The following is a 461,373-nucleotide window of genomic DNA, read 5'->3' on the forward strand; positions in this document are numbered from 1 at the left end:
TCGATGTTGCGCGCGCCGGTTTCCACCTCCGTGCAGCGTGCTGCGATCGAAGCGACCACTTCGTCGGAGTAACCGAGTTCCAGTTTCTGGTTCTCCACCAGCCGTTTGCCGATCTTTTTCAGTTTCAGGCGCACGATCTTCTCAAGCGGGTCACCGATCAACGGATAGAATGGCACGATCTGCATGCGTGCCAAAAGGGCCGGCTTGAAATGCGCGCTCAGGATCGGCCGGCAGCCGGCAATCATTTCGTCGGTGCCGGGTTTCTCCGGCAGGCTGCCCATCTCCGTGATGACATCCGTCGCCAGGTTGCTGGTCAGAACAACGATGGTGTTCTTGAAATCGATCTGGCGGCCTTCACCATCCGACAGGACGCCCTTGTCGAAGACCTGGTAGAACAGGTTCATCACTTCCAGATCGGCTTTCTCGACCTCATCCAGAAGCACCACTGAATAGGGCCGCTGGCGCACGGCTTCCGTCAGGACGCCGCCCTCGCCATAACCGACATAACCCGGAGGCGATCCCACCAGCTTGGAGACCGTGTGCTTCTCCTGGAATTCCGACATGTTGATCGAGATCAGGAACCGTTCACCGCCGAAGAGCTGGTCCGCGATTGCGGTTGCCAGCTCGGTTTTGCCGACGCCGCTCGGGCCGACAAACAGGAAAACACCCATCGGCGCATCCGGGTTCTGGACACCAGCCTTGGCGGTCCGGAGCGCCTGGTCGACTGCATCAATGGCATGATCCTGGCCGATTACCCGGCCTTTCAGGTTGTTGCCCAGGGCAAGAATGCTTTCCGCGTCGTCCTGCACCATCCGGCCGAGCGGCACGCCGGTCCAGTCGGAAATCACCTGGCCGATGGCCTCTTCGGTAACCTCGAAGGAAATCAGCGGATCGCCCGCCTGCACGGCTTTGAGATCGGCCGCGATCTTGGCGTAGTCCTCCGGTGAGATCTCTGCGATATCGGCATCGGCTGCGCTACCCTCGGAGGCATCTTCTGCTGCTGCGGCATCGCCCTCATTCGCGTCAGGGGTAGCCTCGTCCGTTTCCGGCGCCCGGTCGTCCGCCAGACTGAGTCCGAGGTCGTGCCGGATCTTCAGAAGCTGGTCCACCAGCTCCTTTTCACGGTTCCAGCGGTCGGTCAGCTCTGCAATGGCCGCTTCCTCGGAGGCGACTTCCGCCTCGATTTCCGAAACTTCCAGTTCGCTGGAAGCAAAGTCGGCCTTGTGGTCCCGCTTGAGCGACTCAAGCGCCCGCTGCAGCTCGCCGAGGCGTTTTTCTTTCAGCTCGATGACAAACGGCTTGGAGGAAAGGGAAAGTTTCACACGGGCACAGGCCGTGTCGAGCACATCGACCGCCTTGTCCGGCAGCTGGCGGCCGGAAATGTACCGGGCCGACAGCTTGGCGGCCGCGACCACGGCGTTGTCGCGAATGTAAACACCGTGGTTCTTCTCATAGGCGCCGCGCAGGCCGCGCATGATGGTGATCGCCTGGTCAGGGCTCGGCTCGTCCAGCTTGATGAGCTGGAAGCGTCGCTCCAGGGCCGGATCCTTTTCGATGTATTTCTTGTATTCGCTCCATGTGGTGGCCGCGATTGTGCGCAGCTCGCCGCGGGCAAGCGCCGGCTTCAGGAGGTTGGCGGCATCCGCACCGCCGGCAGATCCACCTGCACCGATGAGCATATGAGCTTCGTCGATGAACAGGATGATTGGCTTGGCCGATCCCTTGACCTCGTCGATGATGCCCTTGAGGCGGTTTTCGAACTCGCCTTTGACGCCGGCGCCGGCCTGCAGCATGCCGAGATCGAGACCGATCAACTCGACATTTTTCAGAAGGTCCGGCACATCGTTTTCGGCGATCTTGCGCGCGAGGCCTTCCACGACCGCGGTTTTGCCGACACCCGGCTCGCCGACACAGATCGGGTTGTTCTTCCGGCGGCGGCCCAATACGTCGATCATCTGCTGGATTTCACGGTCCCGGCAGAACACCTGATCGATTTTGCCGTCGCGGGCGAGTTGGGTGAAGTTGGTACAGAACCGGGCGAGCGCACTGTCCGGATCCATGCCGGGTGCCACCGAACGGCCTTCAGCCGGCGTTTCGCCTGCGGCAGTGGGCCGGGACGCGACGCCCGCGGTGGTTTCTTCCGACTGGCTGACGATGTCCTTGAAGTTCTTCTTGAGCTCTGTGAAGGACATGGCGTCGAGCTGGCTGAGCCAGCGCTCGTCGCCGAAACGGTTGGGCTTGGCAAAGACCGTTGCCAGGAGGCTGCCGGAGCGGACCTGATCGAGATCCAGTTCAACGGAACTGACCAGCCAGGCATCGGAAATCCACTCGATCAGGAGCGGCGAGAAGGCCGGCCGCCCCTGGTTGCCGCGTTTCAGGCTCTCTAGGGTTGAATCGATTGCTTTTTTGAGCGAGGCAGGATCGATCTCGAAATGGCGGCAGGCGCTCTGCAGGTCATGCTGGCTGTCTTCGGCGAAAACATGCAGCAGGTGCTCGATTGTGACCTCGAAATGTCCCCGGGTGACTGCCAGACCGGCTGCGCCTTCAAGAGACCGCCGGGAATACGTGTTCAACCGTCCGATCAGACGACGGAGATCGAGATCAATCAAGAGGCCACCCCACTGCTTGACTTATGTTTGTCCGGCATGATCTGGCGTGGCCAGATGCATGACGGGAATGCTTTGTCTTCAGGTCTCTCGTTTGCCTGAAAATCCTTGATAAAAATGAAACGAACCGCCCCGGTTGCCCGGAACGGTTCTGATTTCAACAGGTTATCGTGATCAGGTGACCGGCTTGCGGTAGTCGTCGGATGCATTGGTGCCGGCGACTTCATGGGTCCAGACAGCCTTGCGGAAAGTGAAGGACCACTTGTCGGTGTCGCCGCGGGAAGCGTTGGCTTCGTCATTGACGTCCGGCAGGATTGTCTTGCCTTCGACCAGTACGGCATCGGTGAACTCGATGGTGAAGTAATGTTCCTGGACGCCGGTGGTCGACGTGCGCCAGAACTGGACTTCGATTTCCAGAGCTTCACCGGTGGCCAGAGCCTGCCACAGGAGCGGGGTGGCCTTGTCGACCGGCTTCATGAAGGTGGTCGGCATGTGGCGGCGGGTGGCAATGATGGAACCGGACTGCGGGTCGCGCGGCACGACGGCGTTTTGCTCGAAGTGATAGACGAGAGACTCACCTTCGTGGCCTTCCTGCCACAGGTTGCCGATGCTGTCGGCGGTGGTTGCGTCGGACGTGATATCGCCCTGGGTTGCGCCCTTGATGGTGATGTAAGCGATGTTGGACATGAGAACCTCACTATAAAATAATCTGGTTTCCGACCCACCGGCGCGGACCGCGACGGGTTGTCCCTCTAGTGGCAAACAGCGTGCCAATTAACGTTTTCCATTGAAATATCAAGGAAATCAGAATTTTGCTTGGTTAAGGCCGACGTCCATGAAATGTGACACTGTGCAAAAAACTTCACACTTCAGCGGCGAGTGCGCAAAAGACTGCCGAGCGATTTTGTGATCTGCATCACAAATACACCCCTCTGGCAGGCAAGCGCGGGCAAAACTGGTCCGAATCGAAGGAAAATTCCTCGAAATCCGGGTCGTTAACGCGCTGCTGTGAAGAATCTGGAGAATTGACCCGGTCGGTCGGGCCACCCAATTTCACGATACTTGAACGACCTGCAGCTAAATTTGCCGAAGCGTCACATTTTTCCGGCAACTTCGCTAAACTGCCTTGAGCAGTCCGGTCAGGCCAGCCCAGGAGGAATTCTCAATGAGTGCTGATACATCGCAAGGCCACATGACGATCAAGTTGCCCGGAGACCCGGGTGAGGAGATTTATGTTGAGAGCATGACCGGCCAGGAGGCTCTCGGTCAGACCTACCGGTTTGACATTTCGCTTCTTTCCAAAAAGACGATCGACCTCGAAAACCTGCTCGGCAAATCCGCCAAGCTCACTCTGGAGCGCGCCGGTGAGAAACTGGAGATCGCAGGTGTCATCGGCGGCGCGCGGACTGGTGATCCGACGCCGAACCGTGAATTCAGCTACTCGGTGATCCTGGAGCCGGAACTGGCGATGCTGAGGCACAGCGCACAGAACCAGGTCTACGGCACCGACAAGGACGTGACGGTGGTCGACATCATCCAGGGCGAATTGTCCGATGCCAACAAGTCGAGCTCCAATACGTCGTCAGACCGGGTGGCACGTCAGATCGATTCCAACCTGCTGGTCTCCGCCTCGGACTATCCCAAGCTGGACTTTGTCTATCAATACTGCGAGTCAGATCTGAATTTCATCTGCCGCATGTGCGAGCGTTTCGGCATCTACTTCGCCTTCGACCATTCCAGTGACCGGGAAAAAGTCATCTTCGGCGATCGGAAAGAGCATTTCACGAAGCTGAGTGGCAGCCAGATCACCGACGAGTTGCCGTATCGCAGCAAGAACCAGGTGCTTGGCTCCGACAGTTTCGGCGTCTGGTCCTTCAACGCGCAGTATGAGACCCAGAGTGGTACGGTTGCTTTGCGCGAGTACAACGAGATCACGCCCAAGGTGGATTTGTCCGTTTCCGAAAACGCTTCTTTCACTGGCCAGGGTGTCACCACGCTCTATGGCGAAAACTATCCGACGGTCTCCGACGGGCAATTCATTGCCAAGCGCCGGGTCGACCAGGTGGAGGGCCAGCGGCTGCAATTCGTCGGCGAGAGCAACGTTCCCAATCTCCGGCCAGGTCTGTTCTTCCGTCTGAAGGATCACCCGATCTCCGATCTCGATGGGCTTTACACAATCATCGCCGTGGAACATGCCTGCACCGTGTCGACACCGATCGGATTCAGTTCCTCCAACAAGGAACCGGTGCCCTACACCAACAGGTTTGTCTGTGTGCCCTTCGACAAGGGATATCGTCCTCCGGTGATGACACCGAAACCGGTCATTTCCGGCTACATGGTCGCCTTTATCGACGGCGAATCGGACGGCAGCCGCGCCGAACTCGACGACTACGGTCGGTACAAGGTCAGGATCGTCGATGAAGAAAGTGGTCTGCTCAACGGGAAAGCCAGTCACGAGGTCCGCAAGATGGAACCTTATGGCGGCGGTGACGGATACGGTTCCCATTCCACCTTGCTGAAGGGCACTGAAGTGCTGCTTGGCTTCCTGCAGGGCGATCCGGATCGTCCGGTGGTCCTGGGCGCGGTGTCCAACGGGGAACAGATGAACCCGGTGACGTCGACCAACCAGAATGTCGCCCATCGCACGAAAACCGCATCGGGGATCGTGTTCCAGATCAGCGACGGATCGGTGTAAACGAAAAGACAGCATCAAGGGCTGGCGGGTCTGGCAGATCCGCCAGCCCAACGGGGCAAGAAACCGCCGGCTGAGCCGCGGTTCGTGGAATGAAGAGGGCAGGAATGGCAACCTGGAAACCGGCACAGCGGGAACCCGATGCGCTGCGCAGCTGCGTCTATGACTATCTCAGGACGCGGTCGCCGCAGGTCTATGCGGAGGGCAATAACACGGCGACGCGTCTCGGGCGTTCCCAGGAGACCATGTGCAATGGCGAGCCATTGACAATCGACCTGACGGTGACGCCGGTCGGACTGGCCACCATCAATTCGCGCAGCGCGCTTGTGTTCGGTGTTTCCGGACACGCGGCTGACCGAAAGACCGGATACGAAGTGGACGGCAAGGTGGTGATCGACAGGGCCACGCTGGCGTTCCTGTCGATCGAAGCGGACCTAACCGTACTCAACAGGGGGTAAGCGGTATGAGCGGGCAGGACGACAACAAGGGTGGAATTGCAAGTTTCTCCATTGGCCTTGGCAACAGCGGCCCCCAGGCGGTACCAATTTCGCCCGCTCCTCCCTTCCGTGTGCTGATTGCCGGAGATTTCGGTCTGAAGGCGACCCGCTCTGTGCTCAACATTACCGGTCTGGACATTGCGGAAATCCTGGAACCCAACGCACCGGCTTTCTCCGTCACCGTGGACAATCTGCTCGGCTCCCATCCGGCGCAGCTGGAAGAAGAAATCCGGTTTGCCAGCCTGAAGGACTTGCGCCCCGCGAAAATCCTGAGCGGCTTCCGCTTTACCCGGGACCTGGAAGCGGCGGCGGGCGATCCGGACCGGCTTGCCGCAAGCGGACAGCTTTACGACAAGGCCGCGGAGGCCCTGCGTACTGGCGGCAGCACAACCGCTGACATGGAGCCCTCATCGCCTCTGCCGAGCTATGACGACGGCCCGGCTGAGCAAAAGCCGACCGGGCCTGGAACCGATGGTCTGGACTCCCTGTTTTCCATGATCGACATGTCCGGCGGCAAGGATGAGCCGAAAGACAGCAGCAGTCTTGCCAAGGCCGCCGTCGACGCCTTCATCCAGGACACGTTGCGTGAAGAAGGCGCTGTTCAGCGGGCCTCCTCCACCGCCGCCGAGACCACGCCGGCCGTGGGTCTTCAGCTTGGCCAGTCAGCCCTGTTTTTTGCCGACGCAAAACTGAGCACCGTCCTGCAGAACTGGCACAGTCTGAAACTGCTTCTGAGCGAGCTTGAAACCGATCTGCCGCTGGAACTGCACCTGTTGCAGGTCGATCATGACCTGGATGCGGACGGGCTGAACAGCCTCCTGGACGGCCCGTCCGGTGCCCTTCAGGCCGAGCTGTATGACATTGTGCTCTTTGCCGATCTGACCGGTATCGCTGGCAGGGAGGCCGCGAAGGTCAAGGTTCTGACCAATGCCTGCGCCGACAGCGACACGGTCGGCCTGCTCAACCTGACGCCGGATTTTGCCGGAATGCCAGGCGAAGAGCTCGGCGGCCTGGATGCCGCGCACCAGTTCCTGGACACGCCCGGCTATGAAGGCTTTGAAGGCCTGCGGGAGAGCGAACAGGCGTCTCATCTGGCACTGTTCTGGAATGAGGCCCGGCTCAGCGCGCCGGGCGATGGCTATCCTGCTCTTCATGCTGCCGGTGCCTGGGTTGCCCTGGCCATGGTCCTGACGCAGCTCCAGAGCGAGGCCTTCCCGAAGCTTCCGGTCGGCACGCCGGTTGATTTTGACGCTCTAGAGGTCGCCGAAGGCCAGTCAAAAGGGCGCGTGGTGGCGACGGCAGCCCGGTTCATCACCGGGCATGGTCTTGCCCCGTCGCTCGCCCAATGCGGCATCAATGTCCTGGAAGGTGTTGCCAACCGCACCGACCTGGTGTTCCGCCGGGGCGTAACCGTGAAGCCCGGCAAGGAGGGCCGCGGCTCCCTTGATCAGGCACTGCTCGTGTCCCGCCTGTTCTCCCTGTTCCAGGAAGCGCTGGGCGGCGCTGTTACGGGCGGTCAGAGCGCGGAAGACAGGGAGGCCGCCGTGACACGAAAGCTGAACGAGCTGAGCGCGGCGCTGTCCGGCCAGGTTGCCTTCGAAATCCGGCGCGTAACGGCGGAGGATCAGGACCTGATTGGCGTGACGGCCGTGATCCGCTCCGGCTGGGCAACCGGACAGCAGCATTCGTTCTATTTACCGGCCTCCGACGGCTGATCGCCTGAAGTCCGGGTTTCCGGTTTTTGCTCAGGCGGCGCGGCGTCGTTCACAAGGTCTTCGCCCGCCTCGTTCTGTGAAACCTCTGCTTGAGCCGGTTCGGGTGTCTCCTGCGGTGGCTCTGTATTTGAAACCTGCGGGCGGGCCTCTTCCGGCGCGTTCAGATAGTCGCTGATCAGGTGCCGGGCGAAGGACAGCGGGTCAGGCGTGCAGAACGTCTCGGCAAAGCGCCGGACCGATGCCGTACGCCCGACGTCATCCAGAGTGAGACCGGCCTTGAGCGCTTGCCAGCGCAGGAAGGACAGCCCGTCCGGACGGCCCGGCTTATGGTCATCCCTTTGCGCTTCAAGGGCATTCATCTTGCCGAATGGACGTGAACCGCAGGAGGCGAGGTAGGCGATCATGGCCAGCGAAAAGACATCGTCGCCTTCGCAGGGTTCTGCACCCGTGAGACGTTGCGGCGAAGCGTAAGCCGGGGTCACCGCGCCAAACCGCGCAAGAATGACAACCGTGTCCTCCTCCCGGGTCTTGATCGGTCGTGCAATCGGGAAGGCGATGTTGAAGTCGATCAGCTTGGCAATGCCGTTGTTCTGGATAAACACGTTGCCGGGCTTCAGGTCGGCATGAATGATACCGCTTGCATGGGCATGACAGAGCGCCGCGGCAAGGTCCGTGATCAGGCGGTAGAGCTGGGCTGCAGGCAGGCGGCGGTCCGGAGCCTTGCGCAGCAGCTGTGCCAGGGTCTGCCCTTCCAGAAGCTCCATCACCATGAAATGGACGTCACCCTGACGGTCCATGTCATAGACACGAACGATATTGGGATGGACCAGGTCGCGCAGGCGTCTTGCTTCGCGGTGCATCAAGGCAATCACGTCCGCGTCGACATTCGGCGCGGCGCGAATGGTCTTGATGGCGACGTTCGGGTCGGCGAGGCCCGCCTTGGCGGCCACGAGGTCACGCGCCTTGTAAACGGTCGACAGGCCGCCCTTGCCGATTTCCTTCAAGAGCAGAAATCGGTCCTTGAGCACCGTCCCCGCCTTGAGTTCAACAGAGCCGTTTGCCTCTCGCCCGCCGTCAGACGGTTGCTCGCTCTGGATATCAGCCGCCTTGTCCATGTGCCTCAGCCCAGACCGTGATTACGGTGATGTCGTCGGAAGAGCCACCGGCAACGGCCCGGGCGATCAACCGGTCCGCCAGGCCGAAAGTGCCTTCGGCCGCCATGTTGGCGAGCGCGGTTTCATCCATGCCTTTCATGAGACCGTCAGTGCACAGGATGAAGACATCGCCCGGGATCAGTTCCAGTGTTCTGCGCCCGAAACCGACGGTCTCGTCGATGCCGACCGCTGCTGTCAGCCGGCCGGCTTCGTCCGCGTGATCTTCGGAAATCAGGAACAGATGATGCTGGCGCAGCAGATAAAGCCGGGAGTCACCGGCCCAGACGCAGCTGGCGTAAGGACCGCTGATGACAAGGCTGAGGCTGGTCGTGCCGGAGATGTCGTTTTCCGGAGCGGCCAGATATCCGGCAAACAGCTCGCGGTTCACGCCGGCAACGGCGGCTTCCAGCTCGACAAGCTGGCTGTCATGGCTGACCGCGGGCTGGTTGACGAGTTGAGCAACCGCCTGAACCGTTGCCTTGCTGGCCTGGTCTCCGTCCCTGTGTCCGCCCATGCCGTCCGCGACCGTGAACAGGCCACAGGCAGGATCGGCAAAAAAGCTGTCCTGGTTCACCGGGTGGTTCGGCCCCTGCCGGGTGACAGCCTCGCAGCGCAACAGCGGTATGGCGGTGGCAGCGGTGAACGTGTCCAAGCATGTCTCCCTGGAAGGGCGTTGGGGTCATGTGCGCACAAGCGGGCGCGCTCAGGGCCTCAATATCAGGTTCGGGTCGATCTGGCTGCCCTGCCAGCCGAAACGGCCCCATTCTCCGGAAAAGAATCCACCAGTTTCCAGCCCCTTTGGCAAGCCTCTCCAGAGGCACAATTCGGGCGGACGCGTCGAACCGCCATCCTGCCACCAATAGGACAAGGGTATCTCCGGTGCCGGGGTTTGCGCCGCAGGGCAGCTGAGCGGGTCATCGGGAATGATCGCTTCACCGTCGGTGCGGGCAAAACTGATCCTGAGGGCCTTGTCCCCTGGGCCAAGTTCCATTGCCGGCCGGGCGCTTGCACCCTTTGCCAGGCGCGTCAGCGTGTGGCTCTGCGCAGTGACGGCGCTTATGAAGTCTTCGCGGGACAGATGGCCTTCGATGAAGGCCATGGTCTGGATTTCGATCGTGTCCAGCGTGATTTCGACCGCAGCCCGAAAAACAAGGTGATCGACGGCACCTTCCAGCGGGATCAGGACCGCGAGCGGAAAGCAGCGGCCGACGGCATCGGCCGAGGCAGACAGAAGTCCGCACCATCCGGTCGGCCCAAGCAGGCCGGGGGAGATGGCAAATCGCCAGGCAGGAGCCTCGAAATAAAGCTGCTGCCAGGACTGCGGCAAGACGGTCCGCACATTGTGCAACCAGTCGGACATCAGTCCGGCCCAGGCATCCGTCATGCCGGCTGCGAGACCGTCATAGACGAAGTCGCGCTCGTGCGGTCTTTTTCCGAAATATCCGCAAGGCTCCATTATGTTTCCTAGAGCGATGGCGGACAGCGGAAGGCCGTGTAAAGACCCAGGTTGAACGGATTGGTGATGCTGCCGGCGTTCAGGGCGTAGCGGGCTTTCACCTTGTCTTTGGAAATGCCGAAGTCGAACTGGTCCCGTCCGCGCACTGCCGATAATCCGGATTTGGTCAGAAGCCGGAAAATGGCCCAGGTCCCGCTTGTTTTTTCGGTGCTGGTCGAGTTGTCCAGCAGCGTGATCGAAAGTTCCGCGCTGCTGCCATCGGCCTGGCTGGGCCAGGTGAAGTCTTTTCCGCGCACCGGACCGTGCCGGTAGACGGTGGTGTCGGCGTCGATCTTCAGCGTCGATTTGAGCGCGCCCGGGTCAAGCAGGCTCGGCCGGATGGTGAACTTGGCCGTCGGGCTCGACGCGCCCTTGGGGAAGAAGGCATCACGGATCGTCTGCGCCGTTGCCAGTTGGGCAAGACCTTCCTGCGACAGGCCGAGATTGGTGCCCTGATTGTCGATTTCAACCAGCTGCCGGCCGCGCTTGTTGACGAAGGCCGAAATATAATCCGTGAAGAAGGCGTCGACGACCCCGGCTGGGCCGAGCAGGTCGGTAAAGTCCTGCAGGGAGATGTCGTCTTCGGACTCCTGGAAGAACGGATAGCGCTGCGCCATGATGCTGGTGCAGGCCGGCACCACTTCGTTCTGCCAGGTCCGGTTGATATAGACATAGGCGGACTTGTTCAGCAGGTCGCGTGTATTCGTGACTGTCGACAGAACCAGCGAGCGCACCGGTTCCGGCTTGGTGGCCGCTTCCGCCTGCAGGGCCGAGAAACTGTCGCTCTGCGGATCCTGCGCACGTTTCTTCACGTAGTCGAAGGCGGCCTTGTTGGGATCGGGCGCGGAATTGATCCCGGCAACATTGCCGTAAAGATCGCCGAACAGCTGCAGCACCCGGTCGATCGAATTCTGGCTGTTGGGATCGACAAGACTGTTGAGCGGCTTGAAGGCGTCCCCGATGGCGACACCCGGCCACGGGCTGTCGCCGAAGGCGGCCTGGACGGCAGCCTTCGCAGAGGCTTGCTGGGCGGAAGCGACCAGTCCGCCGACCGGTCCGGCGGCTTGAGCGCCAGAGGCACCGGCAGCATTGGCGGCCGCTCCGGCTGCGGCATTGGCCGCGCCCGCGGCAGCCTGGCTCTGTTCGTCGCCGGGCAGTGGCAGCTGTGTGTTCTCGCTGACGATGTTGAGAATGTTGGTCAGCGGCGAATCCGGTGCCGACAGCTGTTCCAGCACGGTTTGCGCCCGGCCAAGCGAGCCGATTTCAACCACCTTGATATGCGCAGTGCCTTCCTTCCAGATCTTGATGTAGTCATCGGTGTATTGCTTGACGACCTTGTTGGCGATCTGGTTGTAGGTGGTCCGGTTGACCGAACTGCCCATCACCCAGTCGCTGCCCATGGAATCGCGAACATATTCCGGCAGACGGGCCAGGAAGAAATTGTAGAAGCCGTTCTTGGTGTAGAGCCCCGGAATGATCGACCGGCCGCCCGACGTGGCCGTGTCGACATAAAGCGTCGTCGAGCCGAGCGTTCGCACCAGGTTGATCGGCGGCAACCGGTAGCGCTGCGCCGCGTCGCGGACCATGCGCGTGTAGATGTCTGTCGATTGCGGTGCCTTTTGAACACTGTTCCTGGCCCCTTGTACAATCGACTGTTCCGTTGGCGACAGCGTGCCCTTGATGGGCAACAGCTTCATCAGGTTGTTCATGTGGCCCTGCATCTGCCGGCTTTCGCTCGGATCCGTGATGAAGGCCATGTTGGACATTTCCGTCAGGGTGCTGCGCACCTTGCTGGCGTCGTAATTGTCTCCTGTGGCCAGCATTAACATCGGTCCCAGCTGCTCTCTGACGAGGCTGCTGTCACTGCCGGATGCAGATTGAACCAGTTGAAGTTGTGCCGTCAGCTGGGCTCTGATCGACGGCAGAAGATATTCGGTCAGGAGATTGTCGTAGGTCCGGTTCGCCGGCGGGTAGAGAACGGATTGTGCATCGAGCCCGAACAGGAATGGCGAAGACAGCCAGTTGCTTTCCTGGGTGATGTCGTCGCGCATCTTCTCCGCGGCATCGAGTGTCGGCAGCAGGCTGACCAGCGAACGGTTGCGGTCGGCTTCGGTCTTGAGCAAGCGGACCTGGTCCGCATTGGTGGTCGTCTGCTCCGCCATGTCGACTGCATGGTCGTAGCCGGCCACCCAATAAAGCATCATCACACAGACAAAGGCGATCAGCGCGGCAAGGGCCCCGCCATAGACGGCCGCCAGACGGCGTTCGAGGCGGCGGTTCTTGCCGACGAGATTCTGTTCAGGAAAAACGATATCCGTCAGCAGCTTCTTGATGAAATAGGCCTTCGACTGGCCACTGAGTGCCGGTTGCTGGCTGGCGGCAAGCGAAAAGCTGCGTCCCATCGCGCCGAGCAGTCGGTCGAAAGGTGTGCCTTCCTGCGTGCCGGAGGTGAAATAGACCCCGCGCAACAGCGGCTGGGCTTCATAGCGCGTCGGGCGGAACACGTCGGTCAGGAAGTCGCGCAGCACATTGCCGAGGCTGCCGAATTCATGCGGAAAGCCGAAAATGCGGCAGCGGCGGCCATTGTTGCGTTCTTCGGCGAGCTTCTCCGGCAGGTGGCGCTCAAGCCGGGCAACCAGATCGACAAACCCTGTCTCGAAAGTCGGACCGACGGTGACCTGCTGGGAATCATACGGGAAGGTCACGCCCCAGACCTGCTGCCTTTCGGCTTCGCGCAGCATGTCGAAATACTCGTCGAAGCCGGCAATCAGGTCACATTTGGTGAACATCAGATAGACCGGCAGGCGCAGGCCGAAGGCGCGGTGTAATTCGCGCAGCCTCTGGCGCAAGATCTCTGCCTGCTGCTTGCGCTCCGCCTCACTGGCAAGCGCGACTTCCTCAATACTGACCGCCAGAAGAACGCCGTTGATCGGCCGCCGCTGACGGTGTTTCAGGAGGAGCTCGAGGAAACCGCTCCAGGCGGCGGAATCGATGCCCTGATTGACATCCTGTGTGGTGTAGCGGCCGGCCGTGTCGATCATCACGGCTTCGTTGGAAATCCACCAGTCGCAATTGCGCGTGCCGCCCACGCCCTGAATGGCTTCATGTCCGCCTTCGGCCAGCGGAAAGTCGAGGCCGGAATTGCGCAGGATGGTGGTTTTGCCGGTGCCCGGCGGCCCGATGATGATGTACCAGGGCAGTTCGAACAGGTAGTTCTTGGATCCGGCACCCTCGACCGGGTTGTCGCGCAGTGTTTTCAGCGCGTCCTCGAACCGCTCCCGGATCAGCTCGACTTCATCCGCGGACATGTCGCCGCCCATGGAGACCAGCTCGTCATTGGCCAGCATGGAGTTGATCAGCTTGGCATTGGCGCGCCGGGTCAGCAGATGCCGCAGGAAGGTGAAAACAAAAAACAACACGATCGGCGTGGCCGCGACGAGCACACGCACTGTCAGGCCTTCAAACGGAGTGACGCCGTTGATCGTGAGCATAGGGCCCAGGAAAATGACCAGGGCGCCGATGGCGATGAAGAGCAGCAGGATGATGATCGGTGCCGGTCTTAACAGAGACGCGAAATAGGTTCGAAACATCCCGCCTCCTAGGACCTGTTGAGAGATTCAATGGCGATCAACGCCGGCTCAAGTTCGCCGCTCAGCCAGAAATCGAGCCCGGCGCGGACAACAAAGGCCAGCAGGAACAACACCAGCATCCAAAGCCAGAACGGCGGCAATGTCCGGACATTCTTGCCCTTCTCCGCCCCCTTGGCATTCCTGGACAGGGGTTCGTCGGCCTGCAGGCGGCTGCTTCGGCGGATCAGGCGCGACAACTCGTTACGCAGGTCTTCAAGCTGGTTGCGGCCACCTTCCAGCACCCGGTAGCGCCCCTCGAAGCCCAACATCAGGCAGGTATGCACCAGGATCAGCAGCGGCAGTTTGTTGATGGCGTCACCACGGATGCGGTCGAGGATGCTGAAGACCTTCTCGCCGCCCCAGGTTTCGTTGTGAAACTGGTTCAAAAGCGAATTCGAGCTCCATTCGCTGCGGCTGCCCCAGGGCGTCATCAGCACGGTCTCGTCGATGGTTGAACAGAGGATGTAACGCGCGGCGATGATGTCGCCGGCCTGGACGCCGTTGCGCTGCGCCAGTTGCTCGAAACGGTCGATTTCATCGACGACTTCCTGTCGCAGGGCATGCACGTCGGCCTGTTCGATGGAGTTGCGCAGCTGAGAGATGATCAGAAGCAGCGGTGTGGCTGCCCGGACAATGACCCGCTCTGGATCGGCTTCCAGCTTCCGGACTATACCGGAAGCAGACTGAAGATTGGCGCCGTTCTGCGGTTTTGGTGTTGCTGCCGACACAGCCGGTCCGCTCGCCGGCGAAACGAAGGCGACCGTCGGTTCGTCTTCCTCATGGCCAGCCGTACCCTGTGCCTCGGCCATGGAGGTCCGGGCTCTGGGGCTCAATCTTTGAGCGACGGTCGGCTGGTCAAGGTCATCATCCGTCATGATTCGGATTATTGTCCTTTGTGAACGGCCCACAATTCAAGGCCGAGACCCGGATAATCCCCGCTTAGGTGCAATGCAAAGGCGGCCGAACTCTGCATTTGCGGCCAGAGTTCATTCTCAACATCGAGTTCAAAATAAACGGCATTTTGAACATAGGGGATTTGCCGGGGTGCGACCGACAGCGGCTTGATAGCGACACCCGGCAGCTGCAGGTTGACGAGTTCGCGGATTTTCTCGACCGGGCCGACCTTGATCTGGATCGGCATTTGCGTGCGAAGCACTTCCAGGCTGACATTGGCATGGGCGATCAGGACGAAGCTGCGACCTTCGGAATAGACCATCTTGTTGGTGGTCTCGCCGAGCCAGACGCCGTAGTCGCGCTTCGACAGCGGAATACTGATGGCGTTCTGTTCAACCACGAAGCTCAAGAGGCCTTCCAGAATGGTGACCAGTTTCTGGAAGGTCAGCCGCAGGTCCAGGTGATCGTAAGCCGGCAGCTCCGGTGGCCGGCGGTTGTCGGCGCCGAAGGCGGCAAAAGCGCCAATGAGGCCGATGAAATCCCGGTAAACCTGTTCAGGTGCGTGGCGCCCGGAGGCTGCGATATGGCCAAACAGCACTTCATAGTGATTGGTGACGCTGAGCGCCATCAGGTCGACAATCCCTGACCGGGTGCTTTCTCCTTGTCCGGACGTGTTGGAGGCCAGCATCTCTCCACGTTTGCGCAGGAGGCTGCGCACCTGGTCGACCTGCGAAATCAGATGCGCATTGGCGCCGGCCGTCAGCAGCGGTGGAATGAACGTGTCCGACAGCTTGATCTCGCCCTGGGTCGACACGGTGTCGATTTCCGCAATCGGCAGATGGGCGGTTTCATCCAGGCTCTCGCCTTCCAGGAGCAGACGGCCGGTCAGGGCACCGACGCCAATACTGGCTTCCGGCTTGTCGGCTTCGTTGGTGTTACGCACGTTCGTGGCGCGCCTTGAGTAGCGGCGCAGGTCGCTCTCGCTGTCGCCAAGTTCGATCTGGCCGGCGGAACGGAGAGGCAGGGCAAGAAAGACTTTCTTGCCCTGGTCGTCGACAGTGATCTGACGGGCCTTGGCGACCAGGCCGTTCCTGGCGGTCGAAAACACCGTGCCGTCCGGCAGAACTGCCTCGATGGCCGTCACCTGGAACTGACCGACAGCGAGCGCATCGGTGTCGATCTCGACGCTGCGCAGTCCCCAGGAATAGGGCTCCAGATCCTGGACACGCTGCTCCAGCGTAGCTTCGACCCAGCGGTCATGCTGTTGCAAATGCTGTGGCCGGAGAAACATTCCCTCAAGCCAGAGTGGTTTCAGGCTCTCATTCAAGGCCAATCTCCGCTGAAAACTGACGAATCATCATTCGGCATCCACTGCAATCTGCCAATTGCATCGCAATTGGTAGCACAATTTTCGATCTTGCAAGCCGTGGTGACGTTATTGCCGTTAGAATACACCGAGCCGCCGGTTGCGAAGCTTCTGTATTCGTACGGCAAGACTTGTCAGATAAATGACAAACTCGTTCTTCTTTTCTTGCTGCAGTTCGATCGTGTCACGCCACTGAGCGGACTCAATGTCCCTGAAACTTGCAATGACACCGATATGGGTTGCCTCGGAAGAGACATCCCGGTTGTAGTCTTGGCTTTTGCCGGGGGTCATTTCGTATTCCTGGACGCCGATCAGGTCCCCGCCCAGAACCTTCTTGTCATTGTCGGCAAGGTCGAAATACTCGGCATTCTGAAAGGCGGTCACTTCCTTCAGCTGGTAGACGCGCACGACGACAGGTGAAGGCTCGCCGTTTTCGTTCGGGTTGGTGTATTCGTCTGCCTGCAGCTGAACCTTGATCGGGGTCGGCGGAGGCGTTCTTGAGCAGGCCGCGAGGCTTGCCAGCAGGCCCAGGCCCGAAACTTCAAGAAAATGCCGCCGGGATATTCTCATTTTTTTCTGTTCTCCCAGAATGATTTGGACTGCTGGCGCGCCTGTTCTTCCTCGACCTGGACAAAAGCTTCCGCAATGGTCTGTCGGACCACCGCGTCGAAGTCTGCCCGCAGCTTGTCGTGACGTTCCTTGGCCGCTTCAAACTTGCCGCGTTTGGAGCCAAGGCCGCGCAAGCGAAGGCCACCGTCGTCTTCTTCCCCCGCCAGGGTTTCCGGCGACAGGCTCTCGAACAGGAGCCGCATGGCGCGCTGCGTTGCGGCCACCGTCAGCATGGTGTGGCTCTGCAGGTCCTTGAATGCCTCCCGGGCTGCCTCGGGTGGCGCCAGGAAGCCGCCTTTGCGGGCAAACAGCATCTCGTCGATGGCCAGCTCACCAACGTTAAAATGCTTGAAGGGGTTGTTTTCTTCCGGCTGGATGCGGGTTTCGTACATCCGGAACTCGGTTTTAAGCGTCTTCCTTGCCTTCAACAGAGCGATCAGACCGTTGGCGAGCTCACGCACCATTTCTCCTGAAGCCTTGGCAATCTCCGCCTGTTCCTCCGGAGGCACGTCGGCATCGGAAAATCCCAGGCCCGACAGCAGCGCTTCAAAGACTTCCGGACTGATCTGTGTATCTGCGGCACCCGGCGTGGCTGCGGCTGCAGGTGAGGCTGTTCCAGCGGGAGTGCCTGTTGCCGGGGTGTTGGACACCTGCGTTGCGGACGGTTGCGGCGTGGAAGTTGAGGAGCTCACGTGAGGCGAGGACACCGGCGTTGCGGCCGGCATGTTCGGAAGCACGACAGGCGGTGTGACCGGTGCGACAGGAGAGGCGGGTTTCAGGGCAGGCGGAACAGTCCCCGCCCTTTTGCCAGCAAGTGACGAATCGGCGCGGGATTTTGCCTTTTGTGCCAGCTCTGCCTCGCGCTGCGCCCGGCGCTTTTTCAAGGCGTCAAGCGGGTTGAGCGCAGCTCCTGAAGACGGCGTTGGTGTTGCAGGTGCCGCTCCGGCTGGCGTCACCACCGCACCGGATGTCGGCAGAGGAGGCTGAACGGGACTCGACGCAGGTGCCGCCGTGACGGGCGAGGCTGCGTTCTGAGTGGTGCCGGTTGCCGGTTTGCTGCCGGAAACCGGAGCGCCAAGGCCAAAATCGATGTTGTCGGGAATGGTCGAGGCGGGCGTTTGCCCTTGAGCGGCCGGCGGACTGGCACCTGCCGATGGTGTTGGCATCAGCCCCGACAGGTCCGGCAGGCCGGTTGATGGTTGTACGGACGGTGCCGGTTGGCTTTCCGTCGGCGCTGTTCCCAGACCGGCCAGGAAGTCTTCCGGGATAAGATTGCCGGAACTGGTTGGTTGGGAGGGAGGTGGCGAAACGGCTGCGCCTGCGGACGCTGCCGTGGTGGAAGGCGTGGCGGCCGGTGTTTGAGGGGCAGCCTGAACAGGCGTCGAGACGGCCGGGTTCGTCTCAACCGGCGGGACGGCAGCCTCTTGCACGGGCGAAGGCATCACCGTGGTTGTGTCCACCGGCATCTGCGGTTGCGACACAGCAGGATGGGAGGCGGCCGGCCCCCCCTGGAACCTGGTTGTCTCGTGTGCCGATACCGCACCTGCCGGCGCGGAAAAGGCAACGGGTTCCGGAATGACGTTTTGCGGTGTCTGAACCGTTGCCACCGGTGTCAGCGTTTCCGGCGCGCCACCGAGGTGATCGAGCGGGTCCAGCGATGTGTTCTGCGGCAGGCTTGCCCCGGAGGTATCAATCCTCAACGGTGTCGCCATTCCCGTCGAACGGTTTGAAGCGGTCCCTTGCGTCCCGGAAAAGGGGTTTGTGCTGGTGGCCGGACTGCTTTCGGCGCTCTCTACCCGGATCTGGTAGGGGCCCGCCAGCAGTGTCATGCCGGCGGACAGGCTGACCGCCTTGCCACGGCCGATCGCTGCGGACTGCCCCTCCAGAAAGGTGCCGTTGGTGCTTTCGTCGACCAGGATAAATGTATCGTTCTGGTAGACGATGCGGGCATGAACGGACGACAGATGCCGGTCCTGGTCCGGCAGAACCCAGTCGCATTTGCGCGACCGGCCGAACGCACCGCCCCCTGGTCCGAACTGGTGCCGGGACCCGATCGCCTCACAAACTAGGATTAACGAAGCCGTCATGCCGAAACTGATGTCTTGCCTGAGGACGCCGCCGCTTCAACAACAGAAGCACCGGCAAGGCCGCCCAAATCCACCGGTGTTACAAATACCTGATTTTCATCAGGGACGGTACCGCTTGGCTGCGCCGGCGCCAAGTGGACATTGTTTTCAAGTTTGCCGTTTTCACCATCTGAAAGCCAAAGATTGTTTCCCAATCTTGCTGAACCCAACTGACCGGCCTCAATCGTCTCCTGCTGGTAGCTGAATTCCAGGTCCCAGTCGATCGGATCGCGCACAATCATGGCCAGCAGGTCGACCAGCACACCGTGATTCGCACCGCCAGGCAGGAAATTCTGCAAAATGTCGTAAGGCGCCGGGCCGATCCGCAGGCGAAACTTGCCAAGATCGTCTTCAACCTGCTCACCCAGCACCATGTCGCCGCCCAGCAGTGTGTTCTCGATGCCGAGTTCCATCCGGGACTCAGGCGGGATGTCGACGGTGCGCGAGACAAATTCGATGATCTCGAAAGGCAGGTCGAAATAGCTGGACAGCATGGCGGCTATGGCGTCCGGCGAATTCGAATAATGCGACATCAGCCCGACATGGGGCAGGATGGCCGTGCGCGGCACCTTGCCGAGCTCCGTCCGGTCATCGACCGGGAAGCCGCACAAGGCCAGGAAACACTGGGACGTGGCATCCAGTCCGTGTTCCTCGAAACGCACGAAATGCCGGGACTTCTGCCACATGCTGTAGAGCAGGGTGATGAACCGGTGGTTGAACAGGTCAAGAAGGTCTTCCAGCGACGATGGCGTCTCGTCGCGCTCGATGATGCGTTCCGTCACATAGGGTGGCAGCGGCGACGCCGGTCCGTAAAGGCCGAAGAAATTGACCCTTACGTCATAGCGTCCCGTCGCTTCGTCATAATCTATGCTGGAAACGTCGCTCGGACCGAAGCTGAGCGACCGGGTGGCGCGAAAACGCAGCACTTCCTGCTCAGGGTCGTGACCCGGCCCCATCTTGCGGACCTCGGGATGCAGCAGGCTGATCAGGTAAAGCGCCTGAAAAAACTGCGTGCGCGACAGCTTGTCGACAAGCGCTGCGTCCGGGGAAGGCTGATCCGGGGTCGGGTGGGCTTCGTCGCTCATACCAGATGCGCATCCCCTGAGGACGGCTTCCACCGGTGAATGACATTGGCATCCGTTCCGATCACGGTCAGCTGGTGCAGGCTGTTGATGCTGGCATAGGACTTCAGGAACCGGTCAAGCACCGTACCAAAAAGGTAGATCTCGGCTTCGCCGCCAAGGGCGGTCTCGGAAAGCGACAACACGATCTCGTAGGCTCTCGTCGGTCGCCCATGCCGGAAGATATCGACGGCGCGCCGCTCGAATTTCTGGAAGTTCTGCAGCAGCAGCTCCCGCTGCAGTGAAGCCTGCTTGTCGACATAGGCTCTGAAATCATAGGCACCGACGACGGTTTTCAGGGCCTCCACATCGATCAGCGAAGCATAGTTGCGCGACAGGTTGGCGATCAGGGTCCACAGCACCTGATTGTCGAGCGGAGGCGGAACTTCGGACAGGATCGGCGTGATGTTGCGGAATTCCAGCTTGGCCGGCGTGGAGGAGGTCGGTTGATTGACCGTACCAAGCCCGAACCGGGAGGCATGCTCGCCGTTGGAACACAGAAGCTGCAGCGAAACGGTTTCCGTTGGCGGCAGGCCGGTTTCATTCAGCCGGGTGACGAAGGAAACATAGTGATCGACCCCGTTTCCAAGCACCGACGGGCGAATTCCGGTCCGGTAATACAGCTTGTCCTCTTCTTGCGACGCACTGTCGTGGGAAAAGGTTTCAAAGGCCTGATAATTGATCTTCCGGTTCGATCCCTGCACCCAGCCAGTGACGCCGGTGACATGATGCACGCTGAACATCGAGCGGTTGCCGGAGGCGCGCACCGGATATTCCGTCCGGTCATGGGCAACGTGAAGCGCCTGTCCTTCGGTTTCGAACAGGTTGATGACCGGAACTGTATTGAGGGCAATGGCATCCCTTGTGATGCGGTCCTGGTTGACGAATTTCTGCCGGAAATTGAAGACCAGCTCAAATTCGTCAACGGGCTGGTCCGCAAAAGCCTCCAGCCCATGCAGACGCACATACATGAACTTGTCCGGGCAGGCGAAATACTCCTGCATGATGCGGAAGCCGTCGAAGGACCCGTCCGGATAGGGCAACGTGGCCTGATCGCGGGCAAAGCCGATCGGTTCGACGCGGATGGCAGAGCGAATGGGTTGGCCCTTTGCCGGTATGAAATCCACCGACGCAAGCCGGTCGCACAGCTGCAGGTAAAGCTGCCGGGCCATGTTGACGTCGTTGCTTGCCCCCAGAAACAGCTGCAGGGGGGCTTCCGCCAAGGCTTTCAGATTGTTTCCGGCTACTTTCCGGAACCCGAGGGTCAGCTTGGAACTGTCGCGCCGGTTTTCCAGGTCCGAAGACGCCAGTTCGATCGGCAAAACAGTCAAGTCGCACCGGGTCTGAAACTTGACGGCCGTGCCATCAAGCGGACTTGTCTGGACGAAGGTTCCGCGCGGTACGACGGTCGACAGCTCCGAGGATTCGGCAACCGGCTTGAACGTGACATGCGTGATCGGCGGCACGGGTCTCAGATAATGCGGCCAGACAAGTTTCAGGAGATTGAGCGCGACTTCCGGCATTTCCGCGTCAAGGCGCTGCCGCAGGCGCCCGACCAGAAACGCAAAGCCTTCCATCAACCGCTCGACATCCGGGTCAAGCGGATCTTCGGACAGGAATTTCGACAGGCGCGGGTTGGCCTTGGCAAATACCCGGCCCATTTCCTTCAGATAATTCAGTTCGTCGCGATAATAGGAATTGATCGCCATGCCCGCTATGTGCCCTTGGTGCCGTCAGTGCGGATCACGCACTGACCCTGATCTGTCCACTGTTGTCGAGAATGGAATCGAAACGGATCCGTTTGCGGCTGCCACCCAGGTCGAGCTCCGCTTCCACGTTGAAGATGAAGTCAAGCGGCCGTTCGGTGTCCTCGACGGCACGCACGATCGGATTGCGCAGTCTCGGTTCGTAATCCCGGATCTGGCGCTCGATGTTGCGGCAGATTTCGGTCGCCGTGTCCTGATGAGAGCGGGAGATCGAGTTGAAGTCGGTCAGTCCGAAATCCGGGCAGGTCTCGCAGCAGCCTGCGGTGCTGTTGAGCAGAATGCGCAGGTCTTCCAGCACGCTTTCCAGGACCGCGGCCTCGAATTCGTCGACATTCCGGTAGTGCGTGCCGGTGACGTCGTTCTCAAGTCGCTGGAACAGGCTTACAGCCATCCGGCAAGGCTCCCCATCTGAGCAGAACAAGTGCCGGTTCCGAGAAAATTCCCGGCCGGCACCTGTCAGAGTTTCGTTTCCGTGATCCGGTCAGGATCAGGACTTGTCCAGCTTGCCCTTCAGGGACAGCGTGAAGTCCGCGCCCATATATTTGAAGTGCGGCTGCACGGCCATGGAAACGCTGTACCAGCCCGGTTCGCCCTCAACATCCGAAACGTTGATTTCGGCCTTGCGGAGCGGCCGGCGCGAGCGCACGTCGGCGGACGGGTTGTCCTGGTCGGAGACATACTGCCGGATCCACTTGTTGAGCTCGGATTCCAGCTCGCCGCGGTCCTTCCAGCTGCCGATGTTCTCGCGCTGCAGCACCTTGATGTAATGCGCCAGGCGGTTGATGATCATCATGTAAGGCAGCTGGGTGCCCAGCTTGTAGTTCAGTTCCGCATCCTTGCCTTCCGGCGAGTTGCCGAAGAATTTCGGCTTCTGCACCGAGTTGGCAGAGAAGAACGCAGCATTGTCACTGCCCTTGCGCATGGTCAGCGAGATGAAGCCCTGCTCGGCCAGCTCGTATTCCTTGCGGTCGGACACCAGGACTTCCGTCGGGATCTTGGACTGCAGCTGGCCCATGGATTCGAACGTGTGCACCGGCAGGTCCTCGACGGCACCGCCGGATTGCGGGCCAATGATGTTCGGGCACCAGCGGTACTTGGCGAAACTGTCGGTCAGCTTGGTTGCCAGAGCGAAGGAGGCATTGCCCCACAGGTAGTTGTCGCTCTTGCCCTCGGCTTCCTCTTCATAGTTGAACGCCTTGACCGGAGCGGTTTCCGGACCGTAGGGCGTGCGCAGCATGAAGCGGGGCATGGCCAGGGCGAAATAGCGGCTGTCTTCCGATTCGCGGAAGGAATTCCACTTGGCGTATTTCGGACCCTCGAAGATGGATTCCATGTCCTTCAGGTTCGGAATCTCTTCGAAACTGTCCACACCGAACATGGACGGTGCCGCAGCCGCGATGAACGGCGCATGGGACATGGAGCCAACGCTGGCGCAATACTGAGCCAGCTTGATATCCGGTGCATTCGGACCGAAATCGTAGTTGGTGACAACAGCACCGACCGGCTGGCCGCCGAACTGGCCATATTCAGCGGTGTAGATGTGCTTGTAGAGACCGGATTTGACGACTTCCGGGCTGTCTTCGAAATCTTCCAGAAGCTCGTCTTTCGAGACGCTCATCATCTCGACTTTGATGTTCTGGCGGAAATCGGTCCGGTCGATCACGAACTTCAGGCTGCGCCACGCTGATTCCAGTTTCTTGAAATCGTCGTGATGCAGGATCTGGTCAACCTGCTTGGACAGTTTCTGATCGATTTCGGCGATCATCATGTCGACGGCAGCACCGTTGACCTGACCATCGGCCGACGGCTTGAGCAGCTCGGAAATGAAAGCGGCCACGCCTTTGCGGGCAACGTCATAGCCTTCGTCGGCGGGCGTGAGCTTGGTCTCCTGAAGGATCTGATCCAGAAGGGACGCGTCGAGCTCTTCGGTCTGGGCCGCGCCTTGCTGTGCGTCTGTGTCTGTCATGTTTCAATCTCGTCAGCTAGAAAATCGGAATAGGCGGCAAGGGTCCTGTGGACCGTCACTCGGACTTGTCTTCGCCGCCGGTCGCGTTTGTCAGCTCGGCCAGAAGCTTGTCCCGCGCCGCTTCGTCGCCCAGAACGCCCTGAATGGCTTTCCGGAACGCCGGAACGTTGCCCAGCGGGCCCTTGAGAGCGACCAGCGCCTCGCGGAGTTCCAGCAGCTTGTTGAGTTCCGGCGTCTGACGAACGATCGATTCCGGTGTGAAATCGCTCAGGTTCTGGAAATTCAGCGACACCGACAGGTTGCTCGCTTCTTCGCCTTCCTCGGGCTCGACCAGCTTGTTTTCCGTTGCCAGATCCAGCTTGAGATCATGGCTTTTCATGACCTCGTTGAAATTGTCCTTGTTGATGTTGATGAGCGTGCGGTCTTCGACCGGCGTGTCATCTGGGCGCAAGGTGTAGTCGCCGAGCATGACCATTTTCAGCGGCAGCTCGACTTCCTCTTTGGCATCACCTGTTGCCGGCTTGTATTTGATGTTCACCCGTTCCTTGGGTGCGACCGTAGCTTCTTTTGACATAATGTCCCCCGTGGTCAGACCGGCTAAAAAGCGCTGGGTAGAAACCTGTTTGCGCTCATGGCCTCGAGATCAGTTGATTCCCGTTCAGTTCCTACTTTGACTCTGTGTCAGTTCTGTTTAGATGGCTGAGAATTTTGGTGCATCAACTTAAGGATACGTTAAGACTACTTTCGACCCGTTAGCTCTGCTGCAGCACCGACGTCCAGCAGCGAAAGCGTCTCCATCACGCTGGCCCTTACCTGCAAAGCGTCAGCGTCCGGCAGGAACTGTTTCGCATTTTTATGCCCAAGGCTCTGCCACGAGAGCCGCGCAAGCGCGACCGCAAGCTCCGGGTCCCAGTGTGCCAGATCGCGTTCCGCTGCGATAGTCCGCAGCGAACTGAGCAGTGCAAAAAGCGGCTGAATCAATTCAAATTGCAAGCAAAATTCGCCGATTTTCAACTGGGTTTGAAACCAGTCGCGGCCCGACCCGCGTGCCGAAAGAAAGCTTTTCAACGAGGCAAGGCCCGCCATGGTCTTGCCGGCCAGAGCCAGCTGCACGGCCTCGGAAAAGGCCCGGTCCAGTTCCGAACTGCCTCCGCCGCCGCCTCCCGAGCCGCCTGCGCTGACCTCCGCGCTGATCCAGTCTTTCGTCTCGACACTGGCAAACGGGGTGCCGTCACTGAAAGACAGGTCAGAAACATTCGGAAACCGTTTTGTGAAAGAGGACAACTCGCCGATCACGAGCCGTCTGGCCGCGTCATAGCTCTCTCCGGCCGCCTCCATGGCCGATGCAAGGTGAAATTGCGCATCCAGCCAGAAGGGCGAAGCCACAAAGGCTGATTCGGCAGACTTGATCAGGCCTTCATTGTTGCCCGCCCCCTTGAGCGCGGCCAGTTCCGTGACCTTTGCCTTCTGGGGGGGAGGCAGCGCGGTCTTGCCGTCATTGCTCGGCGGGAGCTCCTGGACCCGACCCCAAAGGGCAAACCGGGCGGCATAGTAACCCCGTGCATCTGCCGGGGCTTGCTGTCGGATGGCCGTGGCCGCCTTGGAAGCTGCATTCAGGACCGCCTGCATGGCCGCTGTCGTGTTGGTCGTATCGACCGCGATTTCCGCTACGGGTGCCGCAGGAGCGGCCGCAGGCTTGGGCGCGGGGGCGGCGGCTTGCGGCGCAGGGGCCGGTGTGGGCGGCTCGGCAGGGGCGGCCGGTGATGCTTCGGTCGTGGCGGTCTCGGCGGCCGGCGTTTCTGCCTCGGCAGGGGCAGCAGCTGCAGCCTCCGCAGCTTTCCTGGCTTCTTCCAGGGCGGCCTTGGCATCCCTGGCATAGGGGCGCAGCGCCCTGACCAGCGGGCCCAGGGCCACCTGCGACTTTGTCATCTTCTGTTCAAGAGCATTGTCCAGTTCCAGAAGCGCGTCGTGGGCAATGTAGATTTCGCCGTTGTAACTGCCTTCGGGATTTTTTGCCTCGACCATCGGGGCGAGTTTTTCCGCAAGCCAGTCATAGGCTCCTGCGCGGCCGCGTTCGCGGCGCAAGGGCGGAACCATGGTCTCCCAGTGGGTTTCGGTCAGGTCCCGCAAGATCACCAGCCCGGTCGCCAGTCCAGCGTAGCCTTCCTCGACAAACAGCCCGAATGCAAGGCGTGTCGCCAGCACAAGATCTTTGGAAGTTGTCTGCAGAACCTTGACCGTCTCGTCGTTGAGCTGCTTCCAGTTGACCGCGTTCGGGCCGCCTGTTTCCAGTTTGCGGAACTCGGCTTCCAGTTCCTCAAACTCAGGGGAATCGCGAAACTCTTCCTGAGCGTCGGGGTTTTCCAGCGCGGCCTTGCCGACCTCTGCTCTGGGGTCGTCGAGCGTTGCCAATGGGTCTTCGTCGGCCATCAGGGCACTCCGGATCGAGGGGACGGGTGTGACGGTATCCGATCACTGTGAACCGATATCTAAACTGATTCGCAATCCCGTAGCGTTTCAGGTGTGACAGCTTTATAAAATGTACAGGATTCAGAACGATTTTAGTCATCTACAAGCCGATTCGCGTAATTCATACTGAGCACGGTGTATTTCCGCCATCAACGCACCTGTGCCTATCCGGGACCTTGCCATGACCGCAGAAGCTGCAGACATCACGATCGACCACGAAACCGACGGCACCTTTACGATCGTGCGGCCGGTGGGAAAACTCGACACGATCAGCGCAAAGTCCTTTGAAGCCTACCTGAAGGACCTGGTCGACCAGAAGGCCGGCACGCTTCTGGTCGATATGGAAAAAGTCGACTACGTCACGAGTTTCGGACTGAGGTCCCTTCTCATCATCGCCAAGCTGCTGGCCCCCTCCGGGGACAAGCTGGTTCTGTTTCAGGTGAACCCGTCCGTGCTGGATGTGCTGAAAATCTCCGGTTTCCTGAAAATCCTGACCGTTCAGGACACGCTTGATGCGGCAATGGAATTCGCAGGACAAGCGGGCTGAGCGGTCTTTTGCCTTGTCCGCTGACACTCGACCCATGAGGCATCTGAACGTGGCCCATGCCGAAACAGCAACGGTTCGGAACGACCTGGCGGATCTGCCAGCGGTCTATGCGGCGCTGGAAGCGTTCGCTGCTGCGACCGACTTGCCGGACCCTGTGCGCCGGACGCTCTTGCTGATTGTCGAGGAGCTTTTCAGCAACACTGTCTCCTATGGATATCCGGATGGCGATGAGGACGAGATTGGAGTTTCCGTCAGGCTTGGTCCGGACCATGTCGAGCTGATGTTGATAGACAAGGCTGTTCCCTTCGACAGTGAGGTGGCGGGGGACCCGGATATCGAAGCGAGCGTGGAGGACAGGGATATCGGGGGTCTGGGCCTGTTCCTGGTGCACCAACTGGCCAAGAAGGTCAGTCATGAGCGTGAGGGCGATACCAACCGCACGGTCATCCTCATCGCCCTCGACCATGACGGCGAGGCGGAATGAGCCTGACCCATCCTCACGTTCGGCTGGCCCCTAGAACGTGAATTCCATCATTGAAAAGTCGTCGGGCAGCGGTGCGTCTTTCTGAAACCCCGAAAGCCAGTCATAGATCGCCTGCGGTATGGGGGCCTCACAGGAGCGGGCCTTGTCGGCGAGCTGCGCCCAGGTCAGTGTTGCGCCGGTTTCGTCTTCAATCTCATAAGTTCCGTCACTGATGACGAGGAGTTTGTCACCGGGTTGCATCTGATACGTGCCGCCGTCGAAGGGCATGTCCTCCATGGCGCCAATCACCATGCCGTCGGGCGTTCCAAGGCTGGTCACCTCGAGTTGGTCTCCCGCGGGGCGCAGGTGAATGGCCGCGGGGTGCCCACCGGAAGCATAAGACAGAATGTCTGACGAGCGTTCGAAAACGCCGTACCAGATCGTGAAGAACATGTTGTTCTGCCGTTCCATGGGAAAGGCATTGTTGAGTTTGGCCAGCACATCCGAAGGATTGCGGAAATCCGCTCCGGCCAGGGCATTGGCGCGCAGCACGTTGATGATGGCAACCGACAACAGCGCGGCACCGACCCCGTGGCCACACACATCGATCAGGTAGATCACGAAATGATCGTCATCCAGGTCGTGGTAGCCGAAGGAATCGCCGCCCAGTTCGGTCGACGGCACCAGCAGCCAGTCGGCCTGCGGGGCGGCCGGACGCTTGTGGGGTAGTATGGAATGCACATAATTGCCGGCGTCGCGCAGTTCTGACTCAAGCCGCTCCTGCGTCCGCTGCAGCAGGATGTTGTACTCCGCCAGCTGGTCTTCCACAGCTTCGCCGTGTTCGATCGTGGCCTCATAGAGAAGCTTGAGGTCCTCGTGTTCGGCACGCAGGTCTTCAAGTTCCTTGCGCACATTGGCAAGGTCCTCGTCGGCGTTTTGCGCGGCTGCTGCCGCGCCGAATGTGTTGTTATTGGTCATGGTGTGCTCATGATGCCCTTACGGGCGCGCGGAGGAAACCCAAGATTAAGAATGGGTGTGCAACTTAATGCAACGCAAAACAATGCGGCAATCGCTGTTGATATAATCTTGTTAATGAGCGACACCGTATTGTTAAATACATGAAATATCGATGACACGAGTGATATCGGCCGCAATCTCCGTATTCTTTGTATTACTGTGGGACACCGCAACCAAGGTGCGATGGATTACGCCAACGGGGGAATAGAAATGCAGGCAGCTGCTGAAGGTTTGTCACCCAATTCCGATTTGCCTCAGATGATTCACCTGGACCTGGATATCAAGGACTTCTGCTCCGACTGGACGCATTGCGATCTCATGTCCGGGTACGTCGCCCGCATGGTAAGTCATAACCGGCTGGATTCGCTGCTGTTTTCCAACCTGTACTCCTCGGCTCTGAACGAGCTTCTGGAGGCCGTCTATCGCACGCATGGCGATGACGGCAAGCTGGAATGTGCGGTTCAGCGCCAGGGCCGTCTTGACCGGATCGTGCTGACATTTCCAGCGGATGATGCCACCTTCGGCATTTACCGTGATGCGATTGACAAGGCGGGTGGCGAAAACGCGGAAGCCCTCTATCTGGAAGCTTTGTTTGCCGATGGAGAGCCGGAGGCGAGCCTGGGCCTTCTGGAGCTGTGCGTGGATTATGGGGCACGGTTGGCCGTCGAGAGATGCGAAGACGGACGGATGCGTCTGGTTGCTGATCTTGCGCTTGAGGAAGAAAAAGAATGATAGCGGACAACATGACCCAGGCGTTTCAGTGGACCTACAACGAGAACGATCAGGAGTTCTCGTTGCATGGCAGCCTGAGGCCGCAGCGCGCCGATGAGCTGCACAACTGTATCGCGGCACTTGAACAATCTGTCGCCAGCGTCAGTGGCCTTTTCTATGTCAACGTGCGTCGTCTCGTGCGCATGAACAACGTCGCTTTCCATGCAATCGGCTGCAAGATTCTCGACCTCGTGCGGGCCCGGCCTGATCTGAAGGTCCATGTGACGACGTCAAGCGTCGTCGGCTGGGCGACCCGGAAATTCGCTGTTCTGGAGACGATGTCGGACAAGGTCACGGTCAGTGAATATGACAGTGAATTCTACCCCGGGCAGACGTTCCTGGAAGAAGGCGGTTTCATTCCGATCCTCAGGACACAGACAAAACTGACCTGGCGCCATGAGCGCACCATCCTGGCACGGCACGGCCTGGAGCCGGGCATGCAGGTTGCGGATATCTGCTGCGGTATCGGTGACTTCGCGGTGCTGATGCAAAAGGAATACAAGCCCGACCGCATCGTTGCCCTTGATCACAGCCGTTCCAGCCTGGATTACGCGCGCAAGGTGGCGGCCGATTTCGGTGTGCGCGGCATCGACTATGTGTTCGGCGACGCGTCTGACATGCTCCTGGAAAGCGATCAGTTCGATTTTGTCACCTGCCGCCATTCCCTGCAGGTTTTTGACCGGCCGGAGCTGATCCTGAAGGAGTTGATGCGGATCTGTAAGCCGGGCGGCCGGATCTACATTACCAACGAGAAAAACTCGCATTGCCTGGGTGAGCCGAGGTCCGAGTCGATCCAGAAGACCTACACGGAAGTGGCCCGGCTCTGGGCCCATTTCAACATGGACATCGAACTGGGCCCGAAAAGCCGCCGATATCTCATCGAGGCCGGCTTGGAAGACATCCAGATGGAATCCTTCATGGTGACCAATCTGGACGGGAATCCCCAGGATTTCGCAGACATCGTCCAATCCTGGGAAGATGTCTATGCAGGAAAAATGGCGGTGGATCGCGGCGACAGCGAAGACCAGATCCGTGAGTTCCGCCAGGGCTTTCAGGACCACATTTTCGCAGCGCTGCATCCCAAGGGATATGCGGGCTGGCCGATTTGGGTCGCCTCGGGACGGAAACCGAAATGAGTGTAACGCACGTCAACTCAGAACCGCCTCAGGAGCAGGCACCCGAACGGATCGGCCGGTTCTCCAGGCACAGTTTCCGGGCCAAGTTCATTGCGGTCGTCAGTGCGGCCGTGCTGTTCGACCTGATGCTGGCCGGCGGTGTTGCCATCTGGAACGTGCAGCGCCTGTCCAAGGATGCCACCCAGAAGGTGGAAACCGGTCTGACGGATGCGACGGAAGAATATCTGCGCACCTATATCGAAACCACCGGCCTGCGGACCGAGTTGTTGCTGGACCAGGTGTTCTCGGAAGTGGAGGCGCTCGGCTCCTCCATGCAGACCCTGATCGACAATCCCAACACCGGTAACCGGGTCGGTCTTGTGGTGGAAGAAGACCCCAAGCTCGGCGACAAGCTGGTTTACAATCCCGAGGCCGGCTGGTCGCAGAACTCTCCCGGAGAGTCAGTCGTCAGCGTCTGGGGCTATCTTCTGGATGACGAAGGCAATCCGCTGCCGGAGGTGGCTGACCAGATCGCGGACAGTTCCGCTTTCAATCTGATCGCGCCCGGCATGATGAAGACGGGCTCGCCCAAGCTGCAGCTTTATTATGTCGGTCCGAAAGACCGGCCGATCATGCGCACGACCCCCTATACGGAGCAGGCGCAGACGTTCGACAAGCTTTACCCGGGTCACAACGAAGACAATTTCTGGGATTTCTTTTTCCCGGGCGTCTATGAAGGCTGGCAGAGCTGGCTGGCTGATCCCGCCAATCGGCCGGTGCCTCGGGACATTGTCGGCACCGCGCCCTATATCGACGCGATTACCGGCGCCAAGATCGTCAGCTTCTTCTATCCGCTCTGGAACGAAGAACGGACCGACGTTGCCGGCATGACAGCCGTCGACATCACGCTCGATCAGCTGTCCAGCCTCGTTGAAAACGTCAAGATCGCCGAGACGGGTTTCGGGTTCCTGACCTCTTCAAACGGCAACGTGCTGGCGGTGAGCGAGGCAGGTGCACAAGCGCTCGGCCTTGTGTCCGTTGGCGGCGAAGGCCAGGGCGTGACGGGGATCAACAGGTATCTTGCCCAAAGCCGGTTTCCCGCAGTTGCCAACATGCAGCTGCCGCATGACACCGGAACGGTTGTCGACACGATCGAGCTCGGGCCGGAACAACACGGCGGCGACGGTGCGGTCAACGAAGGCTATATAGTCGTCCTGAAAGAGCTGGCGCCGATCAATCTCTGGGACGGTGAGACGATTGTCGCGGAAAACCTGACGCTTGGCTTCATGGTCGCGACCGACGAGATCTATGCCCCGCTCGAAGAGGTTCGCCAGGAGCTTTCCGAGGCGACGGAACGGATTGTCTACTGGCAGATCGCGGCCCTGCTCATCAGTCTCGTGATCGTGACCTTGGCGGTCTATGCCGTGTCGGGACGGATCACCAAGGGCCTGTCCGAACTTGCAAGTGCTGCACGGGCGCTTCAGCGCAAGGACTATTCGGTCCGGGTTGCCATCCCGACCCGCGACGAGGTCGCAGCCGTGGGGCTGGCCTTCAACAACATGGCCGAGGAAATCAGCTACCACACGGAAAACCTGGAAAACCTCGTCGAGGAGCGGACCTCCAAACTGGAGACGGCAAACCGGGAAATCGTCGCGCTCAACAAGCGTCTGAAGTCGGAGAACCTTCGTCTGGGCGCCGAACTGGACGTCGCCAAGCGCATCCAGGAAATGGTGCTGCCGCGGCGGAGCGAACTGGAGGGTATTCCGCAGGTCGAGATCGCGGCCTTCATGGAGCCGGCGGACGAGGTTGGCGGCGACTATTACGACGTACTGTTCGACGGCGATCGCATCAAGGTGGGGATCGGCGACGTGACCGGCCACGGCCTGGAGAGCGGCGTCCTGATGCTGATGGTGCAGTCGGTCGCCCGCGCATTGCAGGAAAAAGGCGACCGCGACCCGATCGCCTTCCTCGATGTCCTGAACCGTGCGGTCTACAAGAACATCACCCGAACCAAGTCGGACAAGCACCTGACGCTTGCCTTCGTGGATTACGAGGACGGCAATGTCACCTTGTCCGGTCAGCACGAGGAAGTTCTGATCATCCGGGCCAATGGCGACACCGAACGGATCGACACGATGGATCTGGGCTTCCCGGTCGGGCTGGAGGCCGATATTTCTCCGTTTGTCGCGACGATGGATCTCGCTTTTGGTCCGGACGATGTGCTCATCCTGCACACCGACGGCATCACGGAAGCGGAAAACAACAAGGGCGAGATGTATGGTCTCGACCGATTGAGCCAGAGCGCGCACGATAATCGTGAGAAGTCGGCCAAGGGTATTGCCGAGGCGGTCATAAATGATGTGAAGTCCCATATCGGGGACTACAAAGTATTTGACGATATCACGCTCGTTGTCTTGAAGCATAGGTAGGGCATGGTCGAGGATTTTGGAGAGACGGCCGCCGCCAATGGTGGCAATGCAATGCGGTTTGGCCTCACGTTAATGGCAGAACCGCTGGAGCTGAGCTGGCATCATTGCGGCGTCACGTCCGATTTCATTGGAGAATATTTCAGCCGCTCCTGCGGCCGGAATATTGACGCAGTCGATGCGCGCCACAGTATCAGCTACATGATCAATGAAATTCTGGAAAATGCCATCAAGTTCCGCTACGGCGGCGACATTGAGATCAACAGTAGTCTCGATGCCGACATGTTTGAAATCCAGATCATGAACCGCGTTGATCCGGAAACGGCCAAACGGTTTCAGGCGCACTTGAAAGAATTGCTGGACCGCGAGCCGGGAGAGTTGCTGCTGGAACGCATTGAGGAAAACGCACTTAACCCGGATTCTTCAGGTTCCGGACTAGGCCTGCTCACACTTATGAGTGACTACGGTGCCAAATTGGGCTGGTCTTTCGCGTCCGAGCGTGTAAGTGAAGGCGTTGAGTTAACGACCTATGCTTCTTTGCGACTGTCCTGATCGCTGACATATTCCGAAGGAAGAGACCAAAATGGAAATCAGCACGAACGATTACCGCGTTTGGACTGAAGGATCCAACATCCACTACGAAGGAACCATGCGGCTGTCCGGGACGGATGCATATGCACCGATCCTGGAAATCATGCACGGGGTTCTGGAAGCCAAGCCGGAAGTCATCACGCTGGATCTGACCGGTCTTGAATTTCTCAACAGCTCAGGGATCAACCTGCTCGCGAAATTCACCATCGAAATCAGAAAGCAGCCGGACATCGGCGTCAGGGTTCTGGGGTCCAAGTCCATTCCCTGGCAGTCGAAATCGCTCCGCAACCTGCAGCGCCTGCATCCGGCGCTGGAACTGACCATTTCCTGACGCCTGGGAGGGCTGGCTACGCGCGGCATTTGTGACAGGTGGGACGGGCCCGTGACAGGTGGCCTTGCCTCTTTTTGCCGAACCTTCGGACGGCGCTGCTCGCCGTTTGTGCTAGCCCTCATTGCAGCTTCCTGTCAGTCATCCAGTCAGAATCCGAAACTGAACAGCCAGTATATCGGCCAGAGTTCCGCGGCTTTTTTTGAAGCCTACGGTCCTCCGGAGCAGGTGATCGGTCTCGAACAGAAGATGAAAAAGGATTCGACCGGCAAGATCGTCAAGCAGACCGATCCCAAGCGCCTCGTCTATTACTGGTCCTCGACCAACACCAAGACCTATTCCAAGATCGTCAGGCCAAAAACCGACACCTGTAATCTGGCCATTCTGACAAGCGCGGAAGGCAAGATCCTGCGGATTGAAGTCCAGGATGAAAATGGCGACATCGCCACCATCAAGGCGAACTGCGAAGCCCTCATCAAATAGTCCCGGGCCACTGGCACTCTGACTTCCCGTCCAGCCTGGCTGTCCAACCTGGCTGCCCACCCCGGTTGCCTGACCTGGCGGATGCACACCGGCTGATTGGCATTGGTGATGACTGCATGTCAGGCTGCGCGTGCCTTGCCTTTTCTGGTCGCCTTACAACGGAATGGAAGGCCAGAAGGAAAGGCTGAGCAGAGCAAACAGAATAACGGCAACAAGAAGCGCGAAACCGGGCAGGCGAAAGGCCCAGGCCGCGCGATTGTCGGTCACTGGTGCACCCGTTTGCTCGGTCAGTGCTGATCCGGGGGAGCGGTTTTCACGGGATTCCGCCGCGCTGGTCTCACAGCGAACCATGACCAGCGTGGTATTGTCATGTTCACCGCCTTCTGTGATCTTGCCGGTTTCATCGACGGCCTTGAGGAGCGCGTCGAGCGCTTCCGGTTGGCTGGCGCCCCGAAAAGACGAAACCAGGCGCCGCAGCAGCTCTCCGTCGATCGTGTCCACGCCGTCGCTGGCGAAGATGTAAAGATCGCCAGGCCGCACATCGCGCGTGGCAATCTGGCAGACCTCGATACCGCTCCCGATGACGGCCGAGGTGATGCTGGAGCGCCCGTATTGCCGCAAGGCGTCCGGCCAGGTTTTCCGGCCGAGACCGGCAAGTTCGTCCTGCTCGCTGCCAAAACGGTGTTTTTCGTTCATGTAGTGGATTTCATCGTCCCTGAACCGGAACAGATGAGAGTCGCCGACAGACAGAAAGGTCAGGGAGTGTCCGTCGAAACAGCCGGCGACAAGGGTGCCGCCCATGGAGCGGCCATATCCCTTGTCCTTCTTGAGGCGGCCGAGATCCTTGTCCGTTCTGGTGATCGCTGCGTGAAGGCTCTCGGCTGAAACGGAACGGGTGTCCTTCAGATGGTTCCGAAAACTGGTCACGATGAGTTGGCTGGCAACGTCGCCGTGTCCCCCTGACCCGATCCCGTCGGACAGCACCACCAGCAACGGCGTGCCTGTCTCGCGCGGAGCCCCCTCGTTGTCGTTCAGGACCGCACCGGTGTCCGGTGTCGATATCAGCCAGGAATCCTCCTGGTATTCCCGTCCTCCCTGCGACTGCCGCCCGCAGACCTCAAAGCGCATCACGGATAGTCCTGCCGGTCGAATGCCGTACCTTGAGAGCCCGGCATAAACGTGGTTGGGTTGATTGGACCCTTTGCCTTGGTGGCCTGACGGTCCTGGTCCTGAAATGCCATTGGTCAGATCGTATTGGCGACGCCCGGATCGGTCAAAGGACGGGTTTGGTGTTCGCTAGGCTCGCACGGTCCTGACTTCCACATAAGGGCCGTCGGAGCTGCTAACAGGGCCTGTTTTACGATCCAAAGACTTGGTTGTACATCTTTAATTCTGTCTATCTAGGGGAGGGCACAAGCATAGACTGATGCTTGAAGCCGGGTCAAACCTCTCGTGACGGAGATTGCCGCGTTGAACCAGAGGTGAATAAATCTGCAAAATGAATGTGTTATACGAGTTCTGCATTCAGAAAGTGCCGTACTTTCTCTATCTTGCCGTCCTACCTAATTCCAAAAAAAGGTGAAATTTCTCAGTTATCCTAAAGCATATCCAAAGTTATCGCCGAATATCAAATCCCGTCCGAATTTGTGCAAGGTTGTGATCAAGTATCCAGACAAGCCGTTGAATTATATGTGTTTTAATAAGAAGTTTTGGCAGAATTCCGAATGTTTCTAGAATTCAGTGCGATCGAAGAACATGGCTTAAGACAGCGCCAACAAGTAGAAGATAAACATACAATTCAAAAGTCATCTATGTAGCCTGTTTTTGTGAGCGGCGGTGAAAAAGAGGGTTTTAGAGGTGTCCGCGAGCTAATGTGCTGGCGATGATCTGCCCTCGTGTCCAGGTTTTGGAACGACTGAAATGGGGCCGTGAGCAGACCGGCAAGTCATAGCTTGCCGCCCGATTGCCGAAGGAAACCGCTACCTGTAGACAAAATGATAAGCTGACGACTTCACACAATACCGGGAAGACAGTCAGTGACTGATTTTGACCCCAAGATGAAACGCCCATTGCTGCCTGATTGCCCCGCACTTTGCGGTACTCTCCTGGTGGCTAGTTCTGCCTCTTGGCGCCGCTAATGTAACCTTTTCGCGGATAATACTCGCCGGATCGCTCATACATGCGGCATTCGTTTTTCGAGGACACATGGGTGAAGGTGAAACAGTATTCATCCGCTTCGCAAACGGCGATACATTGCTTGTAACTGCCCGCTGGTCTCGCAACGTAACCGGTGTCGGCGAAGGACCGGTTCCGGAAGATTTCCACCTCTACCACCCGATTGGAACGACTCGGCTGATCCTCTTGTTCTAACACCCCGCTCACGCTGCGCGCATTGAGCAGTAAATCGCCGGCCTGATCTTTTAGAAAACAAAGCCTGTTCCATTCGTCAAACGTATAAGCCGTGCAGGAAGAGGCCTCGGAACAGGCTTGCTCGCATTCATCATAGGTGGCCAGGTCGATTTGCCGGAAAGGGGAAGATGTAAGATCGAAATTCTCGTAACGGTGGAACGTCTTGAAGGGTTCACTCTGCGCAAAACGGCGTTCGGCGCCGGCCGGCTCCCGCACCTGTTCTCCTGTCCGTTCGCCCTGCCGATCCGTCAGGGACGCGGCAACAACGGCAATCGGGGTGACAAGCAGCACCGCGAGTGTTGTCGTGCCTGCCTTCAGAGCCGCGCTTCTTCCGAATGTCATCTCCTGCCTCGCTTTCCACTTTCCGGTTCCGGCCGGTTGGTGCCGACGGGCACGTGCAACGTGACCTAATCCTCGACGATGACCAGACGGAAGCCGATATTGCTGATACGTTCGCCACGTTCCAGGCATTGGGCGAAGCGCCGGTTGTTGCCGCTGCCAACCACGCCCGTGACCACCAAGCTGTTGCCGCGGCAGATTTCACGCGTCCATTCCCGGGCCTCGTCGCCGATACCATTGACGATTTCATGAATCCGCGGCTCTGATTTCATTGCGAAGGCAGCCGCTGCCAGCGTCTGCTTCACCGTTGGCAGCTGATAGTTCTTGCCCGTTTTCTCGCGATACCAGGCCGCATAGGCCTCTGCGTCGTCGTAACTGACATAGCTGACTTCATCGCCATCCGACGGCAGCGACGTCTTGAAACTGCTCATGACAAGGTCCCGGTCTTCGGTGGACCAGCCGGTTTCGTCCACGAAAGTGTTGAACTCGGCAACGGTGACCTGGCGCATCGAGATACAATAGGGATTTGAGACCGTCGCGGTCAGAGGCGTCGGCATAGATTCAAGCGCATAGTCGACAGCATGCTTGGCAATGCGCCCGACAATCGAATTTGCCCGGATCTTGTAGGTTTCAGCCGGAACCAACCGGGTGCCGGTATCCGCGTCCGGCCCCGGACAGGCCAGCACGCGCCCTTCCTTGATGGCTGTTTCTATTTCCCGCAACGCCAGGTCCGCACGGCTCTGGGCGTCGAGGGCCTCGATCCAGCGCCGTTGCTCCGAATAGCCACTTGCCGTGGTCAGCTGTTGTTCGATGGCCTCGAATTTCGAGCTGGCCTTGCCTCCGGCGCGTTCCAGAGCCTGGTAGCGGCTCAAGAGACCCGCCAGGTTGTCCGTATAGCGCTTGCTTTGCGCGTGAACTTCGTTGAATCGGCTGACGAACCGGTCCTCGAGCGTCTTGAATTCCCTCCGGCGGGTCAGCGATCCATCCTTGATCGGGTCGTTGGATTGGGTGAGGGCCTGCTCGACTTCGGCAATCAGGGTGTCGTTGTCCGGCATGAGCGCGCGCGCTGGTTCAAGATTGTTGGTCAGCAACGCCCGGATGCGACCGACTTCGGCCGCATTGTCCTGCTGTTCGGAAACGGACGCCAGAAACGCAGCCGCGCTGCGCCTGAAGTTCTTTTGCGCCGGCAGGAAGCGCCCTTCCTCGCGGGCCGCGGTCGCAAGGTCAAGCGCAAGCAACGCCTCCTGATAGGATTTGGTGTCGACCGCGCTTGCCTCTTCCGCTCGCAGCCGGGCATCCGCGCTGGCTTCAGCCGCGGCGTTCATGTCGGTCCGCACAGCGGCAATCGCCTCGATCCAGATACCCACGGCTGCCACACCGTCGCGTGCCTGTGCGGCCGCGACCTTGAAATCCCGTATCTGTTCAGCCTTCTCGGCCGCTCGGGCCAGCGACTTCACGGTTTCATAGGAGTCGAGTTCAAGGACCCATTCGCCGAACTCTCTGGTCGTGTCGGAGATGTCTTCCACCATTTTCCGGTTCAGACTATTGAAATCCGCTGCGTTTCGTTTGGCCTCCTCGATCGCTGCGGCAAGGTCTCTTTGCACGGACTGGACCTGATCGACGATCACGTCATAGCGGAAGGCGTCCAGGGCGCGGCCTCCTTCCGCGCGAGAGGCCATGGCACGCTGCAAGGCGCCGTCCGCTTCCGGAAGGTAGCCGCGCGCATCGGCGATGGCCGTGTCCAGCCTGGCAAGATTTTGTTCCGCGTCGCCGCGAACGGTTTCGATGGCCTTGTCAAGTTCGCCAAAAGCGTCGATCACCGTTGTCGTAGCGGCGATCTGCGCCCCCACCGTCATGGCGGCGGCTCCGTCGCGAAGAGCCGCAATGTCCTGCCGGATCTGCTCCGCGTTGCGGCGCACCGGGGTGTCCTCGCCAAATGCAAGGGCGATGGGCAACAGCTTGTCCCTGGACTGCGCAAGCTGCGTCCCGAGCCGCTCAAGCGTTTCCAAATTTTTCGGCAACTGGGATTGCAGGGCCGCAATGTCCTCGCGCACGCCCTCAAGACCTTCCAGAGCGAGATCGTACTTGTTCTGCCCGGACAATTTTTCGATCGCCCCCAATGTGTTCCTTAAGTCCGACGCGCGACTATCCGAAATACCGTTCGCATCCCGCAATGATTTGATATTCTTGCTGAAATCAGAAAGCAGTGTCGCCGTGCGGGACTTCAGTTCCTGGACCCCATCCATGATCTTCCCGGTTTCGCCGAGGGCTCGCTGAAAATCGGCGGCAGCCTCTGCCCAGCGCAGGTTTTCCAGGTTGGCGCGCGCGCGGCTGTCGTGTTCGGCCACAACGGCCAGCTGCGCGCGCAAGCGATGACCTTCCGAAAGCGCCTCCGCCGCGGTCAGGCCGGGGGCCTTTCGCGCGGCAGCCAGCTCCTCCTGCAGTTTCAGGGCGTCAGTCTGCAGCTGCCTCAAGGTCTTCAGGATAGCGCGCAGATCCGCTTCGGCGCCGGCACCAAGCGTTTCGGCATCGGCAAATCTCCGTTCGGCGAGGGCCTTCTCGGCGGAGGCAAGTTTGAGCATCGCCGTCGTTACCGGCGCATTCTCGTCAGGCCGCGCCAGAGGGCCGACATTCTTTGCGACTTCCGCAGCGCGTGTCAGGACGTCCTTGGCCGTATCGCGCAACATCAGACGCTGCGAATTATAGATGCTCAGACCATTGATCAGGTCAGTAAGCGTCTGCTGGGCCGCGTCCAGCTTGTACCCGGCGGTCTGCTCCAGCGCGTCCTCAAACCGGGCGCTAAAGTCGGCGGCCTCAGGCGCTGCCTCCACCGAAAGGGCCAGGCCCGTGTCAAGCTCAGCCCGAGCCGTTTCCGAAAGCTCCACAACAGTACCGCGGAGCGCAGCCATGCCTTCCAGAACGCCTTCCAGCTGTTCCTGGGACATTGCAAGCTGTGACAGGCCATCGGTCCACTTGCGTTGGGAGATCAGATCCTCCGCGGCGTCAATCACGCCGGTCGCACTTCGAAATTTCACGTAGAGACTGTTGTCGCCGGCCAATTGATCGATACCGGCCTGAAGCAGTTCATCCCTGCGGCTGTGGGACGCGGTCAGAGCCGCGAGGGTTTCGTCCCTGCGCATTTGCTGATCCGATACCAGCGCATCGATATCCTCCGCCAGCGGCTCCAGCGCCATGGAAGCGCGCACAAACTGGCCGTTTCCGCGCAACTCGTCCGTAAGCTGCTTGCGCGCCTCGAGTTCGATGAGCTGCGGAGCGGCGTCCGTAAGCAGCTCCCGCAGCCGGCTCAAGCCATCAGAAACGGTTTCAGCGCCCTCGGATACCGTTTTCTGCAAGGCGGCATAATCGGCAAGCGCTTCTTCGGTCTGCGCGCCCGCCTGTTCATAGATTGCATGGACGGCGTCATAGTCCTCCCGCGACGGCGGATAGCTGTCTTGGGCCTTGTTGAACGTTTCGATGCCCTGAAAGAACCGCTCCGCCAGCGGGCTCGTGTTTTGCAGCTTCAGAAAATCCGCCAGGTTCTGGTCGATGACCGCGCGCACAGCGGCGCGCTGCGCGTCCATTACCTGCATCTGTTCGGTGCTCGGGCCGCGAAAGACAAACATCAGCAGGAGCGAGGAGGCCGCCACCGAAGCTACGGCCCCTGCATAGAAGGCCCATCTGGGAACTCTGTCTTTCTTGGTGGAGACAAGTTCACCGTCGCGGCCGCCTCCCCCAAAGGCTCCGGTGGAGCGCCGGAAATTTCCAAGCCTTTGTTCTTCCTCATAGTTCTTGGTGGCTTCCTCGAGTTTATCCAGTGCGTCGGAGGCATTTTCGAACCGTTGGTCGCGGTCGAACATGAGCGCGGTTCGGCACCAGTCCTGGTATTGCGTGGCCAGGTCCGGCTTGACGTCCTGCGGCAGATCGATCTGCCCCTTGCTGTCGTGAATGGTCTGCCAGGCATCAATGCGGTTTTCCGGAGACGCTTCCAGGGCCGACTGGAAACTGTGTTGATAGGCAACGCGCCCGACAAACATCCGGTAGGCGATAAAGCCTACGACATAGATGTCGTCCTCCGGCAGCCAGAACGGTTCTCCCTCGGGGGCGTTGGGAGCGTTGAATTCCGGATTGAAACCCAGCCGGACAGGGTTGTCAGGTGTGTGGATCCGGTAAAGACCGCCGAGCTTCACATATCTTCCGTTGTTGGATTTGATCACCCGGATCTGATCGATGTCCATGCAGCCGTAGACGAGACCGGCATTGTGAACCGATTTCAGGGCCTTGAGCAGACTGGCGACAATCTCGACGACACCTGCCTGATCCAGATCTTCCTGCTCGATCAGGTCGCCAAGCGACTCGCCTTCAAGCGACTCCACCAGATAAAACGGAGCACCTTCAAGCTCGGGCTCCACGATCTCCAGCTTCTGGTGGATATATTCGTCCTTTGCCTGACGCGCCGCCGTCTGATTGGCCTGGATGGTTTGCAGGAGACCCGACTGCCGGGTCAATTTTGGAAGAGACTGATAAACGACATGACGATGGCCACCCGTGTCCTCGACCAGGTGAACAAAGAAATTGGGGGTCTGGTAGGGCGCCTTGACCTTGTTCCTGAACCGCTGTTCCAGGCCCATCGTCAGATGCGGCACCGCACCGCCGGTTGTACCGGTTTCGTTGACGGAGCCGTTCCCGTTGTTGTCGTCATTGGTCATCGTTCAATTCCTCGGTCAGGGCTAACCGCCCAATTCGGCCAGCCGCGACGACGCCAGCAGGTTGGCCGGGCATCGGAGATCCGGAACAAGCTCCCGGACCTGCTGGTAGGCGTCGCGCGCCATGGGTTTGTCGTTCAGTTCGGTTTCCGCCCGCATGCCTTCGTCCAGTTTCCGCCGGACCGTTGCCTGGAAGGCGGAAATGTCCTTCGGACTGCCGTCTTGCCCCGTGGCCTGAAGCTCTCTGGAAAGCAGGCTGTAGGGGCTGCGCAGATCGAGTTCCCTTTGCCCCGGGGTCCCGGCGCGGCGTTCGGCAGCGGCCGCAAGACAGGCCGGCAATTCGCTGACTGCCGCCTCGATGGATCCGGTCGAAATCTTGCCGAAATCAACTGTCTTTGTGTCCGGATCCTTCAAGGCGAGAGCTAGGAGCAAAAGCAAGCTGACGGTGGCCGACCCGAAGGCCATGGGGAGAAGGTAGATCGGACGTTCGGTGGTCGGCTTTTCCTGGTTCCGGGCCTCGTCGGTGACTTTTTTTCTTGCCTTCTCTCGCGCGGCTACCTCCACCGGATCGGTGAATTCTATTTCCAGATTGGCAATGCCAAGCTTGTCGCCCGACGATAAAATCCTGTCCCGGCCGGTAAGCAATTCACCGTCGATGGAAACGGGATTCAGCCCCTCGACTTGGACGACCCATCGTCCGTCGACACGCCGAATGAGCGCGTGCCGGTCAGCGACGTCAGGAGCATTGATCCGAAGGTCCGCCTCGCTGGACGAGCCGATGACAAAGAATTCGCCCTTAATCCGGGCCGCGATGGTCTTGCCGGACGGCGTGACGCAGGAAACAGAAGGTTTTTGGGATTGAAACATGCCGCATCTCACCCCGGCAATCCGGTGAACATCTTGCCGAGACTTCCCGACAGGATGATCAGGAAGGTTCCCGCGAACATGATGACCATCGGGAACATGGACCGCGCCTTCAGCGCCTCCGCCGCTTTTTCCGCCTTCTCGTAGCGCTTTTCCCTGAGATCCCGGGAGATGTCACGCAGCATCGCCGTGCTGCGCGCGCCCATGTTCTCCGACCGCAGGATCGATTGCAGCGTCGAACGGCCGATCTCGGACGGACACGTGTCGATGAAATCCCGAATAGCGCCGTGCAGTCCCTCCTTGTGGGCATTCGTGCCTCGGACCACCACTGAAATCGCATCGCTGAGCGCCATTTTCGGCGAGGCGGCGACATAAAGTTCGAGCGCGGAGGGGAGCGTGTCACCGGCCTCCTTCATCATTACCAGAAAGTCGAGAAAATACGGAAACTGGTTGTCGAGGTCCCGGGTCCGTTTGACATAGGCGGTCCGGATCGACGTGATGGCCCAGAGCAGCGGCAGCACAAGGCTCATGAGGAGAAGCAGCTGCTTGGTGCCCGTACCAATGTCGGAGATGCTCATCATCGCGCCGAACACAATCACAGAGACCAGCGACAGCAGAATGCCGAGCGACAGGAACTCGGCGGCGCCGACGCCTCCATAGGGCCTGCCGGCGAGCACCATGTGCCGTTCTAGGCGCGCCATGGATTCCGGTAGCAGTCTCCGCAGCAGCGGAGCCAGGGAGTTGACAATCGGGCGGCTCAGCGGGAAACGGTCGACCGGATTTTCAGATTTCAAGTCGCCGGTCATGGCCTTTCGGAAATCGACCGACAGGACGGTCCAGGCCAGAAGGCCCCCGGTCAGGCCCGCGCACAGGACAAATACTGTCTCCATCACACTTCCACCTTTGTCATTTCGCGGAGAATGAAGACCCCCAATCCGTAGACGCAGATTCCTACGAAGAAGAGCAAAATCCCGAGGGCGGATTCAAAAATCTCATCAATGATTTCCGGTTTCGCGAACGAAATGATGACAATGATCGCGAAGAGCCCGAAGTTCATGATCCAAAAGGAATTCCGTGCAGCCGCGATGGCCGTTTCGAGCTTCTTCTCAAGGCGAAAAATCTCCTTGAAGGACACGGACATCTTTTGCATCGGCTCAATCAGGTCGCCGCCGCGCCGCGAGAACACATGGATGACGGACAGAATGAGCGAGTAATTGCTGCTCCTGTAGCGCTTGCGCGCATTTTCAATCGCAAGATCGACGCCGCCACGGCCCTTGTTCGCCTCTTCCGCGAGTTTCGCGATTTCCGTCCGAAGAGGCTCGTTGAGGCTCGGGGCAACGGTCTCGATCGACACCAGCAGGGGGACGTCGCCGCGAACGGAAGACACCAGCTGGTCCGTGAACGGCGGCAATTGCTCTTCGAACAGTTTCAGCTTGCGCTTGTGCAGGATGGCTTTCAGCCAGCCCGGCAGTGTCACAAAGGCAACGAGGACCAGGATGAACAGCATCACCGCGAAAGGTGGCCGCCACAACAGGAAGACGAGTGGCACCACAATCTGGACGGCAAGATAGGCCCATAGAGCCAGAACGGCGGAAATGCCCAGCCACTCGCCGATCAAACCGAACCGTTTCGAGCGGGAGATGAGCACCACGACGTCTTCGGAATCTTCGGCACCGGTCGCCAGCGCGTAGGCGCCCGCGACAATTGTCAGGCCGCAGCCAAGCACAAAGACCCACAAGCTGATATCGTTCATCGTCCGGACTCCAGGGCAAAGATGTCTTCAAGGTCCAGATCCTGCCCAATGCTTCCGGATTCCGAATAGGACCTGACCGCATCGTCTATTTCTTCGACAAATGAAGGCAGGTATCCAGAAAACCGGAACTTTGGAACATCCCCGTTCAAAAAGCCGTCGAACAAAAAAATGGGCTCGACGATGATCTCTCCCGTAACCGGGTGAATATCCACGACTTCGGCAATCTCGGTGACGATTTTCTTGCTGCGCTCGGGATCGCTCGGCAAACGGACCTTCTCCAGCTGGACGATGATATCGACCGCGCTGACGATCTGGTTCCGGATCGCGCGAATGGGCAGGTTCGGCTCGCCCTGAAGAACCATGACTTCCAGGCGCATCAGCATTTCGGCGGTCCCGTTGGCATGCGCGGTGGTCATCGACCCGGAATGGCCGGTGTTGAGCGCCTGAAGCATATCGACGGCCTCGCCGCCGCGGCATTCACCGACGATGATCCGGTCCGGGCGCATGCGAAGCGCGTTCTTGACCAGCTTGCGGATGTCCACTTCCCCTTCTCCCTCCGCATTTGCAGGCCGGGATTCCAGGGACACGACATGCTGGTTGGCCAGCGACAATTCCGCCGTGTCTTCAATGGTAACGACGCGCTGACCGTTCGGGACATAGGCCGACAGCGCATTCAGAAGAGTGGTCTTGCCGCTACCCGTCCCTCCGGAAACAATGATGTTTTTCCGGCTCAGGACGCTGCTGCCAAGAAACCGCGCCATGCCCGGGCTAAGACTTTTTTTGATTTCACTCAACACCTCAAGGTTCATGACCTGCTGCTTGCGGTGACGGCGGATCGTGACGCAGGGCCCGTTTCTGGACAGGGGGTCGATAATCGCGTTGACGCGCGAACCGTCCTGCAACTTGAAATCGACCATCGCATTGGTGCGGTCGATTTCCCGGCCGTCCCTGTTCACCAGGCGTTTCAGGATCACCATCAGCTTTTCCGGCGTGGAGAAGCTGTAGGGATAGCGTTCAAGCTTGTCGAAGCGTTCGATATAGATCCGGTCGTAGCGGACCACCATGACCTCGGAGACGATATCGAGTTCCATCAGTTCGGTCACCGGACCGAAGTGGAAGATCGAGTTCCAGATGTTCGAGGCCATGAACCATTGCGCGATGGCGCGCCTGTCGCCGACCGGCATCGACAGGAACTCCCGCTCCATGGCCATGGCGAAACCGTCGTCCAACTTGAGCGTGTCCTCTTCCGCCGATGCTTCGGTCAGCGTCAGGTTGAGCTGGCGCTTGAGATCCGCAGTCCGGGATTTCAACTGACCGGGCCGTGGCGGGCCTTCGTCATATCTGGAAACCGCTGCCATTTCGATCGAGGAGCCCGCTATGGCGCGCAGCAGCGAGAAACGCAAAGCCGACGCGACAGCCGCTTTCTGGACTTCTTCGGGAGCATTTGCCAGCACCTGTTCGGTCTTGCGGGTCACGGCCTTCAGGAGACGCAACCTGGTTTCCACGGTCTCCTCGCCGTTTTCGTGGCTTGCCGGTTCGAGCGCAAGCTCCTGAAAGACTTCGTCATGGATCCGGTCCTGGATCTGGATACAGGCGTCGATCGCCGCCTGCCCAGACAGGTTCTCCAGGCTTCCGATAGATCTGAACTGAATGCGGGCGCCGGGCACCTGGACGTGCTGACCGTCCTTGATTTCTATGCGTTCGTCGTCTTGCCCCCCGCCGATCGGGAGACTGCCCAGAAAGGTTTCCGTCGTGCCAATCGGTTCGATAAACCAGCTATCCGATTGCTCATCCGCGTCCAGGTAGAACTGGATTGCCGAGATATCCCGTCCGTATAGCGGAATCTCGCCCCGCTCCAGATCGAGTTCGCTGAAACGCGATCCAACGGCATAGCGTTTGCGCTCCAGCTGAAACGACTCTGCAGCCCGGTCCGAAGTGTATTGGATCAAGAGTGAGCAGCCGTGCCCCATGCTACTGCTCCACCGGCTTGTCGTTGAAGACCTCCCAGTCGACAATTGTCGTGTTGAGGTCCACCAGCGCGGTGTCATCGTCCCGGCGCAGCACCATCGTGAGCGGCGCCGTCATCTGCTGCTGGGCAAAGGTCACCAGGTTGGCTTGTTTCGGCGTCAGTTCGAAGGTCACGGAACCGTAGCCCCTTGAGGAAATCCGCTGGTATTCCGGGAAGTCCCTCGCGGAGCCGACGGCCAGGACCTTGATATTCTCAAGAAGCACGCGGGTCTGCATGGCAAGGCGCGGATCGAGCACATCGCGCGGGTCTTCCGACGGCACGACGAATGTTCCCAGCAGATCGACCCGGCTGCCCGGGCGAACAAAATAGCCCACCGTGCTCTCGACATTGACCGCAAGCGTCAGGGCGCGCTTGCCCGGTGCGAGCTGATCGGTCAAATCCGTGCCGTTTTCGGGTGAAAAGGACTGGTAGAACAGAAGCGAACCCGGTTGAACGTCGTCAATGGCCCGCAATCCGACGATCGATTTGCGATAGGTGACCGGTATGGCGAAAGCGGACAGGTCCGAGGCGAATTTCTTCGGGAGTTCGGCCACCTCGATCATGTCGTCCTCGAGCACGGTTTCACCGGCAATCAGGGCAACGTTGTTCTTCAGTTTCAAAAAGCGCGCCGAGGTCAGGTCGGCCTTGTATTGACTTGTCCAAAACCAGGCGGACAGTGACGTCAGCACTGCCAGGAAAATCACAGCTCCCCATCTCAGGACGCTCATAGGTCACCTACTTTGCTTGCAGCTCTTAAAATTTCCAAAATCTCCAGGGTCATCCCGGTATCCGGGGATGCCACCAGGCGCGTGCGCCGGGTGACCCCGGCATCTTCGGCCAGGGTGACCGCCCATTGCTGTCCGGGCAGTTCGTCCTGCGAGCGGAAAGCACTTCCGGCGGCGCTCAAAGCCCGGCTTCGGTCTGCCCGCACCCGTTCAAAGGTGTCCGGACTGATGCGAACGATGACCTGCCTGTTTTCCGCCTGCCCGGGCTCCTGGTAGCGATAGAGTTCCGCCTGCCCCGCCAGCAGCTGCAAACCGCCGCTTTCCGCCGGCAAGTCCGGCCTCTCCAGCGGGACGGACAGGTCGAACCGGCTCAGTGTGACGCTGGTCTTGCCAAGATCTCCATCCGTCAGGGTGTAAACGACCGCGGTCGCCGTCATCGGCCGTTGTGCCAGATCGGTGAACGTCTCGAAGGCGGTGTCTTCGAACCCGCGCGGAACCATGGAGACGCCGACAACGCTCCAGTCCGGACCGTCCAGCCGGAACGGCTTTGCAAGGTCGTCCAGCAGAAGATCGGCGGCGCCGTCGAAGGCTTCCAGCCGTGCCGCCTGCCAGGTTGCCAGCTTCCCGCTCAGGCCCTTCTCGATGAGTGCCGCGACCTGAGGCCGCCGGCCGCTTTCGGTCCATCGGGTCTCGGCCACCTCGTAACCGCCAAACGCAAGATCCCTGGCATGATCGTCCGGCAAGGCCGCAGCGAGTTCCTGTACCCAGGCGCTTTGCGAAAAGCCCCCCGCAACACCCGCCGTTTCCTTCTCGACGATCTGACCGTTCAACAGGGACAGGCCGTGGCCGGCCGTTACCGCAAGAATGAAAAACGCGCCAAGCGCCAGGACAAATCTGATCGGCTTCATCGGTTCGCCCCCGGAAACAGTCCAGGGAAAAGTCTGATCAGGCTTCCATGACCGCTGGACAGGCGGTCTTTCAGGACGCGGTCATAGCCTCCTGCCAGGGCGGGATCCTCGTTGGTGTAGGTCACCGGTTCCATCACGGCGAACCGGTCGGGGATGCGGTACCGCCCCCACTCCAGTTCCGGATGAAACCGGAACAGCGCGGTTTGGCGGCTTTCAATCAGGCCCGGGGCCGTGGCGCGGCGCACATCCCGCGTAATGTTCTGTCTGCCGGCGCGGTCCAATTCGGACCAGAACGCATCGGCGCCGGACCAGCTGCGCCGGCGGCAGGCAGGAAAGGCGACGTCCGTCTTGCCGGAAACAGCCGCCTGCGGCGTTCCGGACGGGAGGCAATAGTCATGCTGCGCCTTCATGAAGGTCGCTGTCCTGTTGGACACCACCAGGTTCAGCTTTGCGCTTTGCAGGATGCCCAGGTCCCACATGAGCACCCAGAAGAGTAAAAACAGCGGTGCCGCCAGGATCAGTTCTGCTGACGCGACAAAGCCGCGATCGTCTGAGTGAAGCCTGTTAATGCGCATTGACCTGGCTCCATTGCCGGGAACCGCGTGCACGCAGGATGATTTCCGAGACAATCCGGAACTGTCCCGCGCCCGTGCTGTTGCGCAGGGCATCCGCCACCTGGCCCGGCTGATCCATGAATTTCGCCGGCACGAGACGCGCCTTCCACCTTGATGTGAACAGGTCGTAGGACACGGGATTGTAGACCATCGCCTGCGCATAGGCGTGGTAGGGGTGGCTGCGCTCGCCAAATTCCTCCGGGTTGAAGCGCGGGCCGCGTTCCTTGGCGGCCAAGATCAGAAAGGCCAGCTTGTCGGTGTCCTGAGCCATCGGCCCGAGAACGGGTGCCAGCACGGTCGCCTCGGGACGGCCCTTGAGCCAATAGGGCTTCGGAAACTTGAAAACGGCTCCGAGCACGCTTGAGGTCACACCGCCCATTCCACCGCAGACCGCTGTCCAGTTGCGGTTCATCCGGCGGGTAAAATCATTGTCCCGCGCCTTTTGCCGCTGGCGGTACTTGGTGCTGCCAAACCGGATCAGGGGATCCCAGAACCGCAGGGTTGCCTCGCCGAAGAAGGGCAACATCCACGACAGGCCGGTTTCGGCTTCCACGTGATCGCGCAAATGCGGTTTTCCGCTGCTGCCGCCGGCCGTGTAAGGCCCTTTTCCGCGCGGATATCCGTGTACGGTGTAATCCTGCCGGTGATCACCATCCGCGCCTTTTTCAGCGCCACGACAAATTTCCATATGTGCGGCAACGGATTGAACCGCGCCGCGTTCTACAGGCAGATCGCCGCCTTCATCCACGCCGCCGCGGCAATCGCTACCGCCACCGCGCCGGCAGGGTGGATAAGTGAAAACGCTGTCGATCCGGTTTTCTTTCATGAGCAGCTTCATGATCTCCCCGGACCGGCGCGGGAAGGACTGCACAAGATGGTCGTTCATCCGGTTGAGGCCGTCGATCATGCGCTGCGACGTCGAAAAGCCTTTCTCCGGCCGATACCGCAAATACACCTGCAAGGCTTTGATCTGCGTGGTCAGAACCTGCATGGAGATCGCCGCGTGAAGAGCCCAGCAATAGGGATTGATGCCGCACTTGCTGGCCGCTGACCGGACAATCTTTACCTGGGCCGTCGCCGCACGCAGCTGAATGTCTGCCAGGGTTTCCATAAGGGTGAAGGTGACGGCACTCACGGTCAGCATCTGGACCAGCGCCATGTTGTTCATCGACATAACGTTCAGGTCGCGGGCTGCCTGTTCCGCGTGGGCAAGCGCCAGCGCATCCGCCGCATTCTGGGTCCGGATCTTGTCGTAGGCGACTTCGCCCGTGTTCAGGGTCGTCGCCATGCCCCAGGCGAAAAACAAGAGAATAAAACCGTAGAGCGGCGCCAGCGCCGCAGTGCGATCCTGATGCAATGAACGGATGCCGGGGAATGCAGAGGTCACAACAGCGTCACCTCCGCTTCCGATTCACGATAAAAATAACCGTCCGGCCGACGTGTTCCGATCGCCGGACCAAGGCCGTACAGGACATAGTGGCGGAAAGTTACCCGCGCCCTTATCGGCGGGACGCTGCCCCGTCGCGCACCAATCAGCAGGTATTTGGGGTCGAACCCCACATCCAGCCGGACATTGTCGCTGTCGAACGCATAGCGGGCCTGGTCCAGCAAGGCCGGAAGCTGCGCACTGACGCCAGTCGGTCCGGAAATCGCCGAAAGCACCTGTTCGGGAATCCTGCAAGCGCCCTGACAAGGGATGCCCCAGGCCGGTGACGCGCTTATCAGCGAATAACGGGCGGCCGTCTCCGCTCGGTTCCAGTCGTTCGTGCAACCGAGGCGCCCGAGCCGTTCAAGGAGAAAGACCTGGCCGTTTTCCGGGAGCGGCGGGCAGGCATGGGCACGAGCGCTGCGGGCAGCCGTGTAGGCCGCGTAGTGGACAAGCACGGTCTCCCGCATCATCCACATGGTCTGCAGCAGCACCATGACCAGCACCATGAACGGCGCCATGACCAGAACCAGATCAGCCGCCAGTGCCACCCCTTCCGTCTCGCGATGCAGACGGGCCAGCGGCCGGGTCCCGGCCCGGCGACGCCGCATGACAAGCAGGCCGCCAAAGGCAACGATCAGGGCCAAGACGGGTACGCTCAAGGTCGCCAATTGTGGCAGGAAGGTCGGTGAACGCAGCAGAGCCTCGACAAAGGCGTTTCCGGTCGACGGCAGAACGGCGGTCATCGCAGCCCTCCTAAACGCCCGGCAGGTGCCAGCGGACCGGCAGGCAGGTCCAAATCAGGCCAAGTGCAACGGCGATGCCAAATCTGACGCCGCCTTTTGCCCGTTCCGGGACAACTTCAGTGCCTGCAGCTTCGGACAAGTCCACCGGGTTCAGTCCAAGCGCCTGCCGTGGCCCAAAGGGCAGCAACAAAAGCGACAGCCTGGCCTTTTGCAGCACGGCCTTGAACCGGCCCTGAACCACAACATCGATCACCGCCATGACAGCCCCTACCAGGAGCGCATGGGCCATGACGGGAAGAATGCCCGGAAACCCGATCAGCGCGCCGACGGCGGCCATGATTTTCACATCACCACCACCACCGCCGCCATAGAGGAAGGCAAGCAGAAACGGTATCGCCGCAATCAGCCCCGCCGCCAGATGGCCCAAGAAAACAGGCGCACCCTGCCAGGCGGCCAGGCCCAGCCCAATCAGAATGGCCGGATAGGTCAGCAGGTTGGGAATGCGACCTGTCAGCAAGTCCGTGATCGCGGCAGCGATAGCCACCGCCAGACAGACGACCAGTGCCGCATCAACCTGTAGGCCCAAACCCTGCACAAACATCTTCCACTTCATCCCACCTGGCAGGAGACAATTTCACTACGCGCCCTGCCGAAACGCATTCCCGAAGAACCGGTCAACCGTGGGGCCGACCCTGCTAAGGCTGACTTCCCAATCACTTCCCTGGCATTTTCCAGGCGGGTCAATCGCCCGGCCGGAGCCGGTCCACGGCACTGCTGAGGATCCCGAGAATGTCCTCGGAAAACTGGGTCAGTGCGATAATCAGCGGAATCCCCACAAATGCCATCAGCATGATCAAGGTCGGAACCTCCATGCCACGCTGGTCACGCAAAAATCGGCGGACGCACTTCATCAATGCCTGCCCCCTCACGACGAGCTCCTTCTCACTGGACGCCGGAGTTCAACCAGACCTGACTAGCCTCGCTTGTATTCAATTTTTCCGCTCGCATCATCGGCATCACCGACACCGCCGCTGAGCGCTTCCAGGATATCGCTTCCAAACACGCCGGCGGCAATGATCACCGGTATGAGAACAAATGCGGCGAGCATCATCAGCTCTGCGGTCGATAGGCCAGCCTGATCCCGGTGAATACTCATCAAAAGAGTCTTGAAAGAACGCATTATACGCAACCCCCACAAGAAGAAATGTGACAGCTTCGCCACAATTCAAGCAAATACGAAAATTACCGAGAGGGACATTATATATCCTTCGCCACATTTTCAATTAAAATTATGGCAAGCAAGAAAGAATCTGATTCAGCTTGCGACATTGCAAAAGCACGTGTAGAGTTTTACGCGAGTTGGGGCTTATTTTCTTTATTGCATTTTAATGACATTTTGGCTCGCAACTTTCATGGGCGGATAACCAGGAACAAAGTCTAAAATATTGACATGTTTACATGCATCGTTAATAATTTGCGCGCGTTTTTAGACAAGACAATTTCAATGTCTTGTAAAACCTATTTACATGAATCTAAACGTGCATTCCTGAGGTCATGCAGTCACGCCGCTTTACGGCCATGTCTTCGAACAGTTTTTTTGGTCGGTATTTTTGGTGCAGGCGTCGGCGGTTGCTCGGCTGAAGAGCAGCAATATTCATCGTCCAGCGTCGACATCAATGAACGCTATGTTGAAACCTTCGTCGCGCTCGATCAGCCAATAGACTTAAATCATTGTTTTTACAAAACGAACGAGAGTGAATTCCTTAAAGTAGAGCGCTTTGATGCGTTCCAGAACCTCAAAGGTAATAGAAAGCAACAGATCGGTTTTGCTATTTTCGGCGCCAACACGTCTTCGCGTAGATTGGACGCCAACCAGCAACCTGGCTCCGAATTCGAGGCCATGTCGTTCACAAAAAGTCAAAACGCGAAAGTTTTCCATTTTTCCTGGAGGTATTACCCTGCTGTCGTCCTGCTAGACGGTCAGGACAACACCGAGCCGCAATATTGGGCGCTGGCTGCGGGTCAACCCAATTCGACATCGGAGCAATCCAGGATCGAAATCCGGCCACGCTGTGACGAAATAGACCTTGCGGCATCAATTGCAGAAAATGAAACCAAAACGCTTTCGGGAACCGTTCCGAAACAGGCGTTTCTTCCATCATTTGAATTGGCTCTGAAGGGCTCTTCCAATCTTCGCTACGTGAACGAAGACATTAACACTCCCGGCAGCGATAAAACCGTCTCGGCTTATTTCATTGCCCGTGCCCTCTGGTCCGCACGCAACGAAAAAATCAGAGCGAAGATCGAAGCTGCCCTTTCCGCAGGTGTCGACAGCTGGTGGTCGCAGATTGGCATAGCGCTGGATGTCGAGAACGCGGACGGTAGTCCAAGCAATACCTCAGGTTTACTCCCGACACGTAACACGCCAACGCGTTTCCGGTTCATAGCGCCCTGGATTTGTGACCCGATCAAGTCCGCCCTCCAGACAAAACAAGATCCCTGCACAGCCAGAAGCGGTTCAATTGCAAACCTTCCAACTCGTGACTTGAGTGAAATTGGTATTGAAATCAATCCTTTTGCATCGTTTCGCAATGACAAGAGTTTCCGGCTTCACCAGAAGACACTCACCGGTTTTTTCAGCCCACCTCTGGTTATCCCATTCAAGTTTCCGGACGATGCGGTTTCCGAACCGTTCACCCAATTTGATTTTGCCGCGGTCGACGATGACTGGCACGCGAGGGTCCTTTATCTGCCGCCTCACGCTGTGTTCCCCCGCACAAAACCAACGGACAAGGGGCGCGAAGCGGAGGCGCTGGATCCAGATCGTCAAAAACAAGTCGAGTTGGACCAGATTAGGGAAGACCAGATAGACGCCTATGGGCCAACTTACTCCGAGCAAGACCGTGTCGGAATGACACGGCTCCAATTTGAACAACTCCAACGAGGGCTGGAAGAACGGGCGGAAGAACGGGCGAAAGAGCAGTTTATTGCAGACCGGCAGCAAGGCACCGAAACAACCGGGTCTACGCAGGAGGGCGGCGGTTGGGACCTCAACAGGGACCAGCAGCCCAGCAATGCCGTCGCGCAAGCCACTGACCGCGCCAACGGAACGCCGGAAACCGGCGAACAACAACTTGCAATGGCGCGCCAGCCTCCGCCAGAGGAGGTTGAGGCCGGCGGCACGCCGGTGGATCAAAACACGGCTCCCCCGGAAGGGGCAGCGGCGGATGCGGCACCGCCCGCACCTGTCGTCCAATATCCGTCGTTCAACCTGATTGAAACAGCCGGGTTCTCGCCGGATGGTGTGCAGACCGCCGTTTTTTCATCCATGGAAGACTGCGAAACCTCTGTTCTCGGCGAGGGTGCAACCGCCACGCCGGTTTCCTACCAGTTTCAAAAGAAAAATCCGGCAACGCTTCCGGAAACCGCGGTCACGCAACTGATGCGGGACGGCTATCCGATCTCGCCCTGCACGAGGGCACGATTAGAGCTTGCAAGTGCCGATCAGAAACAGCTGCTGTATTCCTACAGGGTGTTCGAACAGGCCGGCGAGCAGCAACTGCTGGTTATCTCGCCGTCCCGCGGATTTCAGGACCGCAAGGTGGGCAACCGGATCAAGCGCGCCTTGCGGGAGTGGATCACGCAGGCGGCCACACAATCGCCGTTGCCGAAACTCGAAGTCGCCTATCTGGATGGCAACCGCAATCTTTCTCACATTCTGGAAAACAGCACCTGGCGCAGTCTTGCCGCTCTCGGCGAGGAACGGCGTGTCCGGGAAGTGAACAAAATCGTCAACCGGTTTCAGTTCGAGGTCAGCTCGATGCGGCCGACGGCCGACGTCAACAAACTCTATCGTGAACTCAATGAACACGAGGAACTGCAGCAGTTCATTTATCTCGTCGACAGCAGCCGGGAGCGGTTTTACGTCGAAGACACAGGCGGCATTTTCGCCTTGCTGAAAAACAAGAAGCTTCAGATCAATGTCGTTTCGTTGGGCAAGTGCCGGCAATGGGACGAGTGGTTTGGCGGCAACCTATTTCAATGCCGTGAGATCAGGGAAGACGGCGACAACGCCAAGGCGCAGTTGGTTGAATCAATCAGCGCGCCGAGCAAGCAAATGTCGAACCAATAAAGCTGGATGGTGCAGGGATGAAATTTTCCGCGATCATAGGGGCTATTTTCGCAAGTGTTCTTTTATCCGGTCAGGCTGCGTCCGCCGGAAAAGTTACCGTGACCGGCGACTGCCGGGACTTCAGCTTCATCGAGAAGTTCGGCGGCCAGACGAAGGTTGAATATCTGGAGGATGGTCATGCCGTGCGCATCTTGCGGCACAATGCACCCGTCTATCGGAACCAGAGCGGGCAGGAGGTGGTTTTCGAAGCGGCGTTCTCCGATTTTGCCAATGTTGTCGAAGTTGAAACCCTGGATGAGCTTCCGGAAGAACGGGTCTCGGTCAGCTTCATTTTCGGCAACGATCAGAACGCCTACTGGATGGACCGGACCGATCTTCACTGCCAGCGCTATCCGCTGATCGACGAAACCACCAGGTTGGAACGCAAGGCCCTTATCCGGACCAAGACCACTGAGCGGCAGGACGGCGTCGTGCAGGCGATCACGGCGTTTCGCACACCTGAACTGAAAGAAACCCCGGGCACCAGCGAGCGCAAGCTGTCCCGCTTCCGGACCTATCTGATCTACGGCGAAGCACCCAACGCCTTCTTGTTGGGCGAGCATTTCAACCTGTCCAATTCCGAGAAGAAGCTGGTCGGCTGGGTCGACAAGAAGAACGTGCTGAACTGGAACTGGGCCATCGGCCTCAGGCCGAACGAGAATCTGAAAAACGGCGACGGGTCCGTCGGCAGCATCTGCGGGTATGACAGTCTCCAACCCGGCGCCGAGTGCATTCCCATCCTTGGCGGCAATTCCTGGTTCAAGAGCAACCTTCGCCTGCCGGTGCTTGAGGTGACGGACACCCATTACAAGGTCGCCGGTGCAGCCTCCGGCATCGCCGGTGAAGTGGGCGAGGACGGCAAGCTGCGGATTTCTCGACAGGCCCTTTCGAGCCTCTCAATCAATCCGAGTGAGACGGAGGGCATTGACGAGGAAAAGATCCGGTCCTTCAACCAGATCGATGTCTTTTTCCTGATCGACGGCACCAAGAGCATGGGGCCGTTCATCGACGGCATCCGCGGGACCGCATCCCGCCCCGGCGTCATCCGAACAATCGTTCGCGAAATCGAGGAGCGTCGGAGCGGCTCAAGCATTCGTGTTGGTTTCCGGGTGTTCCGCGATTCCAAGAAGGGTGGTGCGGCTGGGATCGACGAATCCTACAAGCTCGGCAATACCGAATGCGACAGCGACAACAAGGAAGTCAGGCGGCGGGAACGCGAAAGGTTCGAGCGTCGTCTGGAGAGCATTCAGACCACCGTGGATGACAAGGATGACTTCGACGAAAACCTGCTCGGCGGCCTGAAGACAGCGGCCAGAGACATTATCGGTTGTCCTAATCGCCAGAAACTGATCTTTGTCATCAGCGATGCCGGTTACGATCCCGAGGTGCAGGCAAAGCGCGGGCATGAACCGCTCTATCCGGACGAAGTCCTCTCCAAGCTCCTGGGACTCGACAAAGTCACCCTTTATTTCCTTCGGACCCCCAAGCGTCCGAGGCGGGAGTTCAAGAGCGACCGGTCCTTTGAAAAATATCATGAATCCTGGGAAGAATACCGGCTGTATGGCGAATACCTTATCAGCGAGGTTCTAGCCAGGGATCACGACAGCAATTCACCCAGGCCGCGCATGTCGGACTATTTCTTCGACATCGGCGGTGGCTCGTCCTCCATTGAAAACATGCTCGACAAAATCATCGGCAGCATCAAGTCCGTCGCGCGGCCCGAGATCGTCAACGACATCCTGATCGATCTGCGCGGCGGGGCCGCTCTTGAGAACATCATCAAGCGGTTGCAGCGCGAGAATGAGGATGTACCGGTCCTCTATTGGAACATGCTGCGCCGAACGGCCTGCCAGGACAGCGAGGAAACCTGCCGGCAGCGGATCTATGACGGCGTCTTCGACATGTATGTGCCGAAAACGGAGAAGCCGGTTCTGGAAGCCTGGATGAACTACAACCGCCTCGACGAATGGGTTGAACTGCTCGACCATCTCGAAGACGTCGCAGATGTGTCAGGTCGGAAAAAGGAACGGGAAGCGATGTCGATGGCGCTTCGGAATTCAATGGCGACGGTCCTCAAAATGCCGCCGCCGGAAATGCTGGACGAAACCATCGACAAATACCTGCAGAGGGGGGGCTTCCTGCCCGGACCGATCAAGACACCGTTCCTGGGCTACACATTCAATCAGATCTCCCGTCCCGACCAGATGCCGGCCTGCGAGCTCGACCGCCTGCGGCAGTGGATCACCACCAGCCAGCGGATGCTCGAGAACGTGCTCCGGAGCAACGAACTGAGCTACTACGAGCCGGGCAAGGCGAGAGAATGCGTCGGCATGACTGAAAACGGGAAACGGATCAAATACATAGCCGGCAAAATGACTTCCCGTCCGCCCAACGAGAACGACACCCGGAACTATACGCTCGGGAAAGACCATCTCGGCGAGACAATCTACTGGGTTCCACACGAGTATCTTCCATGAGAAGGCAATCATGACCACGCGCTGCCAATTGCTGAAGCTGCACAACCTGTCGATCGGATGGGGACAGAAAGTCATTGCCGAGGGTCTGAATCTTGAAATCGACCTTCTCAAGTTCAACCGCCGTGTGCCTATTATCGGGCGAACGGGCATCGGCAAGACCACGCTGCTTTATTCGATCTCCATGCAATCTGCACCCATGAGCGGCTCCATCGCCTGGCACCTGTCGGCACTGGACATGCCGATCCATATCACCCCGGAGATCTCTGGCCGCAATGCGACCGAGCTGAGATCGCGGATATTCAGTTTCGCGTTTCAAGATTCCATGCTGGTGCCCTATCTGACAGTTCTCGAGAACATCGCCCTGCCGCTGAAGCTCAAGGGGGTGCGGGGACCCGCCGTCAACGAGCTTGCCCTCTCGGTGCTCTCAAAAGTGCTGATCGGCAGCGAAGCCATTCATGTCCTGAAAAATCAGTTTCCGGAAACACTTTCGGGAGGGCAAAGACAGCGTATTGCCCTGGCCCAGGCATTGGCAACCGACCCGGCAGTGCTGTTCTCAGACGAACCGACTGGCAGCCTGGACCCCGATACCCGCAAGGAGATCACAACAGTGATCAACCGCTGGCTGGAGGAAAACCAGGACCGGGTCTATGTCTGGATCACCCATCACAGGGATTCCGTCGAATTCGAATACGCGCCCTATCTCCTGTTTCTCGACAAGCACGGTGACGGGTTCACGCGGCTGCACACGCGCGCAAGCAGCGATATGTTCAATGCGCGCCGCGAGGTCTCCTATCAGGCTGCAAATGACAGGGTACGCGCATGAGTGCCCTGACTTCCGGATTGCAGCTTGCCCTCAAGGAATTCTCCCGCGGCACCGGCCTGTTCGGCTTGTCTCGGCTCACCGGCACACCTGTCACCACCTCAGGCCGTGAACTGCTGGCAATCACCCTTTTGTTCGCGGTCATCATCACGCTGGCCGCGTTCGCCATCACCGCCGGCCAGTCCGTTTCCAGAAACATCACCCAGATTATGCTTGGTCACATCTCCGGTGCGGGTACGCCGATATGGGTGTTCGGCAACGTCAACCGGCAGGGACTGGATCAGGAAGTCCTGGCAGCGTTCCAGAATGGCGATGCCCTGTTCAGTCAGACGGCTGACAGCGCGCCGGCTGACGCAATGGCAGCGCAGCCGATGCTGTCCCAGCTGCAGTTCCATCCGGTGTCTGAAATTGAACACAATGACGCTCACGTCCGGTTGCCCGCCCTCGATGCCTGGAACTCCGCCCCGACACCGGGTGCTGACGAAGTCTCCTTCAGGGGATGGGCACTTGACCCCCAGAACCCGATCTGGCGCGCGAACGCCCCCGAAACCGGCGTCTCCAAAACTATCGTTCTGAACCGGTCGCTGTTTGAAAAGCACTTCGATTTTGAAAAATACCGCGCGGCATTGGTGGAAACGCTCGACCGACCGACCCTGGCGACTGTTCCTGAAAGCCTTGCCAACGTCACGGACCTGAAAACGCTCTTCCTTGAAGTGCCATTCGAGACCAGTCGGAATCGTCTTTTGCCCTTCGAGGTTATCTGGGCAGACAGTCTGCCGGCCCTGCAAAAGATCTCCATGCTGATCCCGTACGAGGCCGTCGTCAGGTCAAGAGCCGTGCGCGAGAACCCGAACCTGAAGTTGCTGACAGCAACGGATATCGACGACTATGGTGATCCCGGATCGATCCTGCACAGCATTGAGTTCCGGGGAATCGACGACAGCGCGTATCTCGACCAGAACGGCCAGTTGAAAGGTCTCGAAACGCTTGTCGGCTGTCTGGGCGGCAGCGCGCACAGCACGTCAACGGATGCGAACGTGACCATAACGCTGGACGCCATCCTGAGCTGGGAAAGCGCAAAAACCTGTTTGTCCGAAGCCGGTCTGTCGAACTATCCCGAGATGCTTCCCAATTTCAATTTCTATCCGGATTGGTCTGTCGAGGGCCGTTTCGTGACAGCCGCCTGCCGGGACATCCGTCCAAGCGAAGTCTCCAAACACCCCGCGGCAGCCTGCCGCGACGACGCCGCGAAGCTGACCTTCACACCCGTGCCCTATTTCCGCACGGGCCTGGTGTTCATCCCCTCGCATATGGACACCATTGCCAGCGTCGAAACCATCCTGAGTTTCGGCGATTCAAGAGGCACGGTTTTTCTCATCCCCGAAACCTATCGCGACGCGCTCCAGCGGATGGATTTCGCCAAAAAGGTACTGCAGTATCTCGGCACGGCGACGCTGGTTCTCGGTGCGATAACCCTGTCTGTCGTCTTGTTTCTGCAAATCCATCCAATCTTCAGCAGCAGGAGAAAGACCTATGGGTTGCTGCTGGCGCGGGGGATGCCGTGGTGGTCAATCTATCTCGGCGCTTTTTTGCAGATCGCGCTCGCCGTGATTGTCGCCATGCTGCTCGCGTTCGGCCTGTTGCTGCTGCTTGTCTCGGGACTGGAAAGCTTCTTTGAAACTTCGGAAGCCGCGCAGACCGCCACAGAACGGTTTGGACTGATCGACCCGAGGCTGATACCGATCGACACAAGCCAGGGAGGCTCCTGGCACCGCGTCTGGGACATCATAAACAGCGTGGTGATGTCTGGTGTGGTGACCGCCCTTCTCGGCATCGTCTTCACCGCTGCGACGCTTCTGCAAATCTCCCTGACCCGATCGACGCTTCCGGTCGATCTGATCCTTGGGCGTTCCAAGTCGTCTGCGTCCGTCCAAAAAGACATGGCCCCGGCAGCGGCATGAACGGTCCAGCGACATATGTGCTCTTTGCCGCGCTCATCGCTGTGCCGGCCATTGGCTACATACCTGAGCTGATTGAGGCGCTGTTCGCGCTGTTCAGGATGTCTTCTTCAATGACGGGAACACCCTGGCCATGACCGACGACAGTGTCATCGGCCTGGAAGACCGGCGCCAACAGATCTTCGAGGGAACGCTCAAACGGCTGCTCGACCCCGTTCGCGAGGCCCTTAACGATCCGAAGATCTCGGAAATCATGATCAACGGCCATCGGGAGATTTATGTCGAGCGCCGCGTGCGCGAAGAATTGCCGTCCGGCGAGTTCCGCGACCGTGCGAAGGTTGAAAAGATAGAAGCCGTCTTCGAAAGTGCGCAGCATCTGGAAGCTGCTGCACGCGCGATCGCTCAATATTCCGGCCGTCTCATGACACCGGACGAACCGAGTCTCGAAGCCAGGCTTCATGACAAGTCCCGTGTGCATATTGTCCAGCCACCGGCGGCCCGCAACGGGCTCAGCATTGCCATCCGCCGGTTCTCAAAGGCGCATCATTCCGTTGGAAACCTTTTGCAGAACGGTACTCTGACCCCGGAACTTGCCGATTTTCTGCAGGTTTGCCTCGCGTTGAAGAAGAATATCGTCGTTTCCGGCGGGACCAGTACCGGCAAGACAACCATCTTGAATGCACTGTCGGAATTCATGGATGAAACAGACCGGGTCATCGTCATCGAGGATGTCAACGAACTGGAAATTCAACCGCCGCACACGCTCTATTTCGAAGCGCAAAAGCCGGACCGTTTCGGCAAGGGAGGCATTACCATTCGCGAGTTGTTCAAGGCTTCGCTGCGCATGCGTCCGGACCGGATCATGGTGGGCGAATGCCGAAGCGGCGAGGCCCTGGACATGATCCAGGCCATGACTTCAGGTCACAGCGGCAGCATGACGACCTTGCACGCGGACAGCCCGCTCGACGCGCTGAACCGCCTCGAGACCATGGCGTTGATGAGCGAAGTGGACCTGCCCCAGCGCGCCCTGCGTGGTCAGATCTCCTCTGCGGTGGACATTGTCTTGCAGGTTCAACGTATAGGCGGGCGGCGCGGTGTCGTCTCCGCTGCCGAAGTACAGAGTGTCGGCGAGGACGGCCATTTTGTCTTCAAAGAGATTTTCGGAAAGACAGCCTCGGCCTACGATCCGGCCGATACCGGACCGCTTTGCCAGCCGACCGGAAATCAGGTCAGCTTCGCGCGCGACGCTGCCGCTCTGGCAAAATCTAGAGGTTTGACCAATGTTCCAGGGATTGCATCAACCTCCAGCTAACAGCGTCCGGGCTTTTCTCGACTGCTGGCTTCTTGCCTTAAGCGTGCTGCTTGGCCTGCAGACGAGCGCCTTTGCGCAACAGGCCGATACGGAAGTGTCGCTGCTGCAGTATGCTGAACGCATCCAGATCACGGATGAGGACGAGCTGCACGCCCGGGAAACGCTGTCACTGATCAGGCACCGGAAAGCTGTTCTGGCCGATGCCTCTGTGGAACATACCTACGCCCCGGTCTCCCTACTGGTAAAATCAACGGATTTCGGTACGATCGGGGCCGTCTATCAGGCCGACGATCCGGCTCTGGCGGTGGCCTCGGTTGCCGCGAACGGACAGATTAACTGGCGCCGCCCGCTGCCGGAACCTCCGGCCGTAGCGATGGTCAATGACGCCATCGGCCAGCGCGGGCGCAGGCCGCTTTCAACAGCATCCGAAGACCTGGCACGGATCAGCATTCCGTACCTGGATCTGGAGACACCGGTTCGCGTTTCGGTCACCCCTTTCCGCCGAGGCGGCGAAAATCTCGCCTTGCTAACCTACGAAACCGCCAGCACCGAGGTCAGCCTCGGCGCGGTCGGCCTCCGGCTGACAAGCCGTGGATATGCGGTTCTGTCGCAGGATTACACCAGGCTGTATGCCGCGGTCAGCGAGCATCGCGGCACGATCCGGTCAGAAGGCACGCCAAAGCGGTTCCACCTGTTTCGCTCCTATATACGCCTCAACAAGTCCCTCAAACCGGACCTGCCACTGTCCGAACTGCCGTCGAGCGCGACGCTGCCTGCCCAGCTTGTCGGTCCGAACCTGCAAGGCGCTTTTAGTGACAACCTGGCCGTTACCCGCCGGCCCAACCCGGATGTGGGCATCCTTGCCCTTGTCACTGCAACAGTGGACGCGCGCCTCGGCGTGGAGGTCGAACATTCCGGGAATCCCATTCCGCTGCTGGCAATTGCCGGTACAGTTTCCGTCATCAACACCGCCGACTCGCTGATTTCCGCGACGGTGCGCAATGTTGGCCGACTGACTGGCAATGAGAATCTGGCAAAATTCGAGGGTATCGGAAATTCTGTCTTCCGCGCGACCGGAGAAGGTGTCGGCAAGCTGATCGGCGTTGAGAACCCGGAAGCCTGGGGCGAAGGCATGGTCATTCTCTGGCAGGGAACGACTCTCACGGCAGACGTGGTAGCGATCGTCGCAAATCCTGCAAACGCGAGCAAGGCCGGCGGTTTCCTGAAAAGCGCCTTCAAAGTCGGCAGCAATCTCATCAAGACCACAGACAAATGCCTGTCGTCCTTCGAGAAGCTCAGCAACGGCGAATACAGCAAGGGGGCGATCGCCAGCGCCAATTGCGCTTTGGGAAGCATCGAAGCGCTGTCGACCACGGGTCTGGTTTCGGAAAAGATACTCGGCGGCACCCTGGATGTGACCGTCTTCGGCAAAACCTACGACGCGACCCACAAGCAGATTGCCACAACCCTCCTTCGGGTGGTCAACCTGTGGGTCAAGACCGACGACCTGCTCGAAGAAGATCCGGAAAGCACAGACCAGAAAGACGGAGCGGCTTCGGGGTCCGGCGATCAAGAGCAACCACTGTCCCCGACGCCTCAACCGGGGACGGGTGAAAGCGCTCACGAGCAAGAAACTCCGCCACAAGGGGAAACGGTTTCCGGCGGTGGACAAGCGACGGAACAGTCAAACGCAGCGTCCGGATCGCCGCAGACACCGGCAAATGACAACGGGCAATCGGAAACCGGCACGGCGGTACAGCCGAACTCGGACACGGAAAGCAACAGTGAGACCGCTGACGAAACCGAAACAAAAACAGAAAAACAGAGTATGCCGGTCATCAAGTACAAGAGGCAGTGAGCCTCTCGGCCAGCTGCACTGGACGCTTGCTGCCCGCAAACCTTGCCACCGTGTCATTAATGCTGGCATCACAGCTCAGCAGACGCAGCCACTGAAGCTTCACTTCCCGGAATGGACGGCGCCCGCTCATGCTGGCCTCCATGCCGGGAGGCTGGCCGGGCGCGTACCTGTGACACGCCATCTCTTGAAAAGCACTGTACGCGAACTTTATGAGCGCAACTTGCAAACGGCCGGAAAACACTCGCGAAAATTTGCAGCGCCTGAACGTCTCTTTTTGAGGGCGTTTCGTAACTAGCTGAAATTATTGAAGTTTTTGGCGCACCCGAGAGGATTCGAACCTCTGGCCTCTGCCTTCGGAGGGCAGCGCTCTATCCAGCTGAGCTACGGGTGCTTTTGGCCGGCGCAGGAAGCCCGCGCGGCGGATAGAGGGGTCTGATACTAGATCCGGCCGGTCTCGGCAATGGCTTTCTGAAAATTTGGACAAGATATGGCAGCGAACAGCAAATCGGCCGCGGCAGGCCGTGCGGCGCTGGCCAGGCGGTGATCGTCGAAGCAGGTGAGGCTGTTTCAGTGTCGCGGTGCGTCCGCCTGAAAAGTTGCGAAGCCGTGTGATTTGCGCCGGTCCGGCGTTGTCTGCCACCACATGGCCGGGACGTCCTGCAAGGTACTCAGGAGAGCCAACGACGTGGATGCGGGTGCATGAGGCATTGCGGGAAACCGACAGGCGGCGTGGCCGGTGGCACGAGGCCACAGGACACACCAGACAAAATTGCAGTCGAAAGTGATAGGCCCCCGCACCTGCTGCGTAGAGAGGAGCAACACCGCCTTGAAGACAGTGACCGATGACCGCAAAAACGACATGCCGCAATCTTGTTCTGGTCCTTGGGGACCAGTTAACGCCCGGGCTTTCCAGTCTTGTCAGGTCGGACCCTGAACGTGACCGGGTTCTGATGGTCGAGGTGATGGACGAGGCCAGCTATGTGCGCCACCACAAGAAGAAGATCGCCTTCCTGTTCTCCGCCATGCGTCACTTCGCCGAAGACCTGCGCGAAGCAGGCTGGACGGTTGACTATGTGACCCTTGATGCAGCTGGCAATTCGGGCAGCTTCCGGGGCGAGGTTGCGCGCGCAGTGGAGCATCTGCGTCCCGCTCGGGTCGTCGTCACAGAGCCCGGTGAATGGCGGGTTCTGGACGACATGAAAGACTGGGCGCGCGTGCTGGCGGTGCCGGTCGATATTCTCACCGAGACGCGCTTCCTGTGCGACCCTGCAACCTTCCGCGCCTGGGCCTCGGGCCGCAAGCAGCTGCGCATGGAATATTTCTACCGCGAGATGCGCCGCAAGACAGGCCTGCTCATGGAGGGGGACACGCCGGCAGGCGGCAAGTGGAACTTTGACGCAGACAATCGCAAGCCGGCCAAACCGGATCTCTTCATGCCCAGCCCGAAACGGTTTGCGCCCGACCGGATCACGCAAGAGGTACTGGACCTGGTCGGCAGGTCCTTCCCCGACAATATCGGCACGCTTGAGCCGTTCTGGTTTGCCGTTACCCGGTCAGAGGCACAGGACGCTTGCGACCATTTTCTGGAAGCCGCCCTCGCAGGTTTCGGCACCTATCAGGACGCAATGCTGCGCGGCGAGAAATTTCTCTTTCATTCGGTTCTGTCGGCCTATCTCAATGCCGGCCTGCTCGACCCGCTGGATTTGTGCCGGAAGGTGGAAACCGCCTACAGCGAGGGGCGTGCGCCATTGAATGCAGCGGAAGGGTTCATCCGGCAGATCCTGGGCTGGCGCGAATATGTGCGGGGAATTTATTGGCTGAAGATGCCGGGCTATGTCACGGAGAACGCGCTTGGGGCAGCCGCACCGTTACCGGCATTCTACTGGACCGGCGAGACCGACATGTTATGCCTTTCCGAGGCGGTCGGCCAGACCATCGACGAGGCCTATGCCCATCACATTCAGCGCCTGATGATCACGGGCAACTTTGCGCTGCTGGCGGGAGTTGATCCGGCCGAAGTGCACGAATGGTACCTGGCGGTCTATGCCGATGCCTATGAATGGGTCGAGTTGCCCAACACGCTTGGAATGAGCCAGTTTGCGGATGGCGGCCTTCTGGGGTCCAAGCCTTATATGTCGAGCGGCAACTATATCAACAAGATGTCCGACTACTGCGGCGCATGCAGCTACGACGTCCGACAACGGACCGGGGACAAGGCCTGCCCCTTCAATGCGCTCTATTGGGATTTTCTGGACCGCAACGCAGACGTGCTTTCTTCAAACCCGCGACTGGCGCAGCCTTATTCCAGCTGGAGGCGAATGGACACGGAGAAACAGGGTGCGATGCGGCACCACGCAGCGGAAATCCGGCGCAAGCTTGCCGCAAACGAAAGGGTCTAGGCCTTCCGTTTTCGTTATGCGGGCACCAGGCCTCATGTGCCGGTCAGGCCTGAGCCGCTTTGCCTCAGCATTTTCAGGGACTTAAAAAAAACGCGCAGCCGGTAAGACTGCGCGAATAAAGTTACTGTGCACGTGGCCCCATCGACCACGGCGGCAACTCTAGCGACATCTTTCGCGATTGTCATTACCGTAAAATATTTTATTTTTTGATTCACCTTTATGCGACTGATCGTTATTCATACTGAGTCATTCGTGAAACAATGTAACATATCGATTCATTGTCTAGATTCAGCATTTTAGAATTGTCATACAATCCTTGATCGTTGCGCGCAGGTCTGGAATGCACGTATGCATTCCGCAGCGTTATTGGCAATTATGCTTATTTATTGTCCGCTGATCCGGGCTTGTGCCAGAGACTTCGACACGTGTAACGCCCTTATTGACGAAGCCAAGCTCCCTGGCGGCTGCCAGCGTGACGTCGATCACGCGTCCCTTGGCAAACGGTCCACGATCATTGATCCGCACCTTAACAGACTTGCCATTCGACAGATTCGTGACCTCGACGATCGTGCCAAAAGGCAGCGTGCGATGGGCAGCTGTCAGGCCGTTCGGATCGGCCTTCTCACCGCTGGCCGTCTTTCCGCCCAACTTGTACCAGGAGGCCTTGCCGCATTGTTTGAAGCCGTCGGCCTGCGCCGGTTCCGAAAGTGGCAATGCCAGCACCGGAAACAGCACCAAAAGAGATGCACGTAAAAGAGGAGTTCTAAAGAAAGTGCGCGTCATGAGGGATTTTCCGATGTTCTTGCCACATTTTCGACAGAATTTAGCGTCGCCGCCGCGCAGGGGGCGATAGCATTCCGTTGCGGCACCTTTGCGTCGAGGGCGTGATGAAATTGTGGCGCCTTTTCAGCAGGTCATCGGCATTAATATAAAATAAGAATAAAATTTTAAATAGTTTTGAATGCAGATCATAAACATTTCATTTACTATAAAAATTCTAAGAGTTGTGAGTATTTTTTCTGTTTCAGTTTTGAGAACTGAACTGTGCTAGTAATTTTCACACAGGGGCGGCGCAGTGTGTGTTTGAGTTTGCGCCATTGGAACGGCAATACTGAAAGGGCGGTCTGGTGCAAGTCAGCCAACGGTTTATTGATGACCGGCTGGAGCAATCCGGTCGTGCAGAAAACAATACGCTCACGGGATTTCACACTTCCCTGCTGGAAGTGCTACCGCATGCTGCTGCTTACGTCGCACAGGATGGCAGCATCCTCGTGCATAACAAACACATGAAAACCAGCTGCGCTGCAAAGGGCGTGTTTCCTGTGCCGGGAGGCCTGCAGGACCTGTTGACCGAAGGCAGCTGGAAACGCTGCGAGGCGGTGCTGTCGGCCGCGTTCAGCGGCGTGCCGGCCCAGGCCAGCGGAACGATCCTGCTGCGCTCCGGCACACCCTTTTGTCACCACATGATCTGCACGTCCTTCGTTTCCCTCTCGGGCGAGCGTCAGGCTGTTCTGGTCCAGTTCGACATGGAAGACAGCGCACAAGATGCGCTTGCCAAAATTCCCTCGCCCGTGCCAGCGGCCAGGAAGCCGGCCCGTTCGGAAGGCGAGGCTGGGTTTCTGGAACATTTTCCGGACGACGTTCTGGTGTTCGACGGCGTGGACAGCGCAGAGCAAAAGGCAATCAGGCTGCTTGAGACAATCAACAGCGACTACGATATCGGGCTGTTGGTCGACGCCCTGCAGACGATCGATACCGAAGGCGCGCAAAGCCTGTTCATCCCGGAAAATCGAAGCCTTGAGACGGCTGGCTATGCCGCTGACCGGCAGATGTGTGAAGTCCGGCTCGTGCCACTTCCAGAAGGTACGTCGGCTGAGGCAGTGAGCGGGGCGACGATGGCGATCATTCGCCGCAATGTGGATTGCCCGCAGGAAGTTGCTGAAAACCGGCGGCTTGCCTATCTCGATCCGTTGACCGGACTGGAAAACCGGCGGGCCTTCACCAGGGCCTTGAAGCTGGAACTCGGCCGTCTGGCCTCCGACAAGGAAACCGGGCTTGCGGTCTATTACATCGATCTCGACGAGTTCAAGAAGGTCAATGACCTCGGTGGCCATGACGCCGGTGACGACATGCTTCTGCGCGTGGCAGCTTGCCTCAGGCTGACACTGGGTGAGTTCGGAACCGCCGCACGGATTGGTGGAGACGAATTTGCCGGCATGGTTCCGGCTGCCAACGAAGAAGGCGCCCTGGATATTGCCGAGAAGATCCTGGAAGGCTTCGACCGGATCCGGCTGGAAGTCGGCGACCGGGTTTTCACCATCGGCGGGTCCATTGGTGTCGCCTTTGTTGAAAGTGGCCTGTCCCTGCGCGATGCCGACGCTGCTGTTCTGCTCGGTTTGGCGGACAGGGCCTGTCTTCGCGGCAAACGGTTCGGTGGCAGCTCGGTGCAGATCCACTGTGTGGAATCGACGGAATGTCAGTCAACCGGCGTTGAAAAAGTCGAGTTGCCCGAGCCGGGCAGTTTCCGGGGCAATGAACTGACGCTCTATGCCATGCCGATCATGTGTCTCAAGCGCAAGAAGATCTGCGGGTCTGAGGTGCTGCTGCGTCTCCAGGGAGACCGGGCGCGCGGCCTGTCGTCCAGGGCCTGGATTTCCGCCGCGGAGCGGTCCGGATTCATTGCCCAGGTCGATGCCTGGACACTGGACAAGGTGCTGGATGCCGCCGAGCGCAATCCGGGACGGTCGATCCTGACCATGAATGTCTCTGCGGAATCGGCGCGAGATCCGAATTTCCGTGACGGTCTTTATCATCGTCTTTCGGTCAATCCGCTTCTGGCGTCGAAACTCTGCCTGGAAATTGCCGAACGGGATTACCTGCGCGAACCGGCAACGGTGGAATCCTTTTTCAAATTCGTCACCGAGCTGGGTTGCCAGACGGCAATCGACGATTTCGCCGGACACTGGCCGGTGCTCTCGCGCCTGACCAGCCTGCGGGTGGAGTGGCTGAAACTGGAAGCCGGTCTGACACAGCAAGTTGTCGAGGAGCCGGCCAAGGCGGCCATCCTGAACGGCCTGGTACGGGCGGCGCATGAACTCGGCATCAAGGTGATCGCGAAGCACGTGGAAACGGCCGAGGAAGCCAAGCTGCTGCGCGAACTGAACATTGAAGCGGCGCAAGGCTTCTATTTTGGCCGGCCCGAGCCCTGGCCGGGTGGATAAAGGCACATCAACATCAAAAAAGAGCGGCCGGGGAGCCGCTCTTTTCTTTGGGAGGCAGGGTACCCAGCCTTGTCTTCGGGGTCCCGGCGGCTCTGCCCTCAAACCTCGTCGTCTTGTCGATGTGGTCGGTGTATTGGCGTTCTTTCTTACCCGCGATTGAGAAACGGCCGTGCCAATGTTTGCTGCCAGCCCGGCGCTCTTTTTATGCCTCCTTGACGTACCGGCCTCATCCAAAGGTTATCCGATGGTATCAGGATTGAGTGGCCGGTCGTCGGGCGTTGAGTGTTTTCGATATCAGGCCTGCAAGGGCCCTGACCGAAGCTCCGAAAACGAGATCCAGCCCTATTGCCAGCGGCCAGGCAATCAGGATGCTTGCGCCCCAGGCGGTCAACCAGGCCAAGCCCATTCCGAACTCAAGGAAGGTGAAAACGCCCGACAGCGCAATGGACATGAAACCTGACATTACGACAGAGGTGACAAGGCGGTGAAGTTGATCCGACGGGTTCATCATTTGGGCCTCCTCGTTTAGGCGGTCAAAGCGCCAGCGGCGTCTTCGAGTGAGTGTTGTATCTTTGGGTCGGTTATCCGGTTGGTTTCAAAATCGAAGACATCGTGGAAGCTCGGAATTGAGACAGAGGCCTTCAGATCCGCACCGAAATAGGCGGCTGATCCCTTGGCTGCGGCAAGGACATTTGCGGCTCCGCCCTTGCCGGGAGAGGCGGACAGATAGATTGCCGGTTTTCCCTGAAAGACCTTGAGATCGATCCGCGACGCCCAGTCGAACAGGTTCTTGTAACCCGCGGTGTAGGAGGCGTTGTGCTCGGCAAAAGAGATGACCAGGGCATCGGCGGCCGCGATCCGGGCGAGAAAGTCCTTGGCCGCTTGCGGTTGGCCAATCACTTCTTCCGTGTCGACGCTAAAGAGCGGCAACTCAAATTCAGCGAGATCCACGACGTCGATTTCGGCATCCGTCACCAGGTTGGCGACATAGGTCGCCAGCGTTTTATTGATGGATTTTTTGCTGATGCTGGCACCAAAGGCAACGATCTTCATTCGGGGTACTCCTCGGTTTTACAAGGTGTTTCTGTGTTTGAAATCAGAACAAGGTGAAAGCTGAAGGCGCTCACGCAACCGGATTGCCTGCGCTTGGCTGCTGTGACCTACCGTCCTTCATTGCTCTCGCCTGTTCGCTGTTGAGCCGAATGTAGAGAGTGGTTTGATGAAAAGAAAATATTGTCTTTTCAAGAAAACGATCTAAAAAATTGAACGAATTAAATGAGGTCCTTCATGACGTTCGATCAACTCGTCTGCCTGAATGCGATTGTGGAACACGGCACGTTTCGGGCCGCGGCCGATCACCTCAACAAGGCGCAATCCGCCATCAGTCACAGTGTGAAAAAGCTGGAAGGTGAGCTTGGCTTCGCGCTCCTTTCCCGCGCCAGTTACCGTCCCGTCCTGACAGAAAAAGGGGAAGTTTTTCATCGGTATTCCCTGCGGGTGCTGCAGCATGTGCAGGAACTGAAGACCATCGGCCGAACGCTCAATTCCGAGCAGGAGGCAGAAGTCCTTTTGAACGTGACGACAACCTATCCGCTCAAGCCGGTACTGGGCCTGATCGGTGACATGACTGCCGCCTATGCGGCGACCCATATCCGGCTATCGCGCGACAATATGGGTGGATCTCTTGAAAAGCTTCTCAGTGGTGAGGCGCAGATCGCCATTTCGACGCTGCACGATGCGCCGCAGGACAGGGTGGAGGCGGTGCCACTCGAATCTGTCACCATTCTGCCGGTCTGTAGCCCGACGTTTCTGCCGCTGCGCGAGACCGACGTGCGTTCGGATGTGGAGATGCAGTCCCATGTTCAGGTTGTTGTCTCCGACAGCAGCACGGCCAACAAACAGAATCGCGGCCTTCTGCCGGGAAGTTTGCGCTGGACAGTTTCTGACTTTGCCGCAAAACGTGAAATCCTGCTTGCCGGAATGGGTTGGGGCGGTATGCCGGACCACATGGTCCGGGACGATCTCGAAAATGGCGACCTGATCGCATTGAGAGTGGAGAGCTATGCCCCCGTTGAGATTGCCCATTACGCCATGCGACTCAGGGAAAGCGCGAAGGGTGTTGTCGCCCAGGCAATTTGGCAGCGCTTGGTAAATCCAGCCGCAGGGCCTGGTCAATGAGAGTTCCGCCAACGCGATCATCTGACTGGATCAAGTGACGATAGAGATCAACTGGTGCGCGCGCTGCACCTGGAAAACCCTGTGGCGTGGACGTGCCGGTGCCCGGACAGAGCCCTTTTTTACGGTTCTGGGCTACAGCACCATGTGACCAAATAATAGGCAAGGAAATCAGTCGTTTTCCGAATTCCGACAAGTATAACACGTGGAAATGCGGACGAATGACAGGAAAGTCCTGTGCTAGCGTGGCCTCATCGAGTGAATGCAGGTGGGGTCACGTATGAATGTTCTGATTGCCTATGCGACCACTGAGGGGCAGACGCAAAAGATCGCCAAATTCATCGAAGGAATCCTGGAGGAAGGCGGTCATCAGGTTCAGTTACACAATGTCAGTGACCCCTCCGGCAGGCTCACTGTCAGTGACTATGACAAGGTGATTGTCGCCGGATCCGTGCATTCGGGAAAACACCAATCCGACCTTCAGCTGTTTGTCTTTGCAAACCGGGAACGGCTCAATGACATGCCCGGCCTGCTGGTGTCTGTCAGTCTCGCAGCGGCATTTCCGGATACCGCTGAAGAAGCCAGGGGTTATGTCGGCGCGTTGCTGGAGGTCGCACAGTGGCAACCGACGCTGACCGTCCTGGTTGCCGGTGCGGTGAAGCCGGGCATCTATGACTGGTTTCAGCAGTCAGCCCTCCTCGAAGGCGATCTGGCAGCCCATCTTGACGAAGACCTCAGCGGCACGAAGGAATTCACCGACTGGGAGGGTCTGAAGCAGAAGGTGACGGCATTTGCCGGCGCCTGACAGCGAACTAGACAAACCGGCAGTCTCGCCGATGCCAGTTGCTTTCAGGCACTGCTGACACAGGTCATGAGGCTGGCTCGGACGGCTGTGTTTCGCTGACCTCGACGCGGTTCCGGCCCTTGCTTTTGGCGCGGTAAAGCGCCTTGTCTGCCCGGTTCAGCGCAGCATCAATCGGCTCGTTGTCGTGACGATAGCCGGCGCCGATCGAAATGGTGCAGCTGATCGTATCGGGGCCGGCATCAAGCGCGGTCTTTTCGATCGCGCAGCGTATGGTCTCCGCAAGATCACGCCCTTTTGTGACAGGAAGGTTCGGAAAGAACATGGCGAATTCCTCGCCGCCGAGCCTTGCGATTTCGCCAAAGGGTCTGGCTGTCTCCGACATGACGTCCGTCACCAGCCTGATGACGGAATCGCCAACCTGGTGACCGTATGTGTCGTTGATCGATTTGAAACTGTCGATATCCAGCATCAACACGGTTCCGCCGACATTCTGATGGCCGGCTTCGAACAGGTCGAAGAACGCTGTCCGGTTCAAGAGGCCGGTCATGCTGTCATGAAGCAGCAGGTGTTCGAGCCGGAGGTTGGAACGGTGCAGCGCCAGTATCATGTTGCCGGCCCAGAGCGACGCAAAGGGAGCGATCATCAGGGGTACGAGTGTTGCGGGCCACACGCTGACCCAGTTGAGGCCGGCCGGCGACACAAAATGCGTGGCCACCAGCGACACCAACACGGATGCAGCGGAGACGAGCACGACCTGCGCCCATTTTTCCTTTTCGCTCCTGACCCGCATTTCCCGGATTTCTGCTCGAAAGTGTTGTGGCCATCATTGGCGCGCCACGGCGTTGAAGCCATGGTCTGCGTCAGTTGGACTGTCCCGCCGCAACATTTAAAATTAGCTAACCGCGCAATGGATAGCGATCTGGGCCGCACGAACTCATGGGCATTGAGATCGTACGCGAAGTCAGACGGGACCAGATAATTCGTTCGATGTTTTCCGGGCGGTGACATAGACCACCGGATACAGTACCTGCCGGAATGGTGAGACTAGCATGTCAAGGTACGAGTTGTGGATTGGGAAGACTATAAGTCATGGCCCTAAAGCATTGCACGGCCGGTTGATTTCCTCATAGATGCTAATCTCTACACTTCGATCTTAACTGGAATCTATTAATGTTCATCAAAGTAAAACCTACTGAAATAATGGGTGCCTCGTTTCCGGTATTCGGGAAGTTTGAGTTCGCCGACTCTTCAGCAAAGGTCATTGTTATTCTTGAAAATTTGCCAGTTCTTGGATTGGATTCTGATCAAGATTTAGTTGATATTCCATAGCGTGTGACTTTGGAGTGTAGAGTGGCAATGCAGGCACGGGAAACCGTTTTGATTGATCCGAATGAACCTCATGGGATCACCTGACAATTGGAGAATTACAAGGTTTAATGTCAGTGCAAAACTCTACCAAAAGTAATGCACTCGGGCATAAAGCTAATACCGGAGAAATTGCCTTTTTATATAATATTAGTGGCGAAAGATATTCTATCTGGAGTCTTTATCGTTGCGTTGTGGGTAAATTAGGGATAAGGCGAAGAAAAAATTTCGAGGAAGGAGCATTTAATTTGAAAATTACGATATTAATATTCTTCCTAAACATTGAAAGCAGCTACATCCAAGCTTCAGAGACCACAGTAGACGGCTACGGCGATACTGTTCAGTGGGTAATTCGGGAAGATATGATGTGGCGCATTAGGACCTTTGCGGTAGATGAAGACGTACATGTCTATCAAATTGACCGCCGAGGAAAGACGCGCGACGCGCTAATTGAAATCGCGAGCCAGAATACTCTGAAGCATTATCGAGAAACGATAACAGATGAGCTTCTCATAAATTCAGAAACCGGAGTAGCCGGAATCCTTGAACAATTAAAAGCCGAAGGCATTGATTCTCGTCTAAACGAGGATGTTTCCGGCTTGGTTTTTTGGTCGCCAGATGGTTCGAAATACTCGACGAAGTCTGAACCAAAGTAGTCCACGAAATGTTGACCGCTTTAGGCTCCTAACGGACTTTCGTTGCACGGTGCATGTATGGCCACTTCTAGCCTAAAATGACCCCTGCTCAGCGAATGATGGGCAAGGGCAACAGCTTGATTTTCCGGATCGCCTGGAAATCCGAAAGTCCGTTTCGGTGCGATATGGGCCCATATTTTGGCAACTCAGACAGAATAGTGCTTTCCACCTAAGTAGTTGTAACTTAAGATGGATTCTGGTCCAGCGCTTTGCGGATTTTTCTGCGCTTCCTTGCACAATCCATCAGATGTCGAGATTCGCCACGGCGAGCGCGTTGTCCTGAATGAACTCGCGCCGCGGATCGACTTCATCACCCATCAGCTTGGTGAAGATGTCATCGGCGTCGTCCGCCTCTTTCACCTTGACCTGCAGCAGGGAGCGGACATTCGGATCGAGTGTCGTTTCCCAGAGCTGTTCCGGGTTCATCTCGCCGAGGCCCTTGTAGCGCTGCAGCGAAATGCCTTTTTGCCCCAGGGCGTAGACATTGGCCAGCAACGCACGCGGACCGCGGATTTCAGTCGGAACGTCCTTGCGGCGCAGCAGGGCCGCTTTTCCATAGACTTCATTCAAATGGGCCGCATGGGCGGCCAACCGGCGGGCATCCGTGGATCCGAGCAGAGCCGGATCGATCGTGGCGGCTTCTTCAACGCCGCGAACGGTGCGCTTGAACACCAGACTACCGTCTTCCCGGGCCTCGCCGGTCCAGCCGCGTTCGAATTCGTCCGCCAGAATGTCCATGCGCCGGGCGATATAGGCCGCGGCCTCTTCAGCCTTGGCACGATCTTCCAGGATGTCGGTGTTGAGCGCGCCGGCAATGGCCGCCTGTTCGACCACATCGCGGTTGTAGCGCGAATGCAGGCCGTCGAAAATGTCAGAGATGGTCCTGGCCGTTTCCACCACCGTGAGCAGGTCCTGGCCGGATCGAACCTCGCCATTCGCCAGCTCAAGCGTGGTGTCTCCGAGGCCTTGGCCGATCAGATAGTCTTCCAGCGCCAGCTGGTCCTTCAGGTATTGTTCTGACTGACCGCGCTTGACCTTGTAGAGTGGCGGCTGCGCGATATAGACATAGCCGTTTTCAATCAGCTCCGGCATCTGCCGGAAGAAGAAGGTCAGAAGCAGGGTCCGGATGTGGGCGCCGTCCACGTCAGCATCGGTCATGATGATGATCTTGTGGTAGCGCAGCTTCTCGATGTTGAATTCTTCCTTGCCGATCCCGGTGCCGAGTGCGGTGATCAGGGTGCCGATCTCGTTGGAAGACAGCATCTTGTCGAACCGGGCCCGTTCCACGTTCAGGATCTTGCCGCGCAGCGGCAGCACGGCCTGGTTCTCCCGGTGACGGCCCTGTTTGGCCGAGCCACCTGCGGAATCGCCCTCCACCAGGAAGAGTTCGGCCTTGGAGGCATCGCGTTCCTGGCAGTCTGCAAGCTTGCCGGGCAGCGAGGCGATATCCAGCGCGCCCTTGCGCCGGGTCAGCTCACGCGCCTTGCGGGCAGCTTCGCGGGCAGAAGCTGCTTCCACCACCTTGGAGACGATGGCCTTGGCGGGCGCCGGGTTCTCTTCCAGCCATTCGCTCAAGGTCTGGGAAATCAGGTTCTCGACAACCGGGCGCACCTCGGAGGAGACCAGCTTGTCCTTGGTCTGGGAGGAGAATTTCGGATCCGGCACCTTGACCGACAGAACGCAGGTCAGGCCTTCGCGGCAATCGTCGCCGGAAAGCGAAACCTTTTCCTTTTTCATCAGGCCCGTGGCTTCGGCATAGCCGGTCACCTGACGGGTCAGGGCTGCCCGGAAGCCGGCGAGGTGCGTGCCGCCATCCCGCTGAGGGATGTTGTTGGTGAAACACAGCACATGCTCATGATAGCTGTCGTTCCACCACATGGCCGCCTCGACCGTGATGCCGTCTTTCTCTGCGCTCATCGTGACCGGGTCTTCGATCAGCGGATGCTTGGCGCGGTCCAGATAGCGCACGAAAGCTTCAAGGCCGCCTTCGTAGTAGAGTTCTTCGACAACATCTTCCACGCCGCGCTTGTCGGTCAGGATGATGCGCACGCCGGAATTGAGGAAGGCGAGCTCCCGCAGGCGGTGTTCCAGCGTGTTGAAATCAAACTCGGTCTTGCTGAAGGTTTCCGGTGACGGCAGGAAGGTGACTTCGGTGCCCTTCTGGCCGTTGGCCGGGCCGACCACTTCCAGGGGCCCCTGGGAATCCCCATGCGCAAAGGTCATGTGGTGTTCCTGGTCGTTCCGCCAGATGCGCAGCTCCAGCTTGGTCGACAGGGCATTCACCACAGAGACACCGACGCCGTGCAGGCCGCCGGACACCTTGTAGGAATTCTGGTCGAACTTCCCGCCCGCATGCAGCTGGGTCATGATGACCTCGGCGGCGGAAACACCTTCCTCCGGGTGCAGGTCCGTCGGAATGCCACGGCCATTGTCGGAGACGGTCACGGAGCCATCCGGGTTCAGCGTCACGGTGACATGGTCGGCGTGGCCTGCCAGGGCTTCGTCGATCGCGTTGTCCACGACCTCATAGACCATGTGGTGCAGACCGGAACCGTCATCCGTGTCGCCGATATACATGCCGGGCCGTTTACGGACGGCGTCGAGGCCTTTCAGGACCTTGATGCTGTCAGCGCCATATTCGGCACCGCCTTCATTTTCGGGGGTCTCAATCGGCTCGGAAGTGGACGTGTCGCTCATGCGAATCAATCACCAGTCATTTTATCTTTTCTAACCCCGTTATACGGGGTTCCGGCGGGGGTTCAACCACGCCGGAGCCGCTGACAAGCCAGCGAAGGGATAATGGTGGAAAACCATAAGATTTCGGCGGATTTAAGGGCCTGCCGGTCCCTTTAGAAGATGGCCATGATGGCCCTGGATTTCAAACACCTGCGCCTCCTCGGGCAGAGCGCTGAAAAGACCCTCGTCCGTACCGGTCATGAAAACTTGTCCGCCTAAGGAATTCAGCTTGGCGAACAGTGCCGCCCGGCGGTCCGGATCCAGGTGAGCGGCGACTTCGTCGAGCAAGAGGACCGGGGTCATTCCGGAGACCTTGGACGTCAGCTCGGCATGCGCCAGAACCAGGCCGATCAGAAGCGCCTTCTGTTCACCGGTGGAGGATTGTGCCGCAGGCATCGATTTGGCCGCATGGGTCACTTTCAGATCGCTCAGGTGCGGACCGTTCAGGGTCCGGCCGGCGGCGCGGTCGCGCGGGCGGCCTTCCTTCAAGAGCAGCCGGTAATGGTCTTCCCGGTCCGACGCACTGAGGCCGAGAGTTTCGGCTTCAAAGGCGCCTTCGAGCGCGATGCCGGCATGCGGAAAGGGCAAGCCCTGCGCGGCCTGTTCTGCAATCATGCCGGTGAGCAGGCCGACCGTGTCGCCACGCGCGATGGAGACCGCTGTGCCGAGTTCTGCGACCTGCAATTCGAGTGCGGACAGGAAGGCGTCGCCGCCGCCCTGGTCGAGCAACCGGTTGCGTTGGCGCAGCGCGTTTTCAAAATCGCTGACCCGGCGCCCGTGTGCCGGGTCGATGGCCAGCGTCAGCCGGTCGAGAAACCGGCGCCTGTCGGAGGCCGCGCCGGTGAAAAGGCCATCCATGGACGGCACCAGCCAGAGCACCCGCATATAGTCGAGCAGGCTCTCTGAGCCGCGTACGTCTTCGCCGTCGATCCGCACCTTGCGGCCAGTGCCACCGGTGGCCAGCCCGGTTCCGATTCTGGTTTCCAGCCCGTCCAGCAGCACGGTGGCAGCCACGCTCCAGCTGCCGTCACCCTCCTTGCGGGCGATGTCGGCAAGTGTCGCCCGGCGCAGGCCGCGCCCGGCCGTCAGGAACGAGATGGCTTCCAGGATATTGGTCTTGCCGGCGCCGTTGGCTCCGACAAAGGCAACGAGCTTGGCCGAGAGCGCCAGTGAAAGGGTCTCGTAATTGCGGAAACCGGTCAGGGACAGACGGGTCAGCCGCGCCGTCCGGAATTCTGTCATGACCGTGTTTCCGTCTTCAGAATGTCGTCGATCCGGGTCAGACCCGCATCGGCATCAGAACAAACAGGCAGTCATCGACGGTGTTGTCCTGGATCAGGGTCGGCGAGCCGCTGTCGGCCAGACGGAACAGCGCCGTATCGCTCGACAGCTGATTGGCAATATCGAGCAGGTACCGCGAGTTGAAGCCGATTTCCAGGTCTTCCGCGTCATACTCGACGGCCAGTTCTTCCGTTGCGCTGCCCGAATCCGGGTTGTTCACGGTGAGCACCATGCGGCCATCGCTCAGGGAGATTTTCACGGCCCGGCCGCGCTCGGAGGAAATTGTCGAGACGCGGTCGACGGCTTCCTTGAACTCGTCCCGGTCAACGCGCATTTCCTTGTCGTTGCCCTGGGGGATCACCCGGCCGTAATCCGGGAATGTGCCGTCGATCAGTTTTGATGTCAGGATCACGGAGCCGGTGGTCAACCGGATCTTGGTGTCGGACAGTTCGATCTGAACGTTGGCTTCCGGGTCTTCCAGCAATTTCTGGATTTCACCAACCGTCTTGCGCGGCACGATGATGCCCGGCATGCCGGCAGACCCTGACGGGGCAGGCACTTCAGCCTGGGCCAGGCGGTGGCCGTCGGTGGCAACGGCACGGAATTGCTGGCCATTGGCCGCGTCGACCGTGTGCAGGTAGATCCCGTTCAGGTAATAGCGGGTTTCTTCGGTCGAGATGGCGAACTGGGTCGTGTCGATCAGCTTGCGGATATCGGCGGCCGTCAGGGCAAAGCCATGACTGAAATCGCCGGCCGTCAGGTCCGGGAAGTCCGCTTCCGGCAGCATCTGCAACGTGAATTTCGAGCGTCCGGCCCGGATTTCCAGGGTTGCGTTGTCGCCCGTGGTCTCCAGGACCACCTGCGAGCCTTCGGGCAGTTTGCGGACAATGTCGTAGAACATGTGCGCCGGTACCGTGGTGGCGCCCGGCATTTCGATCATGGCGGGCACGGTTTCGACGATTTCGAGGTCGAGGTCGGTTGCCTTCAGATTGATGGCGCCGCCGTCAGCCCGCAGCAGGACGTTGGACAGGATGGGAATGGTGTTTCGGCGCTCGACCACCCGGTGAACATGGGTCAAGGACTTGAGGAGGTCGGTCCGCTCGAGGGTCGCTTTCATTCACTCGTTCCGTACTCATGAAGAGCCGGACGGACGGTCCGGCGTAACTGGATTTGCTGGCTCCGGTGAGGAGCGGGGGGAAGACACTGCCCTTAACTTGGTGCAAAAGCAAGGGGGCGTTCCGCCGGAACGCCCCCAATTTAAGTTGAATATCGGGGAATTTAACCCTTAGGCGTCGAGCATGCGTTTCAGCAGTTCGAGCTCCTGCGCCAGAGAATAGTCTGCGCGGGCCATTTCCTCGATTTTCCGCACCGCGTGCAACACTGTCGTGTGATCCCTGTTGCCGAAGCGGCGGCCGATTTCCGGCAGCGAGCGTGGGGTCATCACCTTGGCGAGATACATGGCAATCTGACGCGGACGCACGATGGTGCGGGTGCGCCGTGCTGACAGGAGATCGGCCTTGGTGACGTTGTAGTGTTTCGACACCACCCGCTGGATGTCCTCGATCTTGACCCGGCGCGGTTCGCTGGATCGAACCAGGTCGCGCAGGGTCATTTCCGCCATTTCCTGGGTGATCGGCTGATTGGTCAGCTGATTGTGTGCGATCAGGCGGTTGAGGGCGCCTTCCAGGTCACGACCGGAGGAAGCAACGTGGCGGGCAACATAGTCGAGCACGCTGTCTGGCACGTCGAACTGAGGATAGGCTTTGCGGGCAGCTTCCACGCGGGACACCAGGATATTGCGCCGAAGCACGAAATCCGGTTCCTGGATGCCGACCACGAGACCGCCGGACAGACGCGACCGGACCCGGTCGTCCAGGGTGTCCAGTTCGGACGGAGCCCGGTCGGCTGCAACGATCACCTGGCGCGCGCCGTCGATCAGCGCATTCAGCGTATGGCAGAATTCCTGCTGCACCTGTTTGCCGTGCAGAAACTGCATGTCGTCGATCAGCAGCAGGTCGATGGTCCGAAGGTTTTCCTTGAAAGCAAGCGCGGACTGGGACTTCAGCGCCGTCACGAACTTGTACATGAAGTGCTCAGCCGTCAGGTAGAGCACCTTGCGGCCGCTCGCGCGGGCTTTCGAGGCAACGGCCTGCATCAGATGGGTTTTGCCGAGACCCACGGACGCGTGCAGGTAAAGCGGGTTGAACGTTACCGCGCCGCCGGCTGCGACCTGACGGGCAGCGGCCAGGGCCAGGTTGTTGGATTCCCCTTCAACAAACGTGTCGAACGTATATTTCGGATCGAGTGCGGCACCTTGCAGCACATCCCGGGTGCTGTCGGAGCCGGCATCGCCGCGGCCGAGGGCGACAGCGGCAGTCGCCGCCTGGGCGCGGGTCACATGAGCCGCGTCTGCCAGCGTTTCGCGCTGGACCTCGTCAGCAGCTGCCTTCGCGCCGTCCGGGCCGGCAAGGCTCGGTTTTGCCACCGGTGCCTGACGCGGACGGATCGCACCGCGAACGGTCAACTCGATGCGGTGAACATTGTCGCATTCGCGCTGCCAAAGACCCATCAGCTGGTCATTGTAATTGTTCTGGATCCACTGCTTCAAAAACCGGGTCGGAACGGAAAGACGCACTGTGCCGTCCTGATGTTCTTCCAGATCGACGCGTGCGAACCAGCTGGTAAAAACATCGTCGCCCAGCTCCGCGCGAAGCTGTTTCTTGACCCGTTTCCATTGTTCGGAGCCGCCTGCCTCCTGAACCTGCATGTCATCTGCCTCCTGTACATGTGAAGAACAGTCCGCCACAGCCGTTCTTCGACGCCTTGCTGCTTTTGCAGCATTATAATGTCCCTTTTGGGACGGTTATTGGGTTGGCAAAGGGAGTGGTCCCATTGCCTGCCCCGCTTTTATTGCGGGGAAACTAACTTTGAATCCAAGGCAGTCCGGCGGCCTTCCAACCGGACCGGGTTCCACGGTGGCCCGCCTCGTCGAGGGGGCCTTCGAAACCGTCTGAGATATTAAAGCACTTTTCGAAGCCGGCCTGTGTCAGGGCGATCGCTGCCGCCTGACTCCGCGCTCCGGAGCGGCACAGAAAATAGATCGGCGCGCTCTGGTCAAGTCCTTTTTTGACCAACAGGTCCGAAACGGACTTTGCAAATTCCGGATTTGGGCCGGAAGACGGAAAGCTCTGCCATTCCACAAGCATCGGTTCCTTGTCGACCGGACGCAGGTCCGGAAGTCCGACAAAGGCCCATTCCGCCTGGGTCCGCACATCGACAAGAACAGAGAGTTCCTGCCCGGAAAGCTTCTCGAAAGCCTCCTGCGCGGTCACATTACCAGCGTATCCACCGTCGATTTGCACAGCCGCCCCCTACAATAGCGAAGCGCTATTGTCGAATAATAGTTATCAAGTTTTCGGGAAGAAAAATTCAGTCTAGCGGGATGCTAGGCACCGTCAGAAATGAATACGTCAATGTATTCATCCCACGGTCTGTATGCCATGTGCTCAGCTATTTTTCGATTAAACTTATTCATTTTGTTCCAAGCACCGTTTTTAGGTTGTCCGCTGGTCTTTCGCGCCAGCCGTATTGTTAATATACAGACCGCGACCGACGGGGCAACCGCGTGTTTTGGCGATTGCCGGGAAGTGGCGGTTTTGGTGCCCTTGTTGAGGCGTTTTGCCTCCCGTGCGACGAAAGAGCAAATGCTTTTTACGGCAATGACTTTTTGCCCTCAGCGGCTTTGTCACAATTAGAAAACGACGATTTCAAAAAAAATTTCGGAACAGATACCTTGACTCGTATCGAATCCGGTTCGATCGGCTTTCCCCAAACCTACATGTTTGTAAGTTATTGAAAAGAATACGGTTTCCATGACAGCATAATACTCGGTAGAAATCGCGATATTGCTCGTTTTGGTTGTCGAATTTGATCATCCACAAAATTGCGTGGCTAAAAAAAACCCGGCACGCTGGCCGGGTCTTTTTAACGCTCATGTGACGGTTGGGTTACGCGCCAAGTGCCTTGATACGGGCATTGAGACGGGAAACCTTCCGGGACGCCGTGTTTGCATGCATCACGCCCTTGGAGGCAGCGCGCATGATCTCCGGCTGTGCAGCCTTGAAGGCTTCATTGGCAACAGCCTGGTCGCCCGAGGCAATCGCCTCTTCAACCTTGCGCAGATAGGTGCGCACGCGGCTGCGGCGGTTTTTGTTCGTGGCCGTCTGGCGGGCAATCTTGCGGGCCGCCTTCTTGGCCGATGGTGTGTTGGCCATGGGCTCAATCCTGATCGGTAATTGGGACTAGTGTCCGGTGGCGATCGGGACCAAGGCACGAGGGCAGCAAGACCCGATCAAAAAACAACGGCGGCGGAAATCCGCCACCGATTGGGCGCTGCTTATAATCGCGCCTGCGCCTGTCGTCAACGGCTTTGTCGCTGTTTGACCGATATTATTTGTTCCGGAAATCCGGGGAACGCTTCTCGGTAAACGCGGTCATGCCTTCATTCTGATCTTCCAGCGCAAACAGGGCCTGGAAGACGCGCCGCTCGAAGCGGACACCCTCGGCAAGGGTCGTTTCATAGGCCCTGTCGACGCTCTCCTTGGCCATCATGACGACCGGAAGCGAGAAATCGGCGATCTTGTCCGCTGCCTTGAGGGCTTCTTCCAGCAGATCGTCCGCGGGAACGATCCGGCTGACGAGCCCGCTGCGCTCGGCTTCTTCGGCATCCATCATGCGCCCGGTCAGAACCATTTCCATGGCTTTGGACTTGCCGACAAAACGGGTCAGCCGCTGCGTGCCGCCCGCACCCGGAATAACACCGAGCGTAATCTCCGGCTGGCCGAACTTGGCCGTGTCCGCAGCGATGATGAAATCGCAAAGCATGGCCAGCTCGCAGCCACCGCCAAGTGCATAACCGGCAACAGCGGCAATGATCGGCTTGCGGTTGCGCGACACCCGGTCAAACGGCGTGATCAGGTCGGTCTGGTAGGCGGTGGCGAAATTATGGGGCTGCATCTCCTTGATGTCGGCGCCCGCGGCAAAGGCCTTTTCCGAACCGGTGATCACCACGCAGCCGATCCGGTCATCCGCGTCGAAGCCGTCAAGGGCCGTGCCGAGCTCGGCAATCAGGTCCGAGTTCAGCGCATTCAGGGCCTTTGGCCGGTCCAGCGTGATCAGTCCGACTTTGCCGCGCTTTTCAACACGGATGTTCTCATATCCCATTTGCCCGCTCCCAATAGTGGGACCCTTGGACCATCAGGACCGCAGAATGCGGACGTGACCCGGTGAGGTCCCCGAATAACTGAATTTGACGCGTCATGCCTAGCCGACCAGCGGCAGGTCCGCAAGCTTGGCCGAACGGTCAGGTCTGGCAGTCGGGGCAGTGGAAGGTCGACCGGTTGGACTGGACCAGACGCTGGATCGTGCCGCCACATCCAGGCGTGCGGCATGGTTCGCCTTCCCGGTCGTAAACCGCAAAGGAATGCTGGAAATAGCCGAGCGTACCGTCCGCCTGGGTGTGGTCGCGCAAGGAGGATCCACCTGCGCGGATGGCGTCCTGCAGCGTTTCCCGGATGTTGTCGGCAAGGGCCTCGGCCTTTTTTGTCGGCCGGCCCGATTTGGTGACCAGGGACCCGGCCGCACGCTCCGGGCTGAGCCCGGTGCGCCAGAGCGCTTCACAGACATATATATTGCCCAGGCCCGCGATCAGTTTCTGATTGAGAAGCGCCGCCTTCAGGTTGCTCTTGCGTCCGGCAAAAAGGTTGGCCAGCGTCTGGCCACTAAGGTCATTGCCGAGTGGTTCCATGCCAAGGTCGCGAAAGAACGGGTGCTCCGCGAGGGAAGGCCGGGCAATCAGATCCATGAAGCCGAAGCGGCGGGGGTCATTGTAGAGTATGCGGGCCTGTGTGCCGTTTTCCGGTTCCAGATGGAACACGACATGATCGTGTTTGGGATCCTTGCTGCGATCATGCGTGAAGTTGCCTGGGACCTCTGCCAGCTCTCCGCTTTCGATCCGGAAGGAGCCGGACATGCCCAGATGCATCACCAGCACGTCGCCGCTATCGATATCGCCGAGCAGATATTTGGACCGACGGGACAGCGCGGTCAGCCTGCGGCCTGTCAGGCGATCCACGAAGTTTTCCGGAAAAGGGAAGCGGAGATCCGCCCGGTTCTGGTCCACCCGGGTGATCAGGGCACCTTCAAAGGTCGGGGCCAGGCCGCGCCTGACGGTTTCAACTTCCGGCAATTCGGGCATCTGAGATCTGGTATCCGCGCTTGGGGCAGGCTATAGGCCTGCGGCATATAGGTTTTGGTCGCCGGCAAAGATAGCGCTCGCCGGGCGCTTGTACTATGGTCCGGCCACTTTAACGACAGATATTCACGATGACCCGTGCAGCCGGTTCAAGGTGGCGGGATCCGGAGACACATTGATGACGCAGCAGGCGCAGGGACAATCGGGCACGGCCGGTCGGGCACCTGAGGACATGCCGACCAGCTTTGGCTTCACCAAGGTTGCCGAAGGGCGGAAACAGGCCTTGGTGGACGATGTCTTTCACAAGGTGGCAGAGCGCTATGACCTGATGAACGACATGATGTCGGGCGGCTTCCACCGGGTGTGGAAGGACGCGATGGTGTCGTTCCTGGCGCCACCGAAAGCCCCGGCCTCCGATTGGAGACTGCTGGACGTCGCCGGTGGCACCGGTGACATTGCGACACGTGTCGTCAATCGCTCCGGCGATACCGTGAAGGCAACGGTCTGCGACATCAACAATTCCATGCTTCAGGTGGGGCGCGACCGTGCCGAAAAGGCCGGATTGTCGGACCTGATCACCTTCTCGCAAGGAAATGCCGAAGAGCTGCCCTTTCCCGACAAGAGCTTTGATGCCTACACGATCGCCTTCGGCATTCGAAATGTCCCGGACATTCCGAAAGCCCTGCGCGAAGCGCGCCGGGTTCTGAAACGTGGCGGCCGGTTCCTGTGCCTGGAGTTTTCCGAGGTCGACGTGCCGGTGCTGGACAAGGTCTATGACACGTTTTCCTTCAATGCGATCCCGGCCATGGGCCGCTGGGTCACCGGGGACGGCGACCCTTACCAGTACCTGGTGGAATCGATCCGCAAGTTTCCGAACCAGGAACGCTTTGCCGACATGATCCGCGAGGCCGGATTTGAGCGGGTTGGCTTCAGAAATTACTCCGGCGGCATTGCCGCCCTGCATTACGGTTGGAAGTTCTGATCGATGGCCCTTCCGGTGATGCCTTTTCTCCGCCTCGTCCGGGCGGGTTTCGTCATGGCACGCGAGGGTGTGTTCGGCCTGGTGCATCTGCCGGATCTGCCGGCCGCACCGCGCATGGCGATTGCCATGGCCCGCCTTCTTGAGCGTCGGTCGGTCAAGGCCAAGAGTGCTGATCTGCGTCTCTCCGACGCGCTCAACAAGTTGGGGCCCTCCTACGTCAAGCTGGGCCAGTTCCTGGCAACCCGGGCGGACGTGGTTGGCAAGGAGGCCGCGCGTGAACTGTCCGCCCTGCAGGACCGGCTGCCGGCGTTCGACCACGAGGCCGCCAGGGCGGCGGTGGCAGAGCAGTTGGGCCGGCCGGTGGACGAGATCTTTGTCGAGTTTGGCGAAGCCGTGGCCGCCGCCTCCATTGCCCAGGTGCATCCGGCGGTCGTGCGCGACCGGGACGGCAACGAGCACAAGGTCGCGGTCAAGGTTTTGCGGCCCGGCGTGTCACGCCGGTTCAAGCGCGATCTTGAAAGCTATTACCTGGTTGCGCGGCTAGCCGAACGGTTCCATCCGCCTTCGCGGCGGCTGCGCCCGGTCGCCGTGGTCGACACGCTGGCCCAGTCCGTCGCAATTGAAATGGATTTCCGGCTCGAGGCGGCCGCTCTTTCGGAGATGGGTGAGAACATCGCCGAGGATCCCGGGTTCCGCGTCCCGCAAGTCGACTGGGTCCGCACCTCCAAGGGCGTGCTTACCATGGAATGGGTCGACGGCCGGAAGATGTCCGACGTCGAGGGCCTGGAAGCCGACGGTCATGATCTGGAGGCGCTTGGCGCCGCCGTCATTCAGAGCTTCCTGCGGCACACGCTCCGGGACGGCTTCTTTCATGCCGACATGCACCAGGGCAATCTGTTCGTCGAGCCTGACGGAACGCTTGTGGCCGTCGACTTCGGCATCACCGGCCGGCTGAACACCCGCGAACGCCGGTTCCTGGCCGAGATCCTGTTCGGCTTCATCACCCGCAACTACAAACGCGTCGCAGAAGTGCATTTCGAGGCCGGTTACGTACCGGCTGATCAGGACGTCGACATGTTTGCCCAGGCCATCCGCGCGATCGGAGAGCCGATCCACGGTCACGATGCCAGCGAAATCTCCATGGCGCGTCTGCTGACCCAGTTGTTCGAAGTCACAGAACTCTTTGAAATGCGCACCCAGACCCAGCTGATCATGCTGCAGAAGACCATGGTGGTGGTCGAGGGTGTCGCGCGCTCGCTCAATCCGAACCTCGATATGTGGAAGACAGCCGAGCCGGTTGTCGGGTCTTGGATCAAGGACAATCTCGGCCCGGTTGGCAAGCTGCGCGACGCCGGAGACGCGCTGGGGGCATTGGCCCGGATTGCCAACGACCTGCCGTTTTTCGCCGACCGCATCGGCCGCATGTCAGAAGAGCTTGAAAAGATGACGATGAGCGGCCTTCGCTTCGACGCGCAGACGGCCGAAGCCATCGGCAAGGCGGAAGCGCATCACAGCCGGTCCGGACGACTGGCCTTGTGGGTGATCGCAGCTTGCGCGGTTGCCTCGGTCTACCTGCTGGCCTGACGAGGATCTGGCCGGACCGGGTCGTGTCCGGCCCAGGAGACGGCGCGTCACAGTCAGGTGCCGGGGTCTCCGGGCAGGGCTGCCACAAGTGTCTGGCGTGCGCCTTCGATATGGTCTGACAGCACCGCCACAGCGGTATCGGCCGATCCTGCGTGACAGGCAGCGACAATCTCCTCGTGGTCCTGCAGCCATTTCCCTGTCCGCGACGGCAGGACGCCGTAACCGGCAATGTGAATGCGGCACGTGCGGCGCAAATCCTCAATCATGGCAAGCTGCCGCATCCGCCCGGCCGGCAAATAAAGCGTCCGGTGAAAGGCCCAGTCGCCCTGTGCCCAGCTGCTTCCGCCCGCATCGACATTGGAATGCGCAAGGGCCGCGTCAATGCGGTCCAGTTCAGCCGGTGTGAGGCGGCCGATGGCCTGTTTCAGGCAGTCGGTCTCCAGAAGCAGGCGCAGATCGAAAACCTCGTCAATCTCATTCCGGTTCAGGCAAATGATCCGTGCGCGCCGGTTGGGGACATGCTCGATCAGTCCTCTTGAGGCCAGCAGCTGCAGTGCATCGCGCACCGGGATCCGGCTGACGGCAAACCGTGCGGCGATGTCTCCCTGCTTCAGGTCTTCGCCGGGCTTGAAGACGCCGTTCAGGATATCCGCCTCGACGGCGGCGGCGATGATCTCTGCGGACATGAGGGTTCCTTCCCCATCCGGCTATAAGCGGCTTGACAGGAGCGTGCAAATGAAAAATGTATAAATGTATACATTTTGGAGACTGCAATGACGGCCGAACACAGCTACACCTCTCAGATCACCTGGACCGGCAACCGCGGTGAGGGCACGAAAACCTATCGCGGTTACGACCGGACCTGGGAGATCCGGACACCCGGCAAACCTCCGGTCGCCTGTTCCAACGATCCATTGCTTGGTGGCGATCCGGCGCTTCACAATCCGGAAGACCTGTTGCTGGCCGCACTTTCCAGCTGTCACATGCTCTGGTACCTGCACCTTGCCAGCACCGCCGGCATTGCCGTTCAGTCTTATGAAGACCGGCCGGTCGGCATCGGCGAGACGGAACAATCGGGCGCCGGACGGTTCTTGAACGCTGTGCTGAAGCCGACGATCACGGTACCCGCCGGGACCGACCTGGCCAGGGCCGACGCCATCCATCAAGAGATTCACAAGGTCTGCTTCATCGCCCGGTCCGTGAATTTTCCGGTGCGTTTTGAGGCGACATATGTCGAGCAATGACCGTTTGCAGCAGGGCCTGCGCTGCGGTGAAACGCCGCCGCGTTGATAGAGCCATGATGCCATCGCCTTTCAACGAAATCCTTCTCAATCTTGTCGTTTCGGCATCTTAAGACAGGGTTTCGTCGACCTGGGTCAACGCGGTTTGGCGGGCGACGGTTCGGATTTCATCCGCCAGGTCTTCATCGTCAATGGTGCGGGACAAAACCATGCCGCCGATGCACAGGGCGGCAAGGCCAATGGCCTTGTCGCGCTTGCCTTCCTCGTCACCCAGATTGTTTTCAAACAGCCAGATCATCGCCCGCAGCAGCGACTGATACGCACAGCGCACCTGCGTGGTTGCCCGTGCAACATCCGAAGGCAGGGCAATCATCGGGCACTGGCCTTCCAGGTCGCCGAGGTGCTCGGCGGACAGATAGCTGTCGATCATGTCCTTGACGGATTGCGGACCGCCATTGACCGGATCCACACCGGCTTCATCACGCCAGGTCTTGCCGCGGCCATTGAGAAACGAGGCAACGGCTTCGGCATAGAGGTCCTCCTTGTTCCTGAAGTGATTGTAGAACCCGCCGCGCGTCAGGCCGGCCTCTGCCATGATCGTGTCGATGGAGACTTCGCTGAACCCGTGACGGTTAAACAGGATCCTGGCCTGCTCGACGATCCGTTTCCGCGTTCTTGATTTGTGGTCGGCGCTATAAGGCAATGCTTGCTCCATCAGCTGATACGGACAGCTTATCCGATCTCAAAATATGTTCTTTAACATAAATAGATGCGTGGCATGAAAGGCAGGAGTTTTGTCAAAGAGCGGATTGAAAGATGGAAAACCTGTTTAAAGCTGTTCCCTATCTGGGAGCTTACCAACCCGCGTTTTTGGTGATTGCCATCCTGTCGATGGTCATTCTGGTTCAGAACTTTCTGACCGCTCCCCTGGCCTACGCCAAGGAGGAGCAGGTCCCGGGTTTGCCATTGCGGCACGATCATTCGAAGCTGAGCTTCAGGGCCGTTAGAACCTACCAAAACTCCGCCGAGAGTTTCCCGGCCTTCATTGCAGCGACGCTGGTTGCAATAGCCGGAGGAGCTTCGCCCCTGGTCATCAATGCTGCTGCAGCAGTCTATCTGGTCGCGCGGCTGGTCTTCTGGGCGGTCTATTATTCCGGCGTCGGACGGGTGGCAGGTGGCCCGAGGACCATGGCTTTTGTGCTTTGCCTGCTGTCCAACATCGTGATTGCAAGCGCCGCGATCCTGGCGATGATCTGAGGATGGCTCGCAGGTGGATCTGGCCTCAGGCCGCTGTCACGCGCCGCAATGTCAAATTGATCCGGCCGCCGTTTTTCAAGAGCGTGGACGTGCCGGCAAGCACCCGGTCGATGCCGTGATAGGCTAGACGGGCCTCACCGCCAAGCACGACCACGTCGCCGGAGTTCAGCCGGAACGACCGTGTGGGGTCCTTGCGTGTGGTGCCGCCGACGCGGAATGTCGCGGTGTCGCCGAGTGAGACGGAAATCACCGGTGCGTCGAACATGTCCTCGTCGCGGTCCTGGTGCAGGCCCATGCGGGCGCCGGCTTGGTAAAAATTGATCAGGCAGGCTTCGGCCGGCGGAGCGTCCGGCGCCACGGACGACCAGAGGTCTTTCAGCTGATCCGGCATGGCAGGCCAGGCACGACCGGTATCCGGATGCAGCGGCTGGTAGCGGTAGCCTTTGATGTCCGACACCCATCCGAGTGGGCCGCAATTGCTCATCTTTACCGAAAACGGCTTGCCCGTCCGCGGCATGACGGGTTGATAGAGCGGCGCCTCGGCAACGACCGATCGCACAGCTTCAAGAAGCGCTTCCTGGGAAGCCCGGTCGAAATATTCCGGCAGATAGCGAAGACCGGAATGGTCGTTGAACGTGATGTCCTGCATCAGGCCTTGTAGCGCGAATGTTCAGCTGCCGCAGCCCCCGCAGCCGGACCCGCACCCTGACCCGCCATCTCCACCGCCGCCGCACCCTGATCCGCAACCGGAAGACTTGCCGGCGGCCTTGTTGAGGAGGGCGGCCAGAACGGCTGCGATAATGAAGACACCAACGGCGAACCAGAAAGTGTGTTCAAGCGCCCAGTGCCAGACCATACTGTTGGCCATTTCAAGATAGGTATCGCCTTCCGGAGTGCCATGCGCCATCGCCAGTCCCGTGCCGAACAGGGCGGCGGCAAGCGCAAGAACCGCTCCATAAACCCGCACGGGAATCTTTGCCAGTCGTCGCAGTCCAGCCCTGGCGAAAACGGGCCTTCCAGGTTTCGGCAGCAGCCAGACCTCCCGGACATTCACCCGCCTGAAATGCGGTGCACGGCCGAAGCGGATTGTTTCGTCGGGCCAGATGTCTTCTGGCGGCTCGCCGAATTCGGCCCGGTAGAGATCGAGCGTCTGTGCGTAAGTCTGTCTGAACAGTCTTGCCTGGTCCGGCCCGCCCTTGGTGGGCATGTGATGCAGAGCGCCACCAAGCGCGTCCTTGAAAGGCCCCCAGTAGTGCCGGGTGTAGGTCAGGTGCAGATGCCAGGCCTGATCGACTTCATCACTGGGCGTGACCATGCCTTGCCCGAGCTGGCTTAAATAGGCAAAGCGCTGATATTCGGTGATTACCTGCTGCGCGAACGGCACCGTCCAGCCATTGTCGCGGGCTAGCCGGTGCGAGAAGGGAAGATCAGCGTCAACGTCGTCCGGATGACATGCCGCGATCCGGCTCCACAACGCGGGCTCTTTCAAAACAGCCTCCTCGGTCTGGGTGTCGATTGATAGGAACTTGAAGGCTACCGGCAAAGCCTTTCCGAAATGCGAAACGGATTGGTCCGCTGTGTTCACCGGCTTGTGGAAAGGCCTGGTGCCGGTAACCATTTCCAAAGAACTTTCGAAGAAACGCTCTGATTGCGTTCCGTGGGCCAGAGATGGCTTGCAGGCAAAGTTTCCTCCACCTATATAGCGGTCAAGCTTCGCGCCAAATCCTGAGGGCAACCTCCGGCGCGATGTCCGGGCAGCTCCCGGAACCCAAGTGAGAGGAGCCGGATTGACGCCTTCATGGGTCCCTCCGGTTTGCTAGAAAGAGAGGCAGATATGGCAAAGGTCATTGGTATCGACCTCGGCACGACGAACTCGTGCGTCGCCGTCATGGACGGTAAAGATTCCAAAGTTATCGAAAACGCAGAAGGCGCCCGCACCACCCCATCCATGGTGGCATTCTCCGACGATGGAGAGCGTCTTGTTGGCCAGCCGGCAAAACGCCAGGCGGTCACGAACCCGACCAACACCCTTTTTGCAGTCAAGCGCCTGATCGGCCGCCGGTTCGACGATCCGACCGTTGCGAAGGACCAGAAACTGGTTCCGTTCGAAATCGTCAAGGCGGACAATGGCGATGCATGGGTGGAAGCCAACGGTGAAAAATACTCCCCGTCGCAGGTTTCCGCGTTCATCCTTCAGAAAATGAAGGAAACCGCTGAAAGCTATCTTGGCGAGAGCGTGACCCAGGCGGTCATCACCGTTCCGGCCTACTTCAACGATGCTCAGCGGCAGGCGACCAAGGACGCCGGCAAGATCGCTGGTCTTGAAGTCCTGCGTATCATCAACGAGCCGACCGCGGCAGCGTTGGCATACGGCCTCGACAAGAACGACGGCAAGACCATCGCGGTCTACGACCTTGGCGGCGGTACCTTCGACGTGTCCGTCCTGGAAATCGGCGACGGTGTCTTCGAAGTGAAGTCCACCAACGGCGACACCTTCCTCGGTGGTGAAGACTTCGACATGGTTCTGGTCGACTACCTGGCGTCCGAATTCAAGAAGGACCAGGGCATTGATCTGAAGAACGACAAGCTTGCACTTCAGCGCCTGAAAGAGGCTGCTGAAAAAGCAAAGATCGAACTGTCGTCTTCGTCCCAGACCGAGATCAACCTGCCGTTCATCACGGCGGATGCCTCCGGTCCGAAGCACCTGACCCTGAAACTGACCCGTGCGAAGTTCGAATCGCTGGTCGAGGATCTGGTCAAGCGCACCATCGCGCCGATGAAGGCCGCTCTGAAGGATGCCGGCCTTACCGCCGGAGATATCGACGAAGTGGTTCTGGTCGGCGGCATGACCCGCATGCCGAAGATCCAGGAAACCGTGAACACGTTCTTCGGCAAGGAGTCGCATAAGGGTGTGAACCCGGATGAAGTCGTGGCCATGGGTGCTGCGATCCAGGCCGGCGTTCTGCAGGGCGACGTCAAGGACGTTCTCCTGCTCGACGTGACCCCGCTGTCGCTCGGCATCGAGACCCTCGGTGGTGTCTTCACCCGCCTGATCGACCGCAACACGACGATCCCGACCAAGAAGAGCCAGGTGTTCTCGACCGCTGAAGACAATCAGACGGCCGTGACCATCCGTGTCTTCCAGGGCGAGCGTGAAATGGCTGCGGACAACAAGGTTCTTGGTCAGTTCGACCTGGTCGGCCTGCCGCCTGCACCGCGCGGTGTGCCGCAGATCGAAGTCACCTTCGACATCGATGCCAACGGCATCGTCAATGTGTCGGCGAAAGACAAGGGCACGGGCAAGGAACAGCAGATCCGCATCCAGGCCTCCGGTGGCCTCAGCGACAACGACATCGACCAGATGATCAAGGACGCTGAATCCCACGCCGATGAGGACAAGAAGCGTAAAGAGCTGGTGGAAGCCAAGAACCAGGGTGAATCCCTGGTCCATTCCACCGAGAAATCGCTCAAGGACTATGGTGACAAGGTCACCGAAGACGACAAGTCCGCGATCGAGAGCGCTCTGGAAGCTTTGAAGTCCGCGCTTGAAGGCGAAGACCTTGAGGACATCAAGGCCAAGACCCAGGCTCTGGCAGAAGCCTCCATGAAACTTGGCGAAGCCATGTATCAGGCGGCTCAGGCCGACGCGGAAGCTGAAGGCGGTGAAGAGGCCGAAGCCAAGAAGGAAGACGACGATGTCGTCGATGCCGACTTCGAGGAAGTCAAGGAAGACGACGACAAGAAGTCCGCATAACAAACCTTCAGCCAGCCGGTTTCCGGCTGGCTGTCCTTATCCCGGCGCCGGCTGCTGATTGCCTGATGACAAGGGCACAAGTGCCCGGCGCCTTCGCCGTAATTGGCGCCGGCTCAGGCAGGGCTGCCAGCGGTGCAACAACAAGACCGAGAGATCTTGATGTCGAAACGCGATTTCTACGAGGTGCTGGGTGTTTCGCGCGAAGCGGACGAAAAGGCGCTGAAAAGCGCCTACCGTAAAATGGCCATGCAATACCACCCGGACCGCAATCCGGGCGATGCGGAAGCCGAAGCCCGGTTCAAGGAAGTCAACGAAGCCTATGACACGCTGAAGGACGGCCAGAAGCGTGCCGCCTATGACCGTTTTGGCCATGCAGCCTTTGAAAACGGCGGCTTTGGTGGCGGTGGCGGCGCAGGCGCTCATGATTTCTCCTCCACCATGTCGGACATCTTCGAAGAGTTCTTCGGCATGGGCGGTGGCGGCCGCCGGTCCGGTGGCCGCGAGCGTGGGGCTGACCTGCGCTACAATCTCGACATTACCCTGGAAGACGCTTTCGCCGGCAAGACGGTGGAAATCGAAGTTCCGACCAGTGTCATCTGCGACACTTGCACCGGCTCCGGTGCCAAGCCCGGTACCAGCCCGACCACTTGCCGCACCTGTGGCGGCTCCGGCCGAGTGCGTGCAGCCCAGGGCTTTTTCACGCTGGAGCGCACCTGTCCGAGTTGTCAGGGGCGTGGTCAGGTGATCACCGACCCTTGCGAGGATTGTGGTGGTGCCGGACGCAAGACGCAGGAGCGCACGCTCTCCGTCAACATTCCGGCCGGTATCGAAGACGGCACCCGTATCCGGCTGGCCGGGGAAGGGGAAGCGGGTGTACGCGGCGGTCCGGCCGGCGACCTTTACATCTTCCTGTCGATCAGGCCGCACGATCTTTTCCAGCGCGATGGCGCCGATCTTTATTGCCGCGTGCCGATTTCCATGTCGACAGCAACGCTTGGCGGCCAGTTCGACGTTCCGACCGTCGAGGGGGCCACCAGCCGGGTCAAGGTGCCGGAAGGCACGCAGACCGGCAAACAGTTCCGGCTGCGCGGCAAGGGCATGCCGATCATGCGCTCCAGCCAGCACGGTGACATGTATATTCAGGTGACCGTGGAAACGCCGACCAACCTGACCCGTCGCCAGCGGGAGTTGCTGGCGGAGTTCGAAAAGGAATCTTCCGGTGAAAATCATCCGGAATCCGCAGGCTTCTTTTCGAAGGTCAAGGACTTCATCGACAATCTCGGGGCCTGATTGGTCACGGTGTCTTCACTGAACCTTGTGCAATTTAGCAGGGTAAAGGCACGCATTGTGTGCGCTTGCCCATAGCATCTCCTTGCAATCGTTCCTATATTCCCAGCTCATGGGTGAGTGAGGACAGATGCAGAAGCGCAATTTCAGCCGTCGGGATGCCCTTTGGGAGAAGTTCGAAAAGGCCAATGCCGTGCGGGCGAAGGTTCTGGATGAAGTGAAATTCATCCGCTCCTGGGCGCAGAACCCACTCAGGACAGGCGCGGTCACACCGTCCGGACCGGAACTTGCGGCGAAAATGGCCTCCTACTTGGCACCGCGGCCGAATGCATCGGTCGTGGAACTTGGACCGGGAACCGGCGTCGTCACCAAGGCGCTGTTTGACCGGGGCTATGCCCATTCGCAGCTGACACTCATCGAATATTGCCCGGAATTCTGTGATCTCCTGACGCGCCGCTATCCGGGCCTGAATGTGGTGCAGGGCGATGCCTATGCACTGCGGGGGACGCTGTCTGCCGCAAACCGGCTTCCGGAAGGAAAGTCGGACGGCCGCCATTCCCTTGATGGCATCGTGTCGTCACTGCCCTTGCTGACCCGGCCTGAGCCGGCCCGCAAGGCGTTGCTTGCCGAAGCTCTCGAACTGCTGAAACCCGGTGCGCCGTTCATCCAGTTTTCCTACGGGCTGGTCGCTCCGGTCAAACCGGCGGGCCGGGGCATATCTGTCTACAGCTCCGAATGGGTCTGGAAGAACCTGCCGCCGGCCAGGGTCTGGGTCTACCGCAAGGGGCACTGAGACCGGTTCTCCGGATTAGCGCAGAGGCGGATTGGCCTTCAGGCCGCGCAAGACACCAGGCATGATATTCTGCCCGAGTGCGCAGGCGCCGCTGTCAGGTTTTCTGCCGGAAGCAAGTTCCGCTGACATGTTTGCAACGACGCGGTCGTAGCCGGGAATGCCCTTCGCATAACGGTCTATTGTCCGCCTTGCATCCGGCATGCCGCAATAGGTCGCCAGAACCGCCATTTCAGCAACTTGCCGCAACTCCTGTGGACTGTAGGCCTGCTGGGCCCAGGCCGCGCCGACGATATTCAGAAAAAGAAGGGGAGTAGCAAGTCGTTTCATGATGGGGTCTGCCCGGCCTGATGCGTTCTGATGCCATTGGTGTGCGACACCTTTTCTGCACGCGCTGTCTGCACTAGGTTTCTTCGCACGAATCCCTGGTTAGAGACTATCCATGCTTACACCGAAAATTCTTGTCTGTTCCGGCTCGAGCCGGAGTGCATCTTTGAATGCAAAACTGGCAGCGCTGGCTGCAAAGAAACTTGCGATCCTCGACGCCGAGATCACGCATCTGTCGCTGAAGGACTATCCCTTGCCGATCTATGACGGCGACCTGGAAGACGCTGACGGAACGCCGGAAAATGCACGCAAGCTTCACAAGCATTTCCAGGCGCAGGATGGCATTTTCCTTACCTGCCCGGAATACAATGCGGGCATTACCCCGCTCTTGAAAAACACACTCGACTGGATCAGCCGGGTAAAGGAGCCCGGGGACCCCTACAGGAACAAGGTATTTGCACTTGGGGCCGCCTCTCCGGGCGGGTTCGGCGGCATGCGCGGCCTGATCGGCATGCGCACGATCCTGGAAGTCGGGCTTGGGGCGATGGTCCTGCCGCAGATGGTTTCGGTCCAAAGGGCCTCCAACGCATTTGATGACAAGGGTGATCTGACCGACGAACGCGTGGCCGGTCAGCTGGACAAGCTGGTCGATGCGCTGATGCGGGCAACGCGCATCGAGATGACGACCGGATAGCGGGCCGTTGCACCGGGCCGGACAGCCATCTCTCTTTTGACCGCTTGGAAAAGCCGTGATTGCCGCTTACATAGGGCGGCAGCAAAGAAAACTGTTGTGAGGACTGCATGAGCGAGAGGCGCGAACCGGCCCAGTGGCACGGGACGACGATCATGATGGTGCGCAAGGGCGGCAAGGTGGTGATCGCCGGCGACGGCCAGGTTTCCCTGGGCCAGACGGTGATCAAACACTCCGCGCGCAAGGTACGCCTGCTGGCAAAGGGCGAGGTGATCGCCGGCTTTGCCGGGGCGACCGCCGATGCTTTCACCCTGTTCGAGCGCCTTGAGGCCAAGCTGGAACAATATCCGGGCCAGTTGATGCGCGCCTGCGTGGAGCTGGCCAAGGACTGGCGCACGGACCGGTACCTGCGCCGGCTGGAAGCGATGATGCTGGTCGCGGACAAGAATGTCTCCCTGGTCCTGACCGGCACCGGAGACGTGCTTGAGCCCGAAGGCGGCGTCATGGGCATCGGCTCTGGCGGCAATTATGCGCTGGCCGCGGGACGGGCTCTGGCGGATACGGATTTTGATGCCGAAACCATTGCCCGCAAGGCCATGGCGGTTGCAGCGGAAATCTGTGTCTACACCAATGCCAGTGTGACAGTGGAATCCCTGGACACGGCCGAGTAATCCTCCATGGTGTCGTTTCGCCCCGTTTCAGCTGAAGATCTGCCGCTCCTGGCGGATTGGATGGCACGTCCGCACTGGCGTGAGTGGTGGGGAGACCCCGAGACGGAGCTTGGCTACATCCGCGACATGATCGAAGGGCGCGACACGACGCAGCCTTTCATCTTTGAAATTGACGGCCGCGAGACGGGCTATATTCAGGTCTGGTTCGTGAAGGACCAGCAGGGCCCCGAGGTCGTCTCTGAATATCCCTGGGTGGTTCTGCTGCCGCTGGACGCAGTTGGAGTTGACCTCTCGATTGCCGATGGCGACAGCCTCTCCAGGGGACTTGGAACGAAGGTATTGCAGGCATTTGTTCGCAAATTGCAGCAGGATGGCCATAAAAGGATCCTGATCGATCCGGATCCGGCCAACCTGCGCGCCGTGAAGGCCTACAGGAAGGCGGGCTTCAGGGAGATGGATGATCTCCTGGGCCGCACGGGCGACAGCCTGCTGATGGAACACAAAGTGACGGAAGGCGTGTCTTAAAAAATGTCCGATTTTTCTCCGCGTGAGATCGTCTCAGAACTCGACCGCTACATTGTCGGCCAGAAGGATGCCAAGCGCGCGGTTGCCATCGCGCTGCGCAATCGCTGGCGCCGCCAGCAACTTCAGGGGCAGATGCGTGAAGAGGTGCTGCCGAAGAATATCCTGATGATCGGTCCGACCGGCGTCGGCAAGACCGAGATTTCCCGGCGTCTGGCCAGGCTGGCCAACGCGCCCTTCACCAAGGTGGAGGCGACCAAGTTCACCGAGGTCGGCTATGTCGGCCGCGACGTGGAGCAGATTGTCCGCGACCTTGTGGAAGCGGGCATCACGCTGGTGCGCGACAAAAAGCGCGAAGAGGTTAAGGCCAAGGCGCATGTACTGGCCGAAGAGCGCGTGCTCGATGCGCTCGTTGGCAAGAATGCCAGCCCGGCGACCCGCGACAGTTTCCGCACAAAGCTGCGCAACGGCGAGATGGACGACAAGGAAATCGAGGTCGAGGTGCGGGCCCAGGCCCAGATGCCAAGCTTCGAGCTGCCTGGCATGCCCGGCGCCAGCGTCGGCGTCATGAACATGTCCGACCTGCTCGGCAAGGCCTTTGGCGGTCAGACCAAGACCAAGCGCACAACGGTCCGCGACAGCCACGATCTCCTGGTCAACGAGGAATCGGACAAGCTGCTTGACGAGGACAAGGTGGTCGAAGAGGCCATTTCACTGGTGGAAAATTCCGGCATCGTCTTCCTGGACGAGATCGACAAGATCTGCGCCCGCGAAGGCCGGGCCGGGGCCGATGTGTCCCGCGAGGGTGTGCAACGTGACCTTCTGCCCCTGATCGAGGGCACGGTGGTGTCCACCAAGCACGGACCAGTCAAGACCGACCACATCCTGTTCATTGCCTCCGGCGCGTTCCATGTCGCCAAGCCGTCCGACCTATTGCCGGAACTTCAGGGCCGTCTGCCGATCCGCGTGGAGCTGCGGGCGCTTAACAAAGAAGACTTTCGCGCGATCCTGACCGAACCGGAAGCCAGCCTGATCAAGCAATATGTGGCCCTGATGGAGACCGAAAACGTCACTCTGTCCTTCAGCGAAGATGCCATTGAGGAAATCGCCTCCGTGGCGGTGGATCTCAATGCGTCCGTGGAGAACATCGGAGCGCGCCGTCTTCAGACAGTGATGGAGCGGATCCTCGACGAAATCTCCTTCACTGCGCCCGACCGGTCGGGGGAAGAGGTCGAGATCACGGCCGATTTCGTCAAGGAGAACATCGGCGACCTCGCCAAGAATGTCGATCTGTCGAAGTTCATCCTGTAGAGGCACAAGGGGCAAGGGCCCTGTCAGCAAGACGTGCAAGCGGTGATATCACCGCTTGCGATGTGCCCGGACCGGTGGCAGCATGCGCGCATGGTAGCCATCAGAAAAAGCAACGAGGAGGGCCACCGCCGGAAGTTTCTGGTTGTGGTCGACGAAACGCCCGAATGCGACCGGGCGATCGTTTATGCCGCCAAGCGCGCGGCGCGCACCGGTGGTGTGGTGACACTTGTCTTCATCATAGCGCCGGGCGATTTCCAGCACTGGCTGGGGGTTGAGGACATCATGCGTGCCGAAGCCCAGGAAGAGGCCGAGGCCGCGCTGGCCAAGGCTGCAGAACGGGTGCGGTCCGTTGCCCGGACCGAACCGGAAACCGTTGTTCGCGAGGGCTCCAAGTCGGAAGAAATCATGGATCTGATCGAGACCGATGCGGACATTGCCATCATGATCCTGGCAGCCAGCACCGGTTCGGAAGGACCTGGACCGCTTGTTTCCTCGATTGCGGGGAAGTCGGCAGATACCTTTCCGATACCGGTCACGATCGTGCCGGGCAATCTGGATGACGATTCCATATCTGCCCTCGCATAGCACCGGCCATTGACCCCAGGTGCGTGTATCCTCCTCCGGATTGCGCCTTTTCGCGCTTGATCGGTCAGGATATGTACCTATCTAGTTTTTAAAGGTTCCAAACTGCGGTAAGATGGTCTAGAAGGACTCATCGGTGTTTTGCGATTAATGGAGAGGCGCAAGGCACTGCGGACAACTGGGCGCGAGAAAAGCGCAAGGACAAAAGCAATGTTCATTCAAACCGAAGCCACGCCGAACCCGGCCACGCTGAAATTCCTGCCCGGACGGGTCGTCCTGCCGGAAGGCACTTATGATTTCCGCTCCAAGGCGGATGCCGGCGTTTCGCCGCTCGCCGAAAAGCTGTTCGACGTGCCGGGTGTTGCCGCCGTCTTCTTCGGCCATGACTTTGTCACGGTCACCAAGGACGACACCGACTGGCAACACATGAAGCCGGCCATTCTCGGCGTGATCATGGAACAGTTCATGTCCGGTCAGCCGGTGATGACATCAGGTGGCGCGGAAGACACTGAAGAAGGCGAGTTCTTCGAGGAAGGCGATCAGCAGACCGTCGACACGATCAAGGAGCTTCTTGAAACCCGCGTGCGTCCGGCCGTTGCCCAGGATGGTGGCGACATCACCTTCAAGGGCTTCAAGGAAGGCGTGGTCTATCTGTCCATGCGCGGCGCCTGTGCAGGCTGCCCGTCCTCGACGGCGACACTTCAGCACGGCATCCAGAACCTGTTGCGCCATTTTGTCCCGGAAGTCGAAGAAGTCCGGCCGATCTGAGGCAACTCGCCGTGAACGAGGTTTAGGAGCCCGGCCAACTGGCCGGGTTCTTTTGTTTTCCGGCCCCGTCAAGTCGCTATCCCGAATACAACGCAGCGAAGATCCGGGAGCGGGGAAGCAGGGCTTGATCCAGGAAAACAACAAAATTCCACGACATCTGGGCTCCCTGGTCGCCGCTCGCGTTTCGCAGGGCCGGGATGACCGTTGAGAGTTCGGGAAGGGTCTCTGGCCGAGACAGAACATTAATATTTCCGACTCTCATTCCCTGTGGAAGGCAAGCCCGCCTTTGGGCTTAGGTCCAAAGCCCCGCTCGACTCATGACGTCCGGCAAGGTACTGGCAAAGGGGAGAAAAACCGTTTGAGCCGAGACCGAATGCGCGTTCTTGCCATCGATACCGCCCTTGCCAATTGTGCCGCCGCTGTCCTCGATAACGGCGCGGAGACCGCCTGTTTCGGTGCCTTCGGCGAGGAAATCGGCCGCGGTCACGCCGAGCGGCTGATGGACATGATCGGCGAAGTCATGGCGGAAACGTCAACCGCGTTTTCCGATCTCGACCGCGTCGTGGTCACGGTCGGGCCGGGCAGTTTCACCGGGCTCCGGGTCGGGTTGTCGGTCGCGCGCGGCTTCGGCCTTGTGCTTGGCAAGCCGGTGGTGGGCATCACCACGTTGGCGGCAATCGCCCGGGCGGCAGCGCGCGAGGATGGTCGGGGGCCCGTACTGGTGGCGCTGACGGGCAAGGGCGACGAGGTCTATTGCCAGCAGTTTGACGACGGCGGCTGGCCATTGAGCGAAGCCGGTGTCCGCACCCTGTCCGAACTTGCAGCCTCCTTGCCCGAAGACATAAGATTGGCCGGATCGGCGGCTGAAAAGCTGGCGGGCGTGCTGGGCTTGCCAGCAGACAGAATTCTGTCGACCAGTGGTTTTCCCGGCATCCGGGATGTGGCAGAACTCGGGCTGACCGCCGATCCGGTGGTTTCGTCGCCGTCGCCGCTTTATCTGCGGCCGCCGGATGCAACGCCGCAGCGCAAGGGAAGGATTGAACGGCAATGAGTTTTTGGTGGTTCTGGACCCAGCCGCCGGTCATTGAAGAGGCGCTGGACGAGGATCTGCCCAAGGTTGCCGAAATCCACGACGCTTCGTTCAGGCACAACTGGAATATTGAAGAATTCGCCCGCATGAAAGCGCAATCGGGAACAACTATCCTGGTTGCCCGGCGGGCAAGCCCCTATGGTACGCGTGCACCACTCGGCTTCCTCATCCTGAGAACGGCGGCAGATGAGGCAGAAGTCATAACCATTGCCGTTCATCCGCGCCAACGTGGCCGCGGGATTGGCAAGCAGTTGATGGAGGCCGGCCTGTTCCGGCTCTATGGCGAGAGATGCAAATCCCTGTTTCTCGAGGTTGATGCGGCCAACGAGTCGGCCTTGCTGCTCTATCGCGGTCTTGGTTTCAAGGAAGTCGGGCAGCGCAAGGGCTATTATGGCGACAGTGGAGGAGACGGCACGGCGCTTGTCATGCGGGTCGATCTTCGTTAAGCGCATAGCCGGAGAAAGACACACGGGAAACGGACGGCATCCAGATGGCGGAAGACAAACTATCGACGCTTGCGGATATGTGCATTGCCAAGGGCATGCGCATGACCGAACAGCGCCGCGTCATCGCCTCCGTCATTGAGGACGCATCCGAGGAGCATCCGGATGTGGAAGAGCTCTACCGCCGTTCCGTCGCCATCGATCCGGGCATTTCCATCTCCACCGTCTACCGCACGGTGAAGCTGTTCGAAGATGCCGGCATGATCGAGCGCCACGATTTCCGGGATGGCCGCTCGCGCTACGAAACCGTGCCCGACGAGCACCATGACCATCTGATCGACCTCCGCTCGGGTCAGGTGATCGAGTTCCGCAACGAGGACATCGAAGCCCTGCAGGAATTCATTGCGCGCAAGCTCGGCTACAAGCTGGTCGACCACAGGCTGGAGCTTTATGGCGTTCCCCTGGAGGATGCAAAGGACGAAGACGGCAATGGCTGAGATCAAGGCCGGACTGATCATCTTTGTCCTGACACTTGTCTCGCTGGTTCTGATCCCGCTGCAATGGCTGGCGGTGAAATTCAAATTGCCGATGCGCAAGCATCTGCCGCACCTCTGGCACCGGATCGCCACCCGGCTTGTCGGTATCAAGATCAGCCAGATTGGGGCGCCCGCAAGCGACCGGCCGCTGCTGATCACCGCCAATCACGCCTCCTGGGTCGACATCACCGTGATCGGTGCCCTGATGCCGCTCAGTTTCATCGCAAAGTCCGAAGTGTCAGGCTGGCCCATTTTCGGTCTCTTCGCCAAGCTCCAGCGCACGGTCTTCGTCAACCGGACCCGGCGCTCGGAAACCGCGCAGGTAGCCGATGCCATCGCCGGACGGATGGCGGAGGGTGATGCCATGGTGCTGTTTGCCGAAGGCACCTCCAACGATGGCAATTGCGTTTTGCCTTTTCGATCGGCGCTTCTGGGCGCGGCCACCCGCGCCGTGGGCGACGGCGACACAGGTGATGTCTGGGTCCAACCGTTGTCCGTTGCCTATCAGGGGTTCTATGGTCTGCCCATGGGCCGTGCACATCGCCCGCACGTCGCCTGGTATGGCGACATGGAGCTTGCCGGCCATCTCTGGGGCATCTTTTCAAGGGGCGCTCTGGACGTCGTGGTGCGTTGGGGCGAGCCGGTTCTGGTCGATGGCAGCACTGATCGGAAGGCCCTGACCCGGCAGCTGGAGGCCGACGTCCGGGCCATGACGGTGGCTTCGCTGATGCAAAAGCCCGTCGAAAGCCAAGAAATCAGCGATCTGGAACCGTTCGGCTTCTTCTCAAACGCGGAAAAAACCGCTAAAGCTGGCGCCTGATTTTTCAGGTGCCTCCCGTTTGAACGGAAGAGCGGGTGACAAGGCGCGTCGGACAGACGATTTCCGACCCTTGCACCATGACCCAAGACATGCCGGCCGGTGACAACGGCCATGAGGAGCGAATGACAAGCCGCCCGGAAGACCAAATTGCCGTGACCCCATCTGCCGAGACGCCTGAGGCCACGGGCAACCAGCGCAAGGTGTTCGTGCGCACCTATGGCTGCCAGATGAATGTCTATGACAGCGAGCGCATGACCGATGTACTGGCGCCGGAAGGGTTCGAGACCACCGAGGACCTGGAAGACGCGGATCTGGTTATTCTGAACACCTGTCACATTCGTGAAAAGGCTGCCGAAAAGGTCTATTCGGAGCTTGGCCGGATCCGCAAGGTGAAGGAAGAGCGGGCGAAATCAGGCAAGGACATGATGGTTGGCGTGGCCGGCTGCGTGGCCCAGGCCGAGGGCGAGGAGATTTCCCGCCGGGCACCGATCGTCGACATGGTCGTCGGCCCGCAAAGCTATCACCAGCTGCCGTCGCTTCTGGAAAAGGCACGCCAGGGCAAGAAGGTCGTCGAGACCGAGTTCGACATCGACGCCAAATTCGATCATCTGTCGGAGCGTACCGAAAAGCCGGCAATGAAGCGGGCGCCGTCCGCGTTCCTGACGGTTCAGGAAGGCTGCGACAAGTTCTGCACCTTCTGCGTTGTGCCCTATACGCGCGGTGCGGAAGTGTCCCGCTCTGTTCAGCAGATCGTCGAAGAAGCCGAACGCATGGCGGCGGCAGGCGTGCGCGAAGTTACGCTGCTTGGTCAGAACGTCAACGCCTATCACGGCGAGGCTGCGGATGGGGCGACCTGGGGGCTTGGCAGGCTGTTGCGCCGTCTTGCGGACATCGACGGTCTGGACCGGCTGCGCTACACCACGAGCCATCCGCGCGACATGGACGACGATCTCATAGCCGCCCATGCGGAGCTGAAAAGCCTGATGCCCTATCTGCACCTGCCGGTGCAGTCGGGATCGGACAAGATCCTGAAGGCCATGAATCGTCGCCATACCCGTGACGATTATTTCCGCCTGCTCGACCGCATTCGCGCCGCTGCCCCGGACCTTGCCCTCTCCGGCGATTTCATTGTCGGTTTCCCGGGCGAAACGGACCAGGATTTCGAAGACACGATGGATCTGATCCGCCGCGTGGAATACGGCTCCGCCTTCTCCTTCAAGTACAGTCAGCGCCCGGGCACCCCCGGCGCGACCATGGAGGACCAGGTGCCGGAAGACGTGAAATCCGCCCGTCTTGCGGAGCTGCAGGCGCTTGTCAGCGCACAGCAGAAGGCGTTCAACGCGTCGCGCCTTGGCATGGTCTGCGATGTCCTTCTGGAAAAGACAGGTCGCAATCCGGGTCAGCTGGTCGGTAAATCGCCCTGGTTGCAGCCCGTCCAGCTGGACGCGCCGGAAAGCCTGATCGGTACCATACAAGCGGTGGAAATCGTTGACATCGGGTCCAATTCGCTGTTCGGACGGCTGAATGCGGGGCAAGATACTATCGACACGGCCGGAGCCGCGGCGGCTCTCGAAAGCCAGGCCGGTTGAGTACAGGAGACGTCATTTGACGCGCGACAGCCAATCTTCTTCCCGCAAGCCTTCGGATCAATCTCCTGCGGCCAATTCGGCCACCGACATGACACATATCGTCCTTGCCTTTGAAGACAACCGGCTGATTGGTGACCTGTTCGGTCAGTTCGATCAGAACCTGGCACTGATTGAGCAGCGCCTGGGGGTCGACGCCATAGCGCGTGGCAACCAGGTCACGCTGAAAGGGTCCCAGGCCGGCTGCGCCCAGGCGCGGACCGCGCTGGAGGGGCTTTATCAGCGTCTTCTGCAAGGGCATGAAATTCACCCGGGCGACGTGGACGGCGCCCTGCGCATGGCCGCCGCCGCCGAGGCGCAGCTGCCGTTGCCGACGCTCGAGCCGAAGTCCCGGCTGGCCTTCGCCCAGATCGCAACGCGCCGCAAGACGATTGTTGCGCGCACGCCGACCCAGGACGCCTATATCCGGGCAATGGACCGGGCGGATCTCATTTTCGGCACCGGACCTGCCGGTACCGGTAAGACCTTCCTGGCTGTGGCCTATGCCGCAGCGCTTCTGGAACGCGGCGACGTTGCGCGGCTGATCCTGTCGCGACCGGCGGTGGAAGCCGGTGAGCGCCTAGGCTTTTTGCCGGGTGAAATGAAGGACAAGGTCGATCCGTATCTGAGGCCGATTTATGACGCGCTTTACGAGATGATGCCGGCGGAAAAGGTCGATCGGGGCCTGCAGTCCGGCATGATCGAGGTCGCGCCGCTCGCCTTCATGCGTGGCCGGACACTGTCAAATGCGGTCGTTCTGCTTGATGAGGCACAGAACACCACCTCTATGCAGATGAAGATGTTCCTGACCCGCCTTGGTGAAGGATCGAAGATGATCGTCACCGGCGATCCGAGCCAGATCGACCTGCCGTCCGGCCAGAAATCCGGTCTGCGGGAAGCGCTTGGTCTGTTGACCGACATTCAGGACGTGTCTCACATCCGTTTCACGGAGACGGATGTTGTCCGTCACGAACTGGTCGGCCGGATCGTCACCGCCTATGACAATGCCTCGCGTGAAGAGGCTGTCGCCCGGGAGCGGCGGTTCAACGAACGCCAGCGCAATGCGGACCTGGAAGAGGCTTCGCCTCGCGGCCGCGAAAGAGCGGTTTCGTAACAGGGGTCGGAGACCATGCCTGACATCCTGCCGGACGGGTTCCAGATCGATCTGTCGATCGAGGCCGGAGACTGGGACGAAGCTGTTCTGATGGTGCTGTCGGAGCGCACCGTCTCGGCGGCCTTTTCGGCCGCCGACCTGAAGGTTCTGGAGAACACCGAAGTCTCGTTGCTGTTTACCGACGATGCTTCGATCAGGAAGCTGAATGCGCAGTGGCGCGACAAGGACAAGCCGACAAATGTTCTCTCCTTTCCAGGGTCCGACCCGGACGGAGATGTTTATGGTCCGCTTTTGGGGGACATCGTTTTTGCCTATGAAACCGTTGTCCGCGAAGCAGAGGATATGGGAATTGATTTCTCCGATCACCTTTCCCATTTGATTGTTCATGGATTGCTTCATCTTTTTGACTATGATCATCAGGAGAATGATGAAGCAGAACTGATGGAAAGCCTTGAGAAAGCCATATTGGCCTCTATAGGCATAGAGGACCCTTATGCGGACCGGCCTCTTGTGGCGGACGAGCATTAAGTGGCATGATTGAACGAGACGTTCTTGATTGATGGATGATGAGCGCAGTTGAACCGCAAAGTCCGGCAAGTGGCGAAAAGGCCGCTGAACCCGGACAATCCCAGGACGGGGAAGACCCGCAACAGATGAAGCCGCAGCGATCTGCGGCGTTTCTGAACCAGCTCAAACGTGTGCTGCGCTTGGGGCGACAATCGTCGAGCCTGCGCGAAAATCTCGAGGACGAACTCGCCCGCGAAGGCGGCGATGCCGCGTTTTCTCCTGAAGAACGCATGTTGCTAGGGAACATTCTGAGACTTCGTGAACTCAGGGTGGATGACGTCATGATCCCGCGGGCCGACATTGATGCGGTCGATCTGGACACCAGTCTCAGCCGGGTGATGGAGCTCTTTCAAAAAAGCGGTCATTCCCGCATGCCGGTCTATGAGGAAACTCTGGACGACCCGCGTGGTATGGTTCACATCAAGGACTTGATGGCTTTCATTGCCGAAAGAGGTGCGTCCCGCCGGCCTGCAACTGCTGTGGAAAACGCGGCCGATGCAACCGAATTGCAACCAGGCTCTCACAACGGCACGGCCCGTAACGGTCACAACCAGCCGGATCTGGATCTGTCCTGTGTTGACCTGTCGGTGACGCTGGAGGAGACCGACCTGGTCAGAAATCTGCTGTTCGTGCCCCCATCGATGCCGGCAACCGATCTGATGACCAAGATGAAGGCCGACCGGATCCAGATGGCGCTTGTAATCGACGAATATGGCGGCACGGACGGATTGGTATCTCTGGAAGACCTTGTCGAGGAAGTCGTCGGTGACATTGAAGACGAACATGACGAAGACGAGGAAGCCATGCTCGTCGCAGACGGGGAAGGGGTCTGGATCGCCGATCCGCGCCTGCCGTTGGAAGATCTCGACACGGTGCTCGGCACGCGCCTGACAGGCGGCGAAATTTCGGAAGATGTCGATACGTTGGGCGGTTTGCTTTATGTCTCGGTCGGTCGTGTGCCGGTTCGCGGCGAGTTGCTGTTCGTCCCGGAAGAGGTCCCTGGTTTCGAGTTTGAAGTCCTGGATGCAGACCCGAGGCGCATCAAGCGTCTCAAGATCCGGCGCCGTCGCACCGAAGTGCGGCCGCAGGAACTGCGCAGGCGGACAAAACGGCCGGAGCCGGCGGCGCAGGACGATGCAAAGCAAGACCCGGAAGCGCCCTCAGCCAAGGTCGCAGCATCAGGCGGGACCGGTTGAGCAGCGCCACCTTGGCGGATAGCGAAACAATTTTGATCTTGACCGTGCCGGTGCGAGCCGACAAATCTCCTGTCCGCAAATGATCGGGAACGGGAAAGCTCACATATGCACTGGTTGTCACACCGCCTGTCGGCCCTGCCTAACACCTTCCTGTTGGCCTGGGGGTGGCAACGCAGGGGACTGAGTGTGCTTTGCGGTGCTCTGGCGGCTCTGGCCCTGCCGCCGGTCGAGGCTTCCTTTGTGCTGTTGCTGAGTTTCCCTGGCCTTGTCTGGTTGCTGGATGGTGCCCTTGAACCGGGCGCCACCAGGCTTGGCAAGCTGCGTCGCGGGTTTGCCATCGGCTGGCTTTTCGGCTTTGGATATTTTCTGGCCGGCCTGTGGTGGATTGGTGCCGCCTTCCTCGTCGAGGCGGATCGGTTTGCCTGGCTGATGCCGTTTGCTGTCCTGGCCATGCCCCTGGGTCTTGCCCTTTTCACCGGTATCGGCACCGCGCTTGCCGCCCTGTTCTGGTCGGACAGGTTCCGGCGGGTCCTGCTGCTGGCGTCCTGCCTGATGCTTGCGGACTGGGTGCGTGGCCATGTCCTGACCGGTTTTCCCTGGAACAGCTTCGGTTATGGGATTGCAGGCTCTGAGGCGCTGTCACAAAGCGCCAGTCTTGTCGGTCTTTATGGTCTCAGTTTTCTGACCGTCGCAATTGCCTCGACCCCTGCCCTTCTTGCCGATGTCAGGCCATTGCACCAACGCCTGAAGGCGGTCGTCAGCGCCGTCCTCGTGCTGTGTGCGATGGCTGTCTTTGGCACGGTGCGGCTTTGGCAGCCTGCTCCGCCGGCAACCGACCTTGACATTCGCATCGTTCAGCCGGCCATCGCCCAGGAGGACAAGTGGCGGCCGGACTTGCGGGATGAGATTTTTCAGACGTTGCTGGACATGTCGGAGGCCCCCCTGGGTGGAGAGGCGCGTGTCGGCCAGAAGCGATTGATCGTCTGGCCGGAATCGGCGGTGCCCTTCCTGCTGACTCAGGAGCCGGGTGCGCTGTTTCGCATCGGCAAGGCGCTCGGCAGTTCTTCAGAGCTTGTCACGGGGGCCGTGCGCAGCGAACCCGGTGCGGTGGGAACGTCCTATTACAACAGCGTCTATGTTCTGGGCAGCGACGGTACGGTTCGGGGAATATACGACAAGGTGCGCCTGGTTCCTTTCGGGGAATACGTCCCCTTTAAACCTCTGCTGGAAACGCTCGGGATTACAAATCTTGCGGGTCCTCTGGATGGGTTTGAGGCTGGTTATCAGTCGCGTGTGCTGAGCACCTCTGAAAGTTTTAGTTTTCTACCCATGATCTGTTACGAGGCGATTTTTCCGGGCTTGCCAGGTATCGCCGGAGAGGAGCCATCCTTTCTTCTGAACGTCACCAACGATGCCTGGTTTGGGCAAACACCGGGTCCGTACCAGCATTTCAGTCAGGCCCGCCTGAGGGCCATCGAAACCGGATTGCCGTTGATCAGGGCCGCAAACACGGGCATTTCCGCGATTATTGACGGCCGGGGCTCCGTTGTGGCGCGCCTTGGTGTTTTTGAAACGGGACTGATCGACGGCCGACTTCCGCAGAGGTTAGGCAATACTCTCTACAGCATTACAGGCGATCTGCCTGTGCTGATTGTTTCGATCATCCTTGTAGTATTTGCCAGTATTGAGCGATACAACCGCGATTCGCGCAAAAATTGAGTTTTTTTATTTGAGTTGAGTGAAGGAAGTGTGATACAACCGTGAAATAGCCGATTGAAGGTTATCACGTGTACAAGTGAAGGGTTGCGGGCGCACTTCGATTTCCTGAGCCTGTGGGAGATTTCAGGGGAGCTTGTACTAACAAAAACGAGCGGACTTTCGCCGCCACAAAAAGAAAGAGCGACGCAGATGCCCAGTAAAAAGTCACCGAATCCAATTGACATTCACGTCGGCAGCCGCGTTCGGTTGCGGCGCATGATGCTCGGCATGAGTCAGGAAAAGCTCGGCGAAGCCCCGGGCATCACCTTCCAGCAGATCCAGAAATACGAAAAAGGCACCAACCGCATCGGTGCCAGCCGGTTGCAGCACATCGCGACGATCCTCAAGGTGCCGGTCTCCTTCTTTTTCGAAGACGCGCCGGGAACGCCAGAAGAAGCGGAAGGATTTGGCGAAACCCAGCCGACGTCTTACGTCGTCGACTTCCTTTCCTCCTCCGAGGGCCTGTCCCTCAACAAGGCCTTTGTGCGCATTGAAGACCCCAAGGTCCGTCGCCGTATCGTCGACCTTGTGCGCTCTCTGGCCGGAGACGAGTGATAAAAAACGCGTCCCAAGCTTGACGTGGCGAATAACTTCTAAGATTGATGCACCAGAAGCGGCGATGTCATTCGCCGCTTCTGTCATATTCATTCCCAGAAGGACGATCGCCAATGGCACGTCAGAATTACCTGTTCACATCCGAGTCTGTTTCCGAAGGACACCCGGATAAAGTTTGCGACCGCATCTCCGATGCTGTTGTTGATGCTTATCTTCGCGAGATGCCGGAAGCGCGTGTTGCCTGTGAAACACTGGCAACCACCAACCGCATCGTCATCGCCGGCGAAACCCGCGGCCCGGCCAATATTACAAATGAATATCTCGCCCATCTTGCCCGTATGGCCATCAAGGACATCGGTTATGAGCAGGACGGGTTCCATTGGGAGAACTGCGATATCGCGGTTCACCTGCACGCCCAGTCCGCTCACATCGCGCAGGGTGTGGATGCCGGTGGCAACAAGGATGAAGGTGCTGGCGACCAGGGCATCATGTTCGGTTATGCCTGCCGCGAAACCGAAGAGCTGATGCCGGCTCCGATTCTCTATTCTCACAAGATTCTGCGCCTGCTCGCCGAAGCCCGCAAATCCGGCAAGGAGCCGGTGCTTGGCCCTGACGCGAAAAGCCAGGTCACCGTCCGCTATGAGGACGGCAAGCCGGTCGCGGCGACATCGATCGTGCTGTCGACCCAGCACCTTGATCCGGCGCTGACCTCCGAAGATGTTCGCAAGATCGTCGCGCCCTACATCACCGACGCACTGCCGGACGGCTGGATCAACGACGAGACCGTGTGGCACGTCAACCCGACCGGCGCCTTTGTCATCGGTGGCCCGGACGGCGATGCCGGCCTGACCGGCCGCAAGATCATCGTCGACACCTATGGCGGTGCTGCGCCCCATGGCGGCGGTGCCTTCTCCGGCAAGGACCCGACCAAGGTGGACCGCTCTGCAGCCTATGCTGCACGCTATCTTGCGAAAAATGTCGTTGCTGCGGATCTTGCCGACCGCTGCACCATCCAGCTCAGCTACGCGATTGGCGTTTCCGACCCGCTGTCGGTCTATGTCGACCTGCACGGCACGGGCCGCTGCGACGAAGCCAAGCTGGAAGCAGCGCTGCGCGACGTCATGGGCCTGAGCCCGCGCGGCATCCGCGAGCACCTGAAGCTCAACAATCCGATCTATGAGCGCACGGCTGCCTATGGCCACTTCGGCCGAGAGCCGGATGCCGACGGTGGTTTCACCTGGGAAAAGATCGACCTGGTTGACGAGCTGCGCCCGCTTGCGGGATAAGCTCGGCTTCAGAACGCTGTTCCCGTAAAAGTCAGATCGTCGGCTCAGCGCCGGCGATCTTTTGTTTTGAACTAGATTGAGCGGAAATGCTCTAGATGACTGACCGTTACGAAGGTTCCTTTTTCGGCCGCCGCAAGGGCAAGCCGCTCAGCCCGCGCCGCGAAGCGCTGATGGAAACAGAATTGCCGCGTCTCGGCCTGGACCTGACTGTTCCCGCGCCGGCGGATCTCAAAGACCTGTTCGAGGCCGAGGTCGAGACCGTTTGCCTGGAAGTCGGCTTTGGTGGCGGCGAGCATCTGCTGCACCGGGCAAGAACCTCTCCCAAGGTCGGGTTCATCGGCATCGAGCCTTTTGTCGGCAGCATGGCCAAGGCGGTGACGGCCGTCGTCGAGGAAGGTCTCACGAATGTGCGCCTTTACGACGATGACGCTGTCAACGTGCTCGACTGGCTGCCCGGGGCAAGCCTCGATCTCGCCTATCAGCTCTATCCGGATCCCTGGCCCAAGAAACGTCACTGGAAGCGGCGGTTCATCAACGAGCAGAACCTCGACCGCTACGCCCGGGCGATCAGGCCGGGGTGTGAATTCCGGTTCGCCAGCGACATCGACACCTATATTGACTGGACGCTGCGCCATTGCCGTGCGCATGCCGCGTTCGAATGGATGGCGGAAACGGCTTCGGACTGGAAGACGCCCTGGGAAGGGTGGCCTGGCACAAGGTATGAAGCCAAGGCCTTCCGGGAAGGGCGTATCGGCCGTTATCTGACGTTCAGGCGGGTCTGATCCCGTCAGTCTGGCAGCGGTTGCCAATCCTTTCCCGGCGCGAACGCATATCTTTTTTCGGGAATTCGGCACGGGCTCTTGCGTTTTTGACCGCTTTGGCGTTATACAGCCGGTGTTTCACCTCATACGGCTTACCAAGCAGTTGAGAGTGGGCCCGCCGGGGACCCGCTCTTTTTTGTTTAGGGCATGGCCGGAAACAAACAACCTCGAGCAGGATTGCCCTATGTAAATCGTTGATCAGGCACATCTGATGCTCAAAGCCGGCAACGGCTGAACCAGGAGCCAAGTGTGAGCGCACACGAACCGAGAATTGTGACGGAACAGGGCCTTGACGCCCGTGTTGCCGCGATTGTGGAGCCGGTCATCGAGGACCTCGGCTACCGGCTTGTGCGTACGAAGATCAGCGCGGCAAACGGCTGCACGCTGCAGATCATGGCAGAACGTCCCGATGGCACCATGACCGTCGAGGACTGTGAAACGATTTCCCGGGCGGTCTCTCCGGCGCTTGACGTTGAGGATCCGATCAACCGGGCGTATCATCTGGAAGTTTCCTCTCCCGGGATTGACCGGCCGCTGGTGCGCGCCGGCGACTTCAACCGTTGGTCAGGCCACGAGCTGAAGGTCGAGATGACCGTTATGCAGGATGGCCGCAAGCGGTTCCGGGGTACCTTGCTTGGCGCGGAAGACGGCGCGGCGAAACTGCGCCTGCCGGATGTCAAGGAAGGTGAGGACGACACCGTCGACCTGCCACTTCACGATATAGGCGAAGCCAGGCTGGTACTGACGGACGATTTGATAACAGCAGCTCTTCAGGCGGAAAAGGCGGCACTGGCCGCGCGCGAAAGCGGAGACGAGCTGCTGCAGGACAACAAGCCCAACTGAGCTCTTTGCTCGGCGGCAAAGGAAGAAACGCGCCACGAACGACTGACGTGACCCTTGGCGCAAGAGGAGTGGAATATGGCAATCAGCGCGAACCGGCTGGAACTGCTGCAAATCGCTGACGCGGTCGCACGCGAGAAATCGATCGACCGGATGATCGTCATCAACGCGATGGAAGACGCGATCCAGAAAGCGGCCCGCTCCCGCTACGGCACGGAGACCGAGGTTCGGGCCGAGATCAATCCGAAAACCGGCGAGATCCGGCTGCAGCGCCTCTTGCAGGTTGTCGAACACGTTGAAAACATCTCGACCGAGATTTCCCTCACCGACGCGCAGACGCGCAATCCGGAGGCCGGTCTCGGCGACTTCATCGCGGAACCGCTGCCGCCGCTCGATTTTGGCCGTATTGCAGCCCAGTCTGCCAAGCAGGTCATCGTGCAGAAGGTGCGCGAAGCCGAGCGTGATCGCCAGTACGAAGAATTCAAGGATCGCGTTGGCGAAGTCATCAACGGTGTCGTCAAGCGCGCCGAATACGGCAATGTCATTGTCGATCTCGGCCGCGGCGAAGGCATCGTGCGCCGGGACGAACTGATCCCGCGCGAAATCTTCCGCACCGGTGACCGTATCCGTGCCTTCATCTATGACGTGCGCCGCGAACAGCGCGGTCCGCAGATCTTTCTGTCGCGAACGCATCCGCAGTTCATGGCCAAGCTCTTTGCCCAGGAAGTTCCAGAAATCTATGACGGCGTCATCGAGATCAAGTCTGTTGCCCGCGATCCAGGGTCCCGCGCAAAGATTGCCGTGATTTCCAAGGACAGCTCCATCGATCCGGTCGGTGCCTGTGTCGGCATGCGCGGCAGCCGCGTCCAGGCTGTTGTCGGCGAGCTGCAGGGCGAGAAGATCGACATCATTCCGTGGAATGACGAAGCGGCGACCTTCATCGTCAACGCATTGCAGCCGGCCGAGGTTGCCAAGGTGGTTCTCGACGAGGATGCTGAGCGTATTGAAGTCGTTGTTCCGGACGACCAGTTGTCGCTTGCGATCGGCCGCCGTGGCCAGAATGTGCGTCTGGCGTCTCAGCTGACTGGCTGGGCCATCGACATCATGACCGAGCAGGAGGAATCCGAGCGTCGTCAGAAGGAATTCCTGGACCGTTCGCAGCTGTTCATGGAAGCGCTCAACGTCGACGAGATGGTCGGTCAGCTTCTGGCGACCGAGGGCTTCACCTCTGTCGAGGAAGTCGCCTATGTCGAGATCGAGGAAATCTCGATGATCGAGGGCTTCGACGACGACACCGCTGTCGAGATCCAGGCCCGCGCCCGCGACTACCTGAGCGAACTGGAAGCGAAGCTCGACGAGGAACGCATCGAACTTGGCGTCTCCGACGATCTTCGCTCGATTGACGGGCTGACCACGGCTATGCTTGTGGCGCTTGGCAAGGACGACATCAAGTCGATGGAAGACCTGGCTGGCTGTGCAGCGGACGACCTTGTCGGCTGGACCGAGCGCAAGGACGGCGAGACCAAACGCTTTGAAGGGGCCCTGTCGGATTTCGACATGTCCCGTGCCGAGGCGGAAAACGTGGTGATGGCCGCGCGTCTGGCCGCCGGCTGGATCACGGAAGAAGAACTTGCCGCTCAGGCGGCCGAGCTGGAAGGCGACGAGGACGACGTTGAGGTCGTAGAAGTTGTCGAGGAAGACGCGCCGGCTGGTGCGATCCTGAACGGATAAGTAAGACGTGCAGGCCCGTGGGCGCCAACTTCCGCACTCGCGGAAAAAGTAGCTCCGGCAAGTGCGTTAGGCCAATACCGCAGCCGTCCTGCATAAATCAGGGCGGCCGGTGGTCCGAAGGAGTGGCAGCGTGCCGAGGAAGAACGAGCCGACCGAACGGCAATGTGCCGTGACGAGGGAGGTTCAACCCGTCAGCTCGCTGATCCGGTTTGTGCTTGACCCTGAAGGTCAGGTGGTTCCGGATCTGAAGCGGGTGCTTCCGGGGCGCGGTGTCTGGGTGACGGCTGCGAAAGATGTCGTGGTCGTGGCCGAGAAAGACCGGAAGAAGGTGTTCGGCAGAGGGTTTAAGACAGAAGCCCATGTCGAGCCTGGACTGGCGGAGCGGGTCGATGCGCTCATGGAACGATCTGCGCTTCAGGCGCTCTCCATGACGCGAAAGGCCGGTGAACTGGTCACCGGTCACGCGAAGGTTGAAGCGGCTCTGCGGCGGGACACCGTCGCCGGGCTGATCCATGCCTCGGACGCTGCAGAGGACGGGGTAAGGAAGCTGGCAGCTGTCGTTGCCGGCACAGAGGAACTGGCAAACGGATGCCAAATCGTCCGTTTGTTCGATTCGGACCAATTGGATTTGGCATTGGGCCGGTCAAATGTGATACATGCTGCACTGCTTGCGGGGCAGGCCAGCGAAAACTTTCTGTCACGGGTGCGTGACCTGGAGCGTTTTCGAGGGCTATCCGGAGCACACGGCGACAAAGGCAACGCCTGACAAGGTGGTTGCGCAGGACTGAAGGCAATATGAGCGATACGAAGAATCCAGGCGACAAGACAATCAGCGTTGAGCGTGGCAAGACGCTTGGCCTCAAGCGGGGCGGTGGCGATCAGGGAACTGTTCGGCAGTCGTTTTCGCATGGCCGGTCGAAGGCCGTCGTCGTGGAAAAGAAAAAGCGCCGTGTCGTGATCCCGGGACAGGAGCCGAAACCGGAAGCTCCCGCACCGACGACCCAGCGTCTGGAACGGCCGGCTGAAGCTCCGCGCAAACCGCACCAGCCTGATCCGCAGGCTGCCAAGCAGGCACGCCGCTCCGCGTCGGGCCAGCGTCAGAAGGGCAATGGCAACGTTCTGAGAACCCTGACCAAGGAAGAAGCGGCTGCCCGCGCAGCGGCTCTTCAGATGGCAAAGGTCCGCGACGAGGAAGACCGCGTTCGCCGGGCGGAAGAAGAAAAGCGCCGGGCCGCCGAAGCTGCTCAGCGTCAGGCCGAAGAAGAGGCCCGTGCCAAGGTAGAAGCCGAAGAGCGTGCCAAGCGTGAGGCGGAAGAAGCCAAGGCAGCTGCCGAAGCCGCGAAAGCGGCCCCGGCTGCAGAGGAAGCCAAGGCTCCGGCCGAAGCCGCACCGGCTGCCAAGGCGGCTGCGCCTCAACGCCAGGAGAGCAGGAAACCGGCCATCCGCAAGCCTGCGCATGCCGATGGCGGCCGCCCGCCGAGCCTCGACAACATGGGCAAGCGCAAGGAAACCCCTGCTCCGGCCCGTCCGAAGCCGGAAACCCGCGAGGGGGCCACGTCCGAGGACGATCGCAACAAGGGTGGCCTTCGTGCTGTCAAGCGGCCGAAACAGGCCCCGGCCCCGACCACGCGTCCGCGTGGCGGCGACGACCGGCGCCGGTCCAAGCTTACGATTTCTGCTGCTACCGGTGGTGATGACGGCCAGCGGGCACGCTCGCTTGCCTCCATGCGCCGCCGCCAGGAGAAGGCCAAGCGCGGTCAGCAGCAGGTGGTTCGCGAGAAAATTTCCCGTGAAGTCACGCTGCCGGAAGCGATCACCATTCAGGAACTCGCCAACCGTATGGCCGAGCGCGCTGTTGATGTGATCAAGCTGCTGATGAAGCAGGGCCAGATGCTCAAGATCAACGACGTCATCGACGCCGACACGGCCGAGCTGATCGCCGAAGAAATGGGCCACACGGTCAAGCGTGTTTCCGAAGCCGATGTTGAAGAAGGCCTGTTCACCACCGAAGATGACGAAGGCACCTTGAAGCCGCGGCCGCCGGTCGTGACCATCATGGGCCATGTCGACCACGGCAAGACCTCGCTGCTCGACTCGATCCGCAAGTCCAAGGTTGTCACCGGCGAAGCCGGCGGCATCACCCAGCATATCGGCGCCTATCAGGTCGATCAGGATGGTCAGAAGATCACCTTCATCGATACACCGGGCCACGCGGCCTTCTCGCAGATGCGTGCCCGCGGTGCCAAGTCGACCGATATCGTGATCCTCGTGGTGGCTGCCGATGACGGCGTCATGCCGCAGACCAAGGAAGCGATTGCCCACGCCAAGGCGGCCGATGCGCCGATCATCGTGGCGATCAACAAGATCGACAAGCCGGGCGCAGATCCGAACCGGGTCCGCACCGAGCTCCTGAGCGAAGAACTTGTTGTCGAATCCATGGGCGGCGACATCATCGATGTCGAGGTTTCGGCCCTGAACGGCACCAACCTGGACAAGCTGCTGGAAATGATCCTGCTGCAGTCCGAGGTTCTTGAGCTTCAGGCCAATCCGGACCGCACTGCGGAAGGTGTTGTCATTGAGGCCCAGCTCGACCGTGGCCGTGGTCCGGTTGCGACCGTACTGGTGCAGAAGGGCACGCTGAAGCCGGGTGACATCCTGGTGGCCGGTTCCGAATGGGGCCGTGTCCGCGCCATGCTCGACGAGAACGGCGAACAGGTGAAGGAAGCCGGTCCGTCCAAGCCGGTCGAGGTTCTGGGCTTCCAGGGCACTCCGGCTGCAGGCGACCTGGTTGCGGTCGTGGAAAACGAAGCCCGCGCCCGTGAAATCACCGACTACCGCCAGCGTCAGATCCGCGAAAAGGCCTCTGTGGTTGCCTCTGCAGCACGGGGATCCCTCGAGCAGATGATGATGAGCGCGCAGAACACGGGCCGGAAGGAATTCCCGCTGGTTCTGAAAGCGGACGTGCAGGGCTCGGCGGAAGCCATCGCCCATGCGCTTAACGAACTCGGCAACGAGGAAGTTGGTGCACGCATCCTGCTGTCGGGTGTCGGTGGCATCACCGAGAGCGACATCACCCTGGCATCGGCCTCCAATGCGCCGATCCTTGGCTTCAACGTACGTGCCAACAAGCAGGCGCGTGAGGCAGCCAGCCGCGACGGTATCGAGATCCGTTACTACAACGTGATCTATGACCTCGTGGACGACATCAAGTCGGCCATGTCCGGCCTTCTGTCGCCGGAGCGTCGCGAGACCTTCCTCGGCAATGCGGAGATCAAGGAAATCTTCCACATCTCCAAGGTCGGCAAGGTTGCAGGCTGTCTGGTCACCGAAGGTGTTGTCGAACGCGGTGCCAATGTGCGCCTCATTCGCGACGACGTGGTCATCCACGAAGGCGAACTGGGCACGCTCAAGCGCTTCAAGGACGAGGTCAAGTCCGTCGAATCCGGTCAGGAATGCGGCATGAACTTCGTCAAGTACCAGGACATGCGTCCGGGCGACATCATCGAGTGTTTCCGCGTCGAGCAGATTGCAAGAACGCTCTGACGACTCGGCCTGCTTACGTCATTTCGAACCTGCATGCGGCACAGCCGCACACAGGTTCGGAAACCAGATATGAGGGCGCGCGAAAGCGCGCTCTTTTTCTAATTGGACGCGCTGTTTGCGCGGCATGATACGCTGGGGTCCGGATCTGTTTGCAGCTTGCGCTGCACTTATCCGGAATTGACGGCGGTCAAAGGACAACAACAATGGCAAAACATCACGGACAGGACAGCCGTGGTCCGTCGCAGCGCCAGCTCAAGGTTGGCGAAACGGTCCGCAAGGAGCTGTCCGACATTCTGACACGCGGCCGGTTTTCCGATCCGGATCTGGACGGGGTCATTATCACGATCCCCGAAGTGCGCATGACGCCGGATCTGCGTCTTGCCACCTGTCTGGTGATGCCGCTCGGCGGCAAGGACGCGGAGAAGGTGGAAAAGGCACTCAACCGCAGCGCCAAATATCTGCGTGGCCAGGTGTCCCGTCGCCTGACCATGAAATACATGCCCGACCTGCGTTTCGTGCTCGACACCCGTTTCGACGATGACGACCGCATCGGCACCCTGCTGCATTCTCCGGAAGTTGCCCGCGACCTGGACGCGGACGAAGAGGACTAGGGGCCGCGAGGCCACTCGGGCATATCCAATTGACGTCATCCCATGGCTTGACCATGGGATCCATGCCAATGCGTTTCCTTTCGATCAGCTTTGTCTGAGGCAAGGAAACGGCATGGATTGCCGGATCAAGTCCGGCAATGACGAAGGCGTCGGGTCCTTTTAGTTGGCCCAACCATCGTAATTGAGATCCAGACGGACATCACATGGCACGGCAGAAACAGGTCAAACGCAAGAAAAACGCCATCAATGGCTGGCTGGTGCTGGACAAGCCCTATGGCATCACGTCCAACGAGGCCCTCGGCAAGATCAAGCGGATCTTCTCGCCGCAAAAGGTCGGGCATGCCGGTACGCTTGATCCGCGCGCCTCGGGGCTGCTGCCGGTGGCCTTTGGCGAGGCCACCAAAACCGTTCCTTTTGTCATGGATGGCCGCAAGGTCTACCGCTTCGAGGTGACCTGGGGTACCGAAACCAACACCGACGACACAGAAGGAGAGGTTATTGCGACCTCGGATGTGCGTCCGGATGCACCGTCCATTTCCGGCGTGCTTGGCGAGTTTGTCGGCACGATCATGCAGGTGCCGCCGAAATTCTCCGCCATCAAGATCGCCGGTGAACGGGCTTATGATCTTGCCCGTGACGGTGAAGAAGTCGAGCTGGAAGCGCGGCCCATCGACGTGCACCGGCTGGATCTGGTGGAATGTCCGGACGAAAACCGTGCTGTTTTTGAAGCCGAATGCGGCAAGGGGACCTATGTGCGGGCCCTTGCCCGTGACCTTGGCCGCCGTCTCGGCACCTGTGGTCACGTAACAGAGCTTCGCCGTCTGCTGGTCGGCCCGTTTGGTGAGGAAGATCTGGTCGAATTCGAGGACCTGGTGGACGCAGCGCAGGAGCAGGAGCAGGAAGAGGGAGCAGGCGTAGAGGCGCTGGTCTCCGAATTCATCCTTCCCGTGCGCGATGCCATGGACGCGCTGGTCGAAGTGCCGGTCTCGCTCGATGATGCGGCGAAGATCCGCAAGGGGATGGCTGTGTTGCTTCGCGGCCGGGACGCGCCCCTCAACACGGATGTGGCCTTTGCCAGCCACGCCGATGTGCCCGTCGCCATCGGTTCAATTGACAGGGGCCGGTTCCAGCCGAGCCGCGTGTTTCATCTTTGAAAGAATGGCGGGGCGCGAAAGCCCGAGAATCCGCTGGATTTTCGCTGCGTTTTCTGCCATATACCGCCGCCATTGGGTACTAAGGCCCAATTCGTCCGGAAAGATCCTTTGCTGACCGACATCTCGGCTCTGGAGACATCCGGATCAGGCCTTCGGGCAGTTCAACGCGTCCGGTCAACGGACCTTCACTCTTTGAAAGGAAAGAGCGATGTCGATTACTGCAGAGCGGAAAGCTGAGCTCATCAAGGAATACGCGACCAAAGAAGGCGACACCGGCTCTCCGGAAGTCCAGATCGCGATCCTGACCGAGCGCATCAACAACCTGACCGAACACTTCAAGGGTCACGGCAAGGACAACCACTCCCGCCGCGGTCTCCTGAAGATGGTTGCGCAGCGCCGGTCCCTTCTGGACTACACGCGCGGCAAGAGCGAAGAGCGTTACAAGACGCTCATCGAACGTCTTGGCATTCGCCGCTAAGATCGCAGACCTTCAAAACGCGGTGGGCCTGTCCCGCCGCGTTTTTCTTTGGGAAGACGCTTCGCGAACCCGAACACTCGTTTCGCAGCGTAATTCCGAACTGGAGCGTTTCCATTTGGAAGCAAACGCTCTATAGAAGCCTCGTGACATGTCATGGGGCAGGATTGCCAGCTTCTTTCAATTGTTTTTTGGAAAGCAGCTTGTTGTCTTGCCCGTGACCTGTCCGCCGGTAACCGGCCCATCCGGGGCCGACCGGGAATGTGCCCGATCACCAAGCCGTACCGAAAGCGGCCAGTCCGGGCAAAGCTGTAAGGACAGATGATGTTTGACATTCATCGTGTAGAAGTCGAGTGGGGCGGGCGTCCGCTCATTCTCGAAACGGGCAAGGTTGCCCGCCAAGCCGATGGCGCCGTCATGGCGACCTATGGCGAAACCAAAGTGCTGGCAACGGTTGTCTCCGCAAAGGAACCGAGGCCAGGCCAGGATTTCTTCCCGCTGACCGTGAACTACCAGGAAAAGGCCTATGCCGCCGGTAAGATTCCGGGAGGCTTTTTCAAGCGTGAAGGCCGTCCGTCCGAGCACGAGACGCTGACCTCCCGCCTGATCGACCGTCCGATCCGTCCGCTCTTTGCCGATGGCTACAAGAACGACACCCAGGTGGTCATCACCGTTCTCTCCCACGATCTGGAGAACGCACCGGACATCCTGGCCATGGTTGCGTCTTCCGCGGCCCTGACCCTGTCCGGCGTTCCGTTCATGGGCCCGATCGGCGGCGCCCGCGTCGGTTACATCAACGGCGAATATGTCCTGAACCCGCTGGTTGACGACATGCAGGAATCCTCTCTGGATCTGGTTGTTGCCGGCACCACCGACGCCGTTCTGATGGTCGAATCGGAAGCCAAGGAACTGGACGAAGACACCATGCTCGGCGCGGTGATGTTCGGCCACAAGGGTTTCCAGCCGGTGATCGACGCCATCATCAAGCTGGCCGAGACCGCTGCCAAGGAACCGCGTGAACTGGTCCTGCCGGATCACTCCGCCCTCTTTGCCAAGATCAAGGACATGGTCGCCGGTGAAGTTGCCGAGGCCTACAAGATCACGTCCAAGACCGAGCGCAAGAACGCGGTTGATGCGGCCAAGGCCAAGGTTGTCGAAGCCCTGATCACCAACGCCGCTGAAGGCGAAGCGGTCGAAGCCAACGTTCTGGGCGAGCAGTTCAAGAAGCTGGAAGCGGAAATCGTCCGTGGCAGCATCCTGGACACCGGTTCCCGCATCGATGGCCGCGACCTGTCCACCGTTCGTGCGATCACGTCCGAAGTCGGCATTCTGCCGCGCGCCCACGGTTCTTCCCTGTTCACCCGCGGTGAGACCCAGGGTCTGGTCGTCTCCACGCTGGGCACCGGCGAAGACGAGCAGTTCGTCGACCTGCTTGAAGGCACCGTCAAGGCGCACTTCATGCTGCACTACAACTTCCCGCCCTACTCCGTCGGTGAAACCGGCCGCATGGGCTCCCCGGGACGTCGCGAGATCGGCCACGGCAAGCTGGCCTGGCGTGCGATCAACCCGATGATGCCGGCGCATCACGAGTTCCCGTATACCGTCCGCGTTGTCTCCGAGATCACCGAATCCAACGGCTCGTCTTCCATGGCGACCGTCTGCGGCACCTCGCTGGCGCTGATGGATGCCGGTGTGCCGCTGAAGTCGCCGGTGGCCGGTATCGCCATGGGTCTGATCAAGGAAGGCGACCGCTTCGCCGTCCTGTCCGACATCCTGGGTGACGAAGATCACCTCGGCGACATGGACTTCAAGGTGGCAGGTTCCGAAAACGGCATCACCGCGCTGCAGATGGACATCAAGATCGACGGTATCACCGAAGAGATCATGAAGGTTGCTCTCGGCCAGGCCAAGGACGGCCGGATCCACATTCTGGGTGAAATGGCCAATGCCATCACCGAGGCACGGTCCGAGCTTGGCGAACATGCGCCGCGCATCGAAATGATGAAAATCCCGGTCGACAAGATCCGTGAAGTCATCGGTTCCGGCGGCAAGGTCATTCGCGAAATCGTCGAAAAGACCGGCGCCAAGGTCAACATCGAAGACGACGGCACCGTCAAGATCGCCTCTTCCGACGGCAAGGCCATCAAGGCCGCCGTCAACTGGATCAACTCCATTGCCGCTGAACCGGAAGTGGGTGTGATCTACGAAGGCACGGTCGTGAAATGCGTTGATTTCGGCGCGTTCGTGAACTTCTTCGGTGCCAAGGACGGTCTGGTCCACATTTCCCAGCTCGCTCCGCGCAAGGTGGCCAAGGTCACCGACGTGGTCAAGGAAGGCGACAAGGTCTGGGTCAAGCTGATGGGCTTCGACGAGCGTGGCAAGGTACGCCTGTCCATGAAGGTCATCGATCAGGAGACCGGCCAGGAAATCGAAAAGAAGGAACGCGAAGACGCTGAATAAGCGCGCGTTGCTTGAAAACCGGAAACGGGGCCCTGGTGGCCCCGTTTTTTGTTTCTGGGCTTGGGGTTCTGTCAGCCGGCCTGGGCTGCCACGGCGTCGACGCCGTTCATATTGGCGAGAAACCGGTGGAAGTCGACACCGGACATCGGTTTGCCGAGGCTGTAGCCCTGTATCAGGGCGCAGCCGAATGAGTGGATCAGATCGCACTGTTCCGGGGTTTCCGCGCCCTCGCAGACAACATCAATCCCGAGCGATGCTGCCATCGAGATGATTGCCTTGACCAGGGCCTGGCCGTCCTGATCGCGTTCCAGACCCATGATGAAGGACCTGTCGATCTTCAGTGTGTCAATCGGCAGACGTTTCAGGTAGCTGAGCGACGAGTAGCCGGTGCCGAAGTCGTCCAGCGAGATTTTCACGCCCAGAGAGCTGATGGAGTCCAGGATCTCGATCGGGTCGACGCGCTGGTCTTCGAACATCACGCTTTCGGTGACTTCGAGCTGCAACCGGGTCGGGTCCATTTCCATTTCTTCCAGGATCGCCGTGACACGGCCTACAAAACTGTTATCCCGGCATTGGCGCGGTGAAATGTTCACGCTGATGCCGTCCAGCTGCAGGCCGTTGCGGTTGCAGGAATGGAAGAAGGTGCAGGCTTCCCTCAGGACCCATTCACCAAGCGGAACGATCAGGCCGCAGTCTTCTGCGACCTTGATGAATTCTGAGGGCGGCACCGTGCCCAGGTGGGGGTCGGTCCAGCGCGCCAGGCTCTCGCAGCTGACGACCCGTTTTTTGGAATAGTCGACAATCGGCTGGTAATTCAGGTGCAGTTCGCCGTTTTCGATGGCGCGGCGCAGAGACACCTCGATCTGTCCGGCTCGCGCTGTCTGCTCGTTCATGCGTGTGGCAAAGAAACGATAGGTGGACCCGCTGTCTGCCTTGGCCTGGTACATGCTTGTGTCGGCCTGCAACAGCAACGCTTCGTCGTCATCGCCGTCATTGGGGGCCACCGTGATGCCGAGGCTGCCGGCCATGACGGCCTGCAGACCGTTTTCCAGGTCAATGGGTTCACCCACCACTTTCAGGATGTCACGGGCGACCTGTTCGATCTGCCAGCGGTCTTCCTGATCGGTCAGGATGATGGCAAACTCGTCCCCGCCCATGCGGGCAACGGTCTGGTCCGGTCCGAGCAGATGCGTCAGCCGTGCGGCGATGGATTCGATGACGAGATCACCGGCCTTGGGGCCGTAGGTCTCGTTGACGGTCTTGAACCGGTCGAGGTCCAGGATCATCAGGGCGATCCTTTCGCCATGATGTTTGCAGCGCTGAACGGCCTGGTGGAGCCTGTCCATCAGGAGGCGCCGGTTCGGCAGTCCGGTCAGGATGTCGAAATTGGCATTCTTGGTCGCCAGTTCTTCCTGGTGCTTGCGCTCGCTGATATCGGTGATGGTGGCGTAATAGGCACGTTCCCCGCGCCACTCCGTCAAACGCACATGTTGCTCGAACCAGACGATCTGTCCGTCCTTGCGGATGCCTTTGACTTCATAGGCCCTGGGCGCTCCGCCGCTTTCACGCAGATTGTAGTAGCTGCGCAGGCGGCTGTGTTCTTCAGGCGCGAAGATCACCAGGGTTGGCGAATCGACCAGCTGCTTCGGGTCTCCGTTTTCATAGCCCAGCATCTGCAGCAGGGCGTCGTTGACATAGAGGATCCGGTGATTGGCATGCACCAGAACGCCGTGCAATGATCCATCGATCATGTCCTTGAACTGGGCGTCGCGATTGCGCACCGATTCAAAAGCGGCCTGAAACATGGAGGACAGTTTGTTGAACTCGGAAATCAGCCCCGGCGTCGGAGGGGACACCAGCCGGTCCTGTCTGAGGCTCATGGCGTAGTTCAGCAGTCGGCCGAGCCCCGCGGTTGTGATCCGGTTCACCAGAAGCGCAGCGACAATCGCAAGGACACCGGTATAGAGCAGGAACGGCGTGAACAGCTGGGTGTAGGTCTCTTCGACCTTTTGCATCGTATCGACAGGCTGCTTGACGATCGCAGCCATCATGTGCCCGTCGAGGCCGTGCATCAGCGGTGCCAGAACATAAAGGTGATTGTCCTTGAGAACATAGCTGACCGTGTCCGGCGTCACGGTGAGTTGCTCTGGTAGAGCTTCCGTTGTCAGGTCGCCCAGGCCCGCAATCACGTGGTCGTCATGATAGATGGCAAGGTCGTCCACTTTCAGGATTTTGGCCAGCACACCCGGCAAGGTGTAAGAATCCGTGACGGACGTTCCGCCATAGATTTTCCCAAGTGCCTGCCCGGTCTCCGGATCAAGGACCGGCGTCGACAGGGCAGCGGTCACTTCAATCGGGTCTGAATCGTGCTCGGCATAGTTCACCCAGATATCCGGCGGCATGGCGGAGCGGATATTGTAGGGCAGCTGGTTCCGGATATCGATCAGGCCAAGGCTGCCATTGACCCAACCGGGTTCATCCGGATGGTCGATCAGCAAAATGTCGAGCACTGCGCTGGTCAGACCTTCGGAGGCCCGGTCCATGATTTCCTTGGCTGCGGCCTTGTCGTTGGTCTTGAGGGCTTCGCGAATATTCGGATCCGCGGCGATCATGCGGATCTGTGTTTCAAGCTGATCCAGATGCTGCGTGAACACCAGCCGTGTGAGAGTTGCCTTGGATTTGGCACTGCGGGCAATTTCGTATTCGGCGATGGACAGGGAGCCGAGATAGGTAATCCAGAACAGGGCGATCGCCGTGCCGATCAGGCCGAAGGCAAACAAAGCCATTACAAGCCGGCTGAAGGGTATGGCGAAACGGGCTTTCAACGAAGCGCTCCCAGGCAGTCGATCACTGCAACAGAGGTCCGAGGTTGAAGACGGCTTGAGCTCGCTCCAATCTCCAATCGCTGTCTGCGGGGCGCGGTTTTAGGGCCGATGTTTGAAACGTGCATAGCCGCTGAACTTCAACTCCTGCGAAACCATTCAAAGTGTATCGGGCCGGGCTGACGTCGAACATCCTATCATGAAACCTTGGTTCGAGTGCGCAATTGTAAGAATAAACAATTGTGACGAAAACTGTACCGCGCTCGGGTTTATCTTTAGTGAACTACCTTGATGAAAAAGACATGAATCATTTTGAAATTAACTTGTCATTTATCATAAACTTGACGGGTAATGCATGGTAATATTTTACAGGATCGAAGTTATCAGTCCTGATGTTTCCCGGTGAAACTCAGGCATTTGCCTTGCGGGGTGAAACTGTTATACCCGCTGCCGAATGGTGAATTGAGGGACCGTCGATGGGGCAAATGCGCTTGGTTGTCGTGGGAGCGGGGGGGCGCATGGGCCGTGCCCTGACGCGGGCTGTCACAGAAACGCCCGGAGCGACCGTCGCTTTCGCAATCGAACGCGAGGGATCCGACCTTCTTGGCCAGGACGCCGGTGAGCTGGCAGGCGTCGGGGCGTTGGACATTCCCCTGACCGACGACCCGCTGAGCGCCTTTGCCAAGGCGGACGGTGTGCTGGATTTCACGGCGCCTGCGGCAAGCCTTTGGTTTGCGGAACTGGCTGCCCAGGCCCGCATCGTGCATGTCATCGGAACGACGGGCTGGAGTGAGGGCGAAGATGCTCCGCTCAAGGCGGCGGCACGGCATGCCCGTGTCATCAAATCCGGAAACATGAGCCTTGGCGTCAATCTGCTCGCCAGTCTGGTGCGTCAGGCAGCGGCTGCGCTGGACGCGGATTTCGACATTGAAGTGCTGGAGATGCACCACAAGCACAAGGTGGATGCGCCGTCGGGGACGGCACTGCTGCTTGGGGAAGCCGCGGCAGAAGGCCGTGGGATCGATCTTGCCGCCCACTCGGTTCGCTCTCGAGACGGCATCTCGGACCCGCGCAGGAGCGGCGATATCGGCTTTGCAACGCTGCGCGGCGGCTCGGTCATTGGCGAACATTCGGTCATCTTTGCCGGAGAAGGCGAACGGATCGAGCTGACTCATCGCGCCGAGGACCGGCAACTGTTTGCGCGCGGCGCGGTCAAGGCCGCTCTGTGGGGCTTTGATCAGAAGCCGGGCTTTTATTCGATGGCCGATGTTCTCGGCCTGACGTCGTGACCTTACACCTGCATAGCTTGAGGAGAATGGCATGGATCGCCTTCTTGTGCTTGTCCGTCACGGGCAAAGCGAATGGAATTTGAAGAACCTGTTCACGGGCTGGAAAGATCCGGGCCTGACCGAACAGGGTGTTGCGGAAGCACACAAGGCGGGACAGCAGCTCAAGGATCTGAAGCTGACTTTCGATCTGGCGTTTACCTCCGTGCTGTCACGCGCGCAGAAGACGCTCGACATCATCCTGGAGGAGCTGGGTCAGACCGGCCTGGAAACCGCCAAGGATCAGGCTCTGAACGAGCGGGACTATGGCGATCTGACCGGCATGAATAAGGACGAGGCACGTCAGCAGTTCGGCGAAGAACAGGTTCACATCTGGCGCCGGTCCTTCGACGTGCCGCCTCCGGGGGGCGAAAGCCTGAAAATGACCGCTGAGCGTGTTCTGCCTTATTACAAGGCTGAAATCCTGCCGAAAGTGCTGTCCGGCAAGCGGACCATTGTGGCCGCTCACGGCAATTCCCTTCGTTCGCTGATCATGGAACTGGAAGGCCTGAGCCCGGAGCAGATCCTGAAGCGAGAGCTGGGCACCGGCACGCCCATCATCTACAGGCTCGACGAGAATGGCGGTGTCCTAAGCGTGCAGGATCTGGCGGACTGATTCCGTCGACCAAAGAGTTACGAGACCAGATGAGGGGCAATATGCCCCTCTTTTTTTTCCAAAAACGCATTTTTTTTCAGAAGTTAGCAGGCGAATTAAAAAAACGTGGCCGTTCACGGATGTGTCCGAATGGGCAAGGCATGGGCAATTTTGCGCATCTGATACAAGCACGCATGAAATCTTCTTTCATTCATCGGTATTATTGGTAATTTTAACAATAAATTTGCCTTGTCATACAACTGTAATGTGTTGTTGTGCTGGCTCATGTTTACTTCTAGTTTAGTGGTTCGCTTCAATTTTTGCGCGAAGGCGACCGAGTGTGTGCGGTCGTCAGACGGGCAACCAGGAGTGAAGCCGTGTTCTTCCGGCATTTTCAGAACATCAAATTCGGGGTCAAGGTCTGGGGCGGCTTTGCTGCCATTCTGGTCCTCACAGCAGCGGTTGGGGCCACGGCGACCGTGACGATTTCGGATCTGTCCGAACGGTCCCGGATCAGCGGCGCGGCTGTGGACGCAATGGCGCTTCTCAAGACGCTCGATCAGTCGAAGGAGACGTTTCTGTCAGATCCGTCTCCGGCCACAGCTGAGCAGGTCGCGTTGAATACGCAAGGTCTCGTCAAGCAACTCCAGACGATCGGCGCATTCGCGCAGCAGGGCGACAGTTTGCGGAGCGGGATCGATGCGTCGATTGGCCAGCTGAACGCATTTGACGAGGTTTTTGCAGAGTTGACAGAAAAGACCTGGCAACAGGCGGAACGGCTGGACACGCTGACACAGACCGGAAACGATCTTGCCGGATTGACCGTCGAGATCAGCAACATCGTCCGCGACGTGCGGTCCAGAACCATCGAGGAAGCGAAGGCGGCCGCCAAAAGGCAGGCCGCGGCCCGGGAAATGACGTTCCAGGCCGAGCAGCTGCATAAGCTTGCGGTCGTGCTGATGCCGAAATTCGGACTGGGCGCGAAATTCAAGCAGAAGGATATGACGGACCAAATCCGGAGCGAGATCGATCTGGCGCTGGCCGAAATGTCCAAGGCCGCTGCTGTTATCAAGGCAACATCGGTTTCGAGCGTCGCCCGGGAGGTTGTCACGAACGTGTCCGGTGATGCCGAGACGCTTGTCGTAGCTTTGCCCGATCTCCTGGCAGAGACCAATCTCTTCAATCGCATGGGAAAGAAGAAGACGGTTGCGGATCTCCTTGCACGTGTCGAAGAGGGGGCAATCACCCTCCAGTCCGCTGCAGGTGCTGCGCTTGATCAGGAACTCGCCCTGGCAACACAGTCTCAAAAAGATCTGATCGACCTGATTGAACTCGGACAGCTTGCCATCGATCTTGCCAATGAGGCCTCAGCAGCACAATCCGGAACGCTGGCGTTTGTTGCCGATCTCGCGCAGGATTCCGGCGAGATTGAAACACGCGTAGCCAGGTTGGGCGATGCTGCGCGCGCCCTGGATGCACGGCCTGAACTTGGTGACATTCTTGCAAAGACAGGGAGCATTGCCGAGACCGTGGCGCAGTTCGAGAAAGCCTTCTCCGCGATCGCCAGAACACGGCGGGACATGTCCGGCCTGGAGCACAGCCTTGAGCGAGCAGCTGCAAGCGCAGGCGCGCAGGTTGCGGAGATTTCTTCTGAACAGAGTGCAGACATGCAGCAGGCCGGCAAGACAGCCCTGATGATCATTCTGACAGCCGTCACTGTGGCCATCTCCTTGGGCATTGGTCTGGCCGCGCTTCTCAATGTGGCTATAACCCGTCCAATCCGGGCGCTGACGTCCGTCATGGGCACACTGGCAGACGGCAGCAATGATGTCGCGATTGCCGGTCTCGACCGCGGTGACGAAATTGGGGAGATGTCACGCACGGTACGCGTGTTCCGGGACAATGCTGTTGAACGCGAACGGTTGCGCGAGGAGCGCCGTGCCGAGGAGGCGGCACGCAACGAGAGGCAGCAGACGATCGAGGCTCTGATCAGGTCGTTTCGTGAAACGGTGCAGGAACAGCTTGGTGCCGTCGGCGAAACCGCCCTGGGCCTGGACGATACGGCAAAGACCCTGACGGATACGGCCCGCCACAGCGCACAGAAGGCAGACGAAACGCAAGGGGCGTCCGGGGTTGCAAGCCGCAACGTCGGCACGGTCGCCTCTGCTGCGGAGGAGCTGGCCTCTTCCATCCGGGAAATCGGCAGTCAGGTCGAACGGACGACCGAAGTGGTTGCGCAGGCAACCGAGGGCACCCGTGTGACCAACGAGAAGGTCGCAGGCCTTGCCGAATCCGCGGGCAAGATCGGAGAAGTGGTGACGCTCATTCAGGCAATCGCGGAACAGACCAACCTCCTGGCTCTGAACGCGACAATCGAGGCGGCCCGGGCGGGTGAGGCCGGTCGCGGTTTTGCCGTGGTGGCAGCTGAGGTGAAGGAGCTTGCAACCCAGACCTCGAAGGCAACTGAGGAAATTTCCAGCCAGATTGCCGCCATCCAGTCGGCGACCAGGGATTCTGCCGACGCGATTTCGGGCATCACACGGACAATGGATGAAGTGAATGCCTACACTGGCGCGATTGCCACCGCGGTTTCGCAGCAAGGGGCTGCGACAAACGAAATCTCCCGGAACGTGGAACAGGCGGCGCAGGGAACGGAAATCGTGAGCACCAACATCACCGATCTTTCCGGTGCCGTGGAACAGACCGCGTCATCTGCCGAACACGTCGTGCGAGCCTCTGGTGAACTCGGCAAACGTACCAAGGAACTGCGCAGCGAAGTTGACCGGTTCCTGTCGGATGTCGCGGCAGCCTGAACCCGCTTGCCATACGTGAAAGATAAAGGGCGGCCATTCGGCCGCCCTTTGCGTTTGATCAGGAGCGGTTGATCAGACCTTGTAGCCATTTTGCTCGGCCAGGTTCTTCAGCGGCCGTTCGGGGCGAGCGCCGACATGGCTGATAACGTTGGAAGCACACAGGCAGCCGAGGGCAGCGGATTCCGAAAGTGAGTAGTCGCGCGCCAGCCCAAACAGGAAGCCGGAGGCAAACAGGTCACCTGCTCCGGTCAGGTCGACGACGTTATCCACGACCTGTGCGGGAACGGTATATGTCTCTTCCCCGTTGATCACCATCGCGCCCTCCTTGCCGAGCGTCAGTGCTGTCAGGGCGCCGGTTTCGCGAGCGGCGGCGACAGCCGTGTCCAGGTCGGCCGTTTCGTAGAGCGCCCGGAGCTCGTGTTCATTGGCGAACATGAGATCGACGACGCCATCCGTGAGCATGGACTGGAATTCGCTGCGGTAGCGGTCGACGCAGAAGGAATCGGACAAGGTGATCGCCACCTTGCGATTGTTCAGATGCGCGATCTCCGCTGCTTTCAGGAAGGCTTTCTTGGCTTCTTCCGGATCCCACAGATAGCCTTCCATGTAGGTGACGGCGGCGGCGGCCACGACGTCTTCATCCACGTCCGAAGGGCTGAATTCGGTGCAGGCGCCAAGATAGGTGTTCATGGTGCGCTCGCCGTCCGGCGTGATCAGGATCATCGACCGTGCCGTCGGCTTCCACTCCCGCAGCCGGGGGGTGTTGAAGTAGACGCCGGTGCCATTCATGTCGTGATAGTAGCTGTCGCCGAGTTCGTCCTCGGCCACCTTGCCGAAATAGGCCGGCCGGCCGCCAAGGGACGCTATGCCGGCGGCTGTATTGCCCGCGCTGCCGCCCGAGACGCGAACCGTCTGACCCATCTTGTTGAACAGGCGGACGGCTTCATCGGTTTCGATCAGGCGCATGGACCCTTTGATCAGGTTTTCCTGAAGCAGGAAATCCTCTTCCACATGGGCAAACACATCGCAGATGGCGTTGCCGATGCAAAGGGCGTCAAATCTGGTTTCTGTCATGAGATCCTCTGGTTTCGCCTTATGGCTGGCGGCGTCAGGAATGCGGGTTCGGGCGCAGGGCGCGGTTGGCTTCCGGTTCCTTGATCTTGTCCCGGAAGGGGCTCGCCCGGTAGACACCAAGCATGTTCAGTTCGGCACAGAAAAAGGCCAGTTCCTCGAGCGCGAGACCAACGGCCGGGTCTTCAGGGTGCCCCTCGACATCGGCATAGAACATGGAGGCGAAAAACTGGCCTTCCAGCTGGTAGGACTCCAGTTTAGTCATGTTCACCCCATTGGTCGCAAATCCTCCAAGAGCCTTGTAGAGCGCGGCCGGAACGTTGCGGACCCGGAAGATGAAGGTGGTGATGACCGGCTGACCATTGTGCGCGGCCTCCATCTTATCGCGCGAGAGGATAACAAAGCGTGTCGTGTTGTGCGCTTCATCTTCCACATCCCGTCGCAGGATATCGAGACCGTAGATTTCAGCGGCCATTTCCGGCGCAAGGGCGGCGACGCTGGCATCCCCCAACTCCGCGACCTGTCTTGCAGACCCGGCCGTGTCACCGCCAACAACGGCCGTCAGGCCGAGCTCTCGAATAACGTTTCGGCACTGGCCGAGCGCATGGACGTGGCTCTGGACCGTTTTCAGTCCTTCCACGGTCGCGCCGCTGGGGGCCATCAGCTGAAACCGGATCGGCATGAAGTATTCGCCGATAATATGCAGGCCGGACTTCGGCAGAAGGTGATGGATGTCGGCGACGCGGCCCGCGACCGAGTTTTCGATCGGGATCATGGCGAGGTCGGCCGTCCCGTCCGCCATCGCTGAAAAGCAGTCTTCGAAGGTCGCGCAGGGAATGGCTTCATAGTCGGGATAGACGCTCCGGCAGGCCATATGCGAATTGGCCCCGGTTTCGCCCTGAAATACAATTCTTTTTCTATCGCTCATTGTGTCTTCCGCCCTGCGGCAATTCATTGTTGTCGGGACGTCCCGTTACTCGGCGCGGTGCGTTCAGGCACAAACACCACCCGTCAATCGGGCGAATCGCCCTCATAAAGGGCAATGCGTCTGTGCCCGGTCGCACCGTTGGATTTGCCGCCAACGAGGCCTCCCTAAGGCTGAACGGAGCTGCCGGAACGAAAAAAACACCTGCCGCGTCCGTTTGTCGTATCAGATGCCCTTTTAAAGCTATGGACAGCAAGGTCAAAAAATTTGTAGGTTCCGGCAAATTTCGAAAAGCTGATAGGGCCTGCAGCAGTTCTGCGGGCCCGGACGCGTATGAGCTTGGAGCCGGAGAGAATGGATTCGTTCACGTTGAACAAGATCGCAGGTGCGGTCCTTGGGGTTCTTATTTTGGTGATGGGTGTCGCTTGGATGTCCGACATCATCTTTCACCCGACGATCCCCGGCAAACCGGGCTATGAAATCGTCGTTGCCTCCGCTGAAGACAGCACGTCTACAGTGCAGGCCGAGCCGGATGTGGTTCCGATTTCCGAGCGCCTGCTCGCAGCCGCCGCCTCTGACGGCGAAAAGGCGGCCAAGAAATGCGCGGCATGTCACACCTTTGATGCAGGTGGCGCCAACAAGGTCGGCCCGGCCCTTTATGACATCGTCGGCCGCAAGCCGGGTGGCCACGATGGCTTCGGCTATTCCAGCGCCATGACCGCTTACGGTGACGAAAACCCGGAGTGGACCTATGAGAGCCTGGACAACTTCCTTGCAGCTCCGAAGAAATATCTTCCCGGTACCACAATGGGCTTTGCCGGAATTCGGAAGCCGCAAGAACGTGCTGACCTGATTGCTTATCTCCGGGAGCAGTCTGCCGCACCGAAGCCGCTACCGGCAGAATAAGTCGCCGTAAATAGCGCCAGACATTTGAATTGTAGAGAAGCCGGGTGAAAAACCCGGCTTTTTTATTTGATTTATAAGAAAAATTAACAAATCTTACGCTACGTAGTATCGACGAATGCGGGCAAGGTCGGGCTAGGGCCGTATGGGCATCAATCTGTCGCGGAGTGCATTTTCAAAGTCGAATGGAACGTGGGTCGCGTCCGTTGTCGCTGCCGTCTGTTTCCTGGCTGGCATCGCCGTGACCGCCCATGTCGGGCAGCTGGTTCGCAACGAACTGATTTCCCAACACAAACGCGAGGCTATCGCCAGCCTGTCCGAGACGCGGGCACGTCTGGAAGGCGAAATCAGCCGCACCGTGGCACACGGGCTGGGCATCCGGTCCTATGTCACTCAGTTTGTCGATGCCCCGTTCAACATGGATGACTATCAGGGGATTGCGACGGAGCTGATCGAGGAAAACCCTTCCATCCGCTCGATCGGGCTGGCGCCCAACAACATCCTGCGCGCCGTCTTTCCGTTTGAACCCAACCAGTCTGCCATCGGCCTGAACTACCGGATGAACACGGCCCAGTGGCCGGCGATCCGCGAGGCGATGATGAGCCGGGAAGTCGTGATCGCAGGACCGCTGGAACTTGTTCAGGGTGGCCAGGCGCTTCTGATCCGCATTCCGATCTTCACGGCCACCATTCCCGGACAGCCGATCGAAGAGCGCAGCTATTGGGGGGTGGCAACGCTGGTCCTGGATCAGCAGGGCATGATGACGTCGGCGGGCATCACGGATGTCATCAACGGCATCCGGATCGGTGTGGTCAACAAGAACACGGTCGACAACGACAAGCTGATCATGGGCAGCGCCTCGCTGTTCAACAAGGATCATGTGTCCCTGCCGTTGCACCTGCCGGGCGGTCTGGACTGGGACCTGATCGGCTATCCGGAAACCGGCTGGTCCAGCGCAGGCAACCAGGTCTGGATCACGCAACTGGTCGGCAGCCTGATTTCACTCGTCTTCGGCGCGATGGCCTTTCTGCTGATCAGTGAGGTTTACAAGGTCCGGTCGATGGCCCTGCACGATCCGCTGACAGGTCTGGCAAACCGGCGTCTGCTGGAAGACCGCATGCACCAGCTGGCTGCCATGTGCGAACGCTCCGGAGCGGGATTTGAGATTTTCTACGTTGATCTGGATGCCTTCAAGCCGGTCAACGACAATTACGGACATGCGGTTGGCGACCAGCTGCTGATCGAGGTCGGGCAGCGGCTCCAGAACCAGGTCCGGCAGACCGACACGGTTGCCCGCGTCGGCGGAGACGAATTCATCGTACTGACGCCAGGCAACATGCGGCGCCAGGAAAAGGAAACGTTTTTGCATCGGCTGGGCGAGAAGGTTGCCCAGGTATTTGAGTATTCCGGTGCCCGCATTGACGTGAAAGCCAGTATCGGTTCGGCCAGTTATCCGGGTGATGCCGCATCTGTGGAGGATTTGCTCAGGGTTGCAGACGGCAGAATGTATGCCCAGAAGGCAAAGTCTAAGCAGAATTCACAGGAACTTCCTTCCAAAGGTCTTCCCCAGACGGGTTAAATTTCTGTCATCTCGACAACCAGCAGGTGACGCGAGCCCACCTCGTCCCTACACTGTTTCCTTATAGCCCGCTGATTTGGGGCACTGGAACCGGAAGGGACGGAGAAGCCGATGGTGTTCACATGGCGTTTTTGCAGGCAGGCGACAGCCGGCCTCCTGCTGGCAGGTCTTGTGTCGACAACGGGAGCGGCCCTCGCTCCGGTTCAGGCCGATGAACCTGAATGGCGACACGCCTCCGCGCTGAACGGAACACCCAAATACGGTCCCGACGTCGAACACTTCGACTATGTGAACCCGGCAGCTCCCAAGGGCGGTTCTGTTCGCCTTGCAGACAGCGGCGGGTTCGACACGTTCAACTTCCTGCCGCCGAAGGGCAGCATCGCACCCGGCATCGGGCTGATCTATGAAAGCCTCATGGAGGCGTCGCTGGACGAAGAAACCATCAGTGCAGCCTATGGTGTGCTTGCCGATGGCATCCGTTATCCGGAAGACTATTCCTGGGTGGAGTACCGATTGAATCCTGACGCCAAATGGCATGACGGCAAGCCCGTCACCGCTGAAGACGTGATCTGGTCTTTTGAAAAATCGATCGAGCTTGATCCGCAGCGCAAATTCTATTTCCAGAACGTCGTCAAGAGCGAGATTGTCGGCGACCGGACCGTCCGCTTCACCTTTGACGTCAGTGGCAACCGGGAGCTGCCCAAGATCATGGGGCAATTGCAGGTCCTGCCGAAACACTGGTGGGAAGGCACGGACGATGCCGGCAAGCCGCGCGACATCTCCAGCACGACACTCGAACCCCCGCTTGGCTCCGGGCCTTACCGTCTCAAGAGTTTTTCCCCCAACCGCCAGGTCGTTTACGAGCGGGTCGAGGACTATTGGGGCAAGGATCTGCCGATCCGGGTCGGCACCAACAACATTGATGAAATCCGCTATGTGTCGTTCCTGGATGATGCCGTCCAGTTCGAGGCCTTCAAGGGGGATCAATATGATTTCCACACCGAGCGCAGCTCGAGCCAGTGGGCCAAACGGTACGATTTCCCGGCTGTGAAAGATGGCCGTGTGGTCAAGGAGATTTTCCCGGATAGATCACGGGGCGTAATGCAGGGCTTCTTCCTGAACCTGCGCCGCGACAAGTTCCAGGATCCCCTGGTCCGCCGGGCGTTGAATTATGCCTATGACTTCGAGACCACCAACGAGATTGTCTCGGCCAATCTTCTGAAAAGGGTCAATTCCTATTTCTCCGGTACGGAGCTCGCCTCATCCGGTTTGCCAGAAGGCAAGGAACTTGAAATTCTCGAGGAAGTGCGTGACCTCGTGCCGCCGGAAGTCTTCACCGAGGAATACACCAACCCGATCGGGGGGTCGCCGGAAAATGTGCGTGCCAACCTGCGCGAGGCGGTGAAACTGCTGCGTCAGGCGGGCTTTGAGCTGAAGGATCGCAAGATGATCGATCCGAAGACCGGCGAACAGTTCACAATTGAATTTCTCTATCGGGACAAGGCCAGCGAACGGACCTTGCTGCCCTATTCCAAGAACCTGGAAGCCATCGGTATCAAACCCGTGCTGCGCCTTGTCGATACCTCGCAATTCATCAACCGGATCCGCAGCAGGGATTTCGACACCACTGTGCTCGCCATCGGACAAAGCCTGTCACCGGGCAATGAGCAACGCGAATACTGGGGTTCCGAGGCAGCCGACAATGCCAGCTCCGCCAATTATGCCGGCATCAATAACCCGGCCATCGACAAGCTGATCGACAAGGTGATCTTTGCCGAAGATCGCGAGACACTTGTGGCGGCCACCCATGCGCTCGACCGGGTGCTCTTGTGGAACCATTACGTGGTGCCGCAATTCTATGTCGACGAGACACGCACAGCACGTTGGAACCGCTTCGGCCATCCGGAAGAGATGCCGGAATACAGCACCGGTTTCCCGACGATCTGGTGGTATGACGCCGACAAGGCCGCTGCAACGGAGGCGATCAAATGAGCAAGCTTGTGTCGCCCTCCCGCAGGCAGGTCCTTAAGCTGAGCGGAGCGGCAGCACTTGCCGCATCGGTTCCCGGGCTGCCGCGTCCCGGTTTTGCCCAGGAGGCTCCGGATGCACGCCATGGTCTGTCGGTTTTCGGTGATCTGAAATACGCTCCGGATTTTTCCCATTTCGACTATGTCAATCCGGAGGCGCCCAAGGGCGGCACATTCTCCTTCCAGGCGCCTTACTGGTATTTCAATCAGAACGTCCAGACCTACAACACCTTCAATTCCTTCATTTTGAAGGGCGACGCGCCGCCGCGCATGGAACTGTGTTTCGACACGCTGATGGTGCGCGCCTGGGACGAGGCCGATGCGGTTTACGGCCTTGTCGCCGAGACCGTCGAGGTTTCGGAAGATGGCAATGTCTTCACCTTCAATCTGCGGCCGGAGGCCCGGTTTCACGACGGCTCCAAGCTGACGGCGGAAGATGTCGCTTTCTCCATCCTGCTGCTCAAGGCGGACGGTCACCCGCTGCTGAGCCAGCCACTGGCTGTCCTGAAAGACGTGGTGGTGCTCGGAGAATACCGTGTTGCGCTGCATTTCGACGGAAACCAGGCCCGCAATTTCCCGCTTTCCGTCGCCGCCGGTTATCCGATTTTCTCCAAGCGGTATTACACCGCCTACGACTTCAAACAATCCACATTGACCCCGCCGCTGTCCTCCGGCCCCTACAAGGTCGGCAAACATGCCGTCGGCCGCTATGTCGAATATCATCGGGTGGAGAACTACTGGGCAAAGGACCTCGCCGTCGCCAGGGGGCGGTTCAACTTCGCATCGGTGCGGGTGGAATTTTTCCGGGACCGACAAATTGCGTTTGAGGCCTTCAAGAAGGGCAACGTCTATTACCGCGAAGAGTTCACCTCCAAGAACTGGGCGACGGAATACAACTTCCCGGCAGTCGAGGATGGGCGTGTCGTGCGGCAAGAGTTCCCGGATGGTCAGCCATCGGGGGCGCAGGGCTGGTTCATCAATACGCGCCGGGACAAGTTCAAGGATCCGCGGGTCCGCGAAGCCCTGGGATATGCATTCGATTTCGAATGGTCCAACAAGACCCTGTTCTACGGTCTTTATGAACGCACCACCTCCTTCTTCGAAAACTCCGACATGAAAGCGGAGGGCTTGCCATCAGCAGCGGAGCTGGCGCTTCTGGAACCGTTCCGCGAAGACCTGCCGGAAGCCGTCTTTGGGGAGGCGATACTCCCTCCGGTCAGCGACGGGTCTGGCAACGATCGCAAGCTTTTGAGCAGGGCCAATGAACTTCTGGCTGCTGCCGGCTACAAGCGAGAGGGAACCCAGCTCGTCGGACCGGACGGCAAACCGCTGGTCATCGAGTTTTTGAACAACACTGTTGCCTTTGAAAAAATCGTCAATCCTTTCATTAAGAACCTGGAACGTCTTGGCATTCAGGCGAGCTTGCGCATTGTCGATCCGGCCCAGTATCAGGCACGCCTAAACGACTATGACTTCGACATTGCCAGTCGCCGGTACTCACTGTCACCGACACTGTCGGATGTAATCCGGCAGATGTGGGGCTCGAAAGCAGCAGCGACACCCGGCACCTACAACACGGCGGGCATTTCCAGTCCCGTGGTTGATGCCCTGATCGACAAGGCGATTGCGGCGGAAACGCGCGAGGAAATGAACACCGCCGCGCGGGCACTCGATCGGGTGCTGCGGGCCGGCTATTACTGGATCCCGCAATGGTACAAAAATATTCACACGGTTGCCCTTTGGGATGTCTATGGCTACCCGCAGGAAACGCCGCGCTATTTCTTCCCCGTCGAAGAACTCTGGTGGATAGACGCCGAAAAGGCGGAAAAACTCGGCAAAGCCGGGTAACTTGAATCGCGACGGTCCCAAAAGCGACACCTTCGGCCCGCAACAGAAGGCCAGACAATAAAGGGAATGCACGAACTCCATGGGCGCCTATATTCTTCGCCGCTTGCTGTTGATGATACCGACCCTGGTCGGGATCATGGCCATCAATTTCGTCATCATCCAATTTGCCCCTGGCGGACCGGTGGAGCGCGTGATTGCGCAGCTGCAGGGAACGGATGTCTCTGCAACGTCACGGATCAGCGGCGGCGGCGGCGACATGCTGGGGGCCGGCAACGACGCCTCTGGCGGCAGCGGCGCGGCGTCGGCGGACAGCGTCACCTCCAAGTATCGCGGCGCCCAGGGCCTCGACCCGGAATTCATCAAGGAGCTGGAAGCCCAGTTCGGCTTTGACAAGCCGCCGCTGGAACGGTTCCTGAAAATGCTTGGCGACTATGCCCGTTTCGATTTCGGTGAGAGTTACTTCAGGGACATCAAGATCATCGATCTGATCAAGGAGAAACTGCCGGTCTCGATTTCACTCGGCCTCTGGATGACACTGATTTCCTACGTGGTGTCGATCCCGCTCGGGATCCGCAAGGCGGTGTCGGATGGCTCCCGGTTTGATGTCTGGACCTCCGGCGTGATCGTGGTTGCCTATGCCATCCCGGGGTTTCTGTTCGCGGTTCTGCTGATCGTTCTTTTTGCCGGCGGTTCCTTCTGGGACATCTTCCCCTTGCGTGGCCTCGTCTCCGACAACTGGGAGGAACTCTCCTGGCCGGCCCGGATTGCCGACTATTTCTGGCACATGACCCTGCCTCTGACGGCCATGGTGCTTTCCGCCTTCGCCACCACGACACTGCTGACGAAAAACTCGTTCCTGGACGAGATCCGGAAGCAATATGTGATCACGGCCAGGGCCAAGGGACTGAACGAACGCCAGGTGCTTTATGGTCATGTCTTCCGCAATGCCATGCTGATCGTTGTCGCCGGTTTCCCGGGCGCCTTCATCTCCTCCTTCTTCGCCGGTGCATTGCTGATCGAGACGATATTCTCTCTCGACGGCCTCGGTCTGCTCGGCTTTGAATCGGTGATCAACCGGGACTACGCAGTGGTCTTCGCGACCGTTTACATCTTCGGGCTTATGGGCCTCCTGGTCAGCCTGATATCCGATCTGACCTACACCTGGATCGATCCCAGGATCGATTTCGAAAGCCGGGAGGTCTGAGACAATGGATTCCCGACTGAGCAAAGACATGGAAGCGGCCGGATACGACCTGCTCAACCCGCTTCCGGAGGAAACGGCGCCGCCGCCGAAGAAAATGCGCCTGTCGCCCATCAACCAGCGCCGTCTCGCCAACTTCAAGGCCAACAGGCGTGGCTACTGGTCCCTCTGGATCTTCCTTGTCCTGTTTGTGTTGGCCATGTTTGCCGAATTCATCGCCAATGACCGGCCGATCCTGGTGTCCTACAAGGGCGAGTTGCTGATGCCGGTTCTGGTCGATTACCCGGAGGAAAAGTTCGGTGGTTTCCTTGCGGTGACCAACTACAAGGATTCCTTCATTCGGGAGGAAATCAACGAACATGGCTGGATGCTCTGGCCGCCGGTCCGCTATTCCTACACATCACGTAATCTGAACCCGCCGACGCCGGTGCCCTCACAACCGTCCTGGATGCTCTCCAAGGAGGAACGCTGCGTGCGCTATCCGGAAGGGGCCAACGATCCGGGCTGCATCATGGGCAACTGGAACTGGCTCGGCACAGACGACCAGGCCCGTGACGTCTTTGCCCGGCTGCTCTACGGCTTCCGCATTTCCGTCCTGTTCGGCCTTGCCCTGACATTGGCGTCTTCCGTGATCGGTATCGCCGCCGGCGCGGTGCAGGGTTACTATGGTGGCTGGACCGATCTCCTGTTCCAGCGCTTCATCGAAATCTGGACAGCCGTTCCAACGCTCTACCTGATCCTGATCGTGTCCTCGTTCCTGGTGCCCGGGTTCTGGACGCTGTTCTCGATCCTGCTGGCCTTTTCCTGGGTGTCCCTGGTCGGGGTCGTGCGCGCGGAGTTCCTGCGCGGCAGGAACTTTGAGTATATCTCCGCGGCAAGGGCGCTGGGCGTCTCCAACAAGGTGATCATGTGGCGCCATCTTTTGCCCAACGCCATGGTGGCAACGCTGACCTTCATGCCCTTCATCCTGAATGGCTCGATCTCGACCCTGACGGCGCTGGACTTCCTGGGTTTCGGATTGCCGCCGGGCTCTGCATCTCTTGGGGAGCTGCTCGCCCAGGGCAAGAACAATCTTCAGGCTCCCTGGCTTGGCATTACCGGTTTTGTGGTGATCTCGCTGATGCTCAGCCTGCTGATCTTCATCGGCGAAGCCGTGCGGGATGCCTTTGATCCACGCAAGAGTCTGGGGTGAGGACAACAAAATGACAAAAGACCCTCTCCTGTCCGTCCAGGACCTGTCCGTCGCTTTTGCCCAGGGCGACAACAAGAACCTGGCTGTCGACCGGATCTCCTTCGAGATCAACAAGGGCGAAACCGTTGCGCTTGTCGGTGAAAGCGGCTCCGGCAAGTCGGTATCCGCACTTTCGGTTCTCAAATTGCTGCCCTATCCGGCTGCCTCGCATCCGTCTGGCCGGATCCTGATGAACGGCAAGGACCTGCTCACCGTCAGCGACAACGAGATGCGCAAGGTGCGCGGCAACGACGTCTCGATGATCTTCCAGGAACCGATGACCTCGCTGAACCCGCTCCATGTGGTGGAAAAGCAGATCTCCGAAATCCTGACGATCCACCGTGGTATGGGCGAGAGCCAGGCCCGGGAGCGCGTTCTGGAACTGCTCAATCAGGTCGGCATTCGCGATCCGGAAAAACGGCTGAAGTCCTATCCGCACCAGCTCTCCGGAGGGCAGCGGCAGCGGGTGATGATTGCCATGGCGCTGGCCAATCAGCCGGACCTCTTGATTGCCGACGAGCCGACCACCGCACTTGACGTGACCGTGCAGGCCCAGATCCTGGAACTGTTGAAGGTGCTGCAGAAACAGCAGGGCATGGCCATGCTGTTCATTACCCACGATCTCGGCATCGTGCGCAAATTTGCCGACCGGGTCTGTGTCATGACCGACGGCAAGATCGTCGAGCAGGGCCCGGTGGCGGAGATTTTCGAGCGGCCGCAGCATGCCTATACCAAACATCTTCTGGCCGCAGAGCCGAAGGGTGCGCCGCCGGCAACCGATAAGGACAAGCCAATCGTTGTGCAGGCGGACGATCTGAAGGTCTGGTTTCCGGTCAAACGCGGCCTCCTGCGCCGCACCGTCGACCACATCAAGGCGGTCGACGGCATCGACGTTGAAGTGCGGGAGGGGCAAACTCTCGGCATCGTCGGGGAAAGCGGGTCGGGCAAGACGACGCTCGGTCTGGCGATCCTGCGCATGATCTCCTCAACGGGACGGATCGCCTTTGATGGCAAGGAGATCCAGGGGAATTCCTGGAAGGAGATGCGGCCGCTGCGAAGGGACATGCAGATCGTCTTCCAGGACCCCTTCGGTGCACTCAGCCCACGCATGTCCGTGTCTGATATCGTCGGGGAGGGCCTGCAGGTGCATTTCCCGGGCATCTCCGCTGAAGAGCGCGACCGCAAAGTCGCCAAGGCTCTGGAGGAAGTCGGGCTTGATGCCTCGACCCGTCATCGTTATCCGCACGAGTTTTCCGGCGGCCAGCGACAGCGGATTTCCATTGCCAGGGCCATGGTGCTGGAGCCGAAATTCGTCATGCTGGACGAACCGACCTCGGCATTGGACATGAGCGTTCAGGCCCAGGTGGTCGATCTCCTGCGCGACCTGCAGAAGGCGCACGGACTGGCCTATCTGTTCATCTCGCACGACCTGAAGGTCGTTCGGGCGCTTGCCAACGAGGTCGTTGTCATGCGTCAGGGCAAGGTGGTGGAACAGGGGCCTGCAGAGCAGATTTTTGATGCTCCGCAGACCGATTACACCAAAGCGCTGATGGCCGCCGCCTTCCGGCTGGAGGCGGCGCCGGAAGGTGTCGTGAACGTCTAGGATCTTGACCCGGGACAGGATTAAAAACCGCCTTTTTCGGCTTCAGGACAAGGACCCAACGGTGCAGCGTCACCGTCCATGTCTTCAGCGGCCATCAGTTGCTGGAGGTTGGCGTCCTTGAGCAACGGCACAAAGCCACCTAGTTCCGACGCCTTGAGAAAGGTGCTGACGACGATCCTGTCCGGCCTGTTCTCCGAGAGAAGACAGGCGTCGACACTGATTTCCATGCTGCCATCAACTTTCTCGCGGTCTCCCTTTCTCATGTCCGTCAGGTGCGATTGAAACGCCTTGAACGCGGCGACCCTGCCTGCAGGCAGCCGATAGACTTCGACGCGCCAGCCCGTTTGCAACTCGCCGGCCAGTTCGGCTTTCTCGGCGGCCGTGTCCACGCGGGTGAAGGCGAACTCTTCCTTCAGTTGCACCTCGCCGCTGGATTTTTCAGTGACGATCAGCCGCATTTGGGCGCCGCCGTCGGGGATCCGGATGCTGTCGGGATATTTGACGGCAATCCGAAGACCGTCCGGTGCGGTTTTCAGGAGATCAAACCGGCTGAGTTTCACCATGGTGGTCAGCGGTACATGGCTGCAGGCCGCAACACACCAGGCAAGAACCGCGGCGACCAGCAAATTTGCAGCGCCGTTGTGCCTGCACCAGGCAAAGACTGTTCTCATCGATCCTGTCCGGGTCAGTTCATCACCTGGCAGGGCTGGACGGGGTCCCGGCGCCCGGTCTTGCCGGTGTCTGGAACATTGCGCAGGTCAAAGTCCGTTTCCAGGGGCACATAGTCCTGAAATTCGGACGTTTTCAGATAGGTCGAGATCAGCATCCGGCCGTTGTCCTTCGGGTCGAGCTTGCATCCGGCGACGTCAATGGTGAGCGACCCGGCCATGTTGTCTTTCTGATTTTGCGGCAAGGAGAGATACTTGGCCTGCAGGGCCCGCAGTTCGGCAACCTCCTGCTCCGGAATCCGATAGACAGAAACCTGTTCGTCTGTGCGACGCTCTGACAGCACGCTTTCCAGCCGGTTGGGCTGCACTGCTTTTTTCAGGAGCACTTCCTTTTCGCGGAGCACCTGGCCGGTCTGCCGATCGGTCATCAGGATTTTCACACGTGCGCCGCCCTGAGGCACAGCCAGACGCTCAGAGTGACGAACCGCAATGCGGAATTTTGCCGGGTCCGTGGTTGCAGGGTTGAAACTGTCGAGATCGGACGCGAACACGGCAGGGGCCGTGGGCAGGGTCAGAACAAGGACAAGCCAAAGGGAATTTACGCGCAGAAACGGCCGAGTCCGGCGGAGTGCAGGTCCAAACATTTGAATCTCCATCTAAGAAAGCAGCGATTAATTATCGTAAAACAATAAAAAATAAAAGTGAAAATAATGTGGCAGGCGCGAAAACACTCTCCGCGGGCGCTTGAGTGCCTGCGGTTCCGGCTGATTTTCCTCGTGATTTCAGTTCAGGTTTTCAGGGGCAGGAAACGGTTTCAGCCGACCCAACAGGTGGCAAAATAGCCGTTTTTCTCCTGGTCCTTGCCGATGGAGCGTCGGGTCTTGAAACCGATCAGGCCATCGGCACCGCCAACATCGTGACCGAGGCCTTCGAGGCGCAACTGCAGATTTCTGACAGCGCCGCGGGTGGTTTCCTTCATTGGTTTCCAGGCACCGGCAAAGGCCTTGTTGTTGCCATAACGGTCCGCGAGATGACCGACGAAGAGCGCATAGGCATCACTTTCGTTGTATTTCTTGATGACGTAGAAATTTTCCGTGGCAATGAAGGCCGGACCATAGCGGCCCGCTGGCACCAGTATGTTGCCGGGCCGGTTGATCTCGTGGTCGGGGAACGGTCGGCCGCTCACGCGTTTCACCCCTTCACGCACGAACTCGGAAATCTTCTGCCGGTTGTCCGGGCCTTCCCGGGTGCAAGAGACGTTTTCCGGCAGCACCACCTCATAGCCCCAGTCGCGCCCCTTCTGCCAGCCGTGCTCGGCCAGGTAATGCGCAATCGAGGCCATGGTGTCGGCTTCCGAGGTCCAGATATTGCGCCGGCCGTCGCCGTCGAAATCGACCGCGTATTTCAGATAGGAGGAAGGCAGGAATTGCGGTTGTCCCATCGCGCCGCCCCAGGAGCTTTTCATCGCCTTGCGGCTGATGTCGCCATTTTGCAGGATTTGCAGCGCTGCGACGACCTCGCCTTTGAAGAAGTCGGCGCGCTGGCCCATGAAGGCCTGGGTGGCGACAACCCGCAGGGCATCGTGCGGGATCTTGGCGCCGCCATATCCTGATTCCCGCGCCCAGATCGCCAGAATGATCCGCTTGGGAACGCCATAACGCGCCTCGATCCGTTGCAGCGTGGCCGCATGCTTCTGCATCAGGTTGCGGCCGCGAGGAACCAGAGCATTGAACTGGCCGGCACGGAAATATCGCGCTGGTGACCGGAACTCGGCCTGGAAATTGATTTTGGGCGGCGTTCCCTTGCCGCCGGGGCCGACCAGTCCGGGCAGCGACGTATCTGGGGTGAGACCGTTCAGCTCCCGGTCGATCACGGCTTGTGAAACGCCGGCTTTGCGGGCGGCCGGTGCGATCTCCGAGGCCAGAAACTGGCGGAACTGGGCATCATATTTGCCGGCTTGCGCCGAGGGCGTGAACGCTGCGACAGCGATTGTTGTAAGCACAAGATTCAGCAGAATTCGGATCACGGTACGCTCCCGGCTCAAGCAACGGCTTCAAACGTGCCCTAACTTTGAGGACGCGCGACGCGCTGTCTAGAAGGTCGGGCCACTTGCTTCGGCTTGTGTCACTGATCCTTCGAGATAGCCCGAAGGCTCTCCTCAGGATGAGGCCGAAACTTTTACGTGGCCCATTCCGCTTCCAGAAGGACATCAAGCGCCAACTCATGAGAGCCGCGTTAACGATAAACCTAGCATGAAGTGTTGCGCGGGCCGACCGGCTTCAGAGTTCTATCCAACTCAAATTCCGGCCTGCTTGTGTCGTAAGCCACGCCTTGTCGAAGCGGTACCAGCTGCCACCACGGGTCTGGTCGTGCTCTCTTGAGATCGGCACCGCCATCAGGTGACACATCAACAGAGTACCGACCGCACCGTGGCCTGTGAACAGAACCGGCTGTTCGTCCGGAATGTGGCGCAGAGCGCTGCTGATCCCGGTGACGACCCGGTTCTGGGCATCGATGGCCCGTTCCCAGCCCCGTATGGACCGATGGGGATCTGCGAAAAAGGCATCCGCGGTTTTTTCAAACTCTTCCGGTGGCAGGAACCCGGTCGCACTGCGATCGTTTTCATGAAGGAAGGGCAGCACCCGCTGAAAGACGTTCTTGCGGCCGGAAAACACCTGGGCCGTTTCAGTCGCTTTTTTCTCGGCGCTGGAAATGACCTGCCTGATCTCGTCGGCGAAGGGAAGCTCCGTCGCCTTTACGGCGCGTTCGCGGCCAAGATCCGACAGTCCCCAGTCCGGCACCGGAACCTCCGGATCAACAACAACCTCGGGGTGGGTCAGGTAGATGCACCAGGTCATCAGATTTTCCGCTCCAGCCAGCCAGTGATGAGTTCAAACGCAATGGAAATCGACGGAGGGATGAGGTGGCCTTCCGGGTGGGTTCCCGCGACCATCTGACGAACTTCCTCCCGGTCGCACCATTTGCAGGCTTCCAGTTCGTCATCTTCGATTTCAATCTCGAACGAGGTCGCCTCTCCGATGCAGCCGAGCATCAGGTTGGCGGGAAACGGCCAGGGTTGATTGGAGATCAGCCGGACGTTGCCGACCCTGATCCCGGATTCCTCCAGCGTCTCCCGCCGGACGGCCTGTTCAATGGTTTCACCCGGTTCCATGAAACCGGCAAGGGTGGTGTAAATGCCCTCCGGCAGCCGGGCGGGTCGGCCGAGCAGGGCCCGGTCTCCGGACTTATCGGTGATCAGCATGATGACGCAGGGGTCGGTACGCGGAAAATGCGGACTTTCGCAGGCGGGGCAGTCACGCCGGTAGCCGGCCTCCGCCATGACGGTCTTTTCCCCGCAGCGGGAACAGTGCCGATGGGTCCGGTGCCAGTGGATCAGGGCGCGCGCCTGCGCCAGGGCGCCGAGATCTTCCGGATTGAAAGCCTTTTGAAGCGCCAAAGTGCGCAGATCGATCAGTTTGAGACCACCTTGGTCGGCCAGGTCCTCGTCGTCTTGCGGGAGTGTTGTCGCGAACACCGCCCCACCGCTTTCCGCCCGCAATCCGAGAAACACGAGTTCCTTCGGGTCGGCGCCGAGTGCCCTGGCAGAGGCGAGATCATGACCGGGTTGCAAGGGCTCGCGATCCTGGAACACCAGCGTTCGGGCCGTCGACAGGACGATCTCCGTATCCGGCTTTGCCAGCAACTCCTCAAGATAAGCTGTGTCGCCGCGCCTGGTTGATTGCCGGTCGAGCGTGTTGCCGAGAAAACTCATCTCCATCGCCTGGAGGCCGGCGGTGGTGGCGCGCATGGGGAACATCCTTGATTTTCAATCTGGTGTGCAAGCAGCGGGGTTGGAGACTAGTGGAAGGGGGGCGACCGCGAAAGCGTCTTCAGGCAAGGGGGCGATCAACTCTCGATGCAAAATAAGTCAACCGGTTCTCAGGTCATCCCCCTCCAACAGGACGTCGCGCAATTGCTCGATAAGCGTTTCGGCTTTCTCCGGGTCATAGGCCTCACCGGGCACCACACCCCACACAGGGCCGGGCCAGGCCTGGTCTTCGCGAAACCGTGCAATGACATGCACATGCAGCTGCGAGACCTGGTTGCCGAGGGCGGCGACATTCAGCTTCTCACAATCCGTGACCTGTCGGAGCGCCTGGCTGGCCTGGGCAATTTCGCGCATCAGCTGCAGCTGGTCTTCTTCCTCCAGGTCGATGATCTCCACCAGATCGGGCTTGCGCGGGATCAGGAGAAGCCAAGGGTAATTGGCGTCCTTCATCAGCCGCACGGTGCAAAGTTTCAGGTCGGCGACAGGATAGCTGTCGCCTTCCAGGCGGGGATTGAGATTGAAAAACGTCATGGGGCATATCCCGCTGCTGGAGGGACGCGCCTGTGTCAAAGGCGGTTTGCTTTTGCCAAGCATATGTCTAGAGTTGGGCCACTGTGAACCCGTATTCACATCTGCCTGCCATCCTTTTCTCCTGTCGCGGAAACCTTGCCATGTCCCTCGAAACGGTTCTGAGCTTTCTGCTCGTCGCCAGCCTGCTTGTCATGTCGCCGGGACCGAACGGCGTCCTGATCGCCAAGACCGTGCCAACATCCGGCCGGCTGGCGGCCGTGTCCAATATCGGTGGCTTCGTGACCGCCTTCTTTCTGCATGGCGCATTGTCGGTACTCGGCATATCCGTGATCCTGGTGCATTCGGCAGAGGCCTTCTTCGTGGTCAAGATGCTTGGTGCCGCCTATCTCTTCTGGATCGGCCTGAAAGCGCTTCGCGAAGCAATGAAAGGCGGTGCACTGGCGCCTGAAGTTGCCCCGGCGAGGCGCAAACGGACCCTTGCAAAGGCTTTTGGCGAAGGGTTCCTGACCAACGCCCTCAACCCCAAGGTCTCCATGTTCTATCTCGCCGCCTTTCCGCAGTTCATTCCGGCAGGTGAGGGAGCGGTCTCGGCCGCCTTTGGTCTGGTGGCCCTGCACTCCGTGATCAACGCGGTCTGGTTCGGCGCGATGATTGTTTTGCTGGCGCGGGTCAGCCGGGCGGCACGGAGCCCTTCGTTTCAGCGCTGGCTGAAGGGCGTGACCGGCCTCGTCTTCATGGGTTTCGGGCTCAAACTGGCAACCTTGCGGCCCTGAGGGGCGAAATTTACCGGCAAACAAAAAAGCTCGGAGCCCCCTTGCCAAGCCCCGGGGGGGATCTGATATAAGGCGCTCGGGAGGTTGGTGGTGGACGAGCCACTCGCCAACCGGGTCAGGTCCGGAAGGAAGCAGCCCTAACGAGCCTCGGCACGGGTCGCCGTGCCAGCCTCCCACCCAAAAGCAATCTGCTTTGATGGAAGCACCGCCGGAGATCCGCGGTGCTTTTTGTTTTTCCGGCCGGCCCGGGGCCGTCCACATCTTCCACACAGAAAAACTTCTCCTGGCCCGTCCCACTTGCTGAAAAAATCGCTATGGTGCGGCTCATGGATGAGACTGGTTTTCCCGAAGAGGGCGCATCTGGCGCGCCCGGACTGACGAGCGGTGGCGCGGAGACTTCCGCGGCAAGCGATGGTGCTTATCGCGTTCTCGCGCGCAAGTATCGGCCCAAGACCTTTGAGGATCTGGTTGGCCAGGAGCCAATGGTTCAGACCCTGGAAAACGCCTTCGATACCGGCCGTATTGCCCAGGCATGGATGCTGACCGGAGTGCGCGGGGTCGGCAAGACCACAACTGCCCGTATTCTCGCCCGCGGCCTGAACTACGAAGTTCCGGGCGAAGCGGACAAGCCGACGGTGAAGCTGACCCGCGAAGGCACCCACTGCAAGGCGATCATGGAAGGCCGCCATGTTGATGTCATCGAGATGGACGCCGCCTCGCATACCGGCATCAACGACATTCGCGAGATCATCGATGCGGCCCGCTATCGTCCGGCAACGGCGCGCTACAAGGTCTATATCATCGACGAAGTACACATGCTCTCCAATGCGGCCTTCAACGGGTTGCTGAAAACGCTCGAGGAACCGCCGGAGCATGTGAAATTCATCTTCGCAACGACCGAGATCCGGAAAGTACCGATCACGGTCCTGTCGCGCTGCCAGCGCTTCGACCTGCGCCGGATCGAACAAGCCAAGCTGATCGGCCTGCTGCGCCGGATTTCCGATGCCGAGGGTATCCGGATTTCGGATGAAGCCCTGATGCTGATTGCCCGCGCCGGTGAAGGCTCGGCACGCGATTCGCTGTCCCTGCTCGACCAGGCGATGGCCCATGGCACAGGTGCGATCGAAGCGGAAGATCTGCGCCAGATGCTCGGTCTTGCGGACCGGGCGCGCGTGATTGACCTCTTCGGTCACCTGATGGCCGGCCGTATCGAAGACGCGCTGGGCGAGTTGCAGGCGCAATATGAGGTCGGGGCCGATCCGGCGATCATATTGACGGATCTTGCCGATTTCACCCACCTCGTCACACGGATGAAAGTCGCTCCGAAATCGGCCGACGAGAGTTCGGTGACCGAGGCGGAACGGGCGCGCGGCCGTGAATTTGCCGAGCAATTGTCCGTGCGGCTTTTGTCCCGCGCCTGGCAGATCCTGTTGAAAGGCGTTCAGGAAGTGCAGGCCGCCTCGAAACCTCTGGCCGCCGCCGACATGGTTCTGGTGCGGCTTGCCTATGCCGCGGATCTGCCGGATCCGGGTGAATTGATGGCGCAGATCAGGAACGGTCAGAACCCGCTGGGCGGCCCATCGCAGGGCGGTGGCGGGGGGGCGGCACCTTCAGGTGGCGGCGGTCAGGCCATGGCCGTTGGCATGGGCCATCCGGGCGGTGGTTCGGGCAACGGCCCGACCATGCAGGTTTCGGCACGTCCGCAACTGTCTGCGATCCAGGGTGGACTGCCGTCTGCCCAGCCCGCAGCCCAAACGGTTTCCCAGCCCGCGCCGCAGCCGGAAGCACCGGCGGCGCCGGCCTATAACCTGAACAACCTGCATGACTGCGTCGCCCTGGCCTCGGAAAAGCGCGACATTCCGATGAAGGTGGCGATCCAGCGGCAGATGCGGCTTGTGAAGTTCGAACCGGGCAAGATCGAGATCCAGCCGACGGACGATGCGCCTGCCGACATTGCCGGCGAATTCGGCCGCAAACTGACCGAATGGACCGGCCAGCGCTGGTTCGTCGTTGTCTCGCGCAACCAGGGCCGGCCGACCATTCACGAAGAACAGGAAGCCAACCAGCAACAGCTCCTGTCCGATGCAAGGTCGCATCCGACCGTGGCGGCGCTGCTGGCCGCTTTTCCCGGGGCCAAGGTGGTCGATGTCACCGTTCAGGTGACAGAAGAGGCCGAGGCGGCCATGGCGGACCCGATGGTCAGCGACCCGTTGCTGAGCGAAGCGCTTGGCGACGATGAAGACGAGTGAGCCGGGATGTATCGAAGGCGATGAAAGACAAGAAGATCAAGACGAATATCATCCTGTTTTTCGCAACCACCATTGTTGCCTGTCTGGCCATGTATGCGGTCTCGCTGATGGCAATTGACGAGTACACGAAACTTCTGACCGTCATTTCCATCGTCTGCGGGCTGTTCTTTGTCGGCCTCTATTTCGCGATCAGGGTCTTCTATCTGAGCACCAAATGATGCGCTCGATCCGGCTTATGGGCTGGTAATTCACCGGGTGTTCTTCTACATGCAGGGCAGAAGATTGTGTGACACTCGGCTGGCGGGGCCGCCGGGAGAAAACGAAGGAGAGATCCCATGGATTTCCTGAAGATGATGAAGCAGGCCAAGCAGATGCAGGAGCAGATGGGCTCGCTGCAGGAACAGATGGTCGAGATCGAAGTGGAAGGCACGGCCGGTGCGGGTCTCGTGCGCGTGACGCTGAATGGCAAGGGTGACCTGAAAAACCTCTCCATCGACCCGTCGCTGCTGAAGGAAGAGGAAAAGGAAATCCTGGAAGACCTGATCATTGCCGCACACACCGAAGCCCGCGCCAAGGCGGAACAGGCCATTGCGGAAAAGACCCAGGAAATGATGGGCGGCCTCGGCCTGCCGGCCGACATGAAGCTGCCGTTCTAGGCAGTAGATCGGGGCGCGGTTAGATGGGGCAGAAATCGGTTGCAGGACCGGAAATCGAGCGGCTGATCCAGCTTCTGGCCAAGCTGCCGGGGCTTGGCCCGCGCTCTGCCCGCAGGGCCGCGCTGCACCTGATCAAGAAAAAGGACCAGCTGCTGGTACCGCTGGCAGAGGCCATGGGCGTTGCCGTCCGCGACATCGGCATCTGTTCGACCTGCGGCACGGTCGACACCTCCGATCCCTGCACCATCTGCTCCGATCCGAAACGCGATCCTTCCGTTCTGGTCGTCGTGGAAGACGTTGCCGATCTCTGGGCGCTTGAGCGCGCGGGCGCCGTCAATGCGCGCTATCACGTCCTCGGCGGTACCCTGTCGCCGCTCGACGGCATCGGCCCGGAAGAACTCAATCTGGCCAGCCTGATCGATCGCTGCGGCTCTGAGGCCCTTTCGGAGGTCATCCTGGCGATCAGCGCAACGGTCGAGGGTCAGACCACGGCCCATTACATCATGGATCAGCTGTCGCATCTGGACGTCAGCGTCACCAAGCTTGCCCACGGTGTCCCGGTCGGCGGCGAACTGGACTATCTCGACGAGGGCACGCTTGCCCAGGCCCTCAAGGCGCGCACCAGGGTCTAGGGTCAGGACCCTAGCGTTCGAACAGAAACGCCCCGCAGAAGAAATCCTCCGGAAACGCATAAATCAGTCTGCTGGACGAGAAACCGGCCTTCACGCCCATCTCGACCCAGTCTTCGGGCGGCTCGGCAAAATCATAGGTGCTGATATGCTGCCAGATATGGTCGAATTCATCCTGTGACAGGGACTGGAAGCGCTGGCGCAATTCGTCATGCCAGCGCTTGACATAGTGGTCCCGGCTTTCCCCGGACCGGCAGACCGGCTCGGCGGTCACGAATATCCCGCCTGGCTTGAGCGCTGAGCGCACCGCGCCAAGCATCTCCAGTTTCTGTTCCCTTTGAAGGTGATGGATAGAAAACCCGCACCAGATGACATCGGCACCTTCCGGCCGCTCCTTGACGCCCGAGACCATGTCTTCCTCGCCAAGCGTGACCTCATAGGGGGCGTCCTTCATGACCTCGGCGGCGCATTCCAGGGCAGGGCGCGACAGGTCTAGCCCCTCATACCGGCTTATCTGCGTTCCGGCGAGAATCTTGTGGGCGAGACTGGAATCCCCGCAGGCAAGGTCAAGGAAGCTGAAGGGGTGGTCGAACCGGAGATCGATCTCGGTCCGGATGAGGGTGCCGATTTCCCGGTGCTGCATCTCATTGGAGCGAACCAGCTTGTGATAGATGCCCCATTCATACTGGAACATCTTGAGCGCTTCGGGCGCCAGAACCTTGGAGATATCCGTTTCCGGATTGAAATGAAGATGCAGCATTGGGCCTCCGCAAGGGGGTCGATCCAACAAGATCGGAATCGTCTGGGTAAAGGCTAGTTTCAGTTCCGGCTCGCCACAACATTAAGTTTAGATCCCTGCGTGGAACGCGTCTGGTTTGCGTGGTGCTCTTGCGCTCCCCTGTCAGCACCCTTATGTCGAGGCGGTCGTACTCCAGATAACGAAGGTGTCATGTTTCAAGCCGCATCCCGAGCCATGTCCGAAGTTTTCGAACAGCCCTTTCGGGCTATTTTCTGGAAGATGCTCGGTTTCACGCTCGCCATCCTGGTGGTGATCTGGATTGGGCTGCAGTGGCTGGTGACACATTTTCTCGGTGTTGCGGCGACCGAATATGGCGACGGTGCCAGCTGGGTCGGCTGGATTGAATGGTCGATCTCGATCCTGACCGGGATTGGCGCCGTCTTTGCGCTAGGCTTTCTGATTGCGCCGATTTCTGCGCTGTTTGCGGGCCTGTTCCAGGACGAGATTGCCGATATTGTCGATCAGAAGGACTATCCGGGCGACCGCCCGGGCACGGCACTGCCATTTGCGCAGTCTATCGGCCAGACCATCAAGTTCACCGGCGTGGTCATTCTCGGCAACCTGTTCGCCCTGTTCCTTCTTCTGATTCCGGGGATCAACCTGGTCGCGTTTTTCATGGTCAACGGCTATCTGCTCGGCCGTGAATTCTTCGAATTTGCCGCCATGCGGTTCATGCCGCCGGCCGAGGCCAAAGCTTTCCGCAAGGCGCGCGGCGGCACCGTGTTCATGGCCGGCCTGATCATCGCCTGCCTGTTGGCTGTGCCGATCCTCAACCTGGTCACGCCAATATTTGCAACGATCTTCATGCTGCACCTGTTCAAGATGCTGGCGGCAGAGCGGCAGCGCACGGTTGGCATGCAAGAACAAAGAATGCCCTGATCAGCCCGCGACAGGCCTTGCATCTGTGGCTGCGATCTGACCAAGTGCCCCTCCGTCATGGAGGAGTGCATGCAGAATCTGTTGAGCGAGATCGCCGAAGCCGCGTCGGCCAATCCGGACAAGGGCAAGGTCGCGAGTTACATTCCAGAACTCGCCAACATCGATCCGGACCAGTTCGGCATCGCAATTGCGATGGCCGATGGCCGTGTCTTTTCCGCAGGCGATGCGGATGTGCCCTTTTCGATCCAGTCCGTATCCAAGGTCTTCGCGCTGGCTCTGGCGCTGGGCCGGGTGGGCGATGAAATCTGGCAAAGGGTCGGCCGTGAACCCTCCGGTCTCTCCTTTGATTCGATCCTGCTTCTGGAACGGGAGAACGGGATCCCGCGCAATCCGTTTATCAATGCCGGCGCCCTTGTCACCACCGACACCTATCTGTCCGGGTCCAGCCCGCGCGAAGCGCTCGGCGAGTTGCTGCGCTTTGTCCGGGCAGCGGCCGACGACGACAGCATTCACATGAACGAGAAAGTGGCGAAGTCGGAGATCGCGACCGGACACCGGAACTTCTCGCTGGCACATTATCTGACCTCTCACGGCAACATGAGGGCCTCCGTCGACAAGGTGCTCGGTACCTATTGTCATCAATGCGCCGTGGAAATGACCTGCCGCCAACTGGCGCTTGCCGGGCGGTTCCTGGTCGATGCCCCGGCAATGCCAGGTCTGGTCTCGATCGAACGCCGTCGCCGCATCAATGCACTGATGATGACCTGTGGCCATTATGACGGCTCGGGAGATTTCGCCTTTCGGGTCGGCATGCCGGGAAAAAGCGGCGTTGGTGGCGGCATCCTCGTGATTTCGCCGGGCCGGGCAGCGATTGCGGTCTGGTCGCCGGGGCTCAACCGCTATGGCAATTCCAAGCTCGGCACGGAAGCTATGGAACTCTTCGCGCATCGAACCGGATGGTCGGTTTTTGGCGTTCCGCATCCGGGTCGCGAGATTGACGTTTAGGGAAGCTTTCGGGTTGCGCCGATCACTTTTCTGCAGCCGAGAGGATCGCGTGTCACTTTCAACCGATTCAAAAGTGGTTTCGCGACAATTAGGCCTATAGGATATTTTGACCTTTTGAGGTGTTAGCGCTAGAACCCATCTAGATAACGCCTTGATATGCTTACGCTTGCGTAAACGTAACTTGGGCGAGATGAGCTGAGAATGAGTTTGACCACGGCCTTGAACCGGGCTCTTGCCGAGCATTGCGGTTACAGGTCAAAATCTGCTCGTTTTGAGCTCATACCGCTCTAGCGTCGCACGGGAGAGGAAATCCATGCCGAACGCCGATCTGCGGGGCAACCGCCCGCTGTCGCCCCATCTTCAGATTTATAAACCCATTCTGACGATGGTCATGTCCATTCTGCACCGTATCACCGGAGCAGCCCTTTACTTTGGGACAATCCTGCTGGCCTGGTGGCTGATCGCCGCCGCGGCAGGCCCGGCCTATTTCGATTTCGTCAACGACATCTACGGCTCGATCATCGGTCGCCTGATTCTGTTCGGCTTCACCTGGGCGCTTGTGCATCACATGCTCGGCGGCCTGCGCCACTTCATCTGGGACATGGGTGCCGGCTTCGGCAAGGACGCCCGCGAGTGGCTCGCCAAGGCGACCATCATCGGTTCTGTCTCCCTGACGTTGATCCTCTGGATCATCGGCTACATGGTTCGCTGAGGAGAGTGTCATGAGCGATATGCGCACACCCCTGAACAAGGTTCGCGGGCTCGGGTCGGCCAAGGAAGGCACGGATCACTTCTGGAAGCAGCGTCTGACCGCTGTGGCCAACGTCTTCCTGATCTCCTTTTTCGTGATCCTTGTCATCTCCATGCAGGGTTCGACCCATGGCGATGTGATCGAGACCCTGAAGAACCCTCTCGTTTCCATCATCCTGCTCCTGGTGATCCTCTCCGGCGTCTATCACATGAAGCTCGGCATGCAGGTGATCATCGAGGACTATGTGCACGGTGAAGGCATCAAGTTCCTGACCTTGATGGCGAACACCTTCTTCTGTGCCTTTATCGGTTTCGGCTGCGTTTTCGCAGTGCTCAAGATTGGCTTTGGAGGCTGACCCGAATGGCCAAAAGTTACGAATTCGTCGATCACACCTATGACGTGGTCGTGGTTGGCGCCGGCGGGGCCGGCCTGCGGGCAACCCTCGGCATGGCCGAACAGGGGCTTCGCACCGCCTGTATCACCAAGGTGTTCCCGACCCGCTCGCACACCGTTGCAGCCCAGGGCGGCATTGCCGCGTCCCTGAAGAACATGACGCCGGACTGCTGGGAATGGCACATGTACGACACGGTCAAGGGCTCCGACTGGCTCGGCGACACCGATGCCATGGAGTATCTGGCCCGTGAAGCGCCGAAGGCGGTCTATGAGCTGGAACATTACGGCGTGCCGTTTTCCCGGACCGAGGAAGGCAAGATCTATCAGCGCCCGTTCGGCGGCCACATGCAGAATTACGGCGAAGGCCCTCCCGTGCAGCGCACCTGTGCGGCGGCCGACCGGACCGGTCATGCCATTCTGCACACGCTTTACGGCCAGTCCCTGCGCAACAATGCCGAATTCTACATCGAGTATTTTGCGCTCGACCTGATCATGTCCGACGATGGCGTCTGCCAGGGCGTGATCGCCTGGAACCTTGATGACGGCACCATCCACCGCTTCGCGGCCAAGATGGTCGTCTTGGCGACCGGCGGCTATGGCCGCGCCTATTTCTCGGCAACCTCTGCCCACACCTGCACCGGTGACGGCGGCGGCATGGTGGCGCGTGCTGGCCTGCCGCTGCAGGATATGGAATTCGTCCAGTTCCACCCGACCGGCATCTACGGCTCCGGCTGTCTGATCACCGAAGGTGCCCGCGGCGAAGGCGGCTATCTGGTCAATTCCGAGGGCGAGCGTTTCATGGAGCGCTACGCCCCGTCGGCCAAGGACCTGGCATCCCGCGACGTTGTCTCGCGTTGCATGACCATGGAAATCCGGGAAGGCCGCGGTGTCGGCAAGAGTGGCGATCACATCTTCCTGCACCTGGATCACCTCGATCCGGCGCTGCTGGCGGAGCGCCTGCCGGGTATTTCCGAATCGGCCCGCATCTTTGCCGGCGTCGACGTTACCAAGGACCCGATCCCGGTTCTGCCGACGGTTCACTACAACATGGGCGGCATCCCGACCAACTATTGGGGTGAGGTGCTCAATGCGGACGGTGACAACCCGAACCGGATCCAGGAAGGCCTGATGGCCGTCGGGGAAGCCGGCTGCGCCTCGGTGCACGGCGCCAACCGTCTGGGCTCCAACTCGCTGATCGATCTCGTGGTCTTCGGCCGGGCCGCTGCCATCAAGGCCGGCCAGGTGGTCGATCCGAAGGAAGCCGTGCCGACGCCGAGTGAAGCCTCCTGTGAGAAGATCATGGACCGCTTCGACAAGCTGCGTCACGCCGACGGGGCCGTCCCGACCGCGGATCTGCGCGACAAGATGCAGGCCGCCATGCAGGAAGACGCGGCCGTCTTCCGCACCCAGGAAAGCCTGGAGGCGGGCTGCAAGCGCCTGTCTGCCATCTGGGGCGAAATGGGTGACCTGAAGGTGTCCGACCGTTCGATGATCTGGAACTCCGATCTGGTGGAAACGCTGGAGCTTGAGAACCTGATGGCCAACGCCATCACTACGGTCTATGGCGCGGAAGCCCGCAAGGAAAGCCGCGGTGCGCATGCGCGTGAAGACTACAAGGATGGTCCGTTTGCCGGCCGCGACGACGAGAACTGGCGCAAGCACACGCTGGCCTGGGTCGATGATGCGGGCAACGTCAAGCTGGACTACCGTCCGGTGGTGCTCGATCCGCTGACCACCTTCGACGAAGGCGGTATTGATCCGAAGAAGATCGCGCCAAAAGCGCGCGTCTACTAAGGAGCGCATGCGGTGAGCCAGGTGGCATCCCTTCCGGATATCAGAAGCCCGTTCGGCACTTACCCTGCCGAGCGGATGGTCCGGGCTGCCTGGCGTCTCGCCGACCGGCACGACCTCTCCAAGGGCCTGCGCCGGCGCATTCGTGCGCTCGTGGCCCGGTTCTTCAAGGGACCTTACGATCTTGAGGCCGAAGGTCTGAAGTTCCGGATCTATCCGGGCGAGAACTATGACGACCGCAAGATTCTGGCCAAGGGCCGCCTTCCGGAACGGGCCGAGCACAAGCTTCTGGAGCCGCATCTGGGTGAAGGCACGGTATTTGTCGATGTCGGCGCCAATATCGGCTCCTATTCGATCTTTGCCGCCAAATGCGGTGCAGACGTGCTGGCGATCGAGGCCAACCCGCAGACGGCAACAAAGCTGAGCTTCAACGTCAAGGCGAACGAGCTGGACAGCGTCCGGATCGTCAATTCCGCGGTTGGTCCGCGCGAAGACACGATGCCGTTCTTCCAGGAACCGAGCAATTGCGGCTTCGCGACCTTCGTGGAAGACCTGACGACCGGTGAATGGGCGGGTGACTGGACCTCTTCCTTCGTTAAGATGCGGCCCTTGACCGCGATTGCCGATGATCAGGGCCTGACCAGGATCGATGTCTTGAAAGTGGATGTGGAAGGGTTTGAGGACCGTGTGGTGCTGCCCTTTTTGAGGCACGCGGAGAAGAGCCTCTGGCCCCGCGTGATCCTTCTGGAAACCAATTGCCGGCCTTACTGGAGCGAGGATTGCCTGCCTGAACTGGCAAACCGGGCCTACAAGATCACCGGCCGAACGAATGACAACATGATCTTCGAGCTCGCTGCCTGAGTTCGAACACATTATGGCCCGGACGCGAAACTTGGGCCCAACGCGGAGCAGTAACAAATGGTTCAGCTGACGCTTCCCCGGAACTCCACGGTGACGGAAGGCAAGGTGTGGGACAAGCCGGAAGGCGCCACAAACTTGCGCGAATACCGGATCTACCGCTGGAACCCGGATGACGGCCGCAACCCGCGGGTGGACACTTATTTCGTGGATGCAGACAATTGCGGCCCGATGGTGCTGGACGGTCTCATCTACATCAAGAACAAGATCGACCCGACCCTGACCTTCCGCCGGTCCTGCCGCGAAGGCATCTGCGGGTCCTGCGCGATGAACATTGACGGCACCAACACGCTCGCCTGTACCAAGGGTACGGACGAGATCGCCGGTGACGTCGTCAAGATCTACCCGCTGCCGCATATGGCCGTCGTCAAGGACCTGGTGCCGGACCTGACCCGCTTCTATGCCCAGCACCGCTCCATTGAGCCCTGGCTCAAGACGGTGTCCCCGGCGCCGGAAAAGGAATGGCGCCAGTCCCATGAGGACCGCGTCAAGCTGGATGGGCTATATGAGTGCATTCTCTGCGCCTGCTGCTCGACCTCCTGCCCGAGCTACTGGTGGAACGGCGACCGCTATCTCGGCCCGGCCATCCTGCTTCAGGCCTATCGCTGGCTGATCGACAGCCGCGACGAGGCCACCGGCGAGCGCCTGGACAATCTGGAAGACCCGTTCCGGCTCTACCGCTGCCACACCATCATGAACTGCTCCCAGGCTTGCCCGAAGGGCCTCAACCCGGCCAAGGCAATCGCCGAGATCAAGAAGATGATGGTCGAACGCCGGGTTTGAGTATTCTGATGTTCCGGAATTTGGAAAGGCCGTCCCTCGGGGCGGCCTTTTTTGAAGAGGCTAACACTCCCACCTTGTCATCCCGGACGGAGCGCAGCGGAGATCCGGGATCCAGTACTCACAGGTTTCCGACCTGTGTTTCCGCGACGGACACACAGAATACTGGGTCCCGGTCTTGGCGCGAAGCGCCAAACCGGGATGACAATCCATAGGCCCGGTGACGACCGATGGGTAGCGGATTTCCTTCCTCACCCCTTCGTCCTGCACACCAGCAGCCAGCTGTTGCACCAGCCACGGAAGCCCGGCAGGCGGCCAAGGGTGCGTGTCATCGCCTTTTCTATCGGCTTGAGCGGTTCCCATTCAAACGTCTTGCCGCGCAGATGGTGGAACAGCCTGCCGTGGCGGTTGTGCTCCTTTTACTAGGGGCTCAGCATCGGCAACTAGGGCAGGCAGGAGAGATAACCGATGCCGTGAACGGTCTCGATGATGACCGCCCGGCCGATGATCTCCGGCCATCCCGCCAAGGTCATGCGCACATGGTGTTCTGGATAATGAAGGTGCTTAAACTTTAGCCGGTCGAGCCGATAGAGCTGCGGCACCACGGCCAAAATCAGGCCGTCTCGCAGCCAAGGTCATGGCTTTGATCGAAGAAGGCCGTCCCTACCGATGGATAGCCCGTGACCTCGGGATTTCAAAAAAAACACCGTTCTTGCGATTGTACAAAGATTGAAAGCCGAGGCCTCATGAAATCGGAACTTACGATACAACAGATGTTGGACGATCTTGGCGATCACGGAGTGCATGTCGATGACATATCGGCGTCGATTAGGGTCAACAGCGGGGATGTTCTTGAAGATCAATATTGGGAACTGATCGACGACTTATGCGAGGGCATCCTCAAAGAGCGATGGGGAGCTCTGACAGACCAGGATAAACTTGGGCAAGTGTTCGAGGTTATTCAGCTATGGCCCTGCTACCCGACAGCTTCCTTGCTACCACGATTGTACATGAGCGATTTAAGTGCCACGGCAGAAGTCTATCTATGGCAACAGATGTTACAAGCGCTCGAGCATCACGACCGGCCGTACCGTGAAGCAATAGAATATGTGCTCTGGGTCGACTTTTTCGAAAACCAGGCAATCTCTGCAAAAGCCTGGAATGGTTTGATGGGCGCTACTCCCGGCAAACAGGCAAAAGCCCGTTTGCTGGTCAACTCGGGCCCGGTTCCATACGCTGAAAAACGGCACCACTACCATGAACTCTTGGAAAACCAGGAAGACCACGAACTTCTCGCGGAGTGCTTGGCGCGTTGCCTGAATGACGTTTATGGCAAGATTGATCGTGATGATGCTCATTCCATCTTGCGGAAACTGCGCGTAGGGTTCGGCAACAAGTTCATGAGTTATTTAAAACACAATCTATAGTGCCTTCGCGCAGGATTCAGCCCCTGTACGCAACTGCCTCCTGACTGACCACTTCAATGATTTGAAGATCATGGTCGACGAGATCCTGACAGACCATGATGGCTCGTCTCGGGATGAAGTGGCTGCTCCCAGGCCTGCCCGAAAGGCCTCAATCCGGCCAAGGCAATTGCCGAGATCAAGAAGATGATGGTCGAACGCCGGGTTTGATTTTTTCCCCGGACTTGCTATCTGCAGGGGCCGCCCATCGGGTGGCCCCTTGTTTTTGAAAAAGTCATTGATCATGGATCCGAATATCGTTGCAGAAATCCGCAGCCGGCTGAAGGCGCTGGAGACGCGGGAAACCATCACCATTCCGCTGGCCATTGAAAGCGGTAGCCGCGCCTGGGGATTTCCGTCGCCGGACAGCGACTATGATTGCCGTTTTGTCTATGTGCGCGCGCGCGAAAAAACAGTCACGCTGTTCCCGGTGCGTGACGTCATCGAGGAGCCGCTCACGCCGGTGTTCGACATCAACGGCTGGGATCTGGCGAAGGCACTGCGCCTCATGCATTCCGGCAACGCAGTGATCGTCGAATGGCTGAAATCGGTGTTTGCCTATCAGCTGCATGTGCCTTTTCGGGACGCAGCGCTGGAGCTGGCGGAAGCGGTCTGTGACCGGGCGCTCATCGGTAAGCATTATTATCACCTCGCCAAGGCGCAGATCCAGAGACTGGACCATTTCAAGGGCGATGTATCATTGAAGAAGACGCTCTATGCCTTGAGGCCACTGACCGCCTTGATGTGGTTGTCAGAGCATCCGGACAAGGCGGTAGCGCCGATGAACTTTCTGGACATGCGCCGGGATGTCGATTTTCCCGAATCGGTCTTGGAGGCAATCGACCGCCTCTTGGCACAAAAGGCGGAAAGTTCCGAAATGGGCGCAGAACGGCTGGATCCCGTGTTGTCAGCCTTTATCCTGACCCTTTACGAGCGGTTCGAACCCTGGGCGAAAGCCGAGCCGCCGGGCGACGAAAATCGAGCCGAGATCGATACTTTCTGGCGTCATTGGTCCGCTGAACTGTGCCCGAGATAGGCTATAGTTCCGGCTTTGTATCCACCTGGGTGAAACCATGCTGCGCCTGACACGTCACACTGGCCGCATTCTGGTTCTGGGAGATCTGCATCTCGATTTCTGGCATGCGTCAGGTCTGTCGCCCTTCGGCAACGTTGACCTGGGTGGACTGGACGCGCTGATCGTTGCCGGCGATCTCACCAACAAGCCAAAGGTTCGCTGGCCGTGGGCCATTGAGGTCCTCGCCCGGTTCATCGACCGGGACAGGATCGTCATCGTTCCGGGAAATCATGACTATTACAATTTCCGGCTCGATGGCGACGTACGCCTGAGCGAGCTGGCGCAGTCGGCCGGTGTTCATTTCGCCCAGAAGAGGCACATGGCGATCGGTGACCTGCGGCTTCTGCTGTGCACGTTGTGGACGGATTTTGAATGTGGCGGCGACTATTGGGCGAACACCCAGGCTGCACGGCTTCAGATGAACGACTATCGTCATATCCGTCTGGCGTCCGCCGCCTATCGGAAGATTGGTCCAGAGGACACGAGGCGCGTTCACGTTGATCACAAGGCCTGGCTGGCTGCGGAGCTCGGCGCTCACTGGCCGGGACCGACGGCCGTCGTCACCCATCATGCACCACTTCCGGAAGCTGCCGGCCAGGAAGACGGGCTGAGCTGTTGTTATGCGTCTGATCTGGGCGACCTGATTTTGCAGCATCAACCGGAGTTCTGGTTTTTCGGGCACACGCACAAGGTATTTGCTGCAAAGCGTGGCCGGACAGAGTTACGCAACGTATCGATCGGATATCCGGATGAAGGGCACATGAGCCAGGAGCTGGTGGACCAGTCGATCATCCGGTTCTGACCTGTGGTCGTTTACGATTGAAAGCCTCGCTCCATTTGTCATCCCGGTCTTGCCGCTGAAGTGCCAAACCGGGATGACGATCCATAGGTAGCTGATTTCCCTTCTCACCCCTTCGCCCGGCACACCAGCAGTGAACTGTTGCACCAGCCCCGGAAGCCCGGCAGGCGGCCAAGGGAGCGCGTGAGGCCTTTTTCCAGTGGCTTCAGCGGACCCCATTCGAAGGTCTTGCCGCGCAGATGATGGAACAGCTTGCCGTGGCGATTGTGTTCCTCATACCAGGGGCTGAACATCGGCAGATAGGGCAGGCAGGAGAGATAGCCGACGCCGTGAACGGCCTCGATCGTGACGGCGCGGGCAATGATGCCCGACCATTCGGCAAGCGTCATGCGCACATGGTGTTCGGGATAATGCAGGTGTTTCAGTTTGAGCCGGTCGAGACGGTAGAGCTGCGGCACCACAGCCAGGATCAGGCCACCGGGTGCGACCACCTCCCCGCATTGGCGCATTACCGATTCAATCGCGGGGCCCTGGCCGGGCAGATGTTCCAGCACATCCAGGAGGGTAATCACATCGGGGCGCCAGGGCAGTTCGTTCCGGTGCTCCGACAGCCGTGTGGCATCCAGCACGATGTCCGGCTCGAACGCGGCTTCGTAATCGGCGCCGCAATAGTCGAATTCCAGTCCCGTCTCGGCCAGATAGTCCCTGGAAATCGAGGTGGAGCAGCCGATGTCGAGAATGCGCGGCGGCCGGTCGAGCTCTGCGGCCCAGTCCCGGATCTGCCGGGACACGACGTCGAATTTCACCGTGCCGTAAAGGTTTCGCTGCGCATTGCTGAGCTTCTTGACCAGATACTCGGAATGAACGGCAACCTCTTCGGGCGCGTCCGTTACATCCCGTCTCTTTGCTCGATCCAGAGTTGGGTGCACGCTGCCTCTCCTTCAGAATCCAGACGGTGAATGCCGGGCTCGTATGTGTAGGTGGTCAGATCGGCCATCAGCACGATCAGTTCCCCCAGGATCAGTTCGACGATTTCATCCGCGACACTGCCCGAACCGGGGATGAAATTGGCCGGATACCCGTCATTGACCAGACAGACCTGCCGGTCCTGCCCTGCCGGCCCGTCGGCAAAGTGATAGGCGCGAATGGATGGGTGAATGTCATATCCGGGCGCTGCTTCCAGAAACTCGACGTCGATTTCGATCCGGCGCGAACTTGCGCTTGCCACGAGGCAGCCACTGCGCAACTGGCGCAGCACATCGGACGTGACCGACAGGCGCCCTGCGGCACCGACCACGAGGTCGGCCCGGCCGAGATCTCCGGGTGAAAGTGTTGCGTCGAAACCGGACAGGCGCGCCTCGGCAACCTTCAGCGGGTTGAGATCGACAAGAACGGGCTGGACATCGAGCCTCCGGAGCGCCCTGGCGACACCAAAGCCGATCCAGCCGGCCCCAAAGACGGTCGCGTGGCGTCCGGCGAGAGTATTGCCGAGATCGCGCATCAGACCGTCCAGGCAGCGGGCGATGGTCTCGCCGCAACGGGCGGCTTCCAGCCGCTTCAGCTCGCTGTCTGCACAATGCAGGACAGGAATTTTCAGAGCTAGCTGGTCCGCGCGCCAGACGCCTTGCTTGGTGATTTCAACCACGCCTTCGACCAGGTCGAGCTGATCCTGAAACCGTTCGTGCAGCAGCTCGACCACATACCCGCCAACCTCCTGGATCACCAGCTTCTGCCCGGAACTCCGGCAGGCAAGAAGGCTTTTCTGAAGAGCGCTGGCAAGCACCTGGCGGAACTCCGTTTCCGTCTTCGGGCACTGAACCCTGTCGCCGTAACGCGATTGCCATTTCAGCCGGGTTGCATCGCTGCCGGAGGAATAGGGGACCCCGATGATCGCGTCGAAATCCATGACCCCGGCCAGCGCATCGATCATGCGCATGGTGTCGTCGAAAAGATGGGCAACCATCAGGAAGCGATGCTGCTCGCTCCGGGCAAGATCCAGCCGCCTGACGAGCGCCGGCAGATAATCCGCGCGGCGAGCATAGGTGGGCTGAGCCCGAAAAGTCGTTTCTGGCAGTGTATTCATTGGTATAATTTCCGATGGTCATGCCATTCTGACACTCAAAGACTGCTCAGAACAAGCCCCGGTTGAGAAAATAGGGCAACTAATTTCCCGGACAATCGATGACCGGAAGGCGTCTGCACGGTTTCTGCAAAAACAATGCTGAAAAGACCGGCATCATTGCCCGGTTCTCTCCTTGCTGTCCGGTCAAGGTCACCGCGTTGAAAGAGCGTCCCACTTCAAACGCCGCGGCCGAGGTCCCCCGAAGCCTGTTTCAGATGCGCTCGTTGCAAAGGATTGATTGAATGACAGATGTTAGCGACACGGATGCGACAACGGGCAGCGCGGCAAACGGGCCTCCGCCTTTCCGGCCGCGCGCATTCCTGAACTCACCCGGTGTCAAATTTGTTCTGATCGGCATTTTGACCGTCATGCTCATGGTGCCGAGCCTGTTTGTGTGGATCCTGGTCGAGGAACGGGCCGACCGCGCCAGGGAGGTCGCCAGGGACATCGCCGGGTCCTGGGGCGGTACTCAGGAAATCAACGGGCCGTATCTGGTCGTGCCTTTCAGCGAAACCGTGACGATCGGCACCGGCGATCGGGGCAGGACCGAAGTGCATTGGCACACGGCGGTCCTCTTTCCCGAAAAGCTGGATGTCTCGGGGGACCTGCAGGTCGAGGAACGCCGGAAATCGATCTATTCGCTGCCGGTATACTCCGGGGCCGTGCAGTTGAGCGGCCGGTTTGGCGCACCTCCTTCGAACATGTTCGAACCGCAACAGGGCGGCACCGTCGATATTGCCGCCGACAAGGCCCTGCTGGTGGTCGGCATAGGTGACGTCCGCGCGCTCAAGAACGAGGTCTCTCTGACGCTGGATGGCAACGCTCCCATCCCGTTCGAGCCCGGTCCCGGTCCGATGACCGTCTCCACCGGCCAGTTCAAAGCCGCTCCCGTCTCCGCTTCGTCCGGCATCAATGCAGCGGTCCCGCCGCTCAAATGGCGCAAGGGGTTTGCCTTTCAGGTCCCGCTGGACCTGAACGGATCGACTGCGGTCTATGTGGCACCGGCCGGTCAGAGCACGGCCGTCAACCTGTCTTCCAACTGGCCTCATCCCGGTTTCACCGGAGCGTTTCTGCCGGACGAGCGCACGATCGCGGATACGGGGTTTGAGGCCAACTGGTCCATCCCCTATCTTGCCCGCGGCATCCCGAAGACGCTGGTCACGAACCAATTGCCGCTGCAGTCCAAGCTGCTGGGGGTGAAGTTCGTTGAACCCGTCAATTTCTACCAGACCATTTCCCGGTCCCTCAAATATGCCATCGGCTTCATCAGTCTGAGTTTTCTGGCCGTGTTTGTTCTGGAGATGCGCTCCGGCTGGCGCTTCCACTGGATCCAGTATGGGTTGGTCGGACTGGCCCTGATCATATTCTACGTGATGCTGCTCGCTCTGGCGGAACATGTCGGCTACGGCCTTGCCTATCTCGGGGCGGCGTCTGCAGCAACCGTCCTGAATGCCGCCTATGTCGGCACCTCCTTGAAAAGCCGATCAGCCGGGGCGGTGATGTTTGCGGTACTGGCAACCATTTTTGCCGTGTTGTTCGCCCTGATGCGCGAACAGGATTATGCGCTCCTGATCGGGTCGGTAATCGCCTTCCTGGCGTTGGCAGTCACAATGTTTGTCACCCAGAAGATCGACTGGACCGGACAAGGCGAGACGGAGACTGCGAAGACTGCAGCTGCGGCGTAAGCTGGTCGGTTTGATCCCAAAGAATGTCAAGGCGGGCTTGCGGCCCGCCTTGATTTGTTCGATATTTGTTCTCGTATTTTTTTGAAGGAGACAGACATGCATAGAAGCCGTTTGGGAGATCTGGTCATTGATTGCGAAGGTGGTGACATCGATGATCACGCGGTGTTCTGGGCAGGCGCCCTCGGCCGGGACGTCGAGGCCGCGCCGAAGAACCCGCGCTACCGGCGCCTGATCGGCAGGGACGGCGAGATCGGCATCCTGCTGCAGGCGGTTGAGCATCCCTCCCGGGTGCATCTTGATATCGAGACCGATGACCCGGAGAAAGAAGTTGCGCGGCTGGAAAAGCTTGGTGCAAGCGTCGTGTCGCAGCTTGCAGGCTGGACGGTCATGGAAGCCGCCAGCGGTCATCGTTTCTGTGTTGTCAAACCACAGCTGCCCGGTTTCGACGAGGCAGCGAAGGCCTGGACATAGACCGCCAATAAATTGTCATGCGCCTTGTGAGCCGGTCAAAGCTGTTTTTGCATCCCTTCGGGATAAGATGAATTTGCCCGGCGACGTCGATGCAAATCTTTGGAAACCGGACGGTTTCCTGCAGCTTTGCGCCGCATGTCCGAACAAATTCATCTCCTTCCTTTCACGCAAGTTATTGTTGGGGCCCAGCCTTGGGAAGTGCGTAGAACCCAAGTGCGTTTCCGAAAGGGTCGGAAAACTCCGAATACGTCACGACACCCGGAATTTCGATGGCTTCGCCCGTCGTGATACCGGCATCGGCACGCGCAGTTTGAGCCGCCGCCATGTCATCGACCTGATATCTGACCACGGCTCCTTGTGATTGTTGGGCGTCCGCCTCAAACAGCTGAAACCAGACCCCTGGCGCGACCTTGAATTCGACCACACCGGGAGCCGGTCTGATCACCTCTGTGTCTGTTCCGAAGAATTTCGCATACCAGCGCTCGGCTTCGCTGAGCGACGGCACGGGCACACCGACAGTGATTTCCTGGAAGGGGTCTGCCCGGGCGACTGACGTAAGGGCGAAAAAAGCGAGTGAAGACAAAGTGAGCAGGCGCATGTGCAAGTTCCTTTCATAAGACCGCCATCACCGATGAGGGGCCTTTGTCCGGTTGATTGTGGTCCCGGATTGCAAACCCTTCGCAGCTGTTACCGGCAGAGAATTCTCTTGTTGAAATGCACAGTGGGTCATTTTCTTTTTGCAGAAAATATACTAACTATACTTTATGGACATAAAGCTGTTTGTCAACCTCACGTCCAAAGCGTGGTCGCTTGCCATCCTGTCGAACCTGCACGCAGGTGTTCCCGGTCGGCAGGCGGCATTGCTGACAGCCACTGGAGCCGGCAGGACAGCCTTTTCCCAAAGCATGCAACACCTGGTCAGTCTTAATCTGCTGGAGCGCAATCCCGGCCACGGCCACCCGTTGCGGCCCGAATTCAGGCTGACACCTGTGGGCATCAAGGCGGCAGCGCTTGCCTACCGGATCCAGGAGACAGCGGTGGGCGACGACCCGATCCTGCTCCGCAGGTCCTGGACTTTGCCGGTTTTGTCGTCGCTTCGACGGCCGCGCCATTTCTGCGACATCAAGAAAGACCTGCTGACAATCACGGATCGTGCGCTATCGCAGGCGCTGAAGTCGATGGAGGAGCGCGATTGGGTGCAGCGTAGCGTCAACAGCGCCGCACGGCCGCCGAGATCGATCTACAGTGCCGTCAATACGGGGCAGAGGATCACAGAAATTGTCCGGCCCGAGATACGATTTGCCTCGCTTTGATGCCGGTTTCACATCGCTGGCCTACGGGATCGTTCACGACCGGCTTTGAGCTGGAAGCAGGTCGGCCAATTTGTTGAGATTGCCGTTCAAGGTGCCGCTCGAAACGGCAGAAGCTTCAATTCGGCAGGGCTGATCACCGATCGGGTGAAGGAACAGGACCGGCCTGTGCAGCGCATATCCACAGGCTGCCTCCATGAGCGTATTGGCCCCTATATAGCCTGGGATACCATGCTTTTTCGTGTTGGCGATCAACACCACATCGCCGTTCCGGATCACTTCGAAATAGTCGCTGAGAAACACTTTTTTGCGCGCGGCAGCCTCTTCCGGAGAGAGCGTTGCCCAGTCAAATCCGGCTTCTTCCGGCACCGGTGTGGAAACGGTGTACCCCTCCTGTCGGAGCTGGGCCGCAAGATCCTCCATCACCTCAAGCGCCGACATGGAACCACAAATGACAATATGGAGCGGAATTTCTTGGCGTAACGGAGCCATCACGGCGGCCTCACGGTCATGTGCGGATTTGGACTGCTGAGTTGAGTTGCCGCCAAGCCGAGATGCGTTACCTCTGTCAGCAGCGATTGGAGGATCTATCATGAAGCGCATGCTGCCGCTATCTCTTGCCGCCCTTCTTGCCGGAGTGGCCGCGATTACAACTGCCAAGGCTGAAACCGCCATTCTGGCAGGAGGCTGTTTCTGGTGTGTGGAAGCGGATCTGGAAAAACTGCCAGGGGTTCGCGACGTGGTGTCGGGCTACGCCGGTGGAAATACCCAGAATCCGACTTACAAGAACTACGAGCGCGGTGGTCATCGCGAAGTGGTCAAGGTGGATTTCGATGAAACAAAGATCAGCTACGCCGACCTTGTCGGCGTCTTCCTTCGGACCATCGATGTGACGGATGCAGGTGGTCAGTTCTGTGATCGTGGATTTGGCTATTCTTCAGCGATCTATCCCCTGGATGAGGCCCAGGCCAAGCAGGCGAAAGCCGAAATCGCAAAGGCCGACAAGGCGCTTGGTGGCAAGGTCGTCACACCGGTCGAGGGTCCGGCGGTGTTCTGGCCGGCGGAAGACTATCACCAGAGCTATTACAAGAGTCCGGTGCGGACGTTGACCCGGTTTGGCTATGTCACGCGTGCAGACGCCTACAAGGGATATCGCAAGGGCTGCGGCCGCGATGCACGCGTCAATGCCGTCTGGGGTAATGAGGCTTACAAGGGATTGCCGAAGGCCGGTTCCTGAGAACCGGCCAAAAAGTGTTCTCGATCACGATTAGGAACTGGGAAACGAAATAGAATGACAGTGTTTGCCGTAGCGTAACTTCTGCTCTACATTTTTCGGGCAGGCTTGATCAATACGCCTTGTTCTTGCGTCACATGAGGCCGGTGTCATGCTTAGTTTGTTTGGAAGTCGTTTACAGGAAGAGCCAGAATTCATTTCAGAACTGCGGGCCGTTGAAACGGAAGACCGCCTCAGAAAAAACCTGACCGGCATGCTGGAAGATGCCGGTCTGGAAATTCGTGACACGAACACGCCAACCGAGTTTGCCGCGGCTGCCACGGTAGCGATCATGAAACTGGTCTTGAATGCGGCCGGCCGGCGGTTCGAGAGCCTGAGTTTTGAAAACCGGTTCGTGACGGGACTGTTCGGATTTATCGTGGCGCATAAATTGAGCCGCCGGACCAACGCAGACCTCGGCATTGTGCTCGGCATAGCCGGGCTTGACCTATTCTCGCGTGAAGAAATCGACCAGGTCTACAAGCTCGGCTCTTCCTATCGCCGCCTGCGCCAGCACCGGCAGATGCATCTCGCACTTGGAGAGATTGTCGAAGAGTTTCTGTCCCACCCGGATGCAGAAGAACTCCAGGACCTCGCAACGCTCTACCAGATGTGCCTTCAGCCTGAAGCCTGAGCTACGGTGGCCTTTTTCCGGGTGAGGGACATCAGAAACGATATCCGATGCCTAGGTAAAACAAATCGGATTTTCCGTCGACCGTGAAGGAGTTCAGGCCGGAGACGTTATAGGTTTTTTCGCCGAATGCGTAATGCTTGTAGTCGAATTTCGCGAACAGGCCGTCTGTGATCCGCGCTTCGGCGCCAGCGCCGGCTACCAGGCCAACAAAGGTGTTCTCGTCGGAAGCGCCGTTGCTCTTGCGCTCAATCTTGTAGTTTCCGAAACCCATGCCTGCAGTGACGTAAGGCATGAACCGGCCTGCATCGTATCCAAGGCGAGCGGTTGCAGATCCAACCCAGTTTGAGGTCTGTCTGGTATTTCCGGACGCGGAGCTTCCCTGGAAGTTTGTCAGGGCACCTTCCACGCTGACGCCAAAAACAATCCGATCGAACTGCTGGTCGACACCGAGGGAACCGCCAACCAATCCGGAGCGGAAGAAACTGTTATTCCCCAGGCTGTCTGATCCCGAAAGAAAACCGCCGCCACCGAAGACAACGGCGTTGAAGCCGGACCAGTCGCTTCGCTGGAGCCGCAGATCCGCAACGGTACCAAAATCCTGCGCCGGAGACGCCGAAGGATCGGCGGCGTAGGCCGATGCCGACAGCAACATCGAAAGAACGGAAATCAGTGAAAAATTCCGCATGTAGAAAACCCCCAAATGCAACCAATGAGGGTTTTATCTCGTGAAAACTGTCAATTAATCGTTAAGGTAAACAAAATCATACACCGGCTTCAAACGCTTCGACCACATCGAGAAATGTTTCACCATACTTCTCGAGTTTGGATTGTCCGACGCCGGAAACGGCAAGCATGGCTTCCGGCGTGATCGGTCTGGCCGCCGCGATACCGGCAAGTGTTGCATCCGGAAACACCACGTAAGGCGGCACGCTCTGATCTCTGGCAATCTGGGTTCTGAGTCGGCGCAGCCGCTCGAACAGAAGCTTGTCGTCATGATCGAGTTCGTCCGCAATCGAGGCGGTTCGCGAGGTGCGGGTCTTCTTCAGTCCCGCTGCGCTGCGGTCCTTGCGCAGGGCCAGTCTTTCATCTCCGCGCAACACCGACCGGGCCTTCTCGGTCAGGATCAGGGCGCCGAAATGGGCGTGGTCGACATCGACAAAGCCGGCGGCCACCAATTGCCTTGCGATGGACTGCCAGGTCTTTTGCGGAACATCCTCCCCGATGCCGAAGACGGAGAGGTTCTCATGTCCGAAACGGGTTGTCTTTTCGTTGCTTTTTCCCAGCAGGACATCGATGACATGACCGGCGCCGAACCTTTGGCCGGTCCGGTAGATGGCGGACATCAGTTTCTGCGCGGCCTCGGTGCCGTCCCAGGTCTCTACCGGTGACAGACAGGTATCGCAATTGCCGCAGGGCTCGGGATAGGTTTCGCCGAAATGCGCCAGAAGCGCCTGGCGCCGGCATCCAGCCGTCTCGCAGATGCCCAACAGCGCATTCAGCTTGGCATTTTCTGCCCGTTTGACCTCGTCCGGTGCATCGCCTTCCGCAATCATGCGGCGGCGCTGAACAAGATCGGCCATGCCATAAGCCATGAAGGCTTCGGAGGGTGCGCCGTCGCGTCCCGCCCGGCCTGTTTCCTGGTAGTAGGCTTCCACCGAAGACGGCAGATCCAGATGGGCGACATAGCGCACATCCGGTTTGTCGATGCCCATGCCGAAGGCAACCGTTGCCACCAGGCATAAACCTTCTTCCAGCAAAAAGGCATCCTGATTGGCTGCACGCCGCTCCGCCGGCAAGCCGGCGTGATAGGGCAGTGCCTTGACGCCCTTTGATGTCAGCCAGTCGGCAATGTCTTCAACCTTCGCCCGGCTGAGGCAATAGACAATGCCGCTTTCTCCCTCGTGCTTCTTCAGGAAATCCAGAAGCTGCTGACGCTGATTGGTGCGCTCGACGATTTCGTAGCGGATGTTCGGCCGGTCGAAACTCGTGGAGAACACTTCCGCGTCTTCCAGCTGCAGACGGGCCAGAATGTCCTGTTGTGTATGCGGATCGGCCGTTGCTGTCAGCGCGACCCTTGGCACGCCCGGATAACGTTCCTTCAGGCAGGAAAGCGACAGGTATTCGGGGCGGAAATCATGCCCCCACTGGCTGACACAATGGGCCTCGTCGATGGCAAACAGGGCGATGTCCAGCGTGTCCAGGAAGCACCGGAAACTTTCGATGCCAAGCCGTTCCGGCGTGACATAGAGAAGGTCGATTTCGCCGCGGCGCAAGGCGTCGCGCAGCGAAAACTGTTCGTCCTGCGACAGGGTGGAATTGAAGGCGGCGGCCTTGACCCCGGCGGCCGTGAGGGCTCCGACCTGGTCTTTCATCAACGCAATCAGCGGCGAGACTACGATGCCGACACCGCGGCGGCAAAGCGCCGGGATCTGGTAGCAGAGCGATTTGCCCGCTCCGGTGGGGAACAGCACCACCGCGTCGTTGCCGGCAACCAGCGTCTCGATGACGGCCTGTTGTTTGCCCCGGAAACTGCCATAACCAAAAACCTGTTGCAGAACCGCGAGCGGTTTCGGGTCCGCATGGACGGGCGGAGCAGAATGCGAGACGGGGGATGGGAGTTCATCCGCGGTGATTGCAGGCGAAGCGGACATGGGCCGGCAGGTTCCTTTGCTTTCCCGCACCATGTCTTATTCGCCGTCCCAGGGCAATCAAGCTCACGCGCACCCTGTGGATGACCATTGTGTGGAAGTCTGCGCGGATTATCAGAATTCGGCGTCGGGGTCTTCGGCCAGGGTTTCGGCGCAGTGGATCCGCATCTGTTCGGTCAGTTGGCCGAGATCACCCTTCAGCCGTTCCGGACGGATCGGTTTGCCGAAATGCACGTTGAATTTGGCGCTCTTCTTGTTGAGCAGCTCATTGAAGACGGTCATGTCGCGCAGCTCGGTGGAAACACGCGCCAGGAAATAGAACAGGCCAGAGTTTCGCCCGCCCATATGCATCGGGATGATCGGCGCCTTGTTCTTGCGCGCCAGGGCAAGCGCGGAGGTCATCCAGGGACGTTCGGTCAGCTTGCCGTCGTTCCAGTAGGCCAGGCGGCCGGAGGGAAACAGAACAACCACTCGTTCCTTTGAAAAAGCCGCTCTGGCGATTTTCAGGGTTTCCTTGGACTTCTCCTGACTCTTGAAATCTGCGCGCCATTCGACCGGAACGATCATGTCTGCGAGGCGCGGATTGATACGGATCGCGTCGCGATTGGCAAAAATCGACAGATCGGCACGCCGAGACTTGATGGCGTCATAAAGTACGATGCCATCGGCAATACCGGTCGGGTGATTTGAGACAAGCACGACCGGCCCCTCTGCCGGAACCCGGTCCAGACCAAGAGTGGTCACGTCGAGGGTCAAAAGCCGGCTCAGATGCGCAAACACGTCCTGAGCCTCCATGGCCGCGATCGTGTCGGCCATGTCTACGGCGGAAGAATAGCGTAATATCTTGTGCGCAAAGGGTTTTATGATCGGCCACCAGGGGCTGGCCATCACGAGCTTGCCACGCTCGGCGATCAGGACGTCGACTATATGCTTCTCGGCAATCGGCTTCTGGGCCGCCGCCTGGCGGCGCGCCGGCAAGGTGTCAGTCGTCTGGTCGGTTGTCCGCACAATGCACCTCTGCCCTTCGGAACCCTGCGATACTTTCCTGCATCGTTAGCGAAATCAGCCTCTTGGTGCAAATGCTCGTTGAACAATTTGCTTTTCAGGCCAGTTGCCAACGCGGCTCAGCTCCACAGGGAGCTGGTGAAAAGTCCCATGCAGGTCAGGAACCCCGCGAACCAGGAAATGGAGCGCGGCGTCGCCCTGTCCATCCAGTAGCAGAACACGTAAATCAGCCGTAGCAAAATAAAAAGAACCGCGAGCCGGTCGATCCATTCCGGGTCGCCACCCTGGCTGAGGCCGACAAAGACGGCGACGGCAAACAGGGGAAAGGCCTCGAAACCATTGGCCTGCGCGCCCTGGGCCCGCGCGCGAAAGCCTTCGCGCCAGTAGTTCGGATCGCGCGGTTTTGCATTGTTGAACTGTTTGTCGAGCTTGGCGGGAAACGCCGACAGGATCGGCAGGATGGCGGCAACGAGGACACACCAAAGGGCGATGGGCATTCGGGCACTCCATGTGGTTGTCCGGCTGGTGCTGCCGGCATCTTGAAGGCAGGTCGTGACGAATTGCGGCGTTAGAAGCGCCGTTGTAGCAGGCCGGGAAAAGATATCCTCATGAATTTCCGCCGCAGTGCCTTTTTGTCATAAAGTTTTCCCGGCGGAACGCTAGGGGGACATCGCCGACCGGCAGCTGTTCGGTCCACGATACGTCTTGAGGGATCCCGCCGTGCCGAAAACCACCGTCTTGTTCATATGTCCGGACAACAGCCTTTTGTCACCTCTCGCAGAAGCCTATCTGAATGACAGGGGACATGGCCTGATACGTGCCTTTTCAGCGGGTATCGACCCGGCGGCGGACTTGAACCGACATGTGAAACGGCTGCTTTCTGCCGTCGGCGTTAAGGCGCGAGGTCTTGCGCCGAAGCCGGTTGACATATTTTTGATGCCGCATGCGGAGGTGCCCGACAGGGTGATCTATCTTTCCGATCAGACGCAGATCGCTTACCCGCTCCATTGGAAGACAACAACGTCCAGCCATTGGTGGAGCATCGCAGAAAAGCCGCCTTTTCCGCAGAGTTTCAGCGCCTGTTCAATCTACTTCGACCGGATTGCGGTGGCGGTGGATGAGCTGATCAGCCCGTCGATTTCGGTTGCCACACCCGCTGCCTAGCGGGAGATCTGCCTCTGAAGACGGGCAATGTGGCCAGGTTTTTGGATTTTCGCCAAATTCTAGGCTAAGAGATGCTCCCATATTGGGACGATGGTGAGGGAATGATTCGTCATGATGCGCGCGGGAAAATTGGTATTGGTCGTCGGGTTGGTAATCCTGGCCGCAGGCTGCCAGCGCTTTTCCAGAAGCCCTAACTACGCAGCGCCGCTGCCTGCGACACCCACGACGCCGGTAGATGCAGGCACGCTGACCCCGCTTGACCCGAATGCATCGGGGGCGGGCCTGAACGATCCGTCGGCACAACCGACCGATCTGGCCAGCAACCCCGTTGCCGCTCCCGCGGGTGCCAAGGAAGTCGGCCGTACCGATCTTCTGGGCGGTTGGAAGCTGACGTCTGCCGGAGATAGCTGCATGGCCTTCATGACCCTGACCACCTGGTCGGGCGGCTACCGGGCAAATACCAGAGGTTGTAACAGCCCTGTGCTGTCCGGGATCTCCGCCTGGGATCTGAACGGCAACCAGGTGGTGTTGAAGGACGGTGCGGGCCTGATCGTCGCACAGCTTTACTCCAGCGCTTCCGGGCAGTTTAACGGTCAAACCTCTTCCGGACAGCCCATCTCGCTGTTCCGTTAAACGGTCTCCGTATTAATGCTGGACAATACGCGTTATAGGTGTATATTTGCATGGCTACCGGAAAGGCTGTGCGAATGTCAAAATACGAACCATTGCGGGAACACCTGGCGCGTCTGGAAGATGTGGTCTGGGCTGCCAAGCTGAACGAAGTTGAAGATATCATCGGGTCGACGCTTCCAAGAAGCGCACGGGAACACCGGACCTGGTGGGCAAACTCCGGCGGAAGCTTGGTGCATCAAAATGCCTGGCTCGACGCAGGCTGGCGTGTCGAACGCACGGATCTGATGCGCGATGTCATCGTGTTCCGGCGTCTGAGGATCGGCGGAACGGTCGCTGCGGCGGCCAGCCGTGCGGAACGACCGGCCAGAGCCCCTCAGAAAGCTGCTGAAAAACGTCTGGCAAAGGAAATGCTGGCGCTCCGCCAACCGGCAACGGTCACGTTGCGGTCCGAGTGGACGACGCTGGGCGACGTTCAACGGACCCCCTGTTCAAGCAACAGCATCCCTCAGGAAGGCGGCGTTCTGCGCTTTGCGTCGATGAACGGCGACGAAGTTACGACTGCTGTCGTCGCTACATTGTCCGTGCACAAGGCCTATCGCAGCCTGCGTATGGAAATGAAGGGTCTCGACAACGATACGGACAGTCAGGTTGGGCACGATCTTTGTGAAAAGATTGGGCTGGACCCGAAATCGCCAATTGAATGTGACGTCGTCAAGTCCGGAAATGCCTGGCTCTTGACCGATGGCCGTGGCCGGAAGGCCAACATGGACGACCAGTCGGAATGCTATCTGGTCGCCCAGCTGCTTTATCTTCAGGAGATCCAGAGCGGTCGCAAGGCGACCTTGCTGTTGCGCTAGATCAGAGACTGATCAGCTGGCTCCTGTTAAATGGCCGGCGGTTGGTCGCTTCAAAAGGAGAGATCCGGTCATCTGCGTTCAACGAGCGCAGCACATGTAAGCCAATTTGCTGGCCGCTGACCACGGCCGACGTTTGACGGACCGGTTCCTCCCGCACGGGGCAAGCCCTCCCGTGCCCTGCACCCGCAGCACTCCCACCAAGGCTGCGGGTGTTTTGGTTTTACTTGCCTTCCGGAATTTCAGATCCTTTTGAAACGAAGAGCATCATCTGCGCATGCTTTGTGTGCCGGGCACTTTCCGTTGCCGGGTGCAATTGCACTGCAGGGTGGGATGGCTTTCGGGTCGGCGGAGTTGTAAGCGCGCCACCTGCGTCAGCTTGCCGAAAGGCGGCCTGTTTCAATCGGTTAAATGACATGTGTGTGAATTCATGTATCATTTTCAACGCATTTCGTGACTTGCATCTGCGACGTTTTGACCTTAATCCCGCGCCAAGATCACGTCCCGGGTTGTGGTGACAACCTAACCCCATGAAGTCTCATGGAGGGAGCAGCACCCTTGAAGATGGAACTGCCGGTCAACCGCGCCCTGAGCGCTCGTTATGACGCCCTTGTCGCGTCTGGCGAGATTTCGGAAGACCCCGTTCAACGGGAGGCGGTGCGCCAGCTCGATCTCCTCAACACCCGCCTCGCCGAAACCAGGCTCGCCTCCAAGAAGAGTTCACTCGGCTGGCTCTTTGCAAACAAGAAGAACCAGCTCTGGGCCTCTGTTCAGGGGCTCTACATGTGGGGCGGGGTCGGTCGCGGCAAGACCATGCTGATGGATCTCTTTTACGAGGTCACGGTGATCCGCCGCAAACGCCGCGTGCATTTCCACGAGTTCATGACCGATGTGCACGAGCGGATCCACGAACACCGCCAGGCGCACAAGCGCGGCGAGGTCAAGGGTGACGATCCGATTCCTCCGGTGGCTGTCCAGATCGCCGACGAGACACGGCTTCTGCTCTTCGATGAGTTCTCCGTCACCGACATCGCCGACGCGATGATCCTTGGAAGGCTGTTCACGCAGCTGTTCGAGCGCGGCGTGATTGTGGTGGCAACGTCGAATGTGGAGCCGTCAAAGCTTTACAAGGATGGCCTCAACCGGCAGCTGTTCGTGCCCTTCATCCAGATGCTGTCCTCGAAAGTGGAAATCCTGCATCTGGATTCGCCGACGGACTACCGCCTGGAAAAGCTGGCCGGCGCGCCGATCTACGTCACCCCGCTCGGGGAAGCATCGACGGCACAGATGGATGCGCTGTTCACCAAGCTGACGCACGGCATGAAGCCGCATGCCGAGGAGCTGGAGAACAAGGGCCGCAAGATCCCGGTGCCCGTTGTCGCCTCCGGCGCGGCGCGCTTTACCTTTGACGATCTGTGCATGCAGCCGCTCGGCGCCAGCGACTATCTGCGAATTGCAAATGCCTACAGCACGGTGTTTCTGGACAATGTACCGGTGTTGTCGAGGGCGCGCCGCAACGAGGCCAAGCGGTTCATCAACCTGATTGACACACTTTACGATAACGGCATCAAGCTTGTCGTCTCGGCAGAGGCCGAACCCCAGGATCTTTATGTCGGTGAAGACGGCACGGAGGCCTTTGAGTTCGACCGTACGGCGTCCAGATTGATCGAAATGCGGTCCGAGGCGTATCTTGCGGGAGAAAACAGGGCAGCACACGCATAAGTCTGCATTCCGTATAGGGGAATTATGCAGGCGGGAAGATTTGAGAAATTTTGCCTTGGTTTGCGCAATATTCTTTTGGCGAGGTTGCGCGCCCGAAGCAAAGGGAGTAGGCCATCCTCAGTCATCACAGGATGGCATAGAGTTCCATCTTACGTAAAGGGAAACTTTCGATATGACGCGGAACAAGATTGCCTTGATCGGCTCGGGTCAGATCGGCGGCACGCTCGCTCATCTGGCAGGTTTGAAGGAACTGGGAGACATCGTACTCTTCGACATCGCGGAAGGCATGCCTCAGGGCAAGGCGCTCGATCTCGCAGAATCCTCCCCGGTCGACGGCTTTGATGCCAAGCTGGCAGGTGCCAACACCTACGAAGCCATCGAAGGCTCCGACGTTGTCATCGTCACCGCAGGTGTTCCGCGCAAGCCCGGCATGAGCCGTGACGATCTTCTGGAAATCAACCTGAAGGTCATGGAGCAGGTCGGCGCCGGTATCGCGAAATACGCCCCGAACGCGTTTGTCATCTGCATCACCAACCCGCTCGACGCCATGGTCTGGGCTCTGCAGAAATTCTCCGGCCTGCCGAAAAACAAGGTTGTCGGCATGGCCGGCGTGCTCGACAGCGCCCGCTTCCGCTACTTTCTGGCGGACGAGTTCAACGTTTCCGTTGAAGACGTCACCGCCTTCGTTCTGGGCGGCCATGGCGACACCATGGTTCCGCTGACCCGTTACTCCACCGTCGCCGGTATTCCGCTGACCGACCTGGTCAAGATGGGCTGGTGCACGGCCGAGCGTCTGGAAGAGATCGTCCAGCGCACCCGGGACGGCGGCGCGGAAATCGTCGGCCTTCTGAAAACCGGCTCCGCGTTCTACGCTCCGGCTTCCTCCGCCATCTCCATGGCCGAGAGCTACCTGAAGGACAAGAAGCGCGTTCTGCCTTGTGCTGCTGCCCTCGACGGCCAGTATGGCCTGAAGGACACCTATGTGGGTGTTCCGGTCGTGATCGGTTCCGAAGGTGTCGAGCGCGTCATCGAGATCGACCTGCAGGGCGACGAGAAAGCCAATTTCGACAAGTCGGTCGCGTCCGTCGACGGCCTGGTCGAAGCCTGTAAGAAAATTCAGCCGGCGCTCGCTTAACAAGCGGCACTGACCTGAAACCGTTAGGGCTGCGCCCGGTGTCAAGCCGGGGCGGTCTGCCGATCACGGGGGAACACCATGAACATTCATGAATATCAGGCCAAGGCCGTGCTGAAGGAGTTCGGCGCACCGGTGGCTGAGGGCGTCGCCATTTTCTCGGCCGACGAAGCTGAAGCAGCCGCGAAGCAGCTGCCGGGCCCGCTCTGGGTGGTCAAGACCCAGATCCATGCCGGCGGCCGCGGCAAGGGCAAGTTCAAGGAACTTTCCGAAGACGCCAAGGGCGGCGTTCGCCTGGCCTTCTCGCTGGACGAAGTCACCGCGCATGCCAAGGAAATGCTTGGCAACACGCTGGTCACCAAGCAGACCGGTCCGGCCGGCAAGGTGGTCAACCGTCTCTATATTGAAGACGGCGCCGACATCGAGCGCGAGCTTTACCTCTCCATCCTGGTGGACCGTACCGTCGGCCGTCCGGCGTTTGTCGTCTCCACCGAGGGCGGCATGGACATCGAGGCGGTTGCCGAAGAGACCCCTGAAAAGATCATCACCCTGCCGATCGACCCGGAGACCGGCGTCACCGAGGCAGACGCCGGCAAGCTTTGCGATGCTCTGGAACTCTCCGGTGCGGCCCGCGAAGACGGCATGACCCTGTTCCCGATCCTGCACAAGGCCTTTGTCGAAAAGGACATGAGCCTTCTGGAAGTGAACCCGCTGATCGTCATGAAGGACGGCCGCCTGCGCGTTCTCGACGCCAAGGTCTCCTTCGACGGCAACGCGCTCTTCCGCCACGACGACATCATGGCGCTGCGCGACGTCACCGAGGAAGACGCCAAGGAAATCGAAGCCTCCAAGCACGATCTGGCGTATGTCGCCCTCGATGGCGACATCGGCTGCATGGTCAATGGCGCCGGCCTTGCCATGGCGACCATGGACATCATCAAGCTCTACGGTGCCGAGCCGGCCAACTTCCTCGATGTGGGTGGTGGCGCTTCGAAAGAGAAGGTGACGGCCGCGTTCAAGATCATCACCTCCGATCCGAACGTGAAGGGCATTCTGGTCAACATCTTCGGCGGCATCATGCGCTGCGACGTGATCGCGGAAGGCGTGGTGGCAGCCGTCAGGGAAGTCGGCCTGCAGGTTCCGCTCGTTGTCCGCCTGGAAGGCACCAACGTGGAACTCGGCAAGAAGATCATCAACGAAAGCGGTCTGAACGTGATCGCTGCCGATGATCTCGACGACGCCGCCCAGAAAATCGTGAAAGCCGTGAAGGGGGGCGCGTAAATGTCCATCCTCGTTAATAAAGACACGAAAATCATCGTTCAGGGCCTGACCGGTAAGACCGGCACGTTCCACACGGAACAGGCACTGGAATATTACGGCACCAAGATGGTGGCCGGCGTTCATCCGAAAAAGGGTGGCGAGACCTGGGGCAGCGTGGAAAGCGCTGCTCAGCTGCCGATCTTTGCTTCCGTTGGCGAAGCCAGGGAAGCCACCGGTGCGGACGCCTCCGTGATCTATGTCCCGCCGGCAGGCGCGGGCGCTGCGATCATCGAGGCGATCGAAGCGGAAATTCCGTTCATCGTCTGCATCACCGAAGGCATCCCGGTGGCCGACATGGTCAAGGTCAAGGCCAAGCTGGACAAGTCCAACTCGCGGCTGCTCGGCCCGAACTGCCCGGGCATCCTGACCCCGGAAGAGTGCAAGATCGGCATCATGCCGGGCTCCATCTTCAAGAAGGGCTCCGTCGGGGTGGTGTCCCGCTCCGGCACGCTGACTTATGAGGCGGTCTTCCAGACCACCAATGCCGGCCTCGGTCAGACCACGGCTGTCGGCATCGGCGGCGACCCGGTCAAGGGCACCGAGTTCATCGACGTCCTGGAAATGTTCCTGGCCGATGACGAGACCCAGTCGATCATCATGATCGGCGAGATCGGTGGTTCGGCCGAAGAGGAAGCCGCGCAGTTCCTGAAGGACGAAGCCAGGAAGGGCCGTTCGAAGCCGATGGCCGGCTTCATCGCAGGCCGCACGGCGCCTCCGGGCCGCACCATGGGCCACGCCGGCGCGGTGATTTCCGGCGGCAAGGGCGGCGCGGAAGACAAGATCGCGGCCATGGAAGAGGCCGGCATCAAGGTGTCGCCGTCTCCGGCAAAGCTCGGCGAGACGCTTCTCGAAGTCTTGAAGGGCTAAAAACCAGGATTATCTGTGGCAGGAGGCGGAAACTGTTTACGTTTTCTGCTGCATGGTGAAAGGTGGGTTGCGGCGCCGATTGTGCCGCGCCCAATATTCGAGGGGCTGGTGAAACAGGGGAACCTGGCACCGGTCATGTTAGGGAACCGGCCGCGGGTCATATTTTCGGCCCGCCTAAACAAAAAGGGCGGAGCAGCCCTCCGCTAAAGGACATGGCACGGCAGGAAGCGAACAACGTATTCGCACTGACGTCGTTGCTTTACGGCGCCAACGCAGCCTATATCGAAGACCTCTACGCACAGTACAAGACAGATCCGAACTCGGTCGATGCCGAGTGGCGGGACTTCTTTGCTGCCTTCCAGGACGAGAAAGACGCCGTCCTGAAGGAAGCACGCGGGGCAACCTGGAAACGCAAGGACTGGCCGATCGAGGCCAATGGCGACCTGGTCAATGCCTTTGACGGCAACTGGGGTCCGATCGAACAGAAGATCGGCGACAAGCTGAAGAAGAAGGCGGAAGCCAAGGGCGCGCCGATTTCCGACACCGAGGTCCATCAGGCGACCCGCGACTCCGTGCGCGCCCTGATGATGATCCGTGCCTACCGCATGCGCGGTCACCTGCACGCCGATCTCGACCCGCTCGGGCTGGCCGGCAAGGGCGACCACGAAGAACTGCACCCGTCTTCTTACGGCTTTGTCGAAGCCGACTGGGACCGCAAGATCTTCATCGATCACGTACTCGGCCTCGAATACGCCACCATCCGCGAGATGCTGGAAATTCTGAAGCGGACTTATTGCTCGACCCTCGGCGTCGAGTTCATGCACATTTCCGATCCGGCCGCCAAGGCCTGGATCCAGGAGCGCATCGAGGGCCCGGACAAGCAGGTGGCCTTCACCTCGGAAGGCAAGAAGGCGATCCTGAACAAGCTGGTCGAGGCCGAGGGCTTCGAAAAGTTCCTGGATGTCAAATACACCGGCACCAAGCGTTTCGGCCTGGATGGCGGCGAGGCCCTGATCCCGGCGCTTGAGCAGATCATCAAGCGCGGCGGCCAGATGGGTCTGAAGGACATCGTGCTCGGCATGGCCCACCGCGGCCGTCTGAACGTGCTGTCCCAGGTGATGGGTAAACCGCATCGCGCCATTTTCCACGAGTTCAAGGGCGGGTCCTACGCCCCGGACGAAGTGGAAGGCTCCGGCGACGTGAAGTACCACCTCGGTGCGTCCTCCGACCGGACCTTCGACGACAACAACGTTCACCTGTCGCTGACGGCGAACCCGTCGCACCTGGAAATCGTGAACCCGGTCGTCCTCGGCAAGTCCCGCGCCAAGCAGGATCAGCTCGCAGCGGACGAAAACGGCAACTTCATCGAGACGACCGAAGTCGATCGCGGCACGGTTCTGCCGCTGCTGCTGCACGGCGATGCGGCCTTTGCCGGCCAGGGTGTCGTGGCCGAGTGTTTCGGTCTGTCCGCCCTGCGCGGGCACCGCACCGGTGGTTCGATCCATGTGATCATCAACAACCAGATCGGCTTCACCACCAACCCGCGTTTCTCGCGTTCCTCGCCCTATCCGTCGGACATGGCGAAGGTGATTGAATCGCCGATCTTCCACGTCAATGCGGATGATCCGGAAGCGGTTGTCTTCGCGGCCAAGATCGCGATCGAGTTCCGCCAGACGTTCCACCGCCCCGTCGTCATCGACATGATCTGCTACCGCCGCTTCGGCCACAACGAGGGCGACGAGCCGGCGTTCACGCAGCCGATCATGTACCGCAAGATCCGCAAGCACGCGACGACGCTTCAGCTCTATTCCGAGCGCCTGGTCAATGAAGGCGTTCTGAGCCAGGAAGAAGTCGACCGGATGAAAGCCGACTGGCGCAAGCATCTGGACATCGAGTTCGACAGCGGCCAGGCCTTCAAGCCGAACAAGGCCGACTGGCTGGACGGCAAGTGGTCCGGCCTGAAACGGGCCGATGACGAAGAAGATCCGCGCCGCGGCGAAACCGGTCTTCCGGTTGACGAATTGAAGGAAATCGGCCGGGCGCTGACCCATGTGCCGGATGGCTTCAACATTCACCGCACGATTGCGCGCTTCATGAACCACCGGGAGCGCATGGTCGAGACCGGAGAGGGCATCGATTGGGCCACCGCCGAAGCGCTCGCATTCGCGTCGCTTCTGAAGGAAGGCCATCCGATCCGCCTGTCCGGTCAGGACTGCGAACGCGGCACCTTCTCGCAGCGCCACTCCGTGCTCTACGACCAGGAAGACGAAAGCCGTTACATTCCGCTGAACCACATTTCGCCCAACCAGCAGCGCTACGAGGTCATCAACTCGATGCTGTCGGAAGAGGCTGTGCTTGGCTTTGAATACGGCTACTCGCTGGCCGAGCCGCGGGCGCTGACCATGTGGGAAGCCCAGTTCGGCGACTTTGCCAATGGCGCGCAGGTTCTGTTCGACCAGTTCATCTCGTCGGGCGAACGCAAGTGGTTGCGCATGTCCGGTCTCGTCTGCCTGCTGCCGCATGGCTACGAGGGCCAGGGTCCGGAACACTCCTCCGCCCGCCTGGAGCGGTTCCTTCAACTCTGCGCGGAAGACAACATGCAGGTGGCGAACTGTTCGACACCGGCCAACTACTTCCACATCCTGCGCCGTCAGCTGCGCCGCGACATCCGCAAGCCGCTGATCCTGATGACGCCGAAATCGCTTCTGCGCCACAAGAAGGCGGTATCGAAGATCGAGGAACTCGGTCCGGATTCAACCTTCCACCGGCTGCTTTGGGACGATTGGGGTCACAACCTCAATGCCGACGGCAAGCTGGTTGCGGACGACAAGATCCGGCGGGTCGTGATGTGTTCGGGCAAGGTCTATTACGACCTCTTCGAAGAGCGCGAGAAGCGCGGCATCAACGACGTCTACCTGATGCGTGTCGAGCAGCTGTACCCGTTCCCGAAAAAGGCGCTCATGCTTGAACTGGCGCGCTTCCCGCAGGCCGAGATGGTCTGGTGTCAGGAAGAGCCGAAAAACATGGGCAGCTGGTTCTTCGTCGAGCCGTATATCGAGTGGGTCCTGGGTCAGATCGACGCCAAGCACCAGCGCCCGCGCTATGCCGGCCGCAACGCAATGGCCTCGACCGCGACCGGTCTGATGTCCGCGCATCTGGCGCAGCTGCAGGCGTTCCTCGAAGAAGCGCTCGGAGACTAATCCTTGAGAGGGCCTTCGGGCCCTCTTCTCAAAATTTGGCCAGGTAATTTTAAGAGAAGGCGACCATGGCAACCGAAATTCGCGTGCCCACGCTGGGTGAATCCGTTTCTGAAGCAACCATCGCACAATGGTTCAAAAAACCGGGCGACGCTATTGCCCAGGACGAGCCGCTTGTCGAACTGGAAACCGACAAGGTGACGGTTGAAGTTCCGGCCCCTGCCGCAGGGGTCCTGGAAAGCATCGTGGTCAAGGAAGGCGACACCGTCGAGGTCGGCGCGCTTCTGGGCCAGATCGCCGAAGGCACAGGCGCAGCCGCCGCCGCTCCCGCCAGGCAGGACAACGAACCGCAGGCCAAAGCGGCAACAAAAACCGAGCTGGTCGACGTGGTCACGCCGAGCGCCGGCGAATCCGTCACCGAAGCCGAAGTCGGTGAATGGAGCGTGAAGGTCGGTGACACCGTCAAGGCCGACGACACGCTGGTCGAACTGGAAACCGACAAGGCTGCCCAGGAAGTTCCGGCACCGGTTGCCGGCACGGTCGTCAAGATCGCCGCTGAAACCGGCACCACAGTCGAGCCGGGTGTCCTGCTCTGCCAGATCGATCCGTCCGGTGCGGGCGCTGCCGCGGCTCCGGCCGCCGCTGCATCGGCTCCGGCTCCGGCTCCGGCTGCCGTCACTGGCACCTCGATGCCGGCAGCGCCGTCCGCCCAGAAGATGATGGCTGAAAACAACCTCAGCGCCGACCAGGTGGCCGGTTCCGGCAAGCGTGGCCAGGTGTTGAAGGAAGACGTCATCAACGCCATCGCCTCCGGTGCAACCGCCTCAGCCGCTCCGGCTCCGGCAGCCATTCCGCGCGGTCCGGTCAACGCCCAGGATGAGGTGCGCGAAGAGCGTGTTCGCATGACAAAGCTGCGCCAGACCATTGCGCGCCGCCTGAAAGATGCCCAGAACACCGCGGCCATGCTGACGACCTATAACGAGGTCGACATGGGCCCGGTCATGGAATTGCGCAAGCAGTACAAGGACCTCTTTGAGAAGAAACATGGCGTCAAGCTTGGCTTCATGGGTTTCTTCACCAAGGCCGTGACCCACGCGCTGAAGGAGATCCCGGCCGTCAACGCCGAGATCGACGGCACCGACATTATCTACAAGAACTTCTGTCACATCGGCGTTGCCGTTGGCACCGACAAGGGGCTGGTGGTTCCGGTGGTGCGTGATGCCGACGAGATGTCCATTGCCGAAATCGAAAAGGAAATCGGCAATCTCGGCCGCAAGGCTCGGGACGGCAAGCTCGGCATGGCGGACATGTCCGGCGGTACCTTCACCATCTCCAATGGCGGTGTCTACGGCTCGCTGATGTCCTCGCCGATCCTGAATGCGCCGCAGTCGGGCATCCTGGGCATGCACAAGATCCAGGAACGCCCGATGGCCGTGAACGGCCAGGTGGTGATCCGCCCGATGATGTATCTGGCGCTTTCCTATGATCACCGGATCGTTGACGGCAAGGAAGCCGTGACCTTCCTGGTGCGCGTCAAGGAAAGCCTGGAAGACCCGCAGCGCCTGGTTCTGGATCTCTGATCCGGGCCAGTCACCTGAAACGACCCTGGAGGACCGCATCATGAGCCTGGAATTTCTGATTACCGCCCTGATCGTGGTGCTGGTCCCCGGAACCGGGGTCGTCTACACGGTGGCCGTTGGTCTCGGCAAGGGCCGGAAGGCATCGATTGCCGCTGCCTTCGGCTGCACGCTCGGCATCATACCGGCGATCCTTGCGTCGGTGGTCGGCATCGCCGCCCTGATGCACACAAGTGCCCTGGTGTTCACCGCCGTCAAATATGCCGGCGTTGCCTATCTGCTCTACCTGGCCTGGCAGACGCTGAAGGACAGCGGGCCGTTGGATCTGAAAGCTGACAAGAGTGCGCGCAAGAGTTTCCTTGCGACCGCGCGCACCGGCTTTCTGATCAACATCCTCAATCCGAAACTGACGGTTTTCTTCCTGGCTTTCCTGCCGCAATTCGTTGACCCGGCCGCCGTCAACCCGACTTTGGACATGCTGCTGCTCGGTGGTGTCTTCATGGCGATGACTTTCGCGGTCTTCGTGGTCTACGGCCTTTTCGCAGCCCTGGTCGGCGAGAAGGTCCTGCGTAGTGACACGGTCATGGTGTGGATGCGCCGCACGGTTGCCGCAACCTTTGCCGGGTTCGGACTGCGCCTGGCGCTGGCGGAACAGTGATCTGACGGGGAGACTTGCGATGGCGATCCGGACACCAAAAGCGTCTCTGTTACCGCTCATCAAACGGCTTGGAACTGCAATGTGTCTCATGGTGCTGGCCATGCCGTTGGTCGCAACGCTGACGACACCGGCGCCAGCCGCTCCCAAAGCCGTCTATGCGCCGCAGATCGAAGGTGCCTATCAGGTGCAGGGCCTCAATCCCAACGGCAGCCGTTACGAGGGACGGGTCACGATTACGGTCAAGGAAAACACGGCCTTCTTCCGTTGGGACATCGCGGGCCAGACCTTTCACGGCCAGGGGCCACTGACCGGCAATACGCTGGTGATCGACTGGGGCGAAGCCGACCCGGTGATTTACCAGATCAATGCCGACGGCACGCTCAACGGCACCTGGGCCGCCGGGCGAGCTTCCGAGACGCTTCGACCCATCCGCTAACCCGACCCATCAGTCTCATCCGGAGACAACATGTCCGAAGACGTTTACATCATCACTGGCGGGAGCCGGGGCATAGGTGCCAGCATCTGCCGCAAGCTTGCCGCACCCGGCAGAGTGGTCGTGGTCAACTATGCCGGCAATGAAGCCGCTGCGGCGCAAACGGTTGCGGAGGTCGAAGCGGCAGGCGGCAAGGCGGTTGCCGTTAAGGCGGATGTGCAGAACGAAGCCGATGTCCTGCATCTCTTTGCAGAAGCTGACAAGCTTGGACGCCTGGCGGGTCTTGTGAACAACGCGGGTGTCGTCGACCTGTCTCAGCGGGTCGATGAAATGTCACTGGAACGTCTGACCCGGATGTTTTCCATTAACGTCATCGGTTCGTTTCTCTGTGCCCGCGAAGCTGTCAAGCGCATGTCCACCAAACACGGCGGCTCTGGCGGTGTCATCGTCAATCTCGGGTCGGCCGCCTCGAAAATCGGTTCGCCCGGTCAGTATGTCGACTACGCTGCCTCCAAGGGCGCGATCGACACGATGACCGTCGGGCTCGCACTGGAAGTTGCCGATGAAGGCATTCGTGTGAACGGCGTCCGCCCCGGTATCATCGACACGGACATTCATGCCTCCGGCGGCATTCCGGATCGCGTTGCACAGTTGCAGTCGCGGCTGCCAATGAAACGCGCGGGCTCCGCCGACGAGGTGGCGGACGCCATCCTCTGGCTCCTGTCCGACCAATCCAGCTACACCACTGGCGCCATCCTGGATGTTTCCGGGGGACGCGCGATCCTGCCATGAATTTGAAGTCTAACCAGAAGTGAAAGAGACAAAGGCGACCACAATGTCCCAATATGATCTTGTCGTCATCGGTACCGGCCCAGGCGGCTATGTTTGCGCCATCAAGGCGGCTCAGCTCGGTCTGAAGACCGCCGTCGTCGAGAAACGCGCAACGCTTGGCGGCACCTGCCTCAACATCGGCTGTATCCCGTCCAAGGCCCTGCTGCACGCCTCGGAGATGTTCGAGGAAGCCGGCCACGGGTTTGAGAAAATCGGTATCAAGGTCAACAAGCCGAAGCTCGACCTGCCAGGCATGATGAAACACAAGTCCGACGTCGTGGATGCCAATGTCAACGGCATCGCCTTCCTGATGAAGAAGAACAAGATCGACGTTCATACCGGCACCGGCAAGCTGCTTGGTCAGGGCAAGGTCGAAGTCACGGCCGATGACGGCAAGGCCACTATTCTGGAAACCAGGAACGTTGTCATTGCCACCGGCTCCGATGTCATGCCGCTGCCAGGTGTCGAGATCGACGAAAAGCAGATCGTGTCTTCCACCGGTGCACTCGAGCTGGACAAGGTGCCCGGCAAGATGGTGGTCGTCGGCGGCGGCGTCATCGGACTGGAGCTCGGGTCGGTCTGGAACCGTCTCGGTTCGGACGTCACAGTGGTCGAGTTCATGGACAAGATCCTCGGCCCGATGGATGGCGACGTTTCCAAGAACTTCCAGCGCATGCTGAAAAAGCAGGGCATGGCCTTCAAGCTGTCGTCCAAGGTCACGGGCGTTGAAAAGAAAGGCAAGGGCCTTGCGGTATCGGTCGAGCCGGCCAAGGGCGGTGACGCTGAGGTTATCGAAGCCGACATCGTGCTCGTTGCCATTGGTCGTCGTCCCTACACCGAAGGCCTGGGTCTCGACACGGCCGGCGTTGCGCTGGACGAGCGCGGCCGGGTTCAGATCGATGCCCATTACAAGACCAATGTCGAAGGCATCTATGCCATCGGTGATGTGGTGGTCGGCCCGATGCTGGCGCACAAGGCCGAGGATGAAGGCGTTGCCGTTGCCGAGATCCTGGCCGGTCAGGCCGGTCATGTGAACTATGATGTCATTCCGGGTGTTGTTTACACCCAGCCGGAAGTGGCCTCTGTTGGCAAGACCGAAGAGGAACTCAAGGCCGCCGGTATCGATTACAAGGTCGGCAAGTTTGCCTTCACCGCCAACGGCCGTGCCCGCGCCATGAACAAGACCGATGGTTTTGCCAAGGTCCTGGCCGATGCCAAGACCGACCGGGTTCTGGGAGTTCACATTGTCGGTTTCGGCGGCGGCGAGATGATCCACGAGGCGGCGGTCCTGATGGAATTCGGCGGATCCTCGGAAGATCTGGCCCGCACCTGCCACGCGCATCCGACCATGTCGGAAGCCGTCAAGGAAGCTGCGCTCGGCGCCTTTGCCAAGCCGATTCATTCCTAGGAAATTCCTGCGGCACAATTGGCCGCACGGATTGAAAACAGTTGGAAGCCGGGAGCTCTTGAGCAATAAGAGCTTCCGGTTTCTTTTTGGGGACGGCCCGGCCAGGAATAGGTTCAGCTTGTTACAAGACGCGAAATCAAATGTGGGGATCGGTCCAGCACTGTCAGGCCCGGTTATCTTTGCGGCAGCGGTGGTGATGACGCTTGTCTGCGGTCTGTTTTTCTTCTGGCCTGCGCGGACCTTGCCGAATGTGGATGACCTGTTCTTCATTCCCTGGGCGATGGAACTTGCTGAAACCGGCCGTCATTGGAACCCGCTTCTTGCGGTTCAATTTCCTGGGCTGGAAACCTATCACCTGCAACCGCGTCTGCACCTGATCTTCGCCGGCTGGTTTTTCGCCCTCGCCGGGGCGAACACAACCACAGTGGTTGTTTTTGAGTTTCTCTGTTACGCGCTGGCCAGCTTCCTGTTCGTGTCGCTCAGCTTTCGTCTCAACCTGCGTCTGGCGGCCTTGTTTGCCCCGCTGATGTTTGCCCCGTCCTATGCCGTCGCCGGGTTCCGGCTGGAGCTGACCGGGGCCGTCTTGTTCCTATCCGGACTTTTGCTGCTGTTGCCGCTGATGCGAAAAACTGTCCAGGGGGAAAGGGCACAAGGCCACTTTGAGACAGGCTGCAACATCCTCGGCATGGCTCTTCTCGGCTGCGCCCCTCTGGCGGCTCCTGCCGTTTTTGCCTGGAGCCTCGGCGCCATTGCTGTGATTGAAGGGCTGCGCCTCTGGTACCGTCAGGCCTCTTTCCTGCGCATCTTCATGGAAGGCAGCTGCGCATTGCTGCTCGCGCTGGCGGTGTTCGCGGTCTCCGTCGAATTCGAGTTCGCTGCGTTTCTGGAACAGTTCACCTACCACGCCAGCCGGTCGACCGGTGGCGGCGTCAATGATGAAGCGATCTTCCGCGCGTTGATATTTGCTGCCGTGGCCGGGGTTCTGTTTCGGTGCAAGGCGCCGCTGGCGGCGGCCTATTGCCTGGCTCTGGCGGCTGGGCAAGGCCTTGGCGCCTTTCTCCATGACAAGGCCTTGATCCGCAATCTGGCCGCCACGATGGTGTTTCTGATGGCTGCCGATGCCGTGTTGAACATGCGCTGGCAGGTGTTCAAGGCCGGTCTGTTTGCAACGGTGTTTCTGGTTCTGACCGTCAATTTCGCAAGCTTCTATGTGTTTTCCAGGGAAGCCGGCAACCAGGAAGCGGTTCTGTCCACCTATCGTCAGGATCTTCAAGACGGTCACAGGGTGTTCGTTGATGAGGTCATGGCGCATCACTTCCTGGAGCAGAAAACGGACGGTGCCTTGTCCTGGACCTGGGGCGGGACATTTCCAAAAGGCCGCCCGACCGGTCTCATTGACCTGGCCGATGGCGACGTCTGGTATGTCAGCGAATACACGCTGCGTGGATACCTGAGAGGGTATCATGCCGTTGCAAGGTCGATCTGGTCGGAGCCGGATTACCGGCGTGTCCCGCAAATCCAGTGCCTTTTCGGACGTCACGCCTGCAACCTGCCCGCGGCTCGCTGGACCATGATGCGCCTGGAGCGCAAGGATGGCGAGGTCTTCGTGGAGGAACTTGGCTCGGGAGCGCCACCGCGATTGTTGGAGGGGGCCTGACCTTAGATCAGGCTGTGCATGGAGTGGTCTTGCGGGCCACGATCACAAAGTGGGTGATGGAAAAGAAAAACCTGCCTTCAACCGACAGGCTCTGCTGCTCTCTGGCCCAGTCCCGAGCGTCCTCGGCAGACACCAGCCCCTTCTTCACGACATAGGGCTCCATCAGGTGGATCATCATGTTGGCGAGCCCGTCCGGATGCAGCACCGTCGCACTGAAGGGAACGGCTGTCACCGCTTCGATTGCAAATCCACCTGCGCGCAGGATCGGGGGCAGGACGGCCGGAATGCATCGCTCGACCAGATGCTGATCCCACGCCTTCTGCATTTTCAACATGCGCATCGGGTCATCGCTAAACCAGGTCAGCGTGTCCCAATGCATGTCGCCGACCACGAGCCGGCCGTTTGTCTTCAGAATGCGGTGAATTTCGGCGCAGGCAGCAGGAAGGTCGTCGAGATATTCAAAGACCTGTAGCGACACGGCCTTGTCGATCGAACCGCTTTCGAGTGTCGTTTCTGTTGCCGTTGCATCCACAATGTCGACATTCGAATGGCCCGCGCATCGTTTGACCGCGGCAGAACGCATGTCCTCGCTTGGGTCGATGCCTGTCACGTGCCCGGTCTCGCCAAGCGTGCGTGCCAGCTCCAGTGTTAAGAGCCCGTTGCCGCAGCCAATATCGGCAACATGGTCACCGGGACCCGGCACCAGCGCATCAAAGGAGGCGCGCCGCCGCCGGGTGAAGTCGGCTCCGAGATAGGCCTCTTCCAGGATTTTCGCGGTGCGCGCGTTGAATGTCAGCATCGGTTCCTCCGCAGTCGCTCTGGGCAAGCCGGCAAGGCCAGGCGACCGTGTTCAGTGCTCATCGCGGCAAAGGCTGTGATCGCCAAAGGCCTTGAGCACGTTGCAGTCTGCGACCGTGTGGTCGTCCCCGCAGCAGGACGCAATGCGTTTCAATTCGGTTTCCAGCTTCTTCAGATGGGCAATGCGCTGACGCACGGCTTTCAGCTGGTCCGCTGCGATCCTGTCGGCTTGCTGGCACGGTCTGTCGGGATGCTGGCTGAGGTCAATCAGATCGCGGATGGCGGGCATGGGCAGGCCGAGGTCCCGGCAATGCTTGATGAAACCGAGCCGTTCCAGGTCTGCTTGCAGAAAGCGCCGCTGGTTGCCTTCCGTTCGGATCGGCGCGTTCAGCAGCCCCTCCTTTTCATAGTAGCGGATGGTCGGCACCTTGACGCCCGTTCGCTTGGACAACTCGCCGATTGAAAAATCCATCAAAACCCTCTTGAAGCTCTAGTCGCTATAGCAATTACAAAGGGCATCGACACAAAAATCAAGATCCGAGACACGGAGTTTTCCATGGGTGCCTGTTGTGGCCAGTCCAATTCCGCCTTTGATGGGATGTCACAAGACTACCGGCGCCGGCTGTGGCTGGTGATTGCGCTGAATGCCGGCATGTTTGTGGTCGAGATGGCGGCCGGCCAGGCAGCAGGTTCCAAGGCGTTGCAGGCGGATGCGCTGGACTTTTTTGGCGATGCCGTCACCTATGGCATCTCGCTGGCAGTGATCGGCGCTTCCCTGAAAACTCGGGCGCTGGCGGCGCTGGCCAAGGGCACCAGCCTCTTGTTGATGGGGATCTGGGTCGCCGGCTCGACGCTCTATCAGGTGTTTGTGCTCGGCGTGCCCCAGGCCGCCGTCATGGGCTCGGTCGGGTTTCTGGCGCTGGCGGTTAACCTGGCCAGCGTGATGCTGCTCGTGCGCTACAAGGATGGGGACGCCAATGTCCGGTCGGTCTGGCTGTGTTCGCGCAATGATGCCATCGGCAATGTCGCCGTGATGCTGGCGGCCCTGGGTGTCTGGGGCACGGCAACCGCCTGGCCGGACCTGATTGTGGCGGGCCTGATGGCGAGCCTCTTTGTCAGTTCCGCGGTCCAGATTCTCAGTCAGGCCATTCGCGAATACCGGCACAAGACGGAACACGCCGTCGCAGGCGAATAACCCTTCTGTCCAGGCTCAGGCGGTGGTCAAACCGCCTGATTCGCCCAGGTGCACCATCGTGATTTCCGGCGGCACGCCAAACCGCACTGGCAGGATCGAGCAGCCCAGTCCGCCGGACACGATCATGTGCCTGGGTTCCGTACTCAAACCCACGTGACGCATCAGGGTCGTCCCCTCCGTTTCGACAATATGTCCATAGACCGGGGTTTTGTGGTGCTTCTTCGAATAGGCGGGTTTGTAGCCGAAAACGTTGATCTGACCGCCATGTGTGTGGCCGCTCACCGTCAGACTGACCCGCGCCGGTACCTCGCCGATTATGTCGGGTTCATGTGCCATCAGGAGGATCGGGGCATCATCCGTCACCTGGGCAAGGGTTGCAGGAAGATCATCAAGCCCCTGCCAGCGCTGCCGCTTGTATTTGCGGAACGGCGCGAGCGCAATCTGGTCCTCAAGCCCGGCCAGCCAGAAGGCCTTGCCGTCTTTTTCCAGACGGACCGCGCGGTTCTGGTAGAGCGGAATGCCGGCCCGAATCAGGGCGCGGCCATACTTGGTTTCACCGCCACCGGCCTTCTGCGCCTCGTGGTCGTCCCACCAGTCGTGATTGCCGAGGATCGCATGGGTGCCGAGCGGGGCCGAGAATTCTGCAAAGAGATCCGCCCAGGCCTGCGGTGGAATCGGGGCATATTGCCATTTGTGGCTGGCCACATAATCTCCGAGCATCAGAATGATATCGGGCTTGAGCGCATTTGTCTGGGCCACGATCGAACGGACACGATCAAGCCCCATCCAGGGGTCGCAGATATGCGGGTCGGCGATCAGCGCCGCGCGCAATTTCAGGTCTTTCGGCCAGTGCGGAGGTGTCAAATGGTAACGCTGAACGCGTAACCGGAACGGTTCGATGCCCACCGCATAGGCCGGAGCGGAAAGGGCTCCGAGGGTGGCAAGGCCCAGTCCTTGCAGGAAGCGGCGTCTGGAAATCATCAAGCCTGGTGTCCTGAACGGTTTGACGGTGACGTAAAACCGCTTCATGAACCATGGCTACGGCCTGAACAAGGCAGGTTTCAGGAGATTTTGTGCAGACAAAAAAAGCCCGTTGCGAGGCAACGGGCATCAACTTGGAGCAATTCTGTTTAAACCGTCTATTCCGACGGCTTTTCTGCCGGTTGTGGCAGGAGGATCTGTTCGCTCAGGACCTGATCGCTCAAGTCGTTGGTGGCAACCGCGACATCCGCATCGATCTGCGGCGCCGTCAGGGTTTCTGCAACAGTCATCTTGTCTTCAGCCTTCGCGGACTTGTTCCAGGAACAGGCCTGTGCCGGCACAATGGCGAAAGCGGTGAGGGCAAGGGCGGCAACGCCGGTGCTCAGGAAACGCATGCTATCCCTCCATCCTATGGATGCGGCGTAACGCCGCGTCTACCGTAGGGTAAGGCAAATCCGCGAACAGGCAAGGAAAAACCGGCAGTTGATTGTTGTCAGCGTTAAGATCGGGAAGAACCTACTTTCTTTGCAGGTTATAGGTCCTGTCCGTGCGCGGTTCCGACAAGTCGTTGACGATGTTGATCACCCGTGTGTCCAACAGGTCGCCAAAGGCCTTCAACGAGATCTGCTTGCTGCTCAGGAAACCGATCAGCAGAACCTGGATCACACCGTCGGAACGCATCTCGGCCTTGGTCCAACCCCATTTGCAGTCCCGCGGAATGCAGGAGGTAAAGGCCCGCACGCGAACATGGACCTGATCGTCCTCGCAGCGGCTTTCCACTTCAATCCGCGAGATTTCCTTGGGATTGGCATCCGGGTTGACCCAGACCCCGTCTTCGGGGATCGGGCAATAAATGCGCTGTGCCAGCGAAGGCGCGGCGGAGGCAAGAAGGAAACCGGCTGCAAGGAGGAGCAGGCGCATTCGTGTTCTCCAGAAGGGACTTGGTCCGGATACCGGCCGGTGTACGACCGATCCATGCCTCGTCAGCCTAGCCGATTGATGCGCGAGCTGCCACAACGGGTTGTTGCTCCCGCGCGATTCGCGCAAGGTCCCTCACCTAAATGAATGATCTCATGACTTCTCTGACGACCGACCGGTTTTTGCTGCGCCTGCCTGAACAACGGGATTTCCCGGTCTACCGGGCATTTTTTGAGGATGGCGATGCCTCCCGCTTCTATGGCGGTCCCTTACGGCAGGACCAGGCCTGGCGTGTCCTGGCCGGTCATCTCGGGCACTGGCAATTGCGGGAATTCGGGGTCTGGGCCATCGAGCCGCTCGAGGGCGGAGCGATCATCGGCGGCTGTGGCTTTGTCTGGCCGGAAGGCTGGCCGCGCCGGGAACTGACCTGGTGGTTGATGCCCGCCGCGCGCGGCACGGGCGCGGCGCTAGAGGTCTCGAAAGCTGCGATCCGGCACGCTTACGAAACCTACGGATGGCCACTGGTGGAGACCCACATGAACGACGACAACAGGGCAGCAAAGGGCCTGGTGCGCAAACTGGGCGGTGAACCGATTGCCCGCGAACTGTTTCCCGACGGTCTGGAGCGGACGGTCTACAGCTTGCCCTAGCGCCGGGGATGGGCCTTGTCATAGGCGGCCAGCAAATGGGCGCTGTCGATTTCCGTATAGATCTGCGTCGAGGCCAGACTGGCATGGCCGAGCAGTTCCTGGATGGTTCGAAGGTCCCCGCCTCCGGCCAGCAAATGCGTGGCAAAGGAATGGCGCAAAGCATGCGGTGTGGCGCTGTCCGGCAGGCCCAGGGCGCCACGCAGTTTCGCCATGGCCAGCTGGATCATACGCGGATTGAGCGGCCCGCCTCTAGCACCGAGAAACAGCGGCCCGTCCGGTGTAACCGCATAGGGGCAAAGTTTCAGATAGAGTTCCGTTGCCTCGCAGACGGCCGGCAGGATCGGTACGATCCGCTCCTTGCCGCCCTTGCCCACGATGCGAAGGGTTCGGGTACCCGTCTTCGGCGCCATGGCCCCCGTCAAGGATAAGGCTTCGGAGATCCGGAGGCCGCAACCATAAAGCAGGGTCAGCACCGCAGCGTTGCGGGCCTCGATCCAGGGGTCGGTTTCCATAGCAAGGTCACCACTGGTGATGTCCATCGCATCGCCGGAAGAAACGGGCTTGGGCAGGGATCGGGCCTGGCGCGGCGGTCTGATGGCAGAAGAGGCGGCCGCATTGACCTCGCCGCGGCGTTCCAGGAACTTGAGGAAGGACCTGATGCCGGCAAGGCCGCGGGCCAGCGAGCGGCTTTGCACGCCCTGGCGGCGGCGATTCGCCAGGAAACCGCGGAAGTCTGCCGGCTTTAAACCTGCAACATCCTTGATACCGGGTGCGCCGCCCAGGTGATCTGTCAGGAAGCGCAAAAACTGGCGCAGGTCCCGCTCATAAGCAATCAGTGTCTTGTCGGCGAGACGGCGTTCGTCGGACAAATGATCGAGCCACTGATCCACGCGCCGGTTGAGATCCGGCTGGGCGGTTACGAGAAGACGGTCGGTCTGGGACGATGCGGCACTCATGGCGCCACTTTGCCTGCCGGGCTGCAACAGTTCCGTTAACGCTGAGCAGATTGTGCAAGACACCGCACATTTCGTTCTGCCGTCTCCTCCAGTGTCACCCCGGGCGAGCTTCGCGAGACCCGGGGCCTACTCACTTCCAGAGAATCTGATCCTCTCGCACAGCGGATCCGCTAAAATTTGAATGCCTTGCGCTTCAGCAAGGGGCTCTGCGAGTAGACCCCGGCTCTCCGCTGCGCTGCGGCCGGGGTGACACCGATGGTTAAGGGGGCAACAGATCTTGCCAACAGGGATTCGATCTCTCGATCAACTGGACCTTCCAAGATCTGCGCCATTTCTTCAGGCGCTTTTCCATCGAAATGGCTTCATTGATATCTTCGAACCCTTCTGCGTAGACGAGCCGCCCGACACCGTGTTTTCTCGTGAAGCTTCCCGCCTCGCCGTTACGATGTTGTTCGACACGTCTTTCTAGGTCATTGGTGACCCCAACATAGAGTGTCCCGCTCAACCGGCTTGCGAGAATGTAAACGTAGTAAGTCAAGTTACACCCATTGAGTGTATCGCAGCCTACTGGCCCACCCCTCCAGTGTCACCCCGGGCGAGCTCCGCGAGACCCGGGGCCTACTCGTTTGCAGAGAGCCGGGTCACTTCGCACAGCGGATCCGCAAAAATTTGAATGCCCTGCACTTCAGCAAGGGCCCCTGCGAGTAGGTCCCGGCTCTTCGCTGCGCTGCGGCCGGGGTGACACCGGGGTTTGCAAGAGCATCAAGGGAAAAGCGGAACAGTTGGAACTAGACGGAGCGATACTGCGCACTTGACCGCTAAAAGAGCTGCATGTGGCTCAAACCGCCAGCCCAATCCCGCGATATTCCACGCCCATTCCCCCTCACTTGCCCCTCCTGAACCGCATTTTGTGATGTTCGTCACACTTTGCCTGCGCGTGTTTCTTCGCAGTCCGGAGGCGACTGTGCAGAAAACTGCACAGTTCCATATTTTAACACTTTCGCTGGCGAGAGAATTTTCGCTGCGAAAACAATCACATCACGAAAATTACCCAAGTTGGCACACCCGTTGCAATTCTCTCCCCATCGGCTCCAGACAACGAGCCCCGGAAGTCAACAACAAGAACACACACTCACTGAACGCACAGCCAAGCAGGAGACAGAAAAATGTCCAACATCGCTTACATCACCATCAAAGGCGCAACCCAGGGCGACATGACGTCCGACGCAACCACCGCCGACAGCATCGGCAACCTGTGGCAGGAAGGTCATGAAGGCGAATCCCTCGTCTATGCCTTCGAACAGAACGCCATCGTGCCCCGCGATCCGCAGTCCGGTTCGATCATCGCCACCCGCCGCCACATGCCGACCACCTTCATGAAGCCGGTCGACAAGGCCACGCCATTGCTGTGGCAGGCCCTGGCCACCGGCGAGAGCCTGGAAATCGAAGTCCAGTTCTGGCGCACCTCGACTGCCGGTGTTCAGGAACACTACTACACGATCAAGTTCGAGGACGCGGTTCTGGTGGAAGGCAAGACGATCCTGCCGGACGTCAATGACGAAGCCAACGCGTCCCGCGGCGACACCGACAAGTGGTCCTTCACCTACCGCAAGTGCGACTGGACCCACGAAAAGGCCGGCACCAGCGCCTCCGACGACTACCGCGCACCGGTCACCTAAGCCCGGTCACCTAAGACGAAAAGCCGCCAATGAGCCACGACCTGCAACGTGGCTCATGACAGCCGGAAGGATGCCCCTCCCGCCGGCTGGAACCGCCCGGACCACACGCCGGGCGGTTCTTTTTTGTTCGTGACAGAGAGAAGGTCGACCCGCGTTTACAGCGCGACCGGTCGCTCAGCCGCGGTATCCCACCGCCAGTCCGGGTCCGCAAAACAGGTCACACCACCATGAGCGCGGGTTCGGGGTGCGCAGGTCTTCCAGTCCCTCCGGCCCTCAAGAAGCGATCGGCCCACAGCCGTCAGACTGAAAACGGACTTGCCCCAGTTGCTCTCGTCAAAGCCGGTCGTGTCGCATTCAACAGCCGGTTCACCGGCGTCACGCAAGCGCAGCATCGTGCCGAGGAACATCAGATCGCCGTGATAGGGCAGAGGATCGCGTTCCATCAGGAATTCCCGGAAGATCTTTCCCCATGGCCTGGGCCCGTCTTCAAGTATCTCCAGAATGGCCTGTTCGGTGCAGGCAAGCCCGTTGCTGGCGGAGGGCAGTTCAGCCAGGTAACGCAGGATGGAGCCTCTCAGATAAGGCAGCGCGCCGCTTCGCCCCGCAAGCTCGAACAGTGATTGAGGTGAGGTTCCGCCAAAAGCCTGCCAGGCATCGACCGCAAGACTATAGGCGGCTGTCGGCACGGTCCGGCGCTGGTCAAACATGTGCCGGAGCGCCGTGGGCGACAGCTGGCCGATCCCGATAAATTTCGAGATGCCCGGAAACCTGTCGAGACTGATCAGCTCGACTTTCCGCTTATAGGCACCGGAAGCGTAGAGGGCGCAAAGCAGCTTGACCAGGAGACACTGGTCGTAGGGGTCATGCTCGAACCAAAGCACGATCCGGCCATAGTCGCCTGCCTTTGCAAGACGCTCTTCGGCCTGTCGCAAGACGTCAATCGTATCGGCATAGGTTTCACCGGGATACTCCGTGGCGATGAACTGCGCCCGTGTTTCCAGCGCGTGTGCGCCGCCGGTGATGGGGCCCTGACAGACGGGATCGGCGAACATCAGAAAATCGCCATCAAAGCCGGCCCGCTTCAGGGGAGCTTCGATATCGTTGCCGCACCGGATATGCAGGGTCGGCAGATCGGCATCAGGGGCTGCTTCGCCGGATTCAATGGCGCTTCTGGCGGCGGTCATCTGGTCGACATGCCGTTTTAACGCAGGCCAGCTGGACAATCCGGCTTCCCGGGCAACGGTCAGTTGGGCATCGGTCAGCTTGAGTGTGGTCAGGTCGAGGGACGCGAATCTCGGATGATGGGCCTTCATTCTGGAAACAGCGTCCGGCTCGCCGGCGCGAGCCGTATCGCGCAAGCTTTTGGCCAGGCGCTTCTGGCGCTCAAGATCCAGTGCCAGATCGTTGGAACTCAACAGGGGAAGGGTTTGCGCGTCGCGCATTTGGTCGGTCATGAGGACTCCCGGACTCGGTTCTGTCCAGCGTCCGCATCTCCGGATCGAGCGGGTGTCGGATAAAGGGAGCGCGATGGCGCTCAGGTATCAGGGCGTGGAAACCTTTCCGCGGACCGGAGGCCCCGCCCAAGGCCTTGCGGCAAGGTATTCAGCGAATTTCGATTCCGCAAGCCACAAATTGGTGCCAGAAAAATCTGGAAGGACCAAAAGGGCCTGTACGCAAAAAGAAAACGGCCCGGAAAAACCGGGCCGTTCGGATGTCGGAGGACCTGTAACGTCAGAGAATGCTCTGACCGGTCTTCTGCCAATCGGCCAGGAAGGCATCCAGACCCTTGTCTGTCAGCGGATGTTTGACCAGTGCCTTCAGAGTTGCCGGCGGCACGGTGGCGACGTCGGCACCGATGATGGCGCAGTCCTTAACGTGGTTTGCGGTGCGGATCGAAGCAGCCAGGATTTCCGTCTCGAAGCCGTAATTGTCATAGATCACGCGGATCTCGCGGATCAGCTCCAGACCATCGGCATGGATGTCGTCGAGACGACCGATGAACGGCGAGATATAGGTCGCGCCGGCCTTGGCGGCGAGCAGCGCCTGGTTGGCGGAAAAGCACAGCGTGACGTTGGTCTTTGTGCCTTCTTCGGTCAGCTGCTTGCAGGCTTTCAGGCCGTCAAAGGTCAGCGGCAGCTTGATGACCACGTTGTCTGCAATGGCGCGCAGGACATGGGCTTCCTTGATCATGGTGTCGAAGTCGGTCGCAGCGACTTCGGCGGACACGTCGCCTTCGGTGATGGCGCAGATCTCGGCGATGACTTCCTTGAAGTCGCGGCCGGACTTGGCGATCAGGGACGGGTTGGTGGTAACACCGTCCAGAAGACCGGTGGATTCCAGTTCCTTGATTTCGGCGGTGTCAGCCGTGTCGACGAAGAATTTCATGCGATTGTCTCCCTATGGGGGCCCCGTTTCCCGGCTTCAAGCCGGTCGCCGGACCTCGTCGTCGGCGATCGGGGCTAAACGATTGAATGGTCAGCCGCGCTCTCTTTACCCTAGGATGATGACAAGAAGAACCCCTGATTCTCCGGTGGAGGAATTTTTTGTGGTACGTACCTCAGAAATTACAGGCCTTGAACCGTGGCTGATATCCGGCAAAGTCCTGCGCTGGCCGAGTGGCGCGGGACCCCATCCGCTTGGGCATTTTGCAACGAGGGCGAGGACCTGATTCTCCGTGCTGTTTGACGACCCGGACTTCCAGGAGACGATTGCCAGCGTGCTGGTGCCGGTCGCCGTGCCCAGGGCCTATACCTACAAGGTGCCGCCAGGCAAGACGGTGGTGCCGGGCACCATTGTGCGGGTGCCGCTCGGCCCGCGTGAGGTTGTCGGCGCCGTCTGGGACGGAGAGCCGGACGCCGCGATCAATCCGAAGAAACTGAAATCCATCACGCATGTCTATGAGGAGACGCCGCCGCTCGATGCCGCCCTGCGCCGGTTTGTCGACTGGGTCGCCGGCTGGACCCTGGGCGCGCCGGGCATGGTGCTGCGCATGGTTCTGCGTTCAGAAGAGGCGCTGGAACCGGAAGCCCCGGTTCCGGGCGTGCGCCGGATCGAGGGGGCGGAACCCGATCGCATGACACCGGCCCGCGGCCGGGTGCTGGCAACGCTGGAGGATGGTTTTGCCTGGACCAGGAGCGGTCTGGCCCACGCGGCAGGTGTGTCCTCTTCCGTTATCGACGGATTGCTGAAACAGGAGGTGCTGGAGACCGTGATGATGCCGGCCGCGCCGCCACCGCCGAAACCCCAGCTCGACTATGCGCAAAAGGACCTGACCAGCGCACAACAGACTGCCGCAGAAGGGTTGGTGTCCTGTTTTGACAAGGGCGGCACTGTTGCTCTGATCGACGGTGTGACCGGTTCAGGCAAGACGGAGGTCTATTTCGAGGCAATTGCGGAGGCGCTTCGGCGAGGCAAACAGGCGCTGGTGTTGTTGCCGGAAATCGCGCTGACCGAGCAGTTCCTGCGCCGCTTCGAGCAAAGATTTGGCGTCTACCCGGCCGAGTGGCATTCGCAGATCACGGTGAAGAACAGGTCCCGGGTCTGGCGTGGGGTTTCCAGTGGCGATGTTCGCGTTGTGATCGGCGCCCGCTCGTCGCTCTTTCTGCCCTTCAAGGAACTCGGCCTGATCATTGTCGACGAGGAACATGACGCGGCCTTCAAGCAGGATGACCGGGTGCCCTACAGCGCCCGCGACATGGCCGTCGTCCGCGGGCATCTCTCGGGGTTTCCGGTTGTGCTCGCCTCGGCGACACCTTCGGTCGAAAGCATGGTCAATGCGGATCTTGGCCGCTACCGCCTGTTCGAGTTGCCGGAACGGGCATCCGGTGCGGCCCTGCCGGATCTCAGCGCGGTCGATATGCGCCAGGACGGCCCGGAACGGGGACGCTGGCTGGCGCCCGAACTGGTTCATGCCATCAAGGACACCTTCAACGACGGCGGTCAGTCACTTCTGTTCCTGAACCGGCGCGGCTATGCACCGCTCACCCTGTGCCGGACCTGCGGTCATCGGTTCCAGTGCGCCCATTGCAGCACCTGGCTGGTGGAGCACCGGTTTCAGAAAAAGCTGGTCTGTCACCATTGCGGCCACACCGAACCGGTACCGCAAGCCTGCCCGTCCTGCCAGAGCACGGACAGCCTGGTTGCATGTGGGCCCGGTGTGGAGCGAATCGCAGAGGAAGTCTCCGATCTCTTCCCGGACGCCCGCACGCTGGTTCTGTCTTCCGACATGGCGGGCGGGCAGGAACGGCTCAAGCGGGAAATGAAAATCGTCGAGGAGGGCGGCGCCGACATTGTCATTGGCACGCAGTTGGTCGCCAAGGGCCATAATTTTCCGAAGATGAAGCTGGTTGGCGTGGTTGATGCGGATCTGGGCCTGGCTCATGGCGACCCGCGTGCGGCAGAGAAAACCTTTCAGCTGCTCGCCCAGGTGACGGGCCGCGCGGGACGGGTGACCGGTGGCGGCAAGGGCATCCTGCAGACCTACAACGCCGATCATCCGGTGATCCGGGCGCTGCTGGCCAGCGACAAGACGGCGTTCTACCAGGCCGAGATCGATGCCCGTCGGGCTGCCGGCCTGCCGCCTTTCGGCCGATTGGCCGCTGTCATCATTTCGGGGCCGGACCGGACCTTTGCCGAAGGGTATGCCCGCGCGCTCGCCCGCGCGGCGCCCGAAGACACGGCCGTGACCCTGCTCGGCCCGGCGGAGGCGGCGCTGGCCATGGTTCGCGGGCGCTACCGCTTCCGCCTCCTTGCCATGGCCCCGCGCCAATTCGACCTGCAATCCTACCTGCGCCAATGGCTCGATGCTGGCCCCAGACCCACGAAGGGGCTGCGCCTGCAGGTGGACATCGACCCGCAGCATTTTCTGTGAGGGAGCGGGGCAGATCGCCTGAGCTTCCTGCCAACCACCTTTGTCATTGCAGGGCCTGACCCTGCAATCCATGCCGTTGAACGTTCTCCAATTCGGGATGGGAAATGGCGTGGATCCCGTGGTCAAGCCATCGGATGACGAATGAAAGAAAGGCTCGATCGTTCTGCCGCCTCAAGGTCGCCTGTTGTTGTCCGCATTCAGCGTGTTCGATTGCAGCCCGCGATTGCCCGTTCTTCCACGCCGTGGCACCCTTTCACCGTTTCTTACCCGGGAGGGATTGTCGATGACATACATTCAAGGGTTCCTGGCGCCGGTGAAAACGGCAAAAAAGGCGGAATATACAGAAATAGCCGAAAAATCCTGGGCGCTGTTCCAGGAATACGGTGCGATCGGCTGTTGCGAGGGATGGGGCACGGATGTGCCGGACGGGGAAGTGACGTCCTTCCCGCTGGCGGTCAGGAAGGAGGCGGACGAGACGGTGGTCTTTTCCTGGATCCTGTGGCCGGACAAGGCCACGGCCGATGCTTGCATCGCAACGATGGAAAGCGATCCACGCTGGGAAGAGGCCATGCCGAATGCCTCAGAGGTCTTCAGTTTGAAGCGCATGATTTTTGGCGGCTTTGAGCCGTTGATCGAGCGCTGAGGGCGCCTTTGCCAGGCAAAGGGCCGTGGAAGTGGGCAGAAAACGGTCCCAAGGCCCGAATTCGGCAGTGCCACACAAAACCGTCTAAAGGTTTAGAGAGCCACCGAAGCCTTGATTGGAAAGGCTTTTTGCGGCCGCCCCGCAAAAAACACCAAGGAATCCGCACGAACAGTCTTTAGGTGAAGTTGCACAGCGGGAAACCCTGTGCTAATTGAGGCGCGGCTTTGGGGGCAGCGGTTTAACCGTCATACCTTCTGACCTTGAAATCATTCATTTTTTCAATGCCTTGCGGACGCTAGCCGTCTTGCGGGCATGAAAAACGTCAGAGAGCACGGACCTGGTGACTGACAACGTATCTCTCGTATCCGGCGTGGCACAGCGTTATGCGGCCGCCCTTCTCGACCTCGCAGAGGCCGAAGGTGCAACTGCGGACGTGGAACGGGATCTGACCGCTTTCGAAGGCATGATTGCCGAAAGCGACGATCTCGTCCGCCTGGTGAAAAGCCCGGTATTCAGTGTGGAGGAGCAGCTTGCAGCGCTTACCGCACTTCTCGACAAGGCTGGCATCAAAGGCCTTGCCGCAAACTTCGTGAAGCTGGCCGCCCGCAACCGGCGCCTCTTCGTCCTTCCCGACATGATCAAGGCATTCCGGGCCCTGCTTGCTGAAAAGCGGGGCGAGGAAACGGCTGAGGTGACATCCGCAGCCGCTCTGTCCGACGAGCATGTCGCTGCCCTGAAAGAGGCGCTGGCCGCTTCCACGGGCAAATCCGTAAACATCGTGGCAAATGTTGATCCTGCACTGATCGGTGGCCTTGTGGTCAAGGTCGGCTCCCGCATGATCGACACGTCGCTGCGTACCAAGCTCAATTCACTCAAGTTCGCGATGAAAGAGGTCGGCTGATGGATATTCGGGCCGCGGAAATCTCCGCAATCCTCAAGGACCAGATTAAGAGCTTCGGCCAGGAAGCCGAAGTTTCTGAAGTCGGTCAGGTGCTCTCCGTCGGTGACGGTATCGCCCGTGTGTATGGTCTGGACAAGGTTCAGGCTGGTGAAATGGTTGAATTCCCGGGTGGAATTAAGGGCATGGCCCTGAACCTGGAAAGCGACAATGTCGGCGTCGTTCTGTTCGGTTCCGACCGTGACATTAAAGAAGGCGACACCGTCAAGCGGACCGGCGCCATCGTGGAAGTGCCGGTTGGCAAGGGCCTGCTGGGCCGCGTTGTCGATCCGCTCGGCAACCCGCTCGACGGCAAGGGCCCGATCGAGGCGACCGAAAAGCGCCGGGTCGACGTCAAGGCGCCTGGCATTCTGCCGCGTAAGTCGGTGCATGAGCCGATGTCAACTGGCCTCAAGGCCATTGACGCCCTGATCCCGGTTGGCCGTGGTCAGCGCGAGCTCGTCATCGGTGACCGTCAGACCGGTAAGACCGCGATCATTCTCGACACCTTCCTGAACCAGAAGCCGCTGCATTCTGGCGATGATGAAGACGCCAAACTGTACTGCATCTACGTTGCGGTCGGTCAGAAGCGCTCCACCGTTGCCCAGTTCGTGAAGACCCTGGAAGACTCCGGCGCGATGGAATACTCCATCGTTGTTGCCGCGACGGCTTCCGACGCTGCACCGCTGCAGTTCCTGGCACCGTTTGCCGGCTGCGCCATGGGCGAGTTCTTCCGCGACAACTCCATGCACGCCGTGATCGGTTACGACGATCTGACCAAACAGGCTGTTGCCTATCGTCAGATGTCCCTGCTTCTGCGCCGCCCGCCGGGACGTGAAGCATTCCCGGGCGACGTCTTCTACCTGCACTCCCGTCTGCTCGAGCGGTCGGCGAAGCTGAACGAAGACCACGGCAGCGGTTCCCTGACGGCTCTTCCGGTCATCGAAACCCAGGGCAACGACGTGTCCGCGTTTATTCCGACCAACGTGATCTCGATCACCGATGGTCAGATCTTCCTGGAAACGGACCTCTTCTACCAGGGTATCCGCCCGGCCGTGAACGTCGGTCTGTCGGTGTCCCGCGTGGGGTCTTCGGCTCAGATCAAGGCGATGAAACAGGTTGCCGGCCCGATTAAGGGTGAACTGGCTCAGTACCGCGAAATGGCGGCCTTTGCCCAGTTCGGCTCCGACCTCGACGCCACCACCCAGCGTCTTCTGAACCGCGGTGCGCGTCTGACCGAGCTGCTGAAGCAGCCGCAGTTCTCGCCGCTGAAAACCGAAGAGCAGGTTGCAGTCATCTATGCCGGCGTGAACGGCTATCTCGATACGCACCCGGTCGACCGCGTGAAGGACTTCGAAGAAGGCCTGCTGCTGTTCCTGCGTGGTGAGCACCAGGATCTGCTGAATGCGATCTGGGAGAAGAAGGCTCTGGACGACGAGCTGACCGGCAAGCTGAAAGCTGCTGTCGACGCGTTCGCCAAGAACTTCGCTTAAGACGTCACGCTGGGATAAGGAGCAGGGGCGGCCATGCCGAGCCTGAAGGACTTACGAAACCGCATCGCTTCCGTGAAGGCGACGCAGAAAATCACCAAGGCCATGCAGATGGTGGCCGCGGCGAAACTGCGTCGTGCTCAGGAAGCTGCGGAGGCTGCACGTCCCTATGCGGAACGCATGGGCGCGGTGCTGGCCAATCTCGCGGTCGCCTTCGAAGGGCGCGACGACGCGCCGAAGCTCATGTCCGGTACGGGCAACGATCAGGTTCATCTCCTGCTCGTTGCGACCGCCGAACGCGGGCTTTGCGGGGGCTTCAACACCAATATTGCCAAACTGGCGCGTGAAAAGGCCCGCAGCCTGATCAAGCAGGGCAAGACGGTCAAGATCATCTGTGTCGGCAAAAAGGGTTATGACGCGCTCAAGCGCGAGCTCGGCCAACACGTGATCGAGACGGTTGACCTGCGGAGCGTCAAGAGTGTCGGCTTTGGGAATGCGGACGAAATCGGACGCAAGATCATGTCGATGTTCGATGATGGCGAGTTCGATGTTTGCACCCTGTTTTACTCGACCTTCAAGTCGGTAATCGCGCAGGAGCCGACCGAACAGCAGCTGATCCCGGCCAAGTTCGAGACCTCGGAAGAAGACGCCGGTGCCGGCGCCAACGCGGTCTACGAATATGAGCCGGAAGAAACAGAGATCCTTGCGGATCTGCTGCCACGAAACATCTCCGTTCAGATTTTCCGGGCGCTCCTGGAGAATGCTGCATCTGAGCAGGGTGCACGTATGTCCGCCATGGACAACGCGACCCGCAACGCCGGCGAGATGATCGACAAACTGACGATCAGCTACAACCGCCAGCGCCAGGCACAGATTACGACGGAACTGATTGAAATTATCTCGGGCGCGGAAGCGCTCTAACGGGATCTAGACGAGGATTAGGGATATGGCTGACAAACAGGTCGGACGGATTACCCAGGTCATCGGCGCCGTTGTCGACGTCAAGTTCGATGACCACCTGCCGTTGATCCTGAACGCTCTTGAAGTTGACAACCAGGGCACGCGTCTGGTGCTTGAGGTTGCTCAGCACCTTGGCGAGAACACTGTACGCACCATCGCGATGGACTCCACCGAGGGTCTGGTTCGCGGCCAGGAAGTGGTCGATACCGGAAGCGCGATTGCTGTTCCGGTTGGCGACGGCACACTCGGCCGCATCATGAACGTGATCGGTGAGCCGGTGGACGAAGCCGGTGACATCGCGCACGAAGCAAAGCGCGCCATTCACCAGGACGCTCCGGAATTCATCGAGCAGTCCACCGAAGCTGAAATCCTTGTGACGGGCATCAAGGTTGTTGACCTTCTCGCACCGTATGCAAAGGGTGGTAAGATCGGCCTGTTCGGCGGCGCCGGCGTTGGTAAAACCGTTCTCATCATGGAACTGATCAACAACATCGCTAAGGCGCACGGCGGTTACTCCGTGTTCGCCGGTGTTGGCGAGCGGACCCGTGAAGGCAACGACCTTTACTGGGAAATGATCGAATCCGGCGTGAACAAGGAAGGCGGTGGAGAAGGCTCCAAAGCGGCCCTCGTTTACGGTCAGATGAACGAACCTCCCGGAGCCCGCGCACGTGTTGCTCTGACCGGTCTGACGGTTGCGGAACATTTCCGTGATGAAGGCCAGGACGTTCTGTTCTTCGTCGACAACATCTTCCGCTTCACCCAGGCCGGTTCCGAAGTGTCCGCGCTTCTCGGCCGTATCCCGTCTGCTGTGGGCTACCAGCCGACACTTGCGACCGACATGGGCTCGATGCAGGAGCGCATCACCACGACGACCAAGGGTTCGATCACCTCGGTGCAGGCCGTTTACGTCCCTGCCGATGACTTGACCGACCCGGCGCCTGCTTCGACCTTTGCTCACTTGGACGCGACCACGGTTCTGAACCGTTCCATCGCTGAAAAAGGCATCTACCCGGCTGTGGATCCGCTGGATTCCTCCTCCCGTATGCTGGATGCCCGCATCATTGGTGATGAGCACTACAACACGGCCTATGCCGTTCAGGTGACGTTGCAGCGTTACAAGGCTCTGCAGGACATTATCGCCATCCTGGGCATGGACGAACTGTCTGAAGAAGACAAGCTCACCGTGGCACGTGCCCGTAAGATCGAGCGCTTCCTGTCCCAGCCGTTCTTCGTGGCCGAGGTCTTCACCGGTTCCCCGGGCAAGCTGGTTGCTCTCGAAGACACCATCAAGGGCTTCAAAGGCCTGGTCGATGGCGAGTACGACCACCTGCCGGAAGCTGCTTTCTACATGGTCGGTTCCATCGAGGAAGCCATCGAGAAAGCCCAGAAGCTGGCTGCAGAAGCCGCTTAAGGTTGGATCAGATCGGGCGCCCGCCGGGGCGCCCGGTTCCTCCAGATATGATGGCTCCGCCATCAGAGTTTAAGACTGACAAGGAAGACGCCAAATGGCTGAACTTTTCCAGTTTGAGTTGGTCTCGCCGGAGCGCCAGCTGCTCTCCAAACAGGTCGCCGAGGTCGTTGTACCCGGTTCCGAAGGCGAGTTTGGCGTTCTGAAAGACCATGCCCCGTTCATCAGCACGATCATGTCGGGCATCCTGAAGGTCCGCAATGATGCGAACGGTTTCGACGAGTATTTCGTCCGTGGCGGGTTTGCCGATGTGGCGGCGGGCGGTCTGACCGTTCTGGCCGAACAGGCGGTGCCGGTTGGCGAAATCAGCCGCGAGCAGCTTGATCAGGCAATTCAGAATGCCGAGGAAGACGTCGCTGACGCCAAGGACGACGATGCCAAGCAGAAAGCTGAAATGACGCTGGCTCAGCTGAAGGACGTGGTCGAGGCACTGAACAAGGCCTGATCTTTTCAGCCAGCTTCGCAAGAGATTAGCGCGGTCCGGAAACGGGCCGCCTTTTTGTTTTCAGGTCGGGGTAAAATGTGCGGCGACGCGGGATACTTTAAACTCTCGCAGCAGTCGGCGGCATGGTGTCTTCCTCATAGAACCGGAAGGCGTTGCGGCCGCTGTGTTTGACCGCATAAAGAGCCAGGTCGGCCCGCTTGATGATCGCGCTCGGATCCTGGATGTCGCCTGTGATCGGTGAAATGCCGACGCTGACCCCGATCGAGACCAGGTGATCGAAGACCGGAAACGGTGCCTGAAGCTTGCGGACGATGCGGTCCGCAATTTCTGCCGTCCGATCATTTGAAGGCCCGGTACCACCCAGAATGATGCCGAATTCATCTCCGCCCAGACGGGCGATCAGGTCGGAGGACCGGACGCAATCGCGCAATCTGTCGGCGACCATCTTCAAGAGTTCATCGCCCGCGTCGTGACCGTAGGTGTCGTTGACGGGCTTGAACTTATCAAGGTCAAGCAGCAACAGGTCAGCATAGGTGCCCTCGGTATCGGCCTTGGCTACCGCCTCTTCAAGCTTGGTGTTGAAAAGCGTTCTGTTGCCAAGACCGGTGAGCGTATCGTGGTGGGCGGCATACTGGATCTTCTCGGCAGCTTCCTCGCGTTGCGTGACGTCCTCATGGGTGCCGATCCAGCCGCCATCGGGCATCGGCGCGTGCACCGCGCTGATGATCCTGCCGTTCGGATGCCTGAATTTCGAGCGGACGACTTCACCTGAGGACAGACGGATCATCAGATCCATGACGTGTTCCTGAACGTCGCCCTCGAACTCGCCCCGCCGCTTCTCGGCTTCGATCAGCTCGATCAGGGTTACCCCTTCACGGACATCCCCGTCCGGTTTGCCGAAAATCTCGATATATTGCTTGTTCCACAAGGTGAGGCGACCGCGTTTGTCGAATACGCTGACGCCCTGGCGCATGTTCGCCAGAATGGTCTCAAGCTCCGCCGTGCGGTAGCGGGCAAGCCGTTCGTTCTCGGCAAGCTGCTCTTCCATCTGTCTGCGCTCGGTGACATCGAAAAAATTGTAGATGAAACCGCCTCCGGGCAGGGGCGTGCTCCGAAAGTCCAGGTATCGCCCGTCCGCCGTCGCTCTCACGAAGGCATGCGGCTGATCGGGGGGGAGTTGTTTCATTCGCTCCAGAGCGAGCTTCTCGGGGTCGCCAGGCCCGTAGTCGCCCCGCTCGGCATTGTATTTCAGGTAATCCAGCAAGTGGAGTTTCTGATCCAGGACATCCCTCGGAACCTTGATGATGTCGACGGTTTCGTCGTTGTAGAAGGAAAGCTGAAGGCTGGAGTCGAAATAGACGAAGCCACCGGGCACATTTTCAAAAATGATACGCAACCGGTCTGACTGGTTCTTGGTCTCGGTGACATCGACGAGAGACAGGACGACGATGTCGAGATGCTGGTCATCGCTCTGATCCACCAGGCGGGCATTGAAACGAAGCCAACGATCGGTTGTCTGGCCGTAGGGGGTGAGCTTGACCGTCAGGTCTGTCACAAGTTCCGGATCCTGGACCGTCAGCAAGAAGGGATCAATCTGCCGCCCATCGATTTCATGGTCGATTTCGAGCTCCAGATCTTCCGGACGGGAGCCAACAAGGTCATTGGAGGCATATCCGAGCATGTCTGAGGCGGCGGGATTGCAGGACAGGATCCTGCCGTTGCGGTCCAGCAGCAGCACACCTTCGTTCAGGGCTTCCAGGGTTGAGCGCTGTATCAACTCGGCGACGTGAACCGCCTGTTCAGTCCGCTTTCGCTCCGTGATGTCATAGAAGTTATGAATCAAGCCGCCGTCCGGAAGCGGTGTGCTGCGTGTTTCGATGAATTTGCCACTGGGCGTTTCGCGTTCGAAGACCTGAGGACTTTTCAGATCGAAGTTCCGGTAACGTTCAAGAGCGAGCGCTTCCGGGTTTCCTGTACCATAGTCGCCACGTTGCGCATTGAACCGCAGGAAGTCGTAAAGACTGGGTTTGTCTTGAATGAGCTCATCTGGAAAATCGAGCAGCCGTTTGAATTCCTCATTGCAGGAGGCTAGCCGCATGGTCTCGTCGTAGTGAACGATGCCGCCGGGGAAATTGTCAAAAATGGTTTGCAGCTTGTCTGCCTGCTGCTTGGTTTCGGTGATGTCGGTCAGCGACACTACGACACCGTCAATGCCGAGTTCCTGATCTTCGTCGATCTGGCGGGCTCTGAGACGAAGCCAGCGCGCCGGGCGTCCGTCGGTTGGGACCATCCTGGCAATGATGTTTTCCAGGCTCGAAGGATCTCGCGTTGCGCGAACCAGAGGCTCATTGCAGGCGCCGATGCCCTCGATTTCACAGGCGATTCCAAATTCGATATCAGCGACCTTGTTGCCAACCAATTCGCGGTCTGACATGCCCAGCAGGTCGACGGCCGCCGGATTGGCAGACTTGATTTCGCCGGATCTTGTCAGCAGCAGAATGCCTTCGCTGAGCGAGGCCAGCGTGGTCCGGTGTACGGCTTCCGAGTGCTGGATGATCAACTCGGACTGCTTTCGCTCCGAAATATCGAGAAAACTGGCGACGAGAGCGCCGTTGGGGAGTGGCACGCCGCGCACCTCGACAATGCGTCCGTCCGGTGCTGCGCGTTCATAGGTGTGAGGTTCGGGATTCTCAAAATTGCTGAGACGCTGCGAAACCTGTTCTTCGGCATCGCCAGGTCCGTAATCGCCGCGATTGGCGAGATAGGTGAACATGTCCCGTATATGAGGGCGCTTGTCGACCAGCTCCCGTGGCAGTTTCATCAGGTCGATATATTCGTCGTTGCAAACGGAGAGGTGGCGGTCCTCATCGTAATAGACCAGACCTCCTGGCAGATTATCCAGAACAGCTTGCAGCGTCTCCGCCTGGCGCTTGGTTTCGGAAATGTCCGCCAGGGAGATAATGGATGCGTCCAGACCCATCGCGCTGGCGCCGTCTGTTGCGTTGGCATCAATGCGCAGCCAGACCGGATGTTCCTGGTCGCTCAGGAGAAATCTGGCAGTGTGATTGTTGACCGTCTCCGGGGCTCTCGCGGCACGGTGCAGCAGGTCCGGGTCCAGGTCACCCTCTTCGGTGTAACATTGGACTTTCAGGTCTTGAACCTTGCGACCCTTCAGGTTTTCTCCGGCATAGCCAAGCAGGGCGGCTGCGGCGGTATTAAATGACTGGATCCGGCCGGAACGGCTGAGAACCAGAATGCCCTCCCGCAACGTCTCCAGTGTTGTGCGCTGCACGGCCTCGGCCTGGCGGACCAGTTGTTCCGACCGTTTGCGTTCGGTGATGTCCTGAAACGCACCGACCAGCCGGGCCGTGCGGCCATCTTCCACAACCGCGCGCCCTGCGCTGCGCACCCAGATGTCTCGGCCTTTGGCCGTAACGAAGGGCAGTTCGAGGTCCCAGGCTTCACCTTTCTTGATCGCCTTGGCAACGGCTTCGGAAATCTGACGCCGGCAGTCCGATGCATAGAAGGACAAGGCCATCTGGACGGTTGGTTTGAAATCCGCACCGACCTCGTGGATTTCGCGTGTCTTGTCGGTCCAGGTCACGGTGTCGCTGTCGACATCATATTCCCAGCCGCCGACACCCGAGGCTTGCGTGATTTCCTCCAGCAGGTCGCTTTTGCGTTCCACCAGGAGGTGCTCTTGTTCAGCATCACTGCGGGCCCGATCCGCCTGATTTTGGGCAAGATGGGATCTCAGCAATCCAAGGACGACCGTGCCCAGCCTCCGCAATTGCTCAAGCTGTTCCGTGCTTGGATCTCGAGGTCTTGTATCAACGACACAAAGGGTTCCGATGGTGTTTCTGCCGTCCAGCGACAGGGGGTAGCCGGCATAGAAGCGGGTTTTCGGACCTTTGGAGACGAGCGCGCTGTTTCGAAATCGTTCATCTTCCAGGGCATCCCGGACGACGGTCAGATCATCTGACAGAATGGCCTGTTCACAAAAGGTTCCTTCTCGCGGCGTGCTGCGGGTTGTGACACCGTAGCCAGCCCTGAACAGAAGGTCTTCCTTTCCGACGAATGACAGAAACGCCATCGGGGCTTCGAAAACCGCAGCGAGCGCAGCAACAAGCGCTTCGATTTCAGGCAGGCTCTCGGCCTCGAGAATTCGAAGGTCGTGCAGCGCGCTCAGGCGTTCTTCTTCATTATGCCCCCGCACAAATTCCATCGTGTGCTGCGTCTCCCGAAGGAAAATACATTGGCATTTATGCCATACTAGCTTTCAAGCTTAGTTAGAGAACTGCAATAAATGATTAATCTCCGTAATTTGTGACAAATTGTCCATAAATACAGGGTTGTTGCCGTAGAGGATGGTGTACTCTGCAGTGAAAACACAAAGCATTCGGAGGTGACTGCGCGATTTCGGAGCCAATATGAAACCAAAACGCGCATTCAATTGAGCGCTCGTGACTTTTTATTGTATTTGTAGGGCAAATTACTTGATCGAATGTGAGCCTGGTTGGAACCGGCCGGACAAGGTTAGAAGCGCAGACAACAAAAAACCCGGTCCTGAGACCGGGTTCGAAGGTACGCGGGAAATTCCGCGGAGAACTGCTCTTGTTCTAAGCAGCTTGAAACAGTTAGGCCGCGCGGCGGAAGGACAGGCTCATGCCGCCACCGGACCGGTTGCGACGGCGCTCTTCCGGCGGAATGTAGACGATGGCGCTATGCTCGGTGCAGTAAGAAACGCCCGGCTCAACCCGGTTGTTGCACGGGAAGACGTAGTTGCCGGCATCGCCTTCTGCCCATTTGCAGCAGCCCGGACGCGGAAGAGACAAGTCAGCCATGTTGATTTCCTTTATTCTTCTAACCAAGCGACAAAAGCGCTCGAGCATCCTCGGGAGGAGAGGATCCGAACAGCTTTTGTCATAAATCGGATTTTATCGGCGCTCGGGACATCATGCGTTGTCCAACCCAAAGGGTGCCCTGCAGCAAGCGCAGGCATTACATAAGCGGCATGTCACAAAAATGCAATAGATGAGCTGGCATTTCCGGGCTGCACTGGACGCATACCGGGTTAATGTGCTTTTACACTTTACGGCCTCTTACCAGACAATTGTATTCAAGTCATTGGCTAAGAAGAGTCTTCGGGAAACGTGCCCCCGGCCGCCAGCAAAGCTTCCGGTGTGTCGAGATCCAGCCGTGCTGCGGTTCCCAATTCGACTTCCGCCACAAAACCCGAGTTTTCGGCGATGATATGCCGTGCACCGACATCACCGCTCAAGGCTTTCAGGGCACCAAAATAGCGCCTGTCCCAGAGGACCGGGTTGCCGCGCTTGCCTTCAGCGGTCGCCGTAACAATCAGGCTGGTTTCGTCCTGGCGATAGGTAGCCAGCAGCTTGCCGAGCGCCGCCGCATCGATGCGCGGCATATCTCCAAGCATGATGATGACGGCATCGATATCGCCTGCGAGCGCGTTCATGCCCGTCCGGATGGAGCCGGCCATACCGTCTGCAAAGTCCGGGTTATGTACCAGCGTGATGTCCAGTCCCTCGACTTCCGCCGCAACGGCCTCACCGAGATGACCGGTGACCACGATGGTTTGCGCCAGAGACGCCTCGCTGGCAGCCTCGGCGGCATGGCGGATCAGCGCCTTGTCATCCAAACGGGCAAGAAGTTTGTTCGGGCCTCCCATACGTGAGGATTTGCCGGCGGCAAGGATGATCGCGGCGACCTTCGGGTCCTTGCCCTGGCGTTTCTGTTCCCTCGGCTGCGGCCGGGTGCCGATTTCCATCAACAGGCCTCCCACACCCATTGCAGTGATGTCATCCGGACGGACGTCCAGTCCGGCGAGCAGGCGGTCGAGCACCCAGTCAAAGCCGTTTTCTTTTGGGCTGCGGGCGCAGCCCGGTGCGCCAAGAACCGGACACCCGGTCAGCTCTCCGAGCATCAGCAGATTGCCCGGGTCGACCGGCATGCCGAGATGGTGCACGGTGCCGCCAGCGAGATCCAGCGCGGCGGGCAGAACGTCCTGCCGATCGACAACGGCTGAGGCACCAAACAGGATCAGGAACTCCGAGCCCTGATCAATCAGGTCTCGCATGGCGGCGGCAACCGCCCCTTCTTCGTGTCCGACGCGCAATTCGCCGACAACGGAACTGCCCGAAGGCTTCAGACGGTCCTCCAGAACCCTGCGGGTCTTGTCCATCGTCGCCTCTTTCAAATGAGGCAGACGTGTCGCGACAAGGCCGACTTTCCGCGGTGCGAAGGAGGCGATCCTGACGGTGTTCGCCAATGCTGCTTCGGCCGCGGACACCTTGTCCTCCGGCAGGGCAAACGAGATGATCTTTGCCGTGGCAACCATGCGCCCGGCACCGACCTTGCTGTGATTGGGCAAGGTGGCAAACGTGATAGCGGGATCGATGCGGTTGGCGGCGGTAATTGCAGCTGCATCCACCACCAGTACGCCATCCCGGTCAGCATATAGATTCATACGTCCGGTAAAGGCATCGTCCGGGCTGACACCCGGCCCCATGGCGGACTGCGCGAGTCTTTCGGCGGCTGCATCTTCACCGATGTCCTGTGGATCCAGTCTGGCAATCACGAGGCTGTCGATGCCCTGCGCGGCCAGCTCGTCACAATCTTCCTGTGTTAGGTGGTGTCCCTTTTTCAGGACACGGCCGGGCAGTTTGGTCTTGTGCGCCAGTATGCAGCCGGCCGCCTGGACCACCGGACAGGGGCCGAACTTCACAACCCGGCCCCCGGCGCCTTGCGCAGGGCCCGGATTACCGAGCCAAGGACTGCAACGGCAATTTCCTCCGGTGAGGCTGCGCCGATATCGAGCCCGATCGGTGCATCGATACGGTCGAACAAGGCAGGATCCAGACCGGCCTCGGCAAACCGATCAAGACGTTTCCCGTGCGTCTTGCGGCTGCCCAGTGCGCCGACATAAAAACACCCGGCTTTCAAGCCTTCGATTAGCGGAAAATCGTCGATTTTCGGATCATGCGTGACGGCCGCAACCGCCGTGAAGGCATCCAGCGGCGCATCATTTAGAACGTCCTCCGGCCACTCCGCCTTGAGGCTGCTGCCTGGAAAACGGTCTTCCGTCGCAAATGCGGTGCGCGGGTCGATCACCGTCACGTCGAGACCGGCAATCCGGGCCATCGGCACAAGGGCCTGGCTGATGTGGACCGCACCGATAATCACCAGTCGCGGCGACGGCAGCGACACATTCAGGAAGTGCTCGCCGGCCTCAAGCGCCACCATCCCGGATTTTCCCGAGCGAAACCGCTTGCCGAGTTCTTCGGCGAGAGGATCAGCGGAATAGTCGTCCTGTCCGCGGATCAGCCGCTGGCTGCCATTGGCCATATCGGTCACCAGAATGGCGGCGCGGCGTTCGGAGCGATCGGCATTCAGAGCCTTTAAAAGGAACAGATCCATGGATCAGGCACGGTCCGTGGCAAGTTTGAAGCCGAGGCCGACCAGCAGGGAGCCACCCAGCCAGCGCGTCAGATCCTGCGCCCTGGACGACCTGGTCAGCCGCTTCTTCACTTCGGACGCGAAGAAGACAGTCACAAGATCGGCGGATGTAAAGGCGCAGTTGACGATGGTGCCGAGGATCAGGAACTGCATCCAGATCGGCAAACCGGCGTCTGGGCTTACGAATTGCGGCAGGAAGGCGATGAAGAAGACAGCTACCTTCGGGTTGAGCACTTCCACAAGAACGCTGTCGACAAAGGCGCGGCGCGTGGATTTTTGCGGCAGGTCCGGCATCGGGCCGGCGGCAACGCGCGTGCGGATCATCTGTACACCGAGAAACACCAGATAAGCGCCGCCAACCAGTTTCAACACCATGTAAAGGGTCGGCACGGCACTGAAAATGGCCGACAGGCCAAACGCCGCCGCAAAAACGTGGGCATAGCAGCCCACGTGAATGCCGGCCGTTGCCAGAAGACCGGCGCGCCGGCCGCGCGAGATGGTTTGGGCGGCGGTGTAGAGAAGCGCAGGGCCCGGCATATAAGCAAAGAGGGCGGTGGCGGCCAGAAAGGCGAGGAGGGTTTCAGTGCTCATAAAGGGGCGTCCGGGTCAGGAAACGGGTTCGACGTAAACCCTGATCCGGCCGCCGCAGGACAGACCAACCCGCCAGGCGGTCTCGTCGGCCACACCGAATTCCAGGGTGGTGGGAACACCACTATCGATCACATCGACCGCTTCGGCAACCACCGCGCCCTCGACACAGCCGCCGGAAACCGAGCCTTCGAAATTGCCGTCGGAATCGATCACCAGATGAGAGCCAACCGGACGCGGTGCGGAACCCCAGGTTTCAACCACCGTGGCAAGTGCGACAGCGCGACCGGCGCCGCGCCAGTCTTCGGCGGTTTTTAACACATCGGCGACGGGTGAAGTGTCGGTGGCAAGCATGAGCGTCCCCTCAGATCAAGCCCTCAATATAGGACTTTCCGCAGGCGAAGAAAGACGGAAGAATGCAGAAACGGCACCTGGCGTGGAGGCCAGGTGCCGTTCCGGATCTGATGGATTTTGCTGTCAGTTATTCCGCCGCCAACCTGCAGGCGGGGGCAGCGCTTTTGACCGCGCCGTCGACATGATCCTCGAATGCCTCGAAATTGCTGACGAACATGTCGACCAGCTTGGCGGCTTGAACGTCATAGGCTGCCTTATCGACCCAGGTGTCGCGCGGTGTCAGGATCGTGTCGTCGACCCCGTCCACGGAGACCGGGACCTCAAAACCGAAATTGGCGTCGGTGCGGAAGTCCGCATCCTTCAGGCTGCCGTTGAGAGCAGCGGTCAGCAGCGTGCGGGTTGCCTTGATCGGCATGCGGTTGCCGGTGCCGTAGGCGCCGCCGGTCCAGCCGGTATTGACCAGCCAGCAATCGACATTGTGCTTGGCGATCAGGTCCTTCAGCAGGTTCCCGTATTCTGACGGATGCCGCGGCAGGAACGGTGCGCCGAAGCAGGTGGAAAAGGTCGCCTGCGGCTCGGTGACACCCTTTTCGGTACCGGCCACCTTCGCCGTGTAACCGGACAGGAAGTGATACATGGCCTGGGCCGGTGTCAGCCGCGCAATCGGTGGCATCACGCCAAAGGCATCGGCGGTCAGCATGATGATCGTCTTCGGCATCGGTGCGCAGCCGGTGTCGCTGGCATTGGAAATGAAGTGGATCGGGTAGGCTGCGCGCGTATTTTCGGTCTTCGAACCGTCGTTGAAGTCCGGTACACGCTGGTCGTCGAGAACCACATTTTCCAGGACCGTGCCGAAACGCTGGGTCGTGGAATGGATTTCCGGTTCGGCCTCGGCGCTGAGCTTGATCGTCTTGGCGTAACAGCCGCCCTCGAAATTGAAGACACCGCTCTCCGACCAGCCATGCTCGTCATCGCCGATCAGCGTGCGGGCCGGGTCTGCCGACAGGGTGGTCTTGCCGGTGCCGGAGAGACCGAAGAAGACAGCGGTGTCGCCATCATCGCCGACATTGGCCGAGCAGTGCATCGACATGACGCCTTTGGCCGGCAACAGGTGATTGAGCATGGTGAAGACGGATTTCTTCATCTCGCCGGCATAGGACGTGCCGCCGATCAACACGATCTTGCGGGTCAGGTCGACGGCGATCACCGTTTCGGTGCGGCAACCGTGCCGCGCCGGATCCGCCTTGAAACTCGGCAGATCGATGATGGTCATGTCCGGTGCAAACGCTTCAAGTTCGCTCACCTCCGGCCGCAGCAGAAGATTGCGGATGAAAAGCGAATGCCAGGCGAATTCGGTATAGACCCGGACCGGCAGCCGGTGCGTGGCGTCCGCACCGCCGTAAAGATCCTGTGCGAACAGTTCCATGCCTTCCGCATGAGCCAGGAAATCGGCAAGCAGCAGATCGAACTTGTTCTTCGGCATCTGCGCGTTGTTGTCCCACCAGACCGTGTCCCTGGTTTCATCATCGAGGACAACGAACTTGTCCTTGGGGGAGCGGCCGGTGTGAATACCGGTTTCTGCGACGATCGCGCCGCCGGCAGCCAGCTTCGTTTCGCCGCGGGACAGGGAATACTCGTAAAGCGCAGGCTCGTTCTGGTTCCAATAGAGCGCCTTCAGCCCCTTGAAGCCAAAGGTTTCGCAGCCAATGGAGGGATTCCTGACACCTACTTCTTGCATCTTCCCGCAGTCCTCGTGATGTGGGCTTTTGTCGTCGCCGGAAAAGTTAAGAAAAGCTGAATCCGGCGTTAAGGGCTGCGAACGTAGTGGAATGCCCATGGGGCAGCAAGACTACCAAAGGAGCTATGTCATTGTTTAATCGATTAAAAATCTACATTAAATTTTGGATGATTAATTTGGAGGGCAAACTAATAAACGAAACCTTCGATATGTTCATTTTGCTGAATGAAGCGAAAGAAAACGCGTTAATATCGCGCTTGTGGGGCAGGTGTGCAAAACCGGGCTGGACATTCCTTGCCCAAAGGTGACAGAAAGATGTTCTCTTGAAATCATGTCGTCCAATCCCCACCAATTCTGCCGCCCGGAAGGTCTTTGCGGTCCTCGCGCGTTTCTCATGAGGGTTTGCCTTAATTTATGCGCATTTAGCAGGCCAAAGGCTGTGTGTTACATTTATGCTGAATAACCGACGCGCGCCGACAGGCGCTGCCGGAAATGGAAAAACAAAGCATGCCAACAATTGCTCTGGTCGATGATGACCGCAACATTCTGACGTCCGTTTCGATCGCGCTGGAAGCTGAAGGCTATCGCGTCCAGACCTACACCGACGGAACGTCAGCGCTGGACGGTCTTCAAAGCGATCCGCCGGAACTGGCGATCTTCGACATCAAGATGCCGCGCATGGATGGGATGGAGCTGCTGCGCCGCTTACGTCAGAATTCGGATCTGCCGGTGATTTTCCTGACGTCGAAAGACGACGAGATCGATGAGTTGTTCGGCCTCAAGATGGGCGCGGACGACTTCATCCGGAAACCTTTTTCGCAACGCCTCCTTGTGGAGCGCGTACGTGCGGTTCTGCGCCGGGCACAGCCACGGGATGCATCGGCTCCGCGCGACGACGCGGACAAACTGCTGGAACGCGGGCAACTGGTCATGGACCAGGAGCGGCACACCTGCACCTGGAACAACAAACCGGTGACGCTGACCGTGACAGAGTTCCTGATCCTGTCGGCGCTGGCGCATCGCCCGGGTGTGGTCAAGAGCCGGAACGCGCTCATGGATGCGGCCTATGACGATCAGGTCTATGTCGACGACCGCACCATCGACAGCCACATCAAGCGCCTGCGCAAGAAGTTCAAGGTGGTTGACGACGACTTCGACATGATCGAAACCCTTTACGGGGTCGGGTACCGGTTCCGAGAGGTCTGACCGGAAGACGCGCACGGGCTATAGATGGCGGTCGACAGTGAGCACGCAGACGAGATTGCCGCCTCCGAACCGCAAAACGGCTCGGAGCGCTCCCGGCTGCGCCGGCTTGGCAACAAGCGGATTCGTCGCCGTCTTCTGAGCCAGCTCGGCCGCATCTTCGGCACCTATGTGTTGTCGTCTCTGACCCGGCGGATCATCGCGATCAACCTTGTTGGCCTGCTCGCACTTGTCATTGGCATTCTCTACCTGAACCAGTTTCGCGCCGGTCTGATCGATGCGCGTGTTCAAAGTCTGCTGACGCAGGGCGAGATCATTGCCGGCGCAATTGCGGCGTCCGCGACCGTTGACACCGGCACGATCACCGTCGATCCCGAACGCCTTTTGGAGCTGCAGGCGGGCGAAAGCATCACGCCGACCCAGGAAGATCTGGAAAGCCTCGACTTTCCGATCAATCCGGAGCGCGTCGGTCCGGTGCTGCGTCGCCTGATCTCGCCGACCAAAACCCGCGCCCGGATTTATGATCCGGAAGGCATCCTGATCCTGGACAGCCGTCATCTTTACACGAGTGCCCAGATCCTCCGGTTCGATCTGCCTCCGCCGAATGCGGAAGAGGAAGGCTTTTGGGATGCGCTCTGGCAATGGACCAAACGCTGGTTGCGTCAGGGTGACTTGCCGATCTACCAGGAAGTTGGCGGCGGTGACGGACGTGCCTATCCGGAAGTCGAGGCGGCACTGGCCGGATCACCTGCAAGCGTGACACGGATCTCCCAGCGGGGAGAGCTGATTGTTTCTGTTGCCGTGCCGATCCAGCGCTTCCGGGCCGTACTGGGGTCCTTGTTGCTGTCAACACAGGGCGGTGACATCGACGCCATCGTGCGCGCGGAACGCATCGCGATCATTCGTGTGTTCCTGTTTGCCGCAACGGTGACCATTTTGCTTTCGATCCTGCTGGCCGGTACCATTGCCGGCCCGGTCAGGCGGCTGGCGGCTGCGGCCGACAGGGTGCGCAGAGGCTCGAACTCGCGTGAGGAAATCCCAGACTTCTCGGATCGCCAGGATGAAATCGGCCACCTCGCCCGTGCGTTCCGCGAAATGACGAACGCGCTCTACAACAAGATCGACGCGATCGAGCAGTTCGCGGCCGATGTGGCGCATGAACTTAAAAACCCGCTGACGTCTCTGCGCAGTGCCGTGGAAACGCTGCCGCTGGCCCGCAACAAGGAGTCCCAGGACCGGCTGATGGAGGTGATCCAGCACGATGTCCGAAGGCTCGACCGGTTGATCAGTGACATCTCCGATGCCTCCCGGCTCGACGCGGAGCTGGCGCGCATTCAATCCGAGACGATCGACATTGCTGAACTTCTGCGCAACATGGCCGATGCTGCCAACCAGCGCGCGGGCTCGGTGGAGGCCGGCGTCAAGCTGACTGTGGCAGACGCGCAAGGAACCAGGCCCTACCTGATACAAGGTCACGACATTCGTCTCGGCCAGGTGATCAGCAACCTTTTGGACAATGCCCGCTCCTTTTCGCCTGCGGACGGAATTGTTCATGTGGATCTCGGGCGGGAAGGCCAGTGGATCAAGATCACCGTGGATGATGACGGACCGGGTATTCGAGCCGAGAACACCGAACGCATCTTTGAACGGTTCTACACGGACCGCCCTGATGGCGAAGGCTTCGGCAACAATTCCGGTCTCGGACTGTCGATCTCACGTCAGATCATTGAAGCCCATGGTGGGACAATCTCCGCAACCAACCGTCTTGAACTGCAGGCTGACGGCAGCCAGAAAATTGCCGGAGCGCGTTTCCTCATCTACCTGCCGCTTGGACAGAGCAAGTGAGCCAGCCGGCCATTCACGCCAACTGCCTGATTGTTGGAACTGCTGGACTGCTCCTGCGTGGAGAAAGCGGCAGCGGCAAAACGGTGCTGACCGATTTCCTGGTCGAGACGGCAAAGGCCAGGGGCAACTTGGGTCTCCTGGTTTCAGATGACTATGTGCATCTGGCAAGTCGAGACGGGGCATTGATTGCGTGCGCACCTGAAACGATTTCGGGAAAGATGGAAGTGCGCGGATTTGGGTTGGCAGAGACTGCCTTTGCGCCTGAGGCTCACATTGATCTGGTCATCGACCTGGAGCCGGTAGAGGATATGGAGCGGCTGCCGGAAGTTCCGCTCGGTACCGTGCGCCTGGAAACTGTGCAACTGCCACAGCTTTTTTGCCCGGAAAATGACCCCGTGCTTGCAGTGCGGCTGATCCGCTGGGCCCTGCGCCGCCTGACACCGGTCGGCACCGACTATATTTAGAGCACAGCCGGTGTTTTTTGCTTGCAACTGGTGAAGCGGTTGAAGAGAGTGCAACAGACTGGTAAACGCCCGGCTCCATTCGGATCCCATTCGGGGTCCTGAGCCATTGAAACCCGATAGTCAGGCAATACGACGCATGATTGGACTTGTACTTGTGACGCACGGACGCCTTGCTGAAGAATTCAAGGCGGCGCTCGAACATGTTGTCGGTCCTCAGGAGCAAGTCGAGACCATCTCCATCGGCCCCGATGACGATATGGAACAACGGCGTCAGGACATACTTGCTGCCGTCGAAGCAGCCAATTCCGGCAAGGGTGTTGTTCTGCTGACCGACATGTTCGGCGGCACGCCTTCCAATCTTGCGATTTCGGTCATGGACAGCAAATCCGTGGAAGTGGTTGCAGGTGTCAATTTGCCCATGCTGATCAAGCTGGCCAGCGTTCGCACGGACCGGGAACTGGCCGACGCGGTCGACGAGGCCCGTCAGGCTGGCCAGAAATACATTTCCGTCGCCAGCCAGGTGTTGTCGGGACAAAACTAAAAGAACTAATGACAACACAGAGCGACCTGGAAAAAGACCTCACGATCGTCAACCGCCGCGGGCTCCATGCGCGCGCTTCCGCCAAGCTGGTCAAGCTGGTGGAAACCTTCGAGGCCGAAGTCATCGTCTCGAAGGACGGTCAGACCGTCGGCGGCACCTCGATCATGGGCCTGATGATGCTGGCTGCCAGCCCCGGTTGCTGCATAAAGGTCAGCGTTAGCGGTTCTGATGCAGATGCAGCGCTTTCTGCGATCTCCGAGCTGGTCGAAAGTGGCTTTGGTGAAGAGGATTGAATTTGGTAACAGGCACCAGGCGCACTGCTCCTGAGCAGTGGCCATCTGTTTGTTCGCCCACCATTTTCAGAAGAAATTTCAGGGGAGCGCAATGCCGAGCCAATTCGAGGACCGTACATTATCTGCTGCCCGCACGGCCCTGACTCACATCCACGAAGCCCTGGAACTTGAATTTGCGTTTGAGCTCTGGGATGGCACGCGTGTTCCGGCGGATGCTCCGGCGGACGGCTTGCGCCTGGCCCTGTCCGAGACCGCATTGACCCGCTTGCTGCGCCGCCCGAAAATCAAGACCGTCATTGATCTTTATGCCGCCGGTGATCTCGATCCGCGTGGTGGCAGCATCTTCGACTTTGCCGAAAAACGACCCTCTGTCAAAGGCCGGGAGATCCGCAGGCGCCTGAACAAGGGGCTGTTGCTAAAAAGCGCCTGGCCACTGTTCTGGGGCGGACGAGGCAAGTCGGTTGCGCGGGCGGAAGACGGTCTCGACGCGGGCGAAGCAGCCAATCGCGGATCGGGTAGCCGCAAGGACGACATTGCGTTTCACTATGACGTCTCCAATGACTTCTACCGGCGGTTCCTGGACCCGGAGATGGTCTATACCTGCGCCTATTTTTCAGACTGGTCGAATGACCTGGCAACGGCGCAGAAAGACAAGCTCGACATGATTTGCCGAAAGCTCCGCCTGAAACCGGGTGAGCGTATGCTGGATATCGGTTGTGGCTGGGGTGCTTTGATTTGTCATGCTGCCGAACATTATGGCGTCACCGCCGTCGGCGTGACCCTGGCCGAAGAGCAACTGAAGCTGGCGCGCGAGCGCATTGCCGAACGCGGTCTGGAGGACAAGGTCAGCGTCGAATTGATCGACTATCGTGACATGAAGGGCAAGTTCGACAAGATTTCCTCGATCGGTATGTTCGAGGCCGTCGGGCTCGACAACTACGACAATTACTTCCAGAGCGTGAACCGTTTGCTCAAGCCCAGGGGGGTCTATCTGCATCATGCGATCACCCGCCGCGGCAAGAAGGACCTGAAAGCGTTCCGCCGAAAGAAGCCGGAATACCAGGCACTGGTGCGATACATCTTCCCGGGTGGGGAGGTCGATCATATCGGCTGGACACTGACCAATCTCGAAGCGCACGGGTTCGAGGTTCACGATGTGGAAGCCTGGCGGGAACACTACGCCCGCACCACCCGGCTCTGGGCGGAAAACCTCATGAAGGTGAAGGATGAGGCGATCGCGGAGATTGGCGAACAGAAATACCGGCTCTGGCTGGCCTACCTGATCGGCGTCTCTCTCGGCTTCGAACGCGGCTCGATCGGGATCTTCCAGACCGTTGCGACCCGGCGCACGAAGGGGGCCTCCGGCATGCCGCCATCGCGCGCGGATCTCTATCGCTAGAGACAGGGCCCTCGCCACCTTCTAGTTTTCCTTCTGAGCGGGAACTGCGGCATAGTCTGATCACCTCGGCCAAAGACTTGTCACGAAGGAGGTCAGTGATGCGTGGACCGGCTGCAGCGTGTTTGACAATTGTCCTTTCAGCAATTGTCGCGGGCACATCTGGCCCGGCAATTGCCGGCAAGTTGACGGCTCTTTTGGACGAGTTTGCTGGTGCAGACTGCCTTCCGGACGGCCCGGCCTCTGTGCTCTTCCTTCAGACGTCCACTGAAACGGCCGCCATCGCCTGTGGCACCGAACGGGAAGGCGGCAAGCGCGCCCAGGCGCACAGCCGGTTTCTGATTGCCTCTGTCTCCAAGCTCTATCTTGCCGTTGCCATCCTGCAGCTGCACGAGGAAGGCACGCTCGACATCGAAGACGAGGTGTCGAGATGGCTGCCGTCAGATGTCGTTCAAGCGTATGACGGCCTTGACGGCATCACCATCGCGATGCTGCTGACCATGACCAGCGGACTGCCGGACTATCTCGACGATGCGTTCTTTCTGTCCAGCGTTGCAGATGCAAAGGCAGGTCTGTCGGACCACGACATTTTGACAAAAGCGGCTCGAAGTGTTGCAGCAGAGCCGCGCCTGTTTGAACCGGGAACGGCGTTTGACTATTCGAACACCAACTATCTGCTGGCCCAGCTTGTTCTGGAGAACGCGGCCGCGAGGCCGATGAACGAGATTTTCAAGACCCGCATACTTGCACCAGCCGGACTTGGGGCGACGGGCCTTCTGGGCTACGACACTCCTCCTTCTGAATTCGTTCAGGGCTTTGAGGATTTCGGCAGGGGGCTGGAGCCGGTTGATGCCTATCTGACCGGATACGGTTTCGGTGATGGCGGACTGGTATCTTCAGCGGCAGACGTGGCCGCATTTTACAAGGCACTGCTGATCGACAAGACCCTGCTGGAACAGGACACGCTGGAACGGTTGCTCGACGACCCCCTGGGCGAGGGCTATGGCATGGGGATCGAGCTGGAGACGCAGCCGGATCTCGGGGCCGTCTTTGGTCATTCAGGCGGCGATACCGGTTTTTCCGCGGACATACGCTATTCGTCTGGAAAAGATGCAATCGTGGTCTATGTGTCTGCGCTGGCAGATGATGATCTGTCAGTGACCTGGGAGCTGCTGGAAGAACTTCCTTAACCCTGATCCGAGGCAGTTGAGAGAGGATATAAAGATTTCTTTATATCTTTATTGCGTCATGTGCGCGACGGCGTTATAACCCGCCGCAGGATTGCCGGACGTGTCTTCGGCGATCAGCAACATCGCCGGTCGAATTCGGGCAGAAGCGTTTGTATGTCCGACGGCCACATCCTGATCTGGCAGTGACGCTGGCTCAAAAAGCAGGACATTTTCATGACCGACTATATCATCAAAGACATAGGGCTCGCAGACTGGGGCCGTACCGAAATCGAGATCGCCGAGCATGAAATGCCGGGTCTGATGGCCTGCCGCGAAGAATTCGGCGAGAGCAAACCGCTCAAGGGCGCCCGGATTGCCGGTTCCCTGCACATGACCATTCAGACCGCCGTCCTGATCGAGACGCTGGTCGCGCTTGGCGCCGAAGTCCGCTGGGCTTCCTGCAACATCTACTCCACCCAGGATCAGGCTGCCGCCGCCATTGCCGCTTCCGGTGTGCCGGTCTTCGCCGTCAAGGGCGAAACCCTGGAAGAATACTGGGACTACGCAGACAAGATCTTCGATTTCCCCGAAGGCGCCAACATGATCCTCGACGATGGCGGCGACGCCACGCTCTACATCCTGATGGGTGCGCGCGTTGAAGCCGGCGAAACGGATCTCATCGAGAACCCGACTTCCGAAGAAGAAGAGTGCTTGTTCGCGCAGATCAAGAAGCGCATGGCCGCCAATCCGGGCTGGTTCACCAAGCAGAAAGAGCTGATCAAGGGCGTCTCCGAAGAGACCACCACCGGTGTTCTGCGTCTTTATGAAATGCAGAAGAAGGGCGCGCTGCCGTTCCCGGCGATCAACGTCAATGACAGCGTCACCAAGTCCAAGTTCGACAACCGTTACGGCTGCCGTGAGTCCCTGGTCGACGGTATTCGCCGCGGCACGGACGTGATGATGTCCGGCAAGGTTGCCGTCGTCTGTGGTTACGGCGATGTCGGCAAAGGCTCCGCCCAGTCTCTGGCCGGCGCTGGCGCACGCGTCATTGTCACCGAGATCGACCCGATCTGCGCCCTGCAGGCGTCCATGGACGGCTTCGAGGTCAAGACCATGGAGCAGGCTCTTCCGGAAGGCGACATCTATGTCACCGCGACCGGCAACAAGGACATCATCACCTTCGACCATATGCGTGGCATGAAGGACATGGCGATCGTCTGCAACATCGGTCACTTCGACAACGAAATCCAGGTTGCTGCTCTGAAGAACACCAAACTGCGCCCGGTCAAGGACCAGGTCGACATGTACGAGTTCCCGGACGGCAAGCGCATGATCCTTCTGTCCCAGGGCCGTCTTGTGAACCTGGGTAACGCCACCGGCCACCCGAGCTTCGTGATGTCCGCCAGCTTCACCAACCAGGTTCTGGCCCAGATCGAGCTCTACTCCAAGGGCGATCAGTACGAGAACGAAGTCTACGTTCTGCCGAAGCACCTGGACGAGAAGGTCGCACGCCTCCATCTCGCCAAGCTGGGCGTGACGTTAACTGAATTGACGGACGAACAATCTCAATATCTGGGGATTAATAAGGCTGGTCCGTTCAAGTCGGAACACTACAAATACTGATCCTGAGCAGGGCGGATACTAGATGTAGTTTTCGCCCTGATTCGGTTCTGTGAACAAAAAAATGCAGGACCCTTGAATTTTAAGGGTCCTGTTAACTTTTCAATAACGGACTCTTCTGCGTGATTCTCAAAAAGGTTATGGTTTAGACGAATCAAAGGCCAGAAGGCGGATGTCTTTGATTTGCTCCCAGAAACCGGGGGCTGCACCCCGCGGAAAGCGGGACAAGGCGGCGTTAAGGGGATCACAATATGCCGAAAGGCAGCACAAACGGCGCGCGGCCACGCGCGACGTGGCGAGATCGGAGTCTGAAATCGGTGAAGCTTGGCGGGACCGCGCTGGCGGGCCTCAGCCTGTTCACCGGTTCGGCCGCTGCCGACATGCTCGCCGACACCACCGCTGCCATTTCTCCCGATACCATGATTCTGTTCGGCGCGTTAGGCGGCATGTGCGCCTTTGCCGTGACCGCTGCCATCGCTCTTGTCCGCCATCGCAAGCAGTCAGCCCAGCTGACCGGTACGCTGGAAAAGGAAAAGAGTGACCTGAAATTCCGTGTCGACCGCCTCGAAGCCATGCTCAACACCGACGAGCAGCGCGTGATCGTGTGGACAGGCAATGGCGCCGTGCCGCAGATCTGGGGCGTCCTGCCGGAAAAATCCGGCGTGCCGCGTCCGCCGGCGCAACTGCTTGCCTTCGGCAGCTGGTTGACCGCCAAATGCGCGGGCGATCTTGAGCGGCATCTCGACAGTCTGTTTCGCACCGGGGAGTCCTTCACGACCACGCTGAAAACGCGCACCGGCAGCTATGTCGAAGCGCTTGGCCGCACGACCGGCGGCGCGGTGGTGCTGCGTCTGCGTGACCTGACCGGCGAACGCCAGATGCAGGCGGAACTGGCCGCGCGCAACGCCAAGATCTCCGGCGAGCTGCACATGCTGCATTCCCTGCTGGATGCCATGCCGGCCCCCGCCTGGCAGCGGGATGCGGAAGGCAACCTCATCTGGGCCAACGAGGCCTACGCGGAAGCGGTGGAAATGCCGGATGCCGACAGCGCCGTGCGCGACGGGGCCACCTTCCTCGACGCTGCTGCACGGACGGCGATGGCGGTGCAGCGCGACGAGGACGGCTGCTTCAACGCCCGGATCCCGATCGTTGCCTCCAGCGAGCGCCGTGTGTTCGAGATCACCGATGTCAACGCGAATGTCGGCGGCGCCGGCATTGCCGTGGACATCAGCGAACTTGAACAGGCCAAGAAGGAGCTCGGCCGGGCTGAAGATTTTCACGGCCGGACTCTCGATCAGCTGGCCGCAGCCGTTGCGATCTATAGTGCCGACCGCAAGCTTCAGTTCTATAATGCCGCTTTCAAGCAGCTCTGGGATCTCGATCCGCTGTTCCTGGAAAGCCGTCCGGAAGATGGCGCCGTGCTCGACGCTTTGCGCGCGGCGCGCAAGTTGCCCGAACAGGCCGACTACCGGGTCTGGCGCAACAAGATGCTCGACAGCTACCAGTCCCTCGAGGCGCGCGAGAGCTGGTGGCACCTGCCGGATGGCCGCACGCTCCGGGTCATCGCCAACCCGCACCCACAGGGCGGCGTCACCTATATCTATGAAAACGTCACCGAGCAGCTCGATCTGGAAAGCCGGTACAATGCACTGACCCGTGTTCAGGGCGAAACGCTGGACAATCTCTCCGAAGCTGTTGCCGTGTTCGGCTCCGATGGCCGCCTTCGGCTCTGGAACCCGGCCTTCGGCCGCATCTGGGGGCTCGACGAGGATCAGCTCTCCGAACTTCCGCATGTCAAGGAAGTGGTTTCCGCCTGTACGCTCAGCGATCTGGAACGCGAGGCCTGGGAACTGCTCGCGGGCAATGTCACAGGACTGCTCGACAACCGCACCCAGAATGTCAGCCGGCTGGAACGTCACAACGGCGACGTGCTCGACTATGCCACCGTGCCGTTGCCCGATGGCGGCACGCTGGTGACCTTTGTCGACGTGACGGACAGCGTCAATGTCGAGCGCGCTCTTCTGGAAAAGAACGAGGCGCTGGAACAGGCCGACCAGATCAAGAACGCCTTCATCCAGCACGTGTCCTACGAGCTCCGCTCACCGCTGACCAACATCATCGGCTTCGCGCAGCTTCTGGCCGATCCGAAATTCGGCGAACTGTCGGACAAGCAAAGCGAATATGCCGACTACATCCAGTCGTCCTCGTCTTCCCTGCTGGCCATCATCAACGACATTCTTGATCTGGCAACGCTCGATGCCGGCATCATGGAACTGGATCTCGGTGAGGTCGATGTGGCTGCCACGGTCGCGGCCGCCGTGGAGGGCCTGAAGGACCGGCTCGCGGAGACCAAGATCAGCCTGCGCACCCACGTCCCGGACGATATCGGTGTCATGGTTGCCGACGAAACCCGCCTGCGCCAGGTCCTGTTCAACCTGATTTCCAACGCCGTGCGCTATTCGGAAGCCGAAGGTGTTGTGGATGTCAGCTGCAGCCGCAATGACGGCAACATCACGTTCGTGGTCAAGGATCATGGCTTCGGCATTCCCGCCGAGATCCTGACCCAGGTTTTCAACCGTTTTGTCGGCCATGATACCGGTGCCCGCCGTCAGGGCGCAGGTCTGGGCCTTGCCATCGTCAAGAGCTTTGTCGAACTTCATGGCGGGACGGTCGACATCCAGTCCGCAGAAGGCAAGGGCACGACCGTCACCTGTACCTTCCCGGCCCGGCCTGAAATGGCGGACACCGCTGCGGCGGAGTAATGCCAAAGGGTGCTGAAAATGCCGGATCATGACCTGAGGCAGCTGCCGGCGCCGTTCCTGTCACTGGAAGTCATCGATGAAGCGGAGACACGGCGCCTTGCCAACGATCTGGCGCTTGTCCTGAAGCCTGGCGACATTGTCTGCCTGTCAGGCGATCTGGGCGCCGGCAAATCCACCTTCACCCGCGCCTTGCTTCGATCCTTTGCCGGAGATCCCGAGCTTGAAGTCCCGAGCCCGACCTTCACGCTGGTCCAGACCTATGAGCTTGACCGGTTCGACCTGTCCCATTTCGATCTCTATCGGCTTGAAGACCCCGAGGAACTGGAAGAACTCGGATTGGACGATCTGGTTGAAGCAGGGGCGGCACTGATCGAGTGGCCGGAAAAGGCGGAAGAGCTGCTGCCGGCCGACGCACTCTGGGTGCAGATCACGCAGCCCGAGGAAGAGGCGGACAAGCGCCGTTTCAGCTTTTTTTCGGAAAGCCCGGATTGGCGTTCGAGGATGGAACAATCCCTCCACACACGCCGGTTCCTGGCATCCATCAAACTGGGGACAGCAGAGCGTCATTTTCTGGCTGGTGATGCTTCTTTGCGCAGCTTCGAAACGGTCATATCGGATGAAGCGACCGCGGTTCTGATGCGCTGGCCGTTCCAGGGTGATGCTGTTCCGGATGCCGTCCGGACCTATATGCAGACGGTTCATCTGGCGCAGGACAGCAGGGCTGTTGTCGCGATCAACTCCGAACTGCGCCGCCGCGGCTTTCTGGCGCCGGAAATCTATGCGGCGGATCTGGAGAGCGGTTTCATTCTCTCCCAGGACCTTGGCCGCGAGACCATCGTCAGGGACGGCAGACCCGACCCTGAGCGTTACCGTGTGGCGACGGAGCTTCTGGCTGAGATGCACGGCCAGTCCTGGCCGGAGGCGGTGACGCTGGAGGGCGGCAGTGTTCATTCCGTTCCGATCTATTCCCGGGCTGCCCTGACCGCCGAAGCTGCGCTGTTCCTGGACTGGTATGTCCCCCATGTCACCGACCGGAATGCCGACGAAGCAATGCGTCGGGACTTTGAGGATCTTTGGCAAAAGGCGCTGGACGCGATCACCGATGCGCAGACGGGCTGGGTGCTGCGCGACTATCATTCGCCGAATCTTCTGTGGCAGGAAGGTGCATCCGGCAAGAACCGCGTTGGCCTGATCGATCTGCAGGATACGGTCATTGGACCGGTCGCCTATGACGTGGCGTCCCTGTTGCTGGATGCCAGGGTGGACGTGTCACGGGATCTGGAAACGGCCCTCTTCGAAACCTATGTTTCGACAAGGGAAAAACAGGCTTCCGGCTTCGACAGGGCGTCCTTCACAAAGGCATACGGCGTGATGGGTGCCCAACGGGTGTCCAAGATCCTCGGGATCTTTGTGCGTCTGGCCAGAAGGGATGGTAAGCCGGCTTATTTGAGCCATTTGCCGCGCATGTTAGGCTATCTCGACCGGGTGCTTGACAGGCCGGGCCTGTCGGATTTGAAAGACTGGTACAACCGTTTCCGGCTCTGAAGTTTTCGGGTTCAGCCGGAACCACATTTGAGACAAGAGATGACTGATACGCGGTTCCGTCCCATCAACGCCATGATCCTGGCCGCAGGCCTCGGCAAACGCATGCGCCCGCTGACGGCGACCACACCGAAGCCGCTGATCGAGGTCAATGGCCAGGCGCTGATCGACCATGGCATGGATCGGCTGGCCGCGGCCGGGGTCAGGTCCTGTGTCGTCAACGTGCATTATCTCGCCGACCTGGTGGAAGTTCATGTCCGGCACCGCAAGGACATGGAGATCATCATCTCCGACGAGCGTGATCAGCTGCTGGATACGGGAGGCGGCATCAAAAAGGCGCTTCCGCTGCTGGGGGAGGAGCCCTTTTTCCAGCTCAATTCGGACACCAGTTACTGGATCGAGGGCGTGAAGCCCAACCTGGAGCACATGATCGAAGCCTGGGACGACAGCCGCATGGATGCCTTGCTGCTGGTCGCCGAGACCGTGAAGGCGATTGGGTATTCCGGCCGTGGCGATTTCGAGATGGCGCGCGACGGATCGCTGTCGCGGCGGCCTGAAAAAGGTGTGACGCCCTTTGCCTATGCAGGCGCGGCCCTGTTGCATCCACGCTTCTTCGACGGGGCGCCAGAGGGGCCGTTCTCCATGAACCACCTGTTTGACAAGGCCATTGAAAACGATCGGCTGTTCGGCGTGCAGATGGAAGGTGTCTGGCTGCATATCGGGACGCCGGAGGCCATACCAGCCGCTGAATATGCCGTGCGTGAGAGTGCTGCCTGAGGATGACGGAGAGCTCGCGTCTCTGGTCCATCCCGCCATCCGTTCCCTTCCTGGAAACCCTGGTCGACACGCTTGTCGACGGCACGCTTGTGCCCGGCTTCCGGCCACTGGACGATCCGCTCCGGCTGGCTGATGTCACGCTTTACCTGCCAACCCGCCGCGCCGCGCGCCTGCTGCCAGACCTGTTCCAGAAACGCTTTGGTGGCCGTCCTGTACTGTTGCCGGTGATCCGCCCTGTCGGCGATGCCGACGAGGACCTGCAAAGCCTCACGGGTGATGCGGATCTGGAGCCGCTGCCGCCGGCCATGCCCTTGATGCAGCGTCATCTGGCGATGACGCGACTGGTGAAGGCCTGGAAGGGCATGTTGCGCCGGGAAGCGCTCAGCCTGCGCTCCGACGAACCGCTGGGTTTGCCGGCATCGACGGCCGATGCAGCCTGGCTCGCTGGTGATCTTCTGGCTCTGATGGACGAGGTTGAAACGGAGGAAGCCGACTGGTCCGGACTGACCGGACTGGTGCCGGACGATTATGCGCGCTACTGGCAGATCACGCTCGATTTTCTGCAGATCGTTCGTGAGGCCTGGCCGGCGCACCTTGTTGAGTGCGGCCAGATGGATCCCAAGGCCCGCCGCTCGGCACTGATCCGCCGGGAAGCCGCCCGTCTGAAAGCGTCACCGCCGCGTGGCCCGGTCATCGTGGCGGGCGTCACGGGGTCGGTTCCGGCTACGGCGGAACTCCTGAAAGTGGTGGCCCGGCTCCCGGAAGGCGCCATCGTGCTGCCCGGGCTGGACCGTTTCATGGAGGATCGTTCCTGGCAGGTTCTCGGTCAGCGTGAGGTCGGCAAGAACCTCTCCAGGGCCGGAACGACACCTGCGCCCCAGACCTTGCCTTCACATCCGCAATACTCGCTGAAGCAGTTGCTGGACCGCCTGGCGGTCACACGACAGGACATTGGCACCCTCGGACCGGCACCGGCCCCGGATATGCTGTTGCGCGAAGAGCTTGTGTCCGAGGTCTTGCGTCCCGCCGAGACTTCCGATGGCTGGACCGGCTTTCTGGAAAGGCGGTCGGAGGAGGAACGCTCCAGAGCCCTGGAGAGCGTTGCGATCATGACGGCGCGCAACGAGGCAGATGAAGCCCTGAGTGTGGCCATTGCCTTGCGCGAGGCGGTTGAACGGGGCGAAAACGCGGCCCTTGTCTCCGCCGACCGGATGCTGACGCGGCGGGTTGCCGCCGAACTTGCCCGCTGGAACGTCCAGGTTGATGACAGTGCCGGCCGGCCGTTGGATCAGACCGCACCGGCCATTCTTTCGCTTCTGGCCGCCAAGCTGGCTCTCAATGGCTGCGAACCGATCGACCTTCTTTCACTCCTCAAACATCCGCTTGCCCGGCTCGGGTTGCCCGTCAAGGACATTCGTTCGGCCGCACGCGCGCTTGAACGCGGGGTCGTTCGCGGCCCGCGGGCACGCGCCGGTACGGCGGGTCTGAAACTGGCCGTCGAGGCGAGCTGCGAGGAAGCGGGCAAGGCGCACACGCCGCGCTGGAAAAAGGTTCACGACGCCGACTGGGACGTGATCGCGGATCTTGTCGAGCGGCTGGCAGCAGCGCTGAAACCCCTGGAAGACCTGGCATCTTCCAGTGAACCGCTGGATCTGATGGATCTGGCGCGGCGGCACATCGAGGTGATCGAGGCAATTGCGGGGGACGAAACAGGCTCGGTCGCGGAACTCTATGCCGGCGAGGCGGGGGAGGCCCTCGCGGAATTCTTCACCGGCCTCCTGGAAGCCGGCTCCAGCGGGCTCGACATTCCACCAGGCGAGTGGCCGTCCGTCCTGCCTGCGCTGATGTCTGGTCACGCTGTCCGCCGCCGTCTGCCGGGCGACACGCGCATACAGATCCTCGGTCCCATGGAAGCGCGGCTGCAGAGTTTCGACTTCATGATCCTGGGTGGTCTGAATGAAGGCGTCTGGCCGCAGCGCACCCGCAATGACCCGTGGCTGAACCGGCCGATGAAACGGGACATGGGACTGGAGCCGCCCGAACGGCGGCTGGGGGCCGCCGCACATGATTTTGCGCAAGGTTTCGGCACAAGACGCGTGTTGTTGTCGCGTGCGGCCCGAAGTGATGGCGCGCCCACCGTGGCCTCGCGCTGGCTGCAGCGGCTGACCACGCTTGCGGGGCCTGAACTCACAAGGGACCTTGAGGCACGCGGGGCGGTCTACCCGGAACTGGCCTCCCAGCTAGACCGGTCCGAAGGCGCGGTGCGTCCGGCCAAGCGTCCGGCGCCTCTGCCTCCGCTGGCGGCCCGGCCGGCTTCATTGTCCATCACCGAGATCGAGCGGCTCATCCGCGATCCCTATGCGATCTACGCGCGCCACGTTCTGGAGCTGCAGCCGGTTGAGCCAATCGGCGGCGAGCCGGGGGCAGCTGACAAGGGCAATCTCATTCATGACGCCCTGGCGCAATTTCTGATGACCTGGCAGGGCCCCTTCGACGACAGCGCAGTCGACGCGCTGATCGGAATTGGCGAAGAGCTGTTTGAACCGCTCGATGCCTTTCCGGCGATCCGGGCGCTCTGGTGGCCAAGGTTCCAGAAGATTGCAGCCGGATTTGTGGCCTATGAGGGCAAAAGATCCGCTTCCATCGACACGCGGCATCTGGAGATCGGCGGCGGTGTTGCGCTGGCTCTGCCCGGATTTGATTTCCGACTGCGCGGCCGGGCTGACCGTATCGATCAGCTGCAGGGGGGCTCCCTCGCGGTGATCGATTACAAGACGGGGCAGGTGCCGTCGCAAAAACAGGTCGACGCGTTGCTGTCGCCGCAACTGCCTCTGGAAGCGGCAATGATCAAACGGTTCGGCTTCAAGGACGTGCCGGCGGATGCCGAGGTTTCGGAACTGGTCTACCTGCAGCTGAAGGGCGGCACGGAACCGGTCATCGAGGCGGTGCGAAACCCCAAGGATGTTCCGCTGGAAGGCCTGATCGAAGATGCCTGGGCGCGGCTGGAGCAATTGATCGCCCATTATGCCAGGCCCGAGACCGGGTATCTGTCGCGCGCCCGCGTTATGCGCGAGCGGCAGATGGATGGCGACTACGACCATCTGGCCAGGACCCAGGAATGGGCTCTTGGCGGGGAGGAGCCGTCATGAGCGGGTTCCAGATCCCGGAGCTGACCCGTGAACGTCAGGATCTTGCCTCGCGCCCGCGTGCCTCGGCCTGGGTGAGTGCCAATGCCGGGTCCGGCAAGACCTTTGTCCTGTCGCGCCGGGTTGTGCGGCTCCTGCTGGATGGCACGGACCCGTCCCGCATCCTCGCGCTTACCTTTACCAAGGCCGCTGCTGCCGAAATGGCGACCCGTGTTTTCCGGATCCTGGGCGACTGGGTGACCAGGGACGATGAAGCGCTGTCCCGGGAGCTGCAGGATATCGAGGGGCGGAGACCGGATGCCGCGCGTCTTGCCATGGCACGCAGGCTCTTTGCCCGAGCGCTTGAGACCCCCGGTGGACTGAAGATCCAGACCATCCACGGCTTCTGCGAAGCGCTGCTGCACCAGTTCCCGCTGGAGGCCAACGTGGCCGGGCATTTTGCGGTGCTGGATGATCGCATCGCAGCTGAATTGATGGCCGAATCCCGCGCTACCGTGCTTCATGCCGCCGAGACCGACCCGGCGAGCACCTATGGTCGGGCCCTTGCCTCGGTGATCGATCTGATGAGCGATGGCGGCGCCCAGAAGGCTCTGGATGAACTTATCCAGAGCCGGGATGCCTTCCGCCGCTGGACCAATGATGCGGACGGGCTTTTGCCCGCGCTTGAAGAGCTGGCGGGTTTGCTCGATGTGGACCCGTCGCTGCGGCTGGCAGAGTTCGATCGGCGGTTCAAGGCGGAGTGTCCCCTCGATCTCAATACCTGCCGCGCATATGCCGAAGCGCTCGGGACCGGTTCAAAAACCGATCAGGCCCGCGGCGATGCGCTGGTCGAAGCCGCAAGCCTGGCGGACCTGACGGCTTTCCGAGAGGCCTGGCAGTCCATCTTCCTGACGGCCAGGCTCGAACCGCGCAAATCGCTCGCCACCAAGAAGATTGTTGCGGACTTCCCGCAGATGCTGGACGCTCTGGGCGCCGAGCAGGACCGGCTGTTGTCGCTGCTGGACGAACGCCGCAAGGTTGCCACCTATGAAGGCACGGCGTCGCTCCTGCATCTGGCCGACGCGGTGATCCGCCATTACGAGCGCGCAAAGACGGCGCGCGGGTATCTGGATTTCGAGGACCTGGTCGTCAAGACCGCATCGCTTCTGCAGAAGTCGGATGCGGCCCTCTGGGTGCAATACAAGCTCGACCAGGGGCTTGACCATATCCTGGTGGATGAGGCCCAGGACACCAGCCCGCGCCAATGGGACGTGGTGACGGCGCTCGCCGCAGAGTTCTTTTCAGGTGAAGGCGGACATGACAGGGTGCGGACCCTGTTTGCGGTCGGCGACGAAAAGCAGTCGATCTACTCGTTTCAGGGAGCTGTTCCGGCCTATTTCGACGCCATGCGCCGGGAATTTGCGCAAAGGGCAGGTGAAGCAGAACGGGAATTTCATTCCGTCAATCTGCAGCTGTCTTTCAGGTCGACGCCGGATGTGCTGGGCGCTGTCGATGAAGTGTTCCGCGAAGAAAGTGCCCACAGGGGCCTTTCCCAGGATGTGAAGGCGCCGGTGCACGAGGCGATCCGCCGCGACCCCGGCATTGTCGATATCTGGCCGCTGGAAGCGGAAGCGGAAATCGAGGAGCCGGACGACTGGCGGCAGCCGATCGACCATGTCGGTTCCGGCAGTCCGATGATCAAGGTCGCCAAACGCATTGCCGGGGAAATCGCCGACTGGATGCGGGACGGCGTGGCCGATCCCGGCGACGTCATGATCCTGGTTCGCAAGCGCGGTCCCTTTGTCGAGGCGCTCAACCGGGAACTGAAGGAACGCGACATTCCGGCTGCCGGCAGCGACCGGCTGGTGTTGACGGACCATATCGCGGTCAAGGATCTGGCCGCGCTTGGCCGGTTCCTGCTGCTGCCGGAAGACGATCTGTCGCTGGCCTGCGTATTGAAAAGCCCGCTCTTCGGCTTGGGAGACGAAGATCTCTTCCAGGTCGCCCGGGAGACGCCGGACAAGATCCGGCCGGGCACGCTCTGGCAGATGCTGGTCAAGCGGTCCGAAACCAGCGAGACCTGGAAACTGGTCCGGGCAAGGCTTGAGGATTGGCGCGCCCGGGCCGACTTCGTGCCGCCCTATGAATTTTATGCCCGCCTGCTGGGGGCCGATGGGGGGCGAAAGGCCTTCCGGTCCCGGCTCGGGGTTGAAGTCGATGACGTTCTCGACGAGTTCCTGGCACTGACCATGGCCTATGAACAGGCCGGCACGCCTGGTCTTGAAGGGTTCCTTGCCTGGATGGCGGCGGCTCCGACGGAGATCAAGCGTGAGCTGACCAACACCAAGGGCATGGTCCGGATCATGACCGTGCACGGGTCCAAGGGGCTTGAGGCGCGGATCGTCATTCTGGTGGATCCGGGCGCTGCGCCGGTCAGTGCGATCCATGATCCGTCTTTTCTGCCGCATCCGCGTCTGAACAATGATCTTTTGCCGCCGGCGCTTGTGTGGCTGCCGCCAAAGGCTGATCGCACAAGCTGGCACGACGAGACCGTTGACGCGTTGCGGGCGGCCCAGGAAGAGGAATATCGGCGGCTTTTATACGTGGCGCTGACACGGGCCGAAGACCGGCTGATCGTCTGTGGCTGGGAACCGAAGCGCGGTGCCCATGAAAACTGCTGGTATTCCATGGTGTCGCGGTCCCTGAAACCCGCAGCGCAGGAACTGTTCGGTCCGGACGGTGCGGTTTCGGGCTGGCGCTGGCAGAAGGGCGGGATGGGCACACAATCGGCCCCCGGGACTGTCTCCAAAACCCCTGACGCGCCCGAAGAGACAGCGCCGCCACTGCCCGCGTGGCTGTTGGAACCGGTACGGCCGCTGCCGAAAAAGAAGCGCTTGCAGCCTTCAAGAGCCTTCGAGGCGATGGAGGAGAAAGAGGGGATTGATCCCGTGCCGGCGGTTTCCAGGCTTCAGGCGGGACGGGACCCGGCCTCCTGGCCGCTGGAACGGGGTCGGCTGGTTCACCGCCTGTTGGAGCTTTTGCCCGATCTTGCGGAGGGCGAGCGGATGCAGGCTGCGGAAAACTATCTCGATCAGGCGCTGCGCCCGGAATTCATCTCCCGCCGCGAGCGCTTGCTGGAAGAGGTCGCGCGCATTCTGGACGATCCCGAATTCGCGCCGCTGTTTGCGGCCCGGGCAAGGGCCGAGGTGCCTGTCGTTGGCACGATTCGCATTGCCGATGGCACGGAGGTCGAAATCTCCGGGCAGATCGACCGGCTTCTGGTTGAGGATAACCGGGTTGTGATTGTGGATTACAAGACGAATTTTCATCTACCGGAAGAGGTTTCGGAAGTTCCCCTCGAATATCGCGCACAGCTTTGTGTTTACAGGGAAATGCTGAAGCAGATTTATCCTGGCCGGGACATTTCCGCCTGTCTTCTGTGGACCTCCGGCCCTTCCCTGATGGAAATCCCGGCTGCAATGCTCGACGAGACCTTTGCCGGACTGCGGCCTGACGGCACAGCGGCTTGACGCCGCGCCTCTTGCTTCCTACGTTCGTGCCAACTGACGCGCTTACATAGTGTAGGCGTGACCCCCAGACCTACGAGATCTAGTTATGGCAACCACGCAAGTCACCGATGCCTCCTTCGAGGCGGAAGTTCTGAATTCCGACGCTCCGGTCGTCGTCGACTTCTGGGCCGAATGGTGCGGCCCCTGTAAGATGATCGCTCCGGCACTTGAGGAAATCTCCGAAGAGATGGACGGCCAGGTGAAGATCACCAAGCTGAACATTGACGAGAACCAGGACATGGCCATGAAATATGGCGTCCGCTCCATCCCCATGCTGATCCTGTTCAAGGGTGGTGAGCCGATGGCGCAACAGATCGGTGCTGCGCCGAAAGGCAAGCTGTCCGACTGGATCAAGAGCGCCCTTTAAGAATTGATCTTCCTGCGGCCGACCGGCGGCAGGCCATATGAGCGCGGCCGGCGGATATGCGACAGCTTATCCGCCGATCCTCTTTGAAATGGCCGGCAATTGGTATAAAGCAGCCGCATTGGATTTTAGCCAGACGGACCATTCATGAGTGACGAGAACAAATCCCCGGAAGAACAGCCGGCAGACGTGACGCCGGAAACCGAAGCCGCGGCCGGTGAAACCGGTGCTGACGCGACCGGCATGGATCCCCTCGAACTGCTGCAGACGGAAAATGCCGACCTCAAGGACCGGGCGCTCCGTACCATGGCCGAGATGGAAAACCTGCGCCGCCGCACGGAGAAGGAAATCAAGGACGCCCGCCAATATGCGGTCTCCGGATTTGCCCGCGACATGCTGACCGTTTCCGACAATCTGCGCCGGGCGCTGGAAGCCCTGCCGGAAGACGATCGCAAGAACGCCGATGCCGGCGTTGCCTCGCTGATCGAAGGTGTTGAGATGATCGAGCGTGATCTGCTCAACCAGCTGGAAAAGAACGGCGTCAAGAAGCTCAACCCGGAAGGCCAGAAATTCGACCCGAATTTTCATCAGGCCATGTTCGAGGTGCCGAACACGGAAGTGCCGAACAACACCGTGGTTCAGGTTATGCAGGCCGGCTATGTCATCGGTGAACGCGTCTTGCGCCCGGCCATGGTCGGCGTCTCCAAGGGCGGGCCGAAGGACGTTGCCCAGGCGCCGGCGGACACCGCTGGTGAAGCCGGTCAAACCGTCGACAAGAGCGCCTGATCGCGCCAGCGACCTTTATTGATAGAAGCCACTTCCGCCGATCGCGGGAGTGGTTTTTTTTCGGCCGGAGTTGGTAAGCTTCGCCATCGTTGGGCCTGTGTCGGTAGTCCATGCCCTGAACGTGAGCTACAACGGGTTTTTCCATCGGGGAAGAACGGTCAGGCTCTCATGATCAAGTCATGGGGGACGGCAATCCGGAAAGCAGGCTGACCCGAACTTGGTCTGGCGGTCCAACGAGTGAAAAGGGACACCATGCTGCTGCAGATGCTGGATTATCTCGGCGTTGCCGTTTTTGCTGTCACAGGCGGCATCATGGCGTCGCGCAAGCAGCTCGATTTCATCGCGTTTCTGTTCTTTGCCACCCTGACCGGCATTGGCGGTGGCACGCTCCGCGATCTGCTTCTTGGCGTGCCTGTGTTCTGGGTCGAGAACGAAACCTATCTGCTTGTCTGTCTTGCGATCAGCGTTTTCGTCTGGTTCTTTGCCGACTGGATCGAGTCTTTGAACAAGCCGCTTCGCTGGGCGGACGCAGTCGGGATTGCCGCCTATTCCGTCATGGGGGCTGCCAAGGCTCTTTCGGTTGGCGACACCATTCTGGTGGCGGTCCTGATGGGAGTTGCGACGGCAACATTCGGGGGCGTCCTAAGGGACACGATTGCACGTGAACCCTCCTCCATCGTCAAGTCCGAGATTTATGTCAGCGCTGCATTCGCCGGCGCTGGAAGTTATGTCCTGCTGGTGCAGCTGGACCTGCCGCAAGTCGCCTGTGCGCTTCTGGCCGGTGCGATCGCGCTGGTTCTGCGCGGCGGGGCCATCTTGCGGGGATGGACTTTGCCCGGCTATCGCGCCGGCAAGAACAGCTAATTGGCAGGGCGTCTCGATATTGACAAAAATCGCGATGAAATTGCGCTATGTCACAGGTCTGTCCATCGGTCCACATTAGGATCACCACAGCCTCAGGGTGCAATTTCACAAATGGAGGAGAGCATGGCCGAACACGGTATTTTCTACTGGAATGAGCTGATGACCCGCGACACCCAGAAAGCCAAGGACTTTTATGGCAAGACACTCGGATGGACATTCACCGAAATGCCGATGGAAGACGGCACCTATGTGATGGCCAACCTCAAGGACAAGCCGGTTGGTGGTTTCTTTCCGATGAATGCGCCCCATTTCGACGGCATTCCGGAACACTGGATGTCATACATTGCCGTCGACAACATCGACGAGCGCCTGGAGCTTGCAAAGGCCCATGGCGCCGAGGTCATGCGTCCACCCTTTGATGTACCCGGTGTCGGCCGCATCGCTATCCTGAAGGATGTCGGTGGCGCGGTTCAGGGCTGGATGACACCCGCCGAGATGGCCGGCTGACAGCCAGGGATCAAAGGGTCGAAACACAAAAAAGCCGGTCCTGAAGGAACCGGCTTTTGCGCCTTTGAGCGATGACTGCAGCAGGTCGGTTCGGCATGCTGCAGCCGATGCTTTAGTAAACCAGCCCTGTCGTCGCCGAGACGTAAAAAATCAGCCCGATCGCGATTGCTGGAAGGCTTGCCGAATAGGCAAGTGTCGTCAACATGACGTGCTCCTTTGCAGTCGACATTCCGGAAACATGGCCGTCATGCAACCGCCGGTTCTCCGGCGCGTTTGACAGTCCTACTCCCGGGTCTACCCCCTGCTGCTTAAAATGTGGTGCCTGTCGTGCCGAGTTCCAGAGATCACGTTCTCAAAAAAATGTGTGCGGCAAGCGCATAGTCGGCAAGCCCGGTGCGTGCACTGGGCAGAAACAGGGTTCTTTGGCCGTAATAGCGGCGGCCCGCCTTGTTGCCCTGGGTCAGCTCTTTCAGATCCGCCGCCCATTCCAGTTCCAGGCTCGGCGGCGCGCTCATGTCGGATGTGAACAGGCGGGCTTCTTCCTGAAGGTCAGTCGGCAACTGCGCCTCGACGTCAAGCACGTCTATATGACAGCCGGCCGGCGGATCGAGATAGGTCAGCATGTGATGGGTGCCCGTTCCGGCATCGGGCCCGGCGATCAGGATCATGTCGGCGCCTTCCTGCGCCGAGTGAATCTCTCCGGTCACACCGACTTGCACCCCCTTCAGCGTCGTCAGTCCGGAGATCCTTTTCTGAGTGTCCGGCGCCGTCCCGCAAAGCAGGATCGAGGTCAGATTTCTGACATCTGCATAAGCGGAAATCAGGCGGGGAAGACGCGGATCATCGCCGATAATCAGCAGCCTGGACGTGTCTTCGCGCGACAGATAGCTGGCCGCCAGGGCGTGCATGGCGGATGTTCGCCAGACAGTCAGGCGCATGCCGTCCAGGAGCGCGATCGGCTGGCCGGCAGTGCCGGAGAATAGGAGATAGAGGCTGGCGGCCGGTCCGGGTTGTTCCGGCAGATCGAGAGCAAGCGCACATCCGATATAGCCACGGGAGACATCGCCCTGAGCGGCGAAATCCGTCCAGGCGGGTTGAAAAGACAGCGCGCCAGTCAGTTGATTGATCCGGTCAATCGTCAACGTGCTGGTTTCTGGTGCAACCGTATTTGATCTGTAGGCCCGGCGCAGCGTTTCAAGAACGGACCGGTCGTCAAGACAGGCGTCAATCTCGTCGCTGGAAATGATCCGCATCAGGGAGCGCCGATCAGGCGGCTGTGCGGCTGCCCGGTCCGGTCAGCCCCTTGACACCGCCGGCAGGCTGAGACGTCGTCTGCATCTCGCGCAATTGATCTGCCTCCTTGTGCCACTTGGCAGCTTCCCGGCGCTTGGACCTGGCTTCCTTGCGCCAGCGGCCCTGCTTGGCCCAGACGGCGATACCGCCGACAACAATGCCGACGCCGAGGCTGGCAAAAATCACCCAGAACAGGGGAATGTCAGGGACGGTCAGCCGTGGGTCCTGGGGATCGAACGGGTTCAGGGACAGCGAGACCGTGTGCCGGTTTGCAACCGACAGCGGGATAAGCACCACCGCCACGGTGAACAAAATCGCGTTCTTGATGAAGCTGGTCACTGCCTTCTCCCGGAACTTTCCAGATCACGGTTTCATTTTAGATGGTGTCACGTGTGCAGCGCAATCAGTCGTCGCCGTGATCCACACCATCGTTCAACCGGAGCCGCATTTCCTTGCCGGTCTTGAAAAACGGGACGTGTTTCTCGTCCACTTCCACCTTCTGGCCGGTTCTTGGATTGCGGCCGATCCGGGCGGGCCGGTTCTTCACGGAGAAGGCTCCGAAGCCACGCAGCTCGACACGGTCGCCCCGCATGAGTGCCTCAGTGATCTCGTCCAAGATGGCGTTGACGATGTTCTCAACGTCCCGCTGATAGAGATGCGGATTTTGTTCGGCAATATGCTGAACAAGCTCAGATTTGATCATGAAGAGCCCCCTCGCTTAGCGATTATTGTCTGCCGCGTCAGAAGCCTGCCAAACGGACACGAGCCCGTCAAGCGTAAGACCCCGTGGAATCAGCCCCTTAGCGTCATTAATCGGGTCCAGAAGCGCGGAACCGATACCTTTTCCGAATTCTCGGGACACGCGAGAGGAGAATGGCAGCTCCTCCAGGTTCTCTTTTGTGCTCCAGGTAACGACCGGCAGATCCTTTGCAACACCCTTCTCAGTCTCAAGCCAGGAGATCGCGGCTTTTTCGCCGCCGATGGCATCCACCAGCTTCTCAGACATCGCTTCGTGACCGGTCAGAATACGGCCATCCGCCAGCTGACGCGCCTTGGTGGCATCGAGCGAACGGCGTTCTGCGACCAGTCCGACAAACCAGTCATAGGAATCCGTGACCAGGCTCTGCAGCATGGCCCGGGCCTCGGGGCTGACTTGAGAATAGAAATCAGGTTCCGCCTTGAGCGGCGCGCTTTTCACCGCTTCCATTTCAACGCCGACCGTTTCCAGGAGCTTTTCGATGTTGCCGAACTGGAAGAGCACGCCGATCGAACCGGTGATTGTGTTGTAGCGGGCGACGATATGGTCGGCCGACAAGGCAACCATGTAGCCGGCAGACGTGCCGATCGTGCGGATTTCGGCGACAACGGGCTTCTTCTCCGACAATTCGCGGAGAGCTTGGTAAAGCGCTTCGCCGCCGGTGGTGCTGCCACCGGGTGAATTGATCGAGATGACCACGCCCTTGACGGCCGTCGATTTGCCGATCTTCTCGATCATTTTCAGCGTCTTGCGGTCTTCGACGATAAGACCTTCGATCGGGATACGCGCCACGTGGGCAGATCGCTTGGACAGCCCGGACGCACCGGAAGCCAGCAGGATGCCGGTGACAAGCGCCGCGGCGATAACGACGAAGGTCGCAACCCGCCAGAAGGTCACTTTGCGCCTCAGGCGCCGTCTATCAACCAGGGCGTCAATATCAACCGACATGAATTCAGTGTCTCCGGCAAGCGCTTTGAAAACCAATAACCTACATAGGGTGACCTACGCAGAAAATGCAATCGGCTTATGTCGTTTTCGCATCGGAATGCGGCAGATTGCGGCACGGAACGGAAAAACTTTGTCACCGGATGATGGAAGTCATCAGGGCCACCCATGCATAACAGGCGATCAAGGACACGATGGTCACGGGCAGAACGTAACGCGTAAACTGCCAGAACTGAAAAGGTTCAACGCCGTGTTTTTCCGTCTGCTGTACAATGATGACGTTGCTCGCGGCGCTGAGAATGAACAGATTGCCGGCCAGCGTCGAGATCCCCGACAGCAGCATGAGAGTGGCCGTGTCGTGGTCTTTCAGCAGATTGAGATAGATCTCGACCAGAGGCACATTGGAAAACACCTGACTGCCAAAAAAGGCGATCGTCGTGACAAGGGCCCGCTCGTCGAGCTGGTCGTGCCAGGGGGAGAGCCAGGTCTGCAGCACGCCGGATTTGAGAACCGCGCCGGTGACGATGAACATCGACACGAAGAAAACCAGCGTGTGCCAGTCCACTTCCTTCACGAGCTGCAGTCTTTGGTTTGAAAACAGGAAAAGAGGTACGGCCGCAATCAGGCTCAGCGCGCCAAGAGGAAGATCAGGCATCCAGGAACTGCCATGGGCAAAGCTGTCAGTTACGACGAGAACGCACAGCAGGCCGGTAGCGGCCAGGGCCGGCCAGGCACGCATCGTCTGTGCATCCGGGGTGACATGCTCCGGAGCGCCGCCCTTCGGTTCTCGCGCCAGGCAAAACCAGAACCAGAACAGGGCAAAGCCGAGCGAGATCAGGCCCGGGACCGCGAGCCATACCAGGAACGTGCCGACCGGGTTCTTGAAATGACCGTCCGCCACGATCAGTAGGTTCTGCGGGTTGCCGACTGGCGAAAACATGCTGCCGACGGTGACGGCAACGCACAGGGCGATCAGCGGCAAGGCTGCCCGGATGCCGAGATTGGCGGCGATGGCGATGGCCAGCGGTGTCCCGATTGCAGCAGCCGCGTCATTTGTCAGCACGGCCGAAACAACCGTCACAAAACAGAAAAACAGGAACAGCACACGCGGCAGCGATTGCATGTCTGCACAGATCCGGTTGCTGACCCGTTCGGAGATTCCGGAAGCGAACAGCGCGTGAGAAATGGCGAAGACCCCGAAGAGGTAGGCGATCACGTTCCAGTCGATGGCCTGTAAGGCTTCGGTGGGCGATATTCTTGCCGTCACAAGCAGGAGAACGGCCCCCGCGGTCATGATTTGCCATATTTTGACCCAGTCCGGCAGCCATTGCCGAATAGCAATAAATAAAAATACGAAAATAGATACAATTAAACTTAAAGACACGAAATTTGCCTTTGAGTGAGTTGTGGAATTAATTGGTAGACTATTATTCTCAAGAATGGAATATGGAATTTAGGGTAAATATCCTGGCAGTATAACCTGTATAGGTTGGCTGGTATTTGCAGGTTTTAAGGCGGATTTCATGCAGTTGAACAAGCCCTTGCTGGGAGTCAATTTTTTTGCCGGAGATGTGGCGGGAGGGATCGGACCCTATCTTGCGATCTACCTTCTGTCGCTGCAGCATTGGTCGCCCGGGACCATTGGCATTGCGCTCGCCGCGGGCAGCATTGCAACGGTTGTGATGCAGACCCCGGCAGGGGCCATCATCGATGCTGTTAAATGGAAGAGGTTGCTTCTGATCGGGTGCGCTGCAGCGATCGCGGCCAGCACGATCGGCATTCTCGTGTTCAAGGACAGTTTTGCCGTTTTTTCCGCACAGATCTTGATCGGTTCGGCATCGGCCTTTCTCGGACCGGCGATTGCTGCGGTCACGCTTGGCCTGGTTGGGCGGTCAATGTTCACAAAACAAACCAGTGCAAATCAGGCCTGGAACCACGCGGGCAACATGTGTGCGGCGATCCTGGCCGCCATCCTGGCGCTTACCTGGTCGCCGCTTGGTGTGTTCTGGCTGGTGGCGGCGATGGCTTGCGGCATGATCTTCTGCACGACGCTGATCAACAAGGCTGACATCGATCACGAGCTTGCCAGGGGAGGCGTCGACGAAACGAAGGCGGGCGGATCGAAGCCGGAGGGCATCCTGAGCCTGTTCGAGGACCGCCGCCTGCTGGTATTTGCCATATGCATTTTCCTGTTCCACGCCTCGAATGCGGCCATGCTGCCGCTGGTCAGTCAGAAGCTTTCTTCAAGCAGCGATGCGGAACACGGCATTGCCTTTACCTCTGCCTGTATCGTGGCCGCTCAGCTGGTGATGATCGGCATGGCAATATTCTGCGGCAAGAAGGCGGATGTGTGGGGGCGCAAGCCGCTGCTTCTGATCGCATTTCTGGTTTTACCGGTGCGCGGAGTGCTGTTTTCCCAATTCGACAACACCTATGCGCTTGTCGCGATCCAGGCGCTTGACGGCGTCGCCAACGGCATCTTTGCCATGGTGTTCCTGCTGATTCTGGCAGATATCACCAACGGCACGGGACGCTTCAACTTTGCCCAGGGCGTGCTTGCCATGCTGATCGGCATTGGCGCGTCGCTCAGCAACATTGTTGCCGAATACATAGTTGAATTCACCAGCTACACGGTCGGGTTCCTGAGCCTTGCCGGAACGGCTACGCTCGGCCTGGTCCTGTTCTTCTTTTTCATGGAAGAAACGCTGGTGCGTGACCAGGGGGGGAAGGCGGCGACCGCGCCGGCCAGCTAGCGGCGGCCATTGCCCTGACCTCAGAATTTTCTTGCAGTGTCAGTCCCCAAGTGGCTGAGGGCCGGTTCGGCCATGGAATGCGGTCAGGGAGGCCCTGATGCGGCGCAGGTTCTCCGCAGTGGTTGTGGACCGGACCTGGGCCACGGTCATGGCGATCGCATCGACAATGATCAGATGGGCATAGCGGGAGGCTGTCGGCTTGTAGATGTCCGGGTCCTCGGGCAGATCGATGAGCAGGGAGACCTTCGAGATCTGCGCAAGCCGCGACCCCTTTGGAGCAATCGCGATGGTCATGGCGCCATAGCCGCCGGCAATTTCCGCCGCGCTGACCAGTTCCTCTGCTTCACCGCTCGCCGAGATGCACAACAGCACATCCTCCGGGCCAAGCGTTGCTGCGCGCATCTGCAGGAGATAGCTGTCCTCCAGCGCGACGGCCGGAATGCCCAGCCGGAAGAACCGGTTGGCAGCTTCGGTGGCAACCATGGAAGAGCCACCGCCAATGCCAGCGGCCACCAGCTGCCGGCAGTTGGAAATCTCCGAGACGGCCGTTTCCAGGATATCGGGGTCGACCTGGCCACGCATGACATTCGCCGTTGCATAGAGTGCCCCGAGCACCCGGTCGACGGCGGTGTCGCTGGCCACCTGTTCGCTGGCCGGCGGCGGTGAAATATATTGCAGGCTGACGGCCAGGTTCTGGGCGAGACGCAGCTTGAATTCCCGGAACCCGTCACAACCGAGTGTTCTGCAGAAGCGCACAACCGTCGGTGTGCTGACACCGACAGCCTTGGCGAGCTGGGCAATGGTCATGTCGGAGATGTCGGCCAGGTGCGCCTGAACGTAAGTGGCCACCTTCTGCTCTCGTGCAGGAAACCGTCCGTCGTGATCGCGCAGCGCAGAGATCAAATCGATGGCCGCCTGACCGCTGGAACTGTCGCCGGATGGGGTTTTGATTTTTGCCTGCACATGGATCTCCCTGGTTGCAGGATTTGTAATTTGATTACAGAAACGCGTCAATGAGGGTTTCAAACTAGCCCAAATCGCTCCCAAAGTGTAACTAAAAAACAAAAAATGCTTGACTGATGCCTTAATCTGCTTTGAAAATGTAATTAAGGTACATTTTTGGAGTTGGGGGGAACATGCGAGACTGGGCAGCCAAGACCAGCGCGAGACTGAACAAGGGGGTGGAAGCGGTTGTGGCCTTACTGATGGCGCTTCTGGTGCTGGATGTCTGGCTCGGTGTCGTCGACCGCTATTTCTTTCACTGGCAATTGCCGTGGCCGGAGATTATCGCGCGTTACCTGATGATCTGGGCTGCCATGCTGGCAGTGTCCTCCGGGATCGCGCGGCGGGATCACATTGGCCTGACCGCAGCAATCATGCAGGTGCCGCAAGGCTTGCGCCGGGGTGTGTTGATCGCCATAGACCTCTGTATCCTCGCCCTGTTCCTCTATGTCTTCTGGTATGGACTCGGTTTTGCCGAAAGCGGTGCCAAACGCCAGGCCATGATCTTCGGCGTCAGCCTGCAGCCCTTTTACGCAGCTATCCCGACGGCCGCCGCGCTTGCGGTGATCCAGACCGTGCTGGTCATGATCCGGGATACGGGTACCCATCTCGACAATCCTCCGTTTCAGGAGGCGTCCGCATGATTGTCGCGCTTGTCTTTATCGGCTTCGTCCTGCTTGGCATGCCCATCGGTTTTGCCATCGGAGCAGCCGGGGTCATCGGTCTGATCCACATGGGTGGCGACCAGTTCCTCGCCATCGGTCCAAGCCGGATCTTCAACGGCCTGAACATCTTTCCGTTCCTGGCCATGCCGTTCTTCATTCTGGCCGGCGAAATCATGAATCACACCGGCATCACCGATCGGCTGGTGCGCCTTGCCCAGGTGCTGGTCGGACACTTCCGCGGTGGCCTTGCCCATACCAACATGCTTGCCTCGGTCTTTTTCGCGGGCCTGACGGGCTCGGCAACGGCGGATGCCGCCGCCTTCGGCCGCACGCTGGTGCCGGCCATGGTCAAGGAAGGCTACAAGCGTGACTATGCCTGTGCGGTGACGGCCGCAGGCTCCATCATCGGCCCGACCATTCCGCCCTCCGGCCTGATGGTGGTCTATGGATCGCTGATGGGGGTCTCCATCGGCGGGCTCTTCGCGGCCGGTATTCTGCCGGGCCTGATCATCTGCCTGGTCTGCATGGGTGTGATTGCGGTTGGCGCCACGCGAAACAGCCTGCCCAAGGCGGAGCGGCGCGCGAACCTGCGGGAAATCTGGGACGTCTTCGTGTCCTCGCTGACGGCGCTTCTGATGCCGCTGATCATCCTGGGCGGCATCCTGGGCGGGGTGGTCACGCCGACCGAAGCCGCCTCGATCGCTGTCGCCTATGCGCTTTTCATCGGGGCGTTCGTCTACCGGACCCTGACCGTGAAGGCGCTTTACACCATGCTGGTGCGCACCGCACGGATCACCGGGGTCATCTTCGTGATCATCGCCTTTGCCGGCATTCTCGGCTGGTGGATGAGCTTCGAGCGCATTCCGCAGCTGCTCGCGGAAACGATCCTGGGCATGGCGGACAATCGTTATCTTGTGATCGCCATCATCATCGGCTTCCTGCTGATCGTCGGCATGGTCATGGATATCACGGCCATCCTGATCATCCTGGCGCCGGTGCTGGTGCCGCTGACGGCCCAGGTCGGCCTGTCACCGATCCATGCGGGCATCATCTTCGTGCTTGCCCTCAATATCTCGCTGATGACGCCACCCGTCGGCGCCTGCCTGTTCGTCCTGTCCTCAGTTACCGGAGAAAAACTGGAACGCATCGCCATCAAGCTCGCACCGTTCCTGGTCGCCGAGGTGGCGGTCCTGTTCCTGTTTGCCTTCTGGGAAAGCGCGGCCCTGTTCCTGCCGCGCGCCTTCGGGTTCGCCCCGTAGCAAAAAACAAGAACGGCAAAAACCTGCCAAAAAACCTGACAAAACACCTGAAAGAGAAGTGGAGAGAATGATGAAAGCGCTCGCAAAAGGACTGGCCGTCGGCCTTGTCACATCCCTGATGGCCGGCAGCGCACTTGCCGACGGCAAGGTGCTGAAATTCGGTCACGACAACAAGACAGACCCGTTCGAGAACCCGGCGCATGCGTGCACCGCCGTCTTCTCGAACATCGTGGCAGCAGACACCAATGGCGCGGTCGAAGTGGAAGTCTTCGGTTCCAACCAGCTCGGCTCGGCCGCCGAACACGTCCAGCACGTGCGTGATGGCGTCTTGCAGGCGACGCTTACCTCCACCGGGGCGCTTGCCAGCTACTATCCGCGCGTCGACGTTCTGAACCTGCCATTTGCCTTTGCCGACAACGCGGCCACCTACGAAGTCTTCGACGGTGACTTCGGCAAGGCCCTTGCCGCCGATATCGAGGAAACACTTGGCGATGTCGTGGTTCTTGGTTTCCCGGACACGGGCGGTTTCTTCGCGGTCACCAACTCCAAGCAGCCGATCGCGTCGCTCGACGACTTTGACGGCATCCGCATCCGGACGATGACTTTGCCCTCGCATCAGACCATCATCCAGGCGCTTGGCGCCCAGGCCTATCCGCTCTCCTGGGGCGAGGTCTATTCCGGTCTGCAGACCGGCGTGATCGACGGTCAGATGAACCCGGTGCCGATCATTTCCTTTGCCAAGTTCTCCGAAGTACAGAAGTATCTCACCCTGACCAACCACCTGTTCTCGCCCTACACCTTCATGGTCAACCGCGACTTCTTTGAAGGTCTGACGGAAGATCAGCAGGAAACGCTTCGCTATGCGGCTGAAAGCTGCGTTGCCGCCAGCCGCGGCCTGTCGCGTATCATCGAGGCGTCGGACCGGGGACTTGCGGGCCTGATGGACAAGATGGAAGTCACCGCCCTGAGCGCCGATCAGCGCGCAGCCATGGCAGCTGCAACGCAGCCGGCTTTCGAAACCCACATTGCGGAAAACCTGGACGGCAAGGCCAACGAGCTTCTGGCGAGCTTCAAGGCGGAAGTCGAAAAGGCCAACGGCAGCGTCTATATGGACTAAGCGCCAGCTGAAATCCTGCTGCCTGAAACAAAGCCCCGCAGGCAACTGCGGGGTTTTTCAATATTCAGTAGAGCCCCAAACTCGTCATCCTGGTCACTGTGCGAACCGGGAGAGCGAGGCAAGGACAGAAAAGAACCGGCACTAACTTCCGGCTCAGTTGATCCCGGTGATCTGGATTTCGAAGATCAGGACCTTGCCTGCCAGGGGATGATTGGCGTCCAGCACAACCTCGTCGTCGGAAATCTCAACGACGGTAACGGTCATCATCTGGCCGTTATCTGTCTGGGCCTGCAGCTGCATGCCGATCTGCAGTGGCACGTTTTCCGGAATATTCGACCGCGGTACGGCCTGGCGTGCAGCCGGATTGTGGGGGCCATAGGCGTCATCCGGCTCGATGCGCACCGTCTTTTCGTCACCCACCTTCATGCCTGGAATGGCCCGGTCGAGGCCCGGGATGATCTGGCCGGAGCCGACGGTGAATTCCAGAGGCTCCCGGCCTTCGGAACTGTCGAAGACGGACCCGTCATCCAGGGTGCCCTTGTAGTGAAGTTGAACCGTGTCGCCGGCTTTGGCTTCGGTCATGATGCGTTTCGCAATTCTGTCTCGGGGTGAGTTTTGAGGCCGCGTCAGCAGGTACTCGTCGTAGGGGCAAGCCTAAAGAAGCGGCGCCAAATGTAAAGGGACGGGCTGTGAACGTGCGCAGGCGGGCAAAACCCGCCGGACTGCGTCGGCTTCACCCGGACTATACCGGGGTAAACAGGGAGCCCTCAGCCAAGCTTGAGCGTGTATTTCGGGACACCGTAAAGGCTCAGAAATGTTCGTTTGGCCAGGCCATCCTGTTCAAGCTTCTTCAGCGCTTTTTCCAGATCCGCCACCGCCGGGATCCTGACGCCCTTGGCAAGCGCTTCGTTTTCCTTGTCCTCTTTCATCGCCTTTATCACCGAGGCTGCCGACAGGGCCTCTGACTTGGCGAACATATAGGCCAGCGCATCGCGAACGTCGTCGGCGAAGCTGGCATAGATCTGTATCTGAGCCCGTTCGGTGAAGGTTTGCAGGACAATTCTGCTGACGGCTTCCATCAGCCATTTGCGTGGCCCGGCAAAAAACCAGGGTAGCCCATTCCAGAGAATCCGGAAAAACAGGCGCTGCACCCAGCCGGCAGCGCGCAGATTGACCAGGTGTCCGGCGACCTTGTCGAAGCGGATTTCGGCCTGTTTTTTCAGGCGCATGAGCGCGGCGGGCGACATGACGGGCCAAAGCGGTTCATGAATCGGGTCGACAAGCGGATCCTGCCCGCCACCGGCAACCGGAGCCAGATTTACAATCCGTCGCGTTAGATTGTCCTGGGTCCTGATCAGGTGAGTCTTGCCATCCTTGCGTTTGGCGCGGGCTTCTGCGGCATCGGGGTGGTCGTTGCCCAGCTGCAAGACAGGATTGTCGGCATCCAGCAGAAAGGCCTTTTCCAGAAATCTCTGGCAGTTGCGCTGCCCCAGAACAAAATCGTGTGCGCGAAAGCTTTCGTCGAAAAAGCCGCTGAAGCCGCTCAGGGTGCCGCAGGCGATGGCATCGGCACCGCGCAGGTTTTTGTTGTTGTCGCGCGGATCTTTCCGGCTGGGAGCAATCAGAAATCTGGAATAGACGCTGTCTTCCTGAGCGTTCAGAAGTTCGCTTTGTTTGAAGCGTGCCTGGCTGATCAAGGTCGGCAACAGTCTGCCGACGCTGATCAGGAGGGAACTGAGCTTTTCAGCGGCCTTTTCCGTCATGGGCTGATAGTGCGCGCCTTCGGGAAACGGATCGATCATAATGACAGCCCGATCGGCACGGTCGCCCTCGCGTGGATTGTCAAGCAGCCTGGCTTCGCCGGATTTGGCTGAGCGGCGAATGGCAAAGCGTGCAAGTTCAAAGGGTTCATTGTTGATGACGCCACCGTCAACGGAGATATACGGGGTCTTGTCGTCAGCTTTCTTGGTTTCGTTGCCAAAGTTGGGACGTGGCAACGGGCTCAAAAAAGGCTCCGGCAGCTCCAGCGGAAGAGCTCCACCTTCTGAATAGCGTTTGTCCGGATCAAGGGATCCGAGTTGGAGCGCGGTTGCATCCACATATCGTGGGGCCAGGCCAAGGGGAAAGGCACCCGACGCAATCGAGGACACCGTCAGCGCGTACCAGGAGGACTTTTTGTCCGACAGGAAGGGCACATGCCCGGCCGGGTCTCGTTCTCTCGGGTCGAGTGTTATGCCTTTGTCCCGCCACCGGATCAGCCACGGCGAAGGGAAAGCAGTTGTACCCAGGTCCTGGATCCGGAAATGGCGAACCGCATCATGCTTCTGCATCCAGTAACTGTCGTTCTTGCCGGAAAACTGGACTTCGTAGACAACGCCGTTCAGGCTCGTATTGGTGATGAATATATCGAGATCGGCTGCCAGAAAATCGTAGCGCATTCCGTCGGCCAGGGCATTGATGCCATCAAGGCAAGGACTGGCGGCTTCATCGATATGGGTGCTGTCGAGAACGGAACGGACATAGGGTGTTTCGGGTTTGGCAGGCTGGCCGATCAGAAGCTTGTCCGGATCGTCGAGATCAACCGTTCCAAGGAAGCCTTCGAAGGTCTGGCTTCCGGCTTTTTGCTCCCAAAGCGTGATGTTCTTGACCCAGGCGTCGAAGATCGGCGCCAGCACGTAGTGGCATTTTGCTGGTTGCTGACTTGCTCTTTCGGCGGCCCCAGCAGTCTCGGTAGGCGCGGTCTTGTAAGGGAAGGAATAACCTGCCTGCAAACGGCCCGGGTTGTCCATTCGGGCCTTGATGAGGCTTGCGATGGCAAGGCCGATGCACATGCCCCCTGCCGAGGCGCCGGTCATGGATTTGATGACTACCTTGTGCCGGGGAGCGGCGCTGCTGCCGTCGTCTCTGTGTTTTTCCACCAGGTCGTTGTGGGCATCGACCGCCCGAAACAGATAGTCGAGCACACCGGCGGTATAGGCTCCGGCAGAGACTGCGCCGGCCATGGTCAAGCCGATAACAAAAACCGGATGACCGTCCTTGTCGCGCTCGAACGGTTCGCTCGAAACGTCTGGTTCACTTGTGCTGTCCGTCACGCCAATGCTCCCCCGATAGATCGGCGCCGTTCCGCCAACCGGCAGCCCAAATCTGCTGCAGCAGGAGAGGGACAGCCGTGGCAACTATTCTATAAATTGCGTCAGAAAAGCAATGCTCGCATTGGTTAAACTTTTTGTCTGCCGTGTTCGCTCGTTTTGGGCATCAGGAACCGTTTTTCCGATGGCCGCGCAATGGCGCGCGGCTGAGATCGTTGACGGCGTCGGTCGCCTTGCGCAGCAAGTGCAAAAAGGTCTCGGCTTCTTCTTTTTCCAGGCCGCTGAGCATCACATCTTGCGCTGTTGCGACGGCTGGAGTGAGTGTTTCAAGAGCGGCGTGGCCCTCTGGCGTCATATGCAGGACGCGCGCACGACGGTCTTTTTCGCTCACCTCGCGTGAAAGAAAGCCCTTCTGCACCAGGCGATCGACCACACCTGCGATCGTGGTCCGGTCATAGGCAATCAGCCCGGCCAGGGTGATCTGGTCGATGCCGGGCTTGGCTGCGATCGTGACGAGCGCCGCATATTGCACCGGTGTCAGGTCGATACCCGCTGCCTCGACTTCCGCGTGAAACACGGCCACCGCGATTTGTTGCAGTCGCCGGATCAGGTGTCCGGGCATGTCATTCAGGTGGGTCACATTCGTCTCCGGGATTAAAAGATCAGTATACTGATTAAATTTGACGCCCTCTATTTAGTCAGTATACTGATTAAATTGAATGCGTCGAGGGATCTGCCACGAAGGGAGGTCTTGAAGGGTGTGGCCTCGCCGGTTGGTACGCGGTCGGGAAGCCGCTGAAAGCAGCGTGAAGTCGGCACATTCAGAACCCGGATCCGAATTGGGAGGACATCGCGTCATGCAGTTTCATCTGAACGGTTTCAAGGCAGGGGACCCGGCGATCTCAGAGAGAACCGGAAGTCCTGCGCGTTCGGAAAACGTTCCGGAGGAAGTTGATGTCCTGATCGTCGGTTGTGGCCCGGCAGGCCTGACCCTGGCGGCTCAACTTGCCGCGTTCCCGGAGATCCAAACTCGGATCGTCGAACAAAAACCCGGGCCATTGAAGCTGGGACAGGCGGACGGGATCGCGTGCCGGACCATGGAAATGTTCAACGCCTTTGGATTTGCCGAACGGGTCGAAAGGGAGGCCTACTGGGTCAATGAGACCGTGTTCTGGAAACCGGACCCGGAAGAGCCCTCCCGGATAGCACGCAGCGGCCGGGTTCAGGATGTCGAGGACGGCCTTTCGGAGTTCCCCCATGTGATCCTGAACCAGGCCCGTGTGCATGACCATTTTCTGGGAATCATGAAGAACGCGCCCAACCGCCTGGAGCCGGATTACCACCGCAAGCTGACAAGCCTTGAGATCGACCCGGCGCCCTCGGCAGAAGACCATCCCGTGACAGTGCGTCTTGAACGAACGGACCCGGGCCACGAGGGTGAGGTTGAAACCGTCCGCGCCAGATATGTTGTCGGCTGCGACGGTGCACGCAGCGTTGTGCGCAAATTGTTGGGTGGAGAGCTCAAGGGCGACAGCGCCAACCAGGCCTGGGGTGTCATGGACGTGCTTGCGGTCACCGACTTCCCGGATATCCGCTACAAGGCGCTGGTGCAGTCCGCGGCCGAAGGCAGCATCCTGATCATTCCGCGCGAGGGCGGTTATCTCGTGCGCATCTATGTGGAACTCGACAAGCTGAAGCCGGATGAGCGCGTTGCCAACCGGAACATCACGGTTGGCTACCTGATTGAGGCCGCTCGCCGCATATTGGCGCCACATACACTGGAGGTGAAGGAAGTCGCCTGGTGGTCGGTTTACGAGATCGGCCAGCGGATCTGCGATGCGTTCGACGATGTGCCTCAGGATCAGGTGAGGGAGCGCCTGCCGCGGGTCTTCATTGCAGGCGATGCCTGTCACACACACAGCCCCAAGGCCGGGCAGGGCATGAATGTCTCCATGCAGGACACATTCAATCTCGGCTGGAAACTGGCCCATGTGCTGACCGGCCGGAGCGGACCGGATCTGCTCTCAACCTACTCGGCCGAACGGCGGGCGATTGCACAGACGCTGATCGATTTCGACCGTGACTGGGCGCGTCTGGTCAGTGCGCCCGTGAAGTCGGAGCAAAATCCGGATGGGGTCGATCCGGCGGACGTGCAGAAATACTTTGTCCAGCACGGCCGTTATACGGCGGGCACGGCCACCTTGTATCAGCCGTCCGTTCTGACCGGTGATGGCACGCACCAGCACCTGGCCAGGGGCTTTGTCACCGGCATGCGGTTTCATTCGGCGCCGGTCATTCGCCTGGCCGATGCCAAACCGGTTCATCTGGGGCATGTGGTTGAGGCGGATGGCCGTTGGCGGATTTTCGCCTTTGGTGGTCACACGGATCCGGGGGGGACAGACTGCGCCGTTCGGCAGCTTTGCGATTTTCTGCAGTCCGATCCGGCTTCTCCGGTGCTGCGACATACGAGGACGGGGGAGGATCCGGACTCCATCCTAGATGTGCGCGCTGTCTTTCAGCAGGGACATCGCGACCTCGCGCTTGAAAAAATGCATGCTTTTCTGCTGCCGGAAAAGGGAGGCTATGGTCTCAAGGACTATGAAAAGGTCTTCTGCCCGGATCTGAAGGACGGTCCGGACATCTTCGATCTGCGCGGCATCGACCGCAACGCCGGCTGCCTGGTGATCGTGCGCCCCGACCAGTACGTCGCCGAGGTCCTGCCGTTGGAGGCGCATGCCGCGCTGTCTGCCTTTTTCGATCGGGTGCTTTTGCATCGGAACTGAAAAAGCCCGGCAACTTGCCGGGCTTTCAAACTGCTGACAAACCCTCAGCGCGTCATTCCGGACAAGTGCAGCGTGGCTGCGCGCCGATCCGGAACCCAGCGGATCAGCGCGAGTGGAAGCGAGCACAAAACCAATCAAGCGTCTGACTTTATTGATAAAGTCGCGCCTGCAGCGCGAAGTGTTCGCTGGGTTCCGGATCTGGCTATGCAGCTACGCTGCAGACCGTCCGGAATGACGGAGTGACTTTGTTAAAATCCTGAAAGCCCGGCAATTTGCCGGGCTTTGTCGCGACGGTGGATCAATCCGTCCACCTCACCGGATTTCACCGCGCGGGAAGCGGGATCCATTCGGCGACTGCCACATCAGCGTGCTGGAACTGCGGCATTTTCTTGCCGAGATCATCCATGTTCTTGACGTCCTGCTCGTTCAGGAAATCCTGTGTGATGAGCGTCGGCGGCACGATGACCTGCGCCCCCGGATTGTTGCCGGCAAGCATCAGGGCAAGGCTCCGGACGCTGACTTCACCGACAACGGCCGGGTTGGTCGCAACGGTTGCCTTCCAGGCGGAATCCGGTTCGCGCATTGCCGAAATATCGGCGGTGGAGACGTCCGCGGAGTAGATCGAGATGTCCTGATTGAGACCGGCTTCGTCAACAGCGATCTTCACACCCTTGGCGAACTCGTCATAGGGAGCGAAGACCACATTGATCGTCGGGTTTGCCTGCAGCACGGACCGGGCCTGGTTGGCCACGGAGTTGGCGATCGGGTTGTCGAGCGTGCCGAACATGGCCGCTTCCTTGATGCCCGGATTGGCTTCCTTCACTTCCTTCCAGGCGACATCCCGGCGGTCGAGCGGTGCGATACCGGGCACATAGACATAGCCGGCAGTAAAGCTGTCGCCATTGTCCTTGATGGCCTGTTCCAGGGCCAGCTTGCCAAGGAGGTAATCCGACTGCTCGATCTGCGGAATGGCCTCGTTCTCGACATTGACGTCAAAGGCAACCACCTTGATGCCTGCATCGACGGCGCGCTGCGCTGCGGCCTTCATGGACTCCGTCAGGCCGTGCTGAATGATGATGCCGTCGACTTCCAGAGCAATGGCCTGGTCCACCATGTCGGCCTGAAGCGCGGCGTCCTGGCGGCTGTCGAAGACGCGCAGATCGACGCCGAGTGCTTCTGCCTGGCGCTCGACACCGGCAAGGTAGGACTGGAAGAAGTCGCCGGTCGACAGGTAGCGCACAAGCGCGATCTTGACGTCTTCCGGCTTGTCGAACGGGGCCGGCATGTCGGCTGCGAACGCACTTCCTCCGGTCATCGCCACACCGGCTGCGACCGCGAGCTTGATGAATTCTCTTCTCAACATATTGCTTCCTCCCTATCAGAGCGGCGCCTTTAGGGCGTCACGTTGTTCTCCTGCCGCCGCGGCGCGACGACAGGTAGAATGTGAAGACAAGGGCGGCGACCAGAACGGCGCCCTTGACGAAATCCTGCATGTAGTAGGGGGCGTTCATCATGGTGAGCCCCTGAAGAAGAATGCCGACGAACAGTGCACCGGCGGCGGTTCCGAAGGCGTTTGGACGGGCAGCGCCCAGAACGGCGAACCCGATCAGGGCGGCCGCAACACTGTCCAGAAGCAGATTGTTGCCGGAGGCAATGTCGCCGCGGCCGAGGCGTGCGGCCAAAAGGATGCCGCCGACCGAGGCCAGCATGCCGGAGATCATGTAGGCGATGATCTTGTAGCGCTGGACATTCGTGCCGACGAGGCCGGCCGCGCGTTCATTCGAGCCGATGGCATACATCAGCCTGCCGTGGCGGGTGTAGCCGAGGAACAGCCAGATGAAGAGGGCGATCAGCAGGAAGACGACCACCGGGACCGGCAGAAGCCTGTCGAGAAACAGATCGAACCGGTGCCGGCCAAGCCAGAGAAAGGCGGCGGAAAAGGTACCTTCCGCAACAGATCCGTCCGGAAGGCTCATGCCGGTGGCGATGGAATTGCCCTGGGTCGGAATGCGCTGAAGACCGATCAGAAGGAACATCATGCCGAGCGTGGCAAGCAGGTCGGGGACACGCATCTTGACGATCAGCAGACCGTTGACCAGGCCGACGAGCGCCCCCATGGCAAGGCACAGGCCGACGGCGACAATGGCAGGCTGCTCCAGGATCACCATGGAATAGGCGGACAGCATCAGGGCGGAGGTGGCGACGGAGCCGATCGACAGGTCGAAACCGCCGACGACCAGGGTGCAGGTCACGCCGAGCGCGAGAATGCCGGTGATGGCGACGGACTGAAAGATGAAGACCGCAGAGCGCGGGCTGGCAAATCCGCTCGCATAAAGGCTGAAGAACACGGCCAGCCCGAAGAGAAGGACGAGAAAACCGTATCGGATGGCGAGTTCGAGTGCGTTCTTGTTCATGAGCTTTTGTTTATCCCGCCAGGGCTTGTGTCTGGGTCTGGTCCGGGCCGGAGACATCGGCAACCAGACTGTTCAGATCGACATTTTCATTGAGGTATTCGCCGGAAATCTCGGCCTCGTGCAGAACGATGATCCGGTCCGCGATTTCGAGGGCCTCGTCGATTTCGGCGACGAAGACGAGTGTGGTGCGATCGGCGGCGCTCTGCCGGATGTACCGCCCGATATCGCGGCGGGCGCCGATGTCGACCCCCTGGAAAGGCTCGTCCAGAAGCAGGACGCGTGAAGCCTTGAGCAGCCAGCGGCCGATCATCACCTTCTGCTGGTTTCCGCCCGACAGGGTGGAGATGTCGTCGCGGTCGCTCTGACACACCACGCCCAGCCTGTCGATCATGTCGCTCGCAGCCCGTCTCTGAGCGCGATCGCTCAGGAACGAGAACCGGCTGAACGCCCCCAGGAACGGCAGGGTCATATTGTTGGCGATGTCGAAATCCGCGATCACGGCATTCACGGAGCGGTCCTTGGGAGACATGAAGACCCCTTGCGACACGGCATCTGCCGCCCCCTTGGGCCGATACGGTCGACCATCCAGCTTCAGGCCGCCGGCGGCAGGCGCTGACCGGCCGAAAATGACTTCGGCGAGCTCGGTGGTGCCGCTGCCCAGAAGGCCGGTGACGGCGATGACCTCGCCTTCGCACGCAGTGAGGTTGATCGCCGGACTGCCCTCAAAAAGACGCAACCCGCTGATTTCAAGGACCGGGGCCCCACCCTGGACCGGGGTGATGTCGACCTCGGTCATCTGATGGCCGAGCATTGCATTGACCGCACCGACATAATCGAGCGGCTCTGTCTCGAACAGGCCGGAAATCGCCCCGTCGCGCATGGACACGATCCGGTCGGCGACGCGGCGGATATCGGACATGCGGTGGGAAATGTAGAGAATGGCGACGCCTTCCGCCCGCAGCCTGTCGATCAGCGAGAAGAGGCGTTCTGCCTCCGAGGCCGAGAGGGAGGAGGTGGGCTCGTCCAGAATGAGCAGTTTCGGAGCCCGGGCCATGGCGCGGGCAATCGCAATCATCTGACGGTCGGCGACATCGAGGTCCGCGACCCGCGTGCGCACATCCATGTCGAGGCCCATGCTGCGGGCAATTTCGCGCGCCTGCTGGCGCAGTTTGCGGTCGTTCACGAACAGGCCGGCGCCGGGTTCCGTCAGGCGGTCCAGCGTCAGGTTGGTCGCCACATCAAGGTCCGGAATGACACCGTCGTCGATGGACTGGTGCACTGTCACGACGCCCTTCGAGATGGCGTCAGCCGGATCGGCAGGCTCATAGTGCGAGCCGTTGAGAACGAGGTTCCCGGCGTCCGCGAAATGATAGCCGCAGAGAATTTTCACGAGCGTGGACTTGCCGGCGCCATTGGCGCCCATCAGGGCCGTGACCTCGCCGGCGCGCAGCTCCAGATCGATGCCGCGCAGCACGTGATTCTGCCCGAAGGACTTCTCCAGTCCGCTCAGTTTGCAGGTGACCTCTACCACCTTTCCTCCCAATTCCAGGCGAGCATGGCTCTCGCTTGAAACCGTTACAGCATGCAAAATAGTCATTTGTCAACAGCGTTGACTTTTGAATAAAACTACCTTTTAGTCGGGGCAAATCGGGAGGAAAGAGCAAAAAGATGGACAAGCCAGATCAGTATCGGGCGCTGACGCCCGAGGAACTCGGGGCGCGCCTGGCCGCGGTTCCCGCCATTGCTGAGAGGGTTGGGGCCGACCCGGCGAACTGGAAGGTGCAGGAGGTCGGCGACGGCAATCTGAACCTGGTGTTTATCGTCGAAGGTCCACTGGGCACGGTGATCGTCAAGCAGGCGCTGCCCTATGTCCGTCTGGTCGGTGACAGCTGGCCCCTGCCGCTCTATCGCGCCTATTACGAAAATCATGCCCTTGTGCGTCAGGCCGAGCGCGATCCGGGCGCGGTGCCCGAGATCTACCATTTTGACGAGGTCCAGGCCCTGATCGTCATGGAATTTCTGGCGCCGCACAAGATCCTGCGGCGCAAGCTGATCGACGGCGAGACCGTTGACGGGCTGGGGGGCTTTCTGGGTCGCTTTTGCGCACGCACGGCCTTTCGCGGGTCCGAACTCTCCATGAAAAGCGCAGACAAGAAACAGGATGTCGGCCTGTTTTCGGGCAACGTGGAGATCCCGGCCATTACCGAAGCGCTGGTCTTCACCGATCCCTATTTCGGCGCGGAAATGAACCACCACACGGAAGGGCTTGATCCCGTGGTGGAACAGCTGCGGTCCGATGCACAGCTGAAGGCGCGCGTCCAGCGTCTCTTGATGAAATTCGCGTCGAACACCGAAACCATGGTGCATGGCGATCTGCACAGCGGCTCAATCATGTCGACGGACAGCGACAGCCGGGTCATCGATCCGGAATTCGTACAATACGGCCCGATGGGTTTCGACCTCGGCATGCTGACTGCCAATTTCCTGATGGCCTATTTCAGTCAGCCCGCGCATCGCAGCGCTGGGGAGTTGGAGAGCTATCAGGACTGGATCCTCGCGGTCGTTGAGGAAACCCTGGCCGAGTTTGATGCCGAGTTCCGGCGCCTCTGGGACACTGAGCGTACCGGCATGCTCTACCCTGCGAGCCTGTTTGAAGACCAGGGACACGCGTCCCATGAGGCCTGTGCCGCTCTGCTTGCCGAAATTCGCGCCGAGGCCCTTGGTTTCTGCGGGATCGAGATGCACCGGCGCACGCTCTCACTTGCGCACAATGCCGACTTTGAGGATATCGAAGACACGGGTCTGAAACGCCGCCTGGAAGCGCGCAATCTCGCCATGGGGGCGGACCTCATCCGCACTGCCGAAACGCTCGGCAACACAAAAGAACTTCTCGATCTTGCCCGCCTCTATAACGCAAAGGACGTCCTATGAAGGTCAACGGCACACATTACCGCTCGCTCTGGTGGGACGCGGACAAGGGGGCCTTGCAGATCATCGATCAGCGGTGGCTGCCGCATGAGTTTCGCATCCAGCAGGTCGACACATTGCAGGATTTTGCCGACGCGATTGTTGAAATGCGTGTGCGCGGTGCGCCGCTGATCGGCGCGACGGCGGCTTATGGCATGGCCCTGGCGGCCCGGCTTGACCCCTCGGATGCACATCTGGACGAAGCCTTCGCGTTTCTCGACAAGACCCGCCCGACGGCAATCAATCTGCGGTGGGCCCTCACGCGCAGCAGGACGTATCTGAAGACGCTTGCCGAGGCTGATCGCGCGGAGGCCGCGTTGAAACTGGCCCATGAGATTTCCGATGAAGACGTTGAAATCAATCGCAACATCGGCCTGAACGGGCTGGAGATCATCCGGGAGATTGCTGCCAGGAAAAAGAACGGTGAACCGGTCCGGATCCTGACCCATTGCAACGCCGGCTGGATTGCAACGGTTGATTGGGGAACCGCGACCAGCCCCATGTATCAGGCCCATGACGCCGGCATCCCGATCCATGTCTGGGTCGACGAAACCCGGCCGCGCAATCAGGGCGCCCTGACCTCCTGGGAGCTGGGCAGTCACGGCATTCCGCATACCTACATCACCGACAATGCCGGCGGACATCTGATGCAGCACGGCCAGGTCGACCTCGTGATCGTCGGAACCGACCGCACCACGCGCCGGGGAGATGTGTGCAACAAGATCGGCACCTATCTGAAAGCCCTGGCGGCCAGGGCCAACAATGTTCCCTTCTATGTCGCCCTGCCGTCGCCGACCATCGACTGGACGGTGGATAATGGCGTCGCAGAAATCCCGATCGAGGAACGCCTTGAGCGCGAAGTGACCCATGTCCAGGGGCTGACAGAGGCCGGCGAGATCGCGCAGGTGCAGGTGACGCCGGTCGGTACGCCCGGCGGCAACCCGGCCTTCGACGTAACGCCGAACCATCTGGTGACCGGACTGATCACGGAACGTGGCATCTGTCAGGCAAGCGCGGATGGGCTCGCCGAACTGTTTCCCGATCTCAGCAAGTTCAAAGAGAGCGCATGACGGGCGGCGGCGCCAAATCCAGGTCGCCGGAGGGAAAGGCGGCCATTCGCGCAAGATCCCAGGACGAGGCGATCATCGAAGTCACCTGGTGCTACTACCAGGAAGGCATGAACCAGAACGAGATCGCCGAGCGTCTGGGCATTTCGCGGGCGACGGTCGTCAACTATCTGTCCGAGGCGCGCCGGCGCGATTATGTGCGCATCAGTCTCGATACGTATATCTTCCGGAACCAGGAGCTGGCACGCGCGCTCGTTGACCGTTTCGGGCTGCAGGACGCCATCGTGGTGCCGTCAGCGCCCGGAGAGCCGGACCCGTCGCTCGACCGGGTGACACGGGTGGTGGCGGACTGGCTGCCCAGCCTGCTGGAGCCTGGGGACCGGCTTGGCGTTGCCTGGGGCGAGACCGTCTACCGGGTGGCCGAAGCCGCCCCCAGAACCACTGTGGAAGACCTGACCGTAGTGCAGCTGGTCGGGTCCCGTCCGGCGGCACTCGGCTTTGCGGCGGAGACCTGTTCGGCGACCCTGGCGCGCCGCTACGGAGCGCATTGCGTCAACCTGCATGTGCCGTTGCTGCTGTCGGAGCGTGATCTCGCCGAACGCCTCAAGCAGGAGCCGGTGATCCGGATGCAGCTCGACGCCGTTGCCGACTGCAACAAGACCCTCTTTGCCTGCGGCACCTGCACCGCGGACAGTCACGTGGTGCACACGGGGCTCCTGGATCCCTCCGACGTTGAGGCATGTGCCTCGAAAGGAGCGACCGGCGTGATTTGCGGGCGGCTCATCGATCAGGACGGCAAGGGTCTCGACCGGGAGATCGAGGATCGCATGATTGCGGTCACCCTGGAACAGATGCGCGGCAAGGATATGGGACTATTGGTCGGTGCCGGCGAAAACCGGGCAAGGCCGATGCTGGCTGCCATTCGCGGCGGTTACGCCACCCATGTCGCGACCTGTTCCAGAACCGCTGCAGAAATGCTCAATCTCGCGTGACACACATGTTGAAACCACCTTACGACGACACGCTCGACCTGCGTCAGGCCATCATCGATGCCTGCCTGGAGATGAACCGGCGCGGCGTCAATCAGGGGACCTCCGGCAATATTTCCGCACGCGCCGGAAACCGGATGGTGATCACGCCGTCCGGCATTCCCTATGACCGCATGACACCGGACATGCTGGCCTCACTGCCCCTGGATGATGACGGGCCAGCAGAGGGACCGTATCCGCCCTCGACCGAATGGCAGTTCCACCTGGCGCTGCTGAAGGCAAAACCGGAGATGCATGCCGTCGTCCATGCCCATCCGGTTCACTGCACGGCACTCTCCATCAACCGGGAGGAAATCCCGGCCTGCCACTACATGATCGCGCTTTTCGGCGGCAACACGGTGCCCCTGGCAGACTACGCGCTGTTCGGAAGCGACCGGCTGGCAGAGGCCGTTGTCGAGGCCATGACGGATCGAAGCGGCTGCCTGATGGCCAATCACGGCGCCGTGGTGACGGGCGAAACGCTGGAGAAGGGGCTTTGGCGCCTGGAAGAGCTGGAAGTGCTGGCACGCGCCTATATTCTCAGCCGCACTATCGGCACGCCTCATATCCTGTCAGCGGGCGAGATCGACGAAGTTCTCGGCGCTGTGGCAAATTACGGCATAAAGTCAGCCTGAACCGACGGTCTGGGCCGGGCTGGATCTGCTCAAGACAATCCCCGGCACTGCTATCCGACAAACAAAAAGCCCGGCATCGCTGCCGGGCTTTTCCGTTTTCAGATCTCGATGAGACCGGAAGACTTAGTCGTCGGACTGCTGCTTCAGAGCCGCACCCAGGATGTCGCCGAGGGAGGCGCCGCTGTCGGAGGAGCCATACTGAGCGACAGCTTCCTTCTCTTCGGCGATTTCCAGGGCCTTGATCGACACGGTGACCCGGCGGGTCTTCTTGTCGAACTGGGTGATACGGGCGTCGAACTTGTCGCCAACGGAGTATTTTTCCGGGCGCTGTTCTTCGCGGTCACGGGAGAGGTCGGCACGACGGATGAACGCGGTCAGGTCGCTGTCTGCGATCTTGACGTCCAGGCCACCGTCTTTGATTTCGACGACTTCACAGGTGACAACAGAGTTCTTGCGAAGTTCGCCGGCTGCACCGGATTCCATCGGATCACCGGAGAGCTGCTTGATGCCGAGGGAGATACGCTCCTTGTCGACGTCAACGTCCAGAACGACGGCCTTGACCATGTCGCCCTTCTTGAACTCTTCGATGACCTGCTCGCCCGGACGGTTCCAGTCGAGATCGGACAGGTGAACCATGCCGTCCACGTCGCCGTCGAGGCCGATGAACAGGCCGAATTCGGTCTTGTTCTTGACTTCGCCTTCGACTTCGGTGCCGATCGGGAACTGTTCGGCGAACGCATCCCACGGGTTCTGCAGGGTCTGCTTGAGGCCCAGGGAGATGCGGCGCTTGACCGGATCGACTTCCAGGATCATCACTTCGACTTCCTGGGAAGTGGAAACGATCTTGCCCGGATGGACGTTCTTCTTGGTCCAGGACATTTCAGAAACGTGGATCAGGCCTTCGATGCCCGGCTCCAGTTCAACGAATGCACCATAGTCCGTGATGTTGGTCACGCGGCCAGAGAACTTGGCTTCGATCGGGTATTTGGCTTCGATGCCATCCCACGGATCGGTTTCAAGCTGCTTCATGCCGAGGCTGATGCGATGCGTTTCCTGGTTGACGCGGATGATCTGCACCTTGACGGTCTGGCCGATGGTGAGAACTTCCGACGGATGGTTGATGCGGCGCCACGCGATGTCGGTGACGTGCAGCAGGCCATCGATACCGCCGAGGTCGACGAACGCACCGTAATCGGTGATGTTCTTGACCACACCTTCCACGGTATGACCTTCTTCCAGGCTCTGGACCAGTTCCGAACGCTGTTCGGCGCGGGTTTCTTCCAGAACAACACGGCGGGACACGACGATGTTGCCGCGGCGCTTGTCCATCTTCAGGATCTGGAACGGCTGCGGGGTGTGCATCAGCGGGGTCACGTCGCGCACCGGACGGATGTCCACCTGCGAGCGCGGCAGGAAGGCAACGGCGCCATCCAGATCGACGGTGAAGCCGCCCTTGACCTGGTTGAAGATCTGGCCGTTGACTTTTTCGTTGGCTTCGAAAGCAGCTTCGAGGCGAACCCAGCTTTCTTCGCGGCGTGCTTTTTCGCGCGACAGAACAGCTTCGCCGAGAGCGTTTTCGACACGCTCCAGGTAAACTTCAACTTCGTCGCCGACACCCATTTCGCCGTCGCGGCCTTTCGCGCCGAATTCCTTCAGCGGCACGCGGCCTTCGACCTTCAGGCCGACGTCGATGACGGCGAGGTCTTTTTCGATGGCAACGACGGTGCCTTTGACAACAGCACCTTCGTAAAGGTCGTTCTGGACGAAGGACTCTTCGAGAAGAGCCGCAAAATCCTCAGTGGAGGGATTAAAATCAGTCAAGTCGTTCTCCTGGCGCCTTTTGGCGCGCCGCCGGCGGGTTGGTGTTGCACTCCGGATCGTCTGTCTCCCGGGATCGCGTTTCGCTGATCCTTCCGCTCAAAAAGCGGGCCGGCGGGGCGGGAGCCGGAAAATCCGGTCTCGTCACAGGGCGCCAGTTGGCGGCGTCCTGCCGAAATTGAGTTTTGTTCTTAAATCAAGAACCAGCGGCCCTGAGGCCACTTTGCTCCGGATGCACGAACAGGGGCACACCAAGGGTGAGCCCCACGTCCTCTAGGCATCCCTGGCGCGCGAAACGATATCCACAGCCGCCTGGAACGCGGTCTCTATATCCATTTCTGTCGTATCAAGCAAGACCGCATCGTCCGCTTGTTTCATCGGAGCCACTGTTCTTTGGCTGTCGCGCTCGTCCCGGCGCTTCAGATCATCCAGAACCGAGGCGTAAACCGCCTCCTGTCCCTTGGAGATCATCTCGTCGGTCCGCCGCCTGGCGCGCGCCTCGGGCGAGGCGGTGACGAACAGTTTGACGGTTGCATGCGGGCAGACCACGGTCCCGATGTCGCGTCCGTCCAGGACAGCGCCCGGCGGCGTTTCGGCAAAGCGCCTTTGCAGGTTGACCAGCTCCTCCCGCAGGCCGCCGAGAACGGCAATGCGCGAGGCGGCTTCACCGATCTCATGCGCGGACAGAACGCTCTTGTCCATCTGGGCAAGGTCCAGGTTCTGCGCGATCTCGATGGCGATCGGTTCGTCGCCAAGCGGCAGACCCTTTGCCAGCAGGGCCGCGGCGACGGCCCGGTAGGTCAGGCCGGTGTCCAGGTGGCGCAGGCCGAAATGATCCGCCAGCCGCCGGGAGAGTGTGCCTTTGCCGGACGCGGCCGGACCGTCGATTGCAATGATCATGCAGCCTCGCTGGGTTGGGCGGAAATCCGGGCGCCGAGGCCTTCAAACAGCGTCGTGAAGGTCGGGAAGCTGGTGGCGATGACCGCACCATCGTCAACGGTCACCGGCTTGTGGGCAGCCATGCCGAGCACCAGGAAGGACATGGCGATGCGGTGATCGAGATGTGTGACGACCGTTCCGCCGCCGATATCGTTGGCACCGCCGGTCACCGTGAGCGTGTCCTCGGTTTCAACGCAAGGGATGCCATTGGCTTCCAGGCCCCGGGCAACGGCGGCAAGCCGGTCGGATTCCTTGACCCGGAGTTCGTCCAGGCCCGGCATGAAAGTGTCGCCCTCGGCAAAGGCCGCGGCCACGGCCAGCACCGGATACTCGTCGATCATGGACGGTGCGCGGCTTGCCGGCACGGTGATGCCTTTCAGCCTGCTGGCCTTCACGCGCAGGTCGCCGACTTCTTCACCGCCTGTTTCGCGCCGGTTGACGATCTCGATGTCGCCGCCCATGTCGATCAGCGTCGTGATCAGTCCGGTGCGATGCTCGTTCAGAAGCACGTTTTCAATCATGATGTCGGATCCCGGTGTGATCAGCGCCGCCACCAGCGGGAACCCGGCGGAAGACGGGTCGCCGGGCACATCGATGTCCTGCGGTTTCAGCTCCGGCTGGCCTTGCAGGCGAATGACCCGCTCGCCGGCGTCGTTCAGAGAAACGGAAATCTCGGCGCCAAAACCCTTCAGCATCTTCTCCGTGTGATCCCGGGTCGCGATCGGTTCGATCACGGTGGTCACGCCCGGCGCGTTGAGGCCGGCCAGAAGCACGGCGGATTTCACCTGGGCGGAGGGCATAGGCACGCGGTAGGTCAGAGGCAGGGCCTGTTCCGGTCCGCGGATCGAGGCCGGTAGGCGGTCGCCGTCACGGGCGATCACGTTTGTGCCCATGTCGCGCAGCGGATCGAGCACCCGGCCCATCGGCCGTCCGGAGAGCGACGCGTCGCCGACAAACGTGGCGGCAATGTTGTGGCTGCCGAAAATGCCCATGGTCAGGCGCACGCCGGTCCCGGCATTGCCGAAATCGATGACATGGTCCGGCTCCAGCAGGCTGCCGAGACCGATGCCGTCGACGGTGTAGCTGCCGTCATCGTGTTTCTCGATCGTGGCGCCGACGGCGCGCATGGCGTCTGCGGTTGCCAGAACGTCTTCGGATTCAAGCAGGCCGTTGACGGTGGTGCGGCCGACGGCAAGGGCGCCGAACATCAGCGAGCGGTGGGAAATGGATTTGTCGCCGGGCACGCGGATCGTGCCGGTAAGGGGAGTGCCCATGCTCGAGGTGAGTGGCGTGGGCGTGGAAGCATGTGACATTTTCGAATGTCCGCAATTTCAGGGTCTGGACCCTTGTCGGTTGTCAAAAGGTGTCACGTCCTATCACGCAGATGCGGCTTCGTCATCTTCTCAGGCTGCATTTCTCCGGGCGAGGAAAGTTCGATGCATAGTGGGCAAGCGTGGGATAAACCGGTCTGGTGGTTGAAATTTAACCCGCAACGTGCAGAACAATGGGCGAAGTAACGAATTTCTCCCGATTAGCCTTTGACAGGGAAACCTCTTGAGGCTATGGGGCTGCCCACTAATTCAAGTCGTCCAATAACTACGAAGGGTGAGCACAGTGGCAAAACCTGAACTTGGCACCAAGCGGCTGTGCCCGAGCTGCGGCGCGAAATACTACGACCTCAACCGGGACCCGATCACGTGCCCGAAATGCGGTACGATCTTCGAGACCGTCATGACCTCCCGTGCCGCCAAGGCGGCCAAGGCTGAAGAAAAGCCTGAGGAAGATGAGGACGAGGACGACGCAGCGGCTCCGGAAATCGTCACGCTCGAAGAAGCGGACGCGGAAGCCGAGGGCGGCGACGACGTGCCGGACATCGACGGAGACGATGATGTCGAGCTGGACGATGACGACAGCTCGGACGACGACGTCTTCATCGACGACGAGGACGAAGACGAAGACAACGTGCCGGGTATCCGCGTCGAGATCGACGAAGACCCGGATCAGTAAGCTATTGATCAGGCAGAGTTTTTGCTCTGCCTGATCTTTTCCACAAGCCTGGCGAAAATTAGCGCGATTTTCTGCTTGATCTTGTGCGGAGGTGTGACTATAACCCGCCTCCATCAACGCCGGAGACCCAAACCGGCACCAAATGGACAAGGGGCCATAGCTCAGCTGGGAGAGCGCTTCGCTGGCAGCGAAGAGGTCAGGGGTTCGATTCCCCTTGGCTCCACCATTTCTTCTCTTCCGACAATTCAGATTTGACCTTCTCTGGAAATGCATGTCCTCATGCGGTTGCCGGTCTACGGGGGTTTCCACCTTTCGCCAGGACTAATGGGCGTTGGCGTCGTGACGGATCCCTTTCCATCGGGCCGCACTGGCTTGTGAGATGAGAATCTGAAAGCCTCGCACGCCGAACGGGTAAGAATTGAACGGGGCGTTGCTGGACAAGACGCTTCAGCTTGGACGAAGTACGCCCGGATCAACAAAGGGGCGCCTGCGCATGTCCGACAGCGAAACGATCCGCATCTATGACGAAAAGGCCGGTGACTATGCTGCGCGGTTTGCCAGCAGCAGTCCGAGCGGCTCCCTGCAGGCATTCATGGCGCTGCTGCCCGTGCGCGCACGGGTTCTCGACTGGGGCTGTGGACCTGCGACAGCGTCGGCGCATATGCAGGACGCGGGGTTCGACCCGGATCCCGTGGATGCTTCCCCGGAAATGGTGGCTCTTGCGCGCACTCAATTCGGACTGAATGCGCGCTGCGCAACCTTCAGCGATCCGTTGCCATCTGCGCACTATGATGGCGCATGGGTCAATTTCAGCCTGCTGCATGCGTCACGTGCTGCGCTGCCGGGGCATTTAAGGCAGCTTCACGAAGCGCTTCTGCCTGGCGCCATTCTTCACCTGGGCATGAAGCGGGGCAGCGGAGAACAGCGTGACCGTTTCGGACGGTTCTATGTCTTTTATCAAACCAGCGAGTTGACGAAGCATCTGGAAGCGGCAGGTTTTCAGGTCACGCACACCCATGAAGGCGAAGAGGCGGGCCTCGCCGGAACAATTGATCCCTTCGTGCTCCTCCTGTCGAAAAAAGCCTGAAACCGTCGCCACGATCTGGAGGATCGCAAAGGTCCTGATTGGCGTTTCGAGCTTAGGGGCTGGATGGCAAGGTCACGCGAACACCGGTCTTCCCGCCCGTAACAGCAACGACATCCGCCCAGCCTCCATGGGCTTGTGCGATCTTGCGCACCAAAGGCAGGCCGAGGCCGTAGCCGTCGATGTTCTGTCGATCCGGGCCGCGGTAGAAAGGCTGGAAAACCGTCGCGCGTTCGGCCATCGAAATGCCCGGGCCCTGGTCGCAAACATCCAGCGTGACGACGTTCGCAGAGGAGCTCAGCGTCACTGTGACCGGCGGGATCCCGTGTTTAAGACCGTTTTCAAGCAGATTGGCGAGCAATCGGTGCAAGAGACGGGGATCGCCCTCGATCTCCGGAGCGGTTCCGGAAAAGGAGCAGCCTTCGAACCTGGCGCATTCCTCCGCAATCAACGCAAGGAGGTCGACCGGCTCACGGCTGTCGAGCGGCATCGCCGCGTCCAGCCGGCTCATCATCAGGATCTCCTCGATCAGCGCATTGAGGTCGGCAATGTCCTGTTTCAGGGCTTCCTGGCGTTTTGGCGAGGGTTGGTCCTGTTCCATCTCCAGGCCCAGCTTGATGCGGGCCAGCGGTGTCCGCAGCTCGTGGCTGGCATTTGCGAGGAGCAGGCGATGTGCCGTGACCAGTTTGTCTATCTTGTCGGCGGAGGCGTTGAAACTGCGTGCCAGCTGCGACACCTCATCCAGGCCCTTGACGTCGACACGCGCCTTCAGGTCGCCGGCACCGATCCGCTCCACCCCTTCCTGCAATTGTTCCAGGCGTTTGGTCAGCCGGCGCGCAATCGGATAGACGCCAACACCGACACAAAGACCGATCAGGGCGAGGGCGGCCAGGAGATTGACGACCGGCGCCGCGCCCGGACGTCGTTCCGCATCTGCCACGAGCCAGCGCCCGTCCGGAAGGGACAGGGCGACAACCGGGCCTCCGTCCGCGCGAAACCAGCCGGTCTGGCCGTGGAACCGGTCATCGGGCATGTCCGGGTCGCCCCACTTGGCGATCAGGCGGCCCGACGCGTCGAACATTTTCAGTTCCAGCTCGAGATCCTGGCCCAATCTCTCGATCGTCGCCTGTTGAGTCGCAATGCTGGCGCCGGGCGGTGGCAGAGTCAGTGCCACGAAGCGGCTGATGGAATCGAGCACATCGCGGTTGACCCGGTCGCGGCCGTATACCTCCCACAAGAGGGCAGACAGGATTACCACCAGGAGCAGGCTGGCCAGCATGACGCCGTAGATCTGCAGGTAGAGCCGTCGCATCAGGAACGGAGCAAACAGCTTGCGAAACGGATGGATCATCTGGCTCAGTCCTGTGACCGGGCAAAGACGTAGCCGGCACCGCGCACGGTGATCAACCGGCGCGGCTTGTTCGGGTCGTCCTCGATTTCCGCCCGGATCCGCGAGACATGTACGTCGATGGACCGGTCGAAGGAGGCCAGGTTCTCGCCCTTCAGGGCATTCATGATGGTGTCACGGCTCAATACGCGGCCAGCCCTGTTGGCCAGGATTTCCAGCAGATTGAACTGGTGCGCCGTCAGATCGCAGACCCGGTCGCCGACGCGTGCCTCCATGGCATCCGGGTCGATTTCCAGGCGGCCGAAGCGCAGGATCCGGTGTGATGGTTCGGTGGTGCCGCGCCGGAGGACGGCCTTGAGCCGGGCGAGCAATTCCCTGGGTTCAAAGGGTTTGGGCAGGTAGTCGTCCGCCCCCAGTTCCAGGCCGATGATGCGATCCATCGGTTCGCCCTTGGCCGTCAGCATCACGATGGGCGTGGCGTTGTCCGCCCGTATCGTCTTGCAGAGATCAAGACCGTCGAAATCCGGCAACATCAGATCAAGCAGGATGGCGTCGAACTGCCGTTGCCGGTGCAGGTCGAGGCCTTTCTGACCGGTTCCGGCAACGGTGACCTGAAATCCGGACCCGCCGAGATAGTCCTGGACCATCGTGGCGAGCCGGGCGTCGTCTTCGATCAGGAGAATCTGCTGGGGCATGGGTCCTGTTGGTGTCGAGGCCTGGAGAAAGGCTGTTCAATCGGCAATGATTGAACAGCCAAACGGCGGCCGCTTCAAATGTTTTGCTGCCCCGGCATCGCGCGAACCCACCGCAGTATGACTAGTGACGGCGCCAACCGAAGCGTTTGCCGCGAAACTCCTCGATTCTTTCATCCAGTGTGGCGCGCTGCTCCGGCGTCAGGACTTCGGCGACATCGATCATCACGCTGGTCAGTCTCCGGCTGACTTCGTCCGCCAGCGCGAGTTTCTCGGCGCGCAAGGCCTCGACGGCAGACCGGTCGACATTATCCGCAAGGATCAGTTCGTGCAGATCCTTGCCGGTCGACGCGAGATCCTTATGCACGGCCTTCATCTCGATGGCCGCAGGCGTCAGGATGGCGACGATCTGGTCGATCTGCTCCGGCGTTGCATCAATTTCAATGGCGACATGCTGTACGAACCGGGAGACCCGCTTTTCGATGTCTTCATCGCTCATCTCCTGAAACTTGCCGCCGCGACGCCAGCCGATAAACTGAAGGCCGGAGTCGTCCGAGGCAGTGACGGCGCTTTGTGCCTTCAGGATCTCCGAGGCCGGGCCGGACACCTGTGGGGCGCCGTTTACGGTCAGAACGCTGCCGGCCAGGATCCCTGTGCTGACGATGCAGGCGGTGGCAAGACGGCTGAATTTGCTGTTGTTGGATTTCAAGCGTTTGTTCTCCAGTTTGTGCAACATGTCCTGTCTCCTCGGTTGTTTGCGACAACCTGCACCCAAGGAAACAGAAGTCGCGGAACGGAGACCGGATCGGCGCAGGCGGCTAATCCGGTCTCAGGGCGAAACCTCACGGTCGGAGGTTCCGCGGTCCAATCTCTCTGAGCTGGGCGAGCTGATCGGCTGTCAGAACGGTGGCGAGCTCGGCCTCGAGCACTTCGCGGTTCTGGTCCAGCTCGCCTTTCATGGCCCGCCGGGTTCGATAGGACGGACGCCCGCCATCCGGATCGATGCCGTGTTTGACCATCAGGGCCTTGGTTTTCGCGATATGGGCCTCGAAAATTCGCGTGAAGGCGACTTCCTGGTCGTCGGACAATTCGAGTGCGGCTGCCATTTCCTTCACGGGCGGCGGTGTCATGCGCGGCTGCGCGAGGACGGCTGTCGATGCGAATGCCAGACCGAGCGCCAGAAGACTTCCGGCGATCAGCCGGCGCGTTCTGGTCGGCTGGGAATTGCGTGACATGGGTTTGTTCCTTGCGTTGGGTCGCCGGGCATCCGCCAGGGCCGGCGACGGGTTGGGGAAAGTGCCCCTCTCTGCAAGGAAGAGATAAGCTGTCTCGTTTTCTGGCGTTCTTCTTCTATGTAAAGAAATGTAAAGCGCGTGGCCGTGCTGCGGGCGGGATCCATTGGGGGTATGCGCTACAACAGTCGCCCTGCAATCTCTGTGAACTGGAATTCGGGGCGAAATCCCGGCTGTTTGTCGCGGAATGTAACCGACCGGTTGCAGGCTCCCGGTCAGCGTCATATGTGAAAGTGCCTGAAGACAGGGAAGCGGCAATGTATGGACCGGATCTCCCATCAAGGCGGCTATAGAGGCAGGGCATGAGCGCGGACAAGAAACGACAGGGGCTGATTTCCGCGGAACTGAAGCGCGTCGACGGCGCAGCGCCTGAAACCCACCCCGTCCTCGACAAGCACCAGAAGATGGCTCGTTCGCCGTTTCAGTTCCTGCGTGGCTCGGCGCAGATCTTCTATGCGGATCTTGCTGCCGGCAGCCTGAAACTGCCCGAGCAGCTTCTTCAGGCACCGTTGACGCGGATTGTCGGCGATTGTCACCTGGCCAATTTCGGCTTCCTGACAGAGGAAGGCAGCTACGGCGACACGGTGATCTGGGCTCCCAACGATTATGACGACGCCGCCGAGGGCCATGCGGCATTTGATCTGGCGCGCTTTTGTGTGTCCCTGTTCCTGGTTGCGGACTATCTGGAAGGCCTCGGGGCTGGACGCTACCGCAGTGCGGAGGCTTTCAAGGTTCAGAAACCGCCAGGGAAAAAGGACGCAGCAAAGGCAGCTGAAGGCTTCCTGGGGTCCTATCGCAAGGCCTTGAAGAAGATCGCATTGGATCCGGAGAAGAGGGACGATGCGGTCAAACGGTTCGACAAGGATCATTTTCTCAGAAAGCCGCTGGACAAGGCGAAGGCAAGGGCTCCGGCCGGCAAGCATTTCGAGAAGAAGTCCTCGATCGCCAAGCTGGCTGTGCGGACAAGAGGCGGCTTCAGGTTCGATCCGGAGAACAGCAAGCTTGCCCCGGTTGAACCTGCCCTGGCTGATGAACTGGAAGACGTGTTCCGGCCACATCTGGATGATTCGGTCCTTGACGTGTCTCGCCGCCTTGGCGCCGGGACCGGTTCGCTCAGTGTCGAGCGCTTCTATTTTCTGGTCGGCCCGGCCGGGGCGACGGATGGTGAAGCGTTTCGGGAGACCCATGTGGTGGAAATCAAGCAGCAGCGCGAAGCTGCGCTGATCCACCATTTTGCAAACCTGTCGCCTGTCAACCGGATGAACCCGGCACACCTGACGGTCGATTGCCAGCGACGCATGATGCGCCGACCCGACCTGGTGCTGGATGAAGCGGTCTGGAACGGTGTGCACTGGCTGGTGCGCTCACGCCATCACGCCAGGTTGGCAGTCGATCCGGAAGATCTTCTGGAAGCTGACAAGCCTGCAATGGCCTTGAAGGATTACGCCAAGGCCTGCGGCGTGGCGCTGGCCCGCACCCATTCCCGCGGCGACCGCCGGTCGGTGCGCTTTGAACGGGTCATGGCCGACGCACTTGCGGACAAGGCCGAAGACCTGGTCGATGCCGCGCGTGCATATGCCGATCAGGTGGTGTCCGACCATTCACACCTGTGCGAGATGATCAGGAAAGACGGAGACGAACATGCAGCATGAGGCGGGTCTGCCTGCGGTCCTGGCCGGTCCGATTTTGCGCAAGGTCACCTCGGACCGCGTCACGATCTGGATGGCGGTGAGGGCGCCTGCAAAGGTCAGGTTGGAATTGCAGCCGGAAGCGGAAGCATCCCGCGAATATGTGCTGGAACCCGGGACAGAGGAGCTGGCGTGTCTCAGCGCTGGTGTGTATCTCCACTATCTCCTGATCGATGTGGCCGTCGATACACCGCTGCCGCCGGAAACCTGGATCAGCTACAGGCTGAACCTGATGTTCGAGGACGACCCGGAAGGTGGATGGCAGGACCATACCGTCTGGGCCCCCGATCTCACCTATTCCGGTGCGGAGAGGCCCGGCTTCATGGTGCCGCTGCGCATCAAATCGTTGCTGCACGGATCTTGCCGCAAGCCGCATGCCAAGGCGCGTGACGGGTTGGTGGCGGCCGACCGGCATCTGGCGGACCGGCTGCCGGGCCGGGACACGCCCGGGATCAACGAGGAGGGCTGGCCCTCGCTGCTGGTGATGAGCGGTGACCAGGTCTATGTGGATGATGTCGCCGGACCCATGGTGCAGGCCATCGGCGACATCTGCGAGAGGCTCGGCTTGCGCGATGAAACGCTGGCCGGGCTTGAAACCGATCTGCCGGCCTCCGGGCATGCCCTGCACGCAGTGGGTGACATGCTGTATCGCCGAGACCGGCTTCTGCCGAAAATCGACCAGAATGCAAAGGTGTTCGACGTGCTCTTCGGCGGCACCGCCAAGCCGATCTTCACCTCCCAGCATGCCCGCAATCATCTGATCACACTGGCCGAAATGCTGGCCATGTATCTGCTCGTCTGGTCGCCGGCCCTCTGGTCGGACATGCCCGAATTCCAGATGCCGGACGGTTTGAGCGAAGACGAGCAGGCCATGTATGTGCAGGAGACGGAGGCACTGAAGACCTTTGTCGAGGACCTGCCGGCCGCCAGGCGCCTGATGGCGCATCTGCCGACGGCCATGATCTTTGACGATCATGACGTCACCGACGACTGGAACCTGTCGCTGGCCTGGGAGCAGGCCGCCTATGGTCATCCGCTTGCCAAGAGGGTGATCGGCAACGCCATCCTGGCCTATGCGGTCAACCAGGGCTGGGGCAATCGGCCGGAGAGTTTCCGGGCCGACCTGGAAGCACCTGTCCGCGACGCGCTGGAGGCACCGGGTACCGACCGCCACGATGCAGCCATCGACGCGATTCTGGCCTTCGAGGCCTGGGATTTCCAGTGGCCGACGGACCCGCCCTTGATCGTGCTGGACACGCGCACCCGCCGCTGGCGCTCGGAGCGTAATTCTCATTACCCTTCAGGGCTGCTCGACTGGGAGGCGGCAACGGACCTGCAGGCGCAGCTGCGCGGCAAGGACGCTGTTCTGCTGGTGTCCGCTGCACCGATCTTCGGCGTCAAGCTGATCGAGGCAATCCAGAAATTCTTTACGGTCATCGGCAAGCCGCTGATGGTCGACGCCGAATACTGGATGGCGCATCCAGGGACGGCAGGGGCGATCCTGAATGTCTTTCGCCACCGCAACACACCGCGTCACTTCGTGATCCTGTCCGGCGATGTGCACTATTCCTTCGTCTATGACGTTGAACTGCGCCACGGGCAGCCGGATCTGAGCGGTGAACTCGCGAACGGCCCCGAGATCTGGCAGGTTTGCAGTTCCGGCATCAAGAACACCTGGCCGGAAAAACTGATCCGGACACTCGATTTCGGCAACCGCTGGGCCTTTGCGCCAAGGTCGCCGCTCAACTGGTTCACCAAGCGCCGCGGCATGAAGGTCATTCCACGCAAACCTGTCGGTACGCCTCACGGACAGCGCATTTTGAATGCGTCCGGGATCGGGCTTGTGGAACTCGATGAAACCGGTGCCCCGACACGCATCTGCCAGCTGACGGCGGAGGGCAAGACGGTTCCCTTCGAACGTCGGGAACTGGAGGCGCGGCTGGACTGATATCGCTGTGGCTCCGGCGTCATCTCAAACTGTCATCATTTGCCGATATCCTGAAGATCAGACAGGTCAGTCCGGTCTCCATTGAAAATTTTCGGCTGTCACATGGCCGTAACACCGCCTCTGTAAAACGCGCATTGCACACGTGTGCAAACGTCCTACCCGCGCCTGGATCCCGTTGAAGGAGAGGGCGCTGAACAGACAGCAGGCGAGACCAGATGACCACTCTTCTTTCCAAATTGCGCCAGTCCACGGCAGCTGCCGTTCTGGCTCTGACAGCTGCGACCGTTGCCGGCGAAGCCGTTGCAAAAGACCTGACCATCACCGTTTGGGCCGGCGGCTCCAACGACAGCGATCACTACCGCATCGACGCCATCGCTATGGCGGCCGACATGCTCGAGCGCGAATACGAGCTGGCCGGTGAAGAGCTGAACATCACCGTGGAAGGCAAACGCGATTTTGCCGGCTGGGCCGAGTTCAAGCAGGCCGTTACCCTGGCCGCTGAAGCCGGTACAGCGCCGAACATTGTTGTCACCAGCCACCTCGACATCGCACCGTGGAGCTCCGCAGGCCTGATCGTGCCGGTCGAGGACTATGTCGATCTCGACGCCTGGCCGCTCAACAACCTCTACGAAAACCTCGTTGAGATCACGTCCTACAACGGCCAGGTTGTCGGCCTGCCGCAGGACGCCGAAAGCCGTCCTTTCTTCTTCTGGAAAGACACCATGAAGAAGATCGGTTATTCCGACGAAGAGATCGACGCGTTGCCGGCCAAGGTTGAAGCAGGTGAATACACGCTTGCCAACGTTCTGGAAGACGCCAAGAAGGCCGTCGACATGGAACTGGTGGAACAGGGCTACGGTTTCTATCCGCGCGTTTCCAACGGCCCGGACTATGCCCAGTTCTATCAGTCTTTCGGTGGTGAACTGATCGACAGCGAGACCGGCAAACTGGTTCTCGACAAAAAGGCCATGACCGATTTCTACCAGTTCTTCGTCGATGCCGTTGAAGCCGGCGTCACCCGCAAGAACCACATCGGCACGGACTGGGCCCAGTGGTATTCCGAAGTGGCTTCCGGCAAGGCGGCTCTGTGGCATGGTGGCACCTGGCACTATGCCCGTTACACCGGCAAGGAAGGCCTGGACGATTTCTTCGGCAACATCCAGTTCACGCTGATCCCGGCCGGCAATGAAAACGGCCGTGCCAACACCATCACGCACCCGCTGGCCTATCTTCTGACCCAGCAGCAGGATGAAGAAGCCGTCGAGATCGCTGCCCAGCTGATCAAGATCGCTTCCGAGCCGCGCATCAACTCCCTGCATGCGATCAAGTCGGCCCACCTTGGCATTTCCAGGGAACAGTCGAACATCGAGTTCTATGCTAACGACCGTTGGGCGGCCGAAGCCACCGAGCGCCTGCTGCCGCATGCCAATGCCCAGCCGAACCACATCAAGTACGGCCAGTTCTCCGAACTGATGTTCAAGGGCCTGGAAACCGCCTGGACCGGTACCAAGACCCCGGCAGAAGCTGTGGCTGAAGTGGAAGCCGAAATGAAGGCAACCCTCGGCGACGACCTGATCGTCCGCTAAGCGAACCATCTTGGCCGGGCGGCTTTTCACTCCCTTTTCGCCCGGCCATTTTCTTTCCTCAAGAGGCAGATGATGCGGCGCGCAGACTTGTTCGGCCTGTGTTTCATGGCACCGGCGCTGATCCTTTCCATCCTGTTTTTCCTGGTGCCGGTGATCCTGACCGGGGTGTTCTCCTTCACGTCCATGAGCACGGCCACCGGCATCACCGGTGGCGCTTACGAGGTCACGCCCGAGATGGTGCGGGACCTGAAACAGTCCGGATTTGACGAAAAAGCAGTCAATCGGCTCGAGGCCGACCTCTTCAAGATTGACGACGCCGGACTGGCAGCCGTTGAAAAGGACTATGGCAAGGCTTTTGCAGGCGAAATCGCCAAGGCCTATTTCGGCAAGACTTATGATGGCCGCCGCAGCCTTGAGCGGGACCTGAAAAAGCTGAAATCGCGCCCGCGCTCAACCCGGGACCTGAAAAAGGCCGCCGATCTCTTCAAACGCTCGCTGCTCAACACACGGTTCGACAGTGAAACGGTGTTTCTTGAGAACCTGGACGGGCTCGGCCTGTCCCTTAGCCCGGAGCAACGGGAAGAAATCACGCGCGAAGCCTATACCGGCTGGGTCTGGACCAACGAGAATTACGACCGGATGGCGTCGCTGCCGTCGACATACCGCGCGGCCACCAACACGGCGATCTATGTCGGCTTCACTCTGGCCTTCAACATCGGCTTTGGGCTTTTCCTGGCGATCGCGACCTTCTATTTGCCATCGGCGCAGGCGGCTGCGTTCCGCACCATCTGGTTCCTGCCGCGCATTCTGCCGCCGGTGCTTTATGTGCTGATGTGGAAGTGGCTCACCTGGGACACCGGGTTTCTATCGACCCTTCTGAGTTTCTTTGGTGTGCCGGCACGCAACCTGATGCTCGACACCGCCTATCACGCCTGGATCGTGGTGATCCTGATCAACGGCTTTGTCGGGGCATCCATGGGCATGATCCTGTTCTCAAGTGCGATCCGGGCGATCCCGTCGTCCATGCTCTATGCCAGCGAGGTCGATGGCGCCAGCCGGATGCAGCAGGTCTGGTACATCATTCTGCCTCAGCTGCGCTGGCCGATCCTCTTCACGACCGCCTACCAGACGCTCTCGCTGCTGACTTCGTTTGAATACATCTATCTGTCGACCGACGGGGGGCCTGGCAGCGCGACAAGCGTCTGGGCGTTCTACGCCTTCTCCATCGCGCTCAACAATTATGGCGGCAATCTGGAATACGGCTATGGCGCCGCATTGGCCATGGTGCTGGTGGTGATCGGGATCATCGCGTCGCTGCTCTATCTCCGCCTGTTCGATTTCAAGACCATGATCAGCAAACCGCGGATCGAGAACTAGGAACCGCCATGAGCAACAATTTCAAGACCTGGCCGATCCTGCTGGCGCTTGGCCTGACATCGATGCCGCTGGTGATCATGTATGTCTACCTGGTTCTGGACACGGTCACGGTCAGTCCGGCCGGCTCGCTGATCCCGACCGACTTCTCCCTGGAGCACTGGCGTTTCCTGTGGGACGCACCGGGTACAGGCCGGGCGTCTGTCTGGCCCGTCACGCTCAACACCTTCATCTTCGCCTGCGCGTCAACGCTTCTGGTCCTGTCGGTGTCGCTGACATCCGGCTATGCGCTTTCCCGCCTCAACATGCCCTTTCGCGGCATGTTCCTGGCCGGTCTTATCATCCTGCACGCCTTCCCGACGATTACCCTGATCATCGCCATCTTCCTGATCCTGCAGATGATTGGCCTTTACGACACGCTTGTCGGCGTGATCCTGGTCAAGGCAGCACTCGAGCTGCCCTTTGGGATCTGGATCATGAAAGGGTTCTACGACAACGTGCCCTGGGAGATCGAGATGGCCGGGCTTCAGGACGGCGCCAGCCGCTTCACTGTCTGGTGGAAGCTGGTGCTGCCACAGGTTCAGCCCGGTCTGACCGCCCTCGGTATTTTCGCGTTTCTGTCCGGTTGGAGCGAGTTCATCCTGCCCCAGATCCTGGCGCCCGGCGCCAATGCCCAGGTGCTTGGTGTTTACCTGCAGAACCTGATCATCGACGACGTCAAACCGGACTTCAATCTCTTCAAGACGGTCGGCGTTTTCTACGCGCTGCCGGTCATTCTCATCTACCTGATCTTCAACAAGAAGCTCATGAACATCTATGGCGGAGGCACGAAGGGCTGATGCGTATTTCCATCGAAAACTTCACCAAGACCTTCGGCGACACCACCGTCATCAAGGACATGTCGCTGGAGATCAAGAGCGGCGAGATGATGGCCTTGCTTGGTCCGTCGGGCTGCGGCAAGTCGACGACGCTGTTTGCGATTTGCGGCATTCACCGGATGAACGGGGGACGCCTTATGTTCGGCGAGAGGGATGTCACCACACTGTCTTCCCAGAAGCGCAATGTCGGCGTCGTCTTTCAGAACTATGCGCTTTATCCGCACATGAATGTCTTCGACAACATCGCCTTCCCGCTGAAGGTGCGCAAGGACAGCCGCGCGGAGATCGAACGGCAGGTAGAAGAGATCGCCGGGCTGGTCCACATCGGCGAACTGTTGAAGCGCAAACCGGCCCAGCTTTCCGGTGGCCAGCAGCAACGTGTTGCGCTTGCAAGGGCTCTGGTGCGCAAGCCGGACATTCTTCTGCTCGACGAGCCGCTTGCCAACCTTGATGCCAAGCTGCGGCTCGAGATGCGCTCTGAAATTCGACGCATTCAGCTGGCGACCGGCATTACCGCCGTGCTGGTGACACATGACCAGGTCGAGGCGATGTCCATGTGCGACCGGATCGCGATAATGGACAAGGGCAAGATCGTTCAGCTGTCCGCCCCGCGCGACATGTATGAAAACCCGGCATCGGACTTTGTCGCCGGTTTTCTGGGCAATCCACCGATCGCCTTTCTGGACGGAACCGTCCAGGGAGAGACCTTGCGTCTGGCCAATTCCGAATTCACGTTGCCGGTGCCTTCCAGCATCCGGTTGCCGGATAATGGAGCGCCGATGCGTTTTGGCATCCGGCCCGAATTCTTCCAGCCTGGCAATGATCTGAAAGTGACGGGCAAAATCAGCTTTGTCGAAACGCAGGGCAGGGAAGAGCTCTACGACGTGACACTGGAAAACGGTGCCGTGCTGCGGTCGATCCAGTCTCAGGGTGGTGGATTTCAGATGGGGCAGCAGGTCACCTGGGGCATTGCGCAAGACCGCATCCTGGCCTTCGGTCCGGATGGCAACAGGCTTTGATGGTGTTTGCATGACCAGGGCACCATTGGACCGAGACTGGGTCAAGGCACATGAGGGACCGCCTCTTGCCATCGCGCATCGCGGGGCAAGCGCCTATGCCTTCGACAACACCTTGCGGGCTTTTCAAGTTGCCCATGAGCTTGGCGCTGACATGTGGGAAGTGGACGTTCGCCTGACGGCGGACGGGATCCCGGTTGCGTTCCACGACGCCGACCTCAAGAAGGCCTGCAATATCGACCGACCGGTCTCGGAACTCACCGCGCGCGAGCTGCAGGATCTCACGTCGGCCGCAGGGCGGTCCGCCCCGCTCTTTGCCGAAGTCGCATCGCTGGCTGCGTCTCTCGGCGCCGGTATTTACCTGGATGCCAAGGAAGCGGATGCGGCCACCAAGGCGATCGACATCCTTCAAGGGCACGGGATTGCGAAATGCATCGTCGGGGCGAACACACCCGACTATTGTGCTGAGCTGCTTGAACGCGGGGTTCCCTATCCGGTGTCGATCCTGGTCGGCCTGAACAAGGACCCTTTCGCAATCGCGGACGCGTGCGGGGCGGAGATCATCCATCCCTGCTGGGAGCGGGCTGGCGACCGGCCGGACAAGCTTCTGGATAAAAGATTCTTTGACGAGGCAGGCAAACGCGGACTGCCGGTGGTCACCTGGCATGAAGAGCGCCCCGAGGTTGTCGACGCCTTGGTTGGGTTGCCGGTCCTTGGTATCTGTTCCGACCAACCGGAAATGGTCAGCCGGTACCGGTCCCCGCGGCCAAACCATCCGGAAATCGTCTGCCATCGAGGCGCCCGCAAGATTGCACCGGAAAACACGCTGCCGGCAGCGACGGCGGCCTGGTCGGCCGGCTTCGACTATGTCGAGATTGATGTTCGGCAGACCTCTGACGGGGATCTTGTGGTACTTCACGACAGCGATCTGGGCCGCACGACAGACGCGACCGGTCCAGTCTCCAAAAAGACGTTGAAAGAGCTCCGATCCCTTGATGCGGGATCCTGGTTCGATGCCTTTTTTGAGGAAACCAGCCTGCCGTTGCTCGACGAGGTGACAGGTGTTGCCGCAAAAAGAGGCGGCAGGCTCTATGTCGAACTCAAGCAGGCGGATCCGATCCGCACGGCCGAGACTGTTCTGAAGCAGCTTGCACCGGATGGTGTCTTTTTCTGGTCCTGGAACCTGGACTGGCTATGCCAGATCCGGGATGCCTTTCCGGAAGCGCGGTTGATGGCGCGGCCGGAAGATTTTGACAGCCTGCAAGACTGCCTCACCGCATTCGACGCGGACATCATCGAATTCAACGCCGGCAATGCAGAGGCAGAAGCCATCGCGGCGGTGCGGCGTTCGGGCCGCAAGGTCATGATCGCCTACATGGGAAATGATCCGGAAGAGATCGACCGGTTGTTGCTGCTTGAACCGGACCTCTTTAACGTCAACGAACCGTTCCGGGTTGCGCGACAGCTGGCTGCAGGGAAACCAGGGTTTTGAAGACCCGAAGAAGGAAACAGGATGTCTGACGCCACGGGCCCCAAGAAAACGGTGAATTCCTTTGATGTCGCCAGGTTGGCAGGCGTTTCGCGGTCCGCCGTCTCGCGGACCTTCACCGACGGGGCCAGCGTCTCCAAGGAAACGCGGGACAAGGTGATTGCAGCTGCGCGTGAACTTGGCTACCGCGTTAACGTCCTGGCACGCTCGCTCCACAAGCAGAAGTCGGATCTGGTCGGCGTGGTGGCCGCCGATCTCGACAATCCCTTCCGGGCCGAGCAGATCGATCTCCTGACACAGGGTCTTTTGGAGCGCGGTTTCCGGCCAATCCTGATCCGGGGAGAACCGTCTGCCGATGTCGCCGATCTGATCGGCTCGCTATTGCAATACAGCGTAGCAGGCGTGATCGTCACCTCCGATACGCCACCGGAATCGATCTGCCGGGAATGTCTCGACAACGGTGTGCCGCTGGTCGTCGTCAACAAACGGGACCCCGGTGCGCCGGTCGACCGGGTGGTCACGGCCTTCGAAGCCGGCGGCCGTATGGCCTATGACCATCTCGTGTCCTGCGGCTGCAAGAAACTCGCGGTCGTGACGCCCGAAAACTCCTCCTATTCCATCAATGGCCGGGCACTGTCCTTTGAACAGGCCGCCAATGCTGGCGGTGTAGCGGTGACCCGGATCGCCTGGGGCACGCAGTCTTATGACGGTGGGCTTGCCGCTGCAGAATTCGTCAACAGGGTGAAATCGGAGATAGACGGCATCTTTTGCACCGCGGACTATCTTGCGCTCGGCGTTCTGGATGGCCTGCGCCATGAACATGGCCTGCGCGTGCCGGAGGACATTCAGGTCATCGGGTATGATGACATCGCGCAGGCATCCTGGAAGGCGTACGATCTCACCACCATCCTGCAAAGCCGCAAGGAACTGTGCGAGATCACGCTGGACCTCTTGATGCAGCGCCTGGAAAACCCCGACCTGCCGCAACAGATCCGCGAATGTGATATCAGCCTCGTGCAGCGCGGCACGACGCGGTCGGCTTAGAGTGAAACACCGGGTTTGAACGTCGTCCCCAATTCAACGTCACTGCGAGACTGGCCAGCACAATCAGGCTCAGTCCAGCCATCTGGACGATGCTGATCAGCCGTCCGTAAGCGGCAGCGTCGACGGCGATTGCGCTCGCCGGATAGAGAAACAGGAGCACCGCGATCACCGGGGTGGTCAGCTTCGGCAGCGCCTTGTAGAGCACGACATAAACACCACCCGTATGGACCAGACCGATGATGGCAAGCCAGATCCACTGGTCAGATGCAAGGGAACCGGGAGCGGCGGGTGAAAAGAAAACCAGCATCACCATGCCGGTCAGAAACTGGATTGCGGCCAGCAGGGGCGCCGACAGACCGGTGAGACCCTTGGCGATGACCGTCACGCCGGCATAAAGAAGCGCAGCCGCCAGCGTCGCGCCCAGGCCGAGAAGGTAGGACGTTTCAATGTTGACACTCGCCCCGGTCAGGCCGGTGGCAAGCGCCAAGCCGACGAGCGCCAGCCCGATCCAGAACAGTGTGATGGCGTGAAGACGTTCCTTGAACAGCAGCACACCGAAGCCAACCACCAGGAAGGGCTGGATGTGAAAGGTGATGGTGGCGACCGCGATGCCGGTCCGCCGGATGCCTTCGAAAAACAGCACCCAGTTTCCGGCCATCAGCACCCCGCTTGCCACCGAAAGGACCAGTGCTTTCCCTGATACTGCAGAGAGGCGCTCAAGGTCGCCGCGCCAGAGGCAGAAGAGGGTCAGAGCCAGCGCTCCGATCAGGCAGCGATAGAAGGCAACGCTGACGGGGCCTGCACCGCTTTCCAGAACGCACAGGCCAAGCGTGCCAAGCAGGGTCTGGGCAAAGACCACCCCGAGTATGCCTTCTGTCTGTCTTGTCATGGATCCTGTCCTGCGCTGGCGGGAAAGAGGCATGCTCTGCCGGTGATGGCGGAAACCTCTTTGTTGCAGCCAGATTGGAAGGACTTTCATTATTCAGGCAAGCAATATAGTTTGAAGAAACTATTCAGGAATTTTGAAGAAATGCAACTTGATCACACGCTTCTTCGAACCTTTCTGGCCTGTGTTGATGCCATGAGCTTCTCACGGGCGGCGACGCGTGTGCACAAGTCTCCGGCAACCGTTTCCATGCAGATCCAGCGTCTGGAAGAACAGATCGGCAAGCGTCTGTTCGTGCGGGACACGCGTAATCTGGCGCTGACCCGGGCCGGCGAGGAACTGGAGGGCTATGCAAGGCGGATCCTGCGATTGCATGATGAGGCAGCCGCCGCCTTCAGCCGTCCGGAGATGGAGGGCAAGGTCACCATTGGCGCACCGGATGACTATATCTCGGCTATGTTGCCGGACGTCCTGAAGCGGTTCGCGGCTCTGTTTCCGCGCGTTGAACTCAACGTGGTCTGTGCCCAGTCGACGGCGCTTCTGCCGCAGGTCCAGGCGGGAGAGATCGACATGGCGATTGTCACGCGCACGGGAGGCACGGAAGGGCGCCTGATCCGGCGCGAACCAATGGTCTGGATCGGATCAAGGGAAGGTCAGGCCCTGGAGCGCACACCCTTGCCGGTCGCGCTCTATGAACCCGGCAGTCAGGCCCGCACGGAGACTTTGGCCGCGCTCAACCGCAGCGGTCGAAGTTATCGGTCCGCCTATTCCAGCTTCAGCCATTCGGCGCTTGTCACCCTGGTCGAAGCGGATCTTGCAGTGGCCTCCGTTGTTCAGATGGCCGTGCCGACGTCTGTGATGCGGCTTGGAAGGGAACAGGGACTACCCGTGGTCGAGGCGCTCGACATCATCCTGGTGCGCGGCAAGACGGCAACCAGCGCTCCTTGCGAGGCACTTGCAGAAGCTCTTACAGAAAACACGGCTTAAAACGACTGCTGCCTCGCACCTGCCACGCACAAGGGTTACAAGCGCCCGCATTTATCCCTATGTCCAGCAGAGACGGTAAGGGGAGGGTGTCGTGTCGCAGCAGATCGAGAAGTTTGAGCGCCTGAAAGCGTTGCATCAGCGGGCCGGTGCCTTCGTGATCCCCAATCCCTGGGATGCCGGGTCTGCAAGGCTGCTCACCAGTCTGGGATTTGAAGCGCTTGCCACCACCAGCGCCGGCTATGCAATCTCCAAAGGCAAGCGGGACTCCTTTGCCAGCTTGTCCCGGCAGGAAATCCTCGACAATGCAGCCGAAATTGTCGCAGCGACGCCGCTTCCGGTGATTGCCGATCTGGAGGACGGCTTCGGACCCGAACCGGAGACTTGTGCCGAAACCATACGCCGGGCGTCGGCGGCCGGCCTCGTTGGCGGCTCCATTGAGGACGCGACCGGCGACCCGGAGGCACCGATCCACCCGTTCAACCTTGCGGTTGAACGGGTCCAGGCTGCGGCTGAAGCTGCGCGGGAACTGCCGTTTCTCCTGACGGCTCGTGCGGAGAACTTCCTCTGGCAGCGTGCCGATCTCGACGACACTATCGAGCGGTTGCAGGCTTTCTCGAAAGCGGGGGCCGATGTGCTTTATGCGCCGGGCCTTCCGGACCTGAACGCGATCCGCACGGTTTGCGATGCCGTGGACAAACCGGTCAATGTGGTCATGGGGCTGACCGGCCCGCGCTACTCGGTGGCCGACCTGGCTGCCGCCGGCGTGTGCCGGATCAGTGTCGGGGGCTCCTTCGCACGGGCCGCTGTCGGGGCGCTGCTCCGGGCAGCAACCGAAGTCAGGACAAGCGGCACGTTTGCCTATGCGGATGAGGCTATTCCCGATGCCGAGATCAGCCGGCTGATGTCGCAGGAGAAGCTGGATCGAACCGGTTGAGTGGCATCAGCCGTCGTCGCCCAGCCCGTCATAGGCCGCAAGAGCCTCGGCCCCGTAGATCATGGACGGTCCGCCACCCATATAGACCGAGACACCAATCACCTCGAGGATCTCGTCGCGGCTTGCGCCAAGCCGGGCTGCGGCCCTGGCGTGATAGGCAAGGCAGCCATCACACCGTGCCGTGATGCCGATGGCCAGAGCGATCAGTTCCTTGGTCTTGGCGTCAAGCGCTCCGGGTGCCGTTGCCGCCTTGGCCAGTGCTCCAAAGCCCTTGGCAACCTCCGGCATGCCCTTGCGGACTTCCCCCATGCGTTGATCGGTCTGTGTGACGAAGGCTTCCCAGTCGGTGACGGCCATATCCGGCTCCTGTCGTTCAAGGATGATATCGTTGGAGCGTAGGCGCGCTTGCGTGGACAGGCGTTGACGTGGCTCAAGGAGAGCTGGCGGAAGGTCTCTTGGCACCTTACGTGCGATTGTTTGGGAGAAGGTTTCCGGCTTGAAATGCGAAATACCTGAATATAAAAATCAACTTATATGACCGATGGTGATCAAATCGATCGCCACAGAAACGGAGTCCAGAAGACATGTTCCTTGCCATGAACCGGTTCACCATCAAGAACGGCCAGGAAGCGGCCTTTGAAACCGTCTGGCGCGATCGCGACTCCAGGCTGGAAGATGTGCCGGGCTTCAAGAGCTTTCACCTGATGAAAGGACCGCAGGACGAAGACAACGGCACCACGCTCTACGCTTCGCACACGATCTGGGCGAGCCGCGACGACTTCATCAACTGGACCAAATCCGAGCATTTTCGCCAGGCCCACAAGAACGCCGGTGACAACAAGGGCATGTATGTCGGTCATCCGCAGTTCGAGGGCTTTGAAGCCGTCCTTGACAGCTAGCCTTCCAGGGCCACAGGCCAGCTCAACTTTCGGCCAGGCGCGCCAGAACGGTCTCGATCTCGCTCGTGACCCTGTTCGAGGTTGGCGAGGTCGGCGTGGCAAACCAGGCAACGATGCTGCCGTCCGGGCCGATCAGATACTTGTGGAAGTTCCAGTAGGGCCGGGCGGCCGGGCCGAGCGTTTCGGCAGCCCATTGGTAAAAGGGGTGCGCGTTCCGGCCCTTGACCGATGTCTTGGCGGTCATGGGGAACGTCGCGCCGTAACGGGCCTCGCAGAATTTTGCAATTTCACCGTCATCGCGTGGTTCCTGGCCGCCAAAATCATTGGACGGCACGCCGAGCACCACGAGGCCCTTGTCGCCATAGGTCTCTTGCAGCTGCTGCAGACCGGACAGTTGACCGCTGAAACCGCATTCGGTCGCCGTATTGACGACCAGCACCGCCTTGCCCTCGAACTCCTTCAGCATCAGCGGATTGCCATGCGGCATCTCGAAACTGAAGTCATGCGCGCTGGTCGTGGAGGCCGATGCGGTTTCTGCCTGTGCCGCTCCCAGGGGAACGGCCAATCCGAATAATGCGGCTGCAATGCGTTTCATGTGACGGGCTCCCGTTGCTGCGCCTGATACGCAAGGGAACCCGTCAGCGGTTCACCTCAAATGGTGAGTTTTGGCTTGCCGCAAGCGCCGAATGTCAGCCGCCCCGGAAACCGGAGCTCGACCTTGCGCCGAAACCGCCGCGCGAGGCAACGGAGGTCCGGGTCTGCACCTTGGCGGGCTTCGGCGTGGTCTTGACCGCATCATTATAGGTGCGCCAGCTGGTACCGCCGTAATTTCCGACATAGTAACCGTGGGACGTGTAGTAGCGTCGGCTGCCGCGTTCCGAATAGACCGGGCGGACGTTGTCCCGCAGAAGCTGGCTGGTCACGCCGCCGGCAAGGGCACCGGTCAGGAAATAGCCGACAGGTGTCGGCGTGTAATACGAGCCCTCGTTTGACGTGTCGTAGAGACAGACATTGTTGCCGTGCTGGTCGACACACAGGTTGACCGTGTTGTAGCGCGGCCCGGTTTTCTCGTGGATATCTTTGCCGACGGCGAGCGCCTCGGCACAGACCTCGTCGGGCACGAAGTTGCCGGAAATACACTCGGCCTCCGTGCGGTAGACCTGGCCCTCCAGATCCGGTTCCTGGGAACAGCCGGCCAGGGACACCGATGTTGTCGCCATGACCACCAGCTTGATCGATTTGGAGCGTTTCATGAAATTTCTCCCGACCTCTCAAAGGTCTGATCTAAATCGCGGTTCTTCGAGCGAGTGGTCCGTCAATAGGTGATGCAGGCGGCGTTGAGCAGACCGACCGTCACGGAGATGGTCGCAAGCTTGGTGCTGATCGCCATCTCGCCGCTTTCGATCCGGCTGGTGATCTTGGGGTAGAAGCGGCGGAAGATCTGGTAGACGATCAGCTGCGCGATGCAGGCAATGATGCCCCAGACGATGAAGTCGACGATGCTGAGCGAGTTGGCCGCGGCGCTGGCCAGCGGCAGGGAGAAGCCGAGAAAGGCGCCGCTCAGCACAAGAGAGGCGGCGACGTTGTTTTCCTTGATCAGGGCCATTTCGTCGTGGGGCGTCATGATCATGTAGATCTTCATGAAGATCAGCAGCATGGCGATGGCGGCTGCGAAATAGAGCGCGAAGGGAATGATGCCTGAAAGGGATGCCAGAAGAACGTCCATGATTGTCTCCCCGGATGTGAATTAGACTGAAAAATTGTGTCGTTCGAGCGGAAAGCCGACCATGAAGGCAATGCTTTTCTCTCCGCTGTCCGCTTCTTCCATGTTGACCAGCAGCATTTCGTCCCGCCCGTCCTTCAGCGTACGGGCAAACAGCATGGCTGTCTGGAATATCTTGCGCCGGCCGCCGCCTTCGCGCGTGTCGCAGACTTCCTCCCAGTAGGTCATCGGGTCTTCCGGTGACGAGGAGGTGTCGAACCAGGCACGGTCGAATCGTTGCAATCCATCCTCGGTCGGCAGATTGAAGCTTGTTTGACGAATGGCCTCTTTCATCTGGTTCCATTCGCCTGTGCCGGACGGATATTGCACGTCGTAGAAATACCAGAGCATGATCTCGTCGACCCGCTCGTCCTCAACACCGTCCCCGCCCTGAAACTGGACCAGGAACCGGTCATCGTCCGGATAGAAGCGGTGCATGTGTGACTGTTCACCAAGGTCACAGTGGCCCTGGGCCGTGATCATCAAGGTGCTGTCGGGATGTTCGATCAGGCTGTCTGCCGGCAGAAGCTTCAAGGCGATCTTGTCGAAGGTGATGCCCCGTCCGATGGTCAGGCCAAGAATTTCCGGCGGCAGCCAGCCCTTCGGTTTCTTGTTAAACAGTGACCCGAACATCGTCGCCCTCCAGTCCGTCTGTGATCTGGTTTGCGCTCAGGCGCTTGCTGGCAAGATAGTAGATCGAACCGCCGGATTTCAGCGCCTTGGGGAAGGGGCGGAACAGGAAGTCGTCATTGTCCGGCTGGGAAACGGCAATCAGCGTGCCGTCCGCACCGGAAAGGGATTTTTCCAGGGCCGAAGTGTCGGTGGTGCTGTCTGCCTCGACAATGGCCGAATAGACGGTGGCGCCGAGACCAGCCGTCGACAGGGCCATCAGGATCTGGCCGGCGCCGGGGTCCTGTGCAGCACGAACCAGAGACTCGCAGGCATTGGACACAACCGGTTCGATGCCGGCCAGCTTGCCGGCCCGCCTTGCGGTGTCCCGGTCTTCGAAATAGGCAGCGATGTGGACGTCTTCGTTGAGTTCGCGAATGGCCAGACAGGTGTTGAAGGTCTCTGCGTCCGTCGCGGCATAGACCAGGACTTTCTGGGCGCCGGGTATGGCCGCGCGGCGCAACGATTGCAGCGCGTCGAGCCGTTCGGCACGGATCAGCCGCACCCCTTCGGGAACTTCGACATTCTTGGAAGAGGCCAGGAGAATGATCTTGTCGTCGCCATCCTGGCCGGCAACCAGATTTTCGACCATCAAGGGTGTCTTGTCGCGGTGATAGCCAACGATGACTGTGGCGTTCTGGACGCGTTCGTAATTGCCGTTGCCGTCCGCCATACGTCTTACTCCTTCCACAAGCACACCTGTCAGCCGGCCCAGAACCGCGGAAAAAATCAGCAGGGCTCCGGGAAAGAACCAGAAGGCGGCAACCATGCGCCCGGCTTCCGTTTCCGGCGACAGGTCACCATACCCGACCGTGGAAGCGGTTGTTGCCGCAAAATAGATGAAGGTCAGCGGGTTGTCGGTCAGCCCGCCTTCTCCGGCCAACCAGAACAGCAGCCACGAGATGAACAGATAGGCACAGATCAGTGACAGCAGCAGCCAGAGCTTGAGCTCGATCACATGCTGGTACAGCCTGGAAATGATGAGTTGTAAAATGGGCACAGCTGAATCTGCCACGGTTTGAATCGCGACGTACTGTGACCAGCCCCAGCCGCCTTGTCAAATCGGCTGGCGTCCTGAAAAATCGCTTGAAACACTCTGGTTTGACTTCTACTTGTTCGGAGCCGGGAAGGACCCCGGCCGTAATGGGAGGCCCGGAATGAACGCACCGCAAACCGCCTGGACTCTTCAGGATCTGAAGTCCGCCCTGGAACAGTCCTCAAGCTTTTCCGACGGCGAGATCACCTGCACCGTCAGCCCGGACCAGCCCGACGTTCTGGAAGTGCAGCTGCACTCTGCCGGTGAGATCATCCTCTACATGAATGTCGGTGAGACCCAGATCCTCACCTCCACGGTGCTGTGGCCGCGCGACGCCCAGGACGATCCGGCGGCATTTGAGGCAATGATGCTGCGCAACCACAAGAAGCTGCTGCCACTCTGCGCGCTTTCCATCGATGATGTTGATGGGCGGGAATATTATGAGCTGTTTGGCGCCATGTCCGTGCGCTCAACGCTCGATTCTGTTGAGACCGAGTTGCGCACCATCGCCAACAGCGCGCTGGAACTGGCTGCCGATGTCGGCCCGAAAGCCGCTGCCTGAACCCGCCGTAGATTAAGCAAGGACATCTGACCATGAGTGTTTGGGGCAAATTGATCACGGCGTTCAAGGGCCATGCCCACGATGCCGCCGAATCCGTTCAGGACGCCAACCTGATGACGATCCTGGAGCAGGAAGTGCGCGAGGCCAAGCAGGCCATTGCCAACGCTAAGGACGAAAAGGCGCGCATGTCTGCGAACCGGCGCCTGAAGGAGCGTTCCGTCGAGGAGCTGATGACCGAGATCGAGCGGCGCACCGAAGCAGCCCGCACGGCTAAGGCCAATGGGGACGAGCCGCTGGCTGTCGAGATCATCGAGAGCATCCTGAAGCTGCGCGACAAGGCGGAAGCCGATCAGGCGCTGTTCGATCAGTACAAGACCACCGAAGAGCGCATGGATGCCACCATCCGCCAGTCTCAGAACAAGATCGAGACCCTGCAGCGCAAGATGGAAAGCGCCAAGGCCAACGAAGCGCTGATCAAGGCGCAAAAGGCAGCCTCCACCAACACGACCGCTTCCGACGGCCGGCTCGCCAGCGCCGTTGACAGCCTGGCCCGCCTGGAACAGCGTCAGGCCGAACAGCAGGCGATGCTGGAAGCCGCCGAAGAAGACGCCCGCCTGGAAAGCGGTGCGGATCTGGAAGCCAAGATCAAGGCCCTCGAAAACCCGGGCCGCAACGACGTCCAGGCGCTGCTGGCGAAGCTCTAACTGTTCGCGGGCTGTGGTGTGTTGCGGCAAGTGCTCTGCGCTGCGTTGACAGAGCTTGGCAATGCGCCGTCCGCCTGTTGTGTTGAACGCGTAAACTTCGGGTGCCGCGCCGTAGCTTCCTGTGTCACCCCGGGCGAACGAAGTGAGACCCGGGGCCCACTCGTTCGCAGAGCCGAAAGATGAAGCTCTGCGCGGCCAGGAAAGACACGCATAACCAAGCAGCAATGCGAGTAGGTCCCGGCTCGCGCTTCGCTTGGCCGGAATGACACCGGTCGCCGGTTGCCGGCAAGGAAGCATGGCGAGAAGCGCTTCGGCACCTTGTCCTTATTTCGTGAGGCAAAGCGAGAAGGCTCATTGAACTCTTGGAGAGGCGGTGTGCCTGTTATCTTGATCCCGCGTCCTGAATTTTTGTTTTGACCAAGGCCAAATAGATGAAACGGATCGACATTCCCGAACGGCCGGGCTGGAAGGAACAGGCGGAGGAGCTTGGGTTCGGTTTTCACACCATGTATGGCGCGCCCTACTGGGACGAGAGCCGGGCCTATCAGTTCTCCTTACGGGAAATCGAGGACGACATCGAGGATCCGAGTCAGGCGCTCTATGGCATGTGCCTGGATCTTGTCGACCGGGTGGTCCATGACGACGCATTGCTTCAGAAATTCGCGATTCCGAAGGACTATCGCGACTGGATCCGGAAATCCTGGACCAACCAGGATCCTTCGCTCTACGGCCGGTTCGACTTTTTCTATGACGGCAGCGGCCCGGCGAAACTTCTGGAATTCAATGCCGATACGCCGACGGCGCTCTATGAAACCGGCTTTTTCCAATGGGTCTGGCTGGAGCAGCAAATGGCTGCCGGTGTGCTACCGGAGACGGCGGATCAGTTCAATTCCGTGCAGGACCGGCTGATCGATCGGTTCGCGGCCATGTTCGGTCCCGGCTATCACATCCATTTTGCCTCTTCGAAAGATCACGACGAAGACCGGGCGACGGTGCGCTATCTGGAGGACTGCGCCAAGCAGGCTGGCCTCATTCCGCATTTTGTTGCCGTGGAAGAGATCGGCGTCGATGAGGACGGCCGGTTTGCGGACACTGACAGCTTTGTCATCGACGCACTGTTCAAGCTTTATCCTTATGAGGACATGTTCCGCGAGGACTACGGACCCTACCTGCCCGGTGCGCCGATCCAGCTGCTCGAACCGCCCTGGAAGGCCATCCTTTCCAACAAGGCGATCCTGCCGCTGCTCTGGGAAATGTTCCCGGACCACCCAAATCTTTTACCGTCCTTTTTTGACGGCGAAGCGCCGGAGAGTTTCCTGTCATTGCCTCATGTGAAGAAGCCGCTCTTTAGCCGGGAAGGCGCCAATATCACCGTGCGCGGGCTCGGTGACGAGGAGATCACCACGCCGGGCGATTACGGCGCCGAAGGGCATATCCTGCAGGGCTATGCCAAGCCACCGAAATTCGGCGACGACTATGTCATGATCGGTTCCTGGATCATCGGCGGTCAGGCCTCCGGCATCTGTCTGCGCGAGGACAAGCAGCCGGTGACTCAGGATATGTCACGCTTCGTGCCGCATGTGATTTTGGAAGACTGACGCGGTGAGGTCTGTTCAAGACCTCAAGGGTCCATCACCAGCTCAAACTCCGAAAACCCGAAATCCTGTCCATTGATCCTGAGGCTGACCGCCTGGGTGCCGCTGTAATAGACCCGGGTCGTGATCGGCCGGATCGCATGCTCGCGGGCGAGCGATACTGTCTCGCCCGGCTCAAGGGTCAGCTTCGTCCATTTGAAAACCTTAGGCGCGAGCGTGCCGTTGGCCTTCTTGAAATGCACCAGATAGTCGAGGACCAGATCCTGTGGCTGTTGCGCCGTTGACGTCAGCTTGATGGCGAAGCCGAGCGCGGAGCCGTAGTCGACCTTTTCTGTCGTGATGGCCGGACCGTCCACCTGGATCTCCGGCGGGTTCAGGCCAAAGGCGGAAAGCGTTGCGGAATGCCCCTGCTTGATCAGCGAGCGGCAGGCGTGGCGGACGAGCTTTTCGCGGTGCTTGTCAGCGCCTTTCAGCCAGCGCGTTGCGATCTCGGCCACCAGGTCCGGATGGTCCTTGGCAATATCATTGAGGTGATTGGCAACCGAGCGGCGGACATACTCTTCCGGGTCGTCCTTCAGCGCTTCGAGCAAGGGCAGGGTCGGCGAGGGATCCGCAACGAGTTGCTTCAGGCGAAGACCCCAGGGCAGGCGCGGGCGTGTACCTTCCGAAACCAGCCGGCGCACATGCACGCTGTCGTCCCTGACCCAGGGCGCCATGATCGTCAGAGCCTTGTCCTGATCCTTGTCCAGAAAGGGGCGCACATCGAATTCGGCCGTTGCCCGTTTGGTCATTTCCTTCAGGAGCGCAAAGGACGCTTCAAAATTCTCCAGACCGCTGTCGGACACCACCATGCCGAGGGGCATCATGCCCCAGCCGCGCATGCCATGCTCGTCGCTGCCCCGGTCAAAGGCGACTTCCGTCATCGGGTGCAGAATGGCTTCCAGAACGGCGTATCGCTCAGAAAGATCATCCGGCAGGTGCCGGTCCAGAACATCGGCGATGTGCCTGGCCCGTTCCTTCAGCTCAAGTGCTTCGAGCCGATCCAGGATGTCGGCCTCAAAACCTGCCTTGTCAAAACCGTTCAGCTGCTTGTCGAGGTGGCCGGCGAGGCAACGCACCAGATCGGGCGAGATATTGTTCTTGAACGGTTCCAACTGATGCTCCCTTGTTGTGTTGCTCTCTCATGTGCCAGAGCAGCGCCTTTGGGGCCAGAGCCTTGCCGGCAAGTTCCTGACAAGCACCGTCAGGAGAGGTCCCGAGAGGAAAGGCAAACACTCTCCATCTTCGTCATGCCATGGCTTGACCCACTGCTGTCCGGTTAAGCAGATGCATCTGACCGCATATAGGCTTCGCCGCTTGTTCCAGTCTCCCCCCTGGAGGGGGAGATGTCTCCGTCAGGAGACAGAGGGGGGGCTCGACCTCCCCGCAAACAAGGCCTTTTCCGAATTCGAGGAACCGATGTGCCCCCCCTCTGTCCGGTTCCCGGACATCTCCCCCTCCAGGGGGGAGACTGGAACAAGCGGTAAGGCACTGCGTATCCAAGATTGGAAGAAGCGTAAATATCGACGATGAATCAATGATCTGTTGAAACTGGGTCGACTTAAACCGGACACCAGTGGGTCTAGCCCTGCAATGACGAACAGGAGGAGGGAGATCCTTCGCCGAAACTGTCGGTCCCCAAAACAAAAAAGCCACCCCGGGTGTCCGGGGTGGCGGGGCGGAGCCGGCTTCACCGGTCATCACAGACCTCGTGCCGGTCAGCAATAGGTTGCGAGGGACCGGTACATCGGCATCTCGGCGTCCATGTCCACGTCGCTCAGGTCCATCATGGAAAAGAACTCCATGCAGTCCGGCGATGATCTTTCCGCTTCCATGACCTTTTCCGCGTCATCGGCGCTGCGGAACTGAACGATATCGAGATATTCGCCTTCCGCGGTGCGGACGAGTTCGCGCCGCAATACGCCTTTCTGATGGCTGACGAAATTTTCCTGAAACCGGCTGGAAGCCGCGAGCAGGTCTGCTTCGGTCTTGCCGGGCGCGAGTTTGATCGGGGCGAGGACGGTGATTGGGTCCGACATATGTGTCTCCTGAAGTTGTCGATGGCGGAACCATATGGATAAATACGACATTTTATGTCTTATTTGTTCCATGCCCAGAAGCACCACCACGGAACGCATGAAACGCCTGGAGCTCATCACGGCCAGGCTGAAGTCAGACGAAGCGCTGACGGTTGCCGGCCTGTCGGAAGAATTCGGCGTCAGCAGCCGCACGCTGTCCCGGGATATCCAGATCCTTCGAGATCAGGGCCTGCCGGTCGAGGCCGACCGCGGCCGGGGCGGCGGCATCCGGCTGCACAGCAGCTGGGGCATCGGGCGGGTCAATTTCAGCTATTCGGAGGCGATCGACCTCCTTGTGAGCCTGGCAATCGCGGAGCAGATGAAGTCGCCCTTCTTCATGGCCGAGCTGGCCCCCATCCGGCGCAAGCTGCTGGCGTCCTTCTCGCCCAGGCTGAAGAACGATATTTCCGATATCAAGTCGAGGATCCGGGTCGGCGAAGCAGCGTCGCCCATGGTTCTGTCCGCATTTTCCGCACCGGCCCAGACGGTGGTCGAGGAACTCCACCAGGCCTTCGTGACCCGGCACCTGCTTGAGATCTCCTACAGGTCCATCGAAGGCCGGACCACGCAGCGTCTCATCGAACCGCACTACCTGCTCCTGCACAGCCCGGTCTGGTATGTGCTGGCATTCGATCACTTAAGAGGTTCCATACGGACGTTCCGGTGCGACCGGATCGAGGCAGCGCAGTTGCAGGACCAAAGGTTCAAGGTCATCGGGATCGAGCAGTTCGACGAGACGCTGAAAAACCTGGATGTCATTGGCCCATGAAAAAACCACCCCGGTTGCCCGGGGTGGCTGGTTCGGGTTCGGCGGCCCTCGTTAAACCGCCTCGCCTGAAGGGGGGCGGATCAGTCGATCCGTTTGCCGGTGTCCGCATCGAAGTGATGAATGTTTTCCGGGGCGACACGGAGGTAGAGCTTTTCGCCGGCTTCGTGACGGGCGTGGCTGGAAACACGCACGACGATTTCCGGGCCACCATCGCCGAGGCTGGCATAGATGTAGCTTTCCGCACCGACCGGCTCGAGCACGTTGACGGTGGCCTCCAGAAGAATGCCGTCACCGTCCTTCGGTCCGTCAACTTCTTCCATGTGCTCCGGCCGGATGCCGATGGTGTAACGGTCCTTGCCCTTGGTGTTGGCACCGCTGAGGCCGCCGCTGCTCGCCAGCGACAGTCCGGCATCGTCCGCCTTCACATCGAGAAGGTTCATGGCCGGAGAGCCGATGAAGCTGGCGACGAACGTGGAAGCCGGCTTGTCATAGACTTCGATCGGAGCGCCGATCTGCTCGATATTGCCGCCGTTCAGAACCACCAGCCGGTCCGCCAGCGTCATGGCTTCCAGCTGGTCGTGGGTAACATAGACGCTGGTGGTGCCGAGCGAGCGTTGCAGGCGCTTGATCTCCACGCGCATCTGCACACGCAGCTTGGCGTCAAGGTTCGACAGCGGTTCGTCGAACAGGAAGGCGGCCGGTTCACGCACGATGGCGCGGCCCATGGCGACGCGCTGGCGCTGGCCACCGGAGAGCTGGCGCGGCTTGCGGTCGAGATAGTCGCCGATTTCCAGGATGCGCGCGGCTTCCTTCACCCGGCGGTCGATCTCGCCCTTGTCCATGCCCCGGTTTTTGAGGCCATAGGCCAGGTTGTTGTAGACCGACATATGCGGATAAAGCGCATAGTTCTGGAACACCATGGCGATGTCCCGGTCTGCCGGGTCGACATCATTGACCAGCCGGTCGCCGATCTTGACCTCACCCGTGGTGATCGCTTCCAGGCCGGCAATCATGCGCAGCAGGGTCGACTTGCCACAGCCTGACGGGCCGACCAGCACGATGAATTCGCCGTCGGCGATGTCGATGGAGACACCTTTGACCGCTTCCACATTGCCCGCATAGACCTTGCGGACCGTGTCGAGAGTAATCGTTGACATTCAAAACCTCACTTATCGCTCTCGACGAGCCCTTTGACGAACCAGCTCTGGAAGATCACCACGATCAGGACCGGCGGCACGATGGCGAGGATCGCCAGCGCCATGGCCTCGTTGAAGGCCGGGATCTGGGCGCCCACCCAGACCTGCAGGATCTGCTTGATGCCGCGCACCAGGGTGAACAGGCTTTCATCGGTGGTGATCAGGGTCGGCCAGAGATACTGGTTCCAGCCGTAAACGAACATGATGATGAAGATGGCCGCGATCATCGTCTGGGACAGCGGCACCAGGATATCCTTGAAGAACTTCCACGGGCCGGCACCGTCGATGCGGGCGGCCTCCAGGAGTTCATCCGGCACGGACATGAAGAACTGACGGAAGAAGAACGTGCCTGTCGCCGAGGCAATCAGGGGCACGATCAGGCCGGTATAGGTGTTCACCATGCCAAGCGACTGCACGATCTCGTAGGACGGCAGGATGCGCACTTCCAGGGGAAGCAGCAGGGTTGCGAAGATGACCCAGAAGCAGAGCGAGGCCATCGGAAAACGGAAATAGACAATGGCATAGGCCGCGAGCATCGAGATGATGATCTTGCCGATCGCAAAGCCGAGGCCGAGGATCAGCGAGTTTTTCAGCATCACGAAGCCGTCGACTTCCTTGGTGAAGCCACCGGCCTGGAACAGCACCGTTTCGTAGTTCTCGAAGAACTTGCCGCCCGGCGTGAACTGGATGCCTTCCTTGTAGATCGTGATCGCGTCGTGGGTACTGGTCAGGAAGGCCAGGACCACGGGCGTGACCATGAAGAAGACACCGGCGAGCAGGATCACGTGATCCCAGATCTGTGATTTTCTCATCACCGCCCCCTTACGTGTAATGCACGCGCCGCTCGATGAGGCGGAACTGAATGATTGTCAGGATGAACACCATCGCCATCAGGATCACCGACTGGGCGGACGAACCACCGAGATCGTTGCCGCGGAAACCATCGAGATAGACCTTGTAGACCAGGGTCACCGGGTTGTTGCCCGGCTCGTTCTTCACGATGACGTCGACGATACCGAACGTGTCGAAGAAGGCGTAGGTGATGTTGATGATCAGCAGGAAGAAGCCTGTCGGCGCCAGCAGCGGGAAGGTGACCGTCCAGAAGCGGCGCATGCCGGACCGGCAATCGATGCTGGCCGCTTCCTGGACCGACTTGGAGATGCCCTGAAGACCGGACAGGAAGAAGATGAAGTTGACCGGCACCTGTTTCCAGACCGCCGTTGTCAGCATGGCGAAGCTTGTGTCGAAATAGTCGACACCGATCTGCATCTTCCAGCCGAAGAGCGCAAAGAAATCGACCATCGGACCGACATGCTGGTCGAACAGCAGGACGCCGATCAGGCCGGCGACCGGAGGCGCGACCGCATAGACCCACATCAGCAGGGTCTTGTAGCTCGACGCACCGCGCAGGACCTTGTCGGCCTTCACCGCCAGAAGCAGGGCGATGCCGAGCGACAGGAAGGTCACGAAGAAGGTGAAGACCGCCGTGAACCGCGCCACACGTCCATAGTCGGACGAGGTCAGCGTGTCGGTGAAGTTGTCGAGCCCCACGAAGGTGGAACCGAAACCGAACGGGTCTTCAAGATAGAAGGAGGATTGAACTGCCTCGGCCGCGGGCCAGAGGAAGAAGATCGTCACGATGGCGAGCTGCGGCAGAAGCAGCATATAGGGCAGCCACGGGGACTTGAACTGGACTTTTTTCATAGGGATGTGTCTCGACCACCGGGAACGGGCAAAGCGGGTCACCAGAGATCCGGCCAACCCGCTTTGCTTATGCGAGGACAGGGGCGCCAGGCGCCCCCGTCCCATGTCAGGTCAAAGCCAGCTTAGTTGCCGGTGGTCTTTGCGAAGCGCTCCAGAAGCTTGTTGCCTTCCGCTTCGATGGTGGCAAAAGCGTCTTCAACGGAGGTTTCACCGGACATGATCTTACCGTATTCGCGGTTCATGACGTCGCGGATCTGGACGTAAAAGCCCATGCGGTAGCCCTTGGTCCACTCGCCACCCGGCAGGGTCAGCTGCTTGATGCCGATTTCGGCAGCCGGTGCTTCGTTGTAGTAGCCGTCTTTCTTGGCCAGCTCATAGGCAGCGTTGGTGATCGGCACATAACCGGTTTCCTTGTGCCACATGTACTGGACTTCCGGTGAGGTCAGGTACTCGTAGAAGGAGGCAACGCACTTGTTTTCCTCGTCCGGCTTGCCGGACATGGCGAAGAGAGCTGCACCACCGATGAAGGTACCGGTGCCGGCGCCGTCAACAGCATCCCAGTAAGGCAGGTAGGTTGCGGAGAACGGGAACTCGACGGTCTTGGAGATGCCGCCGAAGGAACCCGAAGAACCGAGCCACATGGCAACCTTGCCTTCGTTGAACGGGGTCTGGTTGTCGCCCCAGCCGGTGCCGTAGTAACCGAACAGGCCATCATCCAGCCAACCCTTGACGGCGGTGAAGTGGTTCTTGATCGGCTCGCCGAAGACCAGCTTGGTGTCTTTCGCGCCGTCGTAACCGTTGTTGTTGGTTGCGAACTGCAGGTTATGACGGGACTTGAAGTTCTCGGTGAAGATCCACGGCAGGTGGGACTGAGCGAGCGGCACGTAACCGGCTTCTTTCAGCTTCGGAGCGATTTCCTGGAACTCTTCCCAGGTTTTCGGAGCTTCGACACCAGCCTTTTTCAGGGCGTCTTCGTTGGTGTAGAGGATCGGCGTGGAAGAGTTGAACGGCATGCCGATCATCTTGCCGTCGCTGTCGGCGTAGAAGTAGCGGACACCGTCGATATAGTCTTCGATGTCGAAGGCAGCGCCGGCGTTTTCCAGGATGTCCTGGGCCGGGATGACAGCACCCTTTGCACCGATGATGGTGGCGGCGCCGGCGTCGAAGACCTGCAGGATGTTCGGCTGCTCACCGGCGCGGAAAGCGGCGATACCGGCGGTCAGGGTCTCTTCGTAGGTGCCCTTGAAGACCGGAGTGATCTGACAAGCGTCCTGGGATTCGTTGTAGCCGTTGGCGATGTCGACGACGACTTCGCCCAGACGGCCACCCATGGCGTGCCACCAGGAAATGTCGGTTGCCGCATAAGAAGCGGAAGAGGTGCCCAGGAGGGCGGCCGCAGCAACAAAGCTGGCGACTGTCTTACGATAAGCCATGTTCATTTGCTCCCATCTAGAAGGGCTGTTGCCCCGGTCAGCAGTTGGTTTTTCAAGGTGCCGAAATGGCTTCATCGGCACCAGAAACGATAACGCCTGCGTTTCGTATTGTTTTCATATGAACGTTATATGACGCTCATATGAACATTAAAAGACGCCAAAGCCGCGTCCGCAAGAGGCTACGGAGTAAAATCAGCATTCTGCGACCGGGCGTCATGAAAGCGCCTGCATTTTCGCAAGGGGCCGCGGCTCAAAAAACCAAGGCTTGCCGCGATTTTACGCGTCCTTTCCCTTACGATAGTCCCGGTTTGTCGTTTCTTGCAAATTAGTTTAGTCGGCTCATGTGAAATGCGGACGTCGTTCATATGAACGTGCGATGACAGCGATCCTTCGGGTGATTCCGAAGATCGTTGCAAACGCTTGACGTTGCGGTAGAAAACAGAGCGTCTGTCCGGTCGGCAAAAGACCGTGTCAGGCGTCCTGGCCGAAGATCCGCTGCTTGGTGCTCGCGCTGGAGTGCAATATCTTGTTGTAGAGGTAGTGTTTGGTCCGCTTCTCCAGCCAGCGAAATCCGTATTCCAGTTTGCCAGCAAAGCTTCTGGCCGGTTTCGGGCCGGGAGTGAGGTGCCGGACGATACGCCCCTCCTCGACAAGCTGCTGAACCCACTCCTTTTCCGCACTCCAGTCATGGGTGTGCTGCTTGCCCTGGTGGGTAAAGCCGAAGAGATGGATTTTCACGTCCGGCGCGATCTCCAGAAACTCGGCGATGATCGAGGCGCCGGATGTTGGCTGGCTGGTGTCGAAGGGGTCGAATTTTTTCAGATGCTGCCGGGCCTTGTCCTTGGGACCGAAGCCCAGATAGGTCGGTCTGCATTCCCGTGCGAACAGCCAGTCGACCTGGCCGTTGTCCTGGATGTCGTTGACCCAGACTTCCGGTGACCGGTGCAGCGCCAGCGGATTGATCCGCTTGGACATATAGACCCTTGCCCGGTTGAGCATCAGAACGTCGACCCGCTGTCCGGCAGCCCCGAGGGAGGGCGCACTGTTGAAGCGCAGCACCATGTCGGCCTTGTCGATTTCCGGTGCATCGACTGCCGATACCGGGCCGTTGCCGACAATGGCGATGGTCTTGAGGGTCCGCCCGTCCAGAAGGCTGCGCGTCATTGTGTTTTCCCGACTGTTGTGCCGGGGCGTATAGCAATCGGGAGGTCCGGCGGCAACGGCTGTTTGGAGACGGGAGAGGCGGCAACCTCATTTGTCGTCATTGCCGGACGTGATCCGGCAATCCATGCCGTGCCGTTGCATGCAAACAGGGCTTTGCGGGAGGGGTGCGCAACGGCATGACATGACGGAGGGGCGGGGAACGAGAGCTGACCCGGTTCCGCAAGCGCTCTCTATCCGCTAGTCTTAGCCGGATTCGATTGCAGAAAACGATCCTTGCATGTCCCTGAGCTTTTCCTCCGTCTACCCGTTGAAACAGGCCCGCGCCCATGAGATCTGCGGTGATGGTGCGCTGGCCTTTGCCGCGATTGCGGCTGGCTCAGCAAAGGGAGCGGTTGTCTGGATTTCCGAAAGCTGGAAGCCGACCGTCAACCCGGAGGGGCTGGCACCTTATTGCGATCCGGGCAGGTTGTTGCTCACCCGGGCCGACAGCCAGCTCAACGTTCTGGCCAGCGCGGAAACGGCGCTGCGCTCCGGCGCTGCCGGGCTGGTGGTGGCCGAGGTTTCCGGAGCGATCGGCCTGACGGAAGGCCGGCGGCTGCAGCTGGCGGCCGAGGCCGGCGGCACCACCGCCATTCTCCTGATTCCGGAGGGCGCGGGCAGCAATGCGGCCGAAACCCGCTGGCGCTGCGCCGGGGTTCCGGCCCTCTCCGGGCACGCTTCGGCCCCTCGTCAAAACAGCCATGACTCGACTCATTGGCGCTGGGCACTTATAAAGAACAAAATAGGAACATTATCAGAATGGATTGTGCGTTGGGATGCAGCGTCGCGTCGTGTCATTGTGGTTTCCGAGGCTGGCGGCTGAGCGCGTTTTACGTGCCCGGCCCGTCGACGCGCCGTTTGCCTTAAGCCTGTTCGACCGCAATTCCGAACGCCTTTACGACCTGTGCGCACGCGCCGAAAGCTTCGGCCTCAATCGTGGCATGACGCTGGTGCATGCCCGCAGTTTCTGCCCCGAATTGCTGACCCGTCCGGCCGATCCGGCTGCCGATCAGCGCTTTTTGCGTCTCCTGGCCCGCTGGGCAACCCGCTATTGTCCATGGGTCGGGCTGGACGGCAATGACGGGCTTTTCCTCGACATCACCGGCTCGGCGCATTTGCTGGGCGGCGAAGAACCTCTGCTTGACGACATGCGCGCGCGTCTTGCCCGGGCGGGTCTCACCGCCCGGCTGGGACTGGCCGACACGCCCGGCACGGCCTGGGCGCTGGCGCATTTTTCCGAAGGCATTGCCACACCGGGCGAGACGCTCACCCGGATCGGCCCCCTGCCGCTGCCGGCCCTGCGCCTGACCGACCAGACCTGCACCAGCCTGGAGCGGCTCGGCATTGCCACGGTGTCCGAGCTCTACAATCTGCCGCGGGCAACCGTGGCCCGGCGCTATGACCGGGAGGTGCTGGCACGGCTCGACCAGGCGCTCGGCAATCTGCCGGAACAGATCTCGCCGCTGGGAGAGGAAAAGGTCTTTGCCGTGCGCATGACCCTGCCCGATCCGATCGGGCTTCTGGACGATGTCATGGCCGCCGCCCGGCGTCTTACCGTCCATCTTTGCCGGCGCCTCGACGAGGCCCAGCAGGGCGCCCGGCGGCTGAAACTGACCTTCCGGCGGGTCGATCAGGAAAACCAGTCGGTGGAACTGAAGCTCGCCCGGCCGATGCGCGACGGCAAACGCCTCCTGGCCCTGTTCGAGCGCGGCGTCAGCGCGGTCGATGCGGGGTTCGGCATCGACATGATCCGCCTGGAAGCGCTGGAGGTGGAGCCGCTCGGCCTGCGCCAGCTGGACCGCTCCGAGGGTCTGGCAAAAGACAGTCTTGATGATCTGATCACCCAGCTCGGCAACCGGGTCGGCCTTGAAAACATCCAGCGTTTTCAGCCGGTCGACAGCCATATCCCCGAGCGCAGTTTCAAGCTGGTGCCCGCCGCCTATAGCCGCCCGGCGCCCGACTGGCCCTCCCACCGTCCGCGGCCGATCCGCCTGTTTGCGCCCGAACCCATTCTGGGGTCCGGCTTTGAACCGCCCAGACGCTTCCGCTGGCGCGGCCGCATGCGCACCGTCCTGGAGGCCGAGGGGCCGGAGCGGATCACGCCGGCCTGGTGGGAACAGGATGACAGCTGGTCCAAGGGCCTGCGCGACTATTGGCGCGTCGGCACCGGCGAGGGCCAGCGCCTGTGGCTGTTCCACACACCCCAGGAGCCGGCCTGGTTCGTGCAAGGGGAGTTCGGCTGATGGTTTTTGGCCGCTGTCTCTCCAGCCACGGTTTCTTTCCGTGTCACCCCGGACGAGCAAAGCGAGATCCGGGGCCCACTCGCTTGCAGAGCCTTGGGACCAGGGCACATCACCTTCGCTTCAGCCAGCGGTCAGGCGAGTGGGTCCCGGCTCTGCGCTGGCGCTTGGCCGGGATGACACCGAACGATGTATCTGGCTCTTGTGTCCCTGATGGATTTGAGCTTCACCGCAAACGCCCTCTCTCCCCCCTTGAGGGGGAGAGGTCACCATCTTCTGACAGAGGGGGGCGCGGCCTTTCGACAGGAACCGTCCCTTCCGTGGATCATTGCACCGCCGGTCCCCCCCTCTGTCCGGTTCCCGGACATCTCCCCCGCAAGGGGGGAGAGGGGCGCAAGGGGCGGGGCTGTGCCGGTTTCGGGAGTTCGTTTCTCAGCACCTACCTGATCTTGCCGCGAACGAAAGACCTTTCCTCCCCTCCGTGTCACCCCGGACGAGCCAAGCGAGATCCGGGGCCTACTCGTTTGCAGAGCCTTGGGACCAGGGCACATCACCTTCGCTTCGGCAAGCGGCGAGGCGAGTGGGTCCCGGCTCTGCGCTGGCGCTTGGCCGGGATGACACCGAAAGATGCGTCTGGCTTTTGTTTCCCTGATGGATTTGAGCTTCACCGCAGACGCCCTCTCTCCCCCCTTGAGGGGGAGAGGTCACCATCTTCTGACAGAGGGGCGCGGCCTTTCGGCAGGGACCGCCCCTTCCGTGGATCTCGGCACCGCCGGTCCCCCCCTCTGTCCGGTTCCCGGACATCTCCCCCTCCAGGGGGGAGAGGGGCGCAAGGGGCGGGGCTGTGCCGGGTTCAGGAGCGGGTGTTCCAGCACCTACCTGATCTCGCCGAAGACGGAAGACCTTTCCTCCCCTCCGTGTCACCCCGGACGAGCAAAGCGAGATCCGGGGCCTACTCGCTTGCAGAGCCTTGGGGGCAGGGCACATCACCTTCGCTTCGACAAGCGGCGAGGCGAGTGGGTCCCGGCTCTGCGCTGGCGCTTGGCCGGGAGGACACGGGAAGGAAGGAGCACGGCTTTCAGCTCCCGCAATGGTCTCGCCCCCACCGCTTGTTCCGCCTCTTCCCCCCGGGGGGAAAGGTGGCGAGGTCTGGGGCACTTCGGGATGTGCCCAGGCTGTCATCCCCGCGAAAGCGGGGACCCAGGCACGCCATGGGCCGAAAACAGCCTTGGACACATCCGCCCGGAATGACGCCGGAGGAGGATCTCGGGAGCTCCGTCCATGAGCCGTGAGCCCTCCGCCGACAGTTTCCGCCTGGAACCGGCCCGTTATGCGGAGCTTGCGGTCACGTCCAATTTCTCGTTCCTCACCGGCGCGTCTCACCCGGAAGAGCTGGTGACGCGGGCCGCCGCGCTTGGCCTTGAGGCGATTGCGATCACCGACCGCAATTCGCTGGCCGGGGTGGTGCGGGCCTTTTCGGCGCTGAAGGAGATCAAGCGCGCCGCGGCCGAAGAAGGCGTGCAGATCCGCTCCCATTCGCAGATCGATTCATCCTCGCGCCAGGAGACCAACACCAGTCCGCCGCTGGCCCTGCCGGAGACGTTGAAACTGCCGCGGCTGATTGTCGGCGCGCGGCTGGTGCTGCAGGACAGCCCGGTCGACTGGGTGGCACTGCCCACAGACCGCGCCGCCTACGAACGGCTCAGCCAGCTGCTGACGCTGGGCAAGCGCCGCGCGGAAAAGGGCGACTGCCACTTGAATCTGGAAGATCTCCTGAGCGCCACAAAGGGCCTGATCCTGATCGCCCTGCCCCAGGGGGCGTCCGCGCAGACGGGCCTCTGCGCCACCACCTGCGATCACATCCGCCGGCTGCGCCAGGAGCTGCCGGGCCATGTCTTTCTGGGCGCGGCGCCCCGCTATGACGGCACCGACCAGGCCTGGTTCCGGACCTGTGCCCAGGCCGCGCATTCGCTCGCCGCGCCGATGGTGGCTGTCGGTGATGTCATGATGCATCATGCCGGCCGCCGCCGGCTGGCCGATGTGCTGACCTGCCTGCGCGAGGGCTGCACCATCGACGAGATCGGCACCAGGGCGCTGCCCAATGGCGAGCGGCGGCTGAAAGCCCCGGACGACATGGCGCGCCTTTTCCGCCATCACCCGGCCGCGTTCCGCCGCACGCTGGAAATCGCCACCCGCTGCAGCTTCGATCTTTCCGAACTGTCTTATGAATATCCGGACGAGATCATGGGCGGGGAGGACCCGCAGGCCCGGCTGGAACGGCTGACCTATGAGGGGCTGGAACACCGCTATCCGGCGGGCGTTCCGGACCATGCGCTCAAGCTGGCGGCGAAGGAGCTGACGCTGATCGCCAAGCTCAAATTCGCGGCCTATTTCCTGACCGTGCATGACATTATCGGCTTTGCCAGAAGCCGCCACATCCTGTGTCAGGGGCGCGGGTCGGCAGCCAATTCGATCATCTGTTATGCGCTCGGCATCACGGATGTCGGCCCGGAAACCATCACCATGGTCTCCGAGCGTTTCATCTCAGAGCATCGCGGCGAACCGCCTGACATTGATGTCGATTTCGAGCATGAGCGGCGCGAGGAGGTGATCCAGTATGTTTACGAGAAATACGGCCGTCACCGCGCCGGGCTCTGCGCCACGGTGATCCATTTCCGCACTCGCGCCGCGATCCGCGAGGTCGGCAAGGTGATGGGGCTGAATGCGGATGTCACCGCGGCGCTCGCCGGCCAGATCTGGGGCAGCTCCAACAAGGGGCCGGAGGAAACGCGGGTCCGGGAAATCGGTCTCGATCTTACCAACCCGCGCGTCCGGCAGACCATCGAGTTGATCCGGGAGATCATCGGCTTTCCAAGACATCTGAGCCAGCATGTCGGCGGTTTCGTGATCACGCAAGGCCGGCTCGACGCGCTTTGCCCGATCGAGAATGCCGCCATGGAAAACCGCACCGTCATTGAATGGGACAAGGACGATATCGACGCGCTTGGCATCCTGAAGGTCGATATGCTCAGCCTCGGCATGCTCACTTGCATCCGCAAGTGTTTTCAGCTGATCGACACGCATCACGGCGACCAGCTGACGCTCGGCACCGTGCCCCAGGCGGATAAAAAGACCTATGACATGCTGTGCGTGGCCGATGCCATCGGTGTCTTCCAGGTGGAAAGCCGGGCGCAGATGAACTTCCTGCCGCGCATGCGCCCGCGCGAGTTCTATGACCTTGTCATCGAGGTCGCGATTGTGCGCCCCGGCCCGATCCAGGGCGGCATGGTGCACCCCTATATCAACCGCCGCCAGGGCAAGGAGAAGGTGACCTTCCCGTCCAGGGAACTTGAGGAGGTGCTCGGCAAGACGCTCGGCGTGCCGCTGTTCCAGGAACAGGCCATGCAGATCGCGGTCGTCGCCGCCGGTTTCACCCCGTCGGAGGCGGACAAGCTCCGCCGCTCCATGGCGACCTTCCGGCGCATGGGCACGATCGGTCAGCTGAAGGAGAAGTTCATCTCCGGCATGCTGAGCCGCGGTTACGAGCTGGAGTTTGCCCAGAACTGTTTCGGCCAGATCGAGGGCTTCGGCGAATACGGCTTTCCCGAAAGCCACGCTGCCGCCTTTGCCATGCTCGCCTATGTCTCGGCTTACCTCAAATGCCATTACCCGGCCGAATTCGCCTGCGCGCTTTTGAACGCCCAGCCGATGGGCTTTTACGCCCCGGCGCAGATCGTGCGCGATGCCCGCGAGCACCAGGTCGAGGTCCGCCCGGTCTGCGTCAACACCAGCGAATGGGACAACATCCTGGAGCGGCGCAGCGACGGCGCGCTGGCGCTGCGGCTCGGCTTCCGCCAGATCAAGGGCCTGCGCGAGGAAGACGCCGCCTGGATCGTCGCCGCGCGCGGCAATGGTTATCCGGACACCGAAACCCTCTGGCTCCGCACCGGCGTGCCGCCGGCCACCCTGGAGCGGCTGGCCGAAGCCGATGCCTTTGCCGGCATGGGCCTCAATCGCCGTGCTGCGCTCTGGCAGGTCAAGACCATCCGCAGCCCCAAACCCCTGCCGCTCTTCAACGACCCGATCGACGGCGAGGCGATCTTCGAGCCGGAGGTGCATCTGCCGGCCATGCATCTCGGCCAGGAGGTGGTCGAGGATTATCTCTCGACCCGGCTGACGCTCCGCGCTCATCCGATGGAGCTGTTACGCCCGCATATCCCGCATCTGACCCCGCATGACCGGCTCGCCGCGCTGACCCCGCGCGAGGCGCGCCGGGTCTCCGTCTGCGGCCTTGTCATCACCCGCCAGCGTCCCGGCACGGCCTCCGGTGTCATCTTCCTGACGCTCGAAGACGAGACAGGCGTCTCCAACGTGGTCGTCTGGCCGAAGATGTACGAAAAATTCCGCCCCGCCGTCCTGGGCGGGCGGCTCCTGAAGGTCACCGGCCGGCTGGAGCGCGAGGGCATGGTGGTTCATCTCATCGCCGACCACATCGAAGACCGCTCCCGCGACCTCTCCCTCCTCGGCCATCCGAGCGACAACGTGCTGGGTGAGATGGGCCCCAAGACCGACGACGTCCCGGTGCATCTGAAATCGGACGCCCAGAAGACACGGGCGATGCATCCGCGGGAACAGGCGAAGCGGCTGTTTCCGAGCCGGGATTTTCATTGAGGGGGATGTTAGGAGTGGTGGAGAGTGGGAGTTTGCTGCAGAAGCGATGAAACACCACAAGAAATTAATAGCTAGCCCTTGGCCTTATTCGTTGTTCTCAGAATATCTGAAGTGTCAAAGTCATTTGTATTTTCAACACTAAAAACAACTTTCAAGTGCGGCATTGGATCCTTAATTCAGTGATTTCTAAAGGTGTTTGTATAAAATCACTTCAACCCAAAGCTGAAATCAGCTAACCAAGCGAATGGACTCAAAATTAGAAATTTTCTTAGTCGCCTTCAGACCCCACTCCTTAGGGTAAGAGTTCACAAGGGTAGTTGAATGGATGCAACGGAACATCTGGAAACGCTTCGGAGACGCTTAAATAGCGTGTTCGATGAAACAATTGCGAATGGGCAGCTCACTGGCAATTCGCACTACTATGCAACATGCCTCTTCGAGCTTGGCCAGCAGCTTGAAGATCATGCGATTACGAACCTAATAAAAACCGTTGCCGCGCAGTTGGAGAGTGCGACGTTGTTCGCTTCCTTTGGTCTATATCGACAAGCTTTTTCAGCCTTACGCCTTGCTCTAGAGCTGGGGCTGGGAGCTAGTTATTTTTCAGTACATAGACTAGAATTAAGTGAATGGCTTGATGGTCGCGGAGATATTAGCTGGAGCAAATTGATCGATGAGGACAGGGGAGCTCTGTCACCTCGCGTTGCTAAGGCATTCTTTCCGGAGCTGACAAAAGAAACCCAACAGTTTGCTGATAATGCGAAGTCACTGTATCGCGAGCTTTCAGAGTTCGTCCACGGCAACTATGAAACCTGGGTAGATAACGGTCTCGCGATTTCCTTCAATACCGCTGTGTATCAACGCTATCATGACAAGTGTAAGGAAGCTTTCGAAATCATCCTATTCACCCTTTGTTGCCGATATCTTAAAGATTTAGGCGAAGAAAAGCGTGACGAAGTTGACTTCATCAAAGATGAATTCAGCCACTTAGGTCCAATACGAAAGGTCTTCGGCGGGCCGGAGGATTTCTAGAATGGCATTTTATCTTAGAACCGAAAGCATCAAAGCAGATGAGATTGTCGATCTATCTGTCTTAAATCACGCAGACAATCAAACTATTGCGGCGTTGAAATCGGCTGAGCCTTGTTTGGTGGAGGGATCCCGAGGCACTGGAAAATCATTCTTGATGAGAGTGGCCGAAGGTCAACTAGAAAAACAAGAGGCAGCCGCTCTCACCGTGTTTGTTTCATTCAACATTAGCTCTTTGGTTACCACGGATGACCCACTCCAATTCTACCATTGGATGCTTGCCAAGACTCTAAAAACTCTGATCAACAGGTTACGGAAAAGAGGGCTTTCAGTTTCACCATTTGCAGCTGGCCTTTTGAGCAATGACGAATCCAATAAGCAAGCTGATGTGGAGAAAGACCTTCGAGAGATTGTCAAGAGATTCGAAGAATCTTATCGCAGTAAAGAAAAAATCTGCATCTCAAGCCTGCCGGATATTGAAGATGTCAAGGAAGCGATAGAAGAGATTTGTTCTGAAAATGGGCTCGATCGGATATATATTTTTTTCGATGAAGCGGCACATGTATTTCGACCAGATCAACAACGTCAATTTTTTAGTCTTTTCAAAGATCTGAGATCACCTTTCATAACTTGTAACGCTGCAATTTATCCTGGAGTGACATATTTTGGGGACTCTTTTGAGCCAAATCACGACTGCATTTATCGCCGAATAGAACGCAACATTTCGGACGCTGACTATCTTCAATATTTTCGGGCGATCGTAGATAAGCAAGCCGATGACAATCTCAAGAAAACTCTAGACGCCCAAACAAACATCTTTAATTCATTGGCCCTTGCAAGTGGAGGTAATCCAAGAATCTTGCTTCGAACCATTCAAGATCTTGATAAGGTGAACACTGCGTCAGCAAATGCAGTGTTGAAAGCATTCTATCGCGGTCAAATTTGGGCTGAACACACCGAGCTAGGTGAGAAGTACGGCGGCCACAAGGTGATCGTGGATTGGGGAAGAGATTTTCTTGAACAATATGTCATCCCAGCAATCGAGGCATATAACAGCCAAAGAAAAGAGCGAAATCAGAATGAGGCTACAATCTATTTTTGGGTTCATAAAGACTGCCCCGCTTCGGTGAAGGAAGCGCTGCGTCTGTTGTCTTATACGGGAATAATTAGAAAAATTGATGCATCTGTAAGAGCCACAAGACGTGAATTGGGTACACGATACGAGGTGAAGTATGGGTGTGTGCTCGCGAGTGAGGGAAACCCAGTTACTCAGTCAAAAGACTTTTTTGAGAGCCTTTCCCTTAAGAAGTTTCCAGAATTTGGCAAAAATCATGCAGCCTATTTCGATATTAATGACATTGAGGCTACTCAAGTTAATGACCAACAGTATTTAGTTGCATTGAATGCCATGCTTTCAAAGTCAGTGGATGTTCTTCCTTTGCTTACCTCCTGGCAAAAAGGGAAGTTGAAGGATGCAAATATAAAAACGATCGAACAGCTTCACCAGAACAGTGAAGAGGATTTGATTGACCAACTATACCGGGTCGGCCCTGTTCGTGCTAGATTAATGAAAAACGCTGCGACTGCGGAACTATTGGAATACCTTTCTGGTTAATTCTAGACTTTTGATCCTAGAAAGCTTCGGCGCGGCGTTTATTCTGACACGAATATTTACTTTTGGCCAAAGCTGTTGACGAGGCCGTAACAAGACCAGTTATCTTACGTACACTATAAATGCGATATTCATCGTCACTCTCAGCATGCGTTTTGTTCGCCTCTCTCTATTATTGAACAGTCAAAATGTCTGCACAGCCGTCATTTTGCGGCAATGATCTTCGACTGTGCAACGAATGGTCGGTTCGGCAGTTTGCGCTGCGGCATCAATTAGGCAGGTGGATATTGGGAAAAGCCCACATCCACCAATCCACATCCACCCTCACCCGAAGTTCCGGTTGATTTGTCCCCTCTGACCGGCTCACATGGTGTCCCCGGCAACACCCAAGGTCACCAGCCGCAGGAACAGCGGCTGACTGGAGCCACCATGCGCCTGCTTGCTCTCACTCTTGCCCTGTTTCTCCTTTGCGGCCCGGCTCTGGCCGGTGTGGAAGACAAGGTCGCGGCCGCGGCGCCGTCGGGGGTCGTGCTGGTGCTGGATGAGAAGGGCAACGAGCTGGTGGCGCAAAACGCCGGCCGGTCCTTCGTCCCGGCGTCCGTCGCCAAGCTCGTCACCGCCTGGTTGGCGCTGGAGGTTTTGGGGGAAGATTACCGCTTCAAGACAAGCTTTTACCTGGATGAGAACAGGGTGCTTTATGTGCGCGGCGGCGGCGATCCGTTCCTGGTCTCCGAGGAGCTTGCACTGCTCGCGCCCAAGCTTCTCGCCGCGACCGGCAAGGAACCGTTCGCGGGCCTTGTTCTGGACGCAAGCTATTACCCGGCCAGTCTTCGTATCCCGGGCATCGAAGACACCGGTGCGGCCTATGACGCCCTGAACGCGGCCCTTGCGGTCAACTTCAACACGATCCATGCCGTCAGAAAGGGAAACACCGTCCGTTCCGCGGAAAAGCAGACCCCGATCACTCCCCTGGCGGTGAGCCAGTTCCGGGAGCGCGGCCCAAAGGGGCGCGGCCGCATTAGCCTCGCCCAGGAAGATCCTGCCATAGGCGTGCGCTATGCCGGCGAGCTGCTCGCCGCCTTTATCGAGCGGGCCGGAGGGCGTGTTGACGGCGACATCTCAACCGGGCCCGTGCCTTCGGGTCTCGAGCCTGTCCATGTGCACCACCAGTCCCGCCCCCTTTCGGAGATCCTGACCCTGCTGATGATCGGGTCGAACAACTATATCGCCAACCAGATCTTTCTGGAGATTGGCGCACACCGTCTCGGCGGGCCGGTCAGCCTGGAAAAGTCGCAGCAGGTCGTTGCGGAGATCCTGGCCGAACACGGCATCACCGAGGGGCTGGTCCTCAAGGAAGGCTCGGGCATCAGCCCCGACAACCTTTTCTCCCCCCAAAGCCTCGCCAGGGTGCTGCAGCAGTTTGCGCCGCATGCGGACCTGCTGCCCAAGACCCGGGCCGGGTCCCGCTACAAGACGGGCACGATCCCGGGTGTGAAGGCCCTGGCGGGATATGTGAACACCTCCAAATACGGCCTGGTGCCCTTCGTGATTTCGCTGAAGGGCAACACGGGCAAGACCCGCTTCCGCCTGCTCAGGACGCTTGAACTCGGTCTCTAACGGGAGGTCGGAGGTCGGCGCCATCGGCTATGGGGCGATGTTTTTTCCGAGATGTTCGGGCCGGTGAACAAGAGGGAAAGCCACGCCCTCGTTGACAGCTACAAAATCCAGAAACTGGCAAACTGACTGCTAAACTTTCGGCCCGAACCAGGATTGGAACTTTATGGCCTTCGCTATGCACGCAGGTGATTTGCTCTTGAGCATCAATCACACCGAGGAGTACATCCTGCAATCGGCATATCAAGAGCCTGAAAAATATCCTGAACTTACAAAGCTCTGGGAAGAGTTCTATGATGGCCCGGTCATCGATCCCGACAGTGCAAATCGCATAGTCCACGAGCTGATCGAACTGCTCGCAGGCTCGGCAGATCCTGATCCTGATCCTGCATTGTCTGACAGCATACAGAGGTTTCTGCCTTTCTTTAGCAAGGCATATACGCGCTCGCTCGACATTCAGTGCAAGAGCGATTAGCAGGCTGGGCCTCATTCGGCCAATTGCCGCATGTTGAACGAATGTCAGCTTCTGGACCCAAGCAGGTGACTGTCCTCTGAACCGACCATGCTCGGTCCGCAACCTGGTGCAGCCGAGCCAACGCCCATCAGTTCAGTCCGTTCAAATAGCCTGACGCAGAACCGCTTCCGGACATGGAGAAAAAGACGCCGTTGTCGCGCTCGGCGCTGGTTGATTTCTGCCGGACCCTGTTCCTCAGAGCCTCTGCGGTAATGGAGACCCCGACCTCGAGATTGGAATGGTGTTCACCAAGGCTTGGGTCAATCAGGCCATGCTGGTAATGGTCGACAAGCGTTTCGGGGAGATCGGCCAGCCAGAAGTTATCATCGGACTGGCAGGACAGAAGGATCGTATAGGGGGCAATGCCGTGTTCCTTGATCATCGCCTCGATCAGAACCATGCGGTCGTCAGGGGACAGGCCAACCTCCTTGCGAATGGCCGGGGAGGCGGCCGTGAACCTGTAGGCGGGCGGCGCTCTGCGCGGCAGTCGAAAGAACAAAGGCGGTTTTTCAAGCAGGCTGGGGCAGAGGGCCCCGATTTTTTCGATGAAGACTTTTCCGACGCCGAAATCATCGCCGTGAAAGGCAATCATCTGTTCAACGGATTTATAGGCAATATGTTCATGCCCTGCGAACTCGGCGGAATTCACATCACCGATCCAGACGTCGTTCTGGTAATCGACATCCAGAAGCTTGAATTCACATCCGATGAGCCCGATGCTGAAATTCCATTGGTGTTCAAAAAGACGATCCGTCTCTCCCGGATGACGCATCAGGATCTTGATGCCGATGACGCCGAATGGCGCTTCGCGGGAGATCATCTTTTGAACGGCGCCGTCCTGAATATCAAAGACCGTGGAGGTGTTCCACAAGTCGATAAGATGCGCCTGGTACTCTGCGCCGATCGCATCGATCAGTCTTTCAACGCGCCCCTTGCCTGATGACACATCAGTCTCCGGTTTCTGTTCGGTCACTCGGTCTTCCAAACCAATATATGTCATCCGGGCAGCGTCAGGTACTCCCCACCTTTCAAAAAACGCCCCGGAAGAGGCTGGGCGACTCCGGCACATGAGACCCTCATTCGCCCTTTCAGCACTCACACCAATCGCTTAAGAAAGAACCATTCAGCTTTCTTGAGCGCACAGAGGGGACAGGATGGAAAAACGCAGATTGGGCGCGGGTGGGCCGGAAGTCGGCGCGATCGGCTATGGCGCGATGTCCTTTTCCGACATGTACGGGCCGACGAACCAGGCGGAAAGCCACGCTGTCCTCAATGCCTGCCGGGATCTCGGTGTCACGCATCTGGACACGGCCAATGTCTACGGCATGGGCAAATCGGAAACCGCGATCGGCACCTATCTGAAAGCCGATCCGGGCGCGCGCAGCGACTTTATCATCGCAACCAAGGCCTCGATCACCAGCGATCAGGACGGCAACCGTTGCTTTGACAATTCGGCGGGGCACCTGGAAGCGGAGCTCGACAAGTCGCTTGAGCGGCTTGGCCTCGACTGCGTGGACCTTTTTTATGCCCATCGCCGCGATCCGCGTTTCACCCCGGAAGAAATGGCGGCCAATCTCGGCCGGCTGGTCGAAAAGGGCAAAACCCGCGCCATCGGCCTGTCGGAAGTCGCGCCGTCGACCCTGCGCCGCGCCATGAAAGTCTTCCCTGTCGCCGCCGTTCAATCGGAATATTCGCTCTCCACGCGCGCGCCCGATCTCGGACTGGTGCAGGCCTGCGCAGAGCTCGGCGTTGCCATGGTGGCCTTTTCGCCCGTCGGCCGGTCGCTGCTGACCGACAATCCGATCCCGCGCGAGCGGATCGCCGACCTGCCGTTCCTCAGCTCGAACCCGCGCTTCATGGAGCCGAACCTGACGGAAAACCTGCGCATCCTGGAAGGCTTCCGCAAGCTTGCGGCGGAGATGGGCACGACAGCGGCAGGGCTGGCGAATGCCTGGCTTTTGAGTCGCGGGCCACATGTGATCCCGATCCCGGGAACCCGGTCGGTTGACCATCTGCGCGAATGCATTTCGGGCGCGGCCCTCAATCTCACGGCATCGGATCTGGAGCGGATCGAGGCTGTGCTTCCCGTCGGTTGGGCCCATGGCGACCGCTATTCGGAAGCGCAATCGATCGGACCTGAGCGGTATTGCTGAGAGGAGGAACGGCCACATGCATATTGGTTTGATTGGCGGCATCGGGCCGGCGGCCACGGATTTCTATTATCGCAAGCTCATCACGGCGGCGAAGGAAAGCGGTCGTGATCTCGATCTGACAATGGTGCATGCCGATACCGCGACGTTGCTGGCGAACCTGGCGGGCGGCCGTGAGGCAGAGCAATGTGCGATCTACTCAAGGCTGACCGACCGGCTTGTGGCCGCCGGGGCGGAAAATGTGGTCGTCACCTCCATTGCCGGTCATTTCTGCATCGACCGGTTCACGGCCATGTCGCTCCTTCCCGTGATTGACCTCACCAGGGTTCTGACACGTTGGCTGCAGGACAAGGGCTTTCGGCGGGTCGGTATCATGGGAACGGACACCGTCATGCGCACCGGCATGTATGGCAAACTTGAGCCCGTCGAGGTTCTGGCGCCGGAAGGGGACAACCTGCAGAAAGTGCATGAGGCCTATGTCACCCTGGCCCAATCGGGTCAGCCGACGGACGCCTTGCGGGACGTCTTTCTGGAGGCGGGCAACGCACTTGTGGCCCGCGGCGCGGAGGCCGTCCTCTTGGGCGGCACGGACCTGAATGCAATCCTGAACGAGGACGTGGCGACGTTTCCGCTTGTCGACTGCGCGAGCATTCACATTGAGGAAATCGCGCGTTCTATCTGACGGGATGTCGGGTCTCGGCTGGGCATCGCACCAGACCGGCAGCGGCGCCAAAACCCAGAAATCGCATATCAAAGCACAGGAATCGCGCCTCACAACCGGGCGCCTGACCGCCATCTTTGTCTCATCACGATCCATCAAGGTCGACAATGGAGACAGAGATGACACGCACAATCGTTACCACCGCCGCCATGCTGATGGCCTCCACCGCACTTGCCGACGTCAAAACCCGTTCGGTGACGTTCGAAAACGACGGTGCCACCTTGCATGGCACGCTCTACCTGCCCGAAACCCATGACGGTGCTCCGCTGCCGGCGGTGGTCGTCACCGGTGCCTGGACCTCGGTTGAAGAGCAGATGCCTGCCAATTATGCCCGGGAAATGGCCGGCCGCGGTTTTGCCGCCTTCACCTTCGATTTCCGCGGCTGGGGCAAGTCCAACGATTTGCCGGGGAATGTACGTTACGTCGAAAGCCCGGACGCCAAGACCTCCGATATCCGCGCGGCGATCGACTATGTCGCGACCCTGCCGGAAGTGGATGCGGCTGACGTGAACGGCCTCGGTATCTGTGCCTCCGCCGGCTACATGGTCGACGCGGTGTCCGGCAATCCGAACGTCAATCGGCTCGCACTGGTGGCGCCCTGGCTGCAGAACGAGGACATCGTCGAAGCGGTCTATGGCGGCAAGGACGGTGTCGCCGGCCTGATCGAGATGTCGCGGGCAGCCGAAGCCGCCGGCGGGCAGATCATTCCCGCCGCAGGTCCGGAAGGGGCCGAAGGCGTTCTGATGCCGATTGGCGGCTATTATTACGAGGCCGATCGTGGCGCGATCCCCGAATATGACAATCAGTGGAACAATGCCGGCTGGGAAGGCTGGCTGACCTACCACCCGGCCAACAATCCGGAGCGTCTCGACAAGCCGCTGGCCGTCGTCCATTCCGAAAGCGCGGCGATCCCCGAGGGCGTGCGCAGTTTCCTCGGCGGCTTTGCCGGCGACGCGACCATGGAATGGCTGGAAGACGTGACCCAGTTCGATTTCTACGACAACCCGGAAGACGTCACCCGCGCGGCCAACACCGTTGCCGCCCATTTCCGGGCCGGAGCGCCTGCCGGTAACTGAACCGGTTGATCTTGCAGAGCGCCGTTCCGGCGGCGCTTCCCTTTCATCAATAAGGAACCAGACCCATGAAACGAGCCGTTCTTGCAGCCATGCTTGCTGCCCCGCTCCTTGGAGGTGCCGCCATGGCAGACCAGACAGAGATCACCGCAACGCTCACCGACATCGCTGCCGGCGCGGACCGGCATGACTGGCAGCGTGTACGGGAGGCTTTCGCCGATACGGTCACCACCGATTATACCAGTCTCTGGGGCGGAGACCCCGTGACGCAGCCGGCCGATGAGCTGGTTGCCGGCTGGTCGGCCTTTCTGCCGGGCTTCGACAGCACGCACCACATGGTCACCAATCACACGGTCATGTCCGAAACTGGCACGTCCGCAACGGCGGAAGCCGATTTCACCGCAACCCATCGCATCGGGGACGGGCTCTGGACCCTGGGCGGGCGGTATTCTTATGAGCTGGAGCGCAGCGACGACCGCTGGAAAGTCACGTCCATGACCATGACGGCCCTCTGGGAAACGGGTGACCGTGGTCTCGTGGCCAAGGCTGGAGAGCGCGCGGCCGGTGGCAACTGAGCAGGCGCCGATGGTGGTGCAGCGACATCGGTGGTCATGGGATTGTGTCGACCCCGGTCAACCGGACCGGAACACCGCCGGTGTCGCACCGTAGAGACGTTTGAAATGCTGCCCGAACCGGCTGAGATCCTGATAGCCGCAGCGCCAGGCAACCTCCGCAACGCTCAGCTGTGTTGTCTTGAGCAGAACGGAGGCCCGCTCCAGGCGGGCCTTGATCACATATTGCAGGGGCGACTGGCCGAGTGCTTTCTTGAAGGCTTTCGAGAAATGTGTGCTGCTCATTGCGGCAAGCTCGGCCATGGCCGTGAGGCTCAGGTCTTTCGCCAGATTGTCATGGATATGGTCCAGAACCCGTCTGAGCCGGGCATCCTCGATACCGGCATTCCAGGCGGGCAGGGGTTTGACCGACTGAATGAGTTGAGCGGCCAGCGCTCTTTGCATCGTATCCCGGTAGAGCGCTCCATTGCCCTCGAAACTGTCTGCGCTCAGACTGAGGCTCAAAAGCAGCGGGTCGAGCGCACCGACCACGGCTTCGAATTCGAAGGACCGCCCAATCCCGAATTCTTCCAGGAGAGTGTGGCTCAGGCTGACGCTGACAAATTCGAGCTCTGCATCATATTCACACAGCCCTTCGCTGCCGGCCGGCAGGATCCAGCCCTGATTTTTTGACAGCGGTCGATGGGCCGCCTGAGAAGATCCGTGCGCCAGTCGATGGCCGGGCTGGTCGTTCAAAAAGATGCCAAGGGTCAGGGACGGCAGCGCATAGGCACCGCCGCCCGCAGGCAGGACCGTTCGGGTTGAAACCACATCTGGCATGCCCTTAGTGTATGTGCGACGAACCGGTTTTCAAGCGGATCCGGCTGTTTGCCTGTCTTGATGCCGCGATGTTGTGACCACGCAGCAGCGCCAGGGACGGGTGCGGTTTACACGTTTGGCGGGCCGCCAACAGGAGTGAGCGATGATGGATCAGACCGGACCGATCCTGAGACTGTTCGAGGTTCAGACCAAACCGGGCTGTGCGGCCAAGCTGCTGGACAGTTTTGCGACAACGTCTGCCGCCGTCGTTATGGGCAGGCCCGGCAATCAGGGATATTTCTTCGGTCGGGAGATCGAAGCGGAGGGCGACAAGGTGATGTTCGTCTCTGTCTGGGCCAACCTGGATGCGATCAAGGCTCATTTTGGCGAAACCTGGCAGCAGTCCTTTCTACCACCCGGTTATGAAGAGATGATCGCGCATTGCTCCATTCGCCACGTCGACCTGTCCGGCGGCTGGCATGTTGACGGAGCCCTGACGTCCAGGGAGGCGTGAGCGGTTCCGTGCCCCTGCTGCATCTTTCCATCAGTGCTGAACACCCTGAAGGCGTTGCCGGGTTTCTGGCAGAGGTCATGGGCGGCAAGGCAATGCCGTTTCCGCCCTTTCCGGACTGCTGGATCGCCTTTTCCAGAGAAGACGATGGCACCGCCATCGAAGTCTATCCGCTCACCCATGTCCTGACCGCGGGACCTGACCAGATCGCCTGCGAAGTCCGGGAACCGGACAACACGCCGACATTTGTCCATGTGGCGCTCGCGTCGGTTCTGCCTCGGGACAGCTTGCTGGAGCGCGCGGCGGCGAAAGGCTGGACGGCGCGGATCTGTCATCGCGGTCCGTTTGACTGTGTCGAGATCTGGCTGGAAAACCGGCTGCTGGTGGAGCTTCTGGACAGATCAATGCAAGAGGATTATCGCGCCGGCATGACAGCGGAAAACTGGGCAGCAATGTTCGGAATGCCCCGCTAGAGCCTGCCGGGCTCCGCCTGACCGGTCGCGGCGGCTTCCTTCGGGTCGCTGAGCGCGCCCAGACCCTTCGGGGTCAGGCCGTAGACACCCCGCTCGAGCCGTTCGAACCAGCCATAGTGATCGTCCGCCATCATGCGGGTCGCACGCGCAACGCCGGTGGCCTTGGCAACATCGGCGCCGCGGCTGGGGCCACTTTCCGCCAGATGCTCCGCGCAGCGGATCGCGTCCTGCCGGTAGGCCGTGACAAGCGTCACGCGGGTCGAGCCGCCCGTGTTCGGATCGCCGACGCGGCGGGCGAATTCCCGAAGCATTCTGGTCTTGCGGGGTTTCGACTTGCGTGGCGTGAACGGGGCTGGGTCGTGATGCACTTCCACATGTCCGTCCGGCAGACGCACGGTGATCAGCCCGAGACCAAGCCGCCGGGCAAGTTTCAGGTTGCTCTTCAAGGCGCCCAGAAACCGTTTGCCCTTGCCGCGGGCGACCGCGACATAGACCAGATCCGTGATCGCCTGCCGGTCGATGGCCTGATGAAACAGGCTCAAGGTGAAGCCGGTTTTCAGTTCAACGATCACCGGCTCCTCGTCGCCCCGGCAAGCGACCAGATCCGCTGCGCCGACTTCGGCCTTGACCTCATATCCCTGTCCTTCCAGGAAGGTCTTGACCGGTGCGTAGAGCTCGGTTTCCAGAATGCGCGTCATTGCGGAAGTGTATGCGGCAGGAAGGGGACGGACAATCTGTGGAAGGGGTTTGCCACAGGCAAAGCGGGCCCGATCCGATAGGTGTTACGGGTTCGAAGCGTCCTTGTCTTGCAGTGAATATCGCTCGCGCTCCGCGTCCATCTCCGCCTGCCAGCGGTTTTTCAAGGCGGCAGGCCGCTCCGGAAAACGGTCATCCAGGAGGTTCGCAAAGGTCATGCGGTCCGTCCGGAAATAGCGGAAACCTTCCCGCAATTCGCACCAGGCCGCCAGGATCCTGCCTTCATCCCGGTAACCCAGAAGGACCGGCCAGACGCAGCGTTCGCTGGTGCGGCCTTTATCGTCGCGATAGCCGATCTGCACCTTTTTGCCGTCCAGGATCGCCTGACGCAGCATGCCGGCATCGACGCACTCTGCTGCTGCCGGACTGACGGGGCGAACACTCATGGGCGAGGCAAGAATGTGCCGGCGCAACGGGTCGGGTGTGATCGCCTCGATCTTCGCCATCAGGTTTTCTGCTGCCCGGGCAAGGTCCGGTTCGCCGCGGGTTGCGACCCAAAGGGCGCCGAGAACCGCTGCATCAATTTCGTCTGCAGTCAGCATCAGGGGCGGCATGTCAAAACCGTCTTCCAGAACATAACCGAGGCCCGGTTCACCGCGGATCGGAACGCGCTGTGCGATCAAGGTCGTAATGTCGCGATAGACCGAACGCCGGGAAACCTCCAGCTCCTCCGCGATATCGCGGGCGGAGATCGGCCTGCGTGTCCGCCGCAGGATCTGGATGATTTCAAACAACCTGTCCGCTTTGCGCATGTCGTCCCTTGGCTGGTTCGATGTTGCCACCACGGTGGCAACAGGGGGGATTTATAAAACTGCCGGAACACCTTGGAAAGGACGGGACAGAATGACAACGACGATGTTCAGGCGCCTTGCAGCCGGGATCACTCTCTTTTTCCTCACATCTTTCACCACCGCGAACGCACAGGAAACCGCCATGCAAGCAAGCCGCCAAGACAATCTGGAGCGCCTGGGGGTCTATGTCCTTTCAAGCGACATGGAACGGTCCGGCACGTTTTATCGCACGCTCTTTGGGGCTGACCCTGTCTTTCAAACCGAGGTTTTTGTTGGCTTCAACATTGCAGGCGGCCTGTTTGCCGTCGTGTCGAAAGAGGCGTTTGCACCGGAGGCCAGGCTCGGGGGCAGCACCGTTCCCTATCTCAAGGTGACGGACATTGACGCCGCCCTTGCTCATCTCACCGAAATCGCTCCGGAGGCTCTTCAGGCGCCCGGTATCATCCGCGAAGGCCCTCTGAGCCTGTTCAAGTTCAGGGATCCGGATGGCAATCTCGTGGAGTACTACGCGCTGTCCGCACCGGTCGACGGCCTTTAGGAGGCCTTGTGCAGGGACTGGCCCGGCGCAATCACTTCAGCCCCGGCCAGTTCCTGTTCGCCTTGGCGATATAGCCCGGGATATCCCGGCTCCAGGTGCGCTGCACGGACTTGGAATAGTTCACGTAAAGCTTGCCGGACACGACCTTGTAGGCGAGTGGGTTGACGCCGACCTTGTAACCGCGCGAGACACCGTAAGCGCAATAGCCGTCAAATTGCGGCGCGTAGCGCGCCGGGCTGGCAACAAAGGCGTCGCGGTTCTGAGCAGACGAAAACTGATAGGTCAGGCCGCGATACTGGGCGGTGAATTGCGATTTGCCCATGGAGGGCCTGTTTCCGGAAAAATAGCTGACGGGATCATATCCGGTGAGCGCCAGGGGGCTCTTGGCAAAGGATGGCCCGGCTGAGGTGGCCAGGACTGCAAATCCGGCGGTTGCCAGCGATAGCCCGAGCAAATTTCTGCGATTGATCATGTCACCCTCGTTCGGCTGAAGCCCCGCCTGAAATGTGTTCTGGCGCCCGCTGACATTCAATCAACATTCCGGTGACTGACGTGTTCTTGCGACGGGACGTCGAAGGGATCACGCAAGCGTGAGCAAGAATTTCAGCCCCGAAAAAGCGGAGAACTCGGAAATGGCCACAAACGCCCTATAGTTTGACAACAAGCACGCCCGGAACCAGTCCGGGTACCCGTTCGACTGGAGTGATCTTGATGACGATTGACCTCATCTCCCGCCGCACGCTTCTTGCTGCCGGCAGTGTCCTGGGCGGCGCAGCTCTCGTGACCGGGAGCGCCCGTCTGCTGGTTCCGGCGCAAGCAAAAGGTCTGGCTCCCACGCGGTCGATGCGCGGTGGATCCAACAATTACAGGCCCGGCGCACCGATCGTGAACCGGATCGGGGGCGGCGGCTTCTGGATGTCGGGCACTGTTCGCCGCGCGGGCGACGGCGCTCCGCTGGCAGGCCAGCGCATCCAGATCTGGGCCCATACCACGGAAGGCCATGAACGCGACCAGCGCAGTCACGGCGCAACCCTGACGGACGCAAATGGTGTCTTCCGGCTGGAAATGCCCCAGATCGTGCCGGCCTTTGGTCAGCCGCACGGGCATCTGGCCTATGACAGCGGAGACTTCGAGACCGTCTTTCTGCGTCCGGTGATGAAGAGTTCCGGTGACACCAGCCTGGAGGCACATTTTGTGTTGCAGCCGGCCTGAACCGGACGATGCCTGACAAGAGGCGCCGATTGTCTCAGATCCCGCTCCGCACGCTGTTGATCTGGTCGGCTGTTCTTGCTGCGATCCTGTTGCCTCTGCTGTTGGCAGCGTTCAGTCCGCTGCTGCAATGGCGTCAGCCGGTCTATATTGCGGCCGGATTTGCCGGCATTTTCGCCATGTCGCTGCTCCTCCTGCAACCGCTTCTCGCCGGAGGTCTTTTGCCCGGTCTGCAAGGACTACGCGCCAGACGCCTGCATCGCTGGACGGGTGTCTTGCTGGTGACTGCAGTCACGCTCCATGTGGCCGGCCTCTGGATCACCAGCCCGCCGGATGTCATCGACGTCCTTCTGTTTCGCTCGCCGACCCCTTTTTCCATCTGGGGCGTGGTCGCCATGTGGGCGGTCTTTCTGGCCGCTCTTCTGGCCGTTTTCCGGCGGCGCCTTCCTCTTTTGCCACGCAACTGGCGCCTTGCTCACGCCGCGCTGGCCTTGACGGTCGTGGTCGGCTGTGTGGTGCACGCCCTGCTGATTGAAGGCACCATGGAAAGTGCCACCAAGATGTTGCTCAGCATCGCAGTTGTGGCCGTAACGCTCAAGGTGGTGCTGGACCTGAAGATCTTCACCAGCAGGCGGTCCTGACGCCGCGGCAGTGATCCGAAGAGCGCATCCCTCACCAGGTTACTAAAATTTTTTTTAGCGTCTCAGCCCGGTGGGATGCCGGCCTGAAACTCCCTTCGTGCGCCCTCTGGGACGCCCGTCCTGCGACACCGAAGACGTCGCGGACTTCAGCCGTTTTTTGACTTCATGAGCCTGATGGATCCGTTCCATTGACACGGCAAATGACCGCCGGTTTGGGCGGCTTGTGCATGGTCGGGTTGCGGATCTGGTTGCAGAAAATGTTCTTGCCAGCATCGTAACAAGGTGCAATTAGAGGCGGTGAAAATGGGAATCGCTTATTAAAAGTTGTGCAAGGTAAGGTCTTGTAACGATGAGGCTTTTTTGTCTTCGGTTGAAAACGGAGGATAAAAAAGACGCACTGGCGTCAACGGCCCCTACGAGACCGGTCTACATACTTGAAAGGGAATTGAGGCCAAAAAAGGTTGCCGGTCATGGCCGGGCTCCGGCCTGCTTCGGAGCGCCTGCGGGGCCTGCCCGTTTGGGCCTTCCGACCTTTCCCGCTTCCACTGCAGTCGCGGCCCCCTGTCGACCTGAGTTCGCCGGACCCGGACAGGACCGGGCAGGTCGTCTCGACACCAGAATCACAATGCTCACCAACAGAGGCCAGAACATAAGGGAGACCTCACGATGCCTACGACACCACAGCCAAGTGACGAATGGTGGATCAACGATCAGACGCCGGACAATCCGTTCGGCAAGAGCGAAGACTATGAAGCCTATCTGGACTATCTCGGCGCCCTGCCGCGCAGTCTGACACCTGAAATGGCGGCGCAGCCACTGGTGATCAATGTCACCGAACTCAACGATCACCCCGAATACAAGGAAGCGGTGATCGGCGCCTTGCAAATGTGGTCGGCCACAACCCCGCTCCAGTTCGAAGTCGTCGACGACGCCCCCTATGATCCGGATGCTCACTGGATGCAGATCGTCAGCCCCGAGATCGGCGAGCAGAACGATGGCAGCGCCTTTTCCAGCAACCGCTTTATCAGTGTGGGCCAGAGGTTTCATGATACCGACCCCAACAAAACCGATGTTGGCGGCTATGTTTTCAGCACCTTCATCCATGAGCTCGGTCATGAATTCGGCCTGAATCACCCCGGGCTCTACAACTATTCCGGCCCCGGTGGCGTCCAGATCAATTATCTCAACAACGCGACCTGGACCTATGACCGCCAGCAATACAGCATGATGTCCTATTTCAATGGCATCGATGTCGGCGAAACAACGCGCTGGTCGTCGGTCACACCGATGATGGCCGATGTCGAAGCGACCATCCGCCGGTTTTTCTCAACCGTTGACGAAGAGACCGGCGAGCGCACCTACCAGACGATCGATCTGAACACCGGCGACAATGTCTACGGTTTCAACAGCACCGAATACGGCTATGAACTGACGTCGGAGGGCATGCAGCACGACATCGGCTTCGTGATCCACGACACTGGCGGTGAGGACACGATCGACTTTTCCGGGTCCACCGCGGGCACCATTCTGGATCTGCGCGCCGGGCAGTTTTCCAGCGTCAACGGTCATTCCAACAACGTCTCGATCTTTGCCGGTCACAACGAAGACCAGTCCGAATACTACATCGAGAACGGCATCGGCAGCGACCATGACGATGTCCTGATCGGCAATGACGGCAACAACATCCTCGACGGCCGCGGCGGCGCCGACCGCATGGCCGGCAATGGCGGCGATGACATCTATTTCGTCGATTCCGCCGATGACATCGTTCGCGAGGAAGAAGACGGCGGCAACGACACGATCTACGTGATCGGCAGCGGTATCGATCTCGGCGACGTCGCCAATGTCGAAAACATCATTTATGTCGGCGGCACAGCCCAACCGCCGGCGTATGACAGCAACGACGACGACGCGGGAAATGCGGCCGGATCGCTGACCAACATCATCGTCGGCGACGAGGGGAACAACGAGCTGATCGGTGGTGCCGGCGGCGATACGATCTTCGGCCTAGACGGCGACGATTACATCGTCGGCGGTCGGGACACGCTCGCCAGCCGCGACATCAACAACACGATCCCCATCGCAGACCTGGACGATCAGACCGAGACCGACGATGGCGCTGATGCGCTTTATGGCGGGGCTGGCAACGACACCATTCTGGGTGGCGCGGGTGACGATATTCTCGATGGCGGCGACGGCGACGATGTGCTGATGGGCCAGGCCGGGGCCGACACGTTCCGCGGCGGCGCGGGTGTCGATACGGTCGATTACTCCAACGAAAGCCCGTTCCAGCTTCTGGTCAATCTTCAGACCAACATCGCCAGCGGCGGGACGGCCTCCGGTGACACGTTCGACAGTATCGAGAACCTGATCGGATCGGATGACCGCGTCGATCGTTTCATCGGCACCGATGATGACAATCATTTCTGGGGCCGCGGCGGCGGCGACGTCTTCAATGGCGGCGGCGGCAACGACATTCTCGATGGCGGCCGGGACGGCGACATCCTTTATGGAGATGAAGGCGATGACACGCTGATCGGCGGCGCCGGCCAGGATTATCTCGACGGTGGCGAGGGCATCGACACGGTGGTCTATTCCGGCAGCGACGCCGGTGTCACCGTCGATCTCGGCAACGGCACGGCCAGCGGCGGCGACGCCACCGGTCCTGTGCAGATCGTCGGCCGCGGCACGGCCATCCGCCACGACATCATCGTCGATGTTGAAAACGCCGTCGGCTCCTACCACGACGACCACCTGATCGGTACGGATGGCAGGAACGAACTGTCCAGTGGTGCCGGCAACGATATCCTGACCGGCGGGTTGGGCCGCGATGTCCTGAACGGCGGCTCCGGATCGGACACGGCGGACTATTCCACCTCAGAAAATGGCGTCAATCTCAACCTGGCGCGCGGCAAGTCCCAAGGCGACAGATACATCTCCATCGAAAACCTGTCCGGGTCCGGTTTCAACGACCGTATCAAGGGGGACCGCAAGGACAACGTGCTGACCGGTCAGGGCGGCAATGACGTCCTGAAGGGCGGGCGCGGCGATGATGTTCTGTTCGGCGACTTCGGAGACCAGGCCGACGCCATTCCGCGGCCCGGCATGGGCACGGGCTACGCCACTCTCGGCCCGGACGCGACCAACAACTCGATCGCGACCGCCTTCGACATCTCCAACAACTTCTCGCTGACGGAAGATCCGAACATCTTTGACAGCACCACGGTGCTGCACACGACGGTCAACGCCACCGGGAATGGCCTTGGCGGGTATTACAGCATCACTCTGGCAGCAGGCACGATCCTGACCATCGACATAGACGGCATTGCCGATCCGAATGTCCATGACAGCTGGGTGCGTCTGCTCGACGGCAATGGCAATGTGGTCACCGAAAACGATGATGGCGGCGGTGACCCGGGCTCCACGTCGAACCGGGACTCCAGCACGGTCTTTGTCGTCCAGGAAACCGGCACCTACTACATTCTGGAAGGCAGCTGGACACCCGACGCTCCGGGTGGCTGGACCGAAGCCGTGCCGGAAGGGTCGACCTACACGCTCAATGTCTCGGTGGAATTCCCGCCGGAGCCGGTTCAGCCGGGTGAAGCGGGCAACGACAAGCTCTATGGTGGCAAAGGCAACGATCTGCTCGATGGCGGTCTTGGGGCAGACATCCTGTCCGGTGGCCAGGGCGAAGATTCCTTCCGCTTCACCACGGAGCTCGGCAATGGCAATGTCGACAGGATCAAGGATTTCAATGTCCAGGATGATACGATCCTGCTCGACAGTGCGATTTTCACCGAACTGGACGAAGGCCTGCTGGACTTTACCGCGTTCCACAAAAGCGCCTCGGGCACGGCACAGGATGCATTCGACCGGATCATCTACGACAGCAATGACGGCACGCTGTCCTATGATGCCGACGGATCCGGAGACATCGCCGCCATTCAGTTCGCGCAGCTGTCGACGAACCTGAACCTGTCAGCGGATGATTTCTTCGTCATCTGATGAGATCGGCCAGGGCGCTCAGGCGCCCGGCCAGTTTCCTCCGGCCACGCCCGCCCCCTCGGCGTGGACCGGAGGGCTTTCGATTTTTGGGACTGACATGAAACACCTGACCTCTCGCCGTAACCTGTTGATTGCCGGCCTTGTTGCTGCGGGTGCGGCTTCAGGCATTGCAACAACAGGAAAGGCAATGGCAGACGACCAGCAGCTCCGTGGCACGGTGCGCTTCGCGGAAGGCGCCGTTCTGCCGAAGGGCAATCTGCGTTTTCATTTTGAAGGCTTGTCCGGTTCGGAGGGTGCTCAACAGGTCCCGGCGGTCGCCATTGTCGAAAGTGACGGCAAAACAGACCGGCTCTCTTTTGCCCTGCCGCTGCCGGAGGCTGCTGAAACAGTCCCTGTCCTTTTGCTGGTCGCCAGCCTGGAACGGTCCGACGGCTGGTTGCTGGCCCGTGGCACTGCCAAGGTCAGGCCGGGCGATCCGGCTGATATCACGTTGTACCCGGTCGTCTATTGACGGCCTTCCAAGGGGCCTGGTCGCAGGTACCAGGCAAAGACATGCCATTGTCGGTCAATCTGATGGGCAAACCGGTTCGGGAGCAAGCGCACCGAGCTTGCTCCCGCGCTGCGTTGATCAAGCGCCAAAGGCACCGTCGATGGTGTGCATGGCCCCGGTGACAAAACCGGCCTCGGGGCCGGAGAGCCAGGCGACCATTCCGGCGACTTCCTCAGGGCGTCCGTGACGCTTAATGGCCAGGAAGCTGTGCATCATCTCCTTCATCGGGCCGTCTTCCGGGTTGAGGTCGGTGTTGATCGGTCCCGGCTGAACGATGTTGACGGTAATGCCACGCGGGCCGAGATCTCGGGCAAGGCCGCGCGCAAGACCCTGCAGCGCGGACTTGCTCAAGGCATAAGACGCCAGACCGGCGATGGGCATCCGGTCGCCATTCACAGATCCGATCACGATGATCCGGCCGCCCTCGGGCATCTGGCGCGCCGCCTCGACCGCGGCATGGTAGGGTGCATGCATGTTGACCCGGAACAACCGGTCGATCTCGTCGGGATCCTGCTCGAGCGGGTCTCCGACCACGGCAATCCCGGCATTGACCACCAGCACGTCCAGAGGTCCCTGGTCCCGGACTGTGGCGATAAGTGCATCGCGGTCAGCGCTGTCGGTGAAGACAGCCGTGCTGCCTGTTTCGGTGGCCAGCTCTTCGGCGGCTTCGGGAGATCCGGCATAAGTGAAGGTGACGTTTGCGCCTTCATTCTTGAAGCGCCGCACGATCGCCGCGCCAATCCCCCGGCTGCCACCGAGCACCAGAACGGATTTATCTTTGAAGTCAGACATCAGGCTCTCCTTGCTGAATAATGTAACAGGCGCTACATAATGGCGGTGAGGTGGCATTCAAGGATTTTTGTAGTGACTACTAAAAATAAATTGCGTCCACGCGGACGGCCACGCAGCTTCGATCCCGATCAGGCGATTGAAACCGCTCAGCAGCTCTTCCATGCACGCGGCTATGACGCGGTCAGCGTTTCCGATCTGACCGACGCGCTTGGCATCAAACCGCCGAGTTTTTATGCCGCCTTCGGCAGCAAGGCGGAGCTTTATATCCGTGTGCTGGAACGCTATGCGCAGACCGGTGCCATTCCGCTTGCAGATCTGCTGCGATCCGACCGCCCACTCGCCGAGGCGCTGACGGCCGTGCTGGAAGACGGAGCCCGGCGCTTTGCGGCCGATCCCGAGATGAGCGGATGTATGGTGCTGGAGGGACTTCACTGTCTCGACACGGACGCACGAGATGCCGCTCGCGGGATGCAGGCCAGTGCGGACAGCTTGCTGAACAGCTATATCGCGGAGCGGCGCCCTGACGACGCAAGGCACCTTGCAGATTTCGTCGGGACCACCCTGGCCGGCCTGTCGTCCATGGCGCGCAACGGCCATAGCCTCGAGCGCCTCCTCGCCACGGCGCGTCTTGCGGGACACGCGATCGAGCAGGAACTGTCCGGTTAGGGACGCAAACTGCCCGTCACTGCGGAAGCGCTGGCAGGGCGCGGTGGAAATCCGGATTTCAAAGCCAGATGACGTTGGCCGGCAGGAGGCCGGCCAACTGGAACCGCGCGGCCGGATTCAGACGCGTTATTCAACGGTGATGGTGATCACGTCGGAGGCCATCTGCGGCCCGAAGGGTACGTGGTTCATGTCGCCAAAAACCATCTGCAGCGTATGAGTGCCGGCTGGCAGGTCGAGACTGACTTCGGTTTGGCCGCCCCCGAAATGTTTGTGATTTTCATCCGCCGGCAGGTTGTAGAGCCACTCGTCGGCGCCGTCCTCACCCTCTCCGAGTGGCGCGCGATCGATCAGGATATGATGATGGCCGGTGCCTTCCTTTTCAGTGCCGGCAGGTGCAACACCCATTCCGCTCACCCCCATCTGGACAAGAACAGGTGATTTGACCTTGGCCCCGTCCTCCAGGTTTATGAAATAGACATAGGCGCCTTCCGTTGCCGGCCAGGCGAGGTGATCGTCGGCGATGGCAGGACCGGTGAGAGCCGCGATCGCAAGCGTTGCGGTGAGTGCGGTGGCAAGGGCGAATTTCTTCATGTTTGACTTCCTCCGATGTTCGTGCAGCCTGATGCCCACGGGGGAGAAACACGGGATCGGAGCAAATTATTCGAAAGTTTTTTGCCAGCTCGTCCGGGGAGGCGGAAGTGAGGGCCGGATTGCCGGAGCTCTACCCGCGACTTTGGCGTTTTGCCTTGTCCTTGACCGGCGAGCGCGCAGGCGCGGATGACCTTGCCCAGGCAACGGCGGCGCGGGCCCTTGAACAGGCTGCGAAATATCAGGCCGGGACCTCCCTGTCTGCGTGGCTCTTTACCATGGCCCGGCGCATTTGGCTCAACGAAAAACGCGCCGAGCGCATTCGGGGGACCGGAACCCTGGTCCCCATCGAGCAGATTGACCTTCCGGCACAAAATCCGGACGTGGAAACGAATAGAATGGCGCGTGAAGTGTTGACCAGGGTAATGGCATTGCCGGAGGCCCAGCGAGCAACGGTGCTGCTGGTCTATGTGGAAGGCCACACTTACAAGGAAGCCGCGGCGGTCCTGGAGATCCCGATCGGTACCGTGATGAGCCGCCTGGCCGCTGCGCGCCAGAAGTTACAGACCGCTCCTGACCAGCGAAAGGCCGGAACGAAATGAGTTTTCGCGTCAGCGACGAGACCCTGACCGCCTATCTCGACGGTGAGCTCACCGAAGACGAGCAGCGCCGGGTCGAGACTGCACTGAAGAACGATCCAGCGCTGGTCGATCGTCTGGAAGCTCTGGCGGTGCCAATCGAGTCCGTCAGGGAAGCCTTCGACAACCTGCTGGATCAGGCGCCGGCCTACCAGGCACCGAAGGATGAAAAACGCAGCCCGGGCTGGGCCCCGCGCGCAGCCGCTGCCGGTCTGGTTGCCGCCGGCATTCTGCTCGGCGCTCTCTGGTCGCCGTGGCAGCGTCCGTGGCTCGACACCGACTGGAAAATGGCAGTGGCCAACTATCAGGTCCTTTACGTTCCGGCCACGCTGCCGGGTAAAACGCCTGAGCTGGAAAAGGCAGTTGACCAGCTGACAGCTCTCTCGGCCGATCTGGGGCGCAATCTTTCGGCCGCAGCCAGCGTCGACGGATTGAATTACCGCAGGGCCCAGATGCTGGGGCTGGATGGCAATCCGCTGGTTCAGATTGCCTATCTCTCCGGCGAAAACGATCCTGTTGCCATCTGCATCACCCGGGTTGACGCGTCGGCCTACGGTCCGAAGGCCGAAATGCTGGCCGGCCTTGCCTCAGCACACTGGATTGAGGACGGCTATGGGTTCCTGGTGATCGGCGGTGAAGATCTTGGTGCGGTCAGGGGAATTGCCGAACAGCTGCAGGGCCGGATCTGACACGCAGGTCGTCCCGTCCGCTGAAAGTGCTCTAGCAAGGCAGCTCGGGCCGGAGCGTCGCAATGTCGGTTTCTGCCGGGAACCAGAATTGGCCATTGGTTTCCAGCAGCTTTTGCTGCAGGTCGGAGGCGGAAACAGGTTTGCCGAAATGGAACCCTTGCAGATAGTCGCAGCCCATGCGGCCGGCGAAGAGCGCATGTTGTTCCGTCTCCACCCCTTCGGCCACAATGCGCATGCCGAGGCTCTTGCCGATCCCGATAATGGAATGAACGAGAGCCCGAGACGTTTCGTCTTCCACGATTGGCTGAATGAACTGACGGTCGATCTTGAGGATGGTCGGGTTGATCTTCAAAAGCCCCTGGACAGACGCATGTCCGGTTCCGAAGTCGTCCAGGGCAATGGTGACACCCAGCTCTTTCAGTTCGCCAAGGGTCCAGTGCACCACGTCGCCGATACGTTCCAGGTAGACCGATTCCAGGATCTCAATGGTCAGTCTTTCCGGCGCAATACCCGAACGTTTGATGTCGTGAATAAGGGTCGGGTCCGCCAGGCGCCCTGCGGAGACATTGATTGAAATGCGTGGAAGATCGATGCCTGCCTTGTCGAACGCCCCCAGCGTTTCGGGAAGTGTGCTGAAGGTGATTTCGTCGATCCGCTTCAGGATCCCCATGCTCGCGGCCGTCTCCAGAAAGGCACCGGGCGGCAGCAATCCCATTTTCGGATGTGCCCACCTTACAAGAACCTCTGCACTGACGATCTTGCCGGTACTGGCGTCGATCAGCGGCTGAAAATACGGAACAAATTCGCGCTTTTCGCAGGCGATCAGCAGGTCGGACACAAGCCGCTTTGTCGCAAGCGCATCGGCATGCATTTCTTCGGTGAAAAACGACCAACGCCCCCGGCCGTTCGTCTTTGCGTGGTAAAGCGCCATATCCGCATCGGTCACCACCTGTTCCGGAATATCCATGCCTGCCGTTGCAATGGCGACGCCAACGCTTGCGCTGCAGAAGGTGGACTTGCCCTCAAAGGCAAAAGGGGCATGCATTTCCTGCACGATCGCATCCGCAAGGCTGCTGATGTCCAGCGCACTGTTTCCCAATGGTCTCAGGATGACAAATTCGTCACCGCCGATGCGTGCAATCAGATCCGTCTCGCCGGTCAGTCGGCGCAGCATCTTTGCAACGGACAACAGCAACCGGTCGCCGGCGTCATGTCCCAATGTGTCATTGACCGACTTGAAGCGATCGAGATCGACATAAAAAACCGCAAATTCCGTCCCACCATTCTGCAGCTTCTGGATCCAGGATTTCAGCTCGACTTCAAAATGCCGGCGATTGGACAGGCCGGTCAGCGGGTCTTCCTTGGACTCCTTTGCAACCGTCTTGGCCATTTCGAAAAGACGCGAGTTTTCCTTTTCCAGTCGCTCGATTTTTTCCGCGTAGTCGGCCAGCAGCTCCTGATTGGAATTTGTTGTGGCAAGCGCCGAGTGCACGACCGGATTGTGCGGGGTTTCGTCCAGCTCGATCAACGAACAGAGCCACCACCTGTCACCCGTTGAGGGATCCGACAAGGGCGTCCAGCTCATCTTCTGCCAGTATTCCTCGCCCGACTTCCTGTTGGTGCGGACTTTTACCGAGAAGTGTTCCCAGTTCATCAGCTTTTCGATGATGAGCAGGTGGTCGCCCTGCGCCATGCTGGTACCGATCAGGATGGTACCGCGCTGACCGAATATTTCTCTGTTGTCATACCCGGTAATCCGGGTGAAGGCCTTGTTGCACCACTGCAGTTCCATGATTGCGCCGTCTTCGTCACTTGCGAGCGCAAGGGCCAGGCCTTCGGAGCTTCTGTCGCTGATCTGGTCGATAATCTGCGGCGGTATCATAAAAAGGTCTCTCGTCATCACGCGCACAGTGGAGCGTCAAGACCTTAGCCTATCGTTAAATTCGTTGTGCGGCCAACAGGTTAACGGTCGGCGAATCGTATAAAATTCTCCATTATTGTTGAAATACAAGTTTTAAGTGCAGGCCGCGTCGGTAAAACTGACGTGTATGTTGCAGAAATCTTCCAGAAACCTGTTTGTTTTGCGCATGCCGGAAAGTTACTGCATGAGTCCTCCCGGCATTGAAGATCTTTCTGCCCGGCGGCGAGGCGGTTTTTGTCCCTTTATTCTCCATAGTCGACTTCGTGCCGGTATCCCTCTTCCCCGTGCATCTGCCAATAAATCTCCTTGATCCGTGCAGTCAGTGGCCCGATACCACCGGCACCGACCGGCTTGCCGTCGATCCGACCGACCGGCATCACGCCGCCGGCCGTGGAGGTGATGAAGACCTCGTCTGCCGCTCTCAGGGCGGCGGCAGGAACGTGGGCGGCTTCGCAGGGCAGTGACAGGCGGGCACAAATGTCGAAAACCGTCTGCCGGGTAATGCCGAGCAGGACGCCGGTGGGCGGCGTGGTGACAGCGCCGTCCTTGATGGCGAAAACGTTGAAGCCCGGGCCCTCCGCAATGTGCCCGGCGCCGTCCTGGAGAACGGCCGTCTCGGCACCGCGTCCATAGGCCTGGTAGAGGCCCTTGACCATGTCCAGCCAGTGATAGTTTTTCACCGTGGGGTCCACCGAGCCTGGGGGAATGCGCAGGATATCGGTGACAGCGAGGTTCAGTCCGCGCTTCAACTGGTCCGGATTGGCGACGGAGCCGAACGGGATCACGAAGGCGAGAAACCGGTTTTCGGCATCACGCGGATCGCGGCTGAAAGAAGGCGATGTGCCACGGGTGCAAATGAACTCCACATAGGCGTTTTTCAGTCCGGAAAGGGCAACGCATGTGTGCAGGATGTCTGCGATCTCGGCTTTGCTCAGGGAGATCGACATGTGCAATTCGGCCATGCCGCGAAAGAACCGATCCAGATGATCGTCCAGCCGGAAGAAGGCCCCCTCCCAGACATGGGCGACGTCATAGGTCGCGTCGGAATGGAGAAAGCCGTAGTCAAGCACCGACACTTTTGCCTCAGCGACCGGCAGATATTGGCCGTCCTGATAGGCAATTCCCTGCGGATAGCGGTGCGGGTCCTGGTACACCGTCGATAGTTCGGGCAATTTGCGCATGGTTGGCTTCCTCTTGACCAGAATGTGCGTCTGATGAAAGGCTAGATCTGAACTTTGGGTATTGTGCCCGTTCTTTGCCTGGGAAGCGGGCAAGGGCGGTCAAAATCGGTCGCAGGAGCGCGCGAAATGCCAATCAGTCTTGATGATGTCGACAAGCGGCTGTTGACCCTGCTGCAGAAGAACAACCGGCTGACGGCCGATGAACTTGGCGACCATGTCGGCACGTCGCGGTCTTCGGTGCAGCGCCGTTTGAAGCGGTTCCGGGAGGAGGGCATCATCGAGGCGGATATCTCGGTGCTGTCGCCCAAGGCGGTCGGACGCTCCATGACCTTCATTGTCGAGGTCGAGCTGGAACGCGAGCGCACGGACCTTCTCGACGATTTCCGCCGCTCCATGCTGGCTCTGGAAGATGTCCAGCAATGCTATTACGTCACCGGACACACGGATTTCATTCTGGTCGTGACCGCGGTCGACATGACGGCCTATGAGGAGTTCAGCCGACGCGTTTTCACCGAGAACGCCAACATCCGGCGCTTTCATTCCAATGTGGTCGTCAGCCGCGTCAAGACAGGGCTGGATGTGCCGCTCGACTGACATTCCGTTTCCCATTGTTTTCAGAAAAAGAGATGAAAATCCGGCTCGCACCGCTGGCTTGCCGGGTGCGCTCCGGCGCTGAAAACATGTGTCACAGCAGCCGTTGTTCCTCCTGAAAGCCTCCAGTCCGCCAACCTGAATTTCCGCTAAGGCACCAAAAAGTCTTGACAATGACACCGGTGTCATGACATCGGTGTCATAAGAGATGGTCACAAAGCGCGAGGAGGCGGGTCGGTGGCAACGATTTACGATGTGGCCGCGCGGGCGAAGGTCTCGCCCAAAACGGTCAGCCGCGTACTGAACGGTGATGCACCGGTTTCGGAAAAGACCCGCAAGGCGGTGACCGAGGCGATGAACGCGCTCGGCTATGTTCCGTCTCACGCTGCCCGTTCCATCAAGTCGAACCGGTCCGGCCTGATTGGTTTGATCACCGGCGCCATCAGCAATGCGGATGAAGTTGCCCGAGCCGCCGGTTTGCCCGAACTGTTTATCGTCCAGGGCGCACAGGCCGTTGTCGAACAGTCGCACAAGACCCTGCTGATTTCCGATACCGGCGGCCGGCTGGACCGGGTTCCCGGCCTGATGCGCACGTTCCAGGAACACCGCGTGGAGGGTATTCTCTACGTTGCCGACTTTCACAAACCACTCGACATTGCCTTGCCGGAAACGGGCATTCGCACGGTTCTGATCAACTGTTACGACGAAGCAGGAACGCCTGCGATCATTCCTGACGATGAGGCCGGTCAATACGCGGTGACAAAGGCGGTCACACAGGCCGGTCACAGGAAAATCGCTTATCTCACGCTGGCCTCCGCACTCCAGGTGACGCAGCTGCGTCTGACCGGGTATCGGAAGGCGTTGGAGGAAGCAGGCATCGCCTATGACCCGACCTTGGTGCAGCCGACCGATCTCTTCGGGGCGCCGGGGGAACACCAGCTGATCTGGGACGCGCTCGACAAGTTCTTCACGCTCGATGATCCACCCACGGCCATCTGCTGTGGCAACGACCGATTGGCTCTGGCCGTCTACGGCATTTTGCGCAAGCGCGGCATTGCCGTTCCCGAGGACGTCTCCGTCGTCGGCTATGACGACCACCGCCTGATTTCCGAAACGCTTTATCCGGCGCTCACCACCGCCGAACTGCCCTACCGGGCCATGGGCGCGCGCGGCGCGCAGCTGTTGCTGGATCTGCTGGCCGATCCGGCAATGGAGGTGCCTGAAGTACCGATCCTGGTTGGTGGCCAGCTGCAGCAGCGCGGTTCGCTGGTCGTGCCGCGCCAGAACGACAACAACGTCATTCATCTCAAAGGGAGGACTGAGAAATGAACCGGACGCTGATATTAAGTTGCCTGATTGCCGGGAGCTTGAGCGCTCCCGCCCTTGCAGAAACAGAACTGAGCCTGTGGTACCACGGCGCCGGCAGCGCCAATGCGGAAGAAGCCCTCGTCAATCAGCTTGTCGAGGAATTCAACGCCAGCCAGTCAGACTGGAAAGTGGTCATCGAAACCTTCCCGCAGCTTGCCTATAACGATGCCGTCGGCGCCGCTGCGCTGGCCGGCAAGCTTCCCGACATTCTCGATGTCGACGGTCCGGTGATGCCCAACTGGGCCTGGGCCGGCTATATGCAGCCGCTTGGCATCGACGAAGCCAAGCTGGAAAGCTACCTGCCCGGCTCGATCGGCCGCTGGAACGGTGAGGTCTATTCCGTCGGCCTGTGGGACGCTGCGGTCGCGTTGACGACCCGCCGCTCGATTCTGGAGAAGCACGGAATTCGCGTGCCGTCTCTGGAAGAGCCCTGGAGCCTGGATGAATTCAATGGGGCGCTGGAAACCCTGAAGGCCTCCGGTGACTACGAGCATCCGCTTGATCTCGGCATGGCCTGGAAGGGCGAATGGTACCCCTATGCCTTCTCGCCGTTCCTGCAGAGCTTTGGCGGCGACATTGTTGATCGCGAGGCCTATCAGACAGCGGAAGGCGCGCTCAACGGGGACGAGGCGCTCGCCTTCGGGGACTGGTGGCAGTCGCTGTTCGAAAAAGGCTATGTGCCGGGCACCAGCCAGGACGCGGCCGATCGCGAAAATGGCCTTCTTGAAGGCAAATACGCCATGTCCTGGAACGGCAACTGGGCGGCCTTGCCGGTGGTGGAAGCCTTCGGCGAAGATGCCCTCTTCCTGCCGGCGCCCGATTTCGGCAGCGGCTCGAAAATCGGCGCGGCCTCCTGGCAGTTCGGCATTTCCGCCACCTCGGAACATCCGGACGGCGCACGGGCCTTCATTGAGTTTGCGCTGCAGGACCGCTGGTTCGCGGCCTTTTCCGATGGAACCGGCCTGATCCCGGTGACAGCGGAGGCAGCCAAGGACACCAAGAACTACAATGCCGGCGGTCCGCTGGAAGTGTTCTATGGCCTCTCCAAAGCCCAGGCCGTGCTGCGCCCTGTGACACCCGGCTACATCGTCCAGGCCAAGGTGTTCGAAAAAGCGCTTGCCGATATCGCCAATGGCGCAGATGTCGCCGACACGCTCGACGCGGCTGTTGACGAGATCAACGACGATATCGAGCGCAATGGCGGCTACGGCCACTAGGACGCGTTCAGCCTTCCTCCCACGGCCGTCCGGCTTCGGCCGGGCGGTCCGTCGCCCAAGGAGATCGACCCATGGCGTCGAAACTGACGCGGTCCAACCGCGCCGGCTGGCTCATGGCCTTTCCCGGTACGGCCCTGATCGCCGCCTTCATCATCCTGCCGTTCTTTCTGGCTTTTGCCTTTTCGCTGACCAATCAGCGACTGGCATCGCCGAACCCGACGGAATATGTGGGTTTTGAAAATTACCGGGAGCTGCTGGGTCTTGCTTATTTCACGCTGGAACCGGAGCGTGACGAGGCTGGCAATGCGGTGCGCAAGGCCGATGGAGACCTGAAATATCCGCGCCTGCGCAGCTTCACCCGCAACAACCCAGACTACCCACACCTGAAGGGCATGCGTGAGTGGTTCAGCTGGCAGTCGGGCGAGAACAGGCAGGTGGTGCTGGCCTCCGACGTCGTCTTCATGAAGGCGCTGGTCAACACGATCACCTTCGTTCTGGTGGTGGCTCCGGTGCAGGCCGGTCTGGCGCTGATCCTGGCCCTTCTGATCAATCAGAAACTGAAGGGCATCAGCCTCTTCCGCGCGGTCTACTTCATGCCGGTGGTGGTCTCTATCGTGGTCGTGTCATTGCTCTGGCGGTTCATCTATTCACCGGGAGACGGTCTCCTCAACAACACCCTGTCGGGATTGACCTTCGGCGCGTTTGCTCCGGTCGACTGGCTCGGCAACACGTCGACGGCGCTCGGCTCGATCATTGCGATGTCGATCTGGCAAGGTGTTGGTTTTCACATGGTGATCTGGCTGGCCGGCCTGCAGACGATCTCGCCGACGCTCTATGAGGCCGCGCAGATCGAAGGGGCGAGCAAATGGCAGGCCTTTCGCTATGTCACCTGGCCCGGCCTGCGCAACACCGCTGTGCTCATCCTGATCGTGATCACCATGCAGGCCTTCGCCCTGTTCGCGCAGATCGACGTGATGACCCAGGGCGGTCCGCTCGACAGCACCCAGGTGCTGGTCTTCCAGGCCGTTGAACGCGGCTACGGCAAACAGGACATTTCCGGTGGGTCGACCATTTCCGTCCTTCTGTTCCTCATCGTGCTCGGCATTTCGCTGCTGCAACGCTGGCTGACACGGGAGAAAACCTGATGGCTGCTGTATCCGCTGAAAATCGTGGTCTCAGGCTGGTCGCCCGCTATGCGGCGCTGGGGCTGGTCGCGGTGATCTTCATCTTTCCGCTTCTGTTCATGGCCATGTCGTCCCTGAAACCGGACCAGCAGCTTCTGGCCGACACGGACAGTCTGCGGGCCTTCCTGCCGGTCGGGGATATCTCCTTCGACAACTACTTTGCAGCCTTCGACAGGGCCCCGATCGGCGTCTTTGTGTTCAACTCGGTGCTGGTCACCGGTGTGACCGTTCTCCTGACCATCCTGGTCTGCTCTCTGGCCGCCTTTGCCTTTGTGTTCCTGAACTGGACGGGCCGGGGCGTGATTTTCTCGATCCTTCTGGCAACGCTGATCATCCCTTATGAGACGATCTTCATACCGCTGCTGCTGATGGCCTCGCAGCTGCCCTGGATCGGCACCGAGGGGCTGGAGGTTGGCTGGCTCAACACCTACCGGGTGCAGATTATCCCCTTTATCGCGGACGGCCTGTCGATCTTCCTCTTTGTGCAATATTTCAAGGATCTGCCCAAGGAGCTGATCGAGGCAAGCAGGGTGGAGGGCGCCAGCTGGTGGTTCATCTACCGGCGCGTGGTCATGCCCCTGTCCGGGCCCGTCGTCGCCACGGCCGCGATCCTGAAATTCCTGTTCATGTACAATCAGTATCTGTGGCCCCTGATGGTCGTGCAGGCCGAGGAAATCCGCCCGGTCATGGTCGGTCTCGGCTATTTCACCGATCAGCTCAACGTGCCCTGGGGCGAGGTGATGGCTTATCTGACCGTCATCACGATCCCGGTTCTGGCTTTCTATCTGTCGCTGCAGCGGGTGTTCATCGCTTCCGTCGCATCCACCGGGGTCAAGGGCTGATGGTGCTGGCACTTGACGACAAATGGGTCTGGGACAGCTGGTATGTGGAGGAAGGTGGTCTTTGGCACTGTTTCTTCCTGCAGGCGCCGAAAAGCCTTGGCGACCCGGAGCTGCGTCACTGGCATGTGTCCCACGGGCACGCCACCAGCCGGGACCTGCGCTCCTGGACCCAGCTCGGCACCTGCTTCGGACCTGCCGAAGGCTCTGCCTGGGACGACTACACCACCTGGACCGGGTCGGTGGTGCAGGGTGACGACGGCACATGGCACCTGTTTTACACGGGCACCAGCCGGGCTGATAACGGCAAGCACCAGAAACTGGGGCATGCGGTCTCGCAGGACCTGCACACCTGGCAGCGTGTCGGCGACGGGCTGATCCTCGACCGGGACGAGCGCTACGAGGACTATTGTCCGGAGCGCTGGCATGACCGGGCGTTTCGCGATCCGTGGGTGATGCCTGATCCGGACGGAAGTGGATGGCTCCTCTATTTCACGGCCCGCGATCCGAATGCGGACAACACGCTGGAAGCCGGTGCGATCGGTTTTGCAACGTCGCCGGATCTCTATAGCTGGTCTCTGCAAGATCCGGTCTTCAGTGGTGGCTTCGGCGAGCTGGAAGTGCCGCAGGTGTTCGAGCGCAACGGCCACTGGTACTGCCTGTTCAGCACGTGGGACCGGTTCTGCTCGGAAAGGGCAGAGGCCATTATCGGCAAGCCGGCAACAGGAACACATTATCTCATCGCAGACGGGCCGCGCGGCCCCTGGCGCATTGCCCCGGGGCCCATGCTGGACGCCGCGGATCCGGGCCGGCGTTACGCCGCCCGCATCATCGATCATGAGGGGCAGATGAAACTCATGGGGTTTCTGATGCGCAATCGGCAAACCGGAGTGTTTGCCGGAACCATCGACGACCCCGTGGTCGTCATGGCCACACCGGACAATCACCTGGTTCTTGCCGGGACGGCTTTGGAGGAAGGGACAGATGGCTGACGTATTGCTGAAGGGCATTCGCAAGAGTTATGGCCCGGTTGAAGTGATCAAGGGGGTCGATATCGACATCAAGGACGGTGAGTTTGTCGTCTTTGTCGGTCCGTCAGGCTGTGGCAAATCCACGTTGCTGCGGATGATTGCCGGGCTGGAAGACATCAGCGGCGGCACGCTCGATATCGGTGGCCGGGTGGTCAACGACATCCAGGCCTCCGAACGCGGCATTGCCATGGTGTTCCAGTCCTACGCCATCTTTCCGCACATGACGGTGCGCGAAAACGTGGCATTCGGCCTGACGGTTGCCGGTGCGTCCAAGGCCGAGAAGGAAGCGAAGGTGGCCGAGGCCGCGCGGATTTTGCAGATGGAACATCTGCTCGACCGCCGCCCGAGCCAGTTGTCCGGCGGCCAGCGCCAGCGCGTGGCCATCGGGCGCGCCATTGTGCGCAAGCCGGAAGTGTTCCTGTTCGACGAACCGCTCTCCAACCTGGATGCAGCGCTGCGTCTCGACATGCGCATCGAGATTGGCAAGCTGCACAAGTCGCTCGGCGCCACCATGGTCTATGTCACCCATGATCAGGTCGAGGCGATGACCCTGGCCGACAAGATCGTCGTTCTGAAAGACGGTTTCGTCCAGCAGATCGGTGCGCCGATGGATCTCTATCACCGGCCGGTCAACCGGTTCGTTGCCGGCTTCATTGGCGCGCCTTCCATGAATTTTCTGGGCGTCGATATTGTCTCGCGTGAGGGAGACAGGGCGCGTGTACGCTCCGAACTTGTTGCGGAATTTGCCGCACCGGTCTGGCGGGAAGGTGTTCCGTCATCCGGCCGGGCGACCCTCGGCATCCGGCCGCAGGATCTTCAGACCGTCGAAAAGGACGGTGTCCTGTCCGGGACCGTCACGCTGGCCGAACGGCTCGGCATCGAGACCGTCGTTGACATTGCCTTGAAGGACGGCACCCGTTTGCTTGTCTCGCTGGCCGAGGACCGTATCTTTGAACCGGGCGAAGCGATCGAACTCGGTTTCGATCCTGATCATGCCCATCTCTTCGCGCCGGAAACCGAACAGTTGCAGGACGCCGCTTGACCATGAAACCGTTGCTTATTCTGGATCAGCATTTCCGCAAACTGGAAGAACTCTTCAGTCCCTTGGCGTTCGAAGCGCTTTGCAGCCTGTGCGAAGTGGAAGGTGGACGCAATTGGCCGATGCCCCGCTCGAGGATCGAGAGCCTCTTGCCCGAGGCAATGTTTTATGTCGCTGCCAGGCCGGAGCTGACGGCAGCCGATCTTGCCGCAGCCCCGAAACTGCGTGCCACCATCGAAGTGTCGGGGGCCTTCAGGGAAGGGCTCGACTACAATGCCTGTTTCGACAGGGGACTTGAGATTCTGTCCTGCTCGCCGGGCTTCCGCACATCAGTTGCAGAGATGGCCCTGGGCATGATCCTGGCGGGCGGGCGTGGGCTCGTAGCCGAACACGAAGCCTTTCGGCGCGGAGCCGAGCGCTGGCTGGATGATCGCGAGGGCACCGATTTCACGCTCTATGGCCAGACCGTCGGCTTTATTGGCTATGGCCAGATCGCCCGCGAGACCCACCGGCTGATGGCCCCGTTCGAGCCCAGGGTGCTGGCTTATGACCCGTTCCTGGACGAACAGTCTCTTGGTGCTGCCCTGTGCGATCTGGACACGCTGGTAAGCCACTCACGTGTCGTCGTCGTCGCAGCCGTTCCCTCCGAAGAGACCAGAGGCCTGCTCAGCAAGGCATTGATCGACAAGTTGCAGCCAGGAGCCCTGGTTGTCCTGATCAGCCGGGCCTGGTGCGCGGATTTTCCGGCCCTGATGGCCGCGGCCGAAACCGGACGGATCTGCGTTGCAACTGACGTCTTTCCCGATGAACCGCTTCACCCGGCAGATCCCCTGCGACAGGCCCGGAATGTGATCCTGTCACCCCACCGGGCAGCCGCTGTTCCCGGCGGGCGCCAGTTGATCGGTGACATGATCCTGGCGGATATCAGGGCCATTCTAGACGGGAGGCCGGAGCGCGAGTTGAAACCGGCCAATCCGAAAATGATTGAAGGCCTGGTGGCGGCCCAAAACAGCATGAAAGCCATGCCGAATACGTGACGGTACCATGAGGTGCAGCCGGACTGGTGCCGGCCGCACCTCAATACCAGAAGCCCTCCCGCCGCCAGATGGTCAGATGGCCTTTCACCGGCGGGGTCGGAGTGCCGCCCCAGATAGTGAATTCCCGGCCACCGTGCAGGCCCTTGCCGTTGGTCTGTTTCAACGTGACATATTCATTGCATTGCGGGCCGCCGCTGGAACTCTGGCACATGTCTATCCGTGCGCTGTTGTCGTCGATCTGGTCCCAGACCCAGTCGACCATGGCGACATGGCCGTTCCAGACCATGAAGTCGAGCGGCTTGACGTCCTTGATGTCGTCGATGTTGATCTTGGCGACATGCTTTGGATAGTTTTTCGGCGAGACGCCGTAATACTTGTCCCATTCACCGCAATAGATCAGGAAATTGGCGAGGAAACCGATACAGTCCATGCCGAAGAACCGGTCCTGGACCATCTCCTGCAGGGCGGCCCGGTCGGACATCTTGTCGAAATAGATCTTCTTGATCTTGCCTTTCTCCTCGACATCCTTGGAGCCGTCCTTCTTGGCCCGTCCGCAGACCTCGACCTTGTATTTGTCGAGGAGTTCCTTGTTCTTCAGCATGAAGTTCCAGATCTTGACGAAGGTCTTGTCGTTGCCCTGACCCTTGAGCGCAAGATCGATCGCGCGGCCGCCGACATGCTGGTTCAGCGTCAAGCCGTCCTTGTCCTTGATCCAGCGGAAATTCTTGAAAAAGCTGGTGGCACTGTCATTGCCGCCATTGCCGCGGTCCTTGCACAGATACTGGTTCAGCTTGACCGGACCTGCGCTGGTTGGCAGGCCCGGGCTCGTCAGGTGGTCGACATAATTGAACGGCAGGAAAAAGGATTCAGCCATGCTCTGTCCTTCCTTTGCAACAGGTTACGGACAGCGCCAAAGCGCCGCCCGAGATCAGGTGCCCCTACATCAGAAAGACTAGCATCACGGCGCCTTGGACGGCAGAGAGGTTCGGGTATCAAAAGCCCGCCATAATGTGTCAATTGTATCTGCCGGCCGAAGAAGTTCACGTTTGGGTCCCGGGGCTGGGGCAATCATGCGCTGCTGTGAACGACGGGTGCAGGAGGAGGTCCTGCGCGCTCCGGGCCGATCCGAACACAAGGCGCATCGCTCAGCTCGAAGGCTGCAAGGCGATATGGACAAAGTTTAATTGGGCCGCTCTGTTCCTCATTCCCATATGCAGGGCGCAGATCAGGGGTGATGTGACAGGTCTCACTTTGCAGGAAACTCAAAGCCGGGTCCCAATCCGGGAACGGTCGTTGATGTGCCGTGGGCACAAAGGAGGAACGATGTGCCAGTCTGACAAAGTGCCGAAATTCAGCCGGCGTGGATTGATGGTCGGTGGTCTGGTGAGTGCCGCGGGAGTCGCCGCAACACCCGCCTTGGCAGAGACAGCGGCGTCTCGATCGGCACCTGCGCCGGCGTCGCCTGAAGAAGCGTTGCAGCGCCTGATCGAAGGCAATGCGCGTTATGTTGCGAACACCCCGATCAACACGGACCATTCGGTTGGCAGAGCCGCACGCGCCGAAGGCCAGCAACCTTTTGCAGCTGTTGTCGCCTGCTCCGATTCCCGGGTCGCGCCGGAAATCCTGTTCGATCAGGGGCTGGGAGATCTCTTCGTGGTGCGCGTCGCCGGGAACTTCATCAATGAAGACGGTCTGGCGAGTCTGGAATTCGGCGCAGCTGTCCTGGGGGTTAAGGTCATTGTGGTGCTGGGACATTCCGGCTGCGGGGCCGTTGACGCAACCATCAAGTCCGTTGAAAACAGGGAACTCCCACCCGGACATCTGCCCAGCCTCGTGGAAGCCATACGCCCTGCCGTCTATGATGTCTTGCCGGAAAAACCGGCCGACATTCTTGAAGCGGCGATTGCACAAAATGCACGCTTGAATGCGGGCAAGGCGACAGCATCAGGCCCGATCCTGGCCGAAATGCACGACCAGAACAGCCTTCGCTCCGTGGCCGCGGTCTATGATATCGGAACCGGAAAGGTCGAATTCCTCTAGGGGCAGGACCATTTCATTCAAATGAATGGGTCTTGCCCTGGGCTGTTTCGAACCGCTGAGACCCTCTGGACCGGCAACAAAACCAAAAGCGGCAAGCGTGTCGGACAGCGCTTGCCGGAGAGGTCCTTTTCTGTTTCTGTTTCTGCTGGTAAGGGAATTTCTCCAATTCCGTCAAACAACGGGTCTTCCTTGCTTTCCGTCCTGAAACACAGAGACTATCGACACCTTTTCTGCGCGCAGGTGATCGCGCTTTTCGGTACCGGCCTGATGACGGTCGGGCTGGCTTTGCTTGCCTTCGAGCTTGCCGGTGACAATGCCGGTGTCGTCCTGGGCACGGCGCTGGCGATCAAGATGGTGATCTATGTTTTCGTCAGCCCGCTTGCCATTGGGTTTGCCGCGCATCTGCCGCGCAGAGCTCTGCTGGTTGCCCTTGACCTGGTACGCGCGGCCACCGCGCTGGCGCTGCCCTTTGTTGATGCGATCTGGCAGATCTACCTTTTGATCGCAGTCCTGCAATTGGCCTCTGCGACCTTCACCCCGACCTTTCAGGCAACCATTCCGGACATCCTCCCGGACGAGGATGAATATACGAATGCCCTGTCGCTCTCACGCATGGCCTATGATCTGGAAAACCTTCTGAGCCCGATGATTGCTGCGGTTCTTGTTGGGCTTCTGGGCTTTCACTGGCTCTTCGGCGGGACCGTCGCAGGATTTCTGGTATCTGCCCTGCTGGTCGTCAGCGTAACCCTTCCCGCGGCCCAATTGTCGCGGCGCGAGCCGCCATTGCAGCGGACACTGAAGGGGTTGCAGATCTATCTGAAGACACCGCGGCTGAAAGGCCTCCTGGCCTTGAACCTGGCGGTCGCGGCCTCCGGCTCGATGGTGATCGTCAACAGCGTTGTCCTGGTAAAGGCATGGCTTGGTCTGACGGATACAGACCTTGCCCTTTCCATGGCCGCCTATGGCGGCGGCTCCATGGTGATGGCCTTGTTGCTGCCACGCGTACTCAGCAAAATACCGGACCGGACCGTGATGCTCGCAGGCGCTGCCGCGCTTCCGGTCCTGCTGTTCGGCTTCGCACTCCTGTTGACCGTGTTGCCGGTACCCCTTGTCTGGCCGTCTCTTCTGATCGTTTGGGCGCTGATGGGGGCAGGCATGTCCGCCGTTCTGGTTCCCTCAGGGCGGCTCTTGAAGAATTCCGCGCATGCCGAAGACCGGCCGCTAATCTTTGCGGCGCAATTTGCACTGTCGCACGGGTGCTGGCTGATCGCGTATCCTCTTGCCGGCTGGCTCGGCAGCGTCGCTGCGCCGGGGTGGACCATGACCGTCCTGGCTGTTCTTGCGGTGACCGGAGTGCTGACTGCGCGCCATCTGTGGCCGGAAGGGGACAGATCCGTCCTGGCCCATGATCATCCGGATCTGCCGCCGGATCACCCGCATCTTGCCGGAGGACATGGCAAGCGGCACGCACATGCCTTTGTCATCGACAGCCTGCATTCCTCCTGGCCGGACCGGCAACCTTGATGGACTGGCTCGCCGCTCTCCAGCGTTGGATCTATGAAGGCGTGCGGAGCGAGATCCTGACATTTGAACAATCCGGCAACGTCTGGCTGCTCGTCGGAATGGCCGGAACCGGCGTGATGTTCGGTGCTCTGCACGCCCTGACACCCGGTCATGGCAAGACCATACTCGCGTCCTGGCTGGCCGGCTCGAAAAGCGGTTTTGGTCGAGCTCTTTCGCTGTCAACGCTGCTTGCCGCGACCCACGTCCTCACGGCCGTTCTGATTGCCTTCTTCGCCGCCCATTTGATGGAGCGCACTTTTGTAGGCGGCGGCCGCGCACCCACCCTTGAAATTCTTAGCCGGACAATTCTGCTTGGTTTCGGCCTCTGGTTGCTGCTGCGCGCACTCTGGCCCCGCGCCCATCAACAGGGTCCGGAGAAAAGAGAGGGTCTGGGTGTTGCATTGGCGACCGGGCTGGTGCCGTGTCCCTTGACCTTGTTCGTTGTGGTGTCGGCTCTGGCGCGCGGCGTGCCGGAGGCCGGGCTCATATTTGCCCTGGCCATGCTTGCCGGAATTGCGCTCACGCTCGGACTTGTCGCGCTGGCCGCGGTCGCCGGCCGGCAGGGCTTTCTGGCGCTCGCAATGCGGCGCGGAGCCGCCATCGCGCGCGTGACACGCGGATTGAATGCCCTGGCCGGATTGCTGCTGATCGTCTTCGCCGGCCGGGAGCTGTTGCAATAGCGTTGCGCTTCCGACCGCTCTTACAAGCGAGTCAGATCCGCATGCGCGGCACGTCGTTCGGATCGAGGCGCAGCTCGATCAAGAGCGGCGCGTCGCGGGTCTCGATGGCCGTGATCGCCTGTTCCAGCTCCTCGGCGGACGTGACGGCGACGCCCTTGCCGCCGAGTGCGGTCGCGACATCGGCGAAGGAGGGCCAGTCGAACATGGACAGGCCCGGATCCATCGAGCGGTCGAGGAACTGGATATGTTCTGCGCCATAGGCGCTGTCATTGGCGACGATGACGATCAGATCCTGTTTCATGCGGACAGCAGTGTTGAATTCGTTGATACCGCCCATCATGAAACCGCCGTCACCGGTGAACAGCACCACCGGTCGGTCCGGTGCTGCGAAACCGGCGCCAATGGCTTCCTGAAGACCCAGGCCGATCGAGCCGAAATTGGCCGTGACGATAAAGCTGCGCGGATCGGGAGCGGAAATGCGGCACCAGACCTCTGTCATGAAGCGACCGCCATCGGTCGTCAGGATCCGGTCCTTAGGCAACACCTCTTCCAGCCGTTCAAGCGCATGCACGAAATTGACATAGCCGTCACCGGTGTCCTTGGCCTTCGCCGGTGGGTGCGCGGTGAGGGCCGCCATGTCGAGTTCCCCGGTGAAACCGCTCGGCGGAATTTCCGCCTCGTCCAGCCAATAGAGGAAGTTGTCCGCCGTCAGCCCGGCGTCGGCGACCAGGGCCGCATCGGCATGATAATTCTTGCTGACCTCGGCCACGGTGTCATTCACCTGCACGACGCGCTTGCCCTTCATCAGGGCACCCTTATCGGTGGTGAAATGGTGCAGGCTGGCGCCAAAGCAGACGATGCAGTCCGCCTTGTCGATCACCTCATAGGCGGCCGGGGTGCTCAACGTGCCGAAAATGTCCATGTTGTAGGCGTGGCCGTTGAAGAGGCCCTTGGCCTTCAGGGTCGTTGCCAGGGGGGCTTCCAGCCGGTCGGCCAGCTTGATCAGCTTGTCGCGGGCATCGATCGCCCCGCCTCCGGCCAGGATCACTGGGCGCTTTGCGGACGCGACCATACCGACAGCGGCATCAAGATCGTCGCCCTCCGGCACATAGGCCGGCGCACCGAAGGCCTTGAACACCGTTTTTTCATGGCCGACTTCCTGCCACATGAAATCGGCCGGCATGTTGAGCACGATCGGCCGCTTCTCGACCCGGGCCCGATAAAAGGCATGCGCCACGTCATGGGCGGCGGTTTCCGGAGACCGCACTTGTTCAAAGCCCGCACCGGTCACCTTGACCAACTCGCGCTGGTCGATGTTCTGGAGGTTCTGCGGGTTCATCACCGGCGTATCGCCGGCCAGTAGGACCATGGGAATGTGCCCTCGGGCGCCCTCGGTCAGCGCCGTGACGCAGTTAGTCAGGGCGGGGCCGTGGGTCACCGTGGCCACGCCCATCTTGCCCGAGACATGCGAATAGGCCAGCGCCATCAGCACCGCGCTGCCTTCATAGGAGACTGGCACGAAGGTCGCGCCGCACGCGCGCACATAATGATCGACCATGAACAGGTTGGCGTCACCCATCAGCCCGAACATGGTGTCGATGCCCTGGTCCTGTACCGCCTGGGCGATGGACTGATAGGTATAGCTCTTGTCGGACATTCTGGCTTGTCTCCCCACCCTTGGTCGCGTGTGCCGCTGCCTCCGGCTCTGCAATCAGTTACATTTGCAACTTTCTCTATTCGAGATTGCTCCATTGATCAAATGCTTTGCGAAACGGCGTTCTCCCCGGCCGCAGGGGCATGTCTCAGGCCACCGCTTGATCAGGCATACCGGCCGAGCATCTGCTGCAGCTCTGTCAGGACCGTCTCCCTGAGACCGGCCGGTGCAACGATTTCTGCCTCGCTTCCAAGCGACAGCAGCATCCTGACCGCAAAAGGGCTGTCCTCCATCGCCAGGGAGACGGTGGCCATCGGCCCTTCAAAGACCGGTGTGGCTACCGGGCGCAATCCGGTTTCGCCGAGGCGCTGGAGGCCCTCCGGCGTGACCTTCAAGGTGACCAGTTGCGATTTCAACCGGGTTTCGAAATCCGCCCGCCAATCGTGCCAGAAGGATCTGAGATCAAAACCTTCCGGACGGCTGAACCCGTCCTCCAGCAAGTCGAGATACTGGATATTGGCGATGCGGTAGACACGTATCGTTTCAGCCTCGGCCACCAGGTACCAGGTCCCGGCTTTCAAGACGATCGCCAGTGGCGAGACCAACCGCTCAACCTCTCCCTTCCAGGCAGAATAACGAAGAGCCAATTTCCGCCCGGTCCAGACCGCTGTTGCAACCTGACCCAGAAACGGCGTCGCTTCTCTGCTCCGGTACCAGCTTTGCGGATCGAGCAGAAACCGATCCGAGACGAGGGCCGCCTTTTCGCGGGTTTCTTCCGGGAGCGCTGCCAGGATCTTCTGTTCCGAGCGGGTTGCCGCAGGAAGCAGGCCGAGATCATCAAGCGCAGTCCCCAGGCCGGACAGGAGCAAGGCGCCGGCTTCGTCCTCGTTGAGGCCTGTCAGCCGGGTCTGATACCCGTCAAGCAGCCGAAACCCACCCAGGCGGCCGCGCTCTGCATAGACGGGGACGCCAGCATAGCTCAGCTGGTCGATATCCCGGTGAATGGTGCGTACCGAAACCTCGAATTCTGCCGCCAGCGCCTCGGCGGTCATCCGGCCGCGCACCTGCAGAAGCATCAGGATGGAAAGAAGTCGGGAAGATTTCATGGGAGACCAAAATATATGACATTTGATGTCATGTTATCTCGATTAGCTTGCCGGCGTCACGCATTCAATTGAGGGAAGTGCCATGCAGCACTCAACTGCTTCAGCCGGGCTCATCGCGCCAAACGAAGACTTCGACTTCATGTTCGGGCGGTGGTCCGTGCTTCACCGGCGGCTCAAGAACCGCCTCGTCGACTGTCAGGAATGGGAGCGGTTCGAGGGTGTTTCGGAAACCCGTCCGATCCTCGGCGGCACCGGCAATCTCGAGGACAATCACATTCACTTGCCGGGCGGCGCCTACAGAGCCGTCGCCCTGCGCAGCTTTGATGAAGCAAGTGGCCTGTGGTCCATCTGGTGGCTGGACGGTCGGGCGCCCCATCAGCTGGATACGCCTGTCAAGGGCAGGTTTGAGCACGAAACCGGCGCTTTTCTTGCCGACGACTTCCTGGAAGGGCGTCCGATCAAGGTCCGCTTCCTCTGGATCCGGGGGGCGGAACCGCGTTGGGAACAGGCGTTTTCCGCGGATGGCGGGGAAAGTTGGGAAACCAACTGGACGATGACCTTTTCCCGCCTCGCCGGATAGGCGTCCTTGTCAGGTTAAAGCCTTGGCCCGGGCACATTCAGCAAGCCCGGGCAGGACCTGCTCGACCAGCGCTGCTGACGGTCCGGCCGGATCGTAAACGGCGAACCGGTCAAGGTCGAAGGCTTCGGCGCCCGCGACCTCGTGCAGCTGTTTCTCCTCCAGGTCATCAGCAACAAGGCGCTCAGGGCAATAGGCCATGCCGCCGCGGCGCTTCAGATAGGCAATGCCCATCGTTGCGTTGCTGAGGAAGAAATGCCCGGACCGGTTCTTAAGGAGATCGGACGTCGCTGCGTCATAGTGAGGCCCGAGCTGGAAATTGAGAAACAGCGGCAGATCCGGGTCCTGGATTGCGCAGGGCCGGTCGGCCACCAGCACAATATGGTCCGGTGGTAGCGGCAAGGTCTCAAGCTTTGTGCCGTGGGCCCTTTCGTGGGTGATGGTGAGGTCGAGTGTCTGCCGGCGAACCAGGTCTATGGCATTGTGTTCGTGATCAAAATTCAGTGTCAGCGGCAATTTGCCGAGGGTCTGTTCGGTCCAGATGGCCAGTTCGACCAGGAGGTCGTCCCAGATCGACAGCTGACATCCGATCCGCAGCGCCAGCCGATTGGAATAACGGCGGCCGATGCTGCCCGAGATCTGCTGCCAGTTGGCGAGCATCTGTTCGGCGAGCGGTCGCAAATGCGCGCCCGCCTCGCTGAGCCGTGTGCCGCCAACGCCGCGCAGGAACAGCTCCGCGTCAAGTTCGCCCTCTAGCGCACGAATGCGGCTCGAGACAGCCGCCTGCGTGATGTTCAACCGCTCGGCGGCCCGGTGAAAACTGCCGGTGTCGGCGACGGCCTGGAAGGTGGTCAGAAGCTTCAAGTCCATAGTGAAAAGTATTTTCTATCGAAATGATAAAAACAATCAGTTTTTCTAATCAAAACGTTCTTGCTAGCGTTCTGGCAGATCGATGACGGAGGTTTTCATGCTCGACAGAACCCGCAAGCCCACCTGGACCCGGATGGAAGAGGCCAGCAAGGACGATTTTCTGGCGGTGATGGACTACGAAGAAGCGTTCAATGCCGGCCTCGTGGACCGCATCATTGGTATGCTCAAGTCGCTCGACGAGGACTGGACGCCTTATCCGATCAATCGCTATGAGCATTCGTTGCAGTCTGCCACCCGTGCCTATGAGGACGGCGCCGAGGAGGAGATCGTCGTTGCCGCGCTGATCCATGACATCGGTGATATCCTCTCGCCCTATAACCATGGCGAACTGGCAGCGGCCATGGTCCGGCCCTACGTAAGCGAAAAGACCCGCTGGATCATTGAACATCACTGCGTTTTTCAAGGCTATTATTACAACCACCATCTGGGCGGCGACCGCAACGCGCGCGAGAAATACAAGGACAGTCCCTATTACGAAGACTGCCGGTATTTCTGCCACACCTATGACCAAGCCGCGTTTGATCCGGACTACGAAAGCAAGCCTCTTGAATTCTTCGAGCCCATGCTGCGCCGGGTCTTTTCCAACAAGAAAGGCCACCTGGAGCTGAATGAGCGCGCAGACGACTGAGACCTGCAAGACGTCAACGCGTGAGCTTCAGATCTTTGCCGCCAGCAGGGCGAAGGCAGGCTGTTTCAGGAGGTTGATCGACTCGGGCCCGGAGACCCATTGCCGGGTCCGGTGGTTTTCCTCCCAGCCAGACCCGGTCAGCACCTTGCGCACCGCCATCGGGTAGACGGTGACATCGCAGGTTGCCCCCCACTTTTCATAGGTGAAGCTGCCGAGCGGGTTGCGCCCGATGGTGCCTTCGACCCCGGCTTCCTCGCGCGCTTCGATCCGGGCGGAGGCAGCTGCGCTCAGGCCCGGTTCGACAATGCCCTTGGGCACGGTCCAGTGACGTCCGCTCGACGACCCGACAATCAGGATCTGTGTACCGGCTGCGGTTCGGCGAAAAGGGATCACGGCGGACTGGCGATAGTAATAGGCCGGGCGTGGGCGAAGCTCCGGCCCGTCAGGCGCCGGAAAGGGGAAGAGATCCGGCAGTTCCTTCGGCCTTGTCACGTCTCGCAGACCGGCATGTGTCCCGCGCAGTTCCAGGCAGCACAGCGTCGCTGGCCCCGTGTCGACTTCAAGCGCCAGCTGCAACAGCAGAAGGGTTAGAGTTTCCGGCCGGGCGACCAGAAGCGGGCGTTCGGCGCCTTCAAGATCCGGCAGTCTCCCTGAAGAAAGCGCCTCAGACGCCGTCAGGCCACGTGCTGTCCAGCCGGCGGCTTTGAGGGCCTTTGCCGCTGTTGCTTTGGCACGGGCAGAATCGTCGGTGAGGATACAATCCGGCCGCCTGCGATTCTGGCCAAGCCAGGCACCGATCTTCTGGGCCTGCCGCTTGCCTTTTGTGCGCAGCGGTCGTTCAGCTTCCTCACCGTGCCAGACCTTCGCACCGGATCCGGCGCAGAGGATCATCAGTTCCAAGGCAACCTCCTCTGCCGGGCAGTATATCGGTGCCGAAGCAGGCTGTCACACAGGGGGCGTGCTGGGAGGCGGGCGACCGGTTTGGCACTTGACGCGCTGTTTGTTATGCCTCTTTCGATTTTGGGGCCGCGCACCGGCGGCCTTCCTCCCGTCAGGAGTTTTCATGGACGAACTGGTATTTGAGATCGAATCTGCAAAAGCGGAAGACGCGGAACGGCTTGCGGCCTTGAGGATCGAGGCGATGCGACCGAGCCTGGAAGCGGCCGGGCGCTTCGATCCGGCGCGTGCGCGGGCTCGATTTCTGGATACGTTTGAACCGGACGAGACCTACGTTCTGAGCGCCGAAGGTCAGCTCGCGGGATTTTATGTGCTGCGCGCTCGTGAGGACCATCTTTATCTCGATCACCTTTACCTGGCACCGGAACACCAAGGCCGGGGCGCAGGCCGGAAAATCGTCGGTCTTGTCCAACAGCAAGCCCGAAGGCTGGGTATTCCGGTACGGCTCATGGCACTGAATGTCAGTGACGCGAACCGGTTCTACCAATCCTGCGGCTTCGATGTCGTCGAACAGAATGAACTCGATACCCGGTACGCGTGGTCACCTGAGACAAGCGCGGACTGAAGCCGACCACACCCGGCATGTGTCCGATCAGATCTGCCGCGTCAGCTCCAGAACCTGTTGGCGAAACCAGCGGTGCGCCGGATCGTTGTGCCGGCGCGGGTGCCAGAGCATGTCGACATCAAAACCCGGCAGCTCCAAAGGCGGTGTACAGGAAGCCACGGTGTCGGCGTAAAGAGATGCAAGCCGGGCCGGCACCAGACACAGGGCGTCGGAATTGGCCACAAAGGCCGGCGCCAGCAGAAAACTCGGAATCGACGCGGAGACCGAACGGCTCAGGCCGTGTTTCTTCAGTACCTTGTCGGCGATGCCGACAAAGCCGCCCCCTTCAGGGGAAATCAGAATGTGCCGTGCCGCGCAAAAGGCCTCCAGGGTCAGTTCCTCCGCCAACAGCGGATGTCCGCGGCGCAAGATGACACGAAACACTTCGCTGAGCGCGGTTCGGGTTCGGGCTTCAGGAAGGGCCATGCCGGTAGCCAGCGCAAGGTCAACCTTGTCGTCTTCCAGGGACTGCCAGAGCGTTGTGGGCTCGAAAGGAAGAAAGGCAAGTTTTGCACCCGGCGCGGCCCGGCGGATCCTGTTTTCCAGCTCGGCAGCCACGACGGCCTGCACGTAGTCGGTGCCGACCAGCCGGAAGGTCTTCTGGGTGGTTGCCGCATCGAAAGCGCTGTTTTCGCGCACGAGCGCGTCAAGATCCTGCAGTTGCCGTCTGAGATCGGCCTGCAGCGACAGCGCCCGGCTGGTCGCAACAAGATGCCGCCCGGAGGGCGTCAGCAATGGGTCGTTGAAGAGGTGGCGCAGGCGTTTCAATTGTGCGGACATGGCCGGCTGGCTGATGCCAAGGCGGCTGGCTGCGCGGGACACACTTTCTTCCTCCAGCAACGCATCCAGCGCCAACAGCAGTCCGAAATCTCCCTGTTTAATATCCATTTAAATTATACCTGGCATCCAGATTTGAAATTTCAATTATGAATAGCGCGCTCCTAATTTCAAGTCATCAGAGACAGGAGACGATCATGAAAATCGGACTAATCGGATCAGGTGGAATGGCCAGGGCGCTTGCCGGTAAATGGGCTGCGCAGCATGAAGTCATGTTGTCAGGCCGCGACCTTGCGAAGGCCAAAAGCATTGCGGACGAGATCGGCGTTCAGGCCGGAAGCGCGGAAGAGGCTGCCAGTTTCGGCGAAGTGGTTGTTCTGGCCACCCGCTGGGAAGATGTCTTTTCCGGCATCGACAGCGCAGGGGGGCCGGAGGCCTTCAAAGGCAAGATCGTGGTCGATATCAACAATCCGGTCAGCATCGAGACCTTCCTGACCACACGGGATGACGCCCGGTCGCTGACTGAGGCCATTTCCGACTATCTGCCGGGCGCGCATGTCGGCAAGGCCTTCAACATGGCGCAGGTTGCGGTCTGGGCAGATCCGGACATGACCTATGATGGCCGGCAGATGGTGACGCTTTACACGGCGGATGAAGCAGCCGACGAAATCATTGCGCAGCTGATCCGCGACGTTGGCGCGTTGCCGCAGCGTCTCGGCAGCAATGCCCATGCCTATCAGCTGGAAGCCGCCGCAGCGATTGTCATCAAGTTCCTGTTTGCAGGGCGCGATCCGCAGACGATCTTCAATTTCATCCAGCCGGAAGTCAAAGCGGTCCGCTGAAGCGGACCGATGAGGAGGGTCGCATGAAGGCACTCAGGAACAGGAAAGTGGTGGTGGTGGGCGGTGCATCCGGGATCGGGCGAGCGGTTGTCGATGCGGCGTCAGAGGCGGGAGCCGATATCGTCATCTCCAGTCGCAACACGGAAAGGCTTGCGGCAGTCGCCGGCAGCGTTCCGCGCGTTCGGTCCGTCGCTCTGGACATGACAGACGCCTGGTCCGTCGAGGCCTGGGCGGCGCAGATCGACGAGATTGATCATCTGGTGATTACAGCCTCAAGCGCAGTGCATGGGCCGTTTGCCGAGCTGAAGACAGACAGTCTGCAAACCATGTTCGATGCAAAGTTTTTCGGTCCCTACAGAACGGCCCAGGCTGTTCTGGACAAGTTCCGTGAGGGAGGCTCGATCACCTTCTTCAGCGGTGTCTTGTCCCGGCGCCCGGGCCGGAATTGCAGCGGACTGGGGGCCGTCAACGGTGCTGTTGAAAGCCTGACGCGCGGCCTGGCGCTGGAACTCGGTCCAGGGCTTCGGGTGAATTGCGTTTCTCCGGGGATGATCCGGTCAGAGGCCTATCAGGGGCTTGAGCAAGAAACACGCGAGACGATGTACCGGGAAACCGGCCAGTCCCTGCCGTTGAAGCGGGTTGGCACCGTGGAGGAGGCCGCAGGTGCCGCCCTCTATCTGATGGGCAACAGCTTCACGACCGGCATGGTGCTCGATGTCGATGGGGGCCACATGATCCGCCAATACGCGGTCGCTTGAATTCTTCGTGCCGGTCAGATTGCGGTAAAAAGCGCTCCGACCACCAGGCTGGCCATGACGACCGCGGTCAGCGGCAGGCGAAGCTTCGGGTACCAGGCCGGTGCTTCGCCTTTCATCGTCGCCTGAGCATCCAGAAAGAGCACCAGGGCATAGGCGGCTGCCAGAACATAGAGGCCGATCTCAAGCGGAAGAAGAAGCGCCGCCCAGCCGATCAGTGACGGAACCACGCTGATCGCAAGGCGGGGGCCGCGTTCTTCCTCCGGCTCGGAGGGGTTTGCAATGGCAAGACCCCACTGAATTCCGCCCAGAAACGACAGGATGACAGCACCGTAGAGAGCGAGTGCACGGCCGGCCCACTCGGTCCAGTCAGATGCCCCAAAGACTGTCATAGCAAGCAAGGCAACAAAGGGCAGAGCTCCGGTTCCTCCCAGCCATCGCGCTGCGATGGGGACAGAAGAGCCGTCTTTCGGACCGCCCGTGCCGTCTGTTGTGCCTGATTGTGCCATGTTTCCGTTTCCTGAAAGACCGATCAATTGACTGCAGTAACTGCAACCCGACCGAGCTGAAGTGTCCCGGACATACGTTTGGGCAGCAGGGCTGGATCGATGCCGGACCTCCAAAAAACCGTGTTAGGGTTAAATCGTCGCCGCATTCCCGAGGAGGACCAATGATGATCAAGCTGATCATGTGCCTGCATCGCCGCTCCGATCTGACCCGCGAGGAGTTTCTGGACTATTGGCAGAACAAACATGGCCCGTTTTTCATGGAAAACGCGCCGGTCATGCGGGCGCGTAAATATGTCCAGGACCAGACGCTTTCCTCTCCGATGAACGATGCCTTTCGCCAGTCGCGTGGCATGGCCGAGGAATTCGATGGTGTCGCCGAGGTCTGGTTTGAGTCAGAAGAAGATCTGATGGAGGCGATGAGCGCGGCGGAAGGTCAGGCGCTTGCCGAGGCTCTGTTGAAGGATGAAGCCAATTTCATCGACCATGCTAGGTCCTGCGCCTTTCTGGTGCGCGAGCAGCCGTTCTGAGGCAGCGAGCAACCGGGGCAAGGCTTCGGGCAGCCCCGATCGTTCAGGGCCTCACAGCCGGCGCAACCGCATCATGCCCAGAATGCCGAGCGCCGGGCCTATGGCCATCAGCGCAAAGACGCCCGGCCAGCCGATCAACTCGGCACCGAGCGGTGTCAGCTGGACGGTAAAGAAGGTCAGTGCAAACCCGAGGGCGGTCTGAAAACTCATCAGGCTGCCGGCCTGATCCGGTTCGGCATAATCGGCAACGAGCGCTGAAAACTGCGCGGAATCGGGCAGGATGGCGGCGCCCCAGACCAGCACGCAGAATACCGTCAGCCAGACCGGGCCGCCGAAGGAGACGGCCGAGGCAAGCGCCGCAGAGCCGCTGACGGCCATGGCAAGGATCGCGATATTGGCCTTGCCGACCCGGTCGGCTGCAAGCCCGGCGAGGATACTGGCAACACCTCCTGCTGCGATGGTCAGGAAGGCGATCAGACGGGCAAGCGACAGAGCGTTTTCCTGCGGCATGTGGTCCGAGAAGGAGACGGCGAGCGCGACGCCGATCCAGGCCCACATGGCATAGAGTTCCCACATGTGGCCGAGATAGCCTGCATAGGCGTATCGGATCTTCCGGTTGGTCCAGGCTGTGAAAATCGCCTTGATTTTCATCCGGGGTGCCTTTGCGTGGAACGGGCCAAGGCCGACAAAGAGGCACAGGACACCGCCGCCGGCCGAGGCAATAGAGGCAACAGTCAGGCTCCAGCGCCAGTCGGCTCCGCCGAGGAGGGCAAGCAGGTGTGGCGCGGCCGAACCGAAAGTGAGTGCGCCGACCAGAGTGCCGACCAGCAGGCCCCGGTCCTTCTGTCCCCAGCCGACGGCGATTTTCATGCCGACCGGATAGACCCCAGCCAGCAGGACGCCGGTGGCAAACCGGGCGAAGATCGTGACGGGGCCGCCCGGTTCAAACACGAGCAGGCTTGAATTGAACAGGGCTGCGAGAATCGCGCAGATGGCAAACACGCGTCTCGGGTCGAAACGGTCGGCGAGGCCGAACAGGGCCGAGACAACGGCGCCGACCACAAAGCCGATCTGGACGACGCTGGAGAGGGCTGCCTGGGCGAAGTCGGATATGGCGAATTCGCGGGTCAGATCGGGCAAGATGGCCGCCGACATGAACCAGAGGCTCATCCCGGCGATCTCGGCCAGCATCAGCAGGCTGAGCGAGCGCCACTTTCCGTGAAAGTCAGTCGGCAAGGCCGAGGTCTTTCTGCTGCTTCTTGGTGAGTTTGGCCGCGATGATCTTGTGGGCGGCAACGATATAAGCCTTCAGATCCTCGTCAGACAGCGCGCCTTCCTTCTCCATCTGAACCCACTTGGCCCGAGCCAGATAGGGGGCCGGGATCAGGCCGTCCTGCTGGGGCAGGAGCGAATAGGACATATCGGAGCATTTGAAGCTGAATTTGGGATGACTGCCTTCCCCCCAATTTGAACAGACGGCAAAGATCTTGCCGCCGACCTTCCAGACGGATGCGTTGCCCCACTGGATGACGTGGGTGGTTGCAGGCAGCTGGCCGCAAAAGGCATCAAACTCGTCACGGGTCATGGAAAGGCTCATTTGAATCGGGGACCGAATGGGCAAGGGCGCCAAGATGACCGTTTGCTTCAGATCGTGCAAGAACACCTCTGATCAAAAAAACATGTCACACATTGCGGGGCTGCCGCCTCTAACCTTATGAAACCATCGCAAAGGGATGACACGAATGACGGCCATTACGGTATCATCAGAGCAAGTCGCGGCAGCGCAGGAAGGTGACCGGGAGGCACTGGAAGACGTCCTTTCCGGCGTTCAGGACCAGATACATCAGCTCGCACGGCGCATTCTGGTGAACCCGGACGATGCCAGCGAGGCTACCCAGGAGATCCTGATCCTGGTGCTGACCAAACTGTCGACGTTCCGGGGGGACAGCGCCTTTTCCACCTGGGTCTACCGGGTCGCGGTCCGCTATCTTCTCAGCGCCAGGAATATCCGGGACCGGGACCTCGGGCTCACCTTTGACGCCTTTGCGGCGGATCTGGAAACCGGTCTTGTTGCCGATCCTCCGGCGGCTCCGGATGAGGCTTTGCTCGTGAACGAACTGCGTGTCTCCTGCACCATGGCCATGCTGCTTTGCCTGAGCCTGGAACTGCGCCTGGCCTATGTGCTGGGTGACATCCTGGAACTGGAGCACGGAGAAGCCTCGGAAATCCTGGAACTGACACCGGCGACCTACCGCAAACGGCTTTCCAGGGCCCGCAGCGATGTCATGGGGTTTACGTCAAGCCACTGCGGCCTGGTCGGCAGCTCGGCAAAATGCCTTTGCCCACGCCGCCTGCCGGCAGCAATCAAGGCCGGTCGGATAATTCCAGGGCAGGCGCCCAATTCGGCAGGCGCGCGTGAAAATTTCGCGCAAGTTCGTGAACGCATCGGTGCCGTGATCGACAGCCTGAAGGCCTTCGAGTTGCAACGGGCGGTGCCGGAGCAGCGCTGCCCGGCCGAAATCCGAACAAAGCTTATCGAAATTCTGTCGCCGGCCTAACGCCGACAAGCCGGCCGGCAGATCTGCCAGACATTTCTCTTTTGACCCACTTGGCACCAAGCGGGACTGGCACCGCTTTGCCCGACCGAAAGCACAGCCATGCGCGTTTTCAAGACATCCTTCCTCGTGGCGGCAGTCCTCGTCACGACAACTTCAAACCCGGTCTTTGCAGAAGGAACCAACAGCATGACCAATGACCAGAAAGACGTTCTCGCCCTCATTCAGACCATGACCAGATCGTTCGAAAAGGGCGACATCGATGCGGTTATGGCAACCTACGAAGCCGATCAGAGCATCGCCTTCGAACCCGGGTCTCCGGTCTCAGACAGCGCGCAGTCCCGACAGATGTTCGAGCAGTTCCGGGCATTGAATCCGGATTTCAGCTATTCCGGACATGAGGTCATCGTTGAGGGAGACATTGCCGTTCACATTGCTCCCTGGCAGATGACCGGTACCGATCCCGAAGGCAATCAGGTTGAAGGAGAAGGACTTTCGGTCGCCGTTCTGCGCCGCCAGGCGGATGGCAGCTGGAAGATGGTCATCGACAATCCCTATGGCAACCGACTGCTGACTTCGGCGGAGTGACATCGTCCGGCCGCGTACATGTTTCGGGCGCGGCCGGGGGCCGTTTCAGCGGATTGTAGAAAGCCACGATCGTCTCGGTTTTCGGCGGATGTGCCGGAGGCCGGGCGGTTGCACATCCATCATTGGCGGCCGTTGCCGGCCGAGCCGGTTCAAGGCGCCGCCTGGAAGGGCCGCCCAGACACCACCTGATGAATTTCAGAACCTTCAGCCGCCGCCGCTTGCGCGCCAGGCGCAGGTGCAGGGCCATCAGCTGGTGGTGTTCCGGCATCTCTGCCGGCCAGAGTTCCGCGTGATGGGGATAAAGTGCCCTGACCGGGTCGTCCCAGGTGCGTCCGGTCCGGGAACAATCCTTTTTCTCCAAGGGGAGGGAATAGGGAATGAGCATCTGCAGCTCCCTTCAGGAATGTTTGATATTTTGAGGTAACAAGCAGATAATCTCATGGAGTTGGCGTATTTCCATGTTTTCTATGTGAAATTGAGATTTCAAAAATGAAACGAAATCTGGATTGGGAAGATCTGAGGCTGTTTCTGGCGGTGGCAAACGCGGAAGGGCTGGCCGGTGCTGCCACCCGAACCGGTGTCAGCGCGGCAACACTTGGGCGCCGGGTTGCCGCCCTCGAAAAGAGTCTCAATGTGCGCCTGGTGGAGCGTGAACCGCGCGGCTACCAGTTGACGGCTGCGGGACGGAACCTGTTGTTGCAGCTTGAGGAAATGGACCAGATCGCCCAGGCGATCGGCGCCTGGCGGGACAGCGGTCAGGCGCGGCGCCGGGTCCGGATCTCGGCAGGCGAGTGGACCATGCGCCTGTTGATCGATCATGTCGACCGGTTCTGGTCGCCCGATGCCGACTGGCTTCCGGAGTTTCTGGCCGACCCGCGCAACCGGGATGTGGCCCGGCGGCAGATCGACATCGGTGTGCGTAACAAGCGCCCCAAGCAGGAATGGCTCGCCGGCCGCAAGGTCGGCATTGTGGAGTTTGCCGTCTACCAGTCGCAGGACGTTCCAGCGGATATGCAGCTCGGCTGGGTCGGACCGGTCGAGAACGAGGCGCTGTTTCCAACCGGCCTCTGGATCAAGGAACACCATGCGGACGACGTGACCATCACCGTGAACAAGGCCTCCCTTGCGCTGTCCCTGGTGCGCAAGGGCCAGGTCCGCATGTTGTTGCCCACTTTTGTCGGCGATGCGTTTTCAGATCTCAGGCGTTTCTCGAACCCGATCGAGGAACTGCAGACGGAACGCTGGCTGGTGATGCACCAGGATGAACGCCATCAGCCTGAATTGCGCCGGGCGATCTCAGCGCTCGCGAAGGTCTTGAAAGAAAACCCTGTTTTGACATCAGTTGATTGAACAATTCACAGAAGGTTGACAGGCAATGACGCTGAAGGTGCGGCTCCTTGAATCAAAATTAACGAAGCTCCATATTTAATGGTGAACGGAACCGGCTGGTTCCGGCCTGGATGCCTAAGAAAGGGTCCGGGTGCAAGGTCGCTTCGACAAGGACTTTGAGGATGTCGCGCATGTCAGCGTTTTCTAGCCCGTTTATGCTCGGGTTCGACGATATCGAGCGTGTGCTCGATCGCGTCTCCAAGGCCGCCAATGACGGTTACCCGCCCTACAACATCGAAAGACTTCCGAAAAGCGAAGGTCAGGGCGATATCATCCGGATCACGCTTGCCGTGGCCGGGTTCACAAGAGACCAGCTTGACGTCTCTGTTGAGGAGAGCCAGCTGGTGATCCGCGGCCGGCAGGTCGACGACAAGACCCGCCAGTACCTGCATCGCGGCATTGCCGCCCGCCAGTTTCAGCGGGCCTTTGTCCTGGCCGAGGGGATCGAGATCCTCGGAGCCGACCTGAAAGATGGACTTCTGTCCATCGACCTGGCCCGCCCGGAACCGGAGCGTGTCATAAGAAAAATAGAAATCTCCAGCGGCGAATAGACCCTCGTCGACCAACAGATGGAGAAGACTGATGCACAATCCCAATAGCCCCTTCGGGGCACCGCCCGTCGACTTGTCCGAATATATGTCGGTTGATGAACTGACCGAGCTGGGCACCGGCGATGTTGCCTATATCAAACCGATCAAGGCACGCGACCTTCACGAGATGTTTCCGGACGTACCGCCTTTGCACGACAACATGACGCTCTATGCGTTGCTGAATGCCGACGGTACGCCGATCCTTCTGGCCGACAGCCGGGAAGCTGCTGTTGCCAATGCCTTTGAGGCCGATCTGGAAATGGCTTCTCTGCACTGACGCAAAGCCAGATCTGGAATTCGAGAGAAAAACACCGGTCATGTTTCATGGCCGGTGTTTTTTTGTGGTTTGGTCAGGCCCCGCATTTCTTCTCAGCCTGCACGTGAAAATAATGCATGCATTATTGCTCGATTTTGGTTAACCACGTTGTTGAGATTATCCTTTCGTCGTACATCTTACGCTGCGCGAGTCGGATGAACGTGGTGCAATACCAGGCGCTTCAACCGGCAGGATTATCGGCCCAGGGGATATGCGGGTATCCCGAGGGGGCGGTTCCTTCAGTCGCGGGCGGATTGACGGAAGAAACAAACAGATGCACCGGCTTCCTCCGGTGCAATAAGCGGGCATTCGGGACAGCGCATGAAAATCAGCACAATCACAAACTGGGCCTATGGCGTCACCGTTTTACTGACCGTCCTGTCCGGTATCGCCTTTATCCTTTCCGTTGACAGTGCCCACGATGAACGCAAGGCCGTCGAAGTCCACCTGGTGTTGAACGAACTTGGCGAGCAGCTTGAAATCGACGCCGAACTCAGGACGGACGAGGCCAGGCTCTATGTGATGCGTGGGGATGCCGCTCACCTCGCGGCGTTCGAAGTCTACAACGCCGAGGAACACCGACTGGAGGAAAAGGCGCGCCATGCCGAGGAATTCGGGGCGACCAGCGACGAACTTGCGTTGCTTCTGGAGATCAACAAGCAGGCCGACACGCTGGAAGCTATCGAACTGAAGGCGATCAAGGCCTATCAGGCCGGCGACGCGCAAGCCGCTCAGGACCTGCTTTTCGGAGAGGAGCATTACCAGCACCACATCCAGTTGGTGAAGGATGTCGAGAAGTTTCGCGAAATGGTGGGCGCACGCACAAGTGTGGAACTTGAGCTTGCCAAGCTGCGCAGCGACTGGTTCGGACTGACGGCGCGCATCATGCTCGGGCTGACGGCGGCATTGTTCCTCGCAGTGCTCTATTTTGTGCTGCGGCGGCGTGTGGCCCTGCCGTTGACGCGCATGACCGGGATCGTCAAGCGCCTGGCGACCCAGGACTACGAAGTCGAGGTGCCGCTTGACGGCCGTCAGGACGAAATTGGCGAGCTGAATGCCGCAATCCATATCTTCCGGCAAAACGGCCTGGAGCGAGAGCGGCTCGATGCGGAACGGCGGCGTGACCTGAAGATGAAGGACCTGATCCTGCAGATGATGCACCGTCTGCAGGCGTGCCAGAAACTGGACGAACTCAGCGACGTGGTCAGCCGGTTTGCACCACAGATCTTTCCGGAACTGGCGGGCGGGCTCTATGTGCTCAACGATCAGCGAACCGCGTTGAGGCGGGCCGGGGCCTGGAAAACGCCGCAGCCTTCACTGGCCAGTTTCAGTCCGGATGATTGCTGGGGCCTGCGCCGGGGACGTGCGCATGTCAGCCACAATGGCAAGGAGGATGTGAACTGTCAGCATCTGGCGGACACCTCCTCTTCAGCGCTATGCGTGCCGCTGACCGCGCAAGGCGATATCATCGGTCTGCTCAGTTTCAAGGATCTCTCGGACGGCGAGGACACGATCCAGGAGGCACAGCTCTATCTGGAGATGATTGCGGAAAATGTCGCGCTCGCCGTTGCCAATCTGCAGCTGCGCGACCGGTTGACACAGCTGGCCGTGCGCGACGCCCTGACCGGTTTGCAGAACCGCAGGTCGCTCGACCAGACCATGAGCGACAGGGCCCGCGAAAACGCGACCGGCCGGCTGACCTGCATGATGCTCGACATTGATCACTTCAAGCGTTTCAACGACGAGTTCGGCCATGACGCCGGGGATCTGGTGATGCAGTCCTTTGCCGGGATCCTGATGGAATCCGTGGGCAAGCGGGGCACCTGCTATCGCTTCGGTGGTGAGGAATTTGTCATTCTCCTGCCGAACCTGCCCCGCGACGAGGCTTTTGCCCTTGCCGAAGAGATCCGCAGGCAGGCGGCGCGGATGACGCTCACACATCGCGGCGCAGTGCTGGCACCTGTCACCGTCTCCATTGGCGTGGCCAGCACGCCGGATGGCGGGCCTCTGTCCTCTCTGCGCACACGAGCGGATGTGGCGCTGCTCAAGGCCAAGGATGCCGGCAGGGATCGCACGGTCTGCGAACCCGAAGCCGAACTGCGGCAGGTGAGCAACTGAGCCAATGAGCTAAAGGATCGGTAGTATCAGGAGCGGCTAATAGTTACGCCGCTCCCTGTTCGCATGGAAGTTGGTCAGGTCAGCACAGGTTTGCGTTCGTCTGAAGCCGACCTTGCATGCTGGTCAGTGTCCTCGGCCGGAGGTGATTTTGGCCGGTCGGATGGCCCGGGTGTCGACGTTGCCGGAGGTTTGCGCCAGGGCTGGCTCTTGTACCAGCCGGCAACATAGGCAACGGCGATCAGGGCTGCAAAGCCCAGAAGATTGGACAGGATCTGCGGCAGCCAGTCGCCACGGCCCCAGACCATGTCGCGCAGCAGGCCGGCGGCCTGGGCGATCACGAGGCTGGCCATAAACACCGGCAGCGACTGCTGGCCGACTTTCTGAACCACCTTGACGAACCGGCCCCAGAGAGCGCCGTGGCCCAGAAGGTGCCTGCCGTGTTCGCCGGCGGCGATCCAGGCCAGATAAGCCAGCGCCAGAAAATGCAGATACCGGAACAGGCCGAACTCGGTCTTGATCCAGAGCGGCCGGATGGCTTCGCGAATGTCCCGCGCCCAGGCCACGTCCCACTGGTGTTCGCTATAGACCCGGAAATAGGCGAAGGGGATCGTGACGATGACGACGGTCGCACACAGGAGGATCAGTTTCCGGTTGACCGGCGGTGCCGGGATCCAGCCGCGCATGAAGGCAAAGCCGGTAAAGAAAAGCATTTGCCAGGCAAAGGGATTGAAGAACCATTCCCGGTCGGACCAGGGCTCGGCCGGCAGGCTGAGCAGGTCGAATTGCGAGGCGAGCCAGAGGCCGATGGAGACGGCGAATGCGGCCGGAACCGAATAGCGTGCCGCCAGCATGATCACCGGGATCAGGGCCAGGATCACGATATACATCGGCAGGATGTCGAAATAGTTGGGCACCCAGGTTAGCGTCATCAGGCCGGGAAGCGACACTTCCGTCTTGTTGTAGAGATGCCAGAGATTGAGCGAGGCAACATAATCCTGGGTCAGGCCGCAGCAATCATTCAGGAAATTGCTCTCGTGGATCATCACGAGACCGACCGCGATCACCAGAAACTGGCCAATATGGGCCCAGTAGACCTGCCACATGCGATGCAGGATACGGGCAGCGCCCATGCCCCAGCCGTGAAGGTCGAAGATCTTGCCGAAGGCAAGGGCAGAGGCCATGCCGGAGCAGAAAACAAAGATCTCCGTGGCGTCGGAAAAACCGAAGCGGGCGGGAATCCAGAGCGTCCACCAGTTCCAGGGCAGATGGGCAATGTAGATGATGAACATGCCGATGCCGCGGAAAAAGTCGAGCCGCGGGTCCCGGGGGCGTTTCGTCTGAGGGTGCGCGTTCACGTCGTTTCCAAAAATAGTCGCTGTCCGGGCGGGAAAGTGGTCAGACCGAGAATCGGGCCCGGAGTTTTTCGTCTTCCATCACCTGTTGGGCGCGGTGCATCTTCTCGCAGGTTTCAAGACGCTGCTCGGCAAACCGGTCCAGGGCGCCGCGCTTGTGGGTGCGGTCCTTGATAAGCCGTTCGGCATCATCCGGCAATCCGGCCCGAAGCGCGGCATCAATGGTGATGCGCTCAAAGACGTCGCGCTGCGCATGCGAACCGCCGACCAGATAGAGGTTGTCCCGCGCGGAGGTCAGAAGCGTGAAGGCGGAGGCGTAGTTGCCTTTTCGGTACTGTTCCAGCCCCAGGCCCGTCGGAAGACCCGTTTCGGCGGTGATCCTGCCAATATCCGTTTCGCTCTGGGCGCGCTGTTTGAGGCCGGCCAGGAGTCGGTCGGCACCCATGCGGCGACCGCCATTCAACAGCGCCAGCAGGTAGTGCAGATCGGCGAAGACATTGCAGCCGTCTTCCGCGCGTTTATCTGACAGAAGGGCAAGCTCGTCCCAGCGGGATCCCGTATCGACCCCTTCCAGCTCCAGCCGCACCAGCAGCGAAGCGGCGTTGGAAATGTCGCGGTAATCGTCGGTCTTGTCCTTGCGGATATCCGTATCGTAGAGCGCCAGCGCCCGGTCGGCATTGCCCTGGTCAAGATACATCAGCGCCAGGTGCCACCACACGTGATAGCCGAAATTGTTGCAATGGGCCCAGCCGTCCGGATGGTTTTCCAGCCAGCCAGCGCCTTCCTCGGAGCGGCCGGTCATGTCATGGACATGGGCAACGGCATGCAGGCCCCAGGCGTCATCGCGGGCAAATTCCAGGCCCCTGCGGCCTGACGCCTCAGCCTGACGGTAGTCGCCGGTTTCTTCCAGGGAGAAGGCCCGGCAGCCCAGCAGATAGCCATAGGCCGGGTGGTTTTCATTATAAGCTGACTGGATCCGCTCGATGGACTGCCGCATGCCGACTGCATCGCCAAGCACAAAACGGATGGCATGCACCAGTTTCATCATCAGGGCATCTTCGGGAACCTTGACCAGTTCGGCATCCAGAAGGTCGGCGGAGCGGCTCGGAAAGCCCTGCAGCCAGGTGTCAAGCGCGTCGACAACGGCTGTCTCTCGTGCTGTCAGAGGCACCTGTCGCGCCGAGTTGCGTGCGATCGACAGGCACTCGCCGGCGGTCGCGTAAAGCTCCCGCCGCCCGAGCAGCAGACAGAACAGGCCGCGAGCGGCATGACCAAGGGCGAAATCCGGCGCAAGGCCGAGACAGGTTTCAAGATGCTGCGGGGTGGTCTTGCCGTGGGCAAGAAAGGCCCGCACGGTGTCGTTCCAGGCCGCCAGAGCATCCCTGTCCGACAAGGTGAGGTCATATCCGAATTGATCGCTCAGACGCATAGCTGGCCTTTTTGTCTCTCTCGCCGGGGCGCGGGGTCTTGCACAAAAGCAGAACTTGGCGCACATCCGGCTGATGAATCGCTACCGCTAAAAATCAGCAGGCTTCACTTGAACTGCAAAACACAAAAAGGTGTTGGCAATGTGTAGCTGATCAAAAGCGACCTTCGTTGCGAAATTATGGCCGTAAATGCGAGTTTAAAGCCTTCTTTCAGGTAATCTTGCCGGCGCGGGTAAAGGAGCGCGCATTAATGTCAACGACAGTGCAAAGATCTCAGGTAATTGTTGCCGGTATCGCGGCCTTGCTTTTGGCGTTTGTTGCGCTGGGAGCCTATGGCGAAGCTGGTGGACGGCAGGCCATTGCCGTGCTGATCGGGGGGCTTGCAGGCCTGTCGCTCTATCATGCCAGCTTCGGTTTCACCGCGGCCTGGCGGCGGATCGTGACGGAAAAGCGCGGTGGCGGCCTGCGCGCGCAGTTTGTGCTTATCCTGCTCACCAGTGCGGTGTCCTTTCCGCTGATTGCCTGGGGCAGCACACTTGGCTGGCCAACGGGCGGTTTTGTGTTCCCTTTCGGCATCGCCGCCGCGCTTGGAGCCTTCATGTTTGGCGCGGGCATGCAGCTCGGTGGCGGCTGCGGCTCCGGTACGCTGTTCACGGCCGGTGGCGGTTCCACCCGGATGATGATCACGCTCGCCGCCTTCGTGCTGGGATCGGTTCTGGCCACCGCCCATCTGCATCTTTGGGGCCGTTTGCCAAAACTTCCGGCGGTGTCTCTCATCAGGGAATTCGGGCCGCATGGTGCCTTTCTGCTGACAGCGCTGGTGTTGGGTGGCCTGGCACTGCTTACGGTGGGGATCGAACGCAAGGCCCATGGCGACATTGCAGCCGCGCGCCCGACGCAATCGCTGCTGAAAGGGCCGTGGTCACCGATGCTGGGGGCGATCATGCTGGCCGTCGTCGGCATCGCGACCTTTATCGTTGTCGGCCGGCCCTGGGGGATCACCTCGGCTTTTGCGCTCTGGGGCGGCAAGATCTTTCACGCCATTGGCATTCCGGTCGACACCTGGCCCTACTGGACGTGGCAGCGCAGCGCTCTGGAGAATTCGGTCCTGCGGGATACCACCTCCGTGATGGATTTTGGCGTGATCCTCGGTGCCATGGCGGCGGCGGCCCTGGCTGGCCGGTTTGCGCCGGTCTGGAAGCTTAGCCGCCGCGACGTTCTGACGGCGATCGCCGGCGGACTGTTGATGGGCTATGGCGCGCGCCTCGCCTATGGCTGCAACATCGGCGCCTATCTCGGTGGGCTCGTATCCGGCTCCCTGCACGGCTGGCTTTGGCTGGCGTTCGGCTTCCTTGGCAGCCTTGCCGGGACGCGCCTGCGATTGCGGCTCGGCATGGGGTGACCACGTTTTGTCAGGAGACCATCGGCCACACCGGAATGTGAGCGGCATGTGAAACGCAAACGGCTAGGTTGGCTCCGACAACCGTCTTGCCTCTGGAGTTCCGATCATGCGCCTGGCCCTGGTATTTGTTGTTTCCCTGTTTCTGTCTTTGAGCTCGAGCCTCGCCGACAGCGTTCCGGACCGGAAAGGCTGGCAGGTCGCCCCGACGGACAAGACCTATCAGGCGCTGGTCGATGACCTGAAAACCTCGATCAAGGCGCATGAGATGTTGCTGGTCACCCAGGCAAGTGCCTCTGCCGGTGCAAAGGGACGTGGCTTGACGATCCCGGGCAACCGGGTTATCGGCGTTTACCGCAATGACTATGCGGTGCGCATGCTGGAGGCCTCGGTCGCCGCCGGCATCGAGGCGCCGATCCGGTTCTACGTCACGGAAAACAGCGACGGAACGGCAACACTTTCCTGGAAGACGCCGAGTTTCGTATTCGCGCCTTATTTCGACGATGGCGGCGAGGCCCTGGAAACACTGGCCGCAGAACTTGACCTTGTTTTCCTGTCCATCGCCGAGGGGGCTGTTGCCGCTCGGTAACAGGTTGGTGGTTTGCGCAATTTGCGGGCAGCCAAGTCCGGATTTTGGGCTTGTGAAACGCCCTGCGCGGCCTCACATTAAAAGTGTCGTCAACAACTGAAAGGAGGTGTGCCCATGTCTAATGAGTATCTGAACGTGGCCCAGGTTTCTGGGCGGAATCGAACGGTGCTGGAGCAGCCTCTGGTATTGACCGGTTTCGCTGGGATTTGATCCGGACCCTGTGTCACGTCGATCTCATGGGAGGGCCGCATTGCGGCCCTCTTTTGATTCCGCGCCTTTGAAAACCACGTCCCACAAAAAGTTTTTCAAGTTGGTTGTATTGATTTTGTTTATTAAACCTAAAGTCGTTTTAATCTACGCATAAATGCGGAGCCACGAAAAGCGCTGTTCCCTGAATAATTTAAGCCGGTCTTTTGCAAAATCGCATCAGCCAGTCACTTGAATTTTCAAGTCAAAAATACAACCAAGTCATTATTTAGGCGACTAAATTTCCCTTTGCCAAATGGTCAAAAGTCAGAAAACTGACACGGTTCTGACATGGGGCGTGGACTACCTAGCGCCCCAGATTTGTACTGTTGTTTGGGGAAGACACATCATGACTTGGCATTTCCGCTTCGGGTTCGTTTTTGGCGATCATCGGTCCAATCTCCTTGAGGGCAGCAACTGGTCCGATTTCATATTCGGCTTCGGCGGCAATGACGAGATCTACGGCAGGGGCGGCAATGACACCATCTTTGCCGGACGCGGCAATGACTGGATCCATGGCGGGTCCGGGAACGACTATATCAATGGCGGCCGGGGCTTCGACACCGCCGCTTTTGACGGTTCGATCTTCGACTATGACGTGTCTCTCTGCCGGAGCTGGTTCTCCACCACAGCCATTGTCACCCGCTTCGGCGATGACGGCCGACCCGTGGAAGTCGACTATCTGAAGAACGTCGAGGCACTGTATTTCGCCGAAGAAGACTACACGCTCTATATCGACGGGCGGAACAATCAGGTTTTGGCGCTCGACGACCTTGCAGCGACCAATGAAGACACGGCACTGACGCTGTCCTTCGATGCGCTTCTGGCCAATGACACGGATTTCGACGGCGACACGCTGTCGATCACCCAGGTCGACGCCCTGAGCAGTTTGGGTGCGGTCATTTCGGTTGTTGACGGACAGGTCATCTACAACCCGGCGGGTTCCTTCGATGCCCTGAAAGAAGGTGAAACCATCACCGACACTTTCACTTACACGGTGAATGACGGCCGTGGTGGCAGCACCACGGCGACGGTCAGTGTGACGATCACCGGCACGAATGATGCTCCGGAGCTCCAGCTCGCGTCCAGCCTTGATTATGCCGAAAACGGCACGGACGTTGTCGCCGATGCCGAGGCCAGCGACGTTGACAGCGATGGCGTGACCTTCTCACTCTCCGGTACGGATGCGGCGCTGTTCACGATTGACGAAGACACCGGCGAAATCCGGTTCCGGTCTGCTCCCGATTACGAAACGCCCGCTGATTCAAACGGTGACAACACCTATGATCTGATTGTCACCGCGACCGACACCGAAGGCGCGACCGACAGCCAGGCTCTGACCGTCAACGTGACGGATGTTCTGGAAATTCCGGAGATCGATGCCCGGATCAACGAGTTCCACTACGACAATGCCGGCACCGACACGGGCGAGTTTGTCGAGATCCGTACGGCAGCGGGAGACGACGTCTCCTTCCTGCAGATCGTCCTGATCAACGGCTCCAACGGCTCCGAATACAACCGCGTCGATGTTTCCGGCCTGACCATGACCACCGACGGCACCTACGACTATTACGTCTGGGCCCTCCCGACAAACGGTCTTCAGAACGGATCTCCCGATGGCATCGCGCTGGTCAACGGCGGCGCAGTGCTGGAATTTGTCAGCTATGAGGGCGGGATCGAGACGACGATCGACGGTCAGACCGTAACCTCGACTGATGTCGGCGTTGCCGAAAGCGGCAGCACGGAGGCCGGTCAGTCGCTACAGCGCAACGACGACGGCAGCTGGAACGAGGCGGCCGACGAGACCAAGGGCGCCGCCAACGAAGCTCCTGGTGTGGAACTCAATGCCCGGATCAATGAATTCCACTACGACAATGCCGGTACGGATACGGGTGAGTTCATCGAAATCCGTGTCAATGCCGGTGCCGATGTCTCCGCGCTGGATGTGCGGTTGATCAACGGCAACGGCGGTGCTGAATACAATCTTGCAGCGGTCGCCGGCCTGACCATGACCACTGACGGCACCTACGACTATTATGTCTGGGATCTGCCGGCGAATGGCCTGCAGAACGGTGCACCGGACGGCATCGCGCTTGTGAATGACGGCGAAGTGGTCGAGTTCCTCTCCTATGAGGGCAGCATCACCACCACGATTGCCGGTGTTGAAGTGACCTCCACGGATGTCGGCGTCGCCGAGAGCAGTGCAACGGCCGTCGGCGAGTCCCTCCAGCGCAACGAGGACGGCTCCTGGAACGAGGCTGCGGCCGAGACCAAGGGCGCGGAAAACAGCGGTGGTACCGGTCCGCTGGTCGAAGCCCGGATCAACGAAATTCACTATGACAACGACGGCACGGACACTGGCGAATTCGTGGAAATCCGTGTCAACGCCGATGCCGACGTCACCGGCGTGCAGGTGCAGCTGATCAATGGCAATGGCGGCTCCAGCTACAACAGCGCGGACCTGTCGTCGCTGGTGCGAACCTCGGACGGCACCTATGATTATTACGTCTGGGAACTGCCTTCCAATGGCATCCAGAACGGGGCTCCGGACGGTATTGCGCTTGTCAACGGAACCGAAGTCGTCGAATTCCTGAGCTACGAAGGCACCATCACGGCAACGATCGCGGGCACGGAAGTCACCTCCACCGATATCGGTGTTTCCGAAAGCAATTCGACCCCGGTTGGCCAGTCCCTGCAACGCAATGACGATGGCAGCTGGAATGCGCCGGCCGACGAGACGCGCGGCGAAGCCAATGACGGTGGCGGTGGCGGCGAACCGACAGCCCGCTTCATTTCCGAAATCCAGGGCTCCGGGTCGGCCAGCCTGCTCATTGGCAATTATGTATTGGTCTCTGCCGTTGTCACCTACACCACAAGCAACGGCTTCTTCCTGCAGGAAGAAGACGCGGATGCGGATGGCGATGCGCTGACGTCCGAAGGCATCTTCGTTTTCACAGGCGGAGAACCGTCGGTGGTGTCCGGCGACACGGTCGATGTCGCGGGGACAGTCGAGGAGTTCTTCGGCATGACCCAGCTCGGAGGGAGCGTCGAGGTGACCAAGACCGGCACCACGACCTTGCCGACAGCGGCCGAGATCCAGTTGTCCCGGACCGCGACCAATTACGAACAATATGAAGGTATGCGCATTTCGGTCACTTCCGGCATCGAAAACGAGCGGGTGACCATAATCGAAAACTTCAACTTCGACCGCTTTGGCGACATCACCGTCAGCGCCGGGACACAGACCCAGGCAACCCAGCTTTATGATGCCCAGACCCAGGCGGACGAGATCGCCGACCATATCGAAGGCAACATGAACAACCGCCTGGTGATTACCGACGGCACCTCCAGCCAGAATCCAGACAGCTATGGCTATGTGGCGAACACCTCGGCCGGTGACGATGGCGACGGTATTCTCAGCGCCGGAGACGACTTCACGGCGGAAGGCCCGACGCTGCGTCTCGGCGCGGAAATGAACTCGGCGATCGAAGGTGTGCTGACCTATGAATTCGGTGAATTCAAGGTGCTGGTCGACGGCACGCTCGACATCGACGAGGCGACAAACTCCGGGGCACGGCAGGACACGCCGGACGATGTCGGCGGCGAGATCCAGGTCGCCAGCTTTAACGTGCTGAACTACTTCACCACCTTCTCCGGCGGCACAGGGCCGAATGGCGATCTCAATCCGCGCGGGGCCGACAGCCAGGAAGAATTCGACCGCCAGACCACCAAGATCGTCGAGGCAATGATCAAGACGGGTGCTGAAGTCTTTGCGCTTCAGGAAATCGAGAATAACGGTTTCGGTGATGCCTCTGCCATTGCCGCCCTGGTCGATGCCCTCAATGCCAAGGCCCTTGCCGAGGGAACAGGTGCAGTTTACGCCTATGTCAATCCGCTGGGCGGCGACGGGTTCCTGGGCACCGATGCCATCATGACCGGCATGGTCTATGACACCACAAAACTGACGCTGGTCCATGCAGACGGTCTTGTCTTCAACGAGGCTTCGGCGGCCGACACGTTTGCAATTGCGGACTTCCTCAACAGCTACGTCTCCTCGGGCGATCAGGTGGGGGATTTCCAGCGTAACCGCCCGACCACCATTGCAACGTTCGAAGATGCCAATGGTGAAGTCTTCACGGTCGCCTCCAGTCACTTCAAGTCGAAGGGCGACAGCAACCTGCAGGATCTGGCCGAGGGCGTCCAGTCTGCTCTGGACAGCGGCTCGGTGCCCGCCGGTGAAGTGGCTGCCGTCACCGCGGCCCTGGCGGCGCTGATTGCCGATCCGAACTTTGACCAGGGCAACGGTCAGGCGTACTGGAACCAGGTTCGTGCCGATGCGGCCGGAGAACTGGCCGCCTACCTGGACAGCACCTACGCGGCAGACCTGGCGGGACAGGGCATCATTGATGCCGACTATCTGCTGATGGGCGACTTCAATGCCTATGCGGAGGAAGACCCGGTTCAGACGGTGCGGGATGACGCCGGCTACATCGACCTGATTGACCAGTTCATCAGCCAGGAGGATGCCTACAGCTTCGTCTTTGACGGCCAGCAGGGCACGCTCGATCAGGCGCTTGCCACGAGCAGCCTGGCGAACCAGGTGACCGGTCTCACCGAATGGCACATCAATGCCGATGAGCCGGATCTGCTGAACTACGACCAGGACTTCAACGATCCGGGTTTCTTTAGCGCTGATCCCTTTGCCTCGTCCGACCACGATCCGGTGATCATCGGCCTCGATCTGGGCAGCCAGAACGACGCCTTGCTCGCGTAAGGACCGGAGCTCCAACAACGAAAACGGCGGCCACTGGCCGCCGCTAGATTGCTGACAAAATTACTCCGTCATTCCGGACGGTCTGCAGCGCAGCTGCATGGCCAGATCCGGAACCCAGCGAATATTTCGCGCTGCAGGCGCGTCTTTAGTCCAAACATCAGGCACTGAACTGAATTTGTGCTCGCTAACGCTCGCGCAGATACGCTGGGTTCCGGATCGGCGCGCAGTCACACTGCACTTGTCCGGAATGACAGACAGGGCGAGTTAACAAACTGACGGCGGCCCCTGGCCGCCGTTTTTGTCTTGTGCTGCGTTCTCTGCGCCAAGCCAGAAGGCTGTTACACCAGCCCGACCGACTTGCGCACATCTTCATCCCGCAGCGAGCAGTCGACGCCGCGATAGGCATCACCCGCATCCGTGCACAGCCAGCAGATCGCTTCGCCAACCCATGCGGCAGGGATATGCACGGCCGGGTCGAGCTGGCTGACCGGGTTGATGCCAGACGCCTTGATGTCGACCTGCATCTGGGTGGCCACGGTGCCCGGGCTGAGGCCGACGATGCGCAGTCCCTTGTCGCCGAATTCCTTGTCACCGCAGCGGGTCAATGACAGGGCCGCAGCCTTGGAGGCGCAATACTGGCTCCAGCCTTCGAGCGCGCCCGTCGCGGCGCCCGAGCTGATATTGACAACCGTACCGGATCCCTTGGAGAGCATATGCGGTGCAACCGCGCGCAGGCCGTAATAGACGCCCTTCACGTTGATATCGATGACCTTGCCCCAGGCCGCCGGGTCGGACTCCTCGATGCGGGCAATCGGTTCGATGACGCCGGCGTTGTTGACCAGAATGTCGATGCCGCCATAGGTCTCGATGCAGGTCTCAACGGCCTTCACCACGTCATCGAAGTCGGAGACATCGCAGGTTACCGCCCTCGCGCTGCCACCGGCCGCGTTGATCTCCGCGGCGATACGTTCGATGTCCTTGCCCGAGCGTGCGGCCAGCACCACCTTGGCGCCGTATTTGACAAGGCTCCTGGCGGCGGCTTCACCGATACCGCGGCTTGCACCGGTGACCAGAGCAACTTGTCCTGACAGATCAAACATGTAACGTCCCCTGCTGTGTCCGGCCCTCGTGGCCGTCTTCTTGTTCTGCGGACCTTAATGCGGTGACATCAAGGAATAAACAGCCTGCATGCAGGAGCGTCCTGCAGCTTCTGCACGAATGCGTAAGGGTCTTAGCTAATTGACTTTTGCCGCTGCCTCTAGTGGTTTGAACGCAAAGACTGAAAATGCGAATTGAGGGGCTGACCGGATGGCGGCGGAAAAATCGGCGATACGGACCTTCCTGCGCCAGATGTATTTCGGCCATAGCGTTCAAGCGCGGGTCTTTCGCTATTTCCTGATCGCCTTTGACCTGATCACGATCGGCTATTTTATCGTTTCGTCCGTGCTTGATCCGGCGCGTCACCATCATGAGCTGGACTATGTCATCGCCGCGGTGCTGCTGTTGGACTACGTCGCCCGGCTGATCGCGGCGGCGCGCCCGTCCCGTTACCTGATCAGCTTTACCTCTTTTGCCGATGTGGTGGTCATCGCCTCACTGATCGCGCCGGCCTTCCTGGAAAACTTCGCCTTCCTTCGGGTGGTGCGCATGCTGCGGCTGATGCGCTCCTATCATTTGCTGAAGGAACTGCGCGATGCGTCTGCCTGGTTCCGGCGCAACGAGGACATCCTGCAATCGGCCGTCAACCTGATGGTGTTCATTTTCGTGGTCACCGCCATCGTCTTCGTGGTCGAGGATGACCGCAACGAGAACATCAACAATTATCTCGATGCGCTCTATTTCACCGTAACCACGCTGACCACGACTGGCTTTGGCGACATCACCATGACCGACAGTGTCGGCCGGCTGATGACCGTGCTCATCATGATCTTCGGTGTCGCCCTGTTCCTGCGTCTGGTGCAGACGATCTTCCGCCCAGCCAAGGTGAATTATGCCTGCCCAGATTGCGGGCTCAACCGCCATGATCCGGATGCGGTTCACTGCAAACACTGTGGCCGCACCATCAACATCCCCACAGAAGGCACCTGGGAATAGCCGCTTTCGGCGTGCGGTTGTCTCCTCTCTCTCTCTGACTTGTGATCGCCGCCGGCTGGACTCTCGTGCAACCGACGCCATTCTCTAGCTCCGGTGCAGGGCCCGTCGGCCGTCGCACAAGTGCCTTGTGAAGCAGTCGCTGGAGCGGTTTTGATTATGAAAACATCCCTTTTCGGTGCCCTCGCCCTGTCGCTTGTCTCGTCAGGCGGGCTTGGTACGGGGACGGCTTTCGCGTCCGAAGGATGCGGCGAGGAAAGGCCCTGCGAGCTCGAAAACGGCGAGTATTACATTCACCTTCCGGAAAACCATGAGGCAGATGAGCCGCTCGGCGCGATCTTCTATCTGCACGGCCATCGCGGCAAGGCGGTCAACGCGATCCGCAACAAGAGTTTCCAGAAGATGGCCGATGAGCTCGGTGTGGCTTTTGTGGCCGTCCAGGGTGTCAACGGCACTTGGTCCTTTCCGACCGCACCGCGCAACCTGCGCGATGAGACCGTTTTTTTCGAAGACGTGCTTGAGGATCTTTCAGGCAGGTTCGGGGTCGACCGTGCCCGCACGCTTCTGTCCGGCTTTTCCTCCGGCGGCTTCATGACCTGGTATCTTGCCTGCGAGAAAGCGGACCGGTTCGGTGGTTACGCGCCGATTGCCGGTGCCTTCTGGGAACCCCTGCCGCAGGAATGCCCGAGCGAACCGCCCTATCTGTTCCATGTCCACGGCACGGCCGACACAGTGGTGCCGCTGGAAGGGCGCTGGCTGGGCGGTGGCCAGTGGAAACAGGGCGACGTCTTCGAAAGCTTCGACATTTGGCGCCGCCAGAACGATCTGGCCGACACCGAGCCGCAGACCTTCACCGACGGAAAGCTGTCCTGCGAACGCTGGCAACCTGCTACAGGCCTCCTGGAACTCTGTCTTCACGATGGCGGCCACAGTGTCGAAGCCGGTTTCATCCGCCGCGCCTGGACGGAACTTGGTGAAATGAAGGGCTGGACCCAGAAGGGATGACTGCGGGTGGGGCGGGTGCGAAGCCGCCCATTCCCAAATGACAAGAATGTGAGCCGGCTTGTTCGGCGGCGCTGAACAGCGGTGTTGACCTCCCTCGTCCCCTGTGCCCATTTCCGGCTAGGAACCCCATTGTCTAGTCAGTCAGGTCCCCCGTGTCCCAGTCCGACCTTGCTCCCGGCGCCTTGTCCGGCCTCGTAGTCCTTGATTTGTCCCGCATTCTCGCCGGGCCGACCTGCACCCAGATCCTCGGAGATCTCGGCGCTGAGGTGATCAAGATCGAGCGGCCGGGCAGGGGAGACGACACGCGGGGCTGGGGTCCTCCGTTTCTGAAAGACCGGCAAGGCAATGAGACCGCCGAGAGTGCCTATTATCTGTCGTCCAACCGCAACAAGGCGTCCGTCGCCATTGATCTGGCGAGCGCGGAAGGGCAAAAACTGATTGCGGATCTTGCCGCCGGAGCCGACATTCTGGTGGAGAATTTCAAGGTCGGCGATCTGAAGCGGCGCGGCCTCGACTATGAGACACTGAAGGTCCGCAATCCGCAGCTGATCTATTGCTCGATCTCGGGTTTCGGCCAGACCGGACCTTATGCGCATCGGGCCGGCTATGATTTCCTGATCCAGGGCATGGGCGGGATCATGTCGCTCACCGGATTTGCCGATGAGGATGGTGGCACGGAAACCAAATGCGGTGTCGGCATTGCCGATGTCATGTGCGGCATGTACGCGACGGTCTCGATCCTTGCAGCCCTCAATCATCGTCACAAATCCGGTGAAGGGCAGCATATCGACATCTCGCTGCTGGATGCGCAGGTCTCCTGGCTGATCAACCAGGGTACCGGTTATCTGGTGTCCGGCAAGGTGCCGGGCCGGCTCGGCAATGGTCATCCGACCATCGTGCCTTACGAGACCTTCCCGGCAAGCGACCAGTCCTTCATTCTGGCCGTGGGCAATGACAGCCAGTTCCAGAAATTTTGCACCGTTGCAGGTGCGCCGGAGCTGGCGCAGGACCCTCTGTTTGCCAAGAACGCCGACCGGGTACGCAACCGCAAGGATCTGGTGCCGAAGATCCGTCGGCTCACCATCGAAAAATCCGCTGCCGACTGGATCGCGGAACTGGAAGCGGCCGGGGTGCCCTGCGGCCCGGTCAACGATCTTGGCCAGGTCTTTGACGATCCGCAGGTGCAGGCCCGTGACATGCGTATCACGCTGCCCCATCCATTCAGCGGCAGCGTTGATCTGATCGGTTCGCCCATCAATCTGGAAAAGACGCCGGTGGCCTATCGCAACGCGCCGCCACTCCTCGGGGCGGATACGCAGGGCGTGTTGACGCGTCATCTCGGTTTGCACCCCGAAACCCTGACAGAGCTTGCCGAGCGCGGCATTCTCGGCTTTCAAACGCCCCTCAAGGAAGAGACAAACGCATGACGACCGGTGCCGATATCATTGCAGGCAAACTTTATGCAGCAGGATGCCGTCATGCCTTCGGCATACCAGGCGGCGAGGTGCTCGCCCTGATGCAGGCGCTCGATGAGGCCGGGCTGAATTTTGTCCTGGTGAAGCATGAAAACGCCGGCGGCTTCATGGCTGAAGGTGGCTGGCATGCCGATGGCGGACCGGGCGTTCTCCTCGCGACCCTCGGGCCGGGCGTTACCAACGCCATCAACGTGGTGGCCAATGCCTGGCAGGATCGGGTGCCGCTGATTTTCCTGACAGGCTGCGTCGACCAGGCCGAAGCCGAAAGCTACACCCACCAGGTCTTCGACCATCAGCAGCTCCTGCGTCCGATCGTCAAGGCGAGCTTCTCCGCCCGGCTTGGCGCGCTCGACGTGATGATGGAAAAGGCGCTGGCCATCGCGCTCGACGGCCAGCCGGGTCCGGTCCATATCGATGTTCCGATCAAGGTTGCCGAAAGCGAAACCGGCGAAGCCTGGACCAAGGTCTTTCAGGCAGCTCCCGTTGCCACGCAGCCCTTGCCGGGCAAGGACCTGGAAACCGCGCTGGAGCTGATCGCAAAGGCCGAGCGTCCGATAGCGATTGCCGGTGTCGATGCGGTCAATGAAGGCGCGTCCGCGGCGATCACCCAGTTCTGCGAAACCTACCGGGTCCCGCTGGTCACAAGCTACAAGGGCAAGGGTCTTCTGGACGAGACCCACCCTCTGGCCCTTGGCGGGGCCGGCCTGTCTCCCAAGGCGGACAGCCACCTGCTGCCGCTGATCAACCAGAGCGACTGCATCCTGCTGCTTGGCTACGATCCGATCGAAATGCGCATCAACTGGCGCAATCCATGGAGCGACGATGCACCGGTGGTCGATGTCACCCCGGTGCTCAGGACGCACGGCATGCATGCGGTTTCTGCCACGCTGCGTGGTGACGTTGCGCCTGTGTTGAAACTGATGAGCGAAGTGCGCGATCCGGGCAAGGTCTCCTGGCCTGGCGGGGAGCCTGCAAAAACCCGCAAGGCGCTGGAAGGTGCCTTTGCACCGGAAGGTGGCGGCTGGGGCCCGGCAACCGTGTTCCATACCCTGCGCAACGCATTGCCCGGCAACACGGTGGCAACCGCCGACAGCGGTGCGCACCGCATTCTCGTCAGCCAGATCTGGCGCTGTCCTGGGCCGCGCCAGATGCTTCAATCTTCCGCGCTCTGCACGATGGGCTGCGCCGTGCCGCTCGCCATGGGACATCGACTGGTCGACGGCGAGGCACCGGTGATCGCCTTTGTGGGCGACGCCGGTCTTGAAATGTGCCTCGGCGAACTCTCCACCCTGCGCGATCTGAAAATCCCGGTGATCATCTGTGTGCTGGTCGATACCAGCCTTGCGCTGATCGAGCTGAAACAGCGCAACAGCCAGCGCCCGAATGTCGGCGTCGATTTCGGCGAAACCGACTTTCCAGCCGTCGCTAACGCCTATGGGGGGCACGGTGTTTGGGTGGAGGACGCGGCGACGCTCAAGTCCGAGGCCGAAGCCGCTTTGGCCCGCGACGGATTTACCCTGCTCGCCTGCCGCATCGAGCGCCGGGCCTATGATGGGGCGATCTAGCGCGGCATGACAGCTATTGCCGATTTTGTCCTTCGACGATGGACAGCGTCAGCGCCGTGAGCATCTCTGCCGCTTCTTCCGTGGTCAGCGGCAGCGACCGCGCTGTGATCGAATAGCCTTCAAAAAACGGAATGAGCAAGGCTTGCAGCTGCTTGCGAACCTGCGCGTCAAGGCCACCTGGAAAGGCGAAATCCGTCATCACATCCGAAAAGTTCCTGTAGTAGTCCATCAGGCATTGGTCGATCACGGAGTTTCTGCTGGAAATCGCCCAGATCTCGCGAAACGCACGGCACATGTCGGAAATTTCCTGGCCGTGGCTGAGACCGGTGCGAACAAGAAAACGGACCCGTTCTTCTGCGGTCGCAGCCTCGCTCTGCTGTGTCAGCGTTACCAGGCTCGCGGTGCATTCGTCGAAGTAGCGCGAAACCATCGCTGCTAGAACCTCATCCCGCGATGAAAAGTAATACTGCACATTGCTGAGCCGCATGCCGGCGGTGTCCGCGAGCTTGCGAAGTGTCAGTCCGGCATCCCCCGTTTCGATCAACAGTTTCAGCGCGCAATCAAGGATCAGCAGTTCCTTGGGTGATCGGGATTGGGCGGTAATAGGCTGTTCCTCTTCGACTTTTCTGATTTTCAGCGACTATGGCTCTTTCTGTTTCAAGGAACAAACAAAATAAGGGATTGACGATTTTGGTCAAGCGACCTAAATATTGGTCAAGTGACCAAATTGCAGATGGGAAGCAACCATGACCGATGCATTGCGTACGCCGGACTTCCGTTTTGAAGGCCTGCCGGACTTTCCCTTTGCGCCGAACTACGTGGAAGATCTCAAGGGATATGAAGGCCTTCGTGGTCACTACCTTGATGAAGGCGATCGGAGTGCCGAAGAGGTGTTCCTGCTCCTGCATGGCGAGCCGAGCTGGAGCTATCTGTATCGAAAGATGATCCCCGTCTTTGCCGGAGCCGGCGTGCGGGTGATCGCGCCGGATTGGCTCGGTTTCGGGCGCTCTGACAAACCCGTCAGCGATGAGGTCTATTCCTTCCACTTCCATCGCAATTACATGCTGGCCCTGATTGAGCATCTGGACCTGCAGAACATCACGCTTGTTGTTCAGGACTGGGGCGGTGTTCTCGGACTGACATTGCCGATGGACATGAAGGACCGCTTCAAACGCCTTTTAATCATGAATACCGGTCTGATGGCTGGCCCTGTGAACAGCCCGGCATTTGACGAGTGGAAGGCCGATATCGATTCCGATCCCGATGTCCCGGTCCGATTCATCATGCAGAAGAACGAACCCGTGATTTCCGACCGGGAGGCAGCAGCTTACGAAGCCCCCTTTCCGGATCAACGATACAAGGCCGGTGTTCGGAAATTCCCTCATCTGATCGCAACAACGGAAGAAACGCCCGGCGTTGAAACGTCGAAACGCGCTGCCCGCTTCTGGTCGAACGAATGGGACGGGGAAAGCTTCATGGCAATCGGCATGAAAGACAAGATGTTGGGACCTGACGTCATGAACGTCATGCGGACCGTCATAAAGGGCTGCCCGGAGCCACTGGAAATCCCGGAGGGTGGCCATTTTGTACAGGAAACGGGTGGGGCGTTGATAGCCGAGCGTGCGTTGGCGCACTTCGGCCTGAGCAAAGTGTGAAAGCGGTTCAATTTTTCAAAACGCGAACGACAAGTACAAGGGCATGATCATGCAACCAGATATTCTCGTTATCGGGTCAACCGGTAAAACAGGAAGGAGAGTCACACAACGCCTGGAAAATCGCGGTGTGCCGGTACGGCACGGAACCCGCCGCAGCGACATACCGTTTGATTGGGAAAGACCCGAGACCTGGGCAGCGTCGCTGCAGGACATCAAAACCGCATATGTCGCCTATTCTCCGGACCTGGCGGTGCCCTCTGCACATTCCGTCATTGCGGAGTTCGTTCAAGCCGCAGAACAAAGCGGCTTGCGTCGTGTCGTGCTCCTGTCGGAGCGAAACGAAGCGCGTGCGCAAGCTTGCGAGCAGTTGATCATGAACTCTTCGCTCGAATGGACCGTGCTGCGGCCGAGCTGGTTCATGCAGAACTTCAGCGAGGGAGGTTTTCTCGACGGCGTGATGAGTGGGGAAGTGTCTGCCCCCGACTCCGGCTTTCCGGAACCTTGGGTTGATCTTGAAGACGTGGCAGACATCGCTGTCGCGGCGTTGCTGGACGAAGGGCACACGGGAGAAGTCTATGAAATCACCGGCCCGGAACTGCTGACATGGCAGGAGGCGGTCTCCCTTGTTGCGGATGTCACCGGGAGAGAGGTTTCCTATAGAACAGTCACACCCGGAGAGTTTGAAAGCACGTTGATCGCAGAAGGGTTTCCGGAACCTGATGCGCAGTTTGTTGCAACACTTGTCGCGGAGATCCTCGACGGGAAAAACGCCAGCACATCGGATGGGCTTCAGCGTGCGTTGGGACGCGAACCCGGAAGTTTTGCCGCGTTTGCAAAAAACGCGCACGCCGCTGGCAGTTGGCAATAGCTTGCGCAATCGGGATCCTGGTTCTTGCATTTCGGCCCAGGGTGTCCTTCGACCCGATCCCGTGAAGGCGGTCGCCTTCACGGAACAGGTTCGTTACGCCACCGCTGCCGGATCCAGGAAACCGCCCGACTGCCTGTTCCAGAGCTGGGCATAGACCCCGCCCTTCTGCAACAGCGCCTGATGCGAGCCTTCCTCGATGATCCGGCCCTGATCCATGATGATCAACCGGTCCATCGCGGCAATGGTCGACAGGCGGTGGGCAATGGCAATCACCGTCTTGCCCTGCATCAGGTCGAACAGGCTCTCCTGGATGGCGGCCTCGACTTCGGAATCGAGGGCCGAGGTCGCCTCGTCCAGAACCAGGATCGGCGCGTCTTTCAAGAGCACCCTGGCAATGGCGATCCGCTGCCTCTGGCCGCCGGAGAGTTTCACGCCGCGTTCTCCGACATGCGCATCAAGCCCGCGCCGGCCCCTGAAATCCTCCAGATCGGGGATGAAGGACATGGCGTGTGCCTTTTCCGCAGCCCGCTTCGCTTCCTCCCGGCTGGCGCCGGAGCGGCCGTAGACGATATTGTCCAGCACCGACCGGTGCAGCAGGGACGTGTCCTGCGTGACCATGCCGATCTGCGCCCTGAGGCTGTCCTGCGTAATGGCGCCGATGTCCTGGCCATCGATCAGGATGCGCCCACCCTCCAGGTCGTAGAAGCGCAGCAGCAGATTGACCAGGGTCGACTTGCCGGCTCCGGATCGTCCGACCAGGCCCACTTTCTCGCCAGGGGCGATGCGAAGAGAGAGGTCTTCAATGACGCCCTTGTCCTTGCCGTAGTGGAACCGGATGCCCTCATAGACAATCTCGCCACTTGAGACGGCAAGCGGCTTGGCATCCGCGCGATCCACCAGCGCATGAGGCTGCGAGATGGTCTGCATGCCTTCCTGAACGGTGCCGACATTCTCGAAGATGTCGGTTGTGATCCACATGATCCAGGCGGACATATTGACGATGCGCACCGACAAGGTAATCGCAAGTGTCAGCGATCCGACAGAAACAAGTCCGTTCTGCCACAGGCCGATGCCGAGTGCGCTCAAGGTCGCGATGAAGACACCGTTGACGGCCCAGAGCAGGATGACCATCAGCGACACCGGCCGCAGGATTTCGTAGAACTTCCGTGTATGGTCCTCCAGCGCTTCGCGCGTATAGCCTTCTTCCCGCCTGCCTGCCGCGAACAGTTTGACGGTCAGGATGTTGGTGTAGCTGTCCACGATCCGTCCGGTCAGGCTCGATCGCGCCTCGGACATGATCGCAGACAGCTCCTTGATCTTCGGCACGAAATAGACCAGCAGCGTCACATAGATGACCAGCCATCCGGCCAGCGGCAGGATCAGCCAGGCATCGACGCCGAGGAACAGGTAAATGGCCGCTGCCACATAGATCAGCACGAACCAGATGGCATCGATCAGGGAGACGACCGACCCGCGCAGGGAGGGCCCCGTCTGAATGATCTTGTTGGCAATCCGCCCGGCAAAATCATTGTTGAAGTAGGTCAGCGACTGACCGAGAACGTGTTTATGCGTCTGCCAGCGGATGAGGTTGGTCATGGCCGGTTCGATGATCTGGAACTTGATCATCGTGTGCCCGGCACCGAACAACGGACGCAGCAGCACGACCACCACCAGCATCCAGATCAGTTCGCCGCCGTGATCGGCCAGAAGTTGGTCGGGACCGGTCGTGTTCAGATAGTCGATGATCCGCCCGAGATAATCAAAGAGGGCGACTTCGATAATCGAGACGACAAACCCGAACGCCATCAGCCAGGCCAGAGGTTTCCAGATCTGGCGGATGAAATGCCAGTAAAATGCATTCAGCTCCGAGGGCGGTGGCGTGCCGTCATGGGGCTTGAAGGGCGAGACAATGTTTTCAAGGTAAGAAAAGACCGTGTTCATCGGTCCGGTGCTCCGTTTGGCTTTGGGATTCGAAAAAGGGAATCGTACCGGCACGGAGAGGCTCAAAAAGAGTTCGGGTCGCGGGCGGTACGGATGAAAAGACTGATACCGACACGGGAACCGAATATGGTCTGCGTGTCGGCCTAGTTTGGACCGAGTGGGCGCATAAGGATCTCTGGAGTTATGGTGGTTCGTAGGTGCGAAGGCTGCCGGACGCGCCAAAGGTAGCTGTCATCCAGCCCTGTCACCCTAGCGTTTGAGCCGTCAGGATCAAGCCGAAAGTGCCGCGGACCGGAACAACGGCTGCTGCACGTGTGAATTGTGCCACACCCGTCAGACAGCACGAAGCTGTGCCGCCCGCAGGTGCGTCAACCTGACCCGTCGCGGGAAAGTGATTGGCTTTGGAAACGCCGGATCGGCTCCTATTTACAGCTGATATAGAGAAAGACCGGACCACGGGAGCGGCAATGCGGCGGATCTTGATCTGGACCACAGGTTTTTTGCTTTTCAATTTCGGGCTTGGCCTGTTTGTGGTGTTCGGGGGCATTCACACAGCCTCCGGGCATTGGAGCAGTGCCAGCCGGGCGCCGCTCGGAATTGCGCCTGATCCGCAGATTGAACGCCAGGCCATCATCCAGGTCTATGCCGCGCGGGCCTTCAGCTGGCGCGGCTATTTCGGCGTTCACAGCTGGATATCCATCAAGCCGCCGGAGGCGGAGCATTTCACCACCTATGAAGTCATCGGATGGCGAGTCCGTCATGGCGGGCAGGCGGTGTCCGCTTCTCGCCGTGCACCGGACAGCCGCTGGTTCGGCTCGGAACCGCGACTGCTTGCCGAGTTTCGCGGGGAAGAGGCAGAAGTCGCCATTCCAAGACTGCTGGCGGCGATCCAGGACTACCGCCACAACGATGAATATACGGTCTGGCCCGGTCCCAATTCGAACACCTTCATCGCCCATCTCGGCCGGGTTGCCCCTGAACTGAAACTGGATCTGCCACCAACCGCCGTCGGCAAGGATTTTCTCGATACCGGCCTTTGGGCCAGAGCCCCGAGCGGCACCGGTTATCAGCTTTCCCTCTCTGGCCTTCTGGGCGTTCTGGTGGCCTGGGAGGAAGGCCTGGAGATCAACCTGCTCGGACTGACCTATGGCGTCGATGTGAAGGATCTCTCGATCAAGCTGCCGATGGTCGGAAGGGTCGGGTTTTAGGGCGCGTAGGGCGCGTTGCGACGGCAAGGATGGTTCCGTCTTGCATGTAGGCGTTTGAAATCAGACATTTTCTTGCAAGGCCGTCCGTTTCTTTATCCGAGCCACCTCCAAAAGAGGCAGCCGGACGAAAACGCTTAGAACGCCGTTCTGCAGGTCGGCGTGAACGGACCCGCCACTGGCGAGGCAGAACTGCTTCACGATTGACAGGCCGAGCCCGCTTGAATGCTCGCTGCCTTCCCGGGTCCGGCTGTGGGAGACGCGAAAGAATCGGTCAAACAGCAGAGGGACCGACGCAACGGGCAGGTCCTTCGCACAGTTGCTGAAGATCAGTTCGGCCCCCTGTGGCCCATGCCGGGAAAAGCCGATGTGGCAGACAGTGTACGGATCGGCGTATCTCAGCATGTTTGACATCAGATTGTCGATGATGTGCCGCACGGATTTGTCCTTCAGCGCAATCCGTCCGTCGGTCAGGGCCACATCGAGGCTCAGGGCCAGCTGCAGGCCCTTTGCCCGAAACTGACTGTCCCATCGGCGCTTGATGTCGTCCAGAAGGATTTGCGGCTCGAGACCGGGAAGGCTCCGATCGTTCTCCTCCGGCGAGAGCTCCAAGACCTCGATGGAATGGGTCAACGCAGTCAGATGGTTGAGTTCATCCGACATGAGCGAAAAGAACCTGGCGTCTGGCTGGAAAACACCATCCTCCAGACCCTCGGTGTAACCGCGCAGGCTGGTAAGCGGCGTCCGCAATTCGTGCCCGAGATCGGCGAGGTAGCGGGCCCGGCGGCTCTCTTCCCGTTCCAGGGCCGCGGCCAGGGCATTGACCGTATCGGCCAGTCTGCCGACTTCGCCCGATTGGGGTCTTGCCCGCACGCTATAGTCACCCTGTCGCAGCCGGTCGGTCGTCCGGGCGAGGACGCCGAGCGGCCGGACAATCAGGAGCGTGACCCCGATGGAGGCTACGACAGCGAATACCAGGCCGACCGAAATGCTGGTCCAGAGTTGACGCTCGACTTCGTCCACAAACATGGCATGCACCTGGCCCGGTTCGATGTTGAAGGTGGCCATGAGACGATCGGAATAGGTCGTGCTCTGGCCCAGAAACAGCCAGTACCAGGCAACACCCAGCGTCAGGACAATCGTGATATTGGCCGCGATCATCTGGAACGTCAGCCATGGCAACCGGTGCAGGCGGTGGGTCACGATATCATGCGCCCCGCGGGCCCGGGTGCGGAGAACCGGTAGCCAAAGCCGCGCACCGTCTCGATCAGCGAACCGGTTTCGTCCCCCAGCTTGGTTCTGAGGTTGTGGACATGCACATCGATTGCCTTCGGCCCGACCGCAACGTCGTTGCCGTAAAGCAGGGCGATCAGCTGACCCCGGGACAGGACCCTCATGGGCTGCTCCACGAGGCGCCTCAAGATCTTGTGTTCATAGGGTGTCAGCGGAATGGCCTCTCCGGAGAGGTGGCAGGTTGGCTGGTCGAGGTCCAAATTCAGCGGACCGACTTCCAACCTCTCGGTGTGAGCGGCGGGTGCCATCTGACTGCGGCGCAGGATCGCCTTGATGCGGACCATCAGTTCGCGCGGTGAAAACGGCTTGACGACATAATCATCCGCGCCTGCGGCAAACCCCTTGAGCACGTTGCTTTCCGCACCCAGCGCCGTCAGGAACAGGACCGGTGTCACGCTGCCCTGCAGGCGCATGGCCTCGACAATTTCCGTTCCGGACCGGTGCGGCAGCATGACGTCGAAGATGCAGATGTCGAATGTGTCCGTCAGGGCCGCCTTGCAGCCCGCCAGCCCGTCCTGAAGCGCCACGACCTCATGGCCCGCGCTTTCAAGATAGGCGCTCAGAAGATTGAGAATGTTCTCATCGTCTTCGACCACAAGGATTTTGGCTCTGGCAGCGATTTCACCCGTCTCCCCGGAGAAATTTTCCGACGGGATAAAGCGTGCCTTTAACTGCATAACGCGTCCAATAACGATCTGGAGACGAGAAGTTGATCGGCCCCGCGCCGCCACCTGTGGCGGCGGCGCAGAAGCTGTTGCGTTATTGCGCCAGAAGCGCCTCGCGCGAGGTCGCGAAAATCACCTTCCAGTTGGATTCGCCCTTGGAAATCACGGTGTCCGTGTCGGCGAGGAAGAGCTTGTTGTGGGCGGCAGGGCTGCTGTTGAGGTAAAGCTGGCCGTCAACGATGGCCCAGAGGTCAGGCACGGTCGGCACTTTCTTGCCCTTGCTGGCGCCCGCCGAACACCATCCGCCATAGGCGGGTGCATATTTCGCCGGGTTGGCGTCAAAGAGAGCCTTGTTCTCCGCGGAGGAAAAATGCCATGTCGCGCCCTGATATTCGGAGGCAAACTCGGCCGATCCGGGCGTCGGCGCGCCAACGGTGTGATAAGCGACAACGTCGGTCCCCCCGACGACGGCACCGCCATCGATGAAATGCTCGTCGACGGCTTGCGCCTGCTGGGCCACGACGCTGATGGCCATGGCCATGGATACCGCTGCAATAGTCTTTCCGAAGGTCTTCATTGGTTCTGTCCCTGGATGTCTGGTTTCGGCAAACTCAATGGAAAGGGCGCTCACGTGCTCTCTTCCCAGGACACCGGGTATAGCGGTCCAGGGTTTTGGGCCGATTTGGACCAGGTTAGGTTTTGGTTAGGATCGGTCGGAGCCAAGGTGGATGGCAGAACCGGCGGAAGGGCGCCGGGGCCTGCTTTGCAACCATCGCAAATGCATCGCTGATGGCTTCCCGGGTTGATGGGGCAGCTGGAGCAGGGCGACCAGAAGTGGGCGTCGGCCTTGGCCTGGAAGGCGACTTGCGAAGACAAAACGAGTGTCACGCAAAGCTGTACATTTAGACGTTGGGAAGGTTTTATTCCTTCGCCAGTGTGAACACGAAGGCAGGTGGCAGGTTCGCTGCGACGAAAGACTCCCTGTGAACGGCGACGCCTAGATGATCAAGAATACCGGTCGGAACCGGACAGATCGGTGTGTAGGAAAACAGCCGAATTGTTCCGTCTGTGCGCAAGGTCGCGAAGCTGCCACGCACGATGCGGTAAACCTTGGCCGATGGCATCGATAAAAGAGGCAATCCGCAGACAATCGTTCCTGTCCCCGTCTTTCCGAATGGGCTCACATGATGGATGCGGCTGGCATCTGCGTTCAAAACCTTAATGTTGGGAAACCGTGTCGCCAGGGTGTTGGCAAAAGGTGCGCTGGCTTCAATCAATGCAATCTTGTCGTCCGATACACCACGTTCACGCAAGGCGGCTGTAAAGACACCTGTGCCTGGTCCCAGTTCGATCACCGGAGAGGATGTGGCTGAAATCCCTTTGGTAATGGCTTTTGCCAATGCGGGACCTGACGGCGAGACGGCACCCACGCGAAGGGGCGCTCGGACCCATTCGCGACCGAATGTCAGGGCTCTTGAAAACGAACCTTGTTCCGGAACGCGACTAAATTCATTCATGCAATTTCGCCTTTCAAAAATTTAGCACGTAGCAGCTGCCATCAATTGGGGCACACACGCGCTGGCGTCTAAGCCAGTAGAGCCGGAGATCAGCCTGATCGCTTTTGGAGTTGAACGGTTCGATAGATGGGTAAGGGCATTTTCTTTTGGACTGCCGCCGCTTGTGGCGGGCATTGAAACCCGTTTTCAACGCATTGAAGGGTCCTGCGGTCCGTGGCCCATCGGCTTCAGGTCACAGTGAATTGCCCCATCATTCCGCAATCTTCATGCTCCAATATGTGGCAGTGATACATGTAAGGAGCGTCTTTGGTCGCCTTGTGATCGAAGCGGACCAGCACTTCAGAAGTGCCTTCACCGACCGTTACCATGTCCTTCCAGCCGGATGCATAGGCCGGTGGGACGTCTCCCTGCTGTTTGAGAATCCTGAATGAGCAGCCGTGAATGTGAAACGGGTGGTCCTGATCGTCTGCACTGATTTCCCAGATCTCAGTTTCTCCGATCGCGACTTCTTCATTGACGATGTCCATATTCATCGGTCGCCCGTTGATGGACATGCTGCCATTTCCACACAGATTGCCCCAGGCTGCAGCGAGCGCGGCCAGATCTTCGCCATCTCCCATATTCAGCTCAAATTGCCGTCTCCGGATAACTTGCTCCGTGTCGGGCGAAGCCAACTGGCCCAACGTGTCAGGCAAGACGCCGTCATATGCCGGCAGGCTGTTGTTCTGGATGAGGGTCAGGACCGGTGTCGTCGAAAAGTTTGACGGTTCCGGGCCCATCAGAGCGTTGGTCATCCAACCAAGCATTTCTTCCGCCTCGCCGCCGCCATCTGAATCGGAAACCTGCAGCAGCGCTTCACTCTGTTGGCGCATGTCGACGAGGATTTCATAGCGTTCACCCGGTGTCATCGTAAGGCTTTGTACAGCCTCACGTCTCGACAGGAAGCCTCCATCAGACGCGATCACATGGACGGGGCGGTTGTCGGACCAGGACAGGTCGAGAAAGCGCGCATTGCAGGCGTTGAGCAGCCGCAGCCGGACGAGCCCTTTAGGAACGGGTTGCGTGACCGGTGCGACATGACCGTTGATGACCATGCGGTTCCCCGTAAAGCCCTCTTCAAAGACTTCACCGGTGAGCTGATAGACAAGTTGGCCATCGCTATCGAACTGCTTGTCTTGCAGAACCAGGACAAAGTCATCGATGCCGTAGGTTTTGGGGAGGTCTGCGGAAAGGCTGTCGGAATCCTCAATCTGCATGACGCCTGCCAGGCCCAGATAGGTTTGGCGGGCTGTCTTGCCATGCGTGTGGGCGTGAAACCAGTTCAAAGAGGAGCGTTGGCGTATTGGGACAATTGGCGCCCAGACATCTTGCGGCTGGATTTCCTGATGCGGCCCGCCATCCACATCCCCTGGTATATGCAGCCCATGCCAGTGAAGGGTTGTTACCTCGTCGATCATGTTTTTGACGTGAAAACGTATGTCCTGTCCGGAGCTCACGCGCAGCATTGGACCGAGGTAAGGAGCTCCGATACCGAATGTGGCTTGTTTGTTACCCGTCCCGAACGAATGGGCGGATTTGAGCAGGGGAAGATCAACAGCAGGACCTTCGATCTCCGTCAGGTCCATCATCGGGATCAGCGGCAGGGCCGGCCCTGCGGCTCTTGCGTCGGTCGCCCTTCCGAAAAGGGACGCCGTACCAAGACCGACGCCGGTGAGCGCGCTGCCGAAAAGAAAGTTTCTGCGATTGATGGTGCGTGGCATCTAGGCGTGACCTCTAACTATCTGTTTGAGGTCACCCTAGTCACCAATCTGAATCCCAGCTGAAGAGCAGTTCACCCAGGTGTTTTTTGGCGCGTCAGCAACACGCTGACCCGGAAATCAGCGCCACCAAGTCTTTCACTGCGAGCAACGGAAACGTCGATATTGTTGCGCTCCGCCAGAGCCAGAACGATCGACAGTCCAAGACCCGCTCCCTCCTGAGCTATACCACCGTCGTTGTCCTTGACTTGAGTGCCCCGATAAAACCTCTGAAAGACCTTCGTCCTTTCCTCTTGCGGTATTCCAGTCCCGTTGTCGGCGATGGAGACGTCCAGATGGCCGTCGGCCCGTTCTGTCAGAGCGATCAGAACCTGGCCGGGTGATCCGGAATATCGGATGGCATTTTCAATCAGGTTTCTCAGGATGGTCCAAAGATCGTCCCGATTGGCAAGGCACAGAAATTCCGTTTGGTTCTTGTCCTTGAGTTCAAGTGTCACGTCCCGCTGACGCGCAAGAGCGTCGAATTCTGTAGCAAGGGCAATGATCATCTGCCGCAAGTCAATCGTGTCTGTCCCGGCTTTTTCCTTTTCCGCGTGGGCCTGTTGCAGAAGTTGATTGCTCAGTCGTGCAACCCGGTCGGTCCCGGCTATGATGTTATTGACCCGTCTGCGATTGCTTTCGTCCATGCCAGTGGGATTCAAGGCCTGCGCCTGTGCCTTGATGACGGTAAGCGGGGTACGGATTTCATGTGCCGCGTCGTCAACGAATTGCCGTTCGCGCCGCAGGAACTGTTCGATGCGCTTGAAGAGGTTATTCAGGGCGTCAACGATGGGTTTGATCTCGCTTGGCTGATCCGAAGGATCGATGACATCGAGATTTTTCGCCGGACGGGTTTCCAGATGTTGCGACAGTTTCAGAAGGGGCGACAGGCCAGCCTGAACGGACACGATGCTGACCAGGAGTGCCAGCCCGAAAACCAGCGACAGGGGGAGCACTGCTGTGCCAACCAGCTGCAACGCAACATCGCGGGCTTCCTCTTCGATCCGTCCGGACACATAGAGCCGATCGGCATTGGTGGTCCGTCGCACGACAATATGCCAGGCCTGTCCATCCAGCGTGATGCGATGGTCTCCAGGTTCAAGCTCGGAGGGGACAGAAAGCTCCGGCATGGAATTGTAGAGAACAGAGCCGTTTTGGTCCCGGATCACCAGAAGGAAGTCTCCGAGATAGTCGAACTTCTTGGTCGTCCAATTTTCCTCGTAGTCATCCTTTTCACTCGGCAAGGCGAGCAACGCTTCACCTCTGACCTCCGCCGCGGCCTCGGACAGAAGGTCGAGCTGCGCATTGAGTGCATCTCTCAGTTCGGAGCGCGACGAGAAATAGACAAACGTGGCCGTAATCACGAGCGTCAGCAGAAGCAAGGGTGAGAGCACCCATTGGAGGCGGGATCGGATAGAGGAAAAAAACATGTCGCCTCCTCACACCGTTTCGGTGTCGATGATGTATCCGACACCGCGGATAGTTCTGATCAGGTCATTGCGGGTCTTCTTCCGGATCTGGGAAATATACACCTCGATCACATTGCTTTCCGCTTCCGGCTCCCAGCCATAGAGGGTCGCGGAAAGATCGTTCTTGGAAACGACGCGCCCCTGCCGTTCCAGCAAGACCTGCAGGGTCTGGTAAGCCAGGGGGGGCAACTCAATTTTTTGGCTTTTGTAACGCACACTTTGACTGGCCGTGTCCAACTCGACATCGCCGTGCTTTAAGACCGGGTCGGCATTTTGGTTGGAGCGTCGAATGAGGGCGCGGCACCTGGCGACAAGTTCATCCATATCGAATGGTTTTGCCAGATAGTCATCTGCACCGAGATCAAGTCCTTCAATCCGGTTCTGGACAGCATCTCTTGCGGTAAGGATGAGCACGGGTGTCTTGTCTCCTGAGCGTCGCAGATCTCTCAGGACATCCATCCCGTCTTTGTGCGGCAAGCCCAGATCCAGGACAGTTAGATCGAAGCGGTCTGCCGCCAGGGCGTCCTGGGCACTGCGGCCATCCTTAACCCAGTCGACATGATGAGCCTGCCTTTCAAGACTGGCCTTGATCGCGTCAGCGATCAGATACTCATCTTCAACCAGCAAAATGCGCATGGAATGTCCCGTTTCTTGTTTCCTGCGTGCCGCTCGACAGGCAATTCGCGGAACCAATTTGCCTCGCTTGCGATGCGCTGTGAACGAACAGCACGCCACCGTCCGTGAAATACTCGCTATTTTCAGTCGCCCTGACTGCTTCGCCCAAGGGAAATGTTCCGAGAACGGTGTGATCCGTGTTTGAGGCGATCTGCGCGATGTCTTGAATGTCAGCACGCAATCGCTCCCGTTCCTCATCGACGTTTCGCGCGATGTCGTGCAGCAACGTTGGAATATGTTTGTAATACTTGATGGCAATCTCTTCATCCCGGCTCACGGAGGCGACATAGAGCGACTGCCCCTCAATTGTTCCGGCTTTCCACCAGCGTATATGAACGCGTTCACTCAAGCTGCCAGGCAGCTGAAAGGCGCTGTCGGCGGGACGATCCATCCAGTAGAGTTCTGAAACAGGCAACTCTTTCGTGAAAAGGGACACAACAAAATCGACCAGCGTGATGTTGTCCTGGCTGTAGGTCTTGTTCTGCAGCCAGCCGAGCGCGGCCATTAGGGGCCTCGGTGAAGTGTCGGAGAGCAAGACAACATTGATTGGCTGAGACCTGTGTAGGGAGGTTTGACCCGGCTTGACCAGAAACGGCAGATCCTTCAGGGCACAAACCGAGTGCAACTCGGGTCGGGGAGAGGGCGGAACTGTGACCGCGTGTGCTCCGGTCCCGAAGAAGTACACAGCGTTAATGGCCGCCAGCACCGTCATTGCGCTGCAGAAGGACAGACACAGTCTGAGGGTGAACCGGTTCGGCAACAAGCGCCAGGTGACCACGCCGGCAACAAAAATCGCCGTTACAACCGCGACCGCTACCCAGTGGCTCACAGCAAAGTCCAAAACGGGCCCTAGAATGGAACCCACGCTTTGCAGGCCAGCGGTAAGCAAACTGCCGTAAATGAAAAACTGTCCGACACCAATCACGACGCCGAACCCCGATGACCACAAAAAAGTGCTAACAGGCAGCCTGGACGCGCCAGCCAGAAACGGTGTGACCCAGGCAATGGGGCCTAGGACACGCGACAGAATGACTGCTTTTGCGCCGTGCTGCCTCAGGAAGCCACTTGCTTTTCGCCAGTGCCTGCGGCGGCGTAAAGGCGCAAGCCAGTAGAGTGCTGCCTTTGTTCCATAGCGGCGCCCGATCCAGAAACTGGCTTGATCAGCCAACCAGGCACTGACCAGGACGACGATGGCAGGAAAACTGTCCCCGCTTGTCGCCCACAAGAACCCTGCTGCGAGAAAAGCGGGTTCTCCGGGGACAAAAAAACCGATGCCGATCAACGCGTCTCCAAAGGCAAGAAGGGCAAGGCTGATCAACCCGAACGGCCCTTGAGCAAAAGCGATCACGCCTTCCATGGCTTACCTCGGTGCATCCTGTTTGTAATGGCCAAACGGGTAGGCAATCTCGTTTCGGGTAAGTTCGCCAACAAAGAAGCGCCTGAGATTGGCCTTCACATAAATCAGGCCGGTGGAAAATAGGCCGTCTTGCTGCAGCCGGCGCGGATCAAAGGTAAAACTCTCCTTCAGCACACCGTATGCGCTCGAGTTTTCCTTATAGGCCTTGAGCACGTAGTTGCAGTCTTCGCAAAGGCTTAGCGCCTCATCGAAGCCGCCTGTCCTGCGATGCATTTCAGGCGTGGAAAACAGGCAGGCTCCGACGGCCGTCGGGAAAAACCGAGCGCTTGTCCGAATGCAGATGTTGCACAATCTGTATCCAAGCCGCATCAACATCGGCAATCCGGTTCCATCCATGCAGACACCGGCAACGGCCAGTTCACGGTCTTCCAACTCTGCCACCGAACGGGCCAGAAACTCCGGGTGAAGGCGCGTATCGGCATCCAGAAACAAAAGACGTTTGCCACGGGCGGCTGCAGCGCCCACATTTCTGCCAAGGCTCACGCCCCTGTGTTTCATCTCAATGATGTGGAAGTGCTTGAACTCCCCGGATGCTGCCCTCGAAACCGAGACAGTCTCATCCTTGCTGCGACTGTCGACATGGATAATTTCGAAGTCTTTCCAGCTTTGGCTTTTCAGATCTCCCAACAGGCGGGGAAGCGTGTGTTGTTCATTCAACGTGATGATAATGATGGACAGTTCCTGCTGTGCCATATCCAGTTCCTTCTGCAATTTGCGTTGGACCTAGAACGGCAATCTGAATCGGAGCTGAAGGCGCTCTCGACTGTTTCTCTCCTCACACACCCAGCGTTCTTCCCTCGCGCATCTCGATAACCCGGTCCGCCAACCGTGCAAGAAAGGCGCTGTCGTGGCTGACGATGAGGACGGCGGAACCGGCGTCGGCGGCTGTGCGCAGGAGCGTGCTGACGCGCCAGGTGGAGAGGCTGTCGAGGGCGCTGGTGGGTTCATCGGCAACGATGAGGGGTGGAGACCTGAGCGTGGCGCGGGCAATGGCAACGCGCTGGCACTGGCCGACGGAGAGTTCCGACGGACGGGCGTCCGGGTCGCAGTCGCCGAGGCCGACAGAGGCCATGGCCGCGATGGCTTTCTGGCGGCGGGCCGCTTTGGAAAGTCTGACACCACCCGGCGCCGTAAGTGGTTCGGCAATGGATCGCCAGAGGGGCCAGTGGGGCACGAGGCTGCCGACTGGGTCCTGGAAAATCGGCAGGATCGCGCCAGGTGGTTGGAGTACCTCCGACCGCCAGATGCTGCCACCGGTCGGCAACTCAAGGCCCATCACCAGCCGCAGCAAGGTGGATTTGCCGCAGCCGGACGGACCTTGCAGGCCAACAATCTCGCCTACGCCAATCTCAAGGCCGGCCGAGGTCAGCGCGTTCACCTTGTCGCGGTCATATCGCATGGAGACAGCTTTGGCGGTCAGCAGGCGTTTCGCCGATGTCTGCTTTTGGCGTCGGGGCAGTGGGGTGAGAGCCTCCAGCAAACGCTTGGTTTCCGGGTGGCGAGCGTTGTCTTTTAAGGTATTCGGTGTTCCTCTTTCGACAATCTGCCCGTCCAGCAGCACCGCCACTTCATCGGCATTTTTCAGGGCGAGGCCTATGTCGTGGCTGATCAATAGAATGGCGCAGCCAAGGGCCTTCAGGCGATCGAGCACGGACTGGGCGCGGTCGGCGTCTAGCGCGCTGGTCGGTTCGTCGGCAATGATCAGGGGCGGCGCAAGCCCGCTGGCAGCTGCGATGCTGGCCCGTTGCAGCATGCCGCCGCTCCAGGTGTGCGGATGCTGCGCCATCTTCCTGGTCGCTTCCGGCACGCCGAGGGCCGTGAGGCGCGTGCCGATGTCGTGCCAGCTTGTGGCCAGCCCATGACTGCGCCAGGCCTCGGCGACATGGTCGCGTACGGGCCGCAAAGGGTCACAGGTCGACCAGGGGTCCTGGGCGACAAAGCCAAGATCACGACCGCGAATGCGGCGCCAGTCTTCAGCCGTGGCAGCAGACATGTCCCGGGCGCCGAGCATCAGCTTTCCCGAAACTCGTGTGCTGCGCCCATGGAGCCCCATCAGAGCCTGGGCGATGGTGGATTTGCCTGTCCCGGACCTACCCAGTAGCGCTAAACAGGTGCCCGGCTGAATGGCAAAGGAGATGTCCCTCACCGGGGTCGCACCGTCCGGGTAGGTCACGCTGAGATTCTCACAAGAGAGCACTGGGGTCATTTGTCGCCCCCGGTCGCCGAGAGGTCCCTCAAGGCGTTGCCAACCAGATTGGCTGAAAGGACTGACAGGAAAATCAGTCCTGCAGGAGCAATCAGAAGCCAGGGCGCGAGTGAGAAATAGAGCCGGGATTCGGCCAGCAGGGCTCCCCATTCGGCGTGGGGGGGCTGAACGCCAAGACCCAGGAAGGAGAACCCGGAAATGGCACCGATCATGCCACCAAGGGCAAGGCTGGCAACGATGCCGACCTGAAGCGCGACACCGGGCAGAATATGTCCGGTGATGATGCGCCAGCGGGGAATGCCGGCCATCTGCGCCGCGATTACATGCGGCTTCTTTCTGGCCGACAGTGCAAGCGAGCGGGACAGCCGGGCATACCAGGCCCAATCGGCGATGATGAGTGCAATCAGGAGATTGACGAAGCCGGGGCCAAGCAACCCGAGAACAGCAAAGGCCAGAACCAGTCCCGGCAGGGTCATGGCAATATCTGTCAGGCGCATCAGAAGCGTATCGGTGAAACCGCCTGCAAGACCCGCAAGGCAACCAACACCAAGTCCGATCAGGAACACAGCACCGAGCACAAGGGCGGCTGCCCCGATGGAGCGATGCGCACCGTCCATGGCCCGGCTGAGAAGATCGCGTCCGGTCGCATCCGTTCCAAACGGGTTTTCGAGACTGGGCGGGTGCAGCGCCTGGAGATAATCTGGTACATCCGGCGCATGAGGCGTCCAGACCACACCAAGGCTCGCGAAGACGATCAGCGCAAGACCGATCAGCAGACCCGTGCGGCCCGAGTGATGGCGCCACAAGCGGGTGAGCAGGCGCCGGTCCGTGGTTCGATTTTCCAGAGCGGGGCGGGTGATATTGAGCATGTTCATGAGGCTTGCCGTCGTAGCCTGGGATCGATCAGGATCGCGATCAGGTCAATCAGCAGCGAGGCCGTGACGTAGGAGAGCGCGGCAATTAACACATACGCCTGAATGACGGGGTAGTTCCGTGCCGACAGCGCCTCGAGCAGAAAGGCGCCAAGGCCTGGCCAGGTGAAAATTGCTTCAATCAGGGGAGCGCCGCCGATCAGGGCGCCGACGCTGATGCCGATCGCAGTCAAGAACGGCAGAAACGCATTGGGAAGGGCATGGCGGATCAGTATCCGGCGTTCGGATGCACCGCGCGCCCTGGCTACATTGGCATAGCCGCTTGCCATGGCTTCCAGCAGTCCTGCGCGCAAAAGCTGTGTCCAGCTGGCTGCGCGATCTAGCCCGATAATGAAGGCCGGGATCAAGGCGGCTTGCCACGTGGCATTCGCGAGCACTTGCCCCATCTGGAACCCGACGACAACAAAGGTCAGGGCAAGCAGGGCGAAAACGAAAGTCGGCAGAGCAGCGCCGACCTGGGTATAGAGCTGAATGAGTCGATCGGGCCAGCGGTCCCGGTTATCAGCGGAAATCAGCGCGAAAAGGAGAGATAGGCCAGCGGAGAAAACCAGCGCCAGGCCGAGCAGCAGCAGAGTCGCCGGAAGTCGTTCCAGGATTTCCTGGGTCACCGGCGCCCGGCTGGTAAAACTCTGACCGAGATCACCTTGAAGCACGTCTGAGAACCAGTCCACAAACTGGATATGAAGTGGATTGTTGAGCCCAAGCTCTTCCCGTGTTGACGCGATTTCCGCTGCCGTCGGGTGGTCGACACCGCGCGCTAGCAAGACCCGTGTGGCGGTATCGCCGGGCGCAAGCGGTAACAACGCCCAGACGATGACGGTCGCCGCGAATGCGGTTACCAGCGCCTGGGCGATCCTCGAGAACGCGGCAGCCAGAAGGCTGCCACGTCCGAGGAGTATGAACCTGCCGATCACTTGTTCGGCGCCGTGTCCCACTTGATGTGGTTCCATGCAACCGCTGGGACATAGTTGGTCCAGGCGTCGCTGACGAGAGCGCGCTCTTTCAGGATCGTCAGGTTGAAGATGTAAGGATCGTCTTCTGCAACGATGGTCTGGATTTGACGCAGCATGTCGTAGCGCCGCTCCTCATCTACGGTGACATCAAGTTTCGTGATGAGCTCCTGAACCGTGTCATTGCAATAGCCGCCATAGTTCCGGTCTCCGTCACAGGCGACATAGCGGTTGAGGAAGCCGCTGACAGATCCGACTGTTGCGGTGCCTGTCGCAGACAGGGCCAGATCCCATTCGACCAGGTCATTCATCGCTGCTTCACGGACGCTGTCGACGGAAACAATGTTCGAAGCGACACCAATTCGGGCGAGATAGGACTGCATGGCGTTGGACAGCGGTACAAGATCCGGCTGCTGCGGGTAGATCATGATGGTGACCGAGAGCGTTTCGCCATCGCGGGTGCGGCTATCGCCGTCACGCACCCAACCGGCTGCGTCCAGAAGCTGATTGGCTTCATCCACGTCATATCGATAGTTTTTCAAGGCATAGGGGAAGTTCGGATTGTAAAGCCCAGTCGCGGGTGCTTTGGCACCGTGGAAGACAGCGTTGGCGATTTCCTCGTAGTTCATTGCCAGCATGACTGCGCGCCGAACGGCCTTTTCTTCAAATGTGCCGTTGGTCACGTCCATGAAACCGACAAAGCCACCGGTTGAGAGAGGACCAAGCGCAAGATTGAGATTCGGCGTGGCCTTGAACACCGGCGCCGCCGCAATCGGTGGGTAGAGCGCAATGTCGACTTCCCCGTTTTGCACTGCCAGGATGCGGGCATTGGCATCCGTAACAAAACGCAGCTCGACCCCCGCCATGACCGGTTTGCCTTGCCAGTAATTGTCGTAGCGCTCGGCGACCATGCGCTGGTCGTCGAGGCTGATGAGTTTAAAGGGACCGGTGTGGATGCCAGCTCCTTCAAGAGCCTCGAAGTTTTCACCCGCTGCCAGAACGGGGTCCACATCGATGATCATCAGGCGGCTTTCATGCGCCAGGATATTCGGCAGTTCGGGGACCGGCACGCCGGTGGTAACGGTGATCTCACGCTCGCCGGTTTGGGCAAATTCGGTTTCTGCCGGCAGAACCGACTGGGTGCCGCTGTTCAGATCGCGATGGTATTTGATCGCAGCCAGAACGGCCGGAACATCCATGACCTTGCCATTTTGAAAAGTGACACCGTCGCGAATGGTGATGATCCAGGTGGTGTCGTCCTTGCGCACCAGGCTTTCAGCAAGCCAGGGTGTGATACTGCCATCCGGCTGGAATTTCATCAGAAGTTCGCCTTGACCGAATTCCTGCATCCAGAAGCCCTGCTTGACCGGATCCATCGAGCGGATCTGGAAGCTGGTGGCCATGTTGATAATATCGTCCGCAACAGCCGGGACAGCGGTAACCGCCAACGCGCCGGCAAGCGCAAGGGATCTGATAATCATGAAAAATCCTTTCCGTGTGAAGCATCTGCGCGGGCAAGCCGTGCTGTGTGAAACTTGAGATCGTTGGCAGTCCCGCCCTCCACGAGCACCTCCCGCACAAAGCGACGTGTTGCGGTTAGGTCCGGTAGGCGGTACCAGTCGCCTTGCGGATAAAGCGCCAGAACCGGGCCCTTGTTGCAGGGATAGATGCAGCCGGTTCGTGTGGTCAGACAGCGATCCGAAAGGCCGGCGGCTGCAAGCTCTTCTTTCAACATATGCGTAAAAGAGGCTGCCCCGTGGATCGCACAGCGCGGACCAGTGCAGACCAGCAGGTGGAAGTCGAAATCGGGTGGCAGGTTCCAGCCGGGTTTGCCAAGGCTTGGCTTGACCGAGGCAACGGATTTGGCCGGGACGGGGTGTGACAGAGCGGCTCTCGCCTGAGCTGCAAGCGCGTCCGGATCTCTTGACGCGTCCAGGCCCAGAACGAGTTCGGTGTCGGCATTCTTTCCGCGGGCGCGCCAGTCCGCCATGACACCGGGAAGCCACGTCATCAGGCTCTCAGGAAAGGGAAAACCGAAAGGCTGGACGCGGATGGCCCGGTGACCTTCTGAACGCATCTCGTCAAGCGCATTGATGAGGCTTGGCCCGGTCTCTTCCAACCTGATCAGCCGCGACGGCACCTGGCACGTAGTGGTGACGGCGTCCTCCAGTCGGCTAAGGGCGCCCCTGCTCAGTGTATAGGCCGAGACAACAAAGAGAACGGCGCCTGTCTGACCGGCGGAAGCCTCGACTGTTTTCAGGGAAACGGGCAGGTCCACACTGTCCTCCGCACAAGTTTGCGGGGCATGCGGGATCCGGTCATGTCAAAGGCCTGGGCCCAATTTTCCATCTCGGTTCTCCTTCCGGGGCACCCCGCCCGGTTGAATGACTGATACGGCGCAAAGCGCCCAAGATGGCAGGTCTCCTGACTCGCGGGTCTAAGCTCTCCTCTCCCTTCCCGGGCGCTTGGCGGATGCCAGGCCCAGTGGCTCTACAAGGTTCGCTCTCCGCCTACAGTTGCGGGGGCAGTCACGGGTTTGGCGCCTGGTGGCTACACCTGACCGTGTTCCCTTTTCATCCCGCGTTCTTTGATCGACCCGCGGGAACCATCCCGTTCTTTGAAACGGCTATGGCGTTAATTGTCAATCAGGTATTGCTACTTTTGCTGATGGTTTGTGACCTGTTGCGATCAAGGGGATGTGCCGAAACTATTCCTTGGCACCATGGAGGGGATGCCGCGGCCAGGATTGCGAACAGCCCGATCCCATCGGTCTTACCAAAGCAAAAAAACAAGCCACTTCGACAATACAGGTCGACATTGGCCCAACCAGATCAAACACCTGTTCTAGTGTCGTTATATCTGGGAATCCCGGACCCAGGCATGGTGCGGCGCGGCGCATGAAGACCCATCGGTAGACAAGCACACTTGCAGCGTGCCGGCTGCAGACGGCGTGTTCTTGTCCGTTTATATGGACATCTGGGTTGCGCGCGCGGGAAGGTGCCGCGAGAAAGTCAACCTTCAGGCCCATTCCGGCAGCAGTTTGCGTTCGCCAAGGTCTTAAAACCTGAGTTGGCCTTGTTCCAACTGCGCAAAAGGTATCTGACACAAGTCACAGTGAAGCTGTTGGGCCTGCCGAGAACAGGGTTCTGCTATCCGTGAAAAATCACCAATGCGTTGTGAATGCAGGAGGCGCCACCGATCAACGCACGAGGTCCTTCGCGTTTTGGAACGACGGCGCGGCGTCCTTGTTCAAGGTGTCGCGGATGGCTTCCCAGAGGTTGACGAACGCTTGTGACTTGGCGGCGTTGGTGGACATGATCTTCAGCGCTTCCGCATTGCCGACGAAATCGAAATGCCTGGCGAAGAAGGGCAGTTTGGCCGAGTAGTCGACCTGTTCTGCCTTGCGTTCGATTTCCTTGGCAATATGGTGCTGGGCGCCCAGTCCCCAGGTCACCAGAGCTTCGCCCTGATCGTTGAAAATATCCTGGACGCGCTTGTCGTATTCGCTCTTGTTGGTCCTGAGATAGGCTAGGACTTCCTTGCCGACCGGATCCTTGGTCAACTCGTTATACCCCTTCTGGCACAGGCCGAATATCTGCGTTCCCGTCTGTGCTGAGATCTTGGTGGTCTGCCCGGCGACGCTCGCGAGTTCCGGCGCCTTGGCAAGCATCTTCAGGACCGGGGACTTGTCGAAATGCGCAAACTTTTCCATCAGCCACTTGCTGGCGTCCTTGACGCCGGGTGGGTTTTTGGGGCCGGGAGAGCCAAGGAAGGAAAACAGCACGGTGAAAAACACCGCCGAGCCCATGCCTTCGAAATTCATGGGTTTTTTCATGCCGAAATCCCCGGACATGCGGCGAATGAGCAAAACGCCGAACCCCGCCGACAAGCGCGCCAGAAAACCGCCCATTGCCTTGCCGGCAGTCCAGCCTTCGGCCCCCATGGAGGAAAACCCGGCCACTTTTGCAACGCCGTGCATGAACCCACTGATGCGTGAGCCTTCTCCGCCCAGCATCACGAGACGACCGCCGGCCGCGGTCGCGGCCCTTGTTCCGCTCAACCAGGTGGCAGCCCCCATGGTGGCAGCCGCGAAAGCGGCCTGAATGCCGATTTCCTGGCAGATCGCCGATGCCGTCATGACCCGATTGAAGTCCTTCAGGTCATCTTCAAACATTTTCAGGTTGCTTTTGTGCAGTTTGAGTTGGGCATCAATCTTTTGCTGAACGGTCCAAGCCATAATATTTGCCGCCTCATAAAGTCTTCGAGCGCAATCATTCAAATGTTTATTCAGGATAGCCGGTTTCCAAAGGTGACGCTAGGTCATTCAAGCCTGCATGGACCCGGATTTGAAGACAAGGCGAGTTTGTCCGGAAATACAATTTTAAGGCGTCTCTGTTAACTCTTGCAATTATTTCGGGGAGTTTTGCAATGTTTGGAAAACGTAAAGTAAGACCTGGCGCGCCGCTTTCTGAGCCGGGGACAAGTCCCTTCACACGCACCGCGCCGGACGCGGACGGCGTGTTCCGCGCCATTCCGAAGGAAATGTGGGAGGGCGAGCATGGGACTATGCTGCGTGAACTGGGATTTCAGCCGGATGATCCGAGCAACATGCTGCCGCAAAACCCCGGACTTCTCGAAGCCAGAGCCGATCAGGCGCATGAGGCACAGAAGCGGTTCATGGCAGAAATCAATGAGAGCCTTCAGGGGCAGCTTCCGGGCGTAACGGTTGTGCCCTGGGCGATGATCCCCTGGAGTGTCTGGGAAGGAAGGGTGGCTCTTTTTCTGACCATTTCCTGCAAGATGTTTCCCGCCGAACCCTGGAACATGTTCCTGATGCCGGCGGATGACCGCAGCGCCGAAGCCCTCGGCTGGCAGGTCCATCCATACCGCGAGATCCCGGGGCTGAAGGAAACCTGTACGAAGTTGCTCCTGGAACTTGCCGACGAGCATCAGGCTGTCTTTGAAGCGACGGGCAGGCGGCTCGAAGCCGGTGATGTGTCCGCTCTGGAATGCTACCAACACTCTTCGCAAAGTGCCCGGGCGAATGTCATCAAGCTGGCACGATACCTGGCAGCCGATCTTTTCGGTCAGCAGAGCTTTGACCGTCACCGTGCGGTTTTCGGCAAAAACCTGGGTTGGGACTAGGTCGCTGTCCGCAATGTCGGTTGAACCGGTGCAAACACTTCCACCGGTTCGGCGACGCCTTTCAGTCTGTGTCGCCCTTTGGACAGCCACGTCAGGGACGAGGCATTGACAAAGTCTGCCGACGCCAGAAGCGGATGATCAAGGAGGGCACACAGGCCTTCGATGCGGCTGGCCAGATTGACCGACGCGCCGATCACCGTGAAATCGAGCCGCGTGCCGCCGCCGATGTTGCCGTAAAAGACCCGGCCGGGGTGAAGGGCAATTCCGAAGGAGAGACCGCTTTCAAGAGAGGTCGACTGAAGAAGCTGCAACGCGGCCGTTTCCGCCCGATGAACGGCGGAGTGAAGGTCGCCCTCAAAGGGAAAAATCGCAAGCACGGCGTCACCGATGAATTTGAGAACCTCGCCGGACTGGGCCTCGATGGCATCGGTAACTGCGCCAAAGTAGCTGTTCAGCAGCTGCAGGAGCTCTGCTTCGCCACGCGATTGCGCCAGTGAGGTGAAGCCGCGCAGGTCGGAAAACCAGATCACGGCATCGATCGGGCTGCCGTCGCCGCGGGCAATTTCACCGTTCAGGACCCTCAGGCCCGCGCGGGTGCCGACATAGGTTTCCATGAGCGTTTTGGCGGTGTTGCGGGCGATATGGCCTTCAAACACCAGTGTGAGAGCGGGCAATGTCGTTCGAACCAGTTCCAACTGACCGGTGTCGAAACCCGCCGGCGATTTTGTCGCCAGTGTCAGCACCTTGAAGGTTCCGTCTGAGAATTCCAGCGGCAGCGCCTCATACTGATGATAGCCCTCACTCCATAGGTCTTCTCCGATCGGAAAGCGGTCCCGCTCCTCCGGTAGGTCGAGCCGCAATGACGTGGCTTCACCTTGCGTGTAGATCCGCTGGATCGGGCTCGCCTCAAGAAGTTTCAGTTGCTCGGGCGAATAGATGAACCAGCGCTGCTCGGAGCCTGTTTCCAGTTCCCAGAATACGAAGGAGGACCGGGCGACCGGGTGCAGGACCGGCGCGCCGAGGGTTGACCTGTCGACTTGAAGTCCGGCCTCACGCAGTTTCGCGCTGTATCTTTCCAGTAGCGCAGCCGGTGAAGCCAGTCGTGGCCCTTCGCGCATCAGCCAGGAGAGGATATCCTGGACGTCCAAGGTGGCAGATGGCGGCACATCAGGTCCTGTGTCCGGTGTCGGGGACACAAGGGTGCCTGAAAACGATCAGATGGTCCAATCGGCTGTTCCTACCGCAAGCCTTCATTGATGCTGTTGAGCACCCGGCTGCCGGGGCAGAGTTCGTCCTTGCCGAGGCTGTTGAGCGGTTTGGTGGCCAGGTTGAGCGTGTGGTTGAGGTCCTGGGATTCCGGGTCCAGATAGAACAGCCCGGTCAGGACCTTGCCCTGGCTGTGCGCGGTCTGGAGCGTCATCAGGGCGTCTTCGCGGCTGTCGGCGCGCTGGTCCTCGCGCGCCTTGTGCAGGTTGATGATCGACCCGTCATGGAGCGTGACCGCCTGGCTGGTGCCCTCCTTGTACTGGGTGCGGATTTCCTCGCGCATCGGCACGAAATCCACCGGCATTGCTTCCAGGTTCTCCCGGGTCGCTGCATAGCTCTTGGTGGAGCCGACATTGTTGGCGAAGGTCACGCAGGGCGACACCACATCGATGAAGGCAAAGCCGCGATGCGCCATGGCGGCGCGGACCAGCGGCACCAGCTGTTCCTTGTCGCCGGAAAAGCTGCGCGCCACAAAGCTGGCGCCCTGCAGGACGGCGAGAGAGGCAAGATCAATGCCGTCGAAAAGGTTGGTCACCCCGGATTTGCCCACAGAGCCCAGATCGGCAGTGGCGCTGTCCTGGCCCTTGGTGAGGCCGTAACAACCGTTATTGGCAACGATATAAGTCATGTTGACGTTGCGCCGGATCAGATGCAGGAACTGGCCCATACCGATGGACGCCGTGTCGCCGTCACCTGAAACACCCAGATAGATCAGGTCCCGGTTGGCGACACTTGCTCCTGTCGCGACCGAAGGCATGCGCCCATGCACGGAGTTGAAGCCGTGGCTCTTGCCGAGGAAGTAGGTCGGCATCTTTGATGAACAGCCGATGCCGGAGAGCTTGGCGATCCTGTGCGGAGGAATGGCGGAGAGGTAACAGGCATTGCGGATGGCCGCGGAAATGCTGTCATGGCCGCAGCCGGCACAGAGCGTGGAAATCGAACCGTCATAATCGGTGACCGTATAACCAAGTTCGTTCTTCGGCAGGCTCGGATGCTGGAACTTCGGCTTGTAGTAAGACATCAGGCGGTCTCCGGATGCAGCTTGACGATGTCGGCGCTGGAGGTTTTCAGCGCCTGCCGGATCTGGCGGGCTATGGTGCGGGCGGTGATTGGCGTCCCGGAGTAATTCAGGACCGAAGTCAGCTTGTCTGGCGCGATATGGCACTCGTTCATGATCAGCTGGCGCATCTGGCCATCCCGGTTCTGCTCGATCACGAAGACCAGGTCATGCTCATGCACGAAGGTATCCAGGCTTTCGTGGAAGGGGAAAGCACGAATGCGCATGACGTCGATCGGATAGCCTTCGGCTGCCAGGATCTCGACCGCCTCATAAGACGGTGAGGCGGAGGTGCCGAAAAACAGGGCGCCGAGCTTCAGCTTGGTTTTCGGTTTCTTTACGGGGATCGGATCGTGCACCTTGGGTTTCGGTACATAGGACTTGGCGGTCTCGAACTTGCGCAGGAGACGGTCGACGTTGAGCACATAGTCGTCACCCTTTTCCGAATAGACCGCCATTTCGTTTTTCGATGAACCGCGCGTGAAGAAGGCGCCCTTGTCCGGATGGGTGCCGGGCAGGGTGCGATAACAGATGCCGTCGCCGTCAACATCACGGTAGCGGCCCCACCCTTCCGCTTCTTCCAGCGCGTCGGCATCCAGAACCTTGCCGCGGCTCATCTCGTAACTGTCGTCCCACTCCAGCGGCGGCGACATCCAGTCATTCATGCCGAGATCGAGATCCGACATCATGATCACCGGTGTCTGCAGCTGTTCGGCAAGGTCAAAGGCCTGCACGGTCATGTCGAAACATTCGCGCGGTGTCGCAGGGAACAGCAGCACATGTTTGGTGTCGCCGTGGCTGGCATAGGCGGCCGCCAGAATGTCCGACTGCTGGCTGCGGGTCGGCATGCCGGTGGAGGGGCCGGAGCGCTGCACGTCGATCAGCACGACGGGCAGCTCCGCGAAATAGGCAAGGCCCAGGAACTCGCTCATCAGCGACAGGCCCGGTCCTGAGGTGGCGGTAAAGGCGCGCGCTCCGTTCCAGCTGGCGCCGACGACAATGCCCATCGCCGCCAGTTCGTCTTCTGCCTGCAGGATTGCGAAATTCCGCTTGCCAGTGCCCGGATCGATCCGCATGCGTTCGGCATATTTGGAAAAGGCATCGACGACCGATGTCGACGGCGTGATCGGATACCAGGCGGCGACCGTTGCCCCGCCATAGATTGCGCCAAGGGCGGCGGCCGTGTTGCCGTTCATCAGGATATGCTGGCTCTCGCGGATATGCGGCGCATCATTGATGCTCGGGTCGAGCCGGATCGGCAGCGGGCAGTCGAAATTGTCCTGAGCATATTGATAGCCCATCTCCAGTGCATGCACGTTGGGCGAGATCAGCTTTTCCTTGCCCTTGAACTGGTCGTTCAAAAGGTCCTTCAGGATCGAGAACTTGACGTCGAGCAGCGCCGCGAGGGCGCCGACATAAACGACGTTTTTCAGGAGTTGCTGCAGCCGCGCGACCTTGAATTCCTTCATGCACATTTCGGTCAGGGGAATGCCGAAATAGCTGATATCGTCGCGGTGCAGATGCGGGGCCAGCGGCCGGGTGGAATCATAGACGAAATAGCCGCCGGGACCGACACTGGCGATGTCGTCTTCCATGGTCTGCGGATTGACGCAGAGCATCAGGTCGACACCGCCGCGGCGGCCGAGATAGCCCTTGGAACTGACCCGGACCTCGTACCAGGTCGGCAGGCCCTGGATGTTGGAGGGGAAGATATTGCGCGGGCTCACCGGAATGCCCATCCGGAAGATCGCCTTGGCAAAGAGGTGGTTGGCGGAGGCCGAGCCGGTGCCGTTCACATTGGCGAACTTCACGACGAAATCGTTGACGCCCTTGATCTGTTTCATTTGACATTCACCAGGTTGGGCGTGGCCTTGGCCATGTTGTAGAAGAACATCTGCATGTCCCAGGCAGCTGTCGGACAGCGCTCGGCGCAGAGCCCGCAATGAAGGCACATGTCCTCGTCCTTCACCATCACGCGGCCCGTCGGCAGCGTGCCGGAAACGTAGAGATCCTGCTCGAGATTCTCCGCCGGCACCATCAGCTTGGTGCGCAGCTCCGGCTCCGGTGCATTGCCGGTAAAGGTGATGCAGCTCGTCGGGCAGATATCGGAACAGGCATCGCACTCGATGCAATTGGAATCGGTGAACACCGTCTGGGCGTCGCAGTTGAGACAGCGCTCTGCCTCAATGAAGGCCGTCTCCGCATCAAAGCCGAGCTCCACCTCGACCATGCGGTCACTGAGCGATTTCTTGAGATCTTCCAGCGGCACGATCTTGCGTTCATCGGTGATGGGAATGGAGTCGTAGCTCCATTCGTGAATGCCCATCTTCTGCCCGATCAGGGTCACATGGGGCGGTGGCCGCTGGGACAGGTCCTTGCCCTGGCAATAGAGATCGATGGAAACGGCCGCCTTGTGGCCATGGGCAACGGCGGTGATGATGTTGGAGGGGCCGAACGCGGAATCGCCGCCAAAAAACACTTCCTTGCGGGTCGACTGGAACGTTTCGTCGTCATTGATGATCGGCGTGCCCCAGCTGGTGAAGCGAATGCCGGTTTCCTTCTCGATCCAGGGAAAGGCGTTTTCCTGGCCAATCGCGATGATGACGTCATCGCAGGGCACGAATTCGGGCTCCTCGCCGGTCGAGACCAGCTCTCTCCGGCCATCGTCGTGATAGACCGCCGTCACCTTGTGGAAGGTCATGCCGGTGAGCTTGCCGTTCTCGACCACGAATTCGCGCGGCACATGATTGTCGAGGATCGGAATGCCTTCATGCATCGCGTCTTCCTTCTCCCAGGGAGACGCCTTCATGTCGGCGAAGGGACTGCGCACGATCACCTTCACATCCTCACCGCCGAGACGGCGTGAGGTGCGGCAGCAATCCATGGCGGTATTGCCGCCGCCGAGCACGATCACCCGCTTGCCGATCTCCTTGATATGCTCAAAGGCAACGCTGGCCAGCCAGTTGATGCCGATATGGATATTGGCGTCGGCCTCCTGGCGCCCGGGCAGTTTCGGCAGGTCACGTCCACGCGGGGCCCCGGAGCCGACAAAGACCGCGTCGTAACCCTTGGTCAGCATCTCGGCCATGCTGTCGACATAGGTGTCGAAGACGGTCGTGATACCCATGTCGAGGATGTAACCGATCTCTTCGTCGAGCACGCTTTCCGGTAGCCTGAAGGACGGGATCTGGCTGCGCATGAAGCCGCCGCCCTTGGCCTGTTCGTCATATAGATGCAACTCGTAACCAAGCGGGGCGAGATCCCGGGCGACCGTCAGCGAGGCGGGACCGGCTCCGATCAGGGCGACTTTCTTGCCGTTGCGCGGTCCGGCCTTGGGCAGCATGTCGGCAACTTCGTCCTTGAAGTCGGCGGCCACACGTTTCAGCCGGCAGATGGCGACGGGTTCGGCCTCGACGCGCCCGCGCCGGCAAGCGGGTTCGCAAGGGCGGTCGCAGGTCCGGCCCAGCACGCCGGGAAAGACGTTGCTTTCCCAGTTGATCAGATAGGCATCGGTATAGCGTTGCTGGGCAATCAGGCGGATATAGGCAGGCACCGGAGTGTGTGCCGGGCAGGCATACTGGCAGTCGACGACCTTATGGAAATATTCCGGGTTCGCCGCGTCTGTGGCTTGCATGTCCTTGTCTCTCCCCTCAAGGTCGATGCATCTGTCGCAAATTAAAGCGCGCCAAAATCGCTTGTGTAAAGGTTGCAATGCCGGTTGATGTCGGTTTTGTGACCAGCAAAACCCTGCGTTTGGCGTTGAGCGGCCTTCGCTGCACTGCGCTCGTGAACGTGGGCCTCAAGCTGGCCGGGGCGCTCGAGCACTGGACTTTTGCGCCGCCCCCATTATGCTGCACCTGCGAAAAGAACGGCCGATGCGGGAACAACGGCCGCGGGAGGAAATGCATCATGAAAATCTGCCGGACCAGGGCGGAGCTGCGCGCGCTTGTGCGGGACTGGAAGCGCGCGGGCGAAACGGTAGGCCTCGTGCCGACCATGGGCTATCTCCATGAAGGTCATCTTGGGCTGGTACGTCTTGCGCGTCGGAAGGCCGGCCGGGTCATCACCACCATCTTTGTCAATCCGACCCAGTTCGGCCCGAACGAGGATCTCGACACCTATCCGCGCGACGAAGTGCGCGACCAGGCGCTGCTGGAAGCCGAAGGTGTCGACGCGGTCTTCCTGCCGAGCGTTGAGGAGATGTACGGCGCCGGCGGCGACACCTTTGTCGACGTGCCGGGTCTTGCCGGCATTCTGCAGGGCGCGCTAAGGCCTGGTCATTTCCGTGGCGTCGCCACCGTCGTCACCAAGCTGTTCAACATTGCAACGCCCGATTTCGCGATTTTTGGCGAGAAAGACTATCAGCAGCTGACGCTGATCAGGCAGATGGTCCGGGATCTGGACATGCCGCTGGAGATCCTTGCCCATCCAACCGTGCGCGAGGCCGACGGTCTGGCCATGTCCTCCCGCAATGTGCGGCTCACTCCGGGCCATCGCCAGGAAGCGTTGGCGCTGTCCCGCTCGCTAGACCGGGCAGAGGAGCTGGCAAAGACCGGCCCATTGCTGGCGGATCTGGAAGCGGCCATCTGGGCAGAGCTCGCCACCGCACCGTCCGCTGACGTGAAAAGCGTCGATATCCGCGACGCGGAGACACTGGCCGAGCTTTCCGGTCCCCTCATTCGTCCTGCCGTCGTTCTGCTCGCCGTGCGGTTCGGCGCCGTTCTCCTGATCGACCAGCGCGTTGTTGCGCCAACGGCTGTTCAAGACGCCTGATCCGCCATGTCATATGTCATCAGAAAGGATGCCGCATGAGCACCCAATCCAAAGTCCGCCGCATCACAGCGCCTCAGATCACCCGGCGCAAGGGAGGCGATCCGATCGTGTCGCTGACCTCCTATCACGCGCATACGGCGGCAATTGTCGACAAATATGCCGATTTCATTCTGGTCGGCGACAGTCTCGGCATGGTCATGCATGGCATGGAATCGACCGTTGGCGTGTCCCTCGACCTGATGATCATGCATGGCAAGGCCGTGGTGCGCGGAACGGAGCGGGCGCTGGTTGTCGTCGACATGCCCTTCGGCACCTATGAAGAAAGCCCGGCGGAAGCCTTCCGCAACGCAGCCCGCGTGATGAAGGAAACCCAGTGCGGAGCCGTCAAGCTGGAAGGCGGCGTGCGCATGGCCGAGACGATCCGGTTTCTGACCGAACGCGGCGTGCCGGTGATGGCCCATATCGGCCTGACACCGCAATCGGTGCATGTCATGGGCGGCTTCAAGACCCAGGGGCGCAAGGAGACCGACTGGGATCAGCATTTCGAGGATGCCAAGGCCGTCACCGAAGCAGGCGCTTTCTCGGTCGTATTGGAGGGCATGGTCGAGCCGCTCGCCGCCCAGATCACGAAGGAGATCCCGATCCCGACCATCGGCATTGGTGCTTCGGCCGAATGTGACGGTCAGATCCTGGTGCTGGAGGACATGCTCGGCCTCAACCCGACCCCGCCAAAATTCGTCAAGGTCTATGGCGATCTTGGCGGTCAGATCGAAGCGGCGGTGAAGGCCTATGCCGACGACGTCAAGGACCGCTCTTTCCCGGGAGATGAGCAGGTTTACCGATAGGAAGTTTGTGGGATCTGCAATCTTTCCTAGAAGAAAGGAAGAAGTCCTATCCCCAGGGTAGGTCGGCGATCCCGTTTTGCAGATAAAACCAGAGCGTTGAACTGGGTTGAGTGTTGGGGTCGGACATTTTTAATAAATAATAGTTCAAAATCTCATGGCCTGTTCGAAGCGACTTGCTTTCCGGAAAGGCATTCGATGTTTCCGCAGCCTATGGAGCTCCCCAGTAGGAACCCTGCCGGCCGCGGATCGAGTGGGGAAGCGCACATGAAGCTCCTGACGTCCGTGCTGCTCCTGGGTCTTTGGCTTGCCGTTGGCACGGTCGGAACAAGGGCGGATACGCTCAAGCTCGTGACACTCAGTTACCCGCCCTACGAATACATGGAGGGCGACAAGGTCGAGGGCATTGTCGTGCGGTTGCTGCGGGAGGCTTTCGGGCGCCTTGGGCATGATCTTGAAATCGAGGTCCTGCCGTGGAAACGGGCTTTGCTGATGGCTCGTCAGGGAAGTGTGGACGGCATCTTCACGGTCTATAAAACCGAAGAACGGCTCAAGTTCCTGGATTATTCGGAAACGGTAGTCATGCCGCAGGTCGTGTCGATCTGGGCCCTTCGGGGAAGCAATATTCCCTATGACGGAACCATGGAGAGCCTGAGCGATGTGTCGATCGGTGTGGTTCATGGTGTCAGCTACGGCGACAAGGCGGACAAGGCCATCGAGGACGGCACCCTCGGCAAGCTCGACTATGCGCCCAACAGCTCTCACAACATCAAGAAGCTGCTGGCAGGACGGACCGACGCCGTGATCATGAACCGCTATGGCGCCATTTATCATCTCCGGCTTCAGGACGGTTTTGACAAGGTCGAGGAATTGCGGCCTGAAGTGTCTGCTGTCCCGTCCTATGTCGGCTTTTCGAAGAAACGTCATCTGAGCGGGTTGCGCGATCAGTTCGACGAAGTGATGCAAGCCATGATCGAGTCGGGCGACTACAAGAAAATCGTCGACAATTACTACCTTGAGGCGTTGCCTGAGCAGGATTTCTGATCAATTTTGAGCATTCATAGCAGGGAGTGGATCTGTATACGTTTGATTAATGAAAGTAATTACGATGATATTCATTGCGATTTATTGAGTTTTTATGCAATTTGCGGGTAAGTTTTCTTTCATATAAAGGCAATTTATTGGGTATGGAAGATATTTTTGATGTGATTTTCTAATAGGTGTTGGTTAGCCTTTTGGTGATCGGGGACAATTCTCGCTATCCAGAGGAGGCATCCATGCTCAATCTCGCAAGAACTCTCGGAATTGGAATCGCAGTCATCCTTCTGTCCGTTGCGGCACGGGCGGAGGCGGTGAAACTCGTCACGCTGGAATATCCACCATATGAGTATCAGGCCGGCGGCAAGGCCGACGGCATTGCCGTGCGCATCGTTGAAGAAGCCTTCAAGAAGATGGGCAAGGATGTCAGTATCCAGGTTCTGCCCTGGAAACGCGCGCTTCATATGACCAAGACCGGCGAAGCCGACGCCATTTTCACCGCCTACAAGAACGATGAGCGGGTCAAGTTTCTGGACTATTCGGAAACAGTCCTGATGCCGCAGGTTCTGTCCGTCTGGGTCAAGAAGGGCAGCGACGTCGCATTTGACGGGTCTATGGACAGCCTTGCGACCGCCGATATCGGTCTGGTCGATGGCATCAGCTACGGTTCAACGGTCGACGATGCGATCAAGGCCGGAACCCTGAAATCACTCGACTACGCACCGGAAAGCTCCAACAACATCAAGAAACTGATGGGCGGGCGCATCGATGCGGTGATCATGAACAAGTACGGCGCGATGCATCATCTGAAACAGCAGAACGGTCTCGACCAGGTGGTTGAGCTGGAGCCGGAAATCTCCTCCGTACCGTCTTATATCGCGTTTTCAAAGGCCAACAATCTGGCGGGCATGCGCGATGAGCTGGATGGCGTGCTGCAGGAAATGATCGCTTCGGGCGAATACCAGTCCATCATCGACGCCTATTTTGCTGAATGAGTGAACCCCGTCCGGACCGCCCTCCCGGATAAATCACTCAGTCAGCAAAGCGCCCGGCTTCCGAACCAACCCGGAAGCCGGGCTTTTCTGTGCCAAATGCAGCAACAACGATTTCTGCAGAATTTAAGTTTTCGATAACAAAAATTGGCTTGTTTTCAAAAATATATTTATGAGATTCGTTAGTTTATTTGAATGTGCGATTGATGAGGATTTTCTTTATAATAAATAATAGAAATTGAAAGAAAATGGAGGCGTTCATGAAAACGATGCTGTTGCACCTCTGCCTCCTGACCCCTCTGTTGCTGGCCACATCGAGCACGCACGCAAAGGCGGTCAAGCTGGTTACCTTTGCCTACCCGCCTTACGAATATGCGACTGGAAACGGCGCTGACGGCATTGTCGTTCGCATCGTGGAAAGGGCATTCGATCACCTTGGCGAAGATCTCGTCATTCACGTCCTGCCCTGGAAACGGGCCTTGCACATGGTTCGCATTGGGCAGGCGGACGGGATCTTTACCGCCTATCGGACCAAGGACCGCCTGCGTTTTCTGGATTATTCACGCGTCGTCCTGATGCCGCAGGTGCTCTCGGTCTGGGCCTTGCGGACTGCCGACATTGCCTATGATGGCAGTCTGGACAGTCTTGGTGACACCTCGATCGGACTGGTTGACGATATTTCCTATGGCGCGAAGGTTGATGAAGCCATCCGGACCGGCCGTTTGCGCCTGCTCGACTACGCCCCGGTCAGCGCACAAAATGTGAAGAAATTGCTCCATGGCCGCACCGACGCGATCATCATGAACAAATATGGCGCCATTCATCATCTGCTGAAACACAATGGACTGAAACGGGTGGTAGAACTGACACCGGCGGTCTCCTCCGAGCCTTCCTATCTGGCGTTCTCCAAGGTGAGAGGCCTCACCGCGCTGCGTGACCGGTTGGACAAGGTGCTGGAAGACATGATCGCCACCGGTGAATATCAGGCGATCATCGACGGCTATTTCGCCGAACGGAACGCAGGGGCGTCTCTGCAGGCATTGGTGGAGGCGAACAAGGCGTCAGCGTTGCGTTAGGGAGCATGGGGAACGGGATACTCGCGCCTCGAGCGTGCCGATAAGAATAGGCGCCCGATTTCCGGCTGAAATCACAGGTGTGACCGCGTATGGTCGGGTCATGCTGATGACACGACCTGGTTTTGATACCCTTTATGAAGCGCTGCTCAATCGCGATCCGTCCTATGACGGACGCATGTTTGTCTGCGTTGCCTCGACCGGCATCTTCTGTCGCCTGACCTGTCCGGCGCGCAAGCCGAAGCCGGAGAATTGCAGCTTCCACGAAACCGTTGCCGAGTGTATCGAGGCCGGGTTTCGGCCTTGCAAGCGCTGCCGGCCGACAACGCCCGAAGCCAGCGCCGATCCGGTGGTCAAACCGTTGATCGAGGCCCTTGAAAAACGGCCTGGCTACCGGTGGGGAGAACCCGACATCATTCGTATGGGACTGGACCCGTCGACCGTTCGCCGTGCGTTCAAACGTCACTTCGGCATGACCTTTCTGGAAATGGCCCGTCAGCGGCGGCTGCAGGAAGGGTTTTCGACGCTGGCCGAAGGGGGGCGCGTGATTGATGCGCAGATCACCGCGGGATTTGAATCGGCCAGTGCCTTTCGCGAAGCCTTCGCAAAGGTCCTGGGACAGGCGCCGGGAGGCTTTGCCTCCGAGCCCTTGCTGTATGCCGATTGGGTAAGCTCGCCGCTTGGCCCGCTCGTCGCCATCACTGATCGTACACAGCTTCATCTTCTGGAGTTTCTGGATCGCAAGGCGCTACCTGCGGAGTTTCGGAAACTGAACACTTTCGCGAAGGGGCAGATCGGTTTTGGCCGAACCGAAGTGACAGACCAGATCCAGGAAGAACTGAACCGGTTTTTCAAGGGGGAGGGCGGTACGTTCGAAACGAAACTTGCCTTGCACGGCAGTGCGTTCACACGGGATGTCTGGCGGGAGCTCCTGACGATAGGAGCGGGCGAGACGCGCAGCTATTCAGAACTTGCCCGCGCGCTTGGCCGTCCGGAAGCGGTGCGCGCCGTCGCCCGCGCCAATGGTGCCAACCAGCTCGCTCTGGTGGTGCCGTGCCACCGCATTATTGGCGCCGACGGATCGTTGACCGGTTATGGTGGCGGGTTATGGCGCAAGCAGCGGCTGATCGAAATCGAGCAGGGCTATCGCAAAACCGCCGCTGGCTGAGGGGCGCCAGAGGACGCTCGTACCGGTGATATCCTTGCTGAAGCAGATTGCTCCCATCTGGCCCTTTGAAGACGGCATCGGCGCTCGGGTCGGGGACTAGTTGGAAAGCGGCTCTTCGTTTTCTTCAACACTGAGGCTCATGGTGCCGAACGCCTCCCGGTATTCCGCTGTTTCAAGTTCTTTGGCGAGCGCGGAATTGACCTTGGATACGAATGCGTCCTCGATCGTGATGCGGCTGAACATGAAATAGACAGGATCTCTCAACAGCAGGAAAGGGTGCGCTTCGACCTGGTCGGCGATGCCCTGTTGTTCCGCTGTCAACAGAATCGCCTCCGGAATGTCGACAATCATGTTGATGCGCTTGTTCATGAGCATCCGCAAGCTTTCATCGCCACTGTCGATTTCAATGAGATGTTTCCGTGAACCCGGCTTTTTTGCGAAGGCGCGAAAGGCTTTGCCGTAGTAGTTTTTGGGCTCATAGCTGATGAACAGGTTGAGTGAAGCAATATCGTCGACCGATTTAATGTCGTAAGCGCCCCTGTCTTCGGAGCGGATGATAAACCCGGCAGTTTCGTTTCGGTACGCGTGCGAAAAATGAGCGTATTGCTCCCGCTCTGCCGTCTTTGAGGCAAACATCATCATATCGATGCCACCTTTGGACAATTCAGAGAGGCCTCTTGGAAAGGGAATGTCGATAAACTCGGGCTGGCAGCCGACAGACTGGAGCACACGCGTGACGAGTTGGACATCAATCCCGTCATAGGCGCCGGTTTTGTTGATGTAGCTGAAGGGCCGGTAACTATCCGCCGCCTGTATCTTGATCGAGCAGCTTTGTGCCTGGACTGGGGCCAGCGGCACAATCACAAGTGTGCAGGCAAAAAGACCATTGGCAATTGGGGCAAGACTTCGCCGCATCACAGCATATGCTGAAGCGCAAAGCAGCAAGATGGATGCGAAGGCTGCGATGTCTAAAGTTGCCGTGTTCATGTTTCACCGCCTCGGTTTGTGTTGAACGCGTCGTGTCTCCAGTGATTGGCTCATACGGGACATTCCGCAGTTGTCCCTGGTCTGAACCGGTGTGACGTTTGTGCCCTTCTTTGCCAAAATGGACTTAGGGACACGGGCCTGTCTGCGACGGCAACCCATATGCCCGATCACGGCAAGATTGCCTGAAGCAGTTCACAACCCTTGCCGAAACTCAGATCACTTCTCCCTGAGCGCCAAGTAAAACAAAGTGGCAAAAGACGGGTTTCAAGTACACATTTTTCATCCAGTAGTAGTAAGTGAAGAGAGGGTTAATTTACGCGCGGAAAGATCTTGGGATAGAGGGCTGTCCCAAATATTGTTGGTCGAGTAAGTTAATTTCAATTCGACGATATGAAATAAAGTTTATGTTTTCAATTGTAAAAAACTTCTATACTTTAGTTGATTCAGTTATTGAGAAGTAGCATGCATTGTTAACAGCAAAAATGACAGGGGAACGTCCGGTTCGCATAGTTTATTGAGACCGGTCGGTCTGGGTGCTGGCAGGGCATGAAAACCCAACCAGCTGTGAGCAGGTAAAGTCACGCTCGGCCATGGCCGGCATGGTGGTCACGCCGAGGGCAACCTTTGTAACGGCAGTCAGTAGCTGCAGGGAGCTGGCAGGACGACCACGAGACGTCCAGCGACTGACGCATGTGATCTGTGTCGCTTGACCGCAATCTCCCGTTAGCGGAACGCTCTGTCACCCGCGCCAACGGCGCCGACCAGCTCGCGCTGGTGGTGCCGTGCCGCGGCATCATTGGTACCGACGGATCGTTGACCCGTTATGGTGGCGGGCTGTGGCGCAAGCAGCGGCTGATCGAAATCGAGCAGGGCTATCGCAAAACCGCCGCTGGCTGAGGGGCGCTCAAAAGGTCTATTCGCGGTTCGGCACTCTGGCTGTCCGAGCGGTCGTGTCGTGGCCATACAGCGATGGATAGCGGTGCTGCCAGCTGATATTGCCTTGCGGATCGTAGCTCAGGAGCAGGCCTTCATAGCTGTCCAGCTGGCCGCGCGGATAGCTCGAGCGCTGCCGGGCGGCGCTTTGCATTTCTGTTGGGGCCACAACATAGCAGCCCGTCAGTCGGGCAAAGGCGCTGATAAAGGCGTGACCATTGCCGGAATTGACGCCGTAGGCCCGTAGGGCCGCACCATCGCCGTGACGCGCTGTGTGCGCTCCGGCAATGCGGGCGACAAGGCAGCCACGAAACCAGATCTTGAACACCTTGTTCTTCACATCCGCCCAGGGGGCCATCGTATTAATATTCAGCCCCGTGCCGATCTGGAAGCTGCCCGGCGTGCCATGAGCGTTGAGGATCAGGTTGTCGAGGCGGTTTCCGGTGGCCCGGGCCGCGGCTGCCACCACCTTGTTGACGAGGGCGCGTTGCGTATCCGTCGCGGCCACGGCTTCCGTGACATCCATCGTGAACAGCCGGTTCGAGCGGTTGTCGTTGAACACCATTGAGGGCGAAGAAATCGTAATCATTGGCCGGTCCTTTCCAGGTCGCGGTAACTCCAGCCCACTTGATCGGCCTTGGCAGCTGTAAATTGCCGCCACCGATCTGGTTGAAGAATACTGCAAGTTGCAATGCCGCCGCGTGACCACGATCACAGAAATCCCGTTTTCCGGTCGGCGTTTCCTCCTGACAACGCAAACTGGCGAGTGCCGGTCACGTTGGACCTTGTTGCCGCCGTAATCCAGCGCAACCATAAGGTTCATCACAAGCCGGGAGGCTGGCTTTCCCCGAGAAGCATGGAGCAGGTGCGAATGGCAAAATTTCGACCGGTCGTCGCAGGTTTTCTGGGCCTTGCAACGGCCGCCTGTGTCGTGTTTCCGGCACCGCATAGGCTCGCGCCGAAAGTGTCGGGCGTCCTCCTGGAAAATGGTGAACCTGTTGCGGACGCGAAGATCGTGCTGGCGGTGGTTCCCTTTTCCGCGAATGCGTCACAATCAGCAGACGGCGTGCAAAATGTGACGACACGAACCGACAGTCTTGGCCGGTTTGAACTGGGTCCCTTGCGCGGTGTGAAGATTGTGCATGCGGTCTATGGAGACGAAATCGCGCCACTGTTCGCGCTCTCCATCGAGACGAACGACCAGCGATATCCGGGGTTCCAGGGCGAAGCGGGGGTCCTCGGGCACATCACCGGAACATGCGATCTGGCGCGGCCGGTAAAACAGGGCAATGAAGATTTCGTTTGCGATCATGGTCTGGTGAAAAAACTGGCTTCAGCACGCTGACGGCTCTTGCCAGGAGCTCGATCTGCGCGCCGCAACTCTTGTGAACCGGATGTCCGCCCTCTCCCGGTGGGGTCGATGGGTAGGGAGAGGGCGGACGGGAGTGCGACGTCCTACCAGCCTATGCCGATATAGTTTGCAGAGGCCCGGGCTGTTGTCGGGATGCGGACCAGGTCCACAACCGCTGCCTCTTGCTCCTTGGACGCCAACGCACTCCGAATGGCGGGCTGGTTTTGTGAGACGACGACGGTACCGGCCTCGGTCATCGCTTCTACCGGCGATGCCTTGAGGATGCCGGGCAGTGCATCGACGACCTCTTTCAGATGCGGAGCCGCGTAGCGCATGTATTCAAACTGCTGTGCAATATGCGGTCCCGGCTGGATGGCAGGGTCATAGGCGCTTATTTCGATGCCGTCCTTCATCAATTCCGCAATCAGGTCGAGCACCGGGCTTTCGCGCAGATCGTCCGTTCCAGGCTTGAAGGCAACACCCAGGATCGCGACCTTCTTTGCCGATGTCTCGCGAACAAGTCGTACCGCCTGGTCCACCTGTTCCCGGTTGGAGGGAATGAGCGCATCGATCATCGGAACGTCGACACCAAGTTCGCCGGCCAGATGGGTGACAGCCCGCACTTCTTTCGGAAGGCATGAGCCGCCGAAGGCAAAGCCCGGCTTCAGGTAGTAAGGCGACAGGTTGAGCTTTGTGTCCTGGACGAAAATGTCCATGACCGCATGGCTGTCGATGCCGAGAGGCTTGCACAACCGGCCGACTTCGTTGCCGAAACAGACCTTGGTGGCATGCCAGACATTGTCGACATATTTCACCAGTTCCGCCACTTCGATCGTCGTGACAATCGGGTTTGCGTCGACCGGCGCATAGAGCTTGGCAATGATTGCCGCTGTCCGCGGATCGGTCACACCGATCACGGTTTTGGGCGGTGCATGGAAGTCGGCAACGGCCGTGCCTTCGCGCAGGAATTCCGGATTGAAACAGATGCCGAATTCCGCACCTGCAATCTTGCCGGAGACTTTCTCGATCTCGGGCAGCATGACCTTCAAGGTGGTGCCGGGGGGAACCGAGCAGCGCAGCACCACCACATGGAAGGCGTCTTTCTCCTTCAGCGCCGTGCCAATGCTGCGGGCAACAGCCTTGATCGCCCTTGTGTCGCAGCCGCCGTCTTCGCTGGTGGGCGTGCCGACCGAAACGAAGGTGATGTCCGTTTCCAGGACGGCGCGTTTGACGTCAGTGGTGGTCGTCAGCAGCTCCCCGGCGACCCCTTCGGTCAGGAGATCGCCAAGACGGTCTTCCACGATCGGGCTTTGACCCCAGCCAATCGTCTCAACCTTGCGTGCATCAATGTCTGCACCGACAACACGGTGCCCGAGTGAACTGAGACAGGCCAGCGACACCGCACCGACATAGCCGAGCCCGATAACGCTGATGGCGTCTTTTTGCTCAAACAGTTTGAAGTCGATGACGTTGAGGTCGCGGGCGGTTTCCAGATTTCCAACATACATGTTCATGTGACAACTCCCGTAGATGCTTGATCTGCGGAAGGAGTTACAAACGCCATGCCAAACGGTGTCGGGTTATAAAAGTTAAATAAATTCAGATGCTTAAAAAATCTTGATCTGATGACCTTCAAGGCGACATTCGCGAAATCGAATGAAATCTTCCGAATATTGAACAATCAGGCAATTGCAAAATCCGCTTTCCGGAAGTGCTTGAGAGGATCCGTGAGGTGGTGCGCAAACCGCGAGGCGCAGACGGCCTTATAAATAAGGTGTCTGCCCTGCTTAGCCACGCCTTGTGTGGTTTGCGATTTTCGAACAATCCGGTTTTCGTTTCGCAATTTGTTTGCGCAATTGGTCGAGATGCCGGGCTCCCGGATATTAAATAAGCATTTGTTTTATTAATGTTTTTCTAGTTTTCTCAAGAACTGGCACGGTTGGCCGCCCGTTTGCAACACCTGGTTCAAACTTCGATGTTGTGAAGGAGAAAGCCATGTTGCCGCATTCGAAAATCACCTCCGTTGGCAAGGTCACCGGTCCTGTCACTGGCGCTGGCGCAGATAGCCGGGCAGATGTTTTCCTGTTCGATCTGGATGCGCTTGTGCCGTCCCCGTTTGGACGCATGGACGACGAATTCGCTCGTTACCTGACCAAATTCGCCGAACAGAGGTCCTGTTACCTGCTCACGAATTCCAACTACACCGACGTCATGACCCGCTTGCCGTCGCAAGTGCGAAACGCGTTTGCGGGCGTCTTTGCGTCCGCCGGCACGGAGCTCTGGGGCAAGCAGGATGTGCTCGTCCGGCATGATCATGACTTTTCCGACGACCTCTACGAATTTCTGGTGAAGGTCGTGCAAACCAGTGCGTTCCCGGACAAGTGCTCGCCGGTGCTGGACAATGGATCAGCCACAATTCGCATGCAGCTGGCCGGTACGCGCAGCACCGCCAATCAGCGCAAGACCTACCTCGCCTGGGAACGGCAACACCAGGAACTGCCGGCAATCATGAAAGAGTTTCAGGTCCGGTTTCCCGATCACCGGGTCTACCGCGACAGCGACACCAGCTTGCTGATCATGCCGGCTAGTTTCTCGACCGCTCTGGTGCGCAGCCACATTCTGAAACGCCACAAGACAGCACGCCTGATCAGCTACCTCGCGCCGCAAAGTGCCGCAAGTTATGCGGCGCCCCTTTGCGAAGCCCTCCTGAGCAGCGATGTACTGTCAGAAGTGACCGCCCCGAGCGATGTCAGCCAGTTGCTGAGCTACGAGATGCGGCATCTGTCCGGTGCCGAATTTCCCGTGACCTTGCCGGTTGGCGCATTGGTGGAGGCATGACGAGGTGAGTACGGTATCAGCCAAGCAGGACAGACCAGACGATCATTGGTCACTGGTTGAGAGCAGAAAAGTGTTCGAGGCGGGTGAACGTCTGCGGGTCCTGCGTCAGACGATCTGCCTTCCCGACAACCGGCTGGTGGACGACTATTATCAGATCGACTTGCCCTCTTTCGCGTCTATTTATGCGGTGACTGAAGACGATGAGGTTCTGCTTTTGCGTCAATACAAGCACGGTATTGGCAGGGTTTGCCTGACCTTGCCGGGTGGCCAGGTCGATCCTGGTGAGGACGCTGAGTTTTCAGCCCGGCGCGAGCTCCTGGAAGAGACCGGATATGGCGGCGGACGCTGGCTTGCCGGACCGTCGCTTGTTCTTCATGGCAATCAGCGTATCGCCTCGGCACATATCTTTGTCGCCCGGCATGTCATCAAGCTGGCCGAGGCCAATTCGGGCGATCTTGAAGACGCAACGCTGATCAGGCAGCCAAGGGACACCGTCAGGCGGGCAGCCCTGTTGGGAGATCTGCCGATCACTTCTCATGTCGCCACGGTCGGCATCGCCGAAATGCTGCTGGACGCATCCTCGTGATGCGTCCTGTGATCCCTTTTTCTTCCGGGGAAGTTACTGAACTTCTTCGGTTTCGTTTTCGGCTGCCGGGGCTTCATCGGCTTCGTCCTGAGCTGCCCAGATTTCTTTCTTTCGGTAGAGCGTGGACGGGCTGACCTGCAGCGTTCGAGCCGTCTTCGGCAGGCTGCCACCGCAGGCTTCAATGGTTGCCTCGATGATTTGCTTTTCCAGTGTCTCGTAAGGCTGACCAAGGGTCAGTGAGATGACCGGCCAGCCATCCGGGCCGGGGGCAACCGAGGACCGCGGGGCCGTCTGGGACACGGGCACCTGCAGCGGAACCACTCCGGCCTCGCGCCTGGGCGCAGGCACACGGCCCTGCAGGGTCGTCAACATGTCTGCTTCCACGATCGGGCCCTCATTCAGCACGACCAGATTGCGGATGGTGTTCTGCATTTCGCGCACATTGCCCGGCCAGCCATGGGCCATCAGCATTTCTTCCGCTTCGACGGAAAAGCCCTCGAAGGCCTTGCCTTCCTCAAGCGCAAACTGGGTCAGGAAATGGCGCGCCAGTTCGAGAATGTCTGCACCGCGCGCGCGCAGGGGGGGCAGACCGATCGGCAGGACATGCAGCCGGTAATAAAGGTCTTCGCGGAACCGGCCGGCCTCGACCTCTTCCAGCGGGTCCCGGTTGGTGGCACAGACAATGCGCACATCCACCTTCTTGAGACTGTCGCTGCCGACCTTCTGAACGGTTCCGCTTTGCAAGAAGCGCAGCAGCTTGGCTTGCAGATTGAGTTCCAGTTCGCAGATCTCGTCCAGAAACAGCGTGCCGCCGTCGGCACGGGCAGCTGCCCCGTCCCGGTCGGAGGTCGCGCCGGTAAAGGCGCCTTTGACATGACCGAAGATTTCCGACTCGATCAGGTCCTTCGGAATGGCGGCGCAATTGAGCGGAACGAACGGGCGCTTGGCACGCGGGCTGGACTTGTGAATGGCCTCCGCGCAGACCTCCTTGCCGGTACCGCTCTCGCCTGTGATGAACACCGACGCGTTGGATCGTGCGACGCTTTCGATCATCTTGTAGACCGCAGTCATCGGCAGCGATGAGCCGACAAAGCCGGTGGTTGCCTTCGCAGTGGTCGGCTTTTGAACTTCCGCGACCACTTCCGTCAGTGTTTCCCGTTCCAGGGCATTTCGGGTCGTGGTGACCAGGCGTTCTTCGGCGACCGGCTTGACGATGAAGTCGTAGGCCCCGGCCTGCATGGCGTCCACCGCGGTCTTGATCGACCCGGAACTGGTCACGACGACGACCGTGACCGGCAGCTGTTCTTCACGGATCACCTCCAGGACTTCCATGCCGTTCATGTCCGGCAGTTGCAGGTCCAGCAGAACGACGCTGACGCCACCTTTCCGGATGCGGCCAAGGGCTTCCCGGCCGGTCTCGACGTGGAGCGTGTCAATTCCGGCACGTCCCAGGTGATGGCCATAGACCGTTGCAAGTGGCAATGCGTCTTCTACGATGAGAACTTTCAAATCTGGTTCCTCCAGGCTTCCGCGAAGGCAATCAGGCCTTGAGCGAAATGTCGACCCCTATCTCATCGGCGAGATGTTTCACTTCTCCTAACGTCTGATTGCAAAGCTCTGCAAGTTCGACCGCCTTGGCCATCGCCTGGCTGGACTTGCCGTCCCGTGCAAGCCCGTTGACCGCAGCAGCCGTGTTGGTCAATTCCACCGCGCCGAAGGTCCCGGCAACGCTTTTCAAGGCATGTGTTGCCCGTTCGAGCTTGTTGATGTCTCCGGTATCGAAAGCCTCCAGCACAGCTTCGCGGCGCTGACTGGTGTCATCGATGAATTGTTGCAGCAGCTTCTGTTTCAGCTCTGTCGGCATGGTGGCGAGGATGTCGCGTGCCGCCGCCAGGGACGCAGTAGCGACCGGGTCGGCGGCGGCTGGCCTGGAGGCGGCCGCCTGATGAACGTTGCGCGCAATGCAAGCAAGCAGCTCCTCTTTTTCCACCGGCTTGGCGAGAAAATCCTCCATCCCGGCCGCCAGGAAACGTTCCCTGTCGCCACGCAGAGAATAGGCGGTAAGGGCAATGACCGGCGTTGTTGCATTGCGCCCGCCGGCCTTGATCTTTCCGGTCGCTTCCAGACCGTCCATTTCCGGCATGGAAATATCCATCAGGATGCAGTCATAATCGCGCCTTTGGGCCAGTTGCACGGCCTCCCGGCCATTGTTGGCGATGTCGACATCGCATCCGGCCCGGTCCAGGGCATGGCTGACGACGATCTGATTGGTGGCATTGTCTTCGGCCACCAGAATGATGAGCCCTTCGGGAAGAGCTTCCTTGATCTCCTCGCTTGTCACCTCTTCGATATACGTCTGGTCATCGGCCAGGATGATCGGGACGAAAAAATGGAAGGTGCTGCCGGCAGCGGGCAGGCTTTCAACGGAAATCTCGCCGTCCATGAGACCTGCAATCTGCTTGCAGATGGCAAGCCCCAGACCGGTCCCGCCCTGTTTCTTGGTATAGCTGCTGTCTACGGTGACGAAATCCCCGAACAACGCCTCATGCTTGTCCTTCGGAATACCGATGCCGGTATCCTTGACCGAAAAGCGGAAGGTCGGCCGGACCGGGTCCTGTTTTTCGATGGCGACCGTGATTTCGACTGAGCCCAGTTCGGTGAATTTGATGGCGTTTGACACGAGGTTCAACAGCACCTGCCGTAATCTGCCGGCGTCGCCGACAACGGCCTCCGGAATGTTCTCGCCATAGTTCAGGAAAAGGCCCAGATCCTTCTCCTGGGCGATGGGCAGGAACAGGTCGACGATGCTTTTGACCACTGTTTTTAGCCGGAACGGCGCGCTGTCGAGTTCCATCCGGCCGGCTTCGAGCTTGGAAAAATCCAGGATGTCGTTGATCAGTTCAAGCAGGGACCGGCCGGATTCCCGGGCGGTTTTGACATAGTCCGCCTGGGCGGCGTCCAGATTGGTGTCGCGCAAAAGGCTCAGGATGCCGAGAACACCGTTCATCGGGGTCCGGATTTCGTGGCTCATCATGGCCAGGAACTTCGCCTTGGCCTCGTTGGCTGCTTCCGCACGTTCCTTGGCATCTCTCAAGGCAGCGTCCGCGGCCTTGCGTTCGGTGATGTCGCGCACATAACCGAGGAACAGCGGGCCATGTTCGCCGCGCGTATGCCGGATCGCCAGTTCGACGATGATCTCGTGACCATCCTTGTGCTTGCCCTCGATTTCGATGCGTTTGCCCAGCACCGGGCCTTCACCGGTGATCAGGAAGTTTTCCAACCCCTTGTCATGCAGCTCCCGGTATTTTTCCGGAATGATGAAGTCCGACATTTTTTCGCCTACGATTTCGCCGGCCTTCCAGCCGAACACTTCTTCGGCCGCCGGGCTGTAATCGAGCACGATGCCCTTGCCATCCATGACGATGATGCCGTCGAAGGAGGCCGAGACCACGCTGCGCATCAGGTTCTGGCTGCGGACCAGTTCCTGTTCGCGGTGTTTGAGTTCCGTGATATCGACACGGAAACCGACCATGCCACCTTCGCTGGTGCGCGTTTCAATCACCCTGAGCCAGCGGCCGTCATCGAGGTGCTGTTCCATGTGCGCGCCGGGATTGCGATGATGCTCCATGCGCAGCTCGATCCAGTCTTCCAGCGCATTGCCCGACAATTGGTACTGTCCACGCCGCGCGCCCCGGCGGATGATATCCTCGAATTTCTCGCCTACCTGAATGAGGTCCGAACTGCTGGAATAGAACTCCCGGTACTTGCTGTTGCACATCACCAGCCGGTCGTCGGCGTCATACAGCACAAAGCCGTCTGGAAGCGATTCAATGGCGTCGACCAGCCGGGTCTCGGCCTGTTGCAGTTTCAGCGCATCGGATTTTCGCTGGGTCAGGTCGCGCAGGATGGCGGTATAGGTATCGGTTCCGCCGACAGCAGATTTGGACAGCGAAAGTTCAACCGGGTATTTGCTTGCATCAAGACGTTGACCGATCGTTTCAACACGCTGACCTGTTTCGGAGAGGCCTCCCGAACCGGTGTGCTTGTCAAACCCTTCAAGAACCTGCTCCGGTGACCCGGTCTCCGGGAGGAGGTCGTTCAATTCCCGCGAAGAGAGGTCGTCTATTGACTGAGCGCCGAACATCTTCAGCGCCGAGGGATTAGCGCTGAGGACTTTTCCGTCTGGAGAAAGGGTCAACACGCCATCCAGCATGGTTTCCAGAATGGCGCCGACCTGGGCCTCTCCTGCTTCCGCCCTTCGGGTCGCGGCGACCAGAGCCTCGTTTTTCTCGCGCTCGGCTTCGGCCAGGGCAGCCAGCCGGCTTGTGGCTTTTTGTCTTTGCCGGGACAGGACCAGCGTCAGGGCAGCTGCGGCGAGAAAGGCCAGCGCGAGCATGAAGATCAGATTGTTGAGCGAGGTAAACCCGGTTCCATAAAGACTGCTTGCCGGGATGACGACCTCCTGGATGCCCCGGATGTCGCCGACTTCCCAATCCTGTTTTGGAGAGTCTGGATGCGTGTTGTGACAGGCAACGCAGCTGCCTTCCATGATGACAGCGGTGGCGCTGCGGAAGTAACTGCCGTCGTCCCTCTGTTCGAGGCGCTCGTAAGGCTGGTCCGGATTCTGCTGGAGCGCCTGAAGAGCCTCTCTTTCATAGTCGTCGAGCTTGCGGTCTTTCCGCCAAGGCCAGGGATGTTCCGACAGCATGCGAATGCTGCTTTCGGAGCCTTGCGCTTTCAATTCCTCTTCCAGCGCAAGGGTCATGGAGACCGGTGCCGGAACCGTCAGCTCCTTGTCGTGATATTCGTGCGACACCTGAACGTCGTTAGACGAATAGAGCTTGTCAACGACCTCGCGGGAATAGAAGGACCGGGACGCGGTCAAGAGGTCCGATTGGGCCTGCGCTGCAGCAGACAGGTCCGCCGTGCGTGCCTTCTGGCCGAAATCCACAGCCAGCACATAGGCCGCCAGTGCGGAAGCGGTCACAAAGACCAGCACAAGCCAGAAGGTGGCGTCATGGGTAAGGTGACGAAGCCAGGCGCGCATGGACCTTCCTTTTCCTGAAACGGCAGTCGGTGGGGTTCCCTTGAGGGAGTTTCGACGCATTTGCTTGCTCATTTGTTAGGATTTGCCGATTTCGGTTGCGTGGAAAGTCCGTTTTCCGGTTTTGGTTGCGGTGAAGCAGCTCGCCGAAGCTCGAAAAACGGATTGTTGTCCAGGAAAGCCTGCCAGCTGTCATAGGTAAGGCTTCGGTAGGGTTGGCAGATTTCGCCACACAGCTGAAGGTCGAGCGTCAGGTCGAAACCAGCCTCTGGATCAAACAAACTGGCATAGGCAAAAAGCGTGTCTGCCGCGCTTGCGCCGGGAACCTGGCCTGCATAGGCGGCGGTCAGGACGCCAGGTGCAGCAGAGGCCCAGCCACCGGCCGGAAACCACTTCGGGCTGCGCGGTCCACTGCCATCCAGATCGCGGGGCGTTTCCGGCCCGAAGTCCAGAAGATACGCGGCACGCTCGGAAACACTTTCGGTGAACGCCACACCGAACACATCTTCCATATCCGCCAGCCCCATCAGACTGATCCCGGCATGCCCGGTGTCTTCAAAGCGCTGTTTCTGAATGGCTGACGGATCGAGGCCCTTTTCCAGGTAATAGGTCTTGGGCCAGTAGCGCCATAGACCGCCCTCGGGAGCTTGCTCGATTTCGCGCAGGAAGGTTTCGACGATGGTGCTGGCACGAGCCTGCAGAGTTTTGTCGGACAAGCCTTTTAGGAGAGCTGCGAAGGAAAGTTGCCAGTTCCAGGGTGCGACGGCACCGGCGAACCGGAATTCCAGGCCGTCGCGGATGCGGTAAAGCCCAGCCCTCTCATCAAAGTCCGCTTCAAAGGAAGACGCCAGACAACTGGCCGTTTCGCTGATCTGCGCTTGAAGTTCCGGCGGGCAGGCTTGGCCAAGGCTCTGGCATCCCTCTGTCAGCGAATTGGCAATCACGGCCTGATTGATCATCAGGCTGAGGCGGTCGCCGCTCTCACTTGAATAGATCTTTGAACTCCAGCCACAGGCCGGGATGTTCGGTCCGGTGCGCCCCTGCAGACCATCCTGCGCGGCAAGGGTCAGCTTCATGGATTTGACGGCGAGATCCGCAAACGCTTGCACGCCTGTCTTCTCATACAGGGTTGCCAGGCTGCGCAGCCGGTAGCTCTGGTTCCAGCTCTGCAGCCCCTCCGCATCGGATGAACAGGCGCGCACTTCGCCACTTTGCCCGAGCAGAAGACCCTTGACCGCGAAGTAAAACTGCAGGGCAGCTTCTGAGCCGCTGACCGAAGCGACAGCGAGTTTCCCGGTGCGTTCCGGGCTCTTCGGAAGGACGACGAATTCGCTGCTGTTGGAGCGAATATCGGGATGGCCGATGGATCCGTTGTCGAGCGGGATTCGGAAGATTCCGGCACCGCGCTCATCTTCGCAGGCCAACTGCGCCCAGACATGGGTTTTGCCGAGCCGGAGCCTTTCCGGAACGCAGGCTTCAAAGTCGATCAGGACGGCGGCGAGTGGCGCACCGTCCGCAAGCTCTTGCCTGGAGATGGTCTGCAGTTGTGGAGATGTGCCACGTTCATCCACCAGCAGGAGAAGTTCGCTTTCGGTAACCCGCAGCAAGCGGACCACGCTTCCGGCCGGCCAGCTTCTCAAGATCCTGCCGTCTTGCAAAAGTTCCGTCTGCTTGTCGCCTGTTTTCCACTGCCGCAACCAGAACAGCGCACCGTCCCGGCTGGCCTGGATGGTTCCAAGGCGCGCTCCGGATCCCGTCTCCATGCCGATGTTCCGGGGCGCGCCGTTCAGGCTGACCAGCGGCGTGTCGTCTCCCGGCGACTTCGAAATCACCAGCGTGTTAGACCCGGCCCTGGAAACCTTTTCGACGCACTGGCCTGAAACGCCTTTCTTGCGAACGAGGCCGGACTTGAGATCGATGGTGGTTGCCTGCGCGGGGAGCAGGAGCTGATCGGATGTATTGTCGGCCGCCTCCGCCGGGACTTGTTGAAACAGGCCGGCTGAGGCGACGAAGAGGACCGGAAAAAGTCGGTTCATGGGACCTGGTCCGCTCAGAAGTTGAAGTAGATGAACTCGGTGAGTTCGGCGAGACGGTAGGTCTGTACAAGCGCAACGGCGAAGATCACGGAGACCGCCGCGGCCCAGCCGGCTGTCGGCTGCCAACGCACGGGCAGGAACCCGTCCGACTTGCGCTGTTTGACCAGCTTCTTCAGGCCGAGCACCGGATTGTACTTCTCGGTGAACTCGATGGCGTTCGGCAGCAGGAACACGATGGCGGCAAGGCAGACCATGGCGGCCCAGACAGGTGCGGTTCCGCTCAGGAGACTTTCCCAGAGGCGGGGCTCATAGACCGTAGACAGTCCCGTCATGCCGGCCAGAATGTTGCTGGCCCCGGAAAAGCTTTCGGCACGGAAGAATACCCAGGCAACGACCACCGCAAGAAGGGTCAGGATGCGCGCCAGGAAGCTGGCAGCAACCGGCGGCAGCAGCGACGGCACGTAGCCTCGCTCGACCAGCGCCGACCAGCCGTGATTGATGGCCAGATAGGCTCCGTGCAGACCGCCCCAGAAGACGAAGGTCCAGCTGGCACCGTGCCATAGTCCACCAAGCAGCATGGTGATCATCAGATTGGCATACCGGCGCACCGGGCCGGAGCGGTTGCCGCCCAGCGGGATGTAGAGGTAGTCCCTGAGAAAATGGGACAGGGTAATGTGCCAGCGACGCCAGAAATCGGAGATGCTGGTGGCCTTGTAGGGCGAGTTGAAGTTCACCGGCAGGCGGATGCCGAACAGGCGGGCGAGCCCCAAGGCCATGTCGCAATAGCCCGAGAAGTCGAAATAGAGCTGGAACGAATAGGCAAGAGCCCCGATCCAGGCCGCTTCAAACGGCACGCCGGAGGTGGTTTCCGCCAGGTTGAAGACCCCGTTGGCGTAAGGTGCGATGCCGTCCGCCAGCACGATCTTCTTGAAAAGGCCAATCGCGAACAGGGTGCCGCCGACAGCCAGATTCAGGACCAGCTTGTTCCTGAAGACAGGCAGGCGGAATTGCGGAATGGTTTCCTTCTGCATCACGATCGGGCCGGCGATCAGCTGCGGGAAAAACACGACGAACAGCATGTAGCGTGCGAAATCGCAGTGCTCGATGTCCCCTTTGTAGGTGTCGATCAGGAACGAGATCTGCTGGAACGTGAAGAAGGAGATCGCCAGCGGCAGCACCAGATGCAGCAGCGGAATATCCGCACCGGCGATCAGGTTGGCGTTGCCGATGAAGAAGTCGGCATATTTGAAGACGGCGATCAGGCTGAGGTTGAAGACAATCCCCATGATCAGGATGAACTTGTCGCGGACCTGACGCAGCACCCGGTGGAAGCCGTAGTTGATCACGACGGAACCGAGAAGCAGCGGCAGGTAGACCGGCGTCCACCAGGCGTAGAACACCAGGGAGGCAATCGTCAGCCACCAGATGATACCGTTTTCCCAGCCCCAGTGGCGCAGCAGGAGATAGCCGATCAGAACCGGCGGCATGAACAGGTAGATGAATTCCAGGGAACTGAAAACCATGACTCAGCCCTCCTTTGACGGGGTCTGGAGCGGTTTTTCCCGCTCGATGATGGTGAGATTTGCCTCGTCCTGCTGCTGCAGGTCTTTCAGAAGGCTCGCACTGCCCTGATGCCCCCGGTCGGCCCCCTTGCGGGCAAGCTCGATGGCACGGGTCCGGTCCTGCTTGACCAGTTTGCCTTCGGCGTAAAGACGGCCGAGTTCTTCCATGGAACCCGGGTGGCCGGTCTCGACGCCTCGCTTCAGGAAATCGATCGCGTCCTTCGGCTCCAGACCGTACTCGCCCTTGAGGTGAATGCGGCCAAGCGCCGTGAGTGCTCCGCCATGGTCCGCTTTCGCGGCCAGGCGGAGCCAGTTCAAGGCGTCTTCGACCTCGGCCTCATCCGGTGAACCGGCAAGAACCATGCGGGCGAGATCGTGCATGGCGCCTGCATCGCCGAGGTCAGCGGACCGCAGGAACCAGTCGCGGGCAAGCGCGCTGTCCGCCGCCATGAATTCGCCGTCGCGATGAATGCGGCCGAGCGTCTTGGCGGCGCTTGCAGAGCCGTCGCGGGCCTTCTTTTCCAGACCGGCAATGGCTCGTTCCGCCCAGAAACGGGCTTCGTCGGGATTGGGGGCAAGGCCATACCGTCCGGTCAGGAGAATGCGGGCATAGTTGATCGTAGAGGACGGGTAGCCGGCAATGGCGGCGCGCTCATAGTGATGAAAGGCGGCGGTGAGGTCCCGCTCGGTGCCGATGCCGCGCTCGTAATGCTTGGCCAGCTGAACGTGTGCCTTGGGGTAGTCCCAGGCGAGCGCCTTCTGGAACCATTGCAATGCGATCCCGGCGCATTTCTCGCCGGAAGACCGCTGAAAAAGGCGCCCGAGTTCATACGCGGTTTCGCCCCGATAGGCGAAGGAATAGCGGACGGCTTCCATGAAGATCAGGCGGGCCTGATCCAGGTCGGCCTCGACGCCCCAGCCGTTCTTGTAGGCCCGCCCGAGATGATAAAGGGCGACCGGATGACCGTCATTGGCCAGCTGGGTCAGAATGTCGGCAGCCGCTTCCCAGCGGCCGACCTTCTGAAGACCGCGTGCCTGTTTGATCATCTCTTCGATGGTGGGGTCGATCCGTTCCGATTTTGCCGTTTTGGCCGGGCCGTCGGCGCTCAGGGCAACCGCGCCGGCGGCGCTGAAGACGGCGCCAAGCAGCAGGTACTTCCAGGGACGCAATGTGGACTTTCTGGTTTTCATCTCAGCATCTCCCTTTCCGGCTGGTTTCTATCGGCACCGTCGGCAAGAAAGCCGGTCAGCGCATCGTCGGTCTGGTACCGCCATTTGATTTTCTGAAGCTCGGTCTTGGGAGCTGGTGTCAGACCGATGACCGCAGAGGCGACGAGGGCACCCATGAGAAAGCCGGTCAGGCAGATCAGGACTTCCTCGAGTTTGAAGCCGCGCTTAACCATGGCTGTGTCTCCAGATTCTGCAGGACGTGCCCTCGATCAGCTCGAGTGTGCCTTCCCTGTGGGTTTGGGTGATGTCCTGTTCGACGGCCGGGCAAGCGAGCGGTCCACGCCGTTTGCGGGCAAGGTCAGTCTCGTTTGAGGACGGATCGATCAGCTGCTGCAACTCGCCGACAATCTTTCGCGCAGGGTTCGAGCCGAAGTGATAGGCGTCCGTGAAGTTGTCGAGATCCCGTGTGAAGGCGGTGTCGTAATCGAGGTCGACCACCGGTGCGAGTGTGGACAGCCGCTCACGGAACTTGTGGTTTGCAGCGGTCAGCCCGAAATCGGAGATGCGCCGTTGCATTTCGGAGATGGTCGGCGGGATCAGGAAGATCAGCTCGACATCGTTTTCAGCGCACCAGGCGGCGATCTCTTCCACCATTGCCCAGAGTTCGTCGGATTGCTTGAACCGCCGCCAGTCGGCAGCACCATTGGTGCCGACCTGTTTGGCAAACAGCTGCGGCAGGTCGCGGTCAATGGTGATTTCCGGCCAGTACCCCGCCCAGCGCCCCAGGCCAAGGCCGTGACCGTGATAGACGGATGGAAGAAGAAGCGTGCCCTGCGGTGTTTTCAGGGCGCATTCGTCGCACAGGCTCGGATCGAGCAAGGCTTCGACCGACATGTTCGTAACGCCGGTGAAGTCAGCCGCCCTGGCGCTTTGCACCGGCTGGAAGGAAAGGTTCTTGAACACATCTGCCAGCGCCGGGTAGCGGTCTTCCAGCAAGCTCCAACCGGTTTTGGCCACGAACCAGTTCGTGTAATAGCCGAACGGATCGTCCGCGAGCGCGATGGCTTCCGGCACCCGGTTCATGCCGCCCTTGAAACGGGCGTCCATGGACCTGAGCGGCAGGCTCACGATCAGCGTGTCGAGCTCGACCGTATCCTGCAGGTACTTGAATGTGTCGTAGATCTCGTAAACCGTGGCGCCGCCATAGGCGAAATTGTAGACGTCGTCACGGCCGAGTTCCTGCCAGTACTTGTCCTGCAGGGCCCGGGCACGGCTGTCACCGAGAATGACCGTCGGCGCCTTGATGCGCGGATACTCGATCATCTTGTAAAGCGGGTAGTGCGCCTTGACGCTGATCTCTTGTTTATTGAGATCCAGGTCGACCAGCTGATTGTGGTCATAGGCATCGACCACGAGATTGAAGGCGATTGGCGCAAGGGCTGCCAGGGCGGTTAAAGCGATGGCGGCCGTATAGAATTTCGGTTTCAGTCTCATCGGGTAGCCCCTTGAAAAACATGCGTTGCGAACAAGGGAACAAGAAACGGACCAACTGTCGCATATTGGAAAAAATCAATCAAAACAATTGGTTATTAAGGGATTTTCGAAATGCGAAGGGTGTCCGTTTCCAGAATTCGGAATTTCGGTTTTGCAAAATGGGAAGATAGCGCCGCGGCTCAGGCGGACAGGCCGAGCACGTGTGAAACCAGACGTGCGCTGGGCGGCTCGATCAGACCGGCCATCAGACAGACGCCCAGAAACAGCATGGTCACGTAGAGCAGCGTCAGATAGCTGGCCATCCAGTTCTGAAGTGTGGCGATCAATCCGTCGCCTTCCCCGGCACGCTGGTCGCCACGATTGGACCAGCGCTGCTTGGACAGGCGGAAGATGCAATAGACCTTCACCGAAGCGTTGATGAGCTGGTTGAAATAGAGAATGAACGGATAGCTGAGATCGACCTTGCGCGCGTATTGATAGAGGAACAGCGACAGCAACATGCGCGTGATGCAGATGAAGACGACATAGCCGAACACGTAATAGGGATCGAGCAGCACCGAGGTGGAGACGGCCAGCACCGGACTGACCAGCATGGTCCACATGGAAACGCGTTGATCCAGAAGGCACCACCAGATGAAGAACGGCATGCGTCCTGGACCGAGTGCCAACGCACGCGACCCGTTGCGCAGCATGTTGCCCGACCAGCGACGGAAATTCTGCACCATCCGATCCATGCCGGAGCCTTCGATCACCTCGACCGTGTAGCCCATGGCATCCGGCACATAGAGCATGCGGCAGCCGGATTGCAGCATGTAGTACCAGGTGCTCTTGTCGTCTCCGGACAGAAACCGGAACTTGCCCCAGAGCCAGTGCTCCAGATGGTCGGCCTCCAGAAGACGGATGAATTTCAACTTGGTCAGGTGATTGGCCCGGAACACGGACATGCGGCCTGTCAGCGTCAGCACGCGGCCGGAAAGCGAATGGGACTGCATGGCGAGGCGGCGCTGCGCAAAGCGCATCGTCAGCCAGTTCGCGATCCAGCGCGGACCGATGCACAGCACTTCCTCGTCCGTCGTGCAGGCCTGCAGGTCCGGGTAAAGCTTGAACAACGGCAGACAGGCACCCACGGCGTTCTTTGCGAGGATGAAATCGCCGTCCATGAAGATGATCAGGTCGTCATCCTCGACCTCTCCCCGGCTCATCGCCCTAAGCACGAGACCGATGGCAAGACGTTTGCCGGGTTGGTTCTGGCGCACGACATGCAGCGTCACGTCGAGATCCGACCATTCGCGGATCAGCAGATTGGATATCAGCTCTTCGTCATAGCGGTCGCCTGACCCGAGCCAGATCGTGCCCGGCACGCCGGCGTCGCGGATCTCACGGCAGATCGAACGAATGACCTTTTCCGTGATGTCGCGATGTTCCTTGTAGGTGGTCATCATGAAGTGGAGATGCCGGGGCCGCCAGCCGTCTTCCCAGACCTTCTTGCCGGCATCGCGCATGGACGGGTAGACGAACCTGCCGTAGATCCACGCGCGCACGGCGTGGGTGAACCACCAGCCATAGCGCCAGATTCCCAGGATCCCGATCACGAGCGTGATCTCCCGCGTGGCCGGGCTGAAGAAGACGTTTTCGACAGTGGTCAGGCCGATGAAACAGACACCGAAATAGAGGGTGATCTGGAACAGCGCAAAGGGTGTCCATTTCGCCCAGCCTTTTGGCTGATGCGTGATTTCATCGACATCATAGGTAAACGACTTGCCTGTCGGCTCCATCAGAAGGCCTCCAGAAGCTGCTGGGTCGTGCGCCAGACCAGGTTGTTCCGGTGGCGTTCGAAATAGACCACGACCGGTGTGCCGCTCAGCGGCAGGGCTTCGCCCACGGGTGTCAGCTCAACCTTGGCCGACCGTGCATCGGGCGCCCGGAAACGGTAGGTCTCGGACACTTCGTCGACAAAACCGGCTGTCCGGTCGATGGCGCTGACTTCGGCTTCGATCCAGCGTCCCTCCGCCGGAAGATAAAGCCTGGCGGGGGTACCGGTCCGCACCTGCAGCACTTCTTCCTGGGTCAGGAAGGCCTGCACTGTTTCAGCGCCGACTTCTTCGAGAATATAAAGCGGCTCGCCCTGTTTGATGGCGGCGCCCGCAACCTGCGTGGTTTCGATCAACCGCCCGGAAACCGGCGCGGTCACCGTCCTGGTCGTTGACTTGGCCTGCAGACTGGCGACCACCGTTTCCTGATGCGCCTTTTCAGCCCGCAGGCGAGCCACCCGTGCGTCCATCTCCGCAAGCCTTCCGGCAAAGGCATTGCCGGTGAAAAGGCGAATGCTGTCGCCACCGGCAATCAATTCCTTCAGTTCCGTTATGTGGATCTTCTTGCGTTCCAGGTCGGAGATGACGGATTCCAGTTCGAGCGCCGCAGCTTCAACATCGTCCGCACGCACCAGGCCCTTTGCGGAGAGGTCGCGCATCCGCTCGACCTTCAATGCCGCATTTTCTTTGGCAAGTTTCATCCCGACGAGCTGGGATTCCGCCTGGCGGACATTGTTGCGGGCCACCAGCGCATAGCCTTCGGCCTTGCGCTTTTCCTCAACCAGGAGGGTCTGTGTTTCAGCGAGTTCAGCAATCGTGGAGGCCAGAACAGCCTGCGCGCGGCGCAAATCCGTCTCGACGCCGGTGTCTTTCAGTGTCGCGATCAGCTCACCGGCGCGGACAGTGTCTCCGGGGCGAACGCTTGTGTCCGTTACCATCCCGGTGACCGGGGCGGTAAGTGTAATCCGTTCTGCGGCCACCACCGCGGACGGCACTTCCAGCCGGAACAGCGTGGCGAAGATGTAGACGCCGACATAGCCGAATACGAATGCCCCCAGGGCAAAATAGAACAGCGTCATCACGATCTGCTTGATCGGCCAGCGCCGGACCGGCATCACATCGACCGGGTTGGGGTCAGGTTTGGTCGGCACCGGGGTCACCGGTGTGTCGATGCGCACGATCGTGTCGGCCACATCGGTCATCTTGCCACGGACCAGATCCTCGATGAAATGCTGCATCAACGCGTTTTCGCGTTCACCGAGCTGCGTGAAGCGGAAGGCAATGTCACCACTGGTCTCGCATCTGACAACCGAAGCCTCGGCTTTCAGCGTGATGTTGAAACCCTGGAAGGGAAGCGTGCAGAACAGCGTGTGTTCTGAGCCTTTTTCGGGAAGGTCATTCTCCGGCATCCGGAGACGGCAGCCGCCAAGACCCCAGTCGACAGCGTCGAAGGTCGCACCGTCCAGCGTAACGCGCATGGGCGCTGTTACCCTGTAGTGCAGCCTCTGGCTGGGTCTTTCGTGAATGATTTCCACCGGCGCGCTTTCCCAAAAAGTGTCGACGCCGATGTTTTGCAAGCAGTGGGCCATCTTGGAAGGACGGCGCCAGGAGAAGGGGGAGAATGATAAGTTATTGAATTTATATATATTTTGTTGGGTTGAAAACAGGGCTTTGCAAAATGGGAAGTGAGAAAGACGTTTTGAGGCCGGTTGATGTTTTCGAAAATGCAAAACGCTTGCGGGTGAAGAAAGAGAGACCGGGTTCGTGTTTTGAAAACGCGAACCCGGTCTGTGGCTCAGAAGAGGAAGCAGTTGCTGTCGTTGAGCGACGTGATGCTCTGGGAGCCGACATCGTTCAGCGTGCAGACTTCCTTGTAGGAACCATTACCGTTCAAATCGACCGACAGTGTCGTGTCATCGCCATCGGCAACCGCAAGGAGACGACCGAGGAAACTCTCGTCATCCAGTGATCCGGCCAGGTGGCTGAAGTCGAGCAGGTCGATCCCGATCTCGAAGTCGGTAATGACATCGGTCCCCGACAGGTCGTAGCTGCGGAAGACGAACGTGTCGTTTCCCTCGCCACCAGTGAGCGTGTCGGCACCCTGCAGGCTTCGGATCTGATCGTCGCCGGCACCGCCGTCAATGACATTGACACCTTTTGAACCCTTCAGGATGTCATCGCCACCACCGGACTTGATGTTGTCGATGAATTTCAGCGTGTCGGTGCCGATTTCCTGTCCATGTGCTCGCTTGTTGTGAAGCGAGATGGACAGGTCGACATCGAAGTCGGTGTAGTCGACGGTGTCATTGCCCCGGCCGCCATGCATCATGTCGTTGCCGGCGTCACCAAAGAAGGTGTCGTCATCATGGCCACCATAAAGCTGGTCGTCTTGGTGACCGCCGCGGAGCTGGTCATTGCCGGCACCGCCTTTCAGGACATCTTCGCCGTAACCACCGATGAGAATGTCGTCACCGGATCCACCAATCAGCGTGTCGTCATCCAGACCGCCATCAAGCGTATCATTGCCTGTGCCTCCATTCAGCGTGTCTTCACCGCTTTCACCATAGAGAACATCATCGCCGTTGTTGCCATTGAGCGTGTCACCCTGCTGGCCGCCATACAGCGTATCGTCTCCGGAATTGCCGTAGAGCTTGTCCGAGCCCGACCCGCCATAAAGGGCATCGTTGTCACTGCCGCCGTGCAGGTCGTCATGACCGTTGCCGCCATAGAGCTGGTCATTGCCGGACCGGCCATGCAGTTCATCCGCACCGTCTCCTCCGTAAAGCACGTCGTTATCGCTGCGGATGATCACCGGTGTATCGTCGCCCGGCCCGGGAGCCGGATCGGTGCCACCGGTCTGCTGCTGATAATGGGCATTCAGCAGCAGTGCGTTGGCGATGCCGATGTCAACGGTGAAGACGCTGTCGTCAAAATCCCGGTCGCCGCCGTTGAACAGGTCCTCGAAGCCGAGCGTGATGGTACCGGCATCGGTCTTCAGAACGCCGGTCGTGTGCAGGATGCCGTCCGGATTGAGCCCGACCGTGTCGCCATAGGCCGACGTGTGGTAGGGATCGGTTTTGATCATGGTTCGCGTTCCGTCCGGCGCAATGTGATAAAGGCGCGGGGCGGTGCTGTTCAGGGTTGCGACGGTTCCGTCAGCCTCCTGAAACTCCAGGGATCCGTTTTCAAGGTCGAGACCGGAATAGCCGCCATTGCGGCTGTAGCCGTTGGAGATGATGAAAAACGCGATCTGGTCTCCGGACTGAACGTCGAGAAACTCGCGGGACTGACCCTGAATAAGGTTGCCGCCGCTGCCCTGCAGCGAGGCGTTCTCCCAGATGAATTTCACGTCGGTGATCGTGCCGTCCTCGGCGACCTTGTAGTAACCGAAGGTGTTTCGGTACCCGGCGGTTTCGCCTTCGAAGACAACGGAGACCGGATGATCGTCGGCAATGGCGACGGAGGTTATCTGCACCAGGTTCGGACCACCGGACCCATAAAGCGTGTCATCACCATTGTTGCCATAGAGCGTATCGTCGCCAGTGCCTCCCCAGACCTCGTCGTTTCCGTTGTGGCCCATCATCAGGTCATCGCCGAAACGGCCGGACATGACGTCAGAGTGTCTTGTGCCATTCAGCACGTCATCTTCATTTGTCCCGATCATGGGACGTGTTGCGGGCAAACTTGCCATTTTTATACTCCCTTGCTGATGCGCGATTGCGCAATCCAGCCGGAGCGTTGCAAGGTGGGCGCCATGATGCGTTGAAATATGAGGAAAAATTAAAGTAACAAATTCAATAGTTTGAAGCGTGAACTTGCTCTTTGAGGTGCTGTGTCTTTTTGAAAACGCAAACGCTTTTCCGTTTTGCAAACAGGACAGATTGTCGAAACAAGGCACGCACGGACGGGTCATACGCACCAGCAATCAGGGATGTGGCCGGGGCAGTTTGTTCCCGGACCGGTCTGCGCTCGACGCGACGAAACAGGATCCCTGCACGGGCGGTCCCCGTTTGTGCGCTGGGCTTGGATTGCGTACCGAGAACGAAGGTCAGGACGCGGTTTTTCGTAACCTGTCCGCTGTTCCATCGGCCGGGTGTGGCACAAGCGAGCGGATTTGCATCAGTTGGCGCCGGTATCCGACCACCGGAGAGATTGACAAGCGAGATCAATCGGGTCCAATAAGCAGCGTTATCGGTTCTCGGGGCCAGGACTGGCCTTGGGATTAAAAGGGAACACGGTGAGGCGTACCCAGTAGGGACCAAAACCGTGGCTGCCCCCGCAACTGTAGGCGGAGAGCCGGGACCGACTATGCCACTGGCGCTGCAAGCGCCGGGAAGGCCGGTTCAGGCAAAGACCCGCGAGCCAGGAGACCTGCCGCTGATCGTCATGGCCTGCCAGGAGCAGCGCCCTGACACCGCAACCGGACGCCGGGGTGAGCGTCACGCGGACAAGCGCCAGGTTCACTCCTCAATCGCTTCCCGCTTCCGTCCCCGACCGTCTTTCAGTCGACCCAACCGGCACCTGCCGGTGGCCCATTGAGAGAGACGACATATGACACTTCGCAAGCTCGGCCTTGGAGCCCTTTGCGCAGCAACGATCCTAAACCCCTTCGCAGCCCAGGCGCATTTCCTTCTGGCCTATACGCCAGAGGTCAACCTGGAAAAGGCCGGCGACCTGCCGCTGAAGCTCATCTTCTGGCATCCGTTTGAAAACGGCCATGTCATGGACATGGAAACCCCGCTCGAATTTTACGCCGTGCATCGCGGCGAGAGATACGACCTGAAAGGCACGCTCAAGCCGATCACTTTCACCGGTCAGGAGAACGAGGCGGCCGCCTTTGACGCGACACTGCCGGTGAAACGCAGCGGCGACTATGTGCTCGTCGTCGAGCCGGCTCCCTATTACGAAGAGAGCGAAGACATCTACATCCAGCAGATCACCAAGTCCTATGTGAACCGGAACGAAATTCCGACCGACTGGATGGAGCCACAAGGGCTTGCGACCGAAATCCTGCCGTTGAACCGCCCGACCAACATCGTTGCCGGCTCGACCTTCACCGGCCGTGTTCTGGCCGAGGGCAAGCCCGTTGCCGGTGCCGAGATCGAAATCGAATACATGGCGGCCGAACCGGACATGGAGGAAAACAAGCCGCAGGAAGCCACTGCATCTCCAATGCCAGGCGGTGCTGTCGTCGCGATTTCCGATGAAAACGGCTATTTTACCTTCGGCATCCCGAAGGCCGGTTTCTGGGGTTTTGCTGCACTTGGTGCCGGTCCTCAAAAGGAATATGAGGGCAAGGAACTCAGCCAGGATGCGGTCATCTGGGTCCGCGCCTACGACGTCGAATAGGACGGAACCGGACGGAGGGAGAGCCGATGCATATTGTCGACGGCGCCTTGTCGACTGAAGTCGTCCTTGCCGGGTCGATCCTGGCCGTGGGCGGTGTCGCGCTCGGGCTGCGCAAGCTGCCGATGGAAAGGATCCCCGCGGCAGGCATTCTCAGCGCGACCTTCTTCGTGGCCTCGCTCATTCATGTGCCGATCGGTCCGTCCAGCGTCCACCTGATCCTGAATGGCCTTGCCGGGCTCGTGCTCGGCTGGGCCGCCTTTCCCGCGCTTTTTGTCGGATTGCTGCTGCAGGCCGTGTTCTTCGGCTTCGGTGGTGTCACGGTGCTCGGCGTGAACACGCTGAACATCGCCCTGCCGGCAGTCGCGGTCTATTACCTCTGCCGCTATGGCGTCGCCTCGAAATCGGACGTTGCAGCCGCGATCTGGGGCGGCATCGGCGGTGCGCTCTCCATCGTGCTGACAACCGTGATGGTCGGCCTCTCGCTGGCCTTCAGCGGTGAAGAATTTGTTCCGGCCGCCAAGCTTGTCTTTGTCACCCACATGCCGGTCATGGCGATCGAGGGCCTTTTGACGGGCTTCGCGGTTTATCTGGCCCGCAAGGTCAAACCCGAGCTGTTCTTGAGCTCGGAACCCTCTTCCGGAGGCGTGCGATGAAATACGCAAAGATCCTCGGCACAGCGCTCCTGTTTTTGGTCACGTTAGCCGGACACCCCGCCCTGGCGCACAAGGTCATCGTCTCCGTCTTCGCCAGCGGCGAGACAATCGAAGGCGAAATCGGCTTTTCCAACGGCGACATGGCAACCGATACGCTGGTTGAAGTGTTCGACGGGGATGGCAACAAGCTCGGCGAGGTCACAACCGACAGCGACGGCTTCTTTTCGTTCAGACCGTCGCAGCGCGTTGTGCATGTGTTCAGGGCCAATCTCGGTTCCGGGCATGTGGCTGAAGTACGCATGGAACTGGAGGAACTGCCCGACATTCCAGGGGGGCCCCAGCCCGCTACTGGGGCGGACAGCACTCCTGTTGTCGACACGAGCGTGGCCGGCAATGTCCATGAAAACGAGACCGCTGCCGTCGCTGCGGCCCCGATGATCGCGGCGGCCCTTGAGCAAAACCGTGAAATGCTGCGCGAGATGATTCACCGTGAGGTCACACCTCTGCGCCGCGAACTTGCGGCCTACAAGGAAAAGAACGACCTTCAGACGATCCTGGGCGGGATCGGATACATCTTCGGGCTGTTTGGTCTTTTCTTCTACCTTGCCGCCCGGCGCAAACTGGCTGGTGGATAAGGCATGGGGCATCTCGTCTCCTCCGGACCAAGGGTCCTCATCAGCGCCGACAGCGCCAGGTCCAACCGCACGCTCGATCGGCTGGATCCGAGAAGCCGCGTCCTGGCCGCGATCTGTTTCGCCATTGTGATTGTCAGTCTGAAAAGCCTGCCGGTGCTGGCGCTCGGCTTCGGCCTGTCCATTGCGGTCCTGCTGGCGACACGCCTTCCGCTGAAGGCAACCCTGCGCCGCATGGCGGCGATGGACGGTTTCATTCTGTTCATGCTCGCACTTCTGCCCTTTACCGTTCCAGGCACACCGCTGTTCTCCGTCTTCGGCTTCGGTTTCTCGGTGGAGGGCCTGCTGCGTGCGGTCGAGATCGCCCTGAAGGCGAATGCGGTCATTCTGATGCTGATGGTGCTGGTGGGCACACTTGAACCGGTCACGCTCGGACACGCGCTGCATCGGCTGAAGACCCCGGAAACGCTGGTGCATCTTTTGATGTTCACGGTGCGCTACATCAGCGTGCTGCACCAGGAATATCTGCGACTGCGCAGTGCCATGAAGGTGCGCTCCTTCCGGCTGCGCAACTCGCTGCATACCTACAAGTCGATCGGTTATCTCGTCGGCATGATGCTGGTGCGGTCTATCGACCGGTCGGAGCGCATCCTCTCGGCAATGAAATGTCGCGGGTTCAACGGGACTATTCCCCTGCTTGATACAATGCGGTTCACCGGCCGCGACGCCTGGTTTGCGGGTCTTGTGCTGATGGCTGCGGCAACGCTGCTTGGTCTGGAGTGGAAGATTGGCGCCTCTTATTGAACTGACCGATCTGCATTTCGGCTATCCGGGCCATGACCCGGTCCTGCGCGGTGCCTCTCTCCGACTTGCAGAAGGGGAACGCCTTGCCATCAGCGGTCACAACGGTGCCGGCAAGAGCACGCTCTTGCGCATGGTGGTCGGCCTGTTGAAGCCGGACCGGGGAACGGTTACCGCATTCGGCAAGGCGTGCCGGACGGAATCGGATTTCCAGACCGTGCGGCGCCGGGCGGGGTTCGTGTTCCAGGACCCGGATGATCAGCTTTTCTGCCCGACCGTTGCGGAAGACATAGCCTTCGGTCCGCTCAATCTGGGCAAGAGCCGGGACGAGGCGACCGAGATTGTCGACACGGTTCTGCGCGATCTGGACCTGATGGTTCTGAAAGACCGCATCACATACAAGCTCTCCGGTGGTGAAAAACGGCTGGTGAGCCTGGCCACGGTCCTGGCGATGGCGCCGGATGTCCTGCTCCTGGACGAGCCGACCAACGCCCTTGATGAAAAGAACGAAGCGCGGCTGATCGAGATCCTGCAGGGCTTGCCCCAGGCCATGATCATCGTCTCCCATGACGCGGACTTCCGCGGACGGCTTGGCACACGCGCCGAGCGCTTGGAAGACGGCATTCTGGTGGATCGGCCCTGAGAGGCGGGGCGTAGCTGCCGGAACCTTCGGAAGAGGGACCGCACATATGCGCCATCGGCGCCATGTTTCAGCGCATGTTGGAAAAGGGCCGGCAGCTGCGAGCTGTGTTGCGGACGGAACCGAGTTCCGGTCGACAGAAAGCTCTTTGCTTCGCGGCCCCCCCTTGATCCTGGTTGCGCAATCCAATCATTGGCCGGCTTGCATTTTGCCGTTTCTTGCCACCTGTTAGGCAAAAAGCAGGCCGGCGGAGGAACGCATGAGGATAGAGCCGTTCAGCGAAGAGCATTGGCGGAGATTTCGCGCTGTTCGGCTCCGCGCTCTGGCGGACACACCAGACGCATTCGCACGGACGCTTGCGGAAGAAACAGCCTTTCCCGAAGCGGACTGGCGCCGGCGCCTGACCTCCGGTGCAAAAACATTTGTCGCAGTTTTGGGCGATGAGGATGTTGGACTGGTGACCGGTGGCGCCTGGGATGGCCGCCACAAGACGGCAGGCCTGTTCGGCATGTGGGTGGCCCCGGAAGCGCGTCACCGCGGTGTTGGAAAGGCGCTCGTGTTGAGCGTGGTCGACTGGGCCAAATCCGCTGAATTTGAAGTCCTGGTCCTTGACGTCGCCGACGACAATCGCCCGGCGATCGCGCTCTATGAGCGGGCGGGGTTCCAGCCGACGGGAAATGTCGGAACGCTGCCGCCGCCGCGTGAGTATGTGAAGGAACATGAGCGCTCGCTGTTGCTGTGCCGGCGCGAGGTCTGAAACGTTTGGAGACGTGCCCACTCGTTGTGGCCGGAGCTTGAGGAAGGTCGCCTCCGAAAGGGAGGGAACACAGGCGCTCAAGGCCGAAACGGGGTTTTGAGGGTCGCACCCGGATCGCAGCAAACACGCCTGCCATCTTTAGCCTGTGACATGGTTCACGCCGATGAATGCCCACGGCATTTTTGAAAGCCCGCTGGTCGTTCTGGCGAGCGCAGTGTCGTGGCCGCTCCAACACTGCCGACCGGGGGCGCAATGCCCAACTTGGCCAATCGCACCGAATGCCTGCTTGTCTTGTATCGGACGTTACTTGCGAGTGGCCGACGAGGTCATACCCATGATCGGGGCGCCGGCCACATCGTGCTTGCTCCAAAGCATCGAAAACGAAGGTGGCAAGCGTGGTCCAGCCGACGTGCCTGCCAATGATGCGCCGGAATTGCGTCTTGAACGGGGGGCTTGTCGGGTGAGCACCTTAAAAGGGGAGGCAATTGGCGATGAAAAGCTATTGCGCGAAATGACGGCGAACGTCTTCGCAGGCCTTGTGCATTGGGCGGTATCAGGTGTGGAAAATGCATGTGTTTCAATGTCGCAAATGGATGTCGCGAGCAACGCGCAAGCTCCGGAATCCGCAGCGTTATATTCCAAAAACAGTCTTGTTTTTAACAGAAATATTACACTCTGAGAACGAATTGAATATATTTACAACCAGTAAACGGCATGTCAGATTGCGCTTAACTATTAAGGTTGGGGCGGTTTTTGCCAATGGGCGTCGTGGGCTTCCGCCTGAGCTGAAAACCGTGGGGCAAAGTCAATGTTTCATGAGGCAAATCAGATATTTATGAGCGGTGGTCACGAGGATTCGCGTTTCTTTCAGGTTCATCTATGTGTTGACCGAAGCCCGGCGGTTGGAGTCCCGGAAGTTGAAATGCGCATGTCCCTGACACGCTTTTCCGTTTCTTGTCGAAGATTTAATGCCTACTTTTGAAAATAAAAATATCAGAAGAATAGATGAAATAAATCAACCCTAAGAATACTATTGAATAATTTATGTCTAAATGAATTTGATGATGTTTATTTTTATGATCCTAGGTAATTTTGCTCGTATAGCGAGTAGTCTATTAATGAAGAAGTGTCGTGAACGGTTAATGGTGGTCAAAATGCAGTCAAGACAGACCTTTTTTTCTTGCCAGGTGTGTCGCTCGCAAAGCCCGCCCTGGGGCGATTAAGTCAATGGAGCCTTGCTGACAGAGTTGGTGAAGTCCGACGCTAAGAAAAAGAGGCCTCTGAAAGAGTGCCGAATTAAGAATTGCAAATAGAAAATGCTGAATAGGGATGTTTGAAAATGGGCGCTGCTAGCGAATATTATTTTCCTGAAGAAGAAAATAATAAATTATTGGATAGTTTTACAAGTTCCGCAATAGCTTTCGTTACAGCTCTCGTTGAAGGTAAGCACGAGCAAACGCAACAATTCGGCGTAGTGGCCAAGATTGTAGGTAGGGCAGGTGATTTTTATGAAGCTGTTAATGTTTGGCAGGATGGTGAAAATATTTGGGTTGCTGGAAGTCGGTACTCTATTGAAAAAGAGGGTATAGCTGCTGCTTCTATAGCGCTAAGAGGTCTGGCCGTAGGTTTAATTGGCGCGGTGGGTGTGCCTATCGCTGCAGGTAGTACAGCAAGTATTGTTGTGGGAGCTGTTGCGATTGGTGTTACTACTGTCTTGTACGAATTGTTTGCCTCTGATTACGTGGAAGATGTTTGGGATGATCTCTGGGGCACGCAAGATGTGCGTGTTGAGCTTACTCAAGCTGGGAAGTTGCTTGGTGGCGCGAAATACAAGGACAACTTGGATGGCACTCCCATGGAGGCTGTCGTGGATCTGCTCCGCGAAGCCGAACGCAGGGGCGAGCTGGGTCAGCCGGATATCGCGACAAGAATTCAAATTTATGAAGCGGACGAGTTAAAGCACACCGTTAAGTTCTTGACGGGGGAGCATCACAACACCGATCCCTATTTTGAAATGGCGATGTTGTTTGGGTACTCTTCCAGCGAAATTAAAAACTGGTCGGTGGGAGATGCCAAAAACAAAGATCATCTCGCATTTTACAAACCAGGCAATCAAGACGGATTTACACTTGCGCTAGAAGGCGAAGAGGTCTCGATCCAGCATCGGGTCTACCAAGAGGGCAGTGCTGCGACCGTCGCATTTAAAGCTGTTTCCGCTTCCGCTTTGTCTTTCAAGTCTGATGATGGTGGCGCCCGCTTGATCATCAAGGACGGTGATGGGTCCATCGTTTTTGGCGGTTATGGCAGTCAGACGCTCAAGGGAACCTCAGGTGTTGACTACCTGCATGGCGATGGCCTGAGAGCTGATTCCGATGTGTCTGGATCCGACACCCTCTATGGCAATGGTGGCAATGATTACCTCTTTGGTGGCAAGGGCAGCGACCATCTTTTTGGCGGGGACGATGCCGACCACCTGTTCGGCGACGAAGGCACCGACACGCTCGACGGCGGTGAGGGTGAACATGTCGACATCATGGTGGGTGGCAGCGGAAAAGACACGTTTATCGGCGGCCTCGGCAAAGACGTCATTTGGGGCGGAGACATCAAACAGGAAACAGATAGCGAAGATGATACCGCCAATTTTTCGAACGTAGGTGACGGCGGCCTCAAGGTTCTTGTGAACGGCAATCCCGGTTTTTCCCATGTGGTAAGTATAGACAATGATGGAAAGGTAGATACCAAACTCCACGCTGTTGAGAATATTATTCTTTCAAATGAAAATGATCGTTTTGTTCCCGTAACTGGCGGAAGTCTTACGAATTCAGTTCTAAAGATGATTGATGGCGGTGATGAGGCTGGGGACGAGGGGGATGTCCTTGATTTCAGTCTTATGACTCCGTCTGGCATTACGCTCAAAGATGGCAAAATCAAAACTTCATCAACCGACGAATTGCAGTTCAAGAACTTTGAAACTGTCATTGGAACTGTCTCCGACGATGTCATTCACGCCACCGAACTGAACGGCGCAGACAAACAGGTCACCCTGCGAGGCAACAAGGGAGATGATGAGTTACACGGCCATGACGGGGACAACGTCCTTTCGGGCGGTATCGGCAGCGATACCTTCTACGGTGGGACCGGGGCGGACGAAATCTGGGGCGGCGACGTTGATCAAGTCACGGACACGGAATTTGATACCGTCAGTTTCGAAAACCTCCAGCACGGCCTGAATGCCGAACATGAAGAAATTGTAGGTGGTGAACCTGGGGCTATTAAAGTTCATTACAGTGATTACGATGTAAATACAAAAATTTATGCTGCGGAGAAACTTGTACTTACAAACTTTGAAGACACCTACTTCGTCAAAGATCTTGGTTTTTTACGTGTTGTTAAAGAACTGGAGGTCGATGGTGGTGGCGATGGACAGACAGGAGATTTCCTCGACTTTTCTGACCTGGACGAGGGAATTACGCTGCGTGACGGCGTGCTTGAGGGCACAAATGCCCGGTTCACCAACTTTGAGGCGATTCTCGGGACTTTCCAGCAGGATCGGTACATCGTCACTGATCTTGAGACTTTGCGGAATGACACGCGGTTTGAGGTCGATGCCCTGGATGACGAGGGCAAAGGCGACATCCTCGACTTCTCGCGGATCAGTGAAAGCATCACGTTCCGGGACGGAGTGGTTGAGGGCACAAACGCAGAATTTACAGACTTTGAGACGATCATCCTCACCGACGAGGACGACCGGGTAGAAATTCCTGCCCTGGGAGACGGCACAACCTTTGCCATGGGACTTGGCGACAACAAAGTTGTCGTGACCGATGATGGCGGTCAGCCTAGCGATCCGTCCGCCATCACTCGAATTGACTTCGATCTCGAAAACGCGACGGAAAAGCAGACCCAGCATATTGTCGGCAATGCCGACCTGGACCGGGCGATTGCTTCCAATGGTGTTCTGACCTTCAACGGCAAACAGATCGTTGGCGGTGCCGCGTTTGACTTCAACCGCTATGAAAAACACACCGGGGATTTTGAGGCCTATTCGCCGCTCCTGGGTGATCAGCAGTATCAGCCTGTGTTGCTGATCTCCGACTGGTTCGAGGCAAAAGTCGAGAATGTCGGGTATCTTTTTGGCATTGCCAGTGACTTGATCGACCCGGGAATTGGCTTGGGTACGCCTGGCACCGGATTTGGCGCAGGACTCGGCCTGCCGCTGTTTTTCGGCAACGTCGCTGTGGAAGAGGCGATGCGCTGGGACAACAAGTGGGTCAACGCCTATTCCCAGGAAATTATCGGTGCGCATGGCGAGATCTACCGTGTCTTTGATCAGGAAACCGGAAAACGCGCTTTTGAGGTCACCGGCGACGGCGTTTACAGGCTCGAGATTTCCTTCAAGGGGGACGATTTTGCAGCTCCGCAAACCATGGTGGTGGAGAACTGGCGCCAGGGCGACTTCGGCATCAAGTTGCGGGCAGACGGCTGGGAGAACGGTTACGAAACGGGCACGAATCGAAACGGGAACTTCGATCCGATCGAGGGGCCTAAGGAAAACGCCCAGATCCAGGCAACACTTGCCAGCCTCAATCTGATACCACCGTCCGCGGACCCGATTGAGGAAACTCAGGAAGAGGGTGGCGCTCCGGTCGAAGCGATGGCCATGGCGGCCGCAGCAGCGAGCCCCGAGCCGGCTTCGGCCGAGGGACCTGTTGAAGGGGCTGCAGCGGCAGCTGACGAAGCGCCGGCAATCGAGGACATCCCCCTCCAGCGCAACGGCAATTCCGGCGACAACACGCTGACCGGGTCCAGCGGCGACGATCAGTTCAATGGCGGACAGGGCAATGACACGCTGAGCGGTGGTGAAGGGGTCGATACTTACATCTTTGCGCGCGGTGACGGTGCCAATGTCATTTTCGACGCGTCCGCGTCGGGCAACATCCTGAAATTCGTCGATATCGACACGGCAACACTCGCCTATGCGGATGTCGCAGGTGACACGGAAGGCGTCACGGACCGCCAGATCACCTTTGGCGACGGCGACACAGTTCTGATCAAGAACTGGTCGACCCTGGACCAGGCCGCGCGCGATGCGTGGACCGTCGAGACGCTGACCTCGCCGGCTCAGACCCCGGACAATGAAGACGACCTGCCCAATCTGGTGGAATATCCGAACGAGCTCACCGGCGGTGCAGAGGACGACATCATTGACGGGGGGGCCAAGGAAGACCTCATCACCGGCAATGGCGGCAATGACACGCTGGTCGGTGCGGGGGGCAACGACCAGATCTTCGGCAATGACGGCAATGACCGTATCCTGGGTGGGGCAGGCAACGATCGCCTGTTCGGCCATGACGGCGACGACAGCCTCTTCGGCGGTGCCAATGACGATTACATCGACAGTGGCGCCGGATTTGACGAAATCACCGGCGGGCGCGGCAACGACCGGATCATTGCCGGCGATGGAGGCTCCAACATCTATTTCAATTCCGGTGACGGTCAGGACATCGTTACGGTCAACGACACCACCGGTTACTTCTCCAACGGGGAGCAGACCGATACGCTGATCTTCGGCGAAGGTATCTCGGCAAGTGACATCCGGCTGGTGCGCTCGGCCGATGACCCGCTGGCGATCACCTTCCTGATCGGCGACAACGGCGACGCCATCACCGTCACGAACCAGTTCGATCCGGTCGGCAATTTCACCGACGGGCTGGACTTTGTCCGTTTCGCCGATGGCGAGGTCTGGGACCGGGCGCGCATCAAGGACGTGTTCCTTGAGCAGCAGACGACGGCCGGCGATGACACCCTGATCGGCTTTGAAGACAGCGACGACGCACTTGCGGCGACGTCCGGCAACGATTTGCTGGCCGGCGGCAGCGGCAATGACAGCTATTTCTGGGTCCGCGGCAGCGGCGACGACACCATCACTGACAGCAGCGGCTTCGACCGTCTGGTTTTCGGCCCGGATATCGAGCCGTCCGACATTTCGGTGGAGGTGCTCAAGTTTATCGAGACGGCCGACGGCCTGAACACCGCCAAACACGATCTGAAAATCACTATTGCCGGGCCGGATGGCGGTTCGGTCTATCTCAGCAACCTGATGAAGGAAGCCGGCGAGGGCATCGACACGATTGCCTTCGAGGACGGCACCATCTGGGATGCTGCTTACCTGGCCGATCTGGCCCTGGACGGCCAGGTCGGGGCAACGGCCGACACAGTGTTCGGCAGCGGCTATGGTGATGTGATCAATGGCGGGGGCGGCAACGATACCCTTTATGGCGGCGGCGGCAGCGACACGCTTCTTGGCGGAGAAGGCGATGATGTCCTGCATGGCTATGATGAGAACGATTTCATCACCAGCCATAGCAAGTACACCGACGGTGGCGACACGCTGAACGGTGGCGCCGGCAACGACACGCTCTTCGGCGGTTTTGGCAACAACCGCTATGTTTTTGATGCCGGGTTCGGACGGGACCGGATCCTGACGGATTTCGCCACACAGAACACGATTGGCGACAATGGCGGGCGCGAAACTGTGGTCTTTACCGCTCACACGCTTGCCGATTTCGAACTCACCTTCACGCCAGACCCCGACGATGCAGACAAGGGAACCTTGACGTTTCAGGTCATCGGCGCAGATGACAGGCTGGATATCGTCAATCACCCGTCGATCCTGGATGTCGCCGACAAGAGCGACTTTGTCACCCTGTATGAATTTGCCGACGGCGAGACCGTTGGCATTGCTGAGATTGCCAAACTGGCACAGATCGCCGGAACCGCCGACATCTCGACCGTGGGCACGAGCGCCGGGGAAAGCCTGTCCGGAGGAACGGGATCCGATCTCCTGAACGGCGGCGGCGGTGATGACACGCTGAAAGGCGGCGAGGGTGCTGACGCCTTGATCGGCGGCAGCGGCAGTGACACGCTGAATGGCGGCGCGGGCGACGATCTTCTTTTCGGCAATGCGGGTACCGATACGCTTGCAGGTGGCGACGGCGACGACATCGTCCTGGGGGGAGCCGGCAACGACACGCTTTCCGGCGGGGCAGGCAGCGACACGCTGAACGGCGGCGCGGGCGACGATCATCTCGCTGGCGGTAGCGGCAACGATGTGCTTGAAGGTGGGGCAGGCGCCGACACCTATTATTTCTCGCGTGGCGACGGTCAGGATGTCATTCGTGCGCAATCCGACGGCGGTGCGGCGCTGGACACGCTGGTTTTCAATCAGGGCATCTCCCAGACCGTCGTGACCTACTCCCTGGACGGCACCGATCTTGTGATCGATTTCCTGAACGGCAGTTTCGACCGCGTGACGGTCGAAGACTATCTCGGCAAAGGCTATCTTCATCTTCAGTTTGCGGACGGGTCCACGGCAACAGCCCGTGAAGTCCTGGCCACGCTCACCGGTGCAACGGACGCCAATGAAGACACGCGCGACCTGCCGAATGCCGATCAGCAGACGATCATCACGGGCGGCAAGGGCAACGACCTGCTCGTTGAAAACGACAATGTCTCCAGGAACACCTTCGTCTTCGTGAAAGGCGACGGTCAGGACCAGGTCCTGGCCAAGGAAGGGGTCGTGATCGGCGAGACCCATGAATTGCTCATCATCGGCTTTGACCGAACCGATGCGCAATTCATTCAGGATGGGGAAAGTGTCCGGATCCGCTTCGACGGCGCCGACGACGAAATCCTCTTGTCCGACCAGCTCACCGAACTCAATCAGTGGGGTGTCGATTCAATCTCGTTCGGAAGTGGTGAAACACTGACCCGCAGCCAGCTGCGCCAGCTGCTCGTCACGCAACAGACAACAGCCGGCGATGATGTCATCGAAACCTCGGCAACCGGCACTTACGGAGATTTCGCGACCGAACTGAAAGGCGGCGAAGGCAACGACACGCTGATCGGCAGCAAGAACACCGATACCTATCGGTACGAGCTGGGCGACGGCTCCGACGTGATCATCGACGCCTCGACCTCCAGTGCGACGGACAGCCTGAGTTTCGGTGCCGGCATTCGTGTCCAGGATGTCTCGTTCGCCAGGTCCGGCACCGCAGACGATGATGTTGTTGTAACGCTCGCGGACGGCAACACCATTACCCTGGTCGATCAGATGACCGGCACTGGCAAGGGCATCGAACAGATCACCTTTGCAAATGGCGATGTGCTGACGGGTGATTTCATTCGCAGCCAGATCCTGGATGCATCCGGCAACACCGGCGACGACACAGTGATCGGGACGGCGTCCGGTGAGACGCTTTCCGGCGGCGCCGGGCAGAACACGCTGATCGGCGGTGAGGGTGGCGACACTTATCTGGTCGGCGCCGGGAACGACACCATTGAGGAAACCGGTTCAACGGGCACGGACCAGCTGATGGTGCTCGACGGGATCAGCGAAGCGGACATACGCTTCTGGCGCGATCCGGCACAGCCGGACGACCTGGTGCTCTCCTTTGCCTCGGGGGCCAATGTTCGTGTGAACGACCAGTTTGCCAACACCGCCATCGAGCGCATTGTCTTTGCCGACGGCAAGGTCATTGATGCGGCCGGCATTGCGCAACGCGTTCTGGAAGGTTCCCAAAGCGATGCTGACGATTATGTCGTCGGCACGGACGGCAATGACTGGATCGATGCCGGTGCCGGCAATGACGAGATCCACCTGGGTGCCGGCGCGGATGTTATCGAATTCGGGCGCAGTGACGGTCAGGATCGGGTGTCCTCTCCGGTCGCGGACACGTCCGCGGACACGCTGCTGCTGAAGTCCGGTGTCGCACCTCGTGACATTGTCCTGTCTGTTGTCGGGTCCGACTTGCTTGTGGCGATCACCGGCACGACGGACGCGCTGACTGTGAAAGACTATTTCGACGTTAGCGGAGCGGCTCCCGTCGTGGTCGGAACGCTCACCACGTTCGCCTTTGATGACGGTACGGTCTGGTTGGTCTCCGATATTCTGGAAAGGGCCGTGGACACGGCTCCTCAGGCAAACGGCAGCGTCCTGGACCAGACGGTCGACGAGGATGGCGCCTTTGTGCTTGATCTTCCTGAGGGACTGTTCAGCGATGCAGAAGACGGCTCGCTTCAGCTTTCTGCGCGGTTGGCGGACGGTTCGCAGCTGCCTGCCTGGTTGACATTTGCAGACGGCCGTTTCACCGGGACGCCCGGCAATGCCGATGTCGGCACGCTCGACATCGTCGTCGTTGCAACGGATGCGTCGGGCAAACAGGCGGAATCCGCCTTCCGGCTCGAGATCGAGAACGTCAATTCCACACCTGAGCTTGTTGCAACACCGGCACCTGTGGACGCGGGGGCGGGGCAGGCGTTGACTTATGTGTTCGACGCGGCACAGGTGTCTGATCCGGAGGCCGACCCGCTTGACTTTTCGGCCAAGCTCGCCGACGGGTCGGACCTGCCTGCATGGCTATCCTTCGATGCGCAGACCCTGACCTTCTCCGGAACCGTTCCGGCCGATGCCGACGGCATCCTCACCGTGCATCTGCTGGCGTCCGATGGCGATGCAGTTCTCACAGTACCACTGCATTTCGTGACCGGGGCGGACAGCGAGGCGCCGGTTGTGGCAAATGCGCCGGCGGACCTGGCGACGGCGGAAGACGGTGCCTTCACTTTCACACTGCCGGCGGACGTGTTTGCGGACGCGACGCAGAATGATGTCCTGACTGTATCGGCCAGACTTGCGGACGGTTCAGCTTTGCCGGACTGGCTGAGCTTTGATGACGCGACGGCCACTTTCAGCGGCACCCCTGCCAACGAAGATGTCGGTGCACTTAACATCGAAGTGACAGCGACGGATTTGGCAGGCAACACCGTTTCGACCAGTTTCCTGCTGACGGTGACCGATACCAACGATGCGCCGACGGTCACGGGAACCTGGGAAGCCCACGTTGCCACCGAAGGTGAATTGCTGAGCTGGTCGCCGGACTACGGCATCTTTTCTGATCAGGACCAGGGCGACCAGCTCACATACAGCGCGACCCTGTTTGGCGGCGCTCCCTTGCCGGACTGGCTCAGCTTCGACGGTCAGGCCTTCACAGGTACGCCGGAAGACGGCGATACCGGTATCCTTGCACTTACGGTCGTAGCCACCGATGGCAGCGGCGCGACCGCACAGCAGTCATTCTACATGGTCGTTTCTCCGGTCAACGACGCACCGGTCGCCGTTGGGACGATCGACGACCAGAGCCTGCATGAGGACGACACGATCAGTTTCGTGTTGCCGGAAGCGCTGTTCGAGGACGCGGACAATACAGGTCATGCGCTCACGCTCTCGCTGGAAAATGGTGAGCCGTTGCCGGACTGGATGACATATGACCCGGCGACCCGGACCTTCCAGGCGGATCCGCCTGCCTCTCTCCTGGATCTCTATGAAGGAACCCGCGTTTACACCGTCAAGGTCACGGCAACCGATGCGCTCGGGGCTTCGGCGTCGGTCAACTTTGAAATCTCGATTTATGATGACAATCCCGGCACCACGGTAACGGGCACCGACGGCGATGACGAACTGGTTGCAACTTTCGGTCCTGACGTGATCGACGGTGGCGCCGGAAACGATCTGCTGCAAGGCTCCTACGGCAAGGACACCTTCCTCTTCGGGCCGGGCTCCGGAAATGACACGATCGATCCGGATGTGCCGGTCTATTCCGCCGACAGCGTAGGCGACATCGTGCGGTTCACCGGAGGTCTGGCTGCAGACGACATTGTCATCACCCGGACCGGTTCCAACGACAACCTGACCGATCTTGTGATCACGATCACTGCAACCGGCGAAACGCTGACGGTCCTGGATCAGTTCGGATCTCTGGGCGAAAGCAAAAACGTCATCACCCGTTTCGAATTTGCCGATGGCACAGTCTGGACGGATGCGGATGTTATCGCCCGCTTTACCACTGCCACCGACCAGGCCGACACGTTGCTGGGTGACGGTTTCGACAATGTTATTGCCGGAGGCAAGGGCGATGATGCGTTGTCGGGCTCTTATGGAGATGACGAACTACATGGTGGCGAAGGCACCGATACGCTGGACGGCGGCAGCGGCGACGACACCTATATCCTTACGCTCGGAGATGGCATCGACACCATTCTGGCGGATTCCAAGAGATCGGATACCAACTACATAAGTTTTGGCGAGGGCATCACTCCGGCCGACCTGGTCATCTACGGCAATCTGGACAGCAGCGACCTTCTGCCAATTCCCGCCGGTGTCGACCTGAATCCCTACGAAATGTATATCGGGCTGGCCGATGGCAGCGCCGGTTTCGTTGTGGTGAACCAGTTCAAGACCGGTTTCACCGACGACGGCATCAGCGGGTTCAAGTTCCAGGACGGCTCGGTCTATCTGCTTAACGAACTGGTTCCGCTTGTCTCCGGAGGAAATGGCGGCGGCCTTGCCGTTGGCACGTCCGGTGAAGACACCCTTCGCGCGGCGTTTGGCGACACCACCTTTGACGGTGGTGCCGGTGACGACACGCTGGAAGGCGGTGCCGGAAATGACACGTTCGTTTACGAGCTGGGCGATGGCAACGACAGCATTCGCGACGACAACGAGGCACTGAGTTTCGACCGGTTGGAGTTCGGCAGCGGCATCAACATCGACGATGTGAAGTTTGTCCGGGCCAGCTGGCTCAGCCTTGATGTCGAGATCCTCCCGACTGGTGAGGTCATCCGGCTGAACTCCTTCTTCACGCTGAACACCAAGGGTTTTTACGAAAAACCGATCGACGAGATCGTGTTCGGCAACGGCGAGGTTCTGACCTATCAGAATATCGTCGACCTGATGCTCGAAGGGACTTCAGGCGACGATCACCTGACAGGTCTGGAATACGAAAACGATATTCTGGATGGCGGTGCCGGCGACGACAGGCTGGAGGGTTATGGGGGCGACGATACCTATATCTTCGGAACGGGGTATGGCAGCGATACGATCCACGCCGACAACAGAAATATCTGGAACACGCCGAACGTTACGACAGTTCAGTTCAAGGATGGTCTGAGATTCGACGATCTGACTTTCACCTTCGATGATGCGTCGGACACCTGGCAGGCAAGCATTGACGGCACCGGCGATGTCTTGACTTTCAACATGGATGACAGTGCCCACATCTCGCACACCTGGGTCTTCACCTTTGATGATGGCGAGAAGGTCTATCACAGCGAACTGATTACGCGACATCAGCTTGAAAACGGCCTGCATCAAGATGGCGACACCATCATTGACGGCACTTCCGCCTCCGAGACGATTTCCGGCACATCTGCAGATGAAGTGATTACCGGCGGCGCGGGCGACGACTACATCAAGTCCTCCTCAGGCAGCGATACGATCATCTATCGACGCGGTGACGGCACGGATAGGATCCACGACAGCGGCAGCTCCGTGTTCGAGACGGATGTGCTGTGCCTTGAAGGGTTCGCTGCCGATGAGGTGAGGCTCGGGCGGAACGGCGACGACCTCTATATTCTTTTCGAGGGAAGCAGCGACTATATCCAGGTCGACGACCAGTTCGAATACGGAACCTACTCCAAGACGCATAACGGCGAACGCACGCGCTTCGACAAGTACGAGGGGCTCGAGGCAATTGTTTTTGATGACGGCAGTTTCCTGTCTCGTCACGACATCAAGTCCCAGGCGGTTCTGACAGGGAACCCGACCACCAGTGAAACCATCAACGGTTCGTCCGAGGCGGACACGTACTACATCTCCAGGGACTTTGGTGACGACGTCATCAACGAAAACAGCAGCGACCTTCAGGTGGTTGACCGCCTTGTGCTCGGGCCGAACATCCTGTTGGGCGATGTCACCTTTTCCAGAGTCAATGGTGGTGAAGACCTCCTGATCAATATCGGTGCCGGCGAAGGCAGCCTTACTATTCGCGATCAGTTCGTCGACGCCACGCAGGGGCTGGAAGAAATCGAATTCTCTGACGGCACGATCCTGAACCGCGGCCAGATCCTTGAAACCGTTGAAGCGTTGACGGCGGGAGACGATCAGGTTCTCGGCAGTGGCGCGGATGATGTCCTGAACGGACTTGGCGGACAGGACGAAATCGACGGTGCCAGGGGCGATGATCAACTGCAGGGCGGTGCGGGCAACGACACCCTCACGGGCGGCGAGGGTGAGGACCTTCTGATTGGCGGCACCGGCGACGATGTCCTGAGCGGAGGGGCTGGTACGGATGCCTACAGGTTCAGTGTCGGCGACGGTGCGGACACCATCAATGATCAGGGCGCCGATCTCGAAGAATATGACACATTGTATCTGACGGGCGGGATCAGGACGACCGACGTCACGGTCGAACGGTCTGCCGACGGCAACGACCTGATCCTGAAAGTAGGAGACGGCGGTGACCAGATCACACTGGAGGACCGTCTTGTTTCGGGAACGGCAGGGGTTGACCTTGTATCCTTCGATGACGGCACTGTCTGGAACTATGACGCTCTGCTTCGCTTGTCAGACGGCACTCAACTGGCGGCTCCGGTCGCTGCCGATGATGTGCTCTACCGAGCGCCGGGGGCTCAATGGCTGTCGATTGACATTCAAAGTCTGCTGATCAACGACACGGATGCGGATGGTGATATCCTATTCATTCAGTCGTTCGGAACCGTGTCGCAAGGCACGGTGGCGTTCGACGAATTTGGAGGCATCCTGCTTGGCGACGAAGCCGGGTTTGGGACAGGCGATGTCACGTTCACCTATACCGTCA

General features: G+C 59.7%; 395 protein-coding genes, 2 tRNA genes, 1 other RNA gene, 4 pseudogenes and 2 riboswitches (2 of these 404 running past the window's edge). Of the genes and pseudogenes, 229 read left to right on the forward strand and 173 right to left on the reverse strand.

From position 1 onward, the window contains the following. Both tssH and ACO6TG_RS16485 read right to left on the reverse strand, forming a co-directional pair. A protein-coding gene (gene tssH / locus ACO6TG_RS16480; RefSeq protein WP_422374190.1) for a type VI secretion system ATPase TssH crosses the window boundary here: on the reverse strand, positions 1-2,609 show its 5' portion. The gene continues 136 nt to the left of window position 1, outside the view; 2,609 of the gene's 2,745 nt are visible here — the first part of the coding sequence; the start codon lies at positions 2,607-2,609; the stop codon falls past the left edge of the window. A gap of 171 nt (positions 2,610-2,780) precedes the next feature. Beyond that, complete coding sequence (locus ACO6TG_RS16485; protein ID WP_094074914.1) at positions 2,781-3,293, reverse strand: Hcp family type VI secretion system effector; 513 nt, start codon at positions 3,291-3,293, stop codon at positions 2,781-2,783. A 478-nt stretch (positions 3,294-3,771) separates the two neighbouring features. Between ACO6TG_RS16485 and ACO6TG_RS16490 the strand changes: the two genes are divergently transcribed. The 3 genes from ACO6TG_RS16490 (at position 3,772) to ACO6TG_RS16500 (ending at position 7,510) form a co-directional block, all read left to right on the forward strand. Beyond that, positions 3,772-5,301 (forward strand): type VI secretion system Vgr family protein, encoded by a 1,530-nt coding sequence (locus ACO6TG_RS16490; protein WP_422374191.1) that lies wholly within the window; start codon positions 3,772-3,774, stop codon positions 5,299-5,301. A 104-nt stretch (positions 5,302-5,405) separates the two neighbouring features. Next, on the forward strand, positions 5,406-5,756 hold the full coding sequence (locus ACO6TG_RS16495) for a hypothetical protein (protein WP_422374192.1): 351 nt from the start codon (positions 5,406-5,408) through the stop codon (positions 5,754-5,756). A 5-nt stretch (positions 5,757-5,761) separates the two neighbouring features. Beyond that, a complete protein-coding gene (locus ACO6TG_RS16500) occupies positions 5,762-7,510 on the forward strand; it encodes a type VI secretion system contractile sheath small subunit (RefSeq protein ID WP_422374193.1) in 1,749 nt (582 codons plus the stop codon). Here the strand turns inward: ACO6TG_RS16500 and ACO6TG_RS16505 are convergent. The 14 genes from ACO6TG_RS16505 to tssA form a co-directional block, all read right to left on the reverse strand. Next, positions 7,486-8,625 carry a serine/threonine-protein kinase gene (locus ACO6TG_RS16505; RefSeq protein ID WP_422374194.1) on the reverse strand — a complete coding sequence of 380 codons (1,140 nt, stop codon included), beginning with the start codon at positions 8,623-8,625 and terminating at the stop codon, positions 7,486-7,488. The genes ACO6TG_RS16500 and ACO6TG_RS16505 overlap by 25 nt on opposite strands. Next, entirely contained in the window at positions 8,609-9,316 is a 708-nt protein-coding gene (locus tag ACO6TG_RS16510) for a PP2C family protein-serine/threonine phosphatase (RefSeq protein ID WP_422374195.1), read from the reverse strand. Before ACO6TG_RS16510 ends, ACO6TG_RS16505 begins: the two co-directional genes overlap by 17 nt. A 51-nt stretch (positions 9,317-9,367) precedes the next feature. Continuing rightward, positions 9,368-10,120, reverse strand: a complete 753-nt coding sequence (gene tagF / locus ACO6TG_RS16515; protein ID WP_422374196.1) for a type VI secretion system-associated protein TagF — start codon at positions 10,118-10,120, stop codon at positions 9,368-9,370. An 8-nt stretch (positions 10,121-10,128) separates the two neighbouring features. Next, positions 10,129-13,749 (reverse strand): type VI secretion system membrane subunit TssM, encoded by a 3,621-nt coding sequence (gene tssM / locus ACO6TG_RS16520; protein WP_422374197.1) that lies wholly within the window; start codon positions 13,747-13,749, stop codon positions 10,129-10,131. Positions 13,750-13,757: 8 nt separating this feature from the next. Then, entirely contained in the window at positions 13,758-14,663 is a 906-nt protein-coding gene (gene icmH / locus ACO6TG_RS16525; protein WP_422374198.1) for a type IVB secretion system protein IcmH/DotU, read from the reverse strand. An 8-nt stretch (positions 14,664-14,671) separates the two neighbouring features. Further along, entirely contained in the window at positions 14,672-16,009 is a 1,338-nt protein-coding gene (tssK, locus tag ACO6TG_RS16530) for a type VI secretion system baseplate subunit TssK (RefSeq protein ID WP_422374199.1), read from the reverse strand. A gap of 117 nt (positions 16,010-16,126) precedes the next feature. Next, positions 16,127-16,618: a type VI secretion system lipoprotein TssJ gene (gene tssJ / locus ACO6TG_RS16535; protein WP_422374200.1), complete on the reverse strand. Its 492-nt coding sequence runs from the start codon at positions 16,616-16,618 to the stop codon at positions 16,127-16,129. Then, positions 16,615-18,744, reverse strand: coding sequence for a type VI secretion system-associated FHA domain protein (locus tag ACO6TG_RS16540; RefSeq protein ID WP_422374201.1), 2,130 nt, complete (start codon positions 18,742-18,744; stop codon positions 16,615-16,617). The genes tssJ and ACO6TG_RS16540 overlap by 4 nt, the downstream gene beginning before the upstream one ends. After that, positions 18,741-19,868, reverse strand: a complete 1,128-nt coding sequence (gene tssG / locus ACO6TG_RS16545; RefSeq protein WP_422374202.1) for a type VI secretion system baseplate subunit TssG — start codon at positions 19,866-19,868, stop codon at positions 18,741-18,743. The genes ACO6TG_RS16540 and tssG overlap by 4 nt, the downstream gene beginning before the upstream one ends. Continuing rightward, entirely contained in the window at positions 19,865-21,613 is a 1,749-nt protein-coding gene (gene tssF / locus ACO6TG_RS16550; protein WP_422374203.1) for a type VI secretion system baseplate subunit TssF, read from the reverse strand. The genes tssG and tssF overlap by 4 nt, the downstream gene beginning before the upstream one ends. A gap of 34 nt (positions 21,614-21,647) precedes the next feature. Next, on the reverse strand, positions 21,648-22,061 hold the full coding sequence (gene tssE, locus ACO6TG_RS16555) for a type VI secretion system baseplate subunit TssE (RefSeq protein WP_422374204.1): 414 nt from the start codon (positions 22,059-22,061) through the stop codon (positions 21,648-21,650). A gap of 96 nt (positions 22,062-22,157) precedes the next feature. After that, positions 22,158-23,636, reverse strand: a complete 1,479-nt coding sequence (tssC, locus tag ACO6TG_RS16560) for a type VI secretion system contractile sheath large subunit (protein WP_094073357.1) — start codon at positions 23,634-23,636, stop codon at positions 22,158-22,160. A gap of 55 nt (positions 23,637-23,691) precedes the next feature. Continuing rightward, positions 23,692-24,210: a type VI secretion system contractile sheath small subunit gene (tssB, locus tag ACO6TG_RS16565; RefSeq protein ID WP_094073358.1), complete on the reverse strand. Its 519-nt coding sequence runs from the start codon at positions 24,208-24,210 to the stop codon at positions 23,692-23,694. Between the two features lie 164 nt (positions 24,211-24,374). Beyond that, on the reverse strand, positions 24,375-26,066 hold the full coding sequence (gene tssA / locus ACO6TG_RS16570; protein ID WP_422374205.1) for a type VI secretion system protein TssA: 1,692 nt from the start codon (positions 26,064-26,066) through the stop codon (positions 24,375-24,377). Between the two features lie 220 nt (positions 26,067-26,286). On the opposite strand from tssA, the gene ACO6TG_RS16575 reads away from it, so the two are divergent. Both ACO6TG_RS16575 and ACO6TG_RS16580 read left to right on the forward strand, forming a co-directional pair. Then, positions 26,287-26,652, forward strand: coding sequence for an STAS domain-containing protein (locus tag ACO6TG_RS16575; protein WP_422374206.1), 366 nt, complete (start codon positions 26,287-26,289; stop codon positions 26,650-26,652). Between the two features lie 34 nt (positions 26,653-26,686). Then, on the forward strand, positions 26,687-27,136 hold the full coding sequence (locus ACO6TG_RS16580; RefSeq protein ID WP_422374207.1) for an ATP-binding protein: 450 nt from the start codon (positions 26,687-26,689) through the stop codon (positions 27,134-27,136). A 30-nt stretch (positions 27,137-27,166) separates the two neighbouring features. Here the strand turns inward: ACO6TG_RS16580 and ACO6TG_RS16585 are convergent, their stop codons facing one another. Continuing rightward, the gene (locus ACO6TG_RS16585; protein WP_422374208.1) at positions 27,167-28,093 is read right to left on the reverse strand and encodes a PP2C family protein-serine/threonine phosphatase; all 927 of its coding nucleotides are present in this window, start codon (positions 28,091-28,093) and stop codon (positions 27,167-27,169) included. A gap of 249 nt (positions 28,094-28,342) precedes the next feature. Between ACO6TG_RS16585 and ACO6TG_RS16590 the strand changes: the two genes are divergently transcribed. The 6 genes from ACO6TG_RS16590 to ACO6TG_RS16615 are packed head-to-tail and all read left to right on the forward strand — an operon-like array spanning position 28,343 to position 33,846. Next, on the forward strand, positions 28,343-28,864 hold the full coding sequence (locus ACO6TG_RS16590) for a ubiquinone biosynthesis methyltransferase UbiE (RefSeq protein ID WP_422374209.1): 522 nt from the start codon (positions 28,343-28,345) through the stop codon (positions 28,862-28,864). Next, positions 28,861-30,039: a methyltransferase domain-containing protein gene (locus tag ACO6TG_RS16595; RefSeq protein ID WP_422374210.1), complete on the forward strand. Its 1,179-nt coding sequence runs from the start codon at positions 28,861-28,863 to the stop codon at positions 30,037-30,039. Before ACO6TG_RS16590 ends, ACO6TG_RS16595 begins: the two co-directional genes overlap by 4 nt. Further along, positions 30,036-32,447, forward strand: a complete 2,412-nt coding sequence (locus tag ACO6TG_RS16600; RefSeq protein ID WP_422374211.1) for a SpoIIE family protein phosphatase — start codon at positions 30,036-30,038, stop codon at positions 32,445-32,447. Before ACO6TG_RS16595 ends, ACO6TG_RS16600 begins: the two co-directional genes overlap by 4 nt. A gap of 3 nt (positions 32,448-32,450) precedes the next feature. Beyond that, positions 32,451-32,996, forward strand: coding sequence for a slr1658 superfamily regulator (locus ACO6TG_RS16605; protein WP_422374212.1), 546 nt, complete (start codon positions 32,451-32,453; stop codon positions 32,994-32,996). 31 nt (positions 32,997-33,027) lie between these two features. Beyond that, positions 33,028-33,366, forward strand: a complete 339-nt coding sequence (locus tag ACO6TG_RS16610; protein WP_422374213.1) for a slr1659 superfamily regulator — start codon at positions 33,028-33,030, stop codon at positions 33,364-33,366. Positions 33,367-33,417: 51 nt separating this feature from the next. Continuing rightward, the gene (locus ACO6TG_RS16615; protein ID WP_422374214.1) at positions 33,418-33,846 is read left to right on the forward strand and encodes a hypothetical protein; all 429 of its coding nucleotides are present in this window, start codon (positions 33,418-33,420) and stop codon (positions 33,844-33,846) included. A 153-nt stretch (positions 33,847-33,999) separates the two neighbouring features. Here ACO6TG_RS16615 and ACO6TG_RS16620 read toward each other — a convergent pair whose 3' ends face one another. The 15 genes from ACO6TG_RS16620 to ACO6TG_RS16690 all read right to left on the reverse strand — a co-directional run bounded on the left by ACO6TG_RS16620 (position 34,000) and on the right by ACO6TG_RS16690 (position 51,497). Further along, the gene (locus ACO6TG_RS16620; protein WP_422378897.1) at positions 34,000-34,974 is read right to left on the reverse strand and encodes a PP2C family protein-serine/threonine phosphatase; all 975 of its coding nucleotides are present in this window, start codon (positions 34,972-34,974) and stop codon (positions 34,000-34,002) included. Between the two features lie 984 nt (positions 34,975-35,958). Beyond that, on the reverse strand, positions 35,959-36,546 hold the full coding sequence (locus ACO6TG_RS16625) for a PAN/Apple domain-containing protein (RefSeq protein ID WP_422374215.1): 588 nt from the start codon (positions 36,544-36,546) through the stop codon (positions 35,959-35,961). A gap of 116 nt (positions 36,547-36,662) precedes the next feature. After that, a complete protein-coding gene (locus tag ACO6TG_RS16630; protein WP_422374216.1) occupies positions 36,663-41,300 on the reverse strand; it encodes an SUMF1/EgtB/PvdO family nonheme iron enzyme in 4,638 nt (1,545 codons plus the stop codon). 21 nt (positions 41,301-41,321) lie between these two features. Further along, complete coding sequence (locus tag ACO6TG_RS16635) at positions 41,322-42,164, reverse strand: FHA domain-containing protein (protein ID WP_422374217.1); 843 nt, start codon at positions 42,162-42,164, stop codon at positions 41,322-41,324. 8 nt (positions 42,165-42,172) lie between these two features. After that, the gene (locus ACO6TG_RS16640) at positions 42,173-43,051 is read right to left on the reverse strand and encodes a type II secretion system F family protein (RefSeq protein WP_422374218.1); all 879 of its coding nucleotides are present in this window, start codon (positions 43,049-43,051) and stop codon (positions 42,173-42,175) included. Beyond that, positions 43,051-43,914 (reverse strand): type II secretion system F family protein, encoded by an 864-nt coding sequence (locus ACO6TG_RS16645; RefSeq protein WP_422374219.1) that lies wholly within the window; start codon positions 43,912-43,914, stop codon positions 43,051-43,053. The genes ACO6TG_RS16640 and ACO6TG_RS16645 overlap by 1 nt, the downstream gene beginning before the upstream one ends. Further along, on the reverse strand, positions 43,911-45,884 hold the full coding sequence (locus tag ACO6TG_RS16650; protein ID WP_422374220.1) for a CpaF family protein: 1,974 nt from the start codon (positions 45,882-45,884) through the stop codon (positions 43,911-43,913). The genes ACO6TG_RS16645 and ACO6TG_RS16650 overlap by 4 nt, the downstream gene beginning before the upstream one ends. Position 45,885: 1 nt before the next feature. Next, positions 45,886-46,650: a Flp pilus assembly protein CpaB gene (cpaB, locus tag ACO6TG_RS16655; protein WP_422374221.1), complete on the reverse strand. Its 765-nt coding sequence runs from the start codon at positions 46,648-46,650 to the stop codon at positions 45,886-45,888. Then, on the reverse strand, positions 46,647-47,555 hold the full coding sequence (locus ACO6TG_RS16660) for a hypothetical protein (RefSeq protein WP_422374222.1): 909 nt from the start codon (positions 47,553-47,555) through the stop codon (positions 46,647-46,649). Before ACO6TG_RS16660 ends, cpaB begins: the two co-directional genes overlap by 4 nt. Beyond that, positions 47,552-48,130: a hypothetical protein gene (locus ACO6TG_RS16665; protein WP_422374223.1), complete on the reverse strand. Its 579-nt coding sequence runs from the start codon at positions 48,128-48,130 to the stop codon at positions 47,552-47,554. The genes ACO6TG_RS16660 and ACO6TG_RS16665 overlap by 4 nt, the downstream gene beginning before the upstream one ends. Beyond that, on the reverse strand, positions 48,120-49,556 hold the full coding sequence (locus ACO6TG_RS16670) for a hypothetical protein (protein ID WP_422374224.1): 1,437 nt from the start codon (positions 49,554-49,556) through the stop codon (positions 48,120-48,122). The genes ACO6TG_RS16665 and ACO6TG_RS16670 overlap by 11 nt, the downstream gene beginning before the upstream one ends. Beyond that, positions 49,553-50,341, reverse strand: coding sequence for a TadE/TadG family type IV pilus assembly protein (locus ACO6TG_RS16675; RefSeq protein ID WP_422374225.1), 789 nt, complete (start codon positions 50,339-50,341; stop codon positions 49,553-49,555). Before ACO6TG_RS16675 ends, ACO6TG_RS16670 begins: the two co-directional genes overlap by 4 nt. 10 nt (positions 50,342-50,351) lie before the next feature. Continuing rightward, on the reverse strand, positions 50,352-50,942 hold the full coding sequence (locus ACO6TG_RS16680) for a prepilin peptidase (RefSeq protein ID WP_422374226.1): 591 nt from the start codon (positions 50,940-50,942) through the stop codon (positions 50,352-50,354). 139 nt (positions 50,943-51,081) lie between these two features. Next, entirely contained in the window at positions 51,082-51,252 is a 171-nt protein-coding gene (locus tag ACO6TG_RS16685; RefSeq protein WP_422374227.1) for a Flp family type IVb pilin, read from the reverse strand. Positions 51,253-51,314: 62 nt separating this feature from the next. Continuing rightward, a complete protein-coding gene (locus ACO6TG_RS16690) occupies positions 51,315-51,497 on the reverse strand; it encodes a hypothetical protein (protein WP_422374228.1) in 183 nt (60 codons plus the stop codon). Between the two features lie 441 nt (positions 51,498-51,938). Between ACO6TG_RS16690 and ACO6TG_RS16695 the strand changes: the two genes are divergently transcribed. The 6 genes from ACO6TG_RS16695 (at position 51,939) to ACO6TG_RS16720 (ending at position 62,937) form a co-directional block, all read left to right on the forward strand. Continuing rightward, on the forward strand, positions 51,939-54,473 hold the full coding sequence (locus tag ACO6TG_RS16695) for a hypothetical protein (protein ID WP_422374229.1): 2,535 nt from the start codon (positions 51,939-51,941) through the stop codon (positions 54,471-54,473). A 98-nt stretch (positions 54,474-54,571) separates the two neighbouring features. Continuing rightward, positions 54,572-56,989, forward strand: a complete 2,418-nt coding sequence (locus ACO6TG_RS16700) for a hypothetical protein (protein ID WP_422374230.1) — start codon at positions 54,572-54,574, stop codon at positions 56,987-56,989. Between the two features lie 10 nt (positions 56,990-56,999). Continuing rightward, positions 57,000-57,812 carry an ATP-binding cassette domain-containing protein gene (locus ACO6TG_RS16705; RefSeq protein ID WP_422374231.1) on the forward strand — a complete coding sequence of 271 codons (813 nt, stop codon included), beginning with the start codon at positions 57,000-57,002 and terminating at the stop codon, positions 57,810-57,812. Continuing rightward, positions 57,809-59,770 (forward strand): hypothetical protein, encoded by a 1,962-nt coding sequence (locus ACO6TG_RS16710; RefSeq protein ID WP_422374232.1) that lies wholly within the window; start codon positions 57,809-57,811, stop codon positions 59,768-59,770. The genes ACO6TG_RS16705 and ACO6TG_RS16710 overlap by 4 nt, the downstream gene beginning before the upstream one ends. Positions 59,771-59,900: 130 nt before the next feature. Beyond that, positions 59,901-61,079 carry a CpaF family protein gene (locus tag ACO6TG_RS16715; protein WP_422374233.1) on the forward strand — a complete coding sequence of 393 codons (1,179 nt, stop codon included), beginning with the start codon at positions 59,901-59,903 and terminating at the stop codon, positions 61,077-61,079. Continuing rightward, complete coding sequence (locus ACO6TG_RS16720) at positions 61,048-62,937, forward strand: hypothetical protein (protein ID WP_422374234.1); 1,890 nt, start codon at positions 61,048-61,050, stop codon at positions 62,935-62,937. The genes ACO6TG_RS16715 and ACO6TG_RS16720 overlap by 32 nt, the downstream gene beginning before the upstream one ends. Positions 62,938-63,251: 314 nt before the next feature. On the opposite strand, the gene ACO6TG_RS16725 is transcribed toward ACO6TG_RS16720, so the two are convergent. After that, positions 63,252-63,328, reverse strand: a tRNA-Arg gene (locus ACO6TG_RS16725). Positions 63,329-63,779: 451 nt separating this feature from the next. On the opposite strand from ACO6TG_RS16725, the gene ACO6TG_RS16730 reads away from it, so the two are divergent. Beyond that, the gene (locus ACO6TG_RS16730) at positions 63,780-65,336 is read left to right on the forward strand and encodes a cryptochrome/photolyase family protein (RefSeq protein ID WP_422374235.1); all 1,557 of its coding nucleotides are present in this window, start codon (positions 63,780-63,782) and stop codon (positions 65,334-65,336) included. Positions 65,337-65,699: 363 nt separating this feature from the next. Here the strand turns inward: ACO6TG_RS16730 and ACO6TG_RS16735 are convergent, their stop codons facing one another. After that, positions 65,700-66,119 carry a septal ring lytic transglycosylase RlpA family protein gene (locus tag ACO6TG_RS16735; RefSeq protein WP_422374236.1) on the reverse strand — a complete coding sequence of 140 codons (420 nt, stop codon included), beginning with the start codon at positions 66,117-66,119 and terminating at the stop codon, positions 65,700-65,702. Positions 66,120-66,463: 344 nt separating this feature from the next. Here ACO6TG_RS16735 and ACO6TG_RS16740 point away from each other — a divergent pair, with 344 nt between their 5' ends. Further along, positions 66,464-68,557, forward strand: coding sequence for an EAL domain-containing protein (locus ACO6TG_RS16740; RefSeq protein ID WP_422374237.1), 2,094 nt, complete (start codon positions 66,464-66,466; stop codon positions 68,555-68,557). A gap of 250 nt (positions 68,558-68,807) precedes the next feature. On the opposite strand, the gene ACO6TG_RS16745 is transcribed toward ACO6TG_RS16740, so the two are convergent. Together ACO6TG_RS16745 and ACO6TG_RS16750 are read right to left on the reverse strand one after the other, a co-directional pair. Further along, positions 68,808-69,068 carry a DUF2798 domain-containing protein gene (locus ACO6TG_RS16745; protein WP_422374238.1) on the reverse strand — a complete coding sequence of 87 codons (261 nt, stop codon included), beginning with the start codon at positions 69,066-69,068 and terminating at the stop codon, positions 68,808-68,810. Positions 69,069-69,082: 14 nt separating this feature from the next. After that, complete coding sequence (locus ACO6TG_RS16750; protein ID WP_422374239.1) at positions 69,083-69,610, reverse strand: NADPH-dependent FMN reductase; 528 nt, start codon at positions 69,608-69,610, stop codon at positions 69,083-69,085. A gap of 234 nt (positions 69,611-69,844) precedes the next feature. Between ACO6TG_RS16750 and ACO6TG_RS16755 the strand changes: the two genes are divergently transcribed. Next, a complete protein-coding gene (locus ACO6TG_RS16755) occupies positions 69,845-70,735 on the forward strand; it encodes a LysR family transcriptional regulator (RefSeq protein ID WP_422374240.1) in 891 nt (296 codons plus the stop codon). A 277-nt stretch (positions 70,736-71,012) separates the two neighbouring features. Next, positions 71,013-71,537: a flavodoxin domain-containing protein gene (locus ACO6TG_RS16760; protein ID WP_422374241.1), complete on the forward strand. Its 525-nt coding sequence runs from the start codon at positions 71,013-71,015 to the stop codon at positions 71,535-71,537. 64 nt (positions 71,538-71,601) lie between these two features. On the opposite strand, the gene ACO6TG_RS16765 is transcribed toward ACO6TG_RS16760, so the two are convergent. Next, the gene (locus ACO6TG_RS16765; protein ID WP_422374242.1) at positions 71,602-72,327 is read right to left on the reverse strand and encodes a GGDEF domain-containing protein; all 726 of its coding nucleotides are present in this window, start codon (positions 72,325-72,327) and stop codon (positions 71,602-71,604) included. A 646-nt stretch (positions 72,328-72,973) separates the two neighbouring features. Between ACO6TG_RS16765 and ACO6TG_RS16770 the strand changes: the two genes are divergently transcribed. Then, positions 72,974-73,558, forward strand: a complete 585-nt coding sequence (locus ACO6TG_RS16770) for a hypothetical protein (RefSeq protein WP_422374243.1) — start codon at positions 72,974-72,976, stop codon at positions 73,556-73,558. 282 nt (positions 73,559-73,840) lie between these two features. Here the strand turns inward: ACO6TG_RS16770 and gyrB are convergent, their stop codons facing one another. From gyrB to mutM, 8 genes are all read right to left on the reverse strand, one after another. Further along, positions 73,841-76,294 carry a DNA topoisomerase (ATP-hydrolyzing) subunit B gene (gene gyrB / locus ACO6TG_RS16775; protein WP_422374244.1) on the reverse strand — a complete coding sequence of 818 codons (2,454 nt, stop codon included), beginning with the start codon at positions 76,292-76,294 and terminating at the stop codon, positions 73,841-73,843. Positions 76,295-76,426: 132 nt separating this feature from the next. Next, complete coding sequence (recF, locus tag ACO6TG_RS16780; protein ID WP_422374245.1) at positions 76,427-77,575, reverse strand: DNA replication/repair protein RecF; 1,149 nt, start codon at positions 77,573-77,575, stop codon at positions 76,427-76,429. Positions 77,576-77,612: 37 nt separating this feature from the next. Next, entirely contained in the window at positions 77,613-78,731 is a 1,119-nt protein-coding gene (dnaN, locus tag ACO6TG_RS16785; RefSeq protein ID WP_422374246.1) for a DNA polymerase III subunit beta, read from the reverse strand. 168 nt (positions 78,732-78,899) lie between these two features. After that, entirely contained in the window at positions 78,900-80,381 is a 1,482-nt protein-coding gene (gene dnaA / locus ACO6TG_RS16790; protein WP_422374247.1) for a chromosomal replication initiator protein DnaA, read from the reverse strand. A gap of 154 nt (positions 80,382-80,535) precedes the next feature. Further along, positions 80,536-80,976 carry a rhodanese-like domain-containing protein gene (locus tag ACO6TG_RS16795; RefSeq protein ID WP_422374248.1) on the reverse strand — a complete coding sequence of 147 codons (441 nt, stop codon included), beginning with the start codon at positions 80,974-80,976 and terminating at the stop codon, positions 80,536-80,538. A gap of 645 nt (positions 80,977-81,621) precedes the next feature. Beyond that, entirely contained in the window at positions 81,622-81,888 is a 267-nt protein-coding gene (gene rpsT / locus ACO6TG_RS16800) for a 30S ribosomal protein S20 (RefSeq protein WP_094073396.1), read from the reverse strand. Between the two features lie 175 nt (positions 81,889-82,063). Further along, positions 82,064-82,837 (reverse strand): enoyl-CoA hydratase, encoded by a 774-nt coding sequence (locus ACO6TG_RS16805; protein WP_422374249.1) that lies wholly within the window; start codon positions 82,835-82,837, stop codon positions 82,064-82,066. Positions 82,838-82,976: 139 nt separating this feature from the next. Further along, positions 82,977-83,870: a bifunctional DNA-formamidopyrimidine glycosylase/DNA-(apurinic or apyrimidinic site) lyase gene (gene mutM / locus ACO6TG_RS16810; protein ID WP_422374250.1), complete on the reverse strand. Its 894-nt coding sequence runs from the start codon at positions 83,868-83,870 to the stop codon at positions 82,977-82,979. Between the two features lie 229 nt (positions 83,871-84,099). Here mutM and ubiE point away from each other — a divergent pair, with 229 nt between their 5' ends. Beyond that, positions 84,100-84,849 (forward strand): bifunctional demethylmenaquinone methyltransferase/2-methoxy-6-polyprenyl-1,4-benzoquinol methylase UbiE, encoded by a 750-nt coding sequence (ubiE, locus tag ACO6TG_RS16815; protein ID WP_422378898.1) that lies wholly within the window; start codon positions 84,100-84,102, stop codon positions 84,847-84,849. Between the two features lie 3 nt (positions 84,850-84,852). Continuing rightward, on the forward strand, positions 84,853-86,433 hold the full coding sequence (ubiB, locus tag ACO6TG_RS16820; RefSeq protein ID WP_422374251.1) for a 2-polyprenylphenol 6-hydroxylase: 1,581 nt from the start codon (positions 84,853-84,855) through the stop codon (positions 86,431-86,433). Positions 86,434-86,486: 53 nt separating this feature from the next. Here ubiB and ACO6TG_RS16825 read toward each other — a convergent pair whose 3' ends face one another. After that, the gene (locus tag ACO6TG_RS16825) at positions 86,487-87,119 is read right to left on the reverse strand and encodes a GntR family transcriptional regulator (RefSeq protein WP_422374252.1); all 633 of its coding nucleotides are present in this window, start codon (positions 87,117-87,119) and stop codon (positions 86,487-86,489) included. Between the two features lie 87 nt (positions 87,120-87,206). Between ACO6TG_RS16825 and ACO6TG_RS16830 the strand changes: the two genes are divergently transcribed. Further along, positions 87,207-87,677 carry an OsmC family protein gene (locus ACO6TG_RS16830; protein ID WP_422374253.1) on the forward strand — a complete coding sequence of 157 codons (471 nt, stop codon included), beginning with the start codon at positions 87,207-87,209 and terminating at the stop codon, positions 87,675-87,677. 106 nt (positions 87,678-87,783) lie between these two features. Here ACO6TG_RS16830 and ACO6TG_RS16835 read toward each other — a convergent pair whose 3' ends face one another. Then, positions 87,784-88,377, reverse strand: coding sequence for a TetR/AcrR family transcriptional regulator (locus ACO6TG_RS16835; RefSeq protein ID WP_422374254.1), 594 nt, complete (start codon positions 88,375-88,377; stop codon positions 87,784-87,786). Between the two features lie 113 nt (positions 88,378-88,490). On the opposite strand from ACO6TG_RS16835, the gene ACO6TG_RS16840 reads away from it, so the two are divergent. After that, positions 88,491-88,931 carry an MAPEG family protein gene (locus ACO6TG_RS16840; protein WP_422374255.1) on the forward strand — a complete coding sequence of 147 codons (441 nt, stop codon included), beginning with the start codon at positions 88,491-88,493 and terminating at the stop codon, positions 88,929-88,931. A 25-nt stretch (positions 88,932-88,956) separates the two neighbouring features. On the opposite strand, the gene ACO6TG_RS16845 is transcribed toward ACO6TG_RS16840, so the two are convergent. Continuing rightward, positions 88,957-89,580 carry an alpha-ketoglutarate-dependent dioxygenase AlkB family protein gene (locus tag ACO6TG_RS16845; protein WP_422374256.1) on the reverse strand — a complete coding sequence of 208 codons (624 nt, stop codon included), beginning with the start codon at positions 89,578-89,580 and terminating at the stop codon, positions 88,957-88,959. A 21-nt stretch (positions 89,581-89,601) separates the two neighbouring features. Next, positions 89,602-90,420 (reverse strand): glycine-rich domain-containing protein, encoded by an 819-nt coding sequence (locus ACO6TG_RS16850; protein WP_422374257.1) that lies wholly within the window; start codon positions 90,418-90,420, stop codon positions 89,602-89,604. Positions 90,421-90,765: 345 nt separating this feature from the next. On the opposite strand from ACO6TG_RS16850, the gene dnaK reads away from it, so the two are divergent. The 3 genes from dnaK to ACO6TG_RS16865 all read left to right on the forward strand — a co-directional run bounded on the left by dnaK (position 90,766) and on the right by ACO6TG_RS16865 (position 94,765). Then, positions 90,766-92,685: a molecular chaperone DnaK gene (gene dnaK, locus ACO6TG_RS16855; protein ID WP_422374258.1), complete on the forward strand. Its 1,920-nt coding sequence runs from the start codon at positions 90,766-90,768 to the stop codon at positions 92,683-92,685. A 159-nt stretch (positions 92,686-92,844) separates the two neighbouring features. Further along, positions 92,845-93,975: a molecular chaperone DnaJ gene (gene dnaJ, locus ACO6TG_RS16860; RefSeq protein ID WP_422374259.1), complete on the forward strand. Its 1,131-nt coding sequence runs from the start codon at positions 92,845-92,847 to the stop codon at positions 93,973-93,975. A gap of 127 nt (positions 93,976-94,102) precedes the next feature. Beyond that, positions 94,103-94,765 (forward strand): class I SAM-dependent methyltransferase, encoded by a 663-nt coding sequence (locus tag ACO6TG_RS16865; RefSeq protein ID WP_422374260.1) that lies wholly within the window; start codon positions 94,103-94,105, stop codon positions 94,763-94,765. Between the two features lie 15 nt (positions 94,766-94,780). On the opposite strand, the gene ACO6TG_RS16870 is transcribed toward ACO6TG_RS16865, so the two are convergent. Then, positions 94,781-95,092 (reverse strand): hypothetical protein, encoded by a 312-nt coding sequence (locus ACO6TG_RS16870; RefSeq protein WP_422374261.1) that lies wholly within the window; start codon positions 95,090-95,092, stop codon positions 94,781-94,783. 112 nt (positions 95,093-95,204) lie between these two features. Here ACO6TG_RS16870 and ACO6TG_RS16875 point away from each other — a divergent pair, with 112 nt between their 5' ends. The 26 genes from ACO6TG_RS16875 to pnp all read left to right on the forward strand — a co-directional run bounded on the left by ACO6TG_RS16875 (position 95,205) and on the right by pnp (position 122,259). Beyond that, a complete protein-coding gene (locus ACO6TG_RS16875) occupies positions 95,205-95,783 on the forward strand; it encodes an NADPH-dependent FMN reductase (RefSeq protein WP_422374262.1) in 579 nt (192 codons plus the stop codon). 107 nt (positions 95,784-95,890) lie between these two features. Then, positions 95,891-96,451, forward strand: coding sequence for an ATP-dependent protease subunit HslV (gene hslV, locus ACO6TG_RS16880; protein ID WP_094073409.1), 561 nt, complete (start codon positions 95,891-95,893; stop codon positions 96,449-96,451). 60 nt (positions 96,452-96,511) lie between these two features. After that, positions 96,512-96,976 (forward strand): GNAT family N-acetyltransferase, encoded by a 465-nt coding sequence (locus tag ACO6TG_RS16885; RefSeq protein WP_422374263.1) that lies wholly within the window; start codon positions 96,512-96,514, stop codon positions 96,974-96,976. A 3-nt stretch (positions 96,977-96,979) separates the two neighbouring features. Further along, on the forward strand, positions 96,980-98,284 hold the full coding sequence (gene hslU / locus ACO6TG_RS16890; RefSeq protein ID WP_422374264.1) for an ATP-dependent protease ATPase subunit HslU: 1,305 nt from the start codon (positions 96,980-96,982) through the stop codon (positions 98,282-98,284). 90 nt (positions 98,285-98,374) lie between these two features. Then, positions 98,375-98,869 (forward strand): universal stress protein, encoded by a 495-nt coding sequence (locus ACO6TG_RS16895; RefSeq protein WP_094073412.1) that lies wholly within the window; start codon positions 98,375-98,377, stop codon positions 98,867-98,869. Between the two features lie 207 nt (positions 98,870-99,076). After that, entirely contained in the window at positions 99,077-99,634 is a 558-nt protein-coding gene (locus ACO6TG_RS16900; RefSeq protein ID WP_094073413.1) for a NifU family protein, read from the forward strand. Between the two features lie 373 nt (positions 99,635-100,007). Beyond that, the gene (gene tsaB, locus ACO6TG_RS16905) at positions 100,008-100,685 is read left to right on the forward strand and encodes a tRNA (adenosine(37)-N6)-threonylcarbamoyltransferase complex dimerization subunit type 1 TsaB (protein ID WP_422374265.1); all 678 of its coding nucleotides are present in this window, start codon (positions 100,008-100,010) and stop codon (positions 100,683-100,685) included. Then, positions 100,682-101,170, forward strand: a complete 489-nt coding sequence (gene rimI / locus ACO6TG_RS16910; protein WP_422374266.1) for a ribosomal protein S18-alanine N-acetyltransferase — start codon at positions 100,682-100,684, stop codon at positions 101,168-101,170. Before tsaB ends, rimI begins: the two co-directional genes overlap by 4 nt. A gap of 44 nt (positions 101,171-101,214) precedes the next feature. After that, entirely contained in the window at positions 101,215-101,664 is a 450-nt protein-coding gene (locus ACO6TG_RS16915; RefSeq protein WP_094073416.1) for a Fur family transcriptional regulator, read from the forward strand. After that, positions 101,657-102,523, forward strand: a complete 867-nt coding sequence (locus ACO6TG_RS16920; RefSeq protein WP_422374267.1) for a lysophospholipid acyltransferase family protein — start codon at positions 101,657-101,659, stop codon at positions 102,521-102,523. The genes ACO6TG_RS16915 and ACO6TG_RS16920 overlap by 8 nt, the downstream gene beginning before the upstream one ends. A gap of 122 nt (positions 102,524-102,645) precedes the next feature. Continuing rightward, positions 102,646-104,112 (forward strand): tRNA (N6-isopentenyl adenosine(37)-C2)-methylthiotransferase MiaB, encoded by a 1,467-nt coding sequence (gene miaB, locus ACO6TG_RS16925; RefSeq protein WP_422374268.1) that lies wholly within the window; start codon positions 102,646-102,648, stop codon positions 104,110-104,112. Between the two features lie 88 nt (positions 104,113-104,200). Next, positions 104,201-105,262 (forward strand): PhoH family protein, encoded by a 1,062-nt coding sequence (locus tag ACO6TG_RS16930; RefSeq protein WP_422374269.1) that lies wholly within the window; start codon positions 104,201-104,203, stop codon positions 105,260-105,262. Positions 105,263-105,277: 15 nt separating this feature from the next. Further along, entirely contained in the window at positions 105,278-105,790 is a 513-nt protein-coding gene (ybeY, locus tag ACO6TG_RS16935; RefSeq protein WP_422374270.1) for an rRNA maturation RNase YbeY, read from the forward strand. Between the two features lie 35 nt (positions 105,791-105,825). Then, on the forward strand, positions 105,826-107,025 hold the full coding sequence (locus ACO6TG_RS16940; RefSeq protein ID WP_422374271.1) for a CBS domain-containing protein: 1,200 nt from the start codon (positions 105,826-105,828) through the stop codon (positions 107,023-107,025). A gap of 105 nt (positions 107,026-107,130) precedes the next feature. Further along, positions 107,131-108,744: an apolipoprotein N-acyltransferase gene (lnt, locus tag ACO6TG_RS16945; protein WP_422374272.1), complete on the forward strand. Its 1,614-nt coding sequence runs from the start codon at positions 107,131-107,133 to the stop codon at positions 108,742-108,744. 189 nt (positions 108,745-108,933) lie between these two features. Continuing rightward, positions 108,934-109,338, forward strand: coding sequence for a helix-turn-helix domain-containing protein (locus ACO6TG_RS16950; RefSeq protein ID WP_422374273.1), 405 nt, complete (start codon positions 108,934-108,936; stop codon positions 109,336-109,338). A gap of 113 nt (positions 109,339-109,451) precedes the next feature. Beyond that, the gene (gene metK, locus ACO6TG_RS16955) at positions 109,452-110,624 is read left to right on the forward strand and encodes a methionine adenosyltransferase (protein WP_422374274.1); all 1,173 of its coding nucleotides are present in this window, start codon (positions 109,452-109,454) and stop codon (positions 110,622-110,624) included. Positions 110,625-110,719: 95 nt separating this feature from the next. Next, the gene (trmB, locus tag ACO6TG_RS16960; protein ID WP_422374275.1) at positions 110,720-111,406 is read left to right on the forward strand and encodes a tRNA (guanine(46)-N(7))-methyltransferase TrmB; all 687 of its coding nucleotides are present in this window, start codon (positions 110,720-110,722) and stop codon (positions 111,404-111,406) included. Positions 111,407-111,694: 288 nt separating this feature from the next. Further along, entirely contained in the window at positions 111,695-112,288 is a 594-nt protein-coding gene (rimP, locus tag ACO6TG_RS16965; protein ID WP_422374276.1) for a ribosome maturation factor RimP, read from the forward strand. 75 nt (positions 112,289-112,363) lie between these two features. Next, a complete protein-coding gene (nusA, locus tag ACO6TG_RS16970) occupies positions 112,364-114,016 on the forward strand; it encodes a transcription termination factor NusA (RefSeq protein WP_422374277.1) in 1,653 nt (550 codons plus the stop codon). 130 nt (positions 114,017-114,146) lie between these two features. Continuing rightward, positions 114,147-114,782 (forward strand): RNA-binding protein, encoded by a 636-nt coding sequence (locus ACO6TG_RS16975; protein ID WP_422374278.1) that lies wholly within the window; start codon positions 114,147-114,149, stop codon positions 114,780-114,782. A gap of 29 nt (positions 114,783-114,811) precedes the next feature. Continuing rightward, positions 114,812-117,559, forward strand: coding sequence for a translation initiation factor IF-2 (gene infB / locus ACO6TG_RS16980; protein WP_422374279.1), 2,748 nt, complete (start codon positions 114,812-114,814; stop codon positions 117,557-117,559). 203 nt (positions 117,560-117,762) lie between these two features. Continuing rightward, on the forward strand, positions 117,763-118,170 hold the full coding sequence (gene rbfA / locus ACO6TG_RS16985) for a 30S ribosome-binding factor RbfA (RefSeq protein WP_094074925.1): 408 nt from the start codon (positions 117,763-117,765) through the stop codon (positions 118,168-118,170). 203 nt (positions 118,171-118,373) lie between these two features. Next, the gene (gene truB / locus ACO6TG_RS16990) at positions 118,374-119,324 is read left to right on the forward strand and encodes a tRNA pseudouridine(55) synthase TruB (RefSeq protein WP_422374280.1); all 951 of its coding nucleotides are present in this window, start codon (positions 118,374-118,376) and stop codon (positions 119,322-119,324) included. 208 nt (positions 119,325-119,532) lie between these two features. Beyond that, positions 119,533-119,802 (forward strand): 30S ribosomal protein S15, encoded by a 270-nt coding sequence (gene rpsO / locus ACO6TG_RS16995; protein WP_094073431.1) that lies wholly within the window; start codon positions 119,533-119,535, stop codon positions 119,800-119,802. A gap of 321 nt (positions 119,803-120,123) precedes the next feature. Beyond that, positions 120,124-122,259 (forward strand): polyribonucleotide nucleotidyltransferase, encoded by a 2,136-nt coding sequence (pnp, locus tag ACO6TG_RS17000; protein ID WP_422374281.1) that lies wholly within the window; start codon positions 120,124-120,126, stop codon positions 122,257-122,259. 71 nt (positions 122,260-122,330) lie between these two features. Here the strand turns inward: pnp and ACO6TG_RS17005 are convergent, their stop codons facing one another. Continuing rightward, on the reverse strand, positions 122,331-125,045 hold the full coding sequence (locus ACO6TG_RS17005) for an EAL domain-containing protein (protein WP_422374282.1): 2,715 nt from the start codon (positions 125,043-125,045) through the stop codon (positions 122,331-122,333). A 512-nt stretch (positions 125,046-125,557) separates the two neighbouring features. On the opposite strand from ACO6TG_RS17005, the gene dapB reads away from it, so the two are divergent. From dapB to ACO6TG_RS17020, 3 genes are all read left to right on the forward strand, one after another. Further along, positions 125,558-126,370, forward strand: a complete 813-nt coding sequence (dapB, locus tag ACO6TG_RS17010) for a 4-hydroxy-tetrahydrodipicolinate reductase (protein WP_422374283.1) — start codon at positions 125,558-125,560, stop codon at positions 126,368-126,370. Positions 126,371-126,401: 31 nt separating this feature from the next. Beyond that, the gene (locus ACO6TG_RS17015) at positions 126,402-127,022 is read left to right on the forward strand and encodes a 2,3-bisphosphoglycerate-dependent phosphoglycerate mutase (protein ID WP_422374284.1); all 621 of its coding nucleotides are present in this window, start codon (positions 126,402-126,404) and stop codon (positions 127,020-127,022) included. Positions 127,023-127,378: 356 nt separating this feature from the next. Beyond that, positions 127,379-129,814: a methyl-accepting chemotaxis protein gene (locus ACO6TG_RS17020; RefSeq protein WP_422374285.1), complete on the forward strand. Its 2,436-nt coding sequence runs from the start codon at positions 127,379-127,381 to the stop codon at positions 129,812-129,814. Positions 129,815-129,886: 72 nt separating this feature from the next. Here ACO6TG_RS17020 and ACO6TG_RS17025 read toward each other — a convergent pair whose 3' ends face one another. Both ACO6TG_RS17025 and ACO6TG_RS17030 read right to left on the reverse strand, forming a co-directional pair. Beyond that, complete coding sequence (locus ACO6TG_RS17025; RefSeq protein WP_422374286.1) at positions 129,887-130,888, reverse strand: adenosine kinase; 1,002 nt, start codon at positions 130,886-130,888, stop codon at positions 129,887-129,889. 34 nt (positions 130,889-130,922) lie between these two features. Then, entirely contained in the window at positions 130,923-131,813 is an 891-nt protein-coding gene (locus ACO6TG_RS17030; RefSeq protein ID WP_422374287.1) for a prephenate dehydratase, read from the reverse strand. Positions 131,814-132,164: 351 nt separating this feature from the next. On the opposite strand from ACO6TG_RS17030, the gene ACO6TG_RS17035 reads away from it, so the two are divergent. The 7 genes from ACO6TG_RS17035 (at position 132,165) to ACO6TG_RS17065 (ending at position 142,202) form a co-directional block, all read left to right on the forward strand. Further along, entirely contained in the window at positions 132,165-132,716 is a 552-nt protein-coding gene (locus ACO6TG_RS17035) for a c-type cytochrome (protein ID WP_422374288.1), read from the forward strand. Positions 132,717-132,858: 142 nt separating this feature from the next. Continuing rightward, complete coding sequence (locus ACO6TG_RS17040; RefSeq protein ID WP_422374289.1) at positions 132,859-134,292, forward strand: diguanylate cyclase; 1,434 nt, start codon at positions 132,859-132,861, stop codon at positions 134,290-134,292. 111 nt (positions 134,293-134,403) lie between these two features. Then, positions 134,404-136,284, forward strand: coding sequence for an extracellular solute-binding protein (locus ACO6TG_RS17045; protein WP_422374290.1), 1,881 nt, complete (start codon positions 134,404-134,406; stop codon positions 136,282-136,284). After that, entirely contained in the window at positions 136,281-138,167 is a 1,887-nt protein-coding gene (locus ACO6TG_RS17050; protein WP_422374291.1) for an extracellular solute-binding protein, read from the forward strand. The genes ACO6TG_RS17045 and ACO6TG_RS17050 overlap by 4 nt, the downstream gene beginning before the upstream one ends. Before the next feature lie 79 nt (positions 138,168-138,246). Beyond that, entirely contained in the window at positions 138,247-139,371 is a 1,125-nt protein-coding gene (locus ACO6TG_RS17055; RefSeq protein ID WP_094073440.1) for a microcin C ABC transporter permease YejB, read from the forward strand. 4 nt (positions 139,372-139,375) lie between these two features. After that, positions 139,376-140,560 (forward strand): ABC transporter permease, encoded by a 1,185-nt coding sequence (locus ACO6TG_RS17060; protein WP_422374292.1) that lies wholly within the window; start codon positions 139,376-139,378, stop codon positions 140,558-140,560. Between the two features lie 10 nt (positions 140,561-140,570). After that, positions 140,571-142,202, forward strand: coding sequence for an ABC transporter ATP-binding protein (locus tag ACO6TG_RS17065; RefSeq protein ID WP_422374293.1), 1,632 nt, complete (start codon positions 140,571-140,573; stop codon positions 142,200-142,202). A gap of 20 nt (positions 142,203-142,222) precedes the next feature. On the opposite strand, the gene ACO6TG_RS17070 is transcribed toward ACO6TG_RS17065, so the two are convergent. The 6 genes from ACO6TG_RS17070 to ACO6TG_RS17095 all read right to left on the reverse strand — a co-directional run bounded on the left by ACO6TG_RS17070 (position 142,223) and on the right by ACO6TG_RS17095 (position 147,230). Beyond that, entirely contained in the window at positions 142,223-142,873 is a 651-nt protein-coding gene (locus tag ACO6TG_RS17070; RefSeq protein ID WP_422374294.1) for a hypothetical protein, read from the reverse strand. A 14-nt stretch (positions 142,874-142,887) separates the two neighbouring features. Beyond that, positions 142,888-143,514 (reverse strand): hypothetical protein, encoded by a 627-nt coding sequence (locus tag ACO6TG_RS17075; protein WP_422374295.1) that lies wholly within the window; start codon positions 143,512-143,514, stop codon positions 142,888-142,890. A gap of 170 nt (positions 143,515-143,684) precedes the next feature. Then, positions 143,685-144,893, reverse strand: a complete 1,209-nt coding sequence (locus ACO6TG_RS17080; RefSeq protein ID WP_422378899.1) for a lytic murein transglycosylase — start codon at positions 144,891-144,893, stop codon at positions 143,685-143,687. A 256-nt stretch (positions 144,894-145,149) separates the two neighbouring features. Then, positions 145,150-145,728, reverse strand: a complete 579-nt coding sequence (locus ACO6TG_RS17085) for a histidine phosphatase family protein (protein ID WP_422374296.1) — start codon at positions 145,726-145,728, stop codon at positions 145,150-145,152. Continuing rightward, a complete protein-coding gene (nudC, locus tag ACO6TG_RS17090; RefSeq protein WP_422374297.1) occupies positions 145,728-146,678 on the reverse strand; it encodes an NAD(+) diphosphatase in 951 nt (316 codons plus the stop codon). The genes ACO6TG_RS17085 and nudC overlap by 1 nt, the downstream gene beginning before the upstream one ends. Positions 146,679-146,798: 120 nt before the next feature. Then, positions 146,799-147,230, reverse strand: a complete 432-nt coding sequence (locus ACO6TG_RS17095; protein WP_422374298.1) for an HIT family protein — start codon at positions 147,228-147,230, stop codon at positions 146,799-146,801. A 140-nt stretch (positions 147,231-147,370) separates the two neighbouring features. On the opposite strand from ACO6TG_RS17095, the gene ACO6TG_RS17100 reads away from it, so the two are divergent. The 6 genes from ACO6TG_RS17100 to recR all read left to right on the forward strand — a co-directional run bounded on the left by ACO6TG_RS17100 (position 147,371) and on the right by recR (position 151,540). Next, entirely contained in the window at positions 147,371-148,003 is a 633-nt protein-coding gene (locus ACO6TG_RS17100) for a LysE family translocator (protein WP_422374299.1), read from the forward strand. Positions 148,004-148,082: 79 nt separating this feature from the next. After that, an RNA gene (gene ffs / locus ACO6TG_RS17105) (signal recognition particle sRNA small type) lies at positions 148,083-148,180 on the forward strand. Between the two features lie 149 nt (positions 148,181-148,329). Further along, the gene (locus tag ACO6TG_RS17110; protein ID WP_422374300.1) at positions 148,330-150,252 is read left to right on the forward strand and encodes a DNA polymerase III subunit gamma/tau; all 1,923 of its coding nucleotides are present in this window, start codon (positions 148,330-148,332) and stop codon (positions 150,250-150,252) included. 20 nt (positions 150,253-150,272) lie between these two features. Further along, positions 150,273-150,470, forward strand: coding sequence for a hypothetical protein (locus ACO6TG_RS17115; RefSeq protein WP_157739036.1), 198 nt, complete (start codon positions 150,273-150,275; stop codon positions 150,468-150,470). 117 nt (positions 150,471-150,587) lie between these two features. Continuing rightward, a complete protein-coding gene (locus ACO6TG_RS17120) occupies positions 150,588-150,908 on the forward strand; it encodes a YbaB/EbfC family nucleoid-associated protein (protein ID WP_094073449.1) in 321 nt (106 codons plus the stop codon). Positions 150,909-150,931: 23 nt separating this feature from the next. Next, on the forward strand, positions 150,932-151,540 hold the full coding sequence (gene recR / locus ACO6TG_RS17125; protein WP_422374301.1) for a recombination mediator RecR: 609 nt from the start codon (positions 150,932-150,934) through the stop codon (positions 151,538-151,540). Positions 151,541-151,550: 10 nt separating this feature from the next. Here the strand turns inward: recR and ACO6TG_RS17130 are convergent, their stop codons facing one another. Further along, on the reverse strand, positions 151,551-152,297 hold the full coding sequence (locus ACO6TG_RS17130) for a class I SAM-dependent methyltransferase (RefSeq protein ID WP_422374302.1): 747 nt from the start codon (positions 152,295-152,297) through the stop codon (positions 151,551-151,553). A 189-nt stretch (positions 152,298-152,486) separates the two neighbouring features. Here ACO6TG_RS17130 and ACO6TG_RS17135 point away from each other — a divergent pair, with 189 nt between their 5' ends. The 11 genes and pseudogenes from ACO6TG_RS17135 (at position 152,487) to ACO6TG_RS17185 (ending at position 162,193) form a co-directional block, all read left to right on the forward strand. Beyond that, the gene (locus ACO6TG_RS17135) at positions 152,487-153,215 is read left to right on the forward strand and encodes a sulfate transporter family protein (protein WP_422374303.1); all 729 of its coding nucleotides are present in this window, start codon (positions 152,487-152,489) and stop codon (positions 153,213-153,215) included. Between the two features lie 69 nt (positions 153,216-153,284). Then, positions 153,285-154,220, forward strand: a complete 936-nt coding sequence (locus ACO6TG_RS17140) for a glutaminase (RefSeq protein ID WP_422374304.1) — start codon at positions 153,285-153,287, stop codon at positions 154,218-154,220. Between the two features lie 313 nt (positions 154,221-154,533). Beyond that, the gene (gene sdhC / locus ACO6TG_RS17145) at positions 154,534-154,932 is read left to right on the forward strand and encodes a succinate dehydrogenase, cytochrome b556 subunit (protein ID WP_422374305.1); all 399 of its coding nucleotides are present in this window, start codon (positions 154,534-154,536) and stop codon (positions 154,930-154,932) included. Between the two features lie 10 nt (positions 154,933-154,942). Further along, positions 154,943-155,326, forward strand: a complete 384-nt coding sequence (gene sdhD, locus ACO6TG_RS17150) for a succinate dehydrogenase, hydrophobic membrane anchor protein (protein WP_094073455.1) — start codon at positions 154,943-154,945, stop codon at positions 155,324-155,326. A 5-nt stretch (positions 155,327-155,331) separates the two neighbouring features. Beyond that, positions 155,332-157,158 (forward strand): succinate dehydrogenase flavoprotein subunit, encoded by a 1,827-nt coding sequence (gene sdhA, locus ACO6TG_RS17155; protein ID WP_422374306.1) that lies wholly within the window; start codon positions 155,332-155,334, stop codon positions 157,156-157,158. 12 nt (positions 157,159-157,170) lie between these two features. Continuing rightward, positions 157,171-158,016 carry an FkbM family methyltransferase gene (locus ACO6TG_RS17160; RefSeq protein WP_422374307.1) on the forward strand — a complete coding sequence of 282 codons (846 nt, stop codon included), beginning with the start codon at positions 157,171-157,173 and terminating at the stop codon, positions 158,014-158,016. A 57-nt stretch (positions 158,017-158,073) separates the two neighbouring features. After that, the gene (locus ACO6TG_RS17165; protein ID WP_094073458.1) at positions 158,074-158,856 is read left to right on the forward strand and encodes a succinate dehydrogenase iron-sulfur subunit; all 783 of its coding nucleotides are present in this window, start codon (positions 158,074-158,076) and stop codon (positions 158,854-158,856) included. A 770-nt stretch (positions 158,857-159,626) separates the two neighbouring features. After that, positions 159,627-160,280 carry a hypothetical protein gene (locus tag ACO6TG_RS17170; RefSeq protein WP_422374308.1) on the forward strand — a complete coding sequence of 218 codons (654 nt, stop codon included), beginning with the start codon at positions 159,627-159,629 and terminating at the stop codon, positions 160,278-160,280. Between the two features lie 123 nt (positions 160,281-160,403). Next, positions 160,404-160,487: pseudogene (locus ACO6TG_RS17175) on the forward strand (succinate dehydrogenase iron-sulfur subunit); the annotation flags it as partial. Positions 160,488-160,560: 73 nt separating this feature from the next. Continuing rightward, positions 160,561-161,352: a DNA polymerase beta superfamily protein gene (locus ACO6TG_RS17180; RefSeq protein WP_422374309.1), complete on the forward strand. Its 792-nt coding sequence runs from the start codon at positions 160,561-160,563 to the stop codon at positions 161,350-161,352. A gap of 37 nt (positions 161,353-161,389) precedes the next feature. Beyond that, a complete protein-coding gene (locus ACO6TG_RS17185; RefSeq protein ID WP_422374310.1) occupies positions 161,390-162,193 on the forward strand; it encodes a metallophosphoesterase in 804 nt (267 codons plus the stop codon). 104 nt (positions 162,194-162,297) lie between these two features. Here the strand turns inward: ACO6TG_RS17185 and ACO6TG_RS17190 are convergent, their stop codons facing one another. Both ACO6TG_RS17190 and ACO6TG_RS17195 read right to left on the reverse strand, forming a co-directional pair. Continuing rightward, the gene (locus ACO6TG_RS17190) at positions 162,298-163,119 is read right to left on the reverse strand and encodes a class I SAM-dependent methyltransferase (RefSeq protein ID WP_422374311.1); all 822 of its coding nucleotides are present in this window, start codon (positions 163,117-163,119) and stop codon (positions 162,298-162,300) included. After that, the gene (locus ACO6TG_RS17195) at positions 163,080-164,273 is read right to left on the reverse strand and encodes an S-adenosylhomocysteine hydrolase (RefSeq protein WP_422374312.1); all 1,194 of its coding nucleotides are present in this window, start codon (positions 164,271-164,273) and stop codon (positions 163,080-163,082) included. Before ACO6TG_RS17195 ends, ACO6TG_RS17190 begins: the two co-directional genes overlap by 40 nt. Before the next feature lie 281 nt (positions 164,274-164,554). On the opposite strand from ACO6TG_RS17195, the gene creD reads away from it, so the two are divergent. Together creD and ACO6TG_RS17205 are read left to right on the forward strand one after the other, a co-directional pair. Beyond that, entirely contained in the window at positions 164,555-165,997 is a 1,443-nt protein-coding gene (creD, locus tag ACO6TG_RS17200) for a cell envelope integrity protein CreD (protein WP_422374313.1), read from the forward strand. Between the two features lie 96 nt (positions 165,998-166,093). Further along, positions 166,094-166,468 carry a VOC family protein gene (locus ACO6TG_RS17205; RefSeq protein ID WP_422374314.1) on the forward strand — a complete coding sequence of 125 codons (375 nt, stop codon included), beginning with the start codon at positions 166,094-166,096 and terminating at the stop codon, positions 166,466-166,468. A 172-nt stretch (positions 166,469-166,640) separates the two neighbouring features. Here the strand turns inward: ACO6TG_RS17205 and ACO6TG_RS17210 are convergent, their stop codons facing one another. After that, positions 166,641-167,066 carry a VOC family protein gene (locus ACO6TG_RS17210; protein WP_422374315.1) on the reverse strand — a complete coding sequence of 142 codons (426 nt, stop codon included), beginning with the start codon at positions 167,064-167,066 and terminating at the stop codon, positions 166,641-166,643. 166 nt (positions 167,067-167,232) lie between these two features. Between ACO6TG_RS17210 and ACO6TG_RS17215 the strand changes: the two genes are divergently transcribed. Further along, positions 167,233-167,781: a winged helix-turn-helix transcriptional regulator gene (locus ACO6TG_RS17215; protein ID WP_422374316.1), complete on the forward strand. Its 549-nt coding sequence runs from the start codon at positions 167,233-167,235 to the stop codon at positions 167,779-167,781. Between the two features lie 33 nt (positions 167,782-167,814). Here the strand turns inward: ACO6TG_RS17215 and ACO6TG_RS17220 are convergent, their stop codons facing one another. Further along, positions 167,815-168,219: a hypothetical protein gene (locus ACO6TG_RS17220; RefSeq protein WP_422374317.1), complete on the reverse strand. Its 405-nt coding sequence runs from the start codon at positions 168,217-168,219 to the stop codon at positions 167,815-167,817. A 151-nt stretch (positions 168,220-168,370) separates the two neighbouring features. On the opposite strand from ACO6TG_RS17220, the gene msrA reads away from it, so the two are divergent. Together msrA and ACO6TG_RS17230 are read left to right on the forward strand one after the other, a co-directional pair. Continuing rightward, entirely contained in the window at positions 168,371-169,015 is a 645-nt protein-coding gene (msrA, locus tag ACO6TG_RS17225; protein ID WP_422374318.1) for a peptide-methionine (S)-S-oxide reductase MsrA, read from the forward strand. 148 nt (positions 169,016-169,163) lie between these two features. Then, positions 169,164-169,685: a hypothetical protein gene (locus ACO6TG_RS17230; RefSeq protein ID WP_422374319.1), complete on the forward strand. Its 522-nt coding sequence runs from the start codon at positions 169,164-169,166 to the stop codon at positions 169,683-169,685. A gap of 31 nt (positions 169,686-169,716) precedes the next feature. Here the strand turns inward: ACO6TG_RS17230 and ACO6TG_RS17235 are convergent, their stop codons facing one another. The 4 genes from ACO6TG_RS17235 to ACO6TG_RS17250 form a co-directional block, all read right to left on the reverse strand. Beyond that, entirely contained in the window at positions 169,717-170,370 is a 654-nt protein-coding gene (locus ACO6TG_RS17235; RefSeq protein WP_422374320.1) for an outer membrane protein, read from the reverse strand. A gap of 76 nt (positions 170,371-170,446) precedes the next feature. Continuing rightward, positions 170,447-172,336: a DNA helicase RecQ gene (recQ, locus tag ACO6TG_RS17240; RefSeq protein WP_422374321.1), complete on the reverse strand. Its 1,890-nt coding sequence runs from the start codon at positions 172,334-172,336 to the stop codon at positions 170,447-170,449. Positions 172,337-172,447: 111 nt separating this feature from the next. Beyond that, on the reverse strand, positions 172,448-173,341 hold the full coding sequence (locus ACO6TG_RS17245; RefSeq protein ID WP_422374322.1) for a GNAT family N-acetyltransferase: 894 nt from the start codon (positions 173,339-173,341) through the stop codon (positions 172,448-172,450). A 116-nt stretch (positions 173,342-173,457) separates the two neighbouring features. Beyond that, entirely contained in the window at positions 173,458-173,835 is a 378-nt protein-coding gene (locus ACO6TG_RS17250) for an MAPEG family protein (protein WP_422374323.1), read from the reverse strand. Positions 173,836-174,103: 268 nt separating this feature from the next. On the opposite strand from ACO6TG_RS17250, the gene ACO6TG_RS17255 reads away from it, so the two are divergent. The 14 genes from ACO6TG_RS17255 to ACO6TG_RS17320 all read left to right on the forward strand — a co-directional run bounded on the left by ACO6TG_RS17255 (position 174,104) and on the right by ACO6TG_RS17320 (position 190,791). Further along, a complete protein-coding gene (locus ACO6TG_RS17255) occupies positions 174,104-174,502 on the forward strand; it encodes a low molecular weight phosphatase family protein (protein WP_422374324.1) in 399 nt (132 codons plus the stop codon). A 111-nt stretch (positions 174,503-174,613) separates the two neighbouring features. After that, positions 174,614-175,135, forward strand: a complete 522-nt coding sequence (locus tag ACO6TG_RS17260) for a protease inhibitor Inh/omp19 family protein (protein WP_422374325.1) — start codon at positions 174,614-174,616, stop codon at positions 175,133-175,135. Positions 175,136-175,209: 74 nt separating this feature from the next. Next, the gene (locus tag ACO6TG_RS17265) at positions 175,210-175,992 is read left to right on the forward strand and encodes a DUF7662 domain-containing protein (RefSeq protein ID WP_422374326.1); all 783 of its coding nucleotides are present in this window, start codon (positions 175,210-175,212) and stop codon (positions 175,990-175,992) included. A gap of 561 nt (positions 175,993-176,553) precedes the next feature. Further along, positions 176,554-177,711 (forward strand): cell division protein ZapE, encoded by a 1,158-nt coding sequence (gene zapE / locus ACO6TG_RS17270; protein ID WP_422378900.1) that lies wholly within the window; start codon positions 176,554-176,556, stop codon positions 177,709-177,711. 172 nt (positions 177,712-177,883) lie between these two features. Then, on the forward strand, positions 177,884-178,846 hold the full coding sequence (mdh, locus tag ACO6TG_RS17275) for a malate dehydrogenase (protein ID WP_422374327.1): 963 nt from the start codon (positions 177,884-177,886) through the stop codon (positions 178,844-178,846). 78 nt (positions 178,847-178,924) lie between these two features. Next, complete coding sequence (gene sucC, locus ACO6TG_RS17280; protein ID WP_422374328.1) at positions 178,925-180,124, forward strand: ADP-forming succinate--CoA ligase subunit beta; 1,200 nt, start codon at positions 178,925-178,927, stop codon at positions 180,122-180,124. Next, on the forward strand, positions 180,125-181,030 hold the full coding sequence (sucD, locus tag ACO6TG_RS17285) for a succinate--CoA ligase subunit alpha (protein WP_422374329.1): 906 nt from the start codon (positions 180,125-180,127) through the stop codon (positions 181,028-181,030). It abuts the gene before it with no gap. A gap of 212 nt (positions 181,031-181,242) precedes the next feature. Beyond that, positions 181,243-184,230, forward strand: coding sequence for a 2-oxoglutarate dehydrogenase E1 component (locus ACO6TG_RS17290; RefSeq protein ID WP_422374330.1), 2,988 nt, complete (start codon positions 181,243-181,245; stop codon positions 184,228-184,230). Between the two features lie 65 nt (positions 184,231-184,295). Further along, positions 184,296-185,807 (forward strand): 2-oxoglutarate dehydrogenase complex dihydrolipoyllysine-residue succinyltransferase, encoded by a 1,512-nt coding sequence (gene odhB, locus ACO6TG_RS17295; protein WP_422374331.1) that lies wholly within the window; start codon positions 184,296-184,298, stop codon positions 185,805-185,807. Positions 185,808-185,847: 40 nt separating this feature from the next. Next, positions 185,848-186,462, forward strand: a complete 615-nt coding sequence (locus ACO6TG_RS17300; protein ID WP_422374332.1) for a LysE family translocator — start codon at positions 185,848-185,850, stop codon at positions 186,460-186,462. Between the two features lie 19 nt (positions 186,463-186,481). Further along, the gene (locus ACO6TG_RS17305) at positions 186,482-186,898 is read left to right on the forward strand and encodes a hypothetical protein (protein ID WP_422374333.1); all 417 of its coding nucleotides are present in this window, start codon (positions 186,482-186,484) and stop codon (positions 186,896-186,898) included. A 30-nt stretch (positions 186,899-186,928) separates the two neighbouring features. Continuing rightward, on the forward strand, positions 186,929-187,687 hold the full coding sequence (locus ACO6TG_RS17310; RefSeq protein ID WP_422374334.1) for an SDR family oxidoreductase: 759 nt from the start codon (positions 186,929-186,931) through the stop codon (positions 187,685-187,687). 43 nt (positions 187,688-187,730) lie between these two features. Further along, positions 187,731-189,134, forward strand: coding sequence for a dihydrolipoyl dehydrogenase (lpdA, locus tag ACO6TG_RS17315; RefSeq protein WP_422374335.1), 1,404 nt, complete (start codon positions 187,731-187,733; stop codon positions 189,132-189,134). Between the two features lie 142 nt (positions 189,135-189,276). After that, entirely contained in the window at positions 189,277-190,791 is a 1,515-nt protein-coding gene (locus ACO6TG_RS17320; RefSeq protein WP_422374336.1) for a hypothetical protein, read from the forward strand. Positions 190,792-190,798: 7 nt separating this feature from the next. On the opposite strand, the gene ACO6TG_RS17325 is transcribed toward ACO6TG_RS17320, so the two are convergent. Further along, on the reverse strand, positions 190,799-191,590 hold the full coding sequence (locus tag ACO6TG_RS17325; RefSeq protein WP_422374337.1) for a methyltransferase domain-containing protein: 792 nt from the start codon (positions 191,588-191,590) through the stop codon (positions 190,799-190,801). Between the two features lie 51 nt (positions 191,591-191,641). Beyond that, positions 191,642-192,061: a MerR family transcriptional regulator gene (locus tag ACO6TG_RS17330; RefSeq protein WP_422374338.1), complete on the reverse strand. Its 420-nt coding sequence runs from the start codon at positions 192,059-192,061 to the stop codon at positions 191,642-191,644. An 84-nt stretch (positions 192,062-192,145) separates the two neighbouring features. On the opposite strand from ACO6TG_RS17330, the gene ACO6TG_RS17335 reads away from it, so the two are divergent. Continuing rightward, positions 192,146-192,784: a cation transporter gene (locus ACO6TG_RS17335; protein WP_094073486.1), complete on the forward strand. Its 639-nt coding sequence runs from the start codon at positions 192,146-192,148 to the stop codon at positions 192,782-192,784. Positions 192,785-192,799: 15 nt separating this feature from the next. Here ACO6TG_RS17335 and ACO6TG_RS17340 read toward each other — a convergent pair whose 3' ends face one another. The 3 genes from ACO6TG_RS17340 to ACO6TG_RS17350 all read right to left on the reverse strand — a co-directional run bounded on the left by ACO6TG_RS17340 (position 192,800) and on the right by ACO6TG_RS17350 (position 194,686). Next, entirely contained in the window at positions 192,800-193,765 is a 966-nt protein-coding gene (locus tag ACO6TG_RS17340) for a metallophosphoesterase (RefSeq protein WP_422374339.1), read from the reverse strand. 158 nt (positions 193,766-193,923) lie between these two features. Further along, positions 193,924-194,160, reverse strand: coding sequence for a hypothetical protein (locus ACO6TG_RS17345; RefSeq protein WP_422374340.1), 237 nt, complete (start codon positions 194,158-194,160; stop codon positions 193,924-193,926). A gap of 121 nt (positions 194,161-194,281) precedes the next feature. Beyond that, positions 194,282-194,686 (reverse strand): serine/threonine protein kinase, encoded by a 405-nt coding sequence (locus ACO6TG_RS17350; RefSeq protein ID WP_422374341.1) that lies wholly within the window; start codon positions 194,684-194,686, stop codon positions 194,282-194,284. Between the two features lie 152 nt (positions 194,687-194,838). On the opposite strand from ACO6TG_RS17350, the gene ACO6TG_RS17355 reads away from it, so the two are divergent. Continuing rightward, positions 194,839-195,333, forward strand: coding sequence for a GNAT family N-acetyltransferase (locus tag ACO6TG_RS17355; RefSeq protein WP_422374342.1), 495 nt, complete (start codon positions 194,839-194,841; stop codon positions 195,331-195,333). Here the strand turns inward: ACO6TG_RS17355 and ACO6TG_RS17360 are convergent. Both ACO6TG_RS17360 and ACO6TG_RS17365 read right to left on the reverse strand, forming a co-directional pair. Further along, positions 195,330-196,289 (reverse strand): tyrosine recombinase XerC, encoded by a 960-nt coding sequence (locus tag ACO6TG_RS17360; RefSeq protein ID WP_422374343.1) that lies wholly within the window; start codon positions 196,287-196,289, stop codon positions 195,330-195,332. The genes ACO6TG_RS17355 and ACO6TG_RS17360 overlap by 4 nt on opposite strands. Before the next feature lie 259 nt (positions 196,290-196,548). After that, entirely contained in the window at positions 196,549-196,827 is a 279-nt protein-coding gene (locus ACO6TG_RS17365) for a GIY-YIG nuclease family protein (protein ID WP_422374344.1), read from the reverse strand. A gap of 628 nt (positions 196,828-197,455) precedes the next feature. On the opposite strand from ACO6TG_RS17365, the gene ACO6TG_RS17370 reads away from it, so the two are divergent. Beyond that, positions 197,456-197,968, forward strand: a complete 513-nt coding sequence (locus ACO6TG_RS17370; protein ID WP_422374345.1) for an Hcp family type VI secretion system effector — start codon at positions 197,456-197,458, stop codon at positions 197,966-197,968. A gap of 155 nt (positions 197,969-198,123) precedes the next feature. On the opposite strand, the gene ACO6TG_RS17375 is transcribed toward ACO6TG_RS17370, so the two are convergent. Then, on the reverse strand, positions 198,124-199,422 hold the full coding sequence (locus ACO6TG_RS17375) for a DUF1835 domain-containing protein (protein ID WP_422374346.1): 1,299 nt from the start codon (positions 199,420-199,422) through the stop codon (positions 198,124-198,126). 277 nt (positions 199,423-199,699) lie between these two features. Beyond that, complete coding sequence (gene fsa, locus ACO6TG_RS17380; RefSeq protein WP_094073494.1) at positions 199,700-200,353, reverse strand: fructose-6-phosphate aldolase; 654 nt, start codon at positions 200,351-200,353, stop codon at positions 199,700-199,702. Between the two features lie 289 nt (positions 200,354-200,642). Here fsa and ACO6TG_RS17385 point away from each other — a divergent pair, with 289 nt between their 5' ends. The 7 genes from ACO6TG_RS17385 to ACO6TG_RS17415 all read left to right on the forward strand — a co-directional run bounded on the left by ACO6TG_RS17385 (position 200,643) and on the right by ACO6TG_RS17415 (position 208,781). Further along, positions 200,643-202,838, forward strand: a complete 2,196-nt coding sequence (locus ACO6TG_RS17385) for a primosomal protein N' (protein WP_422374347.1) — start codon at positions 200,643-200,645, stop codon at positions 202,836-202,838. Between the two features lie 283 nt (positions 202,839-203,121). Beyond that, on the forward strand, positions 203,122-203,481 hold the full coding sequence (locus tag ACO6TG_RS17390; RefSeq protein ID WP_422374348.1) for a DUF1428 domain-containing protein: 360 nt from the start codon (positions 203,122-203,124) through the stop codon (positions 203,479-203,481). A gap of 340 nt (positions 203,482-203,821) precedes the next feature. Beyond that, the gene (locus ACO6TG_RS17395) at positions 203,822-204,382 is read left to right on the forward strand and encodes a F0F1 ATP synthase subunit delta (protein WP_422374349.1); all 561 of its coding nucleotides are present in this window, start codon (positions 203,822-203,824) and stop codon (positions 204,380-204,382) included. Continuing rightward, positions 204,382-205,911 carry a F0F1 ATP synthase subunit alpha gene (gene atpA, locus ACO6TG_RS17400; protein ID WP_422374350.1) on the forward strand — a complete coding sequence of 510 codons (1,530 nt, stop codon included), beginning with the start codon at positions 204,382-204,384 and terminating at the stop codon, positions 205,909-205,911. The genes ACO6TG_RS17395 and atpA overlap by 1 nt, the downstream gene beginning before the upstream one ends. 33 nt (positions 205,912-205,944) lie before the next feature. Beyond that, positions 205,945-206,829: a F0F1 ATP synthase subunit gamma gene (locus ACO6TG_RS17405; protein WP_422374351.1), complete on the forward strand. Its 885-nt coding sequence runs from the start codon at positions 205,945-205,947 to the stop codon at positions 206,827-206,829. Positions 206,830-206,854: 25 nt separating this feature from the next. Continuing rightward, entirely contained in the window at positions 206,855-208,279 is a 1,425-nt protein-coding gene (atpD, locus tag ACO6TG_RS17410) for a F0F1 ATP synthase subunit beta (RefSeq protein ID WP_094073500.1), read from the forward strand. Between the two features lie 94 nt (positions 208,280-208,373). Beyond that, positions 208,374-208,781, forward strand: a complete 408-nt coding sequence (locus tag ACO6TG_RS17415) for a F0F1 ATP synthase subunit epsilon (RefSeq protein WP_422374352.1) — start codon at positions 208,374-208,376, stop codon at positions 208,779-208,781. A gap of 97 nt (positions 208,782-208,878) precedes the next feature. On the opposite strand, the gene ACO6TG_RS17420 is transcribed toward ACO6TG_RS17415, so the two are convergent. The 7 genes from ACO6TG_RS17420 to ACO6TG_RS17450 all read right to left on the reverse strand — a co-directional run bounded on the left by ACO6TG_RS17420 (position 208,879) and on the right by ACO6TG_RS17450 (position 218,940). After that, the gene (locus ACO6TG_RS17420; RefSeq protein ID WP_422374353.1) at positions 208,879-213,006 is read right to left on the reverse strand and encodes a PAS-domain containing protein; all 4,128 of its coding nucleotides are present in this window, start codon (positions 213,004-213,006) and stop codon (positions 208,879-208,881) included. 412 nt (positions 213,007-213,418) lie between these two features. After that, on the reverse strand, positions 213,419-213,625 hold the full coding sequence (locus ACO6TG_RS17425; RefSeq protein ID WP_094073503.1) for a hypothetical protein: 207 nt from the start codon (positions 213,623-213,625) through the stop codon (positions 213,419-213,421). Positions 213,626-213,912: 287 nt separating this feature from the next. Next, entirely contained in the window at positions 213,913-215,529 is a 1,617-nt protein-coding gene (locus tag ACO6TG_RS17430; RefSeq protein WP_422374354.1) for an NTP transferase domain-containing protein, read from the reverse strand. Further along, positions 215,526-216,221, reverse strand: a complete 696-nt coding sequence (locus ACO6TG_RS17435; RefSeq protein ID WP_422374355.1) for an XdhC family protein — start codon at positions 216,219-216,221, stop codon at positions 215,526-215,528. The genes ACO6TG_RS17430 and ACO6TG_RS17435 overlap by 4 nt, the downstream gene beginning before the upstream one ends. Positions 216,222-216,224: 3 nt before the next feature. Next, the gene (locus ACO6TG_RS17440) at positions 216,225-216,851 is read right to left on the reverse strand and encodes a LysE family translocator (RefSeq protein WP_094073505.1); all 627 of its coding nucleotides are present in this window, start codon (positions 216,849-216,851) and stop codon (positions 216,225-216,227) included. Between the two features lie 15 nt (positions 216,852-216,866). After that, positions 216,867-217,202: an XdhC family protein gene (locus tag ACO6TG_RS17445; protein WP_422374356.1), complete on the reverse strand. Its 336-nt coding sequence runs from the start codon at positions 217,200-217,202 to the stop codon at positions 216,867-216,869. A gap of 127 nt (positions 217,203-217,329) precedes the next feature. Beyond that, positions 217,330-218,940, reverse strand: coding sequence for a phosphoenolpyruvate carboxykinase (locus ACO6TG_RS17450; RefSeq protein WP_422374357.1), 1,611 nt, complete (start codon positions 218,938-218,940; stop codon positions 217,330-217,332). Between the two features lie 507 nt (positions 218,941-219,447). On the opposite strand from ACO6TG_RS17450, the gene ACO6TG_RS17455 reads away from it, so the two are divergent. From ACO6TG_RS17455 to ACO6TG_RS17535, 17 genes are all read left to right on the forward strand, one after another. After that, positions 219,448-220,146 carry a response regulator transcription factor gene (locus tag ACO6TG_RS17455; protein WP_094074937.1) on the forward strand — a complete coding sequence of 233 codons (699 nt, stop codon included), beginning with the start codon at positions 219,448-219,450 and terminating at the stop codon, positions 220,144-220,146. Between the two features lie 24 nt (positions 220,147-220,170). Continuing rightward, positions 220,171-221,988 (forward strand): stimulus-sensing domain-containing protein, encoded by a 1,818-nt coding sequence (locus tag ACO6TG_RS17460; RefSeq protein WP_422374358.1) that lies wholly within the window; start codon positions 220,171-220,173, stop codon positions 221,986-221,988. Further along, positions 221,985-222,452 (forward strand): HPr kinase/phosphorylase, encoded by a 468-nt coding sequence (locus ACO6TG_RS17465; protein ID WP_422374359.1) that lies wholly within the window; start codon positions 221,985-221,987, stop codon positions 222,450-222,452. The genes ACO6TG_RS17460 and ACO6TG_RS17465 overlap by 4 nt, the downstream gene beginning before the upstream one ends. 136 nt (positions 222,453-222,588) lie before the next feature. Then, on the forward strand, positions 222,589-222,993 hold the full coding sequence (locus ACO6TG_RS17470; protein ID WP_094073509.1) for a PTS sugar transporter subunit IIA: 405 nt from the start codon (positions 222,589-222,591) through the stop codon (positions 222,991-222,993). A gap of 8 nt (positions 222,994-223,001) precedes the next feature. Next, positions 223,002-223,286, forward strand: a complete 285-nt coding sequence (locus ACO6TG_RS17475; RefSeq protein ID WP_422374360.1) for an HPr family phosphocarrier protein — start codon at positions 223,002-223,004, stop codon at positions 223,284-223,286. A 91-nt stretch (positions 223,287-223,377) separates the two neighbouring features. Beyond that, the gene (locus tag ACO6TG_RS17480; RefSeq protein WP_422374361.1) at positions 223,378-224,685 is read left to right on the forward strand and encodes a class I SAM-dependent methyltransferase; all 1,308 of its coding nucleotides are present in this window, start codon (positions 223,378-223,380) and stop codon (positions 224,683-224,685) included. A 98-nt stretch (positions 224,686-224,783) separates the two neighbouring features. After that, positions 224,784-225,872: a serine hydrolase domain-containing protein gene (locus ACO6TG_RS17485; RefSeq protein ID WP_422374362.1), complete on the forward strand. Its 1,089-nt coding sequence runs from the start codon at positions 224,784-224,786 to the stop codon at positions 225,870-225,872. 213 nt (positions 225,873-226,085) lie between these two features. Further along, positions 226,086-227,474 (forward strand): adenosylhomocysteinase, encoded by a 1,389-nt coding sequence (ahcY, locus tag ACO6TG_RS17490; protein ID WP_094073511.1) that lies wholly within the window; start codon positions 226,086-226,088, stop codon positions 227,472-227,474. 314 nt (positions 227,475-227,788) lie between these two features. Continuing rightward, entirely contained in the window at positions 227,789-230,233 is a 2,445-nt protein-coding gene (locus ACO6TG_RS17495) for an ATP-binding protein (RefSeq protein ID WP_422374363.1), read from the forward strand. Between the two features lie 18 nt (positions 230,234-230,251). Continuing rightward, entirely contained in the window at positions 230,252-231,778 is a 1,527-nt protein-coding gene (tsaE, locus tag ACO6TG_RS17500; RefSeq protein WP_422374364.1) for a tRNA (adenosine(37)-N6)-threonylcarbamoyltransferase complex ATPase subunit type 1 TsaE, read from the forward strand. A gap of 39 nt (positions 231,779-231,817) precedes the next feature. Continuing rightward, complete coding sequence (locus tag ACO6TG_RS17505) at positions 231,818-232,552, forward strand: nucleotidyltransferase family protein (protein ID WP_422374365.1); 735 nt, start codon at positions 231,818-231,820, stop codon at positions 232,550-232,552. 2 nt (positions 232,553-232,554) lie between these two features. Further along, on the forward strand, positions 232,555-235,701 hold the full coding sequence (gene addB / locus ACO6TG_RS17510) for a double-strand break repair protein AddB (RefSeq protein WP_422374366.1): 3,147 nt from the start codon (positions 232,555-232,557) through the stop codon (positions 235,699-235,701). Then, positions 235,698-239,207: a double-strand break repair helicase AddA gene (gene addA / locus ACO6TG_RS17515; RefSeq protein ID WP_422374367.1), complete on the forward strand. Its 3,510-nt coding sequence runs from the start codon at positions 235,698-235,700 to the stop codon at positions 239,205-239,207. The genes addB and addA overlap by 4 nt, the downstream gene beginning before the upstream one ends. Positions 239,208-239,292: 85 nt before the next feature. Further along, positions 239,293-239,613, forward strand: coding sequence for a thioredoxin (gene trxA, locus ACO6TG_RS17520; RefSeq protein WP_094073517.1), 321 nt, complete (start codon positions 239,293-239,295; stop codon positions 239,611-239,613). A gap of 144 nt (positions 239,614-239,757) precedes the next feature. Further along, positions 239,758-240,396: a nucleotide exchange factor GrpE gene (gene grpE / locus ACO6TG_RS17525; RefSeq protein ID WP_422374368.1), complete on the forward strand. Its 639-nt coding sequence runs from the start codon at positions 239,758-239,760 to the stop codon at positions 240,394-240,396. Between the two features lie 252 nt (positions 240,397-240,648). Next, positions 240,649-241,260: a trimeric intracellular cation channel family protein gene (locus ACO6TG_RS17530; protein ID WP_422378901.1), complete on the forward strand. Its 612-nt coding sequence runs from the start codon at positions 240,649-240,651 to the stop codon at positions 241,258-241,260. Between the two features lie 123 nt (positions 241,261-241,383). Then, a complete protein-coding gene (locus ACO6TG_RS17535) occupies positions 241,384-241,767 on the forward strand; it encodes a VOC family protein (RefSeq protein ID WP_422374369.1) in 384 nt (127 codons plus the stop codon). A 344-nt stretch (positions 241,768-242,111) separates the two neighbouring features. Here ACO6TG_RS17535 and ACO6TG_RS17540 read toward each other — a convergent pair whose 3' ends face one another. The 5 genes from ACO6TG_RS17540 to ACO6TG_RS17560 all read right to left on the reverse strand — a co-directional run bounded on the left by ACO6TG_RS17540 (position 242,112) and on the right by ACO6TG_RS17560 (position 246,056). Continuing rightward, on the reverse strand, positions 242,112-243,020 hold the full coding sequence (locus tag ACO6TG_RS17540) for an ornithine cyclodeaminase (RefSeq protein WP_422374370.1): 909 nt from the start codon (positions 243,018-243,020) through the stop codon (positions 242,112-242,114). A 13-nt stretch (positions 243,021-243,033) separates the two neighbouring features. Next, entirely contained in the window at positions 243,034-243,399 is a 366-nt protein-coding gene (locus ACO6TG_RS17545) for a LapA family protein (protein WP_422374371.1), read from the reverse strand. Between the two features lie 64 nt (positions 243,400-243,463). Continuing rightward, positions 243,464-243,763 carry an integration host factor subunit beta gene (locus ACO6TG_RS17550; RefSeq protein ID WP_094073525.1) on the reverse strand — a complete coding sequence of 100 codons (300 nt, stop codon included), beginning with the start codon at positions 243,761-243,763 and terminating at the stop codon, positions 243,464-243,466. A 15-nt stretch (positions 243,764-243,778) separates the two neighbouring features. Next, complete coding sequence (sppA, locus tag ACO6TG_RS17555) at positions 243,779-244,765, reverse strand: signal peptide peptidase SppA (RefSeq protein WP_422374372.1); 987 nt, start codon at positions 244,763-244,765, stop codon at positions 243,779-243,781. Positions 244,766-244,898: 133 nt separating this feature from the next. After that, positions 244,899-246,056 (reverse strand): SLC13 family permease, encoded by a 1,158-nt coding sequence (locus tag ACO6TG_RS17560; protein WP_422374373.1) that lies wholly within the window; start codon positions 246,054-246,056, stop codon positions 244,899-244,901. Positions 246,057-246,285: 229 nt separating this feature from the next. On the opposite strand from ACO6TG_RS17560, the gene ACO6TG_RS17565 reads away from it, so the two are divergent. Next, complete coding sequence (locus tag ACO6TG_RS17565) at positions 246,286-247,515, forward strand: MFS transporter (RefSeq protein ID WP_422374374.1); 1,230 nt, start codon at positions 246,286-246,288, stop codon at positions 247,513-247,515. Between the two features lie 39 nt (positions 247,516-247,554). On the opposite strand, the gene ACO6TG_RS17570 is transcribed toward ACO6TG_RS17565, so the two are convergent. Further along, complete coding sequence (locus tag ACO6TG_RS17570) at positions 247,555-248,478, reverse strand: MurR/RpiR family transcriptional regulator (protein WP_422374375.1); 924 nt, start codon at positions 248,476-248,478, stop codon at positions 247,555-247,557. A 173-nt stretch (positions 248,479-248,651) separates the two neighbouring features. Between ACO6TG_RS17570 and ACO6TG_RS17575 the strand changes: the two genes are divergently transcribed. The 3 genes from ACO6TG_RS17575 to ACO6TG_RS17585 all read left to right on the forward strand — a co-directional run bounded on the left by ACO6TG_RS17575 (position 248,652) and on the right by ACO6TG_RS17585 (position 251,558). Then, positions 248,652-249,161, forward strand: coding sequence for a TRAP transporter small permease (locus ACO6TG_RS17575; protein WP_422374376.1), 510 nt, complete (start codon positions 248,652-248,654; stop codon positions 249,159-249,161). Then, positions 249,158-250,441, forward strand: coding sequence for a TRAP transporter large permease (locus tag ACO6TG_RS17580; RefSeq protein WP_422374377.1), 1,284 nt, complete (start codon positions 249,158-249,160; stop codon positions 250,439-250,441). The genes ACO6TG_RS17575 and ACO6TG_RS17580 overlap by 4 nt, the downstream gene beginning before the upstream one ends. A gap of 70 nt (positions 250,442-250,511) precedes the next feature. Beyond that, positions 250,512-251,558, forward strand: coding sequence for a DctP family TRAP transporter solute-binding subunit (locus ACO6TG_RS17585; RefSeq protein ID WP_422374378.1), 1,047 nt, complete (start codon positions 250,512-250,514; stop codon positions 251,556-251,558). Between the two features lie 153 nt (positions 251,559-251,711). Here the strand turns inward: ACO6TG_RS17585 and ACO6TG_RS17590 are convergent, their stop codons facing one another. The 3 genes from ACO6TG_RS17590 to ACO6TG_RS17600 all read right to left on the reverse strand — a co-directional run bounded on the left by ACO6TG_RS17590 (position 251,712) and on the right by ACO6TG_RS17600 (position 255,269). Beyond that, positions 251,712-252,140 carry an FKBP-type peptidyl-prolyl cis-trans isomerase gene (locus ACO6TG_RS17590; protein ID WP_422374379.1) on the reverse strand — a complete coding sequence of 143 codons (429 nt, stop codon included), beginning with the start codon at positions 252,138-252,140 and terminating at the stop codon, positions 251,712-251,714. A gap of 185 nt (positions 252,141-252,325) precedes the next feature. Next, positions 252,326-254,650 carry a hypothetical protein gene (locus tag ACO6TG_RS17595; protein ID WP_422374380.1) on the reverse strand — a complete coding sequence of 775 codons (2,325 nt, stop codon included), beginning with the start codon at positions 254,648-254,650 and terminating at the stop codon, positions 252,326-252,328. Between the two features lie 163 nt (positions 254,651-254,813). Further along, positions 254,814-255,269: a MarR family winged helix-turn-helix transcriptional regulator gene (locus ACO6TG_RS17600; protein WP_422378902.1), complete on the reverse strand. Its 456-nt coding sequence runs from the start codon at positions 255,267-255,269 to the stop codon at positions 254,814-254,816. 235 nt (positions 255,270-255,504) lie between these two features. Here ACO6TG_RS17600 and ACO6TG_RS17605 point away from each other — a divergent pair, with 235 nt between their 5' ends. Further along, positions 255,505-257,430, forward strand: a complete 1,926-nt coding sequence (locus ACO6TG_RS17605; protein WP_422374381.1) for an FAD-binding monooxygenase — start codon at positions 255,505-255,507, stop codon at positions 257,428-257,430. Between the two features lie 322 nt (positions 257,431-257,752). Here the strand turns inward: ACO6TG_RS17605 and ACO6TG_RS17610 are convergent, their stop codons facing one another. From ACO6TG_RS17610 to ACO6TG_RS17620, 3 genes are all read right to left on the reverse strand, one after another. Then, a complete protein-coding gene (locus tag ACO6TG_RS17610; protein WP_422378903.1) occupies positions 257,753-258,745 on the reverse strand; it encodes a substrate-binding domain-containing protein in 993 nt (330 codons plus the stop codon). 85 nt (positions 258,746-258,830) lie between these two features. Beyond that, entirely contained in the window at positions 258,831-259,844 is a 1,014-nt protein-coding gene (locus ACO6TG_RS17615) for an ABC transporter permease (protein ID WP_094073533.1), read from the reverse strand. Positions 259,845-259,854: 10 nt separating this feature from the next. Then, on the reverse strand, positions 259,855-261,375 hold the full coding sequence (locus ACO6TG_RS17620) for a sugar ABC transporter ATP-binding protein (protein WP_422374382.1): 1,521 nt from the start codon (positions 261,373-261,375) through the stop codon (positions 259,855-259,857). A 137-nt stretch (positions 261,376-261,512) separates the two neighbouring features. On the opposite strand from ACO6TG_RS17620, the gene mtnK reads away from it, so the two are divergent. The 4 genes from mtnK to ACO6TG_RS17640 are packed head-to-tail and all read left to right on the forward strand — an operon-like array spanning position 261,513 to position 265,541. After that, on the forward strand, positions 261,513-262,775 hold the full coding sequence (gene mtnK, locus ACO6TG_RS17625) for an S-methyl-5-thioribose kinase (protein WP_422374383.1): 1,263 nt from the start codon (positions 261,513-261,515) through the stop codon (positions 262,773-262,775). Beyond that, complete coding sequence (gene mtnA / locus ACO6TG_RS17630; RefSeq protein WP_422374384.1) at positions 262,772-263,881, forward strand: S-methyl-5-thioribose-1-phosphate isomerase; 1,110 nt, start codon at positions 262,772-262,774, stop codon at positions 263,879-263,881. Before mtnK ends, mtnA begins: the two co-directional genes overlap by 4 nt. Next, positions 263,878-264,870, forward strand: coding sequence for a sugar-binding transcriptional regulator (locus tag ACO6TG_RS17635; RefSeq protein ID WP_422374385.1), 993 nt, complete (start codon positions 263,878-263,880; stop codon positions 264,868-264,870). The genes mtnA and ACO6TG_RS17635 overlap by 4 nt, the downstream gene beginning before the upstream one ends. 5 nt (positions 264,871-264,875) lie before the next feature. Next, a complete protein-coding gene (locus ACO6TG_RS17640) occupies positions 264,876-265,541 on the forward strand; it encodes a class II aldolase/adducin family protein (RefSeq protein WP_422374386.1) in 666 nt (221 codons plus the stop codon). 123 nt (positions 265,542-265,664) lie between these two features. Here ACO6TG_RS17640 and rpsA read toward each other — a convergent pair whose 3' ends face one another. From rpsA to aroA, 3 genes are all read right to left on the reverse strand, one after another. Continuing rightward, positions 265,665-267,362 carry a 30S ribosomal protein S1 gene (rpsA, locus tag ACO6TG_RS17645; RefSeq protein WP_422374387.1) on the reverse strand — a complete coding sequence of 566 codons (1,698 nt, stop codon included), beginning with the start codon at positions 267,360-267,362 and terminating at the stop codon, positions 265,665-265,667. Positions 267,363-267,632: 270 nt separating this feature from the next. Further along, positions 267,633-268,259, reverse strand: a complete 627-nt coding sequence (gene cmk / locus ACO6TG_RS17650; protein WP_094073540.1) for a (d)CMP kinase — start codon at positions 268,257-268,259, stop codon at positions 267,633-267,635. After that, complete coding sequence (aroA, locus tag ACO6TG_RS17655) at positions 268,256-269,611, reverse strand: 3-phosphoshikimate 1-carboxyvinyltransferase (RefSeq protein WP_422374388.1); 1,356 nt, start codon at positions 269,609-269,611, stop codon at positions 268,256-268,258. Before aroA ends, cmk begins: the two co-directional genes overlap by 4 nt. A gap of 301 nt (positions 269,612-269,912) precedes the next feature. Between aroA and ACO6TG_RS17660 the strand changes: the two genes are divergently transcribed. The 3 genes from ACO6TG_RS17660 to ACO6TG_RS17670 all read left to right on the forward strand — a co-directional run bounded on the left by ACO6TG_RS17660 (position 269,913) and on the right by ACO6TG_RS17670 (position 271,392). Continuing rightward, a complete protein-coding gene (locus tag ACO6TG_RS17660; RefSeq protein WP_422374389.1) occupies positions 269,913-270,305 on the forward strand; it encodes a TIGR02300 family protein in 393 nt (130 codons plus the stop codon). Between the two features lie 150 nt (positions 270,306-270,455). Further along, positions 270,456-270,531 (forward strand) — tRNA-Ala (locus ACO6TG_RS17665). Between the two features lie 267 nt (positions 270,532-270,798). Next, complete coding sequence (locus ACO6TG_RS17670) at positions 270,799-271,392, forward strand: class I SAM-dependent DNA methyltransferase (protein ID WP_422374390.1); 594 nt, start codon at positions 270,799-270,801, stop codon at positions 271,390-271,392. A gap of 52 nt (positions 271,393-271,444) precedes the next feature. Here the strand turns inward: ACO6TG_RS17670 and ACO6TG_RS17675 are convergent, their stop codons facing one another. The 4 genes from ACO6TG_RS17675 to ACO6TG_RS17690 form a co-directional block, all read right to left on the reverse strand. Then, positions 271,445-272,740, reverse strand: a complete 1,296-nt coding sequence (locus ACO6TG_RS17675; RefSeq protein ID WP_422374391.1) for a sensor histidine kinase — start codon at positions 272,738-272,740, stop codon at positions 271,445-271,447. Between the two features lie 5 nt (positions 272,741-272,745). Next, positions 272,746-273,432: a response regulator gene (locus tag ACO6TG_RS17680; protein WP_422374392.1), complete on the reverse strand. Its 687-nt coding sequence runs from the start codon at positions 273,430-273,432 to the stop codon at positions 272,746-272,748. Between the two features lie 121 nt (positions 273,433-273,553). Then, entirely contained in the window at positions 273,554-274,165 is a 612-nt protein-coding gene (locus ACO6TG_RS17685; protein ID WP_422374393.1) for a Spy/CpxP family protein refolding chaperone, read from the reverse strand. Between the two features lie 106 nt (positions 274,166-274,271). Next, the gene (locus ACO6TG_RS17690) at positions 274,272-274,664 is read right to left on the reverse strand and encodes a hypothetical protein (RefSeq protein ID WP_422374394.1); all 393 of its coding nucleotides are present in this window, start codon (positions 274,662-274,664) and stop codon (positions 274,272-274,274) included. A 359-nt stretch (positions 274,665-275,023) separates the two neighbouring features. Here ACO6TG_RS17690 and ACO6TG_RS17695 point away from each other — a divergent pair, with 359 nt between their 5' ends. From ACO6TG_RS17695 to ACO6TG_RS17730, 8 genes are all read left to right on the forward strand, one after another. After that, positions 275,024-276,373 (forward strand): DUF2252 family protein, encoded by a 1,350-nt coding sequence (locus ACO6TG_RS17695; RefSeq protein ID WP_422374395.1) that lies wholly within the window; start codon positions 275,024-275,026, stop codon positions 276,371-276,373. Further along, the gene (locus ACO6TG_RS17700; RefSeq protein ID WP_422374396.1) at positions 276,363-278,357 is read left to right on the forward strand and encodes an alkaline phosphatase D family protein; all 1,995 of its coding nucleotides are present in this window, start codon (positions 276,363-276,365) and stop codon (positions 278,355-278,357) included. Before ACO6TG_RS17695 ends, ACO6TG_RS17700 begins: the two co-directional genes overlap by 11 nt. A 215-nt stretch (positions 278,358-278,572) precedes the next feature. Next, complete coding sequence (locus ACO6TG_RS17705; RefSeq protein WP_422374397.1) at positions 278,573-279,943, forward strand: ABC transporter substrate-binding protein; 1,371 nt, start codon at positions 278,573-278,575, stop codon at positions 279,941-279,943. 72 nt (positions 279,944-280,015) lie between these two features. Then, positions 280,016-281,320, forward strand: a complete 1,305-nt coding sequence (locus tag ACO6TG_RS17710) for a carbohydrate ABC transporter permease (protein WP_422374398.1) — start codon at positions 280,016-280,018, stop codon at positions 281,318-281,320. A gap of 8 nt (positions 281,321-281,328) precedes the next feature. Then, entirely contained in the window at positions 281,329-282,156 is an 828-nt protein-coding gene (locus ACO6TG_RS17715; protein ID WP_422374399.1) for a carbohydrate ABC transporter permease, read from the forward strand. Further along, positions 282,156-283,214, forward strand: coding sequence for an ABC transporter ATP-binding protein (locus ACO6TG_RS17720; protein ID WP_422374400.1), 1,059 nt, complete (start codon positions 282,156-282,158; stop codon positions 283,212-283,214). Before ACO6TG_RS17715 ends, ACO6TG_RS17720 begins: the two co-directional genes overlap by 1 nt. 10 nt (positions 283,215-283,224) lie before the next feature. Then, complete coding sequence (locus tag ACO6TG_RS17725) at positions 283,225-284,703, forward strand: glycerophosphodiester phosphodiesterase (protein WP_422374401.1); 1,479 nt, start codon at positions 283,225-283,227, stop codon at positions 284,701-284,703. A 21-nt stretch (positions 284,704-284,724) separates the two neighbouring features. Then, positions 284,725-285,744: a LacI family DNA-binding transcriptional regulator gene (locus tag ACO6TG_RS17730; protein WP_422374402.1), complete on the forward strand. Its 1,020-nt coding sequence runs from the start codon at positions 284,725-284,727 to the stop codon at positions 285,742-285,744. Here ACO6TG_RS17730 and ACO6TG_RS17735 read toward each other — a convergent pair. Next, positions 285,707-286,633, reverse strand: coding sequence for a DMT family transporter (locus ACO6TG_RS17735; RefSeq protein WP_422374403.1), 927 nt, complete (start codon positions 286,631-286,633; stop codon positions 285,707-285,709). The genes ACO6TG_RS17730 and ACO6TG_RS17735 overlap by 38 nt on opposite strands. 141 nt (positions 286,634-286,774) lie before the next feature. On the opposite strand from ACO6TG_RS17735, the gene ACO6TG_RS17740 reads away from it, so the two are divergent. Both ACO6TG_RS17740 and ACO6TG_RS17745 read left to right on the forward strand, forming a co-directional pair. Further along, positions 286,775-287,617 carry a LysR substrate-binding domain-containing protein gene (locus tag ACO6TG_RS17740; RefSeq protein WP_422374404.1) on the forward strand — a complete coding sequence of 281 codons (843 nt, stop codon included), beginning with the start codon at positions 286,775-286,777 and terminating at the stop codon, positions 287,615-287,617. Positions 287,618-287,708: 91 nt separating this feature from the next. Further along, positions 287,709-288,551, forward strand: coding sequence for an isocitrate lyase/PEP mutase family protein (locus ACO6TG_RS17745; RefSeq protein ID WP_422374405.1), 843 nt, complete (start codon positions 287,709-287,711; stop codon positions 288,549-288,551). 6 nt (positions 288,552-288,557) lie between these two features. Here the strand turns inward: ACO6TG_RS17745 and ACO6TG_RS17750 are convergent, their stop codons facing one another. Further along, positions 288,558-288,908, reverse strand: a complete 351-nt coding sequence (locus tag ACO6TG_RS17750; protein WP_422374406.1) for a carboxymuconolactone decarboxylase family protein — start codon at positions 288,906-288,908, stop codon at positions 288,558-288,560. A gap of 227 nt (positions 288,909-289,135) precedes the next feature. On the opposite strand from ACO6TG_RS17750, the gene ACO6TG_RS17755 reads away from it, so the two are divergent. Further along, positions 289,136-289,450 carry an antibiotic biosynthesis monooxygenase family protein gene (locus ACO6TG_RS17755; RefSeq protein WP_422374407.1) on the forward strand — a complete coding sequence of 105 codons (315 nt, stop codon included), beginning with the start codon at positions 289,136-289,138 and terminating at the stop codon, positions 289,448-289,450. A gap of 22 nt (positions 289,451-289,472) precedes the next feature. On the opposite strand, the gene ACO6TG_RS17760 is transcribed toward ACO6TG_RS17755, so the two are convergent. The 5 genes from ACO6TG_RS17760 to ACO6TG_RS17780 all read right to left on the reverse strand — a co-directional run bounded on the left by ACO6TG_RS17760 (position 289,473) and on the right by ACO6TG_RS17780 (position 292,881). Further along, positions 289,473-290,045 carry a glutathione peroxidase gene (locus tag ACO6TG_RS17760; RefSeq protein ID WP_422374408.1) on the reverse strand — a complete coding sequence of 191 codons (573 nt, stop codon included), beginning with the start codon at positions 290,043-290,045 and terminating at the stop codon, positions 289,473-289,475. Positions 290,046-290,139: 94 nt separating this feature from the next. Beyond that, entirely contained in the window at positions 290,140-290,703 is a 564-nt protein-coding gene (locus ACO6TG_RS17765) for a DUF1190 domain-containing protein (protein ID WP_422374409.1), read from the reverse strand. 62 nt (positions 290,704-290,765) lie between these two features. Beyond that, a complete protein-coding gene (locus tag ACO6TG_RS17770; protein ID WP_422374410.1) occupies positions 290,766-291,176 on the reverse strand; it encodes a DUF350 domain-containing protein in 411 nt (136 codons plus the stop codon). A 21-nt stretch (positions 291,177-291,197) separates the two neighbouring features. Then, entirely contained in the window at positions 291,198-291,845 is a 648-nt protein-coding gene (locus ACO6TG_RS17775; RefSeq protein ID WP_422374411.1) for a DUF2491 family protein, read from the reverse strand. Beyond that, positions 291,826-292,881 (reverse strand): potassium channel family protein, encoded by a 1,056-nt coding sequence (locus ACO6TG_RS17780; RefSeq protein WP_422374412.1) that lies wholly within the window; start codon positions 292,879-292,881, stop codon positions 291,826-291,828. The genes ACO6TG_RS17775 and ACO6TG_RS17780 overlap by 20 nt, the downstream gene beginning before the upstream one ends. A gap of 157 nt (positions 292,882-293,038) precedes the next feature. On the opposite strand from ACO6TG_RS17780, the gene ACO6TG_RS17785 reads away from it, so the two are divergent. From ACO6TG_RS17785 to ACO6TG_RS17795, 3 genes are all read left to right on the forward strand, one after another. Continuing rightward, entirely contained in the window at positions 293,039-293,479 is a 441-nt protein-coding gene (locus ACO6TG_RS17785; RefSeq protein ID WP_422374413.1) for a YjfI family protein, read from the forward strand. A 32-nt stretch (positions 293,480-293,511) separates the two neighbouring features. After that, positions 293,512-294,183, forward strand: a complete 672-nt coding sequence (locus tag ACO6TG_RS17790; RefSeq protein WP_422374414.1) for a PspA/IM30 family protein — start codon at positions 293,512-293,514, stop codon at positions 294,181-294,183. A gap of 431 nt (positions 294,184-294,614) precedes the next feature. Then, positions 294,615-295,781, forward strand: coding sequence for a glutathionylspermidine synthase family protein (locus ACO6TG_RS17795; RefSeq protein WP_422374415.1), 1,167 nt, complete (start codon positions 294,615-294,617; stop codon positions 295,779-295,781). Between the two features lie 23 nt (positions 295,782-295,804). On the opposite strand, the gene ACO6TG_RS17800 is transcribed toward ACO6TG_RS17795, so the two are convergent. Together ACO6TG_RS17800 and ACO6TG_RS17805 are read right to left on the reverse strand one after the other, a co-directional pair. Further along, positions 295,805-296,932, reverse strand: a complete 1,128-nt coding sequence (locus tag ACO6TG_RS17800; protein WP_422374416.1) for a DNA alkylation repair protein — start codon at positions 296,930-296,932, stop codon at positions 295,805-295,807. 603 nt (positions 296,933-297,535) lie between these two features. Further along, positions 297,536-297,856, reverse strand: coding sequence for a hypothetical protein (locus tag ACO6TG_RS17805; RefSeq protein ID WP_422374417.1), 321 nt, complete (start codon positions 297,854-297,856; stop codon positions 297,536-297,538). Positions 297,857-297,926: 70 nt separating this feature from the next. Between ACO6TG_RS17805 and ACO6TG_RS17810 the strand changes: the two genes are divergently transcribed. Then, positions 297,927-298,664: a helix-turn-helix transcriptional regulator gene (locus ACO6TG_RS17810; protein ID WP_422374418.1), complete on the forward strand. Its 738-nt coding sequence runs from the start codon at positions 297,927-297,929 to the stop codon at positions 298,662-298,664. A gap of 80 nt (positions 298,665-298,744) precedes the next feature. Here the strand turns inward: ACO6TG_RS17810 and ACO6TG_RS17815 are convergent, their stop codons facing one another. The 5 genes from ACO6TG_RS17815 to ACO6TG_RS17835 all read right to left on the reverse strand — a co-directional run bounded on the left by ACO6TG_RS17815 (position 298,745) and on the right by ACO6TG_RS17835 (position 304,161). Beyond that, complete coding sequence (locus ACO6TG_RS17815; RefSeq protein ID WP_422374419.1) at positions 298,745-299,821, reverse strand: sn-glycerol-3-phosphate import ATP-binding protein UgpC; 1,077 nt, start codon at positions 299,819-299,821, stop codon at positions 298,745-298,747. A gap of 8 nt (positions 299,822-299,829) precedes the next feature. Continuing rightward, positions 299,830-300,672 (reverse strand): sn-glycerol-3-phosphate ABC transporter permease UgpE, encoded by an 843-nt coding sequence (gene ugpE, locus ACO6TG_RS17820; RefSeq protein ID WP_094073592.1) that lies wholly within the window; start codon positions 300,670-300,672, stop codon positions 299,830-299,832. 10 nt (positions 300,673-300,682) lie between these two features. Further along, complete coding sequence (locus ACO6TG_RS17825; protein ID WP_094073593.1) at positions 300,683-301,564, reverse strand: ABC transporter permease subunit; 882 nt, start codon at positions 301,562-301,564, stop codon at positions 300,683-300,685. A 122-nt stretch (positions 301,565-301,686) separates the two neighbouring features. Then, on the reverse strand, positions 301,687-302,997 hold the full coding sequence (locus ACO6TG_RS17830; protein WP_422374420.1) for an extracellular solute-binding protein: 1,311 nt from the start codon (positions 302,995-302,997) through the stop codon (positions 301,687-301,689). A 471-nt stretch (positions 302,998-303,468) separates the two neighbouring features. Then, positions 303,469-304,161, reverse strand: coding sequence for a hypothetical protein (locus tag ACO6TG_RS17835; RefSeq protein ID WP_422374421.1), 693 nt, complete (start codon positions 304,159-304,161; stop codon positions 303,469-303,471). 277 nt (positions 304,162-304,438) lie between these two features. Between ACO6TG_RS17835 and ACO6TG_RS17840 the strand changes: the two genes are divergently transcribed. The 7 genes from ACO6TG_RS17840 (at position 304,439) to ACO6TG_RS17870 (ending at position 315,838) form a co-directional block, all read left to right on the forward strand. Continuing rightward, positions 304,439-305,023 (forward strand): ImuA family protein, encoded by a 585-nt coding sequence (locus tag ACO6TG_RS17840; RefSeq protein ID WP_422374422.1) that lies wholly within the window; start codon positions 304,439-304,441, stop codon positions 305,021-305,023. Beyond that, the gene (locus ACO6TG_RS17845; protein ID WP_422374423.1) at positions 304,992-306,443 is read left to right on the forward strand and encodes a Y-family DNA polymerase; all 1,452 of its coding nucleotides are present in this window, start codon (positions 304,992-304,994) and stop codon (positions 306,441-306,443) included. Before ACO6TG_RS17840 ends, ACO6TG_RS17845 begins: the two co-directional genes overlap by 32 nt. A gap of 1,278 nt (positions 306,444-307,721) precedes the next feature. Then, complete coding sequence (locus tag ACO6TG_RS17850) at positions 307,722-311,111, forward strand: error-prone DNA polymerase (RefSeq protein ID WP_422374424.1); 3,390 nt, start codon at positions 307,722-307,724, stop codon at positions 311,109-311,111. A gap of 321 nt (positions 311,112-311,432) precedes the next feature. Next, positions 311,433-312,140, forward strand: a complete 708-nt coding sequence (locus ACO6TG_RS17855) for a hypothetical protein (protein ID WP_422374425.1) — start codon at positions 311,433-311,435, stop codon at positions 312,138-312,140. Position 312,141: 1 nt separating this feature from the next. Beyond that, positions 312,142-313,752: a hypothetical protein gene (locus ACO6TG_RS17860; protein WP_422374426.1), complete on the forward strand. Its 1,611-nt coding sequence runs from the start codon at positions 312,142-312,144 to the stop codon at positions 313,750-313,752. Between the two features lie 426 nt (positions 313,753-314,178). Beyond that, the gene (locus ACO6TG_RS17865) at positions 314,179-315,366 is read left to right on the forward strand and encodes a D-alanyl-D-alanine carboxypeptidase/D-alanyl-D-alanine-endopeptidase (protein ID WP_422374427.1); all 1,188 of its coding nucleotides are present in this window, start codon (positions 314,179-314,181) and stop codon (positions 315,364-315,366) included. Positions 315,367-315,562: 196 nt separating this feature from the next. After that, on the forward strand, positions 315,563-315,838 hold the full coding sequence (locus tag ACO6TG_RS17870) for a hypothetical protein (RefSeq protein WP_422374428.1): 276 nt from the start codon (positions 315,563-315,565) through the stop codon (positions 315,836-315,838). Positions 315,839-315,965: 127 nt separating this feature from the next. Here ACO6TG_RS17870 and ACO6TG_RS17875 read toward each other — a convergent pair whose 3' ends face one another. Further along, the gene (locus tag ACO6TG_RS17875; protein ID WP_422374429.1) at positions 315,966-316,850 is read right to left on the reverse strand and encodes a hypothetical protein; all 885 of its coding nucleotides are present in this window, start codon (positions 316,848-316,850) and stop codon (positions 315,966-315,968) included. 181 nt (positions 316,851-317,031) lie between these two features. Between ACO6TG_RS17875 and ACO6TG_RS17880 the strand changes: the two genes are divergently transcribed. From ACO6TG_RS17880 to ACO6TG_RS17895, 4 genes are all read left to right on the forward strand, one after another. Then, positions 317,032-318,030 (forward strand): aldo/keto reductase, encoded by a 999-nt coding sequence (locus ACO6TG_RS17880; RefSeq protein WP_422374430.1) that lies wholly within the window; start codon positions 317,032-317,034, stop codon positions 318,028-318,030. Positions 318,031-318,046: 16 nt separating this feature from the next. Beyond that, positions 318,047-318,709, forward strand: a complete 663-nt coding sequence (locus tag ACO6TG_RS17885) for an aspartate/glutamate racemase family protein (RefSeq protein ID WP_422374431.1) — start codon at positions 318,047-318,049, stop codon at positions 318,707-318,709. A 158-nt stretch (positions 318,710-318,867) separates the two neighbouring features. Beyond that, positions 318,868-319,824, forward strand: a complete 957-nt coding sequence (locus ACO6TG_RS17890) for an alpha/beta hydrolase (RefSeq protein ID WP_422374432.1) — start codon at positions 318,868-318,870, stop codon at positions 319,822-319,824. Positions 319,825-319,889: 65 nt separating this feature from the next. Next, on the forward strand, positions 319,890-320,396 hold the full coding sequence (locus tag ACO6TG_RS17895) for a nuclear transport factor 2 family protein (protein WP_422374433.1): 507 nt from the start codon (positions 319,890-319,892) through the stop codon (positions 320,394-320,396). A 57-nt stretch (positions 320,397-320,453) separates the two neighbouring features. Here the strand turns inward: ACO6TG_RS17895 and ACO6TG_RS17900 are convergent, their stop codons facing one another. Further along, on the reverse strand, positions 320,454-321,203 hold the full coding sequence (locus ACO6TG_RS17900; protein WP_422374434.1) for a helix-turn-helix domain-containing protein: 750 nt from the start codon (positions 321,201-321,203) through the stop codon (positions 320,454-320,456). Between the two features lie 151 nt (positions 321,204-321,354). Between ACO6TG_RS17900 and ACO6TG_RS17905 the strand changes: the two genes are divergently transcribed. Together ACO6TG_RS17905 and ACO6TG_RS17910 are read left to right on the forward strand one after the other, a co-directional pair. Continuing rightward, a complete protein-coding gene (locus ACO6TG_RS17905) occupies positions 321,355-321,705 on the forward strand; it encodes an antibiotic biosynthesis monooxygenase family protein (RefSeq protein WP_422374435.1) in 351 nt (116 codons plus the stop codon). Between the two features lie 8 nt (positions 321,706-321,713). Further along, complete coding sequence (locus tag ACO6TG_RS17910) at positions 321,714-322,175, forward strand: hypothetical protein (protein ID WP_422374436.1); 462 nt, start codon at positions 321,714-321,716, stop codon at positions 322,173-322,175. On the opposite strand, the gene ACO6TG_RS17915 is transcribed toward ACO6TG_RS17910, so the two are convergent. Both ACO6TG_RS17915 and ACO6TG_RS17920 read right to left on the reverse strand, forming a co-directional pair. Next, positions 322,172-322,873 (reverse strand): DUF2161 domain-containing phosphodiesterase, encoded by a 702-nt coding sequence (locus tag ACO6TG_RS17915; protein WP_422374437.1) that lies wholly within the window; start codon positions 322,871-322,873, stop codon positions 322,172-322,174. The two genes, ACO6TG_RS17910 and ACO6TG_RS17915, sit on opposite strands and share 4 nt — an antisense overlap. Positions 322,874-322,957: 84 nt before the next feature. Beyond that, complete coding sequence (locus ACO6TG_RS17920; protein WP_422374438.1) at positions 322,958-323,683, reverse strand: helix-turn-helix transcriptional regulator; 726 nt, start codon at positions 323,681-323,683, stop codon at positions 322,958-322,960. A gap of 181 nt (positions 323,684-323,864) precedes the next feature. Between ACO6TG_RS17920 and ACO6TG_RS17925 the strand changes: the two genes are divergently transcribed. After that, positions 323,865-324,260: a VOC family protein gene (locus tag ACO6TG_RS17925; protein WP_422374439.1), complete on the forward strand. Its 396-nt coding sequence runs from the start codon at positions 323,865-323,867 to the stop codon at positions 324,258-324,260. A 31-nt stretch (positions 324,261-324,291) separates the two neighbouring features. Here the strand turns inward: ACO6TG_RS17925 and ACO6TG_RS17930 are convergent, their stop codons facing one another. Continuing rightward, a complete protein-coding gene (locus tag ACO6TG_RS17930) occupies positions 324,292-324,732 on the reverse strand; it encodes a YHS domain-containing (seleno)protein (RefSeq protein WP_422374440.1) in 441 nt (146 codons plus the stop codon). A 239-nt stretch (positions 324,733-324,971) separates the two neighbouring features. On the opposite strand from ACO6TG_RS17930, the gene ACO6TG_RS17935 reads away from it, so the two are divergent. From ACO6TG_RS17935 to ACO6TG_RS17950, 4 genes are all read left to right on the forward strand, one after another. Beyond that, positions 324,972-325,472: a twin-arginine translocation pathway signal gene (locus ACO6TG_RS17935; RefSeq protein WP_422374441.1), complete on the forward strand. Its 501-nt coding sequence runs from the start codon at positions 324,972-324,974 to the stop codon at positions 325,470-325,472. 8 nt (positions 325,473-325,480) lie between these two features. Next, the gene (locus ACO6TG_RS17940; protein ID WP_422374442.1) at positions 325,481-326,110 is read left to right on the forward strand and encodes a ferric reductase-like transmembrane domain-containing protein; all 630 of its coding nucleotides are present in this window, start codon (positions 325,481-325,483) and stop codon (positions 326,108-326,110) included. A 666-nt stretch (positions 326,111-326,776) separates the two neighbouring features. Next, positions 326,777-330,115, forward strand: a complete 3,339-nt coding sequence (locus ACO6TG_RS17945; RefSeq protein ID WP_422374443.1) for a M10 family metallopeptidase C-terminal domain-containing protein — start codon at positions 326,777-326,779, stop codon at positions 330,113-330,115. 97 nt (positions 330,116-330,212) lie between these two features. After that, complete coding sequence (locus tag ACO6TG_RS17950; RefSeq protein ID WP_422374444.1) at positions 330,213-330,626, forward strand: hypothetical protein; 414 nt, start codon at positions 330,213-330,215, stop codon at positions 330,624-330,626. A gap of 117 nt (positions 330,627-330,743) precedes the next feature. Here the strand turns inward: ACO6TG_RS17950 and bdcA are convergent, their stop codons facing one another. Next, positions 330,744-331,457, reverse strand: a complete 714-nt coding sequence (gene bdcA, locus ACO6TG_RS17955) for an SDR family oxidoreductase (RefSeq protein ID WP_422374445.1) — start codon at positions 331,455-331,457, stop codon at positions 330,744-330,746. A gap of 72 nt (positions 331,458-331,529) precedes the next feature. On the opposite strand from bdcA, the gene ACO6TG_RS17960 reads away from it, so the two are divergent. Beyond that, a complete protein-coding gene (locus ACO6TG_RS17960; RefSeq protein ID WP_422374446.1) occupies positions 331,530-332,123 on the forward strand; it encodes a TetR/AcrR family transcriptional regulator in 594 nt (197 codons plus the stop codon). A gap of 126 nt (positions 332,124-332,249) precedes the next feature. Here the strand turns inward: ACO6TG_RS17960 and ACO6TG_RS17965 are convergent, their stop codons facing one another. Continuing rightward, entirely contained in the window at positions 332,250-332,714 is a 465-nt protein-coding gene (locus ACO6TG_RS17965; protein ID WP_422374447.1) for a DUF4399 domain-containing protein, read from the reverse strand. Positions 332,715-332,821: 107 nt separating this feature from the next. Between ACO6TG_RS17965 and ACO6TG_RS17970 the strand changes: the two genes are divergently transcribed. Together ACO6TG_RS17970 and ACO6TG_RS17975 are read left to right on the forward strand one after the other, a co-directional pair. After that, positions 332,822-333,313: an RNA polymerase sigma factor gene (locus ACO6TG_RS17970; RefSeq protein WP_422374448.1), complete on the forward strand. Its 492-nt coding sequence runs from the start codon at positions 332,822-332,824 to the stop codon at positions 333,311-333,313. Beyond that, positions 333,310-334,038, forward strand: coding sequence for an anti-sigma factor family protein (locus tag ACO6TG_RS17975; RefSeq protein ID WP_422374449.1), 729 nt, complete (start codon positions 333,310-333,312; stop codon positions 334,036-334,038). Before ACO6TG_RS17970 ends, ACO6TG_RS17975 begins: the two co-directional genes overlap by 4 nt. 31 nt (positions 334,039-334,069) lie before the next feature. Here ACO6TG_RS17975 and ACO6TG_RS17980 read toward each other — a convergent pair whose 3' ends face one another. Both ACO6TG_RS17980 and ACO6TG_RS17985 read right to left on the reverse strand, forming a co-directional pair. Further along, on the reverse strand, positions 334,070-335,920 hold the full coding sequence (locus tag ACO6TG_RS17980; RefSeq protein WP_422374450.1) for an EAL domain-containing protein: 1,851 nt from the start codon (positions 335,918-335,920) through the stop codon (positions 334,070-334,072). A gap of 281 nt (positions 335,921-336,201) precedes the next feature. Continuing rightward, positions 336,202-337,140, reverse strand: a complete 939-nt coding sequence (locus tag ACO6TG_RS17985; RefSeq protein WP_422374451.1) for an aminotransferase class IV — start codon at positions 337,138-337,140, stop codon at positions 336,202-336,204. A gap of 126 nt (positions 337,141-337,266) precedes the next feature. Between ACO6TG_RS17985 and ACO6TG_RS17990 the strand changes: the two genes are divergently transcribed. From ACO6TG_RS17990 to ACO6TG_RS18025, 8 genes are all read left to right on the forward strand, one after another. Continuing rightward, positions 337,267-337,734, forward strand: a complete 468-nt coding sequence (locus tag ACO6TG_RS17990; RefSeq protein WP_422374452.1) for an Lrp/AsnC family transcriptional regulator — start codon at positions 337,267-337,269, stop codon at positions 337,732-337,734. Positions 337,735-337,968: 234 nt separating this feature from the next. Continuing rightward, a complete protein-coding gene (locus ACO6TG_RS17995) occupies positions 337,969-339,060 on the forward strand; it encodes a LacI family DNA-binding transcriptional regulator (RefSeq protein WP_422374453.1) in 1,092 nt (363 codons plus the stop codon). Next, positions 339,057-340,316 carry a sugar ABC transporter substrate-binding protein gene (locus ACO6TG_RS18000; protein WP_422374454.1) on the forward strand — a complete coding sequence of 420 codons (1,260 nt, stop codon included), beginning with the start codon at positions 339,057-339,059 and terminating at the stop codon, positions 340,314-340,316. Before ACO6TG_RS17995 ends, ACO6TG_RS18000 begins: the two co-directional genes overlap by 4 nt. Before the next feature lie 71 nt (positions 340,317-340,387). After that, on the forward strand, positions 340,388-341,461 hold the full coding sequence (locus tag ACO6TG_RS18005; RefSeq protein WP_422374455.1) for a carbohydrate ABC transporter permease: 1,074 nt from the start codon (positions 340,388-340,390) through the stop codon (positions 341,459-341,461). Then, entirely contained in the window at positions 341,461-342,342 is an 882-nt protein-coding gene (locus ACO6TG_RS18010) for a carbohydrate ABC transporter permease (RefSeq protein WP_422374456.1), read from the forward strand. The genes ACO6TG_RS18005 and ACO6TG_RS18010 overlap by 1 nt, the downstream gene beginning before the upstream one ends. After that, complete coding sequence (locus tag ACO6TG_RS18015) at positions 342,342-343,331, forward strand: hypothetical protein (protein ID WP_422374457.1); 990 nt, start codon at positions 342,342-342,344, stop codon at positions 343,329-343,331. Before ACO6TG_RS18010 ends, ACO6TG_RS18015 begins: the two co-directional genes overlap by 1 nt. Continuing rightward, positions 343,324-344,412, forward strand: a complete 1,089-nt coding sequence (locus ACO6TG_RS18020) for an ABC transporter ATP-binding protein (protein WP_422374458.1) — start codon at positions 343,324-343,326, stop codon at positions 344,410-344,412. Before ACO6TG_RS18015 ends, ACO6TG_RS18020 begins: the two co-directional genes overlap by 8 nt. A 2-nt stretch (positions 344,413-344,414) precedes the next feature. After that, positions 344,415-345,446, forward strand: coding sequence for an NAD(P)-dependent oxidoreductase (locus tag ACO6TG_RS18025; RefSeq protein ID WP_422374459.1), 1,032 nt, complete (start codon positions 344,415-344,417; stop codon positions 345,444-345,446). A gap of 40 nt (positions 345,447-345,486) precedes the next feature. On the opposite strand, the gene ACO6TG_RS18030 is transcribed toward ACO6TG_RS18025, so the two are convergent. Continuing rightward, positions 345,487-346,320 (reverse strand): hypothetical protein, encoded by an 834-nt coding sequence (locus ACO6TG_RS18030; RefSeq protein ID WP_422374460.1) that lies wholly within the window; start codon positions 346,318-346,320, stop codon positions 345,487-345,489. Between the two features lie 449 nt (positions 346,321-346,769). Here ACO6TG_RS18030 and ACO6TG_RS18035 point away from each other — a divergent pair, with 449 nt between their 5' ends. The 3 genes from ACO6TG_RS18035 (at position 346,770) to ACO6TG_RS18045 (ending at position 349,729) form a co-directional block, all read left to right on the forward strand. Continuing rightward, complete coding sequence (locus tag ACO6TG_RS18035; RefSeq protein WP_422374461.1) at positions 346,770-347,486, forward strand: carbonic anhydrase; 717 nt, start codon at positions 346,770-346,772, stop codon at positions 347,484-347,486. A 189-nt stretch (positions 347,487-347,675) separates the two neighbouring features. Next, positions 347,676-349,010, forward strand: coding sequence for an MFS transporter (locus tag ACO6TG_RS18040; RefSeq protein WP_422374462.1), 1,335 nt, complete (start codon positions 347,676-347,678; stop codon positions 349,008-349,010). Then, positions 349,010-349,729, forward strand: a complete 720-nt coding sequence (locus ACO6TG_RS18045) for an ABC transporter permease (RefSeq protein WP_422374463.1) — start codon at positions 349,010-349,012, stop codon at positions 349,727-349,729. The genes ACO6TG_RS18040 and ACO6TG_RS18045 overlap by 1 nt, the downstream gene beginning before the upstream one ends. Positions 349,730-349,760: 31 nt before the next feature. On the opposite strand, the gene ACO6TG_RS18050 is transcribed toward ACO6TG_RS18045, so the two are convergent. The 3 genes and pseudogenes from ACO6TG_RS18050 to ACO6TG_RS18060 all read right to left on the reverse strand — a co-directional run. Continuing rightward, positions 349,761-351,386 carry a thiamine pyrophosphate-binding protein gene (locus ACO6TG_RS18050; protein ID WP_422374464.1) on the reverse strand — a complete coding sequence of 542 codons (1,626 nt, stop codon included), beginning with the start codon at positions 351,384-351,386 and terminating at the stop codon, positions 349,761-349,763. 161 nt (positions 351,387-351,547) lie between these two features. Next, the gene (locus ACO6TG_RS18055; protein WP_422378904.1) at positions 351,548-352,030 is read right to left on the reverse strand and encodes a helix-turn-helix transcriptional regulator; all 483 of its coding nucleotides are present in this window, start codon (positions 352,028-352,030) and stop codon (positions 351,548-351,550) included. A 342-nt stretch (positions 352,031-352,372) separates the two neighbouring features. Beyond that, positions 352,373-352,489 (reverse strand): annotated as a pseudogene (locus ACO6TG_RS18060) (HTH domain-containing protein); the annotation flags it as partial. A gap of 82 nt (positions 352,490-352,571) precedes the next feature. Here ACO6TG_RS18060 and ACO6TG_RS18065 point away from each other — a divergent pair. After that, positions 352,572-353,069, forward strand: coding sequence for a DUF1579 domain-containing protein (locus tag ACO6TG_RS18065; protein WP_422374465.1), 498 nt, complete (start codon positions 352,572-352,574; stop codon positions 353,067-353,069). Between the two features lie 9 nt (positions 353,070-353,078). Here ACO6TG_RS18065 and ACO6TG_RS18070 read toward each other — a convergent pair whose 3' ends face one another. Beyond that, complete coding sequence (locus tag ACO6TG_RS18070) at positions 353,079-353,936, reverse strand: LysR family transcriptional regulator (RefSeq protein ID WP_422374466.1); 858 nt, start codon at positions 353,934-353,936, stop codon at positions 353,079-353,081. 97 nt (positions 353,937-354,033) lie between these two features. Here ACO6TG_RS18070 and ACO6TG_RS18075 point away from each other — a divergent pair, with 97 nt between their 5' ends. Then, positions 354,034-354,624 (forward strand): HD domain-containing protein, encoded by a 591-nt coding sequence (locus tag ACO6TG_RS18075; RefSeq protein ID WP_422374467.1) that lies wholly within the window; start codon positions 354,034-354,036, stop codon positions 354,622-354,624. Between the two features lie 27 nt (positions 354,625-354,651). Here ACO6TG_RS18075 and ACO6TG_RS18080 read toward each other — a convergent pair whose 3' ends face one another. Continuing rightward, the gene (locus ACO6TG_RS18080) at positions 354,652-355,515 is read right to left on the reverse strand and encodes an NUDIX domain-containing protein (protein ID WP_422378905.1); all 864 of its coding nucleotides are present in this window, start codon (positions 355,513-355,515) and stop codon (positions 354,652-354,654) included. Positions 355,516-355,687: 172 nt separating this feature from the next. Between ACO6TG_RS18080 and ACO6TG_RS18085 the strand changes: the two genes are divergently transcribed. After that, on the forward strand, positions 355,688-356,146 hold the full coding sequence (locus ACO6TG_RS18085; protein WP_422374468.1) for a GNAT family N-acetyltransferase: 459 nt from the start codon (positions 355,688-355,690) through the stop codon (positions 356,144-356,146). A 27-nt stretch (positions 356,147-356,173) separates the two neighbouring features. Here ACO6TG_RS18085 and ACO6TG_RS18090 read toward each other — a convergent pair whose 3' ends face one another. After that, positions 356,174-357,073: a LysR family transcriptional regulator gene (locus ACO6TG_RS18090; RefSeq protein WP_422374469.1), complete on the reverse strand. Its 900-nt coding sequence runs from the start codon at positions 357,071-357,073 to the stop codon at positions 356,174-356,176. 86 nt (positions 357,074-357,159) lie between these two features. Between ACO6TG_RS18090 and ACO6TG_RS18095 the strand changes: the two genes are divergently transcribed. Both ACO6TG_RS18095 and ACO6TG_RS18100 read left to right on the forward strand, forming a co-directional pair. Continuing rightward, complete coding sequence (locus ACO6TG_RS18095; RefSeq protein WP_422374470.1) at positions 357,160-357,804, forward strand: NADPH-dependent F420 reductase; 645 nt, start codon at positions 357,160-357,162, stop codon at positions 357,802-357,804. Between the two features lie 23 nt (positions 357,805-357,827). After that, positions 357,828-358,562, forward strand: a complete 735-nt coding sequence (locus ACO6TG_RS18100; RefSeq protein ID WP_422374471.1) for an SDR family oxidoreductase — start codon at positions 357,828-357,830, stop codon at positions 358,560-358,562. Positions 358,563-358,576: 14 nt separating this feature from the next. Here ACO6TG_RS18100 and ACO6TG_RS18105 read toward each other — a convergent pair whose 3' ends face one another. Continuing rightward, a complete protein-coding gene (locus ACO6TG_RS18105; RefSeq protein WP_422374472.1) occupies positions 358,577-359,068 on the reverse strand; it encodes a DUF3429 domain-containing protein in 492 nt (163 codons plus the stop codon). Between the two features lie 161 nt (positions 359,069-359,229). Between ACO6TG_RS18105 and ACO6TG_RS18110 the strand changes: the two genes are divergently transcribed. Beyond that, positions 359,230-359,595 carry an EthD domain-containing protein gene (locus ACO6TG_RS18110; RefSeq protein WP_422374473.1) on the forward strand — a complete coding sequence of 122 codons (366 nt, stop codon included), beginning with the start codon at positions 359,230-359,232 and terminating at the stop codon, positions 359,593-359,595. Between the two features lie 51 nt (positions 359,596-359,646). Here the strand turns inward: ACO6TG_RS18110 and ACO6TG_RS18115 are convergent, their stop codons facing one another. Together ACO6TG_RS18115 and ACO6TG_RS18120 are read right to left on the reverse strand one after the other, a co-directional pair. Beyond that, the gene (locus ACO6TG_RS18115) at positions 359,647-360,831 is read right to left on the reverse strand and encodes an MFS transporter (protein ID WP_422374474.1); all 1,185 of its coding nucleotides are present in this window, start codon (positions 360,829-360,831) and stop codon (positions 359,647-359,649) included. After that, a complete protein-coding gene (locus ACO6TG_RS18120; RefSeq protein ID WP_094074952.1) occupies positions 360,821-361,180 on the reverse strand; it encodes an MmcQ/YjbR family DNA-binding protein in 360 nt (119 codons plus the stop codon). Before ACO6TG_RS18120 ends, ACO6TG_RS18115 begins: the two co-directional genes overlap by 11 nt. A gap of 157 nt (positions 361,181-361,337) precedes the next feature. On the opposite strand from ACO6TG_RS18120, the gene ACO6TG_RS18125 reads away from it, so the two are divergent. The 6 genes from ACO6TG_RS18125 (at position 361,338) to ACO6TG_RS18150 (ending at position 367,151) form a co-directional block, all read left to right on the forward strand. Beyond that, the gene (locus ACO6TG_RS18125) at positions 361,338-362,153 is read left to right on the forward strand and encodes an RNA polymerase sigma factor (RefSeq protein ID WP_422374475.1); all 816 of its coding nucleotides are present in this window, start codon (positions 361,338-361,340) and stop codon (positions 362,151-362,153) included. A 99-nt stretch (positions 362,154-362,252) separates the two neighbouring features. Continuing rightward, positions 362,253-362,738: a YybH family protein gene (locus ACO6TG_RS18130; protein ID WP_422374476.1), complete on the forward strand. Its 486-nt coding sequence runs from the start codon at positions 362,253-362,255 to the stop codon at positions 362,736-362,738. 489 nt (positions 362,739-363,227) lie between these two features. Continuing rightward, on the forward strand, positions 363,228-364,088 hold the full coding sequence (locus ACO6TG_RS18135; RefSeq protein ID WP_422374477.1) for a LysR family transcriptional regulator: 861 nt from the start codon (positions 363,228-363,230) through the stop codon (positions 364,086-364,088). A gap of 161 nt (positions 364,089-364,249) precedes the next feature. After that, complete coding sequence (locus ACO6TG_RS18140; RefSeq protein ID WP_094073631.1) at positions 364,250-364,678, forward strand: Hsp20 family protein; 429 nt, start codon at positions 364,250-364,252, stop codon at positions 364,676-364,678. Between the two features lie 31 nt (positions 364,679-364,709). Further along, positions 364,710-364,994, forward strand: a complete 285-nt coding sequence (locus ACO6TG_RS18145) for a DUF1150 family protein (protein ID WP_247646150.1) — start codon at positions 364,710-364,712, stop codon at positions 364,992-364,994. Between the two features lie 360 nt (positions 364,995-365,354). Then, positions 365,355-367,151: a diguanylate cyclase gene (locus ACO6TG_RS18150; protein ID WP_422374478.1), complete on the forward strand. Its 1,797-nt coding sequence runs from the start codon at positions 365,355-365,357 to the stop codon at positions 367,149-367,151. A 74-nt stretch (positions 367,152-367,225) separates the two neighbouring features. Here the strand turns inward: ACO6TG_RS18150 and ACO6TG_RS18155 are convergent, their stop codons facing one another. Together ACO6TG_RS18155 and ACO6TG_RS18160 are read right to left on the reverse strand one after the other, a co-directional pair. Then, the gene (locus ACO6TG_RS18155; protein WP_422374479.1) at positions 367,226-368,506 is read right to left on the reverse strand and encodes an OpgC family protein; all 1,281 of its coding nucleotides are present in this window, start codon (positions 368,504-368,506) and stop codon (positions 367,226-367,228) included. A 40-nt stretch (positions 368,507-368,546) separates the two neighbouring features. Next, the gene (locus ACO6TG_RS18160; RefSeq protein WP_422374480.1) at positions 368,547-369,932 is read right to left on the reverse strand and encodes a tetratricopeptide repeat protein; all 1,386 of its coding nucleotides are present in this window, start codon (positions 369,930-369,932) and stop codon (positions 368,547-368,549) included. 248 nt (positions 369,933-370,180) lie between these two features. Between ACO6TG_RS18160 and ACO6TG_RS18165 the strand changes: the two genes are divergently transcribed. The 3 genes from ACO6TG_RS18165 to ACO6TG_RS18175 all read left to right on the forward strand — a co-directional run bounded on the left by ACO6TG_RS18165 (position 370,181) and on the right by ACO6TG_RS18175 (position 376,938). Further along, a complete protein-coding gene (locus ACO6TG_RS18165; protein ID WP_422374481.1) occupies positions 370,181-371,332 on the forward strand; it encodes a YeeE/YedE family protein in 1,152 nt (383 codons plus the stop codon). 106 nt (positions 371,333-371,438) lie between these two features. Continuing rightward, a complete protein-coding gene (locus ACO6TG_RS18170) occupies positions 371,439-371,918 on the forward strand; it encodes a DUF302 domain-containing protein (protein ID WP_422374482.1) in 480 nt (159 codons plus the stop codon). Between the two features lie 595 nt (positions 371,919-372,513). Next, positions 372,514-376,938 carry an ExeM/NucH family extracellular endonuclease gene (locus ACO6TG_RS18175; protein ID WP_422374483.1) on the forward strand — a complete coding sequence of 1,475 codons (4,425 nt, stop codon included), beginning with the start codon at positions 372,514-372,516 and terminating at the stop codon, positions 376,936-376,938. A gap of 338 nt (positions 376,939-377,276) precedes the next feature. Here the strand turns inward: ACO6TG_RS18175 and ACO6TG_RS18180 are convergent, their stop codons facing one another. Next, on the reverse strand, positions 377,277-378,038 hold the full coding sequence (locus ACO6TG_RS18180) for an SDR family oxidoreductase (RefSeq protein ID WP_422374484.1): 762 nt from the start codon (positions 378,036-378,038) through the stop codon (positions 377,277-377,279). Between the two features lie 208 nt (positions 378,039-378,246). On the opposite strand from ACO6TG_RS18180, the gene ACO6TG_RS18185 reads away from it, so the two are divergent. From ACO6TG_RS18185 to ACO6TG_RS18200, 4 genes are all read left to right on the forward strand, one after another. Further along, positions 378,247-379,032 carry an ion channel gene (locus ACO6TG_RS18185; RefSeq protein ID WP_422374485.1) on the forward strand — a complete coding sequence of 262 codons (786 nt, stop codon included), beginning with the start codon at positions 378,247-378,249 and terminating at the stop codon, positions 379,030-379,032. 156 nt (positions 379,033-379,188) lie between these two features. Further along, positions 379,189-380,034, forward strand: a complete 846-nt coding sequence (locus ACO6TG_RS18190; protein WP_422374486.1) for an alpha/beta hydrolase family esterase — start codon at positions 379,189-379,191, stop codon at positions 380,032-380,034. 152 nt (positions 380,035-380,186) lie between these two features. Continuing rightward, a complete protein-coding gene (locus tag ACO6TG_RS18195; protein WP_422374487.1) occupies positions 380,187-381,461 on the forward strand; it encodes a CaiB/BaiF CoA transferase family protein in 1,275 nt (424 codons plus the stop codon). Next, positions 381,458-383,074 carry a thiamine pyrophosphate-binding protein gene (locus ACO6TG_RS18200; protein WP_422374488.1) on the forward strand — a complete coding sequence of 539 codons (1,617 nt, stop codon included), beginning with the start codon at positions 381,458-381,460 and terminating at the stop codon, positions 383,072-383,074. The genes ACO6TG_RS18195 and ACO6TG_RS18200 overlap by 4 nt, the downstream gene beginning before the upstream one ends. Positions 383,075-383,087: 13 nt before the next feature. Here the strand turns inward: ACO6TG_RS18200 and ACO6TG_RS18205 are convergent, their stop codons facing one another. Continuing rightward, positions 383,088-383,618, reverse strand: a complete 531-nt coding sequence (locus ACO6TG_RS18205; RefSeq protein WP_422374489.1) for a hypothetical protein — start codon at positions 383,616-383,618, stop codon at positions 383,088-383,090. Positions 383,619-383,820: 202 nt separating this feature from the next. On the opposite strand from ACO6TG_RS18205, the gene ACO6TG_RS18210 reads away from it, so the two are divergent. Further along, positions 383,821-384,729 carry a haloalkane dehalogenase gene (locus ACO6TG_RS18210; protein WP_422374490.1) on the forward strand — a complete coding sequence of 303 codons (909 nt, stop codon included), beginning with the start codon at positions 383,821-383,823 and terminating at the stop codon, positions 384,727-384,729. Between the two features lie 127 nt (positions 384,730-384,856). After that, positions 384,857-385,597 (forward strand): NmrA family NAD(P)-binding protein, encoded by a 741-nt coding sequence (locus ACO6TG_RS18215; RefSeq protein WP_422374491.1) that lies wholly within the window; start codon positions 384,857-384,859, stop codon positions 385,595-385,597. A gap of 93 nt (positions 385,598-385,690) precedes the next feature. Here the strand turns inward: ACO6TG_RS18215 and ACO6TG_RS18220 are convergent, their stop codons facing one another. Continuing rightward, entirely contained in the window at positions 385,691-387,538 is a 1,848-nt protein-coding gene (locus ACO6TG_RS18220) for an ABC transporter ATP-binding protein (RefSeq protein WP_422374492.1), read from the reverse strand. Between the two features lie 467 nt (positions 387,539-388,005). On the opposite strand from ACO6TG_RS18220, the gene ACO6TG_RS18225 reads away from it, so the two are divergent. Continuing rightward, positions 388,006-388,746, forward strand: a complete 741-nt coding sequence (locus ACO6TG_RS18225; protein ID WP_422374493.1) for a DUF3750 domain-containing protein — start codon at positions 388,006-388,008, stop codon at positions 388,744-388,746. Positions 388,747-388,806: 60 nt separating this feature from the next. On the opposite strand, the gene ACO6TG_RS18230 is transcribed toward ACO6TG_RS18225, so the two are convergent. The 15 genes from ACO6TG_RS18230 to ACO6TG_RS18300 all read right to left on the reverse strand — a co-directional run bounded on the left by ACO6TG_RS18230 (position 388,807) and on the right by ACO6TG_RS18300 (position 405,837). Continuing rightward, complete coding sequence (locus ACO6TG_RS18230) at positions 388,807-389,946, reverse strand: ATP-binding protein (RefSeq protein ID WP_422374494.1); 1,140 nt, start codon at positions 389,944-389,946, stop codon at positions 388,807-388,809. Beyond that, positions 389,943-390,713 carry a response regulator transcription factor gene (locus ACO6TG_RS18235; RefSeq protein WP_422374495.1) on the reverse strand — a complete coding sequence of 257 codons (771 nt, stop codon included), beginning with the start codon at positions 390,711-390,713 and terminating at the stop codon, positions 389,943-389,945. The genes ACO6TG_RS18230 and ACO6TG_RS18235 overlap by 4 nt, the downstream gene beginning before the upstream one ends. A gap of 82 nt (positions 390,714-390,795) precedes the next feature. After that, positions 390,796-391,278 (reverse strand): YHS domain-containing (seleno)protein, encoded by a 483-nt coding sequence (locus ACO6TG_RS18240; protein WP_422374496.1) that lies wholly within the window; start codon positions 391,276-391,278, stop codon positions 390,796-390,798. Positions 391,279-391,621: 343 nt separating this feature from the next. Next, a complete protein-coding gene (locus tag ACO6TG_RS18245) occupies positions 391,622-392,218 on the reverse strand; it encodes a class I SAM-dependent methyltransferase (protein WP_422374497.1) in 597 nt (198 codons plus the stop codon). A 227-nt stretch (positions 392,219-392,445) separates the two neighbouring features. Further along, on the reverse strand, positions 392,446-393,846 hold the full coding sequence (locus ACO6TG_RS18250; protein WP_422374498.1) for a multicopper oxidase domain-containing protein: 1,401 nt from the start codon (positions 393,844-393,846) through the stop codon (positions 392,446-392,448). A 203-nt stretch (positions 393,847-394,049) separates the two neighbouring features. Next, positions 394,050-395,444: a sensor histidine kinase gene (locus ACO6TG_RS18255; protein ID WP_422374499.1), complete on the reverse strand. Its 1,395-nt coding sequence runs from the start codon at positions 395,442-395,444 to the stop codon at positions 394,050-394,052. 9 nt (positions 395,445-395,453) lie between these two features. Continuing rightward, complete coding sequence (locus ACO6TG_RS18260; protein WP_422374500.1) at positions 395,454-396,119, reverse strand: response regulator transcription factor; 666 nt, start codon at positions 396,117-396,119, stop codon at positions 395,454-395,456. Continuing rightward, positions 396,100-397,515, reverse strand: a complete 1,416-nt coding sequence (locus ACO6TG_RS18265; RefSeq protein ID WP_422374501.1) for an LssY C-terminal domain-containing protein — start codon at positions 397,513-397,515, stop codon at positions 396,100-396,102. Before ACO6TG_RS18265 ends, ACO6TG_RS18260 begins: the two co-directional genes overlap by 20 nt. Before the next feature lie 3 nt (positions 397,516-397,518). Beyond that, positions 397,519-398,268: a glycosyltransferase gene (locus ACO6TG_RS18270; RefSeq protein WP_422374502.1), complete on the reverse strand. Its 750-nt coding sequence runs from the start codon at positions 398,266-398,268 to the stop codon at positions 397,519-397,521. 82 nt (positions 398,269-398,350) lie between these two features. Beyond that, positions 398,351-399,781: an ABC transporter ATP-binding protein gene (locus ACO6TG_RS18275; protein WP_422374503.1), complete on the reverse strand. Its 1,431-nt coding sequence runs from the start codon at positions 399,779-399,781 to the stop codon at positions 398,351-398,353. After that, positions 399,778-400,656 (reverse strand): ABC transporter permease, encoded by an 879-nt coding sequence (locus ACO6TG_RS18280; protein ID WP_422374504.1) that lies wholly within the window; start codon positions 400,654-400,656, stop codon positions 399,778-399,780. The genes ACO6TG_RS18275 and ACO6TG_RS18280 overlap by 4 nt, the downstream gene beginning before the upstream one ends. After that, positions 400,653-401,648, reverse strand: coding sequence for an ABC transporter permease (locus ACO6TG_RS18285; RefSeq protein WP_422374505.1), 996 nt, complete (start codon positions 401,646-401,648; stop codon positions 400,653-400,655). The genes ACO6TG_RS18280 and ACO6TG_RS18285 overlap by 4 nt, the downstream gene beginning before the upstream one ends. Beyond that, positions 401,624-403,144: an ABC transporter substrate-binding protein gene (locus ACO6TG_RS18290; RefSeq protein WP_422374506.1), complete on the reverse strand. Its 1,521-nt coding sequence runs from the start codon at positions 403,142-403,144 to the stop codon at positions 401,624-401,626. The genes ACO6TG_RS18285 and ACO6TG_RS18290 overlap by 25 nt, the downstream gene beginning before the upstream one ends. Then, on the reverse strand, positions 403,141-403,941 hold the full coding sequence (locus ACO6TG_RS18295; protein ID WP_422374507.1) for a (2Fe-2S) ferredoxin domain-containing protein: 801 nt from the start codon (positions 403,939-403,941) through the stop codon (positions 403,141-403,143). The genes ACO6TG_RS18290 and ACO6TG_RS18295 overlap by 4 nt, the downstream gene beginning before the upstream one ends. Positions 403,942-404,060: 119 nt before the next feature. Then, positions 404,061-404,288, reverse strand: a riboswitch (cobalamin riboswitch). A 574-nt stretch (positions 404,289-404,862) separates the two neighbouring features. Then, the gene (locus ACO6TG_RS18300; RefSeq protein ID WP_422374508.1) at positions 404,863-405,837 is read right to left on the reverse strand and encodes a hypothetical protein; all 975 of its coding nucleotides are present in this window, start codon (positions 405,835-405,837) and stop codon (positions 404,863-404,865) included. A 254-nt stretch (positions 405,838-406,091) separates the two neighbouring features. Here ACO6TG_RS18300 and ACO6TG_RS18305 point away from each other — a divergent pair, with 254 nt between their 5' ends. Then, a complete protein-coding gene (locus tag ACO6TG_RS18305) occupies positions 406,092-406,808 on the forward strand; it encodes a hypothetical protein (RefSeq protein WP_422374509.1) in 717 nt (238 codons plus the stop codon). Here the strand turns inward: ACO6TG_RS18305 and ACO6TG_RS18310 are convergent. From ACO6TG_RS18310 to ACO6TG_RS18325, 4 genes are read right to left on the reverse strand one after another with little or no spacing between them, the layout of a single operon-like run. Continuing rightward, positions 406,805-408,004: an adenylate/guanylate cyclase domain-containing protein gene (locus ACO6TG_RS18310; protein WP_422374510.1), complete on the reverse strand. Its 1,200-nt coding sequence runs from the start codon at positions 408,002-408,004 to the stop codon at positions 406,805-406,807. The two genes, ACO6TG_RS18305 and ACO6TG_RS18310, sit on opposite strands and share 4 nt — an antisense overlap. A gap of 41 nt (positions 408,005-408,045) precedes the next feature. Beyond that, complete coding sequence (locus ACO6TG_RS18315) at positions 408,046-409,095, reverse strand: 2-oxoacid:ferredoxin oxidoreductase subunit beta (protein ID WP_094073649.1); 1,050 nt, start codon at positions 409,093-409,095, stop codon at positions 408,046-408,048. Then, entirely contained in the window at positions 409,095-410,975 is a 1,881-nt protein-coding gene (locus tag ACO6TG_RS18320) for a 2-oxoacid:acceptor oxidoreductase subunit alpha (RefSeq protein WP_422374511.1), read from the reverse strand. Before ACO6TG_RS18320 ends, ACO6TG_RS18315 begins: the two co-directional genes overlap by 1 nt. Continuing rightward, complete coding sequence (locus tag ACO6TG_RS18325) at positions 410,972-412,765, reverse strand: FAD-dependent oxidoreductase (RefSeq protein ID WP_422374512.1); 1,794 nt, start codon at positions 412,763-412,765, stop codon at positions 410,972-410,974. The genes ACO6TG_RS18320 and ACO6TG_RS18325 overlap by 4 nt, the downstream gene beginning before the upstream one ends. 275 nt (positions 412,766-413,040) lie before the next feature. Here ACO6TG_RS18325 and panC point away from each other — a divergent pair, with 275 nt between their 5' ends. From panC to ACO6TG_RS18355, 6 genes are all read left to right on the forward strand, one after another. Then, entirely contained in the window at positions 413,041-413,904 is an 864-nt protein-coding gene (gene panC, locus ACO6TG_RS18330) for a pantoate--beta-alanine ligase (protein ID WP_422374513.1), read from the forward strand. A 35-nt stretch (positions 413,905-413,939) separates the two neighbouring features. Beyond that, positions 413,940-414,749, forward strand: a complete 810-nt coding sequence (gene panB, locus ACO6TG_RS18335; protein ID WP_422374514.1) for a 3-methyl-2-oxobutanoate hydroxymethyltransferase — start codon at positions 413,940-413,942, stop codon at positions 414,747-414,749. A gap of 264 nt (positions 414,750-415,013) precedes the next feature. Beyond that, on the forward strand, positions 415,014-415,790 hold the full coding sequence (locus ACO6TG_RS18340) for a substrate-binding periplasmic protein (RefSeq protein WP_422374515.1): 777 nt from the start codon (positions 415,014-415,016) through the stop codon (positions 415,788-415,790). Between the two features lie 233 nt (positions 415,791-416,023). Continuing rightward, entirely contained in the window at positions 416,024-416,779 is a 756-nt protein-coding gene (locus ACO6TG_RS18345) for a substrate-binding periplasmic protein (RefSeq protein WP_422374516.1), read from the forward strand. A gap of 257 nt (positions 416,780-417,036) precedes the next feature. After that, positions 417,037-417,852 carry a substrate-binding periplasmic protein gene (locus ACO6TG_RS18350; RefSeq protein ID WP_422374517.1) on the forward strand — a complete coding sequence of 272 codons (816 nt, stop codon included), beginning with the start codon at positions 417,037-417,039 and terminating at the stop codon, positions 417,850-417,852. A 100-nt stretch (positions 417,853-417,952) separates the two neighbouring features. After that, positions 417,953-419,017 (forward strand): bifunctional transcriptional activator/DNA repair enzyme AdaA, encoded by a 1,065-nt coding sequence (locus ACO6TG_RS18355; protein ID WP_422374518.1) that lies wholly within the window; start codon positions 417,953-417,955, stop codon positions 419,015-419,017. Positions 419,018-419,113: 96 nt separating this feature from the next. Here the strand turns inward: ACO6TG_RS18355 and ACO6TG_RS18360 are convergent, their stop codons facing one another. Continuing rightward, the gene (locus ACO6TG_RS18360; RefSeq protein WP_422374519.1) at positions 419,114-420,004 is read right to left on the reverse strand and encodes a substrate-binding periplasmic protein; all 891 of its coding nucleotides are present in this window, start codon (positions 420,002-420,004) and stop codon (positions 419,114-419,116) included. 720 nt (positions 420,005-420,724) lie between these two features. Between ACO6TG_RS18360 and ACO6TG_RS18365 the strand changes: the two are divergent. Beyond that, positions 420,725-420,901, forward strand: a pseudogene (locus ACO6TG_RS18365) (MGMT family protein); the annotation flags it as partial. A gap of 16 nt (positions 420,902-420,917) precedes the next feature. Here the strand turns inward: ACO6TG_RS18365 and ACO6TG_RS18370 are convergent. Continuing rightward, positions 420,918-421,526, reverse strand: a complete 609-nt coding sequence (locus ACO6TG_RS18370; protein ID WP_422374520.1) for a hypothetical protein — start codon at positions 421,524-421,526, stop codon at positions 420,918-420,920. 282 nt (positions 421,527-421,808) lie between these two features. Here ACO6TG_RS18370 and ACO6TG_RS18375 point away from each other — a divergent pair, with 282 nt between their 5' ends. Further along, complete coding sequence (locus ACO6TG_RS18375; RefSeq protein ID WP_422374521.1) at positions 421,809-422,282, forward strand: hypothetical protein; 474 nt, start codon at positions 421,809-421,811, stop codon at positions 422,280-422,282. Between the two features lie 110 nt (positions 422,283-422,392). Here ACO6TG_RS18375 and ACO6TG_RS18380 read toward each other — a convergent pair whose 3' ends face one another. Beyond that, positions 422,393-423,802 carry a nucleotide sugar dehydrogenase gene (locus ACO6TG_RS18380; RefSeq protein WP_422374522.1) on the reverse strand — a complete coding sequence of 470 codons (1,410 nt, stop codon included), beginning with the start codon at positions 423,800-423,802 and terminating at the stop codon, positions 422,393-422,395. Between the two features lie 481 nt (positions 423,803-424,283). Between ACO6TG_RS18380 and ACO6TG_RS18385 the strand changes: the two genes are divergently transcribed. Together ACO6TG_RS18385 and ACO6TG_RS18390 are read left to right on the forward strand one after the other, a co-directional pair. Beyond that, positions 424,284-425,126, forward strand: coding sequence for a hypothetical protein (locus ACO6TG_RS18385; protein ID WP_422374523.1), 843 nt, complete (start codon positions 424,284-424,286; stop codon positions 425,124-425,126). A gap of 4 nt (positions 425,127-425,130) precedes the next feature. Further along, entirely contained in the window at positions 425,131-425,712 is a 582-nt protein-coding gene (locus ACO6TG_RS18390) for an NUDIX hydrolase (protein WP_422374524.1), read from the forward strand. Positions 425,713-425,745: 33 nt separating this feature from the next. On the opposite strand, the gene ACO6TG_RS18395 is transcribed toward ACO6TG_RS18390, so the two are convergent. The 10 genes from ACO6TG_RS18395 to ACO6TG_RS18440 form a co-directional block, all read right to left on the reverse strand. Beyond that, positions 425,746-427,221, reverse strand: a complete 1,476-nt coding sequence (locus ACO6TG_RS18395; protein ID WP_422374525.1) for a sigma-54-dependent transcriptional regulator — start codon at positions 427,219-427,221, stop codon at positions 425,746-425,748. 31 nt (positions 427,222-427,252) lie between these two features. Continuing rightward, positions 427,253-430,759 carry a PAS domain S-box protein gene (locus tag ACO6TG_RS18400; protein ID WP_422374526.1) on the reverse strand — a complete coding sequence of 1,169 codons (3,507 nt, stop codon included), beginning with the start codon at positions 430,757-430,759 and terminating at the stop codon, positions 427,253-427,255. A gap of 68 nt (positions 430,760-430,827) precedes the next feature. Further along, entirely contained in the window at positions 430,828-432,792 is a 1,965-nt protein-coding gene (locus tag ACO6TG_RS18405) for a hypothetical protein (protein WP_422374527.1), read from the reverse strand. A gap of 14 nt (positions 432,793-432,806) precedes the next feature. Next, positions 432,807-434,315, reverse strand: coding sequence for an MBOAT family O-acyltransferase (locus ACO6TG_RS18410; RefSeq protein WP_422374528.1), 1,509 nt, complete (start codon positions 434,313-434,315; stop codon positions 432,807-432,809). A gap of 3 nt (positions 434,316-434,318) precedes the next feature. Beyond that, positions 434,319-435,545 (reverse strand): SEL1-like repeat protein, encoded by a 1,227-nt coding sequence (locus tag ACO6TG_RS18415; protein WP_422374529.1) that lies wholly within the window; start codon positions 435,543-435,545, stop codon positions 434,319-434,321. Beyond that, positions 435,542-435,757 (reverse strand): hypothetical protein, encoded by a 216-nt coding sequence (locus tag ACO6TG_RS18420; RefSeq protein ID WP_422374530.1) that lies wholly within the window; start codon positions 435,755-435,757, stop codon positions 435,542-435,544. The genes ACO6TG_RS18415 and ACO6TG_RS18420 overlap by 4 nt, the downstream gene beginning before the upstream one ends. Beyond that, positions 435,750-437,018, reverse strand: coding sequence for a hypothetical protein (locus ACO6TG_RS18425; RefSeq protein ID WP_422374531.1), 1,269 nt, complete (start codon positions 437,016-437,018; stop codon positions 435,750-435,752). Before ACO6TG_RS18425 ends, ACO6TG_RS18420 begins: the two co-directional genes overlap by 8 nt. A 179-nt stretch (positions 437,019-437,197) precedes the next feature. After that, positions 437,198-438,793 carry a glycosyltransferase gene (locus tag ACO6TG_RS18430; RefSeq protein ID WP_422374532.1) on the reverse strand — a complete coding sequence of 532 codons (1,596 nt, stop codon included), beginning with the start codon at positions 438,791-438,793 and terminating at the stop codon, positions 437,198-437,200. Continuing rightward, entirely contained in the window at positions 438,793-440,406 is a 1,614-nt protein-coding gene (locus ACO6TG_RS18435; protein ID WP_422374533.1) for an HlyD family efflux transporter periplasmic adaptor subunit, read from the reverse strand. Before ACO6TG_RS18435 ends, ACO6TG_RS18430 begins: the two co-directional genes overlap by 1 nt. Positions 440,407-440,624: 218 nt before the next feature. Then, a complete protein-coding gene (locus ACO6TG_RS18440; RefSeq protein WP_422374534.1) occupies positions 440,625-442,520 on the reverse strand; it encodes a calcium-binding protein in 1,896 nt (631 codons plus the stop codon). 484 nt (positions 442,521-443,004) lie between these two features. Further along, a riboswitch (cobalamin riboswitch) is annotated at positions 443,005-443,222 on the forward strand. A gap of 158 nt (positions 443,223-443,380) precedes the next feature. On the opposite strand from ACO6TG_RS18440, the gene ACO6TG_RS18445 reads away from it, so the two are divergent. The 9 genes and pseudogenes from ACO6TG_RS18445 to ACO6TG_RS18485 all read left to right on the forward strand — a co-directional run. Beyond that, on the forward strand, positions 443,381-444,178 hold the full coding sequence (locus ACO6TG_RS18445) for a DUF4198 domain-containing protein (protein ID WP_422374535.1): 798 nt from the start codon (positions 443,381-443,383) through the stop codon (positions 444,176-444,178). A 26-nt stretch (positions 444,179-444,204) separates the two neighbouring features. Then, positions 444,205-444,831 (forward strand): cobalt transporter CbiM, encoded by a 627-nt coding sequence (gene cbiM, locus ACO6TG_RS18450; protein ID WP_422374536.1) that lies wholly within the window; start codon positions 444,205-444,207, stop codon positions 444,829-444,831. Further along, positions 444,828-445,466 carry a cobalt ABC transporter permease gene (locus ACO6TG_RS18455; RefSeq protein WP_422374537.1) on the forward strand — a complete coding sequence of 213 codons (639 nt, stop codon included), beginning with the start codon at positions 444,828-444,830 and terminating at the stop codon, positions 445,464-445,466. The genes cbiM and ACO6TG_RS18455 overlap by 4 nt, the downstream gene beginning before the upstream one ends. A gap of 3 nt (positions 445,467-445,469) precedes the next feature. After that, positions 445,470-446,267, forward strand: coding sequence for a cobalt ECF transporter T component CbiQ (cbiQ, locus tag ACO6TG_RS18460; protein WP_422374538.1), 798 nt, complete (start codon positions 445,470-445,472; stop codon positions 446,265-446,267). Next, positions 446,251-446,907 (forward strand): energy-coupling factor ABC transporter ATP-binding protein, encoded by a 657-nt coding sequence (locus ACO6TG_RS18465; protein WP_422374539.1) that lies wholly within the window; start codon positions 446,251-446,253, stop codon positions 446,905-446,907. The genes cbiQ and ACO6TG_RS18465 overlap by 17 nt, the downstream gene beginning before the upstream one ends. A 256-nt stretch (positions 446,908-447,163) precedes the next feature. Next, on the forward strand, positions 447,164-447,661 hold the full coding sequence (locus ACO6TG_RS18470; protein WP_422374540.1) for a GNAT family N-acetyltransferase: 498 nt from the start codon (positions 447,164-447,166) through the stop codon (positions 447,659-447,661). Positions 447,662-447,995: 334 nt separating this feature from the next. Next, on the forward strand, positions 447,996-448,340 hold the full coding sequence (locus tag ACO6TG_RS18475) for a hypothetical protein (protein WP_422374541.1): 345 nt from the start codon (positions 447,996-447,998) through the stop codon (positions 448,338-448,340). A 1,341-nt stretch (positions 448,341-449,681) separates the two neighbouring features. Further along, positions 449,682-450,227, forward strand: a pseudogene (locus ACO6TG_RS18480) (calcium-binding protein); the annotation flags it as partial. A 384-nt stretch (positions 450,228-450,611) separates the two neighbouring features. Further along, positions 450,612-461,373, forward strand: the 5' portion of a protein-coding gene (locus ACO6TG_RS18485) for a putative Ig domain-containing protein (protein ID WP_422378906.1). It continues 8,933 nt past the right edge of the window; only the first 10,762 of its 19,695 coding nucleotides appear in the window; it begins with the start codon at positions 450,612-450,614; its stop codon lies beyond the right edge, outside the window.

The sequence above is a fragment of the Roseibium sp. genome (assembly GCF_965233565.1).
Lineage (GTDB): Bacteria > Pseudomonadota > Alphaproteobacteria > Rhizobiales > Stappiaceae > Roseibium.

Coding starts and splice junctions, on each gene's coding strand:
- ACO6TG_RS16485 (WP_094074914.1), bottom strand. CDS start 3,293: ATGTCCAACATCGCTTACATCACCATCAAGGGCGCAACCCAGGGCGAT.
- ACO6TG_RS16490 (WP_422374191.1), top strand. CDS start 3,772: ATGAGTGCTGATACATCGCAAGGCCACATGACGATCAAGTTGCCCGGA.
- ACO6TG_RS16495 (WP_422374192.1), top strand. CDS start 5,406: ATGGCAACCTGGAAACCGGCACAGCGGGAACCCGATGCGCTGCGCAGC.
- ACO6TG_RS16500 (WP_422374193.1), top strand. CDS start 5,762: ATGAGCGGGCAGGACGACAACAAGGGTGGAATTGCAAGTTTCTCCATT.
- ACO6TG_RS16505 (WP_422374194.1), bottom strand. CDS start 8,625: ATGGACAAGGCGGCTGATATCCAGAGCGAGCAACCGTCTGACGGCGGG.
- tagF (WP_422374196.1), bottom strand. CDS start 10,120: ATGGAGCCTTGCGGATATTTCGGAAAAAGACCGCACGAGCGCGACTTC.
- tssM (WP_422374197.1), bottom strand. CDS start 13,749: ATGTTTCGAACCTATTTCGCGTCTCTGTTAAGACCGGCACCGATCATC.
- icmH (WP_422374198.1), bottom strand. CDS start 14,663: ATGACGGATGATGACCTTGACCAGCCGACCGTCGCTCAAAGATTGAGC.
- tssJ (WP_422374200.1), bottom strand. CDS start 16,618: ATGAGAATATCCCGGCGGCATTTTCTTGAAGTTTCGGGCCTGGGCCTG.
- ACO6TG_RS16540 (WP_422374201.1), bottom strand. CDS start 18,744: ATGACGGCTTCGTTAATCCTAGTTTGTGAGGCGATCGGGTCCCGGCAC.
- tssG (WP_422374202.1), bottom strand. CDS start 19,868: ATGAGCGACGAAGCCCACCCGACCCCGGATCAGCCTTCCCCGGACGCA.
- tssF (WP_422374203.1), bottom strand. CDS start 21,613: ATGGCGATCAATTCCTATTATCGCGACGAACTGAATTATCTGAAGGAA.
- tssE (WP_422374204.1), bottom strand. CDS start 22,061: ATGGCTGTAAGCCTGTTCCAGCGACTTGAGAACGACGTCACCGGCACG.
- tssC (WP_094073357.1), bottom strand. CDS start 23,636: ATGACAGACACAGACGCACAGCAAGGCGCGGCCCAGACCGAAGAGCTC.
- tssB (WP_094073358.1), bottom strand. CDS start 24,210: ATGTCAAAAGAAGCTACGGTCGCACCCAAGGAACGGGTGAACATCAAA.
- tssA (WP_422374205.1), bottom strand. CDS start 26,066: ATGGCCGACGAAGACCCATTGGCAACGCTCGACGACCCCAGAGCAGAG.
- ACO6TG_RS16575 (WP_422374206.1), top strand. CDS start 26,287: ATGACCGCAGAAGCTGCAGACATCACGATCGACCACGAAACCGACGGC.
- ACO6TG_RS16580 (WP_422374207.1), top strand. CDS start 26,687: ATGAGGCATCTGAACGTGGCCCATGCCGAAACAGCAACGGTTCGGAAC.
- ACO6TG_RS16585 (WP_422374208.1), bottom strand. CDS start 28,093: ATGACCAATAACAACACATTCGGCGCGGCAGCAGCCGCGCAAAACGCC.
- ACO6TG_RS16590 (WP_422374209.1), top strand. CDS start 28,343: ATGCAGGCAGCTGCTGAAGGTTTGTCACCCAATTCCGATTTGCCTCAG.
- ACO6TG_RS16595 (WP_422374210.1), top strand. CDS start 28,861: ATGATAGCGGACAACATGACCCAGGCGTTTCAGTGGACCTACAACGAG.
- ACO6TG_RS16600 (WP_422374211.1), top strand. CDS start 30,036: ATGAGTGTAACGCACGTCAACTCAGAACCGCCTCAGGAGCAGGCACCC.
- ACO6TG_RS16605 (WP_422374212.1), top strand. CDS start 32,451: ATGGTCGAGGATTTTGGAGAGACGGCCGCCGCCAATGGTGGCAATGCA.
- ACO6TG_RS16610 (WP_422374213.1), top strand. CDS start 33,028: ATGGAAATCAGCACGAACGATTACCGCGTTTGGACTGAAGGATCCAAC.
- ACO6TG_RS16620 (WP_422378897.1), bottom strand. CDS start 34,974: ATGCGCTTTGAGGTCTGCGGGCGGCAGTCGCAGGGAGGACGGGAATAC.
- ACO6TG_RS16630 (WP_422374216.1), bottom strand. CDS start 41,300: ATGACCAATGACGACAACAACGGGAACGGCTCCGTCAACGAAACCGGT.
- ACO6TG_RS16635 (WP_422374217.1), bottom strand. CDS start 42,164: ATGTTTCAATCCCAAAAACCTTCTGTTTCCTGCGTCACGCCGTCCGGC.
- ACO6TG_RS16640 (WP_422374218.1), bottom strand. CDS start 43,051: ATGGAGACAGTATTTGTCCTGTGCGCGGGCCTGACCGGGGGCCTTCTG.
- ACO6TG_RS16645 (WP_422374219.1), bottom strand. CDS start 43,914: ATGAACGATATCAGCTTGTGGGTCTTTGTGCTTGGCTGCGGCCTGACA.
- ACO6TG_RS16650 (WP_422374220.1), bottom strand. CDS start 45,884: ATGGGGCACGGCTGCTCACTCTTGATCCAATACACTTCGGACCGGGCT.
- cpaB (WP_422374221.1), bottom strand. CDS start 46,650: ATGAGCGTCCTGAGATGGGGAGCTGTGATTTTCCTGGCAGTGCTGACG.
- ACO6TG_RS16660 (WP_422374222.1), bottom strand. CDS start 47,555: ATGAAGCCGATCAGATTTGTCCTGGCGCTTGGCGCGTTTTTCATTCTT.
- ACO6TG_RS16665 (WP_422374223.1), bottom strand. CDS start 48,130: ATGCGCATTAACAGGCTTCACTCAGACGATCGCGGCTTTGTCGCGTCA.
- ACO6TG_RS16675 (WP_422374225.1), bottom strand. CDS start 50,341: ATGACCGCCGTTCTGCCGTCGACCGGAAACGCCTTTGTCGAGGCTCTG.
- ACO6TG_RS16680 (WP_422374226.1), bottom strand. CDS start 50,942: ATGTTTGTGCAGGGTTTGGGCCTACAGGTTGATGCGGCACTGGTCGTC.
- ACO6TG_RS16685 (WP_422374227.1), bottom strand. CDS start 51,252: ATGAAGTGCGTCCGCCGATTTTTGCGTGACCAGCGTGGCATGGAGGTT.
- ACO6TG_RS16690 (WP_422374228.1), bottom strand. CDS start 51,497: ATGAGTATTCACCGGGATCAGGCTGGCCTATCGACCGCAGAGCTGATG.
- ACO6TG_RS16705 (WP_422374231.1), top strand. CDS start 57,000: ATGACCACGCGCTGCCAATTGCTGAAGCTGCACAACCTGTCGATCGGA.
- ACO6TG_RS16710 (WP_422374232.1), top strand. CDS start 57,809: ATGAGTGCCCTGACTTCCGGATTGCAGCTTGCCCTCAAGGAATTCTCC.
- ACO6TG_RS16715 (WP_422374233.1), top strand. CDS start 59,901: ATGACCGACGACAGTGTCATCGGCCTGGAAGACCGGCGCCAACAGATC.
- ACO6TG_RS16720 (WP_422374234.1), top strand. CDS start 61,048: ATGTTCCAGGGATTGCATCAACCTCCAGCTAACAGCGTCCGGGCTTTT.
- ACO6TG_RS16730 (WP_422374235.1), top strand. CDS start 63,780: ATGACCGCAAAAACGACATGCCGCAATCTTGTTCTGGTCCTTGGGGAC.
- ACO6TG_RS16735 (WP_422374236.1), bottom strand. CDS start 66,119: ATGACGCGCACTTTCTTTAGAACTCCTCTTTTACGTGCATCTCTTTTG.
- ACO6TG_RS16745 (WP_422374238.1), bottom strand. CDS start 69,068: ATGATGAACCCGTCGGATCAACTTCACCGCCTTGTCACCTCTGTCGTA.
- ACO6TG_RS16750 (WP_422374239.1), bottom strand. CDS start 69,610: ATGAAGATCGTTGCCTTTGGTGCCAGCATCAGCAAAAAATCCATCAAT.
- ACO6TG_RS16755 (WP_422374240.1), top strand. CDS start 69,845: ATGACGTTCGATCAACTCGTCTGCCTGAATGCGATTGTGGAACACGGC.
- ACO6TG_RS16760 (WP_422374241.1), top strand. CDS start 71,013: ATGAATGTTCTGATTGCCTATGCGACCACTGAGGGGCAGACGCAAAAG.
- ACO6TG_RS16765 (WP_422374242.1), bottom strand. CDS start 72,327: ATGCGGGTCAGGAGCGAAAAGGAAAAATGGGCGCAGGTCGTGCTCGTC.
- ACO6TG_RS16770 (WP_422374243.1), top strand. CDS start 72,974: ATGTCAGTGCAAAACTCTACCAAAAGTAATGCACTCGGGCATAAAGCT.
- gyrB (WP_422374244.1), bottom strand. CDS start 76,294: ATGAGCGACACGTCCACTTCCGAGCCGATTGAGACCCCCGAAAATGAA.
- recF (WP_422374245.1), bottom strand. CDS start 77,575: ATGACAGAATTCCGGACGGCGCGGCTGACCCGTCTGTCCCTGACCGGT.
- dnaN (WP_422374246.1), bottom strand. CDS start 78,731: ATGAAAGCGACCCTCGAGCGGACCGACCTCCTCAAGTCCTTGACCCAT.
- dnaA (WP_422374247.1), bottom strand. CDS start 80,381: ATGCAGGTTCAGGAGGCAGGCGGCTCCGAACAATGGAAACGGGTCAAG.
- rpsT (WP_094073396.1), bottom strand. CDS start 81,888: ATGGCCAACACACCATCGGCCAAGAAGGCGGCCCGCAAGATTGCCCGC.
- ACO6TG_RS16805 (WP_422374249.1), bottom strand. CDS start 82,837: ATGGGATATGAGAACATCCGTGTTGAAAAGCGCGGCAAAGTCGGACTG.
- mutM (WP_422374250.1), bottom strand. CDS start 83,870: ATGCCCGAATTGCCGGAAGTTGAAACCGTCAGGCGCGGCCTGGCCCCG.
- ubiE (WP_422378898.1), top strand. CDS start 84,100: ATGCCGACCAGCTTTGGCTTCACCAAGGTTGCCGAAGGGCGGAAACAG.
- ubiB (WP_422374251.1), top strand. CDS start 84,853: ATGGCCCTTCCGGTGATGCCTTTTCTCCGCCTCGTCCGGGCGGGTTTC.
- ACO6TG_RS16825 (WP_422374252.1), bottom strand. CDS start 87,119: ATGTCCGCAGAGATCATCGCCGCCGCCGTCGAGGCGGATATCCTGAAC.
- ACO6TG_RS16830 (WP_422374253.1), top strand. CDS start 87,207: ATGACGGCCGAACACAGCTACACCTCTCAGATCACCTGGACCGGCAAC.
- ACO6TG_RS16840 (WP_422374255.1), top strand. CDS start 88,491: ATGGAAAACCTGTTTAAAGCTGTTCCCTATCTGGGAGCTTACCAACCC.
- ACO6TG_RS16845 (WP_422374256.1), bottom strand. CDS start 89,580: ATGCAGGACATCACGTTCAACGACCATTCCGGTCTTCGCTATCTGCCG.
- dnaK (WP_422374258.1), top strand. CDS start 90,766: ATGGCAAAGGTCATTGGTATCGACCTCGGCACGACGAACTCGTGCGTC.
- dnaJ (WP_422374259.1), top strand. CDS start 92,845: ATGTCGAAACGCGATTTCTACGAGGTGCTGGGTGTTTCGCGCGAAGCG.
- ACO6TG_RS16865 (WP_422374260.1), top strand. CDS start 94,103: ATGCAGAAGCGCAATTTCAGCCGTCGGGATGCCCTTTGGGAGAAGTTC.
- ACO6TG_RS16870 (WP_422374261.1), bottom strand. CDS start 95,092: ATGAAACGACTTGCTACTCCCCTTCTTTTTCTGAATATCGTCGGCGCG.
- ACO6TG_RS16875 (WP_422374262.1), top strand. CDS start 95,205: ATGCTTACACCGAAAATTCTTGTCTGTTCCGGCTCGAGCCGGAGTGCA.
- hslV (WP_094073409.1), top strand. CDS start 95,891: ATGAGCGAGAGGCGCGAACCGGCCCAGTGGCACGGGACGACGATCATG.
- ACO6TG_RS16885 (WP_422374263.1), top strand. CDS start 96,512: ATGGCACGTCCGCACTGGCGTGAGTGGTGGGGAGACCCCGAGACGGAG.
- hslU (WP_422374264.1), top strand. CDS start 96,980: ATGTCCGATTTTTCTCCGCGTGAGATCGTCTCAGAACTCGACCGCTAC.
- ACO6TG_RS16895 (WP_094073412.1), top strand. CDS start 98,375: ATGGTAGCCATCAGAAAAAGCAACGAGGAGGGCCACCGCCGGAAGTTT.
- ACO6TG_RS16900 (WP_094073413.1), top strand. CDS start 99,077: ATGTTCATTCAAACCGAAGCCACGCCGAACCCGGCCACGCTGAAATTC.
- tsaB (WP_422374265.1), top strand. CDS start 100,008: ATGCGCGTTCTTGCCATCGATACCGCCCTTGCCAATTGTGCCGCCGCT.
- rimI (WP_422374266.1), top strand. CDS start 100,682: ATGAGTTTTTGGTGGTTCTGGACCCAGCCGCCGGTCATTGAAGAGGCG.
- ACO6TG_RS16915 (WP_094073416.1), top strand. CDS start 101,215: ATGGCGGAAGACAAACTATCGACGCTTGCGGATATGTGCATTGCCAAG.
- ACO6TG_RS16920 (WP_422374267.1), top strand. CDS start 101,657: ATGGCTGAGATCAAGGCCGGACTGATCATCTTTGTCCTGACACTTGTC.
- miaB (WP_422374268.1), top strand. CDS start 102,646: ATGACAAGCCGCCCGGAAGACCAAATTGCCGTGACCCCATCTGCCGAG.
- ACO6TG_RS16930 (WP_422374269.1), top strand. CDS start 104,201: ATGACACATATCGTCCTTGCCTTTGAAGACAACCGGCTGATTGGTGAC.
- ybeY (WP_422374270.1), top strand. CDS start 105,278: ATGCCTGACATCCTGCCGGACGGGTTCCAGATCGATCTGTCGATCGAG.
- ACO6TG_RS16940 (WP_422374271.1), top strand. CDS start 105,826: ATGATGAGCGCAGTTGAACCGCAAAGTCCGGCAAGTGGCGAAAAGGCC.
- lnt (WP_422374272.1), top strand. CDS start 107,131: ATGCACTGGTTGTCACACCGCCTGTCGGCCCTGCCTAACACCTTCCTG.
- ACO6TG_RS16950 (WP_422374273.1), top strand. CDS start 108,934: ATGCCCAGTAAAAAGTCACCGAATCCAATTGACATTCACGTCGGCAGC.
- metK (WP_422374274.1), top strand. CDS start 109,452: ATGGCACGTCAGAATTACCTGTTCACATCCGAGTCTGTTTCCGAAGGA.
- trmB (WP_422374275.1), top strand. CDS start 110,720: ATGACTGACCGTTACGAAGGTTCCTTTTTCGGCCGCCGCAAGGGCAAG.
- nusA (WP_422374277.1), top strand. CDS start 112,364: ATGGCAATCAGCGCGAACCGGCTGGAACTGCTGCAAATCGCTGACGCG.
- infB (WP_422374279.1), top strand. CDS start 114,812: ATGAGCGATACGAAGAATCCAGGCGACAAGACAATCAGCGTTGAGCGT.
- rbfA (WP_094074925.1), top strand. CDS start 117,763: ATGGCAAAACATCACGGACAGGACAGCCGTGGTCCGTCGCAGCGCCAG.
- truB (WP_422374280.1), top strand. CDS start 118,374: ATGGCACGGCAGAAACAGGTCAAACGCAAGAAAAACGCCATCAATGGC.
- rpsO (WP_094073431.1), top strand. CDS start 119,533: ATGTCGATTACTGCAGAGCGGAAAGCTGAGCTCATCAAGGAATACGCG.
- pnp (WP_422374281.1), top strand. CDS start 120,124: ATGTTTGACATTCATCGTGTAGAAGTCGAGTGGGGCGGGCGTCCGCTC.
- ACO6TG_RS17005 (WP_422374282.1), bottom strand. CDS start 125,045: ATGGCTTTGTTTGCCTTCGGCCTGATCGGCACGGCGATCGCCCTGTTC.
- dapB (WP_422374283.1), top strand. CDS start 125,558: ATGGGGCAAATGCGCTTGGTTGTCGTGGGAGCGGGGGGGCGCATGGGC.
- ACO6TG_RS17015 (WP_422374284.1), top strand. CDS start 126,402: ATGGATCGCCTTCTTGTGCTTGTCCGTCACGGGCAAAGCGAATGGAAT.
- ACO6TG_RS17025 (WP_422374286.1), bottom strand. CDS start 130,888: ATGACAGAAACCAGATTTGACGCCCTTTGCATCGGCAACGCCATCTGC.
- ACO6TG_RS17030 (WP_422374287.1), bottom strand. CDS start 131,813: ATGAGCGATAGAAAAAGAATTGTATTTCAGGGCGAAACCGGGGCCAAT.
- ACO6TG_RS17035 (WP_422374288.1), top strand. CDS start 132,165: ATGGATTCGTTCACGTTGAACAAGATCGCAGGTGCGGTCCTTGGGGTT.
- ACO6TG_RS17040 (WP_422374289.1), top strand. CDS start 132,859: ATGGGCATCAATCTGTCGCGGAGTGCATTTTCAAAGTCGAATGGAACG.
- ACO6TG_RS17045 (WP_422374290.1), top strand. CDS start 134,404: ATGGTGTTCACATGGCGTTTTTGCAGGCAGGCGACAGCCGGCCTCCTG.
- ACO6TG_RS17050 (WP_422374291.1), top strand. CDS start 136,281: ATGAGCAAGCTTGTGTCGCCCTCCCGCAGGCAGGTCCTTAAGCTGAGC.
- ACO6TG_RS17055 (WP_094073440.1), top strand. CDS start 138,247: ATGGGCGCCTATATTCTTCGCCGCTTGCTGTTGATGATACCGACCCTG.
- ACO6TG_RS17060 (WP_422374292.1), top strand. CDS start 139,376: ATGGATTCCCGACTGAGCAAAGACATGGAAGCGGCCGGATACGACCTG.
- ACO6TG_RS17065 (WP_422374293.1), top strand. CDS start 140,571: ATGACAAAAGACCCTCTCCTGTCCGTCCAGGACCTGTCCGTCGCTTTT.
- ACO6TG_RS17070 (WP_422374294.1), bottom strand. CDS start 142,873: ATGAGAACAGTCTTTGCCTGGTGCAGGCACAACGGCGCTGCAAATTTG.
- ACO6TG_RS17075 (WP_422374295.1), bottom strand. CDS start 143,514: ATGTTTGGACCTGCACTCCGCCGGACTCGGCCGTTTCTGCGCGTAAAT.
- ACO6TG_RS17085 (WP_422374296.1), bottom strand. CDS start 145,728: ATGACCTGGTGCATCTACCTGACCCACCCCGAGGTTGTTGTTGATCCG.
- nudC (WP_422374297.1), bottom strand. CDS start 146,678: ATGCGCGCCACCACCGCCGGCCTCCAGGCGATGGAGATGAGTTTTCTC.
- ACO6TG_RS17095 (WP_422374298.1), bottom strand. CDS start 147,230: ATGACGTTTTTCAATCTCAATCCCCGCCTGGAAGGCGACAGCTATCCT.
- ACO6TG_RS17100 (WP_422374299.1), top strand. CDS start 147,371: ATGTCCCTCGAAACGGTTCTGAGCTTTCTGCTCGTCGCCAGCCTGCTT.
- ACO6TG_RS17110 (WP_422374300.1), top strand. CDS start 148,330: ATGGATGAGACTGGTTTTCCCGAAGAGGGCGCATCTGGCGCGCCCGGA.
- ACO6TG_RS17115 (WP_157739036.1), top strand. CDS start 150,273: ATGAAAGACAAGAAGATCAAGACGAATATCATCCTGTTTTTCGCAACC.
- ACO6TG_RS17120 (WP_094073449.1), top strand. CDS start 150,588: ATGGATTTCCTGAAGATGATGAAGCAGGCCAAGCAGATGCAGGAGCAG.
- recR (WP_422374301.1), top strand. CDS start 150,932: ATGGGGCAGAAATCGGTTGCAGGACCGGAAATCGAGCGGCTGATCCAG.
- ACO6TG_RS17130 (WP_422374302.1), bottom strand. CDS start 152,297: ATGCTGCATCTTCATTTCAATCCGGAAACGGATATCTCCAAGGTTCTG.
- ACO6TG_RS17135 (WP_422374303.1), top strand. CDS start 152,487: ATGTTTCAAGCCGCATCCCGAGCCATGTCCGAAGTTTTCGAACAGCCC.
- ACO6TG_RS17140 (WP_422374304.1), top strand. CDS start 153,285: ATGCAGAATCTGTTGAGCGAGATCGCCGAAGCCGCGTCGGCCAATCCG.
- sdhC (WP_422374305.1), top strand. CDS start 154,534: ATGCCGAACGCCGATCTGCGGGGCAACCGCCCGCTGTCGCCCCATCTT.
- sdhD (WP_094073455.1), top strand. CDS start 154,943: ATGAGCGATATGCGCACACCCCTGAACAAGGTTCGCGGGCTCGGGTCG.
- sdhA (WP_422374306.1), top strand. CDS start 155,332: ATGGCCAAAAGTTACGAATTCGTCGATCACACCTATGACGTGGTCGTG.
- ACO6TG_RS17165 (WP_094073458.1), top strand. CDS start 158,074: ATGGTTCAGCTGACGCTTCCCCGGAACTCCACGGTGACGGAAGGCAAG.
- ACO6TG_RS17170 (WP_422374308.1), top strand. CDS start 159,627: ATGTTGGACGATCTTGGCGATCACGGAGTGCATGTCGATGACATATCG.
- ACO6TG_RS17180 (WP_422374309.1), top strand. CDS start 160,561: ATGGATCCGAATATCGTTGCAGAAATCCGCAGCCGGCTGAAGGCGCTG.
- ACO6TG_RS17185 (WP_422374310.1), top strand. CDS start 161,390: ATGCTGCGCCTGACACGTCACACTGGCCGCATTCTGGTTCTGGGAGAT.
- ACO6TG_RS17195 (WP_422374312.1), bottom strand. CDS start 164,273: ATGAATACACTGCCAGAAACGACTTTTCGGGCTCAGCCCACCTATGCT.
- creD (WP_422374313.1), top strand. CDS start 164,555: ATGACAGATGTTAGCGACACGGATGCGACAACGGGCAGCGCGGCAAAC.
- ACO6TG_RS17205 (WP_422374314.1), top strand. CDS start 166,094: ATGCATAGAAGCCGTTTGGGAGATCTGGTCATTGATTGCGAAGGTGGT.
- ACO6TG_RS17210 (WP_422374315.1), bottom strand. CDS start 167,066: ATGCGCCTGCTCACTTTGTCTTCACTCGCTTTTTTCGCCCTTACGTCA.
- ACO6TG_RS17215 (WP_422374316.1), top strand. CDS start 167,233: ATGGACATAAAGCTGTTTGTCAACCTCACGTCCAAAGCGTGGTCGCTT.
- ACO6TG_RS17220 (WP_422374317.1), bottom strand. CDS start 168,219: ATGTCGGCGCTTGAGGTGATGGAGGATCTTGCGGCCCAGCTCCGACAG.
- msrA (WP_422374318.1), top strand. CDS start 168,371: ATGAAGCGCATGCTGCCGCTATCTCTTGCCGCCCTTCTTGCCGGAGTG.
- ACO6TG_RS17230 (WP_422374319.1), top strand. CDS start 169,164: ATGCTTAGTTTGTTTGGAAGTCGTTTACAGGAAGAGCCAGAATTCATT.
- ACO6TG_RS17235 (WP_422374320.1), bottom strand. CDS start 170,370: ATGCGGAATTTTTCACTGATTTCCGTTCTTTCGATGTTGCTGTCGGCA.
- recQ (WP_422374321.1), bottom strand. CDS start 172,336: ATGTCCGCTTCGCCTGCAATCACCGCGGATGAACTCCCATCCCCCGTC.
- ACO6TG_RS17250 (WP_422374323.1), bottom strand. CDS start 173,835: ATGCCCATCGCCCTTTGGTGTGTCCTCGTTGCCGCCATCCTGCCGATC.
- ACO6TG_RS17260 (WP_422374325.1), top strand. CDS start 174,614: ATGATGCGCGCGGGAAAATTGGTATTGGTCGTCGGGTTGGTAATCCTG.
- ACO6TG_RS17265 (WP_422374326.1), top strand. CDS start 175,210: ATGTCAAAATACGAACCATTGCGGGAACACCTGGCGCGTCTGGAAGAT.
- zapE (WP_422378900.1), top strand. CDS start 176,554: ATGGAACTGCCGGTCAACCGCGCCCTGAGCGCTCGTTATGACGCCCTT.
- mdh (WP_422374327.1), top strand. CDS start 177,884: ATGACGCGGAACAAGATTGCCTTGATCGGCTCGGGTCAGATCGGCGGC.
- sucC (WP_422374328.1), top strand. CDS start 178,925: ATGAACATTCATGAATATCAGGCCAAGGCCGTGCTGAAGGAGTTCGGC.
- sucD (WP_422374329.1), top strand. CDS start 180,125: ATGTCCATCCTCGTTAATAAAGACACGAAAATCATCGTTCAGGGCCTG.
- ACO6TG_RS17290 (WP_422374330.1), top strand. CDS start 181,243: ATGGCACGGCAGGAAGCGAACAACGTATTCGCACTGACGTCGTTGCTT.
- odhB (WP_422374331.1), top strand. CDS start 184,296: ATGGCAACCGAAATTCGCGTGCCCACGCTGGGTGAATCCGTTTCTGAA.
- ACO6TG_RS17300 (WP_422374332.1), top strand. CDS start 185,848: ATGAGCCTGGAATTTCTGATTACCGCCCTGATCGTGGTGCTGGTCCCC.
- ACO6TG_RS17305 (WP_422374333.1), top strand. CDS start 186,482: ATGGCGATCCGGACACCAAAAGCGTCTCTGTTACCGCTCATCAAACGG.
- ACO6TG_RS17310 (WP_422374334.1), top strand. CDS start 186,929: ATGTCCGAAGACGTTTACATCATCACTGGCGGGAGCCGGGGCATAGGT.
- lpdA (WP_422374335.1), top strand. CDS start 187,731: ATGTCCCAATATGATCTTGTCGTCATCGGTACCGGCCCAGGCGGCTAT.
- ACO6TG_RS17325 (WP_422374337.1), bottom strand. CDS start 191,590: ATGCTGACATTCAACGCGCGCACCGCGAAAATCCTGGAAGAGGCCTAT.
- ACO6TG_RS17330 (WP_422374338.1), bottom strand. CDS start 192,061: ATGGATTTTTCAATCGGCGAGTTGTCCAAGCGAACGGGCGTCAAGGTG.
- ACO6TG_RS17335 (WP_094073486.1), top strand. CDS start 192,146: ATGGGTGCCTGTTGTGGCCAGTCCAATTCCGCCTTTGATGGGATGTCA.
- ACO6TG_RS17340 (WP_422374339.1), bottom strand. CDS start 193,765: ATGATTTCCAGACGCCGCTTCCTGCAAGGACTGGGCCTTGCCACCCTC.
- ACO6TG_RS17345 (WP_422374340.1), bottom strand. CDS start 194,160: ATGCGTTTCCTGAGCACCGGCGTTGCCGCCCTTGCCCTCACCGCTTTC.
- ACO6TG_RS17350 (WP_422374341.1), bottom strand. CDS start 194,686: ATGCGCCTGCTCCTCCTTGCAGCCGGTTTCCTTCTTGCCTCCGCCGCG.
- ACO6TG_RS17355 (WP_422374342.1), top strand. CDS start 194,839: ATGACTTCTCTGACGACCGACCGGTTTTTGCTGCGCCTGCCTGAACAA.
- ACO6TG_RS17360 (WP_422374343.1), bottom strand. CDS start 196,289: ATGAGTGCCGCATCGTCCCAGACCGACCGTCTTCTCGTAACCGCCCAG.
- ACO6TG_RS17370 (WP_422374345.1), top strand. CDS start 197,456: ATGTCCAACATCGCTTACATCACCATCAAAGGCGCAACCCAGGGCGAC.
- ACO6TG_RS17375 (WP_422374346.1), bottom strand. CDS start 199,422: ATGACCGACCAAATGCGCGACGCGCAAACCCTTCCCCTGTTGAGTTCC.
- fsa (WP_094073494.1), bottom strand. CDS start 200,353: ATGAAATTCTTCGTCGACACGGCTGACACCGCCGAAATCAAGGAACTG.
- ACO6TG_RS17390 (WP_422374348.1), top strand. CDS start 203,122: ATGACATACATTCAAGGGTTCCTGGCGCCGGTGAAAACGGCAAAAAAG.
- atpA (WP_422374350.1), top strand. CDS start 204,382: ATGGATATTCGGGCCGCGGAAATCTCCGCAATCCTCAAGGACCAGATT.
- ACO6TG_RS17405 (WP_422374351.1), top strand. CDS start 205,945: ATGCCGAGCCTGAAGGACTTACGAAACCGCATCGCTTCCGTGAAGGCG.
- atpD (WP_094073500.1), top strand. CDS start 206,855: ATGGCTGACAAACAGGTCGGACGGATTACCCAGGTCATCGGCGCCGTT.
- ACO6TG_RS17415 (WP_422374352.1), top strand. CDS start 208,374: ATGGCTGAACTTTTCCAGTTTGAGTTGGTCTCGCCGGAGCGCCAGCTG.
- ACO6TG_RS17420 (WP_422374353.1), bottom strand. CDS start 213,006: ATGGAATTTGTGCGGGGGCATAATGAAGAAGAACGCCTGAGCGCGCTG.
- ACO6TG_RS17425 (WP_094073503.1), bottom strand. CDS start 213,625: ATGGCTGACTTGTCTCTTCCGCGTCCGGGCTGCTGCAAATGGGCAGAA.
- ACO6TG_RS17435 (WP_422374355.1), bottom strand. CDS start 216,221: ATGGATCTGTTCCTTTTAAAGGCTCTGAATGCCGATCGCTCCGAACGC.
- ACO6TG_RS17440 (WP_094073505.1), bottom strand. CDS start 216,851: ATGAGCACTGAAACCCTCCTCGCCTTTCTGGCCGCCACCGCCCTCTTT.
- ACO6TG_RS17445 (WP_422374356.1), bottom strand. CDS start 217,202: ATGCTTGCCACCGACACTTCACCCGTCGCCGATGTGTTAAAAACCGCC.
- ACO6TG_RS17450 (WP_422374357.1), bottom strand. CDS start 218,940: ATGCAAGAAGTAGGTGTCAGGAATCCCTCCATTGGCTGCGAAACCTTT.
- ACO6TG_RS17455 (WP_094074937.1), top strand. CDS start 219,448: ATGCCAACAATTGCTCTGGTCGATGATGACCGCAACATTCTGACGTCC.
- ACO6TG_RS17460 (WP_422374358.1), top strand. CDS start 220,171: ATGGCGGTCGACAGTGAGCACGCAGACGAGATTGCCGCCTCCGAACCG.
- ACO6TG_RS17470 (WP_094073509.1), top strand. CDS start 222,589: ATGATTGGACTTGTACTTGTGACGCACGGACGCCTTGCTGAAGAATTC.
- ACO6TG_RS17475 (WP_422374360.1), top strand. CDS start 223,002: ATGACAACACAGAGCGACCTGGAAAAAGACCTCACGATCGTCAACCGC.
- ACO6TG_RS17480 (WP_422374361.1), top strand. CDS start 223,378: ATGCCGAGCCAATTCGAGGACCGTACATTATCTGCTGCCCGCACGGCC.
- ACO6TG_RS17485 (WP_422374362.1), top strand. CDS start 224,784: ATGCGTGGACCGGCTGCAGCGTGTTTGACAATTGTCCTTTCAGCAATT.
- ahcY (WP_094073511.1), top strand. CDS start 226,086: ATGACCGACTATATCATCAAAGACATAGGGCTCGCAGACTGGGGCCGT.
- tsaE (WP_422374364.1), top strand. CDS start 230,252: ATGCCGGATCATGACCTGAGGCAGCTGCCGGCGCCGTTCCTGTCACTG.
- ACO6TG_RS17505 (WP_422374365.1), top strand. CDS start 231,818: ATGACTGATACGCGGTTCCGTCCCATCAACGCCATGATCCTGGCCGCA.
- addB (WP_422374366.1), top strand. CDS start 232,555: ATGACGGAGAGCTCGCGTCTCTGGTCCATCCCGCCATCCGTTCCCTTC.
- addA (WP_422374367.1), top strand. CDS start 235,698: ATGAGCGGGTTCCAGATCCCGGAGCTGACCCGTGAACGTCAGGATCTT.
- trxA (WP_094073517.1), top strand. CDS start 239,293: ATGGCAACCACGCAAGTCACCGATGCCTCCTTCGAGGCGGAAGTTCTG.
- grpE (WP_422374368.1), top strand. CDS start 239,758: ATGAGTGACGAGAACAAATCCCCGGAAGAACAGCCGGCAGACGTGACG.
- ACO6TG_RS17530 (WP_422378901.1), top strand. CDS start 240,649: ATGCTGCTGCAGATGCTGGATTATCTCGGCGTTGCCGTTTTTGCTGTC.
- ACO6TG_RS17535 (WP_422374369.1), top strand. CDS start 241,384: ATGGCCGAACACGGTATTTTCTACTGGAATGAGCTGATGACCCGCGAC.
- ACO6TG_RS17540 (WP_422374370.1), bottom strand. CDS start 243,020: ATGCGGATCATTTCCAGCGACGAGATTGACGCCTGTCTTGACGACCGG.
- ACO6TG_RS17550 (WP_094073525.1), bottom strand. CDS start 243,763: ATGATCAAATCTGAGCTTGTTCAGCATATTGCCGAACAAAATCCGCAT.
- sppA (WP_422374372.1), bottom strand. CDS start 244,765: ATGTCGGTTGATATTGACGCCCTGGTTGATAGACGGCGCCTGAGGCGC.
- ACO6TG_RS17560 (WP_422374373.1), bottom strand. CDS start 246,056: ATGACCGCGGGGGCCGTTCTCCTGCTTGTGACGGCAAGAATATCGCCC.
- ACO6TG_RS17565 (WP_422374374.1), top strand. CDS start 246,286: ATGCAGTTGAACAAGCCCTTGCTGGGAGTCAATTTTTTTGCCGGAGAT.
- ACO6TG_RS17575 (WP_422374376.1), top strand. CDS start 248,652: ATGCGAGACTGGGCAGCCAAGACCAGCGCGAGACTGAACAAGGGGGTG.
- ACO6TG_RS17580 (WP_422374377.1), top strand. CDS start 249,158: ATGATTGTCGCGCTTGTCTTTATCGGCTTCGTCCTGCTTGGCATGCCC.
- ACO6TG_RS17585 (WP_422374378.1), top strand. CDS start 250,512: ATGAAAGCGCTCGCAAAAGGACTGGCCGTCGGCCTTGTCACATCCCTG.
- ACO6TG_RS17590 (WP_422374379.1), bottom strand. CDS start 252,140: ATGACCGAAGCCAAAGCCGGCGACACGGTTCAACTTCACTACAAGGGC.
- ACO6TG_RS17600 (WP_422378902.1), bottom strand. CDS start 255,269: ATGCCCGGACACCTGATCCGGCGACTGCAACAAATCGCGGTGGCCGTG.
- ACO6TG_RS17605 (WP_422374381.1), top strand. CDS start 255,505: ATGCAGTTTCATCTGAACGGTTTCAAGGCAGGGGACCCGGCGATCTCA.
- ACO6TG_RS17610 (WP_422378903.1), bottom strand. CDS start 258,745: ATGACCGGAGGAAGTGCGTTCGCAGCCGACATGCCGGCCCCGTTCGAC.
- ACO6TG_RS17615 (WP_094073533.1), bottom strand. CDS start 259,844: ATGAACAAGAACGCACTCGAACTCGCCATCCGATACGGTTTTCTCGTC.
- mtnK (WP_422374383.1), top strand. CDS start 261,513: ATGGACAAGCCAGATCAGTATCGGGCGCTGACGCCCGAGGAACTCGGG.
- mtnA (WP_422374384.1), top strand. CDS start 262,772: ATGAAGGTCAACGGCACACATTACCGCTCGCTCTGGTGGGACGCGGAC.
- ACO6TG_RS17635 (WP_422374385.1), top strand. CDS start 263,878: ATGACGGGCGGCGGCGCCAAATCCAGGTCGCCGGAGGGAAAGGCGGCC.
- ACO6TG_RS17640 (WP_422374386.1), top strand. CDS start 264,876: ATGTTGAAACCACCTTACGACGACACGCTCGACCTGCGTCAGGCCATC.
- cmk (WP_094073540.1), bottom strand. CDS start 268,259: ATGATCATTGCAATCGACGGTCCGGCCGCGTCCGGCAAAGGCACACTC.
- aroA (WP_422374388.1), bottom strand. CDS start 269,611: ATGTCACATGCTTCCACGCCCACGCCACTCACCTCGAGCATGGGCACT.
- ACO6TG_RS17670 (WP_422374390.1), top strand. CDS start 270,799: ATGTCCGACAGCGAAACGATCCGCATCTATGACGAAAAGGCCGGTGAC.
- ACO6TG_RS17675 (WP_422374391.1), bottom strand. CDS start 272,740: ATGATCCATCCGTTTCGCAAGCTGTTTGCTCCGTTCCTGATGCGACGG.
- ACO6TG_RS17680 (WP_422374392.1), bottom strand. CDS start 273,432: ATGCCCCAGCAGATTCTCCTGATCGAAGACGACGCCCGGCTCGCCACG.
- ACO6TG_RS17685 (WP_422374393.1), bottom strand. CDS start 274,165: ATGTTGCACAAACTGGAGAACAAACGCTTGAAATCCAACAACAGCAAA.
- ACO6TG_RS17690 (WP_422374394.1), bottom strand. CDS start 274,664: ATGTCACGCAATTCCCAGCCGACCAGAACGCGCCGGCTGATCGCCGGA.
- ACO6TG_RS17695 (WP_422374395.1), top strand. CDS start 275,024: ATGAGCGCGGACAAGAAACGACAGGGGCTGATTTCCGCGGAACTGAAG.
- ACO6TG_RS17700 (WP_422374396.1), top strand. CDS start 276,363: ATGCAGCATGAGGCGGGTCTGCCTGCGGTCCTGGCCGGTCCGATTTTG.
- ACO6TG_RS17705 (WP_422374397.1), top strand. CDS start 278,573: ATGACCACTCTTCTTTCCAAATTGCGCCAGTCCACGGCAGCTGCCGTT.
- ACO6TG_RS17710 (WP_422374398.1), top strand. CDS start 280,016: ATGCGGCGCGCAGACTTGTTCGGCCTGTGTTTCATGGCACCGGCGCTG.
- ACO6TG_RS17715 (WP_422374399.1), top strand. CDS start 281,329: ATGAGCAACAATTTCAAGACCTGGCCGATCCTGCTGGCGCTTGGCCTG.
- ACO6TG_RS17720 (WP_422374400.1), top strand. CDS start 282,156: ATGCGTATTTCCATCGAAAACTTCACCAAGACCTTCGGCGACACCACC.
- ACO6TG_RS17725 (WP_422374401.1), top strand. CDS start 283,225: ATGACCAGGGCACCATTGGACCGAGACTGGGTCAAGGCACATGAGGGA.
- ACO6TG_RS17730 (WP_422374402.1), top strand. CDS start 284,725: ATGTCTGACGCCACGGGCCCCAAGAAAACGGTGAATTCCTTTGATGTC.
- ACO6TG_RS17735 (WP_422374403.1), bottom strand. CDS start 286,633: ATGACAAGACAGACAGAAGGCATACTCGGGGTGGTCTTTGCCCAGACC.
- ACO6TG_RS17740 (WP_422374404.1), top strand. CDS start 286,775: ATGCAACTTGATCACACGCTTCTTCGAACCTTTCTGGCCTGTGTTGAT.
- ACO6TG_RS17750 (WP_422374406.1), bottom strand. CDS start 288,908: ATGGCCGTCACCGACTGGGAAGCCTTCGTCACACAGACCGATCAACGC.
- ACO6TG_RS17755 (WP_422374407.1), top strand. CDS start 289,136: ATGTTCCTTGCCATGAACCGGTTCACCATCAAGAACGGCCAGGAAGCG.
- ACO6TG_RS17760 (WP_422374408.1), bottom strand. CDS start 290,045: ATGAAACGCATTGCAGCCGCATTATTCGGATTGGCCGTTCCCCTGGGA.
- ACO6TG_RS17765 (WP_422374409.1), bottom strand. CDS start 290,703: ATGAAACGCTCCAAATCGATCAAGCTGGTGGTCATGGCGACAACATCG.
- ACO6TG_RS17770 (WP_422374410.1), bottom strand. CDS start 291,176: ATGGACGTTCTTCTGGCATCCCTTTCAGGCATCATTCCCTTCGCGCTC.
- ACO6TG_RS17775 (WP_422374411.1), bottom strand. CDS start 291,845: ATGTTCGGGTCACTGTTTAACAAGAAACCGAAGGGCTGGCTGCCGCCG.
- ACO6TG_RS17785 (WP_422374413.1), top strand. CDS start 293,039: ATGAACGCACCGCAAACCGCCTGGACTCTTCAGGATCTGAAGTCCGCC.
- ACO6TG_RS17790 (WP_422374414.1), top strand. CDS start 293,512: ATGAGTGTTTGGGGCAAATTGATCACGGCGTTCAAGGGCCATGCCCAC.
- ACO6TG_RS17795 (WP_422374415.1), top strand. CDS start 294,615: ATGAAACGGATCGACATTCCCGAACGGCCGGGCTGGAAGGAACAGGCG.
- ACO6TG_RS17805 (WP_422374417.1), bottom strand. CDS start 297,856: ATGTCGGACCCAATCACCGTCCTCGCCCCGATCAAACTCGCGCCCGGC.
- ACO6TG_RS17810 (WP_422374418.1), top strand. CDS start 297,927: ATGCCCAGAAGCACCACCACGGAACGCATGAAACGCCTGGAGCTCATC.
- ACO6TG_RS17815 (WP_422374419.1), bottom strand. CDS start 299,821: ATGTCAACGATTACTCTCGACACGGTCCGCAAGGTCTATGCGGGCAAT.
- ugpE (WP_094073592.1), bottom strand. CDS start 300,672: ATGAGAAAATCACAGATCTGGGATCACGTGATCCTGCTCGCCGGTGTC.
- ACO6TG_RS17825 (WP_094073593.1), bottom strand. CDS start 301,564: ATGAAAAAAGTCCAGTTCAAGTCCCCGTGGCTGCCCTATATGCTGCTT.
- ACO6TG_RS17830 (WP_422374420.1), bottom strand. CDS start 302,997: ATGGCTTATCGTAAGACAGTCGCCAGCTTTGTTGCTGCGGCCGCCCTC.
- ACO6TG_RS17835 (WP_422374421.1), bottom strand. CDS start 304,161: ATGACGCGCAGCCTTCTGGACGGGCGGACCCTCAAGACCATCGCCATT.
- ACO6TG_RS17840 (WP_422374422.1), top strand. CDS start 304,439: ATGTCCCTGAGCTTTTCCTCCGTCTACCCGTTGAAACAGGCCCGCGCC.
- ACO6TG_RS17850 (WP_422374424.1), top strand. CDS start 307,722: ATGAGCCGTGAGCCCTCCGCCGACAGTTTCCGCCTGGAACCGGCCCGT.
- ACO6TG_RS17855 (WP_422374425.1), top strand. CDS start 311,433: ATGGATGCAACGGAACATCTGGAAACGCTTCGGAGACGCTTAAATAGC.
- ACO6TG_RS17860 (WP_422374426.1), top strand. CDS start 312,142: ATGGCATTTTATCTTAGAACCGAAAGCATCAAAGCAGATGAGATTGTC.
- ACO6TG_RS17865 (WP_422374427.1), top strand. CDS start 314,179: ATGCGCCTGCTTGCTCTCACTCTTGCCCTGTTTCTCCTTTGCGGCCCG.
- ACO6TG_RS17880 (WP_422374430.1), top strand. CDS start 317,032: ATGGAAAAACGCAGATTGGGCGCGGGTGGGCCGGAAGTCGGCGCGATC.
- ACO6TG_RS17885 (WP_422374431.1), top strand. CDS start 318,047: ATGCATATTGGTTTGATTGGCGGCATCGGGCCGGCGGCCACGGATTTC.
- ACO6TG_RS17890 (WP_422374432.1), top strand. CDS start 318,868: ATGACACGCACAATCGTTACCACCGCCGCCATGCTGATGGCCTCCACC.
- ACO6TG_RS17895 (WP_422374433.1), top strand. CDS start 319,890: ATGAAACGAGCCGTTCTTGCAGCCATGCTTGCTGCCCCGCTCCTTGGA.
- ACO6TG_RS17905 (WP_422374435.1), top strand. CDS start 321,355: ATGATGGATCAGACCGGACCGATCCTGAGACTGTTCGAGGTTCAGACC.
- ACO6TG_RS17915 (WP_422374437.1), bottom strand. CDS start 322,873: ATGACGCGCATTCTGGAAACCGAGCTCTACGCACCGGTCAAGACCTTC.
- ACO6TG_RS17920 (WP_422374438.1), bottom strand. CDS start 323,683: ATGCGCAAAGCGGACAGGTTGTTTGAAATCATCCAGATCCTGCGGCGG.
- ACO6TG_RS17925 (WP_422374439.1), top strand. CDS start 323,865: ATGCAAGCAAGCCGCCAAGACAATCTGGAGCGCCTGGGGGTCTATGTC.
- ACO6TG_RS17930 (WP_422374440.1), bottom strand. CDS start 324,732: ATGATCAATCGCAGAAATTTGCTCGGGCTATCGCTGGCAACCGCCGGA.
- ACO6TG_RS17935 (WP_422374441.1), top strand. CDS start 324,972: ATGACGATTGACCTCATCTCCCGCCGCACGCTTCTTGCTGCCGGCAGT.
- ACO6TG_RS17940 (WP_422374442.1), top strand. CDS start 325,481: ATGCCTGACAAGAGGCGCCGATTGTCTCAGATCCCGCTCCGCACGCTG.
- ACO6TG_RS17945 (WP_422374443.1), top strand. CDS start 326,777: ATGCCTACGACACCACAGCCAAGTGACGAATGGTGGATCAACGATCAG.
- ACO6TG_RS17950 (WP_422374444.1), top strand. CDS start 330,213: ATGAAACACCTGACCTCTCGCCGTAACCTGTTGATTGCCGGCCTTGTT.
- bdcA (WP_422374445.1), bottom strand. CDS start 331,457: ATGTCTGACTTCAAAGATAAATCCGTTCTGGTGCTCGGTGGCAGCCGG.
- ACO6TG_RS17965 (WP_422374447.1), bottom strand. CDS start 332,714: ATGAAGAAATTCGCCCTTGCCACCGCACTCACCGCAACGCTTGCGATC.
- ACO6TG_RS17975 (WP_422374449.1), top strand. CDS start 333,310: ATGAGTTTTCGCGTCAGCGACGAGACCCTGACCGCCTATCTCGACGGT.
- ACO6TG_RS17980 (WP_422374450.1), bottom strand. CDS start 335,920: ATGATACCGCCGCAGATTATCGACCAGATCAGCGACAGAAGCTCCGAA.
- ACO6TG_RS17985 (WP_422374451.1), bottom strand. CDS start 337,140: ATGCGCAAATTGCCCGAACTATCGACGGTGTACCAGGACCCGCACCGC.
- ACO6TG_RS17990 (WP_422374452.1), top strand. CDS start 337,267: ATGCCAATCAGTCTTGATGATGTCGACAAGCGGCTGTTGACCCTGCTG.
- ACO6TG_RS18000 (WP_422374454.1), top strand. CDS start 339,057: ATGAACCGGACGCTGATATTAAGTTGCCTGATTGCCGGGAGCTTGAGC.
- ACO6TG_RS18005 (WP_422374455.1), top strand. CDS start 340,388: ATGGCGTCGAAACTGACGCGGTCCAACCGCGCCGGCTGGCTCATGGCC.
- ACO6TG_RS18010 (WP_422374456.1), top strand. CDS start 341,461: ATGGCTGCTGTATCCGCTGAAAATCGTGGTCTCAGGCTGGTCGCCCGC.
- ACO6TG_RS18015 (WP_422374457.1), top strand. CDS start 342,342: ATGGTGCTGGCACTTGACGACAAATGGGTCTGGGACAGCTGGTATGTG.
- ACO6TG_RS18020 (WP_422374458.1), top strand. CDS start 343,324: ATGGCTGACGTATTGCTGAAGGGCATTCGCAAGAGTTATGGCCCGGTT.
- ACO6TG_RS18025 (WP_422374459.1), top strand. CDS start 344,415: ATGAAACCGTTGCTTATTCTGGATCAGCATTTCCGCAAACTGGAAGAA.
- ACO6TG_RS18030 (WP_422374460.1), bottom strand. CDS start 346,320: ATGGCTGAATCCTTTTTCCTGCCGTTCAATTATGTCGACCACCTGACG.
- ACO6TG_RS18035 (WP_422374461.1), top strand. CDS start 346,770: ATGTGCCAGTCTGACAAAGTGCCGAAATTCAGCCGGCGTGGATTGATG.
- ACO6TG_RS18045 (WP_422374463.1), top strand. CDS start 349,010: ATGGACTGGCTCGCCGCTCTCCAGCGTTGGATCTATGAAGGCGTGCGG.
- ACO6TG_RS18050 (WP_422374464.1), bottom strand. CDS start 351,386: ATGTCCGACAAGAGCTATACCTATCAGTCCATCGCCCAGGCGGTACAG.
- ACO6TG_RS18065 (WP_422374465.1), top strand. CDS start 352,572: ATGCAGCACTCAACTGCTTCAGCCGGGCTCATCGCGCCAAACGAAGAC.
- ACO6TG_RS18070 (WP_422374466.1), bottom strand. CDS start 353,936: ATGGACTTGAAGCTTCTGACCACCTTCCAGGCCGTCGCCGACACCGGC.
- ACO6TG_RS18075 (WP_422374467.1), top strand. CDS start 354,034: ATGCTCGACAGAACCCGCAAGCCCACCTGGACCCGGATGGAAGAGGCC.
- ACO6TG_RS18080 (WP_422378905.1), bottom strand. CDS start 355,515: ATGATCCTCTGCGCCGGATCCGGTGCGAAGGTCTGGCACGGTGAGGAA.
- ACO6TG_RS18085 (WP_422374468.1), top strand. CDS start 355,688: ATGGACGAACTGGTATTTGAGATCGAATCTGCAAAAGCGGAAGACGCG.
- ACO6TG_RS18090 (WP_422374469.1), bottom strand. CDS start 357,073: ATGGATATTAAACAGGGAGATTTCGGACTGCTGTTGGCGCTGGATGCG.
- ACO6TG_RS18095 (WP_422374470.1), top strand. CDS start 357,160: ATGAAAATCGGACTAATCGGATCAGGTGGAATGGCCAGGGCGCTTGCC.
- ACO6TG_RS18100 (WP_422374471.1), top strand. CDS start 357,828: ATGAAGGCACTCAGGAACAGGAAAGTGGTGGTGGTGGGCGGTGCATCC.
- ACO6TG_RS18105 (WP_422374472.1), bottom strand. CDS start 359,068: ATGGCACAATCAGGCACAACAGACGGCACGGGCGGTCCGAAAGACGGC.
- ACO6TG_RS18110 (WP_422374473.1), top strand. CDS start 359,230: ATGATGATCAAGCTGATCATGTGCCTGCATCGCCGCTCCGATCTGACC.
- ACO6TG_RS18120 (WP_094074952.1), bottom strand. CDS start 361,180: ATGACCCGTGACGAGTTTGATGCCTTTTGCGGCCAGCTGCCTGCAACC.
- ACO6TG_RS18125 (WP_422374475.1), top strand. CDS start 361,338: ATGACGGCCATTACGGTATCATCAGAGCAAGTCGCGGCAGCGCAGGAA.
- ACO6TG_RS18130 (WP_422374476.1), top strand. CDS start 362,253: ATGCGCGTTTTCAAGACATCCTTCCTCGTGGCGGCAGTCCTCGTCACG.
- ACO6TG_RS18135 (WP_422374477.1), top strand. CDS start 363,228: ATGAAACGAAATCTGGATTGGGAAGATCTGAGGCTGTTTCTGGCGGTG.
- ACO6TG_RS18140 (WP_094073631.1), top strand. CDS start 364,250: ATGTCGCGCATGTCAGCGTTTTCTAGCCCGTTTATGCTCGGGTTCGAC.
- ACO6TG_RS18145 (WP_247646150.1), top strand. CDS start 364,710: ATGCACAATCCCAATAGCCCCTTCGGGGCACCGCCCGTCGACTTGTCC.
- ACO6TG_RS18150 (WP_422374478.1), top strand. CDS start 365,355: ATGAAAATCAGCACAATCACAAACTGGGCCTATGGCGTCACCGTTTTA.
- ACO6TG_RS18160 (WP_422374480.1), bottom strand. CDS start 369,932: ATGCGTCTGAGCGATCAATTCGGATATGACCTCACCTTGTCGGACAGG.
- ACO6TG_RS18165 (WP_422374481.1), top strand. CDS start 370,181: ATGTCAACGACAGTGCAAAGATCTCAGGTAATTGTTGCCGGTATCGCG.
- ACO6TG_RS18170 (WP_422374482.1), top strand. CDS start 371,439: ATGCGCCTGGCCCTGGTATTTGTTGTTTCCCTGTTTCTGTCTTTGAGC.
- ACO6TG_RS18175 (WP_422374483.1), top strand. CDS start 372,514: ATGACTTGGCATTTCCGCTTCGGGTTCGTTTTTGGCGATCATCGGTCC.
- ACO6TG_RS18180 (WP_422374484.1), bottom strand. CDS start 378,038: ATGTTTGATCTGTCAGGACAAGTTGCTCTGGTCACCGGTGCAAGCCGC.
- ACO6TG_RS18185 (WP_422374485.1), top strand. CDS start 378,247: ATGGCGGCGGAAAAATCGGCGATACGGACCTTCCTGCGCCAGATGTAT.
- ACO6TG_RS18190 (WP_422374486.1), top strand. CDS start 379,189: ATGAAAACATCCCTTTTCGGTGCCCTCGCCCTGTCGCTTGTCTCGTCA.
- ACO6TG_RS18200 (WP_422374488.1), top strand. CDS start 381,458: ATGACGACCGGTGCCGATATCATTGCAGGCAAACTTTATGCAGCAGGA.
- ACO6TG_RS18210 (WP_422374490.1), top strand. CDS start 383,821: ATGACCGATGCATTGCGTACGCCGGACTTCCGTTTTGAAGGCCTGCCG.
- ACO6TG_RS18220 (WP_422374492.1), bottom strand. CDS start 387,538: ATGAACACGGTCTTTTCTTACCTTGAAAACATTGTCTCGCCCTTCAAG.
- ACO6TG_RS18225 (WP_422374493.1), top strand. CDS start 388,006: ATGCGGCGGATCTTGATCTGGACCACAGGTTTTTTGCTTTTCAATTTC.
- ACO6TG_RS18235 (WP_422374495.1), bottom strand. CDS start 390,713: ATGCAGTTAAAGGCACGCTTTATCCCGTCGGAAAATTTCTCCGGGGAG.
- ACO6TG_RS18240 (WP_422374496.1), bottom strand. CDS start 391,278: ATGAAGACCTTCGGAAAGACTATTGCAGCGGTATCCATGGCCATGGCC.
- ACO6TG_RS18245 (WP_422374497.1), bottom strand. CDS start 392,218: ATGAATGAATTTAGTCGCGTTCCGGAACAAGGTTCGTTTTCAAGAGCC.
- ACO6TG_RS18250 (WP_422374498.1), bottom strand. CDS start 393,846: ATGATGGACCTGACGGAGATCGAAGGTCCTGCTGTTGATCTTCCCCTG.
- ACO6TG_RS18255 (WP_422374499.1), bottom strand. CDS start 395,444: ATGTTTTTTTCCTCTATCCGATCCCGCCTCCAATGGGTGCTCTCACCC.
- ACO6TG_RS18260 (WP_422374500.1), bottom strand. CDS start 396,119: ATGCGCATTTTGCTGGTTGAAGATGAGTATCTGATCGCTGACGCGATC.
- ACO6TG_RS18265 (WP_422374501.1), bottom strand. CDS start 397,515: ATGGAAGGCGTGATCGCTTTTGCTCAAGGGCCGTTCGGGTTGATCAGC.
- ACO6TG_RS18270 (WP_422374502.1), bottom strand. CDS start 398,268: ATGGCACAGCAGGAACTGTCCATCATTATCATCACGTTGAATGAACAA.
- ACO6TG_RS18275 (WP_422374503.1), bottom strand. CDS start 399,781: ATGACCCCAGTGCTCTCTTGTGAGAATCTCAGCGTGACCTACCCGGAC.
- ACO6TG_RS18280 (WP_422374504.1), bottom strand. CDS start 400,656: ATGAACATGCTCAATATCACCCGCCCCGCTCTGGAAAATCGAACCACG.
- ACO6TG_RS18290 (WP_422374506.1), bottom strand. CDS start 403,144: ATGATTATCAGATCCCTTGCGCTTGCCGGCGCGTTGGCGGTTACCGCT.
- ACO6TG_RS18300 (WP_422374508.1), bottom strand. CDS start 405,837: ATGTTTGAAGATGACCTGAAGGACTTCAATCGGGTCATGACGGCATCG.
- ACO6TG_RS18305 (WP_422374509.1), top strand. CDS start 406,092: ATGTTTGGAAAACGTAAAGTAAGACCTGGCGCGCCGCTTTCTGAGCCG.
- ACO6TG_RS18315 (WP_094073649.1), bottom strand. CDS start 409,095: ATGTCTTACTACAAGCCGAAGTTCCAGCATCCGAGCCTGCCGAAGAAC.
- ACO6TG_RS18320 (WP_422374511.1), bottom strand. CDS start 410,975: ATGAAACAGATCAAGGGCGTCAACGATTTCGTCGTGAAGTTCGCCAAT.
- ACO6TG_RS18325 (WP_422374512.1), bottom strand. CDS start 412,765: ATGCAAGCCACAGACGCGGCGAACCCGGAATATTTCCATAAGGTCGTC.
- panC (WP_422374513.1), top strand. CDS start 413,041: ATGAAAATCTGCCGGACCAGGGCGGAGCTGCGCGCGCTTGTGCGGGAC.
- panB (WP_422374514.1), top strand. CDS start 413,940: ATGAGCACCCAATCCAAAGTCCGCCGCATCACAGCGCCTCAGATCACC.
- ACO6TG_RS18340 (WP_422374515.1), top strand. CDS start 415,014: ATGAAGCTCCTGACGTCCGTGCTGCTCCTGGGTCTTTGGCTTGCCGTT.
- ACO6TG_RS18345 (WP_422374516.1), top strand. CDS start 416,024: ATGCTCAATCTCGCAAGAACTCTCGGAATTGGAATCGCAGTCATCCTT.
- ACO6TG_RS18350 (WP_422374517.1), top strand. CDS start 417,037: ATGAAAACGATGCTGTTGCACCTCTGCCTCCTGACCCCTCTGTTGCTG.
- ACO6TG_RS18355 (WP_422374518.1), top strand. CDS start 417,953: ATGCTGATGACACGACCTGGTTTTGATACCCTTTATGAAGCGCTGCTC.
- ACO6TG_RS18360 (WP_422374519.1), bottom strand. CDS start 420,004: ATGAACACGGCAACTTTAGACATCGCAGCCTTCGCATCCATCTTGCTG.
- ACO6TG_RS18370 (WP_422374520.1), bottom strand. CDS start 421,526: ATGATTACGATTTCTTCGCCCTCAATGGTGTTCAACGACAACCGCTCG.
- ACO6TG_RS18375 (WP_422374521.1), top strand. CDS start 421,809: ATGGCAAAATTTCGACCGGTCGTCGCAGGTTTTCTGGGCCTTGCAACG.
- ACO6TG_RS18380 (WP_422374522.1), bottom strand. CDS start 423,802: ATGAACATGTATGTTGGAAATCTGGAAACCGCCCGCGACCTCAACGTC.
- ACO6TG_RS18385 (WP_422374523.1), top strand. CDS start 424,284: ATGTTGCCGCATTCGAAAATCACCTCCGTTGGCAAGGTCACCGGTCCT.
- ACO6TG_RS18400 (WP_422374526.1), bottom strand. CDS start 430,759: ATGCGCGCCTGGCTTCGTCACCTTACCCATGACGCCACCTTCTGGCTT.
- ACO6TG_RS18405 (WP_422374527.1), bottom strand. CDS start 432,792: ATGAACCGACTTTTTCCGGTCCTCTTCGTCGCCTCAGCCGGCCTGTTT.
- ACO6TG_RS18410 (WP_422374528.1), bottom strand. CDS start 434,315: ATGGTTTTCAGTTCCCTGGAATTCATCTACCTGTTCATGCCGCCGGTT.
- ACO6TG_RS18415 (WP_422374529.1), bottom strand. CDS start 435,545: ATGAAAACCAGAAAGTCCACATTGCGTCCCTGGAAGTACCTGCTGCTT.
- ACO6TG_RS18420 (WP_422374530.1), bottom strand. CDS start 435,757: ATGGTTAAGCGCGGCTTCAAACTCGAGGAAGTCCTGATCTGCCTGACC.
- ACO6TG_RS18425 (WP_422374531.1), bottom strand. CDS start 437,018: ATGAGACTGAAACCGAAATTCTATACGGCCGCCATCGCTTTAACCGCC.
- ACO6TG_RS18430 (WP_422374532.1), bottom strand. CDS start 438,793: ATGGAGCCGACAGGCAAGTCGTTTACCTATGATGTCGATGAAATCACG.
- ACO6TG_RS18440 (WP_422374534.1), bottom strand. CDS start 442,520: ATGGCAAGTTTGCCCGCAACACGTCCCATGATCGGGACAAATGAAGAT.
- ACO6TG_RS18445 (WP_422374535.1), top strand. CDS start 443,381: ATGACACTTCGCAAGCTCGGCCTTGGAGCCCTTTGCGCAGCAACGATC.
- cbiM (WP_422374536.1), top strand. CDS start 444,205: ATGCATATTGTCGACGGCGCCTTGTCGACTGAAGTCGTCCTTGCCGGG.
- ACO6TG_RS18455 (WP_422374537.1), top strand. CDS start 444,828: ATGAAATACGCAAAGATCCTCGGCACAGCGCTCCTGTTTTTGGTCACG.
- cbiQ (WP_422374538.1), top strand. CDS start 445,470: ATGGGGCATCTCGTCTCCTCCGGACCAAGGGTCCTCATCAGCGCCGAC.
- ACO6TG_RS18470 (WP_422374540.1), top strand. CDS start 447,164: ATGAGGATAGAGCCGTTCAGCGAAGAGCATTGGCGGAGATTTCGCGCT.
- ACO6TG_RS18475 (WP_422374541.1), top strand. CDS start 447,996: ATGATCGGGGCGCCGGCCACATCGTGCTTGCTCCAAAGCATCGAAAAC.